420 protein-coding genes, 4 tRNA genes and 4 pseudogenes (2 of these 428 cut by a window edge) are annotated in these 455,858 nt (G+C 72.2%); 261 read left to right on the forward strand and 167 right to left on the reverse strand.

Going from position 1 to position 455,858, the window contains the following annotated elements; all coding sequences use genetic code 11:
* Positions 1-137, forward strand: the 3' end of a protein-coding gene (locus DZA62_RS01030) for a threonine ammonia-lyase (protein ID WP_116946930.1). The gene continues 832 nt to the left of window position 1, outside the view; only the last 137 of its 969 coding nucleotides appear in the window; its start codon lies off the left edge, out of view; the stop codon is at positions 135-137.
* Here the strand turns inward: DZA62_RS01030 and DZA62_RS01035 are convergent.
* Positions 115-498: a rhodanese-like domain-containing protein gene (locus tag DZA62_RS01035; protein WP_116946931.1), complete on the reverse strand. Its 384-nt coding sequence runs from the start codon at positions 496-498 to the stop codon at positions 115-117. The genes DZA62_RS01030 and DZA62_RS01035 overlap by 23 nt on opposite strands.
* A gap of 94 nt (positions 499-592) precedes the next feature.
* On the opposite strand from DZA62_RS01035, the gene DZA62_RS01040 reads away from it, so the two are divergent.
* A complete protein-coding gene (locus DZA62_RS01040) occupies positions 593-1,057 on the forward strand; it encodes an Lrp/AsnC family transcriptional regulator (RefSeq protein WP_116946932.1) in 465 nt (154 codons plus the stop codon).
* A 48-nt stretch (positions 1,058-1,105) separates the two neighbouring features.
* On the opposite strand, the gene DZA62_RS01045 is transcribed toward DZA62_RS01040, so the two are convergent.
* The gene (locus tag DZA62_RS01045) at positions 1,106-2,131 is read right to left on the reverse strand and encodes an LLM class F420-dependent oxidoreductase (protein ID WP_116946933.1); all 1,026 of its coding nucleotides are present in this window, start codon (positions 2,129-2,131) and stop codon (positions 1,106-1,108) included.
* A gap of 99 nt (positions 2,132-2,230) precedes the next feature.
* On the opposite strand from DZA62_RS01045, the gene DZA62_RS01050 reads away from it, so the two are divergent.
* The 5 genes from DZA62_RS01050 (at position 2,231) to DZA62_RS01065 (ending at position 4,140) form a co-directional block, all read left to right on the forward strand.
* Positions 2,231-2,422: a hypothetical protein gene (locus tag DZA62_RS01050; protein ID WP_116946934.1), complete on the forward strand. Its 192-nt coding sequence runs from the start codon at positions 2,231-2,233 to the stop codon at positions 2,420-2,422.
* Positions 2,419-2,589 carry a hypothetical protein gene (locus tag DZA62_RS35395; protein WP_157987391.1) on the forward strand — a complete coding sequence of 57 codons (171 nt, stop codon included), beginning with the start codon at positions 2,419-2,421 and terminating at the stop codon, positions 2,587-2,589. The genes DZA62_RS01050 and DZA62_RS35395 overlap by 4 nt, the downstream gene beginning before the upstream one ends.
* Positions 2,586-3,293, forward strand: coding sequence for a recombinase family protein (locus DZA62_RS01055; RefSeq protein ID WP_116946935.1), 708 nt, complete (start codon positions 2,586-2,588; stop codon positions 3,291-3,293). Before DZA62_RS35395 ends, DZA62_RS01055 begins: the two co-directional genes overlap by 4 nt.
* 17 nt (positions 3,294-3,310) lie before the next feature.
* On the forward strand, positions 3,311-3,724 hold the full coding sequence (locus tag DZA62_RS01060; protein WP_116946936.1) for a hypothetical protein: 414 nt from the start codon (positions 3,311-3,313) through the stop codon (positions 3,722-3,724).
* Between the two features lie 125 nt (positions 3,725-3,849).
* On the forward strand, positions 3,850-4,140 hold the full coding sequence (locus DZA62_RS01065) for a hypothetical protein (RefSeq protein WP_157987392.1): 291 nt from the start codon (positions 3,850-3,852) through the stop codon (positions 4,138-4,140).
* Positions 4,141-4,656: 516 nt separating this feature from the next.
* Here DZA62_RS01065 and DZA62_RS01080 read toward each other — a convergent pair.
* The 10 genes from DZA62_RS01080 to DZA62_RS01115 all read right to left on the reverse strand — a co-directional run bounded on the left by DZA62_RS01080 (position 4,657) and on the right by DZA62_RS01115 (position 14,250).
* On the reverse strand, positions 4,657-5,058 hold the full coding sequence (locus DZA62_RS01080) for a hypothetical protein (RefSeq protein ID WP_157987393.1): 402 nt from the start codon (positions 5,056-5,058) through the stop codon (positions 4,657-4,659).
* A 439-nt stretch (positions 5,059-5,497) separates the two neighbouring features.
* Entirely contained in the window at positions 5,498-10,729 is a 5,232-nt protein-coding gene (locus tag DZA62_RS01085; RefSeq protein WP_116946941.1) for a hypothetical protein, read from the reverse strand.
* Between the two features lie 92 nt (positions 10,730-10,821).
* Entirely contained in the window at positions 10,822-10,947 is a 126-nt protein-coding gene (locus DZA62_RS37125) for a hypothetical protein (RefSeq protein WP_269813831.1), read from the reverse strand.
* Positions 10,944-11,159: a hypothetical protein gene (locus DZA62_RS35400; protein ID WP_157987394.1), complete on the reverse strand. Its 216-nt coding sequence runs from the start codon at positions 11,157-11,159 to the stop codon at positions 10,944-10,946. The genes DZA62_RS37125 and DZA62_RS35400 overlap by 4 nt, the downstream gene beginning before the upstream one ends.
* 2 nt (positions 11,160-11,161) lie before the next feature.
* Positions 11,162-11,377: a hypothetical protein gene (locus DZA62_RS01090; protein ID WP_116946942.1), complete on the reverse strand. Its 216-nt coding sequence runs from the start codon at positions 11,375-11,377 to the stop codon at positions 11,162-11,164.
* Positions 11,374-11,829: a hypothetical protein gene (locus tag DZA62_RS01095; protein ID WP_116946943.1), complete on the reverse strand. Its 456-nt coding sequence runs from the start codon at positions 11,827-11,829 to the stop codon at positions 11,374-11,376. Before DZA62_RS01095 ends, DZA62_RS01090 begins: the two co-directional genes overlap by 4 nt.
* Before the next feature lie 2 nt (positions 11,830-11,831).
* Positions 11,832-12,230 (reverse strand): hypothetical protein, encoded by a 399-nt coding sequence (locus tag DZA62_RS01100; protein WP_116946944.1) that lies wholly within the window; start codon positions 12,228-12,230, stop codon positions 11,832-11,834.
* Positions 12,231-12,263: 33 nt separating this feature from the next.
* A complete protein-coding gene (locus tag DZA62_RS35405; RefSeq protein ID WP_157987395.1) occupies positions 12,264-12,755 on the reverse strand; it encodes a hypothetical protein in 492 nt (163 codons plus the stop codon).
* A gap of 186 nt (positions 12,756-12,941) precedes the next feature.
* Positions 12,942-13,775: a hypothetical protein gene (locus DZA62_RS01110; protein WP_157987396.1), complete on the reverse strand. Its 834-nt coding sequence runs from the start codon at positions 13,773-13,775 to the stop codon at positions 12,942-12,944.
* A 151-nt stretch (positions 13,776-13,926) separates the two neighbouring features.
* Positions 13,927-14,250: a hypothetical protein gene (locus DZA62_RS01115; RefSeq protein ID WP_116946947.1), complete on the reverse strand. Its 324-nt coding sequence runs from the start codon at positions 14,248-14,250 to the stop codon at positions 13,927-13,929.
* A gap of 1,461 nt (positions 14,251-15,711) precedes the next feature.
* Here DZA62_RS01115 and DZA62_RS35410 point away from each other — a divergent pair.
* From DZA62_RS35410 to DZA62_RS35415, 3 genes are all read left to right on the forward strand, one after another.
* Positions 15,712-15,861, forward strand: a complete 150-nt coding sequence (locus DZA62_RS35410) for a hypothetical protein (protein ID WP_157987397.1) — start codon at positions 15,712-15,714, stop codon at positions 15,859-15,861.
* Positions 15,862-16,444: 583 nt separating this feature from the next.
* Positions 16,445-16,909, forward strand: a complete 465-nt coding sequence (locus tag DZA62_RS01120) for a DUF4145 domain-containing protein (protein ID WP_198663298.1) — start codon at positions 16,445-16,447, stop codon at positions 16,907-16,909.
* A gap of 36 nt (positions 16,910-16,945) precedes the next feature.
* A complete protein-coding gene (locus DZA62_RS35415; RefSeq protein WP_157987398.1) occupies positions 16,946-17,518 on the forward strand; it encodes a hypothetical protein in 573 nt (190 codons plus the stop codon).
* A 17-nt stretch (positions 17,519-17,535) separates the two neighbouring features.
* On the opposite strand, the gene DZA62_RS01130 is transcribed toward DZA62_RS35415, so the two are convergent.
* From DZA62_RS01130 to DZA62_RS01145, 4 genes and pseudogenes are all read right to left on the reverse strand, one after another.
* A complete protein-coding gene (locus DZA62_RS01130) occupies positions 17,536-17,976 on the reverse strand; it encodes an antitoxin YezG family protein (RefSeq protein WP_116946950.1) in 441 nt (146 codons plus the stop codon).
* Positions 17,973-18,818 (reverse strand): DNA/RNA non-specific endonuclease, encoded by an 846-nt coding sequence (locus tag DZA62_RS01135; protein WP_116946951.1) that lies wholly within the window; start codon positions 18,816-18,818, stop codon positions 17,973-17,975. Before DZA62_RS01135 ends, DZA62_RS01130 begins: the two co-directional genes overlap by 4 nt.
* A gap of 66 nt (positions 18,819-18,884) precedes the next feature.
* The gene (locus tag DZA62_RS01140) at positions 18,885-20,288 is read right to left on the reverse strand and encodes a recombinase family protein (RefSeq protein ID WP_116946952.1); all 1,404 of its coding nucleotides are present in this window, start codon (positions 20,286-20,288) and stop codon (positions 18,885-18,887) included.
* 41 nt (positions 20,289-20,329) lie between these two features.
* Positions 20,330-20,461, reverse strand: a pseudogene (locus tag DZA62_RS01145) (LLM class F420-dependent oxidoreductase); the annotation flags it as partial.
* A gap of 642 nt (positions 20,462-21,103) precedes the next feature.
* On the opposite strand from DZA62_RS01145, the gene DZA62_RS01150 reads away from it, so the two are divergent.
* The 9 genes from DZA62_RS01150 to DZA62_RS35420 all read left to right on the forward strand — a co-directional run bounded on the left by DZA62_RS01150 (position 21,104) and on the right by DZA62_RS35420 (position 24,642).
* Entirely contained in the window at positions 21,104-21,511 is a 408-nt protein-coding gene (locus DZA62_RS01150) for a DUF3806 domain-containing protein (RefSeq protein WP_116946953.1), read from the forward strand.
* Positions 21,508-21,909, forward strand: a complete 402-nt coding sequence (locus DZA62_RS01155) for a cytidine deaminase family protein (RefSeq protein WP_116946954.1) — start codon at positions 21,508-21,510, stop codon at positions 21,907-21,909. Before DZA62_RS01150 ends, DZA62_RS01155 begins: the two co-directional genes overlap by 4 nt.
* 53 nt (positions 21,910-21,962) lie before the next feature.
* Positions 21,963-22,184, forward strand: a complete 222-nt coding sequence (locus DZA62_RS36170) for a hypothetical protein (protein WP_198663300.1) — start codon at positions 21,963-21,965, stop codon at positions 22,182-22,184.
* Positions 22,185-22,203: 19 nt separating this feature from the next.
* Positions 22,204-22,461: a GNAT family N-acetyltransferase gene (locus DZA62_RS36175; protein WP_198663301.1), complete on the forward strand. Its 258-nt coding sequence runs from the start codon at positions 22,204-22,206 to the stop codon at positions 22,459-22,461.
* 86 nt (positions 22,462-22,547) lie between these two features.
* Entirely contained in the window at positions 22,548-23,156 is a 609-nt protein-coding gene (locus tag DZA62_RS01165) for a dihydrofolate reductase family protein (protein WP_116946955.1), read from the forward strand.
* A gap of 68 nt (positions 23,157-23,224) precedes the next feature.
* Positions 23,225-23,548: a YciI family protein gene (locus DZA62_RS01170; RefSeq protein WP_116946956.1), complete on the forward strand. Its 324-nt coding sequence runs from the start codon at positions 23,225-23,227 to the stop codon at positions 23,546-23,548.
* A gap of 212 nt (positions 23,549-23,760) precedes the next feature.
* Complete coding sequence (locus DZA62_RS01175) at positions 23,761-24,054, forward strand: DUF4229 domain-containing protein (protein ID WP_116946957.1); 294 nt, start codon at positions 23,761-23,763, stop codon at positions 24,052-24,054.
* Between the two features lie 74 nt (positions 24,055-24,128).
* Entirely contained in the window at positions 24,129-24,359 is a 231-nt protein-coding gene (locus DZA62_RS01180; protein ID WP_116946958.1) for a hypothetical protein, read from the forward strand.
* A 109-nt stretch (positions 24,360-24,468) separates the two neighbouring features.
* The gene (locus DZA62_RS35420) at positions 24,469-24,642 is read left to right on the forward strand and encodes a hypothetical protein (RefSeq protein WP_157987399.1); all 174 of its coding nucleotides are present in this window, start codon (positions 24,469-24,471) and stop codon (positions 24,640-24,642) included.
* A gap of 123 nt (positions 24,643-24,765) precedes the next feature.
* Here DZA62_RS35420 and DZA62_RS01185 read toward each other — a convergent pair whose 3' ends face one another.
* Together DZA62_RS01185 and menE are read right to left on the reverse strand one after the other, a co-directional pair.
* Complete coding sequence (locus DZA62_RS01185) at positions 24,766-25,641, reverse strand: 1,4-dihydroxy-2-naphthoate polyprenyltransferase (RefSeq protein ID WP_116946959.1); 876 nt, start codon at positions 25,639-25,641, stop codon at positions 24,766-24,768.
* Entirely contained in the window at positions 25,641-26,849 is a 1,209-nt protein-coding gene (gene menE, locus DZA62_RS01190; RefSeq protein WP_116946960.1) for an o-succinylbenzoate--CoA ligase, read from the reverse strand. Before menE ends, DZA62_RS01185 begins: the two co-directional genes overlap by 1 nt.
* 90 nt (positions 26,850-26,939) lie before the next feature.
* Here menE and DZA62_RS01195 point away from each other — a divergent pair, with 90 nt between their 5' ends.
* A complete protein-coding gene (locus tag DZA62_RS01195; protein ID WP_116946961.1) occupies positions 26,940-27,953 on the forward strand; it encodes a DUF695 domain-containing protein in 1,014 nt (337 codons plus the stop codon).
* Positions 27,954-27,977: 24 nt separating this feature from the next.
* On the opposite strand, the gene DZA62_RS01200 is transcribed toward DZA62_RS01195, so the two are convergent.
* A complete protein-coding gene (locus DZA62_RS01200; RefSeq protein ID WP_116947511.1) occupies positions 27,978-28,889 on the reverse strand; it encodes a 1,4-dihydroxy-2-naphthoyl-CoA synthase in 912 nt (303 codons plus the stop codon).
* A gap of 122 nt (positions 28,890-29,011) precedes the next feature.
* Here DZA62_RS01200 and DZA62_RS35425 point away from each other — a divergent pair, with 122 nt between their 5' ends.
* Together DZA62_RS35425 and DZA62_RS01205 are read left to right on the forward strand one after the other, a co-directional pair.
* Positions 29,012-30,088 (forward strand): hypothetical protein, encoded by a 1,077-nt coding sequence (locus DZA62_RS35425; protein ID WP_157987400.1) that lies wholly within the window; start codon positions 29,012-29,014, stop codon positions 30,086-30,088.
* Between the two features lie 95 nt (positions 30,089-30,183).
* Entirely contained in the window at positions 30,184-31,335 is a 1,152-nt protein-coding gene (locus DZA62_RS01205; protein WP_116946962.1) for a hypothetical protein, read from the forward strand.
* A gap of 16 nt (positions 31,336-31,351) precedes the next feature.
* On the opposite strand, the gene DZA62_RS01210 is transcribed toward DZA62_RS01205, so the two are convergent.
* The gene (locus DZA62_RS01210) at positions 31,352-32,620 is read right to left on the reverse strand and encodes an MFS transporter (protein ID WP_116946963.1); all 1,269 of its coding nucleotides are present in this window, start codon (positions 32,618-32,620) and stop codon (positions 31,352-31,354) included.
* Positions 32,621-32,676: 56 nt separating this feature from the next.
* Here DZA62_RS01210 and DZA62_RS01215 point away from each other — a divergent pair, with 56 nt between their 5' ends.
* On the forward strand, positions 32,677-33,240 hold the full coding sequence (locus DZA62_RS01215; RefSeq protein WP_116946964.1) for a CGNR zinc finger domain-containing protein: 564 nt from the start codon (positions 32,677-32,679) through the stop codon (positions 33,238-33,240).
* Positions 33,237-34,898 (forward strand): 2-succinyl-5-enolpyruvyl-6-hydroxy-3-cyclohexene-1-carboxylic-acid synthase, encoded by a 1,662-nt coding sequence (menD, locus tag DZA62_RS01220; protein ID WP_116947512.1) that lies wholly within the window; start codon positions 33,237-33,239, stop codon positions 34,896-34,898. The genes DZA62_RS01215 and menD overlap by 4 nt, the downstream gene beginning before the upstream one ends.
* Positions 34,899-35,009: 111 nt before the next feature.
* Here the strand turns inward: menD and DZA62_RS01225 are convergent, their stop codons facing one another.
* The gene (locus DZA62_RS01225; protein ID WP_116946965.1) at positions 35,010-36,260 is read right to left on the reverse strand and encodes an isochorismate synthase; all 1,251 of its coding nucleotides are present in this window, start codon (positions 36,258-36,260) and stop codon (positions 35,010-35,012) included.
* A gap of 39 nt (positions 36,261-36,299) precedes the next feature.
* Between DZA62_RS01225 and DZA62_RS01230 the strand changes: the two genes are divergently transcribed.
* The 19 genes from DZA62_RS01230 (at position 36,300) to DZA62_RS01320 (ending at position 56,970) form a co-directional block, all read left to right on the forward strand.
* Complete coding sequence (locus tag DZA62_RS01230) at positions 36,300-36,992, forward strand: demethylmenaquinone methyltransferase (RefSeq protein ID WP_116947513.1); 693 nt, start codon at positions 36,300-36,302, stop codon at positions 36,990-36,992.
* A gap of 4 nt (positions 36,993-36,996) precedes the next feature.
* Positions 36,997-37,809 (forward strand): DUF1707 SHOCT-like domain-containing protein, encoded by an 813-nt coding sequence (locus tag DZA62_RS01235; RefSeq protein WP_116946966.1) that lies wholly within the window; start codon positions 36,997-36,999, stop codon positions 37,807-37,809.
* Complete coding sequence (locus tag DZA62_RS01240) at positions 37,806-38,669, forward strand: DUF1707 SHOCT-like domain-containing protein (protein WP_198663304.1); 864 nt, start codon at positions 37,806-37,808, stop codon at positions 38,667-38,669. The genes DZA62_RS01235 and DZA62_RS01240 overlap by 4 nt, the downstream gene beginning before the upstream one ends.
* A 181-nt stretch (positions 38,670-38,850) precedes the next feature.
* On the forward strand, positions 38,851-40,182 hold the full coding sequence (locus DZA62_RS01245; RefSeq protein WP_116946968.1) for a geranylgeranyl reductase family protein: 1,332 nt from the start codon (positions 38,851-38,853) through the stop codon (positions 40,180-40,182).
* A 52-nt stretch (positions 40,183-40,234) separates the two neighbouring features.
* A complete protein-coding gene (locus DZA62_RS01250; RefSeq protein WP_046768238.1) occupies positions 40,235-40,594 on the forward strand; it encodes an NADH-quinone oxidoreductase subunit A in 360 nt (119 codons plus the stop codon).
* 9 nt (positions 40,595-40,603) lie between these two features.
* Positions 40,604-41,158 (forward strand): NuoB/complex I 20 kDa subunit family protein, encoded by a 555-nt coding sequence (locus DZA62_RS01255; RefSeq protein ID WP_116946969.1) that lies wholly within the window; start codon positions 40,604-40,606, stop codon positions 41,156-41,158.
* Positions 41,155-42,015, forward strand: coding sequence for an NADH-quinone oxidoreductase subunit C (locus tag DZA62_RS01260; protein WP_116946970.1), 861 nt, complete (start codon positions 41,155-41,157; stop codon positions 42,013-42,015). Before DZA62_RS01255 ends, DZA62_RS01260 begins: the two co-directional genes overlap by 4 nt.
* Positions 42,015-43,376, forward strand: coding sequence for an NADH-quinone oxidoreductase subunit D (locus DZA62_RS01265; RefSeq protein WP_116946971.1), 1,362 nt, complete (start codon positions 42,015-42,017; stop codon positions 43,374-43,376). The genes DZA62_RS01260 and DZA62_RS01265 overlap by 1 nt, the downstream gene beginning before the upstream one ends.
* A complete protein-coding gene (gene nuoE, locus DZA62_RS01270; RefSeq protein ID WP_116946972.1) occupies positions 43,373-44,086 on the forward strand; it encodes an NADH-quinone oxidoreductase subunit NuoE in 714 nt (237 codons plus the stop codon). The genes DZA62_RS01265 and nuoE overlap by 4 nt, the downstream gene beginning before the upstream one ends.
* Entirely contained in the window at positions 44,083-45,411 is a 1,329-nt protein-coding gene (nuoF, locus tag DZA62_RS01275; RefSeq protein ID WP_116946973.1) for an NADH-quinone oxidoreductase subunit NuoF, read from the forward strand. The genes nuoE and nuoF overlap by 4 nt, the downstream gene beginning before the upstream one ends.
* Entirely contained in the window at positions 45,411-47,867 is a 2,457-nt protein-coding gene (locus DZA62_RS01280) for an NADH-quinone oxidoreductase subunit G (protein WP_116946974.1), read from the forward strand. The genes nuoF and DZA62_RS01280 overlap by 1 nt, the downstream gene beginning before the upstream one ends.
* Positions 47,868-47,872: 5 nt before the next feature.
* The gene (gene nuoH / locus DZA62_RS01285) at positions 47,873-49,180 is read left to right on the forward strand and encodes an NADH-quinone oxidoreductase subunit NuoH (RefSeq protein ID WP_116947514.1); all 1,308 of its coding nucleotides are present in this window, start codon (positions 47,873-47,875) and stop codon (positions 49,178-49,180) included.
* Positions 49,173-49,712: an NADH-quinone oxidoreductase subunit NuoI gene (gene nuoI, locus DZA62_RS01290; protein ID WP_198663306.1), complete on the forward strand. Its 540-nt coding sequence runs from the start codon at positions 49,173-49,175 to the stop codon at positions 49,710-49,712. The genes nuoH and nuoI overlap by 8 nt, the downstream gene beginning before the upstream one ends.
* Positions 49,712-50,575, forward strand: a complete 864-nt coding sequence (locus DZA62_RS01295; RefSeq protein ID WP_116946976.1) for an NADH-quinone oxidoreductase subunit J — start codon at positions 49,712-49,714, stop codon at positions 50,573-50,575. The genes nuoI and DZA62_RS01295 overlap by 1 nt, the downstream gene beginning before the upstream one ends.
* The gene (gene nuoK / locus DZA62_RS01300; protein ID WP_116946977.1) at positions 50,572-50,871 is read left to right on the forward strand and encodes an NADH-quinone oxidoreductase subunit NuoK; all 300 of its coding nucleotides are present in this window, start codon (positions 50,572-50,574) and stop codon (positions 50,869-50,871) included. Before DZA62_RS01295 ends, nuoK begins: the two co-directional genes overlap by 4 nt.
* Positions 50,872-50,953: 82 nt before the next feature.
* Positions 50,954-52,846, forward strand: a complete 1,893-nt coding sequence (nuoL, locus tag DZA62_RS01305; protein ID WP_116947515.1) for an NADH-quinone oxidoreductase subunit L — start codon at positions 50,954-50,956, stop codon at positions 52,844-52,846.
* An 11-nt stretch (positions 52,847-52,857) separates the two neighbouring features.
* On the forward strand, positions 52,858-54,384 hold the full coding sequence (locus DZA62_RS01310) for an NADH-quinone oxidoreductase subunit M (protein WP_232827206.1): 1,527 nt from the start codon (positions 52,858-52,860) through the stop codon (positions 54,382-54,384).
* Positions 54,381-55,907: an NADH-quinone oxidoreductase subunit NuoN gene (gene nuoN / locus DZA62_RS01315; protein WP_116946979.1), complete on the forward strand. Its 1,527-nt coding sequence runs from the start codon at positions 54,381-54,383 to the stop codon at positions 55,905-55,907. The genes DZA62_RS01310 and nuoN overlap by 4 nt, the downstream gene beginning before the upstream one ends.
* Before the next feature lie 97 nt (positions 55,908-56,004).
* The gene (locus DZA62_RS01320) at positions 56,005-56,970 is read left to right on the forward strand and encodes a polyprenyl synthetase family protein (protein WP_232827207.1); all 966 of its coding nucleotides are present in this window, start codon (positions 56,005-56,007) and stop codon (positions 56,968-56,970) included.
* Between the two features lie 143 nt (positions 56,971-57,113).
* Here the strand turns inward: DZA62_RS01320 and DZA62_RS01325 are convergent, their stop codons facing one another.
* Positions 57,114-57,383 (reverse strand): hypothetical protein, encoded by a 270-nt coding sequence (locus DZA62_RS01325; RefSeq protein WP_116946980.1) that lies wholly within the window; start codon positions 57,381-57,383, stop codon positions 57,114-57,116.
* 81 nt (positions 57,384-57,464) lie between these two features.
* Between DZA62_RS01325 and DZA62_RS01330 the strand changes: the two genes are divergently transcribed.
* Positions 57,465-57,740: a winged helix-turn-helix domain-containing protein gene (locus DZA62_RS01330; protein WP_116946981.1), complete on the forward strand. Its 276-nt coding sequence runs from the start codon at positions 57,465-57,467 to the stop codon at positions 57,738-57,740.
* Entirely contained in the window at positions 57,740-57,898 is a 159-nt protein-coding gene (locus DZA62_RS35430) for a hypothetical protein (RefSeq protein ID WP_157987401.1), read from the forward strand. The genes DZA62_RS01330 and DZA62_RS35430 overlap by 1 nt, the downstream gene beginning before the upstream one ends.
* Before the next feature lie 139 nt (positions 57,899-58,037).
* Here DZA62_RS35430 and rarD read toward each other — a convergent pair whose 3' ends face one another.
* The 3 genes from rarD to DZA62_RS01345 form a co-directional block, all read right to left on the reverse strand.
* The gene (gene rarD, locus DZA62_RS01335; protein WP_116946982.1) at positions 58,038-58,961 is read right to left on the reverse strand and encodes an EamA family transporter RarD; all 924 of its coding nucleotides are present in this window, start codon (positions 58,959-58,961) and stop codon (positions 58,038-58,040) included.
* A gap of 437 nt (positions 58,962-59,398) precedes the next feature.
* On the reverse strand, positions 59,399-60,439 hold the full coding sequence (locus DZA62_RS01340; protein ID WP_116947517.1) for a 2-oxoacid:ferredoxin oxidoreductase subunit beta: 1,041 nt from the start codon (positions 60,437-60,439) through the stop codon (positions 59,399-59,401).
* Positions 60,440-60,453: 14 nt separating this feature from the next.
* Positions 60,454-62,376 (reverse strand): 2-oxoacid:acceptor oxidoreductase subunit alpha, encoded by a 1,923-nt coding sequence (locus DZA62_RS01345; RefSeq protein ID WP_116946983.1) that lies wholly within the window; start codon positions 62,374-62,376, stop codon positions 60,454-60,456.
* 145 nt (positions 62,377-62,521) lie between these two features.
* Between DZA62_RS01345 and DZA62_RS01350 the strand changes: the two genes are divergently transcribed.
* The 4 genes from DZA62_RS01350 (at position 62,522) to DZA62_RS01365 (ending at position 66,605) form a co-directional block, all read left to right on the forward strand.
* Positions 62,522-64,702: a carbon starvation CstA family protein gene (locus tag DZA62_RS01350; RefSeq protein WP_116946984.1), complete on the forward strand. Its 2,181-nt coding sequence runs from the start codon at positions 62,522-62,524 to the stop codon at positions 64,700-64,702.
* Complete coding sequence (locus tag DZA62_RS01355) at positions 64,699-64,902, forward strand: YbdD/YjiX family protein (protein ID WP_116946985.1); 204 nt, start codon at positions 64,699-64,701, stop codon at positions 64,900-64,902. Before DZA62_RS01350 ends, DZA62_RS01355 begins: the two co-directional genes overlap by 4 nt.
* Before the next feature lie 74 nt (positions 64,903-64,976).
* Entirely contained in the window at positions 64,977-65,828 is an 852-nt protein-coding gene (locus tag DZA62_RS01360) for a M48 family metalloprotease (protein ID WP_116946986.1), read from the forward strand.
* Positions 65,829-65,891: 63 nt separating this feature from the next.
* Entirely contained in the window at positions 65,892-66,605 is a 714-nt protein-coding gene (locus DZA62_RS01365; RefSeq protein WP_116946987.1) for an SDR family oxidoreductase, read from the forward strand.
* Positions 66,606-66,644: 39 nt separating this feature from the next.
* Here DZA62_RS01365 and DZA62_RS01370 read toward each other — a convergent pair whose 3' ends face one another.
* Together DZA62_RS01370 and DZA62_RS01375 are read right to left on the reverse strand one after the other, a co-directional pair.
* The gene (locus DZA62_RS01370) at positions 66,645-68,885 is read right to left on the reverse strand and encodes an esterase-like activity of phytase family protein (protein ID WP_116946988.1); all 2,241 of its coding nucleotides are present in this window, start codon (positions 68,883-68,885) and stop codon (positions 66,645-66,647) included.
* An 89-nt stretch (positions 68,886-68,974) separates the two neighbouring features.
* Complete coding sequence (locus DZA62_RS01375; RefSeq protein WP_116946989.1) at positions 68,975-69,469, reverse strand: YajQ family cyclic di-GMP-binding protein; 495 nt, start codon at positions 69,467-69,469, stop codon at positions 68,975-68,977.
* A 100-nt stretch (positions 69,470-69,569) separates the two neighbouring features.
* Between DZA62_RS01375 and DZA62_RS01380 the strand changes: the two genes are divergently transcribed.
* From DZA62_RS01380 to DZA62_RS01410, 7 genes are all read left to right on the forward strand, one after another.
* Positions 69,570-69,651, forward strand: a tRNA-Tyr gene (locus DZA62_RS01380).
* 118 nt (positions 69,652-69,769) lie between these two features.
* Positions 69,770-69,842, forward strand: a tRNA-Thr gene (locus DZA62_RS01385).
* 40 nt (positions 69,843-69,882) lie between these two features.
* A tRNA-Met gene (locus DZA62_RS01390) sits at positions 69,883-69,956 on the forward strand.
* 103 nt (positions 69,957-70,059) lie between these two features.
* Positions 70,060-70,230: a 50S ribosomal protein L33 gene (gene rpmG, locus DZA62_RS01395; protein WP_026877526.1), complete on the forward strand. Its 171-nt coding sequence runs from the start codon at positions 70,060-70,062 to the stop codon at positions 70,228-70,230.
* A 71-nt stretch (positions 70,231-70,301) separates the two neighbouring features.
* The gene (locus DZA62_RS01400; RefSeq protein ID WP_116946990.1) at positions 70,302-70,766 is read left to right on the forward strand and encodes an FAS1-like dehydratase domain-containing protein; all 465 of its coding nucleotides are present in this window, start codon (positions 70,302-70,304) and stop codon (positions 70,764-70,766) included.
* A complete protein-coding gene (locus DZA62_RS01405; RefSeq protein ID WP_116946991.1) occupies positions 70,759-71,205 on the forward strand; it encodes a MaoC family dehydratase in 447 nt (148 codons plus the stop codon). Before DZA62_RS01400 ends, DZA62_RS01405 begins: the two co-directional genes overlap by 8 nt.
* Positions 71,202-72,290 (forward strand): UDP-N-acetylmuramate dehydrogenase, encoded by a 1,089-nt coding sequence (locus tag DZA62_RS01410; RefSeq protein WP_232827210.1) that lies wholly within the window; start codon positions 71,202-71,204, stop codon positions 72,288-72,290. The genes DZA62_RS01405 and DZA62_RS01410 overlap by 4 nt, the downstream gene beginning before the upstream one ends.
* Positions 72,291-72,308: 18 nt before the next feature.
* On the opposite strand, the gene DZA62_RS01415 is transcribed toward DZA62_RS01410, so the two are convergent.
* Genes DZA62_RS01415 through DZA62_RS01430 form a run of 4 tightly spaced genes read right to left on the reverse strand, consistent with a single transcriptional unit; the run spans position 72,309 to position 76,097 of the window.
* Positions 72,309-73,664 (reverse strand): FAD-binding oxidoreductase, encoded by a 1,356-nt coding sequence (locus DZA62_RS01415; RefSeq protein ID WP_198663309.1) that lies wholly within the window; start codon positions 73,662-73,664, stop codon positions 72,309-72,311.
* Between the two features lie 57 nt (positions 73,665-73,721).
* The gene (locus tag DZA62_RS01420; RefSeq protein WP_157987402.1) at positions 73,722-74,225 is read right to left on the reverse strand and encodes a GNAT family N-acetyltransferase; all 504 of its coding nucleotides are present in this window, start codon (positions 74,223-74,225) and stop codon (positions 73,722-73,724) included.
* Positions 74,226-74,235: 10 nt separating this feature from the next.
* The gene (locus tag DZA62_RS01425) at positions 74,236-74,670 is read right to left on the reverse strand and encodes a nitroreductase/quinone reductase family protein (RefSeq protein ID WP_116946994.1); all 435 of its coding nucleotides are present in this window, start codon (positions 74,668-74,670) and stop codon (positions 74,236-74,238) included.
* Entirely contained in the window at positions 74,667-76,097 is a 1,431-nt protein-coding gene (locus tag DZA62_RS01430) for an MFS transporter (protein WP_116946995.1), read from the reverse strand. The genes DZA62_RS01425 and DZA62_RS01430 overlap by 4 nt, the downstream gene beginning before the upstream one ends.
* Before the next feature lie 82 nt (positions 76,098-76,179).
* Between DZA62_RS01430 and DZA62_RS01435 the strand changes: the two genes are divergently transcribed.
* Together DZA62_RS01435 and DZA62_RS01440 are read left to right on the forward strand one after the other, a co-directional pair.
* Positions 76,180-76,617: a winged helix-turn-helix transcriptional regulator gene (locus DZA62_RS01435; protein WP_116946996.1), complete on the forward strand. Its 438-nt coding sequence runs from the start codon at positions 76,180-76,182 to the stop codon at positions 76,615-76,617.
* A gap of 189 nt (positions 76,618-76,806) precedes the next feature.
* The gene (locus DZA62_RS01440; protein WP_116946997.1) at positions 76,807-77,610 is read left to right on the forward strand and encodes a PIG-L family deacetylase; all 804 of its coding nucleotides are present in this window, start codon (positions 76,807-76,809) and stop codon (positions 77,608-77,610) included.
* 141 nt (positions 77,611-77,751) lie between these two features.
* On the opposite strand, the gene DZA62_RS01445 is transcribed toward DZA62_RS01440, so the two are convergent.
* From DZA62_RS01445 to DZA62_RS01460, 4 genes are all read right to left on the reverse strand, one after another.
* Positions 77,752-78,777, reverse strand: coding sequence for an adenosine deaminase (locus tag DZA62_RS01445; RefSeq protein ID WP_116946998.1), 1,026 nt, complete (start codon positions 78,775-78,777; stop codon positions 77,752-77,754).
* Positions 78,778-78,787: 10 nt separating this feature from the next.
* Positions 78,788-80,005: a pyridoxal phosphate-dependent aminotransferase gene (locus tag DZA62_RS01450; protein ID WP_198663310.1), complete on the reverse strand. Its 1,218-nt coding sequence runs from the start codon at positions 80,003-80,005 to the stop codon at positions 78,788-78,790.
* A gap of 61 nt (positions 80,006-80,066) precedes the next feature.
* Complete coding sequence (locus tag DZA62_RS01455) at positions 80,067-80,696, reverse strand: hypothetical protein (RefSeq protein WP_116947000.1); 630 nt, start codon at positions 80,694-80,696, stop codon at positions 80,067-80,069.
* Between the two features lie 45 nt (positions 80,697-80,741).
* Positions 80,742-81,209 carry a hypothetical protein gene (locus DZA62_RS01460; protein ID WP_116947001.1) on the reverse strand — a complete coding sequence of 156 codons (468 nt, stop codon included), beginning with the start codon at positions 81,207-81,209 and terminating at the stop codon, positions 80,742-80,744.
* A 2,087-nt stretch (positions 81,210-83,296) separates the two neighbouring features.
* Here DZA62_RS01460 and DZA62_RS01470 point away from each other — a divergent pair.
* The 10 genes from DZA62_RS01470 to DZA62_RS01515 all read left to right on the forward strand — a co-directional run bounded on the left by DZA62_RS01470 (position 83,297) and on the right by DZA62_RS01515 (position 97,127).
* Positions 83,297-83,369: transfer RNA gene (locus tag DZA62_RS01470), tRNA-Trp, on the forward strand.
* 78 nt (positions 83,370-83,447) lie between these two features.
* Positions 83,448-83,696: a preprotein translocase subunit SecE gene (gene secE / locus DZA62_RS01475; protein WP_116947003.1), complete on the forward strand. Its 249-nt coding sequence runs from the start codon at positions 83,448-83,450 to the stop codon at positions 83,694-83,696.
* A 43-nt stretch (positions 83,697-83,739) separates the two neighbouring features.
* Positions 83,740-84,507, forward strand: coding sequence for a transcription termination/antitermination protein NusG (gene nusG / locus DZA62_RS01480; protein ID WP_232827211.1), 768 nt, complete (start codon positions 83,740-83,742; stop codon positions 84,505-84,507).
* Positions 84,508-84,572: 65 nt separating this feature from the next.
* The gene (gene rplK / locus DZA62_RS01485) at positions 84,573-85,004 is read left to right on the forward strand and encodes a 50S ribosomal protein L11 (RefSeq protein WP_116947005.1); all 432 of its coding nucleotides are present in this window, start codon (positions 84,573-84,575) and stop codon (positions 85,002-85,004) included.
* An 86-nt stretch (positions 85,005-85,090) separates the two neighbouring features.
* Positions 85,091-85,801, forward strand: coding sequence for a 50S ribosomal protein L1 (gene rplA, locus DZA62_RS01490; protein WP_116947006.1), 711 nt, complete (start codon positions 85,091-85,093; stop codon positions 85,799-85,801).
* 119 nt (positions 85,802-85,920) lie between these two features.
* Positions 85,921-87,666 carry an alpha/beta hydrolase gene (locus DZA62_RS01495; protein ID WP_116947007.1) on the forward strand — a complete coding sequence of 582 codons (1,746 nt, stop codon included), beginning with the start codon at positions 85,921-85,923 and terminating at the stop codon, positions 87,664-87,666.
* A gap of 234 nt (positions 87,667-87,900) precedes the next feature.
* Entirely contained in the window at positions 87,901-88,563 is a 663-nt protein-coding gene (gene rplJ / locus DZA62_RS01500; RefSeq protein ID WP_116947008.1) for a 50S ribosomal protein L10, read from the forward strand.
* A gap of 78 nt (positions 88,564-88,641) precedes the next feature.
* Complete coding sequence (rplL, locus tag DZA62_RS01505; protein WP_116947009.1) at positions 88,642-89,031, forward strand: 50S ribosomal protein L7/L12; 390 nt, start codon at positions 88,642-88,644, stop codon at positions 89,029-89,031.
* 628 nt (positions 89,032-89,659) lie between these two features.
* Positions 89,660-93,127 carry a DNA-directed RNA polymerase subunit beta gene (gene rpoB, locus DZA62_RS01510; RefSeq protein ID WP_232827212.1) on the forward strand — a complete coding sequence of 1,156 codons (3,468 nt, stop codon included), beginning with the start codon at positions 89,660-89,662 and terminating at the stop codon, positions 93,125-93,127.
* Positions 93,128-93,215: 88 nt separating this feature from the next.
* On the forward strand, positions 93,216-97,127 hold the full coding sequence (locus tag DZA62_RS01515) for a DNA-directed RNA polymerase subunit beta' (RefSeq protein ID WP_116947010.1): 3,912 nt from the start codon (positions 93,216-93,218) through the stop codon (positions 97,125-97,127).
* A gap of 70 nt (positions 97,128-97,197) precedes the next feature.
* On the opposite strand, the gene DZA62_RS35435 is transcribed toward DZA62_RS01515, so the two are convergent.
* Both DZA62_RS35435 and DZA62_RS01520 read right to left on the reverse strand, forming a co-directional pair.
* Entirely contained in the window at positions 97,198-97,359 is a 162-nt protein-coding gene (locus DZA62_RS35435) for a hypothetical protein (RefSeq protein ID WP_157987403.1), read from the reverse strand.
* Positions 97,326-98,429, reverse strand: coding sequence for an ADP-ribosyltransferase domain-containing protein (locus DZA62_RS01520; RefSeq protein WP_157987404.1), 1,104 nt, complete (start codon positions 98,427-98,429; stop codon positions 97,326-97,328). The genes DZA62_RS35435 and DZA62_RS01520 overlap by 34 nt, the downstream gene beginning before the upstream one ends.
* A gap of 262 nt (positions 98,430-98,691) precedes the next feature.
* Between DZA62_RS01520 and DZA62_RS01525 the strand changes: the two genes are divergently transcribed.
* From DZA62_RS01525 to DZA62_RS01730, 42 genes and pseudogenes are all read left to right on the forward strand, one after another.
* On the forward strand, positions 98,692-99,450 hold the full coding sequence (locus tag DZA62_RS01525; protein ID WP_157987405.1) for a hypothetical protein: 759 nt from the start codon (positions 98,692-98,694) through the stop codon (positions 99,448-99,450).
* Positions 99,451-99,860: 410 nt separating this feature from the next.
* Entirely contained in the window at positions 99,861-100,235 is a 375-nt protein-coding gene (rpsL, locus tag DZA62_RS01530; RefSeq protein ID WP_026877502.1) for a 30S ribosomal protein S12, read from the forward strand.
* Complete coding sequence (gene rpsG / locus DZA62_RS01535; RefSeq protein WP_092614269.1) at positions 100,235-100,705, forward strand: 30S ribosomal protein S7; 471 nt, start codon at positions 100,235-100,237, stop codon at positions 100,703-100,705. The genes rpsL and rpsG overlap by 1 nt, the downstream gene beginning before the upstream one ends.
* Positions 100,706-100,756: 51 nt before the next feature.
* Entirely contained in the window at positions 100,757-102,862 is a 2,106-nt protein-coding gene (gene fusA / locus DZA62_RS01540) for an elongation factor G (protein WP_116947013.1), read from the forward strand.
* A 117-nt stretch (positions 102,863-102,979) separates the two neighbouring features.
* Entirely contained in the window at positions 102,980-104,176 is a 1,197-nt protein-coding gene (gene tuf / locus DZA62_RS01545) for an elongation factor Tu (protein ID WP_116947014.1), read from the forward strand.
* A 348-nt stretch (positions 104,177-104,524) separates the two neighbouring features.
* A complete protein-coding gene (gene rpsJ / locus DZA62_RS01550) occupies positions 104,525-104,833 on the forward strand; it encodes a 30S ribosomal protein S10 (protein WP_026877498.1) in 309 nt (102 codons plus the stop codon).
* A 13-nt stretch (positions 104,834-104,846) separates the two neighbouring features.
* Positions 104,847-105,521, forward strand: coding sequence for a 50S ribosomal protein L3 (gene rplC, locus DZA62_RS01555; RefSeq protein ID WP_116947015.1), 675 nt, complete (start codon positions 104,847-104,849; stop codon positions 105,519-105,521).
* Positions 105,518-106,186 carry a 50S ribosomal protein L4 gene (gene rplD, locus DZA62_RS01560; protein ID WP_116947016.1) on the forward strand — a complete coding sequence of 223 codons (669 nt, stop codon included), beginning with the start codon at positions 105,518-105,520 and terminating at the stop codon, positions 106,184-106,186. Before rplC ends, rplD begins: the two co-directional genes overlap by 4 nt.
* Complete coding sequence (rplW, locus tag DZA62_RS01565; RefSeq protein WP_198663311.1) at positions 106,183-106,488, forward strand: 50S ribosomal protein L23; 306 nt, start codon at positions 106,183-106,185, stop codon at positions 106,486-106,488. The genes rplD and rplW overlap by 4 nt, the downstream gene beginning before the upstream one ends.
* Positions 106,489-106,524: 36 nt before the next feature.
* The gene (rplB, locus tag DZA62_RS01570; RefSeq protein ID WP_116947018.1) at positions 106,525-107,361 is read left to right on the forward strand and encodes a 50S ribosomal protein L2; all 837 of its coding nucleotides are present in this window, start codon (positions 106,525-106,527) and stop codon (positions 107,359-107,361) included.
* A gap of 17 nt (positions 107,362-107,378) precedes the next feature.
* Positions 107,379-107,660: a 30S ribosomal protein S19 gene (gene rpsS / locus DZA62_RS01575; RefSeq protein WP_046772620.1), complete on the forward strand. Its 282-nt coding sequence runs from the start codon at positions 107,379-107,381 to the stop codon at positions 107,658-107,660.
* Between the two features lie 30 nt (positions 107,661-107,690).
* Positions 107,691-108,056: a 50S ribosomal protein L22 gene (gene rplV, locus DZA62_RS01580; protein WP_116947019.1), complete on the forward strand. Its 366-nt coding sequence runs from the start codon at positions 107,691-107,693 to the stop codon at positions 108,054-108,056.
* On the forward strand, positions 108,056-108,910 hold the full coding sequence (gene rpsC, locus DZA62_RS01585) for a 30S ribosomal protein S3 (RefSeq protein WP_116947020.1): 855 nt from the start codon (positions 108,056-108,058) through the stop codon (positions 108,908-108,910). Before rplV ends, rpsC begins: the two co-directional genes overlap by 1 nt.
* 4 nt (positions 108,911-108,914) lie before the next feature.
* Positions 108,915-109,334, forward strand: a complete 420-nt coding sequence (rplP, locus tag DZA62_RS01590) for a 50S ribosomal protein L16 (protein ID WP_116947021.1) — start codon at positions 108,915-108,917, stop codon at positions 109,332-109,334.
* Positions 109,334-109,666 (forward strand): annotated as a pseudogene (gene rpmC / locus DZA62_RS36695) (50S ribosomal protein L29); the annotation flags it as partial. The gene rplP and the pseudogene rpmC, both read left to right, overlap by 1 nt.
* Before the next feature lie 107 nt (positions 109,667-109,773).
* The gene (gene rpsQ, locus DZA62_RS36700) at positions 109,774-110,091 is read left to right on the forward strand and encodes a 30S ribosomal protein S17 (protein ID WP_116947023.1); all 318 of its coding nucleotides are present in this window, start codon (positions 109,774-109,776) and stop codon (positions 110,089-110,091) included.
* Between the two features lie 7 nt (positions 110,092-110,098).
* Positions 110,099-110,467, forward strand: coding sequence for a 50S ribosomal protein L14 (rplN, locus tag DZA62_RS01605; RefSeq protein ID WP_046772624.1), 369 nt, complete (start codon positions 110,099-110,101; stop codon positions 110,465-110,467).
* Positions 110,464-110,808, forward strand: coding sequence for a 50S ribosomal protein L24 (gene rplX / locus DZA62_RS01610; protein WP_408617850.1), 345 nt, complete (start codon positions 110,464-110,466; stop codon positions 110,806-110,808). Before rplN ends, rplX begins: the two co-directional genes overlap by 4 nt.
* Positions 110,808-111,380 carry a 50S ribosomal protein L5 gene (rplE, locus tag DZA62_RS01615; RefSeq protein ID WP_116947025.1) on the forward strand — a complete coding sequence of 191 codons (573 nt, stop codon included), beginning with the start codon at positions 110,808-110,810 and terminating at the stop codon, positions 111,378-111,380. Before rplX ends, rplE begins: the two co-directional genes overlap by 1 nt.
* Before the next feature lies 1 nt (position 111,381).
* Entirely contained in the window at positions 111,382-111,567 is a 186-nt protein-coding gene (locus DZA62_RS01620; protein ID WP_046772627.1) for a type Z 30S ribosomal protein S14, read from the forward strand.
* Positions 111,568-111,653: 86 nt separating this feature from the next.
* Entirely contained in the window at positions 111,654-112,061 is a 408-nt protein-coding gene (rpsH, locus tag DZA62_RS01625; protein ID WP_116947026.1) for a 30S ribosomal protein S8, read from the forward strand.
* Positions 112,062-112,082: 21 nt separating this feature from the next.
* The gene (rplF, locus tag DZA62_RS01630; RefSeq protein ID WP_116947027.1) at positions 112,083-112,622 is read left to right on the forward strand and encodes a 50S ribosomal protein L6; all 540 of its coding nucleotides are present in this window, start codon (positions 112,083-112,085) and stop codon (positions 112,620-112,622) included.
* A 3-nt stretch (positions 112,623-112,625) separates the two neighbouring features.
* Positions 112,626-113,009, forward strand: coding sequence for a 50S ribosomal protein L18 (rplR, locus tag DZA62_RS01635; protein ID WP_116947028.1), 384 nt, complete (start codon positions 112,626-112,628; stop codon positions 113,007-113,009).
* 68 nt (positions 113,010-113,077) lie between these two features.
* A complete protein-coding gene (gene rpsE / locus DZA62_RS01640; protein ID WP_116947029.1) occupies positions 113,078-113,695 on the forward strand; it encodes a 30S ribosomal protein S5 in 618 nt (205 codons plus the stop codon).
* A complete protein-coding gene (gene rpmD, locus DZA62_RS01645; protein WP_053206303.1) occupies positions 113,692-113,874 on the forward strand; it encodes a 50S ribosomal protein L30 in 183 nt (60 codons plus the stop codon). The genes rpsE and rpmD overlap by 4 nt, the downstream gene beginning before the upstream one ends.
* A gap of 5 nt (positions 113,875-113,879) precedes the next feature.
* Complete coding sequence (gene rplO / locus DZA62_RS01650) at positions 113,880-114,329, forward strand: 50S ribosomal protein L15 (RefSeq protein ID WP_116947030.1); 450 nt, start codon at positions 113,880-113,882, stop codon at positions 114,327-114,329.
* A gap of 173 nt (positions 114,330-114,502) precedes the next feature.
* Positions 114,503-115,807 (forward strand): preprotein translocase subunit SecY, encoded by a 1,305-nt coding sequence (gene secY / locus DZA62_RS01655; RefSeq protein WP_116947031.1) that lies wholly within the window; start codon positions 114,503-114,505, stop codon positions 115,805-115,807.
* Positions 115,804-116,385 carry an adenylate kinase gene (locus tag DZA62_RS01660; RefSeq protein ID WP_116947032.1) on the forward strand — a complete coding sequence of 194 codons (582 nt, stop codon included), beginning with the start codon at positions 115,804-115,806 and terminating at the stop codon, positions 116,383-116,385. Before secY ends, DZA62_RS01660 begins: the two co-directional genes overlap by 4 nt.
* A gap of 14 nt (positions 116,386-116,399) precedes the next feature.
* The gene (map, locus tag DZA62_RS01665; RefSeq protein WP_116947520.1) at positions 116,400-117,209 is read left to right on the forward strand and encodes a type I methionyl aminopeptidase; all 810 of its coding nucleotides are present in this window, start codon (positions 116,400-116,402) and stop codon (positions 117,207-117,209) included.
* Between the two features lie 499 nt (positions 117,210-117,708).
* The gene (locus DZA62_RS01670; protein ID WP_116947033.1) at positions 117,709-118,167 is read left to right on the forward strand and encodes a DUF1707 SHOCT-like domain-containing protein; all 459 of its coding nucleotides are present in this window, start codon (positions 117,709-117,711) and stop codon (positions 118,165-118,167) included.
* A gap of 224 nt (positions 118,168-118,391) precedes the next feature.
* Complete coding sequence (gene infA, locus DZA62_RS01675) at positions 118,392-118,613, forward strand: translation initiation factor IF-1 (RefSeq protein WP_026877474.1); 222 nt, start codon at positions 118,392-118,394, stop codon at positions 118,611-118,613.
* A gap of 68 nt (positions 118,614-118,681) precedes the next feature.
* On the forward strand, positions 118,682-118,795 hold the full coding sequence (gene rpmJ / locus DZA62_RS01680; protein WP_015883600.1) for a 50S ribosomal protein L36: 114 nt from the start codon (positions 118,682-118,684) through the stop codon (positions 118,793-118,795).
* Between the two features lie 169 nt (positions 118,796-118,964).
* Positions 118,965-119,342, forward strand: a complete 378-nt coding sequence (rpsM, locus tag DZA62_RS01685) for a 30S ribosomal protein S13 (protein ID WP_116947034.1) — start codon at positions 118,965-118,967, stop codon at positions 119,340-119,342.
* A gap of 80 nt (positions 119,343-119,422) precedes the next feature.
* Positions 119,423-119,821: a 30S ribosomal protein S11 gene (gene rpsK / locus DZA62_RS01690; RefSeq protein WP_116947035.1), complete on the forward strand. Its 399-nt coding sequence runs from the start codon at positions 119,423-119,425 to the stop codon at positions 119,819-119,821.
* Positions 119,822-119,853: 32 nt separating this feature from the next.
* Complete coding sequence (rpsD, locus tag DZA62_RS01695) at positions 119,854-120,459, forward strand: 30S ribosomal protein S4 (RefSeq protein WP_116947036.1); 606 nt, start codon at positions 119,854-119,856, stop codon at positions 120,457-120,459.
* Positions 120,460-120,549: 90 nt separating this feature from the next.
* Complete coding sequence (locus tag DZA62_RS01700; RefSeq protein WP_069110661.1) at positions 120,550-121,563, forward strand: DNA-directed RNA polymerase subunit alpha; 1,014 nt, start codon at positions 120,550-120,552, stop codon at positions 121,561-121,563.
* 46 nt (positions 121,564-121,609) lie between these two features.
* Positions 121,610-122,200 carry a 50S ribosomal protein L17 gene (gene rplQ, locus DZA62_RS37380; RefSeq protein WP_116947037.1) on the forward strand — a complete coding sequence of 197 codons (591 nt, stop codon included), beginning with the start codon at positions 121,610-121,612 and terminating at the stop codon, positions 122,198-122,200.
* Positions 122,201-122,221: 21 nt separating this feature from the next.
* On the forward strand, positions 122,222-123,091 hold the full coding sequence (truA, locus tag DZA62_RS01710; protein ID WP_116947038.1) for a tRNA pseudouridine(38-40) synthase TruA: 870 nt from the start codon (positions 122,222-122,224) through the stop codon (positions 123,089-123,091).
* A 74-nt stretch (positions 123,092-123,165) separates the two neighbouring features.
* A complete protein-coding gene (locus tag DZA62_RS01715; RefSeq protein ID WP_116947039.1) occupies positions 123,166-123,588 on the forward strand; it encodes a hypothetical protein in 423 nt (140 codons plus the stop codon).
* A gap of 67 nt (positions 123,589-123,655) precedes the next feature.
* On the forward strand, positions 123,656-124,126 hold the full coding sequence (locus DZA62_RS01720; protein WP_116947040.1) for a hypothetical protein: 471 nt from the start codon (positions 123,656-123,658) through the stop codon (positions 124,124-124,126).
* 51 nt (positions 124,127-124,177) lie between these two features.
* Entirely contained in the window at positions 124,178-125,854 is a 1,677-nt protein-coding gene (locus DZA62_RS37455; RefSeq protein ID WP_116947041.1) for an ABC-F family ATP-binding cassette domain-containing protein, read from the forward strand.
* 8 nt (positions 125,855-125,862) lie between these two features.
* Entirely contained in the window at positions 125,863-126,693 is an 831-nt protein-coding gene (locus DZA62_RS01730) for a GNAT family N-acetyltransferase (RefSeq protein WP_157987406.1), read from the forward strand.
* Between the two features lie 33 nt (positions 126,694-126,726).
* On the opposite strand, the gene DZA62_RS01735 is transcribed toward DZA62_RS01730, so the two are convergent.
* Entirely contained in the window at positions 126,727-127,836 is a 1,110-nt protein-coding gene (locus DZA62_RS01735) for an NAD(P)/FAD-dependent oxidoreductase (RefSeq protein ID WP_116947043.1), read from the reverse strand.
* Between the two features lie 88 nt (positions 127,837-127,924).
* Here DZA62_RS01735 and DZA62_RS01740 point away from each other — a divergent pair, with 88 nt between their 5' ends.
* The gene (locus DZA62_RS01740; protein ID WP_116947044.1) at positions 127,925-128,287 is read left to right on the forward strand and encodes a winged helix-turn-helix transcriptional regulator; all 363 of its coding nucleotides are present in this window, start codon (positions 127,925-127,927) and stop codon (positions 128,285-128,287) included.
* A gap of 22 nt (positions 128,288-128,309) precedes the next feature.
* On the opposite strand, the gene DZA62_RS01745 is transcribed toward DZA62_RS01740, so the two are convergent.
* The gene (locus DZA62_RS01745) at positions 128,310-129,539 is read right to left on the reverse strand and encodes a citrate synthase (protein ID WP_198663312.1); all 1,230 of its coding nucleotides are present in this window, start codon (positions 129,537-129,539) and stop codon (positions 128,310-128,312) included.
* Between the two features lie 99 nt (positions 129,540-129,638).
* On the opposite strand from DZA62_RS01745, the gene DZA62_RS01750 reads away from it, so the two are divergent.
* A complete protein-coding gene (locus DZA62_RS01750) occupies positions 129,639-130,778 on the forward strand; it encodes a citrate synthase (RefSeq protein ID WP_116947046.1) in 1,140 nt (379 codons plus the stop codon).
* An 18-nt stretch (positions 130,779-130,796) separates the two neighbouring features.
* On the opposite strand, the gene DZA62_RS36180 is transcribed toward DZA62_RS01750, so the two are convergent.
* Positions 130,797-131,690 carry a hypothetical protein gene (locus tag DZA62_RS36180; RefSeq protein WP_198663313.1) on the reverse strand — a complete coding sequence of 298 codons (894 nt, stop codon included), beginning with the start codon at positions 131,688-131,690 and terminating at the stop codon, positions 130,797-130,799.
* Positions 131,684-132,226: a hypothetical protein gene (locus DZA62_RS01760; RefSeq protein WP_116947047.1), complete on the reverse strand. Its 543-nt coding sequence runs from the start codon at positions 132,224-132,226 to the stop codon at positions 131,684-131,686. The genes DZA62_RS36180 and DZA62_RS01760 overlap by 7 nt, the downstream gene beginning before the upstream one ends.
* A 141-nt stretch (positions 132,227-132,367) precedes the next feature.
* Between DZA62_RS01760 and pulA the strand changes: the two genes are divergently transcribed.
* Positions 132,368-138,118 carry a pullulanase-type alpha-1,6-glucosidase gene (gene pulA / locus DZA62_RS01765; RefSeq protein ID WP_116947048.1) on the forward strand — a complete coding sequence of 1,917 codons (5,751 nt, stop codon included), beginning with the start codon at positions 132,368-132,370 and terminating at the stop codon, positions 138,116-138,118.
* On the opposite strand, the gene DZA62_RS01770 is transcribed toward pulA, so the two are convergent.
* Entirely contained in the window at positions 138,075-139,196 is a 1,122-nt protein-coding gene (locus tag DZA62_RS01770) for a flavin-containing monooxygenase (RefSeq protein ID WP_116947049.1), read from the reverse strand. The two genes, pulA and DZA62_RS01770, sit on opposite strands and share 44 nt — an antisense overlap.
* 334 nt (positions 139,197-139,530) lie before the next feature.
* Positions 139,531-141,165, reverse strand: coding sequence for a response regulator transcription factor (locus tag DZA62_RS01775; RefSeq protein ID WP_116947050.1), 1,635 nt, complete (start codon positions 141,163-141,165; stop codon positions 139,531-139,533).
* A 60-nt stretch (positions 141,166-141,225) separates the two neighbouring features.
* Between DZA62_RS01775 and DZA62_RS01780 the strand changes: the two genes are divergently transcribed.
* The 7 genes from DZA62_RS01780 (at position 141,226) to DZA62_RS01810 (ending at position 148,374) form a co-directional block, all read left to right on the forward strand.
* Positions 141,226-142,101 (forward strand): GNAT family N-acetyltransferase, encoded by an 876-nt coding sequence (locus tag DZA62_RS01780; RefSeq protein WP_157987407.1) that lies wholly within the window; start codon positions 141,226-141,228, stop codon positions 142,099-142,101.
* 140 nt (positions 142,102-142,241) lie between these two features.
* On the forward strand, positions 142,242-142,685 hold the full coding sequence (gene rplM, locus DZA62_RS01785) for a 50S ribosomal protein L13 (RefSeq protein WP_116947052.1): 444 nt from the start codon (positions 142,242-142,244) through the stop codon (positions 142,683-142,685).
* 8 nt (positions 142,686-142,693) lie between these two features.
* Positions 142,694-143,176, forward strand: coding sequence for a 30S ribosomal protein S9 (rpsI, locus tag DZA62_RS01790; RefSeq protein ID WP_116947053.1), 483 nt, complete (start codon positions 142,694-142,696; stop codon positions 143,174-143,176).
* A 101-nt stretch (positions 143,177-143,277) separates the two neighbouring features.
* Positions 143,278-144,627 (forward strand): phosphoglucosamine mutase, encoded by a 1,350-nt coding sequence (gene glmM / locus DZA62_RS01795; RefSeq protein ID WP_116947054.1) that lies wholly within the window; start codon positions 143,278-143,280, stop codon positions 144,625-144,627.
* A gap of 46 nt (positions 144,628-144,673) precedes the next feature.
* Positions 144,674-145,666 (forward strand): GNAT family N-acetyltransferase, encoded by a 993-nt coding sequence (locus DZA62_RS01800; RefSeq protein WP_157987408.1) that lies wholly within the window; start codon positions 144,674-144,676, stop codon positions 145,664-145,666.
* 170 nt (positions 145,667-145,836) lie between these two features.
* Positions 145,837-146,916 carry an FIST signal transduction protein gene (locus tag DZA62_RS01805; protein ID WP_198663314.1) on the forward strand — a complete coding sequence of 360 codons (1,080 nt, stop codon included), beginning with the start codon at positions 145,837-145,839 and terminating at the stop codon, positions 146,914-146,916.
* A gap of 9 nt (positions 146,917-146,925) precedes the next feature.
* Positions 146,926-148,374 carry an ATP-binding protein gene (locus DZA62_RS01810; RefSeq protein WP_157987409.1) on the forward strand — a complete coding sequence of 483 codons (1,449 nt, stop codon included), beginning with the start codon at positions 146,926-146,928 and terminating at the stop codon, positions 148,372-148,374.
* Between the two features lie 31 nt (positions 148,375-148,405).
* On the opposite strand, the gene coaA is transcribed toward DZA62_RS01810, so the two are convergent.
* Positions 148,406-149,353 (reverse strand): type I pantothenate kinase, encoded by a 948-nt coding sequence (coaA, locus tag DZA62_RS01815; protein WP_232827214.1) that lies wholly within the window; start codon positions 149,351-149,353, stop codon positions 148,406-148,408.
* Positions 149,354-149,425: 72 nt separating this feature from the next.
* Between coaA and glmS the strand changes: the two genes are divergently transcribed.
* Positions 149,426-151,273 (forward strand): glutamine--fructose-6-phosphate transaminase (isomerizing), encoded by a 1,848-nt coding sequence (gene glmS / locus DZA62_RS01820; RefSeq protein ID WP_116947521.1) that lies wholly within the window; start codon positions 149,426-149,428, stop codon positions 151,271-151,273.
* 236 nt (positions 151,274-151,509) lie between these two features.
* Here glmS and DZA62_RS01825 read toward each other — a convergent pair whose 3' ends face one another.
* Positions 151,510-152,001 (reverse strand): GNAT family N-acetyltransferase, encoded by a 492-nt coding sequence (locus DZA62_RS01825; RefSeq protein WP_116947059.1) that lies wholly within the window; start codon positions 151,999-152,001, stop codon positions 151,510-151,512.
* Between the two features lie 73 nt (positions 152,002-152,074).
* On the opposite strand from DZA62_RS01825, the gene DZA62_RS01830 reads away from it, so the two are divergent.
* Genes DZA62_RS01830 through DZA62_RS01855 form a run of 6 tightly spaced genes read left to right on the forward strand, consistent with a single transcriptional unit; the run spans position 152,075 to position 157,414 of the window.
* Entirely contained in the window at positions 152,075-152,434 is a 360-nt protein-coding gene (locus tag DZA62_RS01830; RefSeq protein ID WP_116947060.1) for a holo-ACP synthase, read from the forward strand.
* Positions 152,431-153,879 (forward strand): NAD(P)H-hydrate dehydratase, encoded by a 1,449-nt coding sequence (locus DZA62_RS01835; protein WP_116947061.1) that lies wholly within the window; start codon positions 152,431-152,433, stop codon positions 153,877-153,879. Before DZA62_RS01830 ends, DZA62_RS01835 begins: the two co-directional genes overlap by 4 nt.
* A gap of 13 nt (positions 153,880-153,892) precedes the next feature.
* A complete protein-coding gene (alr, locus tag DZA62_RS01840) occupies positions 153,893-155,068 on the forward strand; it encodes an alanine racemase (RefSeq protein ID WP_232827215.1) in 1,176 nt (391 codons plus the stop codon).
* Positions 155,065-156,186 (forward strand): alpha/beta fold hydrolase, encoded by a 1,122-nt coding sequence (locus DZA62_RS01845; RefSeq protein ID WP_116947063.1) that lies wholly within the window; start codon positions 155,065-155,067, stop codon positions 156,184-156,186. Before alr ends, DZA62_RS01845 begins: the two co-directional genes overlap by 4 nt.
* Before the next feature lie 5 nt (positions 156,187-156,191).
* A complete protein-coding gene (gene tsaE / locus DZA62_RS01850; RefSeq protein WP_408618052.1) occupies positions 156,192-156,683 on the forward strand; it encodes a tRNA (adenosine(37)-N6)-threonylcarbamoyltransferase complex ATPase subunit type 1 TsaE in 492 nt (163 codons plus the stop codon).
* Complete coding sequence (locus DZA62_RS01855; RefSeq protein WP_198663315.1) at positions 156,680-157,414, forward strand: pentapeptide repeat-containing protein; 735 nt, start codon at positions 156,680-156,682, stop codon at positions 157,412-157,414. Before tsaE ends, DZA62_RS01855 begins: the two co-directional genes overlap by 4 nt.
* Here the strand turns inward: DZA62_RS01855 and DZA62_RS01860 are convergent.
* Entirely contained in the window at positions 157,390-158,022 is a 633-nt protein-coding gene (locus tag DZA62_RS01860) for a Uma2 family endonuclease (protein WP_116947064.1), read from the reverse strand. The genes DZA62_RS01855 and DZA62_RS01860 overlap by 25 nt on opposite strands.
* The gene (locus DZA62_RS01865; protein WP_198663316.1) at positions 158,019-159,611 is read right to left on the reverse strand and encodes an MFS transporter; all 1,593 of its coding nucleotides are present in this window, start codon (positions 159,609-159,611) and stop codon (positions 158,019-158,021) included. Before DZA62_RS01865 ends, DZA62_RS01860 begins: the two co-directional genes overlap by 4 nt.
* Before the next feature lie 82 nt (positions 159,612-159,693).
* On the opposite strand from DZA62_RS01865, the gene tsaB reads away from it, so the two are divergent.
* The 3 genes from tsaB to tsaD are packed head-to-tail and all read left to right on the forward strand — an operon-like array spanning position 159,694 to position 161,878.
* The gene (gene tsaB, locus DZA62_RS01870) at positions 159,694-160,341 is read left to right on the forward strand and encodes a tRNA (adenosine(37)-N6)-threonylcarbamoyltransferase complex dimerization subunit type 1 TsaB (protein ID WP_116947066.1); all 648 of its coding nucleotides are present in this window, start codon (positions 159,694-159,696) and stop codon (positions 160,339-160,341) included.
* Positions 160,338-160,820: a ribosomal protein S18-alanine N-acetyltransferase gene (gene rimI, locus DZA62_RS01875; protein ID WP_232827217.1), complete on the forward strand. Its 483-nt coding sequence runs from the start codon at positions 160,338-160,340 to the stop codon at positions 160,818-160,820. Before tsaB ends, rimI begins: the two co-directional genes overlap by 4 nt.
* A gap of 8 nt (positions 160,821-160,828) precedes the next feature.
* Complete coding sequence (tsaD, locus tag DZA62_RS01880) at positions 160,829-161,878, forward strand: tRNA (adenosine(37)-N6)-threonylcarbamoyltransferase complex transferase subunit TsaD (RefSeq protein ID WP_116947067.1); 1,050 nt, start codon at positions 160,829-160,831, stop codon at positions 161,876-161,878.
* Here the strand turns inward: tsaD and DZA62_RS01885 are convergent.
* Together DZA62_RS01885 and DZA62_RS01890 are read right to left on the reverse strand one after the other, a co-directional pair.
* The gene (locus tag DZA62_RS01885; RefSeq protein ID WP_116947068.1) at positions 161,875-162,522 is read right to left on the reverse strand and encodes an HAD family hydrolase; all 648 of its coding nucleotides are present in this window, start codon (positions 162,520-162,522) and stop codon (positions 161,875-161,877) included. The two genes, tsaD and DZA62_RS01885, sit on opposite strands and share 4 nt — an antisense overlap.
* A 146-nt stretch (positions 162,523-162,668) precedes the next feature.
* Entirely contained in the window at positions 162,669-163,949 is a 1,281-nt protein-coding gene (locus tag DZA62_RS01890; RefSeq protein ID WP_116947069.1) for a cytochrome P450, read from the reverse strand.
* Positions 163,950-164,032: 83 nt separating this feature from the next.
* Between DZA62_RS01890 and DZA62_RS01895 the strand changes: the two genes are divergently transcribed.
* Positions 164,033-165,661, forward strand: a complete 1,629-nt coding sequence (locus DZA62_RS01895; RefSeq protein ID WP_198663317.1) for a glycoside hydrolase family 3 protein — start codon at positions 164,033-164,035, stop codon at positions 165,659-165,661.
* Between the two features lie 7 nt (positions 165,662-165,668).
* On the opposite strand, the gene DZA62_RS01900 is transcribed toward DZA62_RS01895, so the two are convergent.
* Positions 165,669-166,841 carry an amidohydrolase gene (locus DZA62_RS01900; RefSeq protein ID WP_232827218.1) on the reverse strand — a complete coding sequence of 391 codons (1,173 nt, stop codon included), beginning with the start codon at positions 166,839-166,841 and terminating at the stop codon, positions 165,669-165,671.
* A gap of 4 nt (positions 166,842-166,845) precedes the next feature.
* Complete coding sequence (locus DZA62_RS01905; protein ID WP_116947070.1) at positions 166,846-167,976, reverse strand: glutamate--cysteine ligase; 1,131 nt, start codon at positions 167,974-167,976, stop codon at positions 166,846-166,848.
* Between the two features lie 253 nt (positions 167,977-168,229).
* Between DZA62_RS01905 and DZA62_RS01910 the strand changes: the two genes are divergently transcribed.
* Complete coding sequence (locus DZA62_RS01910; RefSeq protein WP_116947071.1) at positions 168,230-168,937, forward strand: glycerophosphodiester phosphodiesterase; 708 nt, start codon at positions 168,230-168,232, stop codon at positions 168,935-168,937.
* Between the two features lie 464 nt (positions 168,938-169,401).
* Here DZA62_RS01910 and DZA62_RS01915 read toward each other — a convergent pair whose 3' ends face one another.
* Together DZA62_RS01915 and DZA62_RS01920 are read right to left on the reverse strand one after the other, a co-directional pair.
* Entirely contained in the window at positions 169,402-169,863 is a 462-nt protein-coding gene (locus DZA62_RS01915; RefSeq protein ID WP_116947072.1) for an NUDIX domain-containing protein, read from the reverse strand.
* 13 nt (positions 169,864-169,876) lie between these two features.
* Positions 169,877-171,049, reverse strand: coding sequence for a class I SAM-dependent methyltransferase (locus DZA62_RS01920; RefSeq protein WP_116947073.1), 1,173 nt, complete (start codon positions 171,047-171,049; stop codon positions 169,877-169,879).
* 180 nt (positions 171,050-171,229) lie between these two features.
* On the opposite strand from DZA62_RS01920, the gene groES reads away from it, so the two are divergent.
* From groES to DZA62_RS01940, 4 genes are all read left to right on the forward strand, one after another.
* Positions 171,230-171,529, forward strand: a complete 300-nt coding sequence (gene groES / locus DZA62_RS01925) for a co-chaperone GroES (RefSeq protein WP_111255010.1) — start codon at positions 171,230-171,232, stop codon at positions 171,527-171,529.
* Between the two features lie 89 nt (positions 171,530-171,618).
* Positions 171,619-173,232: a chaperonin GroEL gene (gene groL, locus DZA62_RS01930; protein WP_116947074.1), complete on the forward strand. Its 1,614-nt coding sequence runs from the start codon at positions 171,619-171,621 to the stop codon at positions 173,230-173,232.
* A 64-nt stretch (positions 173,233-173,296) separates the two neighbouring features.
* Positions 173,297-173,839 carry a hypothetical protein gene (locus tag DZA62_RS01935; protein ID WP_116947075.1) on the forward strand — a complete coding sequence of 181 codons (543 nt, stop codon included), beginning with the start codon at positions 173,297-173,299 and terminating at the stop codon, positions 173,837-173,839.
* Entirely contained in the window at positions 173,836-174,858 is a 1,023-nt protein-coding gene (locus DZA62_RS01940) for a DUF2891 domain-containing protein (RefSeq protein WP_116947076.1), read from the forward strand. Before DZA62_RS01935 ends, DZA62_RS01940 begins: the two co-directional genes overlap by 4 nt.
* Positions 174,859-175,329: 471 nt before the next feature.
* Here DZA62_RS01940 and DZA62_RS01945 read toward each other — a convergent pair whose 3' ends face one another.
* Positions 175,330-176,541: a hypothetical protein gene (locus tag DZA62_RS01945; RefSeq protein ID WP_198663318.1), complete on the reverse strand. Its 1,212-nt coding sequence runs from the start codon at positions 176,539-176,541 to the stop codon at positions 175,330-175,332.
* A gap of 214 nt (positions 176,542-176,755) precedes the next feature.
* Between DZA62_RS01945 and DZA62_RS01950 the strand changes: the two genes are divergently transcribed.
* From DZA62_RS01950 to DZA62_RS35440, 7 genes and pseudogenes are all read left to right on the forward strand, one after another.
* A complete protein-coding gene (locus tag DZA62_RS01950; RefSeq protein WP_198663319.1) occupies positions 176,756-178,609 on the forward strand; it encodes a sialidase family protein in 1,854 nt (617 codons plus the stop codon).
* Between the two features lie 212 nt (positions 178,610-178,821).
* Complete coding sequence (locus tag DZA62_RS01955; protein WP_198663320.1) at positions 178,822-179,934, forward strand: substrate-binding domain-containing protein; 1,113 nt, start codon at positions 178,822-178,824, stop codon at positions 179,932-179,934.
* On the forward strand, positions 179,931-181,487 hold the full coding sequence (locus DZA62_RS01960) for a sugar ABC transporter ATP-binding protein (protein WP_116947079.1): 1,557 nt from the start codon (positions 179,931-179,933) through the stop codon (positions 181,485-181,487). The genes DZA62_RS01955 and DZA62_RS01960 overlap by 4 nt, the downstream gene beginning before the upstream one ends.
* Complete coding sequence (locus DZA62_RS01965; protein ID WP_116947080.1) at positions 181,484-182,494, forward strand: ABC transporter permease; 1,011 nt, start codon at positions 181,484-181,486, stop codon at positions 182,492-182,494. Before DZA62_RS01960 ends, DZA62_RS01965 begins: the two co-directional genes overlap by 4 nt.
* A 12-nt stretch (positions 182,495-182,506) precedes the next feature.
* Complete coding sequence (gene mtnK, locus DZA62_RS01970; protein ID WP_116947081.1) at positions 182,507-183,724, forward strand: S-methyl-5-thioribose kinase; 1,218 nt, start codon at positions 182,507-182,509, stop codon at positions 183,722-183,724.
* 63 nt (positions 183,725-183,787) lie between these two features.
* Positions 183,788-184,777, forward strand: a complete 990-nt coding sequence (locus DZA62_RS01975) for a TIGR03557 family F420-dependent LLM class oxidoreductase (protein ID WP_116947082.1) — start codon at positions 183,788-183,790, stop codon at positions 184,775-184,777.
* 24 nt (positions 184,778-184,801) lie between these two features.
* Positions 184,802-184,966: pseudogene (locus DZA62_RS35440) on the forward strand (DUF6624 domain-containing protein); the annotation flags it as partial.
* Here DZA62_RS35440 and DZA62_RS01980 read toward each other — a convergent pair.
* From DZA62_RS01980 to DZA62_RS02040, 13 genes are all read right to left on the reverse strand, one after another.
* The gene (locus tag DZA62_RS01980) at positions 184,967-185,155 is read right to left on the reverse strand and encodes a hypothetical protein (protein ID WP_116947083.1); all 189 of its coding nucleotides are present in this window, start codon (positions 185,153-185,155) and stop codon (positions 184,967-184,969) included. It abuts the pseudogene before it with no gap.
* A gap of 38 nt (positions 185,156-185,193) precedes the next feature.
* Entirely contained in the window at positions 185,194-185,994 is an 801-nt protein-coding gene (locus tag DZA62_RS01985; RefSeq protein ID WP_116947084.1) for an ABC transporter ATP-binding protein, read from the reverse strand.
* Positions 185,991-187,061: a putative F420-0 ABC transporter permease subunit gene (locus DZA62_RS01990; protein WP_232827219.1), complete on the reverse strand. Its 1,071-nt coding sequence runs from the start codon at positions 187,059-187,061 to the stop codon at positions 185,991-185,993. The genes DZA62_RS01985 and DZA62_RS01990 overlap by 4 nt, the downstream gene beginning before the upstream one ends.
* Entirely contained in the window at positions 187,058-188,077 is a 1,020-nt protein-coding gene (locus tag DZA62_RS01995; RefSeq protein ID WP_198663321.1) for a putative F420-0 ABC transporter substrate-binding protein, read from the reverse strand. The genes DZA62_RS01990 and DZA62_RS01995 overlap by 4 nt, the downstream gene beginning before the upstream one ends.
* 165 nt (positions 188,078-188,242) lie before the next feature.
* On the reverse strand, positions 188,243-188,803 hold the full coding sequence (gene mtnB / locus DZA62_RS02000) for a methylthioribulose 1-phosphate dehydratase (protein ID WP_408618054.1): 561 nt from the start codon (positions 188,801-188,803) through the stop codon (positions 188,243-188,245).
* Positions 188,804-188,895: 92 nt separating this feature from the next.
* Positions 188,896-189,612, reverse strand: a complete 717-nt coding sequence (mtnC, locus tag DZA62_RS02005; RefSeq protein ID WP_116947085.1) for an acireductone synthase — start codon at positions 189,610-189,612, stop codon at positions 188,896-188,898.
* Between the two features lie 13 nt (positions 189,613-189,625).
* Positions 189,626-190,807: an S-methyl-5-thioribose kinase gene (gene mtnK / locus DZA62_RS02010; RefSeq protein WP_116947086.1), complete on the reverse strand. Its 1,182-nt coding sequence runs from the start codon at positions 190,805-190,807 to the stop codon at positions 189,626-189,628.
* On the reverse strand, positions 190,804-191,784 hold the full coding sequence (locus DZA62_RS02015) for a nucleoside hydrolase (protein ID WP_116947087.1): 981 nt from the start codon (positions 191,782-191,784) through the stop codon (positions 190,804-190,806). Before DZA62_RS02015 ends, mtnK (DZA62_RS02010) begins: the two co-directional genes overlap by 4 nt.
* The gene (locus tag DZA62_RS02020) at positions 191,781-192,812 is read right to left on the reverse strand and encodes a s-methyl-5-thioribose-1-phosphate isomerase (RefSeq protein WP_116947088.1); all 1,032 of its coding nucleotides are present in this window, start codon (positions 192,810-192,812) and stop codon (positions 191,781-191,783) included. Before DZA62_RS02020 ends, DZA62_RS02015 begins: the two co-directional genes overlap by 4 nt.
* Positions 192,809-193,705 carry an ABC transporter permease gene (locus DZA62_RS02025; protein ID WP_116947531.1) on the reverse strand — a complete coding sequence of 299 codons (897 nt, stop codon included), beginning with the start codon at positions 193,703-193,705 and terminating at the stop codon, positions 192,809-192,811. Before DZA62_RS02025 ends, DZA62_RS02020 begins: the two co-directional genes overlap by 4 nt.
* A 2-nt stretch (positions 193,706-193,707) precedes the next feature.
* Positions 193,708-194,784, reverse strand: a complete 1,077-nt coding sequence (locus tag DZA62_RS02030; RefSeq protein ID WP_116947089.1) for an ABC transporter permease — start codon at positions 194,782-194,784, stop codon at positions 193,708-193,710.
* A complete protein-coding gene (locus DZA62_RS02035) occupies positions 194,781-196,331 on the reverse strand; it encodes an ABC transporter ATP-binding protein (protein ID WP_116947090.1) in 1,551 nt (516 codons plus the stop codon). Before DZA62_RS02035 ends, DZA62_RS02030 begins: the two co-directional genes overlap by 4 nt.
* The gene (locus tag DZA62_RS02040) at positions 196,328-197,374 is read right to left on the reverse strand and encodes a BMP family ABC transporter substrate-binding protein (RefSeq protein WP_116947532.1); all 1,047 of its coding nucleotides are present in this window, start codon (positions 197,372-197,374) and stop codon (positions 196,328-196,330) included. Before DZA62_RS02040 ends, DZA62_RS02035 begins: the two co-directional genes overlap by 4 nt.
* Positions 197,375-197,580: 206 nt before the next feature.
* Here DZA62_RS02040 and DZA62_RS02045 point away from each other — a divergent pair, with 206 nt between their 5' ends.
* Entirely contained in the window at positions 197,581-198,765 is a 1,185-nt protein-coding gene (locus DZA62_RS02045) for an acyl-CoA dehydrogenase family protein (protein ID WP_198663324.1), read from the forward strand.
* A gap of 6 nt (positions 198,766-198,771) precedes the next feature.
* Here DZA62_RS02045 and DZA62_RS02050 read toward each other — a convergent pair whose 3' ends face one another.
* Complete coding sequence (locus DZA62_RS02050) at positions 198,772-199,350, reverse strand: 1,2-dihydroxy-3-keto-5-methylthiopentene dioxygenase (RefSeq protein WP_198663325.1); 579 nt, start codon at positions 199,348-199,350, stop codon at positions 198,772-198,774.
* A 135-nt stretch (positions 199,351-199,485) separates the two neighbouring features.
* On the opposite strand from DZA62_RS02050, the gene DZA62_RS02055 reads away from it, so the two are divergent.
* Positions 199,486-200,628 carry a pyridoxal phosphate-dependent aminotransferase gene (locus DZA62_RS02055; RefSeq protein ID WP_116947093.1) on the forward strand — a complete coding sequence of 381 codons (1,143 nt, stop codon included), beginning with the start codon at positions 199,486-199,488 and terminating at the stop codon, positions 200,626-200,628.
* A 1-nt stretch (position 200,629) separates the two neighbouring features.
* Here DZA62_RS02055 and DZA62_RS02060 read toward each other — a convergent pair whose 3' ends face one another.
* Positions 200,630-201,136 carry a TetR/AcrR family transcriptional regulator gene (locus tag DZA62_RS02060; RefSeq protein WP_116947094.1) on the reverse strand — a complete coding sequence of 169 codons (507 nt, stop codon included), beginning with the start codon at positions 201,134-201,136 and terminating at the stop codon, positions 200,630-200,632.
* 54 nt (positions 201,137-201,190) lie between these two features.
* Here DZA62_RS02060 and DZA62_RS02065 point away from each other — a divergent pair, with 54 nt between their 5' ends.
* Both DZA62_RS02065 and guaB read left to right on the forward strand, forming a co-directional pair.
* Complete coding sequence (locus DZA62_RS02065; protein WP_116947095.1) at positions 201,191-201,538, forward strand: VOC family protein; 348 nt, start codon at positions 201,191-201,193, stop codon at positions 201,536-201,538.
* Positions 201,539-201,732: 194 nt separating this feature from the next.
* Entirely contained in the window at positions 201,733-203,247 is a 1,515-nt protein-coding gene (guaB, locus tag DZA62_RS02070; protein ID WP_232827221.1) for an IMP dehydrogenase, read from the forward strand.
* Here the strand turns inward: guaB and DZA62_RS02075 are convergent.
* On the reverse strand, positions 203,229-203,888 hold the full coding sequence (locus DZA62_RS02075; RefSeq protein ID WP_116947097.1) for a TetR/AcrR family transcriptional regulator: 660 nt from the start codon (positions 203,886-203,888) through the stop codon (positions 203,229-203,231). The two genes, guaB and DZA62_RS02075, sit on opposite strands and share 19 nt — an antisense overlap.
* Positions 203,889-203,971: 83 nt before the next feature.
* On the opposite strand from DZA62_RS02075, the gene DZA62_RS02080 reads away from it, so the two are divergent.
* The 4 genes from DZA62_RS02080 to DZA62_RS02095 all read left to right on the forward strand — a co-directional run bounded on the left by DZA62_RS02080 (position 203,972) and on the right by DZA62_RS02095 (position 208,883).
* The gene (locus DZA62_RS02080; protein WP_116947098.1) at positions 203,972-204,919 is read left to right on the forward strand and encodes an NAD(P)-dependent alcohol dehydrogenase; all 948 of its coding nucleotides are present in this window, start codon (positions 203,972-203,974) and stop codon (positions 204,917-204,919) included.
* A 25-nt stretch (positions 204,920-204,944) separates the two neighbouring features.
* Positions 204,945-206,054 (forward strand): GuaB3 family IMP dehydrogenase-related protein, encoded by a 1,110-nt coding sequence (locus DZA62_RS02085; protein WP_116947099.1) that lies wholly within the window; start codon positions 204,945-204,947, stop codon positions 206,052-206,054.
* A 167-nt stretch (positions 206,055-206,221) separates the two neighbouring features.
* Positions 206,222-207,790 (forward strand): succinic semialdehyde dehydrogenase, encoded by a 1,569-nt coding sequence (locus tag DZA62_RS02090; protein ID WP_116947100.1) that lies wholly within the window; start codon positions 206,222-206,224, stop codon positions 207,788-207,790.
* Positions 207,791-207,920: 130 nt separating this feature from the next.
* The gene (locus tag DZA62_RS02095) at positions 207,921-208,883 is read left to right on the forward strand and encodes a type IV toxin-antitoxin system AbiEi family antitoxin domain-containing protein (protein ID WP_116947101.1); all 963 of its coding nucleotides are present in this window, start codon (positions 207,921-207,923) and stop codon (positions 208,881-208,883) included.
* A 43-nt stretch (positions 208,884-208,926) separates the two neighbouring features.
* On the opposite strand, the gene DZA62_RS02100 is transcribed toward DZA62_RS02095, so the two are convergent.
* The 3 genes from DZA62_RS02100 to DZA62_RS02110 form a co-directional block, all read right to left on the reverse strand.
* Entirely contained in the window at positions 208,927-210,729 is a 1,803-nt protein-coding gene (locus DZA62_RS02100; RefSeq protein ID WP_116947102.1) for an ABC transporter ATP-binding protein, read from the reverse strand.
* On the reverse strand, positions 210,726-212,432 hold the full coding sequence (locus DZA62_RS02105; protein WP_116947103.1) for an ABC transporter ATP-binding protein: 1,707 nt from the start codon (positions 212,430-212,432) through the stop codon (positions 210,726-210,728). The genes DZA62_RS02100 and DZA62_RS02105 overlap by 4 nt, the downstream gene beginning before the upstream one ends.
* A gap of 76 nt (positions 212,433-212,508) precedes the next feature.
* Positions 212,509-214,857, reverse strand: coding sequence for an OmpL47-type beta-barrel domain-containing protein (locus DZA62_RS02110; protein ID WP_116947104.1), 2,349 nt, complete (start codon positions 214,855-214,857; stop codon positions 212,509-212,511).
* A 94-nt stretch (positions 214,858-214,951) separates the two neighbouring features.
* On the opposite strand from DZA62_RS02110, the gene guaA reads away from it, so the two are divergent.
* Together guaA and DZA62_RS02120 are read left to right on the forward strand one after the other, a co-directional pair.
* On the forward strand, positions 214,952-216,523 hold the full coding sequence (gene guaA, locus DZA62_RS02115) for a glutamine-hydrolyzing GMP synthase (RefSeq protein WP_198663326.1): 1,572 nt from the start codon (positions 214,952-214,954) through the stop codon (positions 216,521-216,523).
* Between the two features lie 209 nt (positions 216,524-216,732).
* Entirely contained in the window at positions 216,733-217,863 is a 1,131-nt protein-coding gene (locus DZA62_RS02120; protein ID WP_198663327.1) for a glycerophosphodiester phosphodiesterase family protein, read from the forward strand.
* A 79-nt stretch (positions 217,864-217,942) separates the two neighbouring features.
* On the opposite strand, the gene DZA62_RS02125 is transcribed toward DZA62_RS02120, so the two are convergent.
* On the reverse strand, positions 217,943-219,217 hold the full coding sequence (locus DZA62_RS02125) for a PspC domain-containing protein (protein ID WP_198663328.1): 1,275 nt from the start codon (positions 219,215-219,217) through the stop codon (positions 217,943-217,945).
* 124 nt (positions 219,218-219,341) lie between these two features.
* Here DZA62_RS02125 and DZA62_RS02130 point away from each other — a divergent pair, with 124 nt between their 5' ends.
* From DZA62_RS02130 to pcrA, 6 genes are all read left to right on the forward strand, one after another.
* Positions 219,342-220,889, forward strand: a complete 1,548-nt coding sequence (locus DZA62_RS02130; RefSeq protein ID WP_116947107.1) for an ATP-binding protein — start codon at positions 219,342-219,344, stop codon at positions 220,887-220,889.
* The gene (locus DZA62_RS02135; protein WP_116947108.1) at positions 220,886-221,569 is read left to right on the forward strand and encodes a LuxR C-terminal-related transcriptional regulator; all 684 of its coding nucleotides are present in this window, start codon (positions 220,886-220,888) and stop codon (positions 221,567-221,569) included. Before DZA62_RS02130 ends, DZA62_RS02135 begins: the two co-directional genes overlap by 4 nt.
* A gap of 544 nt (positions 221,570-222,113) precedes the next feature.
* A complete protein-coding gene (locus DZA62_RS02140; RefSeq protein WP_116947533.1) occupies positions 222,114-222,470 on the forward strand; it encodes a hypothetical protein in 357 nt (118 codons plus the stop codon).
* Between the two features lie 73 nt (positions 222,471-222,543).
* Positions 222,544-222,966: a peptidase inhibitor family I36 protein gene (locus DZA62_RS02145; RefSeq protein WP_198663329.1), complete on the forward strand. Its 423-nt coding sequence runs from the start codon at positions 222,544-222,546 to the stop codon at positions 222,964-222,966.
* A gap of 25 nt (positions 222,967-222,991) precedes the next feature.
* Complete coding sequence (locus DZA62_RS02150) at positions 222,992-223,927, forward strand: hypothetical protein (RefSeq protein ID WP_116947109.1); 936 nt, start codon at positions 222,992-222,994, stop codon at positions 223,925-223,927.
* Between the two features lie 305 nt (positions 223,928-224,232).
* Positions 224,233-226,548 (forward strand): DNA helicase PcrA, encoded by a 2,316-nt coding sequence (pcrA, locus tag DZA62_RS02155; RefSeq protein ID WP_116947110.1) that lies wholly within the window; start codon positions 224,233-224,235, stop codon positions 226,546-226,548.
* Positions 226,549-226,734: 186 nt separating this feature from the next.
* Here the strand turns inward: pcrA and DZA62_RS02160 are convergent, their stop codons facing one another.
* The 13 genes from DZA62_RS02160 to DZA62_RS02220 all read right to left on the reverse strand — a co-directional run bounded on the left by DZA62_RS02160 (position 226,735) and on the right by DZA62_RS02220 (position 237,671).
* A complete protein-coding gene (locus tag DZA62_RS02160; RefSeq protein WP_116947111.1) occupies positions 226,735-227,139 on the reverse strand; it encodes a hypothetical protein in 405 nt (134 codons plus the stop codon).
* Positions 227,126-227,563 carry a hypothetical protein gene (locus DZA62_RS02165; RefSeq protein WP_116947112.1) on the reverse strand — a complete coding sequence of 146 codons (438 nt, stop codon included), beginning with the start codon at positions 227,561-227,563 and terminating at the stop codon, positions 227,126-227,128. Before DZA62_RS02165 ends, DZA62_RS02160 begins: the two co-directional genes overlap by 14 nt.
* Positions 227,556-228,131 carry a hypothetical protein gene (locus DZA62_RS02170; RefSeq protein ID WP_116947113.1) on the reverse strand — a complete coding sequence of 192 codons (576 nt, stop codon included), beginning with the start codon at positions 228,129-228,131 and terminating at the stop codon, positions 227,556-227,558. The genes DZA62_RS02165 and DZA62_RS02170 overlap by 8 nt, the downstream gene beginning before the upstream one ends.
* Before the next feature lie 7 nt (positions 228,132-228,138).
* Entirely contained in the window at positions 228,139-228,399 is a 261-nt protein-coding gene (locus DZA62_RS02175; RefSeq protein WP_116947114.1) for a hypothetical protein, read from the reverse strand.
* 37 nt (positions 228,400-228,436) lie between these two features.
* Positions 228,437-228,898 carry a hypothetical protein gene (locus DZA62_RS02180; protein WP_116947115.1) on the reverse strand — a complete coding sequence of 154 codons (462 nt, stop codon included), beginning with the start codon at positions 228,896-228,898 and terminating at the stop codon, positions 228,437-228,439.
* Positions 228,886-229,518 carry a hypothetical protein gene (locus DZA62_RS02185; RefSeq protein ID WP_116947116.1) on the reverse strand — a complete coding sequence of 211 codons (633 nt, stop codon included), beginning with the start codon at positions 229,516-229,518 and terminating at the stop codon, positions 228,886-228,888. The genes DZA62_RS02180 and DZA62_RS02185 overlap by 13 nt, the downstream gene beginning before the upstream one ends.
* Positions 229,519-229,530: 12 nt before the next feature.
* Positions 229,531-231,666: an FtsK/SpoIIIE domain-containing protein gene (locus tag DZA62_RS02190; protein ID WP_116947117.1), complete on the reverse strand. Its 2,136-nt coding sequence runs from the start codon at positions 231,664-231,666 to the stop codon at positions 229,531-229,533.
* Entirely contained in the window at positions 231,654-232,898 is a 1,245-nt protein-coding gene (locus DZA62_RS02195; RefSeq protein WP_157987411.1) for a hypothetical protein, read from the reverse strand. The genes DZA62_RS02190 and DZA62_RS02195 overlap by 13 nt, the downstream gene beginning before the upstream one ends.
* Before the next feature lie 114 nt (positions 232,899-233,012).
* Entirely contained in the window at positions 233,013-233,765 is a 753-nt protein-coding gene (locus DZA62_RS02200) for a succinate dehydrogenase iron-sulfur subunit (protein ID WP_116947119.1), read from the reverse strand.
* Positions 233,765-235,516 carry a succinate dehydrogenase flavoprotein subunit gene (gene sdhA / locus DZA62_RS02205; RefSeq protein WP_116947120.1) on the reverse strand — a complete coding sequence of 584 codons (1,752 nt, stop codon included), beginning with the start codon at positions 235,514-235,516 and terminating at the stop codon, positions 233,765-233,767. Before sdhA ends, DZA62_RS02200 begins: the two co-directional genes overlap by 1 nt.
* Before the next feature lie 22 nt (positions 235,517-235,538).
* A complete protein-coding gene (locus DZA62_RS02210; RefSeq protein WP_116947121.1) occupies positions 235,539-235,982 on the reverse strand; it encodes a succinate dehydrogenase hydrophobic membrane anchor subunit in 444 nt (147 codons plus the stop codon).
* Positions 235,983-235,987: 5 nt separating this feature from the next.
* On the reverse strand, positions 235,988-236,365 hold the full coding sequence (gene sdhC, locus DZA62_RS02215) for a succinate dehydrogenase, cytochrome b556 subunit (RefSeq protein WP_116947122.1): 378 nt from the start codon (positions 236,363-236,365) through the stop codon (positions 235,988-235,990).
* Positions 236,366-236,540: 175 nt separating this feature from the next.
* Positions 236,541-237,671, reverse strand: a complete 1,131-nt coding sequence (locus DZA62_RS02220) for a glycosyltransferase family 4 protein (RefSeq protein ID WP_116947123.1) — start codon at positions 237,669-237,671, stop codon at positions 236,541-236,543.
* A gap of 235 nt (positions 237,672-237,906) precedes the next feature.
* Here DZA62_RS02220 and DZA62_RS02225 point away from each other — a divergent pair, with 235 nt between their 5' ends.
* The 10 genes from DZA62_RS02225 (at position 237,907) to DZA62_RS02270 (ending at position 249,331) form a co-directional block, all read left to right on the forward strand.
* Positions 237,907-238,482 carry a hypothetical protein gene (locus tag DZA62_RS02225; RefSeq protein WP_157987412.1) on the forward strand — a complete coding sequence of 192 codons (576 nt, stop codon included), beginning with the start codon at positions 237,907-237,909 and terminating at the stop codon, positions 238,480-238,482.
* 218 nt (positions 238,483-238,700) lie between these two features.
* Positions 238,701-240,284 carry an acyl-CoA mutase large subunit family protein gene (locus tag DZA62_RS02230; RefSeq protein ID WP_116947125.1) on the forward strand — a complete coding sequence of 528 codons (1,584 nt, stop codon included), beginning with the start codon at positions 238,701-238,703 and terminating at the stop codon, positions 240,282-240,284.
* Between the two features lie 90 nt (positions 240,285-240,374).
* Complete coding sequence (locus DZA62_RS02235; RefSeq protein ID WP_116947126.1) at positions 240,375-241,067, forward strand: hypothetical protein; 693 nt, start codon at positions 240,375-240,377, stop codon at positions 241,065-241,067.
* Positions 241,068-241,149: 82 nt separating this feature from the next.
* Positions 241,150-242,220, forward strand: a complete 1,071-nt coding sequence (locus DZA62_RS02240) for a hypothetical protein (protein WP_157987413.1) — start codon at positions 241,150-241,152, stop codon at positions 242,218-242,220.
* 185 nt (positions 242,221-242,405) lie between these two features.
* Complete coding sequence (locus DZA62_RS02245; protein WP_116947128.1) at positions 242,406-243,518, forward strand: BMP family lipoprotein; 1,113 nt, start codon at positions 242,406-242,408, stop codon at positions 243,516-243,518.
* 100 nt (positions 243,519-243,618) lie between these two features.
* The gene (locus DZA62_RS02250) at positions 243,619-245,229 is read left to right on the forward strand and encodes an ABC transporter ATP-binding protein (protein ID WP_116947129.1); all 1,611 of its coding nucleotides are present in this window, start codon (positions 243,619-243,621) and stop codon (positions 245,227-245,229) included.
* On the forward strand, positions 245,226-246,479 hold the full coding sequence (locus DZA62_RS02255) for an ABC transporter permease (protein ID WP_198663331.1): 1,254 nt from the start codon (positions 245,226-245,228) through the stop codon (positions 246,477-246,479). Before DZA62_RS02250 ends, DZA62_RS02255 begins: the two co-directional genes overlap by 4 nt.
* Positions 246,476-247,762: an ABC transporter permease gene (locus DZA62_RS02260; protein WP_116947536.1), complete on the forward strand. Its 1,287-nt coding sequence runs from the start codon at positions 246,476-246,478 to the stop codon at positions 247,760-247,762. The genes DZA62_RS02255 and DZA62_RS02260 overlap by 4 nt, the downstream gene beginning before the upstream one ends.
* Entirely contained in the window at positions 247,759-248,166 is a 408-nt protein-coding gene (locus DZA62_RS02265; protein WP_116947130.1) for a cytidine deaminase, read from the forward strand. Before DZA62_RS02260 ends, DZA62_RS02265 begins: the two co-directional genes overlap by 4 nt.
* Before the next feature lie 220 nt (positions 248,167-248,386).
* Positions 248,387-249,331 (forward strand): chymotrypsin family serine protease, encoded by a 945-nt coding sequence (locus DZA62_RS02270; protein ID WP_116947131.1) that lies wholly within the window; start codon positions 248,387-248,389, stop codon positions 249,329-249,331.
* Between the two features lie 192 nt (positions 249,332-249,523).
* On the opposite strand, the gene DZA62_RS02275 is transcribed toward DZA62_RS02270, so the two are convergent.
* Positions 249,524-250,159 carry a maleylpyruvate isomerase N-terminal domain-containing protein gene (locus DZA62_RS02275; protein ID WP_116947132.1) on the reverse strand — a complete coding sequence of 212 codons (636 nt, stop codon included), beginning with the start codon at positions 250,157-250,159 and terminating at the stop codon, positions 249,524-249,526.
* A gap of 42 nt (positions 250,160-250,201) precedes the next feature.
* On the opposite strand from DZA62_RS02275, the gene DZA62_RS02280 reads away from it, so the two are divergent.
* Genes DZA62_RS02280 through DZA62_RS02290 form a run of 3 tightly spaced genes read left to right on the forward strand, consistent with a single transcriptional unit; the run spans position 250,202 to position 253,255 of the window.
* On the forward strand, positions 250,202-251,500 hold the full coding sequence (locus DZA62_RS02280) for a thymidine phosphorylase (protein ID WP_116947133.1): 1,299 nt from the start codon (positions 250,202-250,204) through the stop codon (positions 251,498-251,500).
* Between the two features lie 17 nt (positions 251,501-251,517).
* The gene (locus DZA62_RS02285; protein WP_116947134.1) at positions 251,518-251,871 is read left to right on the forward strand and encodes a cupin domain-containing protein; all 354 of its coding nucleotides are present in this window, start codon (positions 251,518-251,520) and stop codon (positions 251,869-251,871) included.
* Between the two features lie 52 nt (positions 251,872-251,923).
* Positions 251,924-253,255, forward strand: a complete 1,332-nt coding sequence (locus tag DZA62_RS02290) for an aminotransferase class I/II-fold pyridoxal phosphate-dependent enzyme (protein ID WP_116947135.1) — start codon at positions 251,924-251,926, stop codon at positions 253,253-253,255.
* A gap of 177 nt (positions 253,256-253,432) precedes the next feature.
* Here DZA62_RS02290 and DZA62_RS02295 read toward each other — a convergent pair whose 3' ends face one another.
* On the reverse strand, positions 253,433-254,119 hold the full coding sequence (locus DZA62_RS02295; protein ID WP_116947136.1) for an FMN-binding negative transcriptional regulator: 687 nt from the start codon (positions 254,117-254,119) through the stop codon (positions 253,433-253,435).
* 141 nt (positions 254,120-254,260) lie between these two features.
* Between DZA62_RS02295 and DZA62_RS02300 the strand changes: the two genes are divergently transcribed.
* On the forward strand, positions 254,261-255,844 hold the full coding sequence (locus DZA62_RS02300) for an amidohydrolase (RefSeq protein WP_116947537.1): 1,584 nt from the start codon (positions 254,261-254,263) through the stop codon (positions 255,842-255,844).
* Between the two features lie 109 nt (positions 255,845-255,953).
* A complete protein-coding gene (locus DZA62_RS35445; RefSeq protein ID WP_157987414.1) occupies positions 255,954-256,112 on the forward strand; it encodes a hypothetical protein in 159 nt (52 codons plus the stop codon).
* 66 nt (positions 256,113-256,178) lie between these two features.
* Here DZA62_RS35445 and DZA62_RS02305 read toward each other — a convergent pair whose 3' ends face one another.
* Both DZA62_RS02305 and DZA62_RS35450 read right to left on the reverse strand, forming a co-directional pair.
* Positions 256,179-256,676, reverse strand: a complete 498-nt coding sequence (locus tag DZA62_RS02305) for a DoxX family protein (RefSeq protein WP_116947137.1) — start codon at positions 256,674-256,676, stop codon at positions 256,179-256,181.
* A gap of 917 nt (positions 256,677-257,593) precedes the next feature.
* On the reverse strand, positions 257,594-257,755 hold the full coding sequence (locus DZA62_RS35450) for a hypothetical protein (protein WP_157987415.1): 162 nt from the start codon (positions 257,753-257,755) through the stop codon (positions 257,594-257,596).
* A gap of 304 nt (positions 257,756-258,059) precedes the next feature.
* On the opposite strand from DZA62_RS35450, the gene DZA62_RS02310 reads away from it, so the two are divergent.
* Both DZA62_RS02310 and DZA62_RS02315 read left to right on the forward strand, forming a co-directional pair.
* Positions 258,060-259,442: a hypothetical protein gene (locus DZA62_RS02310; RefSeq protein WP_198663333.1), complete on the forward strand. Its 1,383-nt coding sequence runs from the start codon at positions 258,060-258,062 to the stop codon at positions 259,440-259,442.
* On the forward strand, positions 259,439-260,323 hold the full coding sequence (locus DZA62_RS02315; RefSeq protein ID WP_116947138.1) for a phosphotransferase family protein: 885 nt from the start codon (positions 259,439-259,441) through the stop codon (positions 260,321-260,323). The genes DZA62_RS02310 and DZA62_RS02315 overlap by 4 nt, the downstream gene beginning before the upstream one ends.
* Positions 260,324-260,618: 295 nt before the next feature.
* Here the strand turns inward: DZA62_RS02315 and DZA62_RS02320 are convergent, their stop codons facing one another.
* Positions 260,619-261,440: a DUF427 domain-containing protein gene (locus tag DZA62_RS02320; RefSeq protein ID WP_198663334.1), complete on the reverse strand. Its 822-nt coding sequence runs from the start codon at positions 261,438-261,440 to the stop codon at positions 260,619-260,621.
* Between the two features lie 65 nt (positions 261,441-261,505).
* On the opposite strand from DZA62_RS02320, the gene DZA62_RS02325 reads away from it, so the two are divergent.
* Positions 261,506-262,756 (forward strand): hypothetical protein, encoded by a 1,251-nt coding sequence (locus DZA62_RS02325; RefSeq protein ID WP_116947140.1) that lies wholly within the window; start codon positions 261,506-261,508, stop codon positions 262,754-262,756.
* Positions 262,757-262,777: 21 nt separating this feature from the next.
* On the opposite strand, the gene DZA62_RS02330 is transcribed toward DZA62_RS02325, so the two are convergent.
* Positions 262,778-263,866, reverse strand: a complete 1,089-nt coding sequence (locus DZA62_RS02330) for an endonuclease/exonuclease/phosphatase family protein (RefSeq protein ID WP_116947141.1) — start codon at positions 263,864-263,866, stop codon at positions 262,778-262,780.
* Positions 263,867-263,982: 116 nt separating this feature from the next.
* Positions 263,983-265,131, reverse strand: a complete 1,149-nt coding sequence (locus tag DZA62_RS02335; protein WP_116947142.1) for an acetate/propionate family kinase — start codon at positions 265,129-265,131, stop codon at positions 263,983-263,985.
* Between the two features lie 44 nt (positions 265,132-265,175).
* On the opposite strand from DZA62_RS02335, the gene DZA62_RS02340 reads away from it, so the two are divergent.
* Positions 265,176-266,141: an LLM class flavin-dependent oxidoreductase gene (locus DZA62_RS02340; RefSeq protein WP_198663335.1), complete on the forward strand. Its 966-nt coding sequence runs from the start codon at positions 265,176-265,178 to the stop codon at positions 266,139-266,141.
* A 26-nt stretch (positions 266,142-266,167) separates the two neighbouring features.
* On the opposite strand, the gene pta is transcribed toward DZA62_RS02340, so the two are convergent.
* A complete protein-coding gene (pta, locus tag DZA62_RS02345; RefSeq protein ID WP_116947143.1) occupies positions 266,168-268,234 on the reverse strand; it encodes a phosphate acetyltransferase in 2,067 nt (688 codons plus the stop codon).
* An 80-nt stretch (positions 268,235-268,314) separates the two neighbouring features.
* Between pta and DZA62_RS02350 the strand changes: the two genes are divergently transcribed.
* The gene (locus DZA62_RS02350) at positions 268,315-269,469 is read left to right on the forward strand and encodes an adenosine deaminase (RefSeq protein WP_116947144.1); all 1,155 of its coding nucleotides are present in this window, start codon (positions 268,315-268,317) and stop codon (positions 269,467-269,469) included.
* Here DZA62_RS02350 and DZA62_RS02355 read toward each other — a convergent pair.
* Positions 269,450-269,662: a PspC domain-containing protein gene (locus DZA62_RS02355; protein ID WP_116947145.1), complete on the reverse strand. Its 213-nt coding sequence runs from the start codon at positions 269,660-269,662 to the stop codon at positions 269,450-269,452. The genes DZA62_RS02350 and DZA62_RS02355 overlap by 20 nt on opposite strands.
* A gap of 71 nt (positions 269,663-269,733) precedes the next feature.
* The gene (locus tag DZA62_RS02360; protein ID WP_116947146.1) at positions 269,734-270,336 is read right to left on the reverse strand and encodes a uridine kinase family protein; all 603 of its coding nucleotides are present in this window, start codon (positions 270,334-270,336) and stop codon (positions 269,734-269,736) included.
* Positions 270,337-270,490: 154 nt separating this feature from the next.
* Between DZA62_RS02360 and DZA62_RS02365 the strand changes: the two genes are divergently transcribed.
* Genes DZA62_RS02365 through DZA62_RS02380 form a run of 4 tightly spaced genes read left to right on the forward strand, consistent with a single transcriptional unit; the run spans position 270,491 to position 274,228 of the window.
* On the forward strand, positions 270,491-270,802 hold the full coding sequence (locus DZA62_RS02365) for a metal-sensitive transcriptional regulator (protein WP_116947147.1): 312 nt from the start codon (positions 270,491-270,493) through the stop codon (positions 270,800-270,802).
* Between the two features lie 49 nt (positions 270,803-270,851).
* Entirely contained in the window at positions 270,852-271,061 is a 210-nt protein-coding gene (locus DZA62_RS02370) for a heavy-metal-associated domain-containing protein (protein WP_116947148.1), read from the forward strand.
* Between the two features lie 24 nt (positions 271,062-271,085).
* Complete coding sequence (locus DZA62_RS02375; protein ID WP_116947149.1) at positions 271,086-272,018, forward strand: hypothetical protein; 933 nt, start codon at positions 271,086-271,088, stop codon at positions 272,016-272,018.
* Entirely contained in the window at positions 272,015-274,228 is a 2,214-nt protein-coding gene (locus DZA62_RS02380) for a heavy metal translocating P-type ATPase (protein WP_116947150.1), read from the forward strand. Before DZA62_RS02375 ends, DZA62_RS02380 begins: the two co-directional genes overlap by 4 nt.
* Here the strand turns inward: DZA62_RS02380 and DZA62_RS02385 are convergent.
* Together DZA62_RS02385 and DZA62_RS02390 are read right to left on the reverse strand one after the other, a co-directional pair.
* On the reverse strand, positions 274,212-275,327 hold the full coding sequence (locus DZA62_RS02385; RefSeq protein ID WP_116947151.1) for a CapA family protein: 1,116 nt from the start codon (positions 275,325-275,327) through the stop codon (positions 274,212-274,214). The genes DZA62_RS02380 and DZA62_RS02385 overlap by 17 nt on opposite strands.
* Positions 275,328-275,348: 21 nt before the next feature.
* On the reverse strand, positions 275,349-275,834 hold the full coding sequence (locus DZA62_RS02390; protein WP_232827222.1) for a helix-turn-helix domain-containing protein: 486 nt from the start codon (positions 275,832-275,834) through the stop codon (positions 275,349-275,351).
* Positions 275,835-276,292: 458 nt separating this feature from the next.
* Between DZA62_RS02390 and DZA62_RS02395 the strand changes: the two genes are divergently transcribed.
* Positions 276,293-276,628, forward strand: a complete 336-nt coding sequence (locus DZA62_RS02395; RefSeq protein ID WP_046768923.1) for a PadR family transcriptional regulator — start codon at positions 276,293-276,295, stop codon at positions 276,626-276,628.
* Positions 276,625-277,818, forward strand: a complete 1,194-nt coding sequence (locus DZA62_RS02400; protein WP_116947152.1) for an HAAS signaling domain-containing protein — start codon at positions 276,625-276,627, stop codon at positions 277,816-277,818. The genes DZA62_RS02395 and DZA62_RS02400 overlap by 4 nt, the downstream gene beginning before the upstream one ends.
* A 4-nt stretch (positions 277,819-277,822) precedes the next feature.
* Here the strand turns inward: DZA62_RS02400 and DZA62_RS02405 are convergent, their stop codons facing one another.
* Together DZA62_RS02405 and DZA62_RS02410 are read right to left on the reverse strand one after the other, a co-directional pair.
* Complete coding sequence (locus tag DZA62_RS02405) at positions 277,823-278,695, reverse strand: aldehyde dehydrogenase family protein (RefSeq protein WP_116947153.1); 873 nt, start codon at positions 278,693-278,695, stop codon at positions 277,823-277,825.
* Positions 278,695-280,149, reverse strand: coding sequence for an aldehyde dehydrogenase family protein (locus DZA62_RS02410; protein WP_116947154.1), 1,455 nt, complete (start codon positions 280,147-280,149; stop codon positions 278,695-278,697). Before DZA62_RS02410 ends, DZA62_RS02405 begins: the two co-directional genes overlap by 1 nt.
* Before the next feature lie 132 nt (positions 280,150-280,281).
* On the opposite strand from DZA62_RS02410, the gene DZA62_RS02415 reads away from it, so the two are divergent.
* Positions 280,282-281,523 carry an adenylate/guanylate cyclase domain-containing protein gene (locus DZA62_RS02415; RefSeq protein ID WP_116947155.1) on the forward strand — a complete coding sequence of 414 codons (1,242 nt, stop codon included), beginning with the start codon at positions 280,282-280,284 and terminating at the stop codon, positions 281,521-281,523.
* Here DZA62_RS02415 and deoC read toward each other — a convergent pair.
* Positions 281,510-282,460 carry a deoxyribose-phosphate aldolase gene (gene deoC / locus DZA62_RS02420; RefSeq protein WP_116947541.1) on the reverse strand — a complete coding sequence of 317 codons (951 nt, stop codon included), beginning with the start codon at positions 282,458-282,460 and terminating at the stop codon, positions 281,510-281,512. The two genes, DZA62_RS02415 and deoC, sit on opposite strands and share 14 nt — an antisense overlap.
* Positions 282,461-282,475: 15 nt before the next feature.
* The gene (locus DZA62_RS36185) at positions 282,476-282,784 is read right to left on the reverse strand and encodes a hypothetical protein (RefSeq protein ID WP_198663336.1); all 309 of its coding nucleotides are present in this window, start codon (positions 282,782-282,784) and stop codon (positions 282,476-282,478) included.
* Between the two features lie 480 nt (positions 282,785-283,264).
* Here DZA62_RS36185 and hisD point away from each other — a divergent pair, with 480 nt between their 5' ends.
* Together hisD and DZA62_RS02435 are read left to right on the forward strand one after the other, a co-directional pair.
* Positions 283,265-284,587, forward strand: a complete 1,323-nt coding sequence (gene hisD, locus DZA62_RS02430; protein WP_408618058.1) for a histidinol dehydrogenase — start codon at positions 283,265-283,267, stop codon at positions 284,585-284,587.
* Positions 284,588-284,592: 5 nt separating this feature from the next.
* The gene (locus DZA62_RS02435) at positions 284,593-285,606 is read left to right on the forward strand and encodes a LacI family DNA-binding transcriptional regulator (protein ID WP_116947157.1); all 1,014 of its coding nucleotides are present in this window, start codon (positions 284,593-284,595) and stop codon (positions 285,604-285,606) included.
* Here DZA62_RS02435 and DZA62_RS02440 read toward each other — a convergent pair.
* The gene (locus tag DZA62_RS02440; RefSeq protein ID WP_157987416.1) at positions 285,603-286,226 is read right to left on the reverse strand and encodes a DUF1707 SHOCT-like domain-containing protein; all 624 of its coding nucleotides are present in this window, start codon (positions 286,224-286,226) and stop codon (positions 285,603-285,605) included. The two genes, DZA62_RS02435 and DZA62_RS02440, sit on opposite strands and share 4 nt — an antisense overlap.
* A complete protein-coding gene (locus tag DZA62_RS02445) occupies positions 286,223-287,905 on the reverse strand; it encodes a phospho-sugar mutase (RefSeq protein WP_116947159.1) in 1,683 nt (560 codons plus the stop codon). The genes DZA62_RS02440 and DZA62_RS02445 overlap by 4 nt, the downstream gene beginning before the upstream one ends.
* A gap of 66 nt (positions 287,906-287,971) precedes the next feature.
* On the opposite strand from DZA62_RS02445, the gene DZA62_RS02450 reads away from it, so the two are divergent.
* Positions 287,972-291,175, forward strand: a complete 3,204-nt coding sequence (locus tag DZA62_RS02450; RefSeq protein ID WP_116947160.1) for an AfsR/SARP family transcriptional regulator — start codon at positions 287,972-287,974, stop codon at positions 291,173-291,175.
* Between the two features lie 4 nt (positions 291,176-291,179).
* Here DZA62_RS02450 and DZA62_RS02455 read toward each other — a convergent pair whose 3' ends face one another.
* From DZA62_RS02455 to lspA, 5 genes are all read right to left on the reverse strand, one after another.
* Positions 291,180-292,013 carry an ABC transporter permease gene (locus tag DZA62_RS02455; protein WP_116947161.1) on the reverse strand — a complete coding sequence of 278 codons (834 nt, stop codon included), beginning with the start codon at positions 292,011-292,013 and terminating at the stop codon, positions 291,180-291,182.
* Positions 292,010-292,975: an ATP-binding cassette domain-containing protein gene (locus DZA62_RS02460; protein ID WP_116947162.1), complete on the reverse strand. Its 966-nt coding sequence runs from the start codon at positions 292,973-292,975 to the stop codon at positions 292,010-292,012. The genes DZA62_RS02455 and DZA62_RS02460 overlap by 4 nt, the downstream gene beginning before the upstream one ends.
* A gap of 95 nt (positions 292,976-293,070) precedes the next feature.
* Positions 293,071-293,880, reverse strand: a complete 810-nt coding sequence (locus DZA62_RS02465; RefSeq protein WP_116947163.1) for a purine-nucleoside phosphorylase — start codon at positions 293,878-293,880, stop codon at positions 293,071-293,073.
* A 22-nt stretch (positions 293,881-293,902) separates the two neighbouring features.
* Positions 293,903-295,516 (reverse strand): TROVE domain-containing protein, encoded by a 1,614-nt coding sequence (locus DZA62_RS02470; RefSeq protein ID WP_198663337.1) that lies wholly within the window; start codon positions 295,514-295,516, stop codon positions 293,903-293,905.
* Positions 295,517-295,942: 426 nt separating this feature from the next.
* The gene (gene lspA, locus DZA62_RS02475; protein ID WP_198663338.1) at positions 295,943-296,593 is read right to left on the reverse strand and encodes a signal peptidase II; all 651 of its coding nucleotides are present in this window, start codon (positions 296,591-296,593) and stop codon (positions 295,943-295,945) included.
* An 82-nt stretch (positions 296,594-296,675) separates the two neighbouring features.
* Between lspA and DZA62_RS02480 the strand changes: the two genes are divergently transcribed.
* The 3 genes from DZA62_RS02480 to DZA62_RS37460 all read left to right on the forward strand — a co-directional run bounded on the left by DZA62_RS02480 (position 296,676) and on the right by DZA62_RS37460 (position 299,571).
* Complete coding sequence (locus tag DZA62_RS02480) at positions 296,676-298,043, forward strand: NAD(P)H-quinone dehydrogenase (protein WP_116947165.1); 1,368 nt, start codon at positions 296,676-296,678, stop codon at positions 298,041-298,043.
* A 64-nt stretch (positions 298,044-298,107) separates the two neighbouring features.
* Positions 298,108-299,358, forward strand: a complete 1,251-nt coding sequence (locus DZA62_RS02485) for a DUF222 domain-containing protein (protein WP_116947166.1) — start codon at positions 298,108-298,110, stop codon at positions 299,356-299,358.
* Between the two features lie 24 nt (positions 299,359-299,382).
* Complete coding sequence (locus DZA62_RS37460) at positions 299,383-299,571, forward strand: HNH endonuclease signature motif containing protein (protein ID WP_408618060.1); 189 nt, start codon at positions 299,383-299,385, stop codon at positions 299,569-299,571.
* Here DZA62_RS37460 and DZA62_RS02495 read toward each other — a convergent pair.
* A complete protein-coding gene (locus DZA62_RS02495) occupies positions 299,568-300,041 on the reverse strand; it encodes an NUDIX hydrolase (protein ID WP_116947168.1) in 474 nt (157 codons plus the stop codon). The two genes, DZA62_RS37460 and DZA62_RS02495, sit on opposite strands and share 4 nt — an antisense overlap.
* Positions 300,042-300,058: 17 nt before the next feature.
* Positions 300,059-301,276: a hypothetical protein gene (locus DZA62_RS36190; RefSeq protein WP_198663339.1), complete on the reverse strand. Its 1,218-nt coding sequence runs from the start codon at positions 301,274-301,276 to the stop codon at positions 300,059-300,061.
* Between the two features lie 101 nt (positions 301,277-301,377).
* Between DZA62_RS36190 and DZA62_RS02510 the strand changes: the two genes are divergently transcribed.
* A complete protein-coding gene (locus tag DZA62_RS02510; RefSeq protein WP_157987417.1) occupies positions 301,378-302,508 on the forward strand; it encodes a winged helix DNA-binding domain-containing protein in 1,131 nt (376 codons plus the stop codon).
* A gap of 3 nt (positions 302,509-302,511) precedes the next feature.
* Here the strand turns inward: DZA62_RS02510 and DZA62_RS02515 are convergent, their stop codons facing one another.
* Together DZA62_RS02515 and DZA62_RS02520 are read right to left on the reverse strand one after the other, a co-directional pair.
* Positions 302,512-302,907: a PPOX class F420-dependent oxidoreductase gene (locus tag DZA62_RS02515; protein WP_116947171.1), complete on the reverse strand. Its 396-nt coding sequence runs from the start codon at positions 302,905-302,907 to the stop codon at positions 302,512-302,514.
* A gap of 91 nt (positions 302,908-302,998) precedes the next feature.
* A complete protein-coding gene (locus DZA62_RS02520; protein WP_116947543.1) occupies positions 302,999-304,771 on the reverse strand; it encodes an acetyl/propionyl/methylcrotonyl-CoA carboxylase subunit alpha in 1,773 nt (590 codons plus the stop codon).
* 242 nt (positions 304,772-305,013) lie between these two features.
* On the opposite strand from DZA62_RS02520, the gene DZA62_RS02525 reads away from it, so the two are divergent.
* Positions 305,014-305,493, forward strand: a complete 480-nt coding sequence (locus DZA62_RS02525) for a SigE family RNA polymerase sigma factor (RefSeq protein ID WP_408618062.1) — start codon at positions 305,014-305,016, stop codon at positions 305,491-305,493.
* Entirely contained in the window at positions 305,490-306,839 is a 1,350-nt protein-coding gene (locus DZA62_RS02530) for a hypothetical protein (protein WP_116947172.1), read from the forward strand. The genes DZA62_RS02525 and DZA62_RS02530 overlap by 4 nt, the downstream gene beginning before the upstream one ends.
* 3 nt (positions 306,840-306,842) lie before the next feature.
* Here the strand turns inward: DZA62_RS02530 and DZA62_RS02535 are convergent, their stop codons facing one another.
* Entirely contained in the window at positions 306,843-307,229 is a 387-nt protein-coding gene (locus DZA62_RS02535; protein ID WP_116947173.1) for a MerR family transcriptional regulator, read from the reverse strand.
* Positions 307,230-307,320: 91 nt separating this feature from the next.
* Between DZA62_RS02535 and DZA62_RS02540 the strand changes: the two genes are divergently transcribed.
* Positions 307,321-308,487, forward strand: coding sequence for an acyl-CoA dehydrogenase family protein (locus DZA62_RS02540; RefSeq protein WP_116947174.1), 1,167 nt, complete (start codon positions 307,321-307,323; stop codon positions 308,485-308,487).
* Between the two features lie 1,563 nt (positions 308,488-310,050).
* On the opposite strand, the gene DZA62_RS02545 is transcribed toward DZA62_RS02540, so the two are convergent.
* The 3 genes from DZA62_RS02545 to DZA62_RS37465 all read right to left on the reverse strand — a co-directional run bounded on the left by DZA62_RS02545 (position 310,051) and on the right by DZA62_RS37465 (position 312,488).
* A complete protein-coding gene (locus DZA62_RS02545) occupies positions 310,051-310,743 on the reverse strand; it encodes a Maf family protein (protein WP_232827224.1) in 693 nt (230 codons plus the stop codon).
* Positions 310,744-310,888: 145 nt separating this feature from the next.
* Complete coding sequence (locus DZA62_RS02550) at positions 310,889-312,301, reverse strand: dicarboxylate/amino acid:cation symporter (RefSeq protein WP_116947176.1); 1,413 nt, start codon at positions 312,299-312,301, stop codon at positions 310,889-310,891.
* Between the two features lie 109 nt (positions 312,302-312,410).
* Positions 312,411-312,488 carry a putative leader peptide gene (locus DZA62_RS37465; RefSeq protein ID WP_407717011.1) on the reverse strand — a complete coding sequence of 26 codons (78 nt, stop codon included), beginning with the start codon at positions 312,486-312,488 and terminating at the stop codon, positions 312,411-312,413.
* Between the two features lie 214 nt (positions 312,489-312,702).
* On the opposite strand from DZA62_RS37465, the gene DZA62_RS36195 reads away from it, so the two are divergent.
* Genes DZA62_RS36195 through DZA62_RS35460 form a run of 3 tightly spaced genes read left to right on the forward strand, consistent with a single transcriptional unit; the run spans position 312,703 to position 317,254 of the window.
* Positions 312,703-312,966: a hypothetical protein gene (locus tag DZA62_RS36195; RefSeq protein ID WP_198663341.1), complete on the forward strand. Its 264-nt coding sequence runs from the start codon at positions 312,703-312,705 to the stop codon at positions 312,964-312,966.
* Positions 312,963-315,125: a bifunctional polysaccharide deacetylase/glycosyltransferase family 2 protein gene (locus DZA62_RS02560; protein ID WP_116947178.1), complete on the forward strand. Its 2,163-nt coding sequence runs from the start codon at positions 312,963-312,965 to the stop codon at positions 315,123-315,125. The genes DZA62_RS36195 and DZA62_RS02560 overlap by 4 nt, the downstream gene beginning before the upstream one ends.
* On the forward strand, positions 315,122-317,254 hold the full coding sequence (locus DZA62_RS35460; RefSeq protein WP_157987419.1) for a glycosyl hydrolase family 18 protein: 2,133 nt from the start codon (positions 315,122-315,124) through the stop codon (positions 317,252-317,254). Before DZA62_RS02560 ends, DZA62_RS35460 begins: the two co-directional genes overlap by 4 nt.
* 2 nt (positions 317,255-317,256) lie before the next feature.
* Here DZA62_RS35460 and DZA62_RS02570 read toward each other — a convergent pair whose 3' ends face one another.
* The 4 genes from DZA62_RS02570 to DZA62_RS02585 form a co-directional block, all read right to left on the reverse strand.
* Positions 317,257-318,921, reverse strand: coding sequence for a DUF885 domain-containing protein (locus DZA62_RS02570; RefSeq protein WP_116947179.1), 1,665 nt, complete (start codon positions 318,919-318,921; stop codon positions 317,257-317,259).
* A 68-nt stretch (positions 318,922-318,989) separates the two neighbouring features.
* A complete protein-coding gene (locus tag DZA62_RS35465; protein ID WP_157987420.1) occupies positions 318,990-319,199 on the reverse strand; it encodes an acyl-CoA carboxylase subunit epsilon in 210 nt (69 codons plus the stop codon).
* A gap of 5 nt (positions 319,200-319,204) precedes the next feature.
* Entirely contained in the window at positions 319,205-321,145 is a 1,941-nt protein-coding gene (locus DZA62_RS02580) for a sensor histidine kinase (protein WP_116947181.1), read from the reverse strand.
* Between the two features lie 4 nt (positions 321,146-321,149).
* Positions 321,150-321,617, reverse strand: a complete 468-nt coding sequence (locus DZA62_RS02585; RefSeq protein WP_116947182.1) for a hypothetical protein — start codon at positions 321,615-321,617, stop codon at positions 321,150-321,152.
* A gap of 95 nt (positions 321,618-321,712) precedes the next feature.
* Here DZA62_RS02585 and DZA62_RS02590 point away from each other — a divergent pair, with 95 nt between their 5' ends.
* Positions 321,713-322,351: a response regulator transcription factor gene (locus DZA62_RS02590; RefSeq protein WP_116947183.1), complete on the forward strand. Its 639-nt coding sequence runs from the start codon at positions 321,713-321,715 to the stop codon at positions 322,349-322,351.
* On the opposite strand, the gene DZA62_RS02595 is transcribed toward DZA62_RS02590, so the two are convergent.
* From DZA62_RS02595 to DZA62_RS02620, 7 genes are all read right to left on the reverse strand, one after another.
* Entirely contained in the window at positions 322,348-322,842 is a 495-nt protein-coding gene (locus DZA62_RS02595) for a M50 family metallopeptidase (RefSeq protein WP_116947184.1), read from the reverse strand. The two genes, DZA62_RS02590 and DZA62_RS02595, sit on opposite strands and share 4 nt — an antisense overlap.
* Positions 322,829-323,410 carry a flavoprotein gene (locus DZA62_RS02600; RefSeq protein ID WP_157987421.1) on the reverse strand — a complete coding sequence of 194 codons (582 nt, stop codon included), beginning with the start codon at positions 323,408-323,410 and terminating at the stop codon, positions 322,829-322,831. Before DZA62_RS02600 ends, DZA62_RS02595 begins: the two co-directional genes overlap by 14 nt.
* Before the next feature lie 5 nt (positions 323,411-323,415).
* Complete coding sequence (locus DZA62_RS02605; protein ID WP_116947186.1) at positions 323,416-324,375, reverse strand: hypothetical protein; 960 nt, start codon at positions 324,373-324,375, stop codon at positions 323,416-323,418.
* Positions 324,372-325,319 (reverse strand): T3SS effector HopA1 family protein, encoded by a 948-nt coding sequence (locus DZA62_RS02610; protein WP_116947187.1) that lies wholly within the window; start codon positions 325,317-325,319, stop codon positions 324,372-324,374. Before DZA62_RS02610 ends, DZA62_RS02605 begins: the two co-directional genes overlap by 4 nt.
* Entirely contained in the window at positions 325,316-326,320 is a 1,005-nt protein-coding gene (locus DZA62_RS02615; RefSeq protein ID WP_157987422.1) for a phosphotransferase family protein, read from the reverse strand. The genes DZA62_RS02610 and DZA62_RS02615 overlap by 4 nt, the downstream gene beginning before the upstream one ends.
* 68 nt (positions 326,321-326,388) lie before the next feature.
* Positions 326,389-326,556 (reverse strand): hypothetical protein, encoded by a 168-nt coding sequence (locus tag DZA62_RS35470; RefSeq protein WP_157987423.1) that lies wholly within the window; start codon positions 326,554-326,556, stop codon positions 326,389-326,391.
* Between the two features lie 125 nt (positions 326,557-326,681).
* Entirely contained in the window at positions 326,682-328,283 is a 1,602-nt protein-coding gene (locus tag DZA62_RS02620; RefSeq protein ID WP_116947189.1) for an acyl-CoA carboxylase subunit beta, read from the reverse strand.
* 126 nt (positions 328,284-328,409) lie between these two features.
* On the opposite strand from DZA62_RS02620, the gene DZA62_RS02625 reads away from it, so the two are divergent.
* Genes DZA62_RS02625 through DZA62_RS02655 form a run of 7 tightly spaced genes read left to right on the forward strand, consistent with a single transcriptional unit; the run spans position 328,410 to position 335,357 of the window.
* The gene (locus tag DZA62_RS02625) at positions 328,410-331,067 is read left to right on the forward strand and encodes a phosphoenolpyruvate carboxylase (protein ID WP_116947190.1); all 2,658 of its coding nucleotides are present in this window, start codon (positions 328,410-328,412) and stop codon (positions 331,065-331,067) included.
* Positions 331,067-331,807: a biotin--[acetyl-CoA-carboxylase] ligase gene (locus DZA62_RS02630; protein WP_116947191.1), complete on the forward strand. Its 741-nt coding sequence runs from the start codon at positions 331,067-331,069 to the stop codon at positions 331,805-331,807. Before DZA62_RS02625 ends, DZA62_RS02630 begins: the two co-directional genes overlap by 1 nt.
* A 46-nt stretch (positions 331,808-331,853) precedes the next feature.
* On the forward strand, positions 331,854-332,363 hold the full coding sequence (locus DZA62_RS02635) for a PH domain-containing protein (RefSeq protein WP_116947192.1): 510 nt from the start codon (positions 331,854-331,856) through the stop codon (positions 332,361-332,363).
* Positions 332,360-333,379 carry an adenylate/guanylate cyclase domain-containing protein gene (locus DZA62_RS02640; RefSeq protein ID WP_116947193.1) on the forward strand — a complete coding sequence of 340 codons (1,020 nt, stop codon included), beginning with the start codon at positions 332,360-332,362 and terminating at the stop codon, positions 333,377-333,379. The genes DZA62_RS02635 and DZA62_RS02640 overlap by 4 nt, the downstream gene beginning before the upstream one ends.
* Complete coding sequence (locus DZA62_RS02645) at positions 333,369-333,767, forward strand: NUDIX domain-containing protein (RefSeq protein ID WP_116947194.1); 399 nt, start codon at positions 333,369-333,371, stop codon at positions 333,765-333,767. The genes DZA62_RS02640 and DZA62_RS02645 overlap by 11 nt, the downstream gene beginning before the upstream one ends.
* 52 nt (positions 333,768-333,819) lie before the next feature.
* The gene (locus DZA62_RS02650; protein ID WP_116947195.1) at positions 333,820-334,542 is read left to right on the forward strand and encodes a nucleotidyltransferase family protein; all 723 of its coding nucleotides are present in this window, start codon (positions 333,820-333,822) and stop codon (positions 334,540-334,542) included.
* A gap of 29 nt (positions 334,543-334,571) precedes the next feature.
* Positions 334,572-335,357 (forward strand): enoyl-CoA hydratase/isomerase family protein, encoded by a 786-nt coding sequence (locus tag DZA62_RS02655; protein WP_116947196.1) that lies wholly within the window; start codon positions 334,572-334,574, stop codon positions 335,355-335,357.
* A gap of 11 nt (positions 335,358-335,368) precedes the next feature.
* Here DZA62_RS02655 and DZA62_RS02660 read toward each other — a convergent pair whose 3' ends face one another.
* Complete coding sequence (locus tag DZA62_RS02660; protein ID WP_408618064.1) at positions 335,369-335,836, reverse strand: GtrA family protein; 468 nt, start codon at positions 335,834-335,836, stop codon at positions 335,369-335,371.
* 170 nt (positions 335,837-336,006) lie between these two features.
* Here DZA62_RS02660 and DZA62_RS02665 point away from each other — a divergent pair, with 170 nt between their 5' ends.
* From DZA62_RS02665 to DZA62_RS02680, 4 genes are all read left to right on the forward strand, one after another.
* A complete protein-coding gene (locus tag DZA62_RS02665; protein WP_232827225.1) occupies positions 336,007-337,164 on the forward strand; it encodes a 5-(carboxyamino)imidazole ribonucleotide synthase in 1,158 nt (385 codons plus the stop codon).
* Positions 337,157-337,699, forward strand: coding sequence for a 5-(carboxyamino)imidazole ribonucleotide mutase (gene purE, locus DZA62_RS02670; RefSeq protein WP_116947198.1), 543 nt, complete (start codon positions 337,157-337,159; stop codon positions 337,697-337,699). Before DZA62_RS02665 ends, purE begins: the two co-directional genes overlap by 8 nt.
* 212 nt (positions 337,700-337,911) lie before the next feature.
* On the forward strand, positions 337,912-338,976 hold the full coding sequence (locus tag DZA62_RS02675) for a type IV toxin-antitoxin system AbiEi family antitoxin domain-containing protein (RefSeq protein ID WP_269813836.1): 1,065 nt from the start codon (positions 337,912-337,914) through the stop codon (positions 338,974-338,976).
* Positions 338,977-339,367: 391 nt separating this feature from the next.
* The gene (locus DZA62_RS02680) at positions 339,368-340,309 is read left to right on the forward strand and encodes a serine protein kinase RIO (protein WP_116947200.1); all 942 of its coding nucleotides are present in this window, start codon (positions 339,368-339,370) and stop codon (positions 340,307-340,309) included.
* A gap of 86 nt (positions 340,310-340,395) precedes the next feature.
* On the opposite strand, the gene DZA62_RS02685 is transcribed toward DZA62_RS02680, so the two are convergent.
* Positions 340,396-344,814, reverse strand: a complete 4,419-nt coding sequence (locus DZA62_RS02685; protein ID WP_116947201.1) for a S8 family serine peptidase — start codon at positions 344,812-344,814, stop codon at positions 340,396-340,398.
* 259 nt (positions 344,815-345,073) lie between these two features.
* Here DZA62_RS02685 and DZA62_RS02690 point away from each other — a divergent pair, with 259 nt between their 5' ends.
* A complete protein-coding gene (locus tag DZA62_RS02690) occupies positions 345,074-345,880 on the forward strand; it encodes a TrmB family transcriptional regulator (RefSeq protein ID WP_116947202.1) in 807 nt (268 codons plus the stop codon).
* Here DZA62_RS02690 and DZA62_RS02695 read toward each other — a convergent pair.
* The 6 genes from DZA62_RS02695 to DZA62_RS02720 form a co-directional block, all read right to left on the reverse strand.
* A complete protein-coding gene (locus DZA62_RS02695) occupies positions 345,877-346,308 on the reverse strand; it encodes a CoA-binding protein (RefSeq protein WP_116947203.1) in 432 nt (143 codons plus the stop codon). The genes DZA62_RS02690 and DZA62_RS02695 overlap by 4 nt on opposite strands.
* 83 nt (positions 346,309-346,391) lie before the next feature.
* A complete protein-coding gene (gene pip / locus DZA62_RS02700) occupies positions 346,392-347,330 on the reverse strand; it encodes a prolyl aminopeptidase (protein ID WP_116947204.1) in 939 nt (312 codons plus the stop codon).
* Positions 347,327-350,374 (reverse strand): coiled-coil domain-containing protein, encoded by a 3,048-nt coding sequence (locus tag DZA62_RS02705; protein ID WP_116947205.1) that lies wholly within the window; start codon positions 350,372-350,374, stop codon positions 347,327-347,329. The genes pip and DZA62_RS02705 overlap by 4 nt, the downstream gene beginning before the upstream one ends.
* Positions 350,371-351,108, reverse strand: coding sequence for a hypothetical protein (locus tag DZA62_RS02710; protein ID WP_198663344.1), 738 nt, complete (start codon positions 351,106-351,108; stop codon positions 350,371-350,373). The genes DZA62_RS02705 and DZA62_RS02710 overlap by 4 nt, the downstream gene beginning before the upstream one ends.
* Positions 351,105-351,638: a hypothetical protein gene (locus DZA62_RS02715; protein ID WP_116947206.1), complete on the reverse strand. Its 534-nt coding sequence runs from the start codon at positions 351,636-351,638 to the stop codon at positions 351,105-351,107. The genes DZA62_RS02710 and DZA62_RS02715 overlap by 4 nt, the downstream gene beginning before the upstream one ends.
* A 1-nt stretch (position 351,639) precedes the next feature.
* On the reverse strand, positions 351,640-352,860 hold the full coding sequence (locus tag DZA62_RS02720) for a hypothetical protein (protein WP_116947207.1): 1,221 nt from the start codon (positions 352,858-352,860) through the stop codon (positions 351,640-351,642).
* Between the two features lie 61 nt (positions 352,861-352,921).
* On the opposite strand from DZA62_RS02720, the gene DZA62_RS02725 reads away from it, so the two are divergent.
* On the forward strand, positions 352,922-353,500 hold the full coding sequence (locus DZA62_RS02725) for a hypothetical protein (RefSeq protein ID WP_116947208.1): 579 nt from the start codon (positions 352,922-352,924) through the stop codon (positions 353,498-353,500).
* Positions 353,501-353,505: 5 nt separating this feature from the next.
* Here DZA62_RS02725 and DZA62_RS02730 read toward each other — a convergent pair whose 3' ends face one another.
* Positions 353,506-354,207, reverse strand: coding sequence for an SDR family oxidoreductase (locus tag DZA62_RS02730; protein WP_116947209.1), 702 nt, complete (start codon positions 354,205-354,207; stop codon positions 353,506-353,508).
* A 78-nt stretch (positions 354,208-354,285) separates the two neighbouring features.
* Here DZA62_RS02730 and DZA62_RS02735 point away from each other — a divergent pair, with 78 nt between their 5' ends.
* The 7 genes from DZA62_RS02735 to DZA62_RS02765 all read left to right on the forward strand — a co-directional run bounded on the left by DZA62_RS02735 (position 354,286) and on the right by DZA62_RS02765 (position 363,135).
* Positions 354,286-355,488 (forward strand): ROK family transcriptional regulator, encoded by a 1,203-nt coding sequence (locus tag DZA62_RS02735; protein ID WP_116947210.1) that lies wholly within the window; start codon positions 354,286-354,288, stop codon positions 355,486-355,488.
* 187 nt (positions 355,489-355,675) lie between these two features.
* Complete coding sequence (locus DZA62_RS02740; RefSeq protein ID WP_116947211.1) at positions 355,676-356,971, forward strand: extracellular solute-binding protein; 1,296 nt, start codon at positions 355,676-355,678, stop codon at positions 356,969-356,971.
* Positions 356,972-357,134: 163 nt separating this feature from the next.
* Positions 357,135-357,992, forward strand: a complete 858-nt coding sequence (locus DZA62_RS02745) for a carbohydrate ABC transporter permease (protein ID WP_408618069.1) — start codon at positions 357,135-357,137, stop codon at positions 357,990-357,992.
* Positions 357,989-358,822, forward strand: coding sequence for a carbohydrate ABC transporter permease (locus DZA62_RS02750; protein WP_198663347.1), 834 nt, complete (start codon positions 357,989-357,991; stop codon positions 358,820-358,822). Before DZA62_RS02745 ends, DZA62_RS02750 begins: the two co-directional genes overlap by 4 nt.
* Before the next feature lies 1 nt (position 358,823).
* Entirely contained in the window at positions 358,824-360,302 is a 1,479-nt protein-coding gene (locus DZA62_RS02755) for a glycoside hydrolase family 3 protein (RefSeq protein WP_116947214.1), read from the forward strand.
* A gap of 84 nt (positions 360,303-360,386) precedes the next feature.
* Entirely contained in the window at positions 360,387-362,114 is a 1,728-nt protein-coding gene (locus DZA62_RS02760) for a CocE/NonD family hydrolase (protein ID WP_116947215.1), read from the forward strand.
* Between the two features lie 103 nt (positions 362,115-362,217).
* Positions 362,218-363,135: a UbiA family prenyltransferase gene (locus tag DZA62_RS02765; protein WP_198663348.1), complete on the forward strand. Its 918-nt coding sequence runs from the start codon at positions 362,218-362,220 to the stop codon at positions 363,133-363,135.
* A gap of 22 nt (positions 363,136-363,157) precedes the next feature.
* On the opposite strand, the gene DZA62_RS02770 is transcribed toward DZA62_RS02765, so the two are convergent.
* Both DZA62_RS02770 and DZA62_RS02775 read right to left on the reverse strand, forming a co-directional pair.
* The gene (locus DZA62_RS02770) at positions 363,158-364,117 is read right to left on the reverse strand and encodes a type IV toxin-antitoxin system AbiEi family antitoxin domain-containing protein (RefSeq protein WP_198663349.1); all 960 of its coding nucleotides are present in this window, start codon (positions 364,115-364,117) and stop codon (positions 363,158-363,160) included.
* A 110-nt stretch (positions 364,118-364,227) separates the two neighbouring features.
* A complete protein-coding gene (locus DZA62_RS02775) occupies positions 364,228-365,202 on the reverse strand; it encodes an aldo/keto reductase (RefSeq protein WP_116947216.1) in 975 nt (324 codons plus the stop codon).
* A 90-nt stretch (positions 365,203-365,292) separates the two neighbouring features.
* On the opposite strand from DZA62_RS02775, the gene DZA62_RS02780 reads away from it, so the two are divergent.
* Positions 365,293-365,856 (forward strand): TetR/AcrR family transcriptional regulator, encoded by a 564-nt coding sequence (locus DZA62_RS02780; RefSeq protein ID WP_116947217.1) that lies wholly within the window; start codon positions 365,293-365,295, stop codon positions 365,854-365,856.
* Here the strand turns inward: DZA62_RS02780 and DZA62_RS02785 are convergent, their stop codons facing one another.
* The 3 genes from DZA62_RS02785 to DZA62_RS02795 form a co-directional block, all read right to left on the reverse strand.
* Positions 365,857-366,744, reverse strand: coding sequence for a 2-hydroxy-3-oxopropionate reductase (locus DZA62_RS02785; protein ID WP_232827226.1), 888 nt, complete (start codon positions 366,742-366,744; stop codon positions 365,857-365,859). It lies immediately after the preceding gene.
* A complete protein-coding gene (locus DZA62_RS02790; protein WP_116947548.1) occupies positions 366,741-367,535 on the reverse strand; it encodes a hydroxypyruvate isomerase family protein in 795 nt (264 codons plus the stop codon). The genes DZA62_RS02785 and DZA62_RS02790 overlap by 4 nt, the downstream gene beginning before the upstream one ends.
* 84 nt (positions 367,536-367,619) lie before the next feature.
* Positions 367,620-368,357, reverse strand: coding sequence for a FadR/GntR family transcriptional regulator (locus tag DZA62_RS02795; protein WP_198663350.1), 738 nt, complete (start codon positions 368,355-368,357; stop codon positions 367,620-367,622).
* A gap of 324 nt (positions 368,358-368,681) precedes the next feature.
* Here DZA62_RS02795 and DZA62_RS02800 point away from each other — a divergent pair, with 324 nt between their 5' ends.
* Together DZA62_RS02800 and DZA62_RS02805 are read left to right on the forward strand one after the other, a co-directional pair.
* On the forward strand, positions 368,682-369,425 hold the full coding sequence (locus DZA62_RS02800) for an enolase C-terminal domain-like protein (protein ID WP_116947219.1): 744 nt from the start codon (positions 368,682-368,684) through the stop codon (positions 369,423-369,425).
* Positions 369,426-369,497: 72 nt separating this feature from the next.
* On the forward strand, positions 369,498-370,883 hold the full coding sequence (locus DZA62_RS02805; RefSeq protein ID WP_116947220.1) for a hypothetical protein: 1,386 nt from the start codon (positions 369,498-369,500) through the stop codon (positions 370,881-370,883).
* A 20-nt stretch (positions 370,884-370,903) separates the two neighbouring features.
* Here the strand turns inward: DZA62_RS02805 and DZA62_RS02810 are convergent, their stop codons facing one another.
* A complete protein-coding gene (locus DZA62_RS02810; protein WP_116947221.1) occupies positions 370,904-371,353 on the reverse strand; it encodes a MarR family winged helix-turn-helix transcriptional regulator in 450 nt (149 codons plus the stop codon).
* Between the two features lie 128 nt (positions 371,354-371,481).
* Between DZA62_RS02810 and DZA62_RS02815 the strand changes: the two genes are divergently transcribed.
* A complete protein-coding gene (locus DZA62_RS02815; protein WP_116947222.1) occupies positions 371,482-372,678 on the forward strand; it encodes an MFS transporter in 1,197 nt (398 codons plus the stop codon).
* 7 nt (positions 372,679-372,685) lie between these two features.
* On the opposite strand, the gene DZA62_RS02820 is transcribed toward DZA62_RS02815, so the two are convergent.
* Positions 372,686-374,572, reverse strand: a complete 1,887-nt coding sequence (locus tag DZA62_RS02820) for an ABC transporter ATP-binding protein (protein WP_116947223.1) — start codon at positions 374,570-374,572, stop codon at positions 372,686-372,688.
* An 89-nt stretch (positions 374,573-374,661) separates the two neighbouring features.
* Here DZA62_RS02820 and DZA62_RS02825 point away from each other — a divergent pair, with 89 nt between their 5' ends.
* The 3 genes from DZA62_RS02825 (at position 374,662) to DZA62_RS02835 (ending at position 378,999) form a co-directional block, all read left to right on the forward strand.
* A complete protein-coding gene (locus DZA62_RS02825) occupies positions 374,662-375,087 on the forward strand; it encodes a MarR family winged helix-turn-helix transcriptional regulator (protein ID WP_198663351.1) in 426 nt (141 codons plus the stop codon).
* A gap of 235 nt (positions 375,088-375,322) precedes the next feature.
* Positions 375,323-377,143: a hypothetical protein gene (locus DZA62_RS02830; RefSeq protein ID WP_157987425.1), complete on the forward strand. Its 1,821-nt coding sequence runs from the start codon at positions 375,323-375,325 to the stop codon at positions 377,141-377,143.
* A gap of 149 nt (positions 377,144-377,292) precedes the next feature.
* On the forward strand, positions 377,293-378,999 hold the full coding sequence (locus tag DZA62_RS02835) for a cellulase family glycosylhydrolase (RefSeq protein ID WP_116947225.1): 1,707 nt from the start codon (positions 377,293-377,295) through the stop codon (positions 378,997-378,999).
* A gap of 196 nt (positions 379,000-379,195) precedes the next feature.
* On the opposite strand, the gene DZA62_RS02840 is transcribed toward DZA62_RS02835, so the two are convergent.
* Positions 379,196-379,612 (reverse strand): NUDIX domain-containing protein, encoded by a 417-nt coding sequence (locus DZA62_RS02840; RefSeq protein WP_116947226.1) that lies wholly within the window; start codon positions 379,610-379,612, stop codon positions 379,196-379,198.
* A gap of 185 nt (positions 379,613-379,797) precedes the next feature.
* On the opposite strand from DZA62_RS02840, the gene DZA62_RS02845 reads away from it, so the two are divergent.
* Complete coding sequence (locus tag DZA62_RS02845; RefSeq protein ID WP_198663352.1) at positions 379,798-380,901, forward strand: fatty acid desaturase family protein; 1,104 nt, start codon at positions 379,798-379,800, stop codon at positions 380,899-380,901.
* 4 nt (positions 380,902-380,905) lie between these two features.
* On the opposite strand, the gene DZA62_RS02850 is transcribed toward DZA62_RS02845, so the two are convergent.
* Both DZA62_RS02850 and DZA62_RS02855 read right to left on the reverse strand, forming a co-directional pair.
* Positions 380,906-381,472 carry a TetR/AcrR family transcriptional regulator gene (locus DZA62_RS02850; protein ID WP_116947228.1) on the reverse strand — a complete coding sequence of 189 codons (567 nt, stop codon included), beginning with the start codon at positions 381,470-381,472 and terminating at the stop codon, positions 380,906-380,908.
* Between the two features lie 61 nt (positions 381,473-381,533).
* Positions 381,534-382,703 carry an acyl-CoA dehydrogenase family protein gene (locus DZA62_RS02855; protein WP_116947229.1) on the reverse strand — a complete coding sequence of 390 codons (1,170 nt, stop codon included), beginning with the start codon at positions 382,701-382,703 and terminating at the stop codon, positions 381,534-381,536.
* 114 nt (positions 382,704-382,817) lie between these two features.
* Here DZA62_RS02855 and DZA62_RS02860 point away from each other — a divergent pair, with 114 nt between their 5' ends.
* Entirely contained in the window at positions 382,818-384,134 is a 1,317-nt protein-coding gene (locus DZA62_RS02860) for a UDP-glucose dehydrogenase family protein (RefSeq protein ID WP_116947230.1), read from the forward strand.
* Here DZA62_RS02860 and DZA62_RS02865 read toward each other — a convergent pair.
* From DZA62_RS02865 to DZA62_RS02875, 3 genes are read right to left on the reverse strand one after another with little or no spacing between them, the layout of a single operon-like run.
* Positions 384,110-385,531 (reverse strand): FkbM family methyltransferase, encoded by a 1,422-nt coding sequence (locus DZA62_RS02865; RefSeq protein WP_116947231.1) that lies wholly within the window; start codon positions 385,529-385,531, stop codon positions 384,110-384,112. The genes DZA62_RS02860 and DZA62_RS02865 overlap by 25 nt on opposite strands.
* 14 nt (positions 385,532-385,545) lie before the next feature.
* Positions 385,546-386,817 (reverse strand): LCP family protein, encoded by a 1,272-nt coding sequence (locus tag DZA62_RS02870; RefSeq protein ID WP_116947232.1) that lies wholly within the window; start codon positions 386,815-386,817, stop codon positions 385,546-385,548.
* 53 nt (positions 386,818-386,870) lie between these two features.
* The gene (locus DZA62_RS02875; RefSeq protein WP_116947233.1) at positions 386,871-387,677 is read right to left on the reverse strand and encodes an SAM hydroxide adenosyltransferase; all 807 of its coding nucleotides are present in this window, start codon (positions 387,675-387,677) and stop codon (positions 386,871-386,873) included.
* 241 nt (positions 387,678-387,918) lie between these two features.
* On the opposite strand from DZA62_RS02875, the gene DZA62_RS02880 reads away from it, so the two are divergent.
* The 7 genes from DZA62_RS02880 to DZA62_RS02910 all read left to right on the forward strand — a co-directional run bounded on the left by DZA62_RS02880 (position 387,919) and on the right by DZA62_RS02910 (position 395,619).
* Complete coding sequence (locus tag DZA62_RS02880; RefSeq protein ID WP_116947234.1) at positions 387,919-388,431, forward strand: acyl-CoA thioesterase; 513 nt, start codon at positions 387,919-387,921, stop codon at positions 388,429-388,431.
* Between the two features lie 512 nt (positions 388,432-388,943).
* Positions 388,944-390,416: an LCP family glycopolymer transferase gene (locus DZA62_RS37470; RefSeq protein ID WP_198663353.1), complete on the forward strand. Its 1,473-nt coding sequence runs from the start codon at positions 388,944-388,946 to the stop codon at positions 390,414-390,416.
* A 57-nt stretch (positions 390,417-390,473) separates the two neighbouring features.
* A complete protein-coding gene (locus DZA62_RS02890) occupies positions 390,474-391,562 on the forward strand; it encodes a glycosyltransferase family 2 protein (protein WP_116947236.1) in 1,089 nt (362 codons plus the stop codon).
* The gene (locus tag DZA62_RS02895; protein WP_116947237.1) at positions 391,559-392,725 is read left to right on the forward strand and encodes a glycosyltransferase; all 1,167 of its coding nucleotides are present in this window, start codon (positions 391,559-391,561) and stop codon (positions 392,723-392,725) included. Before DZA62_RS02890 ends, DZA62_RS02895 begins: the two co-directional genes overlap by 4 nt.
* A gap of 127 nt (positions 392,726-392,852) precedes the next feature.
* A complete protein-coding gene (locus DZA62_RS02900) occupies positions 392,853-393,716 on the forward strand; it encodes an ABC transporter permease (protein WP_116947238.1) in 864 nt (287 codons plus the stop codon).
* 1 nt (position 393,717) lies between these two features.
* Positions 393,718-394,512 carry an ABC transporter ATP-binding protein gene (locus DZA62_RS02905; RefSeq protein WP_116947239.1) on the forward strand — a complete coding sequence of 265 codons (795 nt, stop codon included), beginning with the start codon at positions 393,718-393,720 and terminating at the stop codon, positions 394,510-394,512.
* Positions 394,513-395,619 carry a glycosyltransferase gene (locus tag DZA62_RS02910; RefSeq protein ID WP_116947240.1) on the forward strand — a complete coding sequence of 369 codons (1,107 nt, stop codon included), beginning with the start codon at positions 394,513-394,515 and terminating at the stop codon, positions 395,617-395,619.
* 726 nt (positions 395,620-396,345) lie between these two features.
* Here the strand turns inward: DZA62_RS02910 and DZA62_RS02915 are convergent.
* Positions 396,346-397,686, reverse strand: coding sequence for a glycosyltransferase family protein (locus tag DZA62_RS02915; protein WP_116947551.1), 1,341 nt, complete (start codon positions 397,684-397,686; stop codon positions 396,346-396,348).
* A gap of 38 nt (positions 397,687-397,724) precedes the next feature.
* On the opposite strand from DZA62_RS02915, the gene DZA62_RS02920 reads away from it, so the two are divergent.
* Genes DZA62_RS02920 through DZA62_RS02935 form a run of 4 tightly spaced genes read left to right on the forward strand, consistent with a single transcriptional unit; the run spans position 397,725 to position 401,634 of the window.
* Positions 397,725-398,885: a glycosyltransferase family protein gene (locus tag DZA62_RS02920; protein WP_157987426.1), complete on the forward strand. Its 1,161-nt coding sequence runs from the start codon at positions 397,725-397,727 to the stop codon at positions 398,883-398,885.
* A gap of 48 nt (positions 398,886-398,933) precedes the next feature.
* On the forward strand, positions 398,934-399,551 hold the full coding sequence (locus tag DZA62_RS02925; RefSeq protein ID WP_116947242.1) for an acyltransferase: 618 nt from the start codon (positions 398,934-398,936) through the stop codon (positions 399,549-399,551).
* Entirely contained in the window at positions 399,548-400,639 is a 1,092-nt protein-coding gene (locus DZA62_RS02930; protein ID WP_116947243.1) for a DegT/DnrJ/EryC1/StrS family aminotransferase, read from the forward strand. Before DZA62_RS02925 ends, DZA62_RS02930 begins: the two co-directional genes overlap by 4 nt.
* Entirely contained in the window at positions 400,639-401,634 is a 996-nt protein-coding gene (locus DZA62_RS02935; RefSeq protein ID WP_116947244.1) for a Gfo/Idh/MocA family protein, read from the forward strand. The genes DZA62_RS02930 and DZA62_RS02935 overlap by 1 nt, the downstream gene beginning before the upstream one ends.
* Positions 401,635-403,437: 1,803 nt before the next feature.
* Here DZA62_RS02935 and DZA62_RS02940 read toward each other — a convergent pair.
* Together DZA62_RS02940 and wecB (DZA62_RS02945) are read right to left on the reverse strand one after the other, a co-directional pair.
* A complete protein-coding gene (locus tag DZA62_RS02940) occupies positions 403,438-405,606 on the reverse strand; it encodes an acyltransferase family protein (protein WP_116947245.1) in 2,169 nt (722 codons plus the stop codon).
* Entirely contained in the window at positions 405,603-406,682 is a 1,080-nt protein-coding gene (gene wecB, locus DZA62_RS02945; protein ID WP_116947246.1) for a non-hydrolyzing UDP-N-acetylglucosamine 2-epimerase, read from the reverse strand. Before wecB (DZA62_RS02945) ends, DZA62_RS02940 begins: the two co-directional genes overlap by 4 nt.
* A 116-nt stretch (positions 406,683-406,798) precedes the next feature.
* Here wecB (DZA62_RS02945) and DZA62_RS02950 point away from each other — a divergent pair, with 116 nt between their 5' ends.
* Entirely contained in the window at positions 406,799-408,100 is a 1,302-nt protein-coding gene (locus DZA62_RS02950) for a nucleotide sugar dehydrogenase (RefSeq protein WP_116947247.1), read from the forward strand.
* Between the two features lie 494 nt (positions 408,101-408,594).
* Here DZA62_RS02950 and DZA62_RS02955 read toward each other — a convergent pair whose 3' ends face one another.
* The gene (locus tag DZA62_RS02955; protein WP_157987427.1) at positions 408,595-409,785 is read right to left on the reverse strand and encodes a glycosyltransferase; all 1,191 of its coding nucleotides are present in this window, start codon (positions 409,783-409,785) and stop codon (positions 408,595-408,597) included.
* Positions 409,786-410,183: 398 nt separating this feature from the next.
* Here DZA62_RS02955 and wecC point away from each other — a divergent pair, with 398 nt between their 5' ends.
* From wecC to DZA62_RS02970, 3 genes are read left to right on the forward strand one after another with little or no spacing between them, the layout of a single operon-like run.
* Positions 410,184-411,431, forward strand: a complete 1,248-nt coding sequence (gene wecC, locus DZA62_RS02960) for a UDP-N-acetyl-D-mannosamine dehydrogenase (RefSeq protein WP_116947249.1) — start codon at positions 410,184-410,186, stop codon at positions 411,429-411,431.
* Positions 411,422-412,081, forward strand: coding sequence for a hypothetical protein (locus tag DZA62_RS02965; protein ID WP_116947250.1), 660 nt, complete (start codon positions 411,422-411,424; stop codon positions 412,079-412,081). The genes wecC and DZA62_RS02965 overlap by 10 nt, the downstream gene beginning before the upstream one ends.
* Positions 412,078-414,261 (forward strand): glycosyltransferase family protein, encoded by a 2,184-nt coding sequence (locus DZA62_RS02970; protein ID WP_116947251.1) that lies wholly within the window; start codon positions 412,078-412,080, stop codon positions 414,259-414,261. The genes DZA62_RS02965 and DZA62_RS02970 overlap by 4 nt, the downstream gene beginning before the upstream one ends.
* 79 nt (positions 414,262-414,340) lie before the next feature.
* Here the strand turns inward: DZA62_RS02970 and wecB (DZA62_RS02975) are convergent, their stop codons facing one another.
* The gene (wecB, locus tag DZA62_RS02975; protein WP_116947252.1) at positions 414,341-415,483 is read right to left on the reverse strand and encodes a non-hydrolyzing UDP-N-acetylglucosamine 2-epimerase; all 1,143 of its coding nucleotides are present in this window, start codon (positions 415,481-415,483) and stop codon (positions 414,341-414,343) included.
* Between the two features lie 163 nt (positions 415,484-415,646).
* Here wecB (DZA62_RS02975) and DZA62_RS02980 point away from each other — a divergent pair, with 163 nt between their 5' ends.
* The 4 genes from DZA62_RS02980 (at position 415,647) to DZA62_RS02995 (ending at position 422,801) form a co-directional block, all read left to right on the forward strand.
* On the forward strand, positions 415,647-416,702 hold the full coding sequence (locus tag DZA62_RS02980; protein ID WP_116947253.1) for a class I SAM-dependent methyltransferase: 1,056 nt from the start codon (positions 415,647-415,649) through the stop codon (positions 416,700-416,702).
* Positions 416,703-416,946: 244 nt separating this feature from the next.
* Positions 416,947-418,839 carry an FG-GAP-like repeat-containing protein gene (locus tag DZA62_RS02985; RefSeq protein ID WP_157987428.1) on the forward strand — a complete coding sequence of 631 codons (1,893 nt, stop codon included), beginning with the start codon at positions 416,947-416,949 and terminating at the stop codon, positions 418,837-418,839.
* A gap of 1 nt (position 418,840) precedes the next feature.
* A complete protein-coding gene (locus tag DZA62_RS02990; RefSeq protein ID WP_116947255.1) occupies positions 418,841-420,067 on the forward strand; it encodes a SpoIID/LytB domain-containing protein in 1,227 nt (408 codons plus the stop codon).
* 172 nt (positions 420,068-420,239) lie between these two features.
* Positions 420,240-422,801, forward strand: coding sequence for a YfhO family protein (locus DZA62_RS02995; protein WP_116947256.1), 2,562 nt, complete (start codon positions 420,240-420,242; stop codon positions 422,799-422,801).
* Here DZA62_RS02995 and DZA62_RS03000 read toward each other — a convergent pair.
* The gene (locus DZA62_RS03000; protein ID WP_116947257.1) at positions 422,773-423,909 is read right to left on the reverse strand and encodes an epoxide hydrolase family protein; all 1,137 of its coding nucleotides are present in this window, start codon (positions 423,907-423,909) and stop codon (positions 422,773-422,775) included. The two genes, DZA62_RS02995 and DZA62_RS03000, sit on opposite strands and share 29 nt — an antisense overlap.
* A gap of 115 nt (positions 423,910-424,024) precedes the next feature.
* Here DZA62_RS03000 and DZA62_RS03005 point away from each other — a divergent pair, with 115 nt between their 5' ends.
* Entirely contained in the window at positions 424,025-425,239 is a 1,215-nt protein-coding gene (locus DZA62_RS03005) for a metallophosphoesterase family protein (RefSeq protein ID WP_116947258.1), read from the forward strand.
* A 203-nt stretch (positions 425,240-425,442) separates the two neighbouring features.
* Here DZA62_RS03005 and DZA62_RS03010 read toward each other — a convergent pair whose 3' ends face one another.
* Positions 425,443-427,422 (reverse strand): acetoacetate--CoA ligase, encoded by a 1,980-nt coding sequence (locus DZA62_RS03010; protein ID WP_116947259.1) that lies wholly within the window; start codon positions 427,420-427,422, stop codon positions 425,443-425,445.
* A 106-nt stretch (positions 427,423-427,528) separates the two neighbouring features.
* Here DZA62_RS03010 and DZA62_RS03015 point away from each other — a divergent pair, with 106 nt between their 5' ends.
* Positions 427,529-428,458, forward strand: coding sequence for a hypothetical protein (locus DZA62_RS03015; RefSeq protein WP_116947260.1), 930 nt, complete (start codon positions 427,529-427,531; stop codon positions 428,456-428,458).
* Positions 428,459-428,521: 63 nt separating this feature from the next.
* Here the strand turns inward: DZA62_RS03015 and DZA62_RS03020 are convergent, their stop codons facing one another.
* On the reverse strand, positions 428,522-429,805 hold the full coding sequence (locus tag DZA62_RS03020; protein WP_269813838.1) for a nucleotide sugar dehydrogenase: 1,284 nt from the start codon (positions 429,803-429,805) through the stop codon (positions 428,522-428,524).
* 196 nt (positions 429,806-430,001) lie between these two features.
* Here DZA62_RS03020 and DZA62_RS03025 point away from each other — a divergent pair, with 196 nt between their 5' ends.
* Positions 430,002-431,087, forward strand: coding sequence for an aminoglycoside phosphotransferase family protein (locus DZA62_RS03025; protein ID WP_198663354.1), 1,086 nt, complete (start codon positions 430,002-430,004; stop codon positions 431,085-431,087).
* A gap of 615 nt (positions 431,088-431,702) precedes the next feature.
* On the opposite strand, the gene DZA62_RS03030 is transcribed toward DZA62_RS03025, so the two are convergent.
* Together DZA62_RS03030 and rfbB are read right to left on the reverse strand one after the other, a co-directional pair.
* Positions 431,703-433,844 carry an FG-GAP repeat domain-containing protein gene (locus DZA62_RS03030; RefSeq protein ID WP_157987429.1) on the reverse strand — a complete coding sequence of 714 codons (2,142 nt, stop codon included), beginning with the start codon at positions 433,842-433,844 and terminating at the stop codon, positions 431,703-431,705.
* Between the two features lie 75 nt (positions 433,845-433,919).
* Positions 433,920-434,894, reverse strand: a complete 975-nt coding sequence (rfbB, locus tag DZA62_RS03035) for a dTDP-glucose 4,6-dehydratase (protein ID WP_116947264.1) — start codon at positions 434,892-434,894, stop codon at positions 433,920-433,922.
* Between the two features lie 48 nt (positions 434,895-434,942).
* On the opposite strand from rfbB, the gene rfbA reads away from it, so the two are divergent.
* The 5 genes from rfbA (at position 434,943) to DZA62_RS03060 (ending at position 442,561) form a co-directional block, all read left to right on the forward strand.
* Positions 434,943-435,815, forward strand: coding sequence for a glucose-1-phosphate thymidylyltransferase RfbA (gene rfbA, locus DZA62_RS03040; protein WP_116947265.1), 873 nt, complete (start codon positions 434,943-434,945; stop codon positions 435,813-435,815).
* Complete coding sequence (rfbC, locus tag DZA62_RS03045) at positions 435,812-436,441, forward strand: dTDP-4-dehydrorhamnose 3,5-epimerase (RefSeq protein WP_116947266.1); 630 nt, start codon at positions 435,812-435,814, stop codon at positions 436,439-436,441. The genes rfbA and rfbC overlap by 4 nt, the downstream gene beginning before the upstream one ends.
* Before the next feature lie 35 nt (positions 436,442-436,476).
* Positions 436,477-438,786, forward strand: a complete 2,310-nt coding sequence (locus DZA62_RS03050; protein WP_116947267.1) for a CehA/McbA family metallohydrolase — start codon at positions 436,477-436,479, stop codon at positions 438,784-438,786.
* Positions 438,786-439,247, forward strand: coding sequence for a hypothetical protein (locus DZA62_RS03055; RefSeq protein WP_116947268.1), 462 nt, complete (start codon positions 438,786-438,788; stop codon positions 439,245-439,247). Before DZA62_RS03050 ends, DZA62_RS03055 begins: the two co-directional genes overlap by 1 nt.
* A 179-nt stretch (positions 439,248-439,426) precedes the next feature.
* Positions 439,427-442,561: a glycosyltransferase gene (locus DZA62_RS03060; RefSeq protein ID WP_116947269.1), complete on the forward strand. Its 3,135-nt coding sequence runs from the start codon at positions 439,427-439,429 to the stop codon at positions 442,559-442,561.
* Between the two features lie 344 nt (positions 442,562-442,905).
* Here the strand turns inward: DZA62_RS03060 and rfbD are convergent, their stop codons facing one another.
* Positions 442,906-443,754 carry a dTDP-4-dehydrorhamnose reductase gene (gene rfbD, locus DZA62_RS03065; RefSeq protein ID WP_116947270.1) on the reverse strand — a complete coding sequence of 283 codons (849 nt, stop codon included), beginning with the start codon at positions 443,752-443,754 and terminating at the stop codon, positions 442,906-442,908.
* A 119-nt stretch (positions 443,755-443,873) separates the two neighbouring features.
* On the opposite strand from rfbD, the gene DZA62_RS03070 reads away from it, so the two are divergent.
* Positions 443,874-447,026 (forward strand): glycosyltransferase, encoded by a 3,153-nt coding sequence (locus DZA62_RS03070; RefSeq protein WP_116947271.1) that lies wholly within the window; start codon positions 443,874-443,876, stop codon positions 447,024-447,026.
* A gap of 578 nt (positions 447,027-447,604) precedes the next feature.
* Here the strand turns inward: DZA62_RS03070 and DZA62_RS03075 are convergent.
* Entirely contained in the window at positions 447,605-448,708 is a 1,104-nt protein-coding gene (locus DZA62_RS03075) for a hypothetical protein (RefSeq protein WP_116947272.1), read from the reverse strand.
* Between the two features lie 145 nt (positions 448,709-448,853).
* On the opposite strand from DZA62_RS03075, the gene DZA62_RS03080 reads away from it, so the two are divergent.
* Positions 448,854-450,272 carry a glycosyltransferase gene (locus tag DZA62_RS03080; RefSeq protein ID WP_116947273.1) on the forward strand — a complete coding sequence of 473 codons (1,419 nt, stop codon included), beginning with the start codon at positions 448,854-448,856 and terminating at the stop codon, positions 450,270-450,272.
* On the opposite strand, the gene DZA62_RS03085 is transcribed toward DZA62_RS03080, so the two are convergent.
* Positions 450,273-450,512, reverse strand: a complete 240-nt coding sequence (locus DZA62_RS03085; protein ID WP_116947274.1) for a DsbA family oxidoreductase — start codon at positions 450,510-450,512, stop codon at positions 450,273-450,275.
* Positions 450,513-450,599: 87 nt separating this feature from the next.
* Here DZA62_RS03085 and DZA62_RS37395 point away from each other — a divergent pair.
* Positions 450,600-450,788: pseudogene (locus DZA62_RS37395) on the forward strand (winged helix-turn-helix transcriptional regulator); the annotation flags it as partial.
* Positions 450,789-450,905: 117 nt separating this feature from the next.
* Here DZA62_RS37395 and DZA62_RS03095 read toward each other — a convergent pair.
* The 3 genes from DZA62_RS03095 to DZA62_RS35475 form a co-directional block, all read right to left on the reverse strand.
* Complete coding sequence (locus DZA62_RS03095; protein WP_116947275.1) at positions 450,906-451,949, reverse strand: class I SAM-dependent methyltransferase; 1,044 nt, start codon at positions 451,947-451,949, stop codon at positions 450,906-450,908.
* Between the two features lie 51 nt (positions 451,950-452,000).
* Entirely contained in the window at positions 452,001-453,086 is a 1,086-nt protein-coding gene (locus tag DZA62_RS03100; protein WP_116947276.1) for a glycosyltransferase, read from the reverse strand.
* A gap of 634 nt (positions 453,087-453,720) precedes the next feature.
* A complete protein-coding gene (locus DZA62_RS35475; protein WP_157987431.1) occupies positions 453,721-453,885 on the reverse strand; it encodes a hypothetical protein in 165 nt (54 codons plus the stop codon).
* A 68-nt stretch (positions 453,886-453,953) separates the two neighbouring features.
* On the opposite strand from DZA62_RS35475, the gene DZA62_RS03105 reads away from it, so the two are divergent.
* Together DZA62_RS03105 and DZA62_RS03115 are read left to right on the forward strand one after the other, a co-directional pair.
* On the forward strand, positions 453,954-454,595 hold the full coding sequence (locus DZA62_RS03105) for a TetR/AcrR family transcriptional regulator (RefSeq protein WP_157987432.1): 642 nt from the start codon (positions 453,954-453,956) through the stop codon (positions 454,593-454,595).
* A gap of 828 nt (positions 454,596-455,423) precedes the next feature.
* Positions 455,424-455,858, forward strand: partial view of a class I SAM-dependent methyltransferase gene (locus tag DZA62_RS03115; protein ID WP_157987433.1) — the 5' portion only. It continues 756 nt past the right edge of the window; only the first 435 of its 1,191 coding nucleotides appear in the window; its start codon is at positions 455,424-455,426; its stop codon lies beyond the right edge, outside the window.

Here is a 455,858-nt window from a genome sequence, read left to right on the forward strand (position 1 = left end):
AGCCGACCGGCGCGCTGACGACGGCGGCGTTCCTCGCCGAGCCGTCGCGGTTCGGCCGGGCCGTGGCTGTGGTGTCCGGCGGCAACGCCGACCCGGCGCTGCTGGCCCGGGTGCTCACGGACTCGGCGTCAGGCTGAACCCCTCGTCGAGCCAGCCGGTGACGCCGCCGATCATCTTCCTGACCGGGCGGCCGAGCCGGGCCAGCCGCAGTGCGGCCTTGTCGGCGCCGTTGCAGTGCGGGCCGGCGCAGTAGGTGACGAAGACGGTCTCGGCCGGCCACCGCGCGAGGTTGCGCTCCACGATGCGGCCGTGCGGCAGACTGACGGCGCCGGGGACGTGCCCGGCGGCGTACAGCTCGGGGCCGCGGACGTCGAGCAGGACGAAGTCGGCCGTGTCCGTGGTCAGCGCGTGGTGCACGTCCCAGCAGTCGGTCTCGAACGCGAGCAGGGAGGCGAAGTGCGCGGCGGCCTCGAGCGGCGGCGCGGGTGGGGTCGTCATGGTGTCGACGGTACGACGGCGCTGCCAGGGATCGGCAGGCCTGATCGGGGGTCTCAGGCAGCGAGCGGCGGGGAAATCCCGGTATCGTCGTCTCATGGCCGATGATTCCGGTGCGCCGCTCGACCGCGTCGACTGGCAGCTGCTCGAACACCTCCAGCGCGACGGCCGGATCGCCGTCGCCGAGCTGGCCCGTCGCGTCAACCTCGGCGCCAGCGCGATCGCCGATCGCATCCGCCGGCTCACCGACCTCGGCGTCATCGCCGGCTTCCGGGCCGAGCTCGACCTCGAGCGGATCGGCTACACCGTCATCGCCTACGTGCGGCTGCGCTACCCGTCCGGCAACTACCGCGGGCTGCACGCCGAGCTGGAGCGCACCCAGGAGCTGCTGGAGTGCCACCACGTCACCGGCGACGACTGCTTCGTGCTCAAGGTGGCCGCGCGGTCCATGCGGCACCTGGAGGAGATCGCGGGCCGGCTGGCCACGCTCGGCAGCGTCACGACCTCGGTCGTCTACTCGTCGCCGCTGGTGTCGCGGGTGATCACGCAGCCGCAGGCCTGAGCTTCGGTCCCCGCCGCCGCGGCAGCTCCAGGCGGCGGGGGACCGGGCTCAGCTGAGCGCGGGGATGACCTCGCGCTCGAACAGCTCGACGCCACTGAGGTCGTAGGCGGCCTCGGGGAAGTAGCCGATGGCGTAGCGCATGCCCTTGTCCTGGAACTGGCGGATGGCCTCGGCGACCTGCTCGGCCGTGCCGACCGTCGGGCTCTCGCGGTACGGCCGCAGCTTCTCCGCGACGACGTCCGGCGTCATGAAGCGGCCGTAGATCTCTTCGAGGCGGGCCAGCTTGGCGTCGACCTCACCCTGGTCGCTGCCGATGATCACGTTGAAGTTCATCGACCGGGTGATGGAGTCGTAGTCGGTGCCCAGGTCGCGGCAGTGCTGCGCCAGCACCTCGGACTTGTGCGCGAAGACGTCGGGCGTGCCGCTGAAGTTGGTGTACGCCGTGTAGCTGCGCGAGCCGGTGTACTCCGGGCCGCGGGCGTGCTTGGCCGCGATGCGCAGCGTCACCTTCTCGCCGCCGCCGGCGATCCACAGCGGGATGCCGTCCTCCTGCAGCGGTAGCGGCCGGCAGATGGCGCCGTCGACCTGGTAGTGCTCGCCGGCCAGCGTCGCGACACCGTTGGTCCACGCCTGGCGCATGATGTCGACGCCCTCGTCGAGCATCGCCAGCCGAACGCCCGCGCGCGGGAAGCCGAACCCGTAGGCGCGCCACTCGTGCTCGTACCAGCCCGCGCCGATGCCCATCTCGACCCGCCCGCCCGACACGACGTCCGCCGTCGCGGCGACCTTCGCCAGGTAGGCGGGGTTGCGGTAAGCCATGCAGGTGCACATCTGGCCCAGGCGCACCCGCTCGGTCGCGGCGCCGAACGCCGCCATCAGCGTCCAGGCCTCGTGGGTGGCCTCCTCGGTGGGTACCGGGGTGGTGTGGAAATGGTCGTAGACCCAGATCGACTCAAATCCCACACCGGCGTCGGCGTGCTTGGCCACTCGGAGCATCGTTTCCCACTGTTGCTTGGGGTCGATGTCCACCAGGTCTAGGCGCCAACCCTGGGGGATGAAGAGTCCGAAACGCATGGGGGTAGAGGTCATGCCCTCAACTTAGGACAGGCGGGACCGGAGCGGAGATGCACCTCCGCTTCCGGCCCCTTGATAGCTCGTGAAGGGAGCTACCCAATGGCCACCGTAAACCAGCCGTCCAGGCCGCGGATCGAGTACGACGCAGCGCTTCAGGCTGAGGTCACGCTGACCTACGACGATGAGGGCTTGATGGTGACGTTCGGCGCGATGGAGCCGACCAGCGCCGGATCCTGGGGAGTCGTCATCTACGCACTCAGAAGCGCTGTCATCGAGGCGGTGCGAGCATGAACCCGGATCAGCTCGTGGCGCTGGCTCAGGTAGGTATTGATGACTTGGCTCGCATCGAGGCAGGCCTTGCTCAAGCGCGGGTGATCCTTGCCAACGCTGACGACATCGCGACTCAGGCTCGCGAATCTCTGACTGCCCTCAGAGATGCCGCCAAGGGGGCCGTGTGAGGCTCGTGGCGGCGCTGCGCGTCTCCAGCGCCGGCCAGCTTGACGGATACGGTCTGGACGCTCAGAGGTCGGATATCGAGACGTGGGCGAAGTCCAACGGCCATCAGGTCGTCTCATGGCGCGAGGACGTGGTCTCAGGCACCGTAGATGCAGTCGACCGCCCAGGGCTGACGGCGGCCCTTCAGGATCTCGAACGAGCGGACGGTCTCGTGGTGGCTCGTCTCGACCGGATAGCTAGGCAGGTGACGACTCAAGAGGCAGTGCTGGCGGCCGTGTGGGGCAACGGCTACCGAGTGTTCGCCGCGGATCACGGGGAGATCCCCCAGGACGATCCCGACGACCCGATGCGGACCGCCATGAGACTGATGGCTGGCGTCTTCGCTCAGCTCGACCGCATGATGATCACGAAGCGGCTCCGTGACGGTCGGAAAGCGAAGGCCAAGGCCGGCAAGAAGGCCACTGGCGCGTACGCGTTCGGCTACCGCGGTGGGGGTAAGGGGCGGGACCGTGACGAGGTCCCTGATTCGGTCGAGCAGGAGACCATTGACCGGATCGTTGAACTTCGGTTGTCTGGCCTCCCATACCGCGCGATTGCAGCCACGTTGGACGCCGAGGGTAGGAAGCCCAAGCGCGCCGCGAAGTGGAGCAACGTTGCCGTGCGGAGGATCTATCTGCGATCGCGGCCACGGCAGGTGGCCGCATAGCGAGAACGGGGGAAGCGATGGCGGATCGCGTCACGCTCGACGATGGAGCCCGCATCCGTCGTGAGCAGTTCGGCGGCACCAGGATCTACCTGCACAACGATGGGATCGGCGTCATCGTTCAGACCAGTCACCCCGATCTCAAGATCCGGGGTGACGAGCGGAGCCTGGCTCGTGGCTGGCTCCGCGAGCGCGGCTGGGACTTCATGACTGACGATGAGGGGTCGAAGATGCTCGCTGGCCAGGATCGCGTTGGCCGGCTGGTCTTCTTGCTGCATGAGCAGGGTCGGGAGCTTGAAGGCTCGTGGGCAACCGCGTTCATGGCGCTGAACCTTGCCTCTGGCGTTGTCCGCAACGGTCAGAGACCGTCCGGGCGGCCTGTCGTTTCTTGGAACAAGCTGATGCGACACCGACACCTACACGCCGGCCGCTGACAGCTATCAGAACGCAAAGAAGGCCCCACCCGGCGTCAACCGAGTGGGGCTCTTCGTCGTCTAGATCAAGGAACTGTCAGACCTGCGCACTACCGTAGGTCTCTCGTCGAGGCTGGGGGGTCATCGTGAGCACAGATGCAGACGAGCAACAACTTCGTGAGGCCATCATGCGCTATGTGGTGCTGGCACAGATGGGGCCGACACAGATGCAAGAAGCGTGGGAGGCGTGGCGCGAGGTGGTAGCGGGAGTCAGCTGGGTCGTTGGTACCGACAAGGCTCCTGCCGACCACTTCGCAGACTTGGGGGAGCGGCTGACGCCGGCCATCTGGATGGCCTCCCTCGACGCCACATTCAGCGGCGCCGCCGCAGGCCGCGATATGGAGCGCCAGCGGCGAAAGTGGTTCAAGCGAACCTAGCCCAGTGACCGCAACTCGAACACGAGTTCTACTCTGAGTGTGTGGCACGAGAGTACTTGAACAACGAACACCCACCTCAGGGCATCCCACCGCGCAACATGGGTGCGATCCCGTGCTTCGTGCGCCTGGTCGACGCTGAGATCGGGGAGTTCTTCAAGGCCGCCGTCGCAAGACGATGGACGGCTACTCACGTCATGGTGAGCTTCGAGGTGCCCGGCATGTCGCCGGCCTGGCCCCGGCAAGAGTCTCTTGCGTGGGTCCGAGCCGAGGATGTTCGTCGGGAGCTTCGGCCTTAGACGGCCAATAGGGGCTGCCAACCCTTCGACCGGCCCTCGATGTCAGCGACGTAGACGGCGACCTCGGCGCCGGCCTCAGACAGCCCCTCAGCACGCCTCAGGGCTCCGGGTTCGGTCAAGTAGGTCTTTGCCTTCGACGGCTCGTCTGGAAGCTGCCATCGGACCGTGTAGACCCTCGCCGCTCGCGGTGGCGACGACACCGCCGCACGATGGCTCTTGCTCATGCTGCCTTCATCTCCGCGTAGAACTGAAGGGCCTCCGCATCCTCTCGTCGCCGCTGCTTGCGCACGGCGCGCCGATACTCAGCCTCTTGGTCCGCAAGCTGCTCCATTCCCGTGGCGCTGGTCGGATTTCCGATCACGTATGTCCTGTCCCAGTCCTCGAAGCTGAATTCGAACTCCGGGACCGGGCACTTGCCCGTTGAGCCGTTCGGCCATTCCAGCTTTCCGAGTGTTGACGCCCAATCCTGCCCGAGGCACTTGTATGCGTGAATCAGCACCTTGTCGGTGATGGAATCGAACTCCCATCTGATGAAGTCTCCGATCTCGAACTCTTCGCCACAGGTGCCGCACTGCGAGCCCTGGGGCATTGAGCGCGGTTTGAAAACTGGCGAGTACTTCATTCTCCCCTCCTCCGGGGTTGTGGAGTCACAGATAGCCGGGGTCAAAACAGCCCTGAAAGCTGCCTCAGGACATCTGTAAGCGCCTGGGAAGCCGCCCCTGGGGTCAGTGCCAGAACGGCACCTATACGGCCTTATCTGTGACACCGACCGGGTGGCGTCGGGCGTACTGACGGCAGCGGTCGGAGTGGTACTTGGCGTCGGATCGGGAGGCAGTGAACGCCACGCCACAGAACGGCGCCTGACATACGAGTGCGTGCTCAGGGCGGGGAAGCCAGTGGTACAGCCGGACATGTTCGCACCGGGCCGGCTTGCACTTGCGGGACTCGTGAAATTCGCAGTATTGGACATACATCAGAAGGGCTCGATTTCGGGTGTGGACATGGAGAAGGCCCGGTGCCTTGGCGAGCGCCGGGCCTTCTGTTGTTGAGTGGTTGATGGCTTACGGCCAGAGGCCGGCAGAGCCGTTCGTCAGGGAGTGGCTCTCGAAGAAGCGGTGGTACAGCTCAGCGAACATCGGATTGCTGAGCACGAGTTCGCCGACGGTTATGGCGTAAGCGTGGTGCACATCAGTGTTCTCTTCAGCTTCGATGTTCCGAGAGCCGCCCTGAAGGGCGCGAGAGTCAAGCTCCGCGCCGAACTGACGGTTGATCTCCAGGAACTCGTGAATACCGCGCCAGTCAGGTCGGTAACGAGGGTCGGGGGCGTTACCACCCTCGATGGCAGCGATGAACGACCGGAGGAGGTCGTAGGACTTGTCCGTGTCGATCTTCGAGCTTGATTCCGCCCAGCCTGGCAGCTCCACGCTGAGCTGGTCGCGGTAGTAGCGCTTGGTGATCGCCAGATCCTCGGCGCCGGCCTGCTGCTCGTTCGTGAGGCCTCGGGCGGCCAGTTCGGTATCCACCTCTGTGGAGAGCTGGTTCCAGCGACGCCAACCTTCTTCAGACTCGGCACGAGCAAGGGACTCGTCCGGCGTGAAGGCGATGCGGTCACCCTGCTTGCGCTGCCACTGGTGTACGTCGTAGTTGAACGGACCCTTCTGGGTGTCCATGCCAACGATCGCCAGTCCCAGCTCCGGGAAGTCCTCAATGAGCTTGGCGTACTCCTGCTGCTGCTCGAAGGCGTCCGATGTGGCCGGAACCCCCGTACGGCTCTTGCTGTTCGAGGTCCACCAGAGCCACGCGTCATCCCCGTACTCAGCAATGAACCGAGCAGCCGCAGCCCTCGTATCGCCTTCCTCGGCCTGGATGCGGTTTGCCGCATCGATGAAGAACTGGCCTTCGGTCTCCATGGTGAACGAGGCCGGCGAGATGAAGCGGCCAGCGATCATAAACGCCTGGGCGGCTTCGGCCTTCTCTCGCGACTGGCTAGGGGTCGGCTCGGGGCCGACCCTGCCCTCTGCGATCCAGTTGTAAATGTCCTGCTTGTAGACGTTGGCAGCGAGGGTCTGGAAGACCGGATCGTCTTCGCCCTGGACGTACCGAAGTGCTTGCTGCTGCCAGCCGGCTGGAAGGACCGAGTCCACCCACTCAGGCACGCCAGTGGGGAACAGGTACTTGTAGATGAAGCTCTGGACGCCGCCCTCGTCCGCGAGGTCGGGACGATCACCCAGGAGCGCCTTCGCGGGGAACTGCACCAGCGGGCCACCACTGGGCAGCCACCACGGAGAGCCCTGGATAACGGTGTTCAAGTTGTTCTTGTCGATCTTCGCATCCTGGAAGATCTCCGCGGCTGCGGACTGGTCGCCAGGAAGGAACTGATCGAAGAACCGAAGCCCATCGTCAACCCAGGGCATGCGGATGTGGGTCAGTTCACCGTGCTCCGGATCGTCTGCCGGAAGACCGTTCTCGTCGACCATCTCCAGGAACCAGAGTTCGTCGAGATCTTGCCAGCCGTTGACCCACAAACGAGCAAGGCTCTCAGGTCGCTCCATGATGATCGTCGACCACTTGACCATGGTCTCCTGCCAGGCACCCATAAAGGGCGACAGGAACCGGAGCGTGTGCGTCAGATCTGTCTCATCAGCGAGGCTGAACAGATACCGGCGCGTCTCCTTGAGGGCGAAGTTCCGGGCCTGAGTCTCCATCAGCTTGCGGCCTTCAGCAGTGATCTCCTGGCCGTCTTCGAGGGTGTCGACCAGGCCGCGGAGCCTGTTCTTGTAGTTGGTACGGAAGAACGGCTGCCGGATCAGGGTGTCTGTCGGCAGGGTGCCGAGAACCTTGTAGCCGGTATCAACGAACTTGCCCATGGCGCGGGCCAACAGGCCCTCACCACGCTCGAACTGAACAGACGCTTCATCGATCGCCTGAGGAACGTTGGCGTCATTGCGATTGATCCGCGCCTGAAGCTCCTCGGCAGTGATCTCCTCGTTGGCGCGAACCTTCGCCCGAAGCACTTCGTCAGGCAGGAAGGCGTCGATGTGCTGCTGAAGCTTGTCGGTCCACTTGATCGGGTCGTGCGACCGGAACGGGATGCGTAGAGCGATCGCGCGGCCTTCAGGTGTCTGCTTGAGCCAAGCGACGGTGCTGTCGGTGCCGTCGTCGAGGACCCGCCGAACGACCGGGTCGGGAACGAGCTGATCACGGATGATCTTGGCCCATAGCTCGGCATGGCCGGCCTCACCAATGACGGTTCGGCCGGCTCGCATCATCTCCGACCGGAACAGACCAACGTTGCGCTCGTAGCTCGTGGCCATGGAGCGGTGGTAGCTGTCCGAGGACATCAAGGCTTCGTAGATGTCACCCTGGCCCGGCTCAGCCGGCGCACCGAACTCCTCACCCCCGATTCGCACGCGGCGCACAAGGGCGGGCTGCTTGATGGTCTCAAGCTTCTTATACCCGGCGCCCTTCCGACCGATGGAGACGTGCCAGCCGTCGTCGGTCTTGGCCACGGTGAGCACTCCGTCAGGGTGCGACAGCCGATCCGCGTTGCGGTACGCGTAGGACGCCAGAACCTCGCCGGTCAGCTCCGCGAAGTCTTCAGCTCGGTCTAGACCGAGGTCGACGACCGGAGTCTTGGCGTTGACCTTCTTACCGGTAGCGACGTCCACGGCGAAGCCAGCAGGGCTCGCCTTCAGTTGGCCGTCGAACTTGGCCACAATGCCCGACGCCTTCGGCGCCGGTCGGCCGTCCGCGAGAGCCGCTAGGCGCCGCTGCACGAGGTGATCGGCGTCCTGAGTCTTGCTCTCGATCACTTGCCGTCGAGCAGGGTCGATCATCGAGAACGACGAGTCACCCTTGACGACCTCGGGGTTCCGGTCCGCCCAACGCTTCCGGCTGGCTGCCCGGAACGGAGCGCCAACGAGGTTGACCGTGCGGGGGACCATGTTGGCAGCGCCAACGGCGAGGGCCTGGGGAAGCTGCCCAAGCATGTGCGTGAAGCTGCCTGTGACGGCAACGACCCGCGCCGTCTCGTCGCTCAGTGTCCGGATCGGGTAGCCAAGGCGGAAAAGAACGCTCGGCTTCCAGTAGTTCTGGAACATGCTGAGGTACTTCGAGACCTCGTCCGTGGTCGCGCCGGCAAGCGCCTTGATGCCCGAGCCGTGCCGCTCCAAAAGGGAGTCCAAGGCGCGGAGATCCACGGGGATGTAGTAGTTCTGAAGCTCGGTCACCGTGAGCGGAAGTTCGATGGTGCGTACGCCATCGCCATCCTTGAAGCTGATAGCCGAGATCGACCGGCCATCCTCGCCGGCCGTGGAGTAGGCCGAACTTTCCTTGTGGTTCTTGATGATGTCGCGGAACAGCGCCTCTCGCTGTCCGCGGACGCTGGCTGCGATCTCCCGAGCGAGGTCAGCCGTGATGCCGTGCTTCCGAGCGATGACCTCAACGCCGAGATCTTCCATCTGACCGGCGACCGCTCGCCGCTCCACGTCCGTGGACGCGGCAGAGGCACGAGTGAGGATGAGTCGACGGGCCTCGTCGAACACCTCGGGGTCAGGAACACCCTGTCCGCCGTAGGCGGCCATGCTGTCGAAGTACCGGCTGGCGGATCGGTACAGGGAGTCAGGCTGGGATAGGTCGGCTACGCCGGGGCGCTGACGAAAGGCCGCCCGCGGGTACTTGGTGTAAGCCTCAGCAACGCCAGAAGCGCCGGACGGCCGGTAGACGTGGGTAACCGCCTCGGGGAGGCTCTGAGAGAATCCCTGACCGGCGCCAGGAACGGCGCGGACGCCACTGGTTGCACGAGACGCCAGAGAGCCCCTGAATCGCTCGTAGGACTCATAGCTCTGGAGCTGCGCCCGAGCCAGCTCAGCCTCACCCATGGCGGCCTGCATGTCCTGTCGGGCAAGCATCGAGCGCTCGTACCGCTGGTACCCGGTGAGGCTGGGATCAGTGAGCGTATCTTCGAGCGCCAGCTCTGACTTGAGCACGGCGTCATCGAGAGCCGGCACCGTTGTGTCGCGCATCGCGTTGATCGTGTCGGACAGATGGCGCGTGGTCGGGTCCGACGCCAAGCGCTCCAAGGCGGCCCCGTTTCCGAGCATGGCGCCCACCGACATGAAGAAGTTGTTGTCGTCGTACTCGTCCAGCTCATCGAACGTCTCAGGATCGCGCTTGCGAAGGCGAGAGACATCCGCGAACAGGCCGGCGGCATCGGGCGCGTCGGCGAAGGCGAACTCCGACTCGACCAGATCGACGACATCCTTCTCACCACGACGCACCTGGTCCCGCAGTGACACCATCCGCGATCGCAGACGTTCGGCGTTGCGCCCGGCGATGTCCCATGGACGAATGTTGAGCCGCGCGAGTTGTTCGTCGTTGGCCGTAACGACCTGGCGCACGCGAGCCGCGTTGCGCTGACCGAGAACAGCAAGGTCCCCGCGCTGGAGGGCGCGAGTGACGCTCACAGCCTTACCGCCGATCACCAGGGGATCGGCAAACCAGGTCTTGAGGAAGTCCAGCGTCCCGGAGCTGATGTTGTAGACCGGGTCACTGGCCCGAAGTGCCGCATACGCGGCGTCGTTGGGCCGACCGTATTCGTCGAAGCCGCGGTCGTAGTAGTTGTCGAACTCGTCCGCCGTCATGTCGGTGAAGGCGATGAACCCGGACTCGGTCCAGGCCTGGCCGGCGGTGGAGTGGTTGGCCCGCTCCCAGGCGTCAGCCCACGTGGAACCGCGGAAGAGGCTCCCCCAGGAGTCCTCGGCGGCGGCGATGTTGATGGCCTGGGCCGGCGCGGCGAGAACGTCATCGGTGGTCTGCGTGACCGTGTCGAGCGCGTCCCCGACGAGGCCGCGGGCTACCTCCCGATCGGCCTCCATGTCTTCGGCGCGTTCGTCACCGAACAGAAGCTCGTCCTGCTTGCGGGCAGCGCCGCGAAGGGCTCCGACAACATCGCCACCGCGCTCCGCAACAGTCTGGGCGCCACCCGCGGCGCCCTTGATGACTCGTGCCGCGTTGCTGGCAACCGGAACGTCCGCGTCCCCTAGAGCGTCGAGCCCGCGGGAGACCATGCCCAGGAAGCCACCGCCGCCCTGGTCGGGCGACTCCTCCGCAAGCTGCTGCTCGAACTCGATGGCGCGAGCGCGCTCCTCCTGCTGGTCGCTCATCGCCTGGAGGGCGTTGACCATCGCCTCGTACTGCGACGGCGAGAGCGGGGCCATGCTGGCGTCCAGCGCAAGGCCGAAGTCCGGTCGCGGCGAGACTGAGGATGTGGTGGCCGCCGCTGCGAAGCCCATTCGCTCTGCCCACCACGCACTGTACTTTCTGGCCAATGCTTTTCCTTGAGTATAGAAAGAGGCGCCCTCCGAAGAGGGCGCCTCAGTTGTTGTTAGTCGAGGATGTCTGAGTAGGTCAGGTCGGCACCGGGCGGCGGCTGACTCTCGGGGAGCTGTAGCCACTCCTCGAACTTCCGCTCCAGCCAGAGTCGAAGAAAGTACCAGTCGAACTCGGTCATGAGACCAGCCCTAGCGTGTCGATCTCCTGGAGGATCTGCTGCCGCGTGTCGCAGCGATCGATCGCCTCAAGAGTCGCATCAAGCGCGGCCTTCCATCCCTCGGAGTAGGCCGCCACGATGGCGGCGTCAGCCTCAACCTTAGGAATCATTTGGGGTGGCGCCGCAGGAGGCTCTACAAGCCGACCCATGGCACCCATTACGAGTTCAGGCACGACTACTCCCCGGTCAGCTCAGCCTCAGCGGCTGCGAGGGCAGCAGAGCGGGCGTCCACCTGGGTATCACGCAGGATCTCGTCGACTCGCTGGTCGATTCGCTGCTGAAGAGCCTCCTGCTCGCGCTTGGCCTGTACAGCTGTGTTGCGCTCGATGAGCTTCTGGCGGCCGGCCTCAATCTTGGCCGGGTTCACCGGGAGCTGATCTGGCTGCCTCATCCAGTCACCTTGTCGATTTCTACTTCTGCCTGCTTCAGGAAATCGGCCTTACGAGCGGCCACGGCGGCTGCCTCCAGCTCTAGTGCCTTGGCGTCGATGGCGGCCTTTCGCTCGGCCTCGCGCTGCTTGGCAACCTTGGCCTCCCGCGCCTCTTCCTGGAGACGTGCGCTCTCGGCCTGCTGCTCAAGATCCTCGCGATAAAGCTCGTCCCAGTTATCGATGCCGCGAGCCTTGTTCTCCTCGGTGAAAGTCAGTATTGCTACGGCTAGCACGTCCCCGCCGTCGATGAGGCTCGCAGAATCACGAAGGCCCCTGGAGCCACCCTGAGGGGCCGTGAGCCTGGCCCAGTCCTGAGCCTCCTTCTCTGTGGCAAAGCCGCCGACAACGCGGAGCCGCGGCTCACCACGACCATTGCTGCGAAGGATTACGGAGTATGTCTGCTGGGAAGCCATTACTAGCGCCGCCCACCCAGAACAGCGGCGATCGCTTCGTCAGGGGTCGTTGCGGCGGCTAGGTCAGCCTCGATCTCCTCGGCTGAACGCCGGGAGGGCGCGGCCGGCTGCTGGTCCCCAGACAGCACCCGTCCGGTGGCTGCCTGGACAATGCCGATCACCTGGTCGTAGCTCATCATGTTGTCGAGTTCGGAATCATCCAGGGGTAGCCTGGCCGGGATCGCCGGAGGCACGGCTGGCCGCTGCTCAACGACGTTGCGTTCGGGGGACGCGAGCTGAGCCTTCAGGTCTTCGATCTCCTGCTGTTTGGCGAGAATCGCCGCAGCCTGTGATCGCTCAAAGTTGGTCGCCTTGTAGCCGGCGGACTGTTCGCCGTACAGCTCTTCGAAAGAGTTGGTCATGCTTTCCTTTCGGGTTAATCGGGTTGGATCGGGTTAAGCCGAGAGGCCCGGAGCACCCGACAACTCGACGGGCCTCTCGGAGTCCTGCATGAGAGTGGTTCCATCGCTGGATGCGGCGGACTCTCGAAACTTCAGTTCTTGCAGCGCCGCATAAACTTCACGGAACCGCTCCTTGAGCGCTTCGCGCTCTGAGACCAGGCCTGAGACGAGCCGATAGACATCGTCGATTGCTTTGGCCTCGCTAGCCTTCATGCGCTCGATCTCTTGCGTCAGGGCTTCCACCTGCGCTTCGGCTTCGCGGGCACGGCGCTTGGCTCTGCCCTTCTTGCTTGCCTCGGCGGCCACCGCTCGGCGGAAACGAGCGGCGCGAGGGTCATTCCACTCGATCGTGTTTTCGCCCTCGTGAACCGGCATGGCGTCGTAAACGCTCTCGGCGTACTCCTCAACGCTTGCCGGGGTTACCCGCTCTCCACGATTCGCTGACGCCAGTCCTTCCGCCGGCTCGCGTTTCTCATCATGATTCACAGGTCTTCTCCTGTCTGTTGATCGCAGGCCAATGCCAAGCCACGGAGGAATGGCGACAAGCTCCTACTGTCGGAATCTTCTACTCACCTTCGGGCCGATCGATCGAAGGTGGGTCAATGAGAGTGGGGAAGCTCAACGCGGCAGGGAGAGCCGCGGAACTTCCCCACTCACTAATACGTACGTGCCCTAGGCTGCGATATTCGACATCTCGCTAGAAGATTCTGGGAATTCTTCAGAGCGAACGCCGTCCAGAATCGAACAGTCGGAATCCGGGTATCCTTCGAGCACGTTCCCTTGAACCGCGGGCGCCGGCCAGGAGCCGTGAACCATGGGCTCGAAGACGGCAGCGGAACGAGCCCGCTTACGGGCTCGGGTTACTCGCTGCCTGAGCGCCGCGAGCGTTGGTTTGGGCTCGGGGAGCAGCGCATGAACTTCGGCCACCGTGTAACCAGCGCCCAGAAACTCAAAGACGGCTCGCTCGAACCGATCCACGGTCGCGAGAGCACGCTCCCTGGCCGCGACCTCGCATCCATAGATGTAGGACGCGCAGCGATCGCCTTCGGGCATCGCGGCGTATCCATCGTTGGTGATCGTGGCGAGGTCACCGGCATAGCGCGCGATGGCGGACTCCAGATCTTCAACGGGCTCTCCGTCTTCGCCGGTCACCAGGGCGAAGAGCGAACCTTGGGCTCTCTCTTTTCGCCAGGCGTCTGTCGCGCGCTGGCGCATCCAGGCGACCAGACCGCCGACCCCCAGCGGTGTGGGGCGCGGAGTCGGGCAGACATCGCAGCCAGGGCAGCCGAAACGGTGCCACTGCGCAACCTTGAGGAACAGAACCTCTCTGATACGCGAGTCTGTCTCATCGATCTCGTCAGGCCACGTCTGACGGGCCTGGCGGAACGCCTTATCAACCATCAACGGCCAGTCGCCAGGAACGATGACCCCTCGGGCGGCCCAGCGCTCCCGCCAGTGCTCAGACGAGTTCGCCGGGTCGAGCAGGCGCACAAGCTGGCGGATCAAGCTGCCACCAGAGCCTGCTCAGAGCGCCAATCACCCCAATCGAAAGCGCCGGCCTGGCTGGCCGTCTCGCGGTCCCCGTACATCAGGCGGTAGGGGGTCCAGAGCCCATCGTCTATCTGCAGCCGTCGAGCCTTCCGCCTCTGTGCTCCGTTCACCTACCGTCCTCCTCCGGTATGGCCGCCTGGTAGACGGCCCGCTTCCACGCCTGGCCCTTGACCACACGAACTAGGTAGCCCGCCTTAACTGCCTTCGATATTGACGTGACGACCTTCGACCGATTCCGCCGAAGAATTGTCACGAGGTCTTCCTCTGAAACTGAAACCGTGCCCTCATCGGACATCGCCTCGTAGAGCAGCAGGAGAACAACCTTTACCTCTCCGGACAGGCGCCTTGAGGAGATGACCTCCAGACGCCATCGCTCAGCGAAGCTAGCCGGCTCCATGATGTCGAGCAGGGACTCAGTCGTATAGGCCATCGCCTACCAGCCGACCTCTGCGAAATAGCCGCTCGTATTCCAGGTACTCGGGAGATGAGATGACCTCGCGAACCCACGGCTCTTCAGTGATGGACCCGTGTCCATCACCATTACTAAGACAGTCGTAGGCGTGAACCCATCCACCCGCCCGCGTTACCAGATCGCCAGCGGAGATCTCGCCATCGCACTTCGAGCACCGGCCGGCATAGAGCGCGACATATGAAGTGGGCGCCAGCGAGGCGCCACCATGAATGTAGTGCTTCTGGCCCAGGGCACATCGAAGGCAGGAACCCTCGGTGATGGACACGTGTCCATCGCCATCCATCGAGCTAATGCCTCACCCCCTTAAGTCCGGACAGGGCAGGGCCGCATAGCTCTGATGCGGGAGTCTGCTCCGTCCGGAGCCCTTTAGCGATGGACCCGTGTCCATCACCAGTACTAAGGATATCAGGATGTAACTACTAGGGGCATGCTAGGGAAAGTCATGAATGCGTATCCTGGAATCGACCTGCAAAGACGCCTAAGCCTCATCAGTGATGGACACGGGTCCATCACCAGTACTAAGACACAGACGTGCCAAGTGACCTGCGCTCGCGGTCCAGGCGAAGCCTGCTCGCGTGCCCGCTGCCACTTCGCTCACTGGTTGCCTGCGGCGTGCCTCCAGGGCACGCCTTCGGCTGCGGCGAAGGGTCGAAGGCGGAGGTCTGGAGTCTGTAGCGGCCCGGCTTCGCGGCCGGGCCGCCTGGTAGTCGTTCCCTAGGAGTTCTCTCCTCGCCGCAAGGCCGCGCCGCCCGCCAGCGGGCGCGGCCGGAACCCTCAAAGAGACGTGTCAGCGGTCAGTGCTCGCTCGTGCGAGCGACCCCACTGTCAGCGGTCACGTAGCTATCTCTTCGAGGGTCGAAATGAGATCTGGAGGCCCAAGAACGACTACTACCAGTTTGCACCCCAAATTCAGGGGCCTGTTGATGGTGGGGGTTAAACTCAGCGGCCCTCGTCCAGCGGCGGACTTTAACGGACAATTGTGAGCGTAGTCAGTATCAGAGCCCGCGGCCCCGCTTAAGCAACGGGGGGTCAAGCTCAGGTGGTCTCACGCCCGAAAGGTCCTGCCCAAGGGGCCATGAGTCCCTATAAGGGCAGCGCGAACGAGTGACCAGGGCAAGAGCCTGGGACGGAACGCCTAGGATCGGTACCATCGCAGGTCAGGGCGTTGATCGCCTATTGTTGCGCGGCCCGCATTGGCCGCCAATGGCATGGAAGTAGGAGCAGGTCTAACGCTGATCTGGGGCCTACTGCGGGCGTTCAGGGGGGTGCGGAGCAACGCTCCCCCATATGTCGACCCCTTGCACTGCATGATTAGAGTGCGTTTCGTGCCAGTTGGCATCTAGTACTAGACAGATATGCGATCCTGTGTTTGTCTAGAGCCGGACAGGATCATTACAGTGAACACTGGAGGGCAGAGCAATGAGCATCAACATCACGGACCTGTACGACGAGGATCACTCCGAGCTTGAGGACGACTCCCTGTGGGAGCCCGAGCGCCCCCGTGTGCGCATGAGCTTCGATCAGTTCCTGTCGCGCCTCGACCAGGTGAGCACCCAGCTTGCTCGCTGAACGAATGACGGACCGGGCAGGGGATAGCTGCCCGGTCCTCTCGCCACCGTACCGAGAGGACCGCAACCCATACAGACCCCGGCTGCTGCCGGGGTCTGTTCTGCGAGAGGATGAGGAACGTGGCAGCAGGCAAGGATGGTCAGCTAGCTGAGATGCGCCGATTGGCCGCCGAGCGAGATGCGCTCACACAAGCGCGATCTGAGGTCACAGAACGACTCGCGGCGGCCACAGTGAGGCTCATCAGGTCTGGTGACATCAACGAGAGCGAGGCTTCCCGCCTCGCGGGGGTCAACCGGAACACCGTGCGAACCTGGCTGGGCAAGCAGGACTGGCTATAGGTGTTGCGCTCCACCGGGGCAACCTCGTCGCGTGCGCAAGGGGCTGCAATGCACTACGCTCCGAAGCCGTGGCGAACAGAGTCTGCTGGCACTGTGGTGTGAAATCACACTTCACTCTCTGGGGTAGCGCAACGCGCCGCCGAAATTCCGGCCGCCCTTGGATGGCCGCCTTTCAGTGCGATGAGTGCGCAACATTGAGTATTGGAATCCTCTTTAAGTATGATGCGCCGCCTACTAGCGCATCAGTGGCTGCAACCCTGCTGGACGCTGCCGATGCCGACGTTGTATGGCAGCCGATTCATGCGACGGGCCGAGAATATGATGATGTTCCGGCGCATATCGCGGATGCAGCCACCGAGGCGCACGAGTGCCGGAGCATAAATGCGTGTCGCGCAGCGGTACTCTTGGCTCGTTCGGTTATCGAGGCGACAGCCAAGGATAAGGGAATCGTGACCGGCAACCTGAAAGCGAAGATCGATGAGATGTTCGCCAAGGGTCTTGTTCGAGATCTCGTCAAGGATGCTGCCCACGAAATCCGCTTCATAGGTAACGAGACGGCGCACGGGGACTTTATCGCGAGCATCACAGCCGAAGAAACTGATGAAGTCCTGGAGCTGATGACAGAAGTCCTGGAGGAGGTCTATCAGGCTCCTGCCCGACTTGCGGCCCGGAGGGCTGCGCGTCAGGCAAGAACCCAGAGTGGTCCGTAGGTCAAAGCGTCCTGGGCAACCGGTATCGTCTGCAGCGTGGATCTTGCCTGGTGGTTCTTCTTCGCCGGTCTAGTCGAGGTTGCGGGTTTTGCTTGCGCCCTCCGTGGGTTCCGCCAGACGTGGCGTCAGCACCGTGAGGGTTCGTTCGTCCGCGTACTGCAGTCCTACGTTGATGGTGGTCGTCGCCGTGCCGTACGCGCCGGTACCTGGCTCAAGGTGAAGCTTCTGCGGCAGCCGGTACGTCCCGCGCCGCGCAAGCTTCCCTCGAACTGGGGGTCGGCGTACGGCACAGTGGCCGACCCCGTCGTTGACCACCTGACGCTGCCGGATCTGTCTGACCCGGATGCGTTCGTCGCCGCTGCCGTGAGGCAGATCAACGAACTGAACCGGCGCGTCAGCCAGCAAGAGGACACCTTGACCGCTGAGAGCCGCAATCGCGAGTTGCTCGGAGAGCGTTTGGAGCGCGAGTTAGAGCGACGCACGCGGGAGCTAGAAGAGCAGGCATCCAACGTGGCGATTGATGGACTGAGGCTGCAATTAGTCGGCTGGATGCTGCTCTTCTTCGGCGTTCTATTGAGTACTGCCCTCAACATCATCGCCGCTGGATGACAAGGCGCTGCCCGCCCCTACAGAGTTGCTGGGTGCCAGGGTGGCAGATGCTCCGGGTCGCGCGGAAACTGCTTCTGGTCGTCAAGTAGCAAATCCTCTGTAGCCCAGCCCTCAGAGTCGGGGTTGCTCTCGTCGGCCAGCCCGCCGAGAGGCGGGTTGTCATAGTCGAAGTCGGCCGTGACCTTGCCATCCTGGCTCACGGTGATGCTCGCGTTGTACCAGGTGCCCTTGCCCTCTTGGTACATGGCTTTGCGGAGGTCGGACGCTGCTCGCCTTCCCTCGAAGTCGATCAGGACGTCCGGGGGTGCGTCACTGGCCTGCATCTCAGGCAGGAGCTTCGTGTTGGTCAGCCGCGCGGCGGCAGACACCAGCAGCGTGAGGCTCTGCCAGCCAGCAGGCGCGGCAGAGACCATGGCTTGGCCGATGGTCTGCAGTAGCGCCGGGTCTGGGATGCTCACGGTGTCTCCTCTGGGAGGTTCTCGATGTCCACGGTCTGGGACTGCTCACCTTCGATCTTGTACGTTACAGACAACCACGATGGTCGTCTGCCGTCGTCGTCATACTGAAGCTCAACCTCGAAGTCCACGGACTTCTCCAACGCAATGGCTTTGCGCCACTGGATCTCCAGAGCCGCATATTCCGACCTGTTGACGGTGCGGCCCATGGGTACCAGGTTCAGCCTGTCTCCGATGCCGCCGAAGATGTCAGCAATCAGGTGTCCCGCATCGTCGCCGCGTCGCTTGCCCTTGAGTGAACTCTGGGAGTATCGCTTCCGTCGTCCAGGCGGCCCCGTGGGGAGGGTCGCCTCAGCGCGGATCACCCTTCCGTGCTCATCGGTGCTGTACCGGGCGGCCTTGTCGACGACGATGTCCGTCATCGGAGGCGGGTTCCCCAGGAGCTTGGCGTAGCTTGGGTCCGTGCTGGACACGTGGATCTCGGGCCGCTTGGGTGCTGTTTGGGCGGCTGGCGGGTTTGGGCGCTGAATCAAGACGGCGGCAATATTCGCCGCTTCGATGTCCTGGTGTCGTGTGACGTCCCTCAGCTCGTTGAGGACCCCAGAGGCAACGGCGCTCACCTCGTCACCGATGGACCGTGCCTCAGCCTCTATCGCTCGCTGATGAGTCTCAAGGTCGCGGAGCGTGCGCGCGTCGACATGCCGCCGGGCCTGGTCCACGAGCCGGCGAACAGCCTCGATGTGGTCTCGCTGGGAGGTCGACACGATGTCGGCCGCTTCGGGCACGTCAGAGTCCCGTAGCTCGCTCAGTCCCTCGGAAGCATCGTTGATCGGCCGATCACTCACACACGCTCACGTCTCTTCGCCCTGTGACTTTGCGTCAAAGGGTCTCACATGTGAGTTGACGGTGAGCTACTCCTGGGGAGTCTGACTGCCTGGAGCCAGGACGTAGACCGTCCCGCCGTCCTCGGGACTCCGCCCGAACTCCTCAACGTCTATGCGCCCCTCGGGCCGGCTGGCCGGGTGGACGGTGAACTTGAGGAACTGCTTCAGCAGGAACACTCGTGCCTGATCGTTGTCCTCGCGAGCCCACAGCTCTCGCAAGGTCTGGCCAGTCTGCTCATAGGCGACAGCGTCGTTCACCGGCTCAGCGAGGATCGCCTTGCGCTGCTGCTTCAGCTCGCGAAGTTCGGCGATCAGCTCGACATCGTCGTCCGCGTCTCGGAGGCGCGTCGCAACTTGATCAATGGCTATCGCGAGTTCGGCCAGTCGCTCCAGCCGTTCACCGTCGTCGTTCTCGCGAACGCGCACTACAGGCGCGTCACCGTAGTACTGGAGGAAGTAGCTCTCGATGTGGTCGTCTGCGACATTGCGGCCGATGGTCGGCCGTCCAGGGTGCTTCATGTCACAGCGGTAGCGGTCACCTGCGATATCGAGGTACATCCGCCTCTCGCACTGATAGCAGTGCATCACCGGTCCATAGCCGGGGGCCTTCGACCATGCCCGCGGGCCGCCTAGCTTCTTCTGGAGCTGCTGCCACTCGTTCATAGAGAGTATGCCGGCGCTCTTGTCGAGCTGACCGCCCTCGCCGGGCGTCTGGCCGTACAGCCGCGGGTTGCTCAACAGCTTGCGGAACGTCGCCTCGGGCAGCCCGAGGGCTCCGGCCTGGCTTGTCTGCGTGGCGCCGTAGAGGACGTTAAGCGCCGCCTCCCGCAGCTTGTCTCCCTCGGCATCGTGCAGGAGGGGCTCATCGACCTCATCGCGGCATCGAGCGCACGGACCCACCTCCTGAATGGGCCGAACCACCAGCCAACCGCGGTCCTGATCCTTCACCGCGTGGAAGCCGTAGGGCAGGAGCCCAACGCCGTACCGGCCATCTCGCTGAAACTGAGCGCGAGCCGCTAGGACGCGCTCACGAACGATGCCCGCCTCCAGCTCGGCCAGGGCACCCAGCAGAGTGACGATGAACCGGCCGTAGGCACCTTCGGTCGAGACATCTTGCTCTGTGGCTGAGAAGGTCGCTCCTACGGACTCGCAGGTCTTCAGGGTGGAGAGAAGATCAGCGACGTTCCGGGCAAGCCGGTCAATCTTGGTGACGGCTAGAACATCGCCGGCCGTCAGGTCGGCCAGCAGTCGCGATCCCTCGGGGCGCTCCGCGAGCGGCTTCCTGCCGCTCACCCCCGGATCGACGTACCACTCGATCGGGACGCCGGGGTGCTTGTAGTCGGCCCAGCGGGTAATCAGGTGCTTTTGCTGGTCAAGACTCTGGGACTCGGCAGCATCGACGGAGATGCGCAGGCATGCCCGGATGGTCATGCCCTCGAAGATAGACGCTCTGTGGGAACTCCGCTACTCTAGACCCAGATCGACTCCCACGGCCCCGCGTCGGCGTGCTTGGCAACGCGCAGCATCGTCTCCCAATGACTCTTGGGATCGATGTCGACGAGGTCGAGCCGCCAGCCCTGCGGGACGAAGAGTCCGAACTTCATGGGGGTAGAAGTCATGGGCTCACGTTAGGACAAGGCGGTGAACGGCCGGAGACAAGCCTCCGCTTCCGGCCCCTCGATAGCTCACGAAGGGAGCTGGCCAGGGCCACCGCAGATCAGTTGGCGCAGCTTGCCGAGGTGGCCTCAAGAGGCTCATGGCGTGCCTGCGGGTGAGTAGAACGGGCGAACGCGACGGCTACGGCCTCGACGCCCAGCGCTGAGACGTCACGTCGTGGGCCGATGCCAACGCGCGGAGGGCCTGATCGTGGCCAGGCTCGACCACCTGGCCCGCCAGGTGGCCCTGCAGGAGGCCATCCCGGCCGCCGTCTGGAGGCGGGGCTACCAGGTGTTCGCCCAACGAAGGAAGCCCCGACGCGGAGGCGTAGCAGCACGCGTCGGGTTACCAGCGGTTCACTCGGTGCCCTCAGCACTTGGGAGGAACACCCAAGCTCACCACCGGGCCGCCAGGGAGCGAACGGGGATCGGCGAGAGCCGGTCCCCTTCGTGCGTCAGGGGCTCGCTTCACGCCGCGATCAGGTCATCGTCCTCATCGTCGGGCCACTCGATCACGTGAGGTCGGCAGCGGTGAACGGCCGGAGACGAGCTTCCGCTTCCGCCGTCGGTCCCGCTGGCTAGGCTGCGGTGATGCCGACGATCACAGAACTCGACGACGCGGAGCGGGCGTGGGTGGCCGAGCGGCTGGCCCTGCTCGGCCGCGCCGACGGCGACATCGTCGCGCTGGGCGCGGCCTACGACGCGGCGCTGCGCGGTTGGACGTCGGTGCCGCCCGAGGAGCGGCCCGACCCGAACGAGCTGATCAACCGGCTGGGAGTCGGGTTCGGCGAGCACGTCCGGCGGCGCGCCGGGCTGGCCTGGGTGGTCGCCAGCGACGAGCACGGCACCGAGCTCGCGCTGCACGGGCAGCCGGGCGACGTCCTGCTGTATCCGGCGAACCTGGTGGCCAAGCGCTGGGTCGCGGGCGAGACCGGGGTACTGCCCGACCTCGCCGCCGCCCTGATCGAGCAGGTCACCAGCATCCGGGAGCAACGATGAACGACGACGACCTGATCGCCTCGGCTGCCACCTACCTCCACCCCCGTCGCCTCGACGACCGCCTGATCGGCGACGTCGCGTCGACGCTGGTCACCGATCGCGGCCACGCGTACCACGGGGTGTGCATCGACACCCCGTGCGGCACCGGCTTCTGCGCCGAGCACAGCGCGATCGCCGCTATGGTGACCGGCGGCGAGGAGCGCATCGCGGCCATCGTCGCGGTGTGGCGCGACGAGCACGGCACCCTGTTCGTGGTGCCGCCGTGCGGCCGGTGCCGCGAGTTCATCCGCCAGCTGCACCCGGACAACCTCGACACCCGGGTCGTGCTGGGCCGCGACCGCGCGGCGCCACTGCGCGAGCTGCTGCCGGCGCACGAGTGGCCCGCGCCGCTTGACTGAGGCGGCGGACACTCAGCTGCGCGGCGTGGCTCGCGCCCGTAGATTGCGCCGTCATGACGCGCGTCTACCCGCCGCTCGGACTCGAGGTACGCACGCCCCGGCTGACGCTCGCCGCCGCGACGGACGACCGGCTGCTCCAGCTGCTGCCGGTCGTGCGCGCCGGCGTCGTCGGATCCGGGCCGCTGCCGTTCGACGACCCGATGTCGCTCTACGACGAGAGCCCCAGCCGCGAGTGGCGCTGGCTCCGTGGCATCGGGCCGGTCGCTCCAGGGTGAGCCCGGAGTCGTCGCGGAGATGCGCGCCGCCGTCCTGCACCTCGCGTTCGACGGCCTGGGCGCCCGCGAGGCGGCGAGTGACGCGTTCGTCGACAACCTCGCGTCGAACCGGGTGTCCGAACGCCTGGGCTACGAGCCGAACGGCACCGACTGGGCCACCCGCCGCGGGGACGCCGCGATGCCGCGGCGCTGGCGGCTCACCCGCGAGCGCTGGACGCGGCGCGGCGACATCGAGCTCACCGGGGTGGCGGAGTGCCGGCCGGTGCTCGGCCTGTGACCGCGGTGTCGGATCGGGGTGGTCGTGTTCGTGGATGGGGTGAGCGGCCGCCCGCGAGGGGCGCCACGTGGAGAGGAACCCCGATCATGAGACTGACGATCACCACCCAGGTCACCGTCGACGGAGTGATGCAGGGCAACGGCCCCTCGGAGCCGGACCGCCAGGCCGGATTCGAGCGCGACGGGTGGGCCATGGCGCACTTCGACGACGAGTCGGCGGCGTACGTCGATCAGGTCTATCAGCGAGCCGACGCGTTCCTGTTCGGCCGGTGGACCTACGAGTTCTTCGCCGCCACGTGGGGCACGATCGACGAGATGGCTCATGCCGCGATCGGGCGTGCCTTGGGCGCCCGGCCCAAGTACGTCGCATCGTCCACGCTCACCGACCCGGGCTGGGCGGACACGACCGTCCTGTCCGGTGACGTCGCGGCGGCCGTCCGGGAGCTGAAGGCCAGGCCGGGAGGGGAGCTGCAGGTGCACGGCAGCGGCGTCCTGACGCGGTGGCTGCTCGAGAACGGCCTCGTCGACGAGCTGAATCTGCTCGTCGTCCCGGTGGTCGTCGGCCAGGGCACGCGGCTGTTCCCCGACGCCGGCCCGGACGTCGCACTCGACCTGGTCGAGGCCCGCGCCTTCCCCAAGGGCATCATCCTCCAGGTCTACCGCCCGGCCGGACGCCCGCGGTACGCAACCGGCTGACGTTTCGACGAGCCCGATCACGGCCGCCCACGAGGGGCGAGCCCCGTCACCACAGGAGATGACCCGCGATGCAGTACCTGGTTTCCGTGATCGACGACAGGACCGGCTCGGCCACCCCGGACGAGATGACGGCGATCCACGCGTTCAACGAACGGATCCAGGCGGATGGCCACTGGGTCTTCGCCGGCGGCCTCGGGGCGCCCAGCTCGGCCACCGTCATCGACAACCGCGGCGACGAGGCGCTGATCACCGACGGACCCTTCGTGGAGTCGAAGGAGTATCTCGCCGGGTTCTGGGTCATGGAGGCGGCCGACCTCGACGAGGCGCTGAAGCTCGCCGCCGAGGGCTCGAGGGCCTGCAACCGCAGGGTCGAGGTGCGGCCGTTCCTGTGAGCACCTGACATTGACACTCGAACACCTGTTCGATAGTGTCAACCCATGGTCCTCCCGAACACCACACCGGCGGCCGGCTACGGGCAGCGGCCGAGCCGCCCCTCCAGGCCACCACCCTCCCCGGGGTGATCGGCAGGGGCCGTCGCCCGGGCTTCCCCGACCCGCGGGCGGCGGCCCTGCCGATCGCTGGACGGCGTAGAATCCATCGCGTCATGGCCGTTCTCCGTTACACACTGTTGCGCGCGCTGGTCTTCGCCATCGCGGTCGCGCTGCTCTGGCTCGTCGGGTTCCGCGGGCTGGTGCTCGTGGCGCTGGGTCTCGTCCTCTCGGGACTGGTCAGCTTCTTCGTGCTGCGTGGCAGCCGCGACCAGGTGTCCATCGCCTGGGATCGGCGTCTGCGCACCATCCGCGACCGCACCGCCGCCGAGGACGCCTGGGACGACGAGCAGCGCGCCCGGTCCGACGCGGAGACCAACCGTCCTGAAGGGCCGCCGCGCGAGGCGTGACTCCGCCGCCCCCGATGCCTCGGGGGCGCCCTCGCGGGCGCGTGTGATCCAGCCGGGCTGGGTACGTCCGCGCCATGACCGACGATCGGCGCACGAAGCCCGGGGCCACGCCCGGTGAGGACCCGCGCGACATCGACCAGGAACGCCTCGGCGACGCCGCGCTCGACGAGATGAACGCCTACGAGGGCGTCGTCCATCAGCAGCCGGCCACCGGCGAACAGGGGCTCAGCTCCGATAGGCGGGGTCGTGACCTGCATGAACTCGACGACGCCGCCGACGTTCCCCAGCTCCGAGACGAGAGCTGACCCATTCCTGAGAAAAAAATCTTGACAGGGCGCGTCATGATCCGGTCGTCCCCCTGTCTTGTGGGTCAGATGGCGCCGCGAGGTGCCGTCCTCACACAGGAGGTTTCCCATGATGACCGACGAATACGAGCGTGCCGCCGAAGACGCCAAGCAGGCCAAGCGCGGCCGGCACCGCGGCGCGAGCCAGTCGCTGCTGCAGGACCTGCGGGCGGCCATCGTCGCGCGGATCCCCGCCGAGGACCGCGGCTACAGCGGTCCCCGTCGCGCCCGCCGGCACGCCTGAGGTGCGGGCGGGAGCACCAACAGTGCCGAACGACCCGCGGACGGCCGCAGCCAGCGGTCCCGCCCGATCCCGAGCCGGCGAGCCGCCGGTTCCCGACACCGGCCCGGCGCGTGGGCGAACCCCTCAGCCCACCGCCAGGCCGACCGTCAGCAGGACCGCGAAGACCAGCTCGGTCATGCCGGTCCGCTTCAGCACCGGGATGAGGTCTCGCCCGGTCGCCCGCCGGATCACCGGCAGGGCGGTCACCACGGCCAGTGGGGCGCACAGCAGCGTGAGGGCGCCCCACGGCCGTCCGGTGACGGCCAGCGCCGCCACGATCAGGAACGGCGCCGTCATCAGCAGTACGTAGAGCATCCGGCTGCGCTGCTCGCCGAGCGTCACCGCCAGCGTCCGCTTGCCGCTCACCGTGTCGGTGCCGATGTCGCGGATGTTGTTGACCAGCAGCAACGCGCATGCCAAGCAGCCGATGGCCACCGCCGACACCAGCGACGTCACCGTCAGCCGGTCGGCCTGCACATAGGTCGTCCCCGCCACGGCCACCAGGCCGAAGAACACGAACACCGAGATCTCGCCGAGCCCGCGGTAGCCGTACGGGTTGCGGCCGCCGGTGTAGTACCAGGCCGCCGCGATCGCGATCGCGCCGACGGCGAACAGCCACCAGTGCCCCGACCACGCCACCAGCGCCGCCCCGGACACGCCGGCCGCCACGAAGCTCCACAGCGCCGCCGCCTTCACCGCCGCCGGGCGCGCCGCGCCGGACCCGACCAGGCGGAACGGCCCGACGCGGTTCTCGTCGGTGCCACGGATGCCGTCGGAGTAGTCGTTCGCGTAGTTCACGCCGATCTGCAGCGCCAGCGCGACCACCAGCGCCAGCAGCGCCTTACCGAGGTGAGCGTCGTCGGCGGCTGCCGCGGCGCCCGTCCCCACCAGCACCGGCGCGACCGCGGCCGGCAGGGTCCGCGGGCGGGCGCCCTCGACCCACTGCCCGAGCGTCGCCATCAGGCCTCCGCCAGTCCCAGCCGGGCCGCCAGCGCGCGGCGGTCGGTCTTCCCGCCCGGAAGGGTGGGCAGCGCATCGAGCACGTGCAGCTCCTTGGGTGCGTAGGCGACGGGGTGCCGCTCGCGGACATGGGCACGGACGGAGTCCAGCGACGGCGGCCGCGTGGCGTCGGCGGGCACGACGGCGACGACGACCCGCTCGCCCCACTCGGCGTCGGGGACGGCGACGCTGAGCGCCTCGGCGACCTCCGGATGCGACGCGACGGCGGCGTCGACGGCGGCCAGCGGGACGTTCTCGCCGCCGGACACCGCGACGTCGTCGGCGCGGCCGAGCACCGTCAGGCGGCCGCCGTCGTCCAGCGAGCCGAGGTCGGACGTCGTGAACCAGCCGTCGTTGAACGCCGGCGCGAGGTCGGGGCGGAGCCGGTAGCCCGACGCCAGCATCGGACCGGCCAGCCGGATCCGTCCGTCGACGGCCAGCTCGACCCGCACGCCGTCCAGCGGCACGCCGTCGTAGACGCAGCCGCCGCAGGTCTCCGTCATGCCGTAGGTGGTGACGACCTCGATGCCGGCCTTGCGGGCGCGATCGAGCAGCGCGTCGTCGGCCGCGGCGCCGCCGACCAGCACGGCGTCGTACCCGGTGAGCGCGGCGAGCGGCGCTCGGCCCGCGTCGAGCAGCGTGCTCAGCTGCCGGGGGACCAACGCGGTGTAGCGGCGTCCGCCGCCGGCGAAGACCTGGACGCTGGCGGCCGCGAACAGCTCCGGGTCGAACCCGTCGCTGAGGTCGACCGCGGCCGGCTCCGTCCCCGCGATCACGGACCTGGCCAGCACCATCAGCCCGGCGATGTGGGTGGCGGGCAGCGCGAGCAGCCAGCGCCCCGGCCCGCCGAGCCGCTCCAGGGTCGCCTCGGCGGACGCCCGGACGGCGGCGGCGCTCAGCAGCGCCCCCTTCGGCCGCCCCGTCGATCCCGACGTCGGCACGATGAACGCGACGTCGTCCTCCAGCGGCCGGCGCGGCGCGAACTCCGCCAGCAGCTCGTCGCGCACCGCGGCCGGTGACGAGGGCAGCGGCAGCAGCGCGTCGCCGCCGGTCAGCGCCGCCGCGACCGCGGGCAGCAGCCGCGGCACCACGGCGGGGCGCAGCGGCACCTCGACCGTGGTGAGGCTGCGGCGGCTCGACGGGCCGGGCGGCGGAGTCTGCGTCTGCATGGCACCTCCACCCTAGAGGCCGAACGCCCTCCGTCCGGCGACGGCCCGGCGCCGGAATGCCATGTCCGGGGTGGGTGGAACACTTCCGGCATGCCGCTGTTCCGCCGCGGATCGCGCGAGGTCGCGTCGCATCCCGTCACGGCGTTCTGGACCTGGTGGGCCGCCGAGGGCCATCGGATCAGCCCGCACGAGGTGTCGCCGCTCGCGGACGAGCTGACCCGGCTCGTGCGAGCGATCCAGCCCGATCTCACCTGGCACTTCGGCCGTGGCGCCCGCGCGACCCACCGGCTGACGGTCACGGCCGGTGGCGTCGCGGAGATCCGGCCGAGTGCCGAGCGCTGGTTCCGCGCCGCGCCCGCCGCCGACGCGACCTGGGAGTTCAGCCCCAGCCAGCAGGCCGACCCCGCCACCCTCGACAACGTCCTGGAGATCGGGGGCCGCCGGCTCGAGCTGGCGGCGACCGTCTTCAGCATCGAGCTCTCGGTCGACGAACTCCGGGTCCACGTCGGCGTACATCACCCGGAGTTCGGCGGTCTCCCGGAGGACGTCCGGGGTCAGATCAGCTTCCTGGTGCTCGACTGGCTGCTCGGTGAGGACGACGTCGAGCGCTGGCTCGGCCACGTCGAGCCGCTGCCGGCCGCTCCCGCCGTCGCGGAGTCCGGCGACGGTGTCAGGGCCGCGGTCGCCGAGATCGCGGCCCGGCGCGACCCGGACACCTGGGTGCTCGGGCAGTGGCAGGACCGCGACGGCCTGCCCGGGTTGGCGATCTCCCGCCGCGGGCTGCGCTGGCTCGACCATCCCACGTTCGACCGGCATCAGGTCGTCACCGCCAGGTACGCCGCGCAGCCGAACGGACTGCCGGAGGACCCCGGCGCTCTCGACGGTCTGCGTGCGATCGAGTCGCAGCTCGAAGCCGCGCTCGGTAACCGCGGCATCTTCGTCGGTCACGAGTCGCACCGTGGCGTGCGGACCTTCCACGTCTACACCGACGGCGAGGACCAGAACGCCGACGCGGCTCTGGCCGACTGGGTCGCGGCCCGAGGGCTCACCGTCGAGTCGCGACCCGACCCGGCCTGGTCGCAGGTGCGCCACCTCACCGGCTGAGTCCGTCCGAGCGGCGCGATCGCCTCAGAAGTACCAGGGGAACCGGGACCAGTCGGGCGTCCGCTTCTCCAGGAACGCGTCGCGGCCCTCGACCGCCTCGTCGGTCATGTAGGCCAGCCGCGTCGCCTCGCCGGCGAAGACCTGCTGGCCGACCATGCCGTCGTCGATGGCGTTGAAGGCGAACTTGAGCATCCGCTGCGCCGTGGGGCTCTTGCCGTTGATCTTCGCCGCCCACTCCAGCGCGACGTTCTCGAGGTCGGCGTGCGGGACGACGGCGTTGACCATGCCCATGCGGTGCGCGTCGGCGGCCGAGTACTCGTCGCCGAGGAAGAAGATCTCGCGGGCGAACTTCTGGCCGACCTGCCGGGCCAGGTACGCCGAACCGAAGCCGCCGTCGAACGAGCCGACGTCGGCGTCGGTCTGCTTGAAGCGGGCGTGCTCGGCGCTGGCCAGGGTGAGGTCGCTGACGACGTGCAGGCTGTGCCCGCCACCGGCCGCCCAGCCCGGCACCACCGCGATGACCACCTTCGGCATGAACCGGATCAGCCGCTGCACCTCGAGGATGTGCAGCCGCCCCGCCCGCGCGGCGTTGACGGTCTCGGCGGTCTCGCCGCTGGCGTACTGGTAGCCGGAACGGCCGCGGATGCGCTGGTCGCCGCCGGAGCAGAAGGCCCACCCGCCGTCCTTCGGCGACGGCCCGTTGCCGGTCAGCAGCACGCAGCCGACGTCGGGTGTCATACGGGCGTGGTCGAGCGCGCGGTACAGCTCGTCGACGGTGTGGGGCCGGAACGCGTTGCGCACCTCGGGCCGGTCGAACGCGACCCGCACGGTGCCGCGGTCGCGCCCGTCCTCGACGTGGCGGTGGTACGTGATGTCGGTGAAGTCGAAGCCCTCGACAGGGCGCCAGCGGGACGGGTCGAACGGTGCGGTCGTCACGCCGATCACGCTAGCCGGTGCCTCTGTCCGGGCGCCCGGATAGGGTCGCGCCCGGATGCCGACCCGGGTCGTCGACCCGGGCGGGCCACAGGTGTTCGGGGGGAAGAATGCGCAGGCCGGGCGTGCGGTGGTTACCTGCCGCCATCATGGTGGTCACGGCGACGGCGGCCTGCTCCAGCGGCGACGCGGAGCCGGAGGCGGTCGCCGCGACACCGACGCCGACGTCCACCATCGCGTCGGGCTCGTCAGGGGGCAACGTTCCGCCGCCGGTCACCCGCAGCCCCGAGTCGAACGTGGTGTTCCGGTGGGTGTCGGTGGTGGACGAGCTCAGCAGGTCGCGCGTGGCCCTCCCCGAGGGCGCGAAACCGATCGCGAACACCATCCCCCGGCCGGACGGTACGACCGTCACCACCCGTGGCTTCGTCTTCGAGCACGCCGACGGCGTCCTCGGATTCGAGCTGATCGACGACTTCGCCACGATGGACGACCTCGACAAGCTGGCCGAGTTTCTGGCCGCCAGCGTCGACGGCGCCGTCCGCACGACGGAGGAGGCCGACACCGGGCGCGAGCGTGGCATCGACGGCGAGATCTCCTACGGCGACAACCAGGTGATGCTGTTCCGGATCCTGGTGCAGGACAGCAACGGCGACGTGTGGAGCGGCTTCGTCGGCGGCCCGGAGTCCGACCTGAGGCGGCTGGAGTCCGAGTTCAGCCGGCTCACCGGGTCGGTGGTGCTGCGCGGGTGGGCCGACCCGGAGGCACCGCCCGCCGACCCGGTCGAGCCGGCGTCGTGGGTGGCGGTGGTGGACGAGCCCAGCGGCATCAGCGCCGACCTGCCGGGCGCGGTCGTCATGGAGGACCGCTCGGTCGAGGGCATGCCGCAGCGGGGGTACTTCCACGTCAGCGGCGTCGGCTTCCTCGTCGTCGACTACCCGTCGGACGACTACCCGCTCGACGCGGTCCTCTACGACATGGCGACGAGTCTCGGCGACGTGGTCGACAGCGTCGAGCCGGCCGAGGGCGCCGGTGACGAGGCCCTCGACGGCGTCCTCACCGACGGGGAGGGGTGGGTGTGGGCGTACCGGGCGATCGCGCTGGACGACCGGATCCTGCTGCTGCACGCCGTCGACACCGCCGAGAAGCTGACCGACTCACAGGCGTCGGTGCAGCGGATGTCGGATTCCCTCACGGTCCCCTGAGAAAGAGGGAACGAACGGGCCGATTCGGTCGTCGAAGGGGTGTGGGAGGACCGGGTCGGGGCCGACATGCGTCGGTGATCATGGAAAATAGGGGCATGAAGTACCGCGTGCTGGCCGTGACCGGCGTTCTGGCCCTCGTCGTGGCGGCGGTGTTCGCCATCCTCGGCGCCACCAACGACGACGACCCCACGGCCAGCGGCGGCGGGGGCGACGACGCCAGCATCGTGCAGGTGGCCGCCTCGCCGGCGCCCGAGCAGGTGGCCGCCGCCATCGCCGCGGAGCCGCCGGCCGCGCCCCAGGACCTGTCGCTGGTCCTGACCGCCCCGGCGGAGGCCCGCCCGGGCGCGTCGGTCACCTTCGGCGCCAGCTGGATCACCCCGACCGGCGAGGACATCAGCGGCGAGGTCGACCTCCAGCGCATCGAGGGCAACTCCTGGGCCACCGTCACGACGGTCCCGGTCGAGAACGGCGCCGGCGACGTCGACGTGCAGGTGCAGTCGTCGGGCATCTACCGGCTCGCCTACGGCGGCGGCCCCGAGGTCGAGGCGGTCGCGTCGCCCGAGGTCGTCATCACGGCGGGCTCGCCGCTGGTGTCGCGCATCACCGCCACCGCCGAGAAGTCCGACGACGGCGTGGGCGTCACCGCCGCGTGGACCACCGAGGGCGGCGTCCCGATCCTCGGCGAGATCGGGCTCGAGCAGCAGTCCGACGGCGCGGAGTGGGCGCCGGTGTCCGCCGTCACCACCACGGCCGAGGGCACCGCGATCGCCGAGGCCACCGCCGAGCACACCACGCGGTTCCGGTTCAGCTACGCCGGCGGCAGCCGGTTCGGCGCCGTCGTCAGCGAAGAGGCCCTCGCCCTCGGCGACGACGTCCGCACCATCCCGGTCGAGACCTGCGAGGACAGCGTCGACATCGACAACCTCGGCAACGGCATCGGCTGCCACTACACGCCGGTCGAGTCCGGCACGTTCGTCGTCGCGCACGACTACCTCGGCAACTCGTGGTGGAACTCCATCCCCGAGGGCACGTTCGTCCAGCTCGAGGGCGAGTTCACCGGGTTGTACGAGGTGGTCGACCGGGTCATCGCGCAGGGCCGCGGCTCCGCGCTCGGCTCGGCGTCGAACTGGACCTGCGGCGAGGACTGCGACATCATCCTGCAGACCTGCCAGGGCAGCAACACCGGCTTCACCTGGCTGCGCCAGGTCGAGGACGGGACGCAGCCCGAGGACCAGCCGCAGACCTGACGGCTACGGCTGCTGGTCAGCTCGCGCGCGAGAGCCGGGCCGCCTCGTCGATCGACGCCAGCCGGCGCACCGGCGAGAACGCCACCCACAGCGTCGCCAGGGCCATGCCGCACGCGCCGGTCACCATCGCCGTCCGCCCGTCGGTCAGGCCCGCCAGCAGCCCGCCCAGGGACGCACCCACCGGGATCGCGCCCCACGAGATCAGCCGGTACGCCGCGTTGACCCGGCCGCGCAGCTCCTCCGGCAGCGCCGCCTGGCGCAACGTCACCGCGTGGACGTTGGCGATGCCGATCCCCACGCCCATGACCACGAACACCGAGCCGAACAGCGCCAGGATCCCGACGGCGTCCGTGCCGGCCAGCGCGACCAGCACCGGCGCGGTGTTGCCGAGGATCAGCGTGATCAGCAGCACGCGGCCGTAGCCGAACCGGCCGGTCACCCGTGACCCGAACCAGGCGCCGAGGAACGAGCCGACCCCGCCGGCGGTGAAGACGATGCCGATCTGCACCGGGCTGAGCCCGGCCTCGCGCACCGTGAACAGCATCAGCCCGAGGACGAAGATCTCGTTGAACAGGTTGAATGTCGTCGCCTCGCCGAGCAGCGCCCGGATGAACCGGTTGCGCAGCGCCTCGCGCAGCCCTGCTGTCACCTCCCCCCAGGACGGCCGGGCGGACGCCGCCGCGCGCGGCGCCTCGACCAGGGCGATGCCGCGCAGGCTGAGCGCCGACACCAGGTACGTGACGGCGTTGACCAGCATCGCGACGGGGGCGGAGGCCGCCTGGACGAGCAGCCCGCCGAAGCCGCGCGCGCCGATCTCGTTCGCCGACTGCGCCGCCGCCAGCTTCCCGTTCGCGTCGACCAGTTGCCGCGGTGTCACGACGTCCGGCACGAACGCGAAGTCCGCGACCTGGTAGAGCACCGTCAGCACGCCGGCCAGGAACATGACGACGTAGAGCAGCTCGATCTGCGCCAGCCCGGCCCAGATCGCGATCGGGATCACCAGGATCAGCCCGAACCGGCCGAGGTCGGCGCCGATCATCAGCGGCAGCCGGCGCCGTCGGTCGACCAGCAGGCCCAGCGGCAGGGTGGCCAGCAGGAACGGCAGGAACTGGGCCGTCCGCAGGGCGCCCAGCTCGCCCGGCGTGGCCGCCAGCACACCGATCGCCAGCAGCGGCACGGCCAGCTCGGCGACCTCGGACCCGAACGTCGAGACCGCCGAGCCGGTCCAGAGCCGGCGGAAGTCGCGGCTGTCCCAGGCTCGAGTGCTGGCCGTAACCGATGTCATGGATTCAGAGGTTATGGAGTAACCGATGAAATCCGCAAGAGGGTTATGCTCGGAGCATGTCCGGAGCCAGCACGCCGGCGCCCGGCCGGCTCGAGACCGTCCGGCGCTTCGTCAACACGCTCGACATCGATGCGGGGACCGATGCGCTGACGTCGCCGGGTCAGCTCGTCGGCTGGTTGTCGTCAGCGGACCTGCTGACCGGCACGACCGGCGGCGGACGCGACGACCTCGTCCATGCGGTCGCCGTCCGCGAGGCGCTGCGCGATGTGCTGGCCGCCAACCACGGCGGCGAGCCGATCCCGCCCACCGCGCTCACCGTCCTCAACGACGCCGCGGGTCGCGCCCGGCTGACCGCGACCCTCACCGCCCGCGACGGCTGGCGGTCCCGTCCGTCCGCCGGCGGCGTCGACGGCGCGCTCGGCGGGCTGCTCGCACTGGTCGGCGACGCGATGGCCGACGGGACGTGGTCGCGGCTGAAGGTGTGCGTCAACGACACCTGCCGGTGGGCGTTCTACGACGAGTCGCGGGCGCGGTCGGGCAAGTGGTGCTCGATGCAGGTCTGCGGCAACCGGGCCAAGCAGCGGGCGTGGCGCGGGCGCAGGGCAGAATCGACCCCGTGAACCCCTCCACGTGGGCGGCCCGCACGCTGGTCACCGAGCTGGTCCGGCACGGCGTCCGGCACGTCGTGCTGGCGCCGGGCTCGCGCTCGGCGCCGCTGGCCCACGCGCTGGCGACGGCGTCCGCGCGCGGCGACCTGCGGTTGCACGTCCGCGTCGACGAGCGGGTCGCGGCCTTCACGGCGCTCGGACTGGCCCGGGTGGCCGGGCCGGTCGCCGTCGTGACGACGTCCGGCACCGCGGCGGCGAACCTGCACCCCGCCGTCCTGGAGGCGTCGCACGCGGGGGTTCCGTTGCTGCTGCTCACGGCCGACCGGCCGCACGAGGTCCGCGGGACGGGCGCCAACCAGACCACAGACCAGGTGCGGCTGTACGGCTCGGCCGTCCGGTTCTTCGCCGACGTGCCGGCTCCGTACGGGCGGCCGGGTGAGGACGCCGACCTGCGCGCGCTGCTGGCCCGCGCTGTCGCGGCCGCCGCCGGCATCCGTTCGGGCGATCCCGGCCCCGTCCACCTCGACCTCGCCTTCCGCGAGCCGCTGGTGCCGGACGACGACGCCGAGTGGCCGGCGTCTGCCGCGGGTGCGGTGGACGTGGTGGCCACGGCCGCGTCGGCGGCCGCGCCGGTGCTGCTGGACGCGGGGCCGCGGACGGTTGTCGTCGCGGGTGACGGCGCCGGGCCCGACGCGCGGGCGTTCGCCGAGGCCGCCGGTCTCCCGCTGCTCGCCGAGCCGTCGTCCGGCGCCCGGTCCGGCCCGAACGCCGTCGGGCCCTGTCGACTGCTGCTCGAGCGGCCGGAGCTCGGCGGTCGCGTCGAGCGCGTGGTCGTGTTCGGGCACGCGACGCTGTCGCGGCCGGTCAGCGCGCTGCTGGCGGGCGAGTCCGCCGAGGTGGTGGTCGTCGGCGGCGCGCCCGACTGGATCGACGCCGGTCGGCGGGCCGCACGGGTGGTGTCGGCGGTCGCCCCGCCGCCGGGTCGCGTCGACGGCGGGGAGTGGCTGGGGGCCTGGCAGCGCGCCGCCAAGACCGCCCAGGACGCCCTCGACGACGTGCTCGCCGCCGGTCCCCTCACCGGGCCGGCGGTGGCCGCGCTCGTCTGGGCGGCACGCCGTCCGGGCGAGGCGCTGGTGGCCGGCTCGTCGAACCCGGTCCGCGACCTCGACCTCGCCGCCGCGCCGGCCCTCGACGACCTCGCCGGGCCGGTGCTGGCCAACCGCGGCCTGGCCGGCATCGACGGCACGCTCTCGACCGCGACCGGCGTGGCGCTGGCCTCGCGTGCGCCGGTGCGTGCGCTGGTCGGCGACCTCACCTTCCTGCACGACGCCGGGGGCCTGCTGATCGGCCCGCTCGAGGACCGCCCCGACCTGCAGATCGTGGTCGTCAACGACGACGGAGGCGGCATCTTCGCGCTGCTCGAACACGGCGACCCGGCACACGCCGACCGGTTCGAACGGGTCTTCGGCACCCCGCACGGCGCCGACCTGGCGGCCCTGTGTGCCGGCTACGGCGTCGCGCACCGGCGCGTGACGGACGCGGCGTCGCTGCGCTCCGCGCTGGGCGAGCCGGTGACGGGGCGCAGCGTGCTGGAGGTCCCGGTCGCCCGTGCCGCCCTGCGCGACCTCCACGCCCGCCTCCGCGCCGCTGTCGACGTCGCCCTCGGCTGACATCGCGCCCCGCCCAGAAGTTGATCTTGGAGTTCTTCGGTTATCTATGCGGCAAATCGGACACCTGGGCCGAACAACTCCAAGATCAACGTGGGTCCGTGGCGGGGGTAGTCAGGTGGAGAGCGCGTCGCGCATCGGCACCAGCTTGGCGACGCTCTCGGCGAGCTCGGCGGCGGGGTCGGAGCCGGCGACGATGCCGCAGCCGGCGAAGAGCCGCAGCCGGGCACCGGAGACCTCGGCGGAGCGCAGCGCGATGCCCCACTCGCCGTCGCCGCGGGCGTCCATCCAGCCGACCGGGCCGGCGTAGCGGGCGCGGTCCAGGCCCTCGATCTCGCGGATGACGTCCAGCGCGACCGGCGTCGGGGTGCCGCCGACCGCCGCGGACGGGTGCAGTGCGGCCGCCAGCGCGAGCGACGAGGCGTCGGAGTCGGTGACGCCGGCGAGGTCGGTGGCCAGGTGCATGACGTTGGGCAGGTGCAGCACGAACGGCGACTCGGGCACGTTCATGCTGGAGCAGAACGGCGCGAGCGCGTCGGCGACGGAGCGGACGGCGTACTCGTGCTCCTCGAGGTCCTTGCTGGACCGGGCCAGCGACGCCGCCAGCGCGAGGTCGTGCTCGTCGTCGCCGGTGCGGCGGATGGTGCCGGCGAGGACGCGCGACGTGACGAGGCCGCGCTCGCGCCGCACCAGCAGCTCCGGCGTCGCGCCGATCATGCCGTCGACGCTGAACGTCCAGCAGTGCGGGTACCCGGCCGACAGCCGCTGCAGCGGCCAGCGGATGTCGATCGGCTCGGGGCTCTCGGCGACGAGGTCGCGCGCGAGCACCACCTTCTCCAGCGAGCCGGCCACGATGCGGCGCACCGCCTCGGCGACGATGCTCTGCCACTGGGTGCCCGAGCGCGAGCCGTCGGCGTACACGACGTCGATCGGCCGCCGCGCCGGCGACACCGGCGGCAGCGCAGCTCCGCCGGGCAGGTTCCCGGTGACGTCGATGGTCGTCACCCACCAGCGCCCGGACCGGTGCCCCACGACGGTGTCCGGGAGGACCAGCGACGACGAGCCGGGGATGTCGTCGAAGGCGAACGAGCCGAACGCGATGGGGCCGGTGCCGGGCAGCCGGACCTCGTCGCGGACGACGGCGGTGCCGACCATGCGCCGCCACCAGCGGTCGGCGGCGACGAACCGGTTGGCGCCGATGGTGTCGAACCGGGCCGCCTGCCCCCAGCCGACGACCCCCTCGCCCTGCCGGACCCAGGCCATCGGGGAGTCCTCGGGCAGCAGCTCCAGCAGTGGTCCCGGGTCCGGGACCTCCGTGGTGCGCACGACCATCGGCGCGGATGCGGGCAGCGTCGTCACGACCATCAAGAGTAAGGCCGTCGGGCCCCGGCTACAGTGACGGACGTGACCCGGGCCTCCTTGGAGAAGCAGCCGCACGAGGTGGCGGCGATGTTCGACGACGTCGCCGAGAAGTACGACCTCACCAACGACGTGCTCTCGCTCGGCCAGGACCGCGCCTGGCGGCGGGCCGTCGTCGCCGCGCTGGGGGTGGGGCCGGGGGAGCGCGTGCTCGACCTCGCCGCCGGCACCGGCACCTCGAGTGAGCCGTTCCGCGCCCGCGGCGCGTTCGTCGTGCCGTGCGACTTCTCCCTCGGCATGCTCCGGACCGGCCGGCGGATGCACGCCGACATGCCGTTCGTGGCCGGCGACGCGACCCGGCTGCCGTTCGGCGACGACGTGTTCGACGCGGTCACCATCTCCTTCGGCCTGCGCAACGTGCACGACCCGATCGCCGGGCTGCGCGAGCTGCTGCGTGTCACCCGGCCCGGCGGCCGTGTCGTGGTGAGCGAGTTCAGCCACCCGACGTTCGCGCCGTTCCGCAAGGTCTACGTCGAGTACCTGATGCGCGCGCTGCCGCCGGTCGCCCGGCGGGTGTCCAGCAGCCCGGACGCCTACGTCTACCTGGCCGAGTCCATCCGGGCCTGGCCCGACCAGCCCGGCTTGGCCGCCTGGATGCGCGAGGCCGGCTGGTCCGACGTCCGCTGGCGCAACCTCAGCGCCGGCATCGTCGCGCTGCACCACGCCGTGAAGCCCTGACCGCATGGCCCGGGGGCGCAACAGGCAGCCGGACGACAGCGACCGCCGGCGGTACACGACGGTGCTCGACACCGCGCGGGCCGAGGGTCGCATCGACGACGCCGAACTGTCGCGGCGCTCGTTCACCATCCGCTACGCCCGGACCGTGGGCGAGCTGGACGCCGTCGTCGACGACCTGCCCGGGCCGCGGGTCACGCCGAAGAACTCGGTGGCGACGATGGTCGTCGCGGGGGCAGCGGTGGTCGCCGCGGTCGGTCTCGGGATCCTGGCGTCGGGCAACACCAGCGACGACCCGTCCGACGAACCGCAACCCGTCGCCGAGGCGCCGCCGGTCGAGCCGGCCGAGCCGGTCGAGGACACCCCGGTCGACATGTTCTCCGCTGCCGAGCTGACCCGCATGTGGGAGGTGCTGGCCCGGCTTCCGGTGGCCGGCCTCGGGAGGATCTACCTGCACGACGACTGGGCCGACCTCGAGGTGCAGTCGGCGCCGGGGGCGCTCACCTACGACGACCTCGAGTACGACGGCGCACTCGGCGTCCCCGAGGCGGGCAGCACGATCAACGACGAGCCCGAGGCGGTCTTCTTCCCTTTGGACGAGGTGCACCCGGCCGTGGTCGCGGCCTGCGCCGCCAACGCCGCGGAGATCGCCGGCCGGGCCGGCCGCGCGGTGAGCATGATCGTCATCGACCGCGACGTGTCCTACGGCGACATCGTCACCATCAGCGTGCACCTCGAGACCGACGCGTACGGCGTCGGCGCGGTGGTCACCTGGGACGCCAGCGGCAAGTACCTGCTCGACGACGGGATCGACGAGTGAGCCGCGCCGACCGCCGCTGGCGGCCGTCGGACGCCGACCGCGACCGGTACGCGTCCGCCATCTCGGAGGCGTTCGCCGAGGGCCGCATCGACGCCGCCGACATGGAGAGCCGCACCGCGCTGGTGCACGAGGCGAAGTCGATCGCCGACCTCGACGCGCTGGTCGACGACATGCCCCCGCCCGCTCCGGCTCCGACGCACGACCCGCCCGTGCCGCCGCAGCACCGGACCCGGCGGGTGCTCCTCGTGGTCGCCGCGCTGGCGTTCGGCGCGATCGTCCTCTCCGGCATCATCGGCGCGGTGCTGTTCAACACCCTCGGCGACGAGGGCTCGAGCAGCGCGGACCCGCCGCCGGTCGCCGAGGCGCCGGTCGCCGAGGCCCCGGTGCCGGAGGAGGTGCCGCCGCCGGTCGACATCCCGCTGCCGGACGTCGCGACGGAGAAGCTGGGCCTGTTCACCGAGGCCGGCCTGAACCAGCTGTGGGCGGCGGCCGACGACGTCGAGCCCAGCAACCTCAGCCTGTGGCCGGACCGCGCGACGCTGGAGATCCGGTCCGGCACGGAGCGGCGTTCCCTCGACCGCGTCGAGTACAGCGGTGGCCTGCTGCTCGGTCACGAGCCCTACACGGACCTGCCCGACTCCCGGCCGGACGACGAGGTGTTCTTCTCGTGGAGCGACGTCACGCCGCAGGCGGTGCTGGCCGCGATCGACGGCACCCCGGCGGTCAGCGGGGCGCCGGCCGGCTACGTCATCATCGACCGCGGGTTCGACGGCGAGGTCAACATCCGCGTCTATCCGGACGGTGACAGCCGGGCGAGTTACGTGCGCTGGGACGCCACCGGGCGGCAGGTCCTGCAGTAGTACGGACGGCACCGAATTACGCAACGTTGTTGCTGCGTAAATCCGCAGGTCAGGGCGGGTGACCCGGGGTGAGTGACACGACAGGCAACCCCTACACTTAGGTCCGAGTGTGCGCTCGTGAACGGATTCACGAGCGTGCCGCCACGAACCGAACAGTGACACGCATCCCGAGGATCCGTCGATGAGCCAGCGCACTGGTCGCCCGCGACCGAGCGCCCCGACCCGTACCGCCGGCGAGGCCGACGTCATCGTCGTCGGCGCCGGACCGGCCGGGTCGACCACGGCGTACTACCTGGCCCGGTCCGGGCTGGACGTGCTGCTCCTCGAGAAGGCGTCGTTCCCGCGCGACAAGGTCTGCGGCGACGGCCTGACGCCGCGCGCCGTCCGGCAGCTGGTCCGCATGGGCGTCGACACCAACGCGCCGGGCTGGATCCGCAACAGGGGCCTGCGCATCATCGGCGGCGGCATGCGGCTGCACCTGCCGTGGCCGGAGCTGGCCAGCTACCCCGACTACGGCCTGGTCCGCACCCGCACCGACTTCGACGAGCTGCTGGCCCGGCACGCGGCCGACGCCGGCGCCCGGCTGCACGAGCGCACCAACGTCACCGCGCCGGTGCTGGACGAGCGCACGGGCCACATCGTGGGCGTCACCGCGAAGCCGCTGGACGAGCGCGGCCGGGCCGCCGGCGAGGCCGTCACCTATCGCGCCCCGCTCGTGGTCGCCGCCGACGGGACGTCGTCGCGGCTGTCCACCGCCATGGGCATCCACAAGCGCGACGACCGCCCGATGGCCGTCGCCGTCCGCACGTACTACAAGACGCCGCGGCACGACGACGACTGGATGGAGTCCTGGCTGGAGCTGTGGGCCGATGCTGAGGACGGGCGCGGCGGCAGACATCTCCTACCCGGCTACGGCTGGATCTTCGGCACCGGCAACGGCACCAGCAACGTCGGTCTCGGCATCACGAACACCTCCAAGGCGTTCGGGCGGGTCGACTACAAGGACATGCTGCGCCGCTGGGCTGCGCAGACACCACCGGAATGGGGCTTCACCGAGGAGAACCAGGTCGGTGACATCCGCAGCGCGGCGTTGCCGATGGGATTCAACCGTCAGCCCCACTACAGTCGTGGGCTGCTCCTGGTCGGCGACGCCGGTGGCATGGTCAATCCCTTCAACGGCGAAGGCATCGACTACGCGATGGAGGCGGCCGGCCTGGCGGCCACCGTCGTCGCCGACGCGCTCTCCCGGGATGCCGCCGGACGGGAGCGGGTGCTGCAGGGCTATCCTGCGGCGCTGAAGCACGAACACGGTGGCTACTTCACGCTCGGCCGCATCTTCGTCAGATTGATCGGTGACCCCCGGATCATGAGAATCGCCCGGAACCACGGCCTGCCGCGGCCCTGGCTGATGAAGTTCACGCTGAAGCTGCTGGCCAACCTGACCGACCACCGCGACGGTGACGTGTACGACCGCGTCATCAACGCGATGACCCGACTCGCCCCGGCGGCGTGAGGAGCACCATGCAGGACGTCTTGCTGAACTCAGTGCAGAGGAGTGGCCCGGCGTGAACGCCTACGCACCGATCCTCGGCCTCATCCTGCTCGCTGCGGTCTTCGCGGTGGGCTCGGTGGCCTTCTCCGTGGTGGCCGGCCCGAAGCGGTACAACCGGGCACGGCTGGACTCCTACGAGTGCGGCATCGAGCCGACACCGCAGCCGGTGGGTGGTGGCCGGTTCCCGGTCAAGTACTACCTGACCGCGATGACGTTCATCATCTTCGACATCGAGATCATCTTCCTGTACCCGTGGGCGGTCCGGTTCGACCACCTCGGGCTCTTCGGTTTCGTCGCGATGGTGACGTTCATCTTCCTGATCACCGTGCCGTTCATCTACGAGTGGCGGCGCGGCGGGCTCGACTGGGACTAGAGGCGAATCATGGGTGTTGAAGAGAAGCTGCCGTCGGGTGTCCTGCTGACCAGCATGGAGAACCTGCTCGGGTACCTGCGCAAGGGCTCGGTCTGGCCGGCGACGTTCGGCCTGGCCTGCTGCGCCATCGAGATGATGGCGTTCGGCGGTCCCCGGCACGACTCCGCGCGCTTCGGCATGGAGGTGTTCCGCGCCTCGCCGCGGCAGGCCGACCTGATGATCGTCGCGGGCCGGGTGAGCCAGAAGATGGCGCCGGTGCTGCGGCAGATCTACGACCAGATGGCCAACCCGAAGTGGGTGCTGTCGATGGGTGTCTGCGCCTCGTCCGGCGGCATGTTCAACAACTACGCCATCGTCCAGGGCGTCGACCACGTCGTGCCCGTCGACGTGTACCTGCCGGGCTGCCCGCCGCGGCCGGAGATGCTGATCGACGCCATCCTCAAGCTGCACGACCAGATCCAGCACACCAAGCTGGGCGCGCAGAAGGTCGCGGCCGACGCCGAGCTCGAGCAGGTGGCGCTGCGGGCCGAGGCCACGCACGAGATGAAGGGCCTGCTCCGGTGAGCGACAACGACCCTCAGAGCGGCAAGCAGGACCCGGACGAGGTCGAGGAGGCCGCGCGCACGCGAGCCGAGACCAGCCCGGTCGAGGAGCAGAGCGCGGCGGAGGCACCCGCCGAGGAGGCCGCCGCCGAGGCGCCCGAAGACGAATCGACGGCCGAGGCTCTCGACACCACGGGTCCGGCGCTGCCGCCCGAGCACCCGTCGCGGCGCGGCATGTTCGGCGCCTACGACGGCAGCGGCGACACCACCGGCTACGGCCGGCTGGTCGTCCGCGACACCAACCCGGTGCGCGGCGGCTCCACCCCGCGCCCGTGGCCGGAAGAGCTGGAGCAGCTCGGCGACGACGTCAGCGCCGCCTTGCAGGAGGCCGGCAGCACCGACGCCGACACGTTCGAGAAGGTGCTCGTCGACCGCGGCCAGGTCACCTTCTTCGTGAAGCGCGAGAAGCTGGCCGAGGTGGCCCGGATCTTCCGCGACGACCCGCTGCTGCGGTTCGAGCTGTGCATGGGCGTCAACGGCGTGCACTACCCGGAGGAGACCGGCCGCGAGCTGCACGCCGTCATCCAGCTGCTCTCGATCACCCACAACCGCCGGGTCAACCTCGAGGTCACCTGCCCCGACTCCGACCCGCACATCCCGTCGATCGTCCACACGTACCCGTCGGCCAACTGGCACGAGCGCGAGACGTACGACTTCTTCGGGATCCTCTTCGACGGCCACCCGGCGCTGACCCGCATCCAGATGCCGGACGACTGGCCGGGGCACCCACAGCGCAAGGACTACCCGCTCGGAGGCATCCCCGTGGAGTACAAGGGCGCGACCATCGCGCCGCCGGACGAGCGGAGGGCGTACAACTGATGAGCCAGCAGGACGTCACCTTCACTCCCGCCGGCGACGACACCGACGACCCGTACGCGGGCGTGCGCGAGACCACCGAGGGCCCGGTCTACACCGTCACCGGTCAGGACTGGGACGACGTGGTCGGCGCCGCCGCGGCCGGCGAGGAGCGCATCGTCGTCAACATGGGCCCGCAGCACCCGTCGACGCACGGCGTGCTCCGGCTCATCCTCGAGCTCGACGGCGAGACGGTCACCGAGGCCCGGTGCGGCATCGGCTACCTGCACACCGGCATCGAGAAGAACATGGAGTACCGGACGTGGACCCAGGGGGTCACGTTCGTGACCCGCATGGACTACCTGTCCCCGTTCTTCAACGAGGCCGCCTACGTGCTGGGCATCGAGAAGCTGCTCGGCATCACCGACGACATCCCCGACCGGGCCAACGTCATCCGCGTCATGATGATGGAGCTCAACCGCATCTCGTCGCACCTGGTCTGCATCGCGACCGGCGGCATGGAGATGGGCGCGCTCACCGTCATGACCAACGGGTTCCGCGAGCGCGAGCGCACGCTCGACCTGTTCGAGCTGATCACCGGGCTGCGCATGAACAGCGCGTACATCCGCCCGGGCGGCGTCGCGCAGGACCTCCCGCCCGGCGCTGTCGAGAGCGTCCGCGAGTACCTGCGCTGGATGTGGGACCACATCGGCGACTACGAGGCGTTCTGCAACGAGAACCCGGTCTTCAAGGGCCGCACCGTCGGCGTCGGCTACCTCGACCTCGCCGGCTGCATGGCACTGGGCATCACCGGCCCGGTGCTGCGCTCCACCGGCCTGCCGTGGGACCTGCGCAAGTCGCAGCCGTACTGCGGCTACGAGACCTACGACTTCGAGGTGCCCACCCGCGACACCAGCGACTCCTACGGGCGCTTCCGCATCCGCATCGACGAGATGAAGGAGTCGCTGAAGATCGTCGAGCAGTGCCTGGACCGGCTGGAGCCGGGCCCGGTCATGGTCGGCGACAAGAAGATCGCGTGGCCGGCTCAGCTGGCCATCGGCAGCGACGGCATGGGCAACTCGCTCGACCACATCCGCCACATCATGGGTGAGTCGATGGAGGCGCTGATCCACCACTTCAAGCTGGTCACCGAGGGCTTCCGGGTCCCGGCCGGCGAGGTGTACGTGCCGATCGAGAGCCCCCGCGGCGAGCTCGGCGCGCACGTGGTGTCCGACGGCGGCACCCGCCCGTGGCGCGTGCACTTCCGCGACCCGTCCTTCAACAACCTGCAGGCCGTACCGGCGATGTGCGAGGGTTCGATGGTGGCCGACGTCATCGTGGCCGTCGCGAGCCTCGACCCGGTGATGGGTGGATGTGACCGATGACCGACGTGAACGACGTGCAGCCGGACGAGGCTGCGATCAGCCCGCTCGACGACACCGTCCGGGCCGAGATGGCCGAGATCATCGCCCGCTACCCGGAGCCGCGGTCGGCGCTGCTGCCGATGCTGCACCTCGTGCAGTCGCGCCAGGGCTACGTGACCCCCGAGGGCATCGAGCTGTGCGCCGAGGTGCTCGACATCACCGAGGCTGAGGTGGCCGCGGTGGCGACGTTCTACACGATGTACAAGCGCCGCCCCGTCGGCGAGTACCACGTCGGCGTCTGCACCAACACGCTCTGCGCGATCATGGGCGGCGACGCGATCTGGGACGACCTGTCCGAGTACCTCGGCGTCGGGCACGACGAGACCACCGAGGACGGCAAGGTCTCGCTGGAGCGGGTGGAGTGCAACGCCGCCTGCGACTTCGCGCCCGTCATGGTCGTGAACTGGGAGTTCATGGACAACCAGACGCCGGGCTCGGCGCGCGAGCTGGTCGACAGGTTGCGCGCCGGCGAGGAGGTCGTGTCGACCCGCGGCCCGCGCATCTGCACGTGGAAGCAGGCCGAGCGCGTGCTCGCCGGGTTCCCCGACGGCCAGGCCACCGAGGGCGTCTCAGCCGGTCCGGCCTCGCTGGTGGGCCTGGAGCTGGCGCACGAGAACGGCTGGACCGCGCCCGAGGGCGGGCAGCGCGAGCTGGGAGGTAGCAAGAAGTGAGTGAGGTCAGCAAGCTCACCCCGGTCCTCACCGCCCGCTGGGACCAGGCCGACTCCTTCACGCGACGCAACTACGAGAAGGCCGACGGCTACAAGGCGCTGCGCCGGGCGCTGCAGCGCAAGCCCGAGGACATCGTCGAGATGGTGAAGGACTCCGGCCTGCGCGGCCGCGGCGGCGCCGGGTTCCCGACGGGGATGAAATGGAGCTTCATCCCGCCTCAGGACCCAGCCGAGCCCAAACCGGTGTATCTGGTGGTGAACGCCGACGAGTCCGAGCCGGGCACCTGCAAGGACATTCCGCTGATGATGGCCGACCCGCACGTGCTGGTCGAGGGTGTCATCATCACGTCCTTCGCCATCGGCGCGAAGCACGCCTTCATCTACATCCGCGGCGAGGTGCTGCAGGTCTACCGCCGGGTGCTGAACGCCGTCGCCGAGGCGTACGAGGCCGGTTACCTGGGCCAGAACATCCTCGGCTCCGGGTTCGACCTCGACGTCGTGGTGCACGCGGGCGCCGGCGCCTACATCTGCGGCGAGGAGACCGCGCTGCTCGACTCGCTGGAGGGCCGCCGCGGCCAGCCGCGGCTCAAGCCGCCGTTCCCGGCGGTGGCCGGCCTGTACGCGTCGCCGACGGTCATCAACAACGTCGAGACGATCGCCTCGGTGCCGTCGATCGTGTCCGGCGGCGCGGAGTGGTTCCGCAGCATGGGCAACGAGAAGTCGCCCGGCTACGGCATCTTCTCGCTGTCCGGCCACGTCACGAAGCCGGGCCAGTACGAGGCGCCGCTGGGCATCACGCTGCGCGAGCTGCTCGACCTCGCCGGTGGCATCCGGGGCGGGCGCGAGCTGAAGTTCTGGACGCCGGGCGGCTCGTCGACGCCGATGCTGACGGCCGAGCACGTCGACGTCCCGCTGGACTTCGAGGGCATGGCCGGGGTCGGCTCGATGCTGGGCACCCGGGCCCTGCAGATCTTCGACGACACCACCTGCGTCGTCCGCGCGACGGCCCGGTGGATCGAGTTCTACAAGCACGAGTCCTGCGGCAAGTGCACGCCCTGCCGCGAGGGCTTCTGGTGGATGGTGCAGATCCTCGAGCGGCTGGAGGAGGGCAACGGCACCGAGGCCGACCTGGACAAGCTGCTGGACATGAGCGATAACATCGCTGGCCGCTCGTTCTGTGCGCTCGCCGACGGCGGGGTGGCGCCCGTGGTCTCGTCCATCCAGCACTTCCGCGACGAGTACATCGCGCACTTCGAGCACGGCGGCTGTCCGTTCGACCCGGCCGCCTCGACGCTGTTCGCGCAGGAACTGGGGGCCAAGGCCTGATGACCGTGACGACCAACTCCACGTCCGACACCGTGGAGCCGCAGCCGAACCTGGTGACGGTCACCATCGACGGCTTCGAGGTGAGCGTGCCCGAGGGCACGCTGGTCATCCGCGCGGCCGAGCTCATCGGCATCCAGATCCCGCGGTTCTGCGACCACCCGCTGCTCGAGCCCGTCGGCGCCTGCCGCCAGTGCATGGTCGAGGTGCCCGACATGGGCAACGGCCGAGGCATGCCCAAGCCACAGGCGTCCTGCACGCTCACCGTCGCCCCCGGCATGGTGATCAACACCCAGTTCTCCTCGCCGGTCGCCGACAAGGCGCAGCAGGGGATCATGGAGTTCCTGCTGATCAACCACCCGCTGGACTGCCCGGTCTGCGACAAGGGCGGCGAGTGCCCGCTGCAGAACCAGGCGATGAGCAACGGCCGCGGCGACTCCCGCTACGAGGGCAAGAAGCGGACCTACCCGAAGCCGATCAACATCTCCGCTCAGGTGCTGCTGGACCGCGAGCGCTGCGTCCTGTGCGCCCGGTGCACCCGGTTCTCCAAGGAGATCGCCGGCGACCCGTTCATCGAGCTGCTCGAGCGCGGCTCGCTGCAGCAGGTCGGCATCTACGAGAAGGAGCCGTTCGAGAGCTACTTCTCCGGCAACACCATCCAGATCTGCCCGGTCGGGGCGCTGACCAGCGCGGCGTACCGGTTCCGGTCCCGCCCGTTCGATCTGGTGTCCGTCCCATCCGTGGCCGAGCACGACGCGTGCGGCAGCGCGATCCGGGTCGACCACCGCCGCGGGTCGGTCATGCGCCGGCTGGCCGGCGACGACCCCGAGGTGAACGAGGAGTGGATCACCGACAAGGACCGCTTCGCGTTCCGCTGGCCCACCCTCGACGACCGCATCACGCACCCGCTGGTCCGCGACGAAGAGACCGGTGAGCTGGTCGTGGCGTCGTGGCCGGAGGCGCTGACGATCGCCTCGCAGGGTCTGGCCCGGTCGCGCGACGCCGGCGGCGTCGGCGTCCTGACCGGCGGCCGGCTGACGCACGAGGACGCCTACGCGTACGCGAAGTTCGCCCGGGTGGCTCTCGACACCAACGACGTCGACTTCCGGTCGCGGCCGCACTCGGCCGAGGAGGCCGGCTTCCTGGCGTCCGTCGCCGGATCCGGCCTGGGCGTCACGTTCACCGACGTCGAGAAGGCGCCGGCCGTGCTGCTCGTCGGACTGGAGCCCGAGGAGGAGGCCGGCGCGCTGTTCCTGCGGCTGCGCAAGGCCAACCGGAAGAACGGCACGCGGGTGCACGCCATCGCGCCGTTCGCGACCCGCGGCCTGACGAAGACCGGCGGCACGTTGCTGCCGGCGGCGCCGGGCACCGAGCCGGAGATCCTCAACGCCATCACGCTCGGCGACGACCGCGTCGCCTACCTGGGCGACGCGCTGCGCGAGAAGGGCGCGGTCATCCTGATCGGCTCGCGACTGGCGACGATCCCGGGCGCGTTGTCCGCGGCCGCTCGCGTCGCGACCGTCACCGGCGCCCGCCTGGCCTGGGTGCCGCGCCGTGCCGGTGAGCGCGGCGCGCTCGAGGCCGGCGCGCTGCCGACCCTGCTGCCCGGCGGCCGGCCGGTCGCCGACCCGGAGGCCCGGGTCGACGTCGCCGCAGCCTGGTCCGTCGAGTCGCTGCCGTCGCTGCCCGGCCGCGACACGACCGGCATCCTGTCGGCGCTGACCAGCGGTGTGCTGGCCGGTGCCCTGGTGGCCGGCGTCGAGCTGACCGACCTGCCGGACCCGGCCGCCGCGAAGCGCGCGCTCGAGACCGCCGGCTTCGTGGTCAGCCTCGAGGTGCGGCGCAGCGAGGTCACCGAACTCGCCGACGTCGTGCTTCCGGTGGCGCCCCCGGTCGAGAAGGCCGGCACGTTCGTCAACTGGGAGGGCCGTCTGCGGCCGTTCCCCGCGGTGCTCGCGCAGACGCCGTCGCTCAGCGACGCCGCCGTGCTCGATGCCGTCGCCGGCGAGCTGGGCATCCGCCTGGGGCTGCGCGACGTCGACGACGTCCGCGCCGAGATCGCCGAGCTGGGCGTCTGGGACGGCGCCCGCCCCGAGTCCACCGACACCCCGCCCGCCGGCCCGCCGAGGCCCGGTGAGCGCGAGGCGGTGCTGGCCAGCTGGCGGCTCATGCTCGACAGCGGCCGGCTGCAGGACGGCGAGCCGCACCTGGCGGCGACGGCGAGGACGGCCGAGGCGCGCATCTCCGCCGGCACCGCCGCCGAGGTGGGCGTCGCCGACGGCGAGCTGCTCACCGTCAGCACGGGGGCCGGCTCGATCAACGTTCCGGTGCGGGTGACGCAGATGCCCGACCGCGTGGTCTGGCTGCCGGAGAACTCGAACGGCTCGACGCTGCACCAGACGCTCGGCGTCGGCGCCGGCCAGGTCGTGAAGCTCGCGGGTGGAGGTATCGAGTCGTGATCGCGATCGCCGCTGAGACGACAGCCAACGAGGTACCCGGGTTCGGCAGCGACCCCTGGTGGATCGTCGCCATCAAGGTCGTGGCGATCTTCGTGCTGCTGATCCTGCTGACGCTGTTCAACATCGTGTTCGAGCGCAAGGTCGTGGCGCGCATGCAGCACCGCCTCGGCCCGAACCGCACCGGCCCCGGTGGCTGGCTGCAGAGCCTCGCCGACGGCACCAAGCTGATGTTCAAGGAGGACATCATCCCGAAGGCGGCCGACAAGGTCGTCTACGTCCTCGCGCCGATCGTCGCGCTGGTGCCGTCGTTCCTGATTCTCGCGGTCATCCCGATGGGCCCGGAGGTCTCGATCTTCGGCCACGAGACCCGCCTGCAGCTCACCGACCTGCCGGTCGCGGTGCTGTTCACGCTGGCCATCGCCTCGGTCGGCGTCTACGGCCTGATGCTGGCCGGCTGGTCCAGCGGCTCGACGTACCCGCTGCTCGGCGGCCTTCGCTCGACCGCTCAGGTCATCTCGTACGAGCTGGTCATGGGGCTGTCGTTCGTCGGTGTGTTCCTGTTCGCCGGCACCATGTCGACGTCGGGCATCGTCGCTGAGCAGGAGCGGCTCTGGTACGGCATCATCCTGCTGCCGTCGTTCCTCATCTACCTCATCGCGATGGTGGGCGAGACGAACCGGGCGCCGTTCGACCTGCCCGAGGCCGAGGGCGAGCTGGTGGCCGGCTGGGGCACCGAGTACTCGTCGTTCAAGTACGCGATGTTCTTCCAGGCCGAGTACTTCAACATGGTCAACGTCTCGGCCATCGCCACCACGCTGTTCCTGGGTGGCTGGCGGGCGCCGTGGCCGATCTCGGCCATCAACGACGGCATGTTCAACACCGGCTGGTGGCCGCTGCTGTGGTTCCTGGGCAAGGTCATCCTGTTGATCTTCGTCTTCATCTGGCTGCGCGGCACCCTGCCACGGTTGCGGTACGACCAGTTCATGCACTTCTGCTGGAAGGTGCTGCTGCCGATCTCGCTGGTCTGGATCGTCGCGGTGGCCGGCATGCGGCTGGCGTTCAACGAGGGCATCGAGCGCAACCAGATCCTCCTGTACGGCGGCATCGCCGTGGCGGTGCTGCTGATCGGCAGCCTGCTGATCCCGGAGAAGAAGACGCCGGCCGAGCCGGAGCCGGCCGAGCCACCGGAGTTCGACGCGTTCGCCGGCGGCCACCCGGTGCCGCCGATGCCGGGCCAGGAGTTCGTGGCGGCGCGCATCCCCGCGGCCACCACCAAGACTGACGACCGTACCGAGGAGAGCAGTCGTGCCTAAGTTCCTCGACCCGGTGGCGGGGTTCGGAGTCACGTTCCGGACCATGTTCCGCAAGCCGGTCACCGAGCAGTACCCGGAGCACCCGCATCCGGTGGCGCCGCGCTTTCACGGTCGGCACCAGCTCAACCGCCACCCCGACGGGCTGGAGAAGTGCGTCGGGTGTGAGCTGTGCGCCTGGGCCTGCCCGGCCGACGCCATCTACGTCGAGGGCGCGTCCAACTCTGATGAGGAGGGCGGCGAGGGCCGCTTCTCTCCGGGCGAGCGGTACGGCCGCGTCTACCAGATCAACTACCTGCGCTGCATCCTCTGCGGCCTGTGCATCGAGGCGTGCCCGACCCGCGCGCTGACGATGACCAACGAGTACGAGCTGGCCGACCACACGCGCGAGAGCCTCATCTACGAGAAGCAGGACCTGCTCGCGCCGCTGCTGCCGGGCATGGAGGAGCCGCCGCACCCGATGCGGCTCGGCGACGACGAGCGCGACTACTACCTCGGCGCGGGCCTCGGCCGCTCCAGCGGTGAGGGGGCGTGATGGGCGAGGCAGCCCTGTTCTGGGTCATGGCGCCGGTCGCCGTGCTGGGCGCGCTCGGCCTGGTGTTCTCGCGCAAGGCCGTCCACGGCGCGCTCTGCCTGGCCGTGACGATGATCTCGCTGGCGCTGTTCTACATCGCGCAGGAGGCGCCGTTCCTCGGCGTCGTGCAGATCGTCGTCTACACCGGCGCGATCATGATGCTCTTCCTGTTCGTGATCATGCTGGTCGGCGTCGACTCCTCGGACTCCCGGGTCGAGACGATCCGCGGCCAGCGGGTCGCCGCGACGCTCGCCGTCGCCGGTGTCGTGCTGCTGCTCGCCGGCGTCACCATCCGGGCCACGCTGCCCGAGGAGCCGGTCGGGCTGAACCAGGCGACGCCGGACGGCAACGTCTCGGCCATCGCCGACGCGATCTTCGGCACCTACGTCTGGGCCTTCGAGATCGTCGCCGCGCTGCTGATCACCGCCGCCGTCGGCGCCATGACGCTGACCCACCGCGAGCGCATCGTCGCCAAGGCGACCCAGAAGGAGCTGTCGATCAAGCGGTTCTCCGAGGGCCGGCCGGGCGACGCCGCGGGGCTCCCGGTCCCGGGCGTGTACGCGCGGCACAACGCCGTCGACACCCCGGCCCTGCTGCCCGACGGCACGCCGAGCGAGGACTCCGTCAACCGGGTGCTGATCGCCCGCGGCGCGGCCCGCTCCACCGACGAGTTCCGGCACCACCCGACACCGGCCGACGTCGAGGCGGCAGCGACCGAGACGAGCTTCTCCGTCGAGGGCGAAGATGTCGCAGCGGGCGAGTCCGACAATCGTGCCGGCGAGATCGGCACCGACGACGACGCGTCCGGAGGTGAGCGCGCATGAACCCGACCAACTACCTGGTGCTGTCGATCATCCTGTTCTCGATCGGCGCGGCCGGCGTGCTCATCCGGCGCAATGCGCTGGTGGCGTTCATGTCCGTGGAGCTCATGCTCAACGCGGCCAACCTGGCGTTCGTCACCTTCGCCCGGATGCACGGCAACCTCGACGGTCAGATCGTGGCGTTCTTCGTCATGGTCGTGGCGGCGGCCGAGGTCGTCGTCGGGCTGGCGATCATCGTGACGATCTTCCGAACTCGCAGGTCCGCGTCGGTCGACGACGCCAGCCTGCTGAAGCTCTGACGGGCGTGAGGAACCAGTGACTTCCACACTCAGCGCGCTGGCGACGGCTGTCGCCACCGAGGGCGGGCACGGCGGCGGCCAGGTGGCCACCGCCGCGACCGGCGTCTTCGACCTGACCTGGCTGCTCATCGCCTTCCCGCTGCTCGGCGCCGCGATCCTGCTGCTCGGTGGCCGGCGCACCGACAAGGTCGGCCACCTCATCGGCTGCGCGGCGTCGATCGCGTCGTTCGTCATGGGCGTGGTGCTGTTCTTCGCCATGGTCGGCGAGCCGTCCGACGGCCGCGCGTTCACCGTCCAGCTCTGGGAGTACGTCAACGCCGGCGGCTACAGCGTCGACGTGAGCCTGCTGCTGGACCAGCTGTCGATCTCGTTCGTGCTGCTGATCACCGGTGTCGGGTCGCTGATCCACATCTACTCGATCGGCTACATGGAGCACGACGAGCGGCGGCGCCGGTTCTTCGGCTACCTGAACCTGTTCGTCGCGGCGATGCTGCTGCTGGTGCTGGCGTCGGACTACCTGATCCTGTTCATCGGCTGGGAGGGCGTCGGCCTGGCGTCGTACCTGCTGATCGGGTTCTGGCAGCACAAGGACTCGGCGTCCGTGGCGGCCAAGAAGGCGTTCGTCGTCAACCGTGTCGGCGACATGGGCATGGTCCTGGCGATGGCGTCGATGATCACGGTCTTCGGCTCGACGGCGTTCGACGTGGTGTTCGCGTCGGCCGAGGGCGCGTCGACCGGCTGGCTCACCGTCATCGGCCTGTTCCTGCTGCTCGGCGCCTGCGGCAAGTCGGCGCAGTTCCCGCTGCAGTCCTGGCTGCTGGACGCCATGGAGGGCCCGACCCCGGTGTCGGCGCTCATCCACGCGGCCACCATGGTGACCGCCGGCGTCTACCTGATCGTCCGCTCCTCGGCCATCTACGACCTCGCGCCGGACGCGCGCACCGCCGTCGTCGTCGTCGGCGCGATCACGCTGCTGATGGGTGCGATCATCGGTTGCGCCAAGGACGACATCAAGAAGGCGCTGGCCGGCTCGACCATGAGCCAGATCGGCTACATGGTGCTCGCGGCGGGGCTCGGCCCGGCCGGCTACGCGTTCGCGATCTTCCACCTGCTGACGCACGGCTTCTTCAAGGCGAACATGTTCCTCGGCGCCGGCTCGGTGATGCACGGCATGCACGACGAGGTGAACATGCGCCGCTACGGCGGGCTGCGCATCCTCATGCCGGCGACGTTCCTCACCTTCGCGATGGGTTACCTGGCCATCATCGGCATCCCGCCGTTCGCCGGGTACTTCTCCAAGGACAAGATCATCGAGGCGGCGTTCGCGGACAACTGGATCACCGGCCTGGCCACGCTGATCGGCGCCGGCATCACCGCGTTCTACATGACCCGCCTCATGCTGATGACGTTCTTCGGCAACCGCCGCTGGAAGCAGAGCGAGCCGCCGCACGAGTCGCCGCCGGTCATGACCGGCCCGCTCTGGGTGCTCGGCGCCCTGTCGGTCGTCGGCGGGTTCGGGCTGCTGTACGTCGGCGCCGGGATCGTCGACTGGCTGGCGCCGGTCACCGGTGAGGCGCACCACGACCTCCCGATGCCGCTGTGGCTGCTGATCACCATCACGCTGGCCACGGTCGTCGTCGGGGTCGCGATCGCCTGGGCCATGTACGGCCGGCGCGCGGTCCGCGAGGACGTCCCGGCCGGCAACCCGCTCACCGTCGCCGCGCGCAACGACCTCTACGGCGACGCGTTCAACGAGGCGGTGTTCATGCGGCCGGGCCAGTACCTGACCCGCTCGCTGGTCTACTTCGAGAACCGCGGCGTCGACGGTGCCGTGGTCGGCACCGCCACCGCCGTGGGCGGACTGTCGGCCCGGCTCAGGCGCCTGCAGACCGGTTTCGTCCGTTCCTATGCCGTGACGATGCTCGGCGGCGTCGGCGTCGTCGTGCTGGCCATGCTGTTGGTGAGGCTGCCGTGACCTTTCCCTGGTTGACCACGCTCATCGCGCTGCCGGCGCTCGGGGCGGTGCTCACCGCCCTGGTGCCGTCGGGGCGGGGCACGCTCGCCAAGCAGGTCGCGACCGGCTTCGCGCTGCTGACGCTGGTCGTCGGCGCGCTGATCAGCGTCCAGTACCTGTTCGACGTCGACATGGGCGTCAAGCCGGAGACCTACGAGTGGATCCCCGAGTTCGGGGCCTCGTGGGCGCTCGACCTGCACGGCATCAGCCTCGCGCTCGTCGCGCTGACCGTTCTGGCCACGCCGATCGTCGCGCTGGCGATGTGGCACGAGGCCGAGGACGAGAAGCGTGACCCCAAGGCGTTCTTCGCGCTGCTGCTCGTGGTCGAGGCGCTGACGCTGACCGCGTTCCTCTCGCAGGACGTGCTGCTGTTCTACGTCGTGTTCGAGGCCATGCTGATCCCGCTCTACTTCATGATCGGCATGTACGGCGGGCCGCAGCGCCGGTACGCCGCGGTGAAGTTCCTGCTGTACAACCTGGTCGGTGGGCTGGCGATGCTGGCCGCCGTCATCGGGCTGTACGTGGAATCGGTGAACTCCGGCAATCCATCCTTCTACCTGCCCGACCTGATCGCGCTGGACATCGACACCACCACCCAGTGGTGGCTGTTCATCGGCTTCATGCTGGCGTTCGCCATCAAAGCGCCGCTGTGGCCGTTCCACACCTGGCTGCCCGACGCCGCTGCCGAGGCGACGCCGTCGAACGCGGCGTTCCTGTCCGGCGTCGCGGACAAGGTCGGCACCTACGGCATGATCGCGCTGGTGCTGCCGCTGTTCCCGGACGCGTCGCGCGAGGCCGCACCGGTGATCGTCGTCCTGGCCGTCGTGAGCATCATCTACGGCGCGCTGCTGGCCATCGGGCAGACCGACATGAAGCGGCTCATCGGCTACACGTCGATCTCGCACTTCGGCTTCATCGTGCTGGGCATCTTCGCGCTGACCGACCAGGCCGCCACCGGCGCGACGTTCTACATGGTGAACCACGGCCTGTCGACCATCGCGCTGTTCGTGGTCGTCGGCTTCCTCATCAGCCGGCGCGGGTCGCGTCAGGTCGACGACTTCGGCGGTGTGCAGAAGCCGGCGCCGAAGCTGGCCGGCGTGTTCCTGTTCGCCGGCCTGTCCGGGCTGGCGCTGCCGCCGCTGTCGACGTTCCTGTCGGAGTTCCTGGTCATCTCCGGGACGTTCCTGCGGTACCGGCCGGCCGCGATCATCGCGACGCTCGGCATCGTCCTGTCCGCTCTGTACATCCTGTGGCTCTACCAGCGGACGATGACCGGGCCGGTACGGCCGGCCGTTGAGGGGATGCCCGACCTTCGCACCCGCGAGGTCGCCGTCGTCGCCCCGCTGCTGGCGCTGCTGCTGGTCGTCGGGTTCTTCCCGAAGCCGCTCACCGACGCGATCGACGAGGCCGTCGGGCCGACGCTCGTCGAAGTCGGCGTCGACCAACCCGAGCCGCTGGCTCCCGTCGCTGAACACGTCGAGGAAGGGACTGGCCGGTGAACGCCCCGACCATCGAGTACGCGGAGCTGGCGCCGCTCATCACGATCTTCGGCGCCGCGGTCGTCGGCGTCCTGATCGAGGCGTTCGTCCCGCGGAAGCTGCGGCACACGATCCAGGTCGGGCTGGCGCTGCTGGCGTTGGTCGCCGCACTGGTCCAGGTGATCCTGCTGGCCGGCACCGACATGGTCGCGGCGGTCGGCGCGGTGGCCATCGACGGCCCGGCGCTGTTCCTCCAGGGCACCATCCTCGTGCTGGCGATCATCAGCGTGGGCTTCTTCGCCGAGCGGCGCCTGGAGGCCGGTGGCGACGCGTTCGCCCCCGCCGCGTCCTCGCTGCCGGGCAGCGAGGAGGAGCGGGTCCTCGTCCGCGAGCGGATGCTGCAGACCGAGGTCTACCCGCTGATGCTGTTCGCCGTGGGCGGCATGCTGCTGTTCCCGGCCGCGAACGACCTGCTGATGCTGTTCATCGCCCTCGAGGTCATGTCGCTGCCGCTGTACCTGCTGTGCGGCATGGCCCGCCGGCGCCGGCTGCTCTCGCAGGAGGCGGCGCTCAAGTACTTCCTGCTCGGTGCGTTCTCGTCGGCGATCTTCCTGTTCGGCATGGCGTTCGTGTACGGCTACGCCGGCACGCTGCGCTTCGGTGAGATCTCCGAGGCACTGACGGCGAACATCGGCCAGGACGGCATCCTGCTGGCCGGCGTCGGGCTGATGGCGGTGGGCCTGCTGTTCAAGGTCGGCGCCGTGCCGTTCCACTCCTGGACGCCCGACGTCTACCAGGGCGCGCCGACCCCCGTCACGGGGTTCATGGCGGCGTGCACCAAGCTGGCCGCGTTCGGCGCGCTGGTGCGGCTGTTCTACGTCGCCTTCGGCGGCATGCGCACCGACTGGCAGCCGATGCTGTGGGCCGTCGCGATCGCCACCATGCTGGTCGGCGCCGTCGTCGCGCTGACGCAGACCGACATCAAGCGGATGCTCGCCTACTCGTCGATCGCGCATGCCGGCTTCGTGCTCACCGCGATGGTGGCGGCGGACTCGTCGGCCACCGCGGCGATCCTGTTCTACCTGGCCACCTACGGCATCTCGACGCTCGGTGCGTTCGCCGTCGTGACGCTGGTCCGCGACTCCGGCGGCGAGGCCACCCACCTGGCCAAGTGGGCCGGGCTCGGCCGGCGCTCGCCGGTGCTGGCGGCGACGTTCGCGCTGTTCCTGCTCGCGTTCGCCGGCATCCCGCTCACCAGCGGCTTCGTCGGCAAGCTGACGGTGTTCACCGCGGCCATCGACGGCGGCGCCGCGCCGCTGGTCGTGGTCGGTGTCATCGCCAGCGCCGTGGCGGCGTTCTTCTACGTGCGGGTCATCGTGCTGATGTTCTTCAGCGACCCCGCGCCGGAGGGCCCGACCGTCGCGGTGCCGAGCCTGTGGACGGCCGTCGGCATCACCGTGGGCGCCGCGGCGACCCTGCTGCTGGGCATCGTGCCCGGTCCGCTGCTGGACCTGGCGCAGCAGGCGTCCATCTTCGTTCGTTAGAGTGGATGATTCTGCTGGGTGAACGCGCCAGGCAACAGGAACGACTTGCCTACGAGGGAGGGGCCGGGGTTTGAGCAGCGGTCTGGGTATTCCGTCGGTGGACAATGCTCTTGAGGCGTCCATCAGCGCCGCGCTCGACGACGTCGAGGCGCGGCTGCTGGCGGCGGTGAAGACCGACGACGCCATGCTCAACGAGAGCTCGCGGCACCTGGCGCAGGCCGGGGGCAAGCGGTTCCGGCCCATGCTCACGCTGCTGGCGGCCGGTTTCGGCGACATCGACGCGCCGAAGGTGGTGCCGGCCGCCGTCGTGGTCGAGCTGACCCATGTCGGCACCCTCTACCACGACGACGTCATGGACGAAGCGCAGCTGCGGCGCGGCGGCCCCAGCGCCAACGCGCGCTGGGGCAACAGCGTCGCCATCCTCACCGGCGACTTCCTGTTCGCCTGCGCGTCCGACATGCTGGCCGACCTCGGGCCCGAGTCGGTGCGCATCCAGGCGCGGACGTTCCAGCGCCTGGTGCACGGCCAGCTGCACGAGACACTCGGCCCGCGCGAGGACGAAGACGCCGTCGCGCACTATCTGTCCGTGCTCTCGGACAAGACGGCCTCCCTCATCGCCGCGTCGACCCGCCTCGGCGCCCTCCACGCCGGCGTCGACCCGTCCCAGGTCGAGGTGCTCGGCCAGTTCGGCGAGCGCATCGGCATGGCCTTCCAGCTGGCCGACGACCTCCTCGACATCGCCGGCTCCGAGCGGCTGTCCGGCAAGACGCCCGGCACCGATCTCCGCGAGGGTGTCGCCACCCTGCCGGTCCTGTACGCCCGCCGCGCCGCCCGGCCGGGCGACGAGCGGCTGCTGTCGCTGATCTCCGGCCCCGTGGTCGACGACGCCGAGCACGCTGAGGCACTGGAGCTGCTGCGCGCCCACCCCGCCATGGCCGAGGCCTCCGCCGACGTCCGCCGCTGGGCCGACGACGCCCGGGCCACGCTGGCCGCGCTGCCGGACCTTCCGGCCCGCGCCGCCCTGCACGCTCTGTGCGACACCGTCGTCACGCGCATGTCCTGACCCTGACCCTCTGATCCCACCCCACCGCCGCCCCGCGGCGCGGAAATGATCACGTTGAGTTGGGGTGCTCCCGCTCCACCAGGCATCCATGCCTGGTGGAGCGGGAGCGCGCCTGCTGGGCGGCCCGCCTGCGAGGGCGACGATCAGGCCGTGTGCGCCAGCACCGCGGCCGACAACGGCGGGATCCGCTGGATGCGGCACACGTAGCCGCCCGTCGTCGGCATCCAGCCACCGAGCCGCTGGAAGCCGAGCTGCCGCAGCGTGACGTCCCAGCCCCGCGTGCCGACGGTGCCGTAGGGGAGCGGGCGGTTGGTGATGGTGGCGCCGTCGTGGTCGGTGATCACGATCTCGTCCAGCAGCCGTGCCGGCGGCCGGCTCCACAACAACCAGCCGGTGAAGGTGTCCTCACGCATGTGATGACTTTAGGTGGCACTGTAGACCTTTGTATAGCTCAGTGTCTTTGTGCAGGTCAGTAGAGCTTCTATGGTGGGCGTATGGGTGACGTCCCGGAGTTCCGGCCACAAGGCCACGAGCTGCTCTACGTCGCCATCGCCGACCACGTCGCCGCCCGCATCGCCTCCGGCGAGCTCCAACCCGGCGCGCGCCTGTCTCCCGAACGCGATCTCGCCGTCGAGTACGGGGTCGCCTACCTGACGGTCCGGCGGGCCATGGTCGAGCTGCGCGAGCGCGGCCTCATCCTCACCGTCCACGGCAAGGGCACCTTCGTCGCCCCCGACCAGCCCACCGGCGACGAGCCTTCGGGCGGCTGATGCCCATCGTCGCGGTGCTGGTGGTGTCCGGCACCGTCGGCTCCGGCAAGACCACCGTCGGCCGCGCGGTGGCGCGACCGCAGGCCGAGCGGCCGCGTGCCGCACGCGCTGGCGGACCTGGACTGGCTGGAGACCTACTGGTCGCCGGCCGCGAATGACGATGAGACGGTGCTGCACCGGAATCTGGCCGCCGTCACGTCGATCCGGCCGGGCCGCGACTCAGACTCTCCCTGATCATCAAGGATCGGTGGCGCTATGACGCACTGAATCCTGGATGAGGACGGAGCGCGGCGAGCCTCAGGTCGCGGCAGTCGTGGGGTCGAGCACCAGCCGATCCAGCGCGGCCCGGCGCTCCCGCCGTCGACGCACGAGCACTTCGGCGGTGAGAACGACGAGCGCCGTCCAGATCAGCGCGAACCCGAACCACCGCACCGGCGGCACCGTCTCGCCGTACACGACGACCCCCAGCAGGAACTGCAGGGTGGGCGTCAGGTACTGCATCGTCCCCAGCGTGGTCAATGGCACGCGCACGGCCGCTGCCCCGAAGAACAGCAGCGGCACGGCCGTGACCACGCCACAGCCGGCCAGCAGCAGCGTCGTCCCCCAGTCGGCGGAGCCGAAATCGCCGGTGCCGCGGGCGCCGAGCACGACCAGGTAGGCCAGCGCCGGCAGGAACAGCACCGTCGTCTCGACCGCGAGGCTCTCGACGGCGTCGACCCCGGCCTTCTTCTTGACCAGGCCGTACGTCCCGAACGAGAACGCCAGCGCCAGCGCGATCCAGGGCGGCCGGCCGTAGTCGATGGTCAGGATCACGACGGCGACGCCGGCCAGGCCGAGCGCCGCCCACTGCAGCCGCCGGAGCCGTTCGCCGAAGACCACGACGCCCAGGACGACCGTCACCAGCGGGTTGATGAAGTACCCGAGCGAGGTCTCGACGATGTGGTCGTTGTTGACGCCCCAGATGTAGACGCCCCAGTTGACGCAGATCAGCAGCGCCGCCAGCGTCAGCAGCCCGTACGACCGCCGTCCCAGCGTCCGCAGCTTGCGGAGGTTCCGCCCGATGGCGAGCAGGCCGAGCACGAGGACGAGCGACCAGACCACCCGGTGCGACAGGATCTCGGCCGCGCCGGTGTCCTCGAGCAGCTTGATATAGAGCGGGAAGACACCCCAGAGCGCGTACGCGCCGATGCCGTAGAACAGGCCGGACCGAGAGGGGCTCACCCGCGCATGCTACGGGGATGCCAGTAACCACCGCACGGTTGGCTCATGACGCGAGACGCGTGCCGCCGGTGACGGGACGACGGTGGGTGTCGGTGCCCGCCCGTAGGGTGGGAGGACCCTCCCAGTCGGGCGGGGTCCGCCCGCGGGCGCGCGCGAGGGCCCACTCGGGTCGGCGTGCCGGCCCACGGGACCTGCCGCGACTCTCAGGGCGAGAGGCCGGGCCACGCGTCAGGTCGGGCGGTGTGGCGCGCCGGTCCCGCGCGGTGTGCTGGCCGACGTGGAGTGACGCCGGCCCCGTGGGGTGCGCTGGTCCCGTCAGGGCCCGGCCCTGCGTGACCGGCCGGGCCACGCGTCAGGTCGGGCGGTGTGGCGCGCCGGTCCCGCGAGGGTGCGGCGGCCGGCGTGGAGTCGCGCCGGCCCGGGTGGCGGGCCTTCGGTCAGCCGACCGTCCAGGAGTCCTTGCCGTTCAGCAGCGCCTGCAGGTCGCCCTCGCCGTGCTTGGCCGTGGCCTCGTCGAGCTGGCCGGCCATGAGGTCGCCGTACGCCGGCCGGTCGACCTGGCGGAAGATACCGATGGGGCTGCGCGCCAGCGTGCCGGGGTCGGCCAGCCGGGACAGCGCGAACGCCTGGGTGGGGTCGTCGGCGGTGGCGTCGTGGACGAGCACGCCGGGGTCGTCGCCCTCGCACACCTCGAGCGAGCCGGTCGACGGGTTGCGGCGGACGCCGTGCTGGGCGTCGGCGCCGAAGCGCACCGGCGCACCCTGCTCGAGCCGGATCAGGACCTCGTCGCGGCTGTCGCGGTTCTTCAGGATCTCGAACGCGCCGTCGTTGAAGATGTTGCAGTTCTGGTAGATCTCGACCAGGGACGTGCCCCGATGCGCCGCCGCCGCCGACAGCACCGACGTGAGGTGCTGGCGGTCGGAGTCGATGGTGCGGGCGACGAACGTGGCCTCGGCGCCCAGCGCCAGCGACACCGGGTTGAACGGCGCCTCCAGCGAACCCATCGGCGTGGACTTGGTGACCTTGCCCTGCTCGCTGGTGGGCGAGTACTGGCCCTTCGTCAGCCCGTAGATGCGGTTGTTGAACAGCAGGATCGTGAGGTTGACGTTGCGGCGCAGCGCGTGGATCAGGTGGTTGCCGCCGATCGACAGCGCGTCGCCGTCGCCGGTGATGACCCAGACGGAGAGGTCGGGGCGCGACGCGGCCAGGCCGGTCGCGATGGCCGGCGCGCGGCCGTGGATCGAGTGCATCCCGTAGGTGTTCATGTAGTACGGGAAGCGCGAGGAGCAGCCGATGCCGGAGACGAAGACGATGTTCTCGCGTTCCAGCCCGAGGTCGGGCAGGAAGCCCTGCACGGCCGCCAGCACGGCGTAGTCGCCGCAGCCGGGGCACCAGCGGACCTCCTGGTCGCTGGTGAAGTCCTTCTTCGTCTGCTTGACATCGGTGGTGGGCACCCCGGCGAGGCCGGGCAGGCCCAGTTCGACGGGTGCGGTCACAGCGCACCCACCTCCTCCATGATCACGTCGGCCAGTTCTTCGGCCTTGAACGGCAGCCCGCGCACGCGGTTGTACCCGACGACGTCGACGAGGTACTTGCCGCGTAGCAGGAGAGCGAGCTGCCCGAGGTTCATCTCCGGCACCAGGACGCGGTCGTAGGACCGCAGCACGTCGCCGGTGTTGGCGGGCATCGGGTTGAGGTGGCGCAGGTGCGCCTGCGCCACCTGGTGACCGGCCTTGCGGGCCCGCCGGACCGCCGCGCCGATCGGGCCGTACGTCGACCCCCAGCCGAGCACCAGCAGGCGGGCCGCGCCGCTGGGGTCCTCGACCTCGAGGTCGGGGATGCCTGCGACGCCGTCGACCTTGGCCTGGCGCAACCGCACCATGCGCTCGTGGTTGTTGGGGTCGTACGAGATGGTGCCGGGGCCGTCGAGCTTCTCGATGCCGCCGATGCGGTGCTCGAGGCCGGGCGTGCCGGGGACCGCCCACGGCCGCGCCAGCGTCTCGGGATCGCGCAGGTACGGCCAGAAGTCGCGCTCGCCCTCGCCGTCGTGGTTGAGATCGGTGGCGAAGTTCGGGTGGATGACCGGGAGCGACTCGACGTCGGGCACGTGCCAGGGCTCGGAGCCGTTGGCGAGGTAGCCGTCGGAGAGCAGGAAGACCGGGGTGCGGTAGGTGACGGCGATGCGCACGGCCTCGATGGCGGCGTGGAAGCAGTCGGACGGCGACGAAGCGGCGACCACCGGGACGGGCGACTCGCCGTTGCGGCCGTAGAGCACCTGCAGCAGGTCGGCCTGCTCGGTCTTCGTGGGCAGGCCGGTCGACGGCCCGCCGCGCTGGACGTCGACGATGACCAGCGGCAGCTCCAGCGACACCGCCAGGCCGACGGTCTCGCCCTTCAGCGCGACGCCCGGGCCGGACGTCGTGGTGACGCCGAGCGCGCCGCCGAACGACGCGCCCAGCGCGGCGCCGATGGCCGCGACCTCGTCCTCGGCCTGGAACGTGCGCACACCGAACCGCTTGTGCTTGGACAGCTCGTGCAGGATGTCCGACGCCGGGGTGATGGGGTAGGAGCCCAGGAACAGCGGCAGCCCGGACTGGCGCGCCGCCGCGACCAGGCCGTACGACAATGCGAGGTTCCCGGTGATGTTCCGGTACGTACCGGACGGCATGGCGGCGGGCTTGACCTCGTATGAGACCGCGAAGTCCTCGGTGGTCTCGCCGTAGTTCCAGCCGGCTTTGAGCGCGGCGATGTTGGCGTCGCGGATGGTCTCGCGCGAGGCGAACTTCTCGCGCAGGAACTTCACCGTGCCGTCGATGGAGCGTCCGTACATCCAGGACAGCAGCCCGAGCGCGAACATGTTCTTCGACCGCGAGGCGTCCTTGCGGGACAGCTCGAACGGCGCCAGCGCCTCCATGGTGATGCCGGAGAGGTCCAGCGCGTGCACCTTGTAGGCGCTGAGGGTGTTGTCCTCGAGCGGGCTGGTGGTCCAGCCGATCTTCTTCAGCGCCCGCGGCGTGAAGTCGCCGGTGTCGACGATGATCGTGGCGCCCTTCGGGACGTCGGGCAGGTTCGCCTTCAACGCCGCCGGGTTCATCGCCACCAGGACGTCCGGGGCGTCGCCCGGCGTGAGGATGTCGTAGTTGGCGAAGTGCAGCTGGAAGCTGGAGACGCCGGGGAGCGTGCCGGCGGGCGCCCGGATCTCGGCCGGGAAGTTCGGAAGGGTGGAGAGATCGTTGCCGAACGAGGCGGTCTCGGCGGTGAAACGGTCGCCGGTCAGCTGCATACCGTCACCGGAGTCGCCAGCAAATCGGATCACCACACGGTCGAGCTCGCGTACGTGCTTCACCGTCACCGGTGTCGACGCCTCCTTCAGACGTTCGGTTCTCCGGGGTGTCCCGGCTCGAATCCCGACCATCCATGCTACGGCGACTTTCCACAGGAACTGGCCCAGCGTCCGAAGCGTGAGAGATCACACGTCCGTGACGTCTCTCGACCGATAGGACATCTGCGCGTAATCTCTACGGTCACCATCGCTGCTCTGGATCAGTTCGGAGGTCGTCATGGTCGACACCGTCCGCACCGAGACCACCCCGCCCCGGAGGCGTCCTCCGCTCAGATCGATCGTGATCTGGTCGCTGGTCGCCGCCGTGGGCGCGATCGCCTGGGGCGTCGTGGCGCTGACGCGAGGAGAGGAGATCTCGGCGCTGTGGCTGCTGGCAGCCGCGCTGGGTTCGTACGCCATCGCCTACAGGTTCTACGCCCGGTTCATCGCCCGCCGGGTGCTCAAGGTCGACGACACCCGGGCGACGCCGGCCGAGACGCTACGCAACGACACCGACTACCAGCCGACCGACCGGCGGGTGCTGTTCGGGCACCACTTCGCCGCGATCGCGGGCGCCGGCCCGCTCGTCGGGCCCGTGCTCGCCGCGCAGATGGGCTACCTGCCCGGCACGATCTGGATCGTCGTGGGGGTGATTTTCGCCGGCGCCGTGCAGGACATGATCGTCCTGTTCTTCTCGATGCGGCGCAACGGCAAGAGCCTGGGCCAGATGGCGCGCGAGGAGATCGGCGTCGTCGGCGGCGTGGCGGCGCTGATCGGCGTGTTCACCATCATGATCATCCTGCTGGCCGTGCTGGCGCTGGTGGTCGTGAACGCGCTCGCGCACTCGGCATGGGGCACCTTCTCGATCGCGATGACCATCCCCATCGCGCTGTTCATGGGCTTCTACCTGCGCTCGCTGCGGCCCGGCCGGGTGATCGAGACCAGCATCATCGGCGTCGCCCTGCTGCTGCTGGCCATCATCGGCGGCGGCTGGGTGCAGGACTCCAGCTGGGCCGACACGTTCACGCTGTCGCCCGAGACGCTGGTGCTCGCGCTGGTGATCTACGGCTTCGTCGCGTCGGTGCTGCCGGTGTGGATGCTGCTCGCGCCGCGCGACTACCTGTCGACGTTCATGAAGATCGGCACGATCGCCCTGCTCGCCGTCGGGCTGCTGCTGGCCCGGCCGGTGCTGCAGAACGAGGCGATCACCGACTTCGCCTCCCGCGGCGACGGTCCCGTGTTCGCCGGCTCACTGTTCCCGTTCGTGTTCATCACCATCGCCTGCGGCGCGCTCTCCGGCTTCCACGCGCTGATCGCCTCCGGCACCACGCCGAAGCTGATCGAGAAGGAGTCGCAGGTCCGCATGATCGGCTACGGCGGCATGCTGATGGAGTCGTTCGTCGCCATCAGCGCGCTGATCGCCGCGTCGGTCATCGACCCCGGCCTCTACTACGCGATGAACGCGCCGGCCGGCTTCCTCGGCGACTCACTGGAATCGGCGTCGCAGGCCGTCGCCGGCCTCGGGTTCTCCATCACCCCCGACCAACTGGCCGCCGCGGCCGCCTCCGTCGAGGAGTCGACGCTGGTCGCCCGCACGGGCGGCGCCCCCACGCTGGCCGTCGGCATGTCACAGATCTTCTCCGACGGGTTCGGCGCCGGCGGGCAGGCGTTCTGGTACCACTTCGCGATCATGTTCGAGGCGCTGTTCATCCTGACGACGGTCGACGCCGGCACCCGGGTCGGGCGGTTCATGCTGCAGGACACCCTCGGCAACGTGTGGAAGCCGATGCGCGACGTCTCGTGGAAGCCGGGCCTCTGGCTGACCAGCGCCATCGTGGTGGCGGCGTGGGGGTACTTCCTCTATGCCGGCGTCACCGACCCACTCGGCGGCATCAACCAGCTGTTCCCGCTGTTCGGCATCGCCAACCAGCTGCTCGCCGCCATCGCGCTGACCGTCGCGACGACGATCCTGATCAAGAGCGGACGGCTGAAGTGGGCGTGGGTGACGGGCATCCCGCTGGCGTGGGACGCGGCGGTCACCTTGACGGCGAGCTGGCAGAAGGTGTTCTCCGACGACCCCACGCTCGGCTTCTTCGCCCAGCGTGAGCGCTTCTCCGATGCGCTGGCCAACGGCGAGGTGCTGCCACCGGCGCGGTCGCTGGACGACATGCGGCAGGTGGTGACGAACTCGACCGTCGACGGCGTGCTGGCGGCGTTCTTCGCGCTGCTGGTCGTGGTGATCATCGCCGACGCGACCCGCGTGTGCATCAAGGCGCTGCGCAATCCGTCGGCCGTCACCAGCACCGAGGCGCCGCACGTCCGGTCGAACCTGGTCGCGCCGTCCGGGCTGATCCCGACCCGGGCGGAACGCGAGCTGATGGCCGCGGCCGCGCGGGGTGACCGGGACGGCCACGGATGAGCGCCGTGCTGACGGCGGTCGGACGCGCCGCGGCGGGCGTGTGGTGGTACCTGCGCGAGGTCAGCGGCGAGACGGCCTACGATCGCTACGTCGAGCACTGTCGCCGGCACGACGCCGAGGCGCGAGTGCTGTCGCGGCGCGAGTTCGAGCGTCGCAGGCAGGACGAGCGCGATCGGTCGCCACAGCAACGCTGCTGCTGACCTGTTGGAACCCCGCAGGTCCACCGCGCGTTGATCCGCAGGGCGCCGGGTTCGTCGCGACGGGCGCCCGAGAGGTGGACGTGCAACGCAATCGTGTGAAGGCCGTGGTGCTGCTGGCCGGGCTGTCGGCGCCGGGCCTGCTGGCCGGTTCGTGGCTGGGCCCGGCGGGCCTGGTCGTGGCGGCGGTCGTCGTCGTGGGGCTGAACTGCTACGTCGTCCTGCGCTCCGACGCCGTCGCCCTGCGGGCCATGCGCGCCTACCCGGTCAGCGAGGCCGAGCAGCCGGTCCTGCATCGGGTCGTGCGGGAGCTGACGGCGCCGGCCCGGGTGCCGATGCCGCGTCTGTACGTCAGCCCGACGCGCGCGGTGAACGCGTTCGCGACCGGCCGCGACCCGGCGCACGCCGCGGTCTGCTGCACCGAAGGGATCCTCGAGCTGCTCGACGAGCGTGAGCTGCGCGCCGTCGTCGGGCACGAGCTCGCGCACATCCGCCGGGGCGACACCGTCGTCTCGTCGACGGCGGGCGCGGTGGCCAGCATCGTCATGGTCGCCGCCGGCCTGCGGGTCTTCGGGGGTGGGCGCGACGGCGGCCAGGCCGGCCCGGTGGGGCGGGCGCTGCTGACGGTGCTGGGCCCGCTCGCGGCGGCCGTCGTCCGGGCCACCGTCACCCCCGCCCGCGAGTACGAGGCCGACGCCGAGGCCAGCCGCATCACCCGCGACCCGCTCGGCCTGGCGGCCGCGCTGCGCAAGCTCGACGCCAGCACGCGGCGCCTGGTGCTGCCGCCCGAGCGCGACATCGTCGCGACCAGCCACCTGATGATCGCCAGCCCGCTGCAGCAGACCGGCCTCGCCAAGCTGTTCGCGTCGCACCCGCCCATGGCCGAGCGGGTCGCGCGGCTGGAGCAGCGGGCCGGCTACCGCCGCTGAAATACCCCGGCCGCGGGGCCGGTTGCCGTTCGAGGACGGTTTCGGCGAGCGAGGGGACGGCGCATGACACTGGCGGGACGGCGGGTCGTGATCACTGGTGGGAGCGGCGGCATCGGCGCCACCATCGCCCAGGAGGTCGTCGACCGCGGTGGCACGGTGTTGCTGGTCGGCCGGACGGAGTCACGGCTGAAGGACGTCGCCGTGGCGCTCGGGCCGGCCGCGGCGTACGCCGTCGCGGACGTGACGGACGGCGCCGAGCTGACGGCCGCGCTGGCCGGGGCCGGGACGATCGACCACCTGGTGACGGCGGCCGCCGGCGGGCTGGCCGGCCCGTTCGCGCAGCTGCCCGAGGACGACGTCCGGGACTTCTTCGAGACCAAGTTCTGGGGCCAGTACCGCGCCGTCCGGGCGGCCCTGCCGCGGCTGGCGCCGGACGGCTCGGTGCTGCTGTTCTCCGGATTCCTGTTCCGCAAGCCGGCCGCCGGGCTGTCGGCGTTCGCCGCGGTCAACGGCGCGATCGAAGGGCTGGTCAAGGTGCTCGCCGTCGAGGCGGCGCCGGTGCGCGTGAACGCGCTCTCGCCAGGGCGCATCGACACCCTCGGCGGTGGCGAGCCGATGCCCGTCGGGGCCCGGCGCGAGTACGTCGCGATGGCGGGGACCGAGGCGGTTCTGGGCCGCATCGGCACTGCGGCCGAGGCGGCCCACGCCGCGGTGTTCCTGCTGGAGAACGGCTACACCACCGGCGTCACCCTGGACGTCGACGGCGGCCTGCGCTGACCCCGTCGCCGCAGCGGGCGACGGGGTCGGCGGTGGCGGTCAGTCCTCGACGGCGGCGGAGCCGAGGTCGGGGTTGTCGGTGAAGAAGCCGTCCATGCCGGCGTCCAGGAACACCCGGATCTCGGCCTCGACGTCACCGATGCCGTTCGGGTCGGCGGACGAGCGGAACTCGGCGGGCAGGAACTGGTTCTCCCGGCGGAACGTCCACCCGTGCACCTCCAGCCCGGCTCGGTGCGCGTCGCGGATGACGGCGGTGGGCTCGCCCAGCGTGCCGTCGGCGGCGCGCGGGATCATCACGTTCTTCTCCAGGCCGACGCCGTCGGCGTAGCGGGCGACTCCCCGCAGCCCGGATGCCGTCACGAGGTCGGCGTAGGTGCGCGGGTCGCCGGCCGCGACGAGGTCGTACGGCGCGCCGCTGGAGCTGATCAGCTGCGCCAGCCGCACGTCGGTCATCCGGTCCAGCTGCCGGAGGTTGCCGGTCTCGAACGACTGCAGGATGACCGGCGCGCCGCGGTGGTTCAGGCCGTTCGCCGTCAGCTGCGCGACCAGCGGCTCCTCCAGCGACAGCCCGATCGAGTCGAAGTAGGTCGGGTGCTTCGTCTCGGGGTAGACGCCGACCGGCCGCCCGTCGCAGGTGCGCGAGTTGCGGGCCAGGTCCAGCACCTCGTCCAGCGTCGGCACGAGGTAGAGGCCGTCGAACGCGGTGTTGGCCGGCCGGGTCGCCGGGATGCGCTCCTCGGCCCGCAGCGTGCGCAGCTCGGCGAGGGTGAAGTCCTCGGTGAACCAGCCGGTGATGCTGGTGCCGTCGATCACCTTCGTGGTGCGCCGGCCGGCGAACTCCGGGCGGTTGGCGACGTCGGTGGTGCCGCCGATCTCGTTCTCGTGCCGGGCCACCAGCACACCGTCCTTCGTCGACACGAGGTCCGGCTCGATGTAGTCGGCGCACTGCAGGATCGCGGTCTCGTACGCGGCCAGCGTGTGCTCCGGCCGGTAGCCGGAGGCGCCGCGGTGCCCGACGACGGTGACGCCGTCGTCGGTGGGACGGGACGGGCGCAGGTCGACGACGGCCATCTCGGTGTCGTCGGGCGTGCCGGTGACCCGCGCGTCGTTGCCCGGGTAGTTGTTGTCGTTGCCGATGAGCATGCGGCCGTCCTTCAGCCGCAGCACGGTCTCGAACGACTGCACCGGCAGCGCGAACGTCTCGCCCAGGCCGTAGCCCTCGCCGGCGTCGATGCCCAGCGGGTTGTCGATGCGCAGGGCGTCGAGGATCAGCGTCTTGGCGACGTAGCCGTCGCGGTCGCGGCGGTTGAGGTCGATCTCGTAGATGCGCTTCGTGACCGACTGGTCGCCCTCGAAGTCGTCGCGCTCGATGATCCAGAACTTGCCACGGCTGACGGCGAACGCGTCGCCGATGACGTTGGCCTCCTGGTCGGTCTGGTAGCTCCAGGTCCGGCCGGTGTAGCGGTCGCGGCGGGTGTCGAACTCGTGGATCTCGCGGCGGCGCTGGTCGGGGTCGTTCGCGTAGGCGCCCTCGACGATCGGGTAGAGGTACCGGCCGTCGGGAGACGCGGCCATCGCCTCGAACCCGCGGCTGGACCGCACCAGCGGCGTCTCGCCCGGCAACAGGTACGGACTCTGCGGCGACTTCAGCCCGCCCGGCAGCGGGACCGGCGGCTCCAGCAGCGTGCCGTCGGCGGCGAAGTGCAGGATGAACGGGCCGAACTCCTCGCCCACCCAGAACGTGCCGTCCTTCGCCCGGACGAGCGATTCGATGTCGAAGTCGGCGCCGGTGAGCAGCCGGTCCGGTGTCGACTCGTTGACGATCGGGAAGTCCAGCACGTGGTCGCGGTCGTTGTACGACACGAACCGCTCGACCTCGATCTCGCCCGAGCCGCCGTCGCCGGTGTCCCAGTGCGGGCGCACCAGGTAGTTGCGCAGCAGGAAGTCCGCCGAGTTGCCCTTAGAGCCGAACCCGTTGTCGGGCTGCGCCCAGAACGTGCCGTCCCCGTTGTCGACCATGGCCGAGAATCCGGGGATGACCTGGCCGTCCCAGGGGCCCTGCCGGCCGTTCGCCGGCGTCGCGAGGGCGCCCGAGGGCGGCCCTTCGGCCAGGTAGTCGGCCGACAGGGTGGCCCGGCCCTCGAGCACCGGGTGGGTGACGGACCCGTGACCTCGCGAGGAGGACCCGTGGCCCTGGTCTTCTCCGGCGGCCGCGGCTGCCGGGAGCAGCAGGGTCGCGGCGACGGCGGCCGCGACGGAACGCGCGAGTGGAGTTCTCATCCGCCGATCACAACGGCGTCCCGCGACGACGATGCGACGTCGTCGTGAACGCAGCCCGGCGCACGGCCGAAGTCCCCGCGAACGGACCGTCAGCGGTAGTTGATGAATTGGACGGCGAAGTCGAAGTCCTGCTCGCGCAGCATGGCCATGACCGCCTGCAGGTCGTTCTTGCTCTTCGAGGACACCCGCACCTCGTCGCCCTGGACCTGCGTCTTGACGCCCTTGGGAGCGTCGTCGCGGATGGCCTTGGTGATCTTCTTCACCTGGTCCTGGTCGAGGCCGTCCTGCAGGGTGGCGGTGATCTTGTAGATGGTGCCGGACGCGCGCGGCTCGCCGGCGTCGAGCGCCTTGAGCGAGACCTTGCGCTTCACCAGCTTGTCCTTGAAGACGTCGAGCACGGCGTTGACGCGGTCCTCGGCCGAAGCCTCCATCTCGACGCCCAGCTCACCGAGCCAGCGGATCGAGGCGCCGGTGCCACGGAAGTCGAAGCGCTGGGCGATCTCCTTCGATGCCTGGTTCAGCGCGTTGTCCACCTCCTGCCGGTCGACCTTGCTCACCACGTCGAACGACGACTCGCTAGCCACGACGGCTCCTTCTGGATCTCTCGAGCCCGAACCGATTGTCCGGCGCCCTCCGCACTGATGTATTCTCTCACCGGTCCCAGCCAATGGCGGGGAACCACCCGGCAGGTTGCCCGAGCGGCCAAAGGGAGCTGACTGTAAATCAGCCGGCACAGCCTACGCAGGTTCGAATCCTGCACCTGCCACGCCTCTCGAGGACACTGAGCGCACGTCCCGGCACCAGCCGGTTCGGGACGTGAACTCCGCAGCCGAACGGCCGATTTCGCACCACGGCCCCAGGTTGTGTAACCTCATCTGGCGCACGCCCCAATAGCTCAGTCGGCAGAGCGTCTCCATGGTAAGGAGAAGGTCTACGGTTCGATTCCGTATTGGGGCTCTGGTGAGGCTGCGCCGTTTGCGCGGCGCCGACTCCCCTCGGCGGGGTAGCTCAGGTGGTTAGAGCAAACGGCTCATAATCGTTGTGTCGCGGGTTCGAGTCCCGCCCCCGCTACCGCACCGGCCCGGCGGTCACCTCGCTCGATTGGGTGAGAAATGACCAGGTCGGTTACCCTTGCAAGGTTCCGACGATCCAGACGTCCCCGAAAGAGGCACCCGTGGCCGCCAAGAGCGCTGACATCCGTCCCAAGATCACCATGGCCTGCACGGAGTGCAAGGAGCGCAACTACATCACCAAGAAGAACCGGCGCAACGACCCCGACCGGCTCGACTTGAAGAAGTTCTGCCCGCGCTGCCGCACGCACACCGTCCACCGCGAGACCCGCTGACGCCCTCGTCAGCGTCTCGTCGCCAGGGTCCTCACGTCAGTGCTCCGCCCAGGTGACGGTAGGTTCAGCGCATGCCCATTGATCCCTCGGTCGTCGGTCGGGTCTACCCTCCCCAGTTCTATGAAGTGAGCCGGGAGAAGATCCGTGAGTTCGCGGAGGCCATCGGCGACGCGAACCCGGCGTACGTCGACACCGCAGCGGCCCGCGGTTACGGGCACGGCGATGTCGTCGCGCCGCCCACCTTCATGATGATCATCGTGATGAACGGTTTCGACCTGCTGATGAAGGACCTGGGTATCGAGTTCGCCCGCGTCGTGCACGTCGACCAGCGCTTCACCTATTCGCGGTCGCTGCCGGTCGGTACCCGGGTCGAGGCGACCACCCGGCTCGACGGAGTCCGCGCCGTCGCCGGCAACGACCTGCTCAAGATCCGCACCGAGGTCAGGGACGAGCAGGACGGCACCGACGTCTGCCTTTCCGAGGCCACCCTGCTGGTGCGGCCCGAGGACCTCGACGGGGGAGACGCCAGTGACTGAGCGGGTGACCGAGCAGCTGGCCGTCGGCGACGTCGTCGCCGACCACACGTACTGGATCACCCGCGAGAACCTGATCCGGTACGCCGGGGCCTCCGGCGACTTCAACCCGATCCACTGGAACGAGCGCGTCGCCACGTCGGTCGGTCTGCCCAACGTCATCGCCCACGGCATGCTGACCATGGGACTGGCCGGGCGGCTGCTCACCGACTGGCTGGGCGACCCCGCCGCCGTCGTCGAGTACGGCGCCCGCTTCGCCCGCCCGGTGGTCGTCCCCGACGACGACATCGGCGTCGCCGTCCGCGTGGCCGCCGCCGTCACCGCGGTCCGCGACGACGGCCTGGTGGCGCTCGAGCTCACCGTCAAGGTCGACGACCAGAAGGTGCTGACGCAGGCCCGGGCCCTGTGCCGGCTCCCGGCCGACCGGCCGTCCCAGTCGTGAACGCGGGGGTCGTGACGGTGCGCGAGACCTTCGACGTCCCCCTCGCCGGCCTCACCACGCTGCGGCTGGGCGGCCCGGCGAAGCGCGTCGTCGAGGCGACCACCGAGGACGAACTGATCGGCCTGGTCCGCGACCGCGACGAGCGCGGCGAGCCCGTGCTGGTCGTCGGTGGCGGCTCCAACCTGGTCGTCGGCGATGCCGGCTTCGACGGGACGGTGGTCCGGGTCGCGACCCGCGGCATCGACGTCGACGCGAGCGCCTCCTGCGACAGCGACGCACTCGCGGCCTGCGGCGGGGTGCTGCTGACGGCAGCCGCCGGTGAGCCGTGGGACGAACTCGTCGCGTACACCGTCGAGAACGAGTGGCCCGGCGTCGAGGCGCTCTCCGGCATCCCCGGACTGGTCGGCGCCACGCCTATGCAGAACGTCGGCGCGTACGGGCAGGAGGTCGCGCAGACCGTCTGGACGGTGCGCACCTACGACCGCCAGGACCGTCGCGTCCGCACGTTCGCCAACGCCGACTGCCGCTTCGCCTACCGCGACAGCCGGTTCAAGGGGTCCGAGCGCTACGTGATCCTCTCCGTCAGCTACCAGCTGCGCGAGGGGAACCTCGGCCGGCCGGTCGCCTACGCGGAGCTGGCCCGGCGGCTCGGTATCACCGCCGGCGAGCGGGCGCCGCTGGCCGACGTGCGCGCCGCCGTGCTGGCGTTGCGCACCGGCAAGGGCATGGTGCTCGACGCCGCCGACCACGACACCTGGAGCGCCGGGTCGTTCTTCACCAACCCGGTCCTCACTGAGGCGCAGGCCGGCGCGCTGCCCGAGGAGGCGCCCCGCTGGCCGGCCGGCGACGGACTGGTGAAGTCCAGCGCGGGCTGGCTGATCGAGCACGCCGGGTTCGGTCGCGGCTACGACGGCGGCCGCTCCGATGTCTCGCTGTCCACCAAGCACACGCTGGCCCTGACCAACCGCGGCGAGGCCAGCACCGCCGACCTGGTCGGCCTTGCCCGCGAGGTGCGCGACGGCGTGCGCGCGGCCTTCGGTGTCGAGCTCACGCCGGAGCCCACGCTCGTCGGCTGCGCGCTCTGACGTCGAGGTCCGGGGCGGTCAGGCCTCGGCGGGCGGCACCGACTGAGCGGTGCGGAAGACACCGTCCGGGTCGTACCGCCGCTTGACGTCGCGAAGGCGGGCGGCGTTGTCGCCGTAGTAGGCACGCTCCCAGCCCGTGAGGCCGGGATCGGCGAAGTTCGCGTAGACGCCGCCGGTGCCGTACGGGTGGAGGAGGTCGCGCAGGTCTCGCACCCAGTCGCGGGCGTCGGCGCCGGCGTCAGGGGTGACGACGATGTGGTGGACGACGTAGCGCGCCCGGCGGTGCGGGAAGGCGGTCGCCTCCGGGGCGACGTCATGGTCGCCGCCGCCCCACGGCATGAACCCGATCTCGCGTCCTGCCGGGCCGGAGGCGAACCGCCTGAGCAGGGCGTCGATCGCCTCGGCCGGCAGCACGCGGTCGAAGAACTCCGAGGTCGCGTACAGATGACGGGACGAGTCGGTGGCGTCGATCGCGCCGGCGAGGGCCCGGGCGGAGTCGAGGTAGGACAGCTCGGTGACGTCGACGCGCATCGGCTGGGCCAGGCCGCGGCACAGCCGGTCCAGCAGGTCGCTGGTCTCGGCCTCGGAGCCGGCCATCGCCCCGTGGATCCGCACCTCGTCGGGGTAGACGCCGACTTCGGCACACAGCCGTGCGGGCGCATCGATCGCGCGGTCGAGCCAGGCGGCGATGACGCCGGCCGCCGCCGCGAGCGGCCACGCGTACTGGAAGTTGGTCATCCGTGGCGCCGGGAGCGTCCGGAACGTCATCGAGGTGACGACGCCGAACCCGCCCGCCCCGCCGCCCCGGAGCGCCCAGAACAGGTCAGGCTCGTCACGCTCGTCGGTGACGACGACGGTGCCGTCCGCCGTCACGACCTCCGCCCGGACGAGCTGGTCGCAGGTCAGCCCGTACTGGCGACTGAGCATGCCCCAGCCGCCTCCGAGCGTGAGTCCGCTCACGCCCACCGTCGGGCAGGTTCCGGTCGGCAGCGCGCGCCCGTGCGCGGCGAGCGCCTCGACCAGCCCGGCCAGCCGTACGCCCCCGCCGACGACGACGTGGTCGCCGTCGACCTCGACGGTGTCCATGAGGGACACGTCGATGACGAGCCCTGACGTGGACGACAGACCGGCCGCGCAGTGGCCGCCTGACCGTACCGCGAACGGCAGCCCATGACGACGGGCGACACCGACGGCAGCGGCCACATCGGCGGCGCCGCGGCACCGGAGCACGGCGGCCGGCGTCGGGACACCGTCATGGGCGATGAACGGCCGCGCCCGGACGGCGGCGTCGAAGCCGGTGTCGTTCCGGAGCAGGAGCGTGCCGGCGATGTCGTCGCGCAGGGTGGTCCAGGGGTCGGAGTTCACGACGGTCACGTCCTCGTTCGTCGGATCGGTGTGCCCGCCGGTGTCCCGCACCGGACTCGGCCGAAGCTACCCCAACGTCAACGTGTAGAGGTCGCAGACGTCGCCGTCGACCCGCGACCGCGTCCAGAACGCGAAGCCGAGCTTGAGGGCGACGTTCTGCGAGGCGACGTTGCGCGGATCGATGATCGCCAGCAGCTCGCCCGCATACGTCCGGCGCGCCTTCTCCAGCAGTGCCCGGCTCGCCTCGGTGGCGTAGCCGAGGCCGCGCGCCTCCGGCACGAACCGGTAGCCCCACTCCAGCCGGCTCCGGCCGTCGATGTCGATGTGGTCGACGCCGGTGTAGCCCACGACGAGCCCGGAGGCCCGTTCGACCACCGGCTGCTTGCCGAACGGGATCGTCCGGCAGACATCGATCATGTGGTCGAAGCGGGCCTCGGCCTCCGCCTCGGAGAGCACGTGCGGGTGGAACAGCATGAAGTCGTCGTCGCGGAAGAGCTCGACGAACCGCGCGCGGTCGGCCTCCTCGGGCGGCCGCACCTGCAGCCGCGGCGTCGTGACGGCATCGGTCATGCCGCTCATCCTAGGAACGCTCCAGCACCACCACCGGGATCGTGCGCGGGCTGCGCGCCGCGTACGCGTGGAATTCGGGCGCCAGACCCGTCATCAGGTCCCACAGGCGCTCCCGCTCCGCGCCGGCCGCCGTCCGGGCCGTCGCGGTGAACCGCTCGCCCCGGATCTGCACCTCGACGAGGGGGTTCACCACCAGGTTGCGGTACCAGGACGGAGGGGTCGCCGTCCCGAACGCCGAGCCGGACGCCACGAGGACGTACCGGTCGCCGTCGGTGCCGTAGAACAGGCCGGTGCGGAACCGGCGGCCGCTGGTCCGCCCGGTCACCGTCAGCACCAGGTTCGGCACGCCGCCCTCCAGGTAGCCGTCACGGCCGTCGGTGGCGAGGTAGCGGCGCACGTGCTCCGCGACCGATCGGTCCGGGCTGTCCACGACCTCGCCGCTCATGCCGAGACCTCCTCGGCGACGAGGTCCGCGGGCGTGGTCGTGCGCCGCCCGCGGCGCAGGCCGGAGGCGGTGACGAGGACGCCGATGACGGCGCCGGCCAGCGGCACCAGCAGCGCGGTCCGGAACGCGTCCAGTCCGGCGCCGTCCGGGCCGCTGCCCGCGACGACGACCGCCGTGACGACGGCCAGCCCGAGCGCCGAGCCGAACTGGAACGACGTCGTCAGCACGCCGCTGGCCAGACCCTGCTCCTCCTCGGCGACACCGTCGGTGGCGGCGATCGTCAGCGGCCCGTAGGCCAGCGCGAACGCCGTGCTCAGCACGAGGAACGACGGCAGCATGGCCGCGTACGTCCAGTCCGCGCCGACCCGCAGGAACAGCGCGTACGCCACGGTGGCCAGCGCCAGCCCCGCGACGATCACCGTCGCGTTGCCGAACCGGCGCACCAGCACCGGCGTCAGCGTCGGCGCCAGGATCGCGTCCAGCCCCAGGATCATCAGCGCCAGTCCGGTCTGCGTCTCCGACCAGCCGCGGAACTCCTGCAGGTAGAGCACGGCGACGAACTGGAACCCGACGAACCCGCCGACCAGCACCATCGCGCCCACGTTCGCCCGCACCAGCGGCGCGGACCGCAGCAGCCCCAGCCGCAGCAGCGGCGTGCGGGACCGGCGCTCGATCGACACGAACAGCGCCAGCAGCGCGAGCCCCGCGGCCGCCGTCGCGACCGTCGACCCGGCGCCCACCTCGGGCAGCATGACGACGGTGTAGACGAGCAGCAGCATCGCGACGGTGAGGCTGAGCGTGCCACCGACGTCGTAGCCGCCTCCGGTCCGTGCGGCCGGGGTGTCGTGCGGGATCAGCCGCACGGCCGCCACCAGGATCGCCGCGGCCATCAGCACCGGCGCGAAGAACACCCAGCGCCAGTCGATCGACGTCAGCAGTCCGCCGGTGACCATGCCCAGCGAGAAGCCGCCGGCGGCGATGCCGGCGTAGACCAGCAGCGCCCGGTTGCGCTGCGGCCCCTCCGCGAACGTCGTCGTGATGATGGACAGGCCGGCCGGGGTCATGAACGCCGCCGCGATGCCGGTGACGAACCGCGCGACGATCAGCATCCAGCCGTCGGTGGCCAGGCCGCCGAGGCCGGAGAAGAGCAGGAAGACGACGAGCCAGAGGACGAACATGCGGCGCCGGCCCAGCAGGTCGGCGGCGCGTCCGCCGAGCAGCACGAACCCGCCGTAGCCGAGCACGTAGGCGCTCACCACCCACTGCAGGGACGACGTGGACATGCCGAGGTCGGCCCGGATCGAGGGGAGCGCGACGCCCATCATCGACACGTCGATGCCCTCGAGGAAGATCGCGCTGCTCAGCACGAGCAGGATGGCCCAGCCCCGGGGGGTGAGCCGGTCGGACGGTGCCGGTGGGGATGCCACGGGCGGACTCCTTCAGTGGTTATCGAGATGAGGGTCGGTTACTTCTTGTGCCTGATCGCATCTTCCGGCACCATGGCTGACCATGGAAGAAGGCACTTCTAAGTCACCCGGGCACACGCCGGTAACCGACCCCGCGTACTGCCAGATCTGGGACCCGCGTGAGGACTGCGAAGTCCGCCAGATCCTCGACCGCATCGCCGACAAGTGGTCGCTGCTGGTCATCGCGCTGCTCGACCTCCGGACCCTGCGGTTCACGGAGCTGCGGCGCGAGATCGACGGCATCAGCCAGCGCATGCTCACGGTCACGCTGCGCCAGCTCGAGCGCGACGGCCTCGTGCGCCGGACGGTGCACCCCGTCGTGCCGCCCCGGGTCGACTACGAGCTCACTCCGCTCGGCGCCACGCTGCACGACACCATCGAGGCGCTGATCAACTGGACCGAGGAGCACCGGCAGGAGATCGCCGCGGCGCGCGACGATTACGACCGGCGCGCCGCCGACTCCGAACTGGTCGACGCCTGAGCGCCGGAACCGGTGTACGCGCGAGCGGGGATGTGGCAGACTCTCCGCTCGTGATCACCATGCCGCTCCGCACCGCCGTCCCGGCGGTCCTCGGCATGTCCTGCTGTTGTCGCCGTCGCTGAACCTCATCCGCGACCCGGCCGTCCCCGGGCCCGGCGGCAGCCGGTCCCGTCACCACAGCAGGCAGGAATGTTCTCGAACCCCTCGCCCCTCCGCGGGCGCACCGTCCTCGTCCTCCACGCCCACCCCGACGACGAGGCGATCTTCACCGGCGTGACGATGCGGCGCCTGGCCGACGCCGGCGCGCGGGTGGTGCTGGTCACCGCCACGCTCGGCGAGCTGGGCGAGGTGCACGTTCCGCTGGCGTCCGGCGAGACGATGGCACAGCGCCGGGTCGCCGAACTGGAGAGCGCGGCCGCGTTGCTGGGTGTGCAGCGGCTGGTGCTGCTCGGCGCGCGCGACTCCGGGCTGCCCGGCGCCGCCGACAACGTCCACCCCGACGCCCTGGCCGCCGCCGACCCGGAGCGCGTCGCCCGCCGCGTCGCCGCCCTGGCCGACGAGGAGTCCGCCGAGGCGATCGTCCACGACGACAACCGGGGCATCTACGGGCACCCGGACCACCTGGCGGCGCACCGCATCGGCGCGGCGGCCGCCCGGCTCACCGGCGTCGCCGCGTACCAGTCCACCGTCGACCGCGACCACCTGCACGACCGCGTCACCCGATCGCACCTCATCCACGCCGCCGCCGAGGCGACCGGGCTGCCGTTCGGCGTCCCGTCCGCCGACGTCGCCCTGCGCGTCGGCGCGACGACGGGGGAGCTGGCGGTCAAGCGGGCCGCCATCGCCGTGCACGCCAGCCAGGTCAGCCCGGAGTCGCTCGGTCACGCCGGCTTCGACGAGGCGTACGGCTACGAGTGGTACCTGCGCTCCGGCGACGGCCCCGGCATCCTCGACGAGCTGGCCGCGCCGGCCGCCGTCCCCGCACCCGCCTGACGCCGGGCCCCAGCTCCCCTCGCCCGCCTGGAAATGATCACGTGAAGCTGGGGTGCTCACGCTTCACCAGGAATGCATGCCTGGGGAAGCGAGCAGACCCCCACTCAACGTGATCATTTCCAGGCGGGCGGCCGGCGAGCGTCAGGACGACAGCCAGGCCTCGACGCCCTCGAGCAGCACCTTGCGGACGTCGGACGGCGCCGTCGAGCCCTCGATGGAGTCGCGGGCCAGCTGGGCCAGCTCGGCGTCGGAGAAGCCGTGCACGTGCCGGGCGGTCTCGTACTGGTCCAGCAGCCGCGACCCGAACAGCAGCGGGTCGTCGGCGCCCAGCGCGATGCGGGCGCCGGCCTCGGCCAGCGGCCGCAGCGGCACGTCCTCGGGCGTGGCGTAGACACCGAGGCTGACGTTGGACGCCGGGCAGACCTCCAGCGTGATGCGCTCCTCGACGACGCGCTCGACCAGCGCCGGATCCTCGGCCGAGCGGATGCCGTGCCCCAGCCGGTCGGCGTGCAGGTCGTCGAGGCAGGCGCGGGCGCTGTCCGGGCCGCGCAGCTCGCCGCCGTGCGGTGCGGAGATCAGGTCGGCCCGGCCGGCGATGGTGAACGCCGGCGCGAACTCCGCGATGACGCCGCGCCGCTCGTCGTTGGAGAGCCCGAACCCGACCACCCCGCGGCCGGCGTACTGGACGGCCAGCCGGGCCAGCGTGCGGGCATCGAGCGGGTGGCGGGTCCGGTTCGCCGCGACGACTACGGCGATGCCCACCCCCGTCGACTCCGACGCGGCCCGCGCGGCATCCAGGACGAGGTCGGTGAAGGCCGTGATGCCGCCGAACCGGCCGCCGTAGCCGGACGGGTCGACCTGGATCTCCAGCCAGCCCGAGCCCTCGGCGGCCTCGTCCTGCGCCGCCTCGGTGACCAACCGGCGCACGTCGGACTCCGTCTGCAGCACCGACCGCGCGAGGTCGTACAGCCGCTGGAACCGGAACCAGCCCTTCTCGTCGGCCGCCGACAGCAGCGGCGGCCAGTCCTCGCGCAGCGAGTCGGGCAGCCGCACGCCGTACTCGTCGGCGAGGTCGAGCAGCGTCGAGTGCCGCATGGAGCCGGTGAAGTGCAGGTGCAGGTGCGCCTTGGGCAGGGCCCGCAGGTCGCGAGGAGCCGGTGCGGTCACGCGAGGCGGCTCAGCCGAGCAGCCGCTGGATCCGGCCGACGCCCTCGGCGAGGTCGTCGTCGCCCAGGGCGTACGACAGCCGCAGGTATCCGCTCGGGCCGAACGCCTCGCCCGGCACGACCGCGACCTCGGCCTCTTCGAGGATCAGCTCGGCGAGCTCGGCGCTGGTCTTCGGCGTGTGCCCGGCGAAGGTGCGGCCCAGCACGTCTTTCACCGACGGGTACGCGTAGAACGCGCCCTCGGGCTCAGGGCAGAAGACGCCGTCGATCTCGTTGAGCATCGACACCATGGTGCGACGCCGGCGGTCGAACGCCTCGCGCATGCGGGCGACGGCCGACAGGTCGCCGGAGACGGCGGCCAGCGCGGCCCGCTGGGCGACGTTGGACACGTTGGACGTGGCGTGCGACTGCAGGTTGCCCGCCGCCTTGATGACGTCCTTGGGGCCGATCATCCAGCCGACCCGCCAGCCGGTCATGGCGTACGTCTTGGCCACGCCGTTGACGACGACGCAGGTGTCGGCGAGCTCGGGCACCTCGACCACGATGGACGAGAAGGTGGCCCGGCCGTAGACGAGGTGCTCGTAGATCTCGTCGGTGACGACCCACAGGCCGTGCTCGTGCGCCCACCGGCCGATCTCGCGGACCGCCTCGGGGGAGTACACGGCACCGGTCGGGTTCGACGGCGACACGAACAGCAGCACCTTCGTGCGCGGCGTGCGGGCCGCCTCGAGCTGCTCGACGCTGACGCGGTAGCCGGTGGTCTCGTCGGCGAGCACCTCGACCGGGACGCCGCCGGCCAGCGCGATGGACTCGGGGTACGTGGTCCAGTACGGCGTCGGCATGAGGACCTCGTCGCCCGGGTCGAGGAGCGCCGCGAAGGTCTCGTAGACGGCCTGCTTGCCGCCGTTGGTGATGAGCACCTGGCTCGGCTCGACCTGGTAACCGGAGTCGCGCAGCGTCTTCGCCGCGACGGCCTCCTTCAGCTCCGGCAGGCCGCCGGCCGGGGTGTAGCGGTGGTTGCGGGGGTCGTGGCATGCCTCGACGGCGGCCTCGACGATGTAGTCGGGGGTCGGGAAGTCGGGCTCGCCGGCCCCGAACCCGATGACCGGGCGGCCCGCCGCCTTGAGCGCCTTCGCCTTGGCATCAACCGCGAGCGTGGCCGACTCGGCGATGGCGGCGATGCGGGCAGAGACACGGGGGCGGGCGCCGGCGGGCGCAGGCGAGGTCATGCGGTCCATCCTGGCACTACCTCGCTGCGCCGCGCCAAGGGGTTGCGCCGATTGGACGGCGTCAGCGCCGCTTGCCGCTCACCGCGGCGTAGTAGGCACTCGATTCCGGCCGGTACAGCAGGTAGAGGATGTAGGCGGCCAGCGCGATCGTCAGCGCGTTGATGATCAGGTTGAGGCCGCCGCCACCGCTCAGCGAGAAGAGCGTGAACAGGATGTTCAGGCCACCGAGCACGGTGGCCACGACGCGGGCCCAGGACTTGCCGGCCTTGTTGGCGTAGGCCATCCACAGCCAGAGCGCGGCGCCGAGGAGACCGACCACGACACCCACCCCGATGGTGAGGTTGGCGGCGGCGTCGACGTCGTCGGCGCTGAGGCTGCTGTCGCTGTCGGCGATGGCGTCGTGGATGGCGTCGCGGGCCAGGAACGTCAGCAGCACGCCGAGCACGGACAGGCCGGCGCCGACGTACATCAGGACGGCCGCACGGCGCAGCGTCTGAGGCGGCTCGGCCGGCGGCGCGGGGTCGCCCCAGGCGGAGGCACCCCCGTCGACCGGCCCGCTCCAGGCCGGCGGGCCGCTGGGCGGCGGAGTGGACGCCCATGGCTGCTCGGGCTGCCCGCTCTGACCCGACTGCGCGTACGGGTTCTCGTCCTCGCCCGGACCGGATCCCGGCGGAGGGGTGGTGCCACTCATGGTCGAATCTCCATCGTCTCGTCGGGTGCCGTTTGGCAACGCACCCTAGCTGGTCGGTGGGTGTGGACGCAGGAACCAGCGTCGTGAATCGGGGCGGTACAGCAGCCAGATCACCGCGACCGCGACCACCGCGACGAGCACGCTCACGACGTTGTAGGCGTCGAACCGTGCCGCGCCGGCGAGCGTCGCCGCGACGGCGGCCACGTAGAGCACGGCGAAGAACGTGGCGGCGCGCCGGGCCCGCCGGCTGCCGTGGGCGCAGTATCGGGCCACCAGCAGCCAGACCGCGGCGACGACGAACAGGTACGCGACGTACGAGCCGCGGGCGCTGGTGCCGGACGAGGTGTCGAGGGCGTCCTCGTAGGCCTCGGGGTCGATCAGCCGCAGCAGGCCGAGCAGCGCGGTCAGGGCGGCGCCGGCGTACATGAGCCGCACCGCGAGGACGACGTCGCGAGGCGCCCGCAGCGCCTCGGCGCTGCCGGCGCTCGTGGGCGGGTCCGCCGTACCGCTCATGCCGCACTCCGTCCGGTCGCGGGCCTCTGTTACGACACTAGAGACCCGCGACCGGCGGCGCCAGCGATCAGCGACCCCGCGGCGGCACGGCCGGGCAGCGGCGCAGGTCCAGCTCCACGCTCTTGCCCGCGCGCGACCGTCACCTCCTGGCTGTGCACGACCTGCCCGGAGCGGCCGGCCCTGGAGACCGTCCAGCGCTCCAGCAGGTGCGGCGAGTGATTCTGGCCGGGTCGCGGCGACGGCCGGACGTGCCACTCGAACCGGCCGTCGGCGGGCACGGTGAGGGTGGACGAGAGCGCGACCTCGGACGGTACGACGACGGTGCCGACGCCTGGCCGCGTGACCGGCGACGAATCGACGTCGACGTCTCGGCCTGATCCATGGGTCGATCGCATCTGGGCGCTTGCCGCGGTGGGTGGCGACGGTCGACGCGTTGCCGGGGGTTGGTGTCGGTGTCGGTGTCGGTGCCGGTGCCGGTGCCGGTGTGGCGGGGCTCGGTTGCTTCGCGTCGGAGGTGCGACGGTTCGCCGTTCGTGGCGTTGGCCCGGTGTTCGTGCCGTTCGCCGTCCCCCTGCTGCCCATTTTCTCAGCCGCGCAACCGCGCCTCAAGCGGACTGACGGGCGCTCCGCGCCGGCGAGACCGCTTGACCCACGATTCCGCGGCCAAGAACTGGCAGCTATCAGGGGGACGGGGCGAGTCTGGGCACACCTCAATGTCGGCAGCCGACGCCACGGTCGTTCGCGGACGTGGACCTGCCCATCGGCGGCCGTCACCTCCACCCCACCGGTGACGTGGGGCTGTGGACTGCCATGATCATCAACGATCGCTTACATCACTAGGCGTTCTCCCGCTCTGCGAGGCGTGCATGCCTGGTGGAGTGGGAGAACGCCTAGTGAAGTCGGTGTGAACCGGTGTTCACGGGCGGTTTGGTGGCGCCGGGGCGGCTGAGTGCTGTCTCTCGATCACCGTTCTCACCATGGCCGACGGCGATGTCGACGGGGCCGGACCAACGCCCGGCAGTCGCCAGACCGACGGCGGGCACGGCCGGGTCAAACGGTGGGAGCGGCCGGGGTCGACGGCGGGTGCGGCCGGATGAACGGCTGGCGGTGGCCGGTTCGACGGCGGCCGGGTGAACAGCCGGCAGCGTCAGATCGTCGGCGGGTGCGGCCGGATGAACGGCTGGCGGTGGCCGGTTCGACGGCGGCCGGGTGAACAGCCGGCAGCGTCAGATCGTCGGCGGGCGCGGCCGGATGAACGGCTGGCGGTGGCCGGTTCGACGGCGGCCGGGTGAACAGCCGGCAGCGTCAGATCGTCGGCGGGTGCGGCCGGATCACCGGCCGACCCTGGATCCCTGGACCACGGCTGCGACCTTGAGGTGTGTCCAGACTCGCCCCGTCCCCCTGATAGCTGCCAGTTCTGAGACCGCGCGGCCGCGGGTCAAGCGGTCATCGCCGGCGCGAAGCGCCCGTCAGTCCGCTTGAGGCGCGGGTGCGCGGCTAAGAAAATGGGCAGCAGGGGGACGGCGAACGGCACGCACTCGATACACGGCGGACCCCGCCAACCAGGGCCGGAGCCGACCAGCACGCCCGGCCAACCGGGCGGCCTGGCCATCCAAGTACATCGACACACCATCGGACCGGCCGACAACGGCGGCCCGAAGTCGGCGACGGTGGCCCGAGTCGGCGAACTGAGCGAGCCGGGGCGGACCGAGCGAGCCGGGCAGGCTGAGTGACCGACGACGGTGGCCCGAATCGGCGAACGGACTGAGCCGCACGGACCGAGTAGACCGGCCCGACGCCCGACGCCCGACGCCCGACGCCCGACGCCCGACGCCCGACGCCCGACGCCCGACGCCCGACGCCCGGGTCGGGTGCGGGAGCCGGATCTTTCGGCGCGGGAAGTCGACGGCCGAGGAACCGCCCGCGAGTTGATCTCGTTGTCACCTTCGTGACGGTGAAGCGGCCTCCCGGCAGCGAGTTCGACCAGGACGCCCCTCACCCCGTACACTCTCACTCTTGGGTGGTCGTCGGACCCCCAGCCGAAGCGTGCCCTCACAACTTTGGCTGGGACTGCCGCGTCCATTCGAAGGGCAGTAGCTCAATTGGTAGAGCACCGGTCTCCAAAACCGGCGGTTGGGGGTTCAAGTCCCTCCTGCCCTGCGAGGTCGCCACACCCAGCGGCCTGATCGACGACGGAGTCCGGCCCAGGGCGACGTTCCAGAGTCAGCGAGGTAGCACGTGACGGAGACCAGCGGCAAGACCGCTACACCCGAGCGTCCGCGTTCGCCCCGGCGCCGCGGTCCGTTCGCCCGGCTGTCGCTCTGGACCCGCCAGGTCGTGGCCGAGCTGCGCAAGGTCGTCTACCCGACCCGCAAGCAGCTGCTGACGTACACGGCGGTCGTGCTCGTCTTCGTGGCGATCATGATCACTGTCGTCTCGCTGCTCGATCTGGGCCTGGGCTGGGCGATGTTCGAGATCTTCGGCTGATCGATCCGTGGTCAGCCGCACCCAGGAGGAAGAAGCGCACACCGTGTCCGAGCACGAGTCGACCATCGAGGACGTCGAGACCGAGGAGTCGCCCACGGGCGAGGCCGGTCCGACTGAGGCTTCCGCCGAGGCGGAGCCCGCCGACGGGGAGTCCGCCGACGCGGAGTCCGCGGACGGGGAGTCCGCCGAGGACGACGACGCCGGCAGCGTCGAGTCCGAGGAGACGGACCCGCTGGCGGAGTTCCGCCGCGTGCTGCGCGCCAAGCCGGGCGAGTGGTTCGTCGTCCAGACCTACTCCGGCATGGAGAACCGGGTCCGGGCCAACCTCGAGAACCGCATCGGCAGCCTCAACATGGAGGACTTCATCTTCGAGATCGAGGTCCCGACCGAAGAGGTCGCCGAGATCAAGAACGGCCAGCGCCGTCTGGTGAAGCGCAACCGCTTCCCGGGCTACGTGCTGGTGCGCATGGACATGACCGACGAGTCGTGGTCCGCGGTCCGCAACACCCCGGCCGTCACCGGGTTCGTCGGGCACGCGCACCAGCCCATCCCGCTGGGCCTGGACGAGGTCGAGCGCTGGCTCGCCCCGCAGGTGGCCGAGCAGGCCAAGCCGGCCGAAGAGAAGAAGCAGGTCGAGGTCGTAGACTTCGAGGTCGGCGACTCCGTCATGGTCGTCGACGGGCCGTTCGCCACGCTGCACGCGACGATCAACGAGATCAACGCCGACTCCCAGAAGATCAAGGGACTGGTCGAGATCTTCGGCCGCGAGACCCCCGTCGAGCTCTCGTTCAACCAGATCCAGAAGCTCTGACGGTCCCCGCGCGTGCCGTCCGGCGCGCATGGGACAGCCTCACCATCACGACAAGGACCCGAGGAATGCCAGCGAAGAAGAAGGTCGCAGGCCTGATCAAGCTCCAGATCCAGGCCGGCCAGGCGACCCCCGCACCGCCGGTCGGCCCCGCGTTGGGCCAGCACGGCGTCAACATCATGGAGTTCTGCAAGGCGTACAACGCCGCCACCGAGTCGCAGCGCGGCAACGTGATCCCGGTGGAGATCACGGTCTACGAAGACCGCTCCTTCACCTTCATCACGAAGACGCCGCCGGCCGCCAGGCTGATCCTCAAGGCCGCCGGCATCGACAAGGGCTCCGGCGAGCCGCACCGCCTGAAGGTGGCGTCGATCAGCCGCGAGCAGCTGCGGGCCATCGCCGAGCAGAAGATGCCCGACCTCAACGCCAACGACATCGAGGCCGCCGAGAAGATCATCGCGGGCACCGCCCGTCAGATGGGCGTCACGGTCGCCGAGTGAACCGCCGGCCGGGCTGACCGGCCGGCCAGTGGGAGGGTCCAAGCGCTGGGCCCGCACCACGACTCCAGGAACCACGAGGAGAAGACATGAAGCGCAGCAAGTCCTACCGCGCCGCGGCCGAGAAGATCGACCGCGACCGCCTGTACAACCCCGCCGAGGCCGTCAAGCTGGCCCGCGAGACGTCGGCCACCAAGTACGACTCCACCGTCGAGGTCGCCCTGCGGCTGGGCGTCGACCCCCGCAAGGCGGACCAGATGGTCCGCGGCACCGTCAACCTCCCGCACGGCACCGGCAAGACCGCTCGGGTCCTGGTCTTCGCCGTCGGTCCGAAGGCTGAGGAGGCCAAGGCGGCGGGCGCCGACATCGTCGGCGGCGACGAGCTGGTCGAGGAGGTCCAGGGCGGCCGGCTCGACTTCGACGCCGTCGTCGCGACGCCCGACCTCATGGGCAAGGTCGGCCGGCTGGGCCGGGTGCTCGGCCCGCGTGGCCTGATGCCGAACCCCAAGACCGGCACCGTCACCATGGACGTCGAGAAGGCCGTCTCCGACATCAAGGGCGGCAAGATCGAGTTCCGGGTCGACCGGCACGCGAACCTCCACTTCATCATCGGCAAGACGTCGTTCACCGAGCAGGCGCTCGCCGAGAACTACGCCGCCGCGCTCGACGAGGTCAACCGCCTCAAGCCGTCGGCGTCGAAGGGCCGTTACATCCGCAAGGCGACGCTCGCCACGACCATGGGCCCGAGCATCCCGCTCGACCCCTCGAAGGTCCGGCCGACGGAGTCCGCCGACGCATGAGTTCCTACCGGTGAGCCGTTGCTGACGGCACACCACCCGCCGACCGCCGCGATCCACTCCGATGGCTCGCGGCGGTCGTGTTCTTCTGCCCGTGACACCAGTGTCGGGACGTGGTACCGGTGACGCAGCTGCTCGACCGGGGCGCGTCCGCGCGCCGAGGGCTGCCGTCGGTGCACCAGATCCCGGTGCTCGGCCGCTTCCTCACCTGGCTGCGCCCCGACTACGGCGGGCTGATCGGTGCCGTCTGCTTCTTCTGCTGGTCGCTGACGCCGACGCTGCTGCCGCGCACCTGGATCTACCAGGCGATGGTGAGCGGCCTGACGGCGACCATCGGCTACGCGCTCGGCGTGCTGATCGCCTGGGTCGTCCGGCTGGTCGTGCGCCGCGCCCGGCCGCTGCTGCTGGAGCCGTCGCGGCGGACCCGGCTGATCGCCTGGTGGGGCCTGGCCGGGACGGCGGCCGCGGCGATCGCGTGGTACCTCTCCGACAACGCCGCTTGGCAGACCGAGCTGCGCGCCCTGATGGACGTCGAGAGCCCGGGCCCCAACCACTACCTGCTGATCCTGCTGGTCGCCGGCGCCATCTTCGTCGTGTTCCTGGCGCTGGCCCGGCTGCTGCGCGGCGTGTCGCGGCGGCTGCGCAGGTTCTTCGGCCGCTGGGTGCCGCCGCAGGTCGCGCTGGTCGCGTCGGTGCTGTGCGTCGGCGGGGTGGCCTTCTGGTCGTGGACCGGCCTGCTCTACCCGACGCTGCTGGGCGTGGCCAACGACGCCTTCGCCGCGGTCAACATGGAGACCGAGGCCGGCAACAACGCGCCCGACTCCGCGACACACTCCGGCGGGCCCGGGTCGCTGGTGACGTGGGACTCGCTGGGCCGCAAGGGCCGTGAGTTCGTGTCGTCCGGGCCGACGGTCGACGAGCTGACGCAGTTCAGCGGCCGGCCCGCACTGGACCCCGTCCGTGCCTACGTCGGCATGGACTCCGCCGAGACGCCGGCCGGGCTGGCGTCGCTGGCCGTGCGCGAGCTGGAGCGCTCCGGCGGGTTCGACCGCCAGGTCCTGGTGGTGGTGACGACGACCGGCACGGGCTGGGTGGACGGCGCGGCCGCCGACGCGCTGGAGTACCTCTACAACGGCGACACCGCGATCGTCGCCCTGCAGTACTCCTACCTGCCGAGCTGGATCTCGTTCGTCGCCGACCAGGAGCAGGTGCAGATCGCCGGCCGCGCGCTGTTCGAGGCCGTGCAGGAGGCCTGGCTGGAGCGGCCGCCGTCGGAGCGGCCGAAGCTCATCGTCTACGGCGAGAGCCTCGGCGCGTTGGGCAGCGCCGCCGCGTTCGAGTCGCTGGGCGACCTGCGCGCGAAGGTCGACGGCGCGTTGTGGGTCGGCTCGCCCAGCCGGCACTCGCTGCGCGCCGAGCTGACCGAGCGGCGCGACCCGGGCTCGCCGGCCCGGCTGCCCGTCGTCGACGGCGGCCAGGACGTGAAGTTCTGGGGCGGTTGGCAGGAGCCGATGGACCTCGACTTCGACGACGATCCGCCCGTGCTGTTCCTGCAGCACGCCTCCGACCCGGTGACGCTGTGGTCGTGGGACCTGATGTTCGAGCGGCCGGAGTGGATCGACGAGGAGCACGGCCCGGACGTCCTGCCCACCCTCGACTGGTATCCGTTCGTCACGTTCTGGCAGGTCACCGCCGACATGGCGCTGTCCGCGACGGTGCCCGCCGGGCACGGGCACAACTACGGCGGCGAGCTGGTCGACGCCTGGCTCGCGGTCGTGCCGCCGGACGACTGGCCGGCCGGACGCACCGAGGAGCTGCGCGAGATGGTGCACTCCTTCCAGGACCAGAAGACCGGCCCGTTCGGCTGATTTGGCGTCGGCGCCCTGCTGCCCGTAAGATTGACGCTGCCAAAGACCGCCGGTCTCACGATCGCCCGCCGATCGTGACGAAGGCCCCGCAGTAATGTGGGCGGCCCGCGCAGGTGAGAGACGAACGTCGTGCCGTCGGCCTTGTCGCCGGTGCCCCTTCGCCCCGCGCCTGCGCCGGGGCGTTTTTCATGTCTGCGGGACTCCACCGGCACCACCATCTGGAGAAGGAGCCCCATGGCGAGGCCTGACAAGGCAGCCGCGGTCGCAGAGCTCGCGGACGAGTTCCGTGCCAGCAACGCGGTCGTGCTGACCGAGTACCGCGGCCTCACCGTCAAGCAGCTGACGGAACTGCGTCGGTCGCTCGGTGGGAACGCGTCCTACGCCGTGGTGAAGAACACGCTGACCAAGATCGCGGCGAAGGAAGCCGGGATCTCGGGGCTCGACGACTACCTGTCCGGCCCGTCGGCCATCGCCTTCGTCAAGGGCGACCCGGTCGAGGCCGCGAAGGGCCTGCGTGACTTCGCCAAGGCGAACCCCGTCCTCGTGGTGAAGGGTGGCCTGCTCGATGGGGCGCCGCTCACCGGTGAGGAGATCAACAAGCTCGCCGACCTCGAGTCGCGCGAGGTCCTGCTGGCCAAGCTGGCCGGTGCGATGAAGGCGTCGCTGCAGAACGCGGTGTCGCTGTTCGCCGCCCCGCTGGCGCAGACCGCTCGCGTCGTCGAGGCGCTGCGGCAGAAGGCCGAGGCAGACCCGAGCATCCTCGCCGGTGGCGCCGGCACGCCGGCCGCCGTCGAGACCCCCGCCGAGGAGGCGCCCGCTGCTGAGGCGGCCGCCGACGAGGCACCCGCCGCCGAGGCCGCCGACGCGACCGAGGCGACGGAGCAGAACGAGGGCTGAACGCCCGGGGGTCGTCCCACGGCCCCGAGCCCGTACGACAACCCGGCATTCAGCCGACCAGAGAAAGGAACCGCCACCATGGCGAAGCTCAACACCGAGGACCTCCTGGACGCCTTCAAGGAGATGACCCTCATCGAGCTCTCGGAGTTCGTGAAGAAGTTCGAGGAGACCTTCGAGGTCACCGCGGCCGCCCCGGTCGCCGTCGCCGCTCCGGGTGCCGCTGCCCCCGGCGCCGCTGCCCCGGCCGAGGAGGAGAAGGACGAGTTCGACGTCGTCCTCGAGTCGGCCGGCGACAAGAAGATCCAGGTCATCAAGGAGGTCCGCGCTCTGACCTCGCTCGGCCTCAAGGAGGCCAAGGACCTGGTCGAGGCCGCGCCGAAGCCGCTGCTCGAGAAGGTCAACAAGGAGGCCGCGGAGAAGGCCAAGGAGGCCCTCGAGGCCGCCGGCGCCACCGTCTCCGTCAAGTGAGTCTCTGACCCACTGACAGCAACGGGCCCGGTACCCCATCGCGGGGTGCCGGGCCCGTTCGCGTGGGCGGCATCGCGATTCTCGGCCGAGAGCCCGCCGCCGGTGGGTCGTCACCGCGGCGCCGCGATCGTCAGGCCCGCAGGCTGACCCCGCCCCGTGAGGGAGGGCCCCCACCCTACGGGTGGGCACCGACACTGCCGACGCCGTCCAGAACCTGGGAACCGACGCCACTCTGTTCGCCCACAGCGAAATTCTGCGGTCTCGCTCGAGTGGCCGTGAGCGGGTCGCGACGCCGCTCCGGCGGGCTAGTCGTGCGCGGCGCGCCACTGGATCGTACGTTCGGATGAGTCACCGATCGGCCGCTGAGCACGGCGAATGCGGCAATTCAGGTGCCAGTTCGACGATCGGGGGGTCTTCGGTGCTTGACGCGGGCGACCTCCTGACGAGATGCTGATCGGGCAGCGGGGTGGGGGATGCGAGACAGAAGGAAGCGCGGAGTGGCTGACCACTCGACAGCAGTGTGCCCTTTGGGTTAGACTGCAGCTTTGCGCTGCCCTTCGCCGATGCTGCCCGCTTGGGTTGAGGACTGCGCGTGCATTCCGACCGTGTGCCCTCGGAAGGACCCCTGTTGGCCGTCTCGCCCACCACCACTGCTGGCCCCAATGTCTCGCGTCGCATCTCCTTTGCCAAGATTCGCGAACCTCTCGACGTTCCGAACCTTCTCGCCCTTCAGATAGACAGCTTCGACTGGCTGCTCGGCAACGAGCGCTGGCAGGCGCGGGTCGCCGCCGCCGAGGCCGCGGGGCGCACCGACGTGAACACCACGTCGGGCCTGCAGGAGATCCTCAGCGAGATCAGCCCCATCGAGGACTTCTCGGCGACCATGTCGCTGTCGTTCTCGAATCCTCGCTTCGAGGACCCCAAGAACAGCATCGACGAGTGCAAGATGCGCGACTTCACGTACTCCGCGCCGCTGTTCGTCACCGCCGAGTTCATCAACAACGAGACCGGCGAGATCAAGTCCCAGACCGTGTTCATGGGCGACTTCCCGCTCATGACCCCGAAGGGGACGTTCATCGTCAACGGCACCGAGCGTGTCGTCGTGTCGCAGCTGGTGCGGTCGCCGGGCCTGTACTTCGAGCGGTCGCTCGACAAGACCTCGGACAAGGACATCTACACCGCCAAGGTCATCCCGTCGCGGGGTGCCTGGCTGGAGTTCGAGATCGACAAGCGCGACATGGTCGGCGTCCGGCTCGACCGCAAGCGCAAGCAGAACGTCACCGTGCTGCTCAAGGCCATGGGCTGGACCAACGAGCAGATCCTCGAGGAGTTCGGCGACTACGAGTCGATGCGCGCCACCCTGGAGAAGGACCACACCACCACCCAGGACGAGGCGCTGCTTGACATCTACCGGAAGATGCGTCCGGGCGAGCCGCCGACGCGCGAGGCCGCGCAGCAGCTGCTCGAGAACGCCTACTTCAACCCGAAGCGCTACGACCTCGCCCGGGTCGGCCGCTACAAGCTGGGCAAGAAGCTCGGCCTCGACCTCGCGCTCGACCAGAGCACGCTGACCATCGACGACATCATCGGCACGCTGCGCTACCTCGTGCGGCTGCACGCCAACGAGACCGAGATGCCCAGCGGCGACGTCACGGTGCCGGTCGAGGTCGACGACATCGACCACTTCGGCAACCGCCGCATCCGTACCGTCGGTGAGCTCATCCAGAACCAGGTCCGCACGGGTCTGTCCCGCATGGAGCGCGTCGTCCGCGAGCGCATGACCACGCAGGACGTCGAGGCCATCACGCCGCAGACGCTGATCAACATCCGTCCGGTCGTGGCCGCGATCAAGGAGTTCTTCGGGACCTCCCAGCTGTCGCAGTTCATGGACCAGACCAACCCGCTGGCCGGGCTGACGCACAAGCGCCGGCTCAACGCGCTGGGTCCGGGCGGTCTGTCCCGCGAGCGGGCCGGCATGGAGGTCCGCGACGTCCACCCGTCGCACTACGGCCGCATGTGTCCCATCGAGACCCCTGAGGGCCCGAACATCGGCCTCATCGGCTCGCTGGCCACCTACGGGCGCATCAACCCGTTCGGCTTCATCGAGACGCCGTACCGCCGCGTCATCGACGGTCAGGTCACCGACGACATCGAGTACCTGAGCGCCGACGAGGAGGACCGCCGGGTCATCGCGCAGGCCAACGCGCCGCTGACCGACGACAGCCGGTTCGCCGAGGACAAGGTGCTGGTCCGCAAGCGCGGTGGCGAGATCGAGACCGTCCCGGGCGAGCAGGTCGACTACATGGACGTGTCGCCGCGGCAGATGGTCTCCGTGGCCACCGCGATGATCCCGTTCCTCGAGCACGACGACGCCAACCGCGCGCTCATGGGTTCGAACATGCAGCGCCAGGCCGTGCCGCTGCTCCGCTCCGAGTCGCCGCTCGTCGGCACCGGCATGGAGTCGCACGCGGCCGAGGACGCCGGCGACGTCATCCTGGCCGAGAAGAGTGGTGTGGTCACCGAGCTCTCGGCCGACTACATCACCATCATGGCCGACGACGGCACCTACCAGACCTACCAGCTGGCCAAGTTCCGCCGCTCCAACGCCGGGTCGTGCATCAACCAGCGGCCGGTCGTCGACGAGGGGCAGCGCATCGAGGCCGGCCAGGTCATCGCCGACGGTCCGTCCACCGAGCTCGGTGAGATGGCGCTGGGCAAGAACCTGCTGGTCGCGTTCATGTCGTGGGAGGGCCACAACTACGAGGACGCCATCGTCATCTCGCAGCGGCTCATCCAGGACGACGTCCTCACCTCGATCAAGATCGAGGAGCACGAGGTCGACGCCCGCGACACCAAGCTGGGCCCCGAGGAGATCACGCGCGACATCCCGAACGTCTCCGACGAGGTCCTCGCCGATCTCGACGAGCGCGGCATCATCCGCATCGGCGCCGAGGTCACCAACGGCGACATCCTGGTCGGCAAGGTCACCCCGAAGGGCGAGACCGAGCTGACCCCGGAGGAGCGGCTGCTCCGCGCGATCTTCGGTGAGAAGGCGCGCGAGGTCCGCGACACCTCGCTGAAGGTGCCCCACGGCGAGTCCGGCAAGGTCATCGGCGTCCGGGTGTTCGACCGCGACGAGGGCGACGAGCTCCCGCCGGGTGTCAACCAGCTGGTCCGCGTCTACATCGCTCAGATGCGCAAGATCCAGGACGGCGACAAGCTCGCCGGCCGCCACGGCAACAAGGGCGTCATCGCCAAGATCCTCCCGGTCGAGGACATGCCGTTCCTCGAGGACGGCACCCCGGTCGACATGGTGCTGAACCCGCTGGGCGTCCCGAGCCGCATGAACCTCGGCCAGGTCATGGAGACCCACCTCGGGTGGGTGGCCAAGACCGGCTGGGAGGTCGAGGGCGACGACGAGGAGTGGAAGACGCGGCTGCGCGGCATCGGCGCCGCCGAGGCGCCGGCCGACACCAAGGTCGCCACCCCGGTCTTCGACGGCGCACGCGAGGACGAGATCGCCGGCCTGCTCGGGTCGACGCTCAAGACCCGCGACGGCGTCCGCCTCGTGGGCGGCGACGGCAAGGCGCACCTGTTCGACGGCCGGTCGGGTGAGCCGTTCCCGAAGCCGGTGGCGGTGGGCTACATGTACATCCTGAAGCTCAACCACCACGTCGACGACAAGATCCACGCTCGGTCGACCGGTCCGTACTCGATGGTCACGCAGCAGCCGCTGGGTGGCAAGGCGCAGTTCGGTGGTCAGCGTTTCGGCGAGATGGAGGTCTGGGCGCTCCAGGCCTACGGCGCCGCCTACGCGCTGCAGGAGCTGCTCACCATCAAGTCCGACGACGTCCCGGGCCGGGTCAAGGTCTACGAGGCCATCGTCAAGGGCGAGAACATCCCCGAGTCGGGTATCCCCGAGTCGTTCAAGGTGCTCTTCAAGGAGATGCAGGCGTTGTGCCTCAACGTCGAAGTGCTCTCCAGTGACGGGTCGCAGATCGAGATGCGGGAGACCGACGAGGACGTCTTCCGCGCGGCAGAAGAACTCGGAATCGACCTGTCCCGGCGCGAGCCGAGCAGCGTCGAAGAGGTCTGACGGTGGTGGGAGGCCGGTCCGCTGAGCCTGCCTCCCATTTCCGCCAGCCACCACAGACCTGAAACATCTGAGCGAGAGAAGGACACACGTGCTCGACGTCAATTTCTTCGACGAGCTACGCATCGGCCTCGCGACCGCCGACAACATCCGTGAGTGGTCGCACGGTGAGGTCAAGAAGCCTGAAACCATCAACTACCGCACCCTGAAGCCGGAGAAGGACGGGCTCTTCTGCGAGAAGATCTTCGGTCCGACCCGCGACTGGGAGTGCTACTGCGGCAAGTACAAGCGCGTTCGCTTCAAGGGCATCATCTGTGAGCGCTGTGGCGTCGAGGTCACGCGCGCCAAGGTGCGCCGCGAGCGGATGGGTCACATCGAGCTGGCCGCCCCCGTCACGCACATCTGGTACTTCAAGGGTGTGCCGTCGCGGCTGGGCTACCTGCTCGACCTCGCCCCGAAGGACCTCGAGAAGGTCATCTACTTCGCCGCCTACATGATCACCTGGGTCGACGAGGAGTCGCGGCACCGCGACCTCTCCTCGCTCGAGGGCCAGATCGACGTCGAGCGCAAGCAGGTCGAGCAGCGCCGCGACGCCGACATCGAGACCCGGGCGAAGAAGCTCGAGGCCGACCTCGCCGAGCTCGAGGCCGAGGGGGCCAAGGGCGACGCTCGCCGCAAGGTCAAGGAGTCGGCCGAGCGCGAGATGAGCCAGCTGCGCAAGCGCGCGGACGCCGAGATCGACCGCCTGAACGCGGTCTGGGACCGCTTCCGCAACCTCAAGGTCCAGGACCTCGAGGGCGACGAGCTGCTGTACCGCGAGATGCGCGACCGCTTCGGTCAGTACTTCCGCGGTGGCATGGGCGCGCAGGCCATCAAGGAGCGCATCGACGGCTTCGACCTCGAGGCCGAGGCCGAGAAGCTGCGCGACCTCATCCGCACCGGCAAGGGCCAGAAGAAGACCCGTGCGCTCAAGCGGCTCAAGGTCGTCTCGCCGTTCCTGACGACGAAGAACGACCCGCGCGGCATGGTGCTCGACGCCGTCCCGGTCATCCCGCCGGACCTGCGCCCGATGGTGCAGCTCGACGGTGGCCGGTTCGCGACCAGCGACCTCAACGACCTCTACCGTCGCGTCATCAACCGGAACAACCGCCTCAAGCGGCTGCTCGACCTCGGTGCGCCGGAGATCATCGTCAACAACGAGAAGCGGATGCTCCAGGAGTCCGTGGACGCGCTGTTCGACAACGGCCGCCGCGGCCGTCCCGTCACGGGTCCCGGCAACCGGCCGCTCAAGTCGATCTCCGACATGCTCAAGGGCAAGCAGGGCCGGTTCCGGCAGAACCTGCTGGGCAAGCGCGTCGACTACTCCGGCCGTTCGGTCATCGTCGTCGGCCCGCAGCTCAAGCTGCACCAGTGTGGCCTGCCGAAGGGCATGGCGATCGAGCTGTTCAAGCCGTTCGTCATGAAGCGGCTGGTCGACCTCTCGCACGCGCAGAACATCAAGAGCGCGAAGCGCATGGTCGAGCGCGCCCGCCCGGTCGTCTGGGACGTGCTCGAGGAGGTCATCGCCGAGCACCCGGTCCTGCTGAACCGGGCGCCGACGCTGCACCGTCTCGGCATCCAGGCGTTCGAGCCGCAGCTGATCGAGGGCAAGGCCATCCAGATCCACCCGCTCGTCTGCACGGCGTTCAACGCCGACTTCGACGGCGACCAGATGGCCGTGCACCTGCCGCTGTCGGCGGAGGCGCAGGCCGAGGCCCGCATCCTGATGCTGTCCAGCAACAACATCCTCAAGCCGGCCGACGGCCGGCCGGTCACCATGCCGACGCAGGACATGGTGCTGGGCATCTTCTTCCTGACCTCCGACCGTCCCGAGCAGATCGGCGAGGGCCGGGCGTTCTCGTCCGTCGCCGAGGGCATCGCCGCGTTCGACCGCGGTGAGCTGTCGCTGCAGGCGCCGATCACCCTGCGGGTGAACGACGTCGTGCCGCCGGCCGGCTTCGAGCCCCCGGAGGACTGGGAGGCGGGCCAGCCGCTGACGCTGCGCACGACCCTGGGCCGGGCGCTGTTCAACGAGGCGCTGCCGCTCGACTACCCGTTCGTCGACGCCGTCGTGGAGAAGAAGCGCCTCGGCAGTATCGTCAACGACCTCGCCGAGCGGTACGCGAAGATCCAGGTGGCTGCGACGCTGGACGCGCTGAAGGAGATCGGCTTCCACTGGGCCACCCGGTCCGGCGTGACGGTCTCGTTCGACGACGTCGTGGCGCCGCCCACGAAGGCCTCCATCCTGGAGGGCTTCGAGGCGAAGGCCGAGAAGGTCGAGCGCAACTTCGCCCGCGGTGTCATCTCCGACGGCGAGCGTCGCGAAGAGCTCATCGACATCTGGACCGACGCCACCAACGCGGTCGACGAGGCCATGCGCGCGTCGTTCGCGTCCGAGAACGCCATCAACATCATGGTCACTTCCGGTGCCCGTGGTAACTGGATGCAGATCCGCCAGCTGGCGGGTATGCGCGGACTGGTCGCCAACCCGAAGGGTGAGACCATCCCGCGGCCGATCAAGGCGAGCTTCCGTGAGGGCCTGTCCGTCGTCGAGTTCTTCATCTCGACGCACGGTGCCCGGAAGGGTCTGGCCGACACCGCGCTGCGGACCGCCGACTCCGGTTACCTGACCCGGCGTCTGGTCGACGTCTCGCAGGACGTCATCATCCGCGAGGTCGACTGCGGCACCGAGCGTGGTCTGGCACTGCCCATCGCGGTCACCGGCGCCGACGGCCGGCTCCTCGTCGACGAGCACGTCGAGACCTCGGTCTACGCGCGCTCGCTGTCCGAGGACGTCGTGGCCGCCGACGGCACCAAGGTGGCGTCGGCCGGCGACGACCTCGGCGACGTCGAGATCGGCCGCCTGGTGGCCGCGGGCGTCGAGAACGTCCGCGTCCGCAGCGTCCTGACCTGCGAGAGCAAGACCGGCGTCTGCGCCATGTGCTACGGCCGGTCGCTGGCCTCGGGCAAGCTCGTCGACGTCGGCGAGGCGGTCGGCATCATCGCCGCCCAGTCGATCGGCGAGCCGGGCACCCAGCTGACCATGCGGACGTTCCACACCGGCGGTGTCGCGGGTGAGGACATCACGCACGGTCTGCCGCGTGTGGTCGAGCTGTTCGAGGCGCGGGCCCCGAAGGGCAAGGCTCCGCTGTCGGAGTCGTCGGGCCGGGTCCGCATCGAAGAGGACGCCAAGGGCGCCCACGCGGTCATCGTCCCCGACGACGGTGGCGAGGAGCAGTCGTTCCCGCTGTCGCGGCGTGTGTTCGAGTGGACCAACCGGCGCGCCCCGGGCATCGCCCAGTGGCGTGTCCAGGACGCCGACCGCGTCGAGGTCGGCGAGCTGCTGCACTCCGGTACGGCCGACCCGCACGACGTGCTGCGGGTCCAGGGCCAGCGGGCGGTTCAGGTCTTCCTGACCGACCAGGTCCAGGAGGTCTACCGGTCGCAGGGTGTGTCGATCCACGACAAGCACATCGAGATCATCGTGCGGCAGATGCTGCGCCGGATCACCGTGCTCGAGAGCGGCACCACCGACCTGCTCCCCGGCGAGCTGGTCGAGCGGTCGCGCTTCGAGGGGGAGAACCGGCGTGCGGTCGCCGAGGGCGGTCAGCCGGCCTCGGGTCGTCCGCAGCTGATGGGCATCACCAAGGCGTCGCTGGCCACCGACTCGTGGCTGTCGGCGGCGTCGTTCCAGGAGACCACGCGGGTGCTCACGGAGGCGGCCATCAACGCCAAGTCCGACCCGCTGATCGGCCTGAAGGAGAACGTCATCCTCGGCAAGCTGATCCCGGCCGGTACGGGCCTGCCCCGCTACCGCAACCTGCGGGTCGAGCCGACCGAGGAGGCCAAGGCGGCCATGTACTCCATGGTCGACTACGGCGCCGACTACTCCGACTACGAGTTCGGCCAGGGGTCCGGCGAGGCCGTGCGCCTGGAGGACTACGACTTCGGCTCGTACAACTGACGAGTCCGGCGTCCCTGAACGACGGCGCCGTCACCCTTCGCGGGTGGCGGCGCCGTCGTCGTGTCCGGGCTCAGTCGTCGTCGACGATCTCGAAGCCTTCCTGGCCGGCTGCCTTCTCCGGGGCGATGTCGGCGGGTGGCGCTGCGCCGGCGTCGTCGTCGCGGACGGCTTTCAGGTAGGCGGCCTTGCCGGTGTCGCTCAGCCGGTCGTAGGCCGCGCGGTCGAAGCGCACGATGCCACCTCCTCGAGCAGGAAGCTCCAGCACTCGCGTCGATCGTCCCACGAGCGGTCGATGACCCGGAACCGCGTGCCGGGTGGGAACAGCACCTCGGCCTCGTGCGCGAACGACGAGAACGCCCGGATGTCGGCGCCGCCGCGGCCGACGATGGTGAGGAACGCGTTGCCGCCGCCGCGGAAGGCCTCGGCGACCGACACACTCGCCGACGCGCTGGCGAACCCGCGGTCGGCCACGACGACGCCCGGCTGCCAGCGCGGCAGCTGCGCCGCCGGCAGCGACGTGCCCCGATAGGCGACGCCGGTGAACCGCGGCAGCGCCGCCAGACCGGCGACGGCGTCGTCGACCAGCCGCTGCAGCTCGTCCTGCTCGTCCTGCTCCGACTGTGCCGACGACCGGGTGCCGGCCGGTCGGCGCAAGTAGGTGTTCATCTCCTCGACCCCCTCGACCGTCGTGTAGTAGTGCAGCGCCCGGCCTTGCGCGGCGGTCAACCGAGGGCGGCGAGGCGGTGGCGTCGTCGCCGCCGGTGGGGCTGGTGCCTCGCGTCGACGCCCGGCCGAGGACGGGCCGGTGCCCGCGGCCCCGAGCCCGAGCCGCCGCGCGTTGCCCGTGGCGGGCAGGGAGTGGTGCCCGACGGCAGCCGGCGTCGCGGGTGTTGCGGGGGTCGCGGGGGTCGTCGGCGTTGCTCCGATCGGCGCGTTTCGCGCACCCGATGCCCAAGGGCGCTCCGGCCGGCTGGGCCTGCCCGCCGCCCCAGGCCGGGGGCGGCGGCTGGCGGCCGTCGCCGGGTCGCGGAGCAGGGCGCCGAGCTCGTCAGCCGCGGACTCGACGACGAGCATCAGCGTCTCGGCGGCGGTGGTGAGCGCCTCGTGCATCGCGGCGGCTGCGACCCGCACCGCGTCGTGCTGGCGTGGTGACAGCGCCGGACCGGCCCGCCGCTGGGCCACGCGGACGCGCGACAGCATCGACGCCGCGAGGGCGCCGGTGTCGTCGTGAATCGGACCGGACAGCTGCGCCAGCCCGTGGGCGGCGGACCGAGCCGGTCGCGCGGAGGATGAGGGGACCACACCTCCTATGGGTCGTTCGCAGCGCCCGAATGTGACAGTGCCCCGAGGATTCACGCCGCACGCCGGCGGACGGCAGCGGACGGCGGCCAACGGCAAGCGGGGGCGAACGGCGGCGTGTGCGGGCGAGTGTCGGCGCCCGCCCGTAGGGTGGGCACCCACCCAACCGGGCGGGGACCCACCCAGTGGGTGGGCACCCACCCAACCGGGCGGGGACCCGCCCCGTCGCCGGGCCGGAACCCACCGCGCTGCCGAGGAGGAGCCGATGACCGAGCCGACCGTCGCGCTGCTCCGCGACGCCGGTCTGCTGAGCGGCGAGCCGGACGACCGGTACCGCGAGTGGGTGCGGTGGACCCTCGCCGCCGGCCACAGCTCCGAGGAGGTGGTCGGCATCGCGCGGGAGGAGGGCGTCACGGCGGCGACGTTCGCCCCGCTGGCCGGCCGCACCGTGTGGCGTGGCCCGGACGAGCGCCCCTACGTCCGCATCGACGACGCCCGGCGGGCGCGCGAGCTGGCCCGGCTGACAGAGCTGCTCAACGGCCACCGGCCCAGCCGCACCGACGCCCGGCGCGACCGCAACCGCTGGTCGTACTCCGGCCTGTTCGGCCTCAACGCCGGCGACGCGGGGACGGCGGTCCGGCGGGGTGCTCTGGTGGCCACGCCCGAGGGGACGATGATGGCGGCGGCCGGCGCGCGGTCGCTGCGGGCCCTGCCGAACCCCGTCGACTGGTTCGCCGCCCGTGGCGGCACCACCTGGGGCGAGCTCTACCTGGTGAACGGCTCGCACGACGATCCCGCCGAGGTCCTGCGCGCATCGATCGAGACCGGCCGGCGGCCGCCCGGTTCGGGCGCGCCCAGCCTGGCGCGGCTGTTGCGGCACGAGCGGGTGCACTCCGAGCAGTGGGCGCGCTACGGTTACGTCCGGTTCATCTGGGAGTACATGGTCCGGCACGACCCCCGCAAGCCGTGCGAGCATCCGCTCGAGCGTGAAGCCGGCCTCGCCGACGGCGGCTACCGCTGCTGACCGACGGCCCGCACACGGCGCACTCGCGGCGGGGTCGCGAGCCGGTGCGCCCGGCGTGGGGTCGTGACGCGGACGAGACCCGTGCGTTATCGTGCGAGTGCGTCTTCCCGTCGAGCTGCGGCATCACTTTGACCTGGGTACCCTTGACCGGGTAACCTCAGTCTTCGTGCCTGGACTGCTCCGGGCAATCCGGCGCGCCCGGCCGCAGAAGCCAGCGCATACCGGACAGATCAACCGACCACATCGATCGGAAGCCTGATCGTGCGGCGTGGGACCGGGCCGACACGCCCGACCGCGGGGGTCGCCGTAAGGCGCCCACGACCTGCGCCGACGCCAGGTGAAAGACCAGTGTGATCCCCGGAAACCAGACCAGTCGAGGCAGTTCGACGAGCAGAGGACACGGAGACGTAGTGCCTACGATCCAGCAGTTGGTCCGCAAGGGCCGCCAGGACAAGGTCGCCAAGAACAAGACCCCGGCGCTCAAGGGCAGCCCGCAGCGTCGCGGCGTGTGCACGCGTGTGTACACCACGACGCCGAAGAAGCCGAACTCGGCTCTGCGCAAGGTTGCCCGTGTCAAGCTGACCAGCCAGATCGAGGTCACCGCGTACATCCCCGGTGTCGGCCACAACCTGCAGGAGCACTCGATGGTGCTCGTGCGCGGCGGCCGGGTGAAGGACCTCCCGGGTGTCCGGTACAAGATCATCCGCGGTTCGCTCGACACCCAGGGCGTCAAGAACCGCAAGCAGGCGCGCAGCCGCTACGGCGCGAAGAAGGAGAAGAGCTGATGCCGCGCAAGGGTCCCGCTCCCAAGCGGCCGGTCGTCGTCGACCCGGTTTACGGGTCGCCGCTGGTCACCCAGCTGGTCAACAAGGTGCTCGAGGACGGCAAGAAGTCCATCGCCGAGGGCATCGTGCACGGCGCCCTCGAGGGCTGCCGCGAGAAGACCGGCACCGACCCCGTCGTCACGCTCAAGCGCGCGCTCGACAACGTGAAGCCGACCCTCGAGGTCCGCAGCCGCCGCGTCGGTGGCGCGACCTACCAGGTGCCGATCGAGGTGCGCGCCGGCCGCAGCACCACGCTGGCCCTGCGTTGGCTGGTCAGCTACTCCCGCGCCCGTCGTGAGAAGACCATGACGGAGCGTCTGATGAACGAGATCCTCGACGCCTCCAACGGCCTGGGTGCCAGCGTGAAGCGTCGCGAGGACACCCACAAGATGGCCGAGTCGAACAAGGCCTTCGCGCACTACCGCTGGTAGTCGCTGGCGCCGAGTCGACGAGACCGCATATAAGGAAGCGAACGCACGCACATGGCGACCGACCTCCGCAAGCTCGATCTGGCCAAGGTCCGCAACATCGGCATCATGGCCCACATCGACGCCGGCAAGACCACCACCACCGAGCGGATCCTGTACTACACCGGTATCAACTACAAGATCGGTGAAGTCCACGATGGCGCAGCCACCATGGACTGGATGGAGCAGGAGCAGGAACGCGGCATCACGATCACCTCGGCCGCGACCACCTGTGAGTGGGACGACCACACCATCAACATCATCGACACGCCCGGCCACGTCGACTTCACCGTCGAGGTCGAGCGGTCGCTGCGCGTCCTGGACGGCGCGGTGGCCGTGTTCGACGGCGTCGCCGGCGTCGAGCCGCAGTCGGAGACCGTCTGGCATCAGGCCAACAAGTACGGTGTCCCGCGCATCTGCTTCATCAACAAGCTCGACCGCACGGGTGCCGAGTTCCACCGCTGCGTCGACATGATCGTGTCGCGGCTGAAGGCCACCCCGCTGGTCCTGCAGCTCCCGATCGGCGCCGAGGCGGACTTCCGCGGCCTTGTCGACCTCGTCGACATGAAGGCTCTGGTGTGGTCGGCCGAGACCCCGCTGGGCGAGATGTACGACACCGTCGACATCCCGGAGACCCACACCGAGGCTGCTCAGGAGTGGCGCGACCGCCTGCTCGAGACCATCGCCGAGAACGACGAGGCGATGATGGAGCTGTACCTCGAGGGCAAGGAGCCCGACCGCGACGAGCTGATCGCCGCGATCCGCCGCGCGACCATCGCCGGCAACCTGACCCCGGTGCTCACCGGCTCGGCGTTCAAGAACAAGGGCGTGCAGCCCATGCTCGACGCCGTCGTGCGGTACCTGCCGTCGCCGGTCGACGTCGGTGCGGTCGAGGGCCACGCGGTGGACAACGAGGAGGAGATCCTCACCCGCGAGCCCGCCGAGGACGCGCCGCTGTCGTCGCTGGCGTTCAAGATCATGGCCGACCCGCACCTGGGCAAGCTCACGTTCGTCCGGGTCTACTCGGGCACGCTGACCACGGCGACCATGGTGCTCAACAGCACCAAGGGCAACAAGGAGCGCATCGGCAAGATCTACCGCATGCACGCGAACAAGCGTGAGGAGATCGAGAAGGCCAGCGCCGGTCAGATCGTCGCCGTCATGGGTCTGAAGAACACCACGACGGGCGACACGCTCTCGGATTCCGGTCAACCAGTCATTCTCGAGTCGATGAAGTTCCCGGCGCCGGTCATCTCGGTGGCCATCGAGCCGAAGACCAAGAGCGACCAGGAGAAGCTGGGCACCGCGATCCAGCGCCTCGCCGACGAGGACCCGACGTTCCAGGTCCGCACCGACGAGGACACCGGCCAGACCATCATCTCGGGCATGGGCGAGCTCCACCTCGAGATCCTGGTCGACCGCATGAAGCGCGAGTTCAAGGTCGAGGCCAACGTCGGCAAGCCGCAGGTCGCCTACCGCGAGACCATCCGCCGCAAGGTCGAGAAGGTCGAGTACACGCACAAGAAGCAGACCGGCGGTTCCGGCCAGTTCGCGCGCGTCATCATCGACATCGAGCCCACGGGCGGCGAGGGCGACGGCGGCTACGAGTTCGTGAACTCGGTCACCGGTGGTCGCATCCCGCGTGAGTACATCCCTTCGGTCGACGCGGGCGCGCAGGAGGCGATGGAGTTCGGTGTCGTCGCCGGCTACCCGCTGGTCGACGTGAAGGTGACGCTGCAGGACGGCGCCTACCACGACGTCGACTCCTCGGAGCTGGCGTTCAAGATCGCCGGTTCCATGGCGTTCAAGGAAGCTGCTCGGCGCGCCGACCCGGTGCTGCTCGAGCCGATGTTCGAGGTCGAGGTGTCCACGCCCGAGGACTACATGGGCGAGGTCATCGGCGACCTCAACTCCCGCCGTGGCCAGATCCAGGCCATGGAGGAGCGTGCCGGCCAGCGCATCGTCAAGGCGCTGGTCCCGCTGTCGGAGATGTTCGGCTACGTCGGTGACCTCCGCAGCAAGACCCAGGGCCGGGCGAGTTATTCGATGCAGTTCGACTCCTACGCCGAGGTTCCTCGGAACGTGGCGGAAGAGATCATCAAGAAGGTCCGGGGAGAGTAATCTCTCCGGGTCTTCACCCGGCCTGAACACACGAGCAATCCCGACCGAGAAGCACAGCCGAACACACCGCACCGGCGGGGGATCGGCAACGTACGAAGTCCACAGGAGGACCCCACAGTGGCTAAGGCGAAGTTCGAGCGGACCAAGCCGCACGTCAACATCGGCACCATCGGTCACGTCGACCACGGCAAGACCACGCTCACGGCTGCCATCACCAAGGTGCTGCACGAGAAGTACCCGGACCTGAACGAGGCCACTCCGTTCGACGACATCGACAAGGCGCCGGAGGAGAAGCAGCGCGGTATCACGATCAACATCGCGCACGTCGAGTACCAGACCGACAAGCGTCACTACGCGCACGTCGACGCTCCGGGCCACGCCGACTACATCAAGAACATGATCACCGGCGCGGCGCAGATGGACGGCGCGATCCTCGTGGTCGCGGCCACCGACGGCCCGATGCCGCAGACCAAGGAGCACGTGCTGCTGGCCCGTCAGGTCGGCGTGCCGTACATCCTGGTCGCGCTGAACAAGGCCGACATGGTCGACGACGAGGAGATCCTGGAGCTCGTCGAGCTCGAGGTGCGTGAGCTGCTCTCCGAGTACGAGTTCCCCGGCGACGACGTCCCGGTGATCAAGGTCTCGGCGCTGAAGGCGCTCGAGGGCGACGCGGAGTGGGTCAAGACCGTCGAGGACCTCATGGAGGCCGTCGACGAGAACGTCCCGGACCCGGTGCGCGACATCGAGAAGCCGTTCCTGATGCCGATCGAGGACGTCTTCACCATCACCGGTCGTGGCACGGTCGTCACCGGCCGCGTCGAGCGCGGTGTGCTGAAGGCCAACGAGGAGGTCGAGCTCGTCGGCATCCGTCCCGGCCCGGCCCAGAAGACCACCGTCACCGCCGTCGAGATGTTCCGCAAGACCCTCGACGAGGCGCGCGCCGGTGAGAACGTCGGCCTGCTGCTCCGCGGTACCAAGCGCGAGGACGTCGAGCGCGGCATGGTGGCCGTGAAGCCCGGCAGCAACACGCCGCACACCGACTTCGAGGCGCAGGTCTACATCCTGTCCAAGGACGAGGGTGGCCGGCACACGCCGTTCTTCAACAACTACCGTCCGCAGTTCTACTTCCGGACCACGGACGTCACCGGCGTCGTCACGCTGCCCGAGGGCACCGAGATGGTCATGCCGGGCGACAACACGAGCATGTCCGTCGTGCTGATCCAGCCGGTGGCCATGGAAGAGGGCCTGAAGTTCGCCATCCGCGAGGGTGGCCGGACCGTTGGTGCCGGCAACGTCACCAAGATCCTCAAGTAGTTCGACATTGCGAGGGGCGGCCGTCACGGCCGCCCCTCGTACCGCGATTGGCCTCAGCCAATCTGATCTGGCATACTGTTCAGGTTGCTCGGCGGAGGGCGACGTCAGCGCCATGCGCGCGGGACCGTGTGATAACGGGCCCGATGACGAAGAACTCCGATGGGGCTGGCACCACGCCGTCAGGCGTGGCCTTGTCCGGCCGTCAAACCCCGATGACCAGCGTGTACGTCGCGGCATTCATGTGCCGCGAGGCGCGACACGCCCGACCGCGGGGGTCGGCGGAGCAGCAGCACAGTGTTGGTTCAGATCGGGTCTTAGCAGTACGAAGAGTGAGGACGACAAGCAGCCATGGCGGGACAGAAGATCCGCATCCGGCTCAAGGCCTATGACCACGAGGTCATCGACACGTCGGCGCGCAAGATCGTCGACACGGTGACGCGCACGGGTGCGCAGGTCGCAGGCCCGGTGCCGCTGCCTACCGAGAAGAACGTGTACTGCGTCATCCGGTCGCCGCACAAGTACAAGGACAGCCGCGAGCACTTCGAGATGCGTACGCACAAGCGGCTCATCGACATCATCGACCCCACGCCGAAGACCGTCGACTCGCTCATGCGTCTCGACCTGCCGGCCGGCGTCGACATCGAGATCAAGCTCTGAGGGACCGCCGACGATGAGTATTCAGTCTTCCGAGGCCGCCACCACGGTGCGCAAGGGCCTGCTGGGCGAGAAGCTCGGCATGACCCAGGTGTGGGACGAGAACAACCGCATCGTGCCGGTCACCGTCATCAAGGCCGGGCCGTGCGTCGTCACGCAGGTCCGCTCGCCCGAGAAGGACGGCTACGACGCGGTCCAGCTGGGCTTCGGCGCGCCGAACCCGCGCAAGGTCACCAAGCCCGCCCAGGGTCACTTCGAGAAGGCCGGTGTCACGCCGCGCCGGCACGTCGCCGAGCTGCGCACCGCCGACGCCTCCGAGTACACCCTCGGCCAGGAGCTGACGGTGGAGGTGTTCGAGGCCGGCCAGGAGGTCGACGTCACGGGCACCACCAAGGGCAAGGGCTTCGCCGGTGTCATGAAGCGCCACGGCTTCCACGGTCTGCGCGCCTCGCACGGCGTGCAGCGCAAGCACCGCTCGCCGGGCTCCATCGGCGGCTGCGCCACCCCGGGTCGCGTCTTCAAGGGTATGAAGATGGCCGGCCGCATGGGCGCCGAGCGCATGACCACCCAGAACATCGCGGTCCAGGCCGTCGACGCCGAGAAGGGGCTGCTGCTCCTCAAGGGCGCGGTGCCGGGCCCCAACGGCGGTCTGGTCTTCGTCCGCACGGCCGCGAAGGGAGTGACCCAGTGAGCACCGTGACGGTTCTCGACCCCAAGGGCGGCACGGACAGCACCGTCGAACTCCCCGCATCGGTCTTCGAGGTCCAGGTCAACATCCCGCTGATCCACCAGGTCGTGGTGGCCCAGCTGGCCGCGGCCCGTCAGGGCACGCACTCCACGAAGACCCGCGCCGAGGTCGCCGGCGGTGGCGCCAAGCCGTACCGCCAGAAGGGCACCGGCCGGGCCCGCCAGGGCTCGATCCGCGCGCCGCAGTTCACCGGCGGTGGCGTCGTCCACGGCCCGCAGCCGCGCGACTACTCGCAGCGGACGCCGAAGAAGATGAAGGCCGCCGCTCTGCGCGGTGCGCTGTCCGACCGGGCGACCCACGGCCGCGTGCACGTGGTCACCGGCTTCGTCGACGGCGACGCCCCGAGCACCAAGACCGCGCTGAAGACCCTGCTGTCGGTCACCGAGCGGCGCAGCGTCCTGGTCGTGATCGAGCGCGGCGACGAGGTGACGGTGAAGAGCCTGCGCAACGCGCCGCAGGTGCACCTGCTCGTGGCCGACCAGCTGAACACCTACGACGTGCTCTGCGCCGACGACATCGTCTTCACCAAGGGCGCGCTCGACGCGTTCCTGGGCGGCGGGGAGCAGGCCGCGGCCACCACGACCTCCACAGGGGAGGACACCAAGTGACCGTCAACCGCAGGGACCCGCGCGACATCCTCATCGTGCCGGTCGTGTCCGAGAAGAGCTACAGCCTTCTCGACGAGAACAAGTACACCTTCGTGGTCGCGCCCGACGCGAACAAGACCGAGATCAAGATCGCGGTCGAGAAGGTGTTCAACGTCAAGGTCACCGGTGTCAACACCCAGAACCGCCAGGGCAAGCGTCGCCGCACCCGCTTCGGTGTGGGCAAGCGCCCCGACATCAAGCGCGCGATCGTCACGGTCGCCGAGGGCCAGCGCATCGACATCTTCTCCGGCCCGGTCGGCTGAAGCCGGCCAGGACACGAGCTACTGAGGTAACGACGAATGGGAATCCGAAAGTACAAGCCGACGACGCCGGGCCGACGCGGCTCCAGTGTCGCCGACTTCGTCGAGGTCACCCGGTCCACGCCCGAGAAGTCGCTGGTGCGGCCGCTGCCCAAGAAGGGCGGCCGCAACAACTCCGGCAAGATCACGACGCGCCACCAGGGCGGCGGGCACAAGCGCCAGTACCGGGTCGTCGACTTCCGCCGGGCCGACAAGGACGGCGTGCCGGCGAAGGTCGCGCACATCGAGTACGACCCGAACCGCACGTCGCGCATCGCGCTGCTGCACTACGCCGACGGCGAGAAGCGCTACATCCTGGCGCCGTACCGCCTGGCGCAGGGCGCCACGGTCGAGGCCGGCCCGGGTGCCGACATCAAGCCGGGCAACAACCTGCCGCTGCGCAACATCCCGGTCGGTACGGTCGTTCACGCCATCGAGCTGCGGCCCGGTGGCGGTGCGAAGATCGCCCGCTCCGCCGGCACCGGCGTTCAGCTGGTCGCCAAGGAGGGCACCTGGGCGCAGCTGCGCATGCCGTCCGGTGAGATCCGCAACGTCGACGTGCGCTGCCGCGCCACTGTCGGCGAGGTCGGCAACGCCGAGCAGTCGAACATCAACTGGGGCAAGGCCGGCCGCATGCGCTGGAAGGGCAAGCGCCCGACGGTCCGCGGCGTGGCCATGAACCCGGTCGACCACCCGCACGGTGGTGGTGAGGGCAAGACCTCCGGTGGTCGCCACCCGGTCAACCCGAACGGTCGTCCCGAGGGGCGCACCCGCCGGAAGAACAAGCCCAGCGACCGTCAGATCGTCCGCCGTCGCAAGACCGGCAAGAAGCGCTGAGTCGGGAGTAGGAACAGATGCCGCGCAGCCTGAAGAAGGGCCCCTTCGTCGACGAGCACCTGGCCAAGAAGGTCGATGCTCAGAACGAGAAGGGCACGAAGAACGTCATCAAGACCTGGTCCCGTCGCTCGATGATCGTGCCGGACATGATCGGCCACACCATCGCGGTGCACGACGGCCGCAAGCACGTCCCGGTGTTCGTCACGGAGGCGATGGTCGGGCACAAGCTCGGCGAGTTCGCGCCCACGCGCACGTTCAAGGGCCACGAGAAGGACGACCGCCGCGCCCGGCGCCGGTGACGTCCACCACGGAATGACTGAGGAGTAACGATGGAAGCCAGGGCTCAGGCGCGGTTTGTCCGCGTCACGCCCATGAAGGCGCGCCGTGTGGTGGACCTGATCCGTGGGATGGACGCGGACGAGGCCTCGGCGCTGCTGCGGTTCGCACCGCAGGCGGCCGCCGAGCCGGTGCGCAAGGTGATCGAGAGCGCCATCGCGAACGCCGACGACCTCGCGGGCACGCCGCGCGAGACGCTGGTCATCGCGCAGGCGTACGTCGATGACGGCCCGACCATGAAGCGGTTCCGCCCGCGCGCCCATGGCCGCGCGAGCCGCATCAACAAGCGGACGTGCCACATCACGGTGATCGTCGACGACAAGGCGTCGATCGCTGCAGCGAAGGGAGGGGCCCGCTAGTGGGTCAGAAGATCAACCCGCACGGGTTCCGGCTGGGCATTTCCACCGATCACAAGAGCCGGTGGTTCGCCGACAGCACGACCCAGGGTCAGCGCTACCGCGACTACATCGCCGAGGACGTCGCCATCCGCAAGCTGATGACGGACGGCATGGAGCGCGCCGGCATCTCGCACGTCGACATCGAGCGCACCCGTGACCGCGTGCGCGTCGACATCCACACCGCCCGGCCGGGCATCGTCATCGGCCGTCGCGGCGTGGGCGCGGACCGCCTGCGCTCGGAGCTCGAGAAGCTCACCGGCAAGCAGGTCCAGATGAACGTCCTCGAGGTGAAGCAGCCCGAGATCGACGCTCAGCTGGTCGCGCAGGGTGTGGCCGAGCAGCTGTCGGCTCGCGTGGCATTCCGCCGCGCGATGCGCAAGGCGCTGCAGACCACGATGCGTGCCGGCGCCAAGGGCGTCCGGATCCAGTGCTCGGGCCGTCTCGGCGGCGCCGAGATGAGCCGCTCGGAGTTCTACCGCGAGGGCCGGGTCCCGCTGCACACGCTGCGCGCCGACGTCGACTACGGCTTCTACGAGGCCCGCACCACCTTCGGCCGCATCGGCGTGAAGGTGTGGATCTACAAGGGCGACGTGAGCGGCTCCCGCGCCGAGCGCGCCGCTGAGCAGGCCGCACAGGCCCGCGCTCAGCAGCAGCGCGGTGGTGGCGGCGGCCGTGGCCGTCCGGAGCGCCGCCGGCCGGGTGGCCGCGGCGACCGCGACAACGCTCCCGCCACCCAGGCCGCTCCGGCCGAGGCGACCGCGCCCGAGGCGCCGGCCGCCGACACCGCGGCGACCACGACGGGCCAGGAGGGTTGAGATCATGCTGATCCCTCGCAAGGTCAAGCACCGCAAGCAGCACCACCCGCGGCGCCGTGGCATGGCCAAGGGCGGCACGACGCTGGCGTTCGGCGAGTACGGCATCCAGGCGGTCGAGGGCCACTACGTGACCAACCGCCAGATCGAGGCCGCTCGTATCGCCATCACCCGGCACATCCGGCGTGGCGGCAAGGTGTGGATCAACATCTACCCGGACCGTCCGCTGACCAAGAAGCCGGCCGAGACCCGCATGGGTTCCGGTAAGGGCTCGCCCGAGTGGTGGATCGCGAACGTCAAGCCGGGCCGCGTCATGTTCGAGCTGTCGTTCCCGAACGAGACCGTGGCTCGCGAGGCGCTCACGCGTGCGATCCACAAGCTTCCGATGAAGGCGCGCATCGTCAAGCGCGAGGCAGGTGAGTTCTGATGGCGATCGGTTCGAAGAACCTCGACGCCGTGTCGCTGCGCGACCAGTCGGACGACGAGCTGGTCGAGGAGCTGCAGAAGGCCAAGGAGTCGCTGTTCAACCTGCGGTTCCAGGGTGCCACCGGTCAGCTGGAGAGCCACGGCCGGCTGAAGGCCGTCCGTCGCGACATCGCGCGCATCTACACGATCATGCGCGAGCGCGAGCTCGGCATCGTCGCCGTCGTGGCGGCGCCGGCCGAGCCGAAGAAGGCCGAGAAGGCGGAGGCCAAGGCCGAGCCGAAGAAGGCAGCGGCCAAGAAGACCGCGGCCAAGGACGCGGCCGACGACGCCGAGGCGCCGAAGAAGGCCGCGCCGCGTAAGCGGACGACCAAGAAGGCCGCCGCAGCGCAGGACACCGCGCCCTCGGCTGAGAAGCGTGCCTCGGACGAGGATGGTGCCGAGTGAGCCCCGCGAACAAGGAAGAGAACGTGACCGAGAGCCCGAAGGCCACGGGGAACGCCCCGGGCGGCCGCGGCTACCGCAAGACCCGCCAGGGCGTGGTGGTCAGCGACAAGATGGACAAGACCGTCGTCGTCACCGTCGAGGACCGCTTCAAGCACCCGCTCTACGGCAAGGTCGTCCGTCGGTCGAGCAAGCTGAAGGCCCACGACGAGCAGAACACCGCCGGCATCGGCGACCGCGTCCTGCTCATGGAGACCCGTCCGCTGTCGGCCACGAAGCGCTGGCGCGTCGTGGAGATCCTCGAGAAGGCGAAGTAGGAGCGAGATGATTCAGCAGGAGTCGCGACTGCGGGTCGCCGACAACACCGGTGCCAAGGAGCTCTTGTGCATCCGTGTGCTCGGTGGCTCCGGTCGGCGATACGCCGGCATCGGTGATGTCATCGTGGCCACCGTCAAGGATGCAATCCCCGGCGGCGCGGTCAAGAAGGGCGACGTCGTCAAGGCCGTGGTCGTGCGGACCGTGAAGGAGCGACGCCGTCCGGACGGCTCCTACATCCGCTTCGACGAGAACGCGGCGGTCATCATCAGGGACGGCGGGGACCCGCGCGGCACGCGCATCTTCGGCCCCGTCGGTCGCGAGCTGCGGGACAAGCGCTTCATGCGCATCATCTCGCTCGCTCCGGAGGTGTTGTGAGCATGAAGATCAAGAAGGGTGACAAGGTCGTCGTCATCGCAGGCAAGGACAAGGGCCTGGTGGGCAAGGTCATCGCGGCCTACCCGCGCCAGGAGCGTGTCCTCGTCGAGGGCGTCAACCGCATCACCAAGCACACGAAGCCGACGCAGACCGCCCGCGGCACGCAGCAGTCCGGCGGGATCGTGCACCAGGAGGCGCCGATCCACATCTCGAACGTGCAGCTCGCGGTCGAGGCCGACGTGGACGGCAAGAAGAAGACGGTGGGCACCCGGGTCGGGTACCGCATCGACGACAACGGCAACAAGGTCCGGTTCGCCAAGCGCACCGGTGAGGACATCTGATGACCATCACGGACGCGCGCTCTCACTCCATTCCAAGGCTCAAGCAGCGCTACCGCGACGAGATCATCGCGGGCCTGCGCGAGCAGTTCCAGATCGCGAACGTCATGCAGGTGCCGACCGTGACCAAGGTCGTCGTCAACATGGGTGTCGGCGAGGCCGCTCGTGACGCGAAGCTGATCGAGGGCGCCATCGCCGACCTCGGGGCCATCACCGGTCAGCGGCCGTCGGTCACCAAGGCGCGCAAGTCCATCGCTCAGTTCAAGCTGCGCGAGGGCATGCCCATCGGAGCGCACGCCACGCTGCGCGGCGACCGCATGTGGGAGTTCCTGGACCGCCTGGTGACCATCGCGCTGCCGCGCATCCGGGACTTCCGCGGCCTGTCGGGCAAGCAGTTCGACGGCAACGGGAACTACACCTTCGGCCTCAACGAGCAGTCGATGTTCCACGAGATCGACCAGGACAGGATCGACCGGGTCCGCGGCATGGACATCACGGTCGTCACGACCGCGACCAACGACGACCAGGGTCGGGCGCTGCTCAAGCTGCTCGGTTTCCCGTTCAAGGAGAACTGACGTGGCGAAGAAGGCTCTTGTCATCAAGGCTGCGCGCAAGCCGAAGTTCGCCGTGCGTGCGTACACCCGGTGCCAGAAGTGCGGCCGGCCGCACTCGGTGTACCGCAAGTTCGGGCTGTGCCGGGTGTGCCTGCGCGAGATGGCGCACCGCGGCGAGCTGCCGGGCATCACCAAATCCAGCTGGTAACCAGCCCAGCTGGTAACGAGCCCGACCCCATCGGATCGTCGCAGGTCCGCGAAGCGGAAACCACGACGGGAAAGCGGCAACCACACATGACCATGACCGACCCGATCGCAGACATGCTCACCCGTCTGCGCAACGCCAACACGGCTCACCACGACACCGTGGCGATGCCGCACAGCAAGATCAAGATGAACATCGCCGAGATCCTCAAGCAGCAGGGCTACATCGCCGGTTTCTCCGTGCGTGAGCCGGCTGAGGACCAGGTGGGCAAGACGCTCGAGCTCACCCTGAAGTACGGCCCGTCCCGCGAGCGCTCGATCGCCGGCATCCGCCGCGTCAGCAAGCCGGGTCTGCGGGTCTACGCGAAGGCCACCAACATGCCGCGCGTGCTCGGCGGGCTGGGCGTCGCCATCATCTCCACGTCGCAGGGCCTGCTCACGGGCCAGGCGGCAGCCAAGCAGGGTGTGGGCGGGGAAGTCCTCGCCTACGTCTGGTAACGGGAAAGGAGCGCAATACTCATGTCGCGCATCGGCAAGCTCCCGATCCCGGTACCGTCCGGCGTTCAGGTCGACATCGACGGCCGCGCGGTCAAGGTCACGGGCCCCAAGGGCACGCTGAACCACACGCTGCCCGAGGTCATCGGCGTCGAGAAGGGTGACGACGGCTCTCTGCAGGTCGTCCGCCCGGACGACGAGCGCGAGAGCCGTGCCCTGCACGGGCTCACCCGGACGCTCGTCTCCAACATGGTCACCGGTGTCACCGAGGGTTACGTCAAGAAGCTCGAGATCGTCGGCGTCGGCTACCGCGTCACGGCCAAGGGCCAGAGCCTCGAGTTCGCGCTCGGCTTCAGCCACCCGGTCGTCGTCGAGCCGCCCGAGGGCATCACGTTCGCCGTCGAGTCGCCCACCAAGTTCTCGGTGCAGGGCATCGACAAGCAGAAGGTCGGCGAGATCGCGGCGAACATTCGCAAGATCCGCAAGCCCGAGCCGTACAAGGGCAAGGGCGTGCGGTACGAGGGCGAGCACGTCCGGCGCAAGGTCGGAAAGGCTGGTAAGTAAGTCATGGGCATCGCGATCAATCGCCACATCAAGAAGGGCGACAAGCGGGTTGCCCGCGACCGCCGGCACCTGCGGGTCCGGAAGAAGGTCACCGGCACGACCGAGCGGCCGCGTCTGGTCGTCACCCGGTCGCTGCGGCACATGGTGGTCCAGGTCGTCGACGACGCCACCGGCCGCACCCTGGCCTCGGCCACCAGCATGGAGGCCGACCTGCGTTCGCTCGACGGCGACAAGACCGCCAAGGCGCGCCGCGTCGGTGAGCTCGTCGCCGACCGGGCCAAGGCGGCCGGCGTCGAGGCCGTGGTGTTCGACCGCGGCGGCAACCAGTACCACGGCCGGGTGGCCGCGGTGGCGGAGGGCGCCCGCGAGGGCGGCCTGAAGCTCTGACCACAAACTTCGGCCTCGACTGAGAAGCATGTCTCGGCCGAGAATCTCGAGAAGGATAGAGGGACATCATGGCTGAACCCCAGCGCCGCGGTGGCGGTGCCGGTGGCGAGCGCCGCGATCGTCGTGACCGTCGCGATCGCGACAACCGTCGCGGCGACGGCGCGGACAAGACCAACTACATCGAGACCGTGGTCGCCATCAACCGCGTCGCCAAGGTCGTGCAGGGTGGCCGTCGCTTCAGCTTCACGGCTCTGGTCGTCGTCGGCGACGGCGACGGCACCGTGGGCGTCGGCTACGGCAAGGCCAAGGAGGTGCCCTCGGCCATCGCCAAGGGTGTCGAGGAGGCCAAGAAGCAGTTCTTCAAGGTGCCGCGGATCCAGGGCACCATCCCGCACCCCGTGCAGGGTGAGAAGGCTGCCGGCGTCGTGCTGCTCCGCCCGGCCTCGCCCGGTACCGGCGTCATCGCCGGTGGTCCGGTGCGCGCCGTGCTGGAGGCCGCCGGCGTCCACGACGTCCTGAGCAAGTCGCTCGGCTCGTCCAACGCCATCAACATCGTGCACGCCACGGTGGAGGCGCTGAAGTCGCTGGAGCGTCCGGAGCAGGTGGCGGCCCGCCGTGGCCTGCCGCTCGAGGACGTCGCTCCGGCCGCGCTGCTGCGCGCCCAGGCCGCGGGAGCGTCGGCATGAGTGGGCAGCTGAAGGTCCGTCAGGTCAAGAGCCCGATCGGCGGGACGTCGTCCCAGCGCAACACCCTGCGCTCGCTCGGCCTGAAGCGGATCGGACACGAGGTCGTCAAGGAGGACCGCCCTGAGATCCGGGGCATGGTCAAGACGGTGGCGCACTTGGTCGCCGTCGAGGAGGTGTGAGAGGCATGAGCAACTCGCCGCTGAAGCCGCACCACCTGCGGCCGGCCCCCGGCGCCAAGACCCCGAAGACCCGTGTGGGTCGCGGTGAGGCGTCGAAGGGGAAGACCGCGGGTCGCGGCACCAAGGGCACGAAGGCTCGCTACCAGGTACCGGCCCGCTTCGAGGGCGGCCAGATGCCGCTGCACATGCGCCTGCCGAAGCTGAAGGGGTTCAAGAACCCGTTCCGCGTCGAGTTCCAGGTCGTGAACCTGGACAAGCTGGCGTCGCTCTTCCCGGAGGGCGGGGACGTCACCGTCGACGACCTCGTGGCCAAGGGCGCTGTGCGGGCCGGCAAGCCGGTCAAGGTTCTGGGCACCGGTGAGATCTCGGTTGCGCTGCGAGTGAACGCCAACGCGTTCTCCGGCAGCGCGAAGGAGAAGATCACCGCTGCTGGGGGCACCGTCACCGAGGTGTAGGCGCCCCACACCGGTGTGTTCGAACGGTTCCGAGAGCGTCCTGCCGTCTTACCAGGCGACAGGCGCTTTCGGTCGTTCGGACCCGGCGGTGTTAACGTCTGTTCCGTCCGTACCACCGCGCCGGCTTCGACCCAGCAGTCGTCTCCGCCGTCGGCCACGCAGGAGGCCTTGAAGTGCTCAGAGTGTTCGCGCAGGCGTTCCGTACACCTGACCTGCGCCAGAAATTGCTGTTCACGCTGGGCATCATCGCGATCTTCCGGGTCGGCTCGGTCCTGCCCACGCCCGGTGTCGACGTCCCGGCGGTACGGACCTGTGTGGACCTCGCCGGCAACGAGGGCATCTACGGGATGCTCAACCTGTTCTCGGGTGGCGCGATGCTGCAGCTCGCGGTGTTCGCGCTCGGCATCATCCCGTACATCACCGCCAGCATCATCCTGCAGCTGCTGACGGTCGTGATCCCGCGCATCGAGGCGCTGCGCAAGGAAGGCGCGTCCGGTCAGGCGCAGATCACGCAGTACACCCGCTACCTCACCATCGGTCTGGCGCTGCTGCAGGCCACCACCATCGTCACGCTCGCCCGCCGCGGGCAGTTCTTCCCGAACTGCCCCGAAGAGGTGCTGCAGAACGACTCCCTGTCCACCGCCGCCATCATGATCATCGTGATGACCGCCGGCACCGGCCTGGTCATGTGGCTGGGTGAGCTGATCACCGACCGCGGCGTCGGCAACGGCATGTCGCTGCTGATCTTCACGCAGATCGTCGCCAGCGTGCCGAGCATGTTCTGGAGCATCCAGACCAGCCGCGGCTGGGGCGTCTTCGGCCTGGTCGTCGTGGTCGCGCTGATCGTCGTCGCGCTCATCGTCTTCGTCGAGCAGGCCCAGCGCCGCATCCCCGTCCAGTACGCCAAACGCATGGTCGGCAGGCGCATGTACGGCGGCTCGGCCACGTACATCCCGCTGAAGATCAACCAGGCGGGTGTCATCCCGGTCATCTTCGCCTCGTCGCTGCTCTACATCCCGCTGCTGGCCGCGCAGTTCAACCAGACCTCGGGCTGGGCGCTGTGGATCCAGGACAACTTCACCCGCGGCACGCACCCCGTGTACATCGCGGCGTACTTCCTGCTGATCGTCGGGTTCGCGTTCTTCTACGTGTCCATCACGTTCAACCCGAAGGACATCTCCGACAACATGAAGCGCTACGGCGGCTTCGTGCCCGGCATCCGTGCCGGCCGGGCCACCGAGGAGTACCTGGCCTACGTGCTCAACCGCATCACGTCGGCCGGCGCCATCTACCTGGCGCTCGTGGCCCTGTTGCCACTGCTGGCCTTCAACGTGCTGAACCCCAGCGATGGCGGCCAGTCGTTCAACAACATGTTCGGCGGCACCTCCATCCTGATCATGGTCGGTGTCGGCCTGCAGACCGTGCAGCAGATCGAGAGCCAGCTGCAGCAGCGCAACTACGAGGGGTTCTTGCGGTGACGCGACTGTTGATCATGGGCCCGCCGGGCGCGGGCAAGGGCACCCAGGCCGAGCTGGTGGCCAAGCGGTTCGCCGTGCCGGCCGTCTCCACCGGCGACATCTTCCGGTCGAACATCGCCGACGAGACCTCGCTCGGTCAGCAGGTGAAGGGCTACCTCGACTCCGGCCGGTACGTGCCGGACGAGCTGACCAACGAGGTGGTCCGCGACCGCCTCTCGCAGGCCGACGTCGCCGACGGCTTCCTGCTCGACGGCTACCCGCGCACGCTGGCGCAGGTCGACTTCCTCGACAAGGTGCTGGCCGAGCAGGGCCACGAGCTCGACCACGTCATCGTCCTCAACGTCGACGTCGACGAGGTCGTCAAGCGGCTGCACCAGCGGGCCGTGCAGGAGGGCCGCACCGACGACAGCCCGGAGGTCATCCGGGAGCGGCAGGAGGTCTACCTCGAGCAGACCTCGCCGCTGATCGCCGTCTACCGCGACCGCGGCCTGGTCTTCGAGGTCGACGGCCTGGGCTCCGTCGAGGAGGTCCAGCAGCGGGTGGCCGACGCGATCGAGCAGCCGCCGCAGCCGCACTGAACCACGCGGGAGCGATCATCGAGATCAAATCGCCGGAGCAGCTGGCCGGCATGAGGGCGGCCGGGCTGGTCGTGGCCGAGATCCACGAGGTGATGCGCGCGGCCATCGTGCCCGGCGCCACCCCGCTCGATCTCGACGTCATCGCCCGCCGCGAGCTGGCGGCCCGCGGCGCCACGTCGAACTTCCTCGGCTACGGCGGCTTCCCGGCCACGGTGTGCGTCTCGGTCAACGACGTCGTCGTCCACGGCATCCCCGACGCCACCCCGTTCCGCGACGGCGACGTCGTCTCGCTCGACTTCGGCGCCGTCCTGGACGGCTGGCACGGCGACGCCGCGGTGACGGTGCCCGTCGGCGAGGTCCCCGACGACGTCGCCCGGCTCCTCGTCGACTGCGACGACGCGCTGTGGTCCGGCATCACGGCGATGAAGTCCGGCCGCCGGGTGCGCGACATCGGCACGGCGATCGAGAAGACCATCGAGGCGCGTGGCGACTACGGCATCGTCGAGGAATACGGCGGGCACGGCATCGGCACCGCCATGCACATGGATCCGCACGTCATGAACTATCGCACCCGCCAGCGCGGCCCGAAGCTGGTGCCCGGCCTGTGCCTGGCGGTCGAGCCGATGATCACCCTCGGCGGCCCGGAGACCCACGTGCTGGCCGACGAGTGGACGGTCAAGACCGACGACGGCTCGTGGGCGGCGCACTTCGAGCACAGCATCGCCGTCACGCCGGAGGGCCCGTGGGTGCTCACGGCCCTTGACGGCGGGGCGGCCCGGCTGGCCGAACTCGGCGTGCCGGCAGCAGCCGCCCGCCGCGGCTAGGACACGCCCCAGGCGTCTGAGTCCGATGTCGGGGGCCCGGTGAGGGAGTGGGCCGGTGTCAACGTCTTCGCCCACGGGATCACGGGTCTCGTCGGGGCGGGCGCACCTCGCTCGCCGTGTCGTTGTCGGTGCGTGTGGGCTCCAGCGTCGACCTCGATAGCCGGAATCGCGCTCGGGGCCCGATTCTGGCGTCGGGAACGCGTTTCCGGCTATGGAAGAGCCGCTGGCGGCCGCACCGTGTTCGTGTGCTCAGCGACCCGAACGCGAAGGCCTGAACCGCGCGAGCGCGGCAGGCGCGGCGGCTCGTCACCGGTTCAGCTCCGCCTCGTCCACGATGACGGTGGGCAGGACGACCTCGAGTCCGAACAGAGGTGCACGACCCCGCCGGATCGCCGGCGTCGCGACGGCCGGTCGACGCCCGGGTGTCGGGGGCTCCCCGGGGCGAAGTGGGGGGTTACCCCGATAGGCGCGCTCGGGTCACCGGCGGATACTGGAGCGCATGGGAGCCGAGCGGTTCGAGATGCGCGCCAGCGACGCCGATCGCGATCGCGTGGCCGAGATCCTGCGCGACGCGCACGGAGAGGGGCGGCTGGGTCAGGACGAGCTGCTCGCCCGGGTCGAGTCGACCTATGCCGCGAAGACGTACCAGGACCTCGACCGCGTCATCGCCGACCTGCCGGTGCGCCGCCAGCCGGCCGGCCTGATCCCGCGGCCGCTGTCCGCGCCGCGTCCGGCGCCGCGGCGCACGGGGCGGCGCATCGCGCGCGGCCTGCTCACCGGTGCGTGGTGGTTCTACGGCATCTGCGTGGGCATCAACCTGATGGTGTGGCTGCTGGTCAGCATCGGTGGCGGCGGTCCCGAGTACTTCTGGCCCATCTGGGTGGCCGGGCCCTGGGGCGTGCTGCTCGGCGGCCTCGAGATGGCGTACCGTTCCGGCGAGGCGCCCGCGCAACGCTGACCGCGGGTCGGCTTGCCTCGCACGATTGGCCTCTGGTAGGCCCAGTGCCGTACAATTTCTCGTCGGCCCACTGTGGTCTGTTTCGTTGCGCCCTGCGGCTGGTTCCGGTCGTTCTTTTGACGGGGACGGGGTGCACGTGACAGCTCGCCGCCTGTCCCGTTCAGGACTCCCGGTGGCGTGGTGTGCCGAGGCGGAAGACGACCGACAGAAGAAGTGCGGAGGACATGCCGAAGAAGGACGGGGTCATCGAGATCGAGGGCACCGTGACCGAGGCTCTCCCGAACGCGATGTTCCGGGTAGAGCTCTCCAACGGTCACAAGGTGCTCGCCCACATTTCCGGCAAGATGCGCCAGCATTACATCCGGATCCTCCCTGAGGACCGCGTGGTGGTGGAGCTCAGCCCGTACGACTTGACCCGCGGTCGCATCGTCTACCGCTACAAGTAACCACGACCACTGCCGACGGCTTCGGCCAACTCTCCGAACTCTCGGCACACGTCAAGAAAGAGTCCCCGATGAAGGTCAAGCCGAGCGTCAAGCCGATCTGCGACAAGTGCAAGGTGATCCGCCGTCACGGCCGGGTCATGGTGATCTGCGAGAACCTGCGTCACAAGCAGCGTCAGGGCTGATCACCGGGCACCGCTCGCCCGGACACAACTGAATACTCCAGGACAACGCACCAGCACCCCTGCCTCGCGAGGCAGGGAACACCCCCGGGCGGAGGCCGGGGCTCGGTGGCACAGGATCACCGGGACGCGGTGCGTCAGACACCTCCGCGAACGAAGTGAGGAACACCGCATGGCACGCCTCGTCGGCGTCGACCTCCCGCGCGACAAGCGCCTGGAGGTAGCACTCACCTACATCTTCGGCATCGGGCGCACCCGAGCGCTGGAGACTCTGAAGAACACGGGCGTCAGCCCGGACATCCGCGTCAAGGACCTCGGCGACGAGGAGCTGGTCAAGCTCCGCGACTGGATCGAGGCCAACTACCAGATCGAGGGTGACCTCCGCCGCGAGGTGCAGAGCGACATCCGCCGCAAGATCGAGATCGGTAGCTACCAGGGCATCCGGCACCGCCGCGGGCTTCCCGTCCGTGGTCAGCGCACTCACACGAATGCCCGTACCCGCAAGGGTCGGAAGAAGACCGTCGCCGGCAAGAAGAAGGCCGGCAAGTGAGTGCCGCGACGGCGGCCATGTCGCCGTCGCGAGCAGCGAACCGCTGACCTCAGAAGCTTTCGGACAGGAGTACCGCACAGATGCCACCCGCCAAGGGCCGCCAGACCAAGGTGCGCCGCAAGGAGAAGAAGAACGTCGCTCATGGTGTCGCGCACATCAAGAGCACGTTCAACAACACGATCGTCTCGATCACCGACCCGCAGGGCAACGTGATCGCGTGGGCCAGCTCCGGCCAGGTCGGATTCAAGGGCTCGCGTAAGTCGACGCCGTTCGCCGCGCAGATGGCCGCCGAGGCCGCCGCCCGCCGTGCCCAGGAGCACGGCATGCGCAAGGTCGACGTGTTCGTCAAGGGCCCGGGTTCGGGCCGGGAGACCGCGATTCGCTCGCTGCAGGCCGTCGGCCTCGAGGTCGGTTCCATCTCGGACGTGACCCCGCAGGCGCACAACGGCTGCCGGCCGCCGAAGCGCCGCCGCGTCTGACCCACCGAGACCTCGAGGAGACCTGAACCACCATGGCCCGTTACACCGGTCCACTCACGAAGAAGTCGCGTCGGCTCGGCGTCGACCTGATCGGTGAGGACAAGGCGTACGAACGCCGTCCTTACCCGCCCGGCCAGCACGGCCGCGGCCGGCAGAAGGAGAGCGAGTACCGCCTCCAGCTGCACGAGAAGCAGAAGGCGCGCTACACCTACGGCGTCCTGGAGAGGCAGTTCCGCCGCTACTACGAGGAGGCCAACCGTCGCCAGGGTCGCACCGGTGACGTCCTCCTCCAGCTGCTGGAGTCGCGTCTCGACAACGTCGTCTACCGCTCCGGCCTGGCCCGCACGCGGCGGCACGCCCGCCAGCTGGTCGTCCACGGTCACTTCGTGGTCAACGGCCGCAAGGTGAACGTCCCCTCCTACCAGGTCGCGCTGCACGACGTCATCGACGTGCGCGACAAGTCCAAGGAGACGACGCCGTTCATCATCGCCCGCGAGACCCACGGCGACCGCCCGGTCCCCGCGTGGCTCGAGGTCATCCCGAACCAGCTGCGCGTGCTGGTCCACCAGCTCCCGTCCCGGCAGCAGATCGACACGCCGGTCCAGGAGCAGCTCATCGTCGAGTTCTACTCGAAGTAGTCCGCACCATCGCCGTGGCCGGCAATCGGCCGGCCACGGCGCCCTGATCGCGACAGTCAAATAGCGGGCGTCGCGGAGAGGAAGTCAGAAGTGCTCATCACCCAGCGTCCCAGTCTCAGCGAAGAGTCGCTGAACGACTACCGCGCCCGGTTCACCATCGAGCCGCTGGAGCCGGGCTTCGGCTACACGCTCGGCAACTCGCTGCGCCGGACCCTGCTCTCGTCCATCCCCGGCGCGGCCATCACGTCGATCCGCATCGACGGTGTGCTGCACGAGTTCACCACCATCCCGGGCGTGAAGGAGGACGTCACCGACGTCATCCTGAACCTCAAGGGCCTCGTCGTCTCCTCCGAGCACGACGAGCCCGTCGTGATGTACCTGCGCAAGCAGGGTCCCGGCGCCGTCACCGCCGCCGACATCGCGCCGCCCGCCGGGGTCGAGGTGCACAACCCGGACCTGCACATCGCCACGCTGAACGGCAAGGGCAAGCTGGAGATGGAGCTGACGGTCGAGCGCGGCCGCGGCTACGTGTCGGCCGTGCAGAACAAGCGCGCCGACGCCGAGATCGGCCGCATCCCGGTCGACTCCATCTACTCGCCGGTGCTGAAGGTCACGTACAAGGTCGAGGCGACCCGCGTCGAGGGCCGTACCGACTTCGACCGTCTCATCGTCGACGTCGAGACCAAGCCGTCGATCCGGCCGCGCGACGCGCTCGCGTCGGCCGGCAGCACGCTGGTCGAGCTGTTCGGGCTCGCCCGCGAGCTGAACATCGAGGCCGAGGGCATCGAGATCGGCCCGTCGCCGGTCGACGCCCAGCTGGCCGCGGACCTCGCGCTGCCGATCGAGGACCTGCAGCTCACCGTCCGTTCGTACAACTGCCTCAAGCGTGAGGGCATCCACTCCGTGGGTGAGCTCGTCTCCCGCAGCGAGGCCGACCTCCTCGACATCCGCAACTTCGGCCAGAAGTCGATCGACGAGGTCAAGGCGAAGCTGGCCACCATGGGCCTCGGCCTGAAGGACAGCGCGCCGGGCTTCGACCCGGCCGCGGCCGTCGACAGCTACGGCGACGACGACCAGTCCTACGCCGAAGACGAGCAGTACTGACCGAGCGCGGCCGGTAGCGGTCGCCACCACACAGGAGTAGATCACCATGCCCACCCCAACCAAGGGTGCTCGCCTGGGAGGCTCGCCGGCTCACCAGCGCGCGATCCTCGCCAACCTGGCGACCGCGCTGTTCGAGCACGGCCGCATCACCACCACCGAGGCCAAGGCCCGCCGCCTGCGCCCGGTGGCCGAGCGGCTGATCAGCAAGGCCAAGCGCGGCGACCTGCACGCGCGGCGCCAGGTGCTCAGCACGATCCGCGACAAGGACGTCGTGCACGTGCTGTTCGCCGAGATCGGCCCGCGCTACGAGAACCGCAACGGCGGCTACACCCGGATCGTGAAGATCGGTCCGCGGAAGGGTGACAACGCTCCGATGGCGGTCATCGAGCTGGTCGAGCCGCTGGCCGAGCAGGTCGTGACCGAGGCGACGAGCGCCACCCGGCGCGCGGCCGCGGCTACTCCGGCTGCCGCCGCCCCGGCCGAGGCCACCGAGGCTCCGGCCGAGGAGACCGCTGCCACGGAGGCCGAGGTGACCGAGGCCGCGGCCGAGGCGACCGACGCCGTGGCCGACGACGCCGCCGAGGCGACGGCCGACGAGAAGACCGACGACGCCGAGGGTCCGGCCGACAAGGCCTGACCTTCCAGCACGTCAAGCACCATGCAGCCCGCCGATCCCGTGTCCGGGGTCGGCGGGCTGCTGCGTGTCCGGCTCGACCTCGCCTACGACGGGACGGACTTCTCCGGCTGGGCCACGCAGCCCGGCCGGCGCACCGTCCAGGGGGTCGTCGAGGAGGCGCTGGGCCGGGTCCTGCGCATCGAGCCGCCGCGGGTCACCGTCGCCGGGCGGACCGACGCCGGGGTGCACGCCCGCGGCCAGGTCTGCCACGTCGACGTCCCCGTCACGGCGTGGGCGGCGGCGCCCGGCCGGTCGGACCGGCCACCGGCGGTCGCGCTGCTGCGGCGGCTGGCCGGGGTGCTGCCGGGCGACGTGCGGGTGCACGGCGTCGCCGAGGCGCCACCCGGCTTCGACGCCCGCTTCTCCGCCGTCTGGCGTCGCTACCGCTACCGCGTGAGCGACACCGCGTACGGCGCCGACCCGCTGCAGCGCTCGTTCGTGCTGTGGCACGACCGCCCCCTCGACGTCGACGCGATGAACGCCGCGGCCGCCGGGCTGCTGGGCGAGCACGACTTCGCCGCGTACTGCCGGCCGCGCGAGGGCGCCACCACGATCCGCGAGCTGCGGGTGCTGATGTGGGAGCGGACGGCCGACGGCCTGGCCGTCGCGACCGTCGAGGCCGACGCGTTCTGCCACAACCAGGTTCGCGCGATGATCGGCGCGCTCCTGCTGGTCGGCGACGGCCGGCGGCCGGTCGGCTGGCCGGTGACGGTGCTCGCGGCGGGCCTGCGCGATCCCGGCGTCGTCGTCATCCCGCCACGCGGCCTGACGCTGGAGGCCGTCGGTTACCCGCCCGACGCCGAGCTGGCCGAGCGGGCCCGCACCGCCCGCAACGTCCGCACGCTGGGCTGACCACCCTGGGGTGGATGGGAAACCTCGGGGAGATCCCTGAGGGAAAACGCGACCCGGACGCGTAGCCTGGAGGAGTGTTCACCGATGCGATCGAGCTTGCCGTAGCCATTCTCGGACTCGGACTCGTCGTGCTGTCCGTGCGACAGGCACGCGCCAAGGGCTGGGCCGCCTCGCTGCAGATGGCGGCGGGCGGGTTCCTGCTCATGGGCGCCTCCGCCATCGGCATCGTCGGTTTCGTCGCGGGGCTGGTGCTCTCGCCGGTGGCCTGGGCGGGCGTCATCCTGCTCGGCGTCGCGGGCCTGCTGTTCGCCGTGGGGCAGAAGCTCGAGGTCCCGAAGGACTCCGCGAAGCCCGGTGCCGTCGGCGAGTCCGGGCGGGCCCCGAAGGGCGCGGTCGACGCCGGCCCGAAGAAGGGCAAGAAGCAGCAGCAGTCGTCCTCCGGCGACCCCGAGCTCGACGACATCGAGGCCATCCTGCGCCGCCACGGCATCCAGTAGTGCGGGGCTCCAGCGCGCCGTCGCATGTCCGTGATCGATCTGGGGTATTCCTCCTGATATGGGAGTCATGACGCGGTATCGGTCGACGACCGCCGCCGGTGTGATCGCGGTGTTCGTTCTGGTCCTCGTGTTCGGTAGCCCGCCCTTCGTCAACTGGGCGCGCGACAACGCCGACGGCACCGGCGCCCTCGACCTGTTCCTCTCCGTACTCGCCTGGCCGTCGTGGGACTTCGCCGCCGACCTGCCGGCTCGCGACGTCATCGCGCTGGTGATGCGGGCGGTGCTCGTGGTGATCCTCACCGCGGCGTTCCTGGCCGCGCTCGCCTGGCCGCGCACCGGCAACGCCGGGGCCCAGTTGCTCACCGGCTGGGCGGCGGTCGTGTTCGCCGGCGCCGCGGCCGGCCTGTTCATGGGGATGGTGCAGAGCGACGCCTCGGCGCCCGCCGTCTTCCGGCTGATCTCCTCCGGCGCCACGTACGGGATCTTCGCCGGCTGGGTCGTCGGCATCGCCACGCTGCGCGCACCCAGTCGCAGGTAGTCCGCCGAAAACCTCTCGACCGGCGCCGCCGGACGGGGCGAGACTGAGGTCATGGGCCACGTCGACCTCAACACCGTCTCGTTCACCCTGCCCGACGGGCGGGTGCTGCTCGACGACATCTCGTTCCGGGTCGGCGACGGCGCCAAGGTCGCGCTGGTCGGCGCCAACGGGTCGGGCAAGACCACGCTGCTGCGCATCGTCGCCGGCGACCTCGCCTCGCACGGCGGTGCCGTGACGCGCAGTGGCGGGCTCGGCGTCATGCGGCAGTTCGTGGCCCGCGACGCCCAGGACGTACGCGACCTGCTGCTGTCGGTGGCGCCGCCGCGCGTGCGGGCCGCCGCTGCCGCCGTCGACGCCGCCGAGCTGGCCATGATGGACCACGACGACGAACCCACCCAGATGACGTACGCCACCGCCCTCGGCGAGTGGGCCGACGCCGGCGGGTACGAGACCGAGGTGCTGTGGGACGTCTGCACCACGGCCGCGTTGGGCATCCCGTTCGAGCGGTGCCGCTGGCGCGAGGTGTCGTCGCTGTCCGGCGGCGAGCAGAAGCGGCTGGTGCTCGAGGCGCTGCTGCGCGGGCCCGACGAGGTGCTGCTGCTCGACGAGCCCGACAACTTCCTCGACGTCCCGGCCAAACGCTGGCTCGAGGACCGGCTGGTCGAGTCGCCGAAGACGGTGCTCTACGTCAGCCACGACCGCGAGCTGCTGCACCGCACCGCCACCCGCGTCGTCACCGTCGAGCTGGGCGCGGCCGGCAACACCGCCTGGGTGCACCCGGGCGGGTTCGGCGGCTACCACGAGGCCCGGCGCGAGCGCTTCGCCCGGCTCGAGGAGCTGCGCCGGCGCTGGGACGAAGAGCACGCCAAGCTGAAGGCGCTGGTGCTCATGTACAAGCAGAAGGCGGCGTACAACTCCGACATGGCCGCGCGCTACCAGGCGGCGCAGACCCGGCTGCGTCGGTTCGAGGACGCCGGCCCGCCCGAGGAGCAGCCACGCGAGCAGAACCTGCGCATGCGGCTGCGCGGCGGGCGCACCGGCAAGCGTGCCGTCATCTGCGAGTCGCTCGAGCTCACCGGCCTGATGAAGCCGTTCGATCTCGAGGTCTGGTACGGCGAGCGGGTCGCCGTCCTGGGTTCCAACGGCTCCGGCAAGTCACACTTCCTGCGGCTGCTGGCCGTCGGCGGCACCGACCCCGAGCCCGAGCACGAGCCGGTCGACGACGTTCCCATCGCGCCGGTCGCGCACACCGGAACGGCCCGCCTGGGCGCGCGGGTGCGGCCGGGCTGGTTCGCGCAGACCCACCATCATCCGGAACTGATCGGCCGCACCCTGCTCGAGATCCTGCACCGCGGCGACGGCCGGCGGGCCGGCATGCCGCGCGAGGAGGCCAGCCGGGCGCTCGATCGCTACGAGCTGGCGCACGCCGCCGACCAGGCGTTCGAGTCGCTCTCCGGTGGGCAGCAGGCGCGGCTGCAGATCCTGCTGCTCGAGCTGTCCGGCGCCACGCTGCTGCTGCTCGACGAGCCCACCGACAACCTCGACCTCGTGTCGGCCGAGGCGCTGCAGGACGGCCTCGAGGCGTTCGAGGGGACGGTGCTCGCGGTCACCCACGACCGCTGGTTCGCCCGCGACTTCGACCGTTTCCTCGTCTTCGGCGCCAACGGCACGGTCTACGAGGCGCCTGAACCGGTCTGGGACGAAGGCCGCGTCTCGCGGGTGCGATGATGCACCGCGTGCGGCTCACCACCGACCCCGAGGAGTTCTGGCAGCGGGCGCATGGCTGGCTGGAGCGCGAACCGGTGCTGCACTCGGTGCTGCTCACCACGGTCGACCGCGAGCGCCGGGGCGGGTCCGGCGGCACGTTCGCGATCCTGGCTGACGACGACGGCGGCGGCGGTGTCGCCGGGGTCGCCGTCTGGACGCCGCCGTTCCGCCCCTACGTCTCCGCTTCACCGGTGGGCGCCGAGCTGCTCGCCCTGGCGCTGCTCGAGCGGTGTCCCGGCATCGACGGCGTCACCGGCGCGGCCGACCAGTCGGCCGCGTACGCCCGGGCGTGGGCGGGGCACACCGGCGGCCTCGTCGGCGTCGCGATGAACCAGCGGCTGTTCGAGCTCGACACCGTCGTGCCACCACGGCCGGCCGCCGGAGCGGCGCGGCTCGCCGGCCCGGACGACCGCGACCTGCTCGTCGACTGGACGCTGGCGTTCGAGTCCGAGTCCAACGCGGCCCCCGACGCCGGCAGCGTCGCCGCCCGTGTCGTCGACCTGCTGATCGCCGAGCGGCGCGCCTGGCTCTGGGACGACGACGGCCCGGCCTGCTTCGTGGGCGTCTCGCGCACCGTCGCCGGCGTGGCCCGGGTCGCCCCGGTCTACACGCCGCCCGGTCGCCGCCGTCGCGGATACGCGTCGGTGCTGGTGGCGGCGGTCAGCCAGGCCGTGCTGGACGCCGGCGCGCGCCACAGCGCGCTGTTCACCGACCTGGCCAACCCCACCTCGAACAAGGTCTACACCGCCCTCGGCTACCGCCCGGTCGCCGACGTCACGGCGTACTCCTTCACCCGCTGACCACGGCCGTCCGGGCGGGCCGCGGTCCGGTGGTCAGGCCACCGGCTCGACGTTGAACAGGTCGTCGTAGGTCTCCATGAGCAGCGCCCGGCCCTTGACCTGGGAGATCACGTCGGGACCGGCGACGCCGTCGATGCCGGGGAGCTGGCCCGCACCGCCGTCGGGGCCGAGCGGGATGGCCACCAGCGGCGGCAGCTTCTGATAGCCGCCCACCTCGCCCGCGCCGGTGATCCGCGCGGTCAGGTTCGCCGCGACCAGCTCCGCCTGCAGCCGGGCGGTCGCCGCCATGTTGCGGTCGGCGTCGGCGATGTCGCCGATCGCATAAACGTTCTCGTGTCCGGCGACCCGCAGTTGGTCGTCGACGCGCAGGTAGCCCTGGGCGTCGAGCGCCGTGGCCAGCGAGCCGGTGACGAACCCGGTCGCCGGGGTGACGCCGAACGCGCGGAACCAGATGTCGGCGCTCAGCTCCTTACCGGCCTCGGTCGTGACCGTGACCGGCGCCGCCGTCGCGGCCGGCGCCTCCGGCAGTGCCCGCAGCGGGCTGCCGAGGACGAGGCGGACGCCGAGCGCCTCGAGCTGGCGGCGCAGCTCCTCGCGCAGCTCCTGGTCGTAGGGGCCGGGCAGGATGTCCTCGGCCAGGTCGACCAGCGTCACGCCCTTCTCCGGAAAGGCGGTCTTGATCTCGCCGGCCAGCTCCAGGCCGGCCGCGCCGGCGCCGATGACCAGCGCGTGGTCCGACCCACGCAGCGCGTCGTGCGCCGCCAGGAACCGTTGCCGCGCGACTGCGACGTCGGTCTCGTCGGTCTTCGCCGGGAACGGGTAGGAGGAACCGGTCGCGAGGATGACGTAGTCGGCGGCCAGTCGCTGCCCGGAGGCCAGCGTGACGCCGGTGCCGTCGGCGTCGACGGCCCGGTCGCGGACGAACCGGCCGTGGGCGAGCAGCCGGTCGTACGGCAGGAAGATCCGGTCCAGCCACTCCGGCGCGACCAGCGCGCGCCAGGACGCGAGGTTGTGCAGGAACGTGTCGGACGGGTCGACCAGGGTCACGTCGGCCACCTCGTCGAGCGCCTTCGCGGCGTTGATGCCGCCGAACCCGCCGCCGACGATGACGACGGAGGGGCGCGAGCCGTTGGTCTCGGTCACGGAGATCTCCTTGGAGAGTCGAAGCTACGAGTCATCTCGTAGCAGCTTCGAAAATCGAAGCAACAACGCTCGCGCTAGTATTCCTCACATGTCCGCGACCGTCCGCGCCACCCCCGACGCGGACGCCTGCTCGCGCACCGACGCGGCACTCACCCGGGCTTTCACGATCCTCGGCAAGCGCTGGAACGCCCTGGTCCTGGGTGGCCTGCGGTCCGGCCCGGCCGGGTTCCGCGAGCTGTCCCGCGCCATCGGCGGCGTCAGCGACTCCGTTCTGGCCGACCGGCTGGCCGAACTGACGCAGCACCAGCTCGTGTACCGCCGGGTCGACGAAGGTCCGCCGGTCTCCGTCAGTTACGAGCTCACCGAGCGCGGCCGCGCGCTGATGCCGGCGCTCGACCAGATCTCCGCCTGGGCCGTCGAGCACCTCCCCATGGAGACGCCGGCCGGCTGACCAGGCCCCTGAACCCCGTGGGTCACGGCAACGGCTGCGGTGGTGGCGGGCCCTCATAGCGCCCGGTGACCCGCACCCGCAGAGCCCGCTCGTCGTACTCCTCGAGCGCGTGCGCGATCCAGCCCGCGGTCCGGGCCACCGCGAAGATCGTCTCGCCGGCCTCGGGTGGCATCCCGGTCGCGACCGACAGCGTGGCCAGTGCGAGGTCGACGTTCGCCGGCAGCGGCAGGTGGGTCGCGGCGGTCTCCGTGACGGCGTGCGCGGCGGCCAGCACGGGCGCGGCCTCCGGGACGTCGTCGAGCCGCTCGAACAGCACTCGCGCACGTGGGTCGGTGCTGCGGTAGAGCCGGTGGCCCAGGCCGGGCAGCCGCCGCCCGGCCCGCAGGTGCTCGGCGACGACCGGCGCGGCGCCCCGCTCGAGCACGTCGGTGAGCATGCGATGGGCGAGACCGCTGGCCGCGCCGTGCAGCGGACCCTCGACCGCGCCGAGCGCCGCGGAGACGACGGCGTACGGATGCGCCCGCGCCGACGCCGCCGCGCGCGCCGTGACGGTCGAGGCGGCGAGACCGTGGTCGATCAGCAGCACCAGCGCGGTGTCCAGCGTCGCGACGGCGTGCGGATCGGCCGGGCGCCCGGTGAGCCGCGGCCAGAGCCGCGCGGCGACGGTCGCGCCCTGCGTCGGCCCGGACGGGTCGTCGTCGCGGCGCGGCAGCGAGTCGACGAAGGTGGCGATGAGCCCGCGGGCCGTGGCCGCCACCGTCCTGGGGCGCAGGTCGAACCGGACCGGGTCGACGGCGGCCGCCGCGACCGCCGCCACCCGGAGCCGGTCGACCAGCCCTGCCTGTGGCGGCAGCGCGTCTCCGACGGACCGGGCGGCGGCGAGTCCCGCGTCAGGCGCGGCGAACGACGGGCCTGGCCGCTGGTCGCCGGTCCACAGCCACCAGGCGACCTCCTCGAACGAGGCCCGCGCGGCCAGCGCGATCGGGTCGACGCCGCGGTAGTAGTAGCGGTCGCCCTCGATCAGCGTCACGGCGCTGTAGACCGGGCCGGCGGCGTCCTGGTCGCGGGCCGTACCGGACTCGCCGTCCGGCCGGCCACGGCGCCGGTGCGCCAGCCGCTCCACCTCATCGGGGTCGAACGTGCTGGCCCGGCCGCCGGGGCCGCGGCGGCTGCCGAGCAGGCCGCGGCTGACGTACGCGTACACCGTTTCGGGCTTGACCCCGAGCCGGGCCGCGACCTGCTGGGTCGTCATGCGGCGCTGCTCCGCCATCGTTCTGCCCCTCCACGCCGATATTGACCGAAATCAATATATCTACGATTGACATCAACCATTGAGCGGACTGGAGGAATCATGACTGCACAGGTGCCGCGCGGGCTGGCCGGGGTCGTCGTCACCGAGACCGTGCTCGGCGACGTCCGCGGCCGCGAGGGCTTCTACCACTACCGCGAGTACTCCGCCGTCGAGCTGGCCGCGACCCGGAGCTTCGAGGACGTCTGGCATCTGATGCTCGCCGGCGCGCTGCCGTCGGCGGCCGAGGGTGCCGCGTTCGCCCGCCGGGTCGCCGGGCTGCGGGCGCTGCCCGGCGACGTGCGCGCGGCGCTGCCGGCGATCGCCCGCGTGAGCGCGGCGTCCGGGCCGATGGCGGGGCTGCGCACGGCGCTGTCGCTCACCGGCGCCGCGGCCGGGTTCCGGCCGGTCTACGACCTCACCGCCGACGAACGGCGCGACGACGCGCTACTGGCCGGTGCCGTCGTGCCGACGCTGCTCGCGGCGCTCTACCGGCTCGGGCAGGGACTGGAGCCGGTCGAGCCGCGCGCCGACCTCGGGCATGCCGCCAACTACCTGTACATGCTGTCCGGCGTGGAACCGGCGCCCGAGCATGCCCGCGCCGTCGAGCGGTACCTCATCTCGACCATCGACCACGGCTTCAACGCGTCGACGTTCACCGGCCGGGTCATCGCGTCGACCGGAGCCGACGTCGCGGCGTGCCTGGTCGGCGGCATCGCCGCGCTGTCCGGGCCGCTGCACGGCGGCGCGCCGAGCCGCGCGCTGGACACGCTGGACGCCATCGGGACGCCGGACCGGATCCAGGCCTGGGTGCGCGAGCGGGTGCTGGCCGGCGACCGCATCATGGGCTTCGGGCACCCGGTCTACCGCACCGAGGACCCGCGCTCGCACATGCTCAAGGACATCGCCCTGGGCTTCGGCGGCCCGCTGGTCGAGTTCGCCGTCGAGGTGGAGCGGCAGGTCGAGGCGATCCTGGCCGAGCTCAAGCCGCATCGCGAACTGCACACCAACGTCGAGTTCTACGCGGGCGTCGTCATGGAGCAGTGCGGGCTGCCGCGGGCGATGTTCACCCCGACGTTCGCGGTCGCCCGGGTGGTCGGCTGGACGGCGAACATCCTCGAGCAGGCCGCCGACAGCAAGATCATCCGTCCGGCGGCCCGTTACGTCGGCCCGCCGCCGCCCGTCCCGGTCCCCGCGGCCTGACGGGGCGGGGACCGGCGCTCACTCGATGACGATCGACTGGACCTCGGCGACCGGGAGCGGGCCGTCGACCCAGGGGCTCTCGAGCGTCGTCGGCAGCCCGTCCAGCTCCAGCGGCTCGCCGTTGTTGGTGAACGAGATGTCGTAGACCAGTCGCATGCGGGCCGGGTAGCCGTCGGGGTGGCTGACGGACGCCTGCGCGTAGACGTGGCTGCACTCGTCGCTCTCGGCGACGGCGAAGGGGCACTGCAGTACGCCGCTGCCGTCGCCGGGGTCGACCTCGACGCGGTTGGGCGTCGCGATGGCGTTGACCGCGCCGGTGGACTCGCCGATCAGCTCGCCGTTGGCCGGGCCCTCGGCCCAGTACCAGGTGGCGAGGTTGACGAAGGCCTGGTCGGGCGGCGAGAACGCCAGCGTGAAGTCGGGCGTGGCGAGGTTGCCGTAGGCCTGCCAGGCGAGGTCCCACAGGCTCGGGCCCTGGTCCTCCGGCGGCAGCACCCACTGCCAGCCGCTCTCGCCGGGCTCGCATTCGACGTAGGTCACGATGTAGCCCTCGCCGGGTGACGGCCCTCCTGCCAACTGCTCCCATTCGTCCTCGGGGAAGACCGACGGGAAGTTGCCCCAGCACGCCGCCGTGCCCTCGCACCAGAAGCTGGCGCCGTCGTGGACGTCGTCGTGGACGCTGAGGTCGCACTGCGGCTCGTAGCCGCCACCGTCGCCGTCGTCGCTGCCGCCGTCGTCGCCGCCGGAGTCGTCGCATTCCTCGACCCAGGTGGTCTCGCCGTCACCGACGTCGACCTCGACGAGGTGGCAGTTCTCCCCTTCCTCAGCCGTTGCCGACGGGACGACGGTGAAGAGGGCGGTGGCGGCCAGAGCGACGCAGAGCGCGAGCTGGGCTGCTACACGGGTCAGCATGAGATGGTCGCCTCGCTCTGGTCGACAAGATCGACGACGATCCACTCGTCGGCGATGCGCTCGAAGTCGATGACGCGAGCCCGGATCCCGGTCTCCTGCGGGACCAGTTGCTCGTTGTAGTACACGTTCCAGGGCGTCTCGTCGACGCAGCTCTGCACCCGCGCGGTGTCACCGTCGACGCTCACCTCGGGGACGCCGACGTCGGGAGCGCCGTCGCGGGTGACGCCGTCTTCGGCGAGGCCACGGATGTCGGCGACCTGACGCTGGGCGAGCGCGTCGGACATGATGCTCACCAGCGGCTCGTACGTCTCGTCCAGACCGTTCTCGGAGGCGACCAGCACCTCCCAGTACCGCGCGTAGGCGGCCTCGACGTCCGCGACCGCGGGGTCCTCGGTGGGTGTCGGGTCGGCGGTCTCGGCCGGGCCGGTGGAGGTCGTCAGACCGGTCGGTTCCTCGGACTCGCCGGAGCACGCGGCGGCCGTGAGAACCACGCCCGCGGCGCCGAGAGCGGACACGACGGCGCGAGCGGGGGTCATGACTCCGGATGATTCCATACGTCACGACCAGGCACACCTCGAAGGTCCGGCCTTGAAAACTTGCTGCAAGTCTTGCACCCGCGGCCGGTGATCGTTAGCGTCTCGGGCACGTGACATCGCCGTCCGCCCCGGGAGTGACCGATGCCGACCCTGCCCGTCCGCCGCCTCCTCGTCGTCACCGCCTCCCTGGGCCTGGTCACGGCGGCCGCCGTGACCGCGCCGCCGGCCGTCGCCGACCACACACCCACCCCGAGCGTCGTCACGCTGGCCGGGAGCCTGCAGAGCGAGCTGGGCTGCGCCGCCGACTGGGACCCGGCCTGCGCGGCCACCGAGCTGACCCGCACCGACGGGGGCGGCTACGCGCTCGCCGTCGAGCTGCCGGCCGGCTCGTACGAGTTCAAGGTCGCGCTCAACGGCGGCTGGGACGAGAACTACGGCGCCGGCGGAGTCGCGAACGGCCCGAACCTGCCGCTGGTGCTGGAGGCCGGCGCCGAGGTCACGTTCTCCTACGACCACGCGTCGCACCGGATCGCCGTCGCGCCGACGCACCCGCAGCCCGGTCTCACCGATGCCGACCGCGACCTGGCCGCCGACAGCCTGCGTGAGGACCTCACCGACGAGCGGTTCTACTTCGTCATGGCGGACCGCTTCGACAACGGCGACCCGTCGAACGACACCGGTGGCCACGAGGTGCCGCCCGGGACGGCCGAGCCGCGCCTCGCGCACGGGTACGACCCCACCGACAAGGGCTTTTACCACGGCGGCGACCTCGCCGGGATCCTGCGCCGGCTGGACTACATCGAGGATCTCGGCACGACGGCGATCTGGCTGACGCCGTCGTTCATGAACCGGCCCGTCCAGGGCAGCGGCGCCGACGTCAGCGCCGGCTACCACGGGTACTGGATCACCGACTTCACGCGGATCGACCCGCATCTGGGCACCAACGACGAGCTGCGCGAGCTGATCGACGAGGCGCACGCGCGCGGCATCAAGGTGTTCTTCGACATCATCACCAACCACACCGCCGACGTCATCGACTACGAAGAGGGCACGTACGGCTACGTGCCGAAGAGCGACGCACCGTACGTCGACGCCGCCGGCAACGCCTTCGACGACTCCGAGTACGCGGCCGGCGACACCTTTCCGGAGCTCGACCCGGCGACGTCGTTCCCGTACACGCCGTACTTCCGCACGCCGGAGGACGCGACGGTCAAGGTCCCGGCCTGGCTGAACGACCCGACGCTCTACCACAACCGCGGCAACGCGGCCTTCGACGGCAGCGAAGGCGACCTCTACGGCGACTTCGTCGGGCTGGACGACCTGTTCACCGAGCAGCCGGCGGTCCGCGACGGCATGATCGACATCTACCGGTACTGGGCCGCGTTCGGCGTCGACGGGTTCCGCATCGACACCGTCAAGCACGTCAACATGGAGTTCTGGCAGAAGTTCGCGCCCGAGGTGCTCGACGCCGCGCACGAGTCCGGCGCCGACGACTTCTTCATGTTCGGCGAGGTGTACGACGCGAACCCGGCCGCGATGTCGCGGTACACGACCGAGGGCGGGCTGCAGGCGACCATCGACTTCGGCTTCCAGGCCCGTGCGCAGGGATTCGCGACCGGCCGCCCGACGACGGAGCTGCGTGATCTGTTCGCCGGCGACGACTACTACACCGACACCGACTCCAACGCGTACTCGCTGCCGACCTTCCTCGGCAACCACGACATGGGCCGTATCGGGATGTTCGTCCAGGACACCGGGGTGGTGCCGGACGAGCAGCTGAGCCGCTCGCTGCTCGCGCACGACCTCATGTACCTGACCCGCGGCCAGCCGGTCGTCTACTACGGCGACGAGCAGGGGTTCACCGGTGACGGCGGCGACAAGGACGCTCGCCAGGACATGTTCCCGAGCCAGGTGGCCAGCTACAACGACGACGACCTCATCGGCACCGACGCCACGACCGCCGAGGAGAACTTCGATCCCGAGCACCCGATCTACCGGCGCCTCGCCGAGCTGGCCGCGGTGCGCGACGAGCACCCGGCGCTGGCCGACGGCGCGCAGATCCACCGCTACGCCAGCGACGACGCCGGGGTGTACGCGTTCAGCCGGATCGACGCCGGCGAGCAGGTCGAGTATGTCGTCGCCGCGAACAACTCGACCGAGCCGCGGACGGTGAGCTTCTCGACCTTCAACCCGCGGACGACGTTCCAGCCGGTCTGGCCCGCGGGCACGGCGTCGGTGCGCTCCGACGCGCAGGGCCGGGTCGCCGTCACCGTCCCGCCGCTGTCCGCCGTCGTCTGGCGGGCGCCGAAGCCGCTGAAGGCGTCCAAGGACGCGCCCGCTCTGCACTTCCGCACGCCCGGCCCGGGCGGCACCGTCGGCGGGCGGGCCGAGATCGGCGTCTCGGTGCCGGCGGGCGGGTTCAACCAGGTCACGCTGGCCTGGCGGCCACTGGGCACGGACGAGTGGCGGGTGCTCGGCACCGACGACAACGCGCCGTACCGGGCCTTCCACGACGTCACCGGGCTCGCGCACGGCACGATGGTCGAGTACCGCGCCGTGCTGAAGGACCACTTCGGCCGCCTGTCCGTCACGTCGACGTACGGCGTGGTCGGCGAGCCGCAGGACGACGGCGAGGACCCGGGCACCGGCGGGCCGGTCGAGCAGCCGGACCGCGTCACCGTCCCCGGCAGCCTGAACTCCGAGATGGGCTGCGGCGGCGACTGGGACCCGGGTTGCGCGCAGGCCGGCCTGACCCTGGACGCGACCGACGACGTCTGGAAAGGCACGTTCGCGCTGCCCGCGGGCGACTTCGAGTACAAGGCCGCGATCGACGGCTCGTGGGCGGAGAACTACGGCCTCGGCGCCCGCCGCGACGGCCCGAACATCCCGCTCCCGGTGGCCGCCGCCGGCGACGTCACGTTCTACTACGACCACGCGACGCACTGGGTCACCAGCGACGCGCAGGACCCGATCGTCACCGTGCCGGGGTCGTTCCAGTCGGAGCTGGGCTGTCCGGCCGACTGGGACCCCGCCTGCATGCGATCGTGGCTGAAGGATCCCGACGGCGACGGCGTCTACACGCTCTCGACGACGGGCCTCGCTGCCGGGACCTACGAGGCCAAGGTGACACACGGGCTGAGCTTCGACGAGAACTACGGCGCGGGCGGCGCGCCGGACGGGGCGAACATCGCGTTCACCGTGCCGGCCGGCGCGCGCACGACGTTGAGCTACGACGTCGCCACCCATGTGCTGACGGTGACGTCGTCGGCCGCGCAGTCGCGGGCCGACCTCACCCAGCAGAAGGCGCACTGGCTGGAGCGCGGGTTGCTGGCGTGGGACCTGCCGGCGGCCGCGGCGGACTGGACGTTCCGGCTGCACGCGGCGCCGTCGGGCGGGCTGGGGCTGGACGCCGAGGCGGTGACCGGCGGGACGTCGTACCCGCTGACGCCGGACGCGCTGCCGGAGCCGGTCCAGGAGGCCTATCCGCACCTGGCCGCGTACGACGGGCTCAGGGCGGACGTGAAGGACCTCGAGGAGCTGCTCACCGGGCAGGTCGCCGTCGCCGCGTACGACGACCTCGGCCGGCTGGTCGACGCCACCGGCGTGCAACTGCCCGGTGTCCTGGACGACGTCTACGCCGGGGCCGCGGACCGCGAGCTGGGCGTCGTCTGGCATGGCCGTCGCCCGGACATCGCGCTCTGGGCGCCGACGGCCAAGCACGTCGACCTGCTGCTCACCCTCCCTGGCCAGGCCGAGCAGACCGTCGCGATGCGCCGCGACCGCGACGGCGTCTGGACCGCCCGCGGCAACCCGCGCTGGGCCGGGGCGGCGTACGCGTTCGCCGTGCAGGTGTACGTGCCGGCGACGGACCGGGTCGAGACGAACGTCGTCACCGACCCGTACAGCGTGGCGCTCACCACCAACTCGCGGCGCTCGCTGGTGGCCGACCTGTCCGACCCGGCGCTCGCACCGGCCGGCTGGTCCGGCCTGGTCAAGCCGGAACTGGCGCAGCCGGAGGACTCCACCGTCTACGAGCTGCACGTCCGTGACTTCTCCGTCGGCGACGCGTCCGTGCCGGAGGAGCACCGCGGCGGCTACCTCGCCTTCACCGACGCCGGCGGGGCGGGCATGCGGCACCTGTCCGCGCTCGCCGACGCCGGGCTGAACACGGTGCACCTGCTGCCGGTGTTCGACCTCGCGACGGTGCCCGAGGAGCGTGCGGACCAGGCCGTCCCGGACTGCGACCTCGCGGCGCTGACCGCCGCCGACCCGGCCGGCGCGGCGCAGCAGGAGTGCGTCACCGCCGTCGCCGGGCAGGACGGGTTCAACTGGGGCTACGACCCGCTGCACTACACCGTCCCGGAGGGCTCGTACGCCACGAACCCGGACGGCCCCGGGCGCACCCGTGAGTTCCGGCAGATGGTGTCCGCGCTCAACGGCGCCGGGCTGCGCGTCGTCATGGACGTCGTCTACAACCACACCCACGCCGCCGGGCAGGACGACCAGTCGGTGCTGGACCGGATCGTGCCCGGCTACTACCAGCGGCTCTCCGCGACCGGCGCCGTCGAGACGTCCACCTGCTGCGCGAACACCGCGTCGGAGCACACGATGATGGAGAAGCTGATCGTCGACTCCGTCGTCACCTGGGCGCGCGACTACAAGATCGACGGCTTCCGGTTCGACCTCATGGGCCACCACAGCCGCGCGACGATGGAACGCGTGCGCGCCGCGCTGGACTCGCTGACGGTCGCGCGCGACGGGGTCGACGGGTCGTCGGTCTACGTGTACGGCGAGGGCTGGAACTTCGGCGAGGTCGCCGACAACGCGCGGTTCCAGCAGGCCACGCAGCTGGAGCTGTACGGCGCCGGCATCGGCACGTTCAACGACCGGCTGCGCGACGGCGTCCGCGGCGGCGGCCCGTTCGATGACGACCCGCGCATCCAGGGCTTCGGCAGCGGCCTGTTCACCGACCCGAACGGCGCGGACGTCAACGGGACGCCGGAGGAGCAGCGGGCGCGGCTGCTGCACCTGCAGGACCTGATCAAGGTCGGCCTCACCGGCAACCTGCGCGACTACGCGTTCACCGACGCCACCGGCGCGGCCGTGACCGGCGCCGGCGTCGACTACAACGGGTCGCCGGCCGGCTACACCGCCGACCCGGCCGAGGTCATCACCTACGTCGACGCGCACGACAACGAGACGCTGTTCGACGTGCTCGCCTACAAGCTGCCGGCGGACACCTCGATGGCCGACCGCGTCCGGATGAACGTCCTCTCGCTGGCCACGACCGCGCTCGGTCAGGGCCCGTCGTTCTGGCACGCCGGTGCGGACCTGCTGCGGTCGAAGTCGCTGGACCGCAACTCCTACGACTCCGGCGACTGGTTCAACCGCATCGACTGGACCGGCCAGGAGAGCACCTTCGGGTCCGGCCTGCCGCCGGCGGCCGACAACGAGGCGAAGTGGGACGTCATGCGCCCGCTGCTGTCGTCGCCCGCGGTGAAGCCGAGGCCGGCGGATCTCGCGACGTCGGCGGCGATGGCGCAGGACCTGCTCCGGCTGCGGTTCTCGTCGCCGCTGTTCCGGCTCGGATCGGCGGCGCTGGTGCAGGACCGGGTGTCGTTCGGCGCCGGCGGGCCGTCGCAGCCGGCCGGTGTCATCGTCATGCAGCTCGACGACCGGACCGGCGACGACCTCGACCCGCACCGCGAGCGGCTGGTCGTCGTCTTCAACGCCACGCCGGCGGCGGTGACGGCGCCGGTCGAGGACGGGGCGAGCCTGCGGCTGCACCCCGTCCAGGCCGCCGGTGCCGATCCCGTCGTGCGGACCGCCACCGCGGACGCCGGCGGCGTCACCGTCCCGGCACGGACGGTCGCGGTGTTCGAGCAGCCTTGACGGGGCGCGCGGCGGCGGTCAGGTGCCGCACGACGTGCTCCGCGTCGGTGCCGGCGCCGCCGACCAGCATGGAGCTGAACGCGCTCTGGAACGACAGGCCGGTGAAGTAGAGGCCGGGCGACGACGGCACGACGCCGCGCTCCTCGAGCGGCCAGCCGTCGTCGCCCAGGACCGGCAGCCGGATCCAGCCGAAGTCCTGCCGGAATCCCGTGCACCAGACCACCGTCGCGACGTCGAGCACGCGGCCGTCGTCGAGCACCGGCTTCCCGTCGCGCACACCGGCGACCCGCTCGGTGACCCGCTCGACGCCGGCGGCGGCGAGATCGTCCGCCTGGACGCGGAGCAGCGGCCCGCCGTGCGTGCGGACCTCCGGGCGCATCTTCCGCCCGATCGGCGTGCGCAGCGTGAACACGTGCCGGGCGAGGAACCAGAGCACCGGGAACGCCATCCGCGCCCGCCGTGACTCCAGCGGGACCGGGATCTGCCCGTTCGTCCGTCCGGACAGGATCGTGTGGTGCTCGCGGGCCGCCTCGAACGCGATGTCCGCCCCCGAGTGCGACGCTCCGACGACGAGCACCGGTCCCGGTCGCAGCTGGTCCGGCCGCCGGTACTGGCTGGAGTGCAGCTGGGTGATGTCCGGGTCCAGCTCGCGCGCGAACGGCGGCACGTACCCCTGCGTCCCGAACGTCCCCGTCGCCACGACGACGTTGTCGGCCGTGAACCGCCGGTCGCCGCAGTCCAGCACGTACCCGTCGCCGTTGCCGCTGGTCAGGGCCTCGACGCGGACGCCGTGCTGGACCGGCAGCTCGAACCGGTCGGCATAGGCCTCCAGATAGTCGGCGACCTGGTCCTTCGTCGGGAACGCGTGGCCGGGCCCGGGGAAGCGCATCCCCGGCAGCCCGTCGTAACGGGCCGGGCTGTACAGCCGCAACGTCTCCCAGTGCCGCCGCCAGTTGTCGCCGGTCCGCGTCCGGTCGTCGAGGATGAGGAACGGCCGGCCCCGCCGGGCGAGGTGGTACCCGGTGCTCAGCCCCGCCTGCCCGCCCCCGACGACGATCGTCTCGATGTGCTGGTCCATGACGCCCTCCCCGTGAGTTTCGCCAGGTCAGGTCTCGACGCTACGGCCGGCACCCAGCCGTCCGCGTCGGGCGGACCATGCATCTTCGCGCGCGGGCCGGCATGGGTAGTTCTGTGTAGCCGCCCCCAGTTCCATGATCATCAATGATCCAACCCTCTATGGGTGGTTGGATCATTGATGATCATGGAACTGGGGGCGGCCAGCAAGCCAGGAGGCTGGCCAACGGTCCGAACCCCGCCCCACGAGAGCCCGGCCAACGGGAACACCGGAGCGCCGGAACACAGCTCTTCCGAAGACCGGCGAACGGGAGCCCCGCCACCCGGGTCGGTCCGGCTCACACCAGCCCGTTCTCGTAGGCATACGCGGTGGCCGCCGCCCGCGACGAGACGCCGATCTTGGCGAAGATGTTGCTCACGTGCCGGGCCACCGTCTTCTCGCTGAGCACCAGCTCGTCCGCGACGGCCCGGTTGCTCCGCCCGGCGGCCACCAGGCGCAGCACCTCCAGCTCACGTGGCGTCAGCCCGCCGTCGCGGGCCGGGTGGCCGTCCGTCAGCCGCCGCAGCCGGTCGGCGTCGGGGCCGGCGGAGAGCCGGCGGAAGGTCCGCCGCGCCGCGTCGAACTCCAGCCCGGCGGCGTCGGTGTCGCCGAGCTCGCGGCAGGCCAGCCCGACCAGGACCCGGGCCCGGGCGGCCTCGTACGGGGTCTCGACCTCGTGGAAGCCGGCCCAGGACTTCCGCGCGGCGGTCAGCGCCCCGGCCGCGTCGCCGCGGGAGAGCCGCAGCGACGCCGTCGTGTACGCGGACATCGCCGTCAGCACCGGCACCATCGCGGCGCCGGCGATCTCGGCCAGCTCGGCCGCGGCGGCCTCGGCGCCGTCGGGGTCGCCGGCCGCCAGCAGTGCCTCGGCCAGCGCCGCGAGCAGAGCCGGCCGCTCGATCGGGCTCGGGGTCTCGTCGAGCGCGCGACGCAGTCCGGCGACGGCCGCCGCGACCTGGCCCTGGCCGAGCCGCAGCAGCGCCATACCGGGCTGTGGGTCCAGCCCGCCGAGCCCGGCCAGGCGGTATGCGTCCTCGGCGGCGGCCGCCTCGCCACGGAGGCGGTGCAGCTCGCCCTGCTCGTAGTGGGCGCCGGCGGCTGCCGGCTGCCCAGGCGGGTCGGACAGCCGGCGGCAGGCGCGCCCGGCCTCGGCCAGCGCGTCGCTCCAGGCGCCCTGCTCCCGCAGCACGTGGACGCGGTGCACCTGGCACTCGCCCCGGAACGGCACGAGGTCCGGCTGCGCGTCGCACCACCGGGTGAGCGCCGTCGTCCACTCGCGGGCCCGGCGCACGTCGAACGTCGCCTGGCAGGCGTCGATGACGGTGCAGTAGACGATGCCGGTGAGCAGCGGCCCGGTCGCGCCCGCCGTCACGTCGATCATGGCCTCGTCGAGCAGCGCGACGCCCTCGGTGACCTTGCCCAGCCCGACCAGCGCGCGGCCGCGGCCCATCCGGCCGAGGATCACCAGGTCCGCGTCGTCGTGCCGCCGGCCGACGGCGACCGCTTCGGCGAACATCTCCGCCGCCACGGCCGGATCGCCGCCGGACACCATCTGCCGGGCCCGGGCCACGAGCAGGTAGCCGCTCTCGGCACAGTCGCGCCCGGCCTCGTCGAGGAGGCGGTCGGCGCGGGCCAGCCAGCCGCCGGCCCGGGCGAACTCACCCTGGTTGAGCAGGACGAACGCCAGCCAGAAGGCGCACCGTGCGGCCGCATGCGGCCGGCCCTCGCGGACCAGTTCGAGGTAGCCGCGCTCCTGCAGGGCCGCGCTCTCGTCGTCGTGGCCGGCCAGGTAGGCGGAGACGGCCAGCAGCTCGAGGTCGGCGGTGGGCAGCGACGCCGCGGCGTCGGCGGCCGTGAGCTGCGCGTACGCCAGCTCCCAGGCCCGCGTCTCGAACGCGGCCCGGCCCCGCTCTCGTGCCTCGGTCGTGGTCATGTGCGCCCCCGGACCCTTCCTGCCGCCACGCTACTCCTGTGGCCGGGTGACAATCATGGGGTGACCGCTGCCGACGAGATATCCACCCGAGCCGGCGTGCTGACGGCCCGCCCGGTCGCCACGCTGACGTCGGAGCAGGCCGCCGCGGCCATGACCCGGGCGTTCGAGGGTTACGTCGTGCCCGTCTCGGTCGACGGGCCGGCGTTCGAGCGCCGGTTCGGGGCCGAGCACCTCGACCGCTACCTCAGCGAGATCTACACCGCGGGCGACGACCTCGTGGGCATCTGCCTCATCACCCGGCGCGGCTCGACGGCGCGCATCGGCGGGTTCGGCTGCACGCCGGCCTACCGCGGGGTCGGCGTGGGGCGCGCCCTGATGGAGCGGGCGGTGGTCCGCTGCGTCGAGGCCGGCGCGACCCGCATCACGCTCGAGGTCATCACCAGCAACGCGGCGGCGGTCCGGCTGTACGAACGGCTCGGCTTCCGCATCGCCCGGACGCTGGTCGGCTACCGGTGGGAGCGGCCGCACGCGGCCGGGCCGGTCCCGCCGTCGGCGCCCGCGCCGATCGACCCGTCGCGGTTCGCCCGCGGGCTGGCGGCCGGGTTGAGGAGCGCGGACGATCCGCCGTGGCAGCTCGCGCCCGAGACGCTGGCCGCCGCCGGGCCGCCGCGACGGGCGTACGCGCTGGGCCCGGCCACGGCGCTGCTGAGCCTCACCGAGACCGCCGCCGTGCTGAGCGCCGTGCACACCGAGCCGGCCGCCCGCAGGCGCGGTCACGGGCGTGCGTTGCTGGCCGCGCTGCGCGACGCGTTCCCCGGACGGCGGTGGACGGTGCCGCCGCTCGTGCCCGAGTCGGACGGTGCCGGGTTCTTCCTCGCGACCGGCTGGGTTCGCGAGGAGCTGGCCCAGTATGAGATGGTGCACGGGAACGTGTGACCGGCGGCGGTGGGGATTCCCCACGTTTTGACCATGCGGCGGCCGCACAGGTATCCTGTCGTGTCGTTGTGCGTACCGGAGCGCGGCACGCCAGCCACCGACCAGATCCATCCTCTCGACCAAAGCGAAGGCCTACGACCGTGCGCACGTACAGCCCCAAGCCCGGCGATGTCCAGCGCCAGTGGCACGTCATCGATGCCACCGACATCGTCCTCGGCAGGCTCGCCAGTCAGACCGCGACCCTGCTGCGCGGCAAGCACAAGCCCGTCTACGCGCCGCACGTCGACACCGGCGACTTCGTCATCGTCGTGAACGCCGAGAAGGTCGCGCTCACCGGCAGCAAGCTGGAGCAGAAGCTCGACTACCGGCACTCCGGCCGGCCGGGCGGTCTGCGCTCCACCACCTACCGGGATCTCCTCGAGAAGAACCCTCGCCGAGCCATCGAGAAGGCCGTCAAGGGCATGCTCCCGCACAACAGCCTCGGGCGGCAGATGCTGTCCAAGCTGAAGGTGTACGCGGGCCCGGAGCACCCGCACCAGGCCCAGCAGCCCGTGCCGTACGAGATCGGCCAGGTCGCGCAGTGAGTGAGGACATGACTGAGACCACCACCGTCGACGAGGTCGACACCGACGAGGCTCCCATCGAGAGCTACACGTCCGAGTCGGCGCCGTCGCGCCATTCGAACATCGAGGCGGCCGCGGCCACCGGCCGGCGCAAGCAGGCCATCGCGCGCGTCCGCATCGCCCCGGGCACCGGCCAGTGGACCATCAACGGCCGCACGCTCGACAACTACTTCCCGAACAAGGTGCACCAGCAGCTGGTCAGCTCGCCGCTGGTGGAGCTCGAGCTCGGCGACAGCTACGACATCGTCGCCCGCATCGACGGCGGCGGCGTCACCGGTCAGGCCGGCGCGCTGCGCCTGGGCATCGCCCGGGCGCTGAACGCCGCCGACGCCGAGAACAACCGCCCGGCGCTGAAGAAGGCCGGCTTCCTCACCCGCGACGCTCGCGTCACGGAGCGGAAGAAGGCCGGTCTCAAGAAGGCCCGCAAGGCTCCGCAGTACAGCAAGCGCTGATTCGCGCACCTGCGCGAGTTCCGCGAACGGCCCCGGGGGGTACACCAACTCCGGGGCCGTTTGCGTTCCCATCGTCCGCTGTCCCACTAGGAGCACTCTCAGTGGCTCGTCTCTTCGGCACCGATGGCGTTCGCGGTCTGGCGAACTCCGATCTCACGGCCGAGCTGGCCCTCGACCTCTCCGTCGCCGGCGCCCACGTGCTGGGCGAGATCGGCGCGTTCGGCTCCGGGCGCCGCCCGGTCGCGGTCGTCGGCCGCGACCCCCGGGCGTCCGGCGAGTTCCTCGAGGCGGCCGTGGTGGCCGGCCTCGCCAGCGCCGGCGCCGACGTCCTGAAGGTCGGCGTGCTGCCCACGCCCGCTGTCGCGTTCCTCACCGGCATGCTCGACGCCGACCTCGGCGTCATGCTGTCGGCGAGCCACAACCCGATGCCCGACAACGGCATCAAGTTCTTCGCCAAGGGCGGCCAGAAGCTCGACGACGCCGTCGAGGACGCCATCGAGGCCCGGCTGCGCGAGCCGTGGAAGCGGCCCACCGGCGCCGAGATCGGCCGTGTCCACGAGCACCCCGAGGGCCTCGAGACCTACATCTCGCACGTCGTCGGCACCGCCCCGGCCCGCCTCGAGGGCCTGCGCGTCGTCGTCGACTGCGCGCACGGCGCCGCCTACCGCGCGGCCCCCGAGGCGCTGCGCCGGCTGGGCGCCGACGTCATCGCGGTCTGCGCCGAGCCCGACGGCCTGAACATCAACCACAACTGCGGCTCCACCCACCTCGACGTCGTCGCGGCCGAGGTGGTCGCGGCCGGCGCCGACCTCGGCATCGCCCACGACGGCGACGCCGACCGGTGCCTGGCGGTCGACGCCACCGGCGAGGTCGTCGACGGCGACCAGATCCTGGCCATCCTCGCGCTGGCCATGCGCTCGCAGGGGAGCCTGCGCGGCGACTCCGTCGTCGCCACCGTCATGTCCAACGAGGGCTTCCGGCTGGCCATGCGCCAGGCCGGCGTCAACGTCATCGACACCGCCGTCGGCGACCGCTACGTCCTCGAGGCCATGAAGGCCGGCGGCTACAACCTGGGCGGCGAGCAGTCCGGCCACGTGATCCTGCTCGACCACGGCACCACCGGCGACGGCGTGCTGACCGCCGTCCACCTGCTCGCCCAGGTCGCCTCCACCGGCACCTCGCTGGCCGAGCTGGCCGGTGTCGTGCGGCGGCTCCCGCAGGTCCTCATCAACGTCAAGGGCGTCGACAAGAGCCGGGTCACCCTCGACGAGGGCGTCAAGACCGCCGTCGCCGAGGCCGAGGCCGAGCTCGGCGACACCGGCCGTGTCCTGCTCCGCCCGTCCGGCACCGAGCCGCTCGTGCGGGTCATGGTCGAGGCTGCCACCCCCGAGCAGGCCGAGACCGTCGCCCGCCGGCTGGCCGCCACCGTCCAGGCCGAGCTCGCCCTCTGACGAAAACCTGTTGCCCGCGCCGGGCGGCGCGAGCGAGGCTCGACGTGTGCAGATCCGACCGATCGACGCCACCGACGCCGAGTTCGCCGCCTGGTACGACGTCCACCTCAGTGCGCGCCTGGCCGACCACCCGGCCGGCCCGCAGTGGCTCGAACCCGAGCTGAAGGTCATCTACCAGGGCACCGAGCATCACGCCGCGAGGCTGTGGCTGGCCGAGGACGCCGGCAAGGCGGTCGGCGCGGCCGTGCTGGGCCTGCCGCTGCGCGACAACCTCACGCTGGCCGAGCCCGAGGTCTTCGTCCGGCCCGAGGAGGCGCGCCGCGGCGTGGGCAGCGCGCTGCTGGCCACCCTCGACGACGCGTCGAAGGCCGCTGGCCGCAGCAGCCAGATGCTCTACCTCGAGGGCCCCACCGGCACCGACCACAGCTCGGGCACGGCGTTCGCCGAGAAGCACGGCTTCACCCGCCGCATGACCGAGATCGCCCGTGTGCAGCGGCCGCCGTTCGACCTCGACGGCATCGCCGGCGCCGAGGAGGCGGCCCGGCCGCATGCGTCCGACTACCGCATCGTCACGTGGAGCGACCACGCCCCCGACGAGTACGTCGACGAGTACGCCCGGCTCGAGGGCCGCATGAGCACCGACGCACCGCTCGGCGAGCTCGACTACGAGCCCGAGACGTGGGACGCCGCCCGCATCCGCTCCGCCGAGCAGCGCCACGGCCTCATGGGCCGCGCCACGTGGGTCGCCGCGGCCATGGCCCCCGACGGCAGCATGGCCGGCGTCACCGAGATCACGCTGTCGCGCGACAGCGACGCCACCGGCTTCCAGGACGCCACCATCGTCGACCCCCGCCACCGCGGCCACCGGCTCGGCCTGCTGCTCAAGGCGGCCAACCTGCGCCGGCTGCTGGCCGACCGGCCCGGCGTGCAGACGGTGTGGACGTGGAACGCCGACTCCAACGCCCACATGATCGCCATCAACGAAACGCTCGGCTACCAGGTCGCCGGCTGGTCCGCCGCCTACCAGCGCAGCCTCTGACCTCGCCAAACGCCGTCCATCACGACGGTGGTTGGCGAGTCCTCGACCTCGGAGTAGCGTGGCTCTGGTACGTCTGGGGATTGCCCATGCCACCTGGTCGCTGGTTCTCGGTTGGGTCCGCTCCTGGAACAGGCCGCCGTTCCGGAGCGCGGGCGGTCGACGACGCGCTGGTGCACGACGACGCGAAGCTCATCGTCGTGTTCTGCTCCCCGTCACGGGATCTCCCGGAACTGCTCCACGAGATCCGGTCGCGCTCGGGTGGCCTCCCGCTGATCGGATGCACGACCGGAGGCGAGATCGCGTCAGCGGGTCCCAGCGATGCGAGCGTCGTCGTCGCGGCCTTCGGCGGCCCCGGGTTCGCGATCGAGACGGCCGTCGCCACGCAGGCGTCGCACGACCTCCGCACGGCGGGCGAACTCGTGGCCCGGTGCGTTCCCGACCGGCCGGATCTCCCTCACAAGGTGCTGCTGCTCCTGAGCGACGGCCTCGCCGGCGATCAGCAGGAGATGGTCCGCGGCGCCTACTCCGTGCTCGGCGCCGCCGTGCCGCTCGTCGGCGGCTGCGCCGGCGACGATCTCAAGATGACGACGACGTTCCAGCTCTACGGCGACCGTGTACTCACCGATGCGGTGGTCGCTGCCGGCATAGCGTCGCCGGCGCCGCTCGGGATCGGCGTCCACCACGGCTGGCGGCGGGTCGGCGAACCGATGCTCGTCACGGGCAGCGCCGGCAACCGCGTCTACACCCTCGACGATCGCCCGGCGGTGGACGTCTACCTCGAGCACCTGGGCGTGGGGCAGCCGGCAGGCTCCGATCAGGAGTGGCTGGCCCGGCTCGCGCTCACGCATCCGCTCGGCCTCAGGCGCGCGAGCGAGGAGGACCACGTCCGGTTCATCACGGGGGGAGACTTCGCGGAGCGGTCGTTGTCCTGCGTGGCCGAGGTTCCCAACGGCGCGCTCGTCTGGATCATGGAAGGCGACGCCGAGTCGGTCCTGGAGGCGACGGACGCCGCCTGCCGAGGCTCGCTGGCCGCGCTCGACGGGCAGCCACCGCTGGGGATGATCGCCTTCGACTGCATCGCCCGCCGGGGTGTCCTCGGCCCGGCCGGGATTCGTGCGGAGGTCGACCGGATCTCCGCGATAGCGTCCGGAGCGCCCGTCGCCGGGTTCTATACGTACGGCGAGATCGCCCGGACTCGTGGCCTGCACGGATTCCACAACCAGACCCTGGTCGTCCTCGCGGTCGCATGAGAGATGGACATGTCGCCCTGGTTCACCCAGGAGCTCGCCGAGTTCGTGGCGGCGGTCTCCGTCGCCGGAAGCGAGGCGGCGGCCGCGCGGGCATCGGTCGAGCGAGCGGCGGAGGCGCTCGACGCGGACGTGGCGGCCATCGTCCGCGGGGGCGAGGTCGTCGCCGCGGTCGGGTATCCGCAGGGGCGGGTCCCTGTCGCCGAGCTCGCCCGGGTGCACACCGGCGCCGGGGTCGCCCGGCTCGTCGTCCCGGGCGTCGGCGAGTGTTTGGCGGCCGCGGCCACGCTGGAGTACCCGACCGGTGCGGTGCTGCTCGTCGCCAGACCCGATGCTCTGACACGTGAGGAGTCGGGCCAGCTCCGCGCGATGGCGCGGGTGGCGTCGACGACGATGCGGCTGTGGAGTGTCCTCGCCGACGAGCGTGCGGCGCGCGAGGAACTCCAGCGACTGGCTCGTGAGCAGGCGGCGTTGCGGCAGGTGGCCACGCTGGTCGCCCGGGGAGAGCGGCCGGCCGGCGTTCTCGCCGCCGTCGCCGAGGAGGTGGGCCGGTTGTTCGCCGCCGAGACGACCAGCCTCGTCCGATTCGACGCGGACGGCGCCGAGACCTGGGTCGGCTCATGGGACGCGACCGGCCTGCCGATGCGCGCGGACCGGAGGCGGCCGGCGACCGATGTGCCGATCACCGTCGAAGGGCGCCTCTGGGGGGCGTTGCGGGTGGCGAACCCGCCGCGGACCGCAGCCGCCACCCGGGCCGACGAGCGACTCGCAGGCTTCGCCGAGCTGGTCGCGACCGCGATCGCGAACGCCGAGACGCGCGCCGAGCTGACCGCGTCGCGGGCGCGCATCGTCGCCACCGCCGACGAGACCAGGCGCCGGATCGAGCGCGACCTCCATGACGGCGCACAGCAGCGGCTGGTCACGTTCGGACTGCGGCTGCAAGCGCTGCGGGCCACCGTCCCGGCTGAGCTCGGGGAGCTGGCGACGGAGCTCGACGTCCTGGCCGCCGAGCTGGTGAACGCGCTGGACGAGCTCCGCGAGTTCGCCCGCGGCATCCATCCCGCTCTGCTCAACGAGAGTGGCCTGGGGCCGGCGCTCCGGACGCTGATCCGCCGCTGCCCGATTCCCGTGCGGTCCGACGTGCGGGTGAGCGGGCGTCTGCGGGAGCCGGTGGAGGTCGCGGCGTATTACGTCGTCTCGGAGGCGCTGGCGAACGCCGCCAAGCACGCGAACGCGACCTCGGTCGCCGTCGACGTCGAGACGACGGAGGAACGCCTGCGCCTGTCCGTCCGTGACGACGGTGTCGGCGGTGCCGACGTCGCCGGAGGGTCGGGACTGGTCGGGCTCAAGGACCGGGTCGAGGCGATCGGCGGCCGCATCGTCGTGGAGAGTCGCCGCGGCGCCGGTACGTCGGTGCGGGCGGAGCTTCCGCTGGCGGACGGCACGACGGGCGTGGACTGACCGCGCCGGTCGCCGGCCCGGCCGCCGGCGGTCAGATCTTGCGCAGCCTGATGCGCTGTACCGAGTGGTCCGCGCCCTTGGTCAGCGTCAGCGTGGCCCGGCCGCGCGTGGGCAGGATGTTCTGGGCGAGGTTGGGCCCGTTGATGGTGTCCCAGAGCTGCTCGGCCTGGGTGACGGCGGCGTCGTGGTCGAGGTCGCCGTAGCGGCGGAAGTAGGACTCCGGCCGCTGGAACGCCGTCTCGCGCAGCCGCAGGAACCGCTCGACGTACCAGCGGCGGATGTCCTTCGGCGACGCGTCGACGTACAACGAGAAGTCGAAGAAGTCGCTGACCGCCAGGCCGGCGACGCCGTCGGGGCGGGGCCGGGCCGGCTGCAGGACGTTGAGGCCCTCGATGAGCAGGATGTCCGGCCGCTCGACGGCGATGTGCCCGCCGTCGACGATGTCGTACGTCAGGTGCGAGTACACCGGCGCCTCGACCACCTGCTCGCCGGACTTCACCGCCGTCACGAACCGCAGCAGGGCACGGCGGTCGTAGGACTCCGGGAACCCCTTGCGCTGCATGAGGCCGCGTCGCTGCAGCTCCGCGTTGGGCAGCAGGAAGCCGTCGGTCGTGACCAATGCCACCCGGGGATGTTCGGACCACCGGGCCAGCAGCACCCGCAGCAGCCGCGCCGTCGTCGACTTCCCGACCGCGACCGAGCCGGCGATGCCGATGACGAACGGGGTGCGCTCGGCGAACCCGCCGAGGAACGTCGTCGTCGCCTCGTGCAGCCGGGCCGCGGCCCGGAACCGCAGGTTGAGCAGGCGCGACAGCGGGAGGTAGACGTCGCGCACCTCGTCGAGGTCGACGGCGTCGCCCAGCCCGCGCAGTTCCTCGAGCTCCGCCGCGGTCAGCGACAGCGGGGTCTCGTCACGCAGCCGCGCCCAGTCGGCGCGGGACAGGTCGACGAACGGTGAGGAGTCGCGGACAACAGTCATGATGGCCCTCATTCTCGCCGACTTGTCCCAGCGATGCGCGATCCGGGGCCGAGTGCGGTTACAGTGACCGCCGTGTGCGGGATCGTGGGATACACAGGACATCGCGCGGCGCTCGACGTGGTCGTCGAGGGGCTGCGCCGGCTCGAGTACCGCGGCTACGACTCCGCGGGCGTCGCGGTCGTCGCCGACGGCGCGCTGGCCTCGGCCAAGCGGGCCGGCAAGCTGGTGAACCTGGAGAAGGCGCTGGAGGAGCGGCCGCTGCCGGTGTCCGGCACCGGGCTCGGGCACACCCGCTGGGCCACGCACGGCTCGCCCACCGACCGCAACGCCCACCCGCACCTCGACGAGTCCGGCCGGGTCGCCGTCATCCACAACGGCATCATCGAGAACTTCGCCCGGCTGCGCGCCGAGCTCGAGGACTCCGGCGTCCGGTTCGCCTCCGAGACCGACACCGAGGTCGTCGCGCACCTGCTGGCCGCCGAGGTCGCCGCGGGGTCCGATCTCGTCGACGCCATGCGCACGGTCTGCCGCCGCCTCGACGGCGCCTTCACGCTGCTCGCCGTCCACGCCGACACCCCTGACCGCGTCGTCGCCGCCCGCCGCAACTCGCCGCTGGTCATCGGCATCGGCGAGGGCGAGAACTTCCTCGCCTCGGACGTCTCCGCGTTCATCGCCTACACCCGCGAGGCGCTCGAGATCGGCGACGGCCAGGTCGTCGAGATCACCCCCGACGACGTCACGCTCACCGATTTCTTCGGCAACGCCGTCGAGGAGAAGCACTTCCACGTCGACTGGGACGCGTCGGCCGCCGAGAAGGACGGCTACGACTACTTCATGCTCAAGGAGATCGCCGAGCAGCCCAAGGCGGTCGCCAACACCCTGCTCGGGCGCGTCGGCAAGGACGGCCTGCTGTCGCTGGACGAGATGCGGCTGTCCGACGAGGAACTGCGCGAGGTCGACAAGGTCGTCGTCGTCGCCTGCGGCACCGCCTACCACGCGGGCATGGTCGCGAAGTACGCCATCGAACACTGGACCCGGCTCCCCTGCGAGGTCGAGCTGGCCAGCGAGTTCCGCTACCGCGACCCGGTCGTCGACCGGCAGACGCTGGTCATCGCGATCAGCCAGTCCGGCGAGACCATGGACACCCTGATGGCGCTGCGGTACGCCCGCGAGCAGGGCGCCCGGGTGCTGGCCATCTGCAACACCAACGGCTCCACCATCCCGCGCGAGTCCGACGCCGTCCTGTACACGCACGCCGGCCCCGAGGTCGCCGTCGCGTCGACCAAGGCGTTCCTCACGCAGATGATCGCCTGCTTCCTGGTCGGCCTCTACCTCGGCCAGGTCCGCGGCACCAAGTGGGGCGACGAGATCCGCTCCGTCGTGCGCGACCTCTCCGACCTGCCGGCCAAGGTCGACCTCGTCCTCGAGACCATGGAGCCGGTGCGCGAACTGGCCCGCAATCTCTCCTCCGCCACGTCCGTCCTGTTCCTCGGCCGGCACGTCGGCTACCCGGTGGCACTCGAAGGCGCGCTCAAGCTCAAGGAGCTCGCCTACATGCACGCCGAGGGCTTCGCCGCGGGCGAGCTCAAGCACGGCCCCATCGCGCTGGTCGAGGAGGGCATGCCGATCGTCGTCGTGGTCCCGTCGCCCAAGGGCCGCTCCGTGCTGCACGACAAGATCGTCAGCAACATCCAGGAGGTCCGCGCGCGCGGCGCCCGCACCATCGTCATCGCCGAAGAGGGCGACGAGGACGTCGTGCCCTACGCCGACCACCTGATCCGCGTGCCCGAGTGCCCGGTGCTGCTGCAGCCGGTCGTGTCGACGGTGCCGCTGCAGGTGTTCGCCTGCGAAATGGCGAGCGCGAGAGGCTTCGACGTGGATCAGCCGCGGAACCTGGCGAAGTCGGTCACCGTCGAGTAGTTCTCGGGGTGCTGTGGGGCGGCCGCGTGGCCCATCGGTCTCGGCTGTCGTCGTGCGGCGGGCCCCGTACCGTTCGCCGTCCCCTACCGGTGGACAACGATGATCATCAACGATCGCGTACTTCACTAGGCGTTCTCCCGCTCCACCGGGCATGCAGGCCTCGTGGAGCGGGAGAACGCCTCGTGGTGGCTCCCGAGTCGCCGTGCAATCTCAGCAGGCGGACACCACGGCTGCTCTCAGGCGAAGTCGCTGGACAGGAGGTCCATGACGAAGCCGTCGCGGCCGGTCAGCATGCCCACCGGGCGGAAGCCGACGGCCGCGTAACAGCGGATCGCGACCTCGTTGGTCGCGGCGGTCGCGACGACGATGCGGTGGTGGTCGCAGGCGTCGAACAGGTGCCGGGCCAGCGTGCCGACGGCCTCGCGGCCCAGACCCCGGCCGTGGAGGTCGGGGTCGAGCAGGATCTCCATGCCCGCGTGGCGGTCGCGCGGGTTGTCGACCTCCCAGTACTGGATCAGCCCGGCGATGCGCCGTCCGGCCAGGATCGTGTACCGCGTCGTCGAGCTGTCCTCGAGCAGCCAGCCCTCGCCCAGGCCGGTCGGATCCCACCACTGCTTGACCTCGGGCGTGCTGATGATGTGCAGCAGCATCGGCACGTCATCGGCGGCGACGGGGCGCAGGACGACGTGCTCGCCGGCCAATCCGCCCACGAGAGTCAATTCGCCCATAGGCGCGAGTGTAGGTCGAGCGCGCCGTATCGGCATGCGGAACGCCCGGCGGTGGCGGTCTAGGGTGTGTCAGGTGATCGTGGGCGTGGGAATCGACGTCGTCGACGTGCGGCGGTTCGCCGAGACGCTGGAGCGGACGCCGCGGCTGGCCGTCCGCGTCTTCACGCCGGCCGAGCGGGCCCGGTCCATCGCGTCGCAGGCCGCCCGGTTCGCCGCCAAGGAGGCGCTGGCCAAGGCGCTCGGCGCGCCGAAGGGCCTGCTGTGGCACGACGCCGAGGTGGTCAGCGACGACGACGGCCGGCCCTGGTTCGAGGTGCGCGGGACGGTCGAGGCCCGCTGCCGGCAGTTGCACGTCGAGACCGTGCACCTGTCGCTGTCGCACGATGCCGGGGTCGCGTCGGCCATCGTCATCCTGGAAGGGGCCGGACGGTGATCGCCGTCCACACCGTCGAGGAGATCCGCGCCGCCGAGGAGGCGCTGATGGCCCGGCTGCCCGACGGCGCACTCATGCAGCGGGCGGTGGCGGGCCTGGTGACGGTCTGCGCAGGGCTGCTCGGCGGGGTCTACGGCGCGCGGGTGGTCGTGCTGGCCGGCGGCGGCAACAACGGCGGCGACGCGCTCTGGGCCGGCGCCAGGCTGGCCCGCCGGGGCGCGCACGCCGACACCGTCCTGCTGAACCCGGAGAAGGCGCACGCGGAGGGGCTGGCGGCGTTCCGGGCCGCCGGCGGGCGCGTCGTGGCCGGCGACGAGGTGCCGGTCGCGCTCGCCGACGCCGAACTCGTGCTCGACGGCATGCTCGGCATCGGCGGGCGAGGCGGCCTGCGGGGCGACGCGGCCGAGCTGGCGGCACTGCTGCGCGCGGGCCGGACCGCCGGCGCCGTCGTCGCCGTCGATCTGCCCAGCGGCGTCGACCCGGACACCGGCGAGACCCCCGGCGACCACGTGGTCGCCGACCACACCGTGACGTTCGGCACCGGCAAGGCCGCGTTGGTCGTCGACCCGGCGGCCGCCGCGGCCGGCGTCGTGCACCCGGTCGACATCGGGCTCGGGCCGTACCTGCCGGAGCCGCGGCTGACGGTGCTCGAGGCCGCCGACGTCGCGGCGCTGCTGCCCGATCCCGGCCGCGAGTCGGACAAGTACTCCCGCGGCGTCGTCGGCGTCCTGGCCGGCTCCGGGCAGTTCCCCGGCGCCGCGGTGCTGGCGACCGGTGGCGCGCTGCACGGCGGCGCCGGCATGGTCCGCTACGCCGGGCCGGACGCCGTGGCCGGCGAGGTGCGTGAGCGCTGGCCCGAGGCGATCGCCGGGCCGTCGCCGGACGCCGTCGGGCGGGTGCAGGCGTGGACCGTCGGGTCCGGGCTGGGCGACGGACGCGCGGCCGACGTCGGCGCGGTCCTGGGCGCCGGGCTGCCGGTCCTGGTCGACGCCGACGGCCTGCGCTGGCTGCCGGACCGGTTCTCCGGCCCGGCGCTGCTGACGCCGCACGCAGGCGAGCTGGCCCGGCTGCTCGACGTCGAACGGACCGAGGTCGAGGCGCGCCGGCTGCACCACGCACGCCGGGCGGCCCAGCGGTGGAACGCGGTCGTGCTGCTCAAGGGGTCGACGACGGTGGTGGCGGCGCCGGACGGCCGGGTGCGGGTCAACCCGACCGGGACGTCCGCGCTGGCGGCCGCCGGAACCGGCGACGTGCTGGCCGGGCTGGCGGGATCGTTGCTGGCCGGCGGGCTGTCGCCGTTCGACGCGGGCAGCATGGCGGCCTACGCACACGGCCTCGCCGGGCAACGCGCGGCGGCCGGGTCCGGGTACCCGAGCGCCGGCGACGTCCTGAGCGAACTGCCGGCCGTGCTGCGGTCCCTGCGCGGCGTTGTCGGCGGCGGCTGACACAATCGGGGACGTGGTGACCCACCAATACGGCCCCGGGCCCGTGCCGCACGCGGAGGTGCGGGTCGACCTCGCCGCCATCCGCGACAACGTCGCCGAGCTCGCCGTCCGTGCCGCTCCCGCGCAGGTCATGGCGGTGGTCAAGGGCGACGCGTACGGCCACGGGCTGGTCCCGTCGGCGCGCGCGGCACAGGCCGGCGGCGCCTCCTGGCTGGGCACCGCCACGCTGGCCGAGGCACTGGCCCTGCGGGCCGCCGGCATCGGCGGACGCCTCCTGGCCTGGCTGTCCGCGCCCGGCGAACGGTGGGCCGACGCCCTGGCGGCCGACGTCGACGTCTCCGCGTCGGCGCCGTGGGCGGTCGCCGAGATCGCCGCCGCCGCGCGCGAGACCGGCCGCACCGCTCGGGTGCATCTCAAGGCCGACACCGGGCTGGGCCGGTCCGGCGCGCCGCTGGCCGAGTGGCCCACGGTGGTCGACGACGCGCTGAAGGCCCAGGCCGAGGGGCTGGTCGAGGTCGTGGGCCTGTGGTCGCACCTGGCCTGCGCCGACGAACCCGCCCACCCCGCCAACGCTCAGCAGCTGGCCGCGTTCCGCGATGCCGCCGCGCTGGCCGAGTCGCGCGGTGTCCGGCCCGAGGTGCGGCACCTCGCCAACTCCGCCGCCACCCTGACCCTGCGCGACTCCCACCTCGACCTCGTCCGCCCCGGGCTGGCCACCTACGGCCTGTCGCCGGTGCCCCAGCAGGCCGCGCCGGCCGACGTCGGGCTGCGGCCGGCCATGTCGGTGCGGGCCCGGCTGACGCTGGTCAAGCGGGTTCCGGCCGGTCAGGGCGTGTCCTACGGCCACCTCTACGTCACCGACCGCGAGTCCACCCTGGGGCTGGTGCCGCTCGGGTACGCCGACGGCGTCCCGCGGCACGCGTCCGGCGGCTCCGCCGGTCCGGGCGGGCCGGTGCTGGTGCGCGGGGTCACCCGCCGTGTGGCCGGCCGGGTGTGCATGGACCAGTTCGTCGTCGATCTGCGCGACGACGACGTCAGCGCGGGCGACGAGGTGGTGCTGTTCGGCGACGCCGCGGCAGGCGAGCCCACGGCACAGGACTGGGCCGACGCCGCGGGCACCATCTCCTACGAGATCGTCACCCGGTTCGCGCCGCGCCTGCCCCGCGTCTACGTCAACGGGGCGCTGTGAGCAGGCTGGTCGCGGCGGGGCGCACGGCCGGCCTGATCGGTGCCTGGGTCGGCGTGGCCACGGCCGGCGCGGCCGTCGGGTTCGCCGCCGAGCGCTACGTCATGGGCCGGTCGCTGAAGAAGGACGACCCCTACGCCGACGAGCCGTTCGGGTCGCTGCGCGGTGCCGCGCGCACCGTCACCACCGACGACGGCGTCGACCTCCACGTCGAGATCGACGACGCCGACGAATCCGATGCCCCGACGCTGGTGTTCTGCCACGGCTTCGCGCTGACCATGGACGCCTGGCACTTCCAGCGGCGCGACCTGCGCGGCACCGCCCGGCTGGTGTTCTGGGACCAGCGCGGGCACGGCCGCTCCGGCCCGTTGCCCGACGACGGCGAGCTGTCCTTCCGGCGGCTCGGCGCCGACCTCGGCCAGGTGATCGACGAGATCGTGCCGAAGGGGCCGATCGTGCTGATCGGGCACTCCATGGGCGGCATGACGGTGCAGGCGCTGGCCGAGGCCCGGCCGGAGCTGTTCGGCAAGCGCATCGTCGCCGCGGCGCTCATCGCGACCAGCGGCCAGACCATCGACGTCTCCGGGCTCGGCCTGCCCGGCTATCTCGGCCGGCTGGCCGGCCGCGCCGCGCCGGCCGCCGTCTCGATCCTGGCGCGCAAGCCCGAGCTGGTCGAGCGCGGCCGCAAGATGGGCAGCGACCTCGCCTATGTGCTGACCAGGCGCTACGCGTTCGCCGAGGGCGGCTCACCGAAGCTGGTCGAGTTCACCGCCATCATGAACGCAGACGTCCCGATCGACGTCGTCGCGAGGTTCTTCCCGCTCTTCGGCGAGCTGGACGCCGCCGGCGCCATCCCCGTGCTGGCGAAGATCCCGGTGCTCGTCGTCGGCGGCGAGCACGACCAGATGACGCCGGTCCAGCACAGCCGCGATCTCGCGGACGCGCTGATCGACGTCGAGTACATCGAGGCCACCGACGCCGGGCACATGGTGCTGCTGGAACGGCACGAGGTGGTCACCGAGGCATTGCGCACACTGATCGACCGAACCCGCCGCGGCGGCCGGCCGCGGCGGCTGAGCAGCCGCATCGCGTCGGTCCGCCGGCGGCGCAAGGAGGACTAGCGGTGATCGACCTCGACGTCCCCGACGCCGACTCCATGACGGCGCTGGGCGAGCGGCTCGCGGGGGTGCTGCGGGCCGGCGACCTCGTACTGCTCGGCGGCGACCTGGGGGCGGGCAAGACGACGCTCGCGCAGGGGGTGGGCGCGGGGCTCGGTGTGCGCGGCCCCGTCACGTCGCCGACGTTCGTCATCGCGCGCGTGCACCCGTCGCTGGTCGACGGCCCGCCGCTGGTGCACGTCGACGCCTACCGGCTCGGCGGCTGGGACGAGCTCGAGGACATCGACCTCGAGGCGACCCTCGACGAAGCGGTCACGCTGGTCGAGTGGGGCGAGGGCGTCGCCGAGGGCCTGGCCGGCGACCGGCTCGAGATCCACATCGACCGTTCGCACGGCGGCGACGGCTCGGCGCCCGAGGGCGCCGAGGTCCGGCACGTGCACGTCCGCGCCGTCGGCGAGCGCTGGGACGAGGCGGCGCTGGCGCCCGTGGTGCGGCCGTGACCGACCGACGCCCGCTCACCGACGACGAACTGGCCGCGCTGCTGGCCGGCGGGGCCGACGTCGAGGACGCCGACCTCGCCGGACGCGACCTCACCGAGCTGCTGGAACCACCCGGTCCGGCGCCGCGGGTGTTCCGCCGCTGCGACCTCACCGAGGCGCGGCTGACCCGCGCCGCGCTGATCGGCGCGACGTTCGAGTCCTGCACCATGGACGGCGCCGGGTTCGGCCGCGCCGAACTCGACGGCTCGGTGTGGAAGGGCGGCGCGGCGCCGAAGGCCGACTTCTCCCGGGCCGACCTCTCCGACGCCACCTTCGAGGGTGTCGACCTCGCCAACACGACCTGGCGCGACACCCTGATCGCGGGCACCGGGTTCACGGGCTGCCGCATGGTCGGTGCCCGGCTCGACGAGTCGCGGGGCCTCGGCGCCACGTTCAGGCGCTGCAACCTCATGCTGGCCGGGCTGTCCGGCATCAGCCTGCGCGGCCAGGAACTCGACGGCCTGCGCATGGACGACGCGGTGCTGGCCGCCGCCGACCTGCGCGACACCGTCTGGACCGACTCGCGGCTGCGCGGCGTGGTGCTGCGGGGCGCCGAACTGGACGGCGCCGACCTGCGCGGCGCCGACCTCGGCGACTTCTCCTGGCAGGAGGCGCACCTGCTGTCCGGCGCCACGATCTCCGCCGAGCAGGCCTCGCGGCTGCTCGCTCAGCTCGGCGTCGTCGTCGACTGACGGTCGTCCAGGGCGTTGACCATCGTCAGGTCGATCTCGACGGCGTACGGCACCGCGTGGACCATCCGGTTGTGATGAATGCCGGTGAGCCCGTAGGTCTTCGTCGCCGGATCGAGCCCGTACGTGTACACGACGGCCCGGCGGTCCTCGTTCTCGACCCGCCAGAAGTGCTTGATGCCGGCGGCGGCGTAGCGGCGCGGCAGCGTGTCGCGATCACGCTCGACGGAGTCGGCCGACACCACCTCGACCGCCAGCACCACGTCGGCGGGGTGGTAGAAGGCGAGCGGCTGTTCACGGTCGTGCGCCGTGGCCGAGACGACCAGGACGTCGGGCTGCGGCACCTGGCGCACCGCCAGCCGCACGGCCATCGCGCGGTCGGCGCGCAGCTCCGGTGGCGCCTGCCGGGCGAGCTCGTCGAGGAGGAGCTCGGCGACACGCGCGTGCCAGTTCGTCTGCGGGCTCACGAAGACGAGGCTCCCGTCGATCAGCTGGGTGCGCTCCGGCAGTCCTTCGAGCTTCAGAAACGTCTCGGCCGTGAACCCGCCGGGCGGGTAGACCCACGACGGCACCGGCTCGGCGGCCGGTGTGGACGTCGGTTCGACGGTCATCGGCGACCCCCCTTCGACGATTCCGGGGTGGCGGCGACGCGGTCGGCCGCGGCCGCGTCCTCCTGGGCCGGGCGGTCGCCGGGATGGCGCAGCGCGACGACGAACGCGGCGGCGAGCGCCACGGCCATGGCGATCAGCACGGCGCGCATACCCAGCGCGAAGTCCCGGGCGACGGCGTCCTCGACCGCTCCGCGCACCGAGGCCGGCACCGAGCTCAGGTCGCGGCTGCCGCCGCCGCTGCTGGCGGCCTGCCGGGCCAGCTCGTCGGCGGAGTCCCTGCCCACGCCCAGGCCGACCAGCGAGGACGCGAACCGGTCGGTGAACACGTGCGTGGCCAGCGTCCCCAGCACCGCGAAGCCGAGCGCGGACCCGTAGTTGCGGATCGTCTGGTTGATGCCGGTGACCTCGCCGTACGACGCGTCGTGGGTGCGGCTCACCGCGTCGGCGCTGGACGGGCCGAGGAGGAAACCGATCCCGGCGCCGGCCAGCAGCAGCGGATGGTGCTGGGCGCTGCCGTCCAGCGTCGTGACCTGGGTCGCCCACCAGACGTAGCCGGCGATGCCGACGACGCAGCCGAGCAGGATCGTCGGCTTCGCGCCCCGGGAGTCGAAGATGCGCCCGCCGACCTGCGCGGCGAGGAGGAAGCCGAGGAAGTACAGGAGCAACAGGGTGCTGGCGCCGGACGCGTCCAGGCCGAGTGACACCGCGGAATACACGCTGAGGAAGTAGGACACCGGGACGAACGCCACCATGGCGAGGAACAGCACGCCCGAGTCGACCCGGAAGCCGCGCTGGCGGAAGATGTCCAGGCGGATCAGCGGGGTCGGACGGCGCCGCTCGACGACGGCGAACAGCACCAGCAGCCCCGCCCCGACGACGATGCACGCCCAGGTCCGGACGTCGTCCCAGCCCCACGTGGTGGCCTCCGAGAACCCGATCACGCTCAGCGCCATGCCGGCGGCCACGAGGGCCGCGCCGGGCCAGTCGATCCGGCCGGGCCGGCGCTCCCCGGTGATCGGCGCCAGCACGATGGTGACCAGCGCCGCCGCCGCGACCGGCAGGTTGATCCAGAAGATCGTGCGCCACGACCATTCCAGCAGGTAGCTGCCCAGGATCGGACCCAACGCCGTGAACGCCCCGGTGAGGCCGAAGAACATCGCCATCGACCGGCCCCGCCGCTCGGGCGACGCGCTGCCGTAGATGATGGAGATGGCCGCGGGCAGCAGCACCGCCGCGAACACCCCCTGGGCGGTCCGTGCCGTGATCAGCCACGCCTCGGCCCAGGAGGTGTCCGGCGTGGCACCGCACAACGCCGAGGTGACGGCGAACCCGGCGACGCCGACCAGCACCATGCGCCGCCGTCCCCAGGCGTCGGCGACCCGCCCGCCCAGCGCGAACGTCGCGGCCAGCGCGACCAGGTAGGCGTTGATCACCCATTCGCCCTGGTTGCTGGTGAGGCCGAGATCGCGCTGCAGCTCCGGCGACGCGATCGCGACGATGGTCTGGTCGATGAACGACATGGAGACGGCCAGGATCATCGACACCATGACGAGCGGCGCCATCCGGCCACCGCTGGACGAAGCGGTCATGGGCCACCAGCCTCGGTCCGCCCGGCCGCGCGCAGGTCACCCGAACTGGGTGAGGTGGCCGGCGCGGGCGTAGGGTGACCAGGTGCTGTTGCTCGCCCTGGACACGTCGACGCCCGCGGTGACCGTCGCCCTGCACGACGGCGAGCGGGTGCTGGCCGAGGCGACCACCGTCGACCCCCGCCGGCACACCGAGCTGCTGATGCCGTTGGTGACGTCCGTGCTGGCCGAGGCCGGCGTCGGACGCCGCGATCTCACCGAGCTGGCCGTCGGCGCCGGGCCGGGGCCGTTCACCGGCCTGCGAGTCGGCCTGGCGGCGGCGCGCACCATGGGCGCCGTCCTCGAGCTGCCGGTCCACGGCGTCTGCAGCCTCGACGTGCTCGCGTACGGCGTGCGGGCCACGAACCCGCCGGGTGAGCCGTTCGCCGTCGCCACCGACGCCCGTCGCCGCGAGGTCTACTGGGCCACGTACGACGCCGGCGGCGTTCGCACCGCCGGCCCCGACGTCGGCCCGGCCGCCGAACTCCCGGCGCGGCTGCCCGCCGCCGGAGCCGGCGCCCGGCTCTACCCCGACGCCTTCGCCCGTGCGCTCGACCCCGAGTACCCGTCCGCCGCGCAGCTCGCCGCGGCCGTCGCGACGCAGGCCGTCGAGATCCTCCCGCCCGACCCGCTCTACCTGCGCCGTCCCGACGCCACGCCGCCGAGCGCGCGGAAGAGCGTCCTCGCACGGTGACGGTCGTGCTGCGGCCGATGCGCGAGCAGGACCTCGACGTCGTCGTGCCGCTGGAACAGGAGCTGTTCGCCGGTGACCCGCCGTGGTCGGCGGAGCAGTTCCGCTCCGAGCTGTCCGGTGTCCCGGAGACCCGCTGGTACGTCGTCGCCGAGGCCGGCGACGAGGTCGTCGGCTATGCGGGACTGCAGGTGCCGGTCCTCGCCGGCGACCCCGCGGACGTCATGACCATCGCCGTCGCGCCCGCCCACCAGCGCGGCGGCGTCGGCACGGTCCTGATGACGGCGATGGAGGCCGAGGCCCGCCGCCGCGGCGCCGTCGAGCTGCTGCTCGACGTGCGGGCCGACAACGAGCCGGCGAAGACGTTCTACGCGCGGCACGGCTTCGAGCGGATCGCCGTGCGGCGCAAGTACTACGGCGGCGGCCGTGACGGACTGGTCCTGCGGAAGTGGCTGCGGGCCGCGGCGGAAGCGGAGCGATAATCATCGGCGTGAGCGACCAGCCCCTGATCCTCGGCATCGAGACCTCCTGCGACGAGACCGGCGTCGGCCTGGTGCGCGGCACCACGCTGCTCGCCAACGCCGTCGCCAGTTCCGTCGACGAGCACGTCCGCTTCGGTGGCGTCGTCCCGGAGGTGGCCAGCCGGGCGCACCTCGAGGCGATGGTGCCGACCCTGCGGCGCGCCCTCTCCGAGGCCGGGGTGGGCCTGGCCGACGTCGACGCGGTCGCCGTCACCGCTGGTCCAGGGCTGGCCGGTGCGCTGATGGTGGGGGTGTCCGCCGCCAAGGCGCTCGCCGTCGCGCTGGACAAGCCCCTCTTCGGCGTCAACCACCTGGTCGGGCACGTGGCGGCGGAGCAGCTCGAGAACGGCCCGCTGACCGAGCCGGTCGTCGCGCTGCTGGTGTCCGGCGGCCACACGGAGATCCTGCTGGTCGAGGACATCGCGACGTCGGCGACCCTGCTCGGCCAGACCCTCGACGACGCCGCCGGCGAGGCGTTCGACAAGGTCGCCAGGCTGATCGGGCTGAAGTACCCGGGCGGGCCGAACATCCAGCGGGCCGCCCTCGAGGGCGACCCCGCGGCCATCCGGTTCCCGCGCGGCCTCACCAGCCGGCGCGACCTCGAGCGGCACCGCTACGACTTCTCCTTCTCCGGCCTCAAGACGGCGGTCGCCCGCTGGGTCGAGACCGCCGAACGCGAGGGCCGGGCGGTGCCGGTCGCCGACGTCGCGGCCGGCTTCCAGGAGGCCGTCGCCGACGTGCTCACCCGCAAGGCCGTGCTGGCCTGCCAGGAGCGTGGCATCTCGACGATGGTCCTCGCCGGCGGCGTGGCGGCGAACGCCCGGCTGCGCGATCTCACCCGCGAGCGCTGCGCCGCGGCCGGCATCGAGCTGCGTCAGCCGCGCTTCTCGCTGTGCACCGACAACGGCGCCATGATCGCGGCCCTGGGCGCCGCCGTCGTCGAGCGCGACCTGCCTCCGTCGTCGCTGGACTTCGCCTCCGACTCCTCGCTCCCGGTCACCCAGGTGCTGGTGGGCTAGAGGTTGCGCAGGGCCGCCGGCAGCGCGGTGATGTCGTCGAGGACGGTGGTGGCGGTCGCGGCGACGACGGCCGGGTCGGGCGGGAAGTGCGGGTTCGGCACGGCGACGACCGTCATGCCGGCGGCATGGGCCGACCGCAGGCCGTTGGTGGAGTCCTCGACGGCGGCGGCGCGCCGGGGATCGACGCCGAGGCGGCGGGCGGCCTCGAGGTAGACGTCCGGGGCGGGCTTGCCGGCGGCGACCTCCTCGCTGGACACCGCGACCGGCACCAGGTCGGTGAGCCCGGCGAAGGACAGGAACGACGCGATCAGCACCGGCGGCGACGAGCTGGCGATGCCGACCGGCCCGCGGGCGGCCACCGCTCGGACGGCGTCGACGGCGCCGTCGATGACCGGCGGGGCGTCGGCGTAGCGGCGGGCCATCTCGTCGACGACCGCCTTCGCCACCTCGTCGGGCGTCAGCGCCGCCCCCAGCTCGTCGACGAGGTAGCGGGCCCACTCGGGCGTGCTCATGCCCTGCATCGCCCGTGTCGCCTCGTCGGTCCACGCCCCGCCGTACTCCGCGACGACCGCCCTGCGCACCTCGTCCCACGCCCGCTCGGAGTCGACCAGCACGCCGTCGAGGTCGAAGACCACCGCATCCATGCCCGCCACGCTATCGAGTCCGCGGCCCGCGCCCGCACCGCCGGCGAGCGGAGGTGTGTTCGGACGTGCAGACACCAGCGCCGACCATTGGCGTCGCCGTCAACACGCTCCAACGGACCCACCCGCCCCGACGCGGCCGAGCGGGGTCAGCGGGGCTCCGGGATCAGCCAGAGACCGCCGCGGGGGCGCAGCGTGATCAGCGGGTCCAGCCGCAGCGGCCGGCCGGGGACGGGGCGCAGCCGCCACCGCCGAGCGACGGTCGCCAACCCCAGCACGGCCTCGGTCCAGGCGAACCCCTCGCCGATGCAGCGGCGCAGCCCTGCGCCGAACGGGAAGAACGCCCACCGCGGCCGGTCCCCGGCGTCACCCAGCCAGCGCGACGGGTCGAACGAGAACGGCTGCGGCCACCAGCGCGCGTCGTGGTGGACGACCCACTGCGGCAGCACGACGAGGTCGCCGGGCTCGATGACGTGAGAGCCGATCGGGTACTCGACGAGCGCCTGGCGGCCCATCATCCACGACGGCGGGTAGAGCCGCAGCGCCTCGGACACGACGGCCCGGCACAGCGGCAGCCGGTCGACGTCATCGGGACCGGGCGAGCCGACGCCGTCGACCTCGGCGTGCACCGACGCCTGCACCGACGGGTGGACGGCGAGCAGGTGCAGCGCGAACGCCAGTGTGTTCGCCGTCGTCTCGTGGCCGGCCAGCAGCAGCGTCGTCGCCTCGTCGCGCAGTTCCTCGTCGGACAGGCGATCGGCGCCGAGCACCAGCGCGGACAGCAGGTCGCCGCCGTCGCGGCCGGACGACACGCGCTCGGCGACCACGGAGTCGACCAGGCCGTGCAGCCGCTTCCGCCCGCGCTGCAACCGCCGTAACGGCCCGACCGGCAGCCCCTGCAGCTTCTCGCTGAACGGCAGGAACGCCAGCTTGTACGCGCTCAGCAGGTCGGCCAGCGCCCCCTCGACGGTGCCGACGTCGACGGACGTGCCGAGCAGCGTCGTGCCGGCGGTGTCCAGCGTCATCCGGACCGTCGCCGCGTGCACGTCCAGCGGCTCCCGCGCCCGCCACCCGCCGGACACGGCCGCGGCCCGGTCGGCCATCACCGACGCGTACCCGGTGATGCGCCGCGAGTGGAACGCCGGCTGCACGAGGTCGCGGTGGTGACGGTGCACGTCGCCCTCGGCGGTCAGCAGGCCGTCGCCGAGGACGACGCGGGCGCGCTGCAGCACCATGCCCTTGCGGAAGGCGGCCGCGTCGGTCACCAGCACGGATCGGACGTGGTCGGGATGCGCCAGCTGCCACACCGGGAACGGGCCGAGCCGGAACCGGGCGACGTCGCCCTGGTCGCGGTGCGTCGACGCGACGAAGCGGAGCCGATCGGACTGGAACGCGAGCAGGTCTCCGACGACCGGCAGCGGGCGGCTCATGCTCCCGACGCTACGAGTGACCCGACCCACGCCGCCACCCGTTCGCTCACGGGTCGGACGGCGGTCGTGGCAGACTGGCGGAAATGCGGCGACTGCTCTTCCTCCTCGCCGGGGCGCTCCTGCTGGCCTCCTGTGGCGGCGGTGACGGCGACTCCGGCTCCGGCTCCGACGACGGCTCCCAGGCGACCGGCTCCGGCACGCCGACGACCACTCCGACGCCGTCGCCGACCCCCACGACCCCGCCGCCGCTGGCCTGGGGGCCCACCCAGGACGAGTACGACCAGGCCGCCGCGCTGGTCGCGGACATGCCGGTCGAGCGCCAGGCCGGCCAGGTCATCGTGGCCCGGTACGCGGGCCTGGAGCCGCCGGTCGGCCAGATCGAGGAGCTCGGCCTGGGCGGCGTCATCCTCATGGGCGACAACGTCGAGTCGCCGCAGCAGGTCACCGGCGCGACGGCCGCGATCCAGGAGGCCGGCGGCGACCGCGGCTATCCCGTCCTCATCGGCATCGACCAGGAGGGCGGGACGGTCGCGCGCATCAAGGCGCCGGCGACGGAGTTCCCCGCCTACATGACGCTGGGGGCGTCCCGCGACACCGACCTGGCGGCGCAGGTCGCGCAGGCCAGCGGCGAGGAGCTGCGAGCGATGGGCCTGACCATGGTGTTCGCGCCCGACGCCGACGTCACGACGGGTCCGGACGATCCCACCATCGGCACCCGGTCGGCGTCGTCGGACCCGCAGGTCGTCGCCGAGACGATCCAGGCGTCGCTGCGCGGCTACGCGGCGTCCGGCATCCTCGCGGTGTCCAAGCACTTCCCGGGCCACGGCTCGGTGCCGGCCGACAGCCACGAGGAGCTGCCGGTGCAGACGGCGACCCTGGACGAGCTGCGGGCCCGCGACTTCGTCCCGTTCCAGGCGGCGGTCGAGGCCGGTGCCGAGGCGATCATGGTCGCCCACATAGACGTAGAGGCCGTCGATGCGGGCGTGCCGTCCTCGCTGTCGCCGACGGTGATCGGGCTGCTGCGCGACGAGCTCGGCTTCGACGGCCTCGTCGTCACCGACGCGCAGGACATGGCGGCGATCGGCGACGGCTACGGCTCCGGCGCCGCCGCGGTGAAGGCGCTCGCCGCCGGTGCCGACGTCGTGCTGATGCCGGCCGACGTCGGGTCGGCGCACACCGCGATCGTCGACGCGGTGGCGAGCGGCGAGCTGCCCGCGGACCGGCTGGCCGAGGCCGCCATCCGCGGCGTCGCGCTGATGCTGCACGAGGCCGCCGGCCCGGCGCCCGACCCGGCCGCCGTCGGCTCGCACGAGGAGCTGTCCTACGAGGCGTCGCTGGGCGGGGTCACGGTCGTCGCCGGCGCCTGCGAGGGCCCGCTGGTCGACGGCGCCATCCGCGTCGTCGGCGGCGAGGAGGCCGACCGCGTCAGGTTCGACGAGGCCGCGGCGGCCGCCGGGCTCACGACCGACGCCAACGCGCCGACCACGGTGCGGCTGCTCGGCGGGACGGAGCCGGGCTCCGGCGACGTCGTGGTCGCGCTGGACCGCCCGTACGCGCTGGGCGCCAGCGACGCGCCCGTGAAGCTCGCGCTGTACGGACGGACACCCGGCGCGTTCCGCGCGCTGGCCGAGGTGCTGGCCGGCACCTCACCGGCCCGCGGCACCCTGCCGGTTCCGGTCGACGGCGCCGCCCAGCAGGGCTGCCCCGGCTGAGACGGCCTCAGCGCGACGACGCCAGCGCGGCCAGCGCCGTGCTGACGAACACCCGCACGCCGTAGGCCAGCGCCTTCTCGTCGATGTCGAAGTCGCCCTGGTGGAGGTCGCCCATCTTCGGCAGCGCGCTGCCGTGCACGCCGATGCGGGCCAGCGCCAGCGGCACGTGCTCGCCGTACCAGGCGAAGTCCTCGCCGCCCATGCTGGTCGAGGTGCCGGTGACGGCGTGCGGGCCCAGCTCGGTGGCGACCGCCTGGCGCATCAGCGTCACGCTGGCCTCGTCGTTCACCACCGGCGGCACGCCACGCTCGTAGTCGATCTCGACCCGGGCGCCGCTCGGGTGCGCGATGTCGCGGACGACGGCGCGCACGTACTTCTCGGCGTCGGCCCAGGCCGCGTGGTCGAGCACCCGGACGGTGCCGCGCAGGACACCCTCGGACGGAATGGCGTTGGGCGGGCCACCGGCCTGGATCGACCCCCACACCAGCGAGAAGCCGGCGCGGATGTCGATCTGCCGGGCCAGCAGCGCCGGTGCGTCGACGGCGATGCGGGAGAGGGTGTCGACGGTGTCGACGGTCAGCTGCGGCCGCGCGGTGTGGCCGCCGGGACCGCTGACGCGCACCTCGACGAGGTCGCAGGCCGCCGTGATGGGCCCGGACCGCATGCCGACCTGGCCGACCGGTAGCCGCGGGTCGCAGTGCAGCGCGAACGCGCGCTCGACGCCTTCCAGGGCGCCGGCCGCGATGACCTCGCGGGCGCCGGCCATGATCTCTTCGCCGGGCTGGAAGATCACCCGCACGCGGCCGGGCAGCTGCGGCACCTTCGCGAGCGCCATGGCCGCGCCGAGCGCCATGACGGTGTGCGCGTCGTGGCCGCAGGCGTGGCAGACGCCGTCGACGGTGGAGCGGTAGGGGACGTCCTTGAGGTCCGGGAGCGGCAGGGCGTCGATGTCGGCGCGCAGCGCGATGGTGCGCGAGCCGGTGCCGACGTCGACGACCACGCCGGTGCCGCGCGGGAGCACCCGCGGCTCGAGGCCGGACATCGTCAGCTGCCGGACGAGGAGGTCGGTGGTCTGGTGCTCGTTCAGGCCGAGCTCAGGCCGCGCGTGCAGCATGCGGCGCAGCGCCGTGAGTTCGTCGGTATGAAGATCGAGCCAGCTCGCAAGCCAGTCGTAGGTCACTCGGTCACAACCCCGTTGCCATCTCTTCCAAGAGGCTGTCGACGACCTTGGTCAAATCACCGCCGTTCGCCTCTGCAATTGTCCGTTGCCGCTGATAGCTCGCCCCTTGCGCCACAATGCGTTCGATGCCGGCGAGCTCTGCGGTGCAGGACAGTCTACGGGCAATGGGCATGAGTTCGTCGGCCAAATCCAGCAAAGCCCTGCGCACGGGTACGACCGTGTCCTGGTCGTCGACGATGATCTCGGCGTCCAGGCCGAACCGGGCCGCGCGCCACTTGTTCTCGCGGACCACCCAGTTCTTCGGCGACGGCAGCCGGTAGCCGCGGTCGATCTCGCGGTCGAGCCGCTCGACGAGGCACTGGGCCAGCGCGGCGACGGCGCCCACCTCGTCCAGCGTGGGCATGCCGTCGCAGATGCGCAGTTCGACGGTGCCGAAGTCGGGGTGCGGGCGGATGTCCCACCACACCTCGCGGACGGAGTCGATGGTGCGGGTCGAGATCAGCGTCCCCATGTAGCTCTCGAACTGGTCCCAGCCGGACAGCTGGTACGGCAGCCCGGCCGTGGGCAGGGCCTCGAACACCTTGCTGCGGGACGAGGCGAGCCCGGTGTCGTGGCCGACCCAGTACGGCGACGACGCGGACAGGGCCAGGAAATGCGGCACGTACGACGTCAGCGCGTTGACAATGGGAATGACTTTCTCCGGTGAGCGCACGCCGACGTGGACATGGACGCCGAAGATCTGCAGTCGGCGGGCGAGCCACTGCAGGTTCTCGACGAGTTGCTCGTACCGTGGCTTCGGGCTGATCTTCTGGCTGTTCCAGTTGGTGATCGGGTGGGTGCCGGCGCACATCAGCGCCAGCCCGCGGCGGTCGGCCGCCTTGGCCACCGTTCGCACGGTCTCGGCGAGGTCGGCCTTGGCCTCGCCGACCGTCTGGCACACCCCGGTCACGACCTCGATGGTCGATTGCAGCAACTCGTGCTTGGCCTTGGGGTGCTCCTCGGCGCCGGCCGGGCGGATCTCCTCGAGGATCTCGATCGCGCCGGAGGTCAGCTCGCGGGTCTCGGGATCGACCAACTGCAGTTCCCATTCCACGCCCAGGCTGCTGTGGTCGGACGATGTGAAAGGGATCTGCATGTCCGGAAGTGTTACACGCCTTCCGGTAATTACGGAATGCCCAATCTCATGCCTTTTGCGGAGTGAAACCGGGAGCCTCTTGACAAGAGGCATCGCTTCGCCCACGAGTGCGAGTCACGGGCTCTTGCCCGGCGGGGACGACTCGCACCCGGCGCGGCCAGCGTCGGGCGTGGGCATACGGTGAGCGGGCTGGCTCAAGATCCAATCCTCGCAGCATGACCATGCCGTGACAAGACTTGAGAGGATGCACCCGATGACCGTCCCGAGGGTCCCGCCCATCACGTTCGCGCACCGTGGCGCCATGGCGCGGGAGCGCGAGAACACCCTGCCGGCGTTCGAGCTGGCGCTGCGCATGGGGGCGACGGGCCTCGAGAGCGATGCCTGGGTGACGGCCGACGGCGTGGTCGTGCTGGACCACGACGGCGTCGTGGGGCCGCGGTTCCGGCGCCGGCCGATGTCGGAGGTGCCGCGGTCGGAGCTGCCGTCCCACGTGCCGTCGCTGGCCGAGCTGTACGCCGCCTGCGGCACGGGCTTCGAGCTGTCGCTGGACGTCAAGGACCCGGCCGCGTTCGAGCCGGTGGTCGAGGCGGTCCGGGCCGGCGGCGAGCCGGCGCGGACCTGGCTCTGCCACCCGTCGCTCGACGTCGTGACGCGCTGGCGGGCCCTGGCCTCCGACGTCCGGCTGGTCGACTCCACCCGGGTGAGCCGCCTGCAGGACGGCGTCCGCGGCCGGGCCCGCACGCTGGCCGCGCGCGGCATCGACGCGGTGAACCTGCACTGGCTGGACTGGACGCCGATCTACGTGAACCTGTTCCACGAGGTGGGCGTGCACGCGTTCGGCTGGGACGCGCAGAGCCGCTCGGCCATCGACCGCCTCCTCGCCACCGGCGTCGACGCCGTCTACGGCAACCACGTCGACCGCCTGGTGGCCGGGGTCGCCCGCCACCACCCCCCGGGATGATCGCGTCGAGGATGCCTGCGCACGTCCTACCGCCTGGTGTGCCGTTCGCCGGGTGCGCAGGTTCGCCGTTGTAGCGGCCGGGGGAGTCTGGGCACGCCTCGACCTGTGATGCGCGGTTCGTGGGTGTCGCGGAGCGTGATGATCATCCAGGATCGTGTACATCACTAGGACTTCTCGTGCTCCACTCGGCATGCATGCCTGGTGAAGCGCAAGAACGCCTAGCGATGGCTCCCAAACCCGAGGCAAATCTCAGCACGTGGGCGCCAGTGCGGCAGTGAGCCGGTGCGCCGAAGTCACGGGCAACCGTCGCACTGACCGGCGCGGACTGGCGCACGGTGCAGCGAAGGCCCGGCGAACGGCACGCCCGGGCGGGGCTGTGCCCGCACTTCCCCCGTCCCCCTGACCGCTGCCGGTTCTTGGGCCGGCCCCGGCGAACTCCAGGTCGACGGGCCGAGGAGCCTCGTTCAGAGGACGTCGCCCAGCCGGTCGAGGAACGTGGCCTGCGCCTTGACGATCTTCTCGCGGGCTACGTCGAGCGGGAACCACTCGACCCGGTCGACCTCGGGGAACTCCTGGATGCGGCCGGAGCGCGGCGGCCACTCCAGCTCGAACGTGCCCGGCACGACGGCGCCGGGGTCGAGGTCGCCGCGCAGCGCCCACGCCGTCACCGTCTTGCCGCCCGACTGCTTGACCGTGCCCAGCTCGACCAGTTCGCCGTCCGGCACCGGCAGCCCCAGCTCCTCGGTGAACTCGCGCCGCGCGGCCGCCTCGGGGGTCTCGGTGTCGTCGTACTCGCCCTTCGGCAGCGACCACGCGCCGGCGTCCTTCTTCGCCCAGAACGGCCCGCCCATGTGACCGAGCAGCACCTCGACTCCGTGCGGCCCGGCCCGGTGGAGCAGGATCCCCGCGCTCTGCTTGCCCGCCATGTCCGCCAGGATCTCAGAGCGGGTCGGCCACGAGCACCGTCGCCGCGCCGGCCACCCGGGTGACGACGAAGGTCGCGGACCTCTCACCGCGCGGCCGGACCGCCGCCCGCAGCTTCTCCGGCTCGACGCCGACGCCGCGCTTCTTCACCGTCAGCACGCCGATGCCCTGCTCGCGGACGTACCGGCGCAGCGCCTTGACGTCGTACGGCAGCGTGTCGAGAACGCGGTAGCCGCGGGCGAACGGGGTGTCGGCTGCGGCGTCGGCGGTCACGTAGGCGATGGACGGGTCCAGCAGCCCGCCGCCGATCCGCGCGGCCGCCGCCGTGACCAGGCCGGCCCGGATCACGGCGCCGTCCGGCTCGTAGAGGTAGCCGCCCAGCGGCCGCACGACCGGCCCCGGGTCGTCGCGGTCGGTGAGCGTGGCGCCCGAGGGCAGCAGCGTCGCCCGTCGCTCGACACCGTCACCGGCGAGCCCGCCGGACCAGAGCGCGGCCTCCTTGACCTCGCCGCGCTCGGACACCCACTCGGCCTCGACGCCGCCGGGGATCCGCTCGTGCGGCAGGCCGGGCGCGACCTTGACGCACGCCGTCCGCGCCAGCAGCTCCAGCACGAACGACCACGGCGGCCGGTACGCGTCCGGGTCGAACACCCGGCCACGCCCACCGCGGCGGGCCGGGTCGCAGACGACCGCCGCGTACGCCGCCCGGTCCACCGTCGTCGCGTCCGCCCGCACGACCTGGGCGGCCACCCCCAGCGCGGCGACGTTGGCCGCCGCCACAGCCGCCGTCAGCTCGTCCGCCTCGATCCCCGTCACCGTCAGCCCGGCCCGGCCCAACTCGACGAGGTCGCCGCCGATGCCGCAGCACAGGTCGGCGACGGCCGCGCCGGGGCCGAGCGCCCCCGCGAGCCGCGCGGCCCGGTGCCGGGCCACCGCGACCCGCGTCGCCTGCTCGTAGCCGTCCACCGTGAAGAACATCCGGGCCGCGTCGGCCGGCGCGAACTTGTCCACGGCCCGCGCCCGCAGCCGGGCCTGCGTCAACGCGGCCGCCACCAGGTCGGGCTGGTGTTCTCGTCGCAGCCGGGTGCCCAGCGCGAACTCGTCCTCGCGTCCGTACGCCGCCGACGCCTGCGCCAGCAACGCGGCGCCGGCCGGGGTCCGGAGCGCGTCGAACGTGGCCGTCTGCACGGCGGTCAGCCTCTCACCAGGTGCGGACTAGCACTCATCTCGACCGAGTGCTAACTTGAGGACTGGCACCCTCACCATGAGAGTGCCAACGGTCGAGTCGCCGGCACCCGCGACGACGGCGGCATGCGACCGGTCCACAAGCAAGCATCGTGACATCCCGCGAAAGGGGAGGTCAGACAAGTGTCGGTCTCCATCAAGCCACTCGAGGACCGCATCGTGGTCAAGCCGCTCGAAGCGGAGCAGACCACGGCGTCCGGGCTCGTCATCCCTGACACCGCCAAGGAGAAGCCCCAGGAGGGCGAGGTCGTCGCCGTCGGCGAGGGCCGCTGGGACGACGAAGGCGAGAAGCGCATCCCGCTCGACGTCAAGGTCGGCGACGTGGTGCTCTACTCGAAGTACGGCGGCACCGAGGTGAAGTACGGCGGCGAGGAGCTGCTCATCCTCTCCGGCCGCGACGTTCTGGCGATCGTCCAGAAGTGACGCGCTGACGCCCTGACCCGACCCGCTCGCCGGGCTCCGGGTCGGGGCGTTCCACGTTCTAGCAAGACATCGAAAGGGACCGGTTCCCCATGCCCAAGATCCTCGAGTTCGACGAGGACGCTCGCCGGCGCCTGGAGCGCGGTGTCGACGCCCTCGCGAACACCGTCAAGGTGACGCTCGGCCCCAAGGGTCGCAACGTCGTCCTCGACAAGAAGTTCGGTTCTCCCACCATCACCAACGACGGCGTCACCATCGCCCGTGAGGTCGAGCTGGAGGACCCGCACGAGAACCTCGGCGCGCAGCTGGCCAAGGAAGTCGCCACGAAGACCAACGACGTCGCCGGTGACGGCACCACGACGGCGACGGTGCTCGCGCAGGCCATGGTGCAGCGCGGCCTGAAGTCCGTCGCCGCCGGCGCCTCGCCGCTGGGCATCAAGCGGGGCATCGACCTGGCCGTCGAGGCCGTCCGCGCCCGGCTGGTCGAGTCGGCCCGCCCGGTCGACGAGAAGTCCGAGATCGCCGCGGTCGCCGCCATCTCCGCGCAGGACCCCACCATCGGCGAGGTCATCGCCGACGCGTTCGACAAGGTCGGCAAGGACGGCGTCATCACCGTCGACGAGTCGCAGACCTTCGGCACCGAACTCGAGTTCACCGAGGGCATGCAGTTCGACAAGGGCTACCTCAGCCCGTACTTCGTCACCGACCAGGAGCGTCAGGAGGCCGTCCTCGAGGACGCCTACATCCTGATCCACCAGAACAAGATCTCCTCGGTCAGCGACCTGCTGCCGCTGCTCGAGAAGGTCGTGCAGTCCGGCAAGGCGCTGCTGATCGTCGCCGAGGACGTCGACGGCGAGGCGCTGTCGACGCTCGTCGTCAACAAGATCCGCGGCACCTTCACCTCGGTCGCCGTCAAGGCGCCCGGCTTCGGCGACCGCCGCAAGGCGATCCTGCAGGACCTCGCCGTCCTCACCGGCGCGCAGGTCGTGGCCGAGGAGGTCGGCCTCAAGCTCGACCAGGTCGGGCTCGAGGTGCTCGGCACGGCTCGCCGCATCGTCGTCACCAAGGACGACACCACCGTCGTCGACGGCGGCGGCGCGCAGGCCGACATCGACGGCCGGGTCGGGCAGATCCGCGCGGAGATCGAGAACACCGACTCCGACTGGGACCGCGAGAAGCTGCAGGAGCGGCTGGCCAAGCTGGCCGGCGGCGTCGGCGTCATCAAGGTCGGCGCGGCCACCGAGGTCGAGCTCAAGGAGCGCAAGCACCGCATCGAGGACGCCGTGTCGGCCACCCGCGCGGCCATCGAGGAAGGCATCGTCTCCGGCGGCGGCGCGGCCCTGGTGCACGTCCGCTCGGCCATCGACGCGCTCGACCTGTCCGGCGACGAGGCCACCGGTGCCGCCATCGTGCGCGGCGCGCTGGTCGAGCCGCTGCGGTGGATCGCCGAGAACGCCGGCGAGAACGGCTACGTCATCGTGGCCAACGTCGAGAACGGCACGCCGGGCCACGGCTACAACGCGGCCACCGGCGAGTACGGCGACCTCATCGCGCAGGGCGTCCTCGACCCCGTCAAGGTGACCCGTTCCGCGGTCGCCAACGCGGCGTCGATCGCGAGCCTCCTGCTCACCACCGAGGTCCTCGTGGTCGACAAGCCCGAGAACCTCGAGCCCGAGGGCGGCCACGGCCACGGTCACGGCCACTGAGTTCAACTGTTCGGGCAACGGCCCGGGTCCCCTGCGCGGGGGCCCGGGCCGTTCGCTTGAGAGCATGGCCGGCGTGAAGGTGTTGCGCTGGGTGTTGGTCGTGGCGCTGTTCGCTGTGCCGGCGTGTGGGTCGGAGTCGGGTGAGCCCGCGTCCGGCGAGGAGCTGGCCTCCCGGGCGGCCTCGATCGGTGTCGATCCCGAGGCCGTCTACGCGGTCTCGCTGGACGGCTTCGAGCCCGCCTCGCAGTCGGTCGGGGTGTCCGGCGAGGCCGGGTTCAGCGCCGCCTACGTGTCGGCGGACGGCGGCGTCGCGATGCTCACCACCGACCCGCGCGGCGGCACCGGCACCGGCTGCGTGGTCGCCGGCGACCAGCGCGAGTGCGTCGCCGTGCACGACGGTGTCGCGGTGACGTTGTCGGCCGGTGCGGACGTGGCCGACGAGGACACGCTGCGGGCCGCGGCCGAGGGTGCGCACCCGCCCTCGGCGGACGAGCTGGCCGAGCTGTTCGAGGCCGTTCCGGACGGCGACGGCGCGCCGGTCGAGCGCGGCGACCTGCCGTCGTCGGGCGACGGCGCCCCGCTGGACCCCGAGGGAGCGGCTGGATGACCGTCCGCCTGGACGTCCTGCACGCCAACGCCGCCGACTACGCCCGGACCGCGCTGAGCTGCATCGACCGCGAGTACCCGCACCTGCCGATCATCTACGCGGTCGAGCCGGGGCCGTATCCGCGGCACCGCGACCAGCATCCGGCGTTCTATGGGTCGCTCGACTGGCACTCGGCGGTCGAGATGCACTGGGTGCTGGTCCGGCTGCTCCGGCTGGCCGGTGACGCGCTGCCCCCGGCCCTGGCGGCCGCGGCACGCGACGCGCTCGGCACGCACCTGACGCCGTCGCACCTGGCGCGGGAGGCCGAGTTCTTCGCGTCCGGGTCGGGGCGCAACCGGGAGCGGCCGTACGGCTGGGGCTGGCTGCTGACGCTCGCGCACGAGCTGTCGTCGTGGTCCGGTGACCCTGACGGGCGGGCGTGGTCGGCGGCGGTGCGGCCGTTGGCCGACGTGCTGACGGCGAACCTGGTGGCCTGGCTGCCGGCGCAGACCTACGCGGTGCGCGGCGGGCTGCACCCGAACTCGGCGTTCGGGCTGCTGCGCTCGTACGACTGGGCGGACGGTGAGCTGCGGGCCGCTATCGACGACGCCGTCCGCCGCTGGTATCTCGACGACACCGACTACCCGGCCCACTACGAGCCGTCCGGGAGCGACTTCCTGTCGCCGGCGCTGGCCGAGGCCGAGCTGGTGGCCCGGGTGCTGCCCGCCGACGAGTTCGCGGTCTGGTTCGGGCGGTTCCTGCCCAGCGCCGCGTCGTCGTCGCCGGGCGTCCTGTTCGCGCCGGTCACCGTCTCGGACCCGTCGGACGGGCAGCTGGCGCACCTGGCCGGGCTGAACCTCAGCCGCGCGTGGTCAATGGTGGCGGTCGCGGACGCCCTCCCGGACGGGTCCGCGGCGGCGGGTGCCCTGACGGCGTCGGCCGCGGTGCACGCCGGGGCCGGCCTGCCCTACGTCGTCGGCGGCGACTACATGGTCGAGCACTGGCTCGCCGCCTACGCCGTCGGCTACCTGACCGCATAGAAGAAGCCCCGGCGCGCGGCCACAACAGCACGCACCGAGGCTTGGCCGGGATCAGCGGTGTTAGAGCACCTCCTCCAGCCACTGCCATGGTAGCCGTTGACGGGCTGATTGTCCGAATGTCATGATCGTCGGCTAACTACATCGGGAATTCGCCCGGCGTAGTCCAGAGATGGGCTACCGGGCGGACTGTTAGAGCGGTTCACCGGTGCCCTCAGCACTCAGGAAGGCATTCGAGTGGCCCACAACAACAGGCGAGAGCGATCGATGCTGAGCAGGCTGCGAAAGCTGCGTGAGCACACCGAGGTCCTGGAGAGATCTCCGGCGATCTGCGGAAGTTGCTCATCGAGGTCATCGCAACGCTCTCGATTCTGGGTGTCGCCCTGCACCAGTTCGTCGCGCTACTGAGGTAGCGGGCGAGCCGCAGGGGAGCGAACGGGGCTGGCGCGAGCCGGCCCCGTCGTGCGTCGCGACTCAGAACTGTGCCTGCCAGACCCGCGGGGTGCGGATGCCGGGGCCGACCTCGCCGCTCGCGACGACCAGATCGCCATCCCAGTTCACGGCGGGGGTGGTGGCCGGCGGCGGGCCGGGGAACCAGCCGTCGACGCTCCAGCGGTCGCGGCGGGTGTCGTAGCGCAGGAGTTCGCCGTTGAAGCCGGTGTGGTGGTCGTAGATCCAGGTCACGATGTCGTTCTGCCGCTGCCACTCCGCCGACCCGGGCGGTGCCGCGGCCCGCAGCGCGACGTGGTGCTCGATGAGGTTCCAGCGGTCGATGTCCTTGTCGCCGCCGACGACGACCAGCCCGGTCCGGCCGACGGGGTGCGCGAGGCCGGCGGTGACGCACCACGGCAGGTCGGCGACGCGGTCCCAGCGGCGCCGTCGTGGCGAGTACGCGTAGGCGTCGCGGTAGAACGTCCAGGACTTGTCGGCGTGCTGGGCCCGGCCGCTGAGCAGGAAGAACCGGCCGTCCTGGGCGGCGCCGACGGCGACGGTGCGCGGGTCGCCCGGCCAGCGCGGCAGTGTCGACCAGCCGCGGTCCGGGTGGTCCAGGTCAAGCGCGACGAAGTCCCCGCCCTCGGCGACGTGGACGACGCCGTCGACGATGCCGGCGACGGCGTAGGACATCGGCCGGGGGAGCGGCGGTAGCTCCACCCGCTCGAGCCGCCCGCGCTCCGTGTCCCAGCGCAGCCAGTAGACGTCGGCGAACTTCTCCGCCGGGCGCTGCAGCGTGCCGCCGGGGCCGCCGCGGTAGCCCTCGCCGCCGATGACCAGGACGCCGTCGCCGGTGCTGACGGTCGCCGCGTAGCCCACGGCATCGGGGAGCCGGCCGGCGTCGCGCCAGCGTTCGGTGCGGCGGTCGTAGACGAACGCGTCGGTCCAGTACACCTTGCCGAGCGTGTTGGCCCGGGTCGCGGTCAGGGCCGGCTCCGGGAAGTTCGCCCCGCCGGCGACGATCAGGTGGTCGCCGTGCGCGCCGGCGATCGGGCCGGCCAGGCCGAGTTGCGTCCAGTACGGCTCGCCGACCGGGATCGCGTCGTGCCAGTCGGTCGGATTCGCCGGGACGTCGGGCAGCCGCTGCCACGTCGCCGCACCGCCCGCCGGGCCCGCCGAGGCGCTGCCGGCCGGAACGCCGTCGTCGAGTGGGGTGGTGGTGGGTGAACCCCTCCCGGCCCGGGTGGGGCCCACCCTAGGGGCGGGCGCCGACACACTCGTTTGCGTCGAGGCGGCCCACGCCGCCGGGCCGGTTGCCGCCGCCAGGATGAGTGCCGCTCGCCGCGTGAGGTCCGTCATGTCGGATATCGAACAAGTCGGACGACTATCCGTCAATGGGTCCGACACATTCTTGACACATATCCGATATGTGATGTGGGATGGATTCTCCCCGACGAAGGAGGACCGCATGCGCCCGCCCGTCGTCCTAGCCCTCTCGCTTGCCCTGCCGGCTGGTGTCCTTGCAGCTCAGGACCCCGCTGACGCCGCTCCACCGGCCTCCGTCCGGCAGACCGTCGTCTTCGAGTCCGGCACCGAGGGTTACGACACGTTCCGCATCCCCGCGATCGTCCGCTCCGAGGCCGGCACGCTGCTGGCGTTCGCCGAGGGCCGGGTTGGCGGCGGTGGCGACACCGGCGACATCGACCTGGTGCTGCGCCGCTCGCACGACAACGGCCGCACGTGGGGCCCGCTGCAGGTGGTCGGCGACAACGGCCCGAACGTCTTCGGCAACCCGACGCCTGTCGTCGACCCCGCGACCGGCGACATCGTGCTGCTCAGCACCCACAACGCGGGCGACGCCAGCGAGGCCGCCATCATGCGCGGCGAGGTCACGCCCGAGCAGAGCCGTCGCGTCTTCGTCCAGCGCAGCGCCGACGACGGTGCCAGCTGGTCGGCCGCGCGCGACCTCACCGCCGCCACGAAGCTGCCGGAGTGGCGCTGGTACGCGACCGGGCCGGTGCACGCGATCGCGCTCGAGCACGGCGAGCACCGCGGCCGGCTGGTCGCGGCGGCGAACCACTCGACCAGCCCGGCGCCCGGCTCGTCCGACACCGGGCAGGAGGCGAAGTACTACGGCGCGCACTCCCTCTACAGCGACGACGGCGGCCTGACCTGGCGGCTGGGCGACATCGACACGCCGCTGACCGGGATCGTGAACCCGAACGAGAACACCGTCACCGAGCTGTCCGACGGCACGCTGTACTTCAACGCCCGCGACCAGAACGGCACCGGCGTCGGCACCCGCGCGGTGACCACCAGCAGCGACGGCGGCGAGACGTTCGACGCGCCCTACGAGCTCGAGCCGAGCATCGTCACCCCGGTCGTCCAGGGGTCGGTGCTTCGGCTGCCGCGTCTCGGCGACCGGCTGGTCTACTCCGGGCCGGCGAATCCGGCGGCGCGGCGGACGCTGCAACTGCGCTACAGCCCCGACGCCGGCGCGACGTGGACCGATGGACTGGTGCTCCACGACGGGCCGGCCGCGTACTCCGACGTCGTCGAGGCAGGCGGGCGGACGCTCGGCGTGCTGTACGAGAACGGCGACGCCGGGGCGTACGAGCGGATCACCTTCGCGCGCGTCCCGCAGGCACAGCTCGACCGCGGGCTGGCGCCCGTCGTGACCACCTCCGACGCGTCGGGTGGCGGGCGCGACGGGGTCGTCGGCGGCGCGCCGGCGGTGGTGGCCGACGGCGCGGTCGGCAGCGCCCTGCGGCTCGCGGCCGCCGGCGATCACGTCGCCGTCCCGCGCAGCGAACCCCTCGACGTCGGCGACGGCCCGTTCACCGCGGCCGGCTGGTTCCGCACCGGCACCGCCGCCGATCAGGCGCTGCTGTGGGCGTACAACACCGGCAGCGGGCGGTCGCAGTGGTGGATCCGGCTGGAGCCGGGCAGCAACCGCATCCGCGCGCTCGTCGACACCGACCTGGGTGCCGGCACGCTGTCCGCGCCCGGCTCGTTCGCCGACGGCGCGTGGCACCACGTCGCGCTCACCCGCGGCGCGGAGGGTCTCGCCCTCTACGTCGACGGCGTCCTGGCCGCGTCGGCCGGGCCGGTCGCGGGCTCCGTCACCACCGACGCGACCGTCGGGCTGCACCTCGGCCAGCGGCCCGATGCCGCCAACCAGCTCGTCGGCGACCTCGACGACGTCTGGCTGCTCGGCCGCGCTGCGTCGGCGGACGAGGTCGCGGCGCTCGCCTCCGGCGGGACGGTGCCGGACGCCCTCGTCCACCTCCCCCTCGACTCCCTGACCCCCAACCCGCGTTGATCTTGGAGTTGTTCGGCTTTGCGGTCCGGAATGCCCGATTGATACCCGAAGAACTCCAAGATCAACTTCTCGGTCGGGTGGCGGCGAGGGCGGTGGGCGCGAGGGTCGTCTCGGATCGTGGGCAAATTCGTCCGAAAGGCGGACGTTAAGCATACTGGTCCCCTATGGAATCGGTCGTCGGGGGACGACCGAGGGACCGAGAGGAAACGCCGATGTCCGCACGTCGCCGAGTGCTGCTGTTCGCCGCCGTCACCTCGACCGCGCTGGCGATGGCCGCGTGTTCCCAGGACTCGGGCGACGGCGGCACCGGCGACACGACGCCGGCGGGTGCGAACACCACGGCGCCGGAGCAGCCGGCCGCCGACCTGCCGGCGCCGTTCGACGCCGACCCGGTGCAGGTCGCGCTCGTGCGGCAGAGCGGCGCCGGCGACTACTTCGAGGCCTGGGGCGCCGGCGCGCAGGCCCAGGCCGAGGCGCTGAACATCGAGCTCACCGTCACCGACGCGCGCAACGACAACGCCCGGCACTCGACCGACCTGGAGCAGGCGATCGCCGGCCGGCCCGACGCGATCATCGTCGACCACGGGCAGACCGACGCTGTCGAGCCGCTGATCCACGAGGCCGCCGACGCCGGGATCCCCGTCGTCATCTACGACCTCGCGCTGAACGACACCACCGGCGTCGTCGTCACGTCGCAGTCAGACGCATCGATGGCCGAGGGCGTCCTCGATCAGCTGATCACCGACGTCGGCGAGGGCGCCCAGGTCGGCTACGTCTCGGCCGAGGGGTTCGCGCCCCTGGACCGCAGGGCCGTCGTGTGGCAGCAGTACGTCACCGACCACGGGCTGGACCAGGTGTTCTCGACCGGCACCGTCACCGAGTCGACGCTGTCGGACAACATCCCGCTGGTCGACGCCGCGCTGCGGGCCGACCCGGACGTGCAGGCGATCTTCGCGCCGTACGACGAGATCACCAAGGGCGCCACCCAGGCCGTCATCCAGAACGGCCTGCAGGACTCCGTCAAGGTCTACGGCATCGACATCTCCAACGCCGACATCGAGGTCATGACGGCCGAGGGCAGCCCGTGGGTCGCGACCTCGGCCACCGACCCGGCCGCCGTCGGAGCCGCCGTCGTGCGGACGCTCGCGCTGGAGCTGGCCGGCGAGCTGGACAGCAACGCCGTCGAGTTCCCGGCCGTCACCATCACCCAGGACTTCCTGCGCGAGAACTCGATCACCAATGTCGCCCAGCTCCGCGACGCCGAGCCGACGCTGCTGCTCGACGACGTGTCGGTGAGCGACTGGCTGGTCGCCGTCTCGTCGTGACGACGGCGCGGACGGAGACGGCGGCGGTCGTCGAGCTGGCCGGCGTCGGAGCCGCCTACGGGCCGACGACCGTCCTGCGCGACGTCGACCTCGCCCTGCACGGAGGACAGATCACCGGTCTGCTCGGCGCGAACGGCGCCGGCAAGTCGACGCTGATCAAGGTGCTCTCGGGGCTCAAGCCGGAACACCCGGGGGCGGTCCGCGTCGACGGCGCCGACGTCGCGCTGAGCAGCCCGGTCCAGGCCGGGCGGCTCGGCGTCGCGACGGTGCACCAGAACGTCGCCGACGGCGTCGTCCCCGGCCTGTCGGTCGCGGAGAACCTGCTGCTCGACGAGTTGGCCGGCGGCGCGGCCCGGCGGGTCGTCACGAGGGGCGACACGCTGCGCCGCGCCCGTCCCGTGCTCGCCACCCTGGGACTGGACTGGTCCGACGCCGTGCTGCGCGCCGACGCCGGCGACCTCGCCATCAGTGACGCGCAGCTGCTGGTGCTGGCCCGGGTGCTGCATCGGCGGCCGCGGCTGCTGATCCTCGACGAGCCGACGTCGACGCTGACGGCGCGCGAGGCGAGCCGGCTGTTCGACCTGCTCCGGACGTTGCGCGACGACGGCCTGGCGATCGTCTACGTGTCGCACCGGTTCGGCGAGGTGGAGTCGCTGGCCGACCGTGTCGTCGTGCTCCGCGACGGCACCGTGAAGCTGGACGTCACCCGGGACGCGCCGACGTTCGACTGGGCGGCGATCCTGCGGGCGATGCTGGGCCGTGAGATCGAGCTCGACCTCGCCCGGCGGGCGGTGCGCCGCGGCGACGGCACGCCCGCCGCGACCGTCCGTGGCGTCGCGCTGCTGCCGGACGCGCCGCCGGTCGATCTCGACGTCCGGCGCGGCGAGGTGCTTGCCGTCCTCGGGCTGATCGGCGCCGGCAAGACCGAGCTGGCCGAGACGCTCGCCGGTGCGAGGCCCGTCGCCGGCGACGGCACGCTCACCCTCGCCGGGCGGCCGTACGCGCCGCGTGACCCGGCCGCGGCCATCGCCGCCGGCGTCGTCCTCGTCCCGGAGGACCGCCGTGCCCAGGGCCTGTTCCCCGGCTGGACGCTGGCCCGCAACGTCTCCGCGCCCTTCCTCGCCGAGCTGAGCCGGTGGGCCGGCGTCCTGTCGCGTCGCGCCGAGGCCGGCCGCGCGGCCCAGGTCATCGCGGCGCTGGACGTCCGCGGGCCCGGCCCGCACGCGCTGGTCGACGAGCTGTCCGGCGGCAACCAGCAGAAGGTCGTCGTCGGCCGCTGGCTCGGCGCGGCGCCCGCGCTGATCGTCCTGGACGAGCCGTTCCGCGGTGTCGACCTCGGCGCCCGCCGCGACATCGCGGCCGCCGTCGGCGAGCTGGCGCACGGTGGTGCGGCCGCCGTCGTCTGCACGTCCGACGTCGACGAGGCGCTCGAGGTCGCCGACCGCGTCGTCGTCCTCGTCGAGGGCCGCGTCAGCCTCGACGCCTACATCGACGAGGTGAGCCACGACGACGTCGTCGCGGCGTTCCTCGGACAACCGGGAGCCCAGGGATGAGAGACCGCCTCTTCGCCGTCGTCGTCCGGTGGGGGTTCGTCGCCGTGACGGTACTGCTGGTCGTGTACTTCGCCGCGACCGAGCCCAACTTCCGCGACGCCGACTCGATCTTCTCCATGCTCAAGTACGCCGCCCCGACCGGCATCGCCGGACTCGGCGTCATGATGGCGATGACGATCGGCGGCATCGACCTGTCCGTCGGCGCCGCCGCCGGGTTCGCGGTGTCGATGGCCGCGTGGACGATGGTGGTGGGCAACCAGGTCGGCGGGGTCGCCGTCGGCGTCGTGCTGCTCGGCGGCGCGCTGATCGGGGCGCTTAACGCCCTGCTGGTCGTCGTCGCCCGGATCCCGGACCTGCTGGCCACGCTGACCACGATGTTCGTGATCATGGGGCTGAAGCTGATCATCGTCGACGGCCGGTCGATCTCGTCGCGGATGACCCTCGACGACGGCACCACCGCGCCGGGCCGGTTCACCGAGGGCTTCCTCTGGCTGGACCGCGGCGAGATCGGGCCCGTCCCCGTCCCGCTGATCCTGTTCGTGCTGCTCACGATCATCCTGTGGTTCGTCCTCGAGCACACCCGCTACGGACGCGCGCTGTACGCCGTCGGCGCCAACCCCGACGCGGCGCGGCTGGTCGGCATCCGGGTGCAGCTCTACCGGACGCTGGCGTACGTGTCCTGTGGCGTGCTCGCGTCGGTGGCCGGGTTGCTGCTGGCGGCCCGGATCGGCCAGGGTGACGTCTCGGCGGGCAACTCGCTGCTGCTCGACGCCGTCGCCGTCGCGCTCGTCGGCGTCTCGGTGCTGGGCATCGGCCGGCCGAACGCGTGGGGGACGGCGCTCGGCGCGGTGCTCATCGCCGTCATGGTGTCCGGCTTCACCATGAAGGGACTGCCGTACTACACGCAGGACTTCGGCAAGGGCATGGTGCTGCTCGTGGCGCTGCTGCTGAGCTTCACCCTGAGCCGTCGTCGTACCGTCGTCACGGCAGGATCACTGAAGGCGTAGAAGGGGGCCGTGATGCCGGACTGGCAGCAGCTGTCCGTCGAGACCGTGCCGGCGTATCTCGCGTCGGTGCCGGAGCTGGCGGCGCGGCTGGACCTCGCCGCGTTGGAGCCGGTCACCGAGGTGGGCGACGGCAACCTCAACCTGGTCTTCATCGTGCGCGACCGGTCCGGCGGCTCGCTGGTGCTGAAGCAGTCGCTGCCGTACGTGCGGACGATGCCGACGTGGGAGATGACGCGCGAGCGGTCGGCCCGCGAGGCGCTCATCCTCTCGCGCCACCTGGGCGTCGACGCCGAACACGTCCCCGGGCTCTACCATTTCGACCGCGACCACTACGTGCTGGCGATCGAGGACCTCTCCGACCACGCCGTCTGGCGGGTCGAGCTGAACGCCGGGCGGGTGCACGAGTACGCGGCCGCCGAGCTGGGCCGCTACGTCGCCCGGACGGCGTTCGGCACGTCCGTCCTCGGGCTGGACCCGCTGGAGCAGAAGCGGGTGCTGGCGGCCGCCGTCAACCCGGAGCTGTGCCAGATCACCGAGGACCTCGTCTTCACCGAGCCCTACGTCGACCACGAGCACAACGCCGTCCTGCCGGCCAACAAGACCGACCTCGACGCGCTGCGCTCCGACGCCGTCTACCTGCGCGAGATCGGGCTGCTCAAGTTCGCCTTCATGACCCGGGCACAGGCGCTGATCCACGGCGACCTGCACACCGGGTCGGTGTTCGTCCGCGACGGCGATCGGCCGTCGGTGCGCGCCTTCGACAGCGAGTTCGGCTTCTACGGACCCATCGGGTTCGACCTCGGCGCGGTGTGGGGCAACCTGCTGCTCGCGGCTGCCCGTTCGACGGCCCTCGGCGCGTCCGGCCGTGCGGAGGTGCTGCTCGGCGACCTGCCGGTGCGGCTGTGGGACGCGTTCGAGGCGGAGCTGCGCGCGCTCTGGCCGGCCCGGCTGGATCCCCGCGTCTGGCCCGACGACGTGCTGGAGGCGCTGCTGGCCGAGCTGCGGGTCGACGCCGCCGGGTACGCGGCGGCGAAGGCGGTGCGCCGCATCGTCGGGTTCGCCAAGGTCGCCGACATCGAGACGCTGGACGAGGGACCGCGTGAGGGGGCGGCCCGCGGTGTGTTGCGGGCCGCACGCTCCCTGGCCGTCGACCGCCACGACCGAGCTGCCACCGTCGCCGCCCTGAGCGCGGCCGCGCTGGCCACGCTGCGTGAGGCGGCCACCCGCTAGTACGGCGATACTTGATCCGGTACGTCCGCCCGGCGGGGCGACATCGTCAGCGAAGGGGAGACCATGGCGGCAGCGCGGGTCGGGTATTCGGCGATGCTGGAGCGGTTCGCGCCGTCCGACGTGGTCGCCCTCGCCGTGGCCGCCGAGGCGGCCGGGTTCGACGGCGTCATGGCCGACGACCACTTCCAGCCGTGGACGCCGCAGCAGGGGCAGGCCGGGTTCGTCTGGAACGTCATGACGGCGATGGCCGAGCGCACCCGCGGCTCCGTCGGCGTCGGCGCCACGTGCCCGTCGTTCCGCTGGCACCCGGCCGTGGTCGCGCAGGCGGCGGCGACGCTGGAGCAGCTGTACCCGGGCCGGCACTGGCTGGGCATCGGGTCCGGCGAGGCGATCAGTGAGCACGTCGTCGGCGGCTACTGGCCGGAGGCGCCGCAGCGGATCGCCCGCATGTTCGAGGCGGTCGAGATCATCCAGAAGCTCTTCAGCGGCCGGGACGTCCGCCACGACGGCCGGTTCTTCACCCTCGAACGCACCCGGCTGTGGACGATGCCCGACGCGCCGCCGCCGGTCTACATCGCGACGTCCGGCCCCATCACCGCCCGCCGGGCCGGCGCCTCCTGCGACGGCATGATCACGGTTGCCAGCACGCCCGACAAAGTCGCCGCCCTCTTCGGCCGGTTCGACGAGGGCGCCCGCACGGCCGGCAAGGACCCGTCGACGCTGGCGAAGATCGTGCAGGTGCACCTGTCGTGGGCGCCCGACCCGGCCGAGGCCGCCGCCCAGGCGCTGCGCGAATGGCCGAACGGCGCCATGCGGTTCTCGAAAGCCGACATCCGCTCGCCGTACGACTTCGATCAGATCGCCCGCATGGTCCGGGTCGAGGACTTCGAGGGCCGGGTCACCATCTCCGAGGACCTCGACGTGCACCGGAAGGAGATCCAGCGCTACCTCGACGTCGGCGCCACCCACATCTACCTGCACGACGCCGGCCCCGACCAGCGCACCTGGATCGACGTGTTCGGCCGCGAGGTGCTGCCGAAACTCACGGCATGACCGGCAACCAACACCGGCCGGCCGCAGCGGTACGGGACGCCGTGCACGGTGATTGACGGACGGCTCGAGATCCAGCCGATGAACGAGCCGGAGACCGTCGACGAACGCCGGGCAGCGATGGGTATGGAGCCGATGGCCGACTACGTGGTGCGATTGCGCGAGGTCACCGCACCGTTGCTCGACCCCTGACTACCCGGGGGCGTGGCCGGGGCGGCGGAGGCGGCGGACGACCATGAACTCGGCGACGCCGACGGCGAGCATGATGAGGAGCAGTTCGTACTGCCCGACCCCGCCGAACTGGGCGAGAAGTGCGGCCAGCAGCACGACGCCGGCCAGGAACGCCGCCACGCCGAGGACCGCCCACGCGAGCGTCTTCATGGCTGGAGACTAGAGGCGCGGCCGGTCCCGGCGGAAGATCAGAGCGGCGAGAAGGTGAGCACCGGGCGGCCGGTGCGCGGGTTGAGGTGGATGTCGGCGTCGACGCCGAAGACGGAGCGGACGACGTCCGGGACGAGGACCTCCGACGGCGCCCCCGCTGCGGCCACCCGGCCGCCGGCCAGCACCACCACCTGGTCGCAGTAGGCCGCCGCCAGGTTGAGGTCGTGCAGGGCGGCCAGCGTCGTGACGCCGAGCGAGCGGACGAACGTCAGCAGCGCCAGCTGGTAGTGGATGTCGAGATGGTTGGTCGGCTCGTCGAGCAGCAGCAGCTCCGGCTGCTGGGTGATCGCCCGCGCCAGGTGCACGCGCTGCCGCTCGCCACCGGACAGCGTGTGCCAGTCGCGGTCGGCGAGGTCGCGCATGCCGACGGTGTCGAGCGCGCCCAGCGCCAGCTCCTCGTCGGCGGCGGACGCGCGGTGCGGCGTGCGCCCCAGCAGCACGACGTCGAGCACCTGCAGCGGCACGTCGGTCGTCGACTCCTGTTCGACGACGGCGACGCGGCGGGCGCGGTCGCGGCGGCGCATCGATCCGAGGTCGGCGCCGCCCAGCAGGACGCGGCCGCCGTCGGGGCGGTAGGTGCCGGCGACGGCGCGCAACAGGCTGGACTTGCCGGACCCGTTCGGCCCCAGCAGCCCGGTCATCGTGCCCGGCGCGACGGTCAGCCCGACGCCGTCGACGATGAGCCGGCCCTCGGCCGACCACGAGATGTCGGCGACGGAGAGCGACGGGGCGTCGGACCCGGCATCGGTGCGGATGACGGGAGTGTCGAGAACGGTCATCGGCCTACCCTCCGGCGGCGCAACAGGACGGCGAACGCGGGCGCACCCAGGAAGGCGGTGACGACGCCCACCGGCAGCTCGCGCGGATCGAACAGCGTCCGGGCCAGCGTGTCGGCCCAGATCATGAAGCTGGCCCCGGCCAGCGCCGCCAGCGGCAGCACCCGCCGGTGCCCGGAGCCGACGACGAACCGGACGGCGTGCGGCAGCATCAGCCCGACGAACCCGATGGCGCCGCTGACGGCGACCGCCGCGCCCGTGAGCAGCGCGACCAGCGTCAGCAGCGTCCATCGGGTCGCGTTGACGTTGATGCCCAGGGTCGACGCGGTGCTGTCGCCGAACGCGAACGCGTCGAGCGTCCGGGCCCGCGACACCAGCACGGCCCCGACCACGGCCACCGCCACCCAGACGATCGCGGCGTCGGACCACGAGGTCCCGCCCAGCGAGCCGAGCAGCCAGCTGAGGATCTCGCGGTACGAGTCGCCGGTCGCCGACCAGAAGATGATGAACGACGTCGCCGCGGAGCACAGGTACGACACCGCCAGCCCGGCCAGCACGGTTCGCGTCGGCGCCAGCTCGCCACGCCGGTTGGCCAGCGCGAACGTCACCAGCAACGCCAGCAGCGCCCCGGCGAAGGCCGCCACCGGCAGCCCCAGCCGGCCGATGCCCAGGATCAGCACCGCCACCGCGCCGACCGACGCGCCGGACGAGAGCCCCAGCAGGTACGGGTCGGCCAGCGGATTGCGGGTGAGGGTCTGCATGACGGCGCCGCAGACGGCCAGCGCGGCGCCCACCGCGGCCGCCGTCAGAACACGTGGCAGCCGCAGCTCCCACACGATGCCGTCGCGCAGCTGCGACAGCGACGACGAGGACAGCCCCAGGTGGTCGCCGATGGAGCGCCACACGTCCAGCGGATGCAGGTCGGCCGAGCCGATCGTCACCGCCAGCGTGATCGACGCCGCCAGCACCGCCGCCATGACGGTGATCCAGGCGGTCGTGCGCGCGCCGGACCGCCGCAGCTCCGGCGCCGGAGCGCCGGGTGCCGCGGGAGGGGCCGCCGTGGTCGTCACAGGCCCAGCTCCTCCAGTTGGGCGGCGAGGTCGACGACGGCCTGCGCGTTGCGGACGCCGGCCTCCGCCGCGGGGAACGGCAGCCGCAGGTAGCGCTGCTCGGCGACGGCGGGCAGCGCGGCGGTCGCCGGATTGCCCTCGAGCCGTTCGATCTTGCTGTCGGCGGTGTTCCACGCGGCGTCGACCAGGACGATCACGTCGGGGTCGCGGTCGATGACCTGCTCCCAGCTGACGTTGGACCAGGTGGCGTCGACGTCGGCGAAGATGTTCTCGACGCCGAGCTCGCGCATCATCATCGCCGGGGCGCCGATGTCGCCGCCGACGAACGGGGCGTCCTCGCCGGAGGAGTACCAGAGCGCCGTCAGCCCGTCGCCGGGTGCGTCGACCTGATCCAGTAGCGCCTGCTGCTCCGCGACGAGGGCGTCGGCGCGGTCGGTGACGCCGAAGAACGAGGCGACCTCGCGGATCTCGGCGAACAGTTCGTCGAAGGTCATCGGATCGGGTTGGTACGCCGGCTCCTGGCAGGCCGCGGGCGACACGTACGTGGCGATGCCGAAGTCGGCCAGCGACGGCCGCTCGCCGGCGGTGTCGGCGCCGAAGTTACTCTCCCAGCCGCCGTAGACGAAGTCGGGCTCGACGTCGAGCAGCGCCTCCTGGCCGGGCACGTTGTCGGACAGGACGGGGACGTCGTCGAGGTCGCCGGCGTACTCGTCGGGCACCGGGCCGTCGGCGAACGCGGTGCCGGCCAGGCGGTCGGCGAGGCCGAGGGCGAGCATCATCTCGGTCGAGGTCGACTTGATGGTGACGACGCGCTCCGGCGGGCTGTCGATGGTCACCTCGGTGCCGCAGTTGTCGACGGTGACCGGCGTGAACTCGCCGGAGCCGGCCGTCGAGGCGGCCTCGGTCGCGTCGCCGTCGCCCTCATCGGACGACGAGCCGCAGCCGCTCAGTGCGACCACACCGGCGGCGACGCCGACGAGGGCAGCACGCAGGGATCGGGAAGGGGATAGCGCCACTGGGTCTCCATACGCGGGCAGGGTCCGTTGGAGACGGTCCAAGGCGACCGCCGAACCAGCTGCCCAGTGACCGGGCAGACGCGTCAGAGCACAAGCGGTGCTCCGGGGCTCCTGCCATCTTAAGCAGTCGAACCCGCGGAAATCATCCCTCCGAGGCTAATTCAATCAAAAATCCATAGGTGCGCCCGGTCGATGCAGCGCCACGGTGAACCGGAGCAGCCACTCGACGATCTCGACGTGCCAGCGCGCCTGCTTCAGGTCGTCGCCCCAGGCGTAGAAGCCGTGCCGCGCGACGATGACGGCCGGCACCCCGGGGACGTGCGCCGCCTCGAAGTCGGCGCCGACCAGTGCCATGTCCTGCCCGTTCGGGATGACGGGGACCCGCACCTGCTCGTCATGCGCGCTGTGGCCGATGCCCTTGAGCATCTCGAGGTCCTTCAGCAGCACCCCGTCCGGCCAGAACTCGCCGGCCAGCACCGCCGCCATCGCGTGCACGTGCACGACGGCGCCGGCTCCCGTCACGCGGGCGATGCGGGCGTGCAGCCCGGCCTCGGCCGACGGGACGGCGGACGGGCGCGGCTGCCCGGGCACGGACGCGCCGTCGCCGTCGACCACTACCACGTCGTGGTACGTCAGCTCGCCCTTGTCCAGGCCGGACGCGGTGACGGCGAGCCGCAGCGGGTCGCGGTGCAGGACGGCCGAGAGGTTGCCGGACGTGCCGCGCATCCAGCCCAGCCCGGCGAACCGGGCCGACTCGGCGGCCAGCTCGGCGCCGGCCCGGTCGATGGCGGCCTGCGGCGGCAGGAACGACGCGTCGCTCACCGCGCGGCCACCTCGACCTCGTCGAACGACGCCACGACCGGCGCCGCGCCGAAGTCGGCGTCGAACCACGGCTCGCCCGGCCGCGCGAACGCCACCACCTGCCAGCCGGCCGCAGCGGCCGCCGTCAGCTCGTCGGGATGGTCGGAGAAGAACACCAGCTCCGCCGCCGGCGTCCCGAGCGCCGCGGCGATCGTGTCGTACGACGACGGCTCCTTCTTCGGCCCCGCGTTGACGGTGTCGAAGTACGCCGTGACCAGCGGGCCGAGGTCACCGCCCGGCGAGTGCGCGAACCACGGCCGCTGCGACGTCACCGACCCGGACGAGAACACCGCCAGGGCGACGCCGGCGCCGTGCCAGGCCCGCAGCTTCGGGATGACGTCGTCGAAGAAGTGCGACGTGATCTCGCCGCGGGCGAACCCCTCGGCCCAGATCTGCCCCTGCAGCGTCTTCAGTGGCGTGGCCTTGACGTCGCCGTCCATCCAGCCGTGCAGGACGGCGACGACCTCCTCGTCGGTCGCCGTCGCGTCGAGGCCGCCGTCGGCCACCGTCTGCGCCCGCGCCGCCGCCACCGCGTCGTCGCCGGCGTGGTCGCGCAGCCACGGCAACAACCGCGGCCGCGCGTAGTCGTAGAGGTCGCCGAGGATGAAGCCGGCCGCGCTGGTCGTCCCCTCCAGGTCCAGGACGACGGTGCGCGCGGTGATGGCCAGCGTCATGATGTCTCCAGGGTCACGGTGTCTCCAGGCCCACGGCGGGCAGGTCGATCGGGTCGGTGATCCAGCCGACGGCGGCGGCCAGCACCCGGCGCTGGGTGGCGGCGCGGACGCCGTCGGGCAGCGTCGTGAGGTCGGCGGCATGCGAGTAGCCGGCCACCCGCCGGACCGCCTCGATGCCGGCGAAGCCGACGGCCTCGCGACGGATGCGGGCCAGCCAGTGGTCCAGGTAGCCGTCGGGGTAGGCCGGGTCGGCGCGGGACGGCCAGCGGGTCCGCCAGACCCGCTCGAACGCCGCCCAGCTCGCGGCGACCCCGGACTGCCGGGCCGCGCCGACCGCGTCCAGGCCGACGGCGTGCGCGGCGGCCGCGGCGATGGCCAGGTTCGCCCACCACAGTCCGAGGTCGAAGCCGATCGGGCCGACGAAGGAGAACTCCGGGTCGAACACCTTGACGACGTCGGCGCCGTCGCGGCGGCCGACCATGACCGAGCCGCTGTGCAGGTCGCCGTGGATCAGCGCCTCGGCCCGGGTGCTGAACACGTAGCGCAGCTCCGCCACCGCGGCCCGCAGCTCGTCGTTCGCGTACATCGCCTCCACGTCGGGGCGCAGTGCCGGGTCGAACCGGTTGTGCTCGTGCGGCCGGTACGGCTCGTCCAGCAGCACGTCCAGCGTGAGCCGGCACAGGTCGGGGTTGACGGCGGCCGCCGTCAGCTCGGTGCGCTGGGTCGTGGTCAGGCCGAGGTCGCCGGTGGCGAACGTCAGCTCGCCGACGAACCGGCCGACCGCCGCGCCGAGCTCCGCGGCGCCGGGCTCGCCCACGCGGTCGACGAACACGTCGCGCAGCACGCGCAGATCGGAGAGGTCCTCCATGACCAGCGTGTACGCCGGCGCGTCGAACGCGTGCACCACGGGCACGACGTCGGGAACCAGGTCGGTCAGGTACCGGTAGGCGCGGGCCTCCGAGGCGATCCGCTCCGGGCTGGCCGGCCAGTCCGGCCCGGCGACCTGCACCCACGGCGGCGCCTGCTTGACCGCCACGCCGCGGCCGCCGGCCCGGGCCACGAAGACCCGGTTCATGTTGCCGCCGGTGACGTCGCGGACCTCGGCGGGCCCGTCGCCGAGCAGCCGGTCCAGGCCGGAACGTCGCAGGTAGGCCAGCACGTCGCCGGCCTCCAGCAGCGGGTACGTCGCGGTCACCGGGTCGGCTCGCCCCCGGCCGCGAGGATCCCCACGAAGTCGGCCAGGAACGCCTCCCGGTTCACGTCGGTGACGACGACGGTGTCCGGCGCCGGCTCCGCGGGCCAGGCGACCGGCCCGCCGTCCGCCGTCTCCATGAGGTGCGCCCGCACGAAGAAGCCGTCGGTCGTGATGTTCACCGGGCCGGTGCGGCCGGCGGTGATCCAGTCCGGCTGCAGCAGCAGCGCCGCGGCCAGCCCGTCGTGCGCGGGCGAGACCCGGCGGCCCCACGCGTACCGGTAGAAGTCCATGTACGACTCCAGCACCGCCGCGGAGAACTCGCCCCACGTCGTGCCGGACTCGTGCAGCCGGCGCACGGCGGACTCGTCGACGATCGTCGTCGCGGTGACATTCACGCCGACGCTGACCAGCCGGTTGCGCGGCGCGCTCATGACCCGCCGGGCCGCCTCGGGGTCGTTGTGGATGTTCGCGTCGACCATCTGCACGACGCCGAGCGGCGGGAACGGGCCCGACCCGCCCATGATCACCACCGACCGGTACAGCGTCAGCAGGTCGGGCTCGATCTCCAGCGCCAGCCCGAGGTTCGTCAGCGGGCCGACCGGCAGCAGGTCGTAGTAGCCGGGGCGGTCGCGGGCGAGGTCGACGAGGTACTGCGCGGCGCTGCGGTCGACGATGTTCCGCGGTGGCTTCTTGTCCGCGATCACGTCGCCCAGGCCGTCGACGCCGTGCACGTGCGACGCGATGCGCGCCTCGCCCTCGATCGGGCCGGCGGCGCCGACGGCGACCGGGACGTCCGGCAGCCCGGCCAGCTCCAGCACGTATCCGACGTTCGGCACGACGGCGTCGATCGGGGTGTTCCCGTAGACGGTCGTGACGGCGGCGAGGTCGACGTCGGGCCGCCCGGCCAGGTACAGCAGGGCCAGCGCGTCGTCGATGCCGGTGTCGGTGTCGTAGACGACGTGACGGGTCTCGGTCATGCCTCTCCTGTCGTGACGTAGTCGGCCAGCCGGCCCGGTTCGAACGCGCCCCGGTCGGTGACGACGCGCGTCACCAGGTCAGGCGGCGTGACGTCGAACGCCGGGTACCACGCCTCGGTGACCAGCGGCGACGCCGTTCGCCGGCCGAGGGTCTCGAGCACCTCGGCGGGATCGCGCTCCTCGACGACGATGTCCGCTCCGGTCGGCGTCGTGGGGTCCGGCGCCTGCACGAGCGCGTAGAACGGCACCCCGAAGCGCGCGGCCGCCGCGGCCAGCCCGAGCGTGCCGACCTTGTTCGCGACCGAGCCGTCCATGGCGACCCGGTCGGCGGCGGTGACCAGCGCGTCGACCCGGCCCGACGCCAGCGCCGCGGCGCCCATCGAGTCGGTGATCAACGTGACGTCCTGGCCCATCTCCGCCAGCGTGTGCGCGGTGAGCCGGGCGCCCTGCAGGTAGGGCCGGGTCTCGGTGGCGGTCCAGCGATAGCGCCGGCCCAGCTCGTCGGCCGCCCGGACCAGCTCGATGAGGTAGCCGTCCATCCAGCAGTGCGTCAGCACACGGGCGCCGTCGGGCAGCAGCCGAGCGGTGTGCCGGCCGAGTGCGTGGCTGCGCGTCCGGTACGTCTCGTCCGCACGCTGGGCAGCGGCGACGGCGGCGGCGACCAGCTCGGCCGTGGTCGCGGCTCCGGAGGCGGCGGCCAGGACGCTGTCGACCACCTCGCGCGGATGCGCGTTCGTCGGCCGGGCGGTCGCCAGCGCCTCGCCGGCGGCTCGCAGCCGTGCCCGCGCGTCGTCGAGCCGGAGACCGGCGGCCTGGCGTGCCGCCAGCGCCATCCCGGCCGCCGCGGCGTAAGCGGGACCGGACGACTGCGTCACCATGTCGCGGATGGCCGCGGCGACGTCCTCGGGCGTCTTGCACGTCACCCAGGAGACCTGTGCGGGGAAGACCCGCCGGTCCAGGACGGTGACGCCGTCGCCGTCGGCGGCCGGCACGACCGAGCGGTCGAGGACGGGCACGGGGAGCGTCACACCGCCACCTCCCGGGTCCGGCGCAGCCAGCGCAGCCGGGTGGCGACCAGGACCAGCAGCGTGACGATGTACGGTGCGGCGTCGGCCAGCTGCTGCGGCGCGCCGACCCCTTGCAGCCGGAACCCGAACGCCTCGGCGGCGCCGAAGCCGACGCAGGCGACCAGGACCCAGGCCGGCCGGCTGGCGGCGAGCATGACGGCGGCGACGGCGATCCAGCCGCGGCCGGCGGTCATGTTCTCGGTGAACACGGTGACGTTGCCGAGCGCCAGCTGGGCGCCGGCCAGCCCGCACAGCGCGCCCGCCGCCAGCACCACCGTCGTCCGGTAGGCGGTGACGTCGACGCCGAGACTGCCGGCCGCCTCCGGATGCTCGCCGACGCCGCGCAGCCGCAGCCCGGTCGCGCTGCGGCTGAGCCAGTACGCCAGCGCCAGCGCCAGCACGATCGCCAGCGGCACGAGCGGCGATTGCCGGGCCAGCACGTCGCCGACCACCGGGACGCCGTCGAGGAAGGTCATGCGGTGCAGACCCTGCAGGTCCGGCGGCGAGAACGTCCCGGACACGTCGAACAGCACCCGGATGCCGAACCCCGTGAGCCCGACCGCCAGCAGGTTGACGCCGATCGCGACGATGATCGGGTCGGCCGCCCACCTGGCCGACCCGACCGCCAGGATGGCGCTGAACGCCGCGGTGCTGACCAGTGCGATCAGCACGCCCACCCACGCGCTGCCGGAGTAGTGCGAGCCGACGACGGCGGCGAACGCGCCCCACAGCATCTGGCCCTCGAGGGCGATGTTGAACACGCCGGCCTGCGCGCACAGCGCGCCGCCCAGGGCGGCCAGCAGCACGGGCGTCGCGGCCATCAGCACGGCCGCGACGAAGCTCCACTCCAGCACGTTCACGTGGTGGCCCTCCCCGTCCGGGCGCGGCGCGCCTCGACCACCGTCCGCAGCGCCAGCACGATGATCACGACGGCCTGCAGCACCTCGGAGAGCTGGCGCGGCACGTCCGCGTCGCGTTCCATGCCCGCGCCGCCGACCTGCAGGATCGTGAAGACCGCGACGGTCAGCGGCAGCAGCAGTGGCCGGCCGCCGGCCAGCAGCGCCGCCGCCACCCCGGCGAACGTGTAGCCGGGCGCGGTCAGCGCGCCGTCGATGAACCGGTACGGCGGCGACAGCACCATGACCGCGCCGACGACGCCGGCGACGGCGCCCGCGGCGGCCATCGCGCCGAGGTTCAACCGGCCGATGTGCACACCGCCGTAGGCCCCGAACCGGCGGTTCGCGCCCAGCGTGCGCAGCTCGAAGCCGACCGCCGTTCGCGAGTCGACCAGCCAGAACACCACCAGCACGAGCAGCACCAGCACGAGGCCCACGTTGGCGTAGCGCAGGTCGCCGAGCGTGCCGAGGTGCGCGGCATCGGGCAGTCGCGGCGTCTGCGAGACGCCGGAACCGGTGTCGGTCATCCGGAACCGCACCAGGTACGACCCGAACGCGACGGCGATCGGCGACAGCAGCAGCGTCGAGATGATCACCGGGATGCCGAGGCGTTCCGACAGCGGCGCGGAGATGGCGGCGAACAGCCCGGCGGCGACGGCGCCCGCGAGGACCGCCGCGACGACCAGCAGCGCGCAGGGCAGCGGCGCGTAGAGCCCGACCGCCGCCGCGGTGATGCCGCCGAGCACCAGCTGCCCGTTGCCGCCGAGGTTGTACTCGCCCATCCGCAGCGGGATCGCGAAGACGATCGCCATGCCGAGGATCAGCCCGAACACCGAGAGCGTGTAGTCGAGGTTGTCCGTCGCGAGCGCGCCCTCGACCACGCCCGTATAGGCCCGGACGGGATCGATGCCGGACGCGACCATGATGACCGCGCCGATCAGCACGGCGACGAGGACGGCGCCGACCGGGACGACCGCGGGGTGCCGGACGGCCGCCCGGAACAGCGGCGGCTTCGGCGCGGCGTCGACCGTGCTCATGCCCGGACCGCCTGGTCAGCGCCGGACATCGCCGCGCCGATGTTCTCCGGGGTGGCGTCGGATCGGGCGAACTCCGCGACCACCCGGCCGCCGAGCATCACCAGGATCCGGTCGGCCAGGGCGAGCAGTTCGCTGATCTCGTGCGAGACCAGCAGCACGCCGTGCCCGTCGTCGCGGTAGCCGATCAGCCGCCGGTGGATGGCCTCGATGGCGCCGATGTCGACGCCCTGTGTCGGCTGCTCGGCGATGAGCAGTGGCGCCTCGTGCGCCAGTTCGCGCGCGACGACCAGCTTCTGCGCGTTGCCGCCCGACAGCGAACCGACCGGCAGCTGCTCCGAGGCGGTGCGGATGTCGAAGTCGGCGATCAGCTCCTGGGCGCGGGCCCGCATGGCCCGGCCGGACAGCAGGCCGCGCCGCCGTCCGGACGAGGCGCCGATGGGCGGGGTCCGGTGGTGGCCGAGCGCCAGGTTCTCGGCGACGGACATGGTGATCGCGGTGCCTTCGCCGCGGCGGTCCTCCGGGATGGCGGCGACGCCGAGGGCGCGGCGCTCGCGGACCGAGGCGTCCGTGACGTCGACGCCGGCGATGCGGATGCTCCCGGCAGCGGCACGGTGGGTGCCGAGCAACGTTGCGACGAGGTCGTGCTGGCCGTTGCCGGACACCCCGGCGATGCCGACGATCTCGCCGCGCCGCACGGTGAGGGAGACGTCGCCGACGAGCGTCCGCTCGCCGTCGCTGACCGCGAGGTGCTCGACCTCCAGCACCGGCTCGCCCGGCTCGCCCCGTCCGGTGTTCTGGGCGGGCACGACGTCGCGGCCGGTCATCGCGGTGACCAGCGCGGCGGCGGTGGTGTCCGCCGTCCGCACGTGTGCGGTGACGACGCCGTCGCGCAGCACGGTCACCTCGTCGCTGACATCGAGCACCTCGTGGATCTTGTGCGTCACGAGGACGACCGTGGCACCGTCGTCGGCGGCCCGGCGGATCACGGCGAACAGCGACCGCACCTCGCCCGGGGTGAGCACCGCCGTCGGCTCGTCGAGGATCAGCACCTCGGCCTCGCGGTGCAGCGCCTTGAGGATCTCGACCCGCTGCCGTGCGCCGGCCGGCAGCGTCCCGACCCTGGCGCCCGGGTCGACCGCCAGGCCGTAGCGGCCGGCCAGCTCCGTGACGCGCGCGGACGCGGCGGCTCGGTCGAGCAGCGAGCGCCGGAGCCGGCCGGACCGGCGCGGCTCCTGGCCCAGCACGACGTTCTCGGCCACGGTCATCGAGTCGAACAGCTTGAAGTGCTGGTGGACCATGCCGAGCCGCTCGGCGATCGCGTCGAGCGGGCTGGCGAACTCGACCCGGCGGCCGTCGCGCAGGATGTGGCCGGTGTCAGGCCGGTACAGCCCGTACAGGATCGACATCAGCGTGGACTTGCCGGCGCCGTTCTCGCCCATGACGGCGTGCACGCTGCCGCGGCGGAGGGTGAGGTCGACGCCGTCGTTCGCGACGACGGCGCCGAACCGCTTCCCGATGCCGACCAGCTCGACCGCGGGCGTCGTCATCCCGCGGCGACCGGGTCCTCGACCACGATGTCCCCGGCGACGATCTGGTCGCGGACGGCGGCGACCTGCTCGAGGACGTCGGGGTGGTCGGCGATGAGGCACCCGCTGTCCTCGACGCCCTCCTGCAGGCCGGTCAGCCCGACGCCGTCCTCGGCCAGGCCGTAGGACTTGTTGCCGCCCGCGTCGCCGCCGAGGATCTCCTCGACCGCGGACTCCAGCGCGACGTCGACCCGCTTGATCGAGTTGTCGACGATGGTGCCCGGCTGCTCCGGGCACTGGTTGGTGTCGACCCCGAACGCGAAGACGCCGTTCTCCGCCGCCGCCTCGAAGACGCCGGGGTTGCCGCCCGACGCGGCCGCGTTGATGTGGTCGGCGCCGGAGCCGGCGACGATCTCGGCCTGCGCCTTGGCCCGGGGCGTGTCGCCGAACGGGTTCTCGCCGCCGACGTACTGGACCGAGGTGGTGACCGCCGGGTTCACGCTCTGCGCGCCGGCGAAGAACGGGTCGATCCAGCGGTGGATGAACGGGTCGTCCAGCGCCGCGACCGCGCCGACCGCGCCGGTCTGCGTCAGCAGCCCCGCCTCGACACCGGCCAGGTAGTTCGACTCGTGCTCCCGGAAGACCGCGCAGGTGAGGTTCTCGGGCTGCTCCTGCGGGCAGGCGTCGATCAGCAGGAACTGCTGGTCCGGGTTGTCGACCGCCGACGTGGAGAACTGGTCCTGCACGCTGAACGAGACACCGATGACGATGTCGACGCCGTCGCGCACCGCCGCGTCGATGTTCTGCTGGATACTGGCCGGGTCGGTGCTCTCGTAGACGTCGACCGTGGCGTCGTTGGCGGCGCCGGCCGCCTCCGCACCGTCGCGGGCCAGGGCCAGGAAGTTGTTGGAGCCGATCGGCGTCGGCGTGATGAGGACGAGGCTCCCGCCGCCCTCGCTCGCGGTGCTGCCGCTGTCGCCGTCGTCGGACGAACAGCCGGCCGCGACGGCGAGCAGCAGAGCGGACGCGGTCGCGGCGAGCCCGGTGCGGGCAGACTTCTGCATGCGGCTCATGATACGAGACCGCCATCTCATACTCTGGCGGGTGGGCCCGGAATGACCACGTTGAGTGGGGTCGCTCCCGCTTCCCCAGGCATGCATGCCCGGGGAAGCGGGAGAACGCCTAGGCCAGCTGACCTGGGTGGATACTACTGGCTATTCATATCGGCAAGATCGGAAAAGTCAGAAGAACGGGACATGAGGGGACGAACGTGACCGGATCCGGTGTGGAAGCGTTCCAAGGAGCGGCCCGGAAGGTCGCCGAGGCTCTGGCGGCCGACGCCGTCGTCCGCGACGAGGCCAATCGGGCGCCGTTCGCGGAGGTGTCGGCGCTGCGCGACGCGGGGCTGCTGGACGCACTGGTCCCGTCCGGGCTGGGCGGGCAGGGGCGGAGCTGGTCGGACGTGCTGTCCGCCGTGCGCCCGATCATCCGCGCCGACGCGTCGATCGGGCACGTGCTGACCTACCACTACCTGAACTCGTGGCGCATCCGGCTCAACTCGCGGCCCGGCGTGATCGACGAGCTCGAGCGGGCGTCCGCCGCGAACCGGTGGTTCTGGGGCGGGGCCGGCAACCCGCGCGACGCCGCCCTGGACCTGGTGCCCGACGGCGACGGCTTCCGGGTGACGGGGCGGAAGTTCTTCGCCACCGGCGCCCAGGTGGCCGACCGCATCACGGCCAGCGGGACCCGCGTCGACACCGGCGAGAAGCTGGCGATCGTGATCGACGGCCGCGCCGAGGGCGTCACCCACCACGACGACTGGGACAACCTGGGGCAGCGGCTCTCCGCGTCGGGCTCGGTGTCGTTCGACGCGGTGCGGGTGCCGGACGCGCAGGTACTGGGGACGTCGGGGCAGGCCGGCGCGGCCTTCCAGCCGTACCCGTCGCTGTCCATCCTGTTCTTCCAGCTGGTGCTGGCGCACCTGCACGTCGGGATCGCCGAGGGCGCGCTGGCCACCGCGTCGGAGTACGTGCGGACGAAGGTGCGTCCGTGGGCGACGTCCGGTGTCGAGCTGGCGACGGAGGACCCGTACCTGCTGGAGATCACCGGTGAGCTGGTGTCGCAGACGGCCGCCGCCGACGCGCTGACGTGGCGGGTGACCCGTCAGGCGGAGGGCGCGGTGGCGCGCGGGTGGGACCTGACCGAGGCCGAGCGCGGCGAGCTGGCCGTCGACATCGCGACGGCCAAGGTCGCGTCGACGCGCGCCGTCAACGAGGTGACCTCGAAGGTGTTCGAGCTGACCGGCGCCCGCGCGACCACCCGCGCGACCGGGTTCGACCGGTTCTGGCGCAACGCCCGCACCATCACTCTGCACGACCCCGTGGTCTACAAGGCACGTGAGGTCGGCGCCTACACCCTCAGCGGCGCGACGCCGACCCCCAGCAACTACAGCTGACCGGGGTCAGCCGCCGACCGGCGTGGCGGCGATCTGGTCGTAGGTCGGGAAGCGCGAGGAGATGTCGCTGCCGGTGAAGTCGCCGACCCAGCCGTCCTCGTCGTGGAAGAAGCGCACCGAGACGTATGCGGGCGACGTGCCCATGTCGAACCAGTGCGTGGTGTCGGCGGGGACCGAGATGAGGTCGCCGGCCTCGCAGAACACGGCGTGGACCTTGCCGTTCGCGTGCAGGTAGAAGATGCCGGAGCCGGCGGCGAAGAAGCGGTCCTCGTCGTCGTCGTGCTGGTGCTCCTGGAGGAACTTCTGCCGCGCGGCGGGCGCCTTCTCGTCGTAGTCGTCCTGCGACGGGTCCAGCCGCAGCACGTCGACCAGCGTGTAGCCCTCCTTGGCGATGACGTCGTCGACCTCGGAGCGGTACGCCTCGAGGACGTCGTCCTGGGTCGGGTCGTCGGGGAGGTCCTGGAGCTCCCAGCGGGCGAACCGTGCGCCGAGGGCCGCGAGCTCGGCCGTGATCTCGGCCAGATCGGTGGTGTCGAGCGCGGGGGCGCTGGGGTCGGTGTCGTTCCACACGGTCAAGCGGCTCACGGTGCCTCCTCGTCGGATCTCGCATCCATTGTGCCTCTGCCAGGTGTCCAGCGGGTGGTGACGTCGGTCATGCCGATCGCATAGTGAGTTACCGTGCATTCCGTGCCACCACGCCGACCCGCGCTCGTCGAGCGGATGCGCCCGTTCACGTCGACCATCTTCGCCGAGATCACGGCGCTGGCGACGCGCACCGGCGCGATCAACCTCGGCCAGGGCTTCCCGGACACCGACGGCCCGGCGCAGATCCTCGACGCCGCGAGCACGGCGATCCACGGCGGCCACAACCAGTACCCGCCCGGTCCCGGCGTGCCGGTACTGCGCGAGGCGATCGCCCGCCACCAGCGCCGGTTCTACGGCCTCGACGTCGACCCCGACACCGAGGTGCTGGTCACCGCGGGCGCCACCGAGGCCATTGCGGCCACGATCCTGGCGCTGTGCGAGCCGGGCGACGAGGTGGTCACGTTCGACCCGGTCTACGACTCCTACGCCGCGTCCATCGCGCTGGCCGGCGCCGTCAAACGCACCGTCACGCTGCGCTGGCCGGACTTCGCGATCGACGAGGCCGAGTTGCGCGCCGCGTTCGGGCCGCGCACCCGGGTCGTCCTGGTCAACACGCCGCACAACCCCACCGGCAAGGTGTTCGGCCGCGCCGAACTGGAGCGCATCGGCGCGCTGGCCCGCGAGCACGACGCCGTCGTCGTCACCGACGAGGTGTACGAGCACCAGGTCTACGACGACGCCGTCCACGTACCGGTCGCGACGCTGCCGGGACTGGCCGACCGCACGGTCACGATCTCGTCGGCCGGCAAGACGTTCTCCGTCACCGGCTGGAAGGTCGGCTGGCTGCACGGGCCGGCCGAGCTGGTCGCCGCCGCGCGCGCCGTCAAGCAGTTCCTCACGTTCGTCAGCGCCGGGCCGCTGCAGCCGGCCGTCGCGACCGGCCTCGACCTCGGCGACGACTTCTACACGGACCTCGCGGGCGGGCTGCAGGCCAAGCGCGACCTGCTGATCGAGGGCCTGACGGCGGCCGGGCTGGCGGTGTCGGTGCCGCGCGGGACGTACTTCGTGGTGGCCGACGCCGCGCCGCTCGGGTTCGCCGACGGCATCGAGTTGTGCCAGCGGCTGCCCGAGCTGATCGGTGTCGCGGCCGTGCCGGTCTCGGTCTTCCACGACGACCCGAAGGCGGCGCCGTCGCTGGTCCGGTTCGCGTTCTGCAAGCGCGACGAGGTGCTGCACGACGCCGTAGAGCGGCTCAGCCGGCTCTCGTCGCTGGTGTAGCTCAGGCCAGCACGAACTCCAGCGCCGCCCGCACGCCGGCCGCCGGGGCGCCGTCGGCGACCTCGAGCAGCGCCGCCCGCCAGGCCGCGACCAGCGGCACCGCCGCGACGCGGACGTCGCCGGGCAGCAGCGCCGCCAGCGTGTCGCGCACCGGGTCGGCCGCCGGGTCCGGCGCGGTCTCGCCGAGCAGCCGGCACACGCCGAACCGCACCGTCGCGTCGAAGGCCACCAGTAGCGCCGCGCGCGCCGCCGCCCGGCCCGGCCCGCCGACCGCGCCGGCCGCCCCCTCCATGCGGTCGGTGATGCGTTTCTCCAGGTCGTCGCGGACGACGGTGTAGAGGCCGAGCTTCGACCCGAAGTGGTGGTAGAGCGAGCCGGTCGTGACGCCGGCCTTCGACGCCAGCTCGGTGACGGTGGCCGCCTCGAAGCCCGCCTGCTCGAAGTGGTGCATGGCGGCCTCGATCAGCCGGGCCTTCGCCGACCCGGGGACGGGGATCCACTCCTCCATGAGAATCACCGTAACACGTTGACGGCTAGGCATAATGTCGTTACGGTCGGCGGCATGAAGCTCTCCTACATCTACGTGTCAGTGCCGGACCTGAAAGAGGCGCTCGGCTTCTACCGGGACGAGCTGGGTCTCGACGAAGCGTGGCGCGAGGGCGACGGCACCGTCGCCTTCCAGCTGCCGAACTCGCCCATCCAGCTGATGGTCGACGTGCCGCCGGACTCCGGTGCGAACTGGTCGACCGGCCCGTTCTACGAGGTCGACGACCTCGAGAAGTTCATCGCCGAGCACAGCGGCTTCACCTGGGTCGGCGAGCCGACCGAGATCCCCGGTGGCCGGTCGGCCTCGTTCCGCGACCCCGGCGGCAACATCATGCACGTGTTCGACCAGACCGCCCCTGAGTGACCGCCTCACGGGAGCGCCCGCCGAGCCGTCACGGCCGGCGGGCGCGGGGTACGGCGATCCGCGCAGGCGCGGCAGCGCGCGCTGACCTGGCCGGGGTGACGACGAGCACGCCGGAGTGGGCGGCACGACGGATGGGCGCGGGACTACCCTGGGGGAAACCCCGGCTGCCGACTCAGGAAAGTGTCATGGACCCCATGCAGTCCGCCCTGTCCGACTCGTTCGCGCCTCTCGCCCTGACCTTCGACGACGTCCTGCTCCTGCCCGGTGAGTCCGACGTCATCCCGAGCGACGTCGACACCACCTCGCGGGTCTCGCGCAACGTCTCGGTCAGCATCCCGTTGCTGTCCAGCGCCATGGACACCGTCACCGAGTCGCGCATGGCCATCGCCATGGCCCGGCACGGCGGCCTGGGCGTGCTGCACCGCAGTCTGTCCATCGAGGACCAGGCGCACCACGTCGACCTCGTCAAGCGGTCCGAGTCGGGCATGGTCACCGACCCCGTCACCATCGGCCCCGAGGCGACGCTGGCCGAGATGGACCGCATGTGCGGCCAGTACCGCATCTCCGGGCTGCCGGTCACCGACGACGACGGCAAGCTGCTGGGCATCATCACCAACCGCGATATCCGGTTCATCCCGTCGGCGGAGTTCGATGAGCGCCGGGTGCGCGAGGTGATGACGAAGGAGCCGCTGGTCACCGGCCCCGTCGGCATCAAGTCCGACGACGCGTTCGCGCTGCTGGCCAAGCACAAGATCGAGAAGCTGCCGCTGGTCGACGACGCCGGCCGGCTCAAGGGGCTCATCACCGTCAAGGACTTCGTGAAGTCCGAAGAGTTCCCCAACGCCACCAAGGACGCCGAGGGCCGCCTGGTCGCGGCCGCCGCCGTGGGCTTCTTCGGCGACGCCTGGGAGCGGGCCATGACGCTGGTCGAGGCGGGCGTCGACGTGCTCGTCGTCGACACCGCGCACGGCCACACCAGCGCGCTGCTCGACGTCGTCCGCCGGCTCAAGGCCGACCCCGCCGCCCGCGGCGTCGATGTCATCGGCGGCAACGTCGCCACCCGCGCGGGCGCGCAGGCGCTGGTCGACGCCGGCGCCGACGGCATCAAGGTCGGCATCGGGCCGGGCTCCATCTGCACCACCCGCGTCGTCGCCGGCGTCGGCGTCCCGCAGGTCACCGCCATCCACGAGGCGGCGCTGGCGGCCAAGCCGGCCGGCATCCCCGTCATCGGCGACGGCGGCCTGCAGTACTCCGGCGACATCGCCAAGGCCCTCGTGGCCGGCGCCGACACCGTCATGCTCGGGTCGCTGCTGGCCGGCGTCGCCGAGAGCCCGGGCGAGCTGATCTTCATCAACGGCAAGCAGTTCAAGTCCTACCGCGGCATGGGCTCGCTCGGCGCGCTGCGCAAGCGCGGCGCCGAGACCACCGGCTCGCGCGACCGGTACTTCCAGGCCGACGTCGCCAGCGACGACCAGCTCATCCCCGAGGGCATCGAGGGCCAGGTGCCGTTCCGCGGCCCGCTCGGCGGCGTCACGCACCAGCTGGTCGGCGGGCTGCGGCAGTCGATGTTCTACACCGGCGCTCGCACCATCCCCGAGCTGCAGGAGCGCGGCCGGTTCGTCCGCATCACGTCGGCCGGGCTCAAGGAGTCGCACCCGCACGACATCCAGATGACGGTCGAGGCGCCGAACTACTCCTCGCGTCGCTGAGCCAGCCGGTCGGTGAGGGCGTCGAGGACGAGTTCGAGGCCGTACTCGAACTCGTCGCCGTAGCTGTACTCGCGGCCGACCACCTGCTCCTGGATCAGCTCGACCAGGTGCGGGTACTCGTCCGCGGGCAGCAGCGACTGCATCTCGTCGACCATCTCCTCGGCCCCGCCGGGGCTGTCGAACGGCAGGTTCAGCTCGGTCAGCACGAAGCCGTACACGTAGGCGTCGATCGCGGAGAACGCGTGCGCCGCCAGGGCCGGCGAGAACCCGTTGCGCCGCAGACAGCCGAGCACGGTGTCGTGGTGCCGCAGCAGCGACGGCACGGGGGTGCGGCGCGACTCGACCAGCCCCAGTGACCAGGGGTGCCGAGCCAGTGTGTCCCTCGCGGACGCGGCCCGGCCGGCCATGGCGGCGCGCCACGGGTCGTCCAGGGCGGGCAGTCGGATCCGGGCGAAGATCCAGTCGGCCAGGCCGTCGAGCAGGTCGTCCTTGCCGCCCAGGTGGTGGTACAGCGACATCGCCTCGACGCCCAGCTCCCTGCCCACGTTGCGCATGCTCACCTGCGCGAGCCCGCCACGATCGGCCACCTGCACGGCCGCCGCGACGATCCGCTCGCGGGACAGGGCTGCGCGTGCGCTCATCTCTCACCTCGTTCGGGTCTTGCCCGCCTTACGGATGTAAGGCTATCGTTTCGCTGAGACTTACGGGTGTAAGGGGGCACACCATGAAGGCAGCGGTGATCGATCGGTACGGCCCGCCCGACGTCGTGCGCGTCGCCGACGTCCCACGACCCGAGCCGAAGCCGGGCCAGGTGCTCGTCCGGGTGCACGCGGCGGCGGTCACCTCGGGCGACGCCCGGCTGCGGGCGGCCCGCTTCCCCGCGGGGTTCGCGCCGTTCGCGCGGCTGGCGTTCGGCGTGTTCCGGCCCCGGCGGAAGGTCCTGGGCAGCGCCTACTCCGGCGTGGTCGAGGCCGCCGGCTCCGCCGTCACGCGGCTGAAGGCGGGCGACGAGGTCTGCGGCATGATGGGCGCGCGCATGGGCGCGCACGCGGAGTACGTGACCGTGTCCGCCGAGAAGGCCGCGCTGAAACCGGCCGCCGTCAGCCACGACGACGCCGCCGGCCTGCTGTTCGGCGGCTCGACGGCGCTGTTCTTCCTGCGCGACAAGGCGCACGTGTCGGCCGGGCAGACGGTGCTGGTCAACGGCGCGTCCGGCGCCATCGGCACGAACGCCGTCCAGCTGGCCCGGCACTTCGGCGCGACGGTCACCGGGGTCACCAGCCGCGCCAACGCCGCCCTGGTGACCGAGCTGGGCGCCGCCCACGTCGTCGACTACACCCGCCACGACATCGCCCACACGGCCGAGCGCTACGACGCCGTGCTCGACACCGTCGGCAACCTTTCCATCAAGGCCGGCCGGGCGCTGCTGACGCCGTCGGGCCGGCTGCTGGTGGCCGTCGGGAGCCTCGGCGACACCGTCCGCGCCCGCGGCAACGTCGTCGCCGGCGTCGCCCTGGAGCGCCGCGAGGCCTTCGAGTACCTCCTCGGCATGGTCGCGGCCGGCGAGCTCACCGTCGTCATCGACGAGGTGTACGACCTCGCCGGCATCGCCGCGGCATACGCCCGCGTCGACACCGGCCACAAGGTCGGCAACGTCCTGTTACATCCGTGACGAGGCGCTCCGATATCCTCTGCGGGTGGCGGAGATCGAGATCGGCCGTGGCAAGCGCGGCCGCCAAGCATATGCCTTCGACGACGTGGCGATCGTGCCCTCGCGGCGCACCCGCGACCCCGAAGAGGTGTCCACGCACTGGCAGATCGATGCCTACCGGTTCGAGATCCCGCTGCTGGCGGCGCCGATGGATTCGGTCATGTCGCCCGCGACGGCCATCGAGCTCGGGCGGGCCGGCGGGCTGGGCGTGCTCGACCTCGAGGGTCTGTGGACCCGGTACGACGACCCCGAGCCGCTGCTCGAGGAGATCGCCGGGCTCGAGGAGGGCAAGGCGCTCAACCGGCTGCAGGAGATCTACTCCGCGCCGGTGCGCGAGGACCTCATCGCCGACCGGCTGCGCGAGATCCGCGACGCCGGCGTCACGGTGGCCGGCGCGCTGTCGCCGCCGCGGGTGAAGCGCTACCACCAGGCCGTCATCGACGCCGGGGTCGACATCATGGTCATCCGCGGCACGACGGTGTCCGCCGAGCACGTCTCCGGCCGGGCCGAGCCGCTGAACCTCAAGCAGTTCATCTACGAGCTGGACGTCCCGGTCATCGTCGGCGGCTGCGCCACGTACCAGGCGGCCCTGCACCTCATGCGCACCGGCGCGGCCGGCGTCCTGGTCGGCTTCGGCGGCGGCTCGTCGCACACCACCCGCTCGGTGCTCGGCCTCACCGTCCCCATGGCGACCGCCGTGGCCGACGTCGCGGCGGCGCGGCGCGACTACCTCGACGAGTCCGGCGGCCGGTACGTCCACGTCATCGCCGACGGCTCGATCGGCCGGTCCGGCGACATCGCCAAGGCCATCGCGTGCGGCGCCGACGCCGTCATGGTCGGCTCGCCGCTGGCCCGGGCCACCGAGGCACCCGGCCGCGGCTGGCACTGGGGCTCGGAGTCGCACCACGCCGACCTCCCGCGCGGCGAGCGGGTGCACGTCGGCAGCATCGGGCCGCTGTCGGAGATCCTGGGCGGGCCGTCCTACCTCGCCGATGGTTCGATGAACATCGTCGGCGCGCTGCGGCGGGCCATGGCGACCACCGGCTACACCGAGGTCAAGGAGTTCCAGCGGGTCGAGGTCACCATCCTGCGCTGACGCGGCCGGCCGCCCGTCCGCGCGAGGGTGGGGAGTTCTCTTCGGAGCTGTTGGCGGAGGCGCCAACCGTGGGCACGTGCGTCTACAGGCCCGGAACGTGTCCGGGGTGGGCTGGACCGCGTCAGGTCCGCGGGCACCGCGTCGGTCCGGGTCGTAGGCTGGCCTCGATGAGCAGCACAGTCAGCGTCGACGCCGTCGTCGACCGCGCCCTCCTCGACCGCCTGACCGATCGCGTCGTCGCCCGCCCACGAGCCGACCGCGTCGCCACCGTCGCGCCGTTCAGCGGCACCCCGCTGGCCGAGGTGCCGCTGTCCACCACCGACGACGTCGCCACGGCGTTCGCCGCGGCCCGCGACGCCGCGCGCTGGTGGGCGGCCCGGCCGGTCGCCGAGCGGGCCCGCATCATCGGCCACGTCCACGACCTCGTGCTCGACCGCCGCGCCGAGATCGCCGACCTCGTCCAGGCCGAGGGGGGCAAGGCCCGGCGCGACGCGTTCGAGGAGGTCGCCGACGTCGCGCTGGCGGCCCGGTACGTCGCCGTGCGTGGCCCGCGGGTGCTGCGCGAACGACGCCGGCTCGGACTCCTGCCCGGGCTGACCCGGGCCATCGAGGGTCATCGCCCCAAGGGCGTCGTCGGGGTCATCTCGCCGTGGAACTACCCGCTGACGCTGGCCATCTCCGACTGCCTGCCCGCGTTCGTCGCCGGCAACGCCGTCGTGCACAAGCCCGACTCCCAGGCCATGCTGACGGCGCTGCTGGCGCGGTCGATCGCGATCGAGGCGGGGCTGCCGGAGGCACTGTGGCAGATCGTCTCCGGTGACGGCCCGGTCATCGGCGGCGCCGTCGTCGAGCACGCCGACTACGTGTCGTTCACCGGGTCCACCGCCACCGGCCGGGTGGTCGCGGCGCGGCTGGGCGAGCGGCTCGTCGGCGCGTCGCTGGAGCTGGGCGGCAAGAACCCGTTGATCGTCCTCGACGACGCCGATCTCGACCGTGCCGCCGAGGCCGCCGTCCGGGCCTGCTTCTCCAACGCCGGCCAGCTGTGCATGTCGATGGAGCGGCTGTACGTCGCCGCGTCGGTGCGCGACCCGTTCCTCGAGCGGTTCCTCGCCCGGGTCGAGTCGATGCGGGTCGGCCCGGCGTTCGACTACTCGTGCGACATGGGCTCGCTGATGTCGCAGGACCAGCTCGACAAGGTCCGCGCCCACGTCGACGACGCCGTGGCGAAGGGCGCGCGGGTGCTGTCCGGCGGCCGGGCCCGGCCCGACCTCGGTCCCTGGTTCCACGAGCCGACCGTGCTCGACGGCGTCCGGCCCGGCATGCTCGCGGCCGACGTCGAGACCTTCGGCCCGGTCGTCTCCGTCTACCCCGTCATGTCCGACGACGAGGCCGTCGAGCTGGCCAACGACACTCCGTACGGACTGAACGCCAGCGTGTGGACCTCCGACCTGCGTCGCGGTGTGGCCCTTGCCCGCCGCCTGCGCTCCGGCGTCGTCAACGTCAACGAGGGCTACACCGCGGCCTGGGGCAGCCACGACCTCCCCATCGGCGGCATGGGCGCCTCCGGCCTCGGCCGGCGGCACGGCCGCGAGGGCATCCTGCGCTACACCGAGCCGCAGGCCATCGCCGTCCAGCGGGTGCACAACCTCGCCCCGCCGGCCGGTTTGTCCTACGACACCTTCACCGAGGCCATGGCCAAGTCTCTGCGCGTCCTGCGGCGCATCGGCCGCGCCTAGCCCATGATCATGTTCCCTCGCGGTCGCTGAGGCGCCGCGAGGGAACATGATCATGGGACTGTGGGCCAGGTTGTCCACAGATCGCCGAGCGCCGACGCGCCGGGCGACGATCGGCGGAACCATCGTGTCCATGGACCTGCCGCCGCAGTACGAAACCCTGGGCCTGCGCGAGCTGCTCGCTCGGCAGCGGGGTGTGGTCTGCGCCGGACAGCTCCGCCGCCTGGGCCTGGACTCCCGTGTCGCGCGGCGCTGGGTCGCGACGGGGCGCTGGCAACGGCCGCACCCTGGCGTCTTCGCGGTCTTCAGCGGCCCGTTGGACCGAGCCGCGCAGATCTGGGCCGCCATTGTCTGGGTGACGCCGGATGCTGTGGCGAGTCACTCGACCGCTGCCGAGCTCGACGAGCTGACCGGGCGCGTCGACGATCGTGTCCACGTCACCGCGCCGGTCGGCCGGCGGGTCCGTGGGCGGGCCGACGGCGTCGTCGTCCACTACGCCCACCGGCTCCCGCTGACGCGCCACCCGACGGCGAACCCGCCACGGACGCGACTCGACGACACCGTCCTCGACCTCGTCGACGTCGCGACCCGCGCTCGCGACGTCGAGTCCTATGTGACGATGGCGGTTCAGAAGCGGCTGACCACGTCACCACGGCTGGCCGCCGCCCTGTCGCGGCGCAGGAAGATCCGCTGGCGGGCGATGGTCGAGGCGATGCTCGTCGATGTCGCCGAGGGCGCGCAGTCGCCGTTGGAGCTCCAGCACCTGCGCGCCGTCGAGCGGGCGCACCGGCTGCCGCGAGGATGCCGCCAACGCCGTCGTGCCGGCGCGCGCGTCATCTGGATCGACGTGGACTACGAGCCGTTTCACACCAGGGTGGAGCTGGACGGCCGCGTCGGCCACGACGGAGAGGGTCGCTTCCGCGATCGTCACCGCGACAACGCCGCGACGGTCAGCGGAGCATGGACGTTGCGCTACGGACACACCGAGGTGTTCGGTGAACCGTGCCGGGTCGCTCAGGAGCAGGCTCGGGTGCTGCACGATCGGGGCTGGGCCGGTCGCCCCCGGCCATGCGGAGCCGACTGCCCACTCCCATGATCATGTTCCCTCGCGGTCGCTGAGGCGCCGCGAGGGAACATGATCATGGTCGGCGGGCCGCGTCGGCCGAGGAGGGCGACCCGTGCCAGGACTCCCAGAGCGCCGCGTAGGCGCCGCCCTCGGCGACGAGCTCGTCGTGCGAGCCGAGCTCGGCGATCTGGCCGCCCTCGACGACGGCCACGCGGTCGGCGTCGTGGGCGGTGTGCAGGCGGTGGGCGATCGCGATGACCGTGCGGCCGTGCAGCACCGCCGACAGAGACCGCTCCAGGTGCCGGGCCGCCCGCGGGTCGAGCAGCGACGTCGCCTCGTCGAGGACCAGCGTGTGCGGGTCGGCGAGGACGATGCGGGCCAGCGCGATCTGCTGCGCGAACGCCGGGCCGACCGGGTGACCGCCGGAGCCGACGACGGTGTCGAGGCCCTCGGGCAGCGCGTCGGTCGCCTCGAGGGCGTCGACGGCGGCCAGCGCGCGGCGCAGGTCGTCGTCGGAGGCGGACGGCGCCGCCAGCGCGAGGTTGTCGCGCAGCGTGCCGACGAAGACGTGGTGCTCCTGGGTGACCAGCACGACCTCGCGGCGCAGGCGGTCGACGTCGAGGTCGACCAGCGGCACGCCGCCGACGTCGACCCGGCCGGCGCGCGGCGGGTGGATGCCGGCCAGCAACCGCCCGAGCGTCGACTTGCCGGCACCCGACGGCCCGACCATGGCCAGCCGCTCGCCGTGCGCGAGGTCGAGCGACACCCCGTGCAGGACGTCCTGGCCCTCGACGTAGGCGTAGCGCACGTCGGACGCCGCGATGTCCTCGCCCGCGGGCAGCGCGCCGGTGGGCGCGCGGTCGGGCGGCACGTTGGCGATGCCCACGACCCGCGCGAACGACGTCAGCCCGACCTGCAGTTCGTCGAGCCACGAGACCAGGCGGTCGACGGGGTCGACGATCTGCACCATGTACAGGACCACCGCCGTCACCTGGCCGACGGTGGCGTGGCCGGCCGACGCCAGCCAGGCGCCCCAGGCCAGCGTGGCCACCACCGGCAGCACGTACGCCATCTCCGCGGTGGGGAACCAGACGCTGCGCAGGAACAGCGTGCGCTTCTCGGCCGCGAACGCCTCGCGCAGGTCGTCGTCGGCCCGCGTGACCCGGACGTCGCTGAGGCCGAGCGCCTCGATGGTGCGGGCACCGTCGACGGTCTCGGTGATGGTGCCGTTGATGGTGGCGTACGCCGCCCGCTCCCACAGGTAGCCGGCCCGCGCGCGGTTGAGGTACCAGCGGGTGCCGGCGATGAGCAGCGGCGCGCCGACGATGGCGCCCAGCGCCACCAGCGGCCCGGCGAACACCGCGGCCGCCAGCGTGAGCACCGTGGTGACCACCGCGACCAGGATCTCCGGCACCGCGAACCGCACGGTCCGTGACAGCGCGTCGATGTCGCCGGTGGTGCGCGCGACGAGGTCGCCGGTGCCGGCCCGCTCGACGGTGGACAGCGGCAGGCTCAGCACCCGGGCGATGAACGTCTCGCGCAGCTCGGCGAAGACCCGTTCGCCCAGGATCAGCGACCGCCGGATGGCGACGCGGGTCAGCAGTGCCTGGACGACGATGCAGCCGGCCAGCACCGCGGCCAGCACGTCGACCCGGGTCTGCGAGCCGTCGCGGGTGACGGCGTCGACCATGCGGCCGAGCAGGAACGGCCCGGCCAGCCCGGCGGCGGCCGCCAGGACGTGCACCACCAGCGCGATGGTCAGCGCGGAACGGTGCCGGCGGAACAGCCGGCCGGCCTCGTGCCGGACCTCGGCGGGCGTCGCGACGGGCAGCGCGCCCGCGGGCGTGGGGCCGGCCGACGGCGTGCTCGTGCTCATTCCGGGTCCTCCTCTCGGGTGACGGTGCGGCGGTAGGCGGGGGTGGTGCTCATCAGCTGGTCGTGGCTGCCGGTGGCGACCAGCTCGCCGTCGTCGAACCAGACGACGGTGTCGGCCTTGGCCAGCATGAGCGGGCTGGCGGTGACGACGACGGTGGTGCGCCCGGCGCGGGCGTCGCGCAGCCGGCCGGCGATGGCCGCCTCGGTGTGCGCGTCGACGGCGCTGGTCGGCTCGACCAGCACCAGCACCTCGGGCTCGCGCACCAGCACACGCGCCAGCGCGACCCGTTGCCGTTGCCCGCCGGACAGCGACCGGCCGCGCTCCTCGACGGTGGCGTCGAGGCCCTCGCGCAGCGTCTCGAGGACGTCGCCGGCCGACGCGGCGCGCATGGCCGCGGTCAGCTGGGTGTCGTCGTGCCGGCCGTAGGGGTCCAGCCCGCCGCGCAGCGAGCCGGTGAACAGCGTCGGCTCGGGGTCGCTCACCACGATGCGGCGGCGGACCTCGTCGACCGTCAGCCGATCGAGCGGGACGTCGCCGAGCCGCACGCCGTTGCCCGGCACCAGCCGGCCCAGCCGGTCGGCCAGCGCCGCGGTGAACCCGGGCTCGTCGGCGACCAGCATGGTGAGCGAGCCCGGCTCGACCCGCAGACCGGTGGCGTCGTCGACCAGCACGCCCGGCGGCGCGGACGGTGTGTCGGTGGCGTCGTCGGGCACCTCGCGCTCGACCGCCAGCACCGCGAGCACCCGGCGCGCGGCGACCACGGCCCGGGTGGCCGCGAACGCCATCTCGCCGGCCGTGCGCACCGGCATGAGCAGGAAGAACGCGTAGCCGTACAGCGCCACCAGCGCGCCCGGCTCGATGTCGCCCCGCAGCACCAGCCGCGCGCCGACCCAGGTCAGCAGCACCAGGAACACCCCCGGCAGCAGCACCAGGACGGCGTCGAGCAGTGCCTGGGTGCCGGCCAGCCGGACGCCCGCCGCGCGCACCGTCTCGGATCGCTCGGCATAGCGGCGGATGAACACCTTCTCGCCGCCGATGCCGCGCAGGACCCGCAGGCCGGCGACGGTGTCGGCGCCGAGCGCGGTGAGGTCGCCGAGCGCCTCGCGCTGGCGCCGCTGGCGTTCCTGCAACGGGCGGATCAGCGGGCCCATGGAGACGACCAGCAGCGGCACCCCGATGAGCACCATGAGTCCGATGGACGTGGACGTGTTCAACACGATGAGGGCCACGACGACGTAGGACACGAGGGCGCCGACGAACCGCGGCACGACCTCCATCATGTGGCCGATGTGCATGGAGTCGCTGGACACCGTGGCCACGACCTCGCCGGTGGACATGGACTTCGGCACCGCCGGGCCGCCGCGGGCGGTGTGCCGCGAGACCAGCTGGATGACCCGGAACGCCGAGTACAGCCAGTTGGCCACGGACGCGCGGTGGCGCATGACACCGGCCAGCGCCTGCAGCACGCCCAGACCGGCGACGAGCGCCGCCCAGCGGGCGGTGCTGCTGGAGTCGTCGGCGACGATGCCGTCGATGCCGTGTCCGATGCCCCACGGGATGAGGGCCTGCGAGACCATCCAGACGACGCCGAAGAAGCCGCCGACGAGGAGGGTGCGCCACTGTGCCCGCGCCAGCCAGGTCAGGAACCTGGCGCGGGAGCGGGTGTCGGGGATGCCGGGGTCGGCGTAGGGAAGATCGCGCACGACATACCACGGTACGAACAGTGAAGGCCTTGTCGCACCTGGTTTTCCGCGCCGGTGAGATCGCTGCCCGCGCTGGTCAGCGACCGAACCGCGGCCGGGCCACGAGCCGCTCGACGACGGCCGCCACATTGCCGGCCCGGTCCGCCGCCCTGACGTCGACGGTGTGCCGCCCGGGCCGTAGCCGGACCGGATCCGTGTACGTGGTCCACGGCCCGCCGTCCAGCCGGTACCTGATCTCCGCCACTCCGAGGCCGGCGCCGTCGGACGCGGTCAGTTCCAGGTACGGCCGCCAATCGCCCTCGATGTGCCCGACACCGAGCTCGACGGAGGGCGGCGCGGTGTCGGCGGCGGGCGGCGTCCAGCGGAACAGCTCCGGTCCGGACGCCATCGCGAGGTCGCCGTCGTCGAGCACGGTGAACGACGAGTACGCGAACGCGCCCAGGTCCTCGGCGGCGCCGGTCGCGCCGTAGACCCGGTGCAGCCGGCCGCCGACGGACACGTACACCGCGTCGGCGCCGGGGGTCGTCTCGACGATGCCGGCCTGGTGCGGCCACGTCTTCGCGCCGGGCGGCACCGGGTCGCCGAGCTGGACGGTGCGCAGCGTCGCCCCCGTGGCCGGGTCCAGCTCCAGCAGTGCCGAGCCGGCCAGCGTCCACAGCCGCCCGGCCGCGTCGACCGTCGTCGCGACGTAGCTCGGCGCGCCCGGCAGCGGCGAGACCTGCCAGCGCACGTCACCGCCGACCGGGTCGAACGCCAGCACCGTCCCCTCGGTCTGTACGGGCTGCGGGCTGCCGGTGCCGCCGTACACCCAGGTGCCCGCGTAGACCGTCGCGCCGTCGGGCGAGGCCGCCAGCGAGGTCAGCGCGCGGTCCGGCGCGAGGTCGTCGAGGAACCGGGTCTGCCCGGTCGCACGGTCGGACACCGCGACCGCGCCGCCGAACGTCGAGCCCTTGGGCCCGGTCGCCGCCACCACGACGTCGTCCAGCGGCAGCAGCGCGAACACCCGGTCCTGCGGGTTCGCCGTGTGCTGCCTGAAGTCCCACAGCTTCACCGGGTTGACGGGCGTCCCGGGCGGCCCGGGCGCGTAGTCGGGGTCGTTGAAGGCCGCGTCGGGGTCGTAGCGGTAGCCGCGCGCGTCCGGATAGGCGCCGACCCACACCGAGTCGCCGTCGTCGTACAGGTACTCCGTCTGGGAGAACCGGTTGAACCGGGACTCGCCGGTCGCGGTGTCGACGCGCGCGAACCCCCCGAGGAAGCCGCCGGCCCACACGCCGCCGCCGGACGCCGCCGCCAGCGACACGATCTCGATCGGCTCGCCGGGCACCGCCGTCGGCACGACCTCGCCACGGCCGGTCTGTGGGTTGTACCGCCACAGCTCGCCGCGCCAGAAGAAGCCGACGAGGGTCAGCCCGGGCCACTCCGGGTCGCCGAGGTCGGCCCAGCCCACGGCGCGATAGTTGTAGACCCGCCCCTCGTAGCGCAGCGACGTGGGGGCGACGGCGCCCGTGGCCGGGTCCCACGCCGTGAGCGCGTTGTTCCGCATGACGTACAGCTCGCCGTCCGGGCCGGGCGTGGGCAGCTCCAGTCCGGCGACGGTGTCCAGCGACGCGCCCCAGGTCCCGGTCGCGGGGTCGTAGGCGTAGAGCGGCGCGTACTTGATGTCGGTGCCGATGCGGACGTAGAGCCGGTCGCCGGCGACGTTGATGTCGAGCACCGAGGTCAGCTCGTTGCCCGGGTCGGACTCCGGTGGCAGTGCGATCTCGCGTTGCGCGCCGGTGACCGGGTCGACCTCGAACAGGTGCGGCCGGGTCATCGTGCCGACGTAGATCCTGCCGCCGTGGGACCCGATGGTCCTGGCCTGCTGGGTGTCGGTGGCGACCTGGCCGTAGTCCTGGAACGCGCCGGTGTCCGGGTCGTAGGCGTAGAGGCGGGCGCCGGGGTAGGTGACGCCGTAGATGCGGCCGTCCGGTCCCTCGGTGAGGTCCCACGCGAACGTCTGGCCGGGCGCGACCTGGCCGAGGTCCTCGACGGCTTCGGCGCCCCACGGCAGCCGGTACAGGTGGCCGTTGCCGTTCCCGCTGATGTACACGTCGCCGCCGTCGAGCGTGATGACGCTGTACGACGAGCTGGCGCCGGGCAGCGGCGTGGACAGCAGGATCTCGCCGGTGCGCGCGTCGGCGGCGGTCAGCCGGGCCGGCTCGCCGTTGGTGACGCCGTAGACCGTCGGCACGCCGTCCGGCGTCGTCGCCACGGCGCCGCCGATCAGGTTGACGTCGCTGAGCGGCGCTCCGAGCGGGACGGGGCCGGCGGCGGGCTCCGCGGCTGGCTCAGCGGCTGGCTCAGCGGCGTCTGCCGCGCCGGCCGGCGGGGCGGAGCCGACGGCGGCAACGGCGATCAGGGCGGCGGCGAGCAGCGGGCGGCGCATCGGGACCTCCGAGTTACGGGCTGGGCCGTAAAGATGGCTGGTGACCCTACTGGACGTGCCGCGTCCTGCCAAGGTCTGCACTACGCTCGGGCAGGTGGCCGAGACCTCCCATGACACCGTTCTCGTCGTCGACTTCGGCGCTCAGTACGCCCAGCTGATCGCCCGGCGCGTCCGTGAGGCGCGGGTCTACTCCGAGATCGTCCCGCACACCATGCCGGTCGCCGATCTGCTGGCGAAGAACCCCAAGGCGATCATCCTGTCCGGCGGGCCGTCCAGTGTGTACGCCGAGGGCGCCCCGGCCGTCGACCCCGCGCTGTTCCAGGCCGGTGTGCCGGCGTTCGGCATCTGCTACGGCTTCCAGGCCATGGCCCGGGCGCTCGGCGGCACCGTCGCGCACACCGGGAAGTCCGAGTTCGGCCGCACCGACCTCGCCGTCCTGAGCACCGGCACCTTGCTCCAGGGCATCGACACCGGTGCGAAGGTCTGGATGAGCCACGGCGACTCCGTCACCGAGGCGCCGGCCGGTTTCGAGGTGCTGGCCGGCACACCCGACACCCCGGTCGCGGCGTTCGAGGACACCGCGCGCGGCCTGGCCGGCGTGCAGTGGCACCCGGAGGTGCTGCACTCCGAGCACGGGCAGGCGGTGCTGCAGCACTTCCTCTACGACATCGCCGGTGCCCGGCCCACCTGGACCATGGCGAACGTCGTTGATGAAACAGTCGAGACGGTCCGATCGACGGTCGGCGGCAAACGGGTCATCTGCGGGCTGTCCGGCGGCGTCGACTCCGCCGTGGCCGCCGCCCTCGTCCAGCGGGCCGTCGGTAGCCAGCTGACCTGCGTCTACGTCGACCACGGGCTGATGCGTCAGGGCGAGTCCGAGCAGGTCGAGCGCGACTACGTCGCCGCCACCGGCGTCGACCTCCACGTCGTCGAGGCCGCCGACCGCTTCCTGACCCAGCTCAAGGGCGTCGAGAACCCCGAAGAGAAGCGCAAGATCATCGGCCGCGAGTTCATCCGGGTGTTCGAGGCCGCCGCGCGCGACATCGTCGCCCAGGCCGGCGAACAGGGCGCCGAGGTCGAGTTTCTCGTCCAGGGCACGCTCTACCCCGACGTCGTCGAGTCCGGCGGCGGCGAGGGCACCGCCAACATCAAGAGCCACCACAATGTCGGCGGCCTGCCCGACGACCTCCAGTTCACCCTGATCGAGCCGCTGCGCACACTGTTCAAGGACGAGGTCCGCGCGGTCGGCGAGGAGCTGGGCCTGCCCGCTGAGATGGTCTGGCGCCAGCCGTTCCCCGGCCCGGGCCTGGCCATCCGCATCGTCGGCGCCGTCGACGCCGAGCGGCTGGCCATCCTGCGCCGGGCCGACGCCATCGCCCGCGCCGAGCTGACCGCGGCCGGCCTCGACCGCGACGTCTGGCAGTTCCCGGTCGTGCTGCTGGCCGACGTCCGGTCGGTGGGCGTGCAGGGCGACGGCCGCACCTACGGCCACCCGATCGTGCTGCGGCCGGTGTCCAGCGAGGACGCCATGACGGCGGACTGGTCTCGGCTGCCGTACGAGGTGATCGAACGCATCTCCACGCGCATCACCAACGAGGTGCGCGAGGTGAACCGCGTGGTGCTCGACGTCACCAGCAAGCCGCCGGGCACCATCGAGTGGGAGTGATCCGGGCCACCCTCCCTTGATCATCGGCCGCCGATTGATGATCATGGGAGTCGGTCCGCACTGAAGTGGTGATGGCCGGCCGCCAGGTCACGCGCCAGCGGGGGAGATTGGGGTGCGAAGCCCGAATGTGCGCGTGCGTTGGGCAGCGCGTCACGCCCAGTTCGAATCAGTGTGGTCGGCGTGACACGGTCGATCCCTAGCCTGACCACATGTCGGACACCTTCGGGCTCGAGCGGCCCATCGTCGTCGCGCACCGAGGCGCGTGTGGCTATCGTCCGGAGCACACGCTGGCCGGCTACCAGCTCGCCATCGATCTCGGCGCCGACTTCCTCGACACCGACCTGCAGCTCACCCGCGACGGCGTCCTGGTCGCCCGGCACGACGCCGAGCTGTCCGCGTCGACCGACGTCGCCGAACGGCCGGAGTTCGCGCACCGGCGCCGCCGCGGGCTGGTCGACGGCCGCGAGCTGACCGGCTGGTTCGTCGACGACTTCACCCTCGACGAGGTCAAGTCGCTGTACGCGCGCGAGCGCATCCCGCGGCTGCGCCCGGCCAACCAGGCCTACGAGGGCCGGCTGCGGGTGCCCACGTTCGACGAGATCATCACGCTGGCGGTCGAGGGCGGCCGCCGCAGGGGACGTCCGGTCGGCCTGTACCCGGAGCTCAGGCACCCGACGTACTACGCCGACCGCGGGATGTCGGCCGACGACGCGCTGATGGCGGCGCTGCTCGGGTTCCGGCTGGAGCGCGCCGGGATCCCCGTGTTCGTCCGGTCCTACGAGCCGTCGGTGCTGCGCCGGCTGGCCGCCCGGACGTCGGTGCCGCTGGTGCAACTGGTCGACAGCACCGGCCGGCCGTTCGACTGGGAGCGGGCCGAGGACGGGCGCCGGTTCGTCGACCTGCTCACCCCGACCGGCCTGCGCGAGGTGGCGTCGTACGCGACGGTGCTGGGGGCGCACAAGTCGCTGGTGGTGCCGCGCGACCCGGAGGGACGGCTGGGCCACCCCGGCCGGCTGGTCTCGGACGCGCACCACCTCGGGATGGCGGTGCACGCCTGGACGTTCCGGAACGAGAACTCGTTCCTGCCGGCCGACCGGCGCCGCGGCCCGGAGGCGGCCGGCCACGGCGACGCGCCGGGGGAGCTGGGGGTGTTCTTCGGTGCCGGGGTGGACGGCGTGTTCACCGACCACCCCGACACCGCCGTGGCCGCCAGGGATCAGGCCTTCGGGTCGCGCTCGCGACGCAGCTTGCTCAGCGAGGCCAGCAGCCCGGCCAGGCCGATCGAGACCAGCAGGACCGGCATGGCGACCTCGAGACCGGACAGGCCCAGCACGTCGTAGTGGACGAACGGCCACATGGCGCTCACTCCTAGGAAGAGAAGTCCGAAGACCAGGGAGACGACATCGGTGTCGTGCCGCTTCATCGGGTCACCTCCAGTTCGCCCAGGCCCAGTTCGACGTCCAGCACGAGGGTGCCGCCGCCGGGCCCGTCCGTCCCGGTGTCGGTGGTGCCCTTGACCTCCTGGCCGAGACCGTCCTGACGCTCGCCGAAGACGGTGAGGTTGCCGGCCCCGACGGTGGCCCGCGTGAGCCGGACGTCGACGTCGGGCGGCAGGGTGATGGTGAGGTTGCCGGCGCCCTGCTCGACGTCGAGGCGCACGGTCTCGGCGTCGGTGAGGGTGAGACCGGACAGGTCGTAGTGGATCTCGCCGGCGCCGTAGCTCTGCGTCGTCGTGGGTATCTGGTCCGCGGTGGTGTACGTGCGGGTGATGTTGCCCGAGTTGTGGTAGTCCCACTGCGACAGCCAGGTGGCCGGGACCAGCGCGATCGCCAGCAGGAAGCCGAGCACGATCAGCCCGCGGGAGCGGCCGTACCAGGCGCCGACGAGCAGGCCGAGCGCGACGATGCCCAGCGGCACCGCGACGTAGATGGCCGGCGGGTACTCCGCCCAGGTCGCGTCGTTGACGGCGAGCACGCCCACCGACACCAGCGCGAGGCAGAACGTGATCAGGCCGAGCACCGAGCGCTGCTTGGCCGGCTTCGCGGGCGGCGGCTCCGGCGCCGGGGCGGGCGGCACGGGCGGCGGGCCCCAGTCGGGACCCTCCGGCCAGCCACTGGTCGGACCGGCCGGGCCGGTCGGCGTGACGGGGGTGGTCCCGGTCGCCGTGCCGCCCGGCGCCGCCGGTGCGACGCTGGGGTCGTAGACGTAGGAGCCGAACCCGGCCTCCTGCGGCACGTCGCTGCCGGAGCGCTCGTCGTCGTCGGCGCGGCGGCGCAGCAGCAGGTACACGCCCATGACCGCGAGGAGCAGCAGTACGCCGCCGTCCCAGGTGCCGGCGACGATGCCGATGCCGGAGATCAGGCCGACGCCGGCCAGCAGCAGCGCCAGCGGCACCGTGCCCGGGCGGCGGTTCTCGCCGCGGCCGATCGCCTGGTCGAGGATCGAGCGTTCCTCGTCCTCGGCGGGCACGACGAGCCAGCCGATCGCGTACAGCAGGACGCCCACGCCGCCGAAGATCGCCAGGACGACGGTGGCGACGCGGAGCACGACGGGGTCGATGCCGAGCCGCCGGCCCAGCCCGCCGAGCACCCCGGCGACGACTCGGTCCGACCGGCTGCGGCGCAGCGAGCGGAACTCGTCCGAGACGCTCGGCCCGGCGCCGGTGGCGGGGGAGGCAGGAGGCTGATCACTCATGCCATCGATGATGCCCAGGCGGCGACCCCGAATGCATCGGGGATGACCCGGAACGGCCCCCGAGCCGGGATCTCCGGGAGGTCCCTCATGGCGGCGCGCGCTCGCGCGTGTGACCATCGATGTCATGAGCACTCTGCCGACGCCGCGTGCCGCCGGTCCGGCGGCACGCGGTCCGGCGCGTCCCGGCGAGGCCGGCGACGAGCCCGTCGAGGACCCGACCTCGGCGCCCGCCGACGTCGCCGGTGGCCCCCTCGGTGACCCCGGCGGCGATCCCGTCGACGGCGACCCGGACCCGCAGACGGAGGCCGCCGCGGCCACCGAACGCGGGCCGCGCGAGCTGCCGCCCGGCGAACCGCCGCAGGCCGGCCGCGGCGGGCGCGCGCCCGACCCCGCCACCGATCCCGGCGCACCGCCGAAGTTCGTCCGGTACTCCGACGGCCGCATGGTCGCGGGTGTCGCCGTCGCGCTGGCGGCCCAGTTCAAGGTGCAGCCGCTCGCCGTCCGCATCGCGTTCAGCCTGCTCAGCGCCGTCTCCGGGTTCGGCATCGTGCTCTACCTGGCGTTGTGGATCTTCACCCCGCTCGACCAGACGGTGCAGCGCGAGGCCGAGGAGGCGCGGACACCGGCCGGCCTGGCCGCCGCGACCCGCACCGGCAAGCGCCGCCGCCGCACGCTGTCGCAGCGCACCGGCGACCTCGGCCAGCTGGCCGCGCTGGTCGTCCTCGGCGCCGGCGTCTGGCTGCTGGTCCAGCAGACCCCGCTGGGCGTCAGCCCGGCCGTGTTCTTCCCGCTGCTGCTGGCCGCCGCCGGCCTGACGCTGGTCTGGCGGGCCGCCGACGAGCAGGAGCGCAGCCGGCTGTCGGCCATCGCGCCCCGGCTGCCCTGGCTGGCGGCGCTGACCGGCAAGGGCGGCTGGATCGCCGGCATGCGCGTCGTGGCCGGCGCCGGCGTCGTCGTGGCCGGCGTGGTCGTGTTCCTCGTCGGTCAGGGCCAGTTCGACCAGACCATGGACGCTCTCGGCGGGGTGCTGGTCATCCTCGTGGGCATCGGCCTGATCATCGGGCCGTGGCTGTGGAAGCTGTGGCGCAACCTCGAGACCGAGCGGCGCGCCCGCATCGTCTCGCAGGAGCGCGCCGACATGGCCTCCCACCTGCACGACTCCGTGCTGCAGACGCTCGCGCTGATCCAGAAGCAGGCCAACGACCCCCGCGCCGTCGTCCGGCTGGCCCGCAGCCAGGAGCGCGACCTGCGCGCCTGGCTCTACAGCGACCTCGTCGACGACGGGTCCTCGCTGGCCGCCGCGCTGACGAAGATGGCGGCCGAGGTCGAGGACGCGTTCGGCACGCCGGTCGAGGTGGTCACCGTCGGCGACGCCGAGATCGACGACGTCGCCCGGGCCATCCTCAAGGCCGCCCGCGAGGCCACCGTCAACGCCGCCAAGCACTCCGGCGCCGACAAGATCGACATCTTCGTCGAGGCCGGCGACGACGGCGTCGAGGTGTTCGTCCGCGACCGGGGCGCCGGGTTCGACCCGGACTCCGTCCCCGAGGACCGGCTGGGTGTGCGACGCTCGGTCATCGGGCGCATGGAGCGGCACGGGGGCGAGGCCACCATCCGGTCCACGCCCGGCGAAGGCACGGAAGTCCGACTGTCGACCAGGAGAAGCTCGTGAGCGAGACCAAGCCAGACGAGACCAGGCCCGCCGACGCCGGCCCGGTCACGGTCGTCCTCGTCGACGATCACGCGATGTTCCGCACGGGGGTCCGCGCCGAGCTCGCGCAGGCGCCGTCCGTCGACGTCGTCGGCGAGGCGGCCGACACCGCCGAGGCCGTGGCGGTCGTGCTCCGGGTGAAACCCGAGGTCGTGCTGCTCGACGTCCACCTGCCCGGCGGCGGTGGCGGCGAGGTGATCCGCCAGGTGCACCCCAAGGAGCCCGGCGTGCGGTTCCTGGCGCTGTCGGTGTCCGACGCCGCCGAGGACGTCATCGGCACCATCCGGGCCGGTGCGCGCGGCTACGTCACCAAGTCCATCACCGGCGACGACCTCGTCTCCGCCATCGGCCGGGTCGCCGACGGCGACGCCGTGTTCTCGCCCCGGCTGGCCGGCTTCGTGCTCGACGCGTTCGCCGGCACCGAGGCGCCGTCCGTCGACGACGACCTCGACCGACTCACCCAGCGCGAGCGCGAGGTGCTGCGGCTGATCGCCCGCGGCTACGCGTACAAAGAGATCGCCAAGGAGCTGTTCATCTCGGTCAAGACGGTCGAGACGCACGTGTCGGCGGTGCTGCGCAAGCTGCAGCTGTCCAACCGGTACGAGCTGACCCGCTGGGCCACCGACCGCCGCCTGGTCTGACCCGCGATCCGTGAGGGCGGGGCCGCCTGGTGTTCGGCCGTCGGTCCGGTGTGCTTGGCGTCGTCGGTGTGGCGTTGCTGCTGGTGGACAGCGATGATCATCGACGATCGCGGACATCACCAGGCGTCCTCCCGCTCTACCAGGCTTGCATGCCTTGTGATGCGGAAGAACGCCTGGTGATGTCCCCCGAATCGCCGGGAGAATCTCACCACGTGGGCACTCCGACGCCTGCGCCACGGGCCGACGTGCGTCTGGGCGGGCTGTGCCCGCTCTTTCGCCGGTCCCCTGATAGCTGCCTGTTCTTAGGTCGCGTGCGCGCGTGCGCGGCCACGAGAATGGGCAGCAGGGGGACGGCCAACCTGCGCCATCTGGCGAACGCTCACACGGCCGGCGAACCGCAGCATCCTCGCTCACCGCAGCATCCTGGGTGGACCAGACGCGACCAGCCCACGGTCCGGGTCGGAGAGCCCGAGATGGGCCTGCCGCCCGGTAGTACGACACGGCGTAGTAGGCTGCATCCCGCCTCGACGCGGGAAAGGTGATCATGGAATTCGTCTACGACCTGGTGCTCGTGCTGCACTTCTTCGGCCTGGCCAGCCTGCTGGGCGGCATCATGGTGCAGTTGAGCGCGCGCGGCGGCCGCGTCGTCAACATGGCGATGCTGCACGGCGCGCTGACGCAGCTCGTCACCGGCGTCGCGATGGTGGGCATGGCCGAGGGCATCGACTCCCTCGACAAGCACATCGACAACGCGAAGATCGGCGTGAAACTGGTCATCGTGCTGATCATCACCGCGCTGTGCTTCGCCAATCGGAAGCGCACCGCCATCGCCGACGGGCTGTTCTTCGCGCTCTTCGGGCTGACCGCGGCGAACGTCGTGATCGCCGTCTTCTGGACCTGATCCCGGCGGTTCACGGATGCCCCGTCGTCGGTTAAGGTGACGGGGCAGCCGAGCCGAACTGGGAGGTCCGCGAGTGACGCCGATCCGGCGCCTGGCCGCCGCCGTGGCCGCGACGATCATGACGAGTGTGCTGGTGGCAGGGGTGTCGCCGCCGGCGTCCGCCGCTGAGCACGACGGCTCGTGCCAGGGCCTCGAGTTGTGCCTGTACTACAACTCCGGGCAGGCGGGCGCGCTGCACGACTTCCGCTACCGCGTCAGCGACTTCGCGCCGTACCGTTTCCTCGGCTCAGGCAAGGGTTCGGGCGTCCCGGTGAAGAACAACGCCGCGTCGGCGGCCAATCGCGATGGCTATTTCACCGCGCGCGTCTACTTCAATTCTGGTTATGCTGGGCCGGCTGACGACGTGCCGCCGCTGTCCGCGCGCAATCTCGGCGACACGTACAACGACAACGCATCGTTCAACTGGTGCCACCAGCAGCCCCTGGTGTGCGGCTGACCGGTGGCCCACGAAAGGCCGTGGCATGACCGCCCGTGTGCTCGTCCGTACCGCCGTCCTGCTCGCCCTGCCCGTCGCCGGGTGCGCGGCCGCTCCCGCTGACGTCGCCGTCGAGTCGTCCGGCGGCAGCGCCGTGGGCGGCGTCGTCCAGGCGCGGTCCGGCGCGGCGTCGCCCGAGGCGGGGCTCACGCTGCCGCTCGACGCGTACGCGTACACGGCCGCCGAGGACCAACTGCTCGGCCAGTCGGCCGCGGCGCGCGTGCGCGACTGCGCGGCGTCGCTCGGCCTCGACGACGCCACGATCGATCCGCTGCCGTTCGGCACCGCAGCCGAGGCGGCGACGGCCGTTGCCGGCCGCCACGACCGCCGGTACGCCGTCGCCGACCCCGAGGTCGCCGCGGCGCACGGCTACCACCCGCCGTCCACCACCGACGTGCGGCGCGAGTTCTACGAGGCGCACACCGACGCCGAGCTGGAGGTGCTGGTCGGCGTGGCGGCCGACGGCGCGGTCACCATGCGCGACGACGTCCCCGACGGCGGCTGCCTCGGCGCGGCCGCCCGGGCCGGCGCCGTCGCGTCGGAGCCCGCGCTGCGGGCCGGGCAGGACCTCGTCTCGTCCGTCCAGTCCGACGCCTGGCACGCCGCGCTGGCCGACGCGCGGGTGCTCGACGCGTTCTCCGCCTGGTCGGCCTGCATGTCCGAAGCCGGCTACCAGTACGCCGCGCCCATGGACGCCAACGACGACCCGCGCTGGTGGACGTCCGACACGGCCGGCGCCGACGAGATCGCCACCGCCGTCGCCGACGTCGCCTGCAAGGAGTCCACCGGCCTGATCCCGGCCTGGTCCGCCGCCGAGGCCGACTACCAGACCCAGTTCATCGCGGCCCACCAGGCCGAGCTCGACGCCTACCGAGCGCTGCTCGACCAGCAGGTGTCGGCCGCCCGCACGTCCGTCGAGTAGCGGTCACCGAGGGCCGTGCGGCGTCCGTGCCGCCTGGGCCGTTCGGCGCGTTCGCCGTGTCGAGACGTTCGCTGGGTGAGTACGGTCCCCGCCCGGCTGGGAGGGTTGCCCACCCTACGGGCGGGCACCGACACCGTCCGCGCGCGAACCCCACGAACCCCGCGAACACCGCGAACACCGCGAACGCCACCGGCCTCCGTCGTGCCGTCCGTTCGTAAGCGTGTTCGGTCCGAGTCTGTCGGCGGTCGGGCATAGGCTGGGGGCGCCAGCCAAGCGAGTGAGAAGGCGAGTGTGACCCGCCGGCGATGAGTGCCCTGTTCGACGACCTCACCCTGACCGGCGCGGCCGCGCCGAAGAAGCCGGTCAAGCGGCGGTCACGCGACCCCGAAGCGCTGCTCGACGGCCTCAACGGGCCGCAGCGCGACGCGGTGACCCACCAGGGGTCGCCGCTGCTCATCGTCGCCGGCGCGGGGTCGGGCAAGACGCGGGTGCTGACGCGGCGCATCGCGTACCTGCTGGGCGAGCGCAACGCGCATCCGGGCTCGATCCTCGCCATCACGTTCACCAACAAGGCCGCCGGCGAGATGAAGGAGCGCGTCGCCGACCTCGTCGGGAAGCGCAGCGACATCATGTGGGTGTCCACGTTCCACTCCGCGTGCGTGCGCATCCTGCGTCGCGAGGCGAAGGTCTTCGGCTACACGTCGTCGTTCTCCATCTACGACCAGGCCGACTCCCACCGGCTCATGGCCATGGTCTGCCGCGAGCTCGACCTCGACCCGCGCCGCTACCAGCCGCGGCAGTTCAGCTACACCGTCAGCAACTTCAAGAACGAGCTGATCGACTACGAGACCGCGCTGGCCCGGGCCGACACCCACCACGAGAAGATGGTGGCCGAGGCGTACGAGCTCTACCAGCGCCGGCTCACCGAGGCCAACGCGTTCGACTTCGACGACCTCATCATGACGACGGTGCACCTGCTGCAGGCGTTCCCCGACGTCGCCGAGAACTACCGGCGGCGGTTCCGGCACGTCCTGGTCGACGAGTACCAGGACACCAACCACGCCCAGTACGTGCTGGTGCGCGAGCTGGTCGGCACGGGTGTCATCTCCGGCGAGAACGAGCCCGCGGTGCCGCCGGCCGAGCTGTGCGTGGTGGGCGACGCCGACCAATCCATCTACGCGTTCCGCGGCGCCACCATCCGCAACATCCTGCAGTTCGAGGAGGACTACCCCGACACCCGGGTCATCCTGCTCGAACAGAACTACCGCTCCACGCAGACCATCCTGTCCGCCGCCAACGCCGTCATCGCCCGCAACTCCGGCCGCAAGCCGAAGCGGCTGTGGAGCGACAGCGGCGACGGCGCGAAGATCGTCGGCTATGTGGCCGACGACGAGCACGCCGAGGCGCAGTTCGTCGCCGACGAGATCGACCGCCTCACCGACGAGGGCGAGGCCCGCACCGGCGACGTCGCCGTCTTCTACCGCACCAACGCCCAGTCCCGGGTGCTGGAGGAGATCTTCGTCCGGGTCGGCCTGCCCTACCGCGTCGTCGGCGGCACCCGGTTCTACGAGCGGCGCGAGATCCGCGACGCGCTGGCCTACCTGCGGTTCCTGGCCAACCCCGAAGACTCCGTGTCGCTGCGGCGCATCCTCAACGTCCCCAAACGCGGCATCGGCGACCGCGCCGAGGCCATGGTCGAGGCGCTGGCCCAGCGCGAACGCAGCACGTTCTTCCAGGCGTTGCGGCACGCGGCCGACGCGCCCGGCATCGCGACCCGCTCGGTCAACTCCATCGAGGGATTCGTCCAGCTCACCGACGAGCTGCGGGCGCTGGCCGACGACGGCGTCGGGCCGGCCGCCATCCTCGAGGCGACCCTCGACCGCACCGGCTACGTCGCCGAGCTGTCCGAGTCCGACGACCCCCAGGACGAGACCCGCCTCGACAACCTGCGCGAGCTGGTCGCCGTCGCCGGCGAGTACGAGGCGAGCGAAGACTCCGACGGCTCGCTGCCCGGGTTCCTCGAGCAGGTCAGCCTGGTCGCCGACGCCGACGAGATCCCCGAGGGCGACGACCACGACGGCATGGTCACGCTGATGACGCTGCACACCGCGAAGGGCCTGGAGTTCCCGGTGGTGTTCCTCACCGGCCTCGAGGACGGCGTGTTCCCGCACCAGCGCTCGCTCGGCGGCAACGCCCAGGAGCTCGAGGAGGAGCGCCGGCTGGCCTACGTCGGCATCACCCGGGCGCGCGAGCGGCTCTACCTGTCGCGGGCGCTCCTGCGCAGCGCGTGGGGGTCGCCGGCGCACAACCCGGCGTCGCGGTTCCTCGCCGAGATCCCCGACGAGTTGATCGACTGGCGCCGTACCGAGGCCGACCAGGTCAAGTGGACCCAGCCGCCGCCACCACGGCGACAGCCGGTCAGCGGCCGGTCCGCGGGCGGCGCCGGCAACCGTCCCGTCATCGCGCTGTCGGCCGGCGACCGCGTCACCCACGACGCGTTCGGCCTGGGCACCGTCGTCGCCACCAACGGCCAGGGTGAGCACGCCCAGGCCACCGTCGACTTCGGCGAGACGGGCCTCAAGACACTGCTGCTGCGCTACGCGCCGGTCGAGAAGCTCTGAGCGCTGCGGCGAGGCAGGTGCGCTCAACCGGCGGCCTGATGCGGTCGAACGTCACCATCCAGCCGCCCCGCGTCAGCGGCCCGTTGGCGTAGCGGTGGAACGCCTCCAGCCCGGGTCCCGGTCGAGGTGGTGCGCACCCGGTTCAGGAGGCTGCGCAGGTGTGGGCTGATACCTCGGAGCGCCGGCTCAGTCGCTCGCGGTGGTTCGCGTACCCAGAGCCTCGTCGACGGTCAACCGTCCTTCGTGGACCAACTGGCCAACCACCAGGAGCGCGTAGACCGCGGACATGTTCGGCGGGACGTCCTCGTCGGCGCGCGCCTCGCCCGCAGCCGCACGGATCACCGCCTCCATGAGCGTCACCGCGATGTTCACGGCCCCACCCAGCCGCTCCGATACCCGCCGCGTGACGGCTGCCGCGAGATTGGGCGTGACCTCCGGGAACGTCCCCACAGCCCGCCTCAGCGCGTCGTGCACGTAGGGCTCCAAGGCAGGCCACTGGCGCGGCTCATGCGTCTCCAGATGAACGACGAGCTGCGCCGGGCCGCTCGCACAGGCCGCGATGAGCCGCCCCGCGGCGTCAGCGGTCGCCATCGAGGTCGTCCTCGTACGACAGGTCGGCCAAGACCTCGTCGAGGGTGGCATGGCCCTCGTGAAGGATGTGCCCGATGGCGATGAGCGAATGGGCTTGCGCCAGGTCCCGCGGCACGCCCCTGATCGCGTCGTGCTCTCCGGCCGCACTCCTGATCACCGCCTCCATCACCGGTGCGATGACGTTCAGCGAACCTTCGAAGCGCTGGACGACCCGGCGAGTCAGAGCCGCAGCCGCATCGGCGTCGACCGGCGGTGGGAGGAACTCGACGGCGGAGAGCGTGGCCACGGTGATCTTGAGCGCACTCGCATCCCAGCCTCGGCGTTCCAGTTCCTGCAAGGCAGCCGTGAACTCTTGCGGCTCGCCCTGCTCGATGGCTTCGGCCGCCCGTCTGATCAGCGACGTCACCTGGTCCTGCTCAACCACCTCTACGTCTCCTTCTCCTCGTCAACCATTGAACAGCACCCTCCCACCCGAGCGTGAGGACGATCAGCACCGCGCTGACCGGGTTGTCGACTCCGTCGGTCCTGACCTCCGGCGGTGGCCCGATGACCGGTTCGGCGATCTGAGCCGCAACGTCTCCCACGTCGTCGAGCTCACTCATGAGGAGCTTGCGAGCTTCTTCGAACTTGTCTGGAGCCGATCGCCTACGTGGCCGTCCCGGGCCGCCGGCGCCTTGGCCGGGTGCCGGACTGCCGGCAGCTGAGGCGGGCCCGCCGCCGGGCCGGTGGACGAGGTCGTCGGCGTAGTCGTGGCCCGTCTCGGCGGTGGCCGCGAGGTGTGTGACGGCGTCGGTCAACCGGTCCGCGGCGAGTCGCGCGAGGTGGACGACGCGGATGAGGGCGGTGTCGGCGGGGCCGGCCAGGCGGGCGGCGCGGGCGGCGAGTTGGGTGATGTGCCGTTGGCGTTCCTGGAGTGAGGGGATGTCGCGTTCGACCTGGCCGGCGAATGCGCGGATCGACTCGGCGAGTCGTTCCAGGTCGGATCGGGGCATGGGTCGTTCAGAGCCTGGCGGCGTAGTCGTTGGCGGCCCTGGCCGCCTGACGGAGCGCGGCGACGGCCTCGTCGACGCGTCGTTCGGCCGCCTGGAGGGTGTTGATCATGTCCTGGTCGACACGTTGGGCCGAGCCGCCGACGGTGGCGCTGACCTGGCTCACCGACTGTGAGAACTTCGTCTTGTAGCCGGCCAGCGATGTCGCGGTCGCCGAGGCGTCGCGCGACAGTGCGGCGACCTGACTCTTGAGCTGGGCGAGCTGGGACATATGACCTCCAGAGTGGACGGGACGGCTGGGGACACCCCTAGAGCCGAGTTCGCAGAACGACGGCGAGCACGATCAACGCGGCGATGACGCCCACAGTGACGGCGAGACGCCTGCGCCGGCGCGCCGCGCGCCGGGCGGTCAGTTCGGCCTCCACGGCCCGCTCCACCGCGGCGATCGCGCTCTCGGCGGCCTCGGCCGCCGCGGCGAGGTCGGGCGTCGGCGGCGACATCGGCGGCGTGTCGATCGGCTGGAGCAGCAGCGGCACCGCGTTGACGCGGTGCAGGGCGTGCCGTACCCGCCGGGTGAAGCGCCGCTCGATGTCGCGCTCCGCGTCCTTGGCCTGTGCGGTCGTCTCCTCGAATGTCCTCCGGGTCGAGTCGAGCCGCTCCTCCTGGCCGCGACGTCGGCGCTCGCGGTCGGCGTCGGCCTCCTCGGACAATGCGGCCAGCCGCTCGACGGCGTCCACGTACTCGTGCCAGGGCTCGCTCAGCTGTCCCACGGCTCGTCTCCCAACGTGCGGACATCGGCAGCAGAGAGCGGCCGGAACGGCACGATGACGTGGGGGTCGGCGGACTCGGTGCGGTCGTGGAGGAGTCCGCGAGGACCCTCCGGCTTCCACACCGTGAACGGCCCGAACAGGTCCTGGACGTCGCCCGCGGAGATCCGCAGGGCCAGGAGGCCGTCGATCGTGTCGGCGGCGTCGAATCCGAGCTGCTCGCGCATGACGCGGACGCTGGACCACCAGGCCAGCAGGTGCGCGCCCACGGGCGGACCGTCGCGCAGCAGCGCCCGCAGGCCGTCCGCCGGCGTCGAGACCGCCCCGCTGGTGAGATCGAGCTCGGCCAGGCGGCGGGCGCGATCGAGGCCGAAGGCGACGACGTAGAGCGTGGTGTCGTGCTGGGTCTGTCGCGCCTCGACCACGTCGGTCAGCCGCGAGAGGTACGCGGGCACGTCGCCGCCACGCAGGTGTTCGACAGCGGCGCCCGTGGTGGTGAGGGCACGGACGAAGCCGGCGAGGTTTCCCGCGGCGGCCAGGTCGGTGGGCAGCAGGTCGAGGACGACGATCTCGGCGTCGGCCTCGGGGTGCTGCAGCGCCAGGCTCAGGGCCGCGGCCTGCAAGGCGCCGACCGCCTAGTTCTGCTGGGCGGCACCGGACCCCGCTCGGGAGGCGCCGGCCCCGACGACGGCGAGGTGGCGGCCGTTGTCGTCGGTCATCGGGATGCCCACCGCCGGCGCGCCGACGTCGAGCGCGGTGCCGAGCAGGGCCTGTCGCACCCGGGACCGGTCGCGCTGGGCCTGCCGGAGTGTGTGCAGCACCGCGCGTGAGTCGGCCAGCGCCGGCGCATGGGCTCCGTCGAAGACCGCGGGCGTCGGCAGGTCCGCGCCGAGAGCGTCGCACATGCGCCGGCGAAGGCTGCGCAGCTGGTCCTCGGCCGCCCATGCCACGGTCGCGCGGCGGTTGGCCTCCACAGCGCCGAAGTCGAGGTTGAGGAGGAGCTCGCCGCGGTAGCGCAGCCGGGCGGCCTCGGTGTTGTTCTGGTCGAGCACGGCCTGCGACTCCGACGCCGAGTTCTTCAGCGCCAGCCGTACCGGGAACTGCGCGAAGATGCCGTCCTGCTTGGCCAGCAGCGGCGTGATGCCGGACAGCGTCTGGGACGCGAGCAGGAGATGGATGCCGTAGGCGCGACCCTTGCGCGCCAGTCGTTCGAGGTCGGCCAGCGCCCGCTCGGTGATGTCGTCGTCGGAGTCGAACAGCACCTGGAACTCGTCGACGACCACCAGGATGCGAGCCATCGCGTGCGCCGGGTCGGCGAGCCGGTACTTGGTGATGTCGTCGCCGTACCCGCGGATGATCGCGGCCCGCCGCTCGAACTCCGCCACGAGGTGCGCCAGTACGGCTGCGCCGTAGGAGCGATCGCTGTTGAGGCCAATACTGCGGGCGTGCGGCAGCCACGACGGCGACGCGTCGGACATCGCGCCCAGCGGCTCGAGCGTCACGCCCTCCTTGAAATCGAGCAGGTGCATGTCCAACTCGGCCGGCGGGTAGCGCATGGCGAGGCTGTGGATGATGGCCATGAGCAGGTTGGACTTGCCCTGGCCCACAGCGCCGGAGACGAGGATGTTGTGCCGCTGGTCGACCTCGTCGCCGAGCGTGACGGCCACCGGCTGGTGGCCGGCCCGCCCGATGGTGGCCACCAGGCGCATCGCCGAGCTGTCCGACATGAGCGGGAGGTCGGGCTGGCAGGCCAGGAAGTCGATGCGTGGGGCCTCGGCGCCGCGGGACCGCTCGGCGAGGGTGGCGACGGCCTCGGGCAGCCCGGGCTCGGAGCGCGGCCGCGTCGTCCAGCCGGGCAGCCACGACGCCTGGGCCGACGAGCCGTCGACGGTGATGACCTGGCCGAGCTCGGCCAGGCGGGGCTCCACCTCGACGGGCGCGTGGTGCAGCACCGTGCTGATGCCGTTGACCGGACCCTGCCGCATGATCGTGACCAGGTCGGACCTCGCCCGTTCGGTGAATCTGGCGGGATAGTCGGCCACGACGAGCAACTGGTACGTCCCGATCGGCTGACCCGTCTCGCGGCGCATCCGGCCGAGCGTGGTCCGGCGTCCGTGGAACATCTCCACCGTGGACCGGAGGTCAGCGACCAGGCCGCGGAGCAGTTCCTCGATCTCCGTGTCCGACCCCGCCGGAGCCGAGAGGAGGTCGTCGTTGGCGGCTTTCAGCGGCGAGAAGACGGCCAGGGCGGACCGCACCTCCGGGTCGACGGGACGGATGCGGAGTTGTCCGGGCCCGGTGCCGGACAACGCCTGGTAGACGACTGACCGCAGGAGGTCGGCGACGCTCTCGGACCATGCTCCGGCGACGACGAGGTTGCCGTGGTCGAGCAGTGGAGCGACGGTCAGAGTGCTCACCGGGCTTGTGCGGCCAGGCAGTTCGGCGGCGAGGGAAGCTGCACCGAGATCGACGTACTCGGCGGCGGCGAGCGGGTCGGCGGCGCCGCGAGCCGGAGGGATCAGCGCCGCCACCGCCGCGCGCAGCCTGGAATCCTGTAACTCGGCCTGCTGGATGACCTGGTCGCGTAGCCGCCCCTCAGCGGCGCCCGATTCCTCCGCCAGCGCGGCGATGTGCTCGTCCCGATCACGTTCCAGCCGTTCTCGGTCGTTCGCGGCGGCGTGCCGCAGGACGCCCTCCGCGTCGCGGAAGTCACGTACCGCCGCGCTGAGCTCGGCCGATACGGCGGGTCCGGCCGGCGTCAGATCCCCCATCGAACGACATCCCCTTCTCCGGCCTCCACCGCGAGCTTCTCGGCGCGCCAGCCCGGCAGCCGGTTCCGGACGGCATAGACGACAGGGACGCCGAGCAACAGGATCCACTGGATGAGACCTGGCAGCTCGCTGCGCCAGGCAAGGAGCAGCACCAGGGTCATGGCGACGACATAAGGCGTGAGCCTGGTGTGGCGTACGAAGCGACGCTGTTCGGCGAGGAAGCCGTGCACCTCCAGCCAGTGGATCGAGCTGCGTAGCTCCGCGTCGTCATATCGCAGGGGCTCGGCCAGCGGCAGGTTCTGCTTGGCGAAGTCCACCTGCGCCGGGCTGGTGAACTTGTAAGTGCCGCCGGGCTCGACCACGGTCAACCGGGACAGGACGGCGTCGTGGAGGGCCGCGGCGTACATGCCTGAGACATACCGGTTGTTCGGATGCTTCTGGTGCAAGGCAGCGAGCCTGGCGACGGCGTCGTCGGGGCGACGCGCGAGGAGGTCGACGAGACCCCAGCTGACCTCCACGTGGACATCGTCAGGGCGCAGTCCGTCCACCTTCCTGAGCGTGGCGTACGCGTCGTCGAACCGCTCGAGCTGCCCCTGCGCGTCCACGAGGTCGAGCAGGCCGTCGACGTCGTCCGGGTCATGCCGAGCAGCCTCGCACAGCTCGAACTCGGCCTGGTAGTGGTTGCCGAGCATGAACGATGCTCGGGCGCGCACGCGCCAGGCGGTGCTGTCGTTCTGGTCGGCCGACGTGGCCTCGCGGGCCGCGAGCCGGGCCCGCTGTGCGTCGCCGGCGGCGAGGTACTCTTCCGCTCGCCGCACCCACTCCTCGGCGTCGTCGGCCTCCGGCGGTGGTGGCGACGACTCCGCCGCGTCGACCGTCGTGGAGCCGCGAGAGCTGTCGTAGCGTTGCCTGCCGAGGGGGTCGAGCAGCGTCTGCTCGGCGTCGTCGATCTGCCGCATCCTGGTTTTCGCCTCGGCCCGCCGCTGTGCGTCGGGGCTGTTCCGCCGGTGAATCCAGAGAATGCGCTGCCTGCGCACCGCCTCGAGAACCTCGCCCTTGGTCGCGGTCGGCGCGACGTCGAGGATGGCGTAGAAGTCGACGGGCTGGGCCATGTCATTCCACCTGGATGACCTGGTCGAGATCGCAGGAGCCGACGACCGTGAACGGCGCACCGAGTGGATTGAGCTGAGCGATACCTGAGTACCTTGTGCCAAGGCAGATCCCCAGCGCATTCGCCACAGGCACTCCAGGCTTCACTCGGTCACAATGGTGAGTCGAGCAGGATATAACACACCGTCACATCATCCGTACGGGGCGGGAGAGCCGGCGGCGCCCTCGCGGCCGGTTCAGACGCGGCGGAAGAGGAGGGCGCGCTTGACCTCCTGGATGGCCTTCGTCACCTCGATGCCACGCGGGCAGGCGTCCGTGCAGTTGAACGTCGTCCGGCAGCGCCAGACGCCGTCGCGGTCGTTGAGGATCTCGAGGCGTTCCTCGGCGCCCTCGTCGCGGGAGTCGAAGATGAACCGGTGGGCGCCGACGATGGCCTGCGGGCCGAAGTACTGGCCGTCGGACCAGTAGACCGGGCAGGACGTCGTGCAGGCGGCGCACATGATGCACTTCGTGGTGTCGTCGTAGCGGGCGCGGTCCTCGGGGGACTGACGGCGCTCGCGGGACGGGTCGTTCCCGGACGTGACGAGGAACGGCATGATCGACTTGTACGCCTCGAAGAACGGGTCCATGTCGACCACGAGGTCCTTGAGCACCGCGAGGCCCTTGATCGGCTCGACGGTGATCGGCTTGTCGAGCGGCAGGTCCTTCAGCAGCGTCTTGCAGGCCAGCCGGTTGCGCCCGTTGATGCGCATCGCGTCGGAGCCGCAGATGCCGTGGGCGCACGAGCGCCGGAACGTCAGCGACCCGTCGATCTCCCACTTGATCTTGTGCAGCGCGTCGAGCACCCGGTCGGTGCCGTGCATGGTGACCGTGTGGTCCTCCCAGCGCGGCTCGGTGTCGTTCTCCGGGTTGAACCGGCGCAGCCGCAGCGTGACCTGGAAGGACGGGATCGCGCCGGCGGCCGGCGCGTCGGCAACAGCAGCAGTCATCAGAACTTGCGCTCCATCGGCTGGTAACGAGTGACCACGACGGGCTTGAAGTCGAGCCGCACCCCGGCGCCGTCGTCGTCGGAAGAGCGGTACGCCATGGTGTGGCGCATGTAGTTGACGTCGTCGCGGTTCTGGTAGTCCTCGCGGAAGTGGCCGCCGCGCGACTCCTTGCGCTCCAGGGCGCCGACGACGATGACCTCGGCGAGGTCCAGCAGGAAGCCCAGCTCGACCGCTTCGAGCAGGTCGGTGTTGAACCGGCGGCCCTTGTCCTGGACGGAGACGTTGGCGTAGCGCGTCTTCAGGGCCTGGATGTCGGAGAGCGCCTGCTTCAGCGTCGCCTCGGACCGGAACACCTGCGCGTTCGCGTCCATCGTCTCCTGCAGCTCACGGCGCAGGACGGCGACCCGCTCGCCGTCGGCGCGGTCGCGGATCGCCTCCAGCAGCGCGACGGTGGCGTCGGACGGCGCTTCCGGCAGCTCCACCAGCGGTGCCTTCTCCGCGAACACGGCCGCGGCGAGGCCGGCCCGCCGCCCGAACACGTTGATGTCCAGCAGCGAGTTGGTGCCCAGCCGGTTCGCGCCGTGCACGCTGACGCAGGCCACTTCGCCGGCCGCGTAGAGGCCGGGCAGGACGTGCGTGTTGTCGGCCAGCACCTCCGCGTCGATCGTCGTCGGCATGCCGCCCATCGCGTAGTGCGCGGTCGGGAACACCGGCACCGGCTCGGTGTACGGCTCGACGCCGAGGTAGGTGCGGGCGAACTCGGTGATGTCGGGCAGCTTCGCGTCGATGTGCGACGGCTCGAGGTGGGTGAGGTCGAGCAGGACGTAGTCCTTGTTCGGGCCGGCGCCACGGCCCTCGCGGACCTCGTTGGCCATGGCCCGGGCGACGACGTCACGCGGCGCGAGGTCCTTCAGCGTCGGGGCGTAGCGCTCCATGAACCGCTCGCCCTCGCTGTTGCGCAGGATCGCGCCCTCACCGCGCGCGGCCTCGGACAGCAGGATGCCCAGGCCCGCGAGGCCCGTCGGGTGGAACTGGAAGAACTCCATGTCCTCCAGCGGCAGGCCGCGACGGTACGCGATGGCCATGCCGTCGCCAGTGAGCGTGTGCGCGTTGGACGTGGTCTTGTACACCTTGCCGGCGCCGCCGGTCGCGAAGATGACGGCCTTGGCGCGGAAGACGTGGATCTCGCCGGTGGCCAGTTCGTACGCCACCACACCGGCGGTCCGCTTGACGCCGTCGACCTCGGTGAACAGCAGGTCCAGCACGTAGAACTCGTTGAAGAACTCGACCTCGCGCTTGATGCACTGCTGGTAGAGCGTCTGCAGGATCATGTGGCCGGTGCGGTCGGCGGCGAAGCACGAGCGGCGGACGGCCGCCTCGCCGTGCTTACGGGTGTGGCCGCCGAAGCGGCGCTGGTCGATCAGGCCGTCGGGGGTGCGGTTGAACGGCAGCCCCATCTTCTCCAGGTCGAGGACGGCGTCGATGGCCTCCTTCGCCATCACCTCGGCGGCGTCCTGGTCGACCAGGAAGTCACCGCCCTTGACGGTGTCGAAGGTGTGCCACTCCCAGTTGTCCTCCTCGACGTTGGCCAGGGCGGCACACATGCCGCCCTGGGCCGCGCCGGTGTGCGACCGGGTCGGGTAGAGCTTGGTCAGCACGGCGGTGCGGACCCGCTGGCCGGACTCGAGCGCCGCGCGCATCCCGGCGCCGCCGGCGCCGACGATCACCACGTCGTACTGATGGGTCTGCATGGAACTGCCTCTCGAGCGAGAACTACGGCACCGGGCAGAACGACGGCAGCAGGTCGGCTGCGGCGTCCGGCGGGCACGGGTCGAACGTGAAGATCACCAGCGTTCCGAGCACGATGGTGATGGTGGTGGCCGTGTAGAGCCCGACCTTCAGCCAGAGCCGCACCTGGTCGCGCTCGGCGTAGTCGTTGATGACGGTGCGCAGGCCGTTGGTGCCGTGCAGCATCGCCAGCCACAGCATGAGCAGGTCCCAGACCTGCCAGACCGGGTCGGCCCACTTGCCGGCCACGAAGCCGAAGTCGAGCGCGTTGATGCCGTCGCCGGTCATGAGGTTCACGAACAGGTGCGTGAAGACCAGGATGACCAGCAGCACGCCGGACGCGCGCATGAACATCCACGCGTACATCTCGGTGTTGGTGCGGCCGCGCAGCCGCCGCGGCGACCGCGGGGCGGGAATCGTCGTCGTCATCGGCGTCAGCCCCCGAACACGTGGGAGAGGTGGCGGATCGTGAACGGCACCATCAGCACCACCCAGAGGACCAGGACGGTGATGAACATCTGCTTCTGGTAGCGCGGGCCCTTCGACCAGAAGTCCACGAGGACGATGCGCAGGCCGTTGAACGCGTGGAACACCAGGGCGGCGACCAGCCCGACCTCCAGGAGCCCGACGATCGGGTTCTTGTAGGTGGCGATCACCTCGTTGTACGCCTCTGGCGACACGCGGACCAACGCGGTGTCGAGAACATGGGCGAAGAGGAAGAAGAAGAGGCCGATGCCGGTGACCCGGTGGGCCACCCACGACCACATGCCTTCACGGCCGCGATAGAGCGTGCCAGCAGGCGCCTTGGGCACGAACGTGCTGCCTTCCGATTGCGACGGGGGACGGCCGGGCGTCCGCGCTCGGCCGCCGCTCATGCTAGCCCTGTCGCACGCATCGGGTCCGTGGCTAATCTCACGTCTGGCCTGTTCAGGGCACTGTTCGGACCGTGACATCCCTCACTGAGGCTACCCTAACCAACCGAAGATCCTACGCCGCGGGGGCCGCCTGGCGCTTGCGTGCGATCGCCGTCGCGTAGTGCTCGAGGAGCTGGTCACAGATCGCCTCCCACGACCGCCCGTACACCGACTCGCGGGCGGCGGCGGCCATCCGGACGCGGCGGACCGGGTCGGCGGCGATCCGTCCCACCGCGGCGCGCAGCTGCTCGCCGTCGCCGGTGTCGACGAGGTACCCGGACCAGCCGTGATCGACGAGGTCGATCGGGCCGCCGGCGTTCGGCGCGACGACGGGAACGCCTGAGGCCAGTGCCTCCTGGACCGCCTGGCAGAACGTCTCGGCCGGGCCGGTGTGCACGAACACGTCCAGGCTGGCGTACGCCCTCGAGAGTGCCTGACCGGTGCGGAAGCCGAGGAACGCGGCGTCGGGCAGCGCGGCCCGCAGCGCCTGTTCGCTCGGCCCGCCGCCGACGACGGCCAGTTTGACGCCGGGCAGCCCGGCCAGCGCGGCCAGCGAGGCGACGTGCTTCTCCGGTGCCAGCCGGCCGATGTAGCCGACGATGACCTCGCCGTTCGGGGCCAGCTCGCGGCGCAGTTCCTCGTCGCGGTGCGCCGGGTGGAAGCGGACGAGGTCGACGCCGCGGCCCCAGCGGGCCAGCCGCGGGAAGCCGTGCGCGGCCAGCTGCCGCAGACTCGCCGTCGACGGCGCCAGAGTGAGGTCGGCCTGGTCGTGGACGCGGCGCATCCAGGACCAGATGGCGTCGTCGCCGATCGTGCGCCAGAGCCGGTAGCCACGGGCGAAACCGGCGAGGTCGGTCTGGTAGACGGCGACCGTCGGCAGCCCCAGCCGGGTCGCCGCGTTCATGCCGGCCCGGCCCAGCCAGACGGGCGCCGCCAGGTGCACGACGTCGGGGTCGAAGTCGCGCAGGATCCGGCTGATGCGCCGCCGGGTGGAGATCCCGACGAGGCTGTCGTCGTTGCCCGGCAGCGCGAACGACGGCACTCGCAGCACCTGATGCCCGTCGTACTCCGACACGCCTTCGCCGGGGGCGATCACGAGCCCGGTGTGGCCGCGTCGCGTGAGATGCTCCACCACGCGGCAGACCGAGTTCGTGACACCGTTGATCTGGGGGAGGAACGACTCCGCGACGATCGCTACCCTCATGCCCGCAACGATGCTGTCGCGCGGTGGCGCGACGGAGATGGCCGCATGAACGGCGGTCGACGCGCTGGCGTCGGCTGAGCCGTGTTCGACGCTTCGAGACGCAAGGTTCTCACTATGAGAGACGCACAGTGACGCTGAGTGATCGCGACCCGCAAGATCGATACTACGAGTGCGCCTGCCGGCTCGCGTCGGGCACGGGCGTCTCGGCCGTGACAGGGCGACCTGGGGGTAGCGAGTGACGACCGAGATCGGGACTCCAGCACGCGTGCTGCTCGTCGGAAAGCGGGTGCGCGTTCTCGACGAACTGGGCCGGGCGTTACGCGAGGCCGGCATGGTCGTGCGCGAGGAGACCGATGCCGATGCCGTCCGCTACGGCGTCGACGGCGCCACCATCGACATCCTGGCGCTGGGCCGGGCGGTCACCGGCCCGAAGCGCGACCGGATGATCTCGTCGCTGAAGGCGCAGAACCCCACGCTGCGGGTCGTCGACGGTCTGGCGCCCATTCCGTCGATCATCGTGGCGCAGATCCGCGAGGTCGTCACGGCGCCCAACCGCGACACCCGCATCGTCGGCGCCGCGGCCTACGAGTCCGGCGACAACAGCATCGTGCTGGTGCTGCGCCGGCCCGCCCACCTCGACGTCACGCTGCACCGGCTCGACCCGCTCTACCGGGTGCACGAGACCGACGTCTACACCGGCCCGCTCGACCGCGGCCGCCAGCGGCTGCCGCTGGGGCGGCGGGTCGGCCGGGGCGAGCGGTTCCTCGTCGTCGAGGCCGACCACGAGACGACGGTCCATCCGCTCGGCTGAGCCCGGTCGCCGGTCGCGTGGCTGCGCCGGGCGGGATGTTGGGTTCGCGGGTGTAGACACGGAGGCCAACGGTTGGCGTCTGCGTCTACACGCCCGAACGGAAGTCCCAGCGCGGGCGAGCCGACACCGTCGCACGGACCGCGTGTGGACAAAGTCACCACCCATACCTCCCGCTGGGTCACTACCGTGAAGGGATCCAGCGGACGGAGGTGACAGGCATGGCCACGAGCGCGACGGAGTCCGGGCTGCCGATCGAGCCCGTCTATCGGCCGGAGGCGCTCGACGGCTGGCCGGCGGACGAACGGCTGGGCGAGCCGGGCGCGTACCCGTACACCCGCGGCGTCTACCCGACGATGTACACCGGCCGGCCCTGGACCATGCGCCAGTACGCCGGATTCGGCACCGCCGCGGAGTCCAACCGGCGCTATCACCAGCTGGTCGAGGCCGGCACCGGCGGCCTGTCGGTCGCGTTCGACCTGCCCACCCAGATGGGCTACGACTCCGACGCGCCGGTGGCCGCCGGCGAGGTCGGCAAGGTCGGCGTGGCCATCGACTCGGTCGAGGACATGCGCGTGCTCTTCGACGGCATCCCGCTGGGCGAGGTGTCGACGTCGATGACGATCAACGCGCCGGCGTCGCTGCTGTTGCTGCTGTACCAGCTGGTCGGGCAGGAGCAGGGGGTCGGCGGCGACCACCTGACCGGCACCATCCAGAACGACGTGCTCAAGGAGTACATCGCCCGCGGCACCTACATCTACCCGCCGGCCGCGTCGCTCCGGCTGACCAGCGACATCTTCGGCTACTGCCGGCGCGAGCTGCCGCGCTGGAACACCATCTCGATCTCCGGCTACCACATGGCCGAGGCCGGGGCGACGCCCGTGCAGGAGGTCGCGTTCACGCTGGCCAACGCGCGCGAGTACGTGCGTGCGGCGCTCTCGGCCGGGCTGGGCGTCGACGAGTTCGCGCCGCGGCTGTCGTTCTTCTTCGTGTCGCGGACGACGCTCCTCGAGGAGGTCGCGAAGTTCCGTGCCGCCCGTCGCATCTGGTCCCGCGTCATGCGCGACGAGTTCGGCGCCACGAACCCGAAGTCGCAGATGCTGCGGTTCCACACGCAGACGGCGGGCGTGCAGCTCACGGCGCAGCAGCCGGAGGTGAACCTCGTCCGGGTCGCGGTGCAGGCGCTGGCCGCGGTGCTCGGCGGCACCCAGTCGCTGCACACGAACTCCTACGACGAGGCCATCGCGCTGCCGACGGAGAAAGCGGCCCGGCTGGCGCTGCGCACCCAGCAGGTGCTCGCCTACGAGACCGACGTCACCCACACGGTCGACCCGTTCGCCGGCTCGTACGCGGTCGAGTCGCTCACCGACGAGCTCGAGGCGGCCGCGGTCGAGCTGATGACGCGGGTCGAGGACATGGGCGGCGCCGTCGCGGCCATCGAGCGCGGCTTCCAGAAGGAGCAGATCGAGCAGTCCGCGTACGACGTCGCCAAGCAGATCGACGGCGGCGAACGCACCGTCGTCGGCGTCAACCGTTTCGTCACCAACGACGAGGAGCCGTACGAGCCGCTGCGCGTCGACCCCGCCATCGAGCAGGCGCAGGCCGCGCGGCTGGCCGCGCTGCGCTCGTCTCGCGACGGCGACGTGGTCGGCCGTGCGCTGGACTCGTTGCGCGCGGCGGCGGCGGGGACCGACAACGTGCTGGTCCCGATGCGCGACGCGCTCGCCGCCCGCGCCACCGTCGGTGAGGTGTGCGACGCGTTGCGCGAGGTGTGGGGCACGTACACGCCGCCGGCCGGAATCTGACCGGCCGGCGCCAACCCCGCGGCCGGTTCCGTCGCCCTTGTCCGAGGTGGAACGTACGATGTGGCCGTCCACACACCGACGGAGGGACACATGAGCCGACGCGCGCTGGTGCTGGGCGCCACCGTGTTCGTGTTCCTGCTGCCCGCGTCGTGCTCGTCGGCGGGCGAGGAGCCGGCCGGTCTCAGCGACGGCACGACCACCGTGCCGGCCACGGAGTCCGCGTCCGCCGCCCCCACCGACCAGCCCACCGAGACCACCGTGCCCGGCGACGAGCCGGCCGAGCCCGCGCCGGAGCCCGGCCCCACGTTCACCCCGCCGTACCTGCCGCCCGGTGAGGAACGCACCGTCGAGCTGCTCACCGAGCTGCCCATCGAGGCGCCCGGCGACGCCACCGACGAGGAGCTCGCGGTGCTGCAGGGCGCCGGCCGGTTCATGGCCAGCTGGGACGCCGTCCTGTTCGGCGCCGGCGACGAACAGTCCGGCATCCTCCGCACGGCCGTCGACCCCCAGCTGGGCCGGCTGCTCAACTACATGATCGAGTCGGTCTCGAAGCAGCGGGTCGTCGTCGGCGAACCGACGCAGCTCGTGCTGCGCGGCGTCTCCGTCGACGGAGACGCCGCCGAGGTCGACGTCTGCACCATCATGCGCGACTGGGTGCAGTACATCGGCGGCACGCCCGAGCCACAGCCCGAGGTCGAGCGGCTGGTGCTGACGATGACGCTCGTCGACGGGGCCTGGCTGGCGTCCGACACCGAGCAGGCCGACCCCGCTCCGTGCGAGTGAGACGGTCTCCTGACGCCGTCCGTCGCCGGTGATAAGGTCCGGGTTCCACCGTTGTGACCATGTATGCCACCGGATGTGAGTCATGAGGCGAGTCGTGCGAGCCCTGTCCACCGTCGTCGCCTGCGCGTCCCTGGTGCTGGCCGGGCCGAGCCTGGCCGCAGCGCGCGACGGCGTGGGCGGCGACGACACCGGTGACGGCTACGAGGTCGGCGTTGAGGTCACGCTGACCGGCGACGGCGCTCCCGGCGACGGCGGCAGCTACTCCATCTCGCTCCCGCCGGTCTGCTGGTGGGAGCGGCTCGACGGCCGCATGCTGGGCGACGGCGCCAGCGTCGATGCAGGCGACCCCGAGGCCGTGCTCAAGTGGTACGAAGAGACCTACCCGACCCTCGACGGGTCGTTCTCGTTCGCTCGCGGGATGTTCCCCGACCGGTCGGTGTTCGAGGAGGCCATCGCGCGGGAGGCCGCCGGTACCGACCTGACCTGGTACCAGGTCAGGGCCGGCGACGCCGGCAGCGTGGACGACATGATGAAGTGCGCCCAGGGGTCCAACAACGGCGGGGTGAACGGCGACATCCCGATCATCTACTGGCCGTGGGTCGACGGCGAGCCGCCGGCGCCGGCCGTCGACCCCGAGACGCTGGCCATCGAGGCCCGCGAGGTCATGGTCATCGACGAACCCGAGGTCGAGCGCAACCCGCGGCTGGCCGGCGGCCTCGACGGCGCCACGTTCGTCCACGTGAACACCTGGTTCTGGGTCGTCGACCCCGAGATGGTCGGCGGCAACGGCGGCACCCGCACCATCCGCGCCGACGTCGTGGGCGCGAACGTGTGGGCCGAGGTCACCGCGACCACCGACGGCCTCTCCATCGCCTCGCCCAACGGCTCGCAGCAGTGCGACCCCGAGCGCGCGCAGCGGGTCTGGGCGCCCGACTCCGCCGACGCCGACGGCTGCACCGTCGAGTTCACCCGCGCCTCCGTCGCCTACCCGGGCGGCTACCCGGTCACCGCCGCCACCGAGTGGACGGCGTCGTGGGAGGGCCAGGAGGAGGACGGCACCACCGTCGGCGGCGACCTCGACCCGCTGCGACGTGAAGCGACGGTCGACGTCCCGGTCGCCGAGGTGCAGACCATCGTCAAACGGGTCGGCTGAGGGCACCCCCCGGCGCTTTCGCTGTGCGGCGGTTCGACAGCGACTTGGTCACGGATGCATTTCGGCCGTTCAGCGGGCGTTCAAATGGCGAGATAGGCGGTTAGCCTACGCCTTGGATTCGTAGCGATTTCGGCCCACCGCATACGAGGCATGGCCGATCGACCATCTGGGGCCTGGAGGGGCAGATGAACAAGAGGTTTCGGCTCGCCGCCGCGGTGAGCGCGGTCGCGCTCGCGGTGGCCGCCTGTGGCGAGGCTCCGGACGAGAGCGGCGACGGCACCGCGACCGGCGGCAGCACCGGCACCGGCGGCACCGGCGACTTCACCGCCTGCATGGTCTCCGACCAGGGCGGCATCAACGACAAGTCGTTCAACGAGACGTCGTACAACGGCCTGGTGCTCGCCCAGGAAGAGGGCATCATCCCGGAGCCGAAGTTCGCCGAGTCGCAGACCGACGCGGACTACGGCCCGAACGTCACCGCGATGGTGCAGGACGACTGCGGCATCATCGTCACGGTCGGCTTCCTGCTCGCCGACGCCACGCGCGAGGCGGCCGAGTCCAACCCCGAGGAACACTTCGCGATCGTCGACTACCAGTACACCGACGAGACCGGCACGCCGACGCCCATCGACAACGTCAAGCCGCTGGTGTTCAACACCCAGGAGGCGGCGTTCATGGCCGGCTACGCGTCGGCCGCCTACTCCAAGACCGGCATCGTCGGCACCTGGGGCGGCGCGCCGATCCCGACCGTCACCATCTTCATGGACGGCTTCTACGACGGCGTCCAGTACTACAACGAGCAGAAGGGCGCCGACGTCCAGGTGCTCGGCTGGGACAAGGCGACGCAGGACGGCCAGTTCGTCGGCGACTTCGCCAACACCGGCCTGGCCCGCCAGATCAGCGACAACCTGATCAGCCAGGGCGCCGACGTCCTGCACCCGGTCGCCGGCCCGCTGGCCGAGAGCGCGGCCATCGCGGCGCAGGCGGCGGGCAACGTCGCAGTCGTGTGGGCCGACTCCGACGGCTTCGAGTCCGCGCCCGACTACGGCGACGTCATCCTGACGTCGGTGCTCAAGGGCATGGACCAGGCCGTCCTCGCGGCGACGCAGGAGGCGGCGGACGACGCGTTCAACAACGAGCCGTACGTCGGCACGCTCGAGAACGGCGGCGTCGGCCTCGCGCCGTTCCACGACTTCGACGCTGAGGTCACGCAGGAGACGAAGGACGAGCTCTCGCAGATCCAGGAGCAGATCATCTCCGGCGACCTCGTCGTCCAGTCGGACGCGGCGTTCTCCTGACAGTCGGTCACGGCCACCCCGAACGGCCCGGTCAACGGGCCGTTCGGGGTACCGTCGTGCTCACTTCATCGCTCGCACCACGAGGAGGGCGGTCCGGCCGTTGAAGCTCGAACTGCGCGGCATCACCAAGCGCTTCGGCAGCCTGGTGGCCAACGATTCCATCGACCTGGTGGTCGAACCGGGCGAGATCCACTGCCTGCTCGGTGAGAACGGCGCCGGCAAGAGCACGTTGATGAACGTGCTGTACGGCCTGTACCAGCCCGACGACGGCCAGATCGTCGTCAACGACCAGAAGGTCGCGTTCTCCGGCCCCGGCGACGCCATGGCGGCCGGTATCGGCATGGTGCACCAGCACTTCATGCTGATCCCGGTGTTCACGGTCGCCGAGAACGTCATGCTCGGCCAGGAGCACGTCGGCGCCGGCGGGCTGCTCGACATGGAGGCCGCCCGGCGCGACGTCCGCGAGATCTCCGAACGGTACGGCTTCAACGTCGACCCCGACGCCTACGTCGAGAACCTCCCCGTCGGTGTGCAGCAGCGGGTCGAGATCATCAAGGCGCTGGTCCGCAAGGCCGACGTGCTGATCCTCGACGAGCCGACCGCGGTGCTGACGCCGCAGGAGACCGACGAGCTGATCGCGATCATGCGCCAGCTCAAGGCCGACGGCACGTCGATCGTGTTCATCACGCACAAGCTGCGTGAGGTCAAGGCCATCGCCGACCGCATCACCGTCATCCGCCGCGGCGCTGTCGTCGGCGAGGCGTCGCCCGGCGCCTCCGAGAGCGAGCTCGCCTCGATGATGGTGGGCCGCGCCGTCAGCCTCACCGTCGACAAGGAGCCGGCCGAGCCGGGCGACGTCGAGTTCTCCGTCACCGGCCTCAGCGTCGTCGACGACCGCGGCACCGCCGTCGTCGACGACGTCTCCTTCGAGGTCCGCGGTGGCGAGATCCTCGCCGTCGGCGGCGTCCAGGGCAACGGCCAGACCGAGCTGGTCGAGGCGATCCTCGGCGTGCAGGAGCGCGTCACCGGGTCGATCCGGCTCGGCGGCCGGGAACTGCTCGGCCGCGGCGTCGACGACGTGCTGGCGGCCGGTGTCGGGTTCGTGCCCGAGGACCGCACCGTCGACGGCGTCGTCTCCAGTTTCTCCGTCGCCGAGAACCTCGTCCTCGACCTCTACAAGCGCGCGCCGTTCGCCCGTGGCCTGTCGCTGCGCGGCTCGGAGCTGGCGAAGAACGCGCGGCAGCGGGTCGAGGAGTTCGACATCCGCACGAGCAGCATCGACACCCCGGCCGGCACCCTGTCCGGCGGCAACCAGCAGAAGGTGGTCGTCGCCCGTGAGCTGTCCCGGTCGCTCAAGTTGTTCATCGCCGCGCAGCCGACCCGTGGCCTCGACGTCGGTTCCATCGAGTTCGTGCACAAGCGCATCGTGCGCGAGCGCGACCAGGGCACGCCGGTGATCATCGTCTCCACCGAGCTGGACGAGATCAGCGCGCTGGCCGACCGCATCGCCGTCATGTACCGCGGCCGCATCGTCGGCATCGTGCCCGGCGACACCGACCGCGACGTGCTCGGCCTGATGATGGCCGGCATCGCCCCGGACGAGGCGAAAGCGGAGGCAGAGGCGAACCCGACGGAGGTCGAGCACGCCGGCGAGACCGTCACCGACACCGCCCCCGACGCCGCCGGCGACCAGAAGGACGGACAGTCGTGACCGACACCTTGCCCCCCGCGTCCGCGCCCGAGGAGGAGCGGCCGGAGGTGCCCGCCGAGGAGACGTTCTTCCAGCGGTTCATGCGCGAGCTGACCAGCGGCAGCATCCTGGTGACGATCCTCTCGGTGGTGCTGGCGCTGTTCATCGGCGCGCTGCTGATCGCCGCGTCGGACCCGGACGTCCAGGACCGCGCGAGCTACTTCTTCTCCCGGCCCGGTGACACCCTCGAGGCCGCCTGGAGCGCCGTCAGCAACGCCTACAGCGCGCTGTTCACCGGCTCGATCATCGACATCAACGAGTACACCGTCGGCCGGGCGCTGCGTCCGCTGGCGGAGACCGCGACCAACGCCGCGCCGCTGATCGCCGCCGGCCTCGGCGTCGCGCTGGCCTTCCGCGCCGGCCTGTTCAACATCGGCGCCGAGGGCCAGATCATCCTGGGCGCCATCCTGGCCGGCTACGTCGGTTTCGGGATGCACCTGCCGACCGGCCTGCACCTGATCGTCGGCGTGCTGGCCGGCATCGTCGGCGGCGCCATCTGGGGCGGCATCGTCGGCCTGCTGAAGGCACGCACCGGCGCCCACGAGGTCATCGTCACGATCATGCTCAACTATGTGGCGCGGTTCCTCATCGCCTACCTGCTGACGACGTCGGCGTTCCAGCGGCCCGGGGCGTCGAACCCGGTCAGCCCGATCGTCGACGAGAACGCGCAACTGACGCGGTTCTTCTCCGACTCCCGGCTGCACCTCGGGTTCGTGCTGGTCATCCTCGCCGCGTTCGGGGTCTGGTGGCTGCTCGAGCGCAGCACGATGGGCTTCGAGTTCCGCGCCGTCGGCGCCAACCCGAACGCCGCCCGCACCGCGGGCATGTCCGTCAGCCGCACCTACATCTGGGTGATGCTGCTGGCCGGTGGGCTGGCCGGGCTCGCGGGTGTCATGCAGGTGCTCGGCACCGAGCGGTACCTCACCGCCGGCATCTCCGCCGGCATCGGGTTCGACGCGATCACCGTCGCGCTGCTCGGCCGGGCCAGTCCCTGGGGGACGGTGGCCGCGGGCCTGCTGTTCGGCGCGCTGCGCGCCGGCGGCGTGCCCATGCAGGCCAGCACCGGCACGCCCATCGACATCATCGTCGTCATCCAGTCGCTCATCGTGCTGTTCATCGCGGCACCGCCGCTGGTCCGGGCGATCTTCCGGGTGCCCGTCCGCTCGGCCGGGCAACCCGTCGCCGGGCTGCAGAGGGGGTGGGGCGCGTGAGCGCGCAGACCGTCGTGGCACCGCCCACTCCGACCGGCCAGGACCTCGCCGTCCGGCCGAGCTGGAAGGCGCCCATCGCGTTCGCCGTCCTCGCACTGGTCGCGCTGATCACCTTCGGCATCCTCGGCGAGTCCGGCCAGACCAGCACGTTCGGCATCTCCACCAGCTCCGACGCGTGGCAGATCGACCCGCTGGCGCTGTCGTCGCAGCCGGTCGCGCTCGGGCTGTCGCTGGTCTGCGTCGTCATCGCGGCGTACTCCGCCTGGCTGGTCCGGCAGGGGCAGTCGGTGCCGGTCTGGCTGACGGTGCTGTTCGCGATCGCGTTCGTGCTGGCGTTCCTCGTCTGGGCCGTGGCCGGCGAGCAGATCTCGTTCACGTCGCTGCTGCAGGGCGCGCTGGCGCTGTCGGTGCCGCTCGTCTTCGGTGCGTTGTCCGGTGTGCTGTGCGAGCGGGCCGGCGTCATCAACATCGCCATCGAGGGCCAGTTGCTGGCGGGCGCGTTCCTGTCCGCCGTCGTCGCCACGCTGACCGGCAGTCTCTACGTCGGCCTTCTCGCCGCGATCGTGGCCGGCCTGCTGGTGGCGTTCGTGCTGGCGGTCTTCGCGATCAAGTACATCGTCAACCAGATCATCGTCGGCGTCGTGCTGAACGTGCTGGTGCTGGGCGTGACGAACTTCCTCTACGGCCAGTTGCTGGCGCCCGAGGCGTCGACCTGGAACAGCCCCGGCACGCTGCCTCGGGTGGAGATCCCGCTGCTCAGCGAGATCCCGGTGATCGGGCCCGTGGTGTTCGAGCAGACGATCATCGTCTACGCCATGTACGTCACCGTGATCCTCGTGCAGATCGCGCTGTTCCGCACCCGTTGGGGGCTGCGCGTCCGCTCCGTCGGTGAGCACCCCAAGGCCGCCGACACTCTGGGCATCAAGGTCAACACGGTGCGCTTCCGCAACGTCCTGCTGGGCGGCGCGGTCGCCGGCCTCGGTGGCGCGTTCTTCACGCTCGGCAACGTCGGCGCGTTCAGCCGGGAGATGTCGGCCGGCCAGGGCTTCATCGCGCTCGCCGCGATGATCTTCGGCCGGTGGAGCCCGCTGGGGGCGCTGGGTGCCGCGTTGCTGTTCGGGTTCGCGAACAACCTGCAGAGCGTGCTGGGGATCATCGGCACGCCGATCCCCAGCGAGTTCATGCTCATGCTGCCGTACATCCTGACGATCTTCGCGGTCGCCGGGCTGGTCGGCCGGGTTCGGGCGCCGGCCGCCGACGGCGAGCCGTACGTGAAGTCGTGACCGCTCCCGTCGTCGACTGGGACGCCTTGCGCGCGGCCGCCGTCGAGGTGGCCGCACGCGCGTACGCGCCGTACTCCGGCTTCCCGGTCGGCGCGGCGGCCCTGGTCGACGACGGCCGCGTCGTCACCGGCTGCAACGTCGAGAACGCCGCCTACGGCGTCACGCTGTGCGCCGAGTGCGGGCTGGTGTCGTCGCTGGTCGCCGGTGGCGGCGGCCGGCTGGTCGCGTTCACCTGCGTCGGCGGGACCGACCGCCGGCTCACCATGCCGTGCGGCCGCTGCCGGCAGCTGCTCTGGGAGCATGGCGGCGCGTCGTTGCTGGTCGAGACGCCGCTCGGCATCCAGACGATGGACCAGGTGCTGCCGCAGGCGTTCGGTCCGGAGGAACTGCCGAAGCGCCCCTAGCGGCGGCCGGCGCTGGTGGGCGCCCGCAGCAACGCCCGCCGAGCGCTTCGTCGATCGACGGACGTGTGCGGGCGGGCGAGCGCCGGCCGGGCTGCGTCGACGGCAAGTGTCGGTGCCCGCCCGTAGGGTGGGAATCCCTCCCGTCGGGGCGGGGCCCGCCCACGGGCGCGAGACCCACCGGTCCGGCGGGGCCTGTCCGCGACCGTCCCCGGGAGTCGCCATGGAGCTGCAGACCGCACGCGAGATCAAGGCCGAACTTCGCCGGCGGACGACGGTGCTGGCCGCGCCGCCCCGTCCGCACACCCCCACCGGCGGCGTCGCCGTCGGCGTGTGCGTCGTCGGGCCGGCCACCTACGGCATCGCCGTCCGCACGTTCGGGTCGTCCCCGCTCGCCGACGAGGTGGTCGCCGCCGGTCGCGAACTGGCCGGCGACGAGTGCGACATCCGCGACGTCGGCGTCGTCCGAGCGTTCCAGTGGGACGCCGCCGAGCTGCGCAAACGGCAGCGGCCGCTGCGGCCCGGACTGTCCGTGTCGCACGTCGACGTCACGGCAGGGACCATCGGCGCGTTCGTCACCGACGAGTCCGGCGCCTTGCTCGTGCTGTCGAACAACCACGTCCTGGCCGACTCCGACCGCGGCGCTGCCGGCGACATCGTCGTCCAGCCCGGGGTGGCCGACGGCGGCACGGCGGCCGGCGACCGCATCGGCGTCCTCGACGGCGTCGTGGCCCTCGACCCCGTGGCGCCCAACCTCGTCGACGCCGCCACCGCCCGCCTCGACGACGGCATCGAGGTGTCGGCCGAGTACCCGGCCGGCGCGCTGGCAGGCTGGGTCGCCGTCACCGACGACATCGAGGTCGAGAAGGCCGGCCGCACCACCGGCGTCACACGGGGCCGCGTCAGCGCCATCGAGATCGACGGCATCAGCGTCCAGTACCCGGCCGGCGTCATGGACTTCGACGACCAGATCGAGGTCACCGGCGCCGGGTCCACCGACTTCTCCGCCGGCGGCGACAGCGGATCGCTGGTCTACCGGCCCGACACCCGCGAGGCGGTCGGCCTGCTGTTCGCCGGCAGCGACACCGGCGGTCCGAACGGCCAGGGGCTCACCTACTGCAATCCGATCGGCGTCGTACTCGACCGCCTCGGCGTTCACCTCGCCTGAGACCGGCCGGCCCCACGGAACCCGCGGAGGGTCTGGATCCCGGGACCCGACCTCCTGCCGCGCCTCGCGCGCCGGATCGGTGTGTCGGACTGGCGTTGGCCTGACGACCTGCCGGATCGGTGTGTCGGACTGGCGTTGGCCTGACGACCGGAGCATCCGTGGCCGCCACCGGAACCGGCGCGGCGCCGTACCTCAGATCGCTGTGACGTCCGACGGCGCACGCTCGGCCCGCGCCAATGCCCGCAGCACCGCCGGAGCACCGTGCTTGCGCGCCGACAGCGTCGTCAGCAGTGCGAACACCGGGTTCAGTGCGGCGTCAGGCAGGTCCGGGGTGTCGACGCCGACGCTGACGGCGAGGTCGTCGTCGTGGACGGCGATCTCCAGGAGCCGCGTCGTCAGGTAGTCGTCGAGGGTCAGCGACCAGCGGCCGGCCAGATGAACCACCCGGTCGGCCGGCTCGGCGGACAGGGCGGCGCGGAGCGTGGCGAGGGCGGCCGCCGTCCGCTCGACCAGGACAGCGGGGCCGTCAGCCGCGTTCGCGTCGCCGCCCGCTCGGATCGCGACGTTCGTCTCGGCGTCGACGCCGGTGCCGATCCAGGGGGCCCGCGTGTAGTGGTCGAGCAGAGCGGCCGGCGGCTCCTCCGGCACCAGAGTGGCCAGCACGCCCGGCACCGCGAGCACCTGGCCGGCGAGGTGCCCGGCCAGCCCGCCGACGGTGAACGCCTCGAGCGCGCTCGGCTCGTCCCAGCGCGCCTCGACCGCAGGGTCGCCGAGCAGCGTGAGCGCCGCCCCGGCCGCGTCGAGATAGGCCTGCCGCACCGTCGTCATGCCGCCAGCCTATGGGCGTGCCGGAAATGCGATGATCCCACCATGGCAGCACCCGAACCCTTCGACGCCGTCGACGTCATCCGGACCAAGCGCGATCGCGGCGAGCTGTTCGACGGACAGATCGACTGGGTCGTCGACGCGTACACGCGCGGCGTCGTCGCCGACGAGCAGATGTCGGCGCTGGCGATGGCGATCCTGCTCAACGGCATGGCGCGGCGCGAGATCGCCCGCTGGACCGACGCGATGATCCGCACCGGCCGGCGCATGGACTGGTCCGCCGTCGAGCGGCCGACCACCGACAAGCACTCCACAGGCGGCGTCGGCGACAAGATCACCCTGCCGCTGGCGCCGACGGTGGCGGCCTGCGGCGCCGCTGTGCCGCAGCTGTCCGGCCGTGGGCTCGGCCACACCGGCGGCACGCTGGACAAGTTGGAGTCGATCCCGGGCTGGCGGGCGTCGCTGTCGGCCGACGAGATGCTCGGTGTGCTGCGGTCGACCGGCGCGGTCGTCTGCGCCGCCGGCGACGACCTCGCCCCGGCCGACAAGAAGCTGTATGCGCTGCGCGACGTCACCGGCACCGTCGAGGCGATCCCGCTGATCGCGTCGTCGATCATGAGCAAGAAGATCGCCGAGGGCACCGGCGCGCTCGTCCTCGACGTCAAGGTCGGCTCGGGCGCCTTCATGAAGGACGTCGATTCCGCGCGGGAACTGGCGTCGACGATGGTCGCGCTCGGCTCCGACGCCGGCGTCCGGACGGTCGCGCTGCTCACGAACATGGAGACGCCCCTCGGGCTGACGGCCGGCAACGCGCTCGAGGTGCGCGAATCGGTCGAGGTCCTCGACGGCGGCGGCCCCGACGACGTCGTCGAGCTGACCGTCACCCTGGCGCGCGAGATGCTGGCCGCAGCGGGCCTGTCGGGCGGCAAGGATCCGGCCGACGCGCTGAAGGACGGGTCGGCGATGGACGTGTGGCGGCGGATGATCGCGGCGCAGGGCGGCGATCCGTCCGCGCCGCTGCCTACCGCGCGCGAGACGCAGACTGTTCTCGCGCCGGCGTCCGGTGTGCTGGCACAGTTGGACGCGTACCAGGTGGGCGTCGCGGCGTGGCGGCTCGGCGCCGGCCGGGCCCGCAAGGACGAGTCCGTGCAGGCCGGCGCCGGGGTGGAGCTGCACGCCAAGCCGGGCGCCGTCGTGCGGGCGGGCGAGCCGCTGCTCACGCTGCACACCGACGAGCCGGCCCGGTTCGACCGCGCCCTCGAGGCCCTCGACGGCGGTTACCTGATCGCGCCGGAGGGCAGCCGGCCGGACCTGCCCGCGCTGGTCATCGACCGCATCGGCTGACCGTCTACGCTCGCGCCATGGTGAGACTGATCGACGCGCCCGCCCGCATCCCGGTGCCCGGCGGCAAGGTCATCGACGAGTACGTCGGCCGCGTCGCCACCCGGAGCGACGCGGTGTCGGTGGCGCGCATGCAGGCGCCGCCTGGATGGGACGAACCCGCGCAGACTCCGGAGTTCGACGAGATCACGCTGGTGCTCGCCGGCAGCGTCGTCGTCGAGCACGACGGCGGCAGCACCACGGTCGCCGCCGGGCAGGCCCTGTACACGCCGGCCGGTGAGCGGGTGCGCTACACCGCCGGTCCCGACGGCGCGGAGTACTTCGCGGTCTGCCTGCCGGCGTTCGCTCCCGACCTCGCCCGCCGCGAGGGCTGACGCGTCCGCACGGCCAGATACGTCCCACAGCTGTACCAGTACAGTTGCGGGCATGGCAGCCGAGCACGTGATCGCCGGTCGCACGTCGCGGGCCATCGCCGACAGCGTCGAGGCGGCGATCGAGTCCGGCCGGCTGGCCGAGACCGAGGCGCTGCCGTCGGTGCGTGGTCTTGCGGCGCGCCTCGGCGTCAGCCCGACGACGGTGTCCACCGCGTACCGCGACCTGCGGTTGCGTGGTGTCGTCACGAGCGAGGCGGGCCGGGTCACGAGGGTCGGCGTCCGTCCGGTCAGCCGGGCGCAGCAGTACGGCCCGGTGGGCCCCGGCGTCCGTGACCTCAGCGACGGCAACCCCGACCCCGAGCTGTTGCCCGACGTCGCCGCGGCGGTGCGCCGGCTGGAGCTGCCGCGGTTCCTGTACGGGGCGCCGGCGGTGCTGCCGGAGCTCGCCGAGATCGGGCTCGCGCAGTTCGGCGACCTCCCCGCTTGGCTGCGCTCGAACGCCGGGCCGCTCGCCGTCGTCGGTGGAGCGATGGACGGGGTCGAGCGGGTGCTGGCCAGCCGGGCCCGGCCGAACGACCGCGTCGCCGTCGAGGATCCCGGCTACCCGGGCGTGCTCGAGCTGGTCCGGTCGATGGGCATGGTGCCGGTCGGTGTCGCCGTCGACGACGCGGGGCCGGTGCCGTCGTCGCTGGCGGAGGCGCTGGGCGGCGGGCCGGTCGCGTTCGTCGTCACGCCGCGGGCGCAGAACCCCACCGGCGCCGCCGTCGACGCGGCCCGGGCGCGCGAGTTGCGCGTCGTCCTCGACGACCACCCGGACGTCCTGGTCGTCGAGGACGACCACGCGTCGCTGATCGCCGGCGCGCCGTACGCCTCCACCTGCGTCGGCCGCCGGTCGTGGGCGATCGTGCGCACGACCAGCAAGGTGCTGGGGCCGGACCTTCGCACCGGCTTCCTGCTCGCCGATCCGCGCACCGCCCGCCGGGTCGCCGAACGGCAGCTGGTCGGCGCGGGGTGGGTGAGCCACGTGCTGCAACACCTGGTGGTGCGGCTGTGGTCGGACGACGACGTCCGCAACGGCATGCGCCTGGCCGGCGACCTCTATCGGAAACGGCGGCAGGCCCTGCTGAACCGGCTGGCCGAGCGCGGCATCGCGGCGCACGGCCGCTCCGGGCTCAACGTCTGGGTGCCGGTGCCGCACGAGGTCCCGGTCGTGCAGGCGCTGCATGGCCGCGGCTGGGCGGTCCGCGCCGGCGAGCCGCATCGCACCCACAGCGAACCGTTCATCCGCATCACGACGGCGACCCTGACGACTGACGACGCGGACCGGCTCGCCGCGGACGTCGCCGCGGTGCTCGGCCGGTCCCGGCGAACGCGGCTGGCGTGACGGCTGCGGCGGCGTCGCCGCGGCCGGGGAGGGCAGGCGGGTCTGCTGGAGAACGCGGTATGGCGGCGCTGTGGTGGGCCGTCGGGCGGGCTGGTCGCCGTGGCGGCGCTGTGGTGGGGGTCCAACCGGGTCAGCTTGTCGGCGCGTCGTCGGTGCGGCCGCCGTGACCGCGCTGCGTCAGGTGGTGTCGTCGCCGCCGAGGCGGAGGACGTCGGCCATGAGGGCCGCCACTTCGCGGTCGCGGCCGTGCGTGCTGACGGCCAGGGTCGTCTGCACCCGGCGCTGGGTCTCGACCGGCTTGTTCTGGCTGAGCTTGAACGTGCTGCGGACGTCGTCGGCGGTGAGCTCGAACGCGACGATGCCGGCCAGCAACTGGTCGACGTAGGCCAGTGACGGAGCCGGGTCCCAGCCGGTGCCGGCGTAGGCCTCCGTCGCATCGATGCTGGCCCTGATGATCGCCAGCGCCTCGTCCCGATCGTCGACGACGCGGAGCGGGCCGCTCACGTGCACGGCGGCGTAGTTCCACGTCGGGACGCTCGGACGCCCGCCGTCGTACCAGGTGGGTGACACGTAGCCGTCCGGGCCGAGGAACACCGCCAGCGCCGACCCCGCCGTCCGCAGCGCCGCGCTCTGCGGATTCACCTTCGCCAGATGTCCCACGATCGCCCCGCCGAGCAGCGGCTCGCCGTCCGCCGGCGGACGGCCGTCGGGGCCGGGCCTGCGCAGCATCGGGACGTGCGTCGCCACGGGAGCAGCTGGCGTCGCACCGGCATCGCCGCAGATGATCAGGCCGAACGGGTTCTCGCGGACGAGCCGGCCCTCACGGTCCGGCGAGTCGGCACGGAAGTGCCGAGGCGTGTGCATCGCGGCTCCCAACTGTACTGGTACGGTTGCTGCGACCGTAACGCAACAGTCGGGGAACTGCCAGACTGTGCCAGCGACGGCGGACGACGTGGAGGTGCGGTGGAGCTCGACCTGCTGCTGACCGGCGCCCGGATCGCGACCATGGACCCCGCCCGGCCGAGCGCCTCGCGGCTCGGCGTCTGGCACGGTCGCATCGCCGGCCTGGACGAGGAGGTCGACGGGCTGCGGGCGCGGCGGACCGTCGACCTCGGCGGCGCCACCGTGCTGCCAGGGTTCGTCGACGCGCACAGCCATCTCGCGTGGACCGGCATGGCCGCCACCCTCGTCGACCTGTCCGAGTGCCGCACCCGCGACGCCGTGCTCGACGCCGTCCGCCGGGCCGCCGACGCCGTGCCGGGCGACGGCTGGGTCGATCTCGCCGGCTACGACCAGCGCCCGCTCGGCGCCCACCTGACCCGCGACGATCTCGAGTCGGCCGCGCCGGGCCGCAGGCTCTACATCCGGCACACGTCCGGGCACGCCTGCCTGGTCTCCGACGCCGTTCTGGCCGCCGTCACCGACGACGAGTTCGCGGCGCACACTGCCGGCGTCGTTCGCGACCCGAGCGGCCGGCCGACCGGCCTGCTGGAGGAGGGCGCGATGGCGATCGCCCGCGCCCGCCGGCTCCCGTACACGCTGGACGAGATCGTCACCGCCGTCGAGACCGCCGGGCGTGAATGCCTGGCGCAGGGCATCACGACGGTCGCCGAGGCGGGCATCGTCACCGACCTCGCCGGGTCGTCGCCGGTCGAGCTGGCCGCGTATCAGGTCGCCCGCGAACAGGGCCGGCTGCCGGTCCGCGTCCAGACGATGGTGCCGGCGGCCATGCTGCGGCCGTCGGGCGCCGCGGACGGCGACGGCATCGCGCGCGCGATCGACCTCGGGCTGCGCACCGGACTCGGTGACGACATGCTGTCGATCGGCGCGCTGAAGCTCTGGCTGGACGGCGGCATGATGGCCCGCACCGCGGCGCTGACGGCGCCGTACGTCACACCCGACGGCTCCGACGGCGGCAGCGGCCAGCTCGCTTTCGGCGACGACGAACTCGCGGCGCTGATCCTCGACGCGCACCGGGCCGGCTGGCAACTGGCCATCCACGCCATCGGCGACGCCGCGGTCGACCAGGCGATCGCCGTCGTCGCCGCGGCGCAGTCGGCGCACCCGCGGCCCGGCGCCCGGCACCGGGTCGAGCACTGTGGGTTGGTCCGGCCCGAGCAGCTGCCGCAGCTGGCGGCGGCCGGGCTGACCGCCGTCGTGCAGCCGACGTTCCTCCATGCTTTCGGCGACGACTACTCGACGATCATGGGGCCGGAACGCAGCGGCTGGATGTACCGCGGCCGGTCGTTCCTCGATCACGGTGTCCCCGTCGCGGGCAGCTCCGACCGCCCGGTGGCCGACGGCGCGCCACTGCGGGCCGTGCAGTTCATGGTCGAACGGACCAGCTCCGCCGGCGCCCCCGTCGGCCCCGACGAGGCCGTCACCGTCGACGAGGCACTGGCCGCCTACACCACCGGCAGCGCCTACGCCTGCCGCGTCGACGACGTCGCCGGCAGCTTGGCGCCGGGGAAGCTCGCCGACCTCGTCGTGCTCGGCGCCGACCCGCGCGCCGTCGAGCCGTCGTCCATCGCCGCCATTCCGGTCGTCGCGACGGTGCTCGGCGGCGAGGTCGTCCACGGGTCGATCTGAGGTCCGCTCCGGGTACCCCTTACGGGAGAGCCCCTACGCCCAGCGACGTAGACGACGGTTCGCCACCAGGACCGATGTGCGGGCTCCGTCGGGCTGAGACCGTGGAGTCATGGTGTTCAGGACACTGGCGACGGGCGCGTTCCTCGTCGGCACACCGGCGCCGGGCGAACCCGGCGCGGAGCCGGCGGAGTCGCCGTCGTCGCCGGGTGCGGCCGACGGCGAACGCGAGCCGGACGCCGTCGCGGGAAACAGGCCGACCAGCAGGTAACGGGGACGACGAGAGCGCCGGGCTCGCGGGGGCGAGTCCGGCGCTCTCGCCGGTTTCCGGGATGGGTCAGCGTGCGGTCGGCTCCAGCCGGGCACCGAGGGCCTTGGCGCCGATCACCAGCACCGCCGCGGCCAGGATGATGTCCTTGAAGACGTACTGCGCCTCCAGCGTCGGCGTGCCGTCCGGGAACATGTCGCCGAAGAAGAGCACCAGCGGCGACATCATCCCCAGCAACGACCCGGCCAGCACCACCAGGCCGGTCCGCAGGAACACGCCGGTGATCAGCGTGAGCCCGATGAACGTCTCGATGACGGCCGTCAGCGTGACGGCGGTCTGCCCGTGCACCAGCCCCAGCGTCAGCGCGTCGACGGTCCGCATGACCAGCGGCTCCGCCGGACTCGCGCCGGGGAAGAACTTCAACGCGCCGAACGCCAGGACCACGATGCCGAGGCTGACCTGAAGCGCCTGGATCCCATGCGCCGAGAGCCACCGAGCGGCGACGGCGACCGGGTCACGGCGAGCGGGAACGCCGGTGCTCTGACGGGCGGGGGCTGTGGTGGACATGATCTACCATCCTTCGTAGAGAGGGGTCCGCGGCTTGGACTGTCCTTCTCGGCGGACCGCCGGAGTTGCCGCTCCGGCGGTCCTTCACCGACTCCGTTCGGGAGTGGGTTCACGCTACGAAGGGCCCACCTGCTCGCACGTCGGCTTGCGGGCGTATCTCGCGCCTACGATCCGCGACGTACGGGGGAGCGGTGATCCCCCAGGGGAGTGCCGCCAGGTGGGCATCGGCGGCTGCGGGGCCAGGGTGCGTGCGACGCGCGGCGGGCTCGGGTCGACGGCGTGCGTGGTCGGCTCGGGCGGGTGGGTCCGCGTGGGATGGGCGCGCGTGGCCGGCTGGCGACCTGGGCTGCGGGGACCTCGGGCGGCTCGGCCACGCGACGCTGATCGGTCGTCGAGGGCAGGTCTGAGCCGGCCGATGCGCCGTCAGGCGATGCTGCGCTCTCATGCACGGCGTGGTTGCCCGGGGCCGACCTGACGCACGCCACGTCCATGATCGTCCAGGATCTGTGGCGTCCCAGCACCACCGATCCTGGACGACTCCGGGCGGTGAGGTGGTCCGGAACGAAGGCGGGTCACGGCGGGCGCCGGGCTGTGCGGCGTGACGCCGGGCCCGTCGGCGCACCGCGCGGCAAGGAGCCCTCGGCACACGGAGGCCGGGGGATCCGGGCGCTGCCTTCGCCCGGATCCCCCGGCCATTTCCCCGTGATCCCCGTCGTGCGGGTCGAGAGGGTGTTCACCGGACTCCGGCGGCACACCCGAACGCACTAACGCCGCATCATCCGAACGGCCGACTGGACTTTCGGCCATTCGCCACTTGTTCGCCGAATCGCACCCGTGTCATTCTCCACTGGAGCCTCGACTGCCGGAACAATTCGGACGAATCACACTATTGCCCGGCTGGCGCCGCCACCGTCATTTCAGTCGCCGGCCGCGTCGGGGAAGACCGCCGGCAGTCGCCCGGCCGAGCCGTCCGGGGCGAGCGGGACAATGCGCCGTCCCTCGCGGCGGATTGGGCGCGCCTCCCAGGCGTGGTCGGCGACGTTCCAGGTCAGGACGTACTCCGTGTCGCGGTGCAGCATCGGCCTCAACCCTCCGAGTCCCCCTTGCGGTCCCCCGGGCGTTCGCGGCGGGTTGCCGGGTTCGGGGTGGTCTCCCCGGCAACCCGCCTCGAGTCACGGCATCCATGAGCGGTGTCGAATCGGGAGAAAAGGCACCGGCCATGACTCGTGTTTCGATCATTTCGCCGGAATTGGGTGATCAGTAGGGTATCGAGGTGGGATCATATGGGGGAGGCGAGTAGGGAGGGTTCGGGAATCTCCGGATCACCTGACAGCAATACGCCGAGAATGTCATTATGTTCCTCCTCACGTACGTGGAGACATCGTGCGCGAACCCAACGAGCACCTGCGACTGGCCCGCGAGAGCACGCCGTCGGCCGACGTGCCGGGGGTGGCGATGTCTCGTCAGGAGCTGGCCGACCGCGTCAACGCCTACCTCTTCGACCACACCGGCCGGCTGCACGAGCTGGACGACAACTACGTCGGCAAGCTCGAACGCGGCATCATCCGCTGGCCCCAGGCCGCTTACCGTGAGGCCCTGCGCGTCGTCCTGGGCGCGGCGGCCGACGGCGACCTCGGCTTCGTCAACACCCGCCGGCTGCAGGTCGCCCCGGCCGTCCGGCAGGAAGCACCACTCGCCGACCCGCATCCCGCGCCCGCCCTCGAACCGGTGGGCGGTGAGCCGGACGTGAGGCGGCAGGAGTTCCTTCGCGCGGCCTTCGTCGGTGTCGGCGGCCTGCTGGCATCGCCGTCCACGCTGCTGGACCTGCTGGCGCCGCTGCGGCCGAGCGATGCGCCGAAGCGGGTCGGTCGCGGCGAGATCGAGCAGGTCCGCGGCGCCGCCGACCTGCTGGTCAGCTGGGGGCACAGCCACGGCGGGGCGGGCGTGCGCGAGGCGGCGAACGCCCAGCTGCGCTGGTTCGGCCAGCTGCTGAACGCGCAGGCGACGCCCGAGGTGCGGGTCGAGCTGCACGAGGCGGTCGGGCTGCTCGGCCACGCCACGGCGCACATGGCCTTCGACGCGTGCGCCTACGACGACGCGCGGCAGATCTTCAAGTTCGCGCTGGCCTGCTCCGAAGAGGTCGGCAGCTGGCACCTGCGGGCGAAGGTGCTGTCGTCGCTGGCGCGGCAGGAGATCTGGCGCGGCGAACCCGACGCCGGCCTGACGTACGCGGAGCTGGCGCTGGTCCGGTCCGACCGCCTGACCGCCACGGAACAGGCCATGCTGCACACGGCGAGGGCCCGCGCGCTGGCGAAGCTCGGCCGCCACCAGGACACCCTGCGCGCCGTCGGGCAGGCCGACGAGGCGTTCGCGCACACCGACCCGGCCGGCGACCCGCCGTGGATGGGTTACTACGACGCCGCCCAGCACGCCGGCGACACCGGGCACGCGCTGTTCGACCTGACGGTGCAGGGCCACGGCACCGAGGCCGCGGCCCGCCTGCTCACCGCCGTCGACGGTCACACCGCCGGCTACGCGCGCTCCCGGGCGATGTCGCAGACCAAGCTCGCGTCGTTGACGATGGCCGTCGGCGACCCGGGCGAGGCGGCCCGCATCGGGCTGGCCGCCGTCGCCGACGCCGGACGGCTGCGCTCGCGCCGGGCCGCGATGGACCTCGCCGAACTGCGCACGTACGCCGGCCGGCACGCCGGCGTCCCTGAGGTGGCCGAGCTGCGGCATCGGCTCACCACCGCACTGGCGTCGTGACGGCCGACGACACCCACCGCGTTCTGCACCACGCCTGCCGCCGCGCCGGACTCGACCCGGCGCGGGCCGAGCTGATCCGTCGCGCCGAGAACTCCGTCTACCGGCTGCCGGGCGCTGTCATCGCCCGCGTCGGACGATCCGGCCAGACCGCCGCCGCCGGCAAGGAGGTCCGCGTCGCCCGCTGGCTGGAGCGGTCCGGGCTGGCCGCGGTCCGCGCCCTTCCCGACGTCGAGCAGCCGGTCGACGTCGAGGGCGTCCCGGTCACGTTCTGGCGGGCGCTCCCGCCGCACCAGGAGGCCGCGGAGCGTCAGCTGGCCGGCGTCCTGCGGCGGCTGCACGAGCTGGATCCGCCGGGCGAGTTCGCTCTGCCGGAGCTGGCGCCGTTCGTGCGGATCCGCGACCGGATCGAGGCGGCGCCGACGACGTCCGCGGCGGACCGCGCGTGGCTGCTCGGGTACCTCACCGAGCTCGAGGCGCGCCATGCCGAACTGCCGGTCGGCCGCACCGCCGGCGTCGTGCACGGCGACGCGTGGGCGGGGAACGTGGTGGCCGACGACGACGGCACGGTCTGGCTGCTGGACCTGGAGCGGTTCTCCGTCGGCCCGCCGGAGTGGGACCTCGTGTCGACGGCGGTCCGGCTGACGTCGTTCGGGACGCTCGACACCGCCGGGTACGGCGAGTTCTGCGCCGCCTACGGCTACGACGTCATCGGCTGGGCGGGCTACGAGACGCTGCGCGACATCCGCGAGCTGCGCGCCTGCTCGTACATGTTGCAGCACGCCGGCCGCAGCGGGGCGGCGCAGGCCGAGGCCGCGCGGCGGGTCGCCTGCCTGCGCGGCCGGTCCGGCGACCGGCCATGGCGCTGGCGCCGCATCGTCTGACTCGCCGCCCCGCCGCGCCCTCCCTCCAAAGTTGATCTTGGAGTTGTTCGGCCTTCGCGGGGGATATGTCCGATAGATGGCCGAAGAACTCCAAGATCAACTTGGTGGCGGTGACGGGGGAATGCTGTGGGATTGCTGCGCCGACGATGTGAGCTCACGTTGCCAGGGCGACAGTGGTGCCACGCGGATCCTGCAGCGAACTCACACCGTCCCTACGCGCCCTTACCCGGGCGCGGGTCGCGGTACTTCATCGAGGCGTGCGCGGCGGCACTCGGAGGCGGCGCGACCGCGACGCTCAGGACCACGGCGACACCGGCCGGGGCCGTGGCTTGCCGTCGACGGTGACGTCGACCCTCTCGTCGAAGAACGCGATGCGGTCCGTCACCTCGACGCCGTCGGACAGCGGCTGCTCGATGCTCCATGCGAGGTTCCGGAGCAGCTGGTCGTCGACGTGCGCCGACCAGTACCGCGCGGGTCCCTTGTACGCGCACGTGCTGGTGGTGTCGCTCGGCACCAGCGCGTCCTGGCGCACGTCCTCGCGCGGGAAGTAGGTCCGCGTCGGCAGGTGGGTCTCGAACAGGAGCCTCGCCCGCGTCGAGTCGGCCAGCACGACGCCGTCGACGGCGACCGTGACGCGCCGGCTGGTGGAGCGCACATCGATGCGCTTGAACGGGTCGCGGGTGTGGCCGAAGACCTGGTCGTCCTCCTCGAACCACTGGTCGAACGCCCCGAAATCGAGGACGACGTAGCCGGCGAGGTCGGGGTCGTCGGGCCGGAAGCCGGCGCCGTCGAGCACGCGTGACCCACGGCGCAGCGACAGCGACTCGCCCGGGGTCGTGCGCACGGAGAACGGCGAGCGCGGGTCGAGCGCCGTCGGCCCACCGGCGTCCACGCGGACGGGGTGCGCCGTCGCCGCCGGCGCGGGTCCGGCAGGCAGCAGCGCGGCGTCGAGGTCGGACTCGGGGACGGCGTATCCCGGCACGATGCGGCCCGGCTCCCACACCACCATGGCGGCGTTGGTGTCGGCCCAGGTCTCGCCGCCGGCGACGGCCCGCACGCGCTTCGGGGACGGCTCGAACCGCAGCTCCGGCAGCGCCCCCATGACCAGTGCACTCATCCTGACGGCCATGCCTCACTATCGGCGCGCGAGAATGGCTGCGTCAACGAGGGAGGGGATCGGGCGTGGCGGAGAAGCTGACCGAGCAGGTGTCGACGGCGGCGGGGCTGGGCGCGCTGGCGGGCGCGGCGCTGGAGGCCGGACGGGGGAAGCGCGCGGTCGCGTTCGGCGCGGTGGCAGGCGCCGCCGTGCTCGCCGCGTCGGAGTACGTGGCACGACGGCGGCAGCGGCCGGACGAGATCCCCGCGCTGCCGCACCGCATCCTGGCCAGCGGCGCCGTCGCCGCGCCCCTGGGCTGGGCGGCCGGTGCGCTGACCCGGCAGCCGGCGACCCGGGTCGCGGTGGCGGCCGGCGGGGTGGCCGGTGGGCTGGGGGTGCGGCCGCAGAAGGTCGCGCTCGGCCCGGCGGTCGGTCTCGCGGTGCGCCCGGTCGTCGCGGGGAGCACACCGGCGCGGGCCGCCGCCGTCGCCGTCGTCGCCTACCGCATGGCCGCGGCCGCGTTGTTCCGCGACCCGCAGGTGTCGCTGCTGGCCGAGCGGGCCGCGCCCGAGGACCTCCCGTACGTGGTGCCGCTGGCGGCCCAGGGCGGCTACGTCGGCACCGATTTCGTCCGCACGCTGGCCACCGAGCTCGACGGCGAGTACATCCGCGACGCCGCCGACGTCGGCATCGTCGCGTCGCTGGACGAGCTGGTCGGCGGCGACTTCTACCCCGCCGCCGTCGATCCGCTGGTGCGTGAGTTCTACGAGCACACGACCCGGTTCGCGCTCGACATCGTGCCGGAGTGGCGCGCCTGGGTGCGGCCGGGCTATCTGCTGTACCGGACGGCCCTGGCGCGGCCGCTCGGCCAGGCCAACGTGCCGATGAACCAGCGCCAGGCCCAGCGCGGCGTCGTCAGCCGCATCGACACCGTCGACCAGCCCGACGGCACCCGGGTGCGCGGCTGGATCCGTTCCTACGCCGACGACGACGAGCCGATCTACGTCGGCATCTACACGACCTACCGCCGCGACGGCCGCGGCTACGTCAGCGTCGGCTTCCCGCTGCCCGGCGGCAGCTTCACCGCGACGCTGGAGCCGCGGCTGCGCCCGGGCGGCGGGCTGACGCTGACCAGCCGCGGCACCCACGCCGACGCGGGCCACTATCTCTCCTTCGTCGACCCCGGCACCGGCGAGCTGACGACGCTCGCGGTGCCCGGGTTCGGCGAGGAGCTGCAGGTCTGGTCCGACGGCGGCGAACTGCGCGCCGACCACGCGTTCTCGCTGTTCGGGCTGCCGTTCCTGGTGCTGCGCTACCGCATCCGCCGCAAGCCCTGATGATGGCGGGCTGGGGCCGCCTCAGCGGGTGAAGCGGAGCTTCGCGACCAGGCCGGCGTGGTCGGACGGCCAGAAGCCGGTCGGTGCGGAGCGGTCGGCCTCCTCGTCGCCGATGATCTCGGTGGCGACGGCGCGGACCCCGGCGCCGGCGAGGACGTAGTCGATGCGGCTGCGCAGCCGGTTCTCGTCCAGCAGCGTCGCGGACTGACCGGCCGTGAAGCCGGTCGCCGGGTCGCCGCCGGTGGCGAGCCAGGCGTCGGTGAGGCCCGTGCCGGTGAGGATGCCGTACGCGCCCGCGGTGTCGTTCGGCCGCGAGTTCAGGTCACCCACCAGTACGGTGCGCAGCGGCGACGCGTCGAGCCGGCCGGCCAGCTCGGTGGCCTGCGCGTTGCGGATGACGGCCGGGCCGGACGCCTCCAGGTGCGTGTTCGCGAACCGGAACGACGCGCCGAGCAGCCGGACGTCGACGGTGGACCAGCCGCGCGGCGACTGGAACGTCAGCCCCGGGATGGCCGTCGGGATCTCCAGGACGGCGTTGTACGTGCCGGACTGCGGGTTCGTCACCCGCAGCAGCGCCCGCGGCAGGTCGGCGCGGACGATGATGACGTCGCGGTCGCGGAACCGGGCCTGCTCCGTCGCCGAGATCGGCAGCGTGCCGTCGAAGTTCCAGTTCGTCGCGACGGCGCGGTACGGGTGGCCGCGCTCGGCCAGCTCGTCCAGCAGGAGGTCGAGGAAGTCGTACGTGACCTGCAGCTGGCCGCCGAGCGGGCCCTTCTCCCACAGCGCGACCTCCTGCAGGCCGATCACCTCGGGCTCGTGGCCGGCGATCTGGTCGGCGATCGCGCCGGCCCGCTCCGTGAAGTCCGTGGCCTCGACGCCGGCGTAGACCTCGCCGGCCAGCCGGACCAGCTCCTGCGGGTTGGTCGCGGTGAACAGCGGGTCCAGCGTGGCGCCCAGGTAGACGTTGTAGGTGGCGACGTCGGCGGAGAGCAGCGGTGGCAGGTCGCCGTCGGCGCCGGCCGAGGCCGACGCGCCCGAGGCCGGGGCGAGCGAGAGCGCGGTGGCCGCGAGCGCGGTGGCGAGCGCGGCGCGGCGGGTGATCCGGGGCATGGTGGTCCTTCCGTGTCACGGGTGGTCACCGATGATGACGCGCCATGCCGCCGATACGTTGCCTGGATCCAGGTGAGATCGTCAGATTCCCGGCACCCGGCCCGGGAGGCGCCGCTTCAGGACGAGGGCGCGGTGACCAGGTCGGACGCCTGCCGGGCGATCTCCAGCTCCTCGTTGGTGGGGATGACGAGAACGGTGACGTCGGCCTCGTCGGGGGAGATGATCTGCGCGCGGCTGCCGGCGAAGGAGTTGCGGACGTGGTCGACCTCGACGCCGAGGTGGCGCAGCCCGCCGAGCGAGTGCGAGCGCACCCACGAGTCGTTCTCGCCGACGCCCGCGGTGAAGACGATGGCGTGCGTCCGGCCGAGCACCGCGAGATAGGCGCCGACGTAGTGCCGGATCCGGTAGCAGTAGAGCTCCCGCGCCAGTTGCGCCGCGGCGTCGCCGGCCTTCGCGAGTCGGTGCACCTCGCGCAGGTCGTTCGCCCCGGCCAGGCCCAGCAGCCCGCTGGACCGGTTGACCAGCCGGTCGAGGTCGTCGACGGAGAGTCCGGCCTCGCGGTGCAGGTAGAGCAGCGCGCCCGGGTCGATGTCGCCGGTCCGGGTGCCCATGACCAGGCCCTCGAGCGGCGTCATGCCCATCGATGTGTCGACGGAGCGGCCGCCGCGCACCGCCGTGGCCGACGCGCCGTTGCCGAGGTGGAGGACGACCAGGTTGGTGTCGGCCGGGTCGCGGTCCAGCAGCCGCGCCGCCGCCCGGCTCACGTACGACACCGACGTGCCGTGGAAGCCGTAGCGGCGCACGCCGTACCGGGCGGCGAGGTCGCGGTCCAGGGCGTACGTGTACGCGGCCGGCGGCAGCGTCTGGTGGAAGGCGGTGTCGAAGACGGCGACGTGCGGGACGTCGGGCAGCTCGCGCCGAGCCAGCCGCAACGCCGTCAGTCCCGGCGGGTTGTGCAGCGGCGCGAGCGGCGACAGGTCCTCGATGACCCGCTCGACGTCGTCGTCGACGAGCGTCGGCTCGGCGAACTTGTCGCCGCCGTGCACGATGCGGTGCCCGACCGCGGCCAGCCCCAGGCCGGCGAGCGGCCCGCACTCGCGCTCCAGCTCGTCGATGATCCGGCGCAGCGCGACGGCGTGGTCCGCGACCCCGTCGTCCTCGCCGATGCGTTCGACGATGCCCTTCGCCAGGCGCGTCGGACCGGCCGGATCGATCAGCTGGTACTTGATGGACGACGATCCGCAGTTGAGCACGAGGACGGTCATCGGGAGAGTCCGTTCCTGTCGGAGGGTGCCGTTACTGTGCGGCCATGACCAACCGCCTGCAGGTCGGAATGAGCTTCGACCGATCCTTCCCGCCCGCCTTCGTCACCGAGGCCGCCCGTGCGCTCGAAGCCGGCGGCGCCCAGCAGCTCTGGGTCATCGAAGACTGCTTCTTCACCGCAGGCCCGAGCCTGGCGGCCGCCGCGCTGTCGGTCACCGAGCAGCTGACGGTGGGGGTGGGCATCCTGCCTGCGGTCGCCCGCACCGCTGCGGTCACGGCCATGGAGATCGCGACGCTGTGCGGGCTCGGACCCGGCCGGGTGCTGCCCGGCATCGGGCACGGGGTGCAGTCGTGGATGGCGCAGATGGGCGTGCGGCCGGTGTCGCCGCTCACCGCACTGGACGAGGTCATGGTCGCGGTCACGCGTCTGCTGGCGGGTGAAGAGGTCACCAGCCACGGCCACTACGTCGACCTCGACGCCGTCCGGCTCGAGCACCCTCCGGCCGACCCTCCGCCGCTGCTGGCCGGCGTGTTCGGACCGAAGTCGCTGGCGCTGGCCGGTCGCGTCGCGGGCGGGCTGGTGCTGGCCGAGCCGGCCAGCCCGTCCTACGTGCGATGGTCGCTCGAGCAGGCCGGCCGCCGTCCCGGCGATCCCGGCTTCCACGTCGCGGTCTTCGGCATCCTCTGCGTGAAGAACGACCGCGCCGAGGCCTACCGCACCATGGCGCCGTGGCTGGGCCGCCAGCTCGACGAGCCGCGCACCACGCTCACCACGCTGCCGTTCTTCGACGACCTCGCCGCCCGCTACGCCCAGAAGGGGCTCGACGGCCTGGCCACCATGCCGGCGCAGTGGTGGACGGAGCTCGCGCCGGTCGGCACGCTCGACGACGCCGCCGCGCACCTGAAGGCGCTCGAGGACGCCGGCGTGCAGAGCCTCGGCATGTTCACCGTGCCCGACGTCGAGGTCGCGCGGACCCAGCTGGCCGACGTCGTCGAGCTGGCCCGGCGCTAGTCCGGCCGCCCACCCACCGGGCGCGCTCACGAGGCCTCCGCCGACTGCGCCTGGATCGCGGTGATCGCGATCGTGTTGACGATGTCGCGGACCAGCGCGCCGCGCGACAGGTCGTTCACCGGTTTGCGCAGGCCCTGCAGCACCGGGCCGACCGCCACGGCGCCGGCGCTGCGCTGCACGGCCTTGTAGGTGTTGTTGCCGGTGTTGAGGTCGGGGAAGACGAACACCGTGGCCCGGCCGGCCACCTCGCTGCCGGGCAGCTTGGCCCGGGCCACGCTGGCGTCGACGGCGGCGTCGTACTGAATCGGTCCCTCGACCTCGAGGTCGGGCCGGCGATCACGGACCAGCGACGTCGCGGTGCGCACCTTGTCGACGTCGGAGCCGGTGCCGGACTCGCCGGTCGAGTACGACAGCATCGCGATCCGCGGCGCCACGCCGAAGCGCGCCGCCGTCTCCGCCGACGAGATCGCGATGTCGGCCAGCTGTTCGGCGGTCGGGTCGGGATTGACGGCGCAGTCGCCGTAGACGAGCACGCGGTCGCGCAGGCACATGAAGAACACGCTGGACACGATCGAGACCCCTGGCAGCGTCTTGATCACCTCGAACGCCGGCCTGATGGTGTGCGCCGTCGTGTGCGCCGCGCCCGACACCATGCCGTCGGCGAGGCCGAGCTGCACCATCATCGTGCCGAAGTAGGAGACGTCGGCGACCTGGTCCCAGGCGGCCTCCTGGGTGACGCCGCGGTGGGCGCGCAGCCGGGCGTACTCGTGGGCGAACCGGCCGCGCAGCTCGCTCTCACGCGGGTCGACGATCTGGGCGGCGCCGATGTCGACGCCGACGCGGTCGGCCGCGGCGGCGACCTCGGCCGGCGAGCCGAGCAGGGTGAGGTCGGCGATGCCTCGGCGCAGGACGGTGTCGGCGGCGCGCAGGATGCGCTCCTCGGTGCCCTCGGGTAGCACGATGTGCCGCATCGACGAGCGGGCGCGGTCGACGAGGTCGTGCTCGAACATCAGCGGCGTGACGGCGCCGCTGCGGGTGACGTCGAGGCGGTCGAGCAGGTCGCCGGCGTCGACGTGGCGGTCGAACAGCGCCAGCGCGGTCTGCACCTTGCGGGTCGCGTCGTAGGTCAGCCGGCCCCGGACGGCGGCCAGCGCCGTCGCGGTGCCGAACGTGTCGCCGGGCGCGGTCACGATCGGCAGCCCGACGTCGAGGCCGTCGATCAGCTGGACGATCTGCGACGGCAGCTCGAACCCGCCGTTCAGGACCACGCCGGCGAGCGTCGGGAACGTCTTCGCCGCATGGGCCGCCACCACGCCGAGCAGCACGTCGGTGCGGTCGCCGGGGGTGATGACGACGGCGTCGTCGAACAGCCGGTCCAGCACGTGCGGCAGCGTCATGCCGGCGACGACCAGCCCGCCGACCTCGCGGCCCAGCCGGGTCGCGTCGCCGCGGAACAGCTCGCCGCCGGCCGCGGCGACGAGGTCGCCCATCGTCGGCGCCGACAGCAGCGGCTCCTCGGGCAGTGCGTACGCCGGCCCGAGCTCGCTGAGCGCCTCGCGCGCGTCGTCGAGAGCATCGGGCAGGACGCGGTTGGCCACCAGCGCGGCCAGCGCGCCGTAGTTCGCGGTCAGCTCGGCGGTGGCCAGCTCGGCCACGGCGCGCAGATCGGCCGGCGAGCGGTCGTGCCCGTTGAGCACCAGCACGACCGGAGCGCCGAGGTTCGCCGCCACCCGCGCGTTGAACGAGAACTCCGTCGGGCTGTCGACGTCGGTGTAGTCGCTGCCGACCACCACGACCGCCTCGCACTGCGCGGCGACCTCGCGGTACCGGCCGAGGATGATGCTCATGGCGGCGTCGGGGTCGGCGTGGACGTCCTCGTAGGTGACGCCGGCGCACACGTCGTACGGCAGGTCGACGCCGTCGTGCTCGAGTAGCAGCTCCAGGACGTAGTCGGGCTGGGCGCCGGAGCGGACGACCGGGCGGAACACGCCGACCCGGCCCAGCCGGCGGGTGAGCGCCTCCAGCGCGCCGAGCGCGACCGTCGACTTCCCGGTCTCGCCCGTCACCGATGCCACGTAGACGCTGCGAGCCACTCCGTGAGGCTATATCCCCTCGGTGCACGGCGTGCGGCGCTCGGCCCGGCGAGTCACGACCCGCGGGGTAGGTTCGGAGCATGCGACCGACCGACGCCGAGATCCTGGCCGCGCCGAAGGTGCTGCTGCACGACCACCTCGACGGCGGGCTACGACCGGGCACCGTCCTCGAACTCGCGGCGGGCATCGGGCACGACCTGCCGGCCGGCGACGAGGACGCCCTGGGGCAGTGGTTCACCGACGCCGCCGACTCCGGGTCGCTGGAGCGGTACCTGGCGACGTTCGAGCACACGGTCGCGGTCATGCAGACGCACGACGCGCTGGTGCGGGTGGCCGCCGAGTGCGCCGAGGACCTCGCCGCCGACGGCGTCGTCTACGCCGAGGTGCGCTACGCGCCCGAACAGCACCTCGGCGGCGGCCTGTCGCTGGACGACGTCGTCGCGGCCGTCGAGGAGGGGTTCCGGCTGGGCGAGTCGCGGGCGGCCGCGGCGGGCCGGCCGATCCGCATCGCGACGCTGCTGACGGCCATGCGCCATGCCGCCCGGTCGCGCGAGATCGCCGACCTGGCGGTCAAGAACCGCGAGGCCGGCGTCGTCGGCTTCGACATCGCCGGCGCCGAGGCGGGCTTCCCGCCCACCCGCCACCTCGACGCGTTCGAGTACCTGCGCCGCGAGAACGCGCACTTCACCATCCACGCCGGTGAGGCGTTCGGGCTGCCGTCCATCTGGGAGGCGCTGCAGTGGTGCGGCGCCGACCGCCTCGGTCACGGCGTGCGCATCATCGACGACGTCGAGGTGCGGCCCGACGGCACGGTCGCGCTGGGCCGGCTGGCGGCGTACGTCCGCGACAAGCGGATCCCGCTGGAGCTGTGCCCGTCGTCGAACATCCAGACCGGGGCCGCCGGCTCCATCGCCGAGCATCCGATCGGACTGCTGGCGCGGCTGCGGTTCCGGGTCACCGTCAACACCGACAACCGGCTGATGAGCGGGACCTCGATGTCCCGCGAGTTCGCCCTGCTGGCCGACGCGTTCGGCTACGACCTGCCGGACTTCGAGTGGTTCACGGTCAATGCGCTGAAGAGCGCCTTCATCCCGTTCGACCAGCGGCTCGCGCTGATCAACGACGTCGTCAAGCCCGGCTACTCCGCACTGGGCGCCCAGCGGGCGTTCGACCGCGTCCGGACAGCGGGCACGGCCGCGGCGACGACGGAACGGCTCAGCCCTCGCTCGGCATGATGATCCACAGCGCCAGGTAGACCAGCACCTGCGGGCCGGGCAGCAGGCAGGACAGCAGGAAGAGGATCCGCACGGTGCGGGTCTTCATGCCGAACCGCCGGGCCAGTCCGGCGCACACGCCGGCGATCATGCGGTTGCCGGTCGGGCGGACCAGGCCGCCGCGGGCCTCGGAGTAATAGCTGCTTGTGCTCATACCTCAACGGTAGGTGCGCGGGACCCTCCGCGGCGTCCGTCTCGCGGATGGTCCGACCCGGAGGTCGCAGGTCAGGGCATCCCGGAGGGCGCCTCGGCGGCACCCCGGAGAGCGTCCCGGACCTGCTGTGCATCGGCCGGCCGGGCGCCGAGTCCGCGCTGCCGGTCGACGATGGCCCGCTCGGTGCGCATGAGCGTGCGGCCGCGGCGCAGCAGCGTCAGCGGCGGCTTGCGGTGCTCGGCGAGGTCGCGGGCGAGCCGGCGCAGGAAGTTCTTCCACGGCTTGCGGTGCAGCACGATGGCGTCGGCCAGGACTCCCCGGGCCCGGCACTCGTCGACGATCTCGGCCGCGAACAGCCCTTCGGCGACGAACACCGGCGCGGCGCCGACGGTGAACAGTTCGGTGCCGACGGTGCGGTCGTGCGCGATGTCGTAGACCGGGATCTGCGCGCTGCCGGTGCGGCACAGCTGGACCAGCGTGTCGACGGCGCGCTCGGCGTCCCAGGAGCGCGGGTCGTCCCAGTCGACGATGCCCAGGTCCGGGTCGCGTGGCATGCCGGGATCGTCGCCGTCGCGGTAGAAGTGGTCGAGGTTGAGCACCGGCAGGCCGCTCTCGTGGGCCAGCCGGGACTTGCCGCTGCCCGACGGGCCGGCGAGGAGAACGACACGGTGCACGGACGCACAGTCTGTCACGGCCGCGTCGGCCGGCCGCCGTCCCGGCGTCGCCGGTGGACATACCCTAGGGGGGTAGTGTATGAATGTGTCAGACGTCGATACGGCACCTGGGTACCGTGTACGGGACGGATCGGCGTCGACGCGAGGAGGACACATGACCGAGACACCCGACGAGGGCCACGGCCACCACGGCTACATCCACCGCAAGGACGACTACCTCAAGCGGCTCACCCGCATCGAGGGTCAGGCGCGGGGGCTGCAGCGCATGGTCGCCGAGGAGAAGTACTGCATCGACATCCTCACGCAGGTCTCGGCCATGACGAAGGCGCTGGAGTCGGTCGCTCTCGGGCTGCTCGAGGAGCACCTGGCCCACTGCGTCGTCGAGGCCGCCCGCCAGGGCGGTCCGGAGGCCGACGCCAAGGTCAAGGAGGCGTCCGACGCCATCGCCCGGCTGGTCCGGTCCTGACTCGCGCCGTCCACGCCCCACCGTTCTAGGCACCAGGGAAGGCATCGCCATGACCACGTCCACTTTCACCGTCGTCGGCATGACCTGCGATCACTGCGCCGGCTCGGTCCGCGAGGAGCTGGGCCGTCTCGACGGCGTCAGCGAGGTGAGCGTCGACCTCGCCACCGGCAGTGTCGACGTCACCAGCGCCACGCCGCTGAGCTCCGACGACGTCAAGGTCGCGGTCGAAGAGGCCGGCTACGAGCTCGCCGGTTCCTGATCCCCTTCCCACGGAGGTAGTGCCATGAACGCGCCGGCCAAACTCGGCGTCTACGCGCTGTGCCTCGCCGGCGCGTTCGGCCTGGCGGCCGGGGTCGGCAGCATCGTCGGCCCGATCGGCGAGGACGAGACGGCGCCCGCCGCCGCCGAGTCGGAGGAGTCCGGCATGGCCGGGCACGGCGACGAGGGCGAGGCGGACGGCGGTGACGAGGGCGGCCACGCGGAGTCCGCCGAGGGTGCGGAGCACCTGCCCGGCGGCCTGATGGTCTCCGACCACGGCTACACGTTCGCGCTGACGACCGGCACGTTGCCGGCCGGGCCGGCCCGCCCGATCTCGTTCCGCATCGACGGCCCCGACGGCGTCGTCACCGAGTTCGACGTCGAGCACGAGCAGGAGCTGCACCTCATCGCCGTCCGCCGCGACCTCAGCGGCTACCAGCACGTCCACCCGGTCCGGGCCGCCGACGGCACCTGGTCCGCCCCGCTGGACCTCACGTCCGGCGAGTGGAAGCTGTTCGCCGACTTCTCCACCCACGGCGAGGCGGTGACGCTCGGCACCGACCTGTCCGTCCCGGGCGACTACCAGCCGGTGGCGCTGCCCGCGCCCAGCACGACCGCCGAGGTCGACGGCTACACCGTCACGCTCGACGGGCACATGGACACCGGGGTCGAGTCGAAGCTCACGCTGTCGGTGAGCCGCGACGGCGTCCCGGTCACCGACCTCGAGCCGTACCTCGGCGCCTACGGCCACCTGGTCGCGCTGCGCGACGGCGACCTCGCCTACCTGCACGTCCACCCCGAGGGCGAGCCCGGCGACGGCGTCACCCCGCCCGGCCCGGACGTCTCGTTCTTCGCCACCGCCGCGTCCGCTGCCGACTACCGGCTGTTCTTCGACTTCGAACACGACGGTGTCGTGCGCACCGCCGAGTTCACCATCGCCGCGGAGGACCACCCATGAGCACCGTCGACCTCGAGATCGGCGGCATGACCTGCGCCTCCTGCGCCATGCGCGTCGAGAAGAAGCTGAACAAGCTCGACGGCGTCACCGCCACCGTCAACTACGCGACGGAGAAGGCGCGAGTCACCTACGCCGGCGATGTCGGCACCACCCAGCTGATCGCCGCGGTCGAGTCCGCCGGCTACACCGCGCGGGTGCCGCAGCCCGACCCGGTCGCCGAGGCGGCCGAGGCCGACCCCGTCCGCCCGCTGCGCGACCGGCTGATCCTGTCCGCCGTGCTCAGCGTGCCGGTCGTCGTGCTGGCCATGGTGCCGGCCTGGCAGTTCGACTACTGGCAGTGGCTGTCGCTGACGCTGGCCGCGCCGGTGGTGCTGGGCGCCGGGTTCCCCTTCCACAAGGCGGCCTGGACCAACCTGCGGCACGGCGCCGCCACCATGGACACGCTCATCTCGATGGGCACGCTGGCCGCGCTCGGCTGGTCGGTCTACGCGCTGTTCTGGGGCACGGCGGGCATGCCGGGCATGACGCACCCGTTCGAGTTCACCATCTCGCGCGGCGGCGGGGCCGGCGACATCTACCTCGAGGTCGCCGCGGGCGTCACGACGTTCATCCTGGCCGGGCGGTACTTCGAGGCCCGGTCGAAGCGACGGGCCGGCGCGGCGCTGCGGGCCCTGCTCGAGCTGGGCGCCAAGGAGGTCTCGGTCCTCAGCGACGGCGTCGAGCGCCGCATCCCGGCCGGTGACCTCGCGAGCGGCGACCTGTTCGTCGTCCGGCCGGGGGAGAAGATCGCCACCGACGGCGTCGTCACCGAGGGCGCGTCGGCCGTCGACCGGTCGATGCTCACCGGCGAGTCCGTCCCGGTCGAGGTGGCCGTGGGCGACGAAGTCGCCGGCGCCACCGTCAACGCGCACGGCCGGCTGGTCGTGCGGGCCACGCGGGTCGGCGCCGACACCCAGCTCGCCCAGCTGGCCAAGCTGGTCGAGGACGCGCAGAACGGCAAGGCCGAGGTCCAACGGCTGGCCGACCGCGTCTCCGGCATCTTCGTGCCGATCGTCATCGGGCTGGCCGTCGCCACGCTGGGCTTCTGGCTGGGCACCGGCGGCGGGGCCGCGGCGGCGTTCGCCGCCGGGGTGGCGGTGCTGATCATCGCCTGCCCCTGCGCGCTGGGTCTGGCCACGCCGACGGCGCTGCTGGTCGGCACCGGCCGGGGCGCGCAGCTCGGCATCATCATCAAGGGACCGCAGGTGCTGGAGTCGACCCGCCGCGTCGACACCGTCGTGCTCGACAAGACCGGCACGGTCACGACCGGCTCGATGACGCTGGTCGACGTCGTGGCCGCCGACGGCGAGTCCGAGGACGACCTGCTGCGGCTGGCCGGTGCGCTGGAGGACGCGTCCGAGCACCCGATCGCCAAGGCCGTCGCCGAGGGCGCCCGCTCGCGGGCCGGCGCGCTGCCCGCCGTCGAGGACTTCCGCAACGTCGAGGGCCTCGGCGTCCAGGGCGTCGTCGACGGGCGCGGTGTGCTGGCCGGGCGGCCGCGGCTGCTCGCCGACTGGTCGGTCACGCTGCCCGCGGAGCTGACCGTGGCGATGGAGCGGGCCGAGGCCGCGGGCCGCACCGCCGTCGCCGTCGCGTGGGACGGCGCCGCGCGCGGCGTGCTGGTGGTCGCCGACGCCGTCAAGCCGACGTCGGCCGCCGCGATCACGCGGCTGCGCGGCCTGGGGCTGACGCCGATCCTGCTGACCGGCGACAACGAGGCGACCGCTCGCACGGTGGCCCGCGAGGTCGGCATCGACGACGTCATCGCCGAGGTGCTGCCGGCCGACAAGGTCGACGTCGTGAAGCGGCTGCAGGCCGAGGGCAAGGTCGTCGCCATGGTCGGCGACGGGGTCAACGACGCCGCCGCGCTGGCCCAGGCCGACCTCGGCCTGGCGATGGGCACCGGCACCGACGTCGCGATCGAGGCGTCCGACCTCACACTGGTCCGCGGTGACCTCAACGCCGCGGCCGACGCGATCCGGCTGGCCCGGCGCACGCTCTCGACCATCAAGGGCAACCTGTTCTGGGCGTTCGGCTACAACGTCGCGGCGCTGCCGCTGGCGGCGGCCGGGCTGCTCAACCCGATGCTGGCGGGCGCGGCCATGGCGTTCTCGTCGGTGTTCGTGGTGTCGAACAGCCTGCGGCTGCGCCGGTTCAGGGCAGCGGCCTGAGGTCGGTGCACTCGCGCAGAGCGGCGCGGCCCGCGGTCATCGCCGCCGCCGCGTCGCCCGTCGCGAACACCGGGAGCCCGTCGGCGCCGATCCGTGCGGGCGCCCAGCTCTCCGTCGTCACCGCCCCGCCGTCGACGGTCAGCGTGAGCACCCCGGTCGTCGACGTCGCCTCGGAGGCCTGCGTGTACCAGACGAAGTTGCCCAGCCCGTACGCCACATAGGCGTCGTGCGCGGGGGCCAGGCCGGCGCCCTGGAGCTGGTGGGTGTGGCTGCCGACGACGATGTCGGCCCGGTCCGCGAGCGCCGCGGCCAGCGCCGTCTGTGACGGGCTCGGGCAGCTCTCGCCCTGCACGCCCCAGTGCAGGTAGACCACGACGACGTCCGCTGCGGCCCGCGCCCGGCCGGCGGCGGCCAGCAGCGGCGCCGGGTCCAGCGCCGTCGCGACGCCGGCGGCCGTCTCCGTGGCGGCCCAGTGGTCCGTGGGATCGGCGCCCGGGTCGTCCGGCACGTTCGCGGCGATGACCGCGACCGAGGTGCCGCGCACGTCGCGGACCGCCGGGGCGAACGCCTCCGCGACGTCCGCGCCGACGCCGACGACGTCCAGGCCCGGCGTCGTGCCGCGCGCGGCGAGCGTGTCGGCCAGGCCGTCGGCGCCGTAGTCCATCGCGTGGTTGTTGGCCATCGTGACGACGTCGACGCCGGCGGCCGCGAGCGCGGTGAACGCCGCCGGCGGGGTCTGGAAGGTGAACCGCTTGCCCGGCTCCGGCGTGCCGGTGGTCCCGACCGACGTCTCCAGATTGACCACGGTGAGGTCGGCGGCGCCCAGCTGCGCGGCGACCGGGGCCAGCGCCGTCGCCGGTTCGTCCAGCCGCTGCCGCAGCGTGCCCTCGAAGTGGATGTCGCCGGCGAACGCCAGCGTGACGGGCGACGGCGTCGGAGCGGGCGTCGGCGTCGGCGTCGGGCTCGTGCTGGACGTCGGCGTGGGCGTGGCTGACGGCGAGCCGACCTCGCCGTCCGCCGCCGGCTCGTCGGCGCCCGCACAGCCCGCGACCAGCGCCGCGGCCGCCACCGCCGCGAGCAGGATCCCGCGTCCGCACATGTTCCGAGCCTATGGATGCGGCTAGACGATGCGAGGCGGCGGATCGTTCTTGAACTGCTTCACCCGTACCTCCCACTGACTGCGTCGGCGCTTCGCGTCGCGCCACGTGCGGCTGCGATGGTAGGTCTCCGGTGGCCGCGCGAGGCCGTAGCGACTCGCCCACCAGTCGCCGGCGGCCGGATCCAGGATCAGGTCGAGGTGAGCCGGGAACGTCTTGTCCCCTCCGTCTCGGACCTCATCCCACATGCGCATGGGCTCGATGACGTGCCCGTCCGCGTCGGTCACGACGAGCATCAGTTCGGCGACACCGAGGATGCGGAGCAGGGTAGCCACGCTGGGTACCAGGCGTCCCGTCTCCAGTCGCGAGATGGTCGAATGCGAAACACCGATCCGGGCCGCCAGTTCGCGCTGGCTCAGGTCGGCGACGCGCCGTACTCGCCTGACGATCCCCGGCAGCGTTGCCCGCTCGAACCGCACGAGCGGCTCGTCATTGTCGGGTGGTTCCACTGGAGTCACGTGTTCAGCCTCTTGCGTGGCCCGGTCCGCCTCAAGGTGCGGGACGCTGAATGTGGACAACTTGCCCGCTGGGAACTGCCTGTGGACTGGCTCCCCCCAGGTGACATCTTCGGGCCCTTTGCAATGAGCACCAATACGCACCACACAGGCTGCCGTGGTCCGTTGGATCGGCGCCGGCCAGGGCGCGCCGCGTCAGGTAGCGCAGTTGCGGGTGCGGCCGGGTGGAGTCCCAGCCAGTGGCTCCTGCCTTGAGGCCGCTCCAGCTGGTAGATGGGTTTCGCTGCGGTGACGGCGTTACCGCAGCAGCCGGGTGGTGCGTATTGGTGCTCATTGCAAAGCACCCGGGCTGGAACCTCCCGGACCTCGTCTCCAGCATCGGCCGATGCGTGTCGCGATGCGCAGTACTACGCATCGCGCACTAGTGTGTAGGGCACAGGAGAGGGGAACTCATGGACACCAGTCAGCTCCTCAAGGGTGTGCTCGACCTCGCCGTGCTCGCCGTCCTGCGCGAGGAGGACGGCTACGGCTACGACGTGGTCCGGCGGCTCCGCGCGGCCGGGCTGACGGAGGTCGGCGACGCCTCGGTCTACGGGACGCTGCGCCGGCTCTACCACGCCGGCGCGCTGACCACGTACGTCGTGCCCTCGGAGGAGGGCCCGCACCGCAAGTACTACAGCCTCAACGGCACCGGCCGCGATCTGCTGCGACGCTCGGCCAAGACGTGGCGTGAGTTCGCCGGGGTGCTGACGGAGCTGGTCGACCACGCCACCAAGGAGGCAGCGTGAGCAGCACCCGGGCCACCGCCCACCCGGCCGTCGCGACGTACGTCGCCGCGGTCCGCGACGAGCTCGGCGACCTGCCGGCCGACGAGCTCGCGGAGATCGCCGAGGACGTCCGCGACCACCTCGACCACGTCGCCGCCGAGTACGGCGACGACGTCACGATCGACGTGCTGATCGACCGGCTGGGCGCGCCGGCGGCGTACGCGGCCGAGCTGCGCGCGGCGGCCGGCATGCCGCAACCGGCGCCGGAGCCCGCGCTGGTGCCGGTCGGCTTCGTCCGCCGGCTGCTGCGGTTCCTGGTCGCGTTCTTCGGCTGGAGTGCCGTCGGCCTGGGCGCGCTGGCGTTCGTCGACACGCTGTTCGGGCTGAGTGGCGCTCCGGCGTTGTTCGGTGTGCCGGCGATCGTCGCGATGGTCCTTGCCGGGGCCGCCACCGTGCTGCTGGTGACCGGGCGCGACGACCCCGTCGCAGAGCTGCGGCAGGTGCCGACGGCGGTGCTGCTGGCCCAGGTCGAGGAGTGGATACGCAGCATGCCGTGGGGCCGGCCGGCGATCGAACTGGTCACATCGCTGCGGTCCGCCTGGTGGCTCCTCCGTGCCGGTGCGCTCGCGTTGATCACGTTCGCCGTGTTCCGCAGCGCCCCGTTCAGCGCCGCGGTGTTCCTGCTCGCGGTCGTCGGATCGGTGTGGCTGGGCCGGCGCACTGCGGCGGGCGAGGTTCGCGGGCCGCGGCTGGTCGCCGTCCAGCTGGCCAACGCCGGCCTGGCGATCGGCGGCGTGGTCATGGCCGGCGTGGTGGCCGCCCATGGCACCTGGGACGGCGTGCAGTACGTCGACGGCGGCTACGACTACGCCGGACCTGCGGACTGGGACGCCGGCCCTACCTTCTACGACGCCGAGGGCATGCCGATCACCAACATCTTCGCCTACGGCCCTGACGGCACGCTGCTCGAGAACGTCCGCCTCTACGACCAGGACGGCAAGCCGTTCGACCTGGGCTGGTCCGAGGAGTGCTACGACGGCGCCTACGACCAGTCGTTCGTCGCCGCCAACCCGTGGGGCGAGCACGTCTTCCCGCGGCTGACGGTCGAGGTGTCGCCGAGCGGCGCCTGTCAGCCGCCGAGGCTCGAGGCGCCGTTCGGCGAGCAGCTACCGGGCACGCAGGCGACGGCCGCCGCCGATCCGCTGAAGTGACGGGTCAGATGCCGACCGGGTGCCAGACGGTCTTCGTCTCGAGGTAGGCGGTGATGCGCTCGAGGCCGGGCTCGGCGATCCAGTCGGGCTCGGCCTCCGGCGCACGGACCACCCGCTTGAGGTTGTCGGCCGCGGCCAGCTCCAACGACCGGGCCAGCTCGGCGTCGCCCGCCGTGCCGGCGAGGTCGACGGCGTTGACGTCCATGTGCGCGGCCAGGATCGGCGCGGTGTCGGCGAGCGTCCCGGTGAGGATGTTCACCACGCCGCCCGGCACGTCGGACGTCGCCAGCACCTCGGACAGCGTGATGGCCGGCAGCGGCCGGTCCGCCGACGCCGTGAGCACCGCCGTGTTGCCCCCGACGATGACCGGCGCCAGCACCGACACCAGCCCGAGCAGCGACGAGCGCTGCGGCGCCAGCACGGCGACCACGCCGGTGGGCTCGGGCACGGAGAAGTCGAAGTAAGGCCCGGCGACGGGGTTGCTCGATCCGACCACCTGGGCGATCTTGTCGGCCCACCCGGCATACCAGACCCAGCGGTCGATCGACTCGTCGACCAGCGCCGTCGCCTTCGCCCGGGTGAGTCCCTCGCCGGCCGCGACCTCGTCGACGAACTGCGAGTGCCGGCCCTCCATGACCTCGGCGACGCGGTAGAGCACCTGGCCGCGGTTGTACGCCGTGGCGCCGGCCCAGCCGGGCACCGCCTTGCGGGCGGCGACCACGGCGTCGCGGGCGTCCTTGCGCGAGGCCCAGGCCGCGTTGGCGAGGAACTTTCCCTTGGCGTCGGCGACCTCGTAGGACCGGCCGGACTCCGAGCGCGGGAACTTGCCGCCGACGTACAGCTTGTAGGTCTTCTTCACCGCGAGACGCTCGGCCATCAGTGTTCCGCCTTCAGGTATGCCAGCAGACCGTGCCGGCCGCCCTCGCGGCCGTAGCCCGACTCCTTGTAGCCGCCGAACGGCGACGTGGGGTCGAAGCGGTTGAACGTGTTGGCCCAGACGACGCCGGCCCGCAGCTGCTGCGCCATCGACAGGATGCGCGAGCCCTTCTCCGTCCAGACGCCCGCGGACAGGCCGTACGGCGTGTTGTTCGCCTTCTCGACCGCCTCGGCCGGGGTGCGGAACGTCAGCACCGACAGGACCGGGCCGAAGATCTCCTCGCGCGCGATGCGGTGCGCCTGGCTGACGCCGGTGAACACCGTCGGCGGGAACCAGAAGCCGCGCTCGGGCAGCTCGCACTCCGGCGACCAGCGCTCGGCGCCCTCGGCCTCGCCGACCTCGGACAGCTCGCGGATGCGGGCCAGCTGCTCGGCGGAGTTGATGGCGCCGATGTCGGTGTTCTTGTCGAGCGGGTCGCCGACGCGCAGTGTGCCGAGCCGCCGCTTCAGCCGGCCCAGGACGTCGTCGTAGACCGATTCCTGCACCAGGAGCCGCGAGCCCGCGCAGCACACGTGCCCCTGGTTGAAGAAGATGCCGTTGACGATGCCCTCGACCGCCTGGTCGACCGGCGCGTCGTCGAACACGATGTTGGCGGCCTTGCCGCCCAGCTCGAGCGTCGCCTTCTTGGCGGTGCCGGCGATGCTGCGCGCGATCTGCTTGCCCACCTCGGTGGACCCGGTGAACGCGACCTTGTCGACGCCCGGGTGCTCGACCAGGGCGCGGCCGGTGTCGCCGGCGCCCGTGAGGATGTTGACGACGCCCGGCGGGAGGTCGGCCTGCTGGCAGATCTCGGCGAACAGCAGGGCCGTGAGCGGCGTGGTCTCGGCCGGCTTGAGCACGACGGTGTTGCCGGCGGCCAGCGCCGGCGCGATCTTCCACGCCAGCATGAGCAGCGGGAAGTTCCACGGGATGACCTGGCCGACGACGCCATAAGGCTGCGGTGGCCGGGACGGTGCATTCGACGCGCCGGCCCAGGCCAGCTTGTCGGCCCAGCCGGCGTAGTAGAAGAAGTGCGCCGCGACCAGCGGGATGTCGACGTCGCGGGACTCGCGGATCGGCTTGCCGTTGTCGATCGACTCGAGCACGGCCAGCTCGCGGGCGCGTTCCTGGATGATCCGCGCGATGCGGAACAGGTACTTGCCGCGGTCGCGTCCGGACAGTTTCGACCAGGTGCGCTCGTAGGCCCGGCGGGCCGCCTGGACCGCCTTGTCGACGTCGCCGGCACCGGCCGACGCGATCTCGGCGAGCACCTCTTCGGTGGCCGGGTTGACCGACTTGAACATCGACCCGTCGCCGGGTTCGACGAACTCGCCGTTCACGAACAGGCCGTACGAGCTCTTGATGTCGACGATGGCCCGCGACTCCGGCGCCGGTGCGTACTCGAACTTCGTCATGGCGATCAGTCCAGCGTCACGTAGGTGTCCGTCACGTTTCCCAGCGTAGACGCTCGGGACGCCGCCCCGCGCCGCGCGGCTCTGGCGCGAGCCGCACCGCCCTGCGACGATGAGGTCCAGGGGCGAACGCGGGTGAGACATCGGGCGGATCGGCCGTCGGGGCTGCGGCGACTGGCGGCGCTCGGCGCGGACGAGTCGGCCGCCGAGGACGAGCGGCTGCGGCGCTCCACGCTGGTGCTGTCGACCGGCCTGGTCTGCGCGCTGACGCCGTTCTGGATCGTCACCTACCTCCTGCTCGGACTGCCGGTGGCGGCGCTGATCCCGCTGGTCTATCTCGTGGTGTCGGCCGGTTCGCTGGCGTGGTTCGCGCGGACCCGGCGGTTCGTCCCGTTCCGGGCGATCCAGCTGACGATGATGCTCGTGCTGCCGTTCGCCCTGCAGTGGTCCCTCGGCGGGTTCGCCGCCTCGGGCGCCGTCTGCCTGTGGGCGCTCTCGGCCGCGCTCGGCGCCCTCATGTTCATGGGGCCGCGCGAGGCGATCCCCTGGTTCGTCGCGTACCTCGTCCTGCTGGGGATCTCGGCCGTGCTCGACCCGCGTCTGGACGCCGCCGACATCCCCGAGGGCGTGCGCATCGCCTTCTTCGCCGGTGACCTCGCCGGGCCGTCGCTGGTCGCGTACCTGCTGCTGCAGTACTTCGTGCGTGGCCGCGACCGCGAGCACGCCCGCTCCGAGCGGCTGCTGCTGAACGTCCTGCCGGCGCCGGTCGCCGCCCGGCTCAAGCGGCGCGACGGGATCATCGCCGATCGCCACGCCGAGGCCACGGTCCTCTTCGCCGACATCGTCGACTTCACGCCGTTGTCCGTCGCCCTGCCGCCGGAGGACGTGGTGCGGCTCCTCGACGACGTCTTCAGCGCCTTCGACCGGCTGGCCGACGAGCACGGGTTGGAGAAGATCAAGACGATCGGCGACGCCTACATGGTGGCCGGCGGCGTACCGGTCCCGCGTGACGACGACTGCGAGGCGGTCGCGGACATGGCGCTGGCGATGCAGCGCGAATGCGAGCGCCGCGGGCCCGGGCCGGACGGCCTGCGGTTCCGGATCGGCATGGACACCGGACCGGTGGTGGCCGGCGTCATCGGCCGGCGCAAGTTCATCTACGACCTGTGGGGCGACACCGTCAACACCGCGAGCCGCATGGAGAGCCATGGTCTCCCGGGCGCGATCCAGGTGTCGCCACGGGTACACGAGCGGCTGCGGGGACGGTACCGGTTCCGGTCCCGGGGCACGATCGAGGTCAAGGGGAAGGGCCCGATGCCGACGTGGCTGCTCCTGGGCCGAGCGCCGATCGCGGGTTCTGACGTCAGTCGAGGGTGAAGTAGTCGGGGCCCGCGTAGCGGCCGGTGGCGAGCTTCTGCCGCTGCATGAGCAGGTCGTTCAGCAGGCTCGACGCGCCCAGCCTGAACCAGTCGGGGTCGAGCCAGTCGTCGCCCGCGGTCTCGTTGACCAGGACCAGGTACTTGACGGCGTCCTTGGTGGTGCGGATGCCGCCGGCCGGCTTCACGCCGACCTGGCGGCCGGTGGCCTCGCGGAAGTCGCGGACCGCCTCGAGCATGACGAGCGTGACGGGGAGCGTGGCGGCCGGCGCGACCTTGCCGGTGCTGGTCTTGATGAAGTCGCCGCCGGCCAGCATGGCCAGCCAGGATGCGCGGCGGACGTTGTCGTAGGTGGCCAGCTCACCGGTCTCGAGGATGACCTTGAGGTGGGCGTCGCCGGCGGCCTGCTTGACCGCGACGATCTCGTCGAACACCGCGCCGTAGCGGCCGGCCAGGAACGCGCCGCGATCGATGACCATGTCGACCTCGTCGGCGCCGGCCGCGACCGCCTCGCGGGTGTCGGTCTCCTTGACCGCCCGGCTGGTGCGCCCGGACGGGAAGCCGGTGGCGACGCTGGCCACCTTGACCGTTCGGCCAGCGCCGCCGAGTGCTTCGACCGCCGTGGCGACGAGGTCGGGGTAGACGCAGACCGCGGCGACGCGGGGCACCGTGCGGTCGGACGGGTCGGGCCGCAGCGCCTTGGCGCACAGCGCCCGCACCTTGCCCGGGGTGTCCTGCCCCTCCAGTGTGGTGAGGTCGATCATCGAGATGGCGAGGTCGATGGCGTACTGCTTGGCCGTGGTCTTGATGGACCGCGTGGCCAGCGTGGCCGCCCGAGCCTCGGCGCCGGTTTGGTCGACCCCCGGCAGGCCGTGCAGGAAGCGGCGCAACGACGCCTCGGAGGAGGCGATGTCGGACAGACGCGCGTCGTCGAGCATGGTCACGAGCCGAGTCTAGTTTCCTTCGCCTGGTGCGGCTCGCCGCCGCCCGGCACCAGCCCGTCGCGCAGCCGGCGGTGGACGTAGGTCAGCGGCGGCGTGCGCCAGTTCCACCAGTCCCCACCGGCGCGCCGGCTCGGCATGCATGAGCCGCAGCGCCGGCCGCAGGCGCTCGTCGGTCACCGCCCGCAGCCAGCCCGGCGGCAGCTCGGCGGCAGCTCGGCCGGGCCTACGTATCGGACCGGTGCCGTCGGTGGTCAGCCGAACCCGGCCGGCGACCAGCGCGAGGAACGTCAGCCGGTCGCGCAGCCCGGCCCACGACACCCAGGGGGCCGCGCACCGCGATGCCGCCGGAGACCGGTCCGCGGATCTCGACGAGGTCGAACACCTCGGACAGGTCGTCGGTCAGCTCCGTACCATCGCGCGAGAAATGCGGACCGACCAGGATTCAGAGTCCGGGCCGGCGCACGCAGGCTGGTGGCACGACACGCGAGCGGCCCCTCATCGGCACCGGCCTCACCGCCGCCTCGACCGCCGGTTCACCCCGTGCGCGCCGGCCTGGTGTGGCCCCGTCCCGCCCTTCTCGACCAGCCCCACCTCCCGTTGATCTTGGAATTGTTCGGCCATCTATCCGGCAAATCGGACTCTCGGGTCGAACAACTCCAAGATCAACTTCTGGAGGTGGTCGGGCGGGGTGGCTGGCGCGGGCGGTCGGGCAGTCGTGGCCGTCCGCCTCGGCTGTGGGCGCTGGGCGAGCGGCTGCTCGGGGCGTGACGGCTGGTAGATCATGGTGTATACGTATACATCATGAAGACTCTCAAGAGCCGTTCCGCCGCCGTTGACCGCAGCGCCGAGGCCGCCGCCGTCACGGCCACCGTCGCGGGCATGCTGGCCGAGATCGAGGCCGGTGGCGACGCCGCCGTGCGCAAGTACTCCGAGCAGCTGGACTCCTGGTCGCCGCCCGCGTTCCGGCTGACCGACGAGGAGATCGAGCGGATCGTCGCGACGGTGCCGGAGCAGGCGCTGGAGGACATCCGGTTCGCGCAGGCGCAGGTGCGCGGGTTCGCCGAGCGGCAGCTGGCCTCGCTGCAGGAGTTCGAGGTCGAGACGCTGCCGGGCGTGCACCTGGGGCAGAAGCACCTGCCGATCGCGTCCGTCGGCGCCTACATCCCGGGCGGGCGCTACCCGCTGACCGCGTCGGCGCACATGACGATCGTGACGGCGAAGGTCGCGGGCGTGCCCCGGGTGGCGGCCTGCACGCCGCCGATCCGCGGCGAGGTGCCGGCCGCGACCATCGCGGCGATGTCGCTGGCGGGCGCGGACGAGATCTACCTGCTCGGTGGCGTGCAGGCGATCGGCACGCTGGCGCTGGGCACCGAGACCGTCCCGCGGGTCGACCTCATCGCCGGTCCGGGCAACGCCTACGTCGCCGAGGCGAAGAAGCAGCTCTACGGCCGGGTCGGGCTGGACCTGTTCGCCGGTCCGACCGAGATCCTGGTCCTGGCCGACGAGACCGCCGACCCGTTCACGGTCGCCGTCGACCTGCTCTCGCAGGCCGAGCACGGGCCTGACTCGCCCGCCGTCCTCATCACCACCAGCGAGGAGCTGGCGCGCGCCGCCATCGCGCACGTCGAGGAGATCCTGCCCGGCATGCCGACGAAGGACATGGCCGAGCCGGCCTGGCGCGACCACGGCGAGGTGCACGTCGTCGGCACCCTGGACGAGGCGTACGCGCTCACCGACGAGCTGGCCTTCGAGCACGTCGAGGTCCTGACGGCGGACCCGCGGGCGGCCCTGGGGCGGCTGCGCAACTACGGCAGCCTGTTCCTCGGATCGCTGACGACGGTGTCGTTCGGCGACAAGGTCATCGGCACCAACCACGTGCTGCCGACGCGTGGCGCGGCTCGCTACACCGGTGGGCTCTGGGTCGGGAAGTACCTCAAGACGGTGACGTACCAGGAGATCACCGACCCGGCCTCCAGCGCGCTGCTCGGCGAGGTCTGCGGCCGCGCGTCGCGGGTCGAGCTGTTCGAGGGGCACGCGCGCTCCGGCGACATCCGCGCGGCCGCGCACACCGGCGCGTCGCCGGAGTGGACCGACCACGCCTTCGGCGGCGTGCGAGACTGACCCGCATGGTGAAGGCGGCCGGCCCCGGACGCCCGCCCACCAGCGTCGACATCGCGCGGGTGGCGGGCACGTCGCAGGCCACCGTGTCGCGGGCGCTCAACGGCGGGCGGGTCGCTGCGGCCACCCGCGAGCGGATCCTGGCGATCAGCCGGGAGCTCGGCTACACGCCGAACGCGGCCGCCCGCAGCATGGTGACCAGCCGGACCGGGCTGGTCGGCGTGGTGGTGTCCGACCTCACCAATCCGTTCTACCCGGAGTTCCTCGAAGAGATCGCCGCCTGCCTCGGCGCCCGGCGGCAGCACATGCTGCTGCAGAACGCCGCGGGCGGCGGCGATCGCGAGGCGGTCGAGCTGCTGTTGCAGCAGCGGGTCGACGGCATCGTGTTCACCGCCGCGGTCGAGGGCTCTGAGGCGGTGGCGGACCTCGTGGCCCGCCGGTTCCCGGTGGTGCTGGCCAACCGGGTCGTCGACGCCGGCTGCGACTCCGTCGAGGGCGACCACCCGGCCGGCGCCGCCGCCGTCGTCGACCACCTGGCCGGGCTCGGGCACCGGCACATCGCGGTCCTCGCCGGCCTGCCCGGCGCGAGCACGTCGGCGCGGCGGCTGGCCGGGATCCGCGACCGGCTGACCTCACTCGCGCTGCCGGCGCCCGACGTGGTCGAGACGGGCTTCGACTACGACCGAGCCGTCCGCGCGGCGACGGAGCTGCTGACCGGCCCGCAGCCCCCGACGGCGATCGTCGGCCTCAACGACCAGGTCGCGTTCGCCGCCCTCAACGCGGCCGCCGCCCTGGGTGTCGCGGTGCCCTCGCGGCTCTCGGTGGCCGGTTTCGACGACGTGCGCCAGGCGTCCTGGCCGACCCTCGGCCTGACGACGGTGCGCCAGCCGCAGGTGGCGATGGCGGCCCGCTCCGTCGCGCTGCTGAACGAGCGCATCGACGACCCGGACCTCGCGCCGCGCCACGAGGTGCTGCCGGCCGAGCTGATCGTCCGCTCGACGACCGGTCCGGCCGCGTCCTAAGGGGCGCGGGACGCGTCGACGCGCAGGCTTCCGCCGAACATCGTCCCGGTCACCGTGATCACGTGCGTCACGGTTCCCGGGGTCGCGCGCCGCGAGGCGTGGTCGCGGATCCGCCCGCCGGTCGGCGAGAGGCCGCTCAGGTCCACCGCGACGCCCGGCGGCACGATCAGCCGCAGCCGTCCGCCGGCCGTCGAGATGCGCAGCGTGCTCCGCCCGCCCGCCGGCAGCTGCGCCACCGTGTAGTCCAGCCGCGCCGACCCGCCCATCATGCCGAGCTCGATGACGGGCGGCACCGTCCAAGCGCCCTCGCGGCGAAACCGCTGGCCGGCGACCTGCCAGTGCACCACGTCGTCCGTCGGCGCCGGGGCCGCAGGCGGTGGCGGGACGACGGCCGGTGGAGCGGGCGGCGCGACCGGCAGGCCCTCCATCAGCGGCTCCAGGTCCGCGAAGGTGCGCGCGGTGAGCGCCCGCTCCACCCGCTCCTCCAGCTCGTCGGTGTCCAGCCGGCCGTCGGCAGCCGCGTCGCGCAGGATCTCGACCGCCCGGTCGCGGTCGGCATGCGAGACCCGCAGCAGGCTCGGGTCGGGCTCGGCCCGGTCGCCGGGCTCCTCGGTGCTCACGACTCGGCGTCCAGGCCCAGGGCGGCGGCGACGTCGGCGCGGACGGCGGCCAGCCGGTCGCGTGCGGTCGTCCGCGCGGCCGCCACGTCTCCGTCGACCGGGACGACCACCTCGAGGTAGCACTTGAGTTTCGGCTCGGTGCCGCTCGGCCGGACGACGACCCGGGTGGCATCGGCGGTCAGGTAGCGCAGGCCGTCGGTGGGCGGCAGCCCGCCGTCGCCGGCCAGCAGGTCGTCCGCCGTCACGACGCCGGACCCGGCCAGCGACGGCGGCGGCGCCGAGCGCAGCCGGGCCATCGCGTCCGCGATCAGCGACAGGTCGTCGACGCGGACGGAGAGCTGGTCGGTGGCGTGCAGGCCGTGGGCGACCGCGAGGTCGTCGAGCACGTCCCACAGGGTCCGGCCGGCCGCCTTGGTCCGCGCGGCCAGCTCGGCCATCAGCACGGCCGCCGAGATGCCGTCCTTGTCGCGCACCGACTCGGGGTCGACGCAGTAGCCCAGCGCCTCCTCGTAGCCGAACGCCAGGCCCGGCACCCGGGAGATCCACTTGAACCCCGTCAGCGTCTCCTCATGCGCCAGCCCGTGAGCGGCGGCGATGCGCCCGAGCAGTCGCGACGACACGATCGAGTTGGCCAGCACACCGGTCCGGCCGCGCCGGGCCAGGTGCTCGCCGAGCAGCGCGCCGACCTCGTCGCCGTGCAGCATGCGCCAACCGCCGCCGTCGCGGTCCGGGAGGGCCACCGCGCACCGGTCCGCGTCGGGGTCGTTGGCGATGACGATGTCCGCGCCGGCCTGCCGCGCCAGCGCGAGCGCGAGGTCGATGGCGCCGGGCTCCTCCGGGTTGGGGAACGCGACGGTGGGGAAGTCGGGGTCGGGCTCGGCCTGCTCGGCGACGGTGTGCAGGTCGGTGAAGCCCGCTCGGATCAGTGCCTCGCCGGCCGTGACGCCACCGACGCCGTGCAGCGACGTGTGCACGATGCGCACGTCGCGCGGCCCGCCGCGCTCGGCCACGCCCGCGGCGGAGGCCAGGTACGCCGTCACGACGTCCTCGCCGATCTCCGCCCAGCCCGACTCCGCCCGAGCCACCGACGCGACGGAGGTGACGGCGTCGATGCGTGCGGCGATCTCGGCGTCGGCCGGAGACACGATCTGCGAGCCGCCGTCGGGGCCGCCGAGGTACACCTTGTAGCCGTTGTCCTGCGGCGGGTTGTGGCTGGCCGTCACCATGACGCCGGCGTCGGCGGACAGGTGCCGCACCGAGAACGCCAGCACCGGCGTCGGCAGCAGCCGCGGCATGACCAGCGCCTCGATGCCGGCCGCGGTCAGCACGGCGGCGGTGTCGGTGGCGAAGTCGTACGACCGGTAGCGGGCGTCGTAACCGATGACGACGCGGTGCCGCGAGCCGCCGACCGGGGTGCGGGTGTCGCGCAGGTACGCGGCGAGCCCGGCGGCGGCCCGGATGACGACGGCCCGGTTCATCCGGTTCGGGCCGGCGCCGATGGCTCCGCGCAGGCCGGCGGTGCCGAACTGGAGGAAGCCGGCGAACCGGTCCGCGAGGTCCGCTGCCGCGACGTCGTCGCCGGCCTCGGCGGAGTCGAGCACCGCCTGCAGCTCCGCCCGGGTGGCCGGGTCGGGGTCGTCGGCCAGCCAGGCGCGGGCCTGCTCGAGCACGTCGGTCATCGGCGAACCTTCCCTTCTCACGGGGCGGCACCGTGCGCCGGGCCGTGTTCAGGAGATCCTAGGAGCATGCAGGTCTCCATCCTCGGACCGGTGCGCGTCGGCGCCGCCGGCGAGATCCCGGGCGCGGGGGTGCGCGCACTGCTCGCGCGGCTGGCGCTGGCGCCGGGCCGGGTCGTCGGGGTCGAGACGATCGTCGACGACCTGTGGGCCGGCCGCCCGGCCAACCCCGCCAACGCCGTGCAGGCGGCGGCGTCGCGGCTGCGCAAGGCGCTCAACGGTCACCCGGTGACGGTCGAGGCGGCGGCCGGCGGATACCGGCTCGCGGTCGGCCGCCACGACGTCGACGCCGCCGTGGCCGACGTGTCACTGGCGTCGGCGACGGCGGCACTGCGCGAAGGCGACCCCGCGGCCGCGGCCGCCGAGGCCGGCCGCGCGCTGGAGCTGTGGCGGGGCGAACCGCTGGCCGACGTCGGCGAGGCGCCGTTCGCGGCGGTCGAGGCGGCCCGGCTCGCGACACTGCGGCTGGACCTGCGCCGCGCCCGCGTCGAGGCCGACCTGCGCCGCGGCGCCCACGCCGACCTGCCGGCCGCGCTGGCCGCGCTGGTCGACGACCAGCCGCTCGACGAAGCGCTGCTCGGCCAGCTGATGCGCGCGCTGGTCGCCACCGGGCGCCCGGCCGAGGCGCTGGCCGCGTACGAGGACGGACGGGATCGGCTGGCCGAGGCGTTCGGCGCCGACCCCGGGCCGCAGCTGCGCGACGTCCACCTCGCCGTGTTGACGCACGACCGGGCGGCGCTGCGGCTGGGGCCGGTGCCGCCGATCGCGTCGGCGACCACGGCCGACGGGCCGGACGCGCAGGAGCCGGGCCCGGGCCGGCCCCGGCTGCGCCGGTCCGCGACCCCGCTGCTCGGCCGCGACGACGAGCTGGCGCGGGTCGAGCGGCTGCTCGACGACGCCCGGCTGGTCACGCTGCTGGGCCCGGGCGGCGTCGGCAAGACCCGGTTCGCCACCGAGCTCGGACTACGCCGGCTGGACCGCACCGGCCGCCCGGTGCACCTCGTCGAACTGGCCGGCCTGCGCGACGAGGCCGACGTGCTGCCCGCGGTGCTGGCCGCGCTGGGCGTCCGCGAGGTCAGCATCATCGACCGCGGCGGCTACCCGCTGACCCGCTCGCCGATCGAGCGGCTGCGCGACCTGCTGACCGACAGCGACGCGCTGATCGTCGTCGACAACTGCGAACACCTGGTCGACGCCGTGGCGCAGGTCGTGCACGAGATCGTCACGTCGTCGGCGCAGGTGCGCGTGGTGGCGACCAGCAGGACCCCGCTGGCCGTCGACGGCGAGGTCGCCCACCCGCTGCCGGCGCTGGCGCTGCCGCCCGACGGCGCCGGGCCACTCGACTACCCCGCCGTGCGGCTGTTCCACGACCGCGCCAAGGCGGCCCGGCCGGCCGCGCGGCTCGACCCGGCGGTCGTCGCCGACGTCTGCCGGCATCTCGACGGCCTGCCGCTGGCGATCGAGCTGGCCGCGGCGAAGGTGCGGTCGATGTCGGTCGAGCAGCTCGCCGCCCGGCTCGACGACCGGTTCGGGCTGCTGGTCGGCGGCCCGCGCTCGGCGCCGGAACGACACCGCACGCTGCTGGCGGTCGTCCGGTGGAGCTGGGAGCTGCTGGACGCGACCGAGCAGGCGGTGCTGCGCCGGCTGGCCGTGCTGCCCGGCGGGGCCGGCGCGGCGACGGCGGCCGCCGTCTGCGGGTTCGGCGCGGTCGACGCGTCCGCCGTCGACGCCGCGCTGACCGGGTTGGCCGACCAGTCGCTGCTGGTGGTCGACGAGTCCGGCGGCGCGGTCCGGTTCCGGCTGCTGGAGACCGTCCGCGAGTTCGCCGACGCCGAGCTGGACGCCTCGGGCGATCGGCCGGGGGCGACGGCCGCGCTGGTCGCGTGGGCGGTCGATCTCGCCGCCCGGGCCGAGCCGCACCTGCGCGGCAGCGCCCAGGTGACCTGGTTCGGCGTGCTGGCCGCCGAGCACGACAACCTGGTCGCCGGGCTGCGCGCGGCCATCGACTCCGGCGACACCCGGTCCGCGTACGCCGTCGCGATGACCATGTGCTGGTACTGGGCAGCCCTCGGGCTGCACTTCGAGGTGGCCGGCTGGGGTGAACAGCTGATCCGCATGGACGGGCCGGCCGACCCCAGCACCGCCGCCCTCCTCTACGCGATCATCATCCCGAACTCGCTGGTTGCCGGCCCGACCCGCACCGGCGTGGGATTCATCCGGCGGCTGCGCGGGCTCTTGCGCGGCGACGCCGAGCTGACCCCGCTGGCCCGGGCCTTCGGCGAGCTCCAGCTCGCCGCGATGAACGGCCGGCCGGCCCAGCTGGAGCGGGCCCGCGGCATCGCCGAGGCCTCCGGCGACCCGTGGGCTCGGGCCGTCGGCGCGCTGTTCTTCAGCATCATGGCCGACAACGAGGGGGAGCGGGACGAGTCGCGCCGGCTGGCCCAGGAGGCACGGTCGCGGTTCGCCGCGCTCGGCGACCGGTGGGGCCTGGCGATGACCTCGATGACGCTCGGCCTGACGGAGGCCGCCGACGGCGACAGCGCCGGCGCCGTCGAGCTGCTCGACGAGGCGGTGCTCGCCTTCGACCTGCTCGGCGCCGGCGACGACGGCCGCCAGGTGCAGCTGCTGCGCGCGATCATGCGGGTCCGCGCCGGCGACGTCACCCGAGGGGTGGCCGAGATGACGGCGCTGCTGGAGCGCTACCCGAACGACCCCGAGGTCTCCACCATGGCCGAGACCGGCCTGGCCGAGGCGGCGGCGCAGCTGGGCGACGTCGTCTCGATGCTGAGGCACTACGACGTCGCGGTGGCCGCGGCCCGGTCGGAGGAGACCGGCGGGCCGCCGCAGTTGCGGGTGATGGCGCTGGCCGGTGCGGCCATCGCCCGGCTGCGGGTCGGCCGCGACGACGTCGACGACCTGCTCGCCGACGCCTTCGATCTCGCGGTGGCCGACGGCGACCGGCCGGTCATCGGGGTGGTCGCCATCGCGCACGGACGACTGGCCCAGGTCCGCGGCGACGGCGCTCACGCGGCCCGGCTGATCGCGCTCGGCCGCCGCATCGGCGCGGTCGAGCTGCTGGGCGACGTCCGCCACCCGGCGCTGCTCGACCTTCCCGAGCCTGACGAGCGGCTGCTGGCGGCCGAGAGCGACCGCGTCCGCGAACTCCCCGCCGTCGCCGCCGTCCGCGAGATCCGGACGCTGGTCCGGCGTTGACCGGTCAGGACCTGCGGCGGTAGGCCCGGACGGTGAGCGGCGCGAACACCGCGATCAGCACGGCGCAGCCGATCAGCGACCAGCTGATGTCGCCCGCGTCGGGGCTGCCCGCCATCAGCCCGCGAACGGCCGTCACCAGGTGCGACACCGGGTTGACGTCGACCCATGCACGCAGCCAGCCGGGCATCGTCGACGGGTCGACGAACACGTTGCTGGCGAACGTCAGCGGGAACATCGCCAGCATGCTGACCCCCTGCACCGCGCCGGCCGAGCGCATGACCAGCCCGAGGAAGGCGAAGATCCAGCTCAGCGAGAACGCGAACACCAGCACCAGCACGACGGCGGCGAACACGTCGAGCACGGTGCCGTCCGGCCGGAAGCCCATCGCCATGCCGACGCCGAGGCAGACGACTGCCGCCACGACGTAGCGGATGCTGTCGGCCAGCAGCGCGCCGACCAGCGCGGACGGCCGCCAGATCGGCAGCGACCGGAACCGGTCGAAGATGCCCTTGCCGATGTCGGTGTTCAGGGAGATGCCGGTGTACAGCGACGCCATGACGACGGTCTGCACGAGGATGCCGGGCAGGACGAACTGCAGGTACTGCGTCGTGCTGCCGGAGACGGCGCCGCCGAACAGGTAGACGAACATCACGATGAAGATCACCGGCTGGAACGTCACGTCGAACAGCTGCTCCGGAATGCGCCGGATCTTCAGCACGCTGCGCCAGCCCAGCGTCAGGCTGGCCGACAGCGCGCTCGGCGGCTGCGGCCGCTCGACGCGAGCGGCGACGCTGCTGATCGGCCTCTCGGCGGTGGCGGCCTGGGTGGTGGTGGTCATGCGGCGGTCCTCTCGGTGTCGTCGTCGGCGGCGTGGCCGGTCAGGGTGAGGAAGACCTCGTCCAGGCTGGGGCGCTGCACCCCGATCTCGTCGATGCGGACGCCCTCGGCGCGCAGCCGGATCATCAGGTCGGCGACGACGTCCGGGTCGGCGACCGGTGCGGTGATGACGCCGGCCTCCGGGGTGCGGTGCGGCGTCGTGTCCAGCGTCTGCGCGACCAGCCGCTCGGCGAGGTCGCTCTGGGCCTCGTCGGCCAGCCGCAGGTGCAGCGAGCTGCGGCCCACGGACGCCTTGAGGTCGGCGCTGGTGCCCTCGGCGATGACGGTGCCGCGGTCGATGACGGCGATGCGGTCGGCCAGCTGGTCGGCCTCGTCGAGGTACTGGGTGGTGAGCAGCACGGTGGTGCCGCCCGCGACGAGGTCGCGGACGATGTCCCAGACCTGCCCGCGACTGCGCGGGTCCAGACCGGTGGTCGGTTCGTCGAGGAACAGCACGTCCGGCGTGACGACGATGCTCGCCGCCAGGTCGATGCGCCGTCGCATGCCGCCGGAGAAGTGCTTGACCGGCCGGTTCGCGGCGTCGGTCAGGTCGAAGCTCTCCAGCAGCTCGGCGGCTCGCTGCCTGGAGCGCGTCCGGCTCAGCCCGACCAGCCGCGACTGCAGCACCAGGTTCTCGGTGCCGGTGAGGTCCTCGTCGACCGACGCGTACTGCCCGGTGAGCCCGATCAGCCGGCGTACCTGGTCGGCGTCGTCGACGACGTCGTGGCCCAGCACCCGCGCGCTGCCGCCGTCGGGGCGCAGCAGCGTCGTGAGCATGCGGACCGTCGTGGTCTTGCCCGCGCCGTTCGGCCCGAGGACCCCGTACACGGTCCCGGCGCCGACGGCGAGGTCGACGCCGTCGACGGCGCGGTTCTCGCCGAACGTCTTGACCAGGCCGTGCGCCTCGATGGCCAATGCGGTCATGCGTCCTCCTGTGGTTCATCGGCACGTTCTGTGCACGAGAACCAGCGTCGGGGGAGCGCCTGACCGTCTGCTGACAGTCCGCTGACGGCGGTGGGTCAGAGCTTGGCGACGACCGCCGCGAGCAGCGCGCTGATGCGCGGACCGGCGGCCTGACCGGCCTCGATGACCTCGGCATGGCTCAGCGGTGTCGGGCTGATGCCGGCGGCCGGGTTGGTGACCAGCGAGACGCCCAGCACCTCGAGACCGGCCTCGCGCGCCGCGATCGCCTCCAGCGCCGTCGACATGCCCACGAGGTCGCCGCCGATGCGCTGGGCCATGCGGACCTCGGCCGGGGTCTCGTAGTGCGGGCCGCGGAACTGGACGTAGACGCCCTCGGACAGGCTCGGGTCGACCTCGCGCGCGACGGCGCGCAGCCTCGCCGAGTACAGGTCGGTGAGGTCGACGAAGTTCGCGCCTTCGACCGGCGACGTCGCCGTCAGGTTGATGTGGTCGCTGATCAGCACCGGCGTGCCGGCCGCCCACTCCTCGCGCAGCCCGCCACAGCCGTTCGTCAGCACCAGGGCGCCGGCGCCCGCCGCTGCCGCCGTCCGCACCCCGTGCACGACCGCGCGCACGCCGCGGCCCTCGTAGAGGTGGGTGCGGGCGCCGAGGACCAGCGCGTGCTTGCCGCTGCCCCCGATACGGACGGAGCGCAGCGTGCCCACGTGCCCGACGACGGCCGGCTTCGCGAACCCGGGGACGTCGGTGCTCGGCAGCTCCGCGACGGTCTCGCCGACGAGGTCGGCCGCGCCACCCCAGCCGGACCCGAGGACCAGCGCGATGTCGTGCCGCTCCACCCCGGTGGCGGCGGCGATGTGTTCGGCCGCTGCCCGCGCGGCCGCCTGCGGATCGTCCAGCTCGGTCACCGGCCGACTGTACCCCGCGAGATCAGCCGGGTGCGGTGGCGAAGTCGGACAACACCTGCGGGACGGCCGAGTCGAACCCGGCGATGTCGAGCATGCCGGGGTCGTCGGGGTCGGCGATGCTGAATCCACTCGACGTCATGCCGACGACGGCCATACGGGCCCCGATGCCCGTGCGCTCGCGGTAGTGGCGCAGCGCCTGGTGGGGGTGGATCTCGCCAGCCCAGGTGTCGTTGTCGGTGTAGACGACGAAGAGGTCGATCGAGAGGCCGTGCTCGAGTGCGTGGAGTACGGGGAGGGCGCAGTCGGTGCCGCCGAACCGCAGGCCGGACACCTCGCGGAGGACGTCGTCGAGCCGCTGCCGGGGGCTGATCGCCAGAGCTGTCAGGCCGGTGTCCGAGCGATCCCAACTGGTGCCCGCCGAGGTGAAGCCCACGATCTCGTACCGCGACTCGGTGGCCGCCGTCACGAGTGCGAGGGCCGCCGAGGCCTCCCGGCAGGAGATGGGCAGGCCGCTGACCTGAGCCGTCATCGATCCTGAGACGTCCAGGGCCAGCATGGTCCGCGCACCGGTCGGCGTGACGGCGCCGAAGGCGGCATAGAAGGCGGCGTCGAGCGCATCGATGATCGGCCGCGACGGCTCCCAGCTGCTGGACCCGCGCGCACCGTGGCCCGACGCGTAGGTCCGCTGGGCGACCAGGACGGAGATCGGGTGGACCTTCGCCCGGCGCAGCCGCTCGGGGTCGGCGAGTTGCCGCGCCACGGCCGCGGTGCGGGGCGCTGTGGGTGCCAGCAGGCCGAGCCGGGTGAGCCGGGGCAGCTGGCGTAGTAGCGCCGTCTGCGGCATGCCGGCGTCGAGCAACGCCTCCCAGACGAGCCCGTGGTCGAGGACGTGGTCGGGCAGCATCTCCCAGGACAGCCCGAACTCGGTCACCAGCGTGGCCGCCTCGGCGGCGTCGGCGCTGTGCTGGGCGCGCTGGAACCCGTCGACGATCCGCAGGCCGTCGACCGCCGGCTCGCGGCCGCAGATCCAGTCGAAGAGACGGCGTCGCGACGCGTCGTCCGTCTGCGGATGCGAGAGCCTCAGCAGGTCGCGGTGCGACCAGCCCTCACGCTGCCGGTACTTCACCGTCTGGTAGGCGAGATCGTCGACGCTCCTGTCGGTGTACCAGGCACCGATGGCCCGGCGCAGCCCGCGACCCCAGCCGCGGAACTGCTCGACGTAGCGAGCGAAGAGGAACAGGTGCGTGCCCGTGCGGGCCACGAGCGGCAGGGCGTCGAGGGCGATACGCCGGCCGGCGTCGTCGCCCAGGGCCGCCGCCGCGGCGAGAGCGAACAGCGCCGGGTTCTGCTTCGGTGCCCGTCCCGCGGTGGACACGGTGACGATCTCGGCGACCAGTTCAGCGGCGTGGTGCCGGGCCGACTCGATGACCACCTCGGCGTTCTCGGCGGTCAGCTCGCGTGCGTTCACGTAGTAGGTGCCGCCGTCGGTGCCGAGCACCAGGAAACGCCGCAGCCGGGTGAGGTCGTCGGCCGCGAAGACGTAGCCGCCCGCGTTGTTCTGGACCTGGCCGGGCGCGGCAGGCTGGGACTGGGCGGTGCGCCTCAGGTTGACACCGGTGAGCGGATCGACGGTCACGGCGGCCTCCAGAGACAGACATCGCCGAGCCGCGGACGTGTGAGTGGCGACCGGGATATTCGGAGATAACCGACCGCCTCCGGCCCGCGGCCCGGCGTTTCGCCGAAGCTATTGCATTGCGGCGATCTGAGCAACCGGAATACGTCCTGCCGCTTCGGCTGACGGGGCCCGCCTCGCCCCCATGCCCGACGGGGCGAGGCGGGCGCCCGCTCAGCTTGTCACGCACCCCGCCGCACGCCCGGGGGTGAAGCGTCGCCGGAGGGGCGGGCGCCGCCAGCACCGTTTCTGGGCGATCGCCGGACTCGGTGGCATCGGGCGTGGGCCGCCGCTCGGCGTGCGCGTGGGATCCTCATTCGTTTCCATGCCCACCGTTTGGAACGCTCAAACGGTCAGGATCGGGTCATCGCGGAAAGCGGGAGCGGACGGTCAGGCGTCGGTGCTCGGCGCGGAGCCGCGGCGGACGCCGTCGATGCTGACACCGCGCCAGGTGAGGACGGCGATCAGGATGGCCGCGCCGGTGATGGCGATGTCGGCCACGTTGCCCACGAACAGGCCGCCGTAGTCGATGAAGTCGACGACGTGACCCTCGGGGAAGCCGGGAGCGCGGAACAGCCGGTCGATGAGGTTGCCGAACGCGCCGCCCAGCAGCAGCCCGAGCGCGATCGCCCACGCCGTCGAACCCAGTTTCGCCGACGCCCGGATCACGGCCGCGATGACCACGATCACGATCAGCGTGAGCAGCCACGTCAGGCCGGTCGCGATCGAGAACGCCGCACCGGAGTTGTACAGCAGCCGCAGCTGCAGCAGGTCGCCGATGATCTCGATCGGCTCGCGGCCGGCCAGCTCGCGCTCGGCCCACCACTTCGTCAGCTGGTCGACCGCCGTCAGTACGACGGTGATGGCGGTGAGCCGGCCGATCAGCCGCCAGTTGGTCGGCGCGGGCTGCTCGGGCGCGTCCGGCGTGCTGTCGTCGGACGTCGCGTCGTGAGGCGTCGCGTCGTGAGGCGTCGCGTCGTCGGGCGCTGGGTCGCCGGCCGCGGGGTCGTCGCCGGCCGCGGGGTCGGGTGTGGTCGGCACGGTGTAAGGGTGCCATGCCGGTCCGCCGCACCTCAGCACCGGGCGGGCGGCGCGACGCGACGGCATACGGGACAATGGCCGGGTGACACGTGTGGCGATTCTCGGCGGCGGACCCGGCGGCTACGAGGCGGCGCTGGTGGCGGCGCAGCTCGGGGCGGAGGTCACGCTGGTCGATCGCGACGGCGTCGGCGGCTCCGCCGTCCTCACCGACTGCGTGCCCAGCAAGACCCTCATCGCGACCGCCGAGGTGGTCAGCGACGCCGCGGAGTCCGCGGAGCTGGGCGTCGAGCTGGGCCACGACTCCGTCGGCGTCGACCTGCGGCGGGTCAACCAGCGGGTGCTCGAGCTGGCCAAGGCGCAGTCGGCCGACACCACGGCGACGGTCGAGAAGGCCGGCGTGCAGATCCTGCGCGGGACGGGGCGCCTCGCGCCCGGCGACCGCGTCATCGTCGACGACGGCGCCCACGAGTTCGTCGCCGACGTCGCGCTGCTGGCCACCGGCGCGCGGCCGCGCATCCTGCCCGAGGCCGAGCCCGACGGCGAGCGCATCCTCACCTGGGAGCAGGTCTACGACCTCGACGAACTGCCCGAGCACCTGGTCGTCGTCGGCTCCGGCGTCACCGGTGCCGAGTTCGCCAGCGCCTACAACGCCCTCGGCTCCGACGTCACGCTGGTGTCGTCGCGCGACCGCGTCCTGCCCGGCGAGGACGCCGACGCCGCGTACGTCCTCGAGGAGGTGTTCGCGCGGCGCGGGCTGAACGTGCTGTCGCGGTCGCGGGCGGCGTCGGTGCGGCGCGAGGGCGCCGGCGTCACCGTCTCGCTCACCGACGGGCGGACCGTGCGCGGCTCGCACTGCCTCATGGCCGTCGGGTCGGTGCCGAACATCGAGGGTCTCGGGCTGTCCGAGTGCGGCGTCGCGCTGGACGACCGCGGATTCATCAAGGTCGACCGCGTCTCCCGCACGTCCGCCCGCGGCGTCTACGCGGCCGGCGACGTCACCGGCGTCAACATGCTCGCGTCGGTGGCGGCCATGCAGGGCCGCACGGCGATGTGGCACTCCCTCGGCGACGCCGTGTCGCCGCTGAACCTCAAGACCGTCGCCGCGAACGTCTTCACCGACCCCGAGATCGCCACCGTCGGCTGGAGCCAGGCCGCCGTCGACGCCGGCGACATCGACGCCGTCGCCGTCAAGCTGCCGCTGACCACCAACGCGCGGGCGAAGATGCTGGGCATCCGCGACGGCTTCGTGAAGCTGTTCTGCCGGCCGGGCACCGGCATCATCGTCGGCGGCGTGGTGGTGGCGCCGCGGGCCAGCGAGCTGATCCACCCGATCTCGCTCGCCGTCGAGGCCTCCCTCACCGTCGACCAGATGGCGCGCGCGTTCACCGTCTACCCGTCGCTGTCCGGGTCGGTCGCCGAGGCCGCGCGGCAGCTGCACCGCCGCGACTGACCCGACGGGCCTGGCACTCGCATCGGCTCAGACCTTGTCGGTGGGTGCCGATAGGGTCGGTCGTATGTTCGAGGAAGCGCTGCTGACTACGCCGTCGTCGGGTCATGGCCCGGTGGCGGAGCCGTGGGTGGCGTGGCCGTACGACTCGGTCGACGACATCGATCCGGTGCTGCTGCGCGAGCTGTCCACCGGCGAACCCAGCCGCACCATCACCGACGCCGAAGCCCTGCCGACCGGGCCGGAACTAGCTGCCGTGATCGCGGGGTTCGACCCGTCCGCGGCCTCCGCGTACGACCTGGTCGAGGCCGGGTCCGCGTTCGCGCGGATGGCGGCGTGGGTGGCCGCCGGCGAGGCGACGGTGCTGGCGGAGCTCGCCTCACGAGCGCAGCTGCGCCCGGACCACACCGGGTACCGGTCGGTCAACCCGGTCACCAACACCGCCATCGAGATAGCCGGACGCTGCCACGTCACGGTCACGCAGGCGGAGAACCAGGTCGGCCACGCCCTGCAACTGGTGGAAGACTTCCACGACACCCACACCGCCCTGTCCACCGGGGCGATCGACCTGCGGCGTGCCCGCGTCATCACCGACGAACTCGGCGGCCAAGACCAGCACGTGCGTGTCCGGGTCGAGGCCGCCGTGCTGCCGAAAGCACCCTGCCTGGACGCGGTCGCGCTGCGCAAGGTGATCAAGCGGCTGCTGCACGAACTCGCACCGGTAGCGACCGCCGAACGGCACAAGATCGCCCGCGACCGCCGCTACGTCGCCGTCACCCCCGCCAGCGACGGGATGACGCACCTGGAGGCGTTGCTGCCCGCCGAGGACGCCACCGCCCTCACTACCGCGTTGAACGCGGCCGCCGCGCACGCCAAACGCGCCGATGCCTCCGCCAGCCGCCCGGCCCGCACGAAAGACCAACGCCGCGCCGACGCCCTGGCCGAACTGGGCTGGGCCGCAATCACGGCCTGTAACGACACCCCCATGTCGGACCACGCTGCCGTGACCACGGGCGTCGTTCTTGCCGGCCGCGCTCCCGCCACCGGCGCGACGCCGCAGCGGCGGCCGATCAGCGTGCACGTCACCGTCCCGTTCAGCACACTGGCCGGGCTCAGCGACGAGCCCGGTGAACTGGACGGCTACGGGCCCATCCCCGCCCACGTCGCCAGTCTGCTCGCGAGCGAAGGCGTGTGGACATGGCTGCGCACTGACGTCACCGGGCAGGGCCTCGACCTGGGCCGCACGAGGTATCGGCCGACCACGGCGCTGGCGGAGTTCATCGCCGCCCGAGACCGGACCTGCCGAGCGCCCGGCTGAGACCGGCCTGCCCGCGCTGCCGACATCGACCACGTGATCCCCTTCGCCGCAGGCGGCACCACCTGCGCGGCGAACCTCCACGCGCTGTGCGAAACGCACCACCTGCTCAAACACCACGGCCGCTGGACCGTCTGCCGACAACCCGACGGCACGACGGTCTGGGCCGGCCCCACCGGCCACCGCTACCTGAGGCCGTCGGCCCGGGCTGGCTAGGGTTGCACGAAATACGGCGCCGGCTCGTCCTTCAGCGCCTGTAGCAGCCGCTGCTGCTGACCGTCGTCGAGCGGTGGCAGCTCATCCGGCGCGAACCACTCGACCGCCAGCGACTCGTCGTCGTTGACCCCTGCCTCGCCGCCGACCGGCCGGCAGCGGAACGCGATGTCGAGGTACTGGACGTGGTCGCCGTTCGGGTAGCTGACCGGCGGACCGGTGATGACGCTGCTGATGCGCTCGACCTCGATGTGCACGCCGGTCTCCTCGAACGCCTCCCGCACGACGGCGACAGCGGGCTGCTCGCCGGGCTCGAGGATGCCGGAGATCAGCGCCCACTGCCCGGTGTCGGAGCGCTGATGCAACAACACCCGCCCCTCGCCGTCGACGATGACCGCGGTCACGCCGGACAGCCACAGCAGGTCATGGCCCACGCGCTCGCGCAGCGCCAGGATGAACTCAGGAGTCGGCATCGGTCAGGACGCTACCGTCAGTCGCCGAACCCGCCGCCGAAGTCGCCCCCGCCGCCGAAGTCTCCACCGAAGTCTCCGCCACCGCCCCAGTCACCGCCGAAGTCGCCCCCACCACCGTCTCCGCCGTCGACGTACACGGGGGTCGACATCGCGGAACCCAGCATCGTGCCCATGAGCATGCCGGGCAGCAGGCCGCCGAAGTAGCCGCCTGCCCAGCCACCGTAGGCGGGACCTGCGTCGTAGTAGGGGCGGCGTTCACCGTCGCCGACCGGCACCATGCGGGTGTCGGGGTCGGCGCCGTTCTTGATGCGCAAGGCGTCGGCGGCGCACGCCGGGACCGTGCGCGGCGCACCGCCCGGCGGTGCCCACTCGATGTCCTCGACGGACGGCCCGTGGCCGGGGTCGAAGAAGCACGGCAGTCGGCGCTCCGGGATCGGCTCACCCTTGGTCCGGGCATCGACGCAGGCCAGCAGCCAGCGGCCTTCTTCGAGGGCCGTGGTGACGGGCTTGAGGTCGGTGGGCTTCTCGGCGCGGTCGGCGAACATCTTGGCGTTCTCGTAGAGGTCGAGGGCACGGCCGTACTCGTTGCGGGCCTCGATCGGCACTTTCGATTCCTGGCGCAGATCGAGGTCGAGTGTGGAGAGCCGCTCACCGTACTTGGTGATGTCCTCCTCGAGCGCGCCGCGGACCTGCTCGAGCTGGGCACGCTCCTTGCCGCGCTTGTTGCGGCGGTACAGGAGGAAGCCGCCGCCGCCGGCGGCCGCGAGGATCGCGAGGGGGAGGAGGCCCCCGCCGCCGCCCCCGCCGCCCGAGCCACCGCTACCGGACCCGCTGCCCGCGGCCAGCTCCTCGACGTTGCCAACCAGCTGCCCGGCGAACTCGGGGATGGTGGTCGTCGCGTTGGCCGCCTGCTGCGCGGCCTGGTTCGCTGCGCTGGAACTCACCTCGGTGGAGCCGGCCGCAGCGTCGCCGCTGGGCAGGTAGGCGACGTAGGTGCCGTTCTCGCCGAGCCGTTCACGGATCTCGCCGAGCGGGTCGGCGGCGTTGCGAGCGTCCTCGGGGAGCACGACGAGGAAGATCGGCGTGTCGGAGTCCGAGAGGGTCTGACGGACGTCGGACTGTTCGGAGCCCGCGAACGGGCGGCCCTCGGCCTCCAGTTCCTGTTCGGCCGTCGGGTCGACGTACAGCGGGGACTCGCGGAGGGCTTCGGCGGCTGCGTCGTACACGCTCGACATACACCCATCATCCATGGTTCGGCGCGATGTGCCATGAGCAGGTCCGTCCGAGTCGATCTCGACGCTGTCGCGTTGTCGGAGGCAGGTGGTTCGATGGACCCGTGGAGAAGGTCACCTGGGGCCAGGTGCTCGCCCGCCGGCTGCGTCGCCTGCACGTCACCGACCCGTCCGCCGACCTGGTCGGCACGGCGGGCCGGCTGGTCGGGCTGCATGCGCAGGTGGCCTCGTCCGCCGAGCTCATCGCGGCCGTCCGCACGCCCGGCTACGCGCTCGGCGACGCACCGACGGCGTTGTGGACCGACCGCACGCTGGTCAAGACGTGGGGCATGAGGGGCACGCTGCACCTGTTCCCGGCGCGGGAGCTGCCGCTGCTCGTCGCGGCGTGGGCGCAGCGGCAATGGCCCAACACCAACGCCGCCTGGGTGCGCTATCACGGCGTCACCGGCGACGAGCTGCGTCGCATCACCGAGGTCATCGGCGAGGTGCTGCCACACCGGGTGCTCACCCGCGAGGAGCTGCTGGCGGAGATCGCGGCGCGGGTGAAGTCCGAGAACATCGCGGCGGCGGTGAAGTCCGGCTGGGGCCAGATGTTCAAACCGGCGGCGGCCGGCGGGCTGCTCTGCTCCGGGCCCGAACGCGATCGCAGCGTCACCTTCACCAGCCCGCGCACCTGGCTGCCCGACGTCGCGTGGGACGAGCAGCCCGACGAGCACACCGCCATGGCCACCGTCATCGAACGGTTCCTCGACGTCTACGGACCGGCCACACACGCCGACTTCAGCCGCTGGTGGGGCACCGACGCCGCGAAGGCGCGCCGGCTGTTCGCCGAGCACGCCGCAGTGATGACCCCGACCGACGTCGACGGTGTCGCGTGCTGGTCCACGCCGGCCGCGCTCGCCGAGCTGACCGGCACCGACGCCGGCGCCGACACCGGCGTCCACCTGCTCCCCGGCTTCGACCCCTACATCGTCGCGCCCGTCGGGCACCGTGCGCACACGGTGCCCGACGGCTTCCTCGACCGCGTCTCGCGCACCGCCGGCTGGATCTCGCCGGTCCTGCTGGTCGACGGCGTCGTGTGCGGTGTGTGGAGCCACGAGCTGAAGAACGGCGCGCTGACCGTCACCGTCGAGCCGTTCGCCACGGTCAGCGCCGCCACGAAGAAGGCCGCGACGGTCGCCGCCCACCGCTACGGCGAGCTGTTCGACGCCGAGCCGCGGCTCGCCTGGGGGTGAGGCTCAGGCGGCCTCTTCGTGCACCCGGTCGACGGCCACTCGCACCGTCACCCGCTGCTCGCCCTCCTTGCGGAAGGGGTAGCTGTCGGCGTCCAGGTACTTCTTCGCCAGCTGGTCGATGACGGCGTCGCCGTCCTCGGTGCTCAGCGTCGCCCGGCCGGTGACGCTGGCCCACCGCCACGCGTTGTCCGGGTCCAGCACGCTCACCGACACGACGTCGTTCTCGCGCAGACGCCGTTCCTTCACGCGGCCGGCGGCGGTGTTGAAGACCACGCCGTCGCCGTCGACGTCCACCCAGACGATCGAGTTGTGCGGGCGGCCGTCGGCGTCGAGAACGGTCGCCCATGCCGGGATGGGGCGGGAGAACAGCTCACGGGCGGTCTCGGACAGAGCGGGCATACGGGTGCTTCCCTTCACAAAAGGTTGACGTCTCAAGTGTTGCCTCCATCGACAACACCTGACGCACCCGTCGTGCTTCCCGAACTCGGCGTCAGTCCTGGATCGTGCAGATGACGGCACCGTTGGCGATCGTCGCGCCGACCTCGGCGGCCAGCCCGGTGACGGTGCCGGCCTTGTGTGCCGTGATCGGCTGCTCCATCTTCATCGCCTCCATGACGACGACCACGTCGCCCTCGGCGACCGTCTGGCCGTCCTCGGCGACGACCTTGATGATCGTCCCCTGCATCGGCGAGGTGAGCGCGTCGCCACCGGCGGCGGCCGCACCCGACCGGCCCGCCGCGCGACGAGCCGGCCGCCGGGCCGCACCCGCACCCGCGGCGCCGGCTCCCGACGCGCCGAGCCCGGCCGGCAGGACGACCTCCAGCCGTTTCCCGCCGACCTCGACCGTGACCCGCTCGCGCGCGTCCTCGTCGGCAGAGTCGACCGCGTCGGCGCCGGTGAAGGGCGGGATCGGGTTCTTCCACTCGGTCTCGATCCAGCGGGTGTGGACGGAGAACGGCTCGGCGTCGGCGGCCGGGACGAACGCGGCGTCGTCGAGAACCGCGCGGTGGAACGGGATGACCGTCGCCAGGCCACCGACCTCGAACTCGGCCAGCGCCCGCCGCGCCCGCTCGACCGCCCGGCGCCGCGTGGCGCCGGTGACGACCAGCTTGGCCAGCAGTGAGTCGAAGTTCTGCCCGACGACGCTGCCCGGCTCGACCCCCGCGTCGACCCGCACACCGGGCCCGGACGGCGGCCGGAACGTCGTCACCGTGCCGGGTGTGGGCAGGAAGTTGCGGCCCGGGTCCTCGCCGTTGATGCGGAACTCGATGGAGTGGCCGCGCACGACCGGGTCGTCGAAGCCCAGCGGCTCACCCTCGGCCACGCGGAACATCTCGCGGACGAGGTCGAGACCGGTGACCTCCTCGGTGACCGGGTGCTCGACCTGCAGCCGGGTGTTGACCTCGAGGAAGGAGATGGTGCCGTCGGTGCCGACGAGGAACTCGCAGGTGCCGGCGCCGACGTAGCCGGCCTCGCGCAGGATCGCCTTGGAGGCGCGGTACAGCTCGGCGTTCTGCTCGTCGGTGAGGAACGGCGCGGGAGCCTCCTCCACCAGCTTCTGGTGCCGCCGCTGCAGCGAGCAGTCGCGGGTGGAGACCACGACGACCTTGCCGTGCCGGTCGGCGAGGCACTGCGTCTCGACGTGCCGCGGGCGGTCGAGGTAGCGCTCGACGAAGCACTCGCCGCGGCCGAACGCCGCCACGGCCTCGCGGACCGCGGACTCGTACAGGTCCGGGATCTCCTCCAGCGTGCGAGCGACCTTGAGGCCTCGCCCGCCGCCGCCGTAGGCGGCCTTGATGGCGACCGGCAGGCCGTGCTCCTCGGCGAACGCGACGACCTCGGCGGCGCCGGTGACGGGGTCGGAGGTGCCGGCGACCAGCGGGGCGCCGGCCCGGGCGGCGATGTGCCGGGCGCTGACCTTGTCGCCGAGCGAGATGATGGCGGCCGGCGGCGGGCCGATCCAGATCAGTCCGGCGTCGATGACGGCCTGCGCGAACTCGGCGTTCTCGGCCAGGAAACCGTAGCCGGGGTGGACGGCGTCGGCGCCGGCGCGCTGGGCGACGTCCAGCAGCTTGGCGATGACCAGGTAGGTCTCGGCGGCGGTCTCGCCGCCCAGCGCGTAGGCCTCGTCGGCGAGCCGGGCGTGCGGCGCGTCGCGGTCGCCGTCGGCGTAGACGGCCACGCTGGCCAGCCCGGCGTCGCGGCAGGCGCGGACGACTCGCACCGCGATCTCCCCGCGATTGGCCACGAGAACCTTGCTGATCCGGCGGTCGTCCACGCTGTCTCCTCCCAGAACTGATCGCGAGTCTAGGGGACCGTCAGATGAACCTCCGGGGTCTCCCCGGATGCGGGCAACCGGCGCGACACGTCCGGCGTGTACATCGCATCGAGGCAAGAACAGGGCGAAGCGGGGTCGTGATGCTTATACAGTCCCCTGACGGGGAAGCCGCACCGGCCGTGGGCGCGACGGTGGTTGCGGGCCGCTCACAGCCGGACGAGGCGACGATGGATTTCGAGGAGTTCGTCCGGGCCAGTCTGCCCGGGCTGTTGCGGTACGGACACGCGCTGACGGGGTCGCCGCACGATGCGGCCGATCTCGTGCAGACGGTGCTCGAGAAGGTCGGCGCGCGCTGGTCGAAGATCATGCGGCAGGACGCCGAACCGCTCGCATACGTGCGGCGGGCGATGGCGAACGCCCATGTGAGCCGCTGGCGGCGACGCCGGCGCGAGGTGCTGGTCGAGGAGTTCCCCGATCAGGGCGTGTCGCAGCCGGACCGCCTCGACGGCGAGCCGCTCTGGCAGGCGCTGGCGCAGTTGCCGCCGCGGCAGCGTGCGGTGCTGGTGCTGCGCTATTACGAGGACCTGTCCGAGGCGGAGATCGCCGCGGCTCTGGGCATCACCGCGGGCACGGTGAAGAGCCAGGCGAGCAAGGCACTGGCGAAGTTGAGGGCGGGCATGTCCTCGGTGGAGGGAAGAGACCGATGAGCGACTTCGACGACGAACTGCGCCGCCTCATGGGCGACGACCGGCTCGGGCTGACGCCGCGCGCCGACGCCGTCGGGCGGATCGTCAAGGGCGCGCACCGGCGGCGGACCGTCCGTGTCGTCGCGTCGGCGGCGGGATCGGTCGGTCTGGTGGCCGCGCTCGCGATCGGCTCGATGGCGGTCAGCGGCCAGTTCTCCGCCGGCCCGCATGAGCCGCAGCCCGCGGTCTCTCCGACCGGCCTGCTGCCAGGGCCGAAGGAACTCGGCCCGGACGCGATCGTGCGGCCGACAACCCCGGCCAGCCCGCCGGCCTCGCCCGATTCGGAGACGACCGAACCGGCCGATCCGGGCGAGGAGGGGTCCGGGCCGCCCGACTCCAATCAGATCGTGCTCGACCCGGACGTCGGGATCGACGGGTTCACGGTCGGCACGCCGCTGGCCGATCTCCAGGCGCTGGACGGGGTGGAGCTCACGCAGTACGGACCGGAGCGCGGCATCTCGAACATGTGCTTCGGTGAGTACGCCAGCACCTGGGCACACGGCACGATCTCCGTTCGCGGCTCGTGGGGCGACTACCCCGACGCCCCCACGCCGTACTTCGAGGTGGCGACGATGTACCTCGACGTGCCGTTCGTGACGCCGGAGGGGATCGGGATCGGCTCGACCGAGGCGGACGTCTTCGCCGCCTACCCGTCCGCCTCGCGATACGCCAACGGCGACCTGGGGGCCGACCTCGGCGACCAGACCACGCGCAGCTGGGTCTTCACCATCACCGACGGCCTGGTCTCGCAGGCCATGCTCGACGGCGTCGACCGGTGCAGCGACCCCGCCGAGGACGGCGACGAGCCGGACCTCCCGCAGCCCACCGGAGGCCCCGGGGACTTCGAGCCGGGCGGCTACCGGGTCAGCGGCGACCAGGCGTTCGCCCCGGTCTGGCTGGGCATGACGCTGGCCGAGCTGCGGCAGCTGGACGGTGTGCAGATCACCGAGGGGGCGGTCGACGGGTTGTGCTACGGCTCGTTCGAGTACGAGCACCTGTTCGGCCTGATCTCGGTCCGGCGCGACTTCGCCTCGGAGGGTAATCCGGCGCCGGCCCAGTCCGAGAGCGACTACCGGGTGACCATGATCAGCTCGTCCGTACCGGCCTCGACGACTCCGCTGGGCCTCGGCCCGGGCTCGAGCCTGGAGTCGGTCCGGCAGGCCTACCCGGATCTCGTCGAGGGCGACACGTTCGATCCGTACGTCCCCGACGGGTACAACCCGGCGGTGCGATGGCTGTTCCAGACGAACGGCGACGGGACCGTCGCGCGGCTCGCCGTCGACGCGGGCCAGAACTGCGCGGGGTGATCGTCAGCCCGTGAGGCGGTCCAGGTCGGCGCGGCATCGACGCTCCAGTTCGGCGAGGTCGGACAGGGTGGCGTCGATGTCGCGCCGGCGTTGTTCCAGTTCAGCGCGCCGGTGCTCGATCTGGTCGACCAGATAGCGCAGCTGGCCGACCTCGCCGGGCTCGGCGTCGTACATGCCGATGATCTTCTTGATCTCCTCCAGCGGGAAGCCGAGCCGCTTGCCGCGCAGCACCAGGCCGAGCCGCACGCGGTCGCCGTCGGCAAAGATGCGGCGGGTGCCGTTGCGGGCCGGGGTGAGCAGCCCCTGCTCCTCGTAGAACCGGATCGTCCGCAGCGTGACGCCGAACTCGTCGGCCAGTTCGGCGATGCTCCACGTCCGCTCGTCGGTCACTGCTGACTCCTTGCTCGAACCCCTGGCCTGGACCCTGAACTTACGTTAACGTAAACGTCAAGTAGCGGTGCGACGGAAAGCGGGAACGCCGATGTTCGAGCTGTCCGCGGAACACGAGGAGTTCCGCACAGTAGTCCGCGACTTCGCCCGGGCGCAGATCGCGCCGCACGCGGCGGAGTGGGATCGCAAGCACGAGTTCCCGGTCGGCGTCGTGCGGGCCATGGGCGAGCTCGGGCTGTTCGGCCTGACGGCACCCGAGGAGTACGGCGGCGCCGGCGGCGACCTCACCAGCCTGTGCGTGGCGATCGAGGAGATCGGCCGGGTCGACCAGTCGCTCGGCATCACGCTGGAGGCCGCCGTCGGGCTGGGCATCACGCCGATCCTGTCCTACGGCACCGACGAGCAGAAGGCGCGCTGGCTGCCCGACCTCGTCGCCGGGCGGGCGCTGGCCGGGTTCGGCCTCACCGAGCCCGGCGCCGGGTCCGACGCGGGAGCGACGGCGACACGCGCGGTCCTCGACGGTGACGAGTGGGTCATCGACGGCGCCAAGCAGTTCATCACCAACTCCGGCACCGAGCTGACCAGTTGCGTCGCCATCACCGCACGGACCGGCGAGCGGCCGGACGGCAGCGCGGAGATCTCCGCCATCATCGTCCCGGCCGGTACGCCGGGCTTCATCGTCGAACCTGCCTACGACAAGCTCGGCTGGCATGCGTCCGACACCCACCCGCTGACGTTCGACGGCGCACGGGTGCCGGCCGGCCACCTGCTCGGCAAGCGCGGCCAGGGGTTCGCGCAGTTCCTCGCCACCCTCGACGACGGCCGCATCGCCATCGCGGCGCTGGCGGTCGGCTGCATCCAGGCGATGCTCGACGCGTCGGTCGACTACGCGCACGAACGGACGTCGTTCGGCGTGCCGATCGGCGCGAAGCAGGCCGTCGCGTTCCAGATCGCCGACCTGCACGTCATGGCACAGGCCGCCCGGCTGCTGACTTACCGGGCCGCCGCCCTGCGTGACGCCGGCGCACCGGCCGAACAGGTCAAACAGGCAGCGGCGTCGGCCAAGCTCTACGCGACGGAGTCGGCCGTCACCGCCACCCGCGTCGCCACCCAGGTGCACGGCGGCTACGGGTTCATGGAGGAGTACCCGGTGGCTCGCTTCTACCGCGACGCGAAGATCCTCGAGATCGGCGAGGGCACCAGCGAGATCCAGCGGCTCGTGCTCGCGCGCGGACTGGGCCTGCCCGTTCAGGCCTGATCGGTGTGTCCGGCCGTTCCGGGTCCTTCGGGAGGGTCGCCGTGACGACTGTGCCGCGAACGTCGCCCGTTGGGGGACCGTTGGCCGGTTCCCCCTGCTCTTGGCCGCGATCAGGGGACGGGAAGTCTGGTGAGGGTCGGGCGTCGCTGGGGCCCTCCGAGGCGTCCGCTGGGTGAGATTTCGGCGCCCTTGGTGGGCCATCACCAGGACTGTGTTCGCTTCACCAGGCATGCAGTCCTGGGTCAGCGGGAGAACGCCTGGTGAGCTAGCGGATCCCGATGGCCGACGCCGACGCCGACGCCGTGTGCCGGTGTGGCCGCCGCTCCACGATCATCAACCGTTGGCGACGTCATGGCGTCGCTGACGGTTGATGATCATGGTCGAGGGCGGGGTGCGGCCGGTCGGGGACCTGGGCTTCTCGTTTGGTCAGCGCGCCGGTGCGACGGTGGGCCGGTTCTCGCTGCGGCCGGTCGTCTTCGATCGCCGTTGTCGCGTTTGGCGGGCGTTCGTGGGCGTGGAGCGGACGTCTCGCTCTGGAGGTCGGCGCGGCGTCCGGCCGTCGCTCGGGGTGTCGGCTGGGTTGGCTGTGGTTGCCGGCCTGGTGGTGCGCGGTTCCAGTGGTGCGCGGGTGTGGGCGACCGTGGCCCTTCGGGGGTGGGCTCGGGGTGGGCGTTCTCGTGGTTCACGAGGTCGGCGCGACGGCGGCAGTCGGTCTGCTCGTGCTCGGGTCCGGAGGTGACCGTGGCCTTACGGGTGTGGCGAGCGGCTCGGGGTGGGCGTTCTCGTGGTTCACGAGGTCGGCGCGACGGCGGCAGTCGGTCTGGTCGTGCTCGGGTCCGGAGGTGACCGTGGCCTTACGGGTGTGGCGAGCGGCTCGGGCTAGGCGTTCTCCTGGTTCACGAGGTCTGCATGCCTGGTGGAGCGTGAGCACGGGTGCTGAACGTGATCATTTCCGGGAGGGTTGGGCCGGGGCGGCGGTCGCGTGGGGCCACGGGTCGGCGGGCGGACCGGGACCACGCCAGCGGAGCCCGAGGTGTGCCCAGACTCGCCCCGTCCCCCTGATAGCTGCCAGGTTCTTGGCCGCGCGGCCGTGGGTCAAGCGGTCTCGTCGGCGCGAAGCGCCCGTCAGTCCGCTTGAGGCGCGGTTGCGCGGCTGAGAACATGGGCAGCAGGGGGACGGCGAACGGCACGAACCCGACACACGTACGCCCGGCCAACCAGGCCGGCCAACCGAGCCGTCCAGGCGCACTGAGTCGGTCGGCCAACCGAGGCAGACGGGGCGCACCGAGGGCACCGGTCCAGTTGGCCACGCAGACGAGGCGTCGCTGGGACACGCCCAAAGCTGGCCTGGTGAACGCGGAGTTGGCTGGGGATCGGCGGACCGGCAGACTCGGTGGACCGGCGGGCTGGTTGGACCGGCGGACCCGGCGCGCTGGCCGGCCCGGTGGTGCGGCAGAGATGGTGCGGCAGAGATGGTGCGGCAGAGCCGATGGTGCGGCAGAGCCGACGGGCCGGCAGGGCCGATGGCCCGCCACGACCGGCAGGCCGGCCAACCAGGGAGCGTCAGCGCGCGTCCCGGCTGGCGGCGCGACGGGCGCGGCGGCGGACCGGCTCGTGGTCGGGGTCGGTGCGCCACAGTTCGGTGATCGAGACGCCGAGCCGGCCCAGCAGGGTCCGCAGCAGCGGCAGCGACAGCCCGACGACGGCGTGGTGGTCGCCGTCGATGGCGGTGACGAACGGCCCGCCGAGGCCGTCGATGGTGAAGGCGCCGGCCACCCGCAGCGGCTCGCCGGTGGCGACGTAGGCGCGGATCTCGGCGTCGGAGAGGTCGGCGAAGTGCACCGTCGTGCTGGCGGTGTCGCCGAGCGCCCGCCCGGTGCCGCCGTCGTCGGGTTCGCGCAGGTCGATCAGCCAGTGGCCGCTGTGCAGCACGCCTGACCGGCCGCGCATGCGCTGCCAGCGGCGCACCGCGTCGACGGCGCTCTCGGGTTTGCCGTGGATCTCGCCGTCGAGTTCGAGCACGGAGTCGCAGCCGAGCACGATCATGCCGGCGAAGGTCTTGCCGGCGACTCGTTCGGCCTTCGCCCGGCCGAGCAGCAGCGGCACGTCGTGCGGTGGGACCGGGCCGCGGGAACGCGCCTCGGCGAGGACGGCGTCCTCGTCGACGCCGGAGACCTGGACGACGGGTTCGATGCCGGCGGAGCGCAGAGTCGCCAGCCGGGCGGGGGACTGGGAAGCGAGCAGCAGGCGCACCACGGACCTCACGTTACCGAAAATGATCATCGGCGGTCGATGCCTGAAACAGCATGGACCGCCGACGATCATCGGGTGATCATGGTCACGGAGAGGTTAACCCGTAGTACGTCACCCTGTCTCGGGCATCGCTCAGTGCGCGGGACGCTCAGGCCGTGGCCAGGCTGCCCGGACGCGCCGCCTGGTCCTCCTCCGGCCGGTCCTCGCCGCCGTCGGAGAACACGTCGCCATGCCGGTCGGAGTTGTAGACGTCCAGGTCCAGCAGGCCCTCGCGCTTGGCGACGATGGTCGGGACCAGCGCCTGCCCGGCGACGTTGACCGCCGTCCGGCCCATGTCGAGGATCGGGTCGACGGCCAGCAGCAGGCCCACGCCGGCCAGCGGCAGGCCCAGCGTCGACAGCGTCAGGGTGAGCATGACGGTGGCGCCCGTCGTGCCGGCGGTCGCGGCCGAGCCGACGACGGAGACCAGCACGATCAGCAGGTAGTCCGACACCGACAGGTCCAGGCCGAAGAACTGCGCGACGAAGATCGCGGCGATCGCCGGGTAGATCGCGGCGCAACCGTCCATCTTCGTCGTCGCGCCGAACGGCACCGCGAACGACGCGTACGACCGCGAGACGCCGAGGTTGCGCTCGGTGACCTGCTCGGTGACCGGCAGCGTGCCGATCGACGAGCGCGACACGAAGGCCAGCTGGATGGCCGGCCAGGCGCCGGTGAAGAACTTGACCGGGTTCAGGCCGTGCGCCCGCAGCAGGACCGGATAGACGACGAACAGCACCAGCGCCAGGCCGATGTAGATGGCCAGCGTGAACCGGCCGAGCGAGCCGATGGCGTCCCAGCCGTAGTCGGCGACGGCGTAGCCCAGCAGACCGATGGTGCCGATCGGGGCCAGCCGGATGATCCACCAGAGCACCTTCTGCACGATCGACAGCGCGGCGCGGTTGAACGCGAGGAACGGCTCGGCCTTGTCGCCCAGCTTGAGCGCGGCGATGCCGATGGCCGCCGACACGACGACGAACTGCAGCACGTTGAACGACAGGCTGGTCGCGGCGGCGCCGGACTCGGGGTCGACCGAGGTCGACGCCGTCAGCGCGAGGAAGTTGGTCGGCACCAGGCTGGTGAGGAACGCCCACCAGTCGCCGGTGCGGCCCGGCTCGCCCGCCTGGTCCTGGGTGACGGACGTGTGCTCGCCCGGCTGCAGGATCAGGCCGAGCGCGATGCCGATGGCGACCGCGACCAGTGCGGTGATCGCGAACCACAGCAGCGTCTGCCCGGCCAGCCGCGCCGCGTTGGTGACGTTGCGCAGGTTCGCGATGCTCGCGACGATCGCGGTGAAGATCAGCGGGATGACGGCGGCGCGCAGCAGGTCGACGAACAGGCCGCCGACGGTGTCGAGGGTGCTGGTCAGCCAGTTCGGGTTGCCGTCGGCGGCCGGGCCCATCTCGCGGGCCACCAGCCCGAGGACGACGCCGAGCGCCAGGCCGATGAGGACCTGGACGGAGAACGAGGGCAGGCGCAGCCGGCGGGAGGCGGGCGCGCCGGCGGTCGCGGTTTCGGACATGCGAAGACCTTCCGGAGCGGGGTGGGGGACGGTGACGCGGGAGCCGCGCGCGGGCGGGCGGGGTCACCGGGGGAAGGGTTCGCCAGGGCGCGCGCGGGTGCAGCGGGTGCTAGGCCGGACAGGCAGAGCTGGCCTGCCGTCGCAGATCGACGTGCAGGCGCTGAGTGAGACCCCAGATGTTCACCATGTCGACCAGCCCAACGGTGGCTGAATCGGCCCATATTCCCGCGAGTCAGGATCGATGGTGTGATCTGGGTCTCATTGACATTCGGGTCATTCTCGGGACCATCGGCCCTAAGTGACGCGCGAATCCGTGCTTACCATTGCTCGTAATCACCGCACGCCATCGTGGGCCCCCCGACGAGGCGTGTGATGTCGAAGTCGTGCGCTCGGGGGGAATGATGCACGAATTCGCCGCGGCGGGACCCGCGCGCCCGCCACAGGACGATCACCCGCGCACGCCGGTGTTCGTCGATCGGCGTGGCCGCCGTCGTCGCTGGATGACGTACTGGGGGCTGGTCGTCGCCTGTCTGGGCCTCCTTTACGTGGCGCTCGTCACCGCGAGCCTGGCCGCCCAGCCGGTCCGGCCGGAGGGGAACGCGCCGGCCGACGCGCCGCCGGCGGCACGGGTCGATCGGCCTGCCGAGGTGGATGTGCCGGAATGACGTTCGCGCGCCCCGGGGCCGCTCGTGCGACGGCGCCCAGGCTGCATTGGCTCCTGCTCAGTGTGATGCTGGTGGTGCTCGCCGTGGTACTGCTGGTGAACGGGCTGGTCAAGGCGCAGTTCGGGGCAGACCACCGGGTGGCGCCGCCGACGAGAGCCGACACCGTGCCCGACATAGTCCGCAGTGGCCGGCCGATCCTCGACCTGCGCCACGGCACGGCCCGCACCTACGCGGTCCCGGACCACACCATCGTGCTCACGTTCGACGACGGCCCGGACCCGGTCTGGACGCCGCGCATCGTCGAGGTGCTGGAACGCCACCGCGTGCCCGCCACGTTCTTCGTCGTGGGGAATCTCGCGTCGCAGCACCCCGACCTCGTCCGGCGGATCCACGAGGCCGGCAGCGAGCTGGGCATCCACACGTTCACCCACCCCGACCTCGCCTACGTGCCGGGCTGGCGGCGCGAGCTGGAGCTGTCCCAGACGCAGCTGGCCGTCGCCGCCGCCACGGGGAGGACGTCGTCACTGGTCCGGCCGCCGTACTCGTCGGCGGCCGAGGCCATCGACGACACCGGCTGGCCGGCCATCCGGGAACTGGGGAACACGGGCTACGTCACGGTGCTGACGACGCACGACACCCAGGACTGGGCCCGTCCGGGCGTCGACGAGATCGTCCGCCACGCGATCCCCGAGAACGGGGACGGCGCGGTCGTCCTGATGCACGACGCGGGCGGCGACCGGTCGCAGACGGTCGAGGCGCTGGACCGGCTGATCCCCGAGCTGCGCTCGCGCGGGTACCGGTTCGCGACGGTCGGCGACGTGGTCGGCGAGGACGTCACCGCGCCGGCCACCCGCGCCGAGCGGCTGCGCGGCGACGTGCTGCTGCTCCTGGTGCGCGGCAGCACCGCCGCGACGTCCGTCCTGGCCGTGCTGGTGGGGCTCACCGGGGCGCTGGTCGTCCTCCGGCTGCTGCTCCTCATCGCGCTGGCCCGGCGCCATGCCCGGCGGCACAACGCCACGCGCCGGTTCGGGCGGGGCCGGCCACCGGTGACGGAACCGGTCTCGGTGATCGTGCCGGCCTACAACGAGGCGGCGTGCATCGCCCGCACGGTGCGCTCGCTCGCCGCCAGCGACCACCCGGTGGAGGTGATCGTCGTCGACGACGGATCCACCGACGGCACGGCGGAGGCGGCCCGCGACCTGCAGTTGCCCGGCGTGACGGTGTTCCGGCGACCCAACGGCGGCAAGCCGGCGGCGTTGAACACCGGCATCGCGCAGGCCGAACACGACCTCATCGTCATGATGGACGGCGACACCGTGTTCGGCCCGGACACCGTCCGCCGCCTGGTGCAGCCGTTCGCCGACCCCGGCATCGGCGCGGTCGCCGGCAACACCAAGGTCGCCAACCGGGGCGGCCTGCTGGGCGCATGGCAGCACATCGAGTACGTCGTCGGGTTCAACATCGACCGCCGCGCCTACGACGTGCTGCAGTGCATGCCCACCGTCCCCGGCGCCGTCGGCGCGTTCCGCCGCCGCGCGCTGTCCGAGGCCGGCGGCGTCAGCGACGACACGCTCGCCGAGGACACCGACCTCACGATGGCGATCTCGCGGGCCGGGTGGCGCATCGTCTACGAGCCGGACGCCGTCGCCCGGACCGAGGTGCCCACCGGCCTCGGCGAGCTGTGGCGGCAGCGGTACCGGTGGAGCTACGGGACGATCCAGTCGATGTGGAAGCACCGGCGGGCGGTCTTCGAACCCGGCCGCTCCGGGCGCTTCGGCCGCTTGGGCCTGTTGCACCTCGCGCTGTTCCAGGTGGCGCTGCCGCTGCTGGCGCCGTTGATGGACGTCTTCCTGGTCTACGGGCTGCTGTTCCTCGACCCGGTGCGCACGGTGGCCGGCTGGCTCCTCCTGGTGCTCAGCCAACTGGCGGCCGGCGTCTACGCCTGCCGGCTGGACGGCGAGCCCATGCGGGGGCTGTGGCTGCTGCCGCTGCAGCAACTGGTCTATCGACAGCTGATGTACGCGGTGGTGATCCAGTCGATCGTGACCGCCTTGACCGGCATCCGGCTGCGCTGGCAGAAGCTGCACCGTCTCGGCGAGGCGGGCGCGGGACCGGGTGACGGTTCGCGGGCCGCCGCGAGGGCGCGGGCCCGGCCGTGACGGAGGCCGTGGCGGGCCGCGAGCGGTACATCGACGTGTACCGCGCGGTCGCCCTCGTCCGGGTGATGGTCTACCACCTGGTGGGCTGGGCCTGGCTGTCGGTCGCCTTCCCGGCGATGGGCGTCATGTTCGCCGTCGCGGGTTCCCTGACGGCGCGCTCGCTGGAGCGCCGTCCGTCCTTCGACGTGGTCGCCGGGCGGTTGCGCCGGCTGCTGCCGCCGGTGTGGCTGCTCGGCGCCGTCGTCATCACCGCGGCCGCGGTGCGGGCCGGAGGCCTCGGCGACACGGGCATCCGCTGGCGCGACCTCGTGTACTGGATCGTGCCGGTGTTCGACCCGCCGGGCGACGCCTGGCTCGTCAACGTCGTCGCGCCGCTCTGGTACGTGCGCGCCTACCTGTGGTTCGTGCTGCTGTCGCCGCTGTTGCTCTGGGCGTTTCGCCGCTGGCCGGTGCGCACGCTGCTGGTGCCGCCGGCGATCGTCGTCGCGGGGACCTTCCTGTCCGCGCCGTTCGGCTGGGGCGCGCCCGGCGACGCGATCCGCGACTTCGCCACCTACGGGGCGTGCTGGCTACTCGGATTCGCGCACCGGACCGGTCAGCTGCGCCGCCTGCCGCTGGCCGCCGCCGTGGCGGTGGCCGCGGCCGTGATGGGCACCGGGCTGTGGTGGGCGCTGGGGCACCAGACCGGCCTGGGGTACGACCTCAACGAGATCCCGCTGGGCCAGGCGCTCTGGTCGCTCGGTGTGGTGCTGGTGCTCATGCGGTGGTCGCCGCCGCTGGACGGCGTCGACCGCGTCCCCGGCCTCGGCCGGCTGATCGACTTCATCACCGCCCGGGCGGTCACGCTCTACCTGTGGCACAACCCGGCGATCGACCTCGCCTGGGCGCTGTGCGAGCGGGCCGGCCGGTCCGAGCTCGGCCTGGTCGCCGTCGTCGCCGCCGCCCTGACCCTGCTGGCCACGATGCTGTTCGGGTGGGCCGAGGACATCGCCGCCCGCCGGCCGGTGCGGCTGCTGCCAGGGCTGCTGAGGAGCCGGGCCCAGACACGGGGGCCGGTGGGGGCACGCGCCGTCGGCATGGTGTTCGGCCGGCTCGGCGTCACGGTGCTCGCCGCCCTGGTGCTGGCCTCCTGGGTCATCGCGCCGACGGGCGGCCGGGCGCCCGCGGAGCGTGGTCCGTGGGCGGTCACCGCGTACCTCGTTCCGTGGGACGTCGACCGCGGGCTGGCCTCGCTCCCGGACGCCGCGGGGCCGCTGACCGCCGTCAGCCCGGTCTGGTACACGCCGGACGACGACGGATCCCTCGTCCGCAACGACCCGGCGCCCGTCGGCCCGGTCGCCGCCCGGATCCGCGCGGAGGAGCTGGACGTGGTCCCGTCGATCAGCAACTTCCGCAACGGCGAGTGGGACGCGGCGCTGGTGCGCCGGCTGGTGACCGATCCGGCGCTGCGTGCCGCCCACGTCGCCGCGATCGCGGCGACCGCCGAGGAGAGCGGGTGGGACGGGATCGACGTCGACTACGAGGCGCTGGAGCCGGGCGACTATGCCGCGTTCGGCGCGTTCCTCGGTGACCTGGGGCGGGCACTGCACGCCGACGGCCGGCGGCTGACCGTCGCGCTGCCCGCGGGCACCGCGGCGGACCGGCCCGAGCTCGCCCCGCTCTACCGGCTGGCCGGGGCCGCGGCCGACGAGGTCCGCGTCATGACCTACGACTACGCCTGGGAGGGCTCCAGCCCGGGCCCGGTCGCGCCCGTCGGGTGGGTCGAGGACGTCGTCCGGTTCGTCGTCGAGTCAGTGCCCCGGGAGCGGGTCGTCCTCGGCCTGGCCGCGCACGGCTACGACTGGCCGGGAACCGGCGGCAACGGCGCCGACCTCATGTACGCCGAGGCCGTCGAGCTCGCCGACCGGTACGGCCGCGAGGTCCAGTGGGACCTCGACTCGCAGACACCGTGGTTCCTCTACACCGAGGGCGGTGTGCGCCACGAGGTCTGGTTCGAGGACGCCCCGAGCCTGGCGGCCAAGCTCGAGGTCGCCATCGACAACCGGCTGGGCGGCGTCTTCCTGTGGCGCGTGGGCGGCGAGGACCCGACCGTGTGGCAGGTTCTCGGGTCGGCCGCCGCCCACCGGTAGCGTCAGAGCCGGGCCAGCGCCTCGCGCAGCGGGTCGAGGCCGAGCGAGCCGAGGTCGAGCGCCGCGCGGTGGAACTCGCGCAGGTCGAACGCGTCGCCCTTGCGGCGCCGCGCGTCGTCGCGGGCGGCCAGCCAGATCCGCTCGCCGATCTTGTACGACGGCGCCTGCCCCGGCCAGCCGAGGTAGCGGTCGAGCTCGAACCGGAGGAACTCGTCGGGCATGCGGCAGTGGGCGCGCAGGAACGCGTACGCCGACTCCGGCGTCCACACGCCGGCCGGCAGCCCGTCGGCCGCCACCAGTGACGCGGGGATCTCCTTGCCGAGGTGGAAGCCGATGTCGATGACGACACGGGAGGCGCGGAACGCCTGGCTGTCGAGCATGCCGAGGCGGTCGCCGGGGTCGTCGAGGAAGCCGAGGTCGGCCATCAGCCGCTCGGCGTAGAGCGCCCAGCCCTCGCCGTGGCCGGACACCCAGCACAGCAGCCGCTGCCAGCGGTTGAGCACCTCGCGGCGGTACATGACCTGGGCGACCTGCAGATGGTGGCCGGGCACGCCCTCGTGGAACACCGTCGTGGTCTCGCGCCAGGTGGAGAACTCCTCGACCCCCTCGGGGACGGACCACCACATGCGGCCCGGCCGGCTGAAGTCGTCGCTGGGCCCGGTGTAGTAGATGCCGCCCTCCTTGGTGGGGGCGATGCGACACTCCAGCCGGCGGATCGGCTCCGGGATGTCGAAGTGCACGCCGCTCATCGCCTCGATGGTGCGATCGGACAGCTTCTGCATCCACTGCTGGAGGCCGTCGGTGCCGGCGATGCGGCGGGCCGGGTCGGCGTCGAGCGCGGCGACGGCGTCGTCGACGGTGCCGCCGGGGACGATGTCCTGAGCGACCTCGGCCAGCTCGGCCTCGATGCGAGCCAGCTCGGCCACGCCCCACTCGTAGGTCTCGTCGAGGTCGATCGTGGCGCCGAGGAAGTACCGCGAGGCGACGGCGTAGACGTCGCGGCCCACGGCGTCCTGCTCGCGCGCGGCCGGGGCGACCGTCTCGCCGAGGTAGCCGCCGAACGACCGGAACGCCTCGGACGCCGCCGCGGCGGCCGCGTCGAGGTCGGCGCGCAACCCGTCCGGCCCGCCCTCGGCCAGCCCGGTGAAGAACGTGTTGGCGACCCGCCCGGCCTGCTCGGAGACGGCGAGCACCTGGCGGCGCGCCGGTGCTCGGCCCGCGGCGACGTCGGCGTCCATCGTCCGCCGGTACTGCTCCAGCGCCTCCGGCACGGCGCGCATGCGGACGGCGATGTTCGCCCACTGCTCGTCGGTGTCGGTGGGCATCAGGTCGAACGTCTCGCGGACCCAGTGCATGGGGCTCTCGATGACGTTGAGGGCGCGGCTCAGCCCGACGTCGTCCAGCTCGAGGTCGAGGGACAGTCGCTCGCGCATGGCCTCGCCCGCGACCCGCTCGCGCTCGTCGGCCGAGGTGGCCGTCTCGAGCGCGGCGAGTGTCCGCTCCGCGAGCGCCCGGCGCTGCGCGAACCCGTCGGGCGAGAGGTCGGTGCTCTGGGCGTCGTAGCCCTTCAGGCCGGCGTAGGTGGCGGTGTACGGGTCGAGGGCGGCGTACTCGTCGACGTAGGCGTCAGCGATCTCGTCGACGGAGCGGGGCTGCGGAGTCGTCACGCTGCGACCCTATCCGGGCGATCCTTGCGGCGAGAAGGACGATCGACGGGCAGATTTCCGGCAGTTCGTCAGCGCGGCAGCGCGCTGGCCCGCCACGATCCCGGGCCCGCCGTCAGCGGCGCCGGCCGCCTCGTCCAGTACGACGCCCACGCCGACCGCGGGGGCTCGACCGGCGCGCTCGCACCCGCCGCTCTCGCCGTCAGCACGACGACGAGCGCGGCCAGCTCCTCCTCCGTGGGCGTCCCCTTGACGACCCGGAACAGCGGCGCATCGCTCACGCGCCTCACCCTAACCGGTGCAGCGGGATGACCGCGGTGACCGTCGTGCCGCCGGATCCGGGCGTCACCTCGAGCCGGCCGCCCAGTTCGGTCGCGCGCAGTCGCATCGACTCCAGTCCGACGCCGCCGTCGCGCGCCAGCGGGCCGCCGCGGCCGTCGTCGGCGACCCGCAGCAGCACGTCGTCGTCGCAGTGCCGGAGCAGGACGTCGCAACGCCCGGCGCCGGCGTGCCGGGCCACGTTGCTCAGCGCCTCGGCGGCGATCCGGTAGAGCGCGACCTCGACGGCGGCGGGCAGCCCGGCGAGGTCGCCGTCGACGACGACCTCGTGCGGCAACCCGGTCAGCACCGTGCCGGCCTGCTGACGCAGGGCGGTGGGCAGCCCCTGGTCCAGGGCAGGGGGCCGCAGCCCGTCGACGACGCGGCGGATCTCGCCCGCGCAGCCGGTGAGGTCGGTGACCGCGGCGTCCAGCATGGCCACCACGTCCGCCGCGCCGGCCGTGGTGGCCCCGGCCTGGGCGGCCCGCACCTGCATCCGGGTGCCGACCAGGGCGGGCCCGAGGCCGTCGTGCAGGTCGCGCCGGATGCGCAGCCGCTCCTCCTCGCGCGCCAGCACGAGCGCTTCGCGTGAGCGCTGCAGCGCCAGCGTGAGCCGGTGCGCCTGGGCGGCGATGCCGGCCTGGGACGCGACGTCGCGCAGCAGGGTGCGCTCGGCCGGCGTGAACACCTCGCCGGCCCGCCGCGGCGCCACCTCCAGGGAACCGACCCGCTCGCCGTGGGCCAGCAGCGCGAAGGTGGTCAGCTCGGGCTGTGGCCGGCCGTGTGCGGCGGTCACGTAGCTGCCGTCGCTGGTGTCGACGACCATCCGCGCGTACGGCACCCGGAGCGCGTCGACGAGCGTCACGACCAGCTGGTCGAGCATCGTGCCGGGATCGCCCGCCTCCTGCATGCGCCGCCCGAGCCGCTGCAGCACGAGATGCGGTGTGTCGCGGTCGCCGAACAGCAACCGGTCGACCGCCCGCTGCACGGCCCGCCGGGCGGGGTCGAAGCCGGCCGCGACCAGTCCGGTGGCCAGCGCCGACGCCACGACGGTGGCGCCGCCGGAGCGCAGCCGACTGCCGGCCAGCCCGATACCGACGGCGTAGACGCCCAGGACCAGCAGCGTCATCACCAGCCAGACCAGGGTGCGGTTGACGACGAGATCGAGGTCGCCGAGGCGGAACCGGAGGACGGCGATCCCGATGCCCAGCGGCAGCGCCACCACGCCCGGGACCAACGCGCCGCTCACACCGGTCGCGTCCAGGACCACTCCGGCGGCGAACAGCACACCGGCCGGCAGCATGCAGGCCAGCTGCCGCCGGAGCAGCGATTCGGCGCCGCGGGCCCGGCGCAGCAGCGATGCCACCACGAGCAGCGACGAGACGATCAGCACCAGCGCCACCGCGATGACGCCGCGGACCAGCACGTGTGCCAGCGGCGAGCCGGACTCGCCGCTGGTCAGCAACGAGCGCGGGTGCTGCGCAGCCGCGACGGCCAGCGCCAGCGTGCCGGTACCGGCGCACGCGGCGAGGACGACGGCCAGCGGCCGCCAGCGCTGCGACGGCAGAGCGCCGTCCGGGAAGAACAGCAGCGCCAGCGGCACCAACGCGGCCGCGGGCCACCAGGCCCACTGCGCGACCCAGGCCGGGACGACGGCGCCGGACCACGCGACGGCGGTGACGGCGCCGGCGGCCAGCATCCCGGTGGCCAGCACCAGCCGTGCGACGGCGTGACCCGGCTGGGCGCGGGTCAGGAACAGGCCCACCGGGAGGAAACCGGCGGCGAGCGCCAGCAGCATGTCCAGCGGCGCGTCGACCCGCCCGGACGGCCCGACCAGGAAACCGGCCGCCGCGAGCACCACCAGGACGAGGCAGCCCCAGCGGGCCGCCGCCGTCGACCAGCGGCCCACGGGCTCAGACGTGGAACAGGTTGTGGAACCACCCGGCGCGGTGACCCGGCCCGGGACGCACGTCGAGCTCGCCGTTCAGCGCGTCGAGCACGTCGGCCAACGACCCCTTGGGGCGGGGCACCTCGGTGGCCGGCGGCAGCGACTGCTGCCGGCCGAGGCCGGGGTCGGCGGTGAGCCGCCGCTGGGCGAGTTCGAGGGCGGTCGCGACGCGGGCGGCGACGGCGTCCGGGTCGGCCGCCCCGCCGTCCGGCCCGAACCCGGCGACGACCAGCTCCGCGGTCACGACCGGCCACAGCCGGCGGCCGGTCGCGTCGTACAGCTCGACCACCCGTTCGTCGGGATGGTCGTCGTGGCCGGCGGGCAGGTGCGCGAGCATCGCCTCGGTGGTGCCGACGTGCAGGAACGTGTGGTCGGCGGAGATCGCCAGGACGAGGTCGTCGAGGCCGACCGGGAACGGGTCCGTGCTGGTCACGATGGCTTCTCCTCATGATCGCGGGCAGGCTGAGAAATGCACCCTAGTGGGCCGGTTGTGACAGTTCGTGCGTCGGCTTCGCTACGCTCGGCGTCATGGCGAGCGACCCGCTGACCGTGCTGCTGGTCGACGACCATCCGGTGGTCCGGCGCGGGTTGCGGGCGCTGCTCGGGGCCCAGCCGTGGGCCGGCGAGCTCCACGAGGCCGACACCGTGGCGCGCGGCCTCGAGTTGGCGCGCGAGCACCGTCCGGACGTCGCCGTGGTCGACCTCGCGCTGCCCGACGGCGACGGCGGAGAGCTGGTCGAGCGGTTGCCGCCGGAGTGCGCCGTCCTCGTGCTGACGATGACGGTCGACCCGGGGCGGGCCCGGGCGCTGCTCGCGGCCGGCGCCGCCGGTTACCTGGCCAAGGAGACCGACCCCGACGTGGTCGTCGACGCGATCCGGACGGTGGCCGGCGGCGGCCTGGTGCTGGGGCCGAACCTCGACCGGTCCGTCGTGCTGGGCGCGGCTCCGGCGGCCGGAGCGCTGCCGTCCCCGTTCGACCGCCTCAGCCCGCGGGAGCTGCAGATCGCCACGCTGATGGGGCAGGGCCGGTCGAACGCCGAGATCGCGCGCGCTCTGTCGCTGGCCGACAAGACGGTCCGCAACCAGGTGTCGTCGCTGCTGGTGAAGCTCGGCGCGCGGGACCGTCTCCAGGCCGCGCTGCTGGTACGCGAGCACGGCCTGGCCTAGACGGCGGCGCGGCGGTCGCGCCACGCGCGCAGGGCGCGGGCGCCGTCGCTGCGTGGGCCGGCGGTCAGTGCGGACAGCGTCACGAACGCGTTGAGCACCAGGAGCACCCGGCCCAGGTACCAGCCGTCCGAGGTGCCGGCGACGACGGCGAGCCCGGCCAGCGCCAGCAGCGCCGATGCCGCCGGCCCGGCGAGGCAGACCAGCGCCTCGGTGCGCCGGTCGCCGCTCACCGCGCGGACGGTGCCGGCGTCGAGCAGTCCCCGGACGACGATCGTGTGCACCCGCAGCCCGCGCGCGCGGGCCGCCAGCGCATGCCCGGCCTCGTGCACAGCGCAGGTGAGGACGGCGACGGCGCCCGCGGCGGCCCCTCGGGCGGGCGCCGTCCAGGCCCCGTCGTCGCGGGCCAGCAGCGCGGCGACGGCGACGACCGCGGCCAGCTGCAGATACGCGGCCCGGCGCAGCTCGACCCGGGGCCGCTCAGCCGGCGACATCGAGTGGCTCCGATCCGGCGCAGAACCGCGCGGCGAACGCCAGCACCTGCGCCGGCGCCGGCATCGCGCCCGGCCCGACGGAGCCGTCGCCCAGTGAGACCCCGTCGACCGGGTCGAGCACGCCGACGCCGTCGGCGCGCAGCGTGGCGACGTTGCGCCGGACGGCCGGCTTCGCCCACATGGCGGCGTTCATCGCCGGCACCATGACGACCGGGCAGGTCGCCGCCAGCAGGACCGTCGTGAGCAGGTTCGGGGCGAGCCCGAGCGCCGCCTGGGCCAGCAGGTCCGCCGTCGCCGGCATGACCAGGACGAGATCGGCCCAGGCGGCCAGTTCGACGTGCGGCACGATCAGGTCGCCGGTCCGGCCGTCGGTGTAGACGGCGTGCCCTGCCGCCGCGGCCAGCGGAGCCGGCGTCACGAACGTGGCCGCCGCCGGGGTCGTGACCACCCGCAGCTGGACGCCGGCGCCGAGACGCAGCGCGGCCGCGGTCTGCGGCATGGTGGCCGCGGCGACGGAGCCGCCGGCACCGAGCAGGATCCGCCGGCCCGGCCAGAACGGTGCGTCCATCTCCCTCATCTCCCTTCCATCAGTGCGGTCGCCGTGTCCAGGACCGTGTGACCGAGCCCGGCGAGGACGGCGACCGCGTCCGGCCGCGGCCCGAAAGCGGCGATGATGCGGGCTTCGTGGTCCAGGACCTTGACGGCGGCGGCGTCCGCGGCCGCGCGCCAGAACGCCGCGGACAGCGGACGGCCGCCGTCGTACCCTCGCCGGACGGCCGCGGCGACGCTGTCGACCGCCGTCCGGGTCCACGAGTCCGGCCCCTCCGGGGACCCGTGGAGCAGCTGACCGATCTCCAGCAGGTCGCCGACCAGGTAGCCGACGTCGAACCACGCCGGCCCGCCGGCCCGCCCGGACCAGCCGGTCAGGACCGCCAGCACCGGGTCGTCCACCGCCGGCCGGGCGGCGACCAGCAGCTGACCGGTCGACGGCTCTCCGTGCAACGCGACCCGCGGCGACGCCGGCCACGCGCCGCGGACCCGCGCGAACGCGGCGGCCAGACGAGCGTCGGTGCGCGCGAGCGAGCCGGCGGCGTCGACGCGGGCGAGGGCGGCCGGTGCCGTCCCCGGGGCGGCGGAGCCGCGGTCGTGCAGGTCGCGCAGCAGCCGGCCGAGGCCGGCGCCCAGCTCGGCGGGGGCCGGGTGCCCCGGCCCGCCCCGGGTGACGGCGGTCGCGAGCAGCGCCGGTGGCCACGGAACGGCGTACCCGAGGCCGGCGCCGGGCAGCGCGATCGGCACGCCCAGCCGCACCGGGCCGGCGGGCAGCGACGGCGGCGCCGGGGCGGGCTCGGCCGCGCCGTCCGCAGGAGTGTCGAGCCAGAGCCGCGCCCCGTCGAGCTCGGTCAGGGCCCAGCGTGACAGCAGTGGCCCCGCCAGGACGGTCGCGGGCCCCGGCGACAGCGGCCGACCGGCACGGGCGAGCGCCGCCGCCAGCTCGCCCGGCACCATCGCACGGACCGGGACACCGGCGGTCATGGCCGGGCTCCCACGAGTGTCGCGACCGTGCCGGTGTCGGGTTCGGCGGCGCCGGGGCCCAGGTGCGGCCGGGCCGGGTCCAGCCCGGCCTCCCCGAACGCCGTCCGCACGCGGTCCCAGCGCTCCTCGACGCTCGCATCGGTCCCGGCCGCGAGCACGCCTCGTACCAGCAACAGGCATCGGTGCTGGCCGAAGCTCAGCGCCCCGCCCGGCTCGTCGGCGATCGCCAGGCCGGGCGCGACCGTCCTGGTGAACGCGGGTACGGCCGGGCGCAGCCGCACGCCGGGCTCGGCGAGCACGGTCCGCAGCAACGCCGCGACGGCCGCGGACGCGGCGCGCGGCGTGTACAGCACGAGGGCGTCCGGGCGCGGGTGTGCGGCCGGGTCGTTGAGCGTCTTGACGGTGAACGGCAGCCCGGCCGCGTCCAGGTCGCGGATCAGCGCCCGCAGCAGCGGCGCCGCGCCGTCCGCCGTCGTGTTCGCGTACCAGCGCAGCACCGGCCCCGCGTCGGCGCCGGTGCCGGCCAGCCCGGTGGTCAGGTAGAACCCGGCGGAGACGAACCGGCGCTCGGTGGGCACGGCCACCTCGACGCCGCTCGCGACGGCGCGGACCTCGCCGGGTGCGGCCGTGAGCCGGACCCCGTCGGCGGCGGCGACCAGTGTCAGCCGGTCCCCGTCGGACCGGTCCAGCCGCCAGCCGCGCCGCCAGCGCCGCCGGCCGCCGTCGGCCGCACGCAGCCCGGCGACGAACGCGGGGTCCTCACGGTCGGCGGCCAGCCGCCGGTCCTCCGGCGCGGCGGGGTCGTACGGGCGCCCGAGATAGAGGTGCTGGTAGACGGCGGCGTGCAGGGCGGAGGCGGCGACGGTGACGGCGCCGCAGCGGACGGAGCGCTCGTCGAGGGGTTCGATCAGCCGGGTGGCGTCGAGGAGGTCGATGGTGGTCACAGCAGCACCTGCGCCGTTCGGTCGGGGTCGGTGAGGAACTGGGCAGCGAGATGCGCGGTGAGCACGCTCCGGGCGTCCAGCCGCTCGGCCTGCACGCCGGCGGCGAGGGCGCGCTGCAACAGGAAGACGCCCGCGTACGCCGCGATCCGTGGCCGGTCCGCGGACGGCGGCGCGCCGTACGCCGTCAGCGCGGCTCGCACGCGCGTGCGCACCTTGTCCAGCGGCACCGGGCCGGCCGACAACCAGGTCTCCGGTGTCGCGCCGGGGGTGAGGTGCAGCGTGTGCAGCCAGAGCTGAACCAGGTTGCCGGTCAGGCTGCCGACGTCCCAGAGCGGGTCGCCCCAGCCGGCGGTCTCCCAGTCCAGCAGCACGATCCGGGTGTCGTCGCCGGGCGCCACCACCACGTTGTCGTGCTTGACGTCGGCGTGGATCAGAGCACGGGGACTCCAGGCGGCCGCGAGCCGGTCGAGGACGTCGTGGGCGGCCGCCGCGCGAGCCCACACCTCGCGAAAGCCGGACGGGAACGCGGCCAGCGCCGCCGGCGTCACGGTGGCCCAGTCGAGCGTGGGCCGGCCGAGCGGGCCGGTCGGTGTGAGCACCGAGCCGGGCCGCGCCGGCGGCCGGACGGCGTGCAGCCGGGCCAGCGCGGCCCCGATCGCGCCCGCGACGTCCGGGCCGACGTCGTCCCAGCCCTCCGGCCGGCGCCAGTCCTGGTAACCGCGGTAGACGGCGAGCGTGCCGGCGTCGTCCGCGGCCAGTGGCTCGGGCGCGATCGCCGCCAGGGCCGGCAGCGCGTGCAGCTCGCGGACGATGCCGGCCTCCCGGGTCACGTCGGGCCGGCCGGTCCTGGTCCGCTTCGCGAACAGCCGCCGTCCGTCGGCCAGCTCCAGCTGGTAGCAGAGCGCGCGGCCGGGCAGGGCGCGGACGGCCAGCACGTCGTCCGGTGCGGCGAGTCCGGCCCGGGCCAGCCCGGCCAGCAGCGCGTCGTCGATGATCGTCACGGCGAACTCCTCCGGAGACGGAGACGGCCGCCGGGGCACCCGGCCCCGGCAGCCGTCGGGAACGGAGGTCAGCAGCTGAAGCCGTAGCTGGCCGCGATGATCGACGGGCAGTAGATGATCGACGCGATCACGATCGGGGCCAGGCCGTCCTCGGTGGTCTCGGCGGCGCGCTCGGCGACGTCGGCGGACAGCGCGGCCTGCTCGGCGGGGGTCCCGAAGAGGTTCTGAGCGGACATGGTGACTCCTGTTCTCCAGTCCGGAGGCGCCTCTCGCCCCCGGCTGAAGACCACGCTCGCGGCCTGGCCGTCCCGGCCTCCAGGGACAACGTCCCGTCCGGACCAGGAGGAAACGGATCCCTGTCCTAGAGCGGGATGTTGCCGTGCTTCTTGGGCGGCAGCGTCTCGCGCTTGGTGCGCAGCGCCCGCAGCGCCTGCGTCACCGCGACCCGGGTGCGCGACGGCTCGATGACGGCGTCGACGTAGCCGCGTTCGGCGGCGATGTAGGGGTTGGCGAGGGTGTCCTCGTAGTCGGTGATCAGCTCGGCGCGGCGCTCGGCGGGGTCGTCGGCGTCGGCGAGTTCGCGGCGGTAGAGGATGTTGACCGCGCCCTGGGCGCCCATGACGGCGATCTGCGCCGTCGGCCAGGCGAGGTTGACGTCGGCGCCGAGGTGCTTGGAGCCCATGACGTCGTAGGCGCCGCCGTAGGCCTTGCGGGTGATGATCGTGACCAGCGGCACGGTCGCCTCGGCGTAGGCGTAGATGAGCTTCGCGCCGCGGCGGATGATGCCGTTCCACTCCTGGTCGGTGCCGGGCAGGAAGCCGGGCACGTCGACGAAGGTGAGGACGGGGATGTTGAACGCGTCGCAGGTGCGGACGAACCGCGCGGCCTTCTCGGACGCGTCGATGTCGAGGGTGCCGGCGAACTGCAGCGGCTGGTTCGCGACGACGCCGACGGACTGGCCCTCGACGCGGCCGAAGCCGACGACGATGTTGCCGGCGAACAGCGGCTGCACCTCCAGGAAGTCGGCGGCGCCCTCGGCGGTGTCGTCCATCACCGCCTCGATGACGGTGTGCATGTCGTAGGGCTGGTTGGCGCTGTCGGGGACCAGGGTGTCGAGCGCGAGGTCGGCCTCGGTGACCTCCAGCGACGCGACGGCGCCGGGGAACGACGGCGCGGGGTCGAGGTTGTTCTGCGGCAGGTAGGAGAGCAGGGCCTTGACGTAGTCGACGGCGTCGGCCTCGTCGCCGGCCATGTAGTGGGCGTTGCCGCTCTTGGTGTTGTGCGCCCGGGCGCCGCCGAGGTCCTCGAAGCCGACGTCCTCGCCGGTGACGGTCTTGATGACGTCGGGGCCGGTGATGAACATGTGCGACGTCTGGTCGACCATGACGGTGAAGTCGGTGATGGCCGGCGAGTACACGGCGCCGCCGGCGCACGGGCCCATGATCAGCGAGATCTGCGGGATGACGCCGGACGCGTGGACGTTGCGGCGGAAGATCTCGCCGTACAGGCCGAGCGAGACGACGCCCTCCTGGATGCGCGCGCCGCCGGAGTCGTTGATGCCGATCATCGGGCAGCCGGTCTTCAGCGCGAAGTCCATGACCTTGACGATCTTCTCGCCGAACACCTGGCCGAGGCTGCCGCCGAAGACGGTGAAGTCCTGCGCGAACACCGCGACCTGGCGGCCGTCGACCGTGCCGAAGCCGGTGACGACGCCGTCGCCGTAGGGCCGGTTGGCGTCCATGCCGAACGCGGTGGACCGGTGCCGGGCCAGTTCGTCGAACTCGACGAAGGAGCCCTCGTCGAGCAGCATCGCGATGCGCTCGCGGGCGGTCCCCTTGCCGCGCGCATGCTGCTTCTCGACCGCGCCTCCGGAGCCGGCGTGCACGGCATCGTCGATGCGCTGCCGCAGGTCGGCGAGCTTGCCCGCCGTCGTGTGGACGTCCGGAACGTCGGGCGTGGTCATGTGGTGCCTCCGTCGTCAGGTCAAGCTCTAGCAGGGTAGAGCACGTCCGCCGAGCCGGCAGTGACTCCCGTCTCGCACTGTGGGGCGTGCCCCCGGCGTTCCACGCCCGCTGTCTACGCTGGGCGCATGGCCTCTACTGCCACCGGATCCCGCGAAGCAGCGCGCTTCGAGATGCCCGAACGGCTCCGCGCCGACGTCCGGCAACTCGGCGACGCGCTGGGCCAGGTGCTGCGCGAGTACGGCGGCGACGCCCTGCTGGCCGACGTCGAGCGCCTGCGCGAACTGACCATCGCCTCGCACCACGAGGACCAGACGGTCGCCGACGACGCCGCCGCTCAGGCCGAGCACCTGGTCGCGTCGTGGTCGCTCGACCGCGCCGACGAGGTCGCCCGCGCGTTCACCGTCTACTTCCACTTGGTCAACGCCGCCGAGGAGTACCACCGCGTCCGCTCGCTGCGGGCCGGCGACCGCGCCGACCACCCGCTGGCCGGCACCGTCGCGAAGGCGGTCGAGGACGTCGCCCGCCTCGCCGGGCACGACAAGGCCAAGCACCTGCTCGACGGCCTGGAGTTCCGGCCGGTGCTGACGGCGCACCCCACCGAGGCCCGCCGCCGGGCCATCGTCACCTCCATCCGGCGCATCGCGAACCTGCTCGAGCGCCGCGACGACCCCAGGCTCGGCGCGTCCGAGGACGCCGAGACGCAGCGGCAGCTGCTCGAGCAGATCGACGTGCTGTGGCGCACGGCGCCGCTGCGGGTCGACCGCCCCGGCCCGCTCGACGAGGTCCGCACGGCGCTGTCCGCGTTCGACAACGTCCTCTTCCAGGTCGTGCCGCAGGTGTACCGGCGGGCCGAGATGGCACTGGCCGGCGGCACCGACGCGGTCGCCGCGCCGCAGGTGCCGGCGTTCGTCCGGCTCGGCTCCTGGATCGGCGGCGACCGCGACGGCAACCCGCACGTCACCAGTGCCGTCACCCGGCAGGCCATGGCCATCCAGTCCGACCACGTGCTGTCGGCGCTCGAGTCGGCCTGCACCCGGGTCGGCCGCGGGCTCACGCTCGACGCCGCCGCCACGCCGGCGGCCACCGAGCTGCGCCGCATCCTCGCCGACGCGCAGGCGGCGCAGCCCGAGCTGTACACCGAGCTGGCCTCGCGCTCGCCCAACGAGCCGCACCGCATCGCCGTCCTGTACGCGGCCGCCCGTGTCGGCGCCACCCGCCGCCGCGACGCCGACCTCTCCTACACCGCGGCCGATGAGCTGCTGGCCGACCTCCGCGCCGTCCAGGCCAGCCTGGCCGAGGCCGGCGCCGCACGACAGGCCTACGGCGAGCTGCAGGGCCTCATCTGGCAGGTCGAGTCGTTCGGGTTCCACCTGGCCGAGCTCGAGGTCCGCCAGCACAGCGCCGTGCACCGGGCGGCGCTCGAGGAGATCCGGGCCGGCGGTGTGCTGTCCGACCGCACCGAGGAGGTCCTGGCGACCATCCGGGTCATGGCGCAGATCCAGGCCCGGTTCGGCCCCGACGCCTGCCGCCGCTACGTCGTCTCGTTCACCCAGTCCTCCGCCGACGTCGCCACGGTGTTCGAGCTGGCCCGGCACGCGCTCGACGGCCGGCCGCTGGCGCTCGACGTCGTGCCGCTGTTCGAGACCGGCGCCGACCTCGCGGCCTGCGTCGACATCCTCGACGGCGTCCTGGAACTGCCCGAGGTCCGGTCGCGGCTCGAGGAGACCGGCCGGCGCATGGAGATCATGCTCGGCTACTCCGACTCCGCGAAGGACGTCGGGCCGGTGTCGGCGACGCTGGCGCTGTACGACGCGCAGGACCGCCTCACGGCGTGGTCCCGCGACCACGAACTGACGCTGACGATGTTCCACGGCCGCGGCGGGGCGCTGGGGCGGGGCGGCGGGCCGGCCAACCGGGCGGTCCTGGCGCAGGCGCCGGGCTCGGTCGACGGCCGGTTCAAGCTGACGGAGCAGGGCGAGGTCATCTTCGCCCGCTACGGCGACCCCGCCATCGCGCGACGACACATCGAGCAGGTCGCGTCCGCCGTGCTGCTGGCGTCGACGCCCGCGGTCGAGGAACGGGCCCGGGCGGCCGCCGTCGAGTTCGACTCCGTCGCGGAGACCCTCGGCACCGCGGCGCGCGAGGCCTACCACGGGCTGGTCCGCACCGACGGCTTCCCCGAGTGGTTCGCCCGGGTCACCCCGCTCGAGGAGGTCGGCTCACTGCCCATCGGCTCGCGGCCGGCCCGGCGCGGGCTGACGGTGTCGTCGCTCGACGACCTGCGGGCCATCCCGTGGGTGTTCTCGTGGTCGCAGACCCGCGTCACGCTGCCCGGCTGGTACGGCCTCGGCTCCGGCCTGGCCGCCGTCGGCGACCTCGACGTGCTGCGCCGCGCGTACGAGGAGTGGCCGCTGTTCACCGTCATGATGGAGAACGCGGAGATGTCGCTGGCCAAGTCCGACCGCCGCATCGCCGCGCGCTACCTGGCGCTGGGCGACCGCCCGGAGCTGACCGAGCGCATCCTCGCCGAGCACGCGCTGACCACCCGCTGGGTGCTCGACGTCACCGGGCACAGCCGGCTGCTCGAGGACCGTCACGTGCTGGGCCGCGCCGTCGCCCTGCGCAACCCGTACGTCGACGCGCTGTCGTACCTGCAGGTCCGGGCGCTGCGGGCGCTCCGGCAGGCCGACGTCGAGTCCGGCTCGGCGGAGGAGGCGGCCACCCGGCGGCTGCTGCAGATCAGCGTCAACGGCGTCGCGGCCGGCCTGCAGAACACCGGCTGATGTGGGACGTCCACCGGGTCGCCACCACGGGGTCGACGAACGCCGACGTCGCCGCGGCGGCCCGGTCCGGCGCCGCTGAGGGCTACGCCGTCGTCGCCGACCACCAGAGCGCGGGCCGCGGCCGGCTGGACCGACGGTGGGAGGCGCCGCCCGGCACGGCGGTGGCGATGTCGTTCCTGCTCCGGCCCGACGACGTGCCGGTGGTCCGCTGGGCGTGGTTGCCGCTGCTCGCCGGAGTCGCGGTCGTCGACGCCGTCGCCGCGGCGGCCGGCGCGTCCGCCGTCCTCAAGTGGCCGAACGACGTGCTGCTCGACGGCGGCAAGCTGTGCGGCATCCTCGCCGAGCGGGTCGAGACACCGGCCCGGCCGGCCGTCGTCGTCGGCATCGGGCTCAACGTCACGCAGACGGCGCGGCAGCTGCCGCCAGGCGGGGTGTCGCTCGCGTCGTACGGCACCCGGGCCGACGCCGTGCTGGACGCCGTCGGAGACCAGCTGGCTACCCGGTACGCGCACTGGCGGGCGGCCGGCGGTGAGCCGCATGCGTCCGGGCTGGCCGACGACTACGCGAGCCGCTGCGACACCGTCGGCCGCGACGTCCGGGCCGAGCTGCCCGGCGGCGACGCCGTCACGGGCCGCGCCACCGGCGTCGACGACGCCGGACGGCTGCTCATCGCGCCCGCCGGCGGCGGCGACCCGATCGCCGTCGGCGCCGGCGATGTGGTCCATCTGCGTCCGCGGTGAGAGCGCCTGTTCTCCCCGGCGGGCGCGACGTGCCAGGATTCACGCCATGGGGTTTTCCGACAAGCACCTCAGTGACGACGAACAGGTGATCTTCCACCTGCACACGCACGTCAAGGCGCTCATCGTGCCGGTGCTGGTGTTGCTGCTGCTGGCCGCGGGCGTCGGCTTCGGCGTGGGTGCGCTGCCCGACGACGAACTCGTCGGCACCGTGGGCCGCTGGGCCATCGTCATCGTCGCCGTCGTGGCGCTGGGCGCGTGGGTCATCTGGCCGTTCCTCACCTGGCTGACCACGACGTACACCATCACCAGCGAGCGGCTGATCACGAGGCAGGGCATCATCACCCGCACCGGCCGCGACATCCCGCACACCGTCATCAACGACGTCGCGTACGAGATGCAGCTCGTCGACCGCCTCCTGCGCTGCGGCACGCTGGTGGTATCGGCCGCCAGCGAGCAGGGCCAGGTGCGGCTGCACGACGTCCCGCGGGTGCACACCGTCCAGCTACGGCTCAGCGAACTCGTGCGCGAGGCGCACGACCAGGACGAGCGCGCGTGACGCTGCCGCCCGAACCACCGCGGAGACCCACCCCCGACGAGCTCGAACGGCTCCTGCTCGGCGCCTCCCGTCGCTACACGCGGGAGCAGATCGCCGAGGGCGCCGGGCTCACCGTCGACGAGGTGACGCGGTACTGGCGGGCGCTCGGCTTCCCGGACGTCGGCGAGGAGCAGGCGTTCACCGTCTGGGACATGGAGGCGCTGCGCGGCGTCACCGAACTGGTGCAGGACGAGGTGGTCGACGAGGCCACGGCGGTGCAGATGGTGCGGGCGCTGGGCCGCATGACGGGGCGTCTCGCGGAGTGGCACGTCGAGACGCTCGCCGAGATCATCGAGGACAACGAGGCCGCCGGGCACGGCACCGGCAGCCGCCTGACGTCGGCGTACCTGGTGGCGCAGAAACTGCTGCCGGAGTTCGAGCGGCTGCTCATCTACTCGTGGCGGCGCAAGCTGGCCGCGTCGGTCAACCGGCTGGTCGCCATCGGCCGCATCGGCGACGCGCCGCTGCTGGCCGCGCCCGCGTCCGTCGGGTTCGCCGACCTCGTCTCGTTCACCCGGCTCTCCCGCGGCCTCAGCGTCGACGAGCTCGGCGAACTGGTCGAGCGGTTCGAGGCCACCACGAACGACGTCATCTTCGGCACCGGTGGGCGGGTCGTCAAGACGCTCGGCGACGAGGTCGTGTTCACCGCCGACGACACGGAGACGGCGGCGCGCATCGGCTGCCGGCTGGTCGAGGAGATCGGCGAGAACGGCGACCTGCCCGACATCCGCGTCGGCATCGCGACCGGTCCGGTGGTGGCCCGGCTCGGCGACGTCTTCGGCACCCCGACGAACCTCGCCGCCCGGCTGACCGCGCTGGCCGAGCGCAACACCGTCCTCGTCGACGACGTCACGGCGAAGGAGCTGGCCGACGCGCCGGCCTTCGCGCTGCGCGCCCTGCCGCCGACGACGGTGCGCGGCCTGGGCACCGTCAACGCGTTCACCGTCACCCCGCGCCGGCCCGCACATGAGGATTGAGCACCGGGTCGCCGTCGCGGTCCTGGCCGACGGCGGCCGCGTCCTGATGTGCCACCGCCGCGCCGACCGCAGCTGGTACCCCGACGTCTGGGACTTCCCGGGCGGCCACCTGGAGGACGGCGAGTCCGCGGCCGAGGCGGCGCGGCGCGAGTGCGGTGAAGAGCTCGGCATCGAGGCCGGGACGGCGCACCGCGAGCTGGCCCGGTGGGTCGAGCGCGACGAGGACATCACCTTCGTCCAGCTGCTGACTTGGGACGGCACGCCGCACAACCGTGCGCCCGAGGAGCACGACGACGTGCGCTGGTTCACGCTGGCCGAGGCGGTGGAGCTGACGCTGCCCGACCCGCGCTACCCGGAGCTGCTGCGCGCGATCCTGGCGCCCCGGTGACCACGGCCGTCCGCCGGTCGTTCCGTCACGCCGAGCGGGTAGGGTCCGCGGCATGACGAGCGCAGCGACGGTGCGCCAGGCCGTGATCCTCGCCGGTGGGCAGGGCTCCCGGCTCAAGCCGTACACCGACACCGTCCCGAAGGTGATGATCGAGATCGCGGGCCGGTGCATCATCGACCACCAGCTGGACTGGCTGGCCGAGGCCGGCGTCACCGACGTCGTCGTGTCGGCCGGGCATCTCAGCGACGTCCTGGTGGCCCACCTCGACTCCCGCGAGCTGCCGGTCCGCGTCCGCACGGTCGTCGAGGACCAGCCGCTGGGCCGCGGCGGCGGGCTGAAGTACGCCGGCAAGCAGCTGCCCGACCCCGCCCAGGGCTGGTATGCGCTCAACGGCGACATCTGGACCCGGTTCGACCTGCGCGGCATGACGTCGTACCACCTCGAGCGGCAGGCCGTCGCCACCATCGCGCTGGCCCGGCCGCGCATGCCGTGGGGCGTCGTCGAGCTCGACGAGCTGGGCCGCGTCACCGACTTCGTCGAGTCGCCGCCGTCGCCGTACCCGATCAACGGCGGGGTGTACGTGTTCTCGCCGCAGATCCTCGACCTGCTGCCCGACGTCGGCGACCACGAGCGCACGACGTTCCCGTCGCTGGCCAAGGAGCGGCTGCTCGCCGGCTACCCGATCGACACGTACTGGCGGGCCATCGACACCGCGAAGGACCTCTCCGAGGCCGCGAAGGAGCTGGCCGCGCTGCGGTCCACGCTGGGCGAGTGAGGCGTCGCCGGGGCCGATAGGGTCTCGGCATGGGCAGTGTGACGGTGAACCGGCTCGATGACGTCCCGGGTGTCACGGAGCTGGTCCTCGACCGGCCCGAGGCGCACAACGCGATCTCCACCGACCACGCGCGGCAACTGGTCGCGGCGACGGCCGACGTCGCCGCCGACCCCGGCGTCCGCGCCGTCGTGCTGTCGTCGTCGGCCCCTCGGGCATTCTGTGTGGGCGCCGACCTCAAAGAGCGCAACACCATCGACGACGACGGCCTGCGGGCGCAGCGGCTGCTGTTCCGCGCGATGTTCACCGGGCTGCTGGAGCTGCCGGTGCCGACGATCGCGGCGGTGCACGGCTACGCGCTGGGCGGCGGGTTGGAGCTGGCGCTGTCCTGCGACCTCATCGTCGCCGACGAGACCGCCGTCCTCGGCCTGCCGGAGGTGTCCGTCGGCCTCGTCCCTGGCGGCGGCGGGACGCAGCTGATGACCCGCCGGCTGGGCTGGAGCCGCGCCGCCGACCTGATCTTCACCGCCCGCCGGCTCGACGCCGCCGAGGCGCACCGGCTCGGGCTGGCCGACCGCCTGGTGCCCGCCGGCTCGGCGCGATCCGCCGCCCTGGAGCTCGCGACGGCGATCGCCGCTCACTCACCGGTGGGGGTCCGCAACGCCAAGCGGGCCATGCGCCAGGGCTTCGACGCTCCGCTCGCCGCCGGCCTGGACATCGAGGACGCCGCCTGGCGCGCCACGGCGTTCAGCGGCGACAGGACGGAAGGCGTGGCGGCCTTCAACGAGAAGCGCCGTCCGGAGTGGCCGGGTGAGTGACGGCGCGCGTCCTACGTCGTCTGCTCCTGGACCCGGTGCGCCGGAAACACCCACGTGCGGTACGACCAGAAGCGGAACAGCGTCCCGAGCAGCAGCCCGACGACGTTGGCGGCGATGTTGTCGGCCAGCGGGCCGGACAGCCCCAGCACGTAGCGCGAGAACCCGAGACAGGCCAGCGCGATGCCCAGCCCGATGCCGTTGAGGACGAAGAACAACGTGTACTCGCGGGCCAGGCCGGTGCGGGCGCGGTGCCGGAAGGTCCACAGCCGGTTGCCGGTGTACGTGACGGACGTGGCGCCGACGACCGCGATGGTCTTGGCCCACAGCGGGGAGTCGTGCAGAGGGCCGACACCGTCGGAGCCCCAGAACAGCAGCGCGTTGAAGATCGCGAGGTCGACGAGGAAGCCGATGCCACCGACGGTGGCGAACTTGGCGGCCTCGCGGATCAGGTGGTGCAGGCCGTACCAGATACGGGACACCGCACCCGGCAGGCGCGGGGTGCGGCGTTTCGGAGGTGCGGTATCGAGCACGGGCCCAGGGTAAGGCACAACGCCCGGATCGGGATATCTCTCCGGGTTTGGGCAGGTCAGGCGTTGATCGTTCGTCTCACTGCGGGTGTCTGGCAGCTGGTGCCGTACGCTCATGGCCCGTGGGTGATGATGCGACGTGGCCCGTGGTGGGCATGGTCGGCGGGGGCCAGTTGGCCCGGATGACTCAGCCGGCCGCCCTGGCGCTCGGGGTGCGGCTGAAGGTGCTCGCCGCCGGGCCGGACGAGTCTGCCGCGCAGGTGGTCAACAGCCCGGTGATCGCCGACGAGAAGGCGCTGGCCGACCTGCGCGCCTTCGCCGCCGGGTGTGACGTGCTGACGTTCGATCACGAGCACGTGCCGCCGGCTCACCTCCAGGCGTTGGAGGCCGACGGCGTGCTGGTGCGGCCCGGATCGGAGGCGCTGCTGCACGCCCAGGACAAGGGCGTGATGCGGACCCGGCTGACGGAGCTGGGCGTGCCGTGCCCGCGGCATCGCATCGTGGCCTCGCCCGCCGAGGCGGCGCAGTTCGCCGCGGCGCTGGGCGGCGACGTCGTGCTGAAGACGACGCGCGGTGGTTACGACGGCAAGGGTGTCTGGCTCGTGACGTCGTCGACGCCGCCCGAGGTGGTCGAGGAGCCGTTCCGGGCCGGTGTCCCGGTGCTGGCCGAGGAGCGCGTGGACTATGCGCGCGAACTGTCGGCCGTCGTCGCCCGCTCGCCGCACGGCCAGGCCGTCGCCTACCCCGTCGTCGAGTCGGTGCAGCGCGACGGCATCTGCGTCGAGGTGGTGGCACCCGCGCCGGGACTCGCTTCCGACCTCGCGATCGAGGCGCAGCGGGTGGCGCTGACGGTCGCGTCGTCGCTGGACGTCGTCGGCGTGCTGGCGGTCGAGCTGTTCGAGACGACGGACGGCCGGCTGCTGGTCAACGAGCTGGCGATGCGGCCGCACAACTCCGGGCACTGGTCCATCGACGGCGCCGTCACCAGCCAGTTCGAGAACCATCTGCGGGCCGTGCTGGACCTCCCGCTCGGCTCGCCGGTCGCGCGGGCGCCGTACACCGTCATGGTCAACCTGCTCGGCGGCGACCTGCCCGACGTCTACCCGGCGTACCGGCACGTCATGGCCCGCGATCCCGAGTTGAAGGTGCACTGGTACGGCAAGGGCGTGCGGCCCGGCCGCAAGGTGGGACACGTGACGGCGTACGGCTCCGACCTCGCGTCGCTGCGGGAGCGGGCCTGGCACGCCGCCGACTACATCCGAGGGGACATCGATGAGTGACGTCGCAGACCTGGTGACGGCTCAGGGCGATGGCGTGCCGCAGGTCGGCATCGTCATGGGGTCGGACTCCGACTGGCCGGTGATGTCGGCGGCCGCGGCGGCGCTGGACGAGCTGGCCGTGCCGTACGAGGTCGGCGTCGTGTCGGCGCACCGGATGCCGCAGGCGATGCTCGCGTACGGCGAGGCCGCGGCCGGGCGTGGGCTGCGGGTGCTGATCGCCGGCGCCGGTGGTGCCGCGCACCTGCCCGGCATGCTCGCGTCGGTGACGTCGCTGCCCGTGATCGGGGTGCCGGTGCCGCTGAAGTACCTCGATGGCATGGACTCCCTGCTGTCGATCGTCCAGATGCCGGCCGGCGTGCCGGTCGCCACGGTCTCCGTCGGCGGGGCCCGGAACGCCGGCCTGCTGGCCGCGCGCATCCTCGGCGCCTCGGACGACGCGCTGCGGCAGCGTCTGGACGCCTTCCGAGCGTCCCTGGAGGCGGCGGCCGCGGCGAAGGGCGCCGCCCTGCGTTCCCGCCTCACCTCCGACTCCTGACTCAGCCGACGTCACCCGCCCCCGGCGCACCTCACCCGTCTGAGGACCGCATGGGCTCGGGAACCGCTCGCCATGCGGTGTCCACGCGAGTGAGGTGCACGTCGGCCGGGTGAGGTCTGCCGATATCCACAGGGCAACCGGATCTCTGCGCTCGTCCACAGATCGGCCGGAGGCCCTGTCGTGCGGGGCGCATCGATGGCGACGCTGGGCCGGTGCCTGGACGACCGCGCCGACTTCCCGACGACATCGCTGAGCTCATCGCGCGTGAGCATGGTGTGGTGACAGTCGCCGTCGCGCGTGCCGCGGGGGTCGATCCGCGGCGCCTCCACCGGCTCTGCGCAGCAGGCCTGCTGACGTTGCTGATGCCCGGCTGCTTCGGTGCGACGGTGGCAGCGGGCGTCGACGAGTGGGAGGAGTTCCGGCTCGGCGCGCGTGCGTTCGCGGGCTACTGTGGGCCGTCCGCCTTCCTGTCCGGGTGGTCGGCCGCGGTCACGTGGCGGCTTCCAGCCATCGGGCGGCCGCCTGCGCGCCACACTGCCGTCCGCCACGTCGATGCGGGCCACTCGGTGCGGAACACGCCCTTCGGTGACCTGCGTGCCGTCGTACTGGCGCCGGGCCACGCCCGTCGCGCCGCCAGGGTGCGGGTCGTGAGCCGAGCGTGGGCGGTGGCCGACCTCGCCCGCGCTGGGCCGATCCTGCCCGCGCTCGTCGCTGCGGATGCGGCCGCGGCGGCTGGTGCCGATCTCACCGATGCGACGCCGCACATGGAGCACTGGCCCGGGGTGGGGCGAGCCCGGTGGGTGGCCGAGCACGCCGACCCGCGGGCGGAGTCGCCGCTGGAGACGCTGGGGCGGTTCACCTGCCTGCAGTTCGACCTGCCGCTGCCGGTATCCAACGCCTGGGTCGGCGCCGACGAGCCGGAGTATCGCGTCGACGGGCTGTGGCCGTTCCACGGCGCGGTCTTCGAGGCGGACGGCGCGCTGAAGTATGACAACCGCCCCGACGCGTCGCGGATCGTGGCGCGGCAGGGGGAACGCGAGTGGCGGCTGCGTCGTCTGGGCCTCGACGTCGTCCGGTTCGGGTGGGACGTCGCCTGGCGGAACCGGGCCGAGCTGGCCGGCCGATTCGCCGTCGTGCTGCGCGACAACGCCGGGCGTGAGCGGCCGGTCCGGTGGTGGAAGCACGTGCCCGGCGTCGGCGCTGTCGAGCCCGAGCCGGCCGACTGGCCCTCGCCCGGTCCGAGCGGCATCGTCCTGCCCGCCGACTGGGACCGCTGAAGCCACCCGCCTCGCGCCGCCGCAGACCGGTTCGCGCGCCGCGGCGACACGTCACCCGCGCGATCGCCGCATGCAGCCGCCGGAACGGCGCCAGTGCGGCCCTGCCGCGGGTGAGGAGCGCTGGCGGCGGGTGGAGCCGCCCGGAAATTCGGTTGCGCCGCCGGCTGTCGAACCGGTTGGCTGGAGGGCGCACGGCCGGGGTCAGGGAGACGTCCGGCGGAGGCGAAGGGAGGCGTGACCGATGGCTGCCCACTCGAGGCGGCGCGTTGTCGTCTGCGCGCCATACCGCCCTCACTTCGCCGTTCCCACCGCCTGAACCACGCAACCGGCAGCGGTGGGGACCTCCTCGTAGGAGACCACCGCAGTGCCGAACCACGATGAGTTCCGCCCCATGCGCTCCCGCGGCCGCGCCCGCACCCGTGAGGACCGCGCCGAGGTCGCCGAGCGCAGCCTCGACAACACGTTCGCCGAGTACGCCGCGAAGTACGGCTTCACCGCGCCCGGCGAAGAGGCCTTCACCGACGGCCCGCCGGCCGGGGACCGGTGGACTACCTGGGACGACTCGACGGCGGGCCAGCGCGGCCCGCAGCCGTACCCCAGCTGGGTCATCACCGACCTCGGCGCCGTCGACACCGAGCTGGGCATCCTCAAGACCGGCAAGGAGGCCGACGTCTTCCTGCTGGAGCGCTCGGTCCCCGAGACCGGAACCGCCGTGACGACGGCGGCCAGACGGACGCTCATGGCGGCCAAGCGCTACCGCGACCCGAAGCATCGCATGTTCCACCGCGACGACGGCTACCGCGAGGGCCGGCGCGACCGCGAGTCCCGGGTCAACCGGGCCATGGCCAAGGGCAGCGCGTTCGGCCGCGAGGCCGTCGCCGGCCAGTGGGCGCACGCCGAGTTCGCCGCGCTCACGTCGCTGTGGACGGCCGGGGTCGCCGTCCCGTACCCGGTGCAGATCGTCGGCACCGAGCTGCTCATGGAGTTCGTCGGCGGCGACGACGGGGTCGCGGCGCCGCGGCTGGCCCAGCTGCGTCCCGACGCCGGCGAACTGGCCGACCTCTGGGCCCAGCTGGCGCACAACCTGTCGCTGCTGGCGTTGGCGGGGTACGCGCACGGCGACCTGTCCGCGTACAACCTGCTGGTGCACGACGGCCGGCTGGTGGTCATCGACGTGCCGCAGATCGTCGACGTCATCGGCAATCCGCACGGGCGCGAGTTCCTCGACCGCGACGTCCGCAACGTCGGCGGCTGGTTCACCGCCCGCGGCCTCGACCCGCACCACGTCGGCGCGCTCAGCGAGGCGCTGGCCAGGGACGCCCGGCTGTCCTGACGCCTGAGCCCGGACGCCGGACGCGGAACGACGAACGGCGGCGGGTTCCCGGAGGAACCCGCCGCCGCGGCGACAGCTCAGACCGACTAGCGGCCGTCGCTGACGATGTCGACCGTGGCCGAGGCCGGGTCGCCGACGGTGTAGCCCGAGCCGTCCGAGACGGTGACGCTCACCGAGCGCGGCCGCGGGCTGGGCCCGCGCCGGTCGATCACCCCGACGGACTCGACCACCGTGGTCTGGCCGGGGGCGAACGTGACGGTGCCGTCGAGCGGCTCGTAGTCGCGGCCCGGCTTGGTGTAGCGGCCGTCGGCGATCGAGTACGTCACCGTCAGCTCACCGGCCGCCGACCCCGCCGGACGGGTGAACGTGAACGCGCCGTCCGTCGCCGGCTCGACCGCGTCGGCCGTCGCCGCCACCGTGATGGCCGGCAGCGACACCGTCACGCTGTCGGAGACGGTGACCTCCTGCGCGCCCGGGTTGTCGGTGACGTGCACCGCCGAGTTCGTCAGCACGGTGCCGTCGGCGACGTCGGCGTCGACGGTGACGTCGTAGGTGACGACGACGGGGTCGAGGTCCGGCCCGGCGTAGTTCGCGCAGACGATGGTGTCGTTGGCGATGACACCGGCCGCGCTGCCCGCGTCGACCAGCGCCGTCGCCGACGTGCCGGTGGCGTTCTCGGTGCCGATGGTGATCGGCCCGGCCAGCGGCCCGGTGATGTTGTCGTAGGCGAACACCAGGTCGTTGCTGCCGGTGAAGAGGAACGCCTCCATGTCGTACGTGCCCTGAGCGCCGGTCGGGTCGCCGGCCAGCCGCAGGTCGTCGTACTCGAGGACGGCGAGGTCGGCGCCGGCCGTCGCGACCGAGACGCCGGAGTTGGCGGCCTGGTCGTAGACGATCTGCATGTCCTGCCAGAGCATCGCCGCGACGTTGTTCGGCCGCGCCGACGAGGGCAGCGTCTGCGGCGTGCCCGGCTGGCCGCCGCCGTTGCTGGCGAAGTCGTAGATCAGGAACCCGTCGTCGGACATCCCGACACCGGCGTACGGCCGGTCGTAGAAGCCGAACGTCCGGCTCGTCAGGGCGGTGATGACGATGCCGTCGCCCTCGAGGCCCGCCTGCGTCAGGATGCCGAAGTCCTGCAGGTTCGTGTACTCCTGCGTCCCGGTGAACGGGTTGACGCACTGGGGGTCAGTGGCGCTGGTGGTGATCGTGTACGCGCCCTCGGCGCCGACCGCGGTGGGCAGCGTTCCCTCCCAGGTCAGGACGCCGTCCTCGACGGTGGCCCCCTCGGTCGCCGAGCCCTCCACGTAGGTCGTCCCCTCGGGCAGGGTGTCGGTGATCGTGTAGGCGAGGTCCTCGGGTGTGACGTTCGGCGCGACCGTCAGGGTGTACCGGATCGTGTCGCCCGGCCCGGCGGTGTCGACGGACGCCGTCTTGGTGACGTCGTCGGCGTGCCGGGTGACGGTGACCGGGATGACGCCGATGTCGCCCGCCGAGTCCGGCGCGGAACCCAGCGCGATGGCGCCGTACCAGGTCTCGCCCGGGTCGAGGTCGGCTTCGTCGTAGTAGGCGCGGACGGTGAACGGCTCACCGCCCGGCTGCGAGGCCGGGCCCTCGACCGTCAGGTTGCCCTCGTCACCGGCCACGACGGCGGTGCCCAGCGTGACGGTGTCGGTGCCGCCCGGAGTGGAGGCGTCCCAGTTCTGCACCAGGATCCACCAGGTGCCGGCTTCGGGGTTGCCGACGTCGCAGAACTCGTCGGCGGTGCCGGTGGCGCTGGAGCAGACCTGGGTCGCGGCGCTCGGCGTGCTGCCGGTGCCGACGAACAGGTCGAGATCCGGCGCCGTCGAGTCCGAGAGGTCCGCGATCAGCCGGGCCGCGTTCTCGGGCACGTCGACCAGGATCGTCTGGGTGCCGTTGCCGTCGAACGGGTCGGTGTTGGTGGTGTCCTCAGGGATCGAGAGCTGCTGCTCCTGCACCGGGACCAGGCCCGACACCGACGCGGTGAACTCGTCGATCTCGATCGCCTCGATCGGCGCGGACTCCTGCGAGCCGGCGTCGCGGCGGGTGTCGATGTCGACGCCGTCGGGCAGCACGCCCGTGGACGGCAGCGCCGCCACCGGCAGGTGCGCCGCCGGCGCCTCCGAGCCCTCCTCCGGCGTCAGGACGACCGAGCCGAACAGGTAGGCGTCGGTCGGCGAGCCGGAGACGTCGGCGGTGATGGTGAGCTCGACGTCCTCGCCCTCGGCGATGGTGAACTCCGACGGCTCGACGGTGACCGTGATGCCGTCGCTCTGCGACTCGGTGCTGACCGTCCACGTGCCGGCGCCGGTCTCGGTGCCGGTGACGGTCCGGGTCCACTCGCAGGTCTGCAGGCATTGCCGGTCGGCCATGCTGGGCAGGTTGAGGTCCTTGACGTCGCCGCCCGCGGCCGGGTTGGCCGCGACGTACTCGGCCGGTGTGACGTCCAGGACCAGGCCGGCCTTCGCGGCGACGTTGAGGTCGATGCGGCCGGACCCCATGTCGAACCAGTCGGCCACGGTGCCGTCGTTGTCGGTGACGGTGGTCTTCGCCGTCGTCATGGCGGCGGACTGCGCCTCGGCCGGCGTCCAGTCGCCGTGGACCGACTTGAGCAGCGCGTACGACCCGGCCATGTGCGGGCTGGCCATCGAGGTGCCGGAGATGAAGCCCCAGCTGGTCTCGTTGCCGGTGCCGTTGGCGGCGATAATGTCGACGCCCGGGGCGGTGATGCTGGGCGAGACGATCTCGACCGCGCGGTTCGGGCCGCGGCTGGAGAACGCGGCCATGATGTCGCCGACGCTGTCGGAGATCACCTCGATGCCGCCGGACAGCGACGCCTGCTCGCCGGTGACCGACGCCATCCACGTCTTCAGCTCGACACCGTCGTCGAACGTGACGTGGACGGCCGGCAGGACGTGGGCGTCGGCGTTGAGCGAGGTGCCGCTGGCGGCGTCATTGGCGAGGATCATGCCCTCGGCGCCGAGTGCGGCGACGACCTGGCCCTTCTCCACCCGGCCGTTGTTGCCGCGGTCGCAGATCACGATCTCGCCGGTGAAGTCGGTGCCGGCCGGGAACGCGCCGGTCAGGCAGAGCGGGTTGCCGAGGTCGCCGGCGTTGACCAGCGGGAGCGCCCCGGTGGTCGGGCCGCTGAAGCCGAGGCCGCGGACCGGGTCGTGCGTGGCGCCGCCGTCGGCGGTGACGTTCTGCACCTCGGCCTGCCACTGCCGGTCGTGCTGGGCCGCGCCGGTCGACGTGCTCCACGGGATGTCCGCGGGGGAGCCGACGGTGGCTTCGCCCGGGCCCTCGTTGCCGGCCGACTGCGCGACGTAGATGCCGGCCGCGCGAGCGTTCAGGAAGGCGACCGCGTCGGTGTCGGTCCACGGGTCGGGCGAGGCCGCCGGGCTGCCGATCGAGTAGTTGATGACGTCGACGCCGTCGGCGATGGCCTGGTTGATGGAGGCGAGCGTGGCGGCGCCGGGGCAGCCGGCCGCGCAGGCGTCGTAGGCGATGACGTTGGCGTGCGGCGCGACGCCGCGGATGGTGCGGGTGACGCTGAACTCGTGCTCGGTGCCCTCGGCGCTGTAGACCGTGGCGTCGGTCTGGTTGCCGGCCGCCGTGCTGGCGGTGTGGCTGCCGTGGCCGTCGTTGTCGTAGGGGTTGGTGCCGTCGGCGCTGGTGAAGTCCCACGCGCCGATCAGCTTGTCGTTGCAGCCCCAGTTCGGGAGGTGCGCGGGGTTCGCCGGGTCGCAGACACCGACGTAGTTGCCGGCGCCGCGCGGGTTGGTGTGGTCGTAGCCGTCGCCACCGGTCGACTCGGCCGCGACGTCGGCGAACGACGGGTTGGCCGGGTTGATGCCGGTGTCGATGATGCCGACGACGATGCCCTCGCCCTTGGTGCCGGTGTCGCTCGCGTCGGGGGTGCCCGAGCCGTCCCAGATGGCCGGCGCGCCGATCCACCCGGGACCGCGGTCCGTGTGCAGCTCGCGCACCTGGTCGACCAGCACCGAGGTGACACCCGGCAGCTCGGCGACCGCCAGCGCCTCGTCCTTCGTCAGCTCGACGGCGATGCCGTTGAGCGCGTAGGTGTAGGTGAACCGGACCTCGGGGGCGCGGCCGATCTCGTCGTCGATCTGGTCGACCAGCTCGGCCTGCGCCGCCTCGAGGTGGCCGGTGTAGGCCTGGGCGGCGCGGCTCTCGACGTCGAGCGGCTCGGCGCCGCGGGCCTCGGGGCCGGTGGCGGCGAGATCCTCGATGCCGCCGTCGTACGCGGGGACGGCGGGCTGGTCGAGCTGGACGATGTACAGCTCCGGCGCGGCGGCCGTGCCGAGACGAAGCGCGACGCCCTTCTCCTGTTGCTGGACGGAGAGGTCGGTCACCGCCTCGAGCTGATCGGCGGAGGGAGGTTCGGCGGGGGCGGCACCGGCGCCCTGGGTGAGTCCCAGGGCCAGGGCCACCGCCGCCGGAAGGGTCAAGCTGCGACGCAACATGCGGGCTCCTTCAACGACGAACCCGCCGGCCGGTCCGGGGTGTGGTGGCGGCGGGTCTGCTGTACGCGCGTACGTGCTGGCTGGGTGGAGGTGCGGCGCCGGTGACAACGCGTTGGCGTCGGCATCACCGGCCTCCTACGAAGCGTGCCTTCCCGGCAGATGACGTGCGGAGATGCACATTGTCACGAGCTGTCCGGTAACCGGTGAAACTAGACGAACCCTGTCACCACTGTCAATGGTGACAGACTAGGGTGAGCCGATGGATACCGCCGCGAACGTCGCCGGGCTGGTCGACCTCGGCCTGACCAGCTACGAGGCGCGGGCCTACGTCGCTCTCGTCGGCCGCCGCGACGCCACCCCGGCGGAGATCTCGCGCATGACGTCCGTTCCGCGGCAGCGCGCGTACGACGTCCTGGCGACGTTGTCCGAGCGCGGGCTGGTGGTGCAGGTGCCCGGCCAGGCGGTGCGCTACCGTGCGCAGCCGCCGGACCACGTCACCGACCTGCTCCTCGCCGTGCGCCGGCGCGAGCTGGACCGGCTGGCGCAGGCGTCCACCGACATCGCCGGCCGGCTGCGGTCGCTCTTCCAGCGCGGACAGGACCACGGCCACCCGCTGGACTACGTCGAGGTGCTGCGCGACCGCGAGCACGCCGTCGAGCGGGTGCAGCAGCTGTGGGCCGACGCCCGGCACGAGGTGCTGACGTTCGTCCACCCGCCCTACCTGGGCGCGTCGACGCCGTCGACCGACGCGGTGCCGCCGGGCATCGTGCATCGGGCCATCTACGAGACGTCCATCCTCGACGACCCGCAGATGGCCGAGCGGGTACGGACGTGGGCGACGCTGGGCGAGCAGATCAGGCTCACCACTGAGCTGCCGCTCAAACTGACCATCGTCGACGGCCGGTCGGTGACGTTCAACATGCCCGACTCCGCCGAGGGCGACGGCTCCGTGACGACGCTCGTCGTGCAGCACGAGGCGCTCGCGGCGACCCTGAAGATCGCGTTCGAGAGCCTGTGGTCGCAGGCCCGCACGCTGGAGGACGTCGCGGCGACGCGCTCGTACTAGACGCCGGCGCGCGGCGCCTCGATGGCGGGGCAGGTGTCCATGACGACGTCCAGTCCGGCCGCCTTCGCCCGCTGCGCCGCCTCCTCGTCGACGACGCCCAGCTGCAGCCAGACGGCCGTGATGCCGAGTCGCTCCTTTTCCGCGATGGCGTCGTCGACCACCTCACCGACCCGCCGGCTGTTCACGAAGCAGTCCACGACGTCGACCGGTCCCGGCACGTCGGCCAGCGTCTTGTAGCCGGTCGTGCCGTGAGCGTCCTCGGCGCGCGGGTTCACCGGCACGATCGTCATGCCGAGGTGGTCGCGGACGAACCGCGCGACCCCGTACGCCGCCCGTTCCCGGTTCTGCGACAGGCCGACGACCGCCCAGGTCGCGGGGGTTGTCAGGAGACGGCGAATGGTGTGGGGGTCGTTCACGTGCGTGGTCACGCTTCGAGCGTATGTCTCTGCTTCGCGCTGTGAGGCGCGGCGTCGCGCTGGGCCGTACACGGGGGGTGGGGTCGGTGGCGTTGTCAGGTGGCGAGGGCGGTGGTGGCGTGGCGGAGCTCGGCGGCGACCGTTCCCTCGGCGGAGGCGTGGCCGGCGTCGGCGACGACGAGGCGGGCGTCGGGCCAGGTCCGGGCCAGCTCCCACGCCGTGCGGACCGGGGTCTGCACGTCGCCGCGGCCGGCCACCAGCACGCCGGGGATGCCCCTCAGCCGATCGGCGTCGCGCAGCAGCTGGTTCTCCGTCAGCCAGCCGTCGTGGCGGAAGTAGTGCAGCGCCAGCCGCACCAGCGTCGCCGCGAACCGCGGGTCGGCGAGCGCCGAGGTGGCGTGCGGGTCCGGGTGCAGGCTCAGCGTCGCCGCCTCCCACGCGCACCAGGCCGCCACGGCCCCGTCGCGGACGGCGGGATCGGGGTCGTGCAGCAGCCGGTGGTACGCCTCGAACACCGCGCCGGCACCGGTCGCCGCGGGCGTCGGCGCGCTGAAAGCCGACCAGGCCTCGGGGAAGAACCGCCCGGCGCCGCCGCCGTAGAGCCAGTCGGCCTCGTCCGGACGCAGCAGCGCGACGCTGGTCAGCACCATCGCCGTCACGCGGTCCGGATGCGCCTGCGCGTAGGCCAGCCCGAGCGTGCTGCCCCACGACCCGCCGAGCACCAGCCAGCGGTCGATGCCGCGGTGCTCGCGCAGCCGCTCGAGATCGTCGACCAGCGCCCAGGTGTGGTTGGCGGACAGGTCGGCGCGGTGGTCCAGGACGCGCGGCGTGCTGCGGCCGCAGCCGCGCTGGTCGAGCAGCACGATGCGGTAGACCGCCGGGTCGAACAGGCCGCGGTGCGCCGGGGAGCAGCCGCTGCCCGGCCCGCCGTGCAGCACCACCGCGGGCCGGCCCTCGGGGTTGCCGCACTCCTCCCAGTACACGCGGTGCCCGTCGCCGACCTCGAGCAGGCCGTGGGCGTACGGCTCGATCACGCGGTACCGGCGCCCTCGACGTCCAGGGTGCCGGGGCGGTAGGAGGACATCCACGAGCGCAGCAGCTCGACGCGGTCGGTGTTGGCGTCGTTGCCGACGACGACCGGCTCCTCGTTGTAGGCCATGGTGTCCGAGCGGCGGCGCAGCTTGACGTAGAGGCCGGACGCCTCGATGGCGTAGCGCTCCATGTCGTCCTGCAGGGCGCCGACGACGGTGATGTTGTGGTCGTTGCCGATGCGCTCGAACAGCGCGACGGCCTCGCGGCGGTGCTGCTTGCCGAGGTTGCGGCCGAGTTCGTCGAGGATCAGCAGCAGCGGCCGGTCGCCACCGCGGGCCAGCGCCGCGGCGCAGACCAGCTTGACCGCCTTCTCGTCCATCTGGGCGGTGTTGCTGCGCAGCGTGTACGCGGACATCCGCTGGCCCTCGGCGCGCCGCCACTTCGGGCTGACCGTCCACCGCCACGGCTTGTCCGGCTCCGACGGCGGCTCGGGCTCGGGGTAGTCCAGGCCGGCGCCGTAACCGCCGTACTCCTGGTCCAGCCGGTCGAACTCGGTGGCCACCTTCTTCAGCATGGTCTTGATACCGGCCGCCAGCGACGTGCGGTGCGCGCGCACCGTCTGCTCCGCCTCGCTGTACCCGAGCCGCGCGGCGTCGAGGTCGGCGGTGCGCCGGGAACGCTGCTCGGCGATCTGCTTGAGCTGGTGCCGGTCGTGGTCCTCGTGGTCACGCAGGTGGGTGTCCAGCGCCCGCAGCAGGGCCGCGACCAGCGAGACGCGCGTCTCCAGCGCCGCGCCGGACCAGTTCGGCGTGACGAGCAGCTCGCGCAGCTCCGCGGTCAGCTCCTCCGGCGGCGTGCCGGGCGGGAAGCAGCGGACGGCGACCTCGTCGGTCAGGCGCGTGGCGTCCTCGTCCCACGCCGTGGTGGTGCGGGACTGCAGATCGGCGGGCAGCTCGACGAGGTGGCGGCGCGCGGCGTCGGGGGAGTCGCCCCAGGCCTTCTCGCGGTCGAGCAGGGCGAGGCCGTCGCGCTCCTCGATCAGTTCGATCCGCTCGTTCCCCTTGTCGCGCAGCGTCACCGTCAGCCGCTTGCGGGTGTCGCGCAGGCTGGTGATGCGCTCCTCGCGCGAGTTGTGCACGCCCAGCTCGTGGGCGTATGCCGACTCGGCCGCGGTCAGGTCGGGGGCGAGCGCGTCGCGGTGTTCCTGGCGCTCCGCGTTGGCCGCGCGCAGGTCGCCGATCTCGTCCTGCAGTGCCGCGGCCCGCTCGGCGGCGTCGGCGGCCTTGGCGCGGGTCTCGGCCCGGGCCAGTGTGGTCCGGGCCTGCTCGACGACGGTGACGGCCGCGTCGAGCGCCTCGGTCAGCTCGCGGTGCGCCTCCTGCGCGGCGGCGACGCGGGCCGGCTGGCCGGTGATCGGCTCGGCGAACCCGCCGATGGCCAGCACCCCGGCCGCCTCGTCGACGACGGCGCCCTTGCCGGCCCGCGCGGCGACGGCGTCGAGGAAGGTCGTGAGGTCGCGCTTGCCGTCGGCCAGCACCAGCAGCGACCCGGGCAGCCCGGCCAGCGCCTTCGCCGCCTTCGTCGCGTCCTTCCGGCCGACCACCACCGCCTCGCGGTACGGCGACAGCCGCGGCTCCCACACGTCGCGTTCGGCGGGGTCGACGGCGACGACGTCGACCAGCGCGGCCGCGTCGACGCCGGCCGCACGCAGCCGTTCCACCTGCTCGGCGGCGACGTCGTCGCCGGACTCGGCCGCCGTGACCCTGCGGCCCGCCTCGTTCGCCGCGGCCCGGGCGACGGCCTGCCCGGCGATCGCCTCCTCCAGCGCCGTCCGCGCCTGCGCCAGCTCCGTGGCGGCGACGTCCGGGGTGCGGCCGTCGGTGGCGCGTGCCTCGTCGGTGAGCGATCGGACAGCCGAGCTGAGTCTTTCCAAGTGCTGGGTGGCGGCCAGCTGGGCGGCCTCCAGCTCGCGGTCGCGAGCGATCAGCTCGTTGCGTTTGCGCTGGGCGACCTCGAACCGGCGCGCGGACTCGTCGTCGTCGGTCAGCGCGGCCAGCCGGTCCTCGACGCCGTCGAGCTCCTGGCGAAGCGCCGCCTCGGTGTCGTCGAGCTCGGCCAGCGCCTGCCGCAGCTCCGACGTCCGCTCGACGCCGTCGAGCAGGTGTCGCGCGCACCGCGACCGCCAGGCCGTCCGCGCCTCGCCGAGCAGCTCACGGGCCGCGAGCCGGCGGGCGATGCCGGCCTCGATGACGGCGACCTCGCTCTCCCACTCGGCGATCTGCCGCTCGGTCTCCTCGACCTCGCTGCGGTGCCGGTGCTCCGCCGAGCGGAGCACCTGCTCGTGCTCCAGCTCGCGGTCCAGCCCGGTGAGCGTGGCGATGGCGTCGAAGATGCGGTGCGGCGGGAGGTCGTTCAGTGGCTGGGCCAGCAGGTTCGCCGCCTGGCTGGAGCGCACCGACGTCGACAGGAACGACACGCAGCGCGCGTTCTGGCCGAACAGCACCCGCGACAGCTGACCGGCGTGGAAGTCGGTGCGGCCGTTGCTGCGCGGCAGTTGCGCCCACAGTTCGTCGACCCGTGCGGCCCGCTCGGACTCAGTCGCGCCGTACGGGACGTGCAGTCCGCCGGTCCAGCGCAGGTCGAGGTAGGGCGCCTTGCGGTTGATGCGCAGCCAGACGGTGACGGCGTCGTCCTGCGGCGCGCTGCCGCCGGGCGGCGCGAAGACGCCGATGACGTAGCCGCGGTCGACGTTGGACCAGCGGCCCTCCTGCGCGGCCAGCTCGGCGGTGAACAGCAGCTCGGCCGCTCCCGCGGCGCCGCTGGCCAGCTTCCACTGCTCGTCGGCGTGCAGCAGGCTCAGCGCGGCGATGAACGAGGACTTCCCGGCGCCGTTGGAGTCCTTCGGTCCCTGCCCGGCGACCGTGACCAGCCCCTGGCCGATCATCGGGACCGGGTGGGTGGACAGCCGGGAGATGTCGACGACCTGGACGCCGACGAGCACCCGCTCGCCGACGACGTCGAAGGCGCCCGGTGCGGCAGCGCTCACGTGTCCTCGTTCCTCTCGGGTGTGCTCGTCTCGTCGGCCGGAGCCGCCGGTTCTGCCTGGCCGGCCGGCGCCTTCGGGGGCGGTGCCGGGGCCGGTGCCGGGCGGCGGGCCCGGATCGCCGCCGCCAGTGGGCTGTCCGGCGCGGCGGCCAGGATGAGCTCGTGCTCCAGCCGCTCGCGCGCCGCCTTGGTGAGCCGGTGCAGCGCCGGTCCGGGCAGGTAGGCCGGGCCGTCGACGACCGCGGACCGGCCGCGCGGCGGGGCGATCTGCACCAGCCCGGCGGCCCGCAGCCGCTGCAGCGACGGCCGGATCTCGCCGCGCGGCAACTGCGTGTACCGGGTCAGCTCGTCGACCGACGTCGGGTGCGCCGACGTCCACGAGTCGCCGCTGACCAGCCCCTGGCTGCGCGGGATCGCGACGGAGTGGACGAGCACCAGTACCAGGACGGCGCGGTCCATGCGCGACTGCGCGGTGGCGCCCTCGGCGGCCAGCCGCTCCGTGACGTCGTCGCGGAACCCGGACGTCCAGTGCGTGCTGCCGGCCCGGACCAGCGTCCGGCCGAGGCGGTACAGCAGCCGTTGCAGGTCGCGGCGGACGGTCGCGTCGCGCAGCGCGAGCAGTTGCGCCTCGGGCACCGGCTCGCGGCCGTGCTCCAGCGCGGCGAACGCGGCCAGCACCTCGTCGCGGTGGCGCTCGTTCAGCTCGGCGAGGGCGCTGTCGAAGACGGTGCTCATGCGGCCCCCGCGGGCGGTGCGGGCAGCGAGCGCCACAGCTCGCGCAGGGTGCTCAGCTCGGCGGCGCTCCACGACGCGACCCGCGGCCCGAGCCGGACGACGCGGGTGTCCTCGTCGAACAGCACCCAGCCGGCGCCGGCCAGCCGGCGGACGGCGCCCATCGCGGCGGCATGCAGCGCGCGTTCGTCGCGGCTGCCGGTGATGCCCCGGAAGACGCCGATGACGTGGTCGAACGGCGCCGGGACGGCGGGCCAGACCGGGCCGCTGGGCTCGGTCCAGCAGCAGCGCAGACAGGCGGCCAGCACACGCGCGGTGTCGTTCGGCTGGTCGACGGCGACACCCGGCAGCCCGAGCTCGTCGAGCACGTCCGGGCGGGCGTTGTCGGGCAGCTCGGGCAGCAGCCAGACGGCGCTCGCGTCGGGCTCGACCAGGCGGATCATGCCGGTGGGGTGGGCGCTGGCGGGTGGGACGCGCTGCGGACCGGCCGCGCGGTGCCGCGCCCACCAGAGGGCGGTGTCGTCGGTGCTCATGTCAGGCGGCGTCCCCGGCGCGGCCGCGGCGGAACGTCCCGTCGGACACCCACGACGGCTCGCCGCCGGGGTCGACGCGCAGGCCGTCGGACCAGGTCAGCTCGTAGGCGAGATCGGGATGGTGGTGGATCGCCGTGAGGTCGGCGAGCAGCCGGCGCGCGGCCGGCCAGTCGCCGGCGCCGTCGAGCACGTCGGCGACCGCTATCGCGTCGCCGTCGCCGAGCAGTCGCTCGGCGGTCTCGCCCAGGTTCGCGGCGTCGTCGGCCGGGCGGATGTCGTCGGGCGGTGGCGCCGTGGCGCCTTCGGGGCGGGGTGGCGGCTGGCGGACGGTGTTCGCGCCGCGGCCGCTCTCGACCGCCTCGGTGAGCAGGTTCGGCGAGAACCACGGCGCCGGCGCGTCGAAGACGAAGGTGTCCAGCACGCCGGCGAGGTCGTCCTCGTCGGCCGTCCGGGCGAAACTCAGCCACGTCTCGACCGACAGCAGCCCGAGCGCGCGCGTCGTCCCGGCCCGCTCGATCAGCCGCCCGGCCGCCTTCTCGACGGCGTCGCCGTAGGCGGCCAGCGCGACCCGCAGCGCGGTGCACTCGCGGTCCAGCTGCGGCCAGCGGGTCAGCACGACGGTGTGGACCTCTTCGGCCTGGCTGATCAGGCCCTTGTTGCCCCAGAGCAGCTGCGCGTGGTCGCCCAGCTGCTCGGCGGTGCTGCCGGCGGCCAGGATGGCCAGCTCGTTGCCGAGGTGGCGGAAGATCCTGGTCAGCCGGCTGATCGTGGTCTGCCCGGTCTCGGGCTCGGCGTCGGGCGCGGTGACACTGACGTGCTCGAGCGTCAGCAGCTGGTGCAGCTCGGCCTGGCCGCCCTGCTCGGCCAGCCGGCGCAGGAACAGCAGCATGACGTACGGCGCGAACGCCGCCCGGTGGAACCGCTCGTTGGGGCGCTCGACGACCTTGCTGATGGCGCCGTACTCGCGCAGCACCTCGAACCGGCGGTGGATCAGGCTCGGGGCGATCGGCCGGCAGGCCGCGGCCGCCTGGTCGACGGTGAGGCCGTCGCGCCCGGCGTCGGCGAACGCGTCGAGGATCGCCTCGTCGACGTCGAGCAGTTCGAGGTCGCTGATCATCGCGCCGGACTCGCGCGCGAGCACCGCGAAGACCTGCCGGTAGAGCCGTTCGACGGCGGCGTCGCCGGCGAGCTGATCGATGGTCAGCTCGGGCCCGGCGGTCATCGGGACAGCATGCCATCCGAGGTGGGCCGTCTGTCCACCCGGACCGATAGGCTGCTCCGGCATGTCGAAGACCCTGACGTGGACCGTCGCCGTCGTCGCCGCCGTCGCCCTGGTCGGCACCGCCTGTTCGTCCTCCTCCGACGATGACGACGGCGGCAGCGTGCCGTCAGGCGCCGCCGACCCATCCGGCACCACCGAGGCGCCGCCGAGCGGACGCTACGGCGTGCCCGAGACGCCGCTGCCGGTGGGCGAGCCGATCGCCTTCGAACGGTGGACCTTGACGGTGGGCCCGTCCGAGCAGCGCGAGGGTTCGGCCGACCCCGCCCGGCCCGATCTCGGCGGGCCCGAGGCGGGCTGGACGTACATGGTCGCCGAGTTCGACCTCGTCTCGACCTATCAGCAGGGACAGGCGCTGGAGGCGTTCGGCGGGCTGGAGTTCACGGTGCAGGGGGCGTCCGGCGAGCGCTACACACAGCCGTGCGTGCCCGACAACCCGATGAACATGTCGACCTTCCTGCCCGCCACGGTGCAGCAGATCGCCAACGTCTGTGTCGAGGTGCCGCTCGACGACGTCGACGGCGCGGTGTGGCGCATCGGGCAGCGCGGTGTCGGCGAGGACGCGTACGTCGCGCTGTCCTGACCGGCTCAGTGCCGCTGACCGACCGGCCGGACGACGATCTCGTTGACGTCGACGTGCGGCGGCTGCCCGATGGCGTAGAGGACGGCGGCGGCGACGTCGTCAGGGTCGAGCTTGGGGTCGTCCACGCGGCTCGGCGGGATCGACTCCGTGTCGACGAGGCCCGGCTGCACCAGCGTGACCCGGATGCCGGTGTCGACGCACTCCGCGCGGATCGCCTGCGCCAGGCCGGTGACGGCCCATTTCGTCGCGGAGTAGAGGTTGCCGGGCCGGACGGTGCGCCCGGCGGCCGAGCCGGTGAGCAGCAGGTGGCCCTTCGTCGTGCGCAGCGCCGGGAGGGTCGCACGGGCGGTCAGCGCCGGTCCGTGGACGTTCGTGAGGACGAGGTCGCGCCAGTCCTCCGGCGGCGCTCCGCCGTCGCCGAGGAAGGACGTGACGACGCTGGCGCCGGCGTTCGCGAGGACGACGTCCAGCCGGCTCCACACCCGCTCGACCTCGGCGACGACGCCGGTCAGCGCCGCCCAGTCGGTGACGTCGGCGACGCGGGCGAGCGCCCGGGACGGCCCGCCGAGCTCGTCGGCCAGGGCCTCGAGCGGGCCGGGCGTCCGGCCGACGAGGACGAGACGGTACCCGGCGGCCGCGGCCCGCCGGGCGACGGCGGCGCCGATGCCGCGGGACGCGCCGGTGATCAGGAAGACCTGGTCGGTCATGACGCGACCTTAGGGTGTGGGGGTCGCGCGGCGCGGCCTCGGATCGGTAATCTTTTTCACCGGAAGGTCTCTTTCCGGATGGAGCGAACAGACGTGTCGCAACGACCTGGCACTCCGAGCCTGCTGCGGGCGATGAACGACCGCAGCGCGCTCGAGCTGTTGCTCGCCGCCGGGCCGCTGACGCGCGTCGACCTCGGCCGCATGACCGGCCTGTCCAAGGTGACCGCGTCGCAGCTGCTCGCACGGCTGCAGGGGCGCGACCTCGTGGAGGTCGTCGGCACGCGGTCGGCCGGCCGCGGGCCCAACGCCGAGCTGTACGCCGTCCGGCCCGGGTGCTCGTACTCCATCGGGGTCGAGCTGAACCCCGACGTCGCCGAGGCGGCGGTCGCCGACGTCACCGGCGCGGTCATCGGCACCGTGACGGCGCCGGTCGCGGCCGAGATCACCGCCGCCGGCGACGCCGACGCCCGCCGGCTGGTGCACGACATGGCGCTGGCCGCGGCCGACGATGCCGGCATCGCCCTGGCCGACGTCGACGACGTCGTCATCGGCATGCCCGGCGTCGTCGACCCCTCGACCGGCGACATCGAACTCTCCTTCGACCTCCCCGGCTGGCACCGCGGCATGCGCGACCTGCTCGCGGCCGACCTCGGCTGCGACGTCACGTTCGAGAACGACGTCAACCTCGCCGCCGTCGCCGAGCGCTCCGAGGGCGCCGGCCGCGACGTCGACGACATGGTGCTGCTGTGGGTCGGCCGCGGCGTGGGCCTGGCGGTCGTGCTCAGCGGCCACCTGCACCGCGGCGCGACCGGCGCGGCCGGCGAGATCGGCTACCTCCCCATGCCCGGCGTCCCGTCCCCGGCCAGCGTCGAGCGGCCGGCGAGGGGTGCGTTCCAGGCACTGGTCGGCGCCGGCGCCGTCGACGAACTCGCCGGCGAGTACGGCATCGTCGCCGACGGCGCGGCCGCCGCGGTCCGGGCCGCCCTGGCCGGCGGTGGCGCGGCGGCCGACGGTTTCCTGCAGGCGTTCTCGCATCGGCTGGCGCTCGGTGTCGCCTCGGTGTGCGCGGTCGTCGACCCGGCGCTCGTGGTCGTGGCCGGTGAGGTGGGGGCGGCGGGTGGGGAGCGGCTGTGCGACATGGTCGGCGACGACGTCCGGCGCATCGCCCCGGTCAACCCCCGCGTCGTCCCGACGACCGTCCCCGGCGCCCCGGTGCTGCGCGGCGCCGTGCTGACCGCGGTCGAGCACGCCCGGCAGACCCTCTTCGCCTCGACGGAGTAACGCACCCCCGGCCGCACTCGCGGCCCGAAACGTTGTCTTCTCCATGATCAACCTGGTCCGTGGCGGGACGTTACGGAAACGTGATCACCCAGACTGGCAAGAAACCTTACAGTAGGCACAATTACTGGAAGGTTAGCTTCCAGTTCACCGTCACGCGCCCTGCTCGGGCCGAACCGGAGGAACCGCCGTGAACAGAGCACTTCGTCTCACCGCCGGCCTGGCCGCCGCGGCGCTCGCCCTCTCCGCATGTGGCGGCGACGGCGACGACAGCACCGAACCCGCCGCCGGCGGCGAATCCGCCGGTACGCCGGAGCCCGCCGACCTGCGGCTGTGGCTCAACGGCCCGGACACGCCTCAGTCGATGCGCGACTGGCTGGTCGCCGAGTTCGAGGAGCAGAACCCGGGCTCGACGCTGACGATCGAGGAGCAGGAGTGGGAGGGCCTGGTCGACCGTCTGACGACGTCGCTGGGCAGCGAGTCCGAGACCCCGGACGTGGTCGAGGTCGGCAACACGCAGGCGCCGACGTTCACGACGGTCGGGGCGTTCACCGACATCACCGACCTGCTGCCGGACCTGGGCGGCGACGACCTGCTGCAGGGCTTCGTCGACGCGGGCAGCGCCGACGGCAGCACGTATGCCGTCCCGCTGTACGCCGGCTCGTCCTACGTCTTCTACCGCAAGGACCTCTTCGCGGCGTCGGGCCTCGAGGTGCCGACGACGATGCAGGAGTTCGTCGACGCGGCGGTGAAGCTGAAGCAGGACAACGCGAGCGTGCCGAACTTCTCCGGCTTCTGGCTGCCGGGCCAGGACTGGCGTGACGGCGCCGCGTTCCTGTGGGACGCGGGCGGCGACTTCGCCGTCGAGGACGGCGGTGAGTGGAGCGGCGCCCTCTCCAGCCCGGAGTCGCAGGAGGGCCTGCAGCTGGTGCAGCGCCTGTTCACCGAGGCCTCCGGTGCGCCGAAGGACGGCAACGAGGCCGATGGCCACGTCCCGTTCTGCGCCGGTGAGGTCGGCATGGCGCTGCGGCCGGGCTGGCTGCGCGGCAGTCTCGAGGACCCGGAGATCGGCTGCCCGGACCTGATGGCGAACGTCGGCGTCTTCGCCCTGCCCGGCACCGACGGCGAGCCGGCCCCGGTCCTGCTCGGCGGCTCGAACGTCGCCGTCTCCGCCAAGTCGCCGAACCAGGAGCTGTCCGCGAAGCTGCTCGAGCTGATCCTGAGCGACGAGTTCCAGAGCCAGTACGCCGAGAACGGCCTCACGCCGGCGAAGGTCTCGCTGGCCGACGGCCTGGGCACCGACGAGTTCGCCGCCGCCACGATCGAGGCCGTCACGAACGCCAAGCTGACCCCTGCGGCCGCCGCCTGGGCCACCGTCGAGGGCTCCCGCGTGCTCGAGGACCTGTTCGTCGCCATCGCCAACGGCGGCGACGTGCAGCAGCTGGCTGAGGACGCCGATGCCGCCATCGCCGACCAGCTCGGCTAAGGCGGCGGGGGCGGCCGGCCGGGACCAGGGACCCGGCCGGCCGATCCCCGCGGCCTCGCCGCACGAGCCGCCGCTCGACCCACCGACCGGCCGGGGGCCGGCGGGTGACGTCGCACCCCGCCGGCCCCGACGGCCTCGACGCTCGCCGCTGCCGTACGTGCTGCTGCTGCCGGCGCTGGCGATCCTGGTCGCCGCGCTCGGCTACCCGCTCTACCGCCAGGCGGTGATGTCGTTCCAGGAGTACGGCCTGGCCCAGCAGTTCGGGCAGCCGGCGGAGTGGGTCGGCCTGGACAACTACGTCACGCTGGTCACCGACTCGTACCTGTGGACGGTCATCCTCCGGTCGATCGTGTTCTGCTTCGCCAACGCCGCCATCACGATGGTGATCGGGGTCGCGCTGGCGGTGCTGATGACGGTGATCGGGCGCGGACCGCGGCTGATCCTGCAGATCGGGCTGCTGCTGGCGTGGGCGATGCCGCACCTCGCGTCGCTGACGGTGTGGCAGTGGCTGTTCGACTCGCAGTACGGCGTCATCAACTGGCTGCTGGTGAACCTCGGGTTCGACCGGTTCGCCGGGCACTCGTGGCTGATCGACCAGCTGTCGTTCTTCGTCGTCGCGACGGTGATCGTGGTCTGGATGAGCGTGCCGTTCGTCGCGTTCGCCGTCTACGCGGGCCTGACGCAGGTGCCCGGCGAGCTGTACGAGGCGGCGGAGATCGACGGCGCGTCGGCGTGGGCACGGTTCCGCGCCGTGACCGTCCCGCTGGTGAAGCCGGTGCTGCTGATCGTCATGCTGCTGCAGATCATCTGGGACCTGAAGGTGTTCACCCAGATCTTCGTGCTGCAGGACGCCGGCGGCATCACCGCCCAGACGAACCTCATCGGCACGTACATCTACCGGCTCGGGCTGGGCGAGGGCGAGTTCGGGCTCGCGGCGGCCGCGTCATGGTTCGTGCTGCTGCTGACGGTCGTGCTGAGCCTGTACTACGTCCGGGTTCTGGTCCGCGAGGAGGAGCTGTGAGTACGCGCACCCGCACGCGGCAGCGGGCGTTCGGCGCGCTGGCCGTCGTCATCGCGCTGATCTGGATGTTCCCGGTCTACTGGATGCTCAACAGCTCCTTCCTGCCGTACAACCGGATCCGCGCCGCCGAGCCGAGCTTCCTGCCCTTGAACGGGACGCTGTCGGCGTACGGCCGCGTGTTCGACAGCAACTTCTTCGACACGCTGCGGATCAGCGCGATGGTCACCGGGATCACGGTCGTCGCGGCCCTGCTGTTCGCGTTCCTGGCCGCGCTGGCGCTGTCGCGGTTCCGGTTCAAGGGCCGGCGCAGCTTCATCCTGGCCGTCCTGATCATCCAGATGATCCCGGCCGAGGGCCTGTTCATCTCGCAGTTCAAACTGCTGGAGGGCTGGCAGTTGCTGAACAGCGTCATCGGCCTGTCGCTGCTCTACATCGCGGCGGTGGTGCCGTTCACCATCTGGATGCTGCGCGGGTTCGTCAACGGCGTCCCGCGCGACCTGGAGGAGGCGGCGCTGGTGGACGGCTGCAGCCGGCTGCAGGCGTTCTTCCGCATCACCTTCCCACTGCTGGCGCCGGGTCTGGTGGCCAGCGGGGTGTACGCGTTCCTGCAGGCCTGGAACGAGTTCACCCTCTCCCTCGTGATCATGACAAGACCGGAGAACATGACTCTTCCACTGTGGCTGCGCTCGTTCACGGAGGCGAACCGCGTCAGTGACTGGGCCGGTATCATGGCCGGATCCGTCCTCGTGGCGGTGCCGGTGATGATCTTCTTCCTGCTCGTCCAGCACCGCATGACCTCGGGTCTGGTGTCCGGGGCGGTGAAGGGCTGACATGAACGCGAGTGACCTGCGAGGCCTCGCCCTCGCCACGCTGTTCCCTGGCTTCCTCGGTGCTCACGAGGTCCCGCCGTGGCTGGCGTCCATGGCGGCCGAGGGTCTCGGCGGCGTCGTGCTGTTCGGCCGCAACGTCGACCCCGACCGCGGTGACGCCGGAGTGGCCGCCCTCACCGGCGCGCTGCACGCGATCAACCCGGACCTGCTGATCGGCATCGACGAGGAGGGCGGCGACGTCACGCGGCTCGACGTCGCGGCCGGGTCCATGCTGCCCGGCAACGCTGCGCTCGGCGCGCTGGACGACCCGGAGGCGACGGAGCGGGTGGCGGCCGAGGTGGCCGCGCGGCTGCGGGCCTGTGGCATCGACCTCAACTTCGCGCCCGTCGCCGACGTCGACTCCAACCCGCTGAACCCGGTCATCGGGGTCCGCTCGTTCGGCTTCGACCCCGACCTCGTCGCGCGGCACGTCGCCGCGTACATCGCGGGGCAGCAGGCGCAGGGTGTCGGCGCCACGGCCAAGCACTTCCCGGGCCACGGCGGCACCAGCGAGGACAGCCACCTCACGGTGCCGTCCATCGACGACCCGCTGGACGTCATCCAGGCCCGCGACCTGCCGCCCTTCCGGGCGGCGGTGAAGGCCGACGTCAAGATCGTCATGACGGCGCACATCCGGTTCCCCGCCATCGACGGCGACCGTCCGGCCACGCTCTCGCGGCCGGTCGTCACGGGCGTGCTGCGCGACGAGCTCGGCTACGACGGCCTGGTCATGACCGACGGCATGGACATGCACGCCATCAGCCAGACCGTCGGCCACCCGGAGGGCGCGGTGCTGGCCCTGCTGGCCGGCGTCGACGCGCTGTGCGTGGGTGGCGACACCGTGGACCCCGAGACGCTCGAGTCGATGGTGTCCGCCCTGGTCGACGCCGTGCGCACCGGACGGCTCCCGGAGGAGCGGCTGGCCGAGGCGGCCGGCCGGGTCCGCGCGCTGCGCCGCTGGGTGCGCGACGCGTCGCCGTCGCCGGTGCTGCACGGGTCGGCCACCGACGCCGCACGGCGCGCCGTCACCGTCCACGGCGACGTCACGCTCACCGCGCCGCCACTGGTGGTCGAGCTCGACGACGACCCCACCATCGCCGCCGGTCCCATCCCGTGGGGCATCGGCCGGCACCTGGTCGACCGCGTCCCGGGCACCGTCCTCGCCCGGCTGACGGAGTCGACGGCCGACCGCGACGCGGTGCTCGCGGCGCTGCCCGAGCGCCGGCTCGTCGTCGGCGTCCGCGGCGTGCGACGGCGCCCGTGGCAGGTCGCGGTCGTCCAGGCCGCCCGGGCCGCCCGGCCGGACCTCATCGTCGTCGACCACGACGTCAACCCGCTGCCCGAGGTGCTGGGCGAGCACTATCTGCTCACCCACGGCGCCGCCCGGGTCACGGCGGAGGCCGCGGCCGAGCGGCTGGCCGGGGGGCTGGCCGCGGGCTGAAATCGGGCCGCCGCCTCGCCCCGTCACCCCCGTCATCCGGCCGTACGGTGGTGCTGAGGCCCTGGGGGAAACGGGGTGGGACCCATGGCGCAGACCACGCACACCACGGCGGCCGGGACGGCGGACGGCCAACGGCGGCTCAACGGCCCGCAGACGACCGGCAGGGAGTACCGCAACCTCTCCGAGGCGACCCATCACATGGTGGGCCAGCGCGATGTGGGCATACCGATGCGCGACGGCACGGTCCTGCTGGCCGACGTCCGCCGGCCGGCCGCCGGCGGGCGGTTCCCGGCGCTGCTGGCGGCGGCACCGTACCCGCGCCAGCTCCAGGACCTCGGCGCGCCGGCGGGCGTGATCGAGGCCGGCGCCAGTGACTTCTGGGTGCCGCGCGGGTACGTCCACGTCATCGCCAACCTGCGCGGCACCGTGGGCTCGGGCGGCACCTGGGGCATCTTCGACGACCAGGAACGCCGCGACCTGTACGACCTGGTCGAGTGGGTCGCGGCGCAACCCTGGTGCGACGGCACCGTCGGCATGATCGGCATCAGCTACTACGCGATGACCCAGCTGGCCGCCGCGAGCCAGCGGCCGCCGCACCTGAAGGCCGTGTTCCCGTTCGACGTCACCGTGTCGCTGTGGGACGCGGCCTACCACCACGGGCTGTTCAGCAACGCGTTCATCACCCCGTGGCTGCGGACGCTCGGCGTGCTCTCGGCCCACGGCGACGCCGTGTATCGCGGCCCGGTGGCCGACCTGCTGCGCCGGGTGTTCGCCGCCCCCTCCGTCCACCGCCGGTTCGCCGACACCGGCGGTGAGACCGTCGTGCGAACGCTGCGCGCGGCCGCCCGACTGCCGTACCCCGACCACCCGTGGAACGACCTCTTGAACTCCATCGCGGTCGACCATCCGACGCGCGACGAGTGGTGGGACGAGCGCGACGTGGCCCCGTTGCTCGCCGACGTCGACATCCCCGTCTACCTCGGCTCGGAGTGGACCAACGTGCCGCTGCACCTGCCCGGCGCCTTCGCCGCGTGGGACGCGCTGGCCGCGAACCCGAACGTCCGCATGGGCATCCTCGGCGAGCACGGGCTGCCGTGGCCCTGGGAGAGCATGCACGTCGAGGCACTGGCCTGGTTCGACCAGTGGCTCAAGGACCGCGACACCGGCACCCTGGAGGGCCCGCCGATCCGGTACTGGCTGCCCGGCGCCGACGAGTGGCACACCAGCGACGTCTGGCCGCCCGTCGCCGACCCCACCGAACTGGCGCTCAACGCGGACGGCACCCTGGGCGGCAGCGAGCGCCCCGGCGACCGTCTGTACGCCACCCCCGATCGGACCGGGCCCGGTGTGCCGGACGTCCTCGCCTGGACCTCCGGGCCGCTGAGCACCGACGTCGACCTGGTCGGCCACGGCGAGCTGCAGCTCTCGGCGTCCAGCAGCGCCACCGACACCGCGTGGATCGCGCTGCTGCAGGACGTCGCGCCGGACGGCACCGCCACCGATGTCACCCAGGGCTGGCTGCGCGCCGGCCTGCGCGAGGTCGACGACGCGGCCAGCACGCTCGGCCGGCCGGTGCTGCCACAACGCCACGTCGATCCCGTGCCGCCGGGCGAGTCCGTCCGCTACCGGATCCCGCTGGTCGCGGGCGCTCGCCGGTTCGCCCGAGGCCACCGCATCCGGCTCGCTCTGACCAGCGACGACACCAGCCGGAACGCTCACGCCATGCTGAAGTTCACCCACACGCCGGTCGGCACCGGCACGGTCAACACGGTGCACTCGACGTCCCGGCTGCTGGTGCCGGTCCTGCGCTAGCGCGCAACCGGGCAGGGCGGTAGCTCTCCGGTGGTAACGCCGGACGCACCGTTCCCTCCTGCGGGGGAGGCCGGGCGCCGGCGCGGACCGGAAGATCGTCGGTATGACGACAGTGCGCACCCGCCCAGGTCCGGTCCGGCCTCGTCAACTGGCCGGCGACGTCCTCGCCATCGGCCGGCCGTGGTTCTGGTTCGTCTCGCTGGTGCCGTACTACCTGGGCGTCGTGCTGGCGACCCGGCAGCTGGTCCCGCCGGTGGCGGACTGGCCGGTGCTGGCGCTCGGCGCGGTGGTGATCGGGCCACTGGTGTGGATCTCGGTGCTGGCCGTCAACGACGCGCACGACCTGCGCGGCGACCGGCTGAACCCGCGCAAGGCCGGGTCGCCGCTGGTCGGCGGCCGATTGACGCCCGTCGCGGCGCAGGTGATCGCGCTGGTGGCCGGTGCGCTCGCGGTGGCGGCGGCGCTGTTCGCGGGGCCGCTGTTCGCGCTCGGGACGGCGATCGTGCTGCTGGTCGGCTGGGCGTACAGCGCGCCGCCGCTGCGGCTCAAGGCCCGCCCGGGCTTCGACGTCGCCGTCAACGCGCTGGCCATCGGCGCCGCGGGGCAGCTGGCCGGGTGGTCGCTGCTGCAGCCGCTGTCGGAGTTCCCGTGGCCGATGGCCGTGCTCGGGACGCTGGTCGGCGCCGCGCTCTACGTCCCGACGACGCTGGCCGACCTGGAGGCGGACCGGATCAGCGGCTATACGACGGTCGCGGTGCGGCTCGGGCCGCGGCGGGCGTACCTGCTGGGACTGGCGCTGTGGCTGGCGGCCGGACTGCTGTCGCTGGTCATGTCGGCCGCGGACGTGGTGATCCCGCGGTCGATGCTGCCGATGGAGATCGTGCTGGTGCCGCTGCTGGTGATCGCCTACCGGCGGCTGGTCCGGGCCGAGCGCACCTTCCGCGGCATCGTCGCCGTGGCCGTCCTGTTCCTGGTGCCGAGCCTGACGTTCGTCCTCACCTACACCGGCACCGTCTCATGATCATCAAGGATCCGCTGCGTCATCACCCCACCGATCCTTGATGATCAAGGGCGCGGCAGGACAGCCCGCACGACCGCGGGTGGCCGGGCCAACCGCGGGCTCTGAGCACGCGCGCCTGCTCCTCGGCGACGCCGCAGGGGTCGCCGAAGACGTCGGCGTGGCCGTAGCGCAGGGTGGCGTGGCCGTCGACGGTCGCGTGGTTGTCGCGACGGCGGTCGCGGAAGCGGCCTTCGCCGGTGTGGCCGATGCGTCCGTCGAGTTCGACTCGGACTCGGTAGGGCTGGTAGTCGACGTCGATCCAGGCGACGCGGGTGCCGGCGACGCGGCGTTGCCGGCATCCGGCCGGGAGGCCGTGGGCGCGCTCGACGCGACGCAGGTGGCGTAGCTCCAGGGGCGACTGCGCGCCGTGGGCGACGTCGGCGAGCATGGCCTCGATCAGGGGGCGCCAGCGGATCTTCTTGCGCCGTGCGAGCGCGTCGGCGAGCCGGTCGGGGGTGGTGAGGCGACGTTGGCAGGCGGCGGTCACCCATCCCTCGGCGTCGCGCGCCTGCGGGGCGACGTCGACGAGGTCGAGCACGGTCTCGTCGAGCCGGGTGCGGGGTGGGTTCTTGGACGGGTGCCGGGTCCGTGGCAACCGGTGGGCGAAGTGCACCCGGACCCCGTCGATGCGGGGCTCCACGTACCGGTCGGCGGGCACGGTCACGTGGATGACCGGCCCGGCGTCGTCGCACAAGCCGTCGAGGAACGCCGCCGTCCCATGGCTGGCCGCCGCGCCTGGGCCAGCCCTCAGGATCGCGGCCCACACCTGCGCCGCGTAGGGCAGCGGCCCGGTGAACGTCGCATACACACCGGCGTGCACGCGCCGCCAACGTCCGGATCGCACCGACCACAGCAGTGCGTCGACCGTCACGCCGGCGGCCAGTACCTGGGCGCGACTGATGACGCCGTGCTGGAGCGCGGCCAGCTGATCGAGATCGGACACCCGTCCAGCCTGGTCGGGCGACGGTGGCTGTGCCAGACCCCGTGCGCGATCTGTGGACAACGGTCACTGTCAAGGATCCGTGGCGTCACCACGCTATTGATCCTTGATGATCATGGTGTGACCTGTGCCGAGACGGCGGCGAGGCGGTCCAGCTCGGCGACGCTGAGCCGCAGGGCCATGGCGCCGGCGCTCTCCTCGGCGTGCCGCGGCTTCGACGCTCCCGGGATCGCGACGACGGTGTCGCCGTAGTAGCTGGTCAGCCACGCCAGCGCGACCTGGCTCGGCGTCGCGCCGTGTGCGGCGGCGAGGGTGCGCAGCTCGTCGATCAGCGGCGCCGTGCGGGTGAGCGTCGCGGGGGAGAACCCGGCCAGTCGCCGCCGGATCCGTCGCACGTCGCGGAACTGCCCGGGATCGTCGTGGAACCGGCCGGTGAGCAGCCCGGTGTGCAGCGGCGCCATCGCGATGAGCGTCACCCCGAGCCGCCGGGCGGTGTCGAGGACGCCGTCGCGCTCGATGCGCCGCTCCAGCAGGCTGGCCTGGACCTGGTTGGACGCGAGCGGGATGCCGTAGCCCGCGAGGACGGCGTGGGCGCGCTCCAGCTGTGCGGCGGAGAAGTTGCTGACGCCGACCGCGCCGATGCGCCGCTGCCGGTGCAGGTCGGCCATGGCGCGGACCTGGGCGGCGATCGAGGAGAAGCCGCCGTGCGGCATGTGGATCTGGTGCAGGCCGAGCGGGTAGCCCTGCAGTGCCTCCAGCCGGTCGCCGATGGTGCGTCCGATGCTCGCCGCGGTGCGGAACCACGGGGTCCACTTGCTGGCGATGACGACGTCGTCCCCGCCCACGCCGAGGCTGCGCAGCGCCGTCGTCAGAGTCCGCTCGGAGTGCCCCCTGCCGTACATCTCGGCGGTGTCGAACCAGGTCACGCCGCCGTCGAGCGCGGTGCGGACGATCGCCGTGGCGGCGGTCTGGTCGAGCGTCGCGTAGTAGCGGTTCGCGAGTCCGGGGCCGCCGAACGGCAGGCAGCCCAGCCCGATCGGGGTGATCTCGAGGTCGGTGCGGCCGAGCCGCCGGGTCGTCGTGGTCATGCGAGAAGCTCCCGTCTGATGATGAGACATCACTATCTCAACACGAGGCGTGGCAATCTCGCAATGAGACATCGCCCGTAGGATGGCGCTATGGTCCGGCACCCTGCCCTGCGCGACCGCATCGCCGCGGGCATCCTCGACACCGCGGCGGCGGTGCTGGCCGAGCGCGGCGAGTCGGCGAGCATGGCCGACATCGCCCTGGCGGCCGGCGTCGGCCGGGCCACGCTGTACCGCTACTTCCCGACCCGCGACGCACTGCTGCTCGGCCTCACCCGGGTGGCGTTCGAGGAGCTGCGCGACCGCATCGCCGACGCCGAGCTGGACGCCGTCCCGCTCCGCGAGGGCGTCGCCCGGGCGGCGCGCGCCTTCATCGCGGCCGGCCGCCGCTACGCCGCCGTCGTGCACGTCGGCAAGACCTACGTCGAGGACCCCGCCGAGTTCGACCGCGCGGTGGCCGAGCCGGTGCGCGAGCTGATCCGCCGCGGCGTCGCCGACGGCCAGCTACGGGCGGACGTGCCGGCCGAGGTGCTGTTCGAGATGTTCACGGCGCTGCTCGAGCGGGCGCTGCAGCTGGTCGGCCACGATCGCCTCGGCATCGAGCAGGCCGGCGCCGTCATCACCACCATGTTCCTCGACGGCGCCTCCGCGCGCTGATCACTCCTCGGGCGACCGCCCGGAGAGCTGCTCGACCTGCAGCAGCAGGGCGCCGTGGTCGAGGTCGCCGTGGCCCTGGGCGCGCAGCGCGCCCATGAGCGTCGCCGCGAGGGAGCCGGCCGGGATGGCGACGCCGGCCTCGCGGGCGGCGGCGGTGACGATGCCGAGGTCCTTGTGGTGCAGGTCGACCCGGAAGCCGGGCCGGAAGTTGCGCCCCAGCATGGCCGCCGCCTTGCGGTCGAGGACGGCGCTGCCGGCCAGGCCCCCGGCCAGCACCTCCACCGCCCGGGACCGGTCGACGCCGTGGGCGTCGAGGAAGACCAGCGCCTCGGCGACCAGCTGCAGGGTGCCCGCGACGATCAGCTGGTTGGCCGCCTTGACGGTCTGGCCGGCGCCGGGCGGCCCGACGTGCACGATGGTGCGGCCGACGGCGTCGAGCACCGGCCGTGCGGCCTCGAACGTCGACGCCTCGCCACCCACCATGATCGACAGCGTCGCGTCGATGGCGCCCTGCTCACCGCCGCTGACCGGGGCGTCCAGCACGCCGACCCCGCGGGCGGCGCCCGCAGCCGCCAGCGACCGGGCGACGTCGGGGCGGATGGTGCTCATGTCGACGAGGACCGTGCCGGGCGCCAGGCCGTCCAGCACGCCGCCGTCGCCCAGCAGTACCGCCTCGACGTCGGGGGAGTCGGGCAGCATCGTGACGACGACGTCGGCGCCCTCGGCGGCGTCCGCGGCCGACGCCGCGCCCCGCCCGCCGGCGTCGACGAGTCGCTGGACCTTCTCCGGGCTGCGGTTGAACCCGGTGACCTCGAACCCGGCCTTGACCAGGTTCGCCGCCATCGGCCCGCCCATGACGCCCAGTCCGATGAAGCCGATGGCCGTCATCGCCAGCTCCCTTCCGCGCGCCACGCGAACGGGTCCGCGTCGTCGCTCACGTGTTCCAGTGCCATCCATCCGTCGTACCCACCGGCGAGCAGGTCGTCGACCCAGGCGCGCAGCGGCAGCGTGCCGGTGCCGGGCGCGCCCCGGCCGGGCGCGTCGGCCAGCTGGACGTGTGCGACGCGGTCGCGGAACCGCTCGATCGCGGCAGCGACGTCGTCGCCGTTGATGGACAGGTGATAGACGTCGAGCAGCAGTCCGACGTTGGTGGCGCCGACCCGGTCGGCGACGGCGACCACCTGCGCCGCCGTGCGCAAGGGGTAGGCGTCGATGCCGCTGACCGGTTCGATCAGCACCGTGCCGCCGATGCCGGCCAGCCCGGCGGCCGCCGCGGCGAGGTTGTGGTCGGCGACGGCGTCCTGCTCGGCGGGGTCGCGGCCGGGCAGCCGATTGCCGTACAGCGCGTTGAAGTTGCGGCAGCCGAGCTCGGCGCCGACGTAGGCGGCCACCCGAACGCTGGCCAGCAGCTCGTCCTCGCGGCCGGGCCACGACACCACGCCGCGGTCGCCCCCGGGCATGTCGCCGGCGAACAGGTTCAGCCCGGCCAGTCGCAGCCCGGACGCCCGGATCGCGTCGACGAACGCCTCGATCTCGGCGTCGCCGGGCGTCGCGGTGGGGAACGGCCACCAGAACTCGGCCGCCTCGAAGCCCGCCGCGCGGACGGCGTCGAGTCGCTCGCGCAGCGGCAGCCGGGTCAGGAGGATCGAGCAGTTGACGGCGAATCGCGGCTCAGGCATCACATTCCCGTCGTAGTCTGTCCCGTCGTGGATTGGTCTAACCACCCATCCGATATCGACCATAGGAGCGCCCTGACCGCACTGTCAACCGTCGTGCCCCAGCTCGGCCAGCAGGCCGGTCTCGATGGCGCTCATGTGCATGACCATGAGCTGGCCGGCCCGCCGGGGGTCGTGCTGGCGGATCGCCTCGAGCACCAGCTGGTGGTGCTCGAGGTAGGCCTCCGAGGCATGGGACCGCGACCGGGACCGGTGCTTGAGGTCGCTCCACGTCTGCTCGTGCATGAGGTCGTTCAGCGTGCGCTGCAGCGCCACCAGGACGCCGTTGTGCGTGGCCACCGCGACGGCCAGGTGGAAGGCGGCGTCGGCTTCGCTGGGGTCGCCGCCGGCGCGGGTGACGTCGGCCTGCTCGGTGACGGCGTCCTCGATGGCCTGCAGGTCACTGGGGTGGTGCGACCGTGCCGCGTGCTCGGCGCAGACCGGCTCGATGGCGGCGCGGGCGACGATGAGGTCGAGCGGGCTGTGCTCGCCGATCATCGCCGCCTGAGCGCGCAGGATGGTGGTGTCGGAGCCGCTGTCCATGGTGACGTAGGTGCCGCTGCCGACCCGCACGTCCAGCACGCCGGCGTGCTCGAGCACCCGGATGGCCTCGCGCAGCGAGCCGCGGCTCACCTGCAACTGGTTGGCCAGGACGCGTTCGGCCGGCAGCGCGCTGCCCGGGGGCAGCCGGCCGTCGCGGATGCTGGCGAGGATCTGGTCGACGACCGAGGAGTACACCTTCGACCGTTCGACCGCGTGGAACGCGGGGCCGTCTGGTTGAGTCACCTGATGTCGATCCTCTCGTCTCCGGTGAGGCCACTGTAGCCGTCGACCCATGCCGATGTGGAACCGCGAACGCACAGGTCAGAACCGGTGCGGCGAGCCCGGTCCCGCCGCCGTGGCCGTCGCGCCGACCGCGTCGTCGCAGCTCAGGGGCCCGTTGACAGTGGTCTGGGTCACACCTATGCTCTGACTGGCTGGGTGGTTGGACCAATTTGCGACGAAGCAGGTCATCACCACGAGAGCTTGCGACGACGCACCGGCGGGCGCCTCCGTGCGCCCTGGTCCACCCTCCTGGGGCCGCCGGTCCGACGTCGAAAGGACACCCCCATGGCTGCGCACGACGGAGCTGGGTCCCGGCACCACCTTCCCGTGGCCGCGGCCGCGGCCGATACCACCGCGATGACCCACCGGCGCACGGGCGCCACCGGGTCCAGCGCCCTCTCACGGCGCGGTTTCCTGCAGGCGGCGGGCGCGGCCGAGGGAGCGGCCGGGCGCATGGACGTCATGACCGACCCCGGCAAGTCGCTGCGCACGCTGGCCGACGCCCTCGCGCTCGGCCGCGCCTGCGACGACGTCGGCGCCTACTGGTGGGAGGACCCCATGCGCGACGACGCCGCGTTCGGCCACCGGATCCTGCGGCAGCGGGTGCGCACGCCGCTGCTCATGACGGAGTTCGTCCGCGGCCTGGAGCAGCGGGTCGCCGTCGCGCTGGACGGCGGCACCGACTTCCTGCGCTCGGACCCGGAGCTCGACATGGGCATCACCGGCGTCATGAAGACGGCGCACGCGGCCGAGGCGCTGGGCATCGACCTCGAGGTGCACGCGTCCGGGCCGGCGCAACGGCACTGCATGGCGGCGATCCGCAACACCAACTACTACGAGCTCGGCCTGCTCGACCCGGAGACCGGCAACCCGCTGCACCCGCCCGTCTACACCGACGACTACGCCGAGGACGTGACGGCGCTCGGCCCGGACGGGTGCGTCGGCGTGCCGTCCGGTCCCGGTCTCGGCGTCCACTACGACTGGGACTGGATGGAGGCGCACCGCACCGATCGTGCGGTCTTCACCTGACGCGTATGCTGCTCCCGCGGTGTCGAACGGGCACAGACGATTCCGCCGTCGTCGACCCAGGGGAGCCCGTTCGTGAAACGCACCAGCCGGCTGGGCGCAGCGCTCGCCGTCCTCGTCGCCTCCGCGACCCTGTCCGGTCCGACCGCCGCGGCCGGCGCCGAGCTGCCGGACCACGCCGTCGAGCCGCTGCCACGCATCGCCGCCGGCCCGGACCGGACGCTGGTGAACGCCGAGACCGGCGAGCAGTTCCGTCCGCGCGGCTTCAACTACGTGCGCCTGACCCCGATGCCGTCGAAGCCGGCTGCTCCGTACCACTCGACGTTCGAGCCCGGGCTGTACGACGCCGCCCGCGCCGAGGCCGCGTTGCGCGACAGTTGGCTGCGTGGCTACGACACCGTCCGGGTGTTCATCGACCCCGGCAACGGGCAGGACAACGTGATCGGCCGGCCGCACGGGCTGGGCCGCGGCAACGCCGACCTGAGCCCGGCCGACGCCACCTACCTCGACAACGTCGCCGACTTCGTCCGCCTCGCGGCGGCCTACGGCATCTACGTGCTGCCGTCGCTCGACGTGTTCCCGCAGAACGGCTACTACCGCGACATCATCGTGAACAGCCCGCACCCGGTGAACATCGAAGGCCGGAACCGGTCGTTCATGTACGAGGGGTACGTCCGGGCCAAGGAGGAGTACCTCCGCGTCTTCACCCAGGAGATGAAGGAACGCCTCGGCCCCTTCATGAGCACGTTCCTCGCGCTGCAGCTGGACAACGAGGCCTATCTCACCTTCGCCGAGGCGCCGTTCCACCGGTTCGGCGGGACGGTGACGGTGGCCGGCCGCAGCTACGACATGGCCGTGCCGGCGCAGCGGCAGGCCGCCGCCGACAACGCCTTCATCGCCTACGCCGACCGCGGCGTGGCCGCCGTCAAGGCCGTCGACCCGGAGCTCATGGTCACCATGGGTGCGTTCACCAACCTGGCGGTCGGCAAGTCGTTCGACGGGCTGTCCGGCCGGTGCGGCGCGGCGGCGTGCGCGGATCCCCGGTACCCGGTGCGCGTGTCGGCCGTCACCCGCGAGTCCGACCTCGACTTCTTCGACATCCACACCTACCTCTCCACTGGCCGCACGTTGGCGGCGTCGCTGGGTTCGATGGAGTGGTCCCAGGTCGTCGGGCCGGTGATCAACGGCGAGTTCGGCACCGAGCGGCGCTGGTTCGCCAGCATCGAACAGGCCCGCGGCGCGCTGGTGACGCACCAGGTCGACAGCTGCGACTTCGGGATCTCCGGCTGGCTGTACTGGACCTGGGACACCACCGAGGACGCGACGCAGCGGCTGTTCTTCAGCGGGGTGGAGTCCGGCGGCGTGCTCGCCACCGCGCTCTCGCCGAAGTACCGGCCGGACCCGTGCGCGGGCCTCTCGGGCCGCGTGCCCGGGCCGCTCGTGCCGCCACGGGTCGGCTGAGCGGGCCTGCTCAGGCCGGGTCAGGCGGTCGCGTAGAGGCCGCTCAACGCACCGACCAGCGGCTCGAGCTCCGGTGACTCGGCGGCCTCGTCGAGCGCGGCCCGCAGCGCCTGGTCGTGCGTCGACCGGGCATCGGCCAGCAGCGCGCAGCCGGCCTCGGTGACCTCGGTGTAGATGCCGCGCCGGTCGGTGTCGCACAGGTAGCGGCCGAGATAGCCCTGGTTCTCCAGCCGGGTCACCAGCCGTGTCGTAGCGCTCTGGCTCAGCACGACGGCTTCGGCCAGCTGCTGCATGCGCATGTGCCAGCCGTCCTGGCGGCTGAGCACGTCGAGCACGGTGTACTCGCTCACGCTGAGGCCGTGTGCCGCCTGCAACGCGCGCTCGATGCGCGTCTCGAGCCGTGCGTGCAGCGCCGCCAGCACCCGCCAGCCCTGCGCCCGCGCATCCACGGCGTCGTCGACGAGGACCATCGCGGCACCTCCTTCGGATCCGTTGCTCGGAGTTTACCTGAGCGAGGGGGTAGCCTGCTTTCGCAGATATGAAGCGTGTGCAATTATTGCTCACGCCTGATACTTCGCACAGACTCCCAGGGATCACCATGCCTCTCGCTCTGCTCGCACTGGCCATCGGCGCCTTCGGCATCGGCACGACGGAGTTCGTCATCGCCGGTCTGCTCCCGGAGGTGGCCGCCGACTTCGACGTCTCCATCCCGACGGCCGGCTGGCTGATCTCGGGCTACGCCCTCGGTGTGGCGGCCGGTGCGCTGCCGATGACGGTGCTCGGCGCGCGCATGCGCCGCAAGCACCTCCTGCTGCTGCTCATGGTCGTCTTCATCGCCGGGAACGCGATCTCCGCCCTGGCCCCGTCGTACGCGGTCATGATGACCGGCCGGATCGTCGCGGCGTTCTGCCATGGCGCGTTCTTCGGCATCGGCTCGGTGGTCGCGGCCGACCTCGTCGCGCCGAACAAGCGGGCCAGCGCGATCGCGTTCATGTTCACCGGGCTCACGCTGGCCAACGTGCTGGGCGTGCCGATGGGCACGTTCCTCGGGCAGGAGTTCGGCTGGCGGTCGACGTTCTGGGCCGTCGTGGCGCTCGGGGTGATCGGGTTCGCCGGCATCGCTGCCCTGGTCCCGGACCTGCCGCGGGTCGCGTCGGGCGGTGTGCTGCACGAACTGCGCGTGTTGCGCAGCGGGCGGGTCTGGCTGGCCGTCGCGATGACCGTGCTCGGCTTCGGCGGCGTGTTCGCCTCGTTCACCTACGTCGCGCCGATGATGACCGAAGAGGCCGGGTTCTCCGAGGGGGCGGTGAGCTGGCTGCTCGTGCTGTTCGGCGCCGGCCTGGTGCTCGGCAACCTGCTCGGCGGCCGGTTCGCCGACCGGCGGCTGATGCTCAGCCTCTATGTGCTGCTCGGCGGGCTCACGGTCGTGCTGGCGGTGTTCACGGTGACGGCGACCGCGCCGGTGCCGGCAGCCGTGACGCTGTTCCTGCTCGGCGCCTTCGGGTTCGCGACCGTCCCGCCGCTGCAGATGCGCGTCCTCGACAGCGCGGCGGCGGCGCCCACGATCGCGTCGGCGGTCAACATCGGCGCGTTCAACGCCGGCAACGCCCTGGCGGCCTGGCTCGGCGGGGTGGTGATCTCCGCGGGGTACGGCTATACCGCGCCGAACTGGGTGGGCGCGCTGATGGCGTTCGGTGCGCTGCTGCTCGCCGTCGTCGCCGGCCGGCTGGACCGGCTCCGGGCCGGCGAGCGGCCGGACGTCGCCACCGCGGTGCGGGTGCCGACGCCCTGCTGACGACGGGTCAGGCCGCGGCCGGCGCGAGCGGCTCCTGCGACCGGAACTGCGTCCGGTAGAGGTCGGCGTACGCGCCGCCCACGGCGAGCAGCTCGTCGTGGGTGCCGCGCTCGACGATGCGGCCGTCGTCGACGACGAGGATCTGGTCGGCGTCGCGGACGGTGGACAGCCGGTGTGCGATGACCAGCGACGTCCGCCCGGCGAGCGCGGTCTCGAGGGCCTGCTGCACGGCGGCCTCGGACTCGGAGTCGAGGTGCGCCGTGGCTTCGTCGAGCACGACGACGCGCGGTGCCTTGAGCAGTAGCCGGGCGATGGCCAGGCGCTGCTTCTCGCCGCCCGAGAGCCGGTAGCCGCGCTCGCCGACGACGGTGTCGAGGCCGTCGGGCAGCGACCGGACCAGCGGCGCGATCTGCGCCGCCTCGAGTGCCGCCCAGATCTCGTCGTCGGTGGCTCCGGGCCGGGCGTAGCCCAGGTTGGCGCGCAGCGTGGTGTGGAACAGGTGCGCCTCTTGCGTGACGACGCCGATCGCGTCGCGCAGCGACTGCTGGCCGACGTCGCGGACGTCGTGGCCGCCGACGCGCACGGCGCCGCCGGTGACGTCGTACAGGCGGGACACCAGGTGGGTGAGCGTCGACTTGCCGGCGCCGGACGGGCCGACCAGCGCGATCATCTCGCCCGGACGCGCGGTGAACGTGACGTCACGCAGCACCGGGCCGCCCGGCGTGCTGGGCAGGCCGGCGACCGATTCGAGCGAGGCCAGCGACACGTCGGACGCGGCGGGGTAGCCGAAGTCGACGTGGTCGAACTCGACGGACGCCGCGCCGGCCGGCAGCGGTTTCGCGTCGGGGGCGTCGCGGACCATGGGCTCCAGGTCGAGGACCTCGAGCACGCGCTCGAAGCTGACCAGCGTCGTCATGATGTCGACCTGCAGGTTCGAGAGCGACGTGATGGGGCCGTAGAGCCGGCCGAGGTACGCCGTCAGCGCGACGATGGTGCCGACACCCAGCGTGCCGGCGATGGCGAGCGCGCCGCCGAGGCCGTAGACGAACGCCGTGGCCAGCGCGGCGAGCAGGCCGAGCGACGTCATGAGCACCCGCGAGTACACGGCGGTCGTGACGCCGATGTCGCGGACCCGGGCGGCCCGCTCGTCGAACTCGGCGGACTCGGCCTCGGGCCGGCCGAACACCTTGACCAGCAGCGCGCCGGCGACGTTGAACCGCTCGGTCATGGTCTGGCCCATGTCGGCGGTGAGCTCGTACCGCTCGCGGGTGAGGTCGGCGAGCCTGCGGCCGACCAGCTTGGCCGGCAGGACGAACAGCGGCACCAGGACGAGCGCCGCGACGGTGATCTGCCACGAGAGCACGAACATGGCGGCCAGCACGGTCGCCGTCGTCGCGATGTTCCCGACCACGGTCGACAGCGTCGAGGTGAACGCCTGCTGGGCGCCCTGCACGTCGCCGTTGAGGCGGCTGACCAGTGCGCCGGTCTGGGTGCGGCTGAAGAAGGCGATGGGCATGCGCTGGACGTGCGCGAAGACCTGGCTGCGCAGGTCGTGCACCAGCCCCTGGCCGATGCGCGCGGAGACGTAGCGCTGCGTGAGCCCGACGGCCGCCGTGACGACGGCGAGGCCGGCGACCGCGAGGGCCAGGCCGATGACCAGGCCCTGGTCGCCCTTGAGGACGCCCTCGTCGATGATCAGCTTGAACAGCAACGGCTGGGCGGCCCCGAGCAGCGCGTCGACCAGGATCAGGCCCAGGAAAACGGCGAGCTGCCTCTTGTAGGGGCGGGCGAAGGTGAGGATGCGCCGGAGGGTGCCCGGCGCGAGCTTGTGGGCGGTGACGGAGCGGTCCTTGACGAAGGAGCGAGCGTTCCGGCCGCGTGTGGAGTCATCCAAGGCGACCTCCTGAGAGTGGTGCGTGCACGTCTGATACAGAGGTTACCTCTTAAAGAGGCTGGATCGCAAATCGGTGCTAGGCTGGGGCGGTGGAGAGGGAATCCGCGGCACGCATCGCCGACCTGCTGGCCAGGACCAACCGGCGGTTGCGCCGGCTGTCCGGTCCCGAGCTGGAGCGTTCCGGCGTCACGCCGAGTCAGGTGCGGGTGCTACGCCTGCTGTCGGCGGCCGGTGAGCCGCTGCGCATCAGCGAACTGGCTCGGCGCCTCGACGTCATCCCGCGCTCCGCCACCTCCGTCGTCGACCTGCTCGAGGAGCGCGACCTCGTCGCGCGGCAGCCCGATCCCGGCGACCGGCGGGCCACCCTGGTCGCGCTGACCCCGTCGGGCACGCAGCTGCTCCACTCGCTGCGGGCGCAGCGCGCCGCCGGCCTGGCCGAGCTGCTCGGCCGACTCACCCCGGAAGACCAGGCCGAGCTGGTCCGCCTGCTCACCGTCCTCACCGCCGACGACTGACGGCGAGGGTGGGCACGGCCTGCTCGCCGGTAGGTGACCGCGCCGCGGGCCGGTCCGGTGCACGGAGCGCGGCGGCCGTTGCACGCGCTGCCGCTGCGTCGTTGACATGAAACGCCGCTGGTCAGAGGGTTCGATGCACCACCCGTCCGCCTGTCGACATCCACCCGGCCGCCGTCGCGTCCGGGCCTCTCGCGGTTCCCGCCCCAGTGGGCGGCCGACTCCCAGGAGGACCGACATGGCAGTTCATCGACGACCCCTCCGGCAGGCGCTGGCCCGCGGTGTGCTCGCGGTCGCCGTCACGGCCGGGGTGATGGTCTCCGCCGGCCCGCCGAGCGTCTCCGCGCCGGAATCCGAGCCGCCCGCGCCAGCGGCACTCGCGGGCAGCGTCACCGTCCCGACCGGCACGATGTTCACCGTCGCCAACGACCACTTCATGGGCTTCCCCGGGCTGTTCAACGGCTCGTCGACCAACGGCGAGGGGGTGCGCGGCTCGCGGATGATCGCGGGCTACAACGCGAACCGCGACGCCGTCGGCGCCGCGTCCGTGGTGCTGCGCGAGTCGACGGACGGTGGCGGGGTGTGGGACATGTTCCCCTCGGCCGACGGCCGGCTGCAGCCGATGAACTTCTACCGGATGTCCGTCGCCAGCGGCGCCGTCTACGCGATCGACTTCGAGGACCTCTACACGACGCGCGGCGAGGACGCGAACGGCAACCGGAACTGCGCCGTCCAGTGGTGCCGCGAGGTGTTCAACCGGCGGATGCTCGCCGGAAGCACCTGGGTGGACGTCGACGACGCCAAGGTGTATTTCGGCGGCAAGACCGTCGCCTGGGCGCGCTTCCACCAGGGCCCGGTCCTGATGAGCGACGCGAAGACCCTGCTGAGCACGATCTACGGCCGCTACAACGGCGACCACGGCTGGGCCTGGTTCACGGGCGTCGTGAGGAGCACCAACGCCGGCAAAGACTGGAACCTCGTCCACGAGTTCTCGCTGAGCCCGGCGCAGGGGTTCACGGAGCCGAGTCTCGCGCCGACGAGCGACGGCGGGCTGATCGCGGTGCTGCGCAAGGACGAGGACTTCAAGAGCAGGAACATCCCGTCGAACCTCGCGCTCTACACCGTCCGGTCGGACGACCAGACGGGCGAGAACTGGGACGCTCCCGTCGAGCTCTCCGAGGTCGGCGGCAACTCGCCGAGCGTCGAACTGCTCGGCAACGGCTCACTGGTGCTCGCCTCCGGGCGCCCCAACAACCAGTTGCGCTTCTCCTACGACGGCACCGGCGCGACGTGGGACGGACCGTACGTGCCGTGGATCAACGTCCCGACGACCGGCGGCGAGACCGCGCCTGAGGAGTTCGTCGACTGGTACAAGTACGACCAAGACTCGGCCGGCTGCTGCCTCTATCGGCCGATGGAGCATCTCGGCTCCAGCGGCACCATGGGCGTCGAGGCCGTCTCGGGCAACCAGGCGTTCGTCATCGGCGACAACTGCGGTTCCGGCTGGGGCTGCCCGTGTCCATGGGGCGCCGGCTGGATGTGCCCGCAACGAGCCGGCGGATACCCCCGCGGCACCACGCACGGCCTGTGGAAGACCACCGTCACGGTGAACAACGGCCGCCCCGGCCGGCTCGACCTGCCGTCGATGTTCCGCAGCGACCAGCTGACCGTGGTGGAGACGTCGTTCAGCCGGTACGGGTGGTGCCCGGACGGCATCTCCGGCTGCCGGCAGTCGTACGCGGCGTTCGCCTTCGACGGCGACATCCGCTCGGACACCAGCCTGGTCACGGCCGGCCGATCGGTGACGCTGCGGCTGCCGCGGTCGTACCAGCTCACCGGGGTCGGTCTGCACCTGCACCTGCAGGGCGCGTCGGATGTTCGGATTCAGGTGTCGACCGACGGCGTCACCTTCACGACGCCGGCCCGGGCGGCCCGCGACGGCTATCTCCGTCCGTTCGCCGGCCCGGTGACGGCGCAGTACGTCCGGATCAGCGACCCCAACGCCATCACCGACCCCACGGCCGCCTTCCTCCACGAGGTGGAGCTGTACGGCTCCTGAGCCGTCCCGCCGCGGGCGGGTTTCAGCAGGCGTCCGCCGATGAAGCAGAAATGAAGTCGGTCGCGATGACAATCGGCCGTCCGGGCTCGGGGCACCGAGCCCGGACGGCTGTTCCATGCTCACGACAGACCGAGGACTGACCACACATCATGAATCTGAGAACACTGACGGGTGCGGCCGGCGGGCTCGCTCTGGCGGTCGCGGCGCTGGCGGGGGCCTCCGCGCACGCCGTCGAGCCGCGCGCCGCCGACCTCGACGGGGTGGAGCCGCTGCCGCGGATCACCGCCTCCGACGACCCCGCGGAGCGTTCGCTCGTCGACGCCGAGAGCGGTGAGCCGTTCGTCCCGCGCGGCAACAACTACGTGCGGCTGGCGCCGGTCGCCGACCGTCACCACCACTCGACGTTCGAGCCGGGGGAGTACGACCCGGAGCGGACCGACGCCGCGCTCGCCTATATGAGCGAGAGCGGCTACAACGTCGTGCGCGTGTTCCTCGACGCGGGGCACCCGCAGCACAGCGCCGACGGCATCCCGCACGGCCTCGGTCACGGTGACGACGACGACAGCGTCGGCAACGCGGGCTACCTCGACAACGTCGCCGACTTCATCGTCCGGGCGGCCGACCACGGGCTGTACGTGCTGCCGGCGATGGACTACTACCCGTTCAACGCCTACTACGCCGAGATCCAAGCCGGCAGCGCGCCGCAGCAGCCGAACATCGAGGGCTGGAACTCGTTCTACATGCAGCGGTCCTGGATCGACGCCAAGGCGGCCTACCTGACGAACTTCGTCACGGAGATCCGCGACCGGGTCGGCGAGCCGCTGATGACGACGCTGCTGGCGCTCGAGACGGACAACGAGGCCACCTACGAGGCCAATCGCAAGCCGTTCTCGCTGACGTCGGGCCAGGTCACGGGGCCGAACGGGCAGACGTACGACATGGCGGTGCCGGCGCAGCGGCAGGCGCTCGGCGACGACTCCATGGTGGAGTACGCGAACTCGCTGGTCGCCGCCGTCCGCGACGTCGACCCGGACCTGATGGTCACCACCGGCATGTTCACCTACGCCGCCGTCGACAAGGCGCCGGACGGGTTCAGCGTCCACTGCGACACCGGCGGCGACGCGGACGCCTGCCAGGACCGCGACTACCGCTACCCGGCGCGGCCGGCCAGCCTCGACGACTCCGACCTGTCCTTCCTGGACCTGCACCTCTACCCGGAGCCGAACAAGGACCTGGCCCGCAACCTCGCCTCCAGCGAGTGGGACGAGGTCACCGGGCCGGTCATCGTCGGCGAGTTCGGCGCCCAGCGGGCCCACCACGGCAACGACGTCCGGGCCGTGGCGATCGCCATGCGCGACCTGCGGGTGGCGACCTGCCAGGCCGGCTTCAGCGGCTGGGTGTACTGGACGTGGGACACCGACGAGGAGGAGATCCAGCGGCTGTTCGTCACCGCCACCGAGCAGGACGGCGCCGTGAACGGGCAGCTCGCGCCGGTCGTGCGCTACGACCCGTGCGTCGCCGAGCCCACCTCCCCGCCGCCGACGCCGGAGCCCACCGACGACCCGTCGGAGGAGCCCACCGAGGAGCCGTCGGAGGAGCCGACCGGGGAACCGTCGGAGGAACCGAGCGAGGAGCCGACCGGCGAGCCGTCGGAGGAACCGTCCGACGACACCACGGCCGAGCCGACCGCCGACCCGACCTCGGACGTCCCGGCGGACTCCGACGACGACTCGGCCGAGCCGCCGCTGCCGGACACCGGCGCCGGCGACGTGGCCACGATGGTCGCCCTGGCCGTCGTGGTGGCGGCGGCCGGTGTGCTGCTGGTCGCTCGCGGCCGCCTGCGTCACCAGCACTGACGCCACGACTGAACCGGCGGGGCGCCACCTGGCGCCCCGCCGGTTCGCACGGTTGGTGCGGACCGACAGCTGGATCGGCCCGCGTTCTGGATCATGATCAACATCGGCCACCGTGTCAAGGCCGTGACCGGCCGTCGGTCGGGAACCGTACGGATCCGCGCCGCCGGCCGCCTGGACCGGTGATCAGGCCGCGCGGTCAGCCGTCGAGGCCGGTCCGGACGGTGTCGAGCAGGTCGGCCGGCTTGCAGCGGTCGGCCACCCGCTCGACCGGCACCCACTCGGACGCGGTGTGCTCGGCGCTCAGCCGCACGGATGTGCCCCACGGCACCTCGAGCCGGTAGATCCCGACCTCGTCGGACTCGTCGACGCGGACGGGCGCTGGCTCGGCGACGATCCCGGTCTCCTCCCGCAGTTCGCGAGCGGCGCAGTCGGCGATCTTCTCGCCCGGCTGCCGGACGCCGCCCGGCGGCACCCAGGCCCATTCGCCGTCGAGAGTCTCGATGTCGGCCGGGTGCAGTAGCAGCACGTGCGGCCCCTTCGGCCCCTCGCTCGTCACCACGATGGTGGCGACGAACGGGGCCGTCTCGAGCGCCTCGTTGGTCGGGTCGGTCATGGCGGACAAGTGTGACGCATGACGTGGCCGAATGTGGGCGGATCGCCCGACGCCACCCGTTCGGCGCGCCGCGATCGACCCCGCGACGTCACCCGCTGAGCGTCCTCGAAGTAGGGCTAGCCCTACCCAAGGACTGGGGCCACCGTGGCTGCGGGCCTCAATCACACGTACGTATGATCTCGATCATGCCAGCTCTTGAGGTCACGACCAGCGCCGATGCCGTCTACGACGCCCCGAGGCGGCGCTTCGTCAGCGACTATGGGGACCTGTCGAAGCGGATCCGGGACGCCGGTCTGCTGCGGCGCCGGCCGGTCTACTATGCGATCCGCGCGTCCATCCTGGCGTTGTCGTTCGCCGGGCTCGGCGTGGCGTTCTTCGCTCTGGGGGACTCGTGGTGGCAGTTGCTGCTGGCCGCCGGGCTGGGCCTGGTGCTCACCCAGACGGCCTACCTCGCGCACGACGCGGCCCATCGGCAGATCTTCGTCTCGGGCAGGCGCAACGAGCTGGCCGCGCTACTGCTCGGTGACGTGGTGGTCGGACTGAGCCACGGCTGGTGGATGTCGAAGCACAGCCGCCACCACGCTAACCCGAACAAGGTGGAGGTCGATCCCGACGTGGAGGCCTCGGCGCTCGTGTTCACCAGCGACGTGGCGAAGGAGCGGCGCCGCCGCAAGGGGTTCTCCGGGTGGTGGGTGCAGCGGCAGGGGACGTTGTTCTTCCCGCTGCTGCTGCTCGCCGGCCTGAACATGCACGTCTCCGGGGTGCGGACGGTGTTCGGGCGCGGCCGGGTCAAGTTCCGTGCCGTGGAGATCCCGCTGCTGCTGGCCCGGCTCGTCCTCTATCCCGTCGTGTTGTTCTCCTTCCTCTCGCCGGGCATCGCCGGTGCGTTCCTGGCCGTCCAGCTGGCGGTGTTCGGGTTCACCATGGGCGCGACCTTCGCCCCGAACCACAAGGGGATGCCGATGATCCCCAAGGACCTGAGCCTGGACTTCCTGCGTCGGCAGGTGCTCACCAGCCGCAACGTGCGCGGCAGCCGGTTCGTGGACGTCGCCATGGGCGGGCTGAACTTCCAGATCGAGCATCACCTGTTCCCGAGCATGCCCAGCCCGACCCTGCGTGCGGCACGTCCGATCGTGCGCGAGTTCTGCGCCGAGCGCGGCGTCGACTACACCGAGGCGGGGGTGTTCGAGTCGTGGCAGATCGTGGTCCGGCACCTCAACCGGGTCGGCACCACGGACGTCGACCTGTTCGAGTGCCCCATGGCCGCCCAGCTGCGGGCGCCCGCCTGAGCGCTCACTCGTCGACGACGGCGCCGAGCGCGTCGGCGAGCAGCCCGGCGTCGGGCAGCGACTCAGGGTCCACGAGAGCCTGGGCGACGAGGCCCGTGACCAGCGCGTAGACGAGAGCGCCGAGACTCCGCACGGTGCGTGGGTCGGGCCCGGCGGACGACTCGCCGAGCACGATCGCGGCCAGGGCGGCGCGGGCGCGGGCGTGGCCGGCCGCGATCTCGGCGCGCAGCTCGTCGTCGAACTTCGACTGCGTCAGCGCCAGCAGGCTGGCCGACTGCAGGTCACCCGCCTGCGGGATCATGGCCAGCAGCTCGGTCAGCAGCGCGCCGAGCCGGTCGGCCCGCGTGCGGCCGCCCGCCGCCCGCGCGGCCGCCTCGAGGGTGTCGCCCCACTCGCCGCTCAGCTCGATCGCGGCGAGGTTCATCAGCCGGTCCTTCGAGCCGAAGTAGTAACTGATCGACCCCAGATTGGCCTCCGCCGCGGCGGCGATGTCCCGGGCCGTGGTACCGCTGTAGCCCTTCTCGACGAGACACTTCTTCGCTCCCGCGAGCAGGGCTTCGCGCTGAGACATTGGCAGTCCTACCAGCGTTGATCGTGTGTATGGGTAGGTCGGAGTGTACGGCCGCCCCTGGTCAGAACTTCGCGGTGGCTTTGAGGAGTTGGCGGGCCATGACGATGCGCTGGATCTGGTTGGTGCCTTCGTAGATCTGGGTGATTTTGGCGTCGCGCATCATGCGTTCGACGGGGTAGTCGCGGGTGTAGCCGGAGCCGCCGAACAGTTGCACCGCGTCGGTCGTCACGGCCATGGCGGTGTCGGAGGCGAAGCATTTGGCGGCGGCGCCGAGGAAGCCGAGGGTGGGTTCGTCGCGTTCGGAGGCGGCGGCCGCGCGGTAGACGAGGTGGCGGGCGGCTTCGGTTTTCATGGCCATGTCGGCGAGCATGAACTGGACGCCTTGGAAGTCGGCGATGGGGCGGCCGAACTGCTGGCGTTCCTGGACGTAGGTGGTCGCGGCGGCGACGGCGCCGGCGGCGATGCCGACGGCTTGGGCGCCGATGGTGACGCGGGTGTGGTCGAGGGTGCGCAGCGCGATCTTCAGGCCCTGGCCGAGGTCGCCGACGACGCGGTCGGCGGGGATCCAGCACTGGTCGAACAGCAGCTCGCGGGTGGGGGAGCCTTTGATGCCGAGCTTGCGTTCGGGTGTGCCGTAGGTGAAGCCGTCGTCGGTGGCTTCGACGACGAAGGCGGTGATGCCGCGGGAGCCGGCGGTGGGGTCGGTGACGGCCATGACGGTGTAGTACTGGGAGACGCCGGCGTTGGTGATCCATGATTTCTGGCCGGACAGCCGGAAACCGTCGCCGTCGGGGACGGCGCGGGTCTGCATGGACGCGGTGTCGGAGCCGGCCTCGCGCTCGGACAGCCCGTAGGAGAACATCGCCTGCCCGGCGGCGACGGGCGGCAGGTACTTCTCCTTCACCGAGGGGGAGGCGGCGAGCAGCAGCGGCATCGTGCCCAGCTTGTTGACCGCGGGGATGAGCGACGTCGACGCGCAGGCGCGGGCGACCTCTTCGATGACGATGCAGGTGGCCAGCGCGTCGGCGCCGGCACCGCCGTACTCCTCGGGGATGTGCGGCGCGTGGAAGTCGGCCGAGCGCAGCGCGTCGTACGAGGCCTGCGGGAACGTGGCGGTCTCGTCGGCCTCGGCGGCGTGCGGCGCCACCTTGTCGGTGCACAACTCGCGCACCGCGGACCGGATCGCCTCGTGCTCGTCGCTGAGCCGGTACAGGTCGAAGTCGGCGTCCATGCACCGATGCTACTCGCGAGTAGGGTCGTTGTCGCAAGTGCGGCATGGCGGCTCCGCCCGCTGACTTGTACCCTCGACGCGTCCGACGTTCGGCCTCACGGGTGGGAACTGATCGTGTCCATGCGCATCTCCGTCATCGGCAACGGATATCTGGGTGCCGTCCACGCCGCCGGCATGGCCGAGCTCGGCTACACCGTCGTCGGCATCGACGTCGACGAAGAGAAGGTGGCGGCCCTCGCCCGCGGCGAGGCCCCGATCTACGAGCCCGGCCTGGACGACCTGCTGGTCAAGCACCTGGGCAACGGCCGGTTGACGTTCACCACCGACTTCGCCGCGGCCGCCGGCGCCGACGTCCACTTCGTGTGCGTCGGCACCCCGCAGCGCCGCGACGGTCTGGCCGCCGACATGCGCTACGTCGAGGCGGCCATCGACTCCCTCGCGCCGCACCTCGACAGCGAGTGCCTGGTCGTGGGGAAGTCGACGGTGCCGGTCGGCACCGCCACGGCGCTGGCCGACCGGCTGGCCAAGACGGCGCCCGTGGGGGCCGGCGCCGAGCTCGCGTGGAACCCCGAGTTCCTGCGCGAGGGGTTCGCCGTCGAGGACACCCTGCACCCGGACCGCCTGGTGTTCGGCGTGACGTCCGGCGACGCCGAGCGGACGCTGCGCGAGGTCTACGCGAGCACCATCGCCGACGGCACGCCGGTCATCGTCACCGACCTCCCCACGGCGGAGCTGGTGAAGGTGTCCGCGAACGCCTTCCTGGCGACGAAGATCTCCTTCATCAACGCGATGGCCGAGATCGCCGAGGTCGCCGGCGCCGACGTCACCAAGCTGGCCGACGCCATCGGGCACGACGCCCGCATCGGCCGCAAGTTCCTCAACGCCGGCATCGGCTTCGGCGGCGGCTGCCTGCCGAAGGACATCCGCGCCTTCATGGCTCGCGCCGGTGAGCTGGGCGCGTCGCAGTCGCTGGCGTTCCTCGCCGAGATCGACGCCATCAACCTGCGGCGCCGGCAGTACGTCGTCGACCTCACCCGCGACCTCGTCGGCGGCAGCGTCGCCAACCGCCGCATCGCGGTGCTGGGCGCGGCCTTCAAGCCGCAGTCCGACGACGTCCGCGACTCGCCCGCGCTGAACATCGCCGGCCAGCTGCACCTGCAGGGCGCCCGGGTGTCGGTGTACGACCCGAAGGCCGCGGCCAACGCGCGCAAGGTCTTCCCGACGCTCCCGTACGCCGAGTCCGCCCTCGAGGCGTGCCGCGACGCCAGCGTCGTCCTGCACCTCACCGAGTGGCCGGAGTTCCGCGAGCTCGACCCCGCCGAGCTGGCCGGCATCGTCGCGACCCCGGTGGTCGTCGACGGCCGCAACTGCCTCGACGCCGACGCCTGGCGGGCGGCGGGCTGGACCTACCGCGGGCTCGGCCGCCCCTGACCACCGCCGGGTGACGGGGTCGCGGCCAGCGCCGCGGCCCATGCCGTCGCCGCGGCCAGCAGCGGCCGTCCCAGCGGGGCGGGCGCGAACAGATAGTTGAGGTGCGCGTAGGCCGGGTCGCCCCGGACGACGTCGCGTGCGGGCGGCGGGATCGCGCCGTCGAGTTGGTGGAAGCGGTAGCCGAGCCCGCCCATCAGCCCGGTCAGCACCCGCTCCGGCGCCCGGCCCGCCAGCACCTCGCAGATGATCCACGGCCGGTGCCGGGCCAGTACCTCGCGGGCGCCGCTCAGGACCAGGTGCTCCGTCGTCTCGGTGTCGACCTTCACCACCGCCGGCACCGAGCCGGTGCGCCGCGCATACCGGTCCAGCGGCTCCACCAGCACGTCGAGCTGCCGCTTGGAGGCGCGGAAGCCGCGGGCGAGCGAGTTCGACGAGTCGCTGACCTCCGACAGGTAGAGCGTCGCGGTCTCGGCGGCGGCACCGGCCGCCAGTTGCTCGAGCCGGTAACCGAGGCCATTGCCGGCGGCCAGCCGCCGAGCCCACGCGGCGAGGTCCGGCGTCGGCTCGAACGCGACCACCTCGCGCGACGAGTACGCACGAGCCAGCAGCGCGTAGACGCCGATGTTCGCACCGACGTCCCAGACGGCGCCCGCGGGCGCGACGTCGCACAGCGCCAGGAACCAGGGCAGCGTCGACGCCTCGTACCGGCCGATGCCACCGTCGCGCAGGTCGCGCGCGACGACCGACGACGAGGGCAAGTCGACGTGCAGGGCCGCGGCTCGCGGCCGGGTGTCCGGCGGGACGGGCATCGGGAGGTCGAACTCCAGCCACGCCCGGCCGGTCCGGGCCGCGGCCCCGGGACGGCGGTGGGCCCGCCAGGCGGCGCGGAGCAACCCGGCCGACCGGCGTGCGTTGCGGACCGGCTGCCTGACCAGCTCGGCGGCGGCCCGTCCGACGAGGCCGCTCGCGGAGCCGCGGGCCGCCTCTGCCGCGGCCAGGGCCTGCGCGGCCGACTCGTACCGCGTCGCCAGGGCGCCGAACGCCGCGCGGGCGCGCACCCAGTCGGGTCCGCCGTCGGCGGTGACCGCTCGGAGGTTCGCACCGGGCAACCCGGCGGTGCCGGCGGCGGCGCGCCGCAGCGACAGCCCGCCGGCCATCCCGAGGCTGCCGCCGTCGTCGAGGTACACGGCGTGCAGCAGCTCGAACCCGCGCTCGCCCAGGGCGACGGCGAGGTCGCGGGCGACGGGCTCGGCCGGCAGCGCGTCGATCAGCAGCACGACCTGCCCGCCGGCCGGCACGTCGTCCAGCCACGCGAGGTCGAGCGGCGCGTCCGTGCGCACCTGCTCCACCCGCACAGCGTCGGGCGACTGCGCGGCGAGTAGATCGCGCAGTCGCATCGCCGGCCGCCTCGCTAGGGTTGGGCGTCGAGCACCGACTGCGGGATGTCGGCGCCGTTCTGCAGCGCCGTCCACAACTCGCCGGCCAGCTCGGGATCCCAGCTGACGGTGTTGCCGACGCGGCCGAGCGGGACGGTGATGGTGTCGCCGGAGCCGCCGGAGACCGAGCCCATGCCGCGGGCGAACGCGAACATGTCCATGGGGCCGGTGTTCTCGTCCAGCACCAGCGCGTCGCCGCCGGCCAGGGCCGTGCGGGTGAGCTCGATCGGGTTGACCAGGGTGCCCGGCGACGTCGCCTTGTCGGCGATGGCGGAGATGAGCTCGCGCTGCCGCTGCACCCGGCCGATGTCGGCCGTGGGGTCGAAGTAGCGGGCGCGGGCGTAGCCGAGCGCGTTCGTGCCGTTCAGCGTCTGGCAGCCGGCCGGGAGGTCGATGTGGGCCTTGTCGTCCTGGATGGCTTCGTCGAGGCACATCTCGACGCCGCCGAGGGCGTCGACGATGCCGGCGAAGCCACCGAAGCCGATCTGCACGTAGTCGTCGATGGCGACGCCCGTGGCCCCCTCGATCGTTTCGACCAGCAGCGGGGCGCCGCCGAACGCGAACGCGGCGTTGATGCGGTTCTCGCCGTGGCCGGGGATGTCGACGACAGAGTCGCGCGGGATGCTGATCAGCGAGTTGCGCCCGCCGCCGCCGGGGACGCTCAGCAGCATGATGGTGTCAGTGCGCTGGCCCTCGACGCTGCCGGTGCCCAGCTCGCTCTGCTCCTCGGCGGAGAGGTCTTCACGGCTGTCGGATCCGACCAGCAGGAACACCCGGCCCTCGGAGACCGCCGAGCCGTGGTCGGACGGGATGGCGTCGACCTTCTCGATGCGCCCCCAGACGTACCAGAGGAGCACACCGAGCGCGACGAGCACGACCAGCCAGAACGCCAGGAACCAGCGCAGGAAGCGGACGAAGCCGGAGCGCTTCTTCTTCGGCCGGCCCGGCGGCTCGGCTCCCTCGCGGCGACGACGGGTCGGTGGCGGCGGCGACGCGGGCGGTGCGCCGGCGCCGTCGGTGTCGGCCCGGCCGTAGGGCTCGGCAGGCATGACGCTGGTGCCGCCCGGGGCTGCCGCGGCCTGCGCCGGCGCCGGTACGGCCTCACTCTCGTGCGGGCTGTGTGCCACGCCGCCGCGATAGGAGACGCCCGGGACCTGGCCGGCCTGGTACGCGGTGACCTTGACCTCGGTCCCGCGTCCGCCGTCCGCCCCGTACGCCGCCATTCCTGCCTCGCCGTCTGGTCGCATCACGCTCGACCATACCTTCGCCGGACGGCTCTGTAACCTGCCGATCTCGTCGCTCAGCCCTGCAGAACGACGGCGTCGCCGGCGCGCAGGCCGAACTCCGCGGCCGCCGAGCCGCCGTTCACGACCAGCTCCAGCAGGCCCGGCCCGGAGCTGCCGGTGACCACCGCGGCAGTGCCGACGGGCACGTCGGAGAGCCGGCGGCGGTAGGGCACCTTCGTGGGCCCCACGGCGACCCGGTCGCCTTCCACGACGCCCAGGTCGGCGGCGGTGCAGGTGAGCTTGCAGTTGCCGAAGTTGTCGACCAGCGCGACGTGGACGGCGTCCGGCCGGTCCGGAGCCGGGAGCTCGACCGCCGTGAACGGCACCGGCCGGTCGTCGAGCACCCACTTCGCCAGCAGCGGCAGGTACCAGAGGCTGCGGAACTGGGTGGCCGCGACGTCGACGGCGTCCGGCTCGCCGATCGCGGCCCACTCGGCCGCCGCCAGCACCGTCCGCGCGTCCGTCACCGAGACCGACGTCACGCCGAGATGGCGGCGCACCGGCTCCAGCAGCACCGGGTCGTACGTCGTGAACACGGTGTGCCGGCCGTGCCGGAACCAGCCGAACGGCGCGCCGTTGGGCCACCGGCCGTCCCGCGGCGCCACGTTGACCAGCGTGGCCGTCGCGAACCCGTCCTCGCCGAGCAGCCGCGTCGACAGCAGCACGTCCAGCAGCGTCAGCCCGGCCGCCTCGACCGGCGCCGGGCCGTCCAGCGGCAGCAGCACCGGCGACCGTCCGAACAGCGCCGCCATGCGAGTGGCCAGCCGGGCCCGCGCGTTGGTGTCCGAACAGTCGGTGAGGTAGGTGATCGGCGGATACATGGTTCCTCTCGGGGCCGGGTGCGGGCAGTGACGTCGTGGGCACGACAAAAAGGGCCCCCGCGGAGTGCGGGAGCCCGGTGAGCTGACGAAAAGGGGACGCGTCAGGTCAGCATGGATCGGCCGCACCTGGGGTGCAGCATTCGCATCATGGCCTGGCCGTGCGTCACGGCGACGACGCTATCGGCGCCCGTTCGCGGCGGTCAAGCGGATCGGTGCCGGCCGCGCGGCCTACGCTGGCCGCATGAGTCCAGAGGGCCGGCCTGCCTCGGCCGCGCAGACCAGCCTGTCGCGCATCATGACCGCGCTCGACACCAACCTGCTCGGCACGGTGCACGGCGGCGTCATCATGAAACTGGTCGACGACGTCGCCGGCGCGGTCGCGCAGCGGCACTCCGGCGGCCCGGCCGTCACGGCGTCGATGGACGAGATGACGTTCCTCGAGCCGGTGCACGTCGGCAACCTCGTGCACGCGCACGCGAAGGTGAACTGGACCGGCCGGACGTCGATGGAGGTCGGCGTGCGGGTGGTCGCCGAGCCGTGGAACGAGGTCCGCCCGGCCACGGCGGTGGCCACCGCCTATCTCGTGTTCGTCGCGCTCGGGCCGGACGGCTCGCCGCGCGAGGTGCCGCCGGTGCTCCCCGAGACCGACGAGGACCGCCGCCGGTTCGCCGAGGCCGAGATCCGGCGCACTCACCGGCTGGCCCGGCGCCAGGCGATCCTGCGTTCCCGCGAACAGGGTCACGCCGCGGTCTGACGTCCGGCCGCCGCCCGTGTGCCCCGGGTCCGGCTCGCGCGCCGTCCGCTGGCCCGGGTCCGGCCGCCGGCCGCGTGCCCAGGGTCCGGCCGCCGGCCGCGTGCCCGGGGTCCGGCGTCGTCCAGCCCCGGTCATCACGAGGCCTTCTCCCGCTCCACCAGGCATGCATGCCTCGTCAAGCGGGGAGAACCCTCCTTCACGTGATCATTTGCGGGTGGTGCCGCGCGGGCGAATTGGGGCAATAGCGGGGGATGTCCCGGTAAGGGCTAGTCGTGTGACTGATGTGACAGAAGAGGCGCTTGGGCTCGGCGTGCCGCCCGTGAAATCGACTCGGCCTGTGGTGATACTGGCGAAGCGGTGAGCACGGGGGCTCGCCGGCACGTCCGGTTCGATGGGGGAAGTGCATGACCACAGCGGCACGTCCGCCGGATCCACGGCGGGTGCGGGCCCGTCGCGAAGCCATGGCCGCGCTCCGCGCTCAGCGGGCCGAGGCGGCACGGTTCCGTCGTTCGGTGACGCTCGTCGCCCTGTCCGTCGTCGCTCCCGGCAGCGCGCAGCTGATCGCCGGCCACAAGAGGACCGGCAAGATCGCGCTCGGCGTCTACGGCGGCCTGGTCGGCATCGCGCTGCTGGTGCTCTGGCTGGTGCCGCTGCAGGACCTCGCCGGGCTGGCCGTCCGGCCCTGGCTGCTGACGACGTTCAAGCTGCTGGCGTTCGGGCTCGCGGCGGCGTGGGTCGTGCTGCTGCTCGACGCGTGGCGGCTCGGCCATCCGCCGGGGCTGAATCAGAAGCACCGGCTGATCATGATCGGCGCGACGCTCGCGCTGGCCGCGATGGTGTCGACGCCGTTCGTCGTCGCCGCCCGGTACGCGACGGCCGCGCACGACGCCGTCGTCGAGATGTTCCCGTCGGGCGAGGTCGCGGCCGCCAGCGACGGCCGGCTCAACATCCTGCTGCTCGGCGTCGACGCGGGCGACGGCCGGGTCGGCGTGCGTCCCGACAGCATCAACCTGGTCTCCATCGACGTCCGCACGGGCGAGCCGGCGATGATCAGCCTGCCGCGCAACCTGGAGAACGCCCGCTTCCCCGACGGCACGCCGGCCGACGCGGAGTTCCCGCGGGGCTTCTCCGGCGACGGCGACGAGTCCGACTACATGCTGAACGCGACCTGGACGTTCGGCGAGGAGAACCCGGAGCTGTTCGAGGGCCCGTCCGGCCCCGGCCCCACCGCGGTGAAGCAGGCCGTCGAAGGCACCCTCGGCATCCCGGTGCACTACTACGTCGCCGTCGACCTGCAGGGGTTCCGCGACATCGTCGACGCGATCGGCGGCGTGACGATCCGGGTCAACGAGGAGCTGCCGATCGGCGACAAGGGCCGCGTCCTCGAGCCCGGCCTGCAGGAGCTCGACGGCTACCACGCGCTCTGGTACGCCCGGTCGCGCGAGGGGTCGTCGGACTACGCCCGCATGGCCCGGCAGCGCTGCGTCATCGGCGCGCTGGTCAACCAGGCCGACCCGCAGACCGTGCTGTCGAACTTCGTCGAGCTGGCCGACGCGTCGAAGTCGGTCATTACCACCGACATCCCGCGCCAGGACCTCGCCAACCTCGTCGACCTCGCGTTGAAGGCGAAGGACCAGGAGATCACGTCGCTGCAGTTCGTGCCGCCGCTGATCGTGCCCGCCGACCCGGACATCGGGCTCATCCACGACCGGGTCGACGCGCTGCTGTCCGGCGACGCGAAGCCGGCGGCGTCGGAGTCCGCCTCCGACGAGCCGAGCGAGCAGCAGCCGGAGGAGAAGCCCAGCGACGAGGCGAGCGACGAGCCGAGTGACGAGCCGAGTGACGAGCCGAGCGAGGAGTCCCGTGACGAGCCGTCCGACGACCCGTCCGACGAGCCCGCGGACCGTCCCGCCGACGACACCGGCGACGAGGAACCGGACGAGACGGCGCCGGTCGAGATGTCGTCGGTCTGCTCCTACGAGTGACCGGGCGGTGGATCAACGGCTCCGACCGGCCCGGCACCGGGTAAGGTGCCTGCCGACATGAACGCCGCCGATCACACCCGCCCCGGCCGGCCGGTCGCGCCCGACGAGCGCGCGTGGCCGGCCGTCTCGGTCATCATGCCCGTGCTCGACGAGGAGCGGCACCTGGCCGAGGCCGTGTCCGGCGTGCTCGCACAGGAGTACCCGGGCGAGCTCGAGCTGCTCCTCGCGCTGGGGCCGTCGCGCGACCGCACCGACGACATCGCCCGCGAGCTGGCCGCCGCCGACCCGCGCATCCGGCTGGTCGCCAACCCGGCCGGCCGCACGCCGGTCGGCCTCAACGCCGCGCTGGGCGCCGCCCGCCACGGCGTCGTCGTGCGCGTCGACGGCCACGGCGTGCTGTCCGACCACTACATCCGCACCGCCGTCGCGGAGCTGGAACGCACCGGCGCGGCCAACGTCGGCGGCATCATGAACGCCGAGGGGCAGACCGACTTCGAGCGGGCCGTCGCCTGGGCGTACACGTCGCCGTTCGGGCTGGGCGGGGCGAAGTTCCACCTCGGCGGGCAGGCCGGCCCCGCGGACACCGTTTACCTGGGGGTGTTCCGGCGCGAGGTGCTCGACCGCCTGGGCGGCTTCGACGAGCACTTCGTCCGGGCCCAGGACTGGGAGCTCAACTACCGCATCAGGGCGGCCGGCGAGACCGTCTGGTTCACCCCCGACCTCGTCGTCAGCTACCGGCCGCGGCCCCACCTGCGCGCGCTGGCCCGGCAGTTCCTCAAGACCGGGCAGTGGCGCCGCGAGGTGGTCCGCCGCTACCCGGACACCGCGAGCGTCCGCTACCTCGCCGCCCCCGCCGTGACGGTCGCCGTCGCCGCCGGGACGGTCGCCGGGCTGGCCGGCCTCGTCGGCCCGTCGTGGCTGCTGATCGGCTGGCTGGCGCCGGCCGGGTACGCCGTCGGGGTCACCGGCGCCGCGGCGCTGTTCGGCCGCGGGCTGCCCGCCCGAGCGCGCGCCTGGCTGCCGCCCGTCCTCGCGACGATGCACCTGACCTGGGGCGCCGGGTTCCTCATGGGGTCCCGCGACGCCGCCCGGTCCCGGCGGGCGGCCGCTCAGGACGCCGCGGCCTCGGGAGGACCGGCGACGTGAAGGTCCTGATGCTCGTGCAGTCACCGGTGGCCGGCGACTCGCGGGTGCTCCGGGAGGCTGCCACGCTGACGGCCGAGGGGCACTCCGTCCACATCGTCGGCCGCGACGTCCCGGACGGCTTCGACCCCGGCGACGGCGTCACCGTCGAGTCGGTCAGCCGGTCCCGCGGCATGCGCCCGCCGGGCACCCCGCGCGGCGTGGCCGTCACGTCGTCGTCCGGTCCCAAGACGCTGGTGCGCCGGGCGGGGCGCTGGCTGCTGCTGCCGGAGCACCGCGAGCGCACCGAGCGGCGCTGGCGCGACGACGCCGCCCGGCTGCTGGCCGGCCGGCCCGCCCATGACGCCGTCCACGCGCACGACTACAACACGCTGGAGCTCGGCGCGGAGCTGGCCCGGCGGTGGAACGCGCGGCTGGTGTACGACAGCCACGAGCTCTGGTTCGACCGGGGACTCCCCGGCCGGCCCACCCCGCTGGCCCGCAGGCGAGGGCGGCGCATCGAGACCCGGCTGGCCGCGCAGGCGCAGGTCGTGCTCACCGTCAGCGAGGGCATCGCCACCCGGCTGCGCAACCGCGGGCTGCGCGACGTCCGCGTCCTGCGCAACACGTTCCCGCTGGCCGAGCACGAGCCGCCGGACCTGCCCGACCAGCCCGCGGGCTTCGCCTACGCCGGGCGCATCGGCCCCGGGCGCGACCTCGAGGCCGTCGTCGGCGCCGCCGCCCGGCTGTCCTCGCTGCGCACGGTGGTCGCCGGCCCGGCCGATCCCGGCTACCGCCTGGACACCACCGGCGTCGAGGTGCTGCCGCCGATGTCGCTGACCGACGTCGACCGGCTGTACCAGGACGTGGGTGTGGCCGTGGTCACGCTCACCGACACCTGTGAGAACCATCGGCTGGCGTTGCCGAACAAACTCTTCCACGCCGTCCGGGCGGGCGTCCCGGTGGTGGCGGCGAACCTGCCGGAACTCCACGCGGTCGTGCTCCGTTACGGTCTGGGCCGCTTGTACCAGCCCGGCGACGCATCGTCGCTGGCCACAGCCGTGGAAGCGGTGGCCGCCGACTACACTGGACACGTCGAGGCGGTGCGTAAGGCCCGCTCGGAACTGTCCTGGGAACACGACTCCCGCGTGCTCGCCGGCGCGTACGCGGACCTGGAGGCGGCGTGAGATGGTCGACTTCGTCGCGTCCCGCCCACGGGTGCGATATTTCGTCTGTGTGTCGTCTACCCTTGACCCGATCCGGTACGGATCCACTCGGTCCAGCGCCCGGCCGCGGTAGAAAGGCAAGCCTTCGATGAACGCCACTCGTGTCGATGAGGACTTCACCTCGTCGGTGCACGTGTACGAGCCGCACCGGGCAGGGCTGCCCCGGCTCGGGCCGTACGTCCGCACCCTGTGGCACCGCAGGCAGTTCGCCGCGGAGATGTCGCGGTCCAACATCCGCGCAGCCAACACCAACACGTTCTTCGGCCAGATCTGGCTGGTGATCAACCCGCTACTGCTGGCCTGCGTCTACTACGTCCTGATCACCATCCTGCGGGGCGGGGACGACACCGACGCGGCGGAGCGGTTCGTGCACCTGTGCGCCGGGCTGTTCGCGTTCTACTACTTCTCCGGTGCGCTGACGACCGGTGCGTCCAGCGTCGTCGCGGGCGGCAAACTGCTGCTCAACATGTCGTTCCCGCGGCTGCTGCTGCCACTCTCGGCCGTGCGCACGGCGTTCTTCCGGTTCCTCCCCACGCTCCTCGTCTACATCCCGATCCACCTCGGTTTCGGGCAGCCGCTGCGCTGGGAGATGCTGCTGGCACCGGCGTTCCTGCTGATGCTGACGGTCTTCGGCGCCGGCATGGCGATGATCTTCGCGACGCTGCAGGTGTACTTCCGCGACACCTCCAGCTTCCTGCCGTACTTCGTGCGCATGTGGCTGTACCTGTCGCCCGTTCTGTGGTTCCCCGAGGACGCCCCCGAGCGGTTCGAGAGCCTGATGATCTTCAACCCGCTCTACTCGCTGCTGGGCGGCTGGACCGACCTGCTGGTGCGGGGCCAGATCCCGGACCTGTCGCTGTGGATCGGCGGGATCGCCTGGGCCGTCGCGGCGGCCGTCGTCGGAAGCCTGTTCTTCATGTCGAGGGAGCGCGAGTTTGTCGTCCGTCTCTGAGATGAGCGCTGTGACCACGACCGGACCAGTCGGCAAGGCCGTCCAGGTCGAGAACGTCTCGCTGACCTACCGCACCACGTTCGAGCGGGTCCCGACGTTCAAGACCGCCATCGTGCGCTTCGGCCGCGGTGAGCGTGCGGTCAAGGAGGTCGAGGCCGTCCAGGAGATCTCCTTCGAGGTCCCGCACGGCACCTCCATCGGCATCATCGGCGCCAACGGTGCCGGCAAGTCGACGCTGATGCGCATGATCGCCGGCATCCTGCCGCCCACCAAGGGCCGCATCCAGGTCAACGGCCGGGTCAGCACGCTGCTGGCGCTGGGCGTCGGCTTCAACGCCCAGCTGTCCGGGCGCGAGAACGTCGTGCTCGGCGGGCTGGCCGCGGGGCTGAGCCGCAAGGAGATCCAGGAGCGCTACGAGGAGATCGCCGACTTCGCCGAACTCGGCGAGTTCATCGACATGCCCATGCGCACCTACTCCTCCGGCATGTTCCAGCGGCTGGCGTTCTCCGTCGCCGTGCACATGGACCCCGACATCCTGCTCATCGACGAGGCGCTGTCGGCCGGCGACGCCAAGTTCAAGCAGAAGGCCGCGGCCAAGATGAAGGACCTGGTGACCAACGCGCGCACCATGTTTCTCGTCAGCCACGCCATGGGCAGCGTCAAGGACCTCTGCAACGACGCCCTGTGGATGCACAAGGGCAAGCTGATGATGCACGGCGAACCCGACGAGGTCATCGCGGCGTACAGCAAGTTCCTCAAGGTCGGTGAGGACGCCTTCAGCCTCGAGGATCTGTAGGTGACACCGCGCGGGTCGGACGGCGCCGGCAACGGCCGCGCCGATGTCGTCGTGCTCTCCTCGGGCCACGACGTCGCCGACGCGCGCCTGCACAAGATCAGCGGCGCGCTCTGCCGTCAGGGCCTGCGGGTCGACGTCTGCGGGCTCGGCGATGCCACCGCGGGACCGGCCGGCGCCCGCGTCCGCACCCGCGCCCGTGGCGGCCTGGCCAGCCGGGCCTGGCGCGCGCTGACGCTGCCGTGGCGAGCCCGCGGGTCCGTCCTGATCACGCTCGACCCCGACCTCGTGCCGATGGCCACGCTGGCCGCGCGGTTCCGGCGGCGCCGGCTGGTGGTCGACGTCCACGAGGACTATCTGCGGCTGCTCTCCGACCGCACGTGGGCACGTGGCGCCGCGGGCGCCGTCGCCTCCGGAGTCGTTCGCCTGAGCAACCGGCTGGCCGCCAAGGCCGACCTCACCGTCGTCGCCGACGGCCACATCCCGCCGCGCGAGGCCCGCCGGCGCCTCGTCGTCGAGAACATGCCCGACCTCGGGCTGCTGCCGGCGCCCGGCCCCCGCGACGCGACGCCGCGGGCCATCTACATCGGCGACCTCCGGGCCAGCCGCGGCCTGTTCGACATGCTCGACGCCGTCGCCGCCGCACCCGGGTGGCGCCTCGACCTCATCGGCCCGGTCGCCGCCGCCGACAGTGACGCCCTGCGCGAGCGGCTGCAGCGCGACGACCTCGCCGGCCGCGTCGACCTGCCCGGCCGGTTGCCACCCGCCGAGGCGTGGCGGCGGGCCGAGGGCGCCTGGGCCGGTCTGGTGTTCCTGCGCGAGACGCCCGCGTTCCGCGAGGCGATCCCGACGAAGCTGTACGAGTACCTCGCCACCGGGCTGCCGTTCCTCACCACCCGGCTGCCGCGGCAGGTCGAGATGGTCGAGCTCACCGGCGCCGGCGTGGTCATCGACGACCCCGCCGACGCCGCCGACGTGCTGCGCCGCTGGGCCGACGACACCGCACTGCTGGACGACTACCGCAAGCGGGCCATCGCCTGGGCCGACTCCCACCTCGAGACCAGTCCGTACGACACCCTCGCGGGCGCGGTGGCGGGCCTCGCTCGTTGACGGTTGGCTGGTCTGTTCGGTGGGCCGGGGTTCTGGTGGGCCGGGCGTACGTGCGTTGGGTCTGCCGCGTTCGCCGTCCCCCTGCTGCCCATTCTCTTAGCCGCGGGTGCGCGCCTCAAGCGGACTTGTTGGCGCTTCGCGCGGCGACGACCGCTTGACCCGCGCACCCGCGGCCAAGAACGTGGCAGCTATCAGGGGGACGGGGCGAGTCTGGGCACACCTCGGGCTCCGCAGCCGACTCACGGTCGTTCGCGGACGTGGACCGGCCCATCGACGGCCGTCGCCTCGACGCCACCGGTGCCGTTGGGGCTGCTGGTGCCGGTGGTGGCTTGTGGACAGCCATGATCATCAACGATCCGCTACCTCGCTAGGCGTTCTCCTCCTCCACCAGGCATGCATGCCTCGCAGAGCGAACACAGTCCTGGGCATGGCTCCCGAACCACCGTGAAATCTCACCACGTGGACACCACGGCGAACGGCCACCAACCCGGGCGACCGGTGCACTGGTGCGGCTGTGCCCGCACTTCCCCCGTCCCCCTGATAGCTGCCACGTTCTTGGCCGCGTGCGCGCGGGTCAAGCCCAAGGCCCCTCACCACAGCGAACAGCACCCAGCAGAGGCCGCGGACTTGAGGCGCGCGTACGCGGCCAAGAGAATGGGCAGCAGGGGGACGGCTGACTTGCGCCCCGGCGCACCGCAGCAAACCCCAAGGAACGCGCCAGACCCGCTAGTGACCCGCGTCCCCGCGGCCCACCCTCCGGGCCAGCGCGTCGAGGCGCGGGTCCAGCTGGAGGTCGCGGCGGTAGCGGGCGCCGAACTCGACGGCGGCCCGGCGCTGCTCCGGCGTGGCCGTGACCGCCGCCTCGGCGGCCGCCACCAGCGCCGACGCCACGGCGTCCGGGTCGAGCGAGGCGACCGGGAACCACAACGGGTGCCCGCGCAGCACGTCAGTGGCGGCGTTGTCGGGGTCGTGGACGGAGACGATCGGCAGCCCGGTCGCGAGGTACTCGAACACCTTGCCGCTGGTGACGTACCGCCCGGCGGCCAGGATCAGCAGCTGAACGTCGAAGCCGGCGTAGACCTTCGCGACCTCGCCCTTCCCGGCCGGGCCCTCGTAGCCCACGCCGTCGCCCGCCGAGCCCTCGATGGCGGCCAGCATCTCCGGCCGTGGCTGCGCGTAGTAGCCGAGGTAGCCGTGGAAGCGGGCCGTGGCCGACGCGACGGCGGGGGAGAGGTCGCGCGCCCGCCGCCAGCCGGCCAGGAACTCCGCCAGCGGCACCTTGGGGGTGACGGTGCCGAGGTAGCCGAAGCGCAGCGGACGGCCCGGCGGCGGCCCGCTGAGCGCCCGGTCGGAGTCCGGCGCGAGGTCGGGGTCGAAGCCGTTGGCGACGGTGTGCATGGCGTCGGCGCGGTCCGGGTAGAGGCGGCGATGCCAGTCGCGGATCGGGTCGTTGACGAACCACGCCTCGGTGGCCGCGCCGATCAGCCGCCGCTCCAGGCGGGCCGCCCGGCTGCGCGGGCCGTGCAGCCGCCCGCCGGAGAACACGTCCAGCAGCCAGGCATCGCGGTAGTCCATGACGTACGGGACGCCGAACCTGCGGTGCAGGTGCCCGGCCGCGCTGAACACGACGTTCGGGTTGGCCGTGGCGACGACGAGGTCGACGGGGTCGGCACGGTGGATGCGGGTCGCCGCCGCCGTCAGCCGGCGCTTCCACGGGCCGTACGCGATCTCCGGGAACGGCAGTTGGTCGCGCCAGATCCGCAGCTTGCGCCAGACCCGCGGCAACACCCGCCGCAACGGCGACCACCGGCTGCGGTCGGTCTCCATGGCCGGCCAGTCGAACGGGATGCGGACGACCTCGACGCGCGGGTCGATGCGCTCCTCCAGCGACGGGTCGGCGCCGGTGTAGCGCTCGAACGTCTCGCGCTCGGCGGTGAGGACGGTGACCCGCCAGCCGCGCTCGGCGAACCGGTTGACGGTGGCGAGCGCCCGGTAGACTCCACCGGCACGGCATGGCGGGAAGCCCCACGCGACGTACAGGAGGTGCGGCCCGCGGTGCGTGTTCATGGCGACCACAGGCTACGGCATCGGAGACGGATCGGCGGATGAGGGACGCGAGGATCGTCCGACCGGTCAAGGGGGTCGTGCGCCGGCTGCGGCGCTTCGCCGCCCGGTACCGCCCGGTGCCCGACCTGCCGCCGTTCCCGCCGGCGCCCGAGACGCCGGTGCGGCTGATCGCGGGGCCGGCCAACTTCGCCGGTCAGGCCTGGACGTGGAGCCGGGCCGCCGAGCGGCACCTGCCCGGCGTCGGCGCCGTCGTGTTCCAGCTGATCCGCGAGAACCTGCGGTTCCCGGCCGACTACGAGGTGCCGCGCCCGGTCTACGCGAACCCGTACTGGCAGCGGCGGCAGCAGGAGTACGTCACGCAGCACTTCACCCACGTGCTCATCGACGCCATGCGGCCGCTCCTCGGCCCGCACGGCCGCGAGGACTGCGCGCCCGAGCTGCCGGTGCTGCGCCGCGCCGGGTTGGACGTCGCGCTGCTGGCGCACGGGTCGGAGGTGCGGCTGCCCAGCCGGCACGCCGAGCGCGAGCGCTGGTCGCCGTTCCACGAGTGGGACGACTACGCCAGCCGGCTCGAGCGGCAGGCCCGCCGCCTGGGCGGCATCATCAACGACTTCGCCGGGCCGACGTTCGTGTCGACGCCGGACCTGCTGGTCGACGTGCCGCGCGCCACCTGGCTGCCGGTCGTCGTCGAGCCGCAGCGGTGGGCCGCGCCACCCGTACCGCCCGAGCGCGACAAGCTGGTGGTCCTGCACGTCCCGTCCAGCACCCGGTTCAAGGGCAGTCACCACGTCGACGCCGCCATGGAGCCGCTGGTCCGGTCCGGGCTGGTGGAGTACCGCCGGCTGGAACGCGTCCCGCACACCGAGCTGCCCGCGGCGGTCGCCGACGCCGACGTCGTCCTCGAGCAGTTCGTGCTCGGCCCGTACAGCGTCACCGCGTGCGAGGCGATGGCGGCCGGACGCCCGGTCGTCGCGTACGTCAGCGACCAGGTCCGTGCGCACGTCAAGGAGGCCACCGGCCGTGACCTGCCGGTCGTGCAGGCCGACCCGTCCGACCTCTCCGACGTCGTCGCCGGCCTGGCCGCCGACCGCGTCGGCCTCCGGGAACGCGGCGAGGCGGGCCGCGCGTTCGTCGGCGAGGTGCACGACGGCCGGTACTCGGCCGAGGTGCTGGGCCGCTGGCTGCTCGGCGGCAAGTAAGCTGTCCCGGTGGCCGGAAAGGGCCGCCTGTGTCGTGGAGGTCGGGTTGTGAGTGTACGGCTCGTCGACAGTGCTGACGTCGACGAACGGGCCGAGATCGGCGACGGCTCCTCGGTCTGGCACCTCGCCCAGGTACGCGAGCACGCGGTGCTGGGGCGCAACTGCGTCGTCGGCCGCGGCGCCTACGTCGGCACCGGCGTCACCATCGGCGACAACTGCAAGATCCAGAACTACGCCCTGGTCTATGAGCCCGCGGTTCTCGAGGACGGCGTGTTCGTCGGACCGGCCGTGGTGCTGACCAACGACACCTTCCCGCGGGCGGTCAATCCCGACGGCTCGCAGAAGTCCGGCGCCGACTGGGAGGCCGTCGGCGTCACGCTGCGCGAGGGGTCCTCCATCGGCGCCCGAGCCGTGTGCGTGGCCCCCGTCACGGTGGGCCGGTGGGCTACAGTGGCGGCCGGTTCCGTGGTGACCAAGGACGTCCCGGACTTCGCCTTGGTCGCGGGAGTCCCGGCCAGGCGGCTCAAGTGGGTCGGCCGGGCCGGCGTCCCGCTGGAGGCCCGCGGCGACGGCCGCTGGATCTGCCCGCGGACCGGTGACGAGTACGTCGAGAGCGATGGCCGGCTGGCGGAGGCCGGTCGCGGAACTGAGGAGATCGACACATGAGCGCGAGCCCGATCGCGGCGGCCAAGCCGCTCATCGGCGACGAAGAGCGGGCAGCGGTCGACCGCGTCCTGCGCAGCGGCATGCTCGCGCAGGGGCCCGAGGTCGCGGCGTTCGAGGAGGAGTTCTCCGCCGCCCTGACGACCGGCCGCGCCTGCGTCGCGGTCAACTCCGGTACGTCCGGCCTGCACCTCGGCCTGCTGGCGGCCGGTATCGGCCCGGGCGACGAGGTCATCGTGCCCTCGTTCACGTTCGCCGCCACGGCCAACTCCGTCGCGCTGACCGGCGCCACGCCGGTGTTCGCCGACATCGAGCCGCACCACTTCGGCCTCGACCCGGCCGCCGTCGAGGCCGCCGTCACCGAGCGGACCGCCGGCATCATGCCGGTGCACCTCTACGGCCACCCCGCGGACATGACCGCCCTCGGCGACGTCGCCCAGCGGCACGGCCTGCGCGTCTTCGAGGACGCCGCCCAGGCACACGCCGCCACCTGGCAGGGCCGCCAGGTCGGCACGTTCGGCGACTTCGCGATGTTCAGCCTCTACCCCACCAAGAACATGACGTCCGGCGAGGGCGGCATGGTCTCGACGGCCGACGCCGACCTCGAGCGCCGGCTGCGGCTGCTGCGCAACCAGGGCATGCTGCGCCAGTACGAGAACGAGCTGGTCGGCGTCAACAACCGCATGACCGACCTGCACGCCGCCATCGGCCGGGTTCAGCTGACGAAGCTGCCCGGCTGGACGAAGCAGCGGCAGGAGAACGCCGCGTTCCTCGACCAGAACCTGCGCGGCGTGGTCGTGCCGCCGGTCGCCGAGCAGGCCACGCACGTCTACCACCAGTACACGATCCGGGTCGCCGACGACCGCGACGGCTTCGTCAAGGCGCTGCGCGAGGAGTACGCCGTCGGCTGCGGCGTCTACTACCCCATCCCGAACCACCGGCTGCCGTCGTTCGCGCGCGAGCTGGACCTCCCCGAGACCGAGCGGGCGGCCGCCGAGGTCGTGTCGCTGCCGGTGCACCCGGCGCTGACCCAGGAGGAGCTGGACCGCATCGTCGCGGCCGTCAACGCGATCGCGGGGGCGGGTTCCTGATGGCCGCACTGCGCGCCGGTCTCATCGGCCTGGGCATGATGGGCCGCCACCACGCCCGGGTGCTGCGGGCCATCAGCGACGTCGACCTCGTGGCCGTCGCCGACCCCGCCGGCGACCCGCACAACGTCGCCGGCGGTCTGACGGTCCACCAGGACATCGAGGCGATGATCGCGGCCGGCCTCGACTACTGCGTCGTCGCCACCCCGACCGCGTACCACGAGGAGATCGGTCTCGCGCTAGCCTCGGCCGGCGTGCACGCGCTGATCGAGAAGCCGCTGGCCAAGGACACCCTCGGCGCCCGCAAGCTGGCAGAGGCGTTCGACGGCGCCGGCCTCATCGGCGCCGTCGGGCACATCGAGCGGTACAACCCGGCGCTGCAGAACCTGCGCTTGCGGCTCGCCGAGGGCGAGCTCGGCGAGATCTACCAGATCATCACCCGCCGGCAGGGCCCGTTCCCGGCCCGCATCGCCGACGTCGGCGTGGTGAAGGACCTCGCGACGCACGACATCGACCTCACCGCCTGGGTGGTCGGCCACTCCTACCGCACGGTCGCGGCGCACACGGCGTACAAGAGCGGCCGCGCGCACGAGGACCTCGTCGCCGTCACCGGCAAGCTCACCAACGGCACCGTCACCAGCCACCTGGTCAACTGGTTGTCGCCGATGAAGGAGCGGGTGACCATCGTCACCGGCGATCGCGGCGCGTTCGTCGCCGACACCCTGCACGCCGACCTCACCTTCCACGCCAACGGCTCCACGCCGACGCAGTGGGACGACCTCGCCCAGTTCCGCGGGGTCAGCGAGGGCGACGTCATCCGCTACGCCATCGCGAAGCCGGAGCCGCTGCGGGTCGAGCACGAGGCGTTCCGCGACGCCCTCCTCGGCAAGTCCACCGACATCGTCACGATGCAGCAGGGCCTCGCCACCGTCGCCGTCGCCGAGGCCGTCCTGGTGTCGGCCACCGAAGGCCGCACGGTCACCGTCACCGAGCCGTAGTCCACGTCCGAGCGGCACCGGGATCCTTGGTGCTCGTGGACGGCGTTGATCATCAACGATCGCCTACTTCACCAGGCGTACTCCTGCTCTGCGAGGCGTGCATGCCTGGTGGAGTGGGAGAACGCCTGGTGAGGTGGCGTGTGATGTGGCGAGACTGTCGGCGGGCGCGGCCGGTTCACCGGCCGACCCTGGACCGCTGGATGCCCGGACCACGCCTGCGGAGCCCGACGCCTGCCCAGACTCGCCCCGTCCCCCTGATCGCTGCCCGTTCTCAGGCCGGAGGACCGTGGGTCAAGCGGTCGTCGTCGGTGCGAAGCGCCCAACAGGTCCGCTCGAGGCGCGGTTGTGCGGCTGAGAGGATGGGCAGCAGGGGACGTGGAACGGCACGAACTCGACGCACGGCAGATCGGGCCTACCAGCAGGCTGAGCCGACGTGTGGGCTGAGCCAACGTGTGGGCTGAGCCAACGTGTGGGCTGAGCCAACGTGTGGGCTGAGCCGACGAGTGGGGCTGAGCCGACGAGTGGGCTGAGCCGACCGGGTCGCCCGTCCCGCGAACGGTGGCCCTTGCCGCCGATGACTTTCCTGGGGCCCTGGTCGTGGGCCGGGGCTGTCGTCGCACGTGTGGTGTCCACTGGGTGAGATTTCTCGTCGATTCGGGGGCCATGCCTAGGACTGTGTTCGCTCTGCGAGGCATGCATGCCTGGTGGAGCGGGAGAACGCCTAGTGGCGTACGTGATCGTTGATGATCATCGCTGTCCACAGGCCACGGCGTCGGTGATCCCGAGGCGACGGTCGCCGAGGGCCGGTTCACGTCGCCGGTCGGACCACGGCGACGTCGGCCGGCGTTGCGCAGCCGGCGATGGCCGAAACTGCGCCCCGGTCGCCGAGGGCCGGTTCACGTCGCCGGCCGGACCACGGCGACGTCGGCCGGCGTTGCGCAGCCGGCGATGGCCGAAACTGCGCCACGGTCGCCTAGGGCCGGTTCACGTCGCCGGCCGGACCACGGCGACGTCGGCCGGCGTTGCGCAGCCGGCGATGGCCGAAACTGCGCCACGGTCGCCTAGGGCTGGTTCACGTCGCCGGTCGGACCAGGGCGACGGCGGTCGGCGTTGCGCAGCCGGCGATGGCCGAAACTGCGCCACGGTCGCCGAGGGCTGGTTCACGTCGCCGGTCGGACCACGGCGACGGCGGTCGGCGTTGCGCAGCCGGCGATGGCCGAAACTGCGCCACGGTCGCCTAGGGCCGGTTCACGTCGCCGGCCGGACCACGACGACGGCGGTCGGCGTTGCGCAGCCGGCGATGGCCGAAACTGCGCCCCGGTCGCCGACGTGAGGGTGGCGTCGCCTGCGAAGCCCGAGGTGTGTCCAGACTCGCCCCGTCCCCCTGATAGCTGCCAGTTCTTAGACCGCGCGGCCGCGGGTCAAGCGGCCGTCGTCGGCGCGGAGCGCCCAAACAAGTCCGCTTGAGGCGCGGGTGCGCGGCTGAGAAAATGGGCAGCAGGGGGACGGCGAACAGTACGAACCCAACACACGTCCGCCCGGCCTGCCGAGGGGCCGAGTCAACGAGTGGGCCGATCCGGCGAACCGAAGACGTCGCCCGACCACCGACCGCTGGACCGTGAACCCCGAACCGTGAACCCCGGACGACCCCAACCACGACGCCGACTACGACCCGAGGCTCGCGGATCGGACCGGACCGGATCGACGAGCCACCACGGTGGCGGCGAGCACGATGCGCGACCAGTGGTGCCGGCACCACCGCCCTCCCGCACCGTCCGTACGGCTCGAGGCGGCGGCCCCGCCTCAGCCTCCGGCCGCCGCCTCCGCCGCGTCGACCTGGGCGCCGATGTACGGCGACAGCGCCCGGGAGTACTCCCGGCTGAGGTGGCTGAAGTCGCGGTACACGATGACATCGCCGATGAGCGGGTAGCAGAGCTTCTGGTCGCAGAACTGGTCGGTGAGGTCGACCAGGTGCACGCCGGCGCCGGCGCCCTCGGTGGCCGTGGCGATGGCGTCGTCGGGGAGGTCGTCGGCGAGGGTGGCGCACGCCAGCGGGTCGTCGGCGTTCATGGCGAGGCAGTTGGGGACGTTGTCGCCCTGGGTCGGCGGGACGTCCTTGAGGACGAAGACCTCTCTGCCGTCGTCGGTCCACTCGCGCCAGACGGCCTGGAAGCCCTGCACCGCCGGCTCCGGCAGGTCGTGCCCGCCCGCCTCGAACTCGTACGCCGACGAGAACGCGGAGGTGAACACCGCCGAGATGCGGTCGTCGTCGGCGATGCGCTCGCGGACGTCCTCGACCCAGGAGTCGCAGCTGTCGGCGGCGTCGCCGCCCTGCTCGTCGGGGAGGATGCGGCGGGCCTCGGTGGCCGGGCAGGACGCCTTCGTGTACGTGACGACCATCCAGTTGCGCTCGCGGCCCAGCCAGTCGAGGGCGCCGAACCAGTGGGTGGCGTGGGAGTCGCCGACCAGCGCGACGACGCGGTCCGGGTGCTCGGTGGCGCCGATCTCGCAGCTGACCACCTGGGCGCGCCGAATGGTCTGCTGGCAGTCGCTGTAGTCGGGCTCGGTGTTCTGCTTGATGACCAGCTCCGGCGGCGCGATCTGCGGGCCGTCGCCGGTGACGGAGTCGCAGCCGTTGCCGGGGTCCAGCGCGGCCGGTCCGACGCACTCGGCCGCGAACGACTGCTCCGACAGGTCGCGATCCGGGCCGGACTCGGCACCGGTCAGCGACTCGGCCAGCACGGACGACTCCGCCGAGGTGTCGTTGACCTCGTGGTCGATGGCGATGGCCGACGCGATGACGGCGAGCATGCTGAGCGAGGCGAACGCGAACGTCCGCGACGGCATGATCGACAGGAACCGGCGGCTGCGCAGCGGGTCCTCGACGGCGATCTTGCTGAGCCACGCCAGCACCATGGTCCCGGCCAGGATGCCGAGCTTGTCGGCGGTGCGCAGGTCGGAGCCGGTGATGAACGGCAGCACGATGATCAGCGGCCAGTGCCACAGGTACACCGAGTAGGAGATGTCACCGACGAACGTCATGGGGCGGCGGGCCAGGAACCAGCCCGGCGTGAACCGGACGCCGTCGCTGCCGGCCGCGATGACGGCGACCGTGCCCAGCACCGGCAGCAGCGCGATCCAGCCGGGGAAGAGGCTGGCCTCGTCGAACAGCACGGCGGCGACCAGGATCGCCGCCAGCCCCGCGCCGGACAGCAACCGCCGCAGCGGGGCGCCGAGCCGGACGCCGCCGACGGCCAGGATGGCCAGCAGCGCGCCGGCGGCGAACTCCCAGATGCGCGTCGGCGTGACGAAGTAGGCGCGGGCCTGGTCGTCGGCGGTGGCCGTGATGGACCACGCCAGCGACACCGCGAAGATGATCGTCAGCCCCACGACCAGCAGCGGCACGAGCGGGTCGCGCCGGCCGCCGGGCAGCCGCCGCGCGAGCAGCGCCAGCCCGAGCACCAGGACCGGCCAGAACGCGTAGAACTGCTCCTCGACCGACAGCGACCAGTAGTGCTGCGCGACCGTCGGGACGTTGTCCTGCGCCATGTAGTCGACGGCGTCGGTGGCGAGCAGCCAGTTCTGGAAGTACGCGGCGCTGGCGGCGATCTGCCGCGCCGTCATGGCCCACAGGGTGGCCGGCAGGAACAGCACCGTCGCCGCCGCGCTGACGGCCAGGACCAGCAGCGACGCGGGCAGCAGCCGGCGCATGCGGCGGGCCCAGAACCGCCGCAGCGACAGCGTCCCGGTGGTGGTGACCTCGCGGTGGATGTGCGCGGTGATGAGGTAGCCGGAGATGACGAAGAACACGTCGACGCCGACGAAGCCGCCGGAGAGCGTGTCGGGCCAGAGGTGGAAGATCACCACCAGCAGCACCGCGACGGCGCGCAGCCCCTGGATCTCCGGCCGGAACCCGGACGGCGCGGCGGTCTTCGTGGTGGTCCGCGGCTCCGCGGTGGCGGTGGCCGTCATGGGCGCTGCGGCGCGTGCGTCCCGTGGAGGAGTTCTGACGCGGCGCGGTCGGCCGCCTTCCCGTCGCCGTACGGCGTGCCCTGGGCAGCCGTGGGAGCGGGCCGGGTGACGGCTTCGGACAGGGAGTCGAGCTGCGGGGCGAGCACGTTCCAGCCGCCCTCGAGTGTCTCGACCCACTCCGTCTCGGAGCGGATCGTGGTGCACGGGCGGGCGAGGAGGTAGGCCTCCTTCTGGAGTCCGCCGGAGTCGGTGACGACGCCGGCCGAACGGAGCACGGTCGCCACCATGGCAGGGTACGGCAGCGGCTCGCCGACGAAGAGCGCGGACCCGGGCCGGTCGAGGGAGATGCCGAACTCGCGGCACCTCGCGACCAGCCGCGGATGGGCCAGCAGGACCACCGCGACGGGGAGCGCGGCGAGCGCGTCGACGACGGCCGCCAGGCGGCCGGGGTCGTCGGTGTTCTCGGCCCGGTGGACGGTGCACGCGACGAACTCGTCCGGCACGCCGGCGGGCAGCGGCGCGGTGGCGGGGTCGACGGTGTCGCGGACCCGGAAGCAGACGTCGGTCATGACGTCGCCGACCAGCACCGAGCGCGCGGCCAGCCCTTCGGACGCGAGATGACCCATGGCGACCTGCGTCGGCGCGAGCAGGAGGTCGGCGGCATGGTCGGTCAGTACCCGATTGTGCTCCTCGGGCATCCTCCGGTTGAACGAGCGCAGCCCGGCCTCCAGGTGCGCCACCGGGAGGTGCTGCTTCACCGCGGACAGTGTGCCGGCCAGGGTGGAGTTGGTGTCGCCGTACACGAGCACCCAGTCGGGTCGGTGCTCGGCGAGGACGGGGTCGAGCGCGGACAGCATGGCGCCGGTCTGCACGCCCTGGCTGCCCGAGCCGATGCCGAGCGAGACGTCCGGTGCGGGGATCTCGAGGTCGGCGAAGAACACGTCGGACATGTTGGCGTCGTAATGCTGCCCGGTGTGCACGATGACGTGCTCGGCGCCGAGCCGCCCCAGGCTCTCGGCCATGGGCGCCAACTTCACGAACTGGGGGCGCGCGCCGACAATGCTGAGCACCTTCATCTTCGTGCGACCCGTCCCGGAATATTCGCGCCCGCGCGGTGGATCGGACTGATGTCTCTGAACCCGGGTACCCTACATGCGGTCATTCACCGCCGCCAATTTCCGAAGGTCAGTGCATGAGAATCGCCGTGGTCGCTCTGGGCAAGATCGGTCTGCCCCTTGCCGTGCAGTTCGCCGGCAAGGGTCACGACGTCGTGGGCGTGGACATCAACCCTGACCTGGTCGATCAGGTCAACCGCGGCGTCGAGCCGTTCCCGGGCGAGGCGCTGCTCGCCGAGCAGTTGGGCCGGGCGGTGACCGACGGCCGGCTGCGGGCCACCACCGACTTCGGCGACGCCGTGCCCGGCAGCGACGCCGTCGTGGTCGTCGTCCCGCTGGTCGTCGACGACGCCACGTACGAGCCCGACTTCCGCTCGATGGATGCCGCGACGGCCGCCATCGCCCAGCACCTGACGCCGGGCACGTTGGTGTCGTATGAGACCACGCTGCCGGTCGGCACCACGCGCGAGCGGTGGAAACCGGTGCTGGAGTCCGGTTCCGGGCTGGCCGAGGGCACCGACTTCCACGTCGTGTTCTCGCCCGAGCGGGTGCTCACCGGGCGCATCTTCGCCGACCTGCGGCGCTACCCGAAGCTGATCGGCGGGCTGTCCGACGCCGGCGCCGCCGCGGCCACGGCGTTCTACGAGGCCGTCCTCGACTTCGACAACCGGCCCGACCTCGACCGCCCCAACGGCGTCTGGGACCTCGGCAGCGCCGAGGCGGCCGAGATGGCCAAGCTGGCCGAGACCACCTACCGCGACGTCAACATCGGGCTGGCCAACCAGTTCGCCCGATTCGCCGCCGGCCGCGGCATCGACGTCTTCAAGGTCATCGAGGCGGCGAACTCGCAGCCCTACAGCCACGTCCACCGCCCCGGAGTCGCCGTCGGCGGTCATTGCATCCCGGTCTACCCACGCCTCTACCTGTGGACCGATCCTGAGGCGACGGTGGTCCGGGCGGCTCGCGAAGCCAATCTGGCGATGCCCGAGTACACCGTCGGCCTGCTGGCGGCCGCCCGCGGCGGCGATCTCACCGGCACGCGGGTCGCCGTGCTGGGCGCGTCGTACCGCGGCGGCGTCAAGGAGACCGCGTTCTCCGGCGTCTACCCGGTGGTCGAGGCGCTGCGCGCGGCCGGCGCCGACGTCCGCGTGCACGACCCGTTCTACTCCGGCGCCGAGCTCGAGCGGCTCGGCTTCCAGGCCTACGCCATCGGCGAGCCGGTCGACGCCGCCGTCGTGCAGGCCGACCACGACGAGTACCGCAAGCTGGGCAGCCGCGACCTCCCCGGCATCGCGGTGCTGGTCGACGGCCGCAACGTCACCGACCCGAGCGCGTGGGACGGCGTCACACGCATCGTCGTGGGTCGCGGCGGCGCCTGAGTTGGCTTCAGGGTTGAACGTTGGTCTGGGGGTTGGCGACCGTTGGCCGGCCCCCTGATGCCCATTCTCTGTGCCGCGGATCCGCGTCTCAAGCGGACCTATGGGGGCGCTTCGCGGCGACGCGTGTCCGATTGACCCGCGGCTCCGCGGCCAAGAACGGGCACTTATCAGGGGGACGGGGAGTGTGGCGACGCCTCGGCGTGCTCTGCCCCGTCGCCGCGTCCACGTGGTGAGATTCCGCCGCGTTTACTGGGCCGTCCACCAGGCGTTCTCCCGCTCTACCACCCATGCAGGCCTGGTAGAGCGGGAGAACGCCTGGTGATGTACGCGATCCTTGATGATCATCGCGGCCCATGGTCCGGCAAACGTGCGAAACGGGCACGCGAACGTCGAGGCGTGCCCGGATCCTCCCCGCCCCCGGATAGCTGCCACGTTCGTCGCGGCAAGAGCATGGGGCAGCCGGGGGACGGGGAGCCACCCAGCGGCCGGCGTTGTCAGGACGTCGTCAGGAACGACGAGAGCACGGTGGCGGAGTAGGCGCCGTCGTGCAGTTTACGGACGAAGCCGGGGCCCTGCGCGGCGATCTTCTGCGCGCGGCCCCGGTCGTCGAGCAGTTCGAGCACGACCTCGCGGATGTTCTCGACGGTGGTCTCGACGATCGGGAGGTCGTCGCCCGCGGCGTCGCGGACCCGCTGCCGGTTGTGCTCGGTGATGTGGCCGAGCACGACCCGCCCGGCCGCCATGGCCTCGCACGCGGTGACGCCGTAGCTGCCCAGCCGGAACTGCTCGAGCACGAGGTCGGCCGAGCCGATGATGGCGCGCACCTCGTCGGGCGAGACGCCCTCGACGCGGCGGTACTCGACCAGCCCCTGCTCGTGCAGGTCGGTCATGGCCTCGTCGACCTGGTCGGAGCCCTTGAACTTGGAGTTGGTGGGTGCGTGCACCGCGACCGGGCGGGACCGCTCCAGCGGCGGCTCCGGCGCCTCCCACAGCGCGGGGTCGATGACGACCGGGCACCAGCGCGCGTCGGGGAGGTCGTCGAGCAGGTCGGGCGTCGACACGAACGCGGGTAGGTCCAGCGAGGCCAGCCCGGCGAGGTTGCGGCGGACCTGGCGCTCGAGCACGTCGACGTCGGCCCACTCCTCACGCACGTACGGCGACCACCGGTAGTTCTCGCGGTGCAGACTCGGCAGCCGGACGTCGCGGCCGTGCGCGATGGTGGCCACCCGCACGTCGTACCCCGTCAGCACCCGCGCCTCGGTGAACGCGTTGGAACTGAACAGCGACCCGAACATGGGCCGCTGCGCCTCGATGAGCACGTGCGTGAACCCTTGCCGGACGTAGTCGAACTGCTCGCGCTGCCACTCCGCCGAGCGCAGGTAGACCTGCTCGGGCACGTGGTGGTCGGCGGAGAAGCGGAAGCCGCCGGGGATGCCGACCATGGTGACGGCGCCGACGCCGGGCAGCTGCCGCTCGGCCGCGCGCGCCCACAACCAGCCCTGCCCGGCGAAGTTCGCCGGCGCGACGTAGAGCCGCAGCGGGGCGCCGGGCACCGGCGGGCGGCCGGCGCGGGCCTGTTCGACCAGCTCCGCGGGCACCGGCGGCGGCGCGGGCCGGACCCGTGGCGAGCCGCCGCCCAGGCGCGACACGTAGGCGTCGACTCGGCGCGGAAGTCGCCGTCGCACCGCCTTGACCTGCGGGCGGAACGGGCGCAGGAGGGTTCGGACGGGGCCGCGGAGCGCGCGAAGCGCGAATCGGCGTGGCGCGCGGACCAGGGGCTTGAGCTGCGACATCGAATAGCTTTCGTCAGGGTGGTCGGCAAGGCGGGCGAGTGCCGTCGGTCCGGCCGCTCGGTGCTAGGGTCTGCCTCCCGGGTCCGTGGCCTACCGCGCGACGCCCAGGCGGCGCCTCGCGGCGTTCTCGTCAGTCGTCATAGAACCCCGCTATGACTCCTTCCTCGGCCTTGCGAGGCATCCACCTGGACGTCGCTCGCTACGGCCGAGACCCGGGAAGCACACCCTAGACTACTTCGGGACAAGCGCTCCGGTGGGCGCGTCACAGCGCCCTGTGAGGAGAGAACGACATGAGCGCGCAATCGCGCATCGTGGTGCTCGGACTCGGCTACATCGGCCTCCCGACCGCCGCCGTCCTGGCCCGAGCGGGATGCCGGGTCACCGGCGTCGATCTCGACCAGCACAAGGTCGAGTCGGTCAACAACGGCACACTGCCCTTCGTCGAGCCCGATCTGGACCACGTGCTGCGCGACGTCGTCGCGGCCGGCCGCCTCGATGCCACCACCGAGCCGCCCGCGGCCGACACCTACATCGTCGCGGTCCCCACCCCGTTCAACGACGACAAGAGCGCCGACCTCAGCTACGTGCTGTCGGCCGCGCGGTCCATCGCGCCGCGGCTGACCGGCGGCGAGCTGGTCATCCTCGAGTCGACGTCACCGCCCGGCACCACTCGGCGCATGGCCGAGGAGATCGTCGCCACCAACCCGGAGCTGAGCCTCGACGGCGCCGGCGGCCGGCCGGTCATCCACGTCGCGCACTGCCCCGAGCGGGTGCTGCCCGGGCGCATCATGACCGAGCTGGTCGAGAACGACCGCATCATCGGCGGCCTCACCGACGAGGCGGCGCGGCTGGCCAAAGAGCTGTACGAGCGGTTCTGCCGGGGCGAGCTGCTGCTCACCGACGCGGTCACCGCCGAGCTGGCCAAGCTGACGGAGAACTCCTTCCGCGACGTCAACATCGCCTTCGCCAACGAGCTGTCGCTGATCTGCGACCGCCTCGGCGTCGACGTGTGGCGGCTGATCGAGCTGGCCAATCACCACCCGCGGGTCAACGTCCTGCAGCCGGGGCCGGGCGTCGGCGGCCACTGCATCGCCGTCGACCCCTGGTTCATCGTGGCGGCCGCGCCCGAGCAGGCCCAGCTGATCCGCACGGCGCGCGAGGTCAACGACGGCAAGTCCGCCTACGTGGTCGGCCGGGCCGTCGAGGCCGTCGCGGGCACCGGCACGTCGACGGTCGCCGCGCTCGGTCTGGCGTTCAAGGCCAACATCGACGACCTGCGCGAGTCGCCGGCCCGGCAGATCGTCCGCGACCTCGCCGGCGAGCTGCCCGGCTGCCGGGTGCTCGCGGTCGAGCCGCACGTCGAGAAGCTGCCGGCCGACCTCGCCGAGCTGCGCAACGTCGAGCTGGCCGAGGCGACGGCCGCGCTCGCCGCCGCCGACGTCGTCCTGCTGCTGGTCGACCACGACGAGTTCCGCGGCATCGACCGCTCGGTGCTCGACGGCAAGCGCGTCATCGACACGAAGGGCCTGTGGCGCTGATGCCCGCCTCGCTGCCCCGGCGCGCCGTCCGCAAGGCCCGCCGCATCGTCCGCGCCCGCCGCCGCACCCGCGAGCTGCCCGACTCGCCGTTCCGCGCCGCCGAGCGGATCCTGTCGCCGCGCTACCCGGAGCACCTGGTCGCGGAGCCCGACGACGAGCCCGAGACCGACGCCGCCGACGACGCGCCCGCGAACGACCTCGATGCCGGTCGCGAACCGGCCCCGGCCACCCGGGTGGCCGGCGTGCTGACCCCGTCGACCGCCCGCCGGCTGGGCGACGTCCTGCCCGTCGCCGCGGTGGCGCCGGGGGCGCGGGCGCTCGGCCTGCGCATCGAAGCCGGCGACGTGCTGGTCGTCGAGCGGGCGGCGCTGCAGTCCGGCCCGTGGAGCACCGCCGAGACGTCGTCCGGCACGGCCCTGCTGCTCGAGGTCCTGGACTGGTGCACCGAGGCGCGTGAGCTCGGCGCTCCGGTGGTCCTGCTCGACTCCGGCGACCCGCCGAACGTCGGCACCAACCTGCTGCGCGGCGCCGCCGACGTCGTGCTGCCGCGACCGCAGGAGACCGATCCCGTCCTCGGCCCCGTGCCCATGTCGCCGGTCGTGAGCGTGCTCGACCGGATCGCCCGCGCCGCCGTCGAGGGAGACCGATGACCAGCCAGTCCACGCCGGTGGAGCGCCGGGTCCTGCTCTACGGCGACGGGAACATCAACCTCATCGACGGTTCGACCATCTGGCTGGTCTCCATGGCCCAGGTGCTCGCGCGGACGAACTCGCACGTCACGCTGCTGCTGAAGGCCCGTGTGGTGTCGCGGAAGATGCTCGAGCCGCTCGACGGCCTCGACAACGTCACCGTCGTCGACCCGTTCGAGGGCCTCGGCGACGCCGTGCCGCCGAACAAGCTGCTCTCGATCGATGACGTCGCGCACCGCATCGTCGAGCTGGACCGCGGCCGCCGGTTCGACAAGATCATCGCGCGCGGCTTCGGCATCTGCAACGAGCTGGCCCGCACCCGCGAGTTCGACGGCCGCCTGTGGCCCTACGTCATCGACCTCCCCGAGCCGGGCGCCGAGCCCACGCCGGAGCGGCTGCGCGACCTCGAGGAGATCGCGCTGTCCGCCGAGCGCATGCTGGTGCAGACCGAGGACTCCCGCTCCTACATGGAGTACCGGGTGCCCGCGTCGGCCGGGAAGTGCGTCGTCATCAACCCGATGATCCCCGACGACCTCGGGCCGCTGCCCGGCCGGTCCGCCCCGTCCGCCGGACGACTGCAGGGCGTCTACGCCGGCAAGTTCGCCGAGGGCTGGAAGACGCTGGAGCTGTGCGAGGTGCCCGGCCGGCTGGCCGAACGCGGCGTCCGGCTGTCGCTGTCGATGATCGGCGACAAGATCATGCACTCGGTCCGCACGCCCACCTGGCGCGCCCGCATGAAGGCCGCGGTCACGACCAGCCCGGGCGTCGAGTGGGCCGGTGGGCTGTCCCGCGACGACGCCATGGCGTACTCCAAGACGGCCGACATCGGGTTCAGCTGGCGGGCGCAGGCGCTGGACTCCACCCACGAGCTGTCCACCAAGGTGCTGGAATACTGCGCCATGGGCGTGGCGCCGGTGGTCAACCGCATCGCCGCCCACGTCGAGCTGCTGGGCGAGGACTACCCGCTGTTCGTCGACTCCACGCTCGAGTCCGTGCTCGACGCGGTCGAGCGGGTGGCGCTCGACCCCGACCTGCTCGAGCAGGCGCGCAAGAAGGCGATGGACGCCATCGACCACTACCGCATGGCCAACACCGTCGAGCGCATCCACTCGGCGTTGCGGGCCTCCGAGGCGCGGCCCCGGGTGACCCTCGAGGGCGGCCGGCCGGTGCTGCTGGTCGGGGCCGACCTGTCGTCGTCGCGCGGCGTGCACGCCGTGCTGCACCAGACCGCCGGCGACGTCCGGGTGGCCGAGTGGGACCCGTCGCTGAAGGGCCAGGAGCAGGCCCGGTTCGACGAGCTGTCCGCGGCCGGCGTGGTCGTCGTCGAGGACGCCGGGCCTTATCTGCCGTGGGCCACCCGCCGCAAGCCTCCCGGCCAGCGGCTCGTCGCCCACGTCCGCGATCTGCGCTCCGACGAACCGGCCCTGCGCGAGGCGCGGCTGGAGGAGATCGACGCGTTCGTGTTCCAGGCCGAGCCCGACCGCGCCGCGTTCGCCGCCGCGTTCGACGTCCCGGCCGAGCGGCTGCACCACGCGCCGGCCCCCGTCGACACCGCCTACCTCGACCGTCCCGGCCTGCCCGGTCGCCAGTTCCGCGTCGGCGTGCTCGACCTGCGTCCCGCCGCGGCCCGGCCGGACACCGCCGTCACCGCGCTGCGCGGCCTGCTCGCCGCCGACGACCGGTTCAGCCTGCACGTCCGCGACGACCTCCCCTGGGAGGTCGCGGACCTGCGCGAGGACCAGCTGGAACGCGACTACTACCAGGCGCTGCTCTCCGGTCTGGCCGCCGAGCCCGCCGTCGCGGCGCGCATCGCGTTCGAGCGGCCCGAGGCCGACCTGCCCACCTGGTACCGGAAGATCGGCTGGCTCCTGGTCCCGCGACGTCGCGGCAGCCTCGACCCGCGTGTCTTCGGGGCACAGGCGTGCGGCGTGGTGGTGCGCACCCCGGCCGAGCCGGGCGCGGCCGACCTGTACGGCGACGACGCTCCGTACGACTCGCTGGACGCGCTGGTCCACTCCATCGCCGCCTCCACCGACCCGGCCGAGTTCGCCAAGCTCAGCGCGGCGGCGCGGCTGCGGGCGGGCGCCCACGACCTCGCCGCCGGTGGTGCGGCCTGGTCGGCCGCGCTGACCGGGAAATGATCACGTGAAGTAGGGGTCTTCCCGCTTCACCGGGCATGCATGCCCGGTGAAGCGGGAGAACGCCTTGGGGGACGCCCCGTCAGCCGGCGAAGTCCGGGAGCCGGCTGCCCAGGCCGAACAGGGCCCGGACGGCGGCGACGGAACGGGCGGTGGCGTGGCCGTCGCCGTAGGGATTGACGGCGTGCGCCATGGCCGCGTAGGCCGCCTCGTCGCGGTAGAGCCGGTCGACCTCCTTGACGACACGGTTCTCGTCGGTGCCGATGAGGCGGACGGTGCCGGCCTCGACCGCCTCGGGGCGCTCGGTGTTGTCGCGCATGACCAGCACCGGCTTGCCCAGGCTGGGCGCCTCCTCCTGGATGCCGCCGGAGTCGGTGAGGACGATGCGCGCGGCCGCGAGGACGGTGGCGAACTCCGCGTAGGACAGCGGCTCGGTGATGACGACGTTCGGCCGGCCGGCCAGCATGGGCACCAGCGCCTCGCGGACCACCGGGTTGCGGTGCACCGGCAGCACCACCGTGAGCTCCGGGTGCGCCGTGCTGATGCGGGCCAGCGCCCGGCCCACGCCGGCCATGGCCGCGCCCCAGCTCTCCCGGCGGTGGCTGGTGACCAGCAGGATCGGCGCGCCCGACGCGACCAGCCCTGCCAGGTGCGGGTCGGACGGCGGCACCGGGCGGGCGGCGGTGGCGAGCAGCGCGTCGATGACGGTGTTGCCGGTGACGACGACGGTGTCCGGGTCGATGCCTTCGCGCAGCAGGTTGGCCCGGCTGCGTGCCGTCGGCGCGAGGTGCAGGGCGGTGAGCTGCGAGGTGAGGCGGCGGTTCGCCTCCTCGGGGAAGGGAGCGGCGAGGTCGCCGGAACGCAGCCCGGCCTCGACGTGGATCACGGGGACGCTGCGGTAGAACGCCGCCAGCGCGGCCGCCGTCGAGGTCGTGGTGTCGCCCTGGACGACGACCGCGTGCGGGGCCTCCTCGGCGAGAACCGGGTCGAAGCGCTCCATGATGCGCGCGGTGATGCCGGCCAGCGTCTGCCCCGGCTGGATGATGTCGAGATCGTGCCGCGGGACGATCCCGAAGAGGTCGTTGACCTGGTCGAGCATCTCGCGGTGCTGGCCGGTGACGACGGGTACCGACGTGATGCCGGGCTCGGCGGCGAGCGCCTCGAGCACCGGCGCGAGCTTGATCGCCTCGGGTCGCGTCCCGTAGACGGTCATGATCTTCAGCACGGGTGATACCTCTGTTCGGTGGGCCGTGGGGGAGCCGCACCCACGGTAGACGGTGCCCGATGCGCAGGTGCCGCGAGGCCCTGGCGGAAACGGGCGGATTCGGCGCTAAGCTGTGGTCTTTTCCGCCCGGCGGTCGGGTGGACGAGTGCCTGGATGGTGACCTATGGCTACGGTGCCGGTGCGCAAGGTGGCGCTGGTCGTCGGCGCTGCGGCGGCCGCCGCGTCGCTCGTCACGCTGGGCGTGGTGCTGGCCGGTGAGATCGCGGTGTCGCAGGGTCTGCTGCTGGTCGTCGCGTTCGGGCTGACCGCCGCGGTCGCCGTCCTCGGCGCGCTGGTGGTGCAGCTCAAGCGCAGTGTGTCGGCGGTCGCGGCGCGGCACACCCGGCAGTTGTCCGAACTGCACCAGACGCTGCGTGGCACCCTGGCGGTGAACGCCGAGACCGCGCGGGCGCAGGGGCGGGCGCTGGACGCCGCCGTCGATCAGATCGCCGCCCGGCTGGAGCCGCCGATCACCGCCACCGGGAAGCGGCTGGACGAGGTCGGCGCCGACGTCGCGGCCGGCCGCTGGGACACCGCCCAGACGTACTGGCAGATCGAGGCGCTGCTCGATCTGCGCACCATGCTGCAGCCGCGGGCCCTGATGCCACCGCTGCGCGACTGGGCCGCGTCGCCCGACGTGCTGCGCTGGCTGGCCGAGTACGTGCTCTCCCGCCGCCCGGAACTGATCGTCGAGTGCGGCAGCGGCGCGTCCAGCCTGGTCCTGGGCTACGCCGCGCAGAAGGCCGGCCGCGGACGAGTGGTCGCGCTCGAGCACGACGCCGCGTTCGCCGAGGTCAGCGCCCGGCGAGTGGCCGACCACGGGCTGCAGGACGTCGTCGAGGTGCGGCACGCGCCGCTGGCGCCGTGGGCCGGCCCCGACGAGCGCGACTGGAACTGGTACGACCTCGACTCCGTGAAGGACCTCGACGGCATCGGCCTGGTGTTCGTCGACGGCCCGCCGGCCGGTACCGGCCCGCTGGCCCGCTATCCGGCGCTGCCGGTGCTGCTGCCGCACTGCGCCGACGAGGTGACGTTCGTCCTCGACGACACCATCCGGCCCGACGAGGTCGAGGTCAGCGGCCGCTGGCTGCAGGAGCGGCCGGAGTTCGTCCGCCAGCAGCTGCGCGCCGACAAGGGCATGCACGTCCTGACCCGTCGTCCGGGCGACACCCCCGCCTGAATCGGCACGTCCCGCTCCCCGCGACCGCCCGGTCGCGGGGAGATTCGTCTGCGCATTCGGCTTGTGGATACTCCCGAGACGTATGAGACTGCTGTTACTAGTGTGTCGGGGGATTCTGCTGGGGTGCGTCATGTTTCACACGAGAGCTTCGCGAACGGGGGTCGGGCTCGTCGTCGCCACGGCGCTGGCCTTACCGGGTCTGGCGCCGCCGTCGGCCGCGGCCGAGCCACCATCGGACGCCGTCATGCCGGAGACTGAGCCGGACGGCACACCACTGCGCGGCGCGGAGCCGGTTCCGGCCGACGCCTTCGCACCGGCCGAGTCCACTCCGCCGGCCGACGCGCCACTCGTGCGGGCCGCGCCCGCCCCGGCCGACGCCGGCCTGCAGACCGTCCCGCTCGTGCCCGCGTCCTCGGATAGCGCCCGGCTGGGCTCGACGGCCGTCCGCACCGGCGCGCTGGACGTCGAGCCGTTCCAGGCCGTAGGTGTCACCTGGGCCGGAGCCGCCGACCTGCAGGCCTGGGTCCGAGTGCGCGCCGACGGCGACGCCGACTGGTCGCCCTGGTACGAGCTGCCCGGCGACGACGAGCACGCACCCGAGCCGGGCACCGCCGAGGCGGCCGCCGGCATCCGCGGCGGCACCGACCCGCTGCTGGTGCCGTCGTCGGACGCGGTCGAGGTCACCGTGTCCGCGGCCGACGGGGCGGTGCTGCCGCGCGACCTGCGGCTGGATCTCGTCGATCCGGGTGCGGACCCCGCGTCGGCGGCGAGCGCCCCCGAGGCGATGGCGACCGAGGTCCGGGCCGGCCAGCCGACCATCCGCAGCCGCGCGCAGTGGGGCGCCGACGAGAGCCTGCGTGCCGACCCGCCGGAGTACGGCGAGGTGCACGGCGCGTTCGTCCACCACACCGTCAGCGCCAACGCCTACGCCGCCACCGACGTCCCGAGCATGATCCGGTCGATCTACAGCTTCCACGTGCGCTCGCGCGGCTGGAACGACATCGGCTACAACTTCATCGTCGACCGGTTCGGCCGCCTGTGGGAGGGCCGCTACGGCGGCATCGCCCGGGCCGTCACAGGTGCTCACACGCAGGGGTACAACGACGACGCGTTCGCCGTCTCCGCGCTGGGGAACTACGACACCATGGTGCCGAGCAACGCGCTGCTCCGGGCCGTCAGCAGCCTGATCGGCTGGAAGTTCGGCGTGCACGGGGTGAATCCGCTGCGGGCCGCGATCTACGACGGCGAGCGCTGGACGCCGATCGCCGGGCACCGGGACGCCGCCGCGACCGCCTGCCCCGGGGCACAGCTGTACTCGAGGCTGAGCCTGATCCGGGCCGGCACCCTGCGTTCCATGGGCATCGGCGGCGACGCCACCGGCGGCCGCGACGTCGACAGCGCCAGCTTCGGCGACATCGTGGCGCGCCAGCGCAGCAGTGGCTCGCTCTGGCTGTGGCCCGGCCGCTGGGGCGGCGGGTTCGGCTCACCGGTGTCCATCGGCACCGGGTGGCAGGCCATGGACGTCAAGCTGCTGCCCGGCGACCTCAACGGCGACGGCCACGACGACGTGCTGGCGCGCCGTCGCACCGACGGCACCATGTGGTTCTACCCGGGACTCGACGGCGGACGGCTCGGCCGCGGCGTCCGGCTGGGCGCCGGCTGGGCGGTGTACGACGCGTTCGCCGCCGTCGGCGACTGGAACGGCGACGGCCGGCCGGACATCGTCGCCCGGCACCGCAACGGCGGGCTGGTGCTCTTCGCCGGCAACGGCAAGGGCGGGCTGCTCAGCGGCCGGACCATCGGCACCGGCTGGCAGGCGATGACCGCGCTCGTCGGGCCGGGCGACTGGAACGGTGACGGCGCGCCGGACGTCATCGCCCGCCGCGGCGACGGCGCGCTGATGCTCTATCCGGGCAACGGCAGCGGCGGATTCGGCTCGCCGCGGCGGATCGGGTCCGGCTGGAACGGCATGGCCGGCATCACCGGCGGCGCCGACGTCACCGGCGACGGCGTGGTCGACCTGCTGGCCTGGACGTCCGGCGGCGTGCTGTACGCCTATCCCGGCGACGGGCGGGGCGGTTTCCTGCCGCGGGTGCAGTACGGCGGCGGCTGGAACGCTTTCGACCTGCGCAGCTGAGATGAGCCGGAGCCGAGCGGCCTGGGCCGCGGTGGCGGTGCTGCTGGCGGCACTCGTCCCGGCGGCGCCGGCGGCGGCCGCGGAGGTCGTCACCCTGCCGTCGTCGGGCGAGGTCGCCATCGAGGGCCGCGGGTTCGGCCACGGCCGCGGCATGTCGCAGTGGGGCGCGTACGGCGCCGCCGTCAGCGGCCTGTCCTACGAGCGCATCCTCGCCCACTACTACCGCGGCGCCGAGCTCGTCACCCGCGACGACATCCAGCTGCGGGTCCGCGTCACCGCCGACACCGACGACCAGACGTGGGTGCTGCACACGGCCGGGACGGCGGCGGCCGCGGGCGACGGCGCGGCGCAGACGTTGCCGTCGTCGCTGGGTGGCCGGCCGGTCACGGCGTGGCGGGTGCTGGCCGGCCGGTCCGGCCTGGTCCTGCAGGGCTACGCCCGCGAGTGGTACCCGGTGTCGCTCGGCGCGGCCGCCGCCCGCGGCCCGATCCGGTTCACGTCGCCCACCGGTGTCGTGCGGCTCATGCTCGGCCCGACGCATCGCGAGTACCGCGGCGCCGTCGAGGCGGTCGCCGTCGCCCCCGGAGTCGGCACCCGCGTCGTGACGTCGCTCGAGGCGTACCTGCGCAGCGTCGTGCCGGCCGAGATGCCGGCGTCCTGGCCGGCGGCGGCCGTGCGCGCGCAGGCCGTCGCGGCACGCAGCTACGCGCGCTGGCAGCGCACCGAGGAACCCGGCGGCTGGTACGACACCTGCGACAGCACCCGCTGCCAGGTCTTCAACGGCGTCGCCGACTACACCGCCGCGGGAGCGCTCGTGCGCCGGTACGAGCACCCGGACAGCGACGCCGCCGTCGCGGCGACCGCGGGCCGGCTGCTCGTCCACGCCGGGATCCCGGTGTTCGCCCAGTTCGGTTCGGCGAACGGCGGCTGGACGGTGCGCGGCAGCAGGCCGTACCTGCAGGCGTTCGAGGACCCGTACGACGGCGTGGTGTCCGGCTCGCCGCACACCTGGCGCTCGTCGTTCTCCGCCGCCGACGTCGCGGCCGCCTTCCCCCGCGTGGGCCGTCCGTCCGCCGTCACCGTCACCGCGCGCGACGGCCTGGGCGCCTGGGGCGGGCGCGTCGCGGCCGTGGAGATCCGCGGCAGCGCCGGCTCCGCCGAGGTGACGGGCGAGCAGTTCCGCATCGCGCTGGGCCTGCGCAGCGCCTGGTGGCGCGTCGCAGGCTGACGCCGTCGCGGTGGCCCGCCGAGCAGGTCGATGATCTGCCGGCGCCGTGATGTCGCAGGCGGTTGCTATGGTGTTTCGAGTCGGAAGCCGCCGCTTCCCAACCCCCTGAATTGGTGTTCCAGTCCATGGACGCCGCAGGGCAGCCGAAAGGTTGCACGGGGGGAGGGACGCCGTGTTCGACACCGTCGTCGTGGCTCGACGCCAGGTGCTGCTCACCTGCCTGCTGGCCGCGGCGCTGGCGGCCGGCGCGTTCGTCGTCAGCGGCATGGTGCGCGGGACGTTCCCGTTCGGCGAGCTCTCGCGCAACACCAACGACCTCGCCCAGCAGTTCATCCCCATGCACGCGCACCTGCGCGACCTACTCACCGGTGACGCCGCCGGCGACCTGACCTTCAACTGGTCCAGCGGGTTCGGCGTCCCGTTCATCGGCGACTACCTGGCCTACTCGGGCAGTCCGCTGTCCTGGATCGTCGTGCTGTTCCCGCGCGACGGGGTCGACCTGGCGTTGTACGTCATCGCGGCACTGGCGATCGCCCTGGCGGCGGCCGCGATGACGGCGTACCTGCGCGTGCTCCGCCCGGCGGGGCCGGCCTGGCTCGCCGTCCTCGCCGGGGTCTCGTACGCGCTGTGCGGGTGGGCGATCGACGACGCCGTGTACGTGACGATCTGGCTGAACGCCCTGGTGGCGTTCCCCGTGCTGTGCCTCGTGTGCGAGTGGATCCTGCGGCGGCGCACGCTGCTGCCGTTGTGCGTGGCGCCGTTCGTCGTGGCGCTGCTCTGGACGGCGCACTTCTACACGGTCTACATGGCCACGCTCGGCGCCGCGATCGTCGTGCTCGCGCGGGTGCTCTCCTACGACAGCTCGGTCTCGCTGCGGCATCGGGTCACCGGGGTCCTGCGCTGTGCGTTCGTCCTCGTCGCGGGACTCGGGCTGGCGGCGCCGCTGCTGGCGCCGACGTTCTGGTCGGTGCGGGACGCGCGGCCCAGCCCGCCGGTCGAGTTCGCGCCGATGGACTGGCTGGACTTCCTGTCCCGCCTGCTGGCCGGCAGCGAGGGCGTCGGCAGCAGCCCGGGGCTGGCGGTCGGGACGCTGATGCTGCTGCTCGCGCTGAGCCTGCCGGTGAACCGTGCCGTCGCGCTGCGCGAACGGGTGGTCTGGACGGCGGTCATCGTGCTGACGGTGCTCAGCATGCAGGTCGGGCTGACGCACGAGGTGTGGCACGGGTTCGACGTCCCCAACGGCAGCCCGTTCCGGCAGGCGTTCGTGGTCGCCGGGATGCTGGTGATCGCCGGCTGGCTGTCCGGCGCCGCCGGGTTGCGCGGCGTCGCCCCGGTGGTGGTGCCGCTCGCGCTGGTGGCGGGCCTTTACCTGGTGGTACTCGACGGCCCGTACGTCACCGGGACCACGCGGATCGTCGTGCCGGTGGTGACCCTGGTGGCGGTGCTGGCCTGGCTGGCCGTGGGCCGGCGGGCGCGGCCGCCGTCGTGGGCGGTGGTGACGGCCGTCGTGGTGGTCGGCGCCGCGGTCGTGGCCGAGGCGGCGGCCGGTGCGGTCGCGATCGACGAGGCACGGTCACGGTCCCTGTTCGCCTTCCCAGGATGGGACGACACCAACGACCAGGCCCGTGCGCTGGTCGCCGAGGCCGACGACTGGCCGGAGTCGCGGGTCTCGCCCGGCGCGCACTCGTCGTTCAACGACCCGATGCTGATCGGCGGCCAGGGCTCGCAGTACTACTCGAGCACCATCCCCGACGAGGTGTCCGGGACGCTGGCCGGGCTCGGCTTCGGCTACCGCTCCTACGCCCGGGCCACCATCGACCCGGCGAATCCCGTGGTCGACGCGGTGTTCGCGATCGGCGCGCGGGTGGTCGCGGAGTCGGGCACGACGCTGCACCTCGACCGCTACGATGTCGCGCCGCTGGTCACCGTCCGGCCGGGGCGGACCTGGGAGTCCGACGACCCGGGCGCGTTCGGCCGCCAGGAGACCGCGCTGGGCGCCGACGTCTACACGGTCCCCGAGACGGCGCCGGCCGCGAACCCGTCGGTGACCGTCACCACCCAGGGCGACGACTACCTCATCGAGCCGGTCGCGGGGGCGGAGCTGCCGGTCGAGCTGACGCTGACGGTGGCCTGCCCGGCGGGGACGCAGCGCTACCTCGCAGCGCCCACGTTCGTCGGCGACGTCCTCGATCCCGCCACCGACTGGCGGCCCGTGCTGCTCGAGGGCGCCCGCCGGCCCGGGATCTACACCGGCGCGCCGATCCTGCCGATCGCCACGGCGAGCGAACCCGGCGCCTCCGAGCTGAGGGTGCGCGTGCGGGGCCCGGCTCGGCTGCCGCGCCGCCCGGTCGGCTGCCTCGACCGGTCGCTCCTCGACGCCGCGGTGGAGGGGTACCAGCGCACCCGCCCGGCGACGATCGACGTGACGTCGCACGGCGTCGACGTCCGGCTGGCGCCCGGGACGGCGGCCGGCATGGTCGTCCTCGGGGTGATCCGCTCGCCCGGCTGGACCTGCTCGGCCGGCGACGGCCCCGCCCGCACCCCGTCGACCGTCGGCGGGCTGATCGCGGTGCCGGTCCTGGCCGACGAGACGGACGTGTCGTGCGCGTACCGGCCACGCGGCCTGCGGCTGGGCCTCGCCGCCGGCGCGAGCGCACTGGCCGTCGTCGCCGCGCTGGCCGTCGTCGCCGTCGTCCGCCGACGGGTCAGCGGACCAGCCGGAAGAACGTCCTGATCTCGTCGACGACGGTGGCGGGCTGCTCGAGGGCGGCGAAGTGGCCGCCACGGGCCGGTTCGCCCCAGTGCCGGATGTCGGTGAACCGGCGCTCCGCCCACCGCCGCGACGGCCGCTGCAGCTCCTTGGGGAACACCGTGCACCCCGTCGGGACGTCGACGGCGGCGCCGGTGCTGCCGGAGATCCACTCGTCGACCTGGCGGATGCTCTCCCAGTACAGCCGCGCCGCCGAGGCGCCGGTGGCGGTCAGCCAGTAGAGCATGACGGTGTCGAGCAGCTCGTCGCGGCCGATGACGGGGTCGAGCGAGCCGTCGTGGTCGGTCCAGAACCAGTACTTCTCCGCGATCCACGCGCACAGCGCCGCCGGCGAGTCGACCAGCCCGTAGCCGACCGTCTGCGGCCGGGTGGCCTGCTGCCGCGAATAGCCGGATTCCCACTCGCCGGCCTCGCGCAGGTCGTCCAGCGCCGCCCGCTCGGCCTCGGTGAGGTCGTCGAACGTCGCCGGGTCGGGCGGCGCGAGCGGCGGCATCAGGTGGATGCCGGCGACGCGGTCCGGGTGCGCGACACCGAGCAGCGTCGACACCGTCGTGCCCCAGTCGCTGCCCTGCGCGCCGTAGCGGTCGTAGCCGAGCCGCTGCATCAGCGTCGCCCACGCAGCGGCGATCCGCTCGACGCCCCAGCCGGTGTGGGCCGGCCGGTCGCTGAACCCGTAGCCGGGCAGCGACGGGACGACGACGTGGAACGCGTCGGCGGGGTCGGGCGGGTCGGTGAGCGGGCCGATCAGCTTGCGGAACTCGAGGATCGAGCCCGGCCAGCCGTGCGTCAGCACCAGCGGGAACGCGCCGTCGTGCGGCGAGCGGACGTGCAGCAGGTGGATGCCGAGGCCGTCGATCACCGTCCGGAACTGCGGCAGACCGTTCAGCCAGCCCTCCACCCGCCGCCAGTCGTACTCCGTCGCCCAGTAGGCGCAGAGGTCGCGCAGGTGGTCCAGCGGCACCCCCTGCGACCAGTCGCCGACGGTGGCCGGCTCGGGCCAGCGGGTCGCGCGCAGCCGGGCGCGCAGGTCGTCGAGCTGGGCCTGGGGGACGTCGACGCGGAACGGTTCCACCCGACGACCCTATTCGGGTGCGCTTCACCCACTCATCACCGCGGTGACGGCTGCTGGTGCCCGCCGCTCGTTAGCGTCCCCGGGACACCCACCGCCGCACCCGAGATGAGGCGCCATGGCGCAGCACGACCAGCAGCCGAACGAGCAGCAGGCCGAGGCCGGGCCCGGCTGGGACCGGCGCGACTTCGTCCGGATGGGCGGCCTGGGCACGGCGGCGCTCGCGCTCGGCGCCACGGGTGCGCTCGCGGGCGCGGCCCCGGCCGGTGCGGCCGAGGACGAGCCGCTGCGGTTCAACGGCGACGGCACCTTCAAGATCGTGCAGTTCAACGACACCCAGGACGACGAGCGGATCGACCGGCGCACCATCGAGCTGATGGAGAAGGTCCTCGACGCGGAGCGGCCGGACCTCGTCGTCCACAACGGCGACAACATCACCGGCGGCTGCGCGAACGCCACCGAGATGCAGCAGGCGATGAACAACATCGTCCAGCCGATGGAGCAGCGGCAGATCCCGTGGGTGATCACCTACGGCAACCACGACGAGGACTCCACGCCGGACACCGGGATGGACGAGGAGGACATGCTGGCCTTCTACCGGTCGTACGGCCACAACCTCAACCAGCCCAGCCCCCGCGGCGTCACCGGCTCGGGCAACATGAACCTGCTGATCCGCGGCGCCCGCGGCCAGCGTCCCGTCTTCAGCCTGTTCCTGCTGGACAGCGGCCGCTACGCGCCGTCGACCATCGCCGGGCAGGACTTCGCCGGCTACCCGACGTGGGACTGGCTGCGGATGAACCAGGTGCACTGGTACACCGAGACGTCGGAGCTGGTGGAGAAGCGGGCCGGGCGGAAGGTGCCGGCGCTGATGTTCATCCACATCCCGCTCTGGGAGTACCGCTTCATGTGGTTCGCCAGCGTCGACAGCCGCACCGCCGCCGACCACGAGCGCGCCGTCGCCCGTCACGGCATCGTCGGCGAGCGCAACGAGGACGAGTGCCCGGGCCCGTTCAACAGCGGCATGTTCTCCGCCATCCTCGACCGCGGCGACGTGCGTGGCGTTTTCTGCGGCCACGACCACGTCAACACCTACGTGGGCGACTACTACGGCGTCCTGCTCGGCTACTCGGGCAACACCGGCTTCGGCACCTACGGCCTCGGCGGCGCCGAGCGGAACCGGCTGCGCGGCGCCCGGGTCTTCAACCTCACCCAGCAGGGTGAGGACGTCGACGTCGAGACGCACCTGGTGTTCGCCGGCGACCTCGGCATCGACCTGACCGCGAACGACCAGAGCGTCGACCCGCTCCCGCTGCCCGGCTCGCGTCGCAAGTAGGGGCGTCGGCGAAGAGTCCGCTGGTGACCCCGCCTTGACGGCTGGGCCCGCCCGCCTTGACGGGTAGGTCCGCCCGCCTTGACGGGTAGGCGAGCCCCGCCCCGACGGCTGTGCGCCCACCCCGGAGGGTGGGGAGCCCACCCTGGAGGGTGGGGAGCCCACCCTGGAGGGTGGGGACCCCTCCCGGCTGGGTGGGCCTCACACTACGGGCGAGCTCCGACAGTCCCCGCGGCGGCCAGAGCGACGAACGGGTCGAGGGCGGCGGGGTTGCGCAGCGCCTCGCGGCTCACGGCCTGCTCCGCCGCCACTCCGGCGAGGATCCGTTTCACCGGGACCTCGCACTTCTTGCCGGTCAGGGTCCGCGGCACGTCGTCGACCACGAGGAAGCGGTCGGGGACGTGCCGCGGCGACAGCTCCGCTCGCAGCGACCTGCGCAGCTCCGGCTCGACGTCGGTCAGCGACGTGCCCGGCGCGAGCACCAGGAAGCAGAGCAGCTCGCCGTCGGACGCGCCGTCGCCCGACGTGTCGATGACCAGCGAGTCGACGACGGCGGGGTGGGCTTCGACGATGCGGTAGAACTCCGCGGTCCCCATGCGGACGCCGCCGCGGTTGAGGGTGGAGTCGCTGCGGCCGTGGATGACGGCGGACCCGCGCGGCGTGATCGTCACCCAGTCGCCGTGCCGCCAGACGCCCGGGTAGTCCTCGAAGTAGGCGGCCCGCAGCCGTGAGCCGTCGTCGTCGCCCCAGAAGGAGACCGGCATCGACGGCAGCGGCGCCGTGAGCACCAGCTCGCCGACCTCGCCGATGACGGGGTGCCCGGCCGGGTCGAACGCGGCCAGCGCGGCGCCGAGCGCGGGCCGGGACAGCTCGCCCAGCCACACCGGCACGTCCGGCGCCGGCCCGACGAACGCCGTGCAGGCGTCGGTGCCGCCGGAGAGACTGGCGATCTGCACCGACGAGCCCAGGTTGCGGCTCAGCCAGCGGAACCCGTCGGCCGACAGCGGCGCACCCGTGCTGCCGACGGCGCGCAGCGACGGCCGCGCCGACGGGTCCAGCGTCAGGCCGTCCTTCAGGCAGGCCTGCACGAACGGCGCCGACGTGCCGAAGACGGCGACCCGCTCGTCGGCGGCGAGGTCCCACAGCGACCGCAGCGACGGATACCCCGGGCTGCCGTCGTACAGCACCACCGTCGAGCCGACCAGCAGCCCGCCGACGAGGAAGTTCCACATCATCCAGCCGGTGGTGGTGAACCAGAAGAACCGCTCGCCGGGTTGGAGGTCCAGCTGCAGGCCGGCCGCCTTGACGTGCTCCAGCACGATGCCGCCGTGCCCCTGCACGATGCCCTTGGGCAGGCCGGTCGTGCCGGACGAGTACAGCACCCACAGCGGGTGGTCGAACGGCACCGGCTCGAACTCCAGCGGCGCGTCGTCGTGCTGTGCCAGCAGATCGTCCCAGTCGAGCGCATCAGGGACGGCCGCGCCGCCGAACGGGATGCCGACGACGGCGCGGACACCGGGCAGCTGTGCCCGCAGCGCCGCCACCGTCGGCCGGACGTCGACCGCCTTGCCGTTGTAGACGTAGCCGTCGCAGGTGATCAGCACCGTCGGAGCGATCTGCGCGAACCGGTCGGCCGCCGCGCGCACGCCGAAGTCGGGGGAACAGGACGACCAGACGGCGCCGAGGCTGGCCGTCGCCAGGAACGCGACCACGGTCTGCGGCGCGTTGGGCACCAGCGCGGCCACCCGGTCGCCGCGGCCGACGCCGAGGGCCGCCAGCGCCGCCCGCATGGCCGCGACCTGCCGGCGCAGCTCGCCGTAGGTCAGCTCGGTGCGCAGCCCGTCCTCGCGCCGGAAGATCACCGCGACGTCGTCGTCGCCCTTGCCGTCGCCGGGGAGCAGCGCCTGCTCGGCGTAGTTGAGCGTCGCGCCGGGAAACCAGCGGGTGCCCGGCATCGCGACGTCCGGCAGCACGTCCTCGGGCGGGGTGTGGAACGCGACGCCGAAGAATCGGGCGATCGAACTCCAGAACGCACCCGGCTCACCGACCGACCAGCGCCACAGCTCGTCGTAGTCGGCGGCATCGACCAGGCCCTCGTCGCGCAGCCAGGTGCGGAACTGCGTCATCCGGCTCCGCGCCACGGCCGCGGGGTCGGGCCGCCACACGACTTCGGCGTCGTCGGTCATGCGGCTCAACCTAACGCACCAGGGCGGCGGTCCGGACCGGGCTGGACGAGCGCCTCCCCGGTGCTACATTGAGACAATTCTCTACTTCGTACGTGGAGGTGGGCAGATGCGAACCATCGTGACGGCCCTGGTGCTCTCCGTCGTCGCCACCGGCCTGGCCGGCTCGGTCCCCGCGAGTGGCGCCGCCACGGGGGCGGCGCCCGCCGCGGCCATCGACTGCGCCGTCAGCATGGCCTCCGTCGGCGACGACGGGCACTATCGCAGCATCGGGGTGAGCGTGAGCACCACCCGCCCGCCGACCGTCACCGACTTCGGTGCCGTCAGCGGGTTGACGTCGATCAGGTCGCTGTCGACCGGCAGCTTCGACGCCGACACCATGATCCCCGAGGACTGGTTCCAGGAGTCGACCCATCTCGGCACCGGCACCAACGTGGTCTTCCAGCTGACCGCCCGCGCCGACAACGACGGCCGGCGGGCCACCGCCGAGAACCTCGCGTCGCGGTGGAGCGGGTTCCGGCGCACGGTCATGGCCAGCTCACTGCTGCCCACCCGCTACCTCTACGCCCTGCACGACAACGGCTCGCTGTACCGCTACGTCATCACGTCCGGCACGGCGGGTCGCCCGGTCCTCACCGGCGCCGGCCGCGTCGCCGGCTTCGGCACCGTCCGCGACATGACGCTGATCGGCCGCACGCCGCAGTACGACGCGCTGCTCGCCAACACGACGACCGGCCGGCTGATCCTCATCAAGATCCCGACGACCGCCACCATGACGGCGACGACCACGACCATCCGCAGCCGCACCTGGCAGGCGTTCGATCATCTGGCGCTCGGCAACTGCGCGACCCCGAGCGGCGGTACCGTGACGACGCTGATCGGCGTGAACAGCGCCAGCGGCGAGGCGTACGCCTACCGCATGGGGTTCGTCACCAACTCCAGCACGCCGATCCAGGGCCTCGGCCGGCTGGCCGGGACCTGGCACTACCCGACGCTGGCCAGCGTCTTCGAGGCCACCAGCCACCCGCGCGGGGCGTGACCGCCGGCTGACGGACGTGCCGGCGCGGCCGGCCCCATCGACGGGCCGGCCGCGCCGCGCGACTCACATGTGCTCGACGGTGTCGCCGAGCGGGGTGATGCCGCGGGTGTCGAAGACCCGCTGCGCCGTCTTGGCGATGAGGTGGCCGTCGTACTCGGTGTGCGGCTGGAGGACGACGGTGAGGTCGGCCGAGGCCAGCGCAGCGTCGAGGTCGGTGACCGACTCGAGCACGCTGCCGTCGACCTTCCAGGTGGGCACCTTGGGGTCGTGGAAGACGACGTTGGCGCCGAGCGAGGCCAGCCGCTTCGCCAGCGGGACGGCGGGGGACTCGCGCTGGTCGGCGATGTCGGGCTTGTACGTGACGCCGAGCAGCAGGATGGTCGAGCCGTTGATGGCCTTGCCGTCGGTGTTGAGGATGTTCATGATGCGCTGGGTGACGTACGCCGGCATGGTGGCGTTGATCTCCTGCGCCAGCTCGACGAACCGGAACGGGTAGCCGAGCCGCACGCGCACGTTGTGGCTCAGGTAGTTCGGGTCGATCGGGATGCAGTGCCCGCCGACGCCAGGGCCCGGGTAGAACGCCTGGAAGCCGAACGGCTTGGTCTTGGCCAGCCGGATGACGTCCCAGAGGTCGATGCCGAGCTCGTGGCAGAACCGCGCCATCTCGTTGACCAGCGCGATGTTGACGTGCCGGTACGTGTTCTCGAGCAGCTTCGCGGTCTCGGCCTCGCGGGTGCCCTTGGCCTCGACGACGGTGTCGACGAAGCGGCGGTAGAACGTGGCCGCCCGCTCGGTGCAGGCGGGCGTCTGGCCGCCCACGACCTTGGGGGTGTTGCGCATGCCGAACTTCGGGTTGCCCGGGTCGATGCGCTCGGGCGAGAACGCGAGGTGGAAGTCGCGGCCGGCGACGAGGCCGGACGCCTCCTCCAGCATCGGCCGGACCACCTCGTCGGTGGTGCCCGGGTAGGTGGTGGACTCCAGCACCACCAGCATGCCGGCCGACAGATGCCGCCCGACAGTGCCGACCGCGGCCTTGACGGCGCCGAGGTCCGGTCCGCCCTCGTCGGACAGCGGCGTCGGCACGCAGATGACGATGGTGTCCGCGCCGCCGAGGTCGGCCTCGTCCGTCGTCGCCCGGAAGCCCGACGCCCGCATCTCCTCGATGTCGGCGTCGGAGAGGTCGTCGACATGCGACCGGCCCTCGTTCAGACCTTCGACGACGTTGGTGCTGACGTCGAAGCCCATGACCTGAAGGCCGGACCGGCTGGCCTCCTGAGCCAGCGGCAAGCCCACGTAACCCAGTCCAACCACTGCGACATCTGTCGACACTGCTTCGTTCCCGTCCATGTGGCGCTCGTGACCGGACGACTTTACAGCAGGTCTGTGTCGGCGCCGTCTCCCGCGGCCCGCACGGGCCGTCCGGAAGATGAGAACACTCTCATCGAACTCCCATCGAAACCCCGCCTGAACTGCGACGTTGCACTGATAGACATATCCGATGCCAGCCGCCTCCGACGCCCTCAGGTCCCTCGATTGGACCGCCGTGATCGAGCGGACGACCGACAGTCTGCCGTCCGCACGGGGCGTGGCGCGGCTGCGCCGCCGGCACTTCTTCCACGACAACCGCATCGCCTTCTCGGCCCAGCTCGACCCGGCGGCGCCGTTCCCGTCCAGCGGCGTCTTCGTCGATCAGCGGACGGGCGCCTCGGTGCTCGTCGCGGGTAGCCGGCCGCTGGTGCGATCGGCGGCCGCGGCGGACGTCGTCGTGGCCGGGGCGATGCGCACGGCCGAGCAGCTGCGGTTCCGGGCGTTCTACGTCACCGAGGTGCACCGGACCCTCGTCGTGCAGCAGCGGTCCGCGCCGGGCACGCCGACGCCGCTGGTCACGGGCAGCGCGCATCAGCGGACGGTGGCCGGGCGCACGCCGTTCGCCGTCCCGCGCGTGCTGGCGAGCGGCCTGGTCGGGCACGGGCTGCCCGGCGACGCCGTCGCCGACTGGCTGGTCGAGGAGGCCGTCGACGGCGCGGCGGTCCGCGCCGAGGACGCCGAGGACACCGCTCTCGAACTGCTCGCCCTGCTGGCCGAGACGTGGCAGCGGCTGGGCGTGACGCACGAGCCACTCGGCGCCGACCCGCGGGCCCGTGCGCTGGCCGCCTTCTCCGGGCTGACCGACGACCCGCCCCCCGGCAGCTGGCCCGGCGGGCTGGACCCGCAGGTCATGGCCCTGCGAGCCCGCTCCCTGCTCGACGACACCCGCCCGCTCACCGTCGGTCTCAGCCACGGCGACCCCGGCCTCGGCAACGTGCTGCGGGTCACCGACGGCCGGCTGGCCCTCGTCGACTGGGAGGACGCCGGCCACCGGCCGCTCGCCCACGACGTCCTCAAGGTCCTGATGTCCGCGCCCGACCCCCGTGCCCTGGCGGCGACGCTCGAGGCGCCCGCGTCGCTGCGGCCCGCCCTCGCCGCCGCGGGTGCCGTCCCGTGGCGGCTGCAGGTGGCCGTGGCGCTGCTGCTGTTCCTGAGCGGCTGGCGCAACCGCTACTTCCGCGCCGTCAGGCGGGGCAGCGTCAAGGCCGCCGACCGCCGCATGCACACGATGCTGGCCATGCTCGACGACCTGCTGCCCTGATCCGGTCGCCGTTTCGGGGGCCATCACCAGGTGTTCTGGTGCTTCATGCGGCTTGCATGCCTCGTGATGCGTGAGAACGCCTGGTGATGTGCACCGTTGGCTGGATGACTGGCGCACTGTTCGCTGTGGTGGCGCACCGTTGGCTGAATGACCGGCGCACCGCTCGCTGGGTGTCCGACCTGTGGCGCGTCCACGTGGTGAGATTTGCCGGTGTTTCGGGGGCCATCACCAGGCGTTCTGGTGCTTCATGCGGCTTGCATGCCTGGTGATGCGTGAGAACGCCTAGTGGACTACGCGTTCGTGGATGATCACCGTGGTGCGCGGGTGCCAACGGCCCACGAAGCGAGCCTGCCGGCGGCTGCAAAAGCTGGAGCTGTGCCCAGACTCGCCCCGTCCCCCTGATAGCTGCCGGTTCTCAGGCCGCGGTGCCGTGGGTCAAGCGGTCATCGCCGCGCGAAGCGCCGTTCAGTCCGCTTGAGGCACGGTGCCGCGGCTTGAAGAATGGGCAGCAGGGGGACGGCCCACGTGGCCATCCGGCGCACGGCCCGCCAGCCCACGGGACCATCAATGGGGGTCGTGCCCGTGTCACGACGACCGCGTCACGAGCCCCCAGCGTCAGGAGGCCGGGTCGAGCTTGGCGCGCGGTGAGCAGGCGACGGTGAAGCCGGAGCCGGTGCTGAGGTGGTAGCGCCACAGCGACTCCCCGTTGCCGCAGCGGCCGCGGTAGCCGAGGTCGGCGTCGCCGTCGCCGTCGACGTCGCCGACGGAGATGCCGAAATGGGCGGTCGAGCCGTCGGCCTCGGGCCAGAACGCGTCGCCCCAGGGGTGCACCGTGAAGCCGTCCTCACCGCTGACGTGCACCCGGAAGCACGGCTCGCCGGCGTCGCCGCAGCGGCCGCGGTAGGCGATGTCGTCGCGGCCGTCGCCGCTGAAGTCGGCCACGAGCAGCCCGTACGCGTCGCTGTCGGCGGTGAACGCCGCGCCGTCGCCCCAGGAACGGGCCTGGAAGGATTCGCCGTCGCTGCTCAGCAGCCGCCAACACAGCTCGCCGTCGTCGCCGCAGGTGCCGCGGTAGAGGAGGTCGTCGCGGGCGTCGCCGTCGAAGTCGCCGACCTGGATGCCGAACCGCGTGGTCTGGCTGGTCGTCCCGCCGAACCGGGCCCACGGACGCGGCGGCGCGAACCCGTCGTCGCCGGTCAGCGCCACCCGCCAGCAGGTGCCATGGTCGCGGCAGGCGCCGGCCCAGGCGAGGTCGTCGCGGCCGTCGCCGTCGAAGTCGCCGACCTGGACGCCGAGCTGGGCGGCCAGCTGGGCGCCGCCGACCTGTGCCGGCCATTCCTCGATCTGGACGCCGTTGCCGGCGCTCAGGTGCGCCCGCCAGTACGGATCCTCGCCGTCGTCGCGGACGAGTTGAACGAAGTCGGACCGCTCGTCGCCGTCGAAGTCGCCGCGCAGGACGCCGGCGAACGGCTCCTCCCACTCAGGCGCGGCGCCGCAGTCGCTGGTGCGGACGTCGCCCAGGTGCGAGATCAGCGCGGCGTCGCTGTTGCCCTGGACACAGAACTCGGCCGGACGGTCGGTGGAGACGGAGATCAGCCCGCCGTCGACGAACGTGTTGCCGCCGATGAACACGTCACTCTCCGGCGCCCCCTGCTGGCCGAGGATGTCCGCGTCGCGCCAGTAGGTCACGCCGCAGTAGTGCCGGCAGCCCGTCGCGCCGCGCATGTCGATGGTGTTGTCGCGCAGCGACACCCGGCGGAACACCTCGGCCATGTTGGTGCTGGCGTAGACGTAGCTGAGGATGCCCGACGAACGCAGCCGGTTGCCGACGACGAACGTGTCGGTCTGGTTGCGCAGCTTCATCGAGCCGCCGGCCGGCGACGCATCCCAGCCGTCGGCCCGGTTATCGACGATCGACAGCCGCCGGCTGCCCCACGCGTACAGGCCGTGGTCCTGGCAGAACTGGCAGCCGGCCGGCGCGCCGATGCCGGGCGTGCGCCGCCACACGTTGCCGTCGACGATGACCTCGTCGTTGCCCATGCCGGTCGCGAGGTCGTGGCCCCAGAAGTTGATCGCGGTGCGGAACCAGCCGTCCGGCACGGCCGGGTCGAGGTCGGCGGTGGTGCCGAACCAGGAGTCCTTGACGACGGTGAGGCGGGTGCTGTCGGCGACGACGCCGCGGCCGGGGTGCGCGCTGTCGCGGAGGAACTCACAGCCGTCCACGGTCACGCCGACGGTGTGGCGCAGCATCACGTACGCGACGCCCCACTCGCTGGCCGCCGGCCCGTTGCGGAACGTGCAGTCGCGCAGCGTCACGTCGGTGACGGTGTCGTGGTCGTCCGTGCCGTTCAGCTCGAGGCGGACGTCGTCGAACTCCAGCCCGCTGATGGTGACGTCGTGCAGTTCGTCGTGGTCGAGGGTGACGCCGTCGTCGCCGAAGCCGCGCAGCACGACCCTGGCGCCTTCGGCGGCGGTGTAGTTGCGCTCGGACCGGAACCGGATCGGCCGGTCCAGCTCGTACACGCCGGCGGGGAAGACGACGGTCTGGCCGGGGTCGGCCGCGTCGATGGCGGCCTGGACGGCGGCCGCGTCGCCCCGGCCGGACGCGAGGAAGACCCCGACGTCGACGGTCTTGGACGGGGGTCGCCGCACGTCGCGGGCCGCGTCGGGGTCGCCGCCGAGCCAGCCGGGCGCCCACGCGGTGAGGAGCGCCGCCGCCAGCACAGTCGCCAGAATGACGCCGACCGCACGCCGCAAGTCCTCGAACCCCTCCCGCCTCGCCCCACCGGTCGAGTTCGAGTATCCCCCGGCCGGCGGGCGATCAACCGCCCATCAGCGGTTCTTCAGCGGCTCCCACCACAGCCGCTGGTCGCGGTACCAGGCGACGGTCCCGGCCAGGCCGGCGGCGAAGTCCTGCCGCGGCACGTACCCCAGCTCGGCGCGGATCTTGCTGTCGTCGACGGAGTAGCGGCGGTCGTGGGCGAGGCGGTCCTCGACGTGGTCGACGCGGCTCCAGTCGGCGCCGCACGCCTCCAGCAGCAGGCCGGTGAGCTCCTTGTTGGTCAGCTCGCGGCCGCCGCCGATGTTGTAGATCTCACCGGACCGGCCGGCCGAGCGGACCAGCTCGATGCCCTGGCAGTGGTCGTCGACGTGCAGCCAGTCGCGCACATTGAGGCCGTCGCCGTACAGCGGCACGTTGCGGCCGTCGAGAAGGTTCGTGACGAACAGCGGGATGACCTTCTCGGGGTACTGGTACGGACCGTAGTTGTTCGAGCAGCGCGTGACCGACACCGGGACGCCGTGGGTGCGGTGGTAGGCCAGCGCGACGAGGTCGCTGCTGGCCTTGCTGGCGCTGTACGGCGAGTTGGGCGCCAGCAGGTGGTCCTCGGTCCACGAACCGGACTCGATGGAGCCGTACACCTCGTCGGTCGAGACGTGCACGAACCGCTCGACGCCGTGCCGGCGGGCCGCGTCGAGCAGCGTCTGAGTGCCGACGACGTTGGTCTGGACGAACGCGGCCGCGCCCTGGATGGAGCGGTCGACGTGGCTCTCGGCGGCGAAGTGCACGACCTGGTCGGCCTCGGCCAGCAGCTCGTCGACCAGGCCGGTGTCGAGGATGTCGCCCTTGACGAAGGAGAACCGCGGGTGGTCGGCGACCGGCTCGAGGTTGGCCGGGTTGCCGGCGTAGGTGAGCTTGTCGAGCACGACGACGTCGGCGCCGTCGAGGCCGGCGTACGCACCGGACAGCGCCTGGCGGACGTAGTGCGAGCCGATGAAGCCGGCCCCTCCGGTGATCAACAGCCGCATCTCGTCCCCTCCTGGAGCGGTCGCTTTCGCGGGCTATCGTAGGCGCTCATGCGAGGAATCATCCTGGCGGGCGGCTCGGGAACTCGGCTGCATCCGCTCACGGTGGCGGTGAGCAAGCAGATGCTGCCGGTCTACGACAAACCGATGATCTACTACCCGCTGACGACACTGATGCTGGCCGGCATCCGCGACATTCTCGTCATCACCACGCCGCACGACGCCGCGCAGTTCCGGTCGCTGCTGGGCGACGGCTCCGACCTGGGGTTGTCCATCTCCTACGCCCAGCAGCCGAGCCCCGACGGGCTGGCCCAGGCGTTCGTCATCGGCGCCGAGTTCGTCGGCTCCGAGCACGTCGCGCTGGTCCTCGGCGACAACATCTTCTACGGCGCCGGCCTCGGCACCCAGCTGCGGAAGTACGACGAGGTCGACGGGGGGCTGGTTTTCGCCTACCACGTCGCCGACCCCACCGCCTACGGTGTCGTCGAGTTCGACTCCGACGGCCGCGCCGTCAGTCTCGAGGAGAAACCGGCCCGGCCGCGCAGCAACTTCGCCGTCCCGGGCCTGTACTTCTACGACAGCGACGTGGTCGAGATCGCCCGCGGGCTGCGGCCGTCGGCACGCGGCGAGCTGGAGATCACCGACGTCAACCGCACCTACCTCGACCGCGGCTCGCTGCACGTCGAGGTGCTGCCGCGCGGCACCGCCTGGCTCGACACCGGCACCTTCGACAACCTCATGGCGGCCGGCGAGTACGTCCGCGTCATCGAGGCGCGGCAGGGACAGAAGCTCGGCTGCCCCGAGGAGGTGGCCTGGCGCATGGGCTTCATCGACGACGACCAGCTGCGGGTCCGCGGCGAGGCGCTGGCGAAGTCCGGCTACGGCGACTACCTCGTGGGCCTGCTCGAGGGGGCGCCGGCGTGAGCGGGCCGAAGATCGAGCCGCTGTCGGTGCCCGGTTCGTGGGTCGTCACGCCGCCGCTGTTCGGTGACGACCGCGGTGTCTTCCTCGAGTCGTTCCGCGGCGACCTGCTCGCGCCGCACGTCGGCCACCGCCCGGACGTCGTCCAGACCAACCTGTCCGTCTCGGCCGCCGGCGTGCTGCGCGGTCTGCACTTCGCCGACGTCCCGCCCAGTCAGGCCAAGTACGTCACCTGCGTCAGCGGCGCCGTCCTCGACGTCGTCGTCGACATCCGGGCCGGCTCGCCGACGTTCGGCGCGTGGGACTCCGTGCTGCTCGACGACGCCGACCGGCGGGCCGTGTACGTGGCCGAAGGACTCGGACACGCGTTCCTGTCGCTGGCCGACGACTCCGCCGTCATGTACCTCTGCACGGCGCCGTACGCGCCCGGCCGCGAGCACGGCATCGACCCGCTCGATCCGGAGCTGGGCATCGACTGGCCGACGGTGGACCGCGACGGCCGGCCGATCACCCCGATCCTGTCCGAGAAGGACCGCTCGGCGCCGTCGCTGGCCGCCGCACGGGAGTCCGGACTGCTGCCGGACTACGCCGCGACACAGGAGTTCTACGCGTCGCTCGCGGCGCGATAGCGTCGGCCGGACACCCCCGCCGACAGGAGGACCCGGTGTCCGAGCCCGCTGCCCAGCCCCTGCTCGCCTCCGCGACCCGAGCCGCTCACGCGCTGCGCGACCTCGGTGATCCGCTGCCCGCCGAGGTCACCGGCCGGCTGGCCGAGCTGGCGGCCGACGTAGGCCCCGACGCCGAGGTCGTGCGCGAGGCCGAGGACCTGCTGCGGCCGTACGTGCTCGTCCAGGTGCGTCTCGACGAGCGCGCGGGGACGACGAGCACGCCCGGCGCCGCGTCGCCGCGGCTGGTCCAGCACGGCTGGCGCAGCTTCCTCGTCCGGGTCGCCAACCCGCACCGCATCGAGGCCCGGCTGGTCGGCATGACGCCCGGCGTGTTCGGGGTCATCGACCAGAAGAGCCACTCCGCCCGCACCGTGCTGCCCGACACCCTCGACAGCGTGCCGCGCATCGAGGGCTCCTGGCTGCAGACGCGGCTCGCGTCGCCGGGCGACCTGTCCGGCCTGGAGGTCGAGTACAAGGTCGTCAGCGTCTACAGCCGCGACGGCGGCCGCCGCTCCGGCGGTCTGACGTTCACCGCGGCCGTCGAGGAGCAGCCGGAGAGCCTCACGCGTCCGGCCGACCAGCTGGCCATGCGCCGCATGATGATGGGGACCGAGGAGTACGGCGCGACGTTCGAGTTCGACTGCGCGCCGGCGCGCGACGTCCGCATCGACGTCCGTGAGCCCGACGGCGGCAGCAGCGTCGCCGCCATCACGGTGCGCGACGCGCAGGGCCGGTCGTACCCGTCGACGGCGATGCGGCTGGCCCCGGACATGTTCTTCCACGAGCACGTCTACCGCGCCACCGGCGAGGTGATCCGGCTGCCGGAGGGCGGCTACGAGTTCGCCGCACGGCGCGGGCCGGAGTACCGCGAGACGCGGCGCGACGTCCGTGTCGGGCCTGGCACCGACGCCGTCGAGCTGCGGCTGGACCGCTGGGTCGATCCCGCCGGCCACGGCTACTACTCGGGCGACCCGCACATCCACGCGGGCGGCTGCTCGCACTACAACGTGCCCAGTGAGGGCGTGACACCGGAGACGATGATCCGGCACGTCCGCGGCGAAGGGCTGTGGCTGGGCAGCGTGCTGACCTGGGGACCCTGCTACTACCACCAGAAGCAGTTCTTCAGCGGCGAGTCGATCAGCCCGCCGGCGCTGCTGGAGAACCCGGCGATGCAGCGGGCGCAGGGCATGACCTGGGAGCCGCAGACCACCGACCGCGACGGCCAGAGCCTGCTGCGCTACGACGTCGAGGTGTCCGGCTTCCCGTCCAGTCACTCCGGGCACGTCATCCTGCTCGGGCTGACCGACCAGGACTACCCGGGCACCGAGCTGATCGAGGACTGGCCGTCCTGGAACCTGCCGATCATGCGCTGGGGCCAGTCGCAGAACGCGCTGACCGGCTACGCGCACTGCGGGCTCGGGCTGGCGGCCGGCACCGACGAGCTGCCGAACTACGTCGTGCCCGGGTTCCACTCGATCGGGTCCAACGAGATCATCGTCGACGTGCCGCTGGGCGTCGCCGACTTCCAGGCCGGCGCCGAGGTGGCGCCCGCGGCCGAGCTGAACATCTGGTACCACCTGCTCAACGTCGGTTTCCGCACGTTGATGCTGGGCGAGACCGACTACCCGTGCATCTACGACGAGGGCCCGGGCGTCGGGCGCACCTACGTCCGGCTGCCCGAGCCGCCGCAGGGCCCGCGGGCGCTGGAGACGTGGATCGCCGGGCTGAAGGACGGCGCGTCGTACTTCGGCGACGGCCGCAGCCACGTGTTCGACCTGGCCGTCGACGGCGATCTCGCCCGCGAGCACCGTCTGGCGGAGCCGGGCCCGGTGCGGGTGACGGCGACGGTCGCGGCCTGGCTGCCCGAGGAGCCGCCACCGCCGCCCGAGGCCGGCCGCCCGGCGTACAGCGCGCCGGTGGGCTGGCACCTGGAGCGGGCCCGCGTCGGCGAGAGCCGCGAGGTCCTGCTCGACCTGGTGGTCAACGGCGTCGCGGTGGCCTCACGCCGGCTGGTCGCCAACGGCACCGAGCACGCGGTGGGCTTCGACGTGACGCTGGAGCGCTCGTCGTGGGTGGCGCTGCGGATCCTGCACAGCGTGCACACCCAGCCGATCTTCGTCGAGGCCGGCGGCCGTCCGATCCGCGCCTCGAAGCGCAGTGCGCGGTGGCTGCACGACTCGGTCGACGCCTTGTGGGCGGCCAAGTCCGCGTTCATCCGCGAGAGTGAGCGGGCCGACGCCCGGGCGGCCTACGACGCCGCTCAGGCCGTGTATGTGACCCGCCAGGACGAGTGCGAGGCCGACTGATGAGCCACCCGGAGGCGAGCGGCTGCTGCGGCCCGGTCGACACCACGGCGCCGATCGCGGTCACCATCAACCCGGAGGCCCGGGTGCACGTCGCCCGCACCGCGACCCGGCTGGGTGCGCTCGCGCCCGGCGACTGGCACACGATCGACGTCACCATCGTCAACGACGGCTACGTCACCGGCCCGCTCACCATCGAGAGCGACCCGGTCCGCGGTGTCGAGCTGGACCTCCCGGTGCACCACCTCACCGGCGAACCGCGGCAGGACGGTGGCTTCCGGGTCCGCTTCGACGCCCCCGCCGCGGTCGACGTCACGCTGACGTTCCGTGCGCTGGGCGCCCTCGGCGGACTCGCGCAGCACAGCACGCTCAGTGTGCTGCTCCGCTCCGAACCGCGAGGCAACCCGTCCCTGCCCGTCGTGCGTCTTCTCGCTGAGGGAGCCTCGGGCGACGGGGCTCGCTGACGGGCCGGGGGGCCTTGTGACGCCCGAGAAACCGGGGCGAAACGGGACGAGCTGGAACGGCCCGTAGCGTCCGCCGCCTGAGCGCGGCGGACAGCACGGGAAGGTGGCCGGCCTTGGGCACAGTCAGTGGAATCAAGAGGCTGCCTCGGCGGGTGCGCTCGGGCCTGATCAGGCGCCGTGTGGCCCTGGGTGCCGGTGTCCGGGCCTATCGCCGCCGGGCCGGTCAGCCGCTGGGTCCGTGGCCGCCGCGGCGGCCGGCCCGGGTCGAGCCGGTCGGGGAGCTGCTCGCCTGGAACGTGCTCGATCGGGAGTTCTACGCCGCCCAGACCGGCAAGGAGTTCGCCGACGACACCGTCGCCGCCCGTCACTACCTGCGTTGGGGACTGCAGCGCGGGCTCTCGCCGCATCCGCTGTACGAGCCGGAGTTCCACGACCCGAAGTACCGGGCGCGCAAGAACGTCGACCCGCTGCTCCGTGCCCGCCGCGTGACCAGGGGCGCGCTGGGGCCGCTGTTCGACGTCGCGACCTATCTCGAGCGGCACCCCGAGGCGGCCGAGCACCCGGGGGGCGCGCTCGGCCACTTCCTCTCCTGGGCCGGGCCGCAGACGCCGGTGCCGGTGCGGCCGGACCACGTCGGCGCGGTGCCGGCGCTGGGCGTCGTCCGGGAGCGGGCGACCGCGGCCGCCCGGCGCTGGCGCGAGCAGCACGCCGTCGGCCACGGCACCCGGCTCAGCGAGGACATCGACGCGGCGGCCGAGCGCGAGTGGATCGCCCGGGTGTCCCGGCTGCCGCTACCCGCGGCGGGAGACGGGCCGCTGGTCAGCGTCGTCATCGCGGTCCGGAACCGACCGGCGCAGATCCGCGCGGCGGTCGCGTCGGTGCTCGGCCAGAGTCTGCGCGACCTGGAGCTGATCGTCGTCGACGACGGGTCGTCCGACGCGACGCCGGACGTGCTGCGCGACCTGGCCCGTCGCGACTACCGGCTGCGCGTGCTGGACGGGCCGTGGCGCGGGGTGTGCGCCGCCCGCAACACCGGGATCGCCGCGGCCCGCGGCCGCTACGTCGCCTTCCTCGACTCCGACGACGTGTACCGCCCGCGGTTCCTGGAACTGGCGGTCAAGGCGATGGCCGGCGACGGTCTGCGCGCCGCGCACGCCGTGCTCGACCACGGCCCGGACGCGCCGCTTCGCTACCTGGCCTTCGACGGCGCCCACGAGCACCTGCTGGTCAAGAACCACGTGAACATGATCTCGCTGATCGTGGAGCGGGCGGTCCTGACGGCGATCGGCGGGTTCGACGAGTCGCTGCGCCGCTGGGTCGACCACGACCTCGCCATCCGGATCGCCCGCGAGACGCCGCTGCGGCTGCTGCCCTTCGTCGGCGGCGCGGTCGGCCGTGCCGGATCGGGCACCGACCGCATCACCCTGACCGAGGCGCCCGGCTGGGAGTACGTCGTCCTGGCCAAGCATCACGTGGACTGGGCCGCCGTGGCGGCAGGGCTGTCCGGCCGCGTGCCTGGGCGTGTGTCGGTGCTGATCCCCACCTTCCAGGACTGGCGGATGACGACGGACGCGGTGGCGTCGGTGCTGGCGGCGGCGTCGGCCGACGGCGACGACGTCGAGGTGGTCGTGGTCGACAACGGGTCGCGGCGGGCGGTGTCGGCGATCCTGGCGGCCCGGTTCGCCGCGTCGCCCGAGGTGACGGTGGTGCGGGCGGTCCGCAACCTCAACTTCGCGCTCGGCTCGAACCTGGCGTTCGCGCACTCCACCGGCGCGGCCGTCGTCTTCCTCAACAACGACACCGTCGTGCGGCCCGGCTGGCTGCGGCCGCTCGTCGGCGCGCTGGACGACGACGCCGTCGCCGGGGCGCAGCCGTTGCTGGTGTATCCCGACGGGACTATCCAGTCGGCCGGCACCGTGTTCGCCGGTGGCGACAGCTTCCCGCACGCGTTCCTGGCCCACCACCCGATGGAGGACGCACAGGCCCTGGGGACGATGACCGGCTTCACGGCGGTCACCGCCGCCGTCCTGGCCATGCGGGCCGCCGACGTCGTCGCGCTGCGCGGCTTCGACCCGATGTTCATCAACGGCTGCGAGGACATCGACCTGTGCCTGCGTGCCGTCGCCGAACTGGGCGGCCGGTTCGCCGTCGTCACCGAGTCCGTCGTCGAGCACCACGAGAGCAAGACGCCGGGCCGGCTGGCCTTCGGCGGCGCGAACCGGCGGGAGTTCCTGGCGCGGTGGGCCGGCCGGCTGCCGGCGTCGGAGCTCGGCCGGTACGAGGACGCCGGCTTCGCCGTGGCGCACGTCCAGCCGGGCGTGATCGACCCCGCCGGGCTGCGGACGGCGCTGCCGGTCCTGGTCCGGACGGCGTCGGTGGCCGTCGCCGAACGGCCGCCCGCGCTGCGCTGGGCGGTCAAGATCGGCGCGCACGCCGGCCCTCGCGGCGACACCTGGGGCGACGTGCACTTCGCCCGCGACCTCGCGGCCGCGCTGCGCCGGCTCGGCCAGGAGGTCGTCGTCGACCGCCGGCTGGCCTTCGACCGTCCGACCGGCTACCTCGACGACGTCACACTCACGCTGCGCGGGCTGGAGACGTACGCGCCCGGGCCGGGGCGGACGAACCTGCTCTGGGTGATCAGCCATCCGGACGCCGTCACGGCGGACGAGGCGCGCCGCTACCACGCGGTGTTCGCGGCCTCGGCGCCGTGGGCGGCCTCCGTGTCGGACCAGTGGGGCCTGGACGTGCGGCCGCTGCTGCAGGCCACCGAACCGTCCCGGTTCCAGCCCGGCGCGTCGGCCGGTGGCGCGGCCGGGCCGGTGCTGTTCCTCGGATCCGGCCGGCGCGGCGACGTCCGGCCGATCGTCCGCGACGCCATCCAGGCCGGCGTCGACCTGCACGTCTACGGGCAGAACTGGCGTGACGAGATTCCGGCGCGGTACCTGCGCGGCGAGTACCTGGACAACGACGCGGCGGGGGCGGCGTACGAGCGGGCGCGGGTCGTCCTCAACGACCACTGGGCGGATATGCGGGAGCACGGCTTCGTGTCGAATCGGGTCTTCGACGCGGTGGCGGCGGGTGGGCGGGTGGTCAGCGACTCGATCGAGGGCCTGGCCGAGCTGTTCGGACCGGCCGTGCGGACGTACTCGTCGCCGGAGGAGCTGGCGGCGCTGTGCGCGCTGGAGCCGGACGAGTTCTGCCCGCCGGACGCACTCAAGCTGGTGTCCGAGGAGGTCCGGACGGTGCACTCGTTCGACGCCCGCGCGCGAGTGCTGCTGGACGCGGCCCTGGCGGCGCGCGCGCATGCCTCCTGAGCTGCCCCCTGGTCTCCGCACATCAGGGCCGGTGGGTGGGTCCTTCCTGGGGCCGGCTCGGGGTATCCGGATGACTGGCCGACCACCCGAAGTCAGGCGGATGCGCCCCACCCGGCCCAGGAGCACGTCACCCGCGTGGGCGCCGGATACAGCCGGAAGCTCGCCGTGATCCGGCTCCGACGCGGGTGAGGTGCGTCTCGCCCGGGTGACGTCGGTGAGCGCGTGCTCGCTTGCCGCATAGGCGACGGATCGCCGGGCGGTGCGTATGGGTGCTCATGGCAAAGCGCGCGACACACGATCGCTGAACTGCGGCGACTCGCCCCGCCGCGTGCCCATGACGGGGGTCAGTTCCGGGAGAGGACGGCGGGGGCGGCGGCTGCCAGGGCTTCGTCCCAGGGGCGCAGCGGCGGCAGGCCGGCCCGGGCCCAGCCGTCGTGGCCGAGGACGGAGTATGCGGGCCGCGGCGCCGGGCGCGGGAACTTGTCGGTCGTGGTGGGCCGGACCCGCTCGGGGTCGAGGCCCAGCTGCGTGAAGACCGCGCGGGCCAGACCGAACCACGTCGTCTCGCCGCCGTTCGTCGCGTGGTAGACGCCGGGCGGAGCGTCGGCGCGGACCAGCTCGACCAGCCGGGTCGCGACGTCGGCCGACCACGTGGGCTGGCCGCGCTGGTCGTCGACGACGTCGAGGGTCTCGCGGTCGGCCGAGAGCCGGGCCATCGTCCTGACGAAGTTGCCGCCGTGCTCGCCGTACAGCCACGCGGTGCGCACCACGTAGCCGGCGTCGGGCAGCGCCGCCAGCACCGCCCGCTCACCGGCGAGCTTGCCGCGTCCGTACGCCGACCGGGGCGCGGTGGGCGCGTCCTCGGGGTACGGCGTGGTGGCGGCGCCGTCGAACACGTAGTCGGTGGAGACGTGCACCAGCCGGGCGCCGTGCCGGGCGCACGCCGCGGCCAGGTGCGCCGGGCCCGTGCCGTTGACCGCCGTGGCCTGCGCCTCGGCCGTCTCGGCGCCGTCGACGTCGGTCCAGGCGGCCGTGTTGACGACGACGTCGTGCCCGCGGACGGCCTGGTCGACGGCCGCGGCGTCGGTGATGTCGAGCTGCGCGCGACCCAGCGCGGTGACCTCGGCGCCGTCCAGCACCGTCGCCACATCGCGGCCCAGCATGCCCGCCGCGCCCGTGATCAACCACCGCACTCCGGCACCTCCCAGCGTCGTCGAACGTCTAAGATACCGAGCGTCCGAACGCGTCCGATGCACTTGGGTCCGATGGCCTGGGGCACCAGGGTCATGATCGTTCCCGAGGAGTTCTTCGCATGAGACTGCCGGTCGGCAGAGTCCGTCGTCTGGTCAAGAAGGTGCTGCCGCAGGCGTACCTCGACGACGTCGCGCGGCGCCGCCGCATCGCGTCCGCCATCCGTGCCAGTGGGCTGTTCGACGCCGCCTGGTATCGCGAGCAGCTGGACGAGCCGATCCCGGCCGGCGTCGACCCCGTCGACCACTACGTCATGGTCGGGTCGGCCTCCGACGTCTCGCCCAACCCGTGCTTCGTCAGCGAGTGGTACCGCGACCACCCCAGGAGCCCGAAGAAGCTCGACGTCGCGCCGTTCATCCACTACGTCAACCGCGGCATCGGCCGCGGGCTGTCGCCGCACCCGCTGTTCGACCCCGAGTTCTACACCGAGCGGCACCCCGAGGCGACGTCGCATCGCGGCGGCCCGCTCGGCCACTACCTGGAGACCGGCTGGAAGTCCGGCGCGCAGCCCAGCGCCGCCTTCGACGTCGCCGTCTACACGGCGAACTTCGGCGACGTGCAGGGCCCGCCGCTGGCCGACTTCGCCCGGCGCACGCGCCGGCTCATGCAGGAGACCCGCGGCTGGGAGCACCTGCCGCGCACCGCCGACACCTTCGACCACGAGGCCTCCGAGGCGTTCAAGCGCCGCGTCGTCGCCGAGTACGCCCAGCGCGGCGAGGACGCGCCGCTGGTCACCGTCGTCATCCCGACGAAGGACCGGCGCGAGGGCGTGCTCGCCGCCATCGACTCCGTCGTCACGCAGACCTACCGCAACTGGCAGCTGATCGTCGTCGACGACGGCAGCACCGACGGCACCGCCGAGGCGATCGAGCCGCTGCTGGCCGACGAGCGCATCGAGCTGGTCCGCCGCGAGCGGGCCGGCGGCGTCTCCGCGGCCCGCAACGCCGGCCTGGCACAGGCCCGCGGCGAGTACGTCGCCTACCTCGACAGCGACAACCTCTGGACGCAGGACTTCCTCGAGGTCATGGTCGCGTTCGTCCGCACCCGGTCGCTCCGGTTCGGCTACGCCGTGTCCGAGCTGCTGGAGGAGAAGAAGAACGGCCGCCGGGGCTACCGGTCGCTGCCGTACAACCGCGCGGCGCTGGTGGAGCGCAACTTCATCGACTGCATCGTCGTCCTGCACGAGCGGTCGCTGCTCGACGAGGTCGGCGGGTTCGACGAGGACCTGCGCCGCAACGTCGACTGGGACCTGTTCATCCGGATGTCCGCGGTCACCGACTTCGAGCTGGCGCCGTTCATCGCGACCCGCTACGACGCGTGGGAGCAGCGCAGCGACCGCATCACCATCAACGAGCTGTTCGGCTACCGATTCGTCATCAGGGCCAAGCACCTGGTCGACTGGGCCGCCGTCGACGCCGGGCTGGCGCAGCGCCGGCCGGGCACCGTCTCCGTCGTCGTCCACGCCGGCGACGACGCGCAAGCCGTCACCGCCACCGTCGAGGGACTGCTCGCCGAGGCGGGCGACGACCTCGAGGTGATCGTCGTCGACGCCAAGGCGTCCGAGGCCGAGGCCATGCGGCTGCAGTTCCTGCCGATCCGGTTCCCGAACGTGCGGGTGCTGCGCCAGACCCAGCGGCTGTCGACCGAGCTGTCGCGGACCATCGGCGCCGCGCACTCCACCGGCGAGACCATCGTCTTCCTCCCGCCTGCGAGCTGGGTCGAGAACGGCTGGCTGGAGCCGCTGACCACCGCACTCGCCGACGGCGCCGCGGCCGCCCAGCCGCTGGTGCTGCTGCGCGACGGGACGGTGTGGTCGGCCGGCGTGGCGTTCGCCCGCAGTGCCCACCCGCACAACCTCTACCGGCGCTTCCCCGGCGACGCGCCCGAGGTCGTCGCGCCGTCGTCGCCGGCCGGGCTGTCGCCGGTCGCGCTCGCCGTCCGGGCCGCCGACTTCGCCGCCGTCCGTGGCTTCGACCCGCTGTTCGTCAACGACATCGACAACGCCGACCTCAGCCTGCGGCTGGCCCGCGAGACCGGCCGCCCGCTGCGCTACGTCCCGGCCAGCCTGGTCGCGCTCACCGAGGCGCCGGAGCGGCGCACCACGGCGTCGGCCACCACCACCGCGACGGACAACCAGGAGCTGTTCACCGTTCGCTGGAAGGAGACCGTCGCCCAGGACGACGTCACCGTGTGGGGCGAGCGCGGCTACTCCATCGTCGGCTACGACGGCGAGGCGCCGACCCACTGGGGCTTCGACCCGATCGTCGTGCGCGACCGTCCGGAGCGGCCGCTGCGCTGGGCGATCAAGATCGGCGCGCCCGACGTCACCCGGCGCACCAACTGGGGCGACTGGCACTACGCCATCGGCCTCAAGGAGGCACTCGAGCGGCTCGGCCACGAGGCCGTCATCGACGCCAAGCGGGCCTGGTACCGGCCCACCTCCCGGTTCGACGACGTCGCGCTCGTGCTGCGCGGGGTCAGCGTCTACACGGTCAATCCGCAGCAGATCAACCTGTCGTGGGTGATCAGCCACCCGGAGCGGGTCACCCGCCGCGAGCTGGCCTCCTTCGACGCCGTCTTCGCCGCCTCGACCGGCCTGGCCCGGCGGATGTCCACCGATCTCGGCGCGCCGGTGCGGCCGCTGCTGCAGGCCACCGACCAGTACCGCTTCCACCCCGTCCCCGCCGACCCCCGCCGCCGCCACGACGTGCTGTTCGTCGGCAACGCGCGCGGCATGCGAGCCTCGGTGGGTGCCGCACTGGAGGCCGGCATCGTCCCGTCGGTCTACGGCGTGCGCTGGCGCGGCCTGCTGCCCGACGGCGCCTGGCTGGGCGAGTACATCCCCAACGAAGACCTGCCCGCCGTCTACGCCGGCGCCGGCGTCGTCCTCAACGACCACTGGGACGACATGAAGGCCGAGGGCCTGATGTCCAACCGGCTGTTCGACCTCGCCGCCTGCGGCGCCCGCATCGTCACCGACGTCGTCCCCGGCCTCGACGAGGTCTTCGGCGACGTCGTCCTGACCTACTCGACGCCGCAGGAGCTGGCCGCCGCCGTCAACGCCCAACTGGCCGAGACGCCCGAGCGGGCAGCCGCGCGGGAGAAGCTCTCCGAGCTGGTCCGGCGCGAGCACTCCTTCGACGCCCGCGCCGAGGAACTGATCGAGACGGTGCGCAAGCTGCAGGTCGAGCGGGTCGCCGCCGGGCCGGCCTGACCCGTTCGCGTCGCTGCGCCGCTGCGTCGGTGGACGTCCACTGGGTGAGATCTCCCGGCGATCCGGGAGCCATACCTAGGACTGTGTTCGCTCTGCGAGGCATGCATGCCTGGTGGTGCGGGATGACGCCTGGTGGGGTAGCGGATCGTTGATGATCATCGCCGCCCACTTTCCGGCATACGGGGCACAACGGGAGCTAGGCGGGTGTGTGGCGGGTGTGGCGGGGAGTGAGGCGTGCCCAGATCCTCCCCGTCCCCCTGATAGCTGCCCGTTCTTGGCCGCGGGCGTGCGGGTCGAGCGGTCGTCGTCGGCGCGAAGCGCCCGTCAGTCCGCTTGAGGCGCACGGTCGCGGCAAGAGAATGGGCGGCAGGGGGACGGGGAGCCCGGGCCCGTCGTCGGGGAGGGCGGCGTGCGTCCGGAGGTCCGGCCGACGCCAGGGAGTCCGAGTGCGCCGTGCCGTGATCGCGGACGCTGTCGGTGCCCGCCCGTAGGGTGGAACTCTCACCCGGACGGGCGGGCCATGACCACGGGCGTCTGACGACGGCTGATCGCGACGGCCCCTTGGCGACGGCTGTCGGTCAGTCGGTGCGGGCGAAGTACGAGGCGTAGCCGGGGTCGACCCGGCCGGTGCCGCCGGCCTGCCGCCCACCCGCCCGCAACGCGGCGTCGGTCGCAGCGGCGTCGCGGACCACCCGCCACACCCCGAGGTCGTGGGTCGCGTACCCGTCGTCGCCGACGTCGACCAGCGTCAGAGGGTCGTCGAGGTCCGCCAGGCCCAGCGCCAGCGCATCGCCCGGCGAGGCGAGCACCGTCGCCGCGGTCAGCGAGTCCGCCGGTCGCTCCGTGGGCTCTCCCGGTGCCCGCACCGTGGTGTCCAGCGCCGGCAGGAACGTGCGCCGGACCCGCAGGCCGCTGACCGGCCGCTGGCCGTACCCGCGCCCGAGCACGAGGTCCTCGACGTACTCCGGCGCGTAGCTCAGACCGCTCGCCGGCAGCGTCACGAGGTCGGTCTCGCACGCCTCCACCGCACGCCGCCGCTCCGCCGCGCCCTCGGCGACCCGGACCGTCAGCGCGGGCCAGGTCTGCCGGCGCAGGTCGCGCAGCAGCACGGCGTCGCCAGGTGCGACCACGGCGGTGACCGACGGCGGCGAGGAGGCGACGCCGGCGGCCGCGGTGGCGGCGCGCAGGGCGGCTCGGCGGGCCGCGACGGACCAGCGCTCGCGCCGCACGGGGTCGGCCAAGGTCGACGGCGTCAGCCCGGCCACGAGGTCACCGAGCACCGTCCCGAGCAGCCGCCGGACCACCAGCGGCAGATCCGGCGCGTACACCGGGACGCCGCCGACCAGCAGTTGGCGCAGGAACCCGGCCAGCTCGACCGGGCCGGTCGCCGCGCCGAACGGCACCTGCACGCCGGCGTACGGGCGCACCTGCGCCAGGGCGGTGGTGCTGACGACCGCGGGCCGCCCGAGGTCGGTCAGCCGGGTGCGCCCCGCGTAGAGCCGCAGCGAGCCGGACGACGTGGTGCGCAGCTGCGCCAGCGGCCGGGGCGGCGCGCCGGGGCCGTCGTCGTCGAACGCGTCGAACCCGGCGGGGGAGACCAGCGTCGTGTTGACCGCGGGCAGCGGCGCCGTGACGACGGCGCTGGCAGCCGCCCGGAGCTCGGCCGGGTCGAGAGCGGCCAATCCGGTCCAGTTCGGGACAAACGCCTCGGAGATCGGTGCTGGTGGAAGGTCGGTTTTGGTCGGCATCACAGGGCCCGGTAGGTTCTCAGCGTGTCACCGCCCGGAGAGCGGCGACCCCACACTACCCGGCTGCAGCGGAGGAACGATGTCGCCCACGGTCCGGACGCCGGTCGCCGTGCCCCGTCAGGAGTGGACCACCGTCGAGGTGCCCGATCTCGGCGCCTGGACACCGGCTCTGACCGTGACGGTGGTGCTCCCGGCGAAGGACTGCCAGGGAGAGCTCGACCTCACGCTGGCCGCCCTCGCGGCGCAGACCTACCCGGCCGAGCTCCTGGACGTCATCGTCGTCGACGACGCGTCCGCCGAGCCGCTGCGGCTGCCCGCCGTGCATCCTGAGCGGGTCCGCGTACTCCGGCTGCCGCCCGGCGACGGGCACGGCTCCGGGCGGGCCCGGCACGCCGGCGCCGAGGCCGCCACCGGCGACATCGTGCTGTTCCTCGATGCCGACATCGTCGCCACCCGTACGCACGTCGAGGCGCACGCCCGCTGGCACCACACGCTGGCCGACGCCGTCGTGCTCGGGCACAAGATGTTCGTCGACTTCGACGACATCACCGCCGACGACGTTCTCGCCGCCACCCGCGACGACAGCTTCGACCAGTTGCTCGACGGCCGGAAGCAGAAGAAGCACACCTGGCACGAGGACTTCATCCGCGAGGCCGGCCGGCTCACCGCGTACGCCGACGACACCTTCATCGCGGTGGTCGGCGCCAGCGTGTCCGCGCCGCGGGCGCTGTACGCCGAGAGCGGCGGGTTCTCGACGTTCGGGCTGCGCGGCATCGTCGACACCGAGTTCGGCTACCGCATCTTCACCGCCGGCGCCGTGCTCGTCCCGGAGCCGGCCGCGCGCAGCTACCACCAGGGCGCCCGCAACTTCGCCACCCGCGGCGACGAGATCAAGCGCGAGCGGTCCGGCCTGGCCGCCAACCACCTGCCGATCCCGCTGTTCCGGCCGTCCGACGTCGGGCGCATGTGGCAGGTGCCGGTCGTGCACGCCGTCGTCGACGCCACCAGCGGGACGCCCGAGCAGGTCCAGGTCACCGTCGACAGCATCCTGGCCTCGGCCTACACCGACCTCGTCGTCACGGTGTCGCCGAGCAAGGAGCTGCCGCGCTGGATCGAGGACTACTTCGCCGCCGACGCCCGGGTGCGGTTCGCTCCCGAGCCCGTCCGCACCGGCTTCCCTGCGCCGTTCTCGCTGGTCGTCCCGGCCGGCGTGGCCATCGGGCGGCCGGCGGTCGGGACCCTGCTGGCGCTGTCGGCGTCGGAGCGGGTTGGGCTGGTGCGCACGACGGTGTCCGACGAGCCCGGCCCGCCGGTCGAGCTGTGGGCCACCCGCGCGCTGCACCGGGCCCGCCGGCACGCCGGGCCCGAGGGGCTCGACGAGACCGCGCGGCGGCTGTTCGGCGCCCACTGGGTCAGCGGCGCCGAGATCGGTGTGCAGCCCTCCGTCGTCGGCGTCACCAAGCAGGGCATGCTGGTCGAGGCGTCGGCGGCGGACTGATCAGAGCTCGCCGGCCCGGCGCAGCGCGTCGGCGAACACCTCGACCGGTTGCGCGCCGACCACCAGGTACCGCTCGCCGACCAGGAACGTCGGCACGCCGGTGACGCCCACCCGGCGGCCGAGGTCCTCGTCCGCCCGGACGTCGTCCGCATGCGCGTCGCTCGCCAGCAGGCGGCCGACGGCGTCGCCGTCCAGTCCCGCCTCGGCGCCGAGCCGGACCAGCTCGTCGCGGTCGGCGATGACGACGCCCTCCGCGGTGTACGCGCGTAGTCACCGAACCTGCACCCGTTCGGCGAGCCCCACGCTCGCGGCGTACCGGATCAGACGGTGCGCGTCGAAGCTGTTCACCGGACGAGCCCGGTCCAGAGCGACTGCCCCGGCCGCCGGGTCCTCGAACGGGTCACCAGCCGGTGGGGCATCCTCGTCCTCGCCGCGCAGCACGACGGGCCGCTGCGGTTCTATCAGCTGCGCGACCGCATCGGCGGCATCAGCGAGCGGATGCCCTCGCTCAAGCTGCGCGAGCTGAGTCCGCTCGGGCGCGAGCTGACCGTCCCGCTACAGGCGCTGCTGGACTGGATCGCGCTCCGCACCCTCGACGTCGTCGCGGCGCAGGAGGCGTACGACGCGGCGGGGCTAGCGCGTGACGGTGAAGAACCGGGTGCGGCCGACCATCTCGTCGTCGGCGAGACGGATCCCGTCGACGGTCTCGGCCAGCCAGTCGGCGGCGATGTCGGCCTCGTCCTGCCGCTGGGCGTCGTCGAGCGCGACGATGGCGCCGTCGTCCAGAGCGGCCGCCAGCAGCGGGAACGCGGGGAAACGCGACCGCGGCCCGACACTCCCGGGCGGCCCGTCGACGAACAGCAGGTCGATGCCGCGCAGCTCGTTCCACTGCGGCGCCGCGTACCAGTCGTGCTTCTCGCCGCCGACGGTGACCGGCTCGAGCGGCGCGTCCCGGACTTCGGCGATGTCGTCCAGCCCGTGCCGGGCCAGCGCCTCGCGGGTGCGCTCGGCGTAGAGCTCGTGGTGCTCCAGTGCGACGACGCGGCCCTTGCCCGCCCGCCGGCAGGCCAGCGCCAGCCAGACCGTCGAGCTGCCGCTGCCGCACTCCACGATGAGCGCGTCGGCCGGCAGCCGGCGCACCAGGGAGGCCAGCCGCAGCACCGTCCGCGGTGAGGCCGCGAAGCCGCCGAACGCCGGGACCTCGTCGTCGGCGCCGAGCATGGCGTACAGGTTGGCCAGTGCCGACAGTTCGGCCAGCTGCCGTTCGGTCAGCGTGGCGTGCAGGTCGGCGCGCAGCTCGTGGTGCAGCGCGACCAGCTCGTCGTGCCGTACGGCGGCGTCGAGGCGCTGCGCCCCGATGATCGCGGCGAGCGGCCCGCCGCTGGGGTCGTTCTGCCGCTCCGCGACCGCCTGGACCGACGTCCCGACGGCCTCGATCGCCTCGGTGAGCGACCTGACCTGTTTCTCGGTCCTGCGGGCGCGCTGCTCGGCCTCGCGGGCGCTCGCCCCGACGACGACCAGTCCGATCAGCGTCAGTCCCAGCAGCAGCGCCAGTGCCGCCTGCGCGAGCCCGCCGGTGGCGGCCATGACGACAGCCACGACGACGGCGGCGAAGGCGCCGAGCATGCCCAGCAGGGGCCAGCGGGAGCCGAGTAGCGCGCGTATCGCCCGTTGCATCGAATCTCCGTCGTAGGTCTGGTCGGAAGGGGAAACTGTACCGACGCGGGATCAGCGCGCCGTCGCGTGTGCCAGCTTCTCCAGCGAGTGGACGAACAGATCGGCGTCGGCGTCCCAGCTGTAGTGCGCGATGACGGCTTCCCGCCCGGCGTCGACCATGCGGCGCCGCTCGGCCGGGTTCGCCTTCAGTGCTCGCACCGCGGCCTCCGCCGCGTCGACGTCGCCGAACGGGACGACGGTGCCGCAGCGGTGCCGCATGATCAGCTCGGCCGAAGCCGGATTGGGCGTGCTGATGACCGGCACGCCGTGGGCCATGTACTCGACGATCTTGGTGGGTCGCGAGTGTGCGTAGTTCGGCTGCTCGTGCAGCAGGCTCAGCCCGGCGAGGGCGCCGGGCAGCATCGTCAGCGCCTCGTCGTTGGGGACGAAGCCGTGCCAGGTGACCGCGCCCTCGGCCTGGGCGGCCTCGATGGCGGCCGTGCAGTCGGCGTCGGCCGGGCCGACCAGGTGCATCTGGATCTCCGGCGCCAGCCGACGGCCCAGTTCGACGAGGTCGAGGCCGCCGCGGGCCGCCGTCAACCGGCCGAGGTAGATCACCCGGTCGTCGACCAGGGCGCTGACGTCGTCGGGGATGGCGACGCTGTTGCGCACGATGGTGTGCTGCTTGCGGAAGCGGTCGGCGTAGGACTCTTCGGCCAGCAGCAGCGGCATGCGGCGCTCGGCGCTGCGCTCGATGGCCCGGATCAGCGCCGCGCCAGCCGGGCGGCCCACCTTCGGCAGCCAGGCCTTCATCCGCAGCGCCGCGGCGGTGTCCTCGTGCACGTCCCACACCAGACCGGGGACGTTGAGGCCGATGCTGGCCAGCACCAGCTCGGGGTCGTGCATGAGGATGATGTCGTAGTCGCGGCCGTGCCGCTTCAGCAGCCGCCGCGCCGTGCGGACCGCGAGCAGCCGGTGCCGGCCGTACGAGCGCGGGATGTCGATGACGCCGAGGTCCGGCGGGATCGGTCGGCCGGTGTCGCTGAACGGCGCCGCCAGGGTGACCTCGTGGCCGGCATCGCGCAGGGCGACGATCTGCCGATGCCTGATGCGGGCGTCTTCCGGGTCGTGGACGACGGTCAGGACGAGGACGCGCATGGCGCTAGCCAGCCCGCCCGCTGACCGTGAGTCGCTCTCGCACGTTGGTCCCCGATTTCCCGTCGACGCGGCCACACCTGGGAGACGCCTCTGCCCACCCGCGCGGTTGCAGGGCGAAACGTCCCTGTTCCTGCGCCCCCTCGTGGCCGTCGGCCGCACGAAGGCGGCGCATCCTCGGTGGATCCTACAGCAGGGCTGCTGGTTGCCACAGAGCTGGTTGTATTGTGCTGATGCATCGTGCGGGCGTCGATTCGGAGGCACCTGGTGCGGAGGCGGGCCGTCCGTCCGGAGCGCCACCCTGGAACAGATGGAGTACCGGCTCACACCCGCCCCGGCGGTTCGCCGGCGCATGTACGTTCCCGGGCACACCACGACCTGCGTCGCCCAGCATCCGGAGCAGCCACACGAGTGCCCGAGTCACGGCAACCTGTTCCGGTACAACCGGCTGGAGTCGGCGTACGCGGGCGGTTTCCGGCCCGGGTTCATCCGCGGCCCGGTGGACCGGACGACATCGGTCCACCCGGCGCCGGGTGCGCGAACGGCGGCCAGGTCCGGCTCGAGACCATGGGCAACGTCCGGCCGTGAGCCGTGCCGCGTGGTGTCCCGGCCCCCCGCAGCGGGACACCACGCGGGTCTAGGGCGCGGCGACGGCGCCGCGGTGGCGAGGCTCGCTCGCCGCGGGCGCGGCGATGACCCGCTCCAGCCCGGCGACGTCCGGCGCGGGGAGCAGCGCGTCGTACGGCAGGTACCTCGCCGCCCGCGCGTTGGCGGGCAGCGGCGGTATCAGCACCGACAGCATCGCGACGTCCCCCCGGAGTATGTTGGAATGCATTGAAGAGTATTGACTACCTCAGGAGGTCAGTCAAATTGGCTGAGGCGAAGCGGGCCTACCACTCCGAGCTGCGCGCCAAGCAGGCCGCGCAGACCCGGCAGGCGGTGCTGGCAGCGGCGGGGACGTGCTTCAGCTCGCGCGGCTACGCCGGCACGTCGCTCACGGACATCGCCCACGAAGCCGGCGTCTCCGTCGAGACCGTCAAGGCGATCGCGCCGAAGCGGGACCTGCTGCTGATGGCGTTCCGCCAGTCCTTCACCGGCTCGCCAGGGGGTGAGTTGATCGCGGAGAAGGAGGCGGGCGCGCGGCTGCTGGCGATCGACGACGGCGAGGAATTCCTGTCCGCGCTGGTCGACTTCCTGGCCGCCGCCAACGCGGCGTCGAGCCGGTTGTGGCGGGCGTTCACGAGCGCGGCGAACTCGGACCCCGCGCTGGCATCGGCGTTGCGGGAGCACATGGGGCGGCGGCGCGCGGACTGTGAGCACGCCATCGACGCCTTCGCCGCCCGAGGCATGCTGCACGGCTCAGTGTCGCGGGACGAGCGTGTGGAGACGTACATCTACCTCGTGGCGCCCGAGACCCACGAGCACTTCGTCCTCGACGTCGGCTGGGCCCAGCCCTCCTACCGCGACTGGCTCGAGCAGGCGGTGCGGTCCATGGTGCTCCGTTCGGTGTGAAGGTGCTTGCTGCGGCGTCAGCCAGCCTGCTCAGGTGCTCGCGGAATTCCCAGTGCGTCGCTGACGTGGTCGATCCACCTGTCACTCGACAGTCGCCAACCGCCGCAGGGCCAACACATCACCGGATCTCGGCTTCTCGCTCGAGCGCCGGACCACCTTCATGTTCGTCTCGATCATGAGCCCACCTCCAACGTCCGTACGTCCTCGTCGAGCGGCATGGCACTCTTCAGCGCAGAGCGAGCTGTGGCTGACGCGGTACTCCGCTCGTCGGCGGCTCCAGTATCCGTGGTCTCGGCGCCTGGATCAGCGGCGGAGTGCGTGTCTCGCAGGCCCTGCGGGTCCCCGTGCTGCAGCTACCGCGTTCTGGCCGCATCCCCCTCGCCGGTCGCCTCCGTGTACCGCAGGAACAGCGGCCAGAGGCGCTGGGCACACGCGGCGGCGAACGCCGTCTTCTGGGCCTGGTCGAGCTGGCCCTGCCGCAGGCGGCTTCGTCGTCGTTCGCCACGGGGCCCCAGCGCTCGGATCGAGGATGGCTGGTCGCCCAGTGACAGGTGGCCGGTGCGAATGACAAGTATTGATCATGATTGTCCGGAGATCCAGGAGCAGGATCGGCTCTGGTTCACAGGTCCCGCTGCGGGTGGTCGCGTAGCGCCTGAGCTGCGGCGGCCCGGTCGACGGCGCGCTCGGCGTGACGGGCCTCAGGGTGCCGCGGGACGCTTCCAGGCGTGGCGTTGGGCCGGTTCAATCGCCGTCGGTGTTCGATCTGCCCGACATGGGGGCTTAGGGTTCGGGGGTGAGATTCGGTGGGGCAGGTTCCAGGAGGTCTCGATGAGACTGACGAAGCAGCGTGCGGCCATGATCGCCGCGGGCATCGCTGTGGTCGTCGTCGGTGTGTCGGCTGGGCTCGGCTGGTGGCAGGTGGCTCTGACGATGGTCGCGGCCGTCCAGGTGGCGGGCGTCGTCCTGCTCGTGGACATCCGCGGCCGCATGGCGCGTTCGCACGAGGTGCGCAAGGTCTCCGCATCGGTGCGGAAGACGCACCGGCGGCTCGACAACGTGGGCACGCGGATGCTGGCGGCCGCGGAGAAGAACCGGGTCGAGACGGCCGACGGGCTGGCCTCGATCGGGCAGGCGCTGGACGAACGGCGGGTCGCGGAGGCGAGCCTGCAGAAGGAGCTCTCCGACGTCGCGGCCAGCGTCGACGCGCATCGGGCGCGGGTCGACGCCTGGGGGGCGCAGCTCGGCGACTGGCACGGCGAGCTC

The organism is Jiangella endophytica (assembly GCF_003427025.1).
Lineage (GTDB): Bacteria > Actinomycetota > Actinomycetes > Jiangellales > Jiangellaceae > Jiangella > Jiangella endophytica.

What these genes read in the sequence shown, in the direction of transcription:
- DZA62_RS01035 (WP_116946931.1), bottom strand. Translation starts at nt 498, where the DNA reads ATGACGACCCCACCCGCGCCGCCGCTCGAGGCCGCCGCGCACTTCGCC.
- DZA62_RS01040 (WP_116946932.1), top strand. Translation starts at nt 593, where the DNA reads ATGGCCGATGATTCCGGTGCGCCGCTCGACCGCGTCGACTGGCAGCTG.
- DZA62_RS01045 (WP_116946933.1), bottom strand. Translation starts at nt 2,131, where the DNA reads ATGCGTTTCGGACTCTTCATCCCCCAGGGTTGGCGCCTAGACCTGGTG.
- DZA62_RS01050 (WP_116946934.1), top strand. Translation starts at nt 2,231, where the DNA reads ATGGCCACCGTAAACCAGCCGTCCAGGCCGCGGATCGAGTACGACGCA.
- DZA62_RS35395 (WP_157987391.1), top strand. Translation starts at nt 2,419, where the DNA reads ATGAACCCGGATCAGCTCGTGGCGCTGGCTCAGGTAGGTATTGATGAC.
- DZA62_RS01060 (WP_116946936.1), top strand. Translation starts at nt 3,311, where the DNA reads ATGGCGGATCGCGTCACGCTCGACGATGGAGCCCGCATCCGTCGTGAG.
- DZA62_RS01080 (WP_157987393.1), bottom strand. Translation starts at nt 5,058, where the DNA reads ATGAAGTACTCGCCAGTTTTCAAACCGCGCTCAATGCCCCAGGGCTCG.
- DZA62_RS01085 (WP_116946941.1), bottom strand. Translation starts at nt 10,729, where the DNA reads ATGGGCTTCGCAGCGGCGGCCACCACATCCTCAGTCTCGCCGCGACCG.
- DZA62_RS37125 (WP_269813831.1), bottom strand. Translation starts at nt 10,947, where the DNA reads ATGACCGAGTTCGACTGGTACTTTCTTCGACTCTGGCTGGAGCGGAAG.
- DZA62_RS01090 (WP_116946942.1), bottom strand. Translation starts at nt 11,377, where the DNA reads ATGAGGCAGCCAGATCAGCTCCCGGTGAACCCGGCCAAGATTGAGGCC.
- DZA62_RS01095 (WP_116946943.1), bottom strand. Translation starts at nt 11,829, where the DNA reads ATGGCTTCCCAGCAGACATACTCCGTAATCCTTCGCAGCAATGGTCGT.
- DZA62_RS01100 (WP_116946944.1), bottom strand. Translation starts at nt 12,230, where the DNA reads ATGACCAACTCTTTCGAAGAGCTGTACGGCGAACAGTCCGCCGGCTAC.
- DZA62_RS01115 (WP_116946947.1), bottom strand. Translation starts at nt 14,250, where the DNA reads ATGGCCTATACGACTGAGTCCCTGCTCGACATCATGGAGCCGGCTAGC.
- DZA62_RS35410 (WP_157987397.1), top strand. Translation starts at nt 15,712, where the DNA reads ATGAGCATCAACATCACGGACCTGTACGACGAGGATCACTCCGAGCTT.
- DZA62_RS01140 (WP_116946952.1), bottom strand. Translation starts at nt 20,288, where the DNA reads ATGACCATCCGGGCATGCCTGCGCATCTCCGTCGATGCTGCCGAGTCC.
- DZA62_RS01150 (WP_116946953.1), top strand. Translation starts at nt 21,104, where the DNA reads ATGCCGACGATCACAGAACTCGACGACGCGGAGCGGGCGTGGGTGGCC.
- DZA62_RS01155 (WP_116946954.1), top strand. Translation starts at nt 21,508, where the DNA reads ATGAACGACGACGACCTGATCGCCTCGGCTGCCACCTACCTCCACCCC.
- DZA62_RS36170 (WP_198663300.1), top strand. Translation starts at nt 21,963, where the DNA reads ATGACGCGCGTCTACCCGCCGCTCGGACTCGAGGTACGCACGCCCCGG.
- DZA62_RS36175 (WP_198663301.1), top strand. Translation starts at nt 22,204, where the DNA reads ATGCGCGCCGCCGTCCTGCACCTCGCGTTCGACGGCCTGGGCGCCCGC.
- DZA62_RS01165 (WP_116946955.1), top strand. Translation starts at nt 22,548, where the DNA reads ATGAGACTGACGATCACCACCCAGGTCACCGTCGACGGAGTGATGCAG.
- DZA62_RS01170 (WP_116946956.1), top strand. Translation starts at nt 23,225, where the DNA reads ATGCAGTACCTGGTTTCCGTGATCGACGACAGGACCGGCTCGGCCACC.
- DZA62_RS01175 (WP_116946957.1), top strand. Translation starts at nt 23,761, where the DNA reads ATGGCCGTTCTCCGTTACACACTGTTGCGCGCGCTGGTCTTCGCCATC.
- DZA62_RS01180 (WP_116946958.1), top strand. Translation starts at nt 24,129, where the DNA reads ATGACCGACGATCGGCGCACGAAGCCCGGGGCCACGCCCGGTGAGGAC.
- DZA62_RS35420 (WP_157987399.1), top strand. Translation starts at nt 24,469, where the DNA reads ATGATGACCGACGAATACGAGCGTGCCGCCGAAGACGCCAAGCAGGCC.
- DZA62_RS01185 (WP_116946959.1), bottom strand. Translation starts at nt 25,641, where the DNA reads ATGGCGACGCTCGGGCAGTGGGTCGAGGGCGCCCGCCCGCGGACCCTG.
- menE (WP_116946960.1), bottom strand. Translation starts at nt 26,849, where the DNA reads ATGCAGACGCAGACTCCGCCGCCCGGCCCGTCGAGCCGCCGCAGCCTC.
- DZA62_RS01195 (WP_116946961.1), top strand. Translation starts at nt 26,940, where the DNA reads ATGCCGCTGTTCCGCCGCGGATCGCGCGAGGTCGCGTCGCATCCCGTC.
- DZA62_RS01205 (WP_116946962.1), top strand. Translation starts at nt 30,184, where the DNA reads ATGAAGTACCGCGTGCTGGCCGTGACCGGCGTTCTGGCCCTCGTCGTG.
- DZA62_RS01210 (WP_116946963.1), bottom strand. Translation starts at nt 32,620, where the DNA reads ATGACATCGGTTACGGCCAGCACTCGAGCCTGGGACAGCCGCGACTTC.
- DZA62_RS01215 (WP_116946964.1), top strand. Translation starts at nt 32,677, where the DNA reads ATGTCCGGAGCCAGCACGCCGGCGCCCGGCCGGCTCGAGACCGTCCGG.
- DZA62_RS01225 (WP_116946965.1), bottom strand. Translation starts at nt 36,260, where the DNA reads ATGGTCGTGACGACGCTGCCCGCATCCGCGCCGATGGTCGTGCGCACC.
- DZA62_RS01235 (WP_116946966.1), top strand. Translation starts at nt 36,997, where the DNA reads ATGGCCCGGGGGCGCAACAGGCAGCCGGACGACAGCGACCGCCGGCGG.
- DZA62_RS01245 (WP_116946968.1), top strand. Translation starts at nt 38,851, where the DNA reads ATGAGCCAGCGCACTGGTCGCCCGCGACCGAGCGCCCCGACCCGTACC.
- DZA62_RS01255 (WP_116946969.1), top strand. Translation starts at nt 40,604, where the DNA reads ATGGGTGTTGAAGAGAAGCTGCCGTCGGGTGTCCTGCTGACCAGCATG.
- DZA62_RS01265 (WP_116946971.1), top strand. Translation starts at nt 42,015, where the DNA reads ATGAGCCAGCAGGACGTCACCTTCACTCCCGCCGGCGACGACACCGAC.
- nuoE (WP_116946972.1), top strand. Translation starts at nt 43,373, where the DNA reads ATGACCGACGTGAACGACGTGCAGCCGGACGAGGCTGCGATCAGCCCG.
- DZA62_RS01280 (WP_116946974.1), top strand. Translation starts at nt 45,411, where the DNA reads ATGACCGTGACGACCAACTCCACGTCCGACACCGTGGAGCCGCAGCCG.
- DZA62_RS01295 (WP_116946976.1), top strand. Translation starts at nt 49,712, where the DNA reads ATGGGCGAGGCAGCCCTGTTCTGGGTCATGGCGCCGGTCGCCGTGCTG.
- nuoK (WP_116946977.1), top strand. Translation starts at nt 50,572, where the DNA reads ATGAACCCGACCAACTACCTGGTGCTGTCGATCATCCTGTTCTCGATC.
- DZA62_RS01325 (WP_116946980.1), bottom strand. Translation starts at nt 57,383, where the DNA reads ATGCGTGAGGACACCTTCACCGGCTGGTTGTTGTGGAGCCGGCCGCCG.
- DZA62_RS01330 (WP_116946981.1), top strand. Translation starts at nt 57,465, where the DNA reads ATGGGTGACGTCCCGGAGTTCCGGCCACAAGGCCACGAGCTGCTCTAC.
- DZA62_RS35430 (WP_157987401.1), top strand. Translation starts at nt 57,740, where the DNA reads ATGCCCATCGTCGCGGTGCTGGTGGTGTCCGGCACCGTCGGCTCCGGC.
- DZA62_RS01345 (WP_116946983.1), bottom strand. Translation starts at nt 62,376, where the DNA reads ATGGTCGGGATTCGAGCCGGGACACCCCGGAGAACCGAACGTCTGAAG.
- DZA62_RS01350 (WP_116946984.1), top strand. Translation starts at nt 62,522, where the DNA reads ATGGTCGACACCGTCCGCACCGAGACCACCCCGCCCCGGAGGCGTCCT.
- DZA62_RS01355 (WP_116946985.1), top strand. Translation starts at nt 64,699, where the DNA reads ATGAGCGCCGTGCTGACGGCGGTCGGACGCGCCGCGGCGGGCGTGTGG.
- DZA62_RS01365 (WP_116946987.1), top strand. Translation starts at nt 65,892, where the DNA reads ATGACACTGGCGGGACGGCGGGTCGTGATCACTGGTGGGAGCGGCGGC.
- DZA62_RS01370 (WP_116946988.1), bottom strand. Translation starts at nt 68,885, where the DNA reads ATGAGAACTCCACTCGCGCGTTCCGTCGCGGCCGCCGTCGCCGCGACC.
- DZA62_RS01400 (WP_116946990.1), top strand. Translation starts at nt 70,302, where the DNA reads ATGCCCATTGATCCCTCGGTCGTCGGTCGGGTCTACCCTCCCCAGTTC.
- DZA62_RS01420 (WP_157987402.1), bottom strand. Translation starts at nt 74,225, where the DNA reads ATGACCGATGCCGTCACGACGCCGCGGCTGCAGGTGCGGCCGCCCGAG.
- DZA62_RS01425 (WP_116946994.1), bottom strand. Translation starts at nt 74,670, where the DNA reads ATGAGCGGCGAGGTCGTGGACAGCCCGGACCGATCGGTCGCGGAGCAC.
- DZA62_RS01435 (WP_116946996.1), top strand. Translation starts at nt 76,180, where the DNA reads ATGGAAGAAGGCACTTCTAAGTCACCCGGGCACACGCCGGTAACCGAC.
- DZA62_RS01440 (WP_116946997.1), top strand. Translation starts at nt 76,807, where the DNA reads ATGTTCTCGAACCCCTCGCCCCTCCGCGGGCGCACCGTCCTCGTCCTC.
- DZA62_RS01450 (WP_198663310.1), bottom strand. Translation starts at nt 80,005, where the DNA reads ATGACCTCGCCTGCGCCCGCCGGCGCCCGCCCCCGTGTCTCTGCCCGC.
- DZA62_RS01455 (WP_116947000.1), bottom strand. Translation starts at nt 80,696, where the DNA reads ATGAGTGGCACCACCCCTCCGCCGGGATCCGGTCCGGGCGAGGACGAG.
- DZA62_RS01460 (WP_116947001.1), bottom strand. Translation starts at nt 81,209, where the DNA reads ATGAGCGGTACGGCGGACCCGCCCACGAGCGCCGGCAGCGCCGAGGCG.
- rplK (WP_116947005.1), top strand. Translation starts at nt 84,573, where the DNA reads ATGCCAGCGAAGAAGAAGGTCGCAGGCCTGATCAAGCTCCAGATCCAG.
- rplA (WP_116947006.1), top strand. Translation starts at nt 85,091, where the DNA reads ATGAAGCGCAGCAAGTCCTACCGCGCCGCGGCCGAGAAGATCGACCGC.
- rplJ (WP_116947008.1), top strand. Translation starts at nt 87,901, where the DNA reads ATGGCGAGGCCTGACAAGGCAGCCGCGGTCGCAGAGCTCGCGGACGAG.
- rplL (WP_116947009.1), top strand. Translation starts at nt 88,642, where the DNA reads ATGGCGAAGCTCAACACCGAGGACCTCCTGGACGCCTTCAAGGAGATG.
- DZA62_RS01525 (WP_157987405.1), top strand. Translation starts at nt 98,692, where the DNA reads ATGACCGAGCCGACCGTCGCGCTGCTCCGCGACGCCGGTCTGCTGAGC.
- rpsG (WP_092614269.1), top strand. Translation starts at nt 100,235, where the DNA reads ATGCCGCGCAAGGGTCCCGCTCCCAAGCGGCCGGTCGTCGTCGACCCG.
- fusA (WP_116947013.1), top strand. Translation starts at nt 100,757, where the DNA reads ATGGCGACCGACCTCCGCAAGCTCGATCTGGCCAAGGTCCGCAACATC.
- rpsJ (WP_026877498.1), top strand. Translation starts at nt 104,525, where the DNA reads ATGGCGGGACAGAAGATCCGCATCCGGCTCAAGGCCTATGACCACGAG.
- rplC (WP_116947015.1), top strand. Translation starts at nt 104,847, where the DNA reads ATGAGTATTCAGTCTTCCGAGGCCGCCACCACGGTGCGCAAGGGCCTG.
- rplB (WP_116947018.1), top strand. Translation starts at nt 106,525, where the DNA reads ATGGGAATCCGAAAGTACAAGCCGACGACGCCGGGCCGACGCGGCTCC.
- rpsS (WP_046772620.1), top strand. Translation starts at nt 107,379, where the DNA reads ATGCCGCGCAGCCTGAAGAAGGGCCCCTTCGTCGACGAGCACCTGGCC.
- rplV (WP_116947019.1), top strand. Translation starts at nt 107,691, where the DNA reads ATGGAAGCCAGGGCTCAGGCGCGGTTTGTCCGCGTCACGCCCATGAAG.
- rplP (WP_116947021.1), top strand. Translation starts at nt 108,915, where the DNA reads ATGCTGATCCCTCGCAAGGTCAAGCACCGCAAGCAGCACCACCCGCGG.
- rplN (WP_046772624.1), top strand. Translation starts at nt 110,099, where the DNA reads ATGATTCAGCAGGAGTCGCGACTGCGGGTCGCCGACAACACCGGTGCC.
- rplE (WP_116947025.1), top strand. Translation starts at nt 110,808, where the DNA reads ATGACCATCACGGACGCGCGCTCTCACTCCATTCCAAGGCTCAAGCAG.
- rpsH (WP_116947026.1), top strand. Translation starts at nt 111,654, where the DNA reads ATGACCATGACCGACCCGATCGCAGACATGCTCACCCGTCTGCGCAAC.
- rplF (WP_116947027.1), top strand. Translation starts at nt 112,083, where the DNA reads ATGTCGCGCATCGGCAAGCTCCCGATCCCGGTACCGTCCGGCGTTCAG.
- rplR (WP_116947028.1), top strand. Translation starts at nt 112,626, where the DNA reads ATGGGCATCGCGATCAATCGCCACATCAAGAAGGGCGACAAGCGGGTT.
- rpsE (WP_116947029.1), top strand. Translation starts at nt 113,078, where the DNA reads ATGGCTGAACCCCAGCGCCGCGGTGGCGGTGCCGGTGGCGAGCGCCGC.
- rpmD (WP_053206303.1), top strand. Translation starts at nt 113,692, where the DNA reads ATGAGTGGGCAGCTGAAGGTCCGTCAGGTCAAGAGCCCGATCGGCGGG.
- rplO (WP_116947030.1), top strand. Translation starts at nt 113,880, where the DNA reads ATGAGCAACTCGCCGCTGAAGCCGCACCACCTGCGGCCGGCCCCCGGC.
- DZA62_RS01670 (WP_116947033.1), top strand. Translation starts at nt 117,709, where the DNA reads ATGGGAGCCGAGCGGTTCGAGATGCGCGCCAGCGACGCCGATCGCGAT.
- infA (WP_026877474.1), top strand. Translation starts at nt 118,392, where the DNA reads ATGCCGAAGAAGGACGGGGTCATCGAGATCGAGGGCACCGTGACCGAG.
- rpmJ (WP_015883600.1), top strand. Translation starts at nt 118,682, where the DNA reads ATGAAGGTCAAGCCGAGCGTCAAGCCGATCTGCGACAAGTGCAAGGTG.
- rpsM (WP_116947034.1), top strand. Translation starts at nt 118,965, where the DNA reads ATGGCACGCCTCGTCGGCGTCGACCTCCCGCGCGACAAGCGCCTGGAG.
- rpsK (WP_116947035.1), top strand. Translation starts at nt 119,423, where the DNA reads ATGCCACCCGCCAAGGGCCGCCAGACCAAGGTGCGCCGCAAGGAGAAG.
- rpsD (WP_116947036.1), top strand. Translation starts at nt 119,854, where the DNA reads ATGGCCCGTTACACCGGTCCACTCACGAAGAAGTCGCGTCGGCTCGGC.
- rplQ (WP_116947037.1), top strand. Translation starts at nt 121,610, where the DNA reads ATGCCCACCCCAACCAAGGGTGCTCGCCTGGGAGGCTCGCCGGCTCAC.
- truA (WP_116947038.1), top strand. Translation starts at nt 122,222, where the DNA reads ATGCAGCCCGCCGATCCCGTGTCCGGGGTCGGCGGGCTGCTGCGTGTC.
- DZA62_RS01720 (WP_116947040.1), top strand. Translation starts at nt 123,656, where the DNA reads ATGACGCGGTATCGGTCGACGACCGCCGCCGGTGTGATCGCGGTGTTC.
- DZA62_RS37455 (WP_116947041.1), top strand. Translation starts at nt 124,178, where the DNA reads ATGGGCCACGTCGACCTCAACACCGTCTCGTTCACCCTGCCCGACGGG.
- DZA62_RS01740 (WP_116947044.1), top strand. Translation starts at nt 127,925, where the DNA reads ATGTCCGCGACCGTCCGCGCCACCCCCGACGCGGACGCCTGCTCGCGC.
- DZA62_RS01745 (WP_198663312.1), bottom strand. Translation starts at nt 129,539, where the DNA reads ATGACGACCCAGCAGGTCGCGGCCCGGCTCGGGGTCAAGCCCGAAACG.
- DZA62_RS01750 (WP_116947046.1), top strand. Translation starts at nt 129,639, where the DNA reads ATGACTGCACAGGTGCCGCGCGGGCTGGCCGGGGTCGTCGTCACCGAG.
- DZA62_RS36180 (WP_198663313.1), bottom strand. Translation starts at nt 131,690, where the DNA reads ATGCTGACCCGTGTAGCAGCCCAGCTCGCGCTCTGCGTCGCTCTGGCC.
- DZA62_RS01760 (WP_116947047.1), bottom strand. Translation starts at nt 132,226, where the DNA reads ATGACCCCCGCTCGCGCCGTCGTGTCCGCTCTCGGCGCCGCGGGCGTG.
- pulA (WP_116947048.1), top strand. Translation starts at nt 132,368, where the DNA reads ATGCCGACCCTGCCCGTCCGCCGCCTCCTCGTCGTCACCGCCTCCCTG.
- DZA62_RS01770 (WP_116947049.1), bottom strand. Translation starts at nt 139,196, where the DNA reads ATGGACCAGCACATCGAGACGATCGTCGTCGGGGGCGGGCAGGCGGGG.
- DZA62_RS01775 (WP_116947050.1), bottom strand. Translation starts at nt 141,165, where the DNA reads ATGACCACGACCGAGGCACGAGAGCGGGGCCGGGCCGCGTTCGAGACG.
- rpsI (WP_116947053.1), top strand. Translation starts at nt 142,694, where the DNA reads ATGACTGAGACCACCACCGTCGACGAGGTCGACACCGACGAGGCTCCC.
- DZA62_RS01810 (WP_157987409.1), top strand. Translation starts at nt 146,926, where the DNA reads ATGTCGCCCTGGTTCACCCAGGAGCTCGCCGAGTTCGTGGCGGCGGTC.
- coaA (WP_232827214.1), bottom strand. Translation starts at nt 149,353, where the DNA reads ATGACTGTTGTCCGCGACTCCTCACCGTTCGTCGACCTGTCCCGCGCC.
- DZA62_RS01825 (WP_116947059.1), bottom strand. Translation starts at nt 152,001, where the DNA reads ATGGGCGAATTGACTCTCGTGGGCGGATTGGCCGGCGAGCACGTCGTC.
- DZA62_RS01860 (WP_116947064.1), bottom strand. Translation starts at nt 158,022, where the DNA reads ATGACCGTCGAACCGACGTCCACACCGGCCGCCGAGCCGGTGCCGTCG.
- DZA62_RS01865 (WP_198663316.1), bottom strand. Translation starts at nt 159,611, where the DNA reads ATGACCGCTTCGTCCAGCGGTGGCCGGATGGCGCCGCTCGTCATGGTG.
- DZA62_RS01885 (WP_116947068.1), bottom strand. Translation starts at nt 162,522, where the DNA reads ATGGATGCGGTGGTCTTCGACCTCGACGGCGTGCTGGTCGACTCCGAG.
- DZA62_RS01890 (WP_116947069.1), bottom strand. Translation starts at nt 163,949, where the DNA reads ATGAGCCGCCCGCTGCCGGTCGTCGGAGACCTGCTCGCGTTCCAGTCC.
- DZA62_RS01895 (WP_198663317.1), top strand. Translation starts at nt 164,033, where the DNA reads ATGCGGCGACTGCTCTTCCTCCTCGCCGGGGCGCTCCTGCTGGCCTCC.
- DZA62_RS01905 (WP_116947070.1), bottom strand. Translation starts at nt 167,976, where the DNA reads ATGCAGATCCCTTTCACATCGTCCGACCACAGCAGCCTGGGCGTGGAA.
- DZA62_RS01910 (WP_116947071.1), top strand. Translation starts at nt 168,230, where the DNA reads ATGACCGTCCCGAGGGTCCCGCCCATCACGTTCGCGCACCGTGGCGCC.
- DZA62_RS01915 (WP_116947072.1), bottom strand. Translation starts at nt 169,863, where the DNA reads ATGGCGGGCAAGCAGAGCGCGGGGATCCTGCTCCACCGGGCCGGGCCG.
- groL (WP_116947074.1), top strand. Translation starts at nt 171,619, where the DNA reads ATGCCCAAGATCCTCGAGTTCGACGAGGACGCTCGCCGGCGCCTGGAG.
- DZA62_RS01935 (WP_116947075.1), top strand. Translation starts at nt 173,297, where the DNA reads ATGGCCGGCGTGAAGGTGTTGCGCTGGGTGTTGGTCGTGGCGCTGTTC.
- DZA62_RS01940 (WP_116947076.1), top strand. Translation starts at nt 173,836, where the DNA reads ATGACCGTCCGCCTGGACGTCCTGCACGCCAACGCCGCCGACTACGCC.
- DZA62_RS01950 (WP_198663319.1), top strand. Translation starts at nt 176,756, where the DNA reads ATGCGCCCGCCCGTCGTCCTAGCCCTCTCGCTTGCCCTGCCGGCTGGT.
- DZA62_RS01955 (WP_198663320.1), top strand. Translation starts at nt 178,822, where the DNA reads ATGTCCGCACGTCGCCGAGTGCTGCTGTTCGCCGCCGTCACCTCGACC.
- DZA62_RS01965 (WP_116947080.1), top strand. Translation starts at nt 181,484, where the DNA reads ATGAGAGACCGCCTCTTCGCCGTCGTCGTCCGGTGGGGGTTCGTCGCC.
- mtnK (WP_116947081.1), top strand. Translation starts at nt 182,507, where the DNA reads ATGCCGGACTGGCAGCAGCTGTCCGTCGAGACCGTGCCGGCGTATCTC.
- DZA62_RS01975 (WP_116947082.1), top strand. Translation starts at nt 183,788, where the DNA reads ATGGCGGCAGCGCGGGTCGGGTATTCGGCGATGCTGGAGCGGTTCGCG.
- DZA62_RS01980 (WP_116947083.1), bottom strand. Translation starts at nt 185,155, where the DNA reads ATGAAGACGCTCGCGTGGGCGGTCCTCGGCGTGGCGGCGTTCCTGGCC.
- DZA62_RS01985 (WP_116947084.1), bottom strand. Translation starts at nt 185,994, where the DNA reads ATGACCGTTCTCGACACTCCCGTCATCCGCACCGATGCCGGGTCCGAC.
- mtnB (WP_408618054.1), bottom strand. Translation starts at nt 188,803, where the DNA reads ATGCGCGGCACGTCCGGCAACCTCTCGGCCGTCCTGCACCGCGACCCG.
- mtnC (WP_116947085.1), bottom strand. Translation starts at nt 189,612, where the DNA reads ATGACGCTGGCCATCACCGCGCGCACCGTCGTCCTGGACCTGGAGGGG.
- DZA62_RS02015 (WP_116947087.1), bottom strand. Translation starts at nt 191,784, where the DNA reads ATGACCGAGACCCGTCACGTCGTCTACGACACCGACACCGGCATCGAC.
- DZA62_RS02030 (WP_116947089.1), bottom strand. Translation starts at nt 194,784, where the DNA reads ATGAGCACGGTCGACGCCGCGCCGAAGCCGCCGCTGTTCCGGGCGGCC.
- DZA62_RS02035 (WP_116947090.1), bottom strand. Translation starts at nt 196,331, where the DNA reads ATGACGACGCCCGCGGTCGAGCTGGTCGGCATCGGGAAGCGGTTCGGC.
- DZA62_RS02040 (WP_116947532.1), bottom strand. Translation starts at nt 197,374, where the DNA reads ATGCAGAAGTCTGCCCGCACCGGGCTCGCCGCGACCGCGTCCGCTCTG.
- DZA62_RS02055 (WP_116947093.1), top strand. Translation starts at nt 199,486, where the DNA reads ATGCGCCCGTTCACGTCGACCATCTTCGCCGAGATCACGGCGCTGGCG.
- DZA62_RS02060 (WP_116947094.1), bottom strand. Translation starts at nt 201,136, where the DNA reads ATGGAGGAGTGGATCCCCGTCCCCGGGTCGGCGAAGGCCCGGCTGATC.
- DZA62_RS02065 (WP_116947095.1), top strand. Translation starts at nt 201,191, where the DNA reads ATGAAGCTCTCCTACATCTACGTGTCAGTGCCGGACCTGAAAGAGGCG.
- guaB (WP_232827221.1), top strand. Translation starts at nt 201,733, where the DNA reads ATGCAGTCCGCCCTGTCCGACTCGTTCGCGCCTCTCGCCCTGACCTTC.
- DZA62_RS02075 (WP_116947097.1), bottom strand. Translation starts at nt 203,888, where the DNA reads ATGAGCGCACGCGCAGCCCTGTCCCGCGAGCGGATCGTCGCGGCGGCC.
- DZA62_RS02080 (WP_116947098.1), top strand. Translation starts at nt 203,972, where the DNA reads ATGAAGGCAGCGGTGATCGATCGGTACGGCCCGCCCGACGTCGTGCGC.
- DZA62_RS02090 (WP_116947100.1), top strand. Translation starts at nt 206,222, where the DNA reads ATGAGCAGCACAGTCAGCGTCGACGCCGTCGTCGACCGCGCCCTCCTC.
- DZA62_RS02095 (WP_116947101.1), top strand. Translation starts at nt 207,921, where the DNA reads ATGGACCTGCCGCCGCAGTACGAAACCCTGGGCCTGCGCGAGCTGCTC.
- DZA62_RS02100 (WP_116947102.1), bottom strand. Translation starts at nt 210,729, where the DNA reads ATGAGCACGAGCACGCCGTCGGCCGGCCCCACGCCCGCGGGCGCGCTG.
- DZA62_RS02110 (WP_116947104.1), bottom strand. Translation starts at nt 214,857, where the DNA reads ATGCGCCGCCCGCTGCTCGCCGCCGCCCTGATCGCCGTTGCCGCCGTC.
- DZA62_RS02120 (WP_198663327.1), top strand. Translation starts at nt 216,733, where the DNA reads ATGTCGGACACCTTCGGGCTCGAGCGGCCCATCGTCGTCGCGCACCGA.
- DZA62_RS02125 (WP_198663328.1), bottom strand. Translation starts at nt 219,217, where the DNA reads ATGAGTGATCAGCCTCCTGCCTCCCCCGCCACCGGCGCCGGGCCGAGC.
- DZA62_RS02130 (WP_116947107.1), top strand. Translation starts at nt 219,342, where the DNA reads ATGAGCACTCTGCCGACGCCGCGTGCCGCCGGTCCGGCGGCACGCGGT.
- DZA62_RS02140 (WP_116947533.1), top strand. Translation starts at nt 222,114, where the DNA reads ATGGAATTCGTCTACGACCTGGTGCTCGTGCTGCACTTCTTCGGCCTG.
- DZA62_RS02150 (WP_116947109.1), top strand. Translation starts at nt 222,992, where the DNA reads ATGACCGCCCGTGTGCTCGTCCGTACCGCCGTCCTGCTCGCCCTGCCC.
- pcrA (WP_116947110.1), top strand. Translation starts at nt 224,233, where the DNA reads ATGAGTGCCCTGTTCGACGACCTCACCCTGACCGGCGCGGCCGCGCCG.
- DZA62_RS02160 (WP_116947111.1), bottom strand. Translation starts at nt 227,139, where the DNA reads ATGGCGACCGCTGACGCCGCGGGGCGGCTCATCGCGGCCTGTGCGAGC.
- DZA62_RS02170 (WP_116947113.1), bottom strand. Translation starts at nt 228,131, where the DNA reads ATGCCCCGATCCGACCTGGAACGACTCGCCGAGTCGATCCGCGCATTC.
- DZA62_RS02175 (WP_116947114.1), bottom strand. Translation starts at nt 228,399, where the DNA reads ATGTCCCAGCTCGCCCAGCTCAAGAGTCAGGTCGCCGCACTGTCGCGC.
- DZA62_RS02190 (WP_116947117.1), bottom strand. Translation starts at nt 231,666, where the DNA reads ATGGGGGATCTGACGCCGGCCGGACCCGCCGTATCGGCCGAGCTCAGC.
- DZA62_RS02195 (WP_157987411.1), bottom strand. Translation starts at nt 232,898, where the DNA reads ATGCGCTGGGGATCTGCCTTGGCACAAGGTACTCAGGTATCGCTCAGC.
- DZA62_RS02200 (WP_116947119.1), bottom strand. Translation starts at nt 233,765, where the DNA reads ATGACTGCTGCTGTTGCCGACGCGCCGGCCGCCGGCGCGATCCCGTCC.
- sdhA (WP_116947120.1), bottom strand. Translation starts at nt 235,516, where the DNA reads ATGCAGACCCATCAGTACGACGTGGTGATCGTCGGCGCCGGCGGCGCC.
- DZA62_RS02210 (WP_116947121.1), bottom strand. Translation starts at nt 235,982, where the DNA reads ATGACGACGACGATTCCCGCCCCGCGGTCGCCGCGGCGGCTGCGCGGC.
- DZA62_RS02220 (WP_116947123.1), bottom strand. Translation starts at nt 237,671, where the DNA reads ATGAGGGTAGCGATCGTCGCGGAGTCGTTCCTCCCCCAGATCAACGGT.
- DZA62_RS02230 (WP_116947125.1), top strand. Translation starts at nt 238,701, where the DNA reads ATGGCCACGAGCGCGACGGAGTCCGGGCTGCCGATCGAGCCCGTCTAT.
- DZA62_RS02235 (WP_116947126.1), top strand. Translation starts at nt 240,375, where the DNA reads ATGAGCCGACGCGCGCTGGTGCTGGGCGCCACCGTGTTCGTGTTCCTG.
- DZA62_RS02240 (WP_157987413.1), top strand. Translation starts at nt 241,150, where the DNA reads ATGAGGCGAGTCGTGCGAGCCCTGTCCACCGTCGTCGCCTGCGCGTCC.
- DZA62_RS02245 (WP_116947128.1), top strand. Translation starts at nt 242,406, where the DNA reads ATGAACAAGAGGTTTCGGCTCGCCGCCGCGGTGAGCGCGGTCGCGCTC.
- DZA62_RS02270 (WP_116947131.1), top strand. Translation starts at nt 248,387, where the DNA reads ATGGAGCTGCAGACCGCACGCGAGATCAAGGCCGAACTTCGCCGGCGG.
- DZA62_RS02275 (WP_116947132.1), bottom strand. Translation starts at nt 250,159, where the DNA reads ATGACGACGGTGCGGCAGGCCTATCTCGACGCGGCCGGGGCGGCGCTC.
- DZA62_RS02280 (WP_116947133.1), top strand. Translation starts at nt 250,202, where the DNA reads ATGGCAGCACCCGAACCCTTCGACGCCGTCGACGTCATCCGGACCAAG.
- DZA62_RS02285 (WP_116947134.1), top strand. Translation starts at nt 251,518, where the DNA reads ATGGTGAGACTGATCGACGCGCCCGCCCGCATCCCGGTGCCCGGCGGC.
- DZA62_RS02290 (WP_116947135.1), top strand. Translation starts at nt 251,924, where the DNA reads ATGGCAGCCGAGCACGTGATCGCCGGTCGCACGTCGCGGGCCATCGCC.
- DZA62_RS02295 (WP_116947136.1), bottom strand. Translation starts at nt 254,119, where the DNA reads ATGCACACGCCTCGGCACTTCCGTGCCGACTCGCCGGACCGTGAGGGC.
- DZA62_RS02300 (WP_116947537.1), top strand. Translation starts at nt 254,261, where the DNA reads ATGGACCCCGCCCGGCCGAGCGCCTCGCGGCTCGGCGTCTGGCACGGT.
- DZA62_RS35445 (WP_157987414.1), top strand. Translation starts at nt 255,954, where the DNA reads ATGGTGTTCAGGACACTGGCGACGGGCGCGTTCCTCGTCGGCACACCG.
- DZA62_RS02305 (WP_116947137.1), bottom strand. Translation starts at nt 256,676, where the DNA reads ATGTCCACCACAGCCCCCGCCCGTCAGAGCACCGGCGTTCCCGCTCGC.
- DZA62_RS35450 (WP_157987415.1), bottom strand. Translation starts at nt 257,755, where the DNA reads ATGCTGCACCGCGACACGGAGTACGTCCTGACCTGGAACGTCGCCGAC.
- DZA62_RS02320 (WP_198663334.1), bottom strand. Translation starts at nt 261,440, where the DNA reads ATGAGTGCACTGGTCATGGGGGCGCTGCCGGAGCTGCGGTTCGAGCCG.
- DZA62_RS02330 (WP_116947141.1), bottom strand. Translation starts at nt 263,866, where the DNA reads ATGCCCCGGATCACCCGCCGCGCCGCGCTCGCCACCGCGCTCGCGGCC.
- DZA62_RS02335 (WP_116947142.1), bottom strand. Translation starts at nt 265,131, where the DNA reads ATGACCGTCCTCGTGCTCAACTGCGGATCGTCGTCCATCAAGTACCAG.
- DZA62_RS02340 (WP_198663335.1), top strand. Translation starts at nt 265,176, where the DNA reads ATGACCAACCGCCTGCAGGTCGGAATGAGCTTCGACCGATCCTTCCCG.
- DZA62_RS02350 (WP_116947144.1), top strand. Translation starts at nt 268,315, where the DNA reads ATGCGACCGACCGACGCCGAGATCCTGGCCGCGCCGAAGGTGCTGCTG.
- DZA62_RS02355 (WP_116947145.1), bottom strand. Translation starts at nt 269,662, where the DNA reads ATGAGCACAAGCAGCTATTACTCCGAGGCCCGCGGCGGCCTGGTCCGC.
- DZA62_RS02365 (WP_116947147.1), top strand. Translation starts at nt 270,491, where the DNA reads ATGACCGAGACACCCGACGAGGGCCACGGCCACCACGGCTACATCCAC.
- DZA62_RS02370 (WP_116947148.1), top strand. Translation starts at nt 270,852, where the DNA reads ATGACCACGTCCACTTTCACCGTCGTCGGCATGACCTGCGATCACTGC.
- DZA62_RS02375 (WP_116947149.1), top strand. Translation starts at nt 271,086, where the DNA reads ATGAACGCGCCGGCCAAACTCGGCGTCTACGCGCTGTGCCTCGCCGGC.
- DZA62_RS02380 (WP_116947150.1), top strand. Translation starts at nt 272,015, where the DNA reads ATGAGCACCGTCGACCTCGAGATCGGCGGCATGACCTGCGCCTCCTGC.
- DZA62_RS02385 (WP_116947151.1), bottom strand. Translation starts at nt 275,327, where the DNA reads ATGTGCGGACGCGGGATCCTGCTCGCGGCGGTGGCGGCCGCGGCGCTG.
- DZA62_RS02395 (WP_046768923.1), top strand. Translation starts at nt 276,293, where the DNA reads ATGGACACCAGTCAGCTCCTCAAGGGTGTGCTCGACCTCGCCGTGCTC.
- DZA62_RS02405 (WP_116947153.1), bottom strand. Translation starts at nt 278,695, where the DNA reads ATGGCCGAGCGTCTCGCGGTGAAGAAGACCTACAAGCTGTACGTCGGC.
- DZA62_RS02410 (WP_116947154.1), bottom strand. Translation starts at nt 280,149, where the DNA reads ATGACGAAGTTCGAGTACGCACCGGCGCCGGAGTCGCGGGCCATCGTC.
- deoC (WP_116947541.1), bottom strand. Translation starts at nt 282,460, where the DNA reads ATGCTCGACGACGCGCGTCTGTCCGACATCGCCTCCTCCGAGGCGTCG.
- DZA62_RS02435 (WP_116947157.1), top strand. Translation starts at nt 284,593, where the DNA reads ATGGTGAAGGCGGCCGGCCCCGGACGCCCGCCCACCAGCGTCGACATC.
- DZA62_RS02445 (WP_116947159.1), bottom strand. Translation starts at nt 287,905, where the DNA reads ATGACCGACGTGCTCGAGCAGGCCCGCGCCTGGCTGGCCGACGACCCC.
- DZA62_RS02450 (WP_116947160.1), top strand. Translation starts at nt 287,972, where the DNA reads ATGCAGGTCTCCATCCTCGGACCGGTGCGCGTCGGCGCCGCCGGCGAG.
- DZA62_RS02455 (WP_116947161.1), bottom strand. Translation starts at nt 292,013, where the DNA reads ATGACCACCACCACCCAGGCCGCCACCGCCGAGAGGCCGATCAGCAGC.
- DZA62_RS02460 (WP_116947162.1), bottom strand. Translation starts at nt 292,975, where the DNA reads ATGACCGCATTGGCCATCGAGGCGCACGGCCTGGTCAAGACGTTCGGC.
- DZA62_RS02485 (WP_116947166.1), top strand. Translation starts at nt 298,108, where the DNA reads ATGTTCGAGGAAGCGCTGCTGACTACGCCGTCGTCGGGTCATGGCCCG.
- DZA62_RS02495 (WP_116947168.1), bottom strand. Translation starts at nt 300,041, where the DNA reads ATGCCGACTCCTGAGTTCATCCTGGCGCTGCGCGAGCGCGTGGGCCAT.
- DZA62_RS36190 (WP_198663339.1), bottom strand. Translation starts at nt 301,276, where the DNA reads ATGTCGAGCGTGTACGACGCAGCCGCCGAAGCCCTCCGCGAGTCCCCG.
- DZA62_RS02515 (WP_116947171.1), bottom strand. Translation starts at nt 302,907, where the DNA reads ATGCCCGCTCTGTCCGAGACCGCCCGTGAGCTGTTCTCCCGCCCCATC.
- DZA62_RS02525 (WP_408618062.1), top strand. Translation starts at nt 305,014, where the DNA reads ATGGATTTCGAGGAGTTCGTCCGGGCCAGTCTGCCCGGGCTGTTGCGG.
- DZA62_RS02530 (WP_116947172.1), top strand. Translation starts at nt 305,490, where the DNA reads ATGAGCGACTTCGACGACGAACTGCGCCGCCTCATGGGCGACGACCGG.
- DZA62_RS02540 (WP_116947174.1), top strand. Translation starts at nt 307,321, where the DNA reads ATGTTCGAGCTGTCCGCGGAACACGAGGAGTTCCGCACAGTAGTCCGC.
- DZA62_RS02550 (WP_116947176.1), bottom strand. Translation starts at nt 312,301, where the DNA reads ATGTCCGAAACCGCGACCGCCGGCGCGCCCGCCTCCCGCCGGCTGCGC.
- DZA62_RS37465 (WP_407717011.1), bottom strand. Translation starts at nt 312,488, where the DNA reads ATGGTGAACATCTGGGGTCTCACTCAGCGCCTGCACGTCGATCTGCGA.
- DZA62_RS36195 (WP_198663341.1), top strand. Translation starts at nt 312,703, where the DNA reads ATGCACGAATTCGCCGCGGCGGGACCCGCGCGCCCGCCACAGGACGAT.
- DZA62_RS02560 (WP_116947178.1), top strand. Translation starts at nt 312,963, where the DNA reads ATGACGTTCGCGCGCCCCGGGGCCGCTCGTGCGACGGCGCCCAGGCTG.
- DZA62_RS02590 (WP_116947183.1), top strand. Translation starts at nt 321,713, where the DNA reads ATGGCGAGCGACCCGCTGACCGTGCTGCTGGTCGACGACCATCCGGTG.
- DZA62_RS02595 (WP_116947184.1), bottom strand. Translation starts at nt 322,842, where the DNA reads ATGTCGCCGGCTGAGCGGCCCCGGGTCGAGCTGCGCCGGGCCGCGTAT.
- DZA62_RS02600 (WP_157987421.1), bottom strand. Translation starts at nt 323,410, where the DNA reads ATGGACGCACCGTTCTGGCCGGGCCGGCGGATCCTGCTCGGTGCCGGC.
- DZA62_RS02605 (WP_116947186.1), bottom strand. Translation starts at nt 324,375, where the DNA reads ATGACCGCCGGTGTCCCGGTCCGTGCGATGGTGCCGGGCGAGCTGGCG.
- DZA62_RS35470 (WP_157987423.1), bottom strand. Translation starts at nt 326,556, where the DNA reads ATGTCCGCTCAGAACCTCTTCGGGACCCCCGCCGAGCAGGCCGCGCTG.
- DZA62_RS02620 (WP_116947189.1), bottom strand. Translation starts at nt 328,283, where the DNA reads ATGACCACGCCCGACGTTCCGGACGTCCACACGACGGCGGGCAAGCTC.
- DZA62_RS02625 (WP_116947190.1), top strand. Translation starts at nt 328,410, where the DNA reads ATGGCCTCTACTGCCACCGGATCCCGCGAAGCAGCGCGCTTCGAGATG.
- DZA62_RS02630 (WP_116947191.1), top strand. Translation starts at nt 331,067, where the DNA reads ATGTGGGACGTCCACCGGGTCGCCACCACGGGGTCGACGAACGCCGAC.
- DZA62_RS02635 (WP_116947192.1), top strand. Translation starts at nt 331,854, where the DNA reads ATGGGGTTTTCCGACAAGCACCTCAGTGACGACGAACAGGTGATCTTC.
- DZA62_RS02645 (WP_116947194.1), top strand. Translation starts at nt 333,369, where the DNA reads ATGAGGATTGAGCACCGGGTCGCCGTCGCGGTCCTGGCCGACGGCGGC.
- DZA62_RS02650 (WP_116947195.1), top strand. Translation starts at nt 333,820, where the DNA reads ATGACGAGCGCAGCGACGGTGCGCCAGGCCGTGATCCTCGCCGGTGGG.
- DZA62_RS02655 (WP_116947196.1), top strand. Translation starts at nt 334,572, where the DNA reads ATGGGCAGTGTGACGGTGAACCGGCTCGATGACGTCCCGGGTGTCACG.
- purE (WP_116947198.1), top strand. Translation starts at nt 337,157, where the DNA reads ATGAGTGACGTCGCAGACCTGGTGACGGCTCAGGGCGATGGCGTGCCG.
- DZA62_RS02680 (WP_116947200.1), top strand. Translation starts at nt 339,368, where the DNA reads ATGCGCTCCCGCGGCCGCGCCCGCACCCGTGAGGACCGCGCCGAGGTC.
- DZA62_RS02685 (WP_116947201.1), bottom strand. Translation starts at nt 344,814, where the DNA reads ATGTTGCGTCGCAGCTTGACCCTTCCGGCGGCGGTGGCCCTGGCCCTG.
- DZA62_RS02690 (WP_116947202.1), top strand. Translation starts at nt 345,074, where the DNA reads ATGGATACCGCCGCGAACGTCGCCGGGCTGGTCGACCTCGGCCTGACC.
- DZA62_RS02710 (WP_198663344.1), bottom strand. Translation starts at nt 351,108, where the DNA reads ATGAGCACCGTCTTCGACAGCGCCCTCGCCGAGCTGAACGAGCGCCAC.
- DZA62_RS02715 (WP_116947206.1), bottom strand. Translation starts at nt 351,638, where the DNA reads ATGAGCACCGACGACACCGCCCTCTGGTGGGCGCGGCACCGCGCGGCC.
- DZA62_RS02720 (WP_116947207.1), bottom strand. Translation starts at nt 352,860, where the DNA reads ATGACCGCCGGGCCCGAGCTGACCATCGATCAGCTCGCCGGCGACGCC.
- DZA62_RS02725 (WP_116947208.1), top strand. Translation starts at nt 352,922, where the DNA reads ATGTCGAAGACCCTGACGTGGACCGTCGCCGTCGTCGCCGCCGTCGCC.
- DZA62_RS02730 (WP_116947209.1), bottom strand. Translation starts at nt 354,207, where the DNA reads ATGACCGACCAGGTCTTCCTGATCACCGGCGCGTCCCGCGGCATCGGC.
- DZA62_RS02735 (WP_116947210.1), top strand. Translation starts at nt 354,286, where the DNA reads ATGGAGCGAACAGACGTGTCGCAACGACCTGGCACTCCGAGCCTGCTG.
- DZA62_RS02755 (WP_116947214.1), top strand. Translation starts at nt 358,824, where the DNA reads ATGAACGCGAGTGACCTGCGAGGCCTCGCCCTCGCCACGCTGTTCCCT.
- DZA62_RS02760 (WP_116947215.1), top strand. Translation starts at nt 360,387, where the DNA reads ATGGCGCAGACCACGCACACCACGGCGGCCGGGACGGCGGACGGCCAA.
- DZA62_RS02765 (WP_198663348.1), top strand. Translation starts at nt 362,218, where the DNA reads ATGACGACAGTGCGCACCCGCCCAGGTCCGGTCCGGCCTCGTCAACTG.
- DZA62_RS02775 (WP_116947216.1), bottom strand. Translation starts at nt 365,202, where the DNA reads ATGACCACGACGACCCGGCGGCTCGGCCGCACCGACCTCGAGATCACC.
- DZA62_RS02780 (WP_116947217.1), top strand. Translation starts at nt 365,293, where the DNA reads ATGGTCCGGCACCCTGCCCTGCGCGACCGCATCGCCGCGGGCATCCTC.
- DZA62_RS02785 (WP_232827226.1), bottom strand. Translation starts at nt 366,744, where the DNA reads ATGACGGCCATCGGCTTCATCGGACTGGGCGTCATGGGCGGGCCGATG.
- DZA62_RS02790 (WP_116947548.1), bottom strand. Translation starts at nt 367,535, where the DNA reads ATGCCTGAGCCGCGATTCGCCGTCAACTGCTCGATCCTCCTGACCCGG.
- DZA62_RS02800 (WP_116947219.1), top strand. Translation starts at nt 368,682, where the DNA reads ATGGCTGCGCACGACGGAGCTGGGTCCCGGCACCACCTTCCCGTGGCC.
- DZA62_RS02810 (WP_116947221.1), bottom strand. Translation starts at nt 371,353, where the DNA reads ATGGTCCTCGTCGACGACGCCGTGGATGCGCGGGCGCAGGGCTGGCGG.
- DZA62_RS02815 (WP_116947222.1), top strand. Translation starts at nt 371,482, where the DNA reads ATGCCTCTCGCTCTGCTCGCACTGGCCATCGGCGCCTTCGGCATCGGC.
- DZA62_RS02830 (WP_157987425.1), top strand. Translation starts at nt 375,323, where the DNA reads ATGGCAGTTCATCGACGACCCCTCCGGCAGGCGCTGGCCCGCGGTGTG.
- DZA62_RS02835 (WP_116947225.1), top strand. Translation starts at nt 377,293, where the DNA reads ATGAATCTGAGAACACTGACGGGTGCGGCCGGCGGGCTCGCTCTGGCG.
- DZA62_RS02840 (WP_116947226.1), bottom strand. Translation starts at nt 379,612, where the DNA reads ATGACCGACCCGACCAACGAGGCGCTCGAGACGGCCCCGTTCGTCGCC.
- DZA62_RS02845 (WP_198663352.1), top strand. Translation starts at nt 379,798, where the DNA reads ATGCCAGCTCTTGAGGTCACGACCAGCGCCGATGCCGTCTACGACGCC.
- DZA62_RS02850 (WP_116947228.1), bottom strand. Translation starts at nt 381,472, where the DNA reads ATGTCTCAGCGCGAAGCCCTGCTCGCGGGAGCGAAGAAGTGTCTCGTC.
- DZA62_RS02855 (WP_116947229.1), bottom strand. Translation starts at nt 382,703, where the DNA reads ATGGACGCCGACTTCGACCTGTACCGGCTCAGCGACGAGCACGAGGCG.
- DZA62_RS02865 (WP_116947231.1), bottom strand. Translation starts at nt 385,531, where the DNA reads ATGCGACTGCGCGATCTACTCGCCGCGCAGTCGCCCGACGCTGTGCGG.
- DZA62_RS02870 (WP_116947232.1), bottom strand. Translation starts at nt 386,817, where the DNA reads ATGCGACCAGACGGCGAGGCAGGAATGGCGGCGTACGGGGCGGACGGC.
- DZA62_RS02875 (WP_116947233.1), bottom strand. Translation starts at nt 387,677, where the DNA reads ATGTATCCGCCGATCACCTACCTCACCGACTGTTCGGACACCAACGCG.
- DZA62_RS02880 (WP_116947234.1), top strand. Translation starts at nt 387,919, where the DNA reads ATGAGTCCAGAGGGCCGGCCTGCCTCGGCCGCGCAGACCAGCCTGTCG.
- DZA62_RS02890 (WP_116947236.1), top strand. Translation starts at nt 390,474, where the DNA reads ATGAACGCCGCCGATCACACCCGCCCCGGCCGGCCGGTCGCGCCCGAC.
- DZA62_RS02900 (WP_116947238.1), top strand. Translation starts at nt 392,853, where the DNA reads ATGAACGCCACTCGTGTCGATGAGGACTTCACCTCGTCGGTGCACGTG.
- DZA62_RS02905 (WP_116947239.1), top strand. Translation starts at nt 393,718, where the DNA reads ATGAGCGCTGTGACCACGACCGGACCAGTCGGCAAGGCCGTCCAGGTC.
- DZA62_RS02915 (WP_116947551.1), bottom strand. Translation starts at nt 397,686, where the DNA reads ATGAACACGCACCGCGGGCCGCACCTCCTGTACGTCGCGTGGGGCTTC.
- DZA62_RS02920 (WP_157987426.1), top strand. Translation starts at nt 397,725, where the DNA reads ATGAGGGACGCGAGGATCGTCCGACCGGTCAAGGGGGTCGTGCGCCGG.
- DZA62_RS02930 (WP_116947243.1), top strand. Translation starts at nt 399,548, where the DNA reads ATGAGCGCGAGCCCGATCGCGGCGGCCAAGCCGCTCATCGGCGACGAA.
- DZA62_RS02935 (WP_116947244.1), top strand. Translation starts at nt 400,639, where the DNA reads ATGGCCGCACTGCGCGCCGGTCTCATCGGCCTGGGCATGATGGGCCGC.
- DZA62_RS02940 (WP_116947245.1), bottom strand. Translation starts at nt 405,606, where the DNA reads ATGACGGCCACCGCCACCGCGGAGCCGCGGACCACCACGAAGACCGCC.
- wecB (WP_116947246.1), bottom strand. Translation starts at nt 406,682, where the DNA reads ATGAAGGTGCTCAGCATTGTCGGCGCGCGCCCCCAGTTCGTGAAGTTG.
- DZA62_RS02950 (WP_116947247.1), top strand. Translation starts at nt 406,799, where the DNA reads ATGAGAATCGCCGTGGTCGCTCTGGGCAAGATCGGTCTGCCCCTTGCC.
- wecC (WP_116947249.1), top strand. Translation starts at nt 410,184, where the DNA reads ATGAGCGCGCAATCGCGCATCGTGGTGCTCGGACTCGGCTACATCGGC.
- DZA62_RS02970 (WP_116947251.1), top strand. Translation starts at nt 412,078, where the DNA reads ATGACCAGCCAGTCCACGCCGGTGGAGCGCCGGGTCCTGCTCTACGGC.
- DZA62_RS02980 (WP_116947253.1), top strand. Translation starts at nt 415,647, where the DNA reads ATGGCTACGGTGCCGGTGCGCAAGGTGGCGCTGGTCGTCGGCGCTGCG.
- DZA62_RS02985 (WP_157987428.1), top strand. Translation starts at nt 416,947, where the DNA reads ATGCCGGAGACTGAGCCGGACGGCACACCACTGCGCGGCGCGGAGCCG.
- DZA62_RS02990 (WP_116947255.1), top strand. Translation starts at nt 418,841, where the DNA reads ATGAGCCGGAGCCGAGCGGCCTGGGCCGCGGTGGCGGTGCTGCTGGCG.
- DZA62_RS03005 (WP_116947258.1), top strand. Translation starts at nt 424,025, where the DNA reads ATGGCGCAGCACGACCAGCAGCCGAACGAGCAGCAGGCCGAGGCCGGG.
- DZA62_RS03010 (WP_116947259.1), bottom strand. Translation starts at nt 427,422, where the DNA reads ATGACCGACGACGCCGAAGTCGTGTGGCGGCCCGACCCCGCGGCCGTG.
- DZA62_RS03015 (WP_116947260.1), top strand. Translation starts at nt 427,529, where the DNA reads ATGCGAACCATCGTGACGGCCCTGGTGCTCTCCGTCGTCGCCACCGGC.
- DZA62_RS03020 (WP_269813838.1), bottom strand. Translation starts at nt 429,805, where the DNA reads ATGGACGGGAACGAAGCAGTGTCGACAGATGTCGCAGTGGTTGGACTG.
- rfbB (WP_116947264.1), bottom strand. Translation starts at nt 434,894, where the DNA reads ATGCGGCTGTTGATCACCGGAGGGGCCGGCTTCATCGGCTCGCACTAC.
- rfbA (WP_116947265.1), top strand. Translation starts at nt 434,943, where the DNA reads ATGCGAGGAATCATCCTGGCGGGCGGCTCGGGAACTCGGCTGCATCCG.
- DZA62_RS03055 (WP_116947268.1), top strand. Translation starts at nt 438,786, where the DNA reads ATGAGCCACCCGGAGGCGAGCGGCTGCTGCGGCCCGGTCGACACCACG.
- DZA62_RS03070 (WP_116947271.1), top strand. Translation starts at nt 443,874, where the DNA reads ATGAGACTGCCGGTCGGCAGAGTCCGTCGTCTGGTCAAGAAGGTGCTG.
- DZA62_RS03080 (WP_116947273.1), top strand. Translation starts at nt 448,854, where the DNA reads ATGTCGCCCACGGTCCGGACGCCGGTCGCCGTGCCCCGTCAGGAGTGG.
- DZA62_RS03095 (WP_116947275.1), bottom strand. Translation starts at nt 451,949, where the DNA reads ATGCAACGGGCGATACGCGCGCTACTCGGCTCCCGCTGGCCCCTGCTG.
- DZA62_RS03100 (WP_116947276.1), bottom strand. Translation starts at nt 453,086, where the DNA reads ATGCGCGTCCTCGTCCTGACCGTCGTCCACGACCCGGAAGACGCCCGC.
- DZA62_RS35475 (WP_157987431.1), bottom strand. Translation starts at nt 453,885, where the DNA reads ATGCTGTCGGTGCTGATACCGCCGCTGCCCGCCAACGCGCGGGCGGCG.